Origin of the sequence: Paenibacillus hubeiensis (genome assembly GCF_032334105.1) — a bacterium.
GTDB lineage: Bacteria > Bacillota > Bacilli > Paenibacillales > Paenibacillaceae > Paenibacillus > Paenibacillus hubeiensis.
Window position 1 is genome coordinate 115,343 of the sequence record NZ_JAVYAE020000001.1, and the last position, 461,373, is coordinate 576,715.

The 461,373-nt window shown below is 51.2% G+C and carries 428 protein-coding genes and 4 pseudogenes (2 of these 432 only partly in view); 51 read left to right on the top strand and 381 right to left on the bottom strand.

Going from position 1 to position 461,373, the window contains the following annotated elements; genetic code table 11:
- From RSX24_RS00460 to RSX24_RS00480, 5 genes are all read left to right on the top strand, one after another.
- On the top strand, positions 1 to 922 hold the 3' portion of the coding sequence (locus RSX24_RS00460) for a Na+/H+ antiporter subunit D (RefSeq protein WP_343259379.1). Its footprint begins 560 nt before the window's first position; 922 of the gene's 1,482 nt are visible here — the last part of the coding sequence; the start codon falls outside the window, past its left edge; it ends in the stop codon at positions 920 to 922.
- 6 nt (positions 923 to 928) lie between these two features.
- Entirely contained in the window at positions 929 to 1,405 is a 477-nt protein-coding gene (locus tag RSX24_RS00465; RefSeq protein WP_343259380.1) for a Na+/H+ antiporter subunit E, read from the top strand.
- Positions 1,405 to 1,689, top strand: a complete 285-nt coding sequence (locus RSX24_RS00470; protein ID WP_236419448.1) for a Na(+)/H(+) antiporter subunit F1 — start codon at positions 1,405 to 1,407, stop codon at positions 1,687 to 1,689. The genes RSX24_RS00465 and RSX24_RS00470 overlap by 1 nt, the downstream gene beginning before the upstream one ends.
- Complete coding sequence (gene mnhG / locus RSX24_RS00475; protein WP_343259381.1) at positions 1,673 to 2,065, top strand: monovalent cation/H(+) antiporter subunit G; 393 nt, start codon at positions 1,673 to 1,675, stop codon at positions 2,063 to 2,065. Before RSX24_RS00470 ends, mnhG begins: the two co-directional genes overlap by 17 nt.
- Before the next feature lie 113 nt (positions 2,066 to 2,178).
- Positions 2,179 to 2,850: a metal-dependent hydrolase gene (locus RSX24_RS00480; protein WP_343259382.1), complete on the top strand. Its 672-nt coding sequence runs from the start codon at positions 2,179 to 2,181 to the stop codon at positions 2,848 to 2,850.
- A gap of 151 nt (positions 2,851 to 3,001) precedes the next feature.
- Here RSX24_RS00480 and RSX24_RS00485 read toward each other — a convergent pair whose 3' ends face one another.
- The 11 genes from RSX24_RS00485 to RSX24_RS00535 all read right to left on the bottom strand — a co-directional run bounded on the left by RSX24_RS00485 (position 3,002) and on the right by RSX24_RS00535 (position 15,512).
- On the bottom strand, positions 3,002 to 4,174 hold the full coding sequence (locus tag RSX24_RS00485; RefSeq protein ID WP_438286747.1) for a rhamnogalacturonan acetylesterase: 1,173 nt from the start codon (positions 4,172 to 4,174) through the stop codon (positions 3,002 to 3,004).
- 63 nt (positions 4,175 to 4,237) lie between these two features.
- Positions 4,238 to 5,257: a dienelactone hydrolase family protein gene (locus tag RSX24_RS00490; RefSeq protein WP_343259383.1), complete on the bottom strand. Its 1,020-nt coding sequence runs from the start codon at positions 5,255 to 5,257 to the stop codon at positions 4,238 to 4,240.
- Between the two features lie 7 nt (positions 5,258 to 5,264).
- Positions 5,265 to 5,573 (bottom strand): hypothetical protein, encoded by a 309-nt coding sequence (locus RSX24_RS00495; protein ID WP_343259384.1) that lies wholly within the window; start codon positions 5,571 to 5,573, stop codon positions 5,265 to 5,267.
- Between the two features lie 12 nt (positions 5,574 to 5,585).
- Entirely contained in the window at positions 5,586 to 7,799 is a 2,214-nt protein-coding gene (locus RSX24_RS00500) for an MMPL family transporter (RefSeq protein ID WP_343259385.1), read from the bottom strand.
- Positions 7,800 to 7,823: 24 nt separating this feature from the next.
- Positions 7,824 to 9,035 (bottom strand): NAD(P)/FAD-dependent oxidoreductase, encoded by a 1,212-nt coding sequence (locus RSX24_RS00505; RefSeq protein WP_343259386.1) that lies wholly within the window; start codon positions 9,033 to 9,035, stop codon positions 7,824 to 7,826.
- A gap of 22 nt (positions 9,036 to 9,057) precedes the next feature.
- Positions 9,058 to 9,813 carry a methyltransferase domain-containing protein gene (locus RSX24_RS00510; protein ID WP_343259387.1) on the bottom strand — a complete coding sequence of 252 codons (756 nt, stop codon included), beginning with the start codon at positions 9,811 to 9,813 and terminating at the stop codon, positions 9,058 to 9,060.
- Entirely contained in the window at positions 9,800 to 10,954 is a 1,155-nt protein-coding gene (locus RSX24_RS00515) for a type III polyketide synthase (protein ID WP_236419433.1), read from the bottom strand. The genes RSX24_RS00510 and RSX24_RS00515 overlap by 14 nt, the downstream gene beginning before the upstream one ends.
- A 430-nt stretch (positions 10,955 to 11,384) precedes the next feature.
- Positions 11,385 to 12,008, bottom strand: a complete 624-nt coding sequence (locus RSX24_RS00520; RefSeq protein ID WP_236419431.1) for a flavin reductase family protein — start codon at positions 12,006 to 12,008, stop codon at positions 11,385 to 11,387.
- 144 nt (positions 12,009 to 12,152) lie between these two features.
- Positions 12,153 to 13,148, bottom strand: coding sequence for an iron-hydroxamate ABC transporter substrate-binding protein (locus RSX24_RS00525; RefSeq protein WP_438286763.1), 996 nt, complete (start codon positions 13,146 to 13,148; stop codon positions 12,153 to 12,155).
- Positions 13,149 to 13,497: 349 nt separating this feature from the next.
- Complete coding sequence (locus tag RSX24_RS00530; protein WP_343259388.1) at positions 13,498 to 14,724, bottom strand: multidrug effflux MFS transporter; 1,227 nt, start codon at positions 14,722 to 14,724, stop codon at positions 13,498 to 13,500.
- Positions 14,725 to 14,768: 44 nt separating this feature from the next.
- A complete protein-coding gene (locus RSX24_RS00535) occupies positions 14,769 to 15,512 on the bottom strand; it encodes a GTP pyrophosphokinase (RefSeq protein WP_236419636.1) in 744 nt (247 codons plus the stop codon).
- 254 nt (positions 15,513 to 15,766) lie between these two features.
- On the opposite strand from RSX24_RS00535, the gene RSX24_RS00540 reads away from it, so the two are divergent.
- Positions 15,767 to 16,489, top strand: coding sequence for a YoaK family protein (locus RSX24_RS00540; protein ID WP_343259389.1), 723 nt, complete (start codon positions 15,767 to 15,769; stop codon positions 16,487 to 16,489).
- Between the two features lie 81 nt (positions 16,490 to 16,570).
- On the opposite strand, the gene RSX24_RS00545 is transcribed toward RSX24_RS00540, so the two are convergent.
- Entirely contained in the window at positions 16,571 to 17,476 is a 906-nt protein-coding gene (locus RSX24_RS00545; RefSeq protein ID WP_343259390.1) for a LysR family transcriptional regulator, read from the bottom strand.
- A 146-nt stretch (positions 17,477 to 17,622) separates the two neighbouring features.
- Here RSX24_RS00545 and RSX24_RS00550 point away from each other — a divergent pair, with 146 nt between their 5' ends.
- Together RSX24_RS00550 and RSX24_RS00555 are read left to right on the top strand one after the other, a co-directional pair.
- Positions 17,623 to 18,309 carry an O-methyltransferase gene (locus RSX24_RS00550; protein ID WP_343259391.1) on the top strand — a complete coding sequence of 229 codons (687 nt, stop codon included), beginning with the start codon at positions 17,623 to 17,625 and terminating at the stop codon, positions 18,307 to 18,309.
- Positions 18,310 to 18,395: 86 nt separating this feature from the next.
- Positions 18,396 to 19,736: an MFS transporter gene (locus tag RSX24_RS00555; RefSeq protein WP_438286748.1), complete on the top strand. Its 1,341-nt coding sequence runs from the start codon at positions 18,396 to 18,398 to the stop codon at positions 19,734 to 19,736.
- A gap of 174 nt (positions 19,737 to 19,910) precedes the next feature.
- Here the strand turns inward: RSX24_RS00555 and RSX24_RS00560 are convergent, their stop codons facing one another.
- From RSX24_RS00560 to RSX24_RS00580, 5 genes are all read right to left on the bottom strand, one after another.
- The gene (locus RSX24_RS00560) at positions 19,911 to 20,174 is read right to left on the bottom strand and encodes a YkgJ family cysteine cluster protein (protein WP_236419388.1); all 264 of its coding nucleotides are present in this window, start codon (positions 20,172 to 20,174) and stop codon (positions 19,911 to 19,913) included.
- 80 nt (positions 20,175 to 20,254) lie between these two features.
- Complete coding sequence (locus RSX24_RS00565; RefSeq protein ID WP_343259393.1) at positions 20,255 to 21,103, bottom strand: chemotaxis protein; 849 nt, start codon at positions 21,101 to 21,103, stop codon at positions 20,255 to 20,257.
- A 251-nt stretch (positions 21,104 to 21,354) separates the two neighbouring features.
- Positions 21,355 to 23,370 carry a PTS system trehalose-specific EIIBC component gene (gene treP, locus RSX24_RS00570; protein ID WP_343259394.1) on the bottom strand — a complete coding sequence of 672 codons (2,016 nt, stop codon included), beginning with the start codon at positions 23,368 to 23,370 and terminating at the stop codon, positions 21,355 to 21,357.
- Positions 23,370 to 25,127, bottom strand: a complete 1,758-nt coding sequence (gene treC, locus RSX24_RS00575; RefSeq protein ID WP_343259395.1) for an alpha,alpha-phosphotrehalase — start codon at positions 25,125 to 25,127, stop codon at positions 23,370 to 23,372. Before treC ends, treP begins: the two co-directional genes overlap by 1 nt.
- A 164-nt stretch (positions 25,128 to 25,291) precedes the next feature.
- Positions 25,292 to 26,590: an MFS transporter gene (locus tag RSX24_RS00580; protein ID WP_343259396.1), complete on the bottom strand. Its 1,299-nt coding sequence runs from the start codon at positions 26,588 to 26,590 to the stop codon at positions 25,292 to 25,294.
- A 143-nt stretch (positions 26,591 to 26,733) separates the two neighbouring features.
- Between RSX24_RS00580 and RSX24_RS00585 the strand changes: the two genes are divergently transcribed.
- Positions 26,734 to 28,563, top strand: a complete 1,830-nt coding sequence (locus RSX24_RS00585) for an ABC transporter substrate-binding protein (protein ID WP_343259397.1) — start codon at positions 26,734 to 26,736, stop codon at positions 28,561 to 28,563.
- Positions 28,564 to 28,784: 221 nt separating this feature from the next.
- Here the strand turns inward: RSX24_RS00585 and RSX24_RS00590 are convergent, their stop codons facing one another.
- The 4 genes from RSX24_RS00590 to RSX24_RS00605 form a co-directional block, all read right to left on the bottom strand.
- Entirely contained in the window at positions 28,785 to 29,477 is a 693-nt protein-coding gene (locus tag RSX24_RS00590; RefSeq protein WP_236419341.1) for a metal-dependent hydrolase, read from the bottom strand.
- 137 nt (positions 29,478 to 29,614) lie between these two features.
- Positions 29,615 to 31,309, bottom strand: a complete 1,695-nt coding sequence (locus tag RSX24_RS00595; RefSeq protein ID WP_236419323.1) for a glycoside hydrolase family 13 protein — start codon at positions 31,307 to 31,309, stop codon at positions 29,615 to 29,617.
- A 159-nt stretch (positions 31,310 to 31,468) separates the two neighbouring features.
- On the bottom strand, positions 31,469 to 31,924 hold the full coding sequence (locus tag RSX24_RS00600) for a VanZ family protein (RefSeq protein WP_339277763.1): 456 nt from the start codon (positions 31,922 to 31,924) through the stop codon (positions 31,469 to 31,471).
- Between the two features lie 43 nt (positions 31,925 to 31,967).
- A complete protein-coding gene (locus RSX24_RS00605; RefSeq protein ID WP_339277761.1) occupies positions 31,968 to 32,837 on the bottom strand; it encodes an effector binding domain-containing protein in 870 nt (289 codons plus the stop codon).
- A gap of 188 nt (positions 32,838 to 33,025) precedes the next feature.
- Here RSX24_RS00605 and RSX24_RS00610 point away from each other — a divergent pair, with 188 nt between their 5' ends.
- The gene (locus RSX24_RS00610; protein ID WP_343259398.1) at positions 33,026 to 33,727 is read left to right on the top strand and encodes a pentapeptide repeat-containing protein; all 702 of its coding nucleotides are present in this window, start codon (positions 33,026 to 33,028) and stop codon (positions 33,725 to 33,727) included.
- Positions 33,728 to 34,009: 282 nt separating this feature from the next.
- Here RSX24_RS00610 and RSX24_RS00615 read toward each other — a convergent pair whose 3' ends face one another.
- The 6 genes from RSX24_RS00615 to RSX24_RS00640 form a co-directional block, all read right to left on the bottom strand.
- On the bottom strand, positions 34,010 to 36,442 hold the full coding sequence (locus RSX24_RS00615; protein WP_343259399.1) for a glycogen/starch/alpha-glucan phosphorylase: 2,433 nt from the start codon (positions 36,440 to 36,442) through the stop codon (positions 34,010 to 34,012).
- Positions 36,443 to 36,585: 143 nt separating this feature from the next.
- Positions 36,586 to 37,689: a glucose-1-phosphate adenylyltransferase subunit GlgD gene (glgD, locus tag RSX24_RS00620; protein WP_236419313.1), complete on the bottom strand. Its 1,104-nt coding sequence runs from the start codon at positions 37,687 to 37,689 to the stop codon at positions 36,586 to 36,588.
- A gap of 26 nt (positions 37,690 to 37,715) precedes the next feature.
- Positions 37,716 to 38,879, bottom strand: coding sequence for a glucose-1-phosphate adenylyltransferase (locus tag RSX24_RS00625; RefSeq protein ID WP_236419283.1), 1,164 nt, complete (start codon positions 38,877 to 38,879; stop codon positions 37,716 to 37,718).
- 507 nt (positions 38,880 to 39,386) lie between these two features.
- Positions 39,387 to 40,538, bottom strand: coding sequence for an iron-containing alcohol dehydrogenase (locus RSX24_RS00630; protein ID WP_236419280.1), 1,152 nt, complete (start codon positions 40,536 to 40,538; stop codon positions 39,387 to 39,389).
- A 343-nt stretch (positions 40,539 to 40,881) separates the two neighbouring features.
- Positions 40,882 to 41,742 carry a GNAT family N-acetyltransferase gene (locus RSX24_RS00635; RefSeq protein ID WP_343259400.1) on the bottom strand — a complete coding sequence of 287 codons (861 nt, stop codon included), beginning with the start codon at positions 41,740 to 41,742 and terminating at the stop codon, positions 40,882 to 40,884.
- Positions 41,743 to 41,902: 160 nt separating this feature from the next.
- Positions 41,903 to 43,597 (bottom strand): M3 family oligoendopeptidase, encoded by a 1,695-nt coding sequence (locus tag RSX24_RS00640; RefSeq protein WP_236419247.1) that lies wholly within the window; start codon positions 43,595 to 43,597, stop codon positions 41,903 to 41,905.
- A gap of 692 nt (positions 43,598 to 44,289) precedes the next feature.
- On the opposite strand from RSX24_RS00640, the gene RSX24_RS00645 reads away from it, so the two are divergent.
- Both RSX24_RS00645 and RSX24_RS00650 read left to right on the top strand, forming a co-directional pair.
- Complete coding sequence (locus RSX24_RS00645; protein WP_343259401.1) at positions 44,290 to 45,024, top strand: LPXTG cell wall anchor domain-containing protein; 735 nt, start codon at positions 44,290 to 44,292, stop codon at positions 45,022 to 45,024.
- Between the two features lie 136 nt (positions 45,025 to 45,160).
- Entirely contained in the window at positions 45,161 to 45,373 is a 213-nt protein-coding gene (locus tag RSX24_RS00650) for a cation:proton antiporter regulatory subunit (RefSeq protein WP_236419223.1), read from the top strand.
- A 210-nt stretch (positions 45,374 to 45,583) separates the two neighbouring features.
- Here RSX24_RS00650 and RSX24_RS00655 read toward each other — a convergent pair whose 3' ends face one another.
- A complete protein-coding gene (locus RSX24_RS00655) occupies positions 45,584 to 48,091 on the bottom strand; it encodes a PAS domain-containing protein (protein WP_343259402.1) in 2,508 nt (835 codons plus the stop codon).
- A gap of 164 nt (positions 48,092 to 48,255) precedes the next feature.
- On the opposite strand from RSX24_RS00655, the gene tgl reads away from it, so the two are divergent.
- Positions 48,256 to 49,083 (top strand): spore coat transglutaminase TGL, encoded by an 828-nt coding sequence (gene tgl / locus RSX24_RS00660; RefSeq protein WP_236418702.1) that lies wholly within the window; start codon positions 48,256 to 48,258, stop codon positions 49,081 to 49,083.
- Positions 49,084 to 49,182: 99 nt separating this feature from the next.
- Here tgl and infC read toward each other — a convergent pair whose 3' ends face one another.
- From infC to RSX24_RS00745, 17 genes are all read right to left on the bottom strand, one after another.
- Entirely contained in the window at positions 49,183 to 49,674 is a 492-nt protein-coding gene (gene infC / locus RSX24_RS00665) for a translation initiation factor IF-3 (RefSeq protein ID WP_343259403.1), read from the bottom strand.
- Between the two features lie 111 nt (positions 49,675 to 49,785).
- The gene (locus RSX24_RS00670; RefSeq protein WP_236418689.1) at positions 49,786 to 50,718 is read right to left on the bottom strand and encodes a manganese-dependent inorganic pyrophosphatase; all 933 of its coding nucleotides are present in this window, start codon (positions 50,716 to 50,718) and stop codon (positions 49,786 to 49,788) included.
- A gap of 172 nt (positions 50,719 to 50,890) precedes the next feature.
- On the bottom strand, positions 50,891 to 51,214 hold the full coding sequence (locus RSX24_RS00675; protein ID WP_236419627.1) for a (2Fe-2S) ferredoxin domain-containing protein: 324 nt from the start codon (positions 51,212 to 51,214) through the stop codon (positions 50,891 to 50,893).
- A gap of 329 nt (positions 51,215 to 51,543) precedes the next feature.
- Positions 51,544 to 52,551, bottom strand: coding sequence for an LLM class flavin-dependent oxidoreductase (locus RSX24_RS00680; RefSeq protein ID WP_339277743.1), 1,008 nt, complete (start codon positions 52,549 to 52,551; stop codon positions 51,544 to 51,546).
- Positions 52,552 to 52,716: 165 nt separating this feature from the next.
- Positions 52,717 to 54,654 (bottom strand): LTA synthase family protein, encoded by a 1,938-nt coding sequence (locus RSX24_RS00685; protein WP_343259404.1) that lies wholly within the window; start codon positions 54,652 to 54,654, stop codon positions 52,717 to 52,719.
- Positions 54,655 to 54,784: 130 nt separating this feature from the next.
- Entirely contained in the window at positions 54,785 to 56,743 is a 1,959-nt protein-coding gene (locus RSX24_RS00690) for a hypothetical protein (RefSeq protein ID WP_343259405.1), read from the bottom strand.
- A gap of 252 nt (positions 56,744 to 56,995) precedes the next feature.
- On the bottom strand, positions 56,996 to 58,630 hold the full coding sequence (locus RSX24_RS00695; protein WP_339277739.1) for a helix-turn-helix domain-containing protein: 1,635 nt from the start codon (positions 58,628 to 58,630) through the stop codon (positions 56,996 to 56,998).
- Positions 58,631 to 58,735: 105 nt separating this feature from the next.
- Positions 58,736 to 59,749 carry an ABC transporter substrate-binding protein gene (locus RSX24_RS00700; RefSeq protein ID WP_339277738.1) on the bottom strand — a complete coding sequence of 338 codons (1,014 nt, stop codon included), beginning with the start codon at positions 59,747 to 59,749 and terminating at the stop codon, positions 58,736 to 58,738.
- A gap of 187 nt (positions 59,750 to 59,936) precedes the next feature.
- A complete protein-coding gene (locus tag RSX24_RS00705; RefSeq protein WP_339277737.1) occupies positions 59,937 to 60,311 on the bottom strand; it encodes an immunity protein PIM1 family protein in 375 nt (124 codons plus the stop codon).
- Complete coding sequence (locus RSX24_RS00710; protein ID WP_343259406.1) at positions 60,304 to 60,993, bottom strand: 3'-5' exonuclease; 690 nt, start codon at positions 60,991 to 60,993, stop codon at positions 60,304 to 60,306. Before RSX24_RS00710 ends, RSX24_RS00705 begins: the two co-directional genes overlap by 8 nt.
- Positions 60,990 to 61,583: a histidine phosphatase family protein gene (locus tag RSX24_RS00715; protein ID WP_339277733.1), complete on the bottom strand. Its 594-nt coding sequence runs from the start codon at positions 61,581 to 61,583 to the stop codon at positions 60,990 to 60,992. The genes RSX24_RS00710 and RSX24_RS00715 overlap by 4 nt, the downstream gene beginning before the upstream one ends.
- A complete protein-coding gene (locus RSX24_RS00720) occupies positions 61,580 to 63,820 on the bottom strand; it encodes a class I SAM-dependent methyltransferase (protein ID WP_343259407.1) in 2,241 nt (746 codons plus the stop codon). Before RSX24_RS00720 ends, RSX24_RS00715 begins: the two co-directional genes overlap by 4 nt.
- Before the next feature lie 48 nt (positions 63,821 to 63,868).
- The gene (locus tag RSX24_RS00725; protein WP_343259408.1) at positions 63,869 to 64,129 is read right to left on the bottom strand and encodes a hypothetical protein; all 261 of its coding nucleotides are present in this window, start codon (positions 64,127 to 64,129) and stop codon (positions 63,869 to 63,871) included.
- Complete coding sequence (locus RSX24_RS00730) at positions 64,105 to 64,677, bottom strand: phosphotransferase family protein (RefSeq protein ID WP_343259409.1); 573 nt, start codon at positions 64,675 to 64,677, stop codon at positions 64,105 to 64,107. Before RSX24_RS00730 ends, RSX24_RS00725 begins: the two co-directional genes overlap by 25 nt.
- Positions 64,678 to 64,705: 28 nt before the next feature.
- On the bottom strand, positions 64,706 to 65,299 hold the full coding sequence (locus RSX24_RS00735; RefSeq protein ID WP_236418608.1) for a GNAT family N-acetyltransferase: 594 nt from the start codon (positions 65,297 to 65,299) through the stop codon (positions 64,706 to 64,708).
- A 7-nt stretch (positions 65,300 to 65,306) separates the two neighbouring features.
- On the bottom strand, positions 65,307 to 65,753 hold the full coding sequence (locus RSX24_RS00740; RefSeq protein WP_236418598.1) for a RidA family protein: 447 nt from the start codon (positions 65,751 to 65,753) through the stop codon (positions 65,307 to 65,309).
- 130 nt (positions 65,754 to 65,883) lie between these two features.
- Positions 65,884 to 66,330 carry a GNAT family N-acetyltransferase gene (locus tag RSX24_RS00745; RefSeq protein WP_339277725.1) on the bottom strand — a complete coding sequence of 149 codons (447 nt, stop codon included), beginning with the start codon at positions 66,328 to 66,330 and terminating at the stop codon, positions 65,884 to 65,886.
- Positions 66,331 to 66,547: 217 nt separating this feature from the next.
- On the opposite strand from RSX24_RS00745, the gene RSX24_RS00750 reads away from it, so the two are divergent.
- A complete protein-coding gene (locus RSX24_RS00750) occupies positions 66,548 to 67,492 on the top strand; it encodes a glycoside hydrolase family protein (RefSeq protein WP_343259410.1) in 945 nt (314 codons plus the stop codon).
- A gap of 88 nt (positions 67,493 to 67,580) precedes the next feature.
- On the opposite strand, the gene RSX24_RS00755 is transcribed toward RSX24_RS00750, so the two are convergent.
- On the bottom strand, positions 67,581 to 68,459 hold the full coding sequence (locus RSX24_RS00755) for an AraC family transcriptional regulator (RefSeq protein WP_343259411.1): 879 nt from the start codon (positions 68,457 to 68,459) through the stop codon (positions 67,581 to 67,583).
- A gap of 138 nt (positions 68,460 to 68,597) precedes the next feature.
- Here RSX24_RS00755 and RSX24_RS00760 point away from each other — a divergent pair, with 138 nt between their 5' ends.
- Together RSX24_RS00760 and RSX24_RS00765 are read left to right on the top strand one after the other, a co-directional pair.
- Positions 68,598 to 69,887, top strand: coding sequence for a Gfo/Idh/MocA family protein (locus RSX24_RS00760; RefSeq protein WP_339277720.1), 1,290 nt, complete (start codon positions 68,598 to 68,600; stop codon positions 69,885 to 69,887).
- 211 nt (positions 69,888 to 70,098) lie between these two features.
- Positions 70,099 to 70,491, top strand: a complete 393-nt coding sequence (locus tag RSX24_RS00765; protein ID WP_236418544.1) for a hypothetical protein — start codon at positions 70,099 to 70,101, stop codon at positions 70,489 to 70,491.
- A 163-nt stretch (positions 70,492 to 70,654) separates the two neighbouring features.
- On the opposite strand, the gene RSX24_RS00770 is transcribed toward RSX24_RS00765, so the two are convergent.
- From RSX24_RS00770 to RSX24_RS00845, 16 genes are all read right to left on the bottom strand, one after another.
- On the bottom strand, positions 70,655 to 73,837 hold the full coding sequence (locus RSX24_RS00770) for a bifunctional cytochrome P450/NADPH--P450 reductase (RefSeq protein ID WP_343259412.1): 3,183 nt from the start codon (positions 73,835 to 73,837) through the stop codon (positions 70,655 to 70,657).
- Positions 73,838 to 74,137: 300 nt separating this feature from the next.
- Complete coding sequence (locus RSX24_RS00775) at positions 74,138 to 74,698, bottom strand: glutathione peroxidase (RefSeq protein WP_343259413.1); 561 nt, start codon at positions 74,696 to 74,698, stop codon at positions 74,138 to 74,140.
- Positions 74,699 to 74,898: 200 nt separating this feature from the next.
- Positions 74,899 to 75,627 carry a LutC/YkgG family protein gene (locus RSX24_RS00780; protein WP_339277715.1) on the bottom strand — a complete coding sequence of 243 codons (729 nt, stop codon included), beginning with the start codon at positions 75,625 to 75,627 and terminating at the stop codon, positions 74,899 to 74,901.
- Positions 75,617 to 77,134 (bottom strand): LutB/LldF family L-lactate oxidation iron-sulfur protein, encoded by a 1,518-nt coding sequence (locus tag RSX24_RS00785; RefSeq protein WP_343259414.1) that lies wholly within the window; start codon positions 77,132 to 77,134, stop codon positions 75,617 to 75,619. The genes RSX24_RS00780 and RSX24_RS00785 overlap by 11 nt, the downstream gene beginning before the upstream one ends.
- Complete coding sequence (locus RSX24_RS00790) at positions 77,131 to 77,859, bottom strand: (Fe-S)-binding protein (protein WP_236417410.1); 729 nt, start codon at positions 77,857 to 77,859, stop codon at positions 77,131 to 77,133. Before RSX24_RS00790 ends, RSX24_RS00785 begins: the two co-directional genes overlap by 4 nt.
- Before the next feature lie 44 nt (positions 77,860 to 77,903).
- Positions 77,904 to 78,665 carry a DeoR/GlpR family DNA-binding transcription regulator gene (locus RSX24_RS00795; RefSeq protein WP_339277711.1) on the bottom strand — a complete coding sequence of 254 codons (762 nt, stop codon included), beginning with the start codon at positions 78,663 to 78,665 and terminating at the stop codon, positions 77,904 to 77,906.
- Between the two features lie 2 nt (positions 78,666 to 78,667).
- Complete coding sequence (locus tag RSX24_RS00800) at positions 78,668 to 80,161, bottom strand: rhamnulokinase (protein WP_343259415.1); 1,494 nt, start codon at positions 80,159 to 80,161, stop codon at positions 78,668 to 78,670.
- 225 nt (positions 80,162 to 80,386) lie between these two features.
- A complete protein-coding gene (locus tag RSX24_RS00805) occupies positions 80,387 to 80,857 on the bottom strand; it encodes a DUF2500 domain-containing protein (protein ID WP_236417407.1) in 471 nt (156 codons plus the stop codon).
- A gap of 45 nt (positions 80,858 to 80,902) precedes the next feature.
- Positions 80,903 to 82,708: an oligoendopeptidase F gene (pepF, locus tag RSX24_RS00810; RefSeq protein ID WP_343259416.1), complete on the bottom strand. Its 1,806-nt coding sequence runs from the start codon at positions 82,706 to 82,708 to the stop codon at positions 80,903 to 80,905.
- A gap of 221 nt (positions 82,709 to 82,929) precedes the next feature.
- Positions 82,930 to 83,286 carry a winged helix-turn-helix transcriptional regulator gene (locus RSX24_RS00815; protein ID WP_236417404.1) on the bottom strand — a complete coding sequence of 119 codons (357 nt, stop codon included), beginning with the start codon at positions 83,284 to 83,286 and terminating at the stop codon, positions 82,930 to 82,932.
- 170 nt (positions 83,287 to 83,456) lie between these two features.
- Positions 83,457 to 84,020, bottom strand: coding sequence for a 6-phospho-3-hexuloisomerase (hxlB, locus tag RSX24_RS00820; RefSeq protein WP_343259417.1), 564 nt, complete (start codon positions 84,018 to 84,020; stop codon positions 83,457 to 83,459).
- 5 nt (positions 84,021 to 84,025) lie between these two features.
- On the bottom strand, positions 84,026 to 84,658 hold the full coding sequence (gene hxlA, locus RSX24_RS00825; RefSeq protein WP_236417399.1) for a 3-hexulose-6-phosphate synthase: 633 nt from the start codon (positions 84,656 to 84,658) through the stop codon (positions 84,026 to 84,028).
- 237 nt (positions 84,659 to 84,895) lie between these two features.
- Complete coding sequence (locus tag RSX24_RS00830) at positions 84,896 to 85,264, bottom strand: hypothetical protein (RefSeq protein WP_343259418.1); 369 nt, start codon at positions 85,262 to 85,264, stop codon at positions 84,896 to 84,898.
- A gap of 99 nt (positions 85,265 to 85,363) precedes the next feature.
- Positions 85,364 to 85,849: an NTF2 fold immunity protein gene (locus tag RSX24_RS00835; RefSeq protein WP_343259419.1), complete on the bottom strand. Its 486-nt coding sequence runs from the start codon at positions 85,847 to 85,849 to the stop codon at positions 85,364 to 85,366.
- A 21-nt stretch (positions 85,850 to 85,870) separates the two neighbouring features.
- Positions 85,871 to 86,401 carry a pyruvate kinase gene (locus RSX24_RS00840; protein ID WP_343259420.1) on the bottom strand — a complete coding sequence of 177 codons (531 nt, stop codon included), beginning with the start codon at positions 86,399 to 86,401 and terminating at the stop codon, positions 85,871 to 85,873.
- Between the two features lie 250 nt (positions 86,402 to 86,651).
- Positions 86,652 to 87,734: a lactonase family protein gene (locus tag RSX24_RS00845; protein ID WP_236417390.1), complete on the bottom strand. Its 1,083-nt coding sequence runs from the start codon at positions 87,732 to 87,734 to the stop codon at positions 86,652 to 86,654.
- Between the two features lie 176 nt (positions 87,735 to 87,910).
- Between RSX24_RS00845 and RSX24_RS00850 the strand changes: the two genes are divergently transcribed.
- Positions 87,911 to 88,840 carry an AEC family transporter gene (locus tag RSX24_RS00850; protein WP_343259421.1) on the top strand — a complete coding sequence of 310 codons (930 nt, stop codon included), beginning with the start codon at positions 87,911 to 87,913 and terminating at the stop codon, positions 88,838 to 88,840.
- Here the strand turns inward: RSX24_RS00850 and RSX24_RS00855 are convergent.
- The 19 genes from RSX24_RS00855 to RSX24_RS00945 all read right to left on the bottom strand — a co-directional run bounded on the left by RSX24_RS00855 (position 88,818) and on the right by RSX24_RS00945 (position 111,546).
- Complete coding sequence (locus RSX24_RS00855) at positions 88,818 to 89,408, bottom strand: DUF2062 domain-containing protein (protein WP_339277698.1); 591 nt, start codon at positions 89,406 to 89,408, stop codon at positions 88,818 to 88,820. The two genes, RSX24_RS00850 and RSX24_RS00855, sit on opposite strands and share 23 nt — an antisense overlap.
- A gap of 60 nt (positions 89,409 to 89,468) precedes the next feature.
- Positions 89,469 to 89,927 (bottom strand): OsmC family protein, encoded by a 459-nt coding sequence (locus RSX24_RS00860; protein WP_236417384.1) that lies wholly within the window; start codon positions 89,925 to 89,927, stop codon positions 89,469 to 89,471.
- Between the two features lie 45 nt (positions 89,928 to 89,972).
- Positions 89,973 to 90,740: a DeoR/GlpR family DNA-binding transcription regulator gene (locus RSX24_RS00865; RefSeq protein WP_236417383.1), complete on the bottom strand. Its 768-nt coding sequence runs from the start codon at positions 90,738 to 90,740 to the stop codon at positions 89,973 to 89,975.
- Positions 90,741 to 90,897: 157 nt separating this feature from the next.
- Positions 90,898 to 92,022 carry an NADH-dependent flavin oxidoreductase gene (locus RSX24_RS00870; protein ID WP_343259422.1) on the bottom strand — a complete coding sequence of 375 codons (1,125 nt, stop codon included), beginning with the start codon at positions 92,020 to 92,022 and terminating at the stop codon, positions 90,898 to 90,900.
- A 472-nt stretch (positions 92,023 to 92,494) separates the two neighbouring features.
- Positions 92,495 to 93,169 (bottom strand): SOS response-associated peptidase, encoded by a 675-nt coding sequence (locus RSX24_RS00875; RefSeq protein WP_236417381.1) that lies wholly within the window; start codon positions 93,167 to 93,169, stop codon positions 92,495 to 92,497.
- A gap of 91 nt (positions 93,170 to 93,260) precedes the next feature.
- Complete coding sequence (locus RSX24_RS00880; protein WP_343259423.1) at positions 93,261 to 94,736, bottom strand: 6-phospho-beta-glucosidase; 1,476 nt, start codon at positions 94,734 to 94,736, stop codon at positions 93,261 to 93,263.
- A gap of 120 nt (positions 94,737 to 94,856) precedes the next feature.
- Positions 94,857 to 96,149 carry a PTS sugar transporter subunit IIC gene (locus RSX24_RS00885; RefSeq protein ID WP_343259424.1) on the bottom strand — a complete coding sequence of 431 codons (1,293 nt, stop codon included), beginning with the start codon at positions 96,147 to 96,149 and terminating at the stop codon, positions 94,857 to 94,859.
- Between the two features lie 4 nt (positions 96,150 to 96,153).
- Positions 96,154 to 96,459 carry a PTS sugar transporter subunit IIB gene (locus RSX24_RS00890; RefSeq protein ID WP_236417378.1) on the bottom strand — a complete coding sequence of 102 codons (306 nt, stop codon included), beginning with the start codon at positions 96,457 to 96,459 and terminating at the stop codon, positions 96,154 to 96,156.
- A gap of 1 nt (position 96,460) precedes the next feature.
- Positions 96,461 to 96,799 carry a PTS lactose/cellobiose transporter subunit IIA gene (locus RSX24_RS00895; RefSeq protein ID WP_236417377.1) on the bottom strand — a complete coding sequence of 113 codons (339 nt, stop codon included), beginning with the start codon at positions 96,797 to 96,799 and terminating at the stop codon, positions 96,461 to 96,463.
- Between the two features lie 15 nt (positions 96,800 to 96,814).
- Entirely contained in the window at positions 96,815 to 98,743 is a 1,929-nt protein-coding gene (locus tag RSX24_RS00900) for a BglG family transcription antiterminator (protein ID WP_343259425.1), read from the bottom strand.
- 459 nt (positions 98,744 to 99,202) lie between these two features.
- The gene (locus RSX24_RS00905; RefSeq protein ID WP_343259426.1) at positions 99,203 to 99,511 is read right to left on the bottom strand and encodes a hypothetical protein; all 309 of its coding nucleotides are present in this window, start codon (positions 99,509 to 99,511) and stop codon (positions 99,203 to 99,205) included.
- 115 nt (positions 99,512 to 99,626) lie between these two features.
- Complete coding sequence (locus tag RSX24_RS00910; RefSeq protein ID WP_343259427.1) at positions 99,627 to 102,329, bottom strand: putative Ig domain-containing protein; 2,703 nt, start codon at positions 102,327 to 102,329, stop codon at positions 99,627 to 99,629.
- Positions 102,330 to 102,449: 120 nt separating this feature from the next.
- Positions 102,450 to 104,111: an RICIN domain-containing protein gene (locus tag RSX24_RS00915; protein ID WP_343259428.1), complete on the bottom strand. Its 1,662-nt coding sequence runs from the start codon at positions 104,109 to 104,111 to the stop codon at positions 102,450 to 102,452.
- Between the two features lie 49 nt (positions 104,112 to 104,160).
- A complete protein-coding gene (locus tag RSX24_RS00920; RefSeq protein WP_343259429.1) occupies positions 104,161 to 105,594 on the bottom strand; it encodes a glycosyl hydrolase family 28 protein in 1,434 nt (477 codons plus the stop codon).
- A gap of 114 nt (positions 105,595 to 105,708) precedes the next feature.
- Entirely contained in the window at positions 105,709 to 107,256 is a 1,548-nt protein-coding gene (locus RSX24_RS00925) for an extracellular solute-binding protein (RefSeq protein ID WP_343259430.1), read from the bottom strand.
- Between the two features lie 73 nt (positions 107,257 to 107,329).
- Complete coding sequence (locus RSX24_RS00930; protein ID WP_339277685.1) at positions 107,330 to 108,199, bottom strand: carbohydrate ABC transporter permease; 870 nt, start codon at positions 108,197 to 108,199, stop codon at positions 107,330 to 107,332.
- Positions 108,200 to 108,225: 26 nt separating this feature from the next.
- Positions 108,226 to 109,206 (bottom strand): ABC transporter permease, encoded by a 981-nt coding sequence (locus RSX24_RS00935; protein WP_343259431.1) that lies wholly within the window; start codon positions 109,204 to 109,206, stop codon positions 108,226 to 108,228.
- A 174-nt stretch (positions 109,207 to 109,380) separates the two neighbouring features.
- Positions 109,381 to 110,313 carry a helix-turn-helix domain-containing protein gene (locus RSX24_RS00940; protein WP_236417365.1) on the bottom strand — a complete coding sequence of 311 codons (933 nt, stop codon included), beginning with the start codon at positions 110,311 to 110,313 and terminating at the stop codon, positions 109,381 to 109,383.
- Between the two features lie 81 nt (positions 110,314 to 110,394).
- Positions 110,395 to 111,546 (bottom strand): glycoside hydrolase family 88 protein, encoded by a 1,152-nt coding sequence (locus tag RSX24_RS00945; protein WP_343259432.1) that lies wholly within the window; start codon positions 111,544 to 111,546, stop codon positions 110,395 to 110,397.
- A gap of 594 nt (positions 111,547 to 112,140) precedes the next feature.
- Here RSX24_RS00945 and RSX24_RS00950 point away from each other — a divergent pair.
- A complete protein-coding gene (locus RSX24_RS00950) occupies positions 112,141 to 114,138 on the top strand; it encodes a beta-galactosidase (RefSeq protein WP_343259433.1) in 1,998 nt (665 codons plus the stop codon).
- 86 nt (positions 114,139 to 114,224) lie between these two features.
- Here RSX24_RS00950 and RSX24_RS00955 read toward each other — a convergent pair whose 3' ends face one another.
- The 3 genes from RSX24_RS00955 to RSX24_RS00965 form a co-directional block, all read right to left on the bottom strand.
- Positions 114,225 to 116,783, bottom strand: coding sequence for a beta-mannosidase (locus RSX24_RS00955; RefSeq protein ID WP_343259434.1), 2,559 nt, complete (start codon positions 116,781 to 116,783; stop codon positions 114,225 to 114,227).
- Between the two features lie 120 nt (positions 116,784 to 116,903).
- On the bottom strand, positions 116,904 to 117,962 hold the full coding sequence (locus RSX24_RS00960) for a substrate-binding domain-containing protein (RefSeq protein ID WP_343259435.1): 1,059 nt from the start codon (positions 117,960 to 117,962) through the stop codon (positions 116,904 to 116,906).
- A 179-nt stretch (positions 117,963 to 118,141) separates the two neighbouring features.
- Entirely contained in the window at positions 118,142 to 119,074 is a 933-nt protein-coding gene (locus RSX24_RS00965) for a DMT family transporter (protein WP_343259436.1), read from the bottom strand.
- A 131-nt stretch (positions 119,075 to 119,205) separates the two neighbouring features.
- Between RSX24_RS00965 and RSX24_RS00970 the strand changes: the two genes are divergently transcribed.
- The gene (locus tag RSX24_RS00970; protein ID WP_343259437.1) at positions 119,206 to 120,114 is read left to right on the top strand and encodes a LysR family transcriptional regulator; all 909 of its coding nucleotides are present in this window, start codon (positions 119,206 to 119,208) and stop codon (positions 120,112 to 120,114) included.
- Here the strand turns inward: RSX24_RS00970 and RSX24_RS00975 are convergent.
- The 8 genes from RSX24_RS00975 to RSX24_RS01010 all read right to left on the bottom strand — a co-directional run bounded on the left by RSX24_RS00975 (position 120,111) and on the right by RSX24_RS01010 (position 126,173).
- On the bottom strand, positions 120,111 to 120,854 hold the full coding sequence (locus tag RSX24_RS00975; protein ID WP_343259438.1) for an AAA family ATPase: 744 nt from the start codon (positions 120,852 to 120,854) through the stop codon (positions 120,111 to 120,113). The two genes, RSX24_RS00970 and RSX24_RS00975, sit on opposite strands and share 4 nt — an antisense overlap.
- A gap of 15 nt (positions 120,855 to 120,869) precedes the next feature.
- Complete coding sequence (locus RSX24_RS00980; protein ID WP_236417354.1) at positions 120,870 to 121,070, bottom strand: hypothetical protein; 201 nt, start codon at positions 121,068 to 121,070, stop codon at positions 120,870 to 120,872.
- A gap of 30 nt (positions 121,071 to 121,100) precedes the next feature.
- Positions 121,101 to 121,583, bottom strand: coding sequence for a tetratricopeptide repeat protein (locus RSX24_RS00985; protein WP_343259439.1), 483 nt, complete (start codon positions 121,581 to 121,583; stop codon positions 121,101 to 121,103).
- A gap of 327 nt (positions 121,584 to 121,910) precedes the next feature.
- Positions 121,911 to 122,768 carry a heme o synthase gene (cyoE, locus tag RSX24_RS00990; protein ID WP_236417351.1) on the bottom strand — a complete coding sequence of 286 codons (858 nt, stop codon included), beginning with the start codon at positions 122,766 to 122,768 and terminating at the stop codon, positions 121,911 to 121,913.
- Between the two features lie 178 nt (positions 122,769 to 122,946).
- Entirely contained in the window at positions 122,947 to 123,513 is a 567-nt protein-coding gene (locus tag RSX24_RS00995) for a hypothetical protein (RefSeq protein WP_343259440.1), read from the bottom strand.
- Between the two features lie 176 nt (positions 123,514 to 123,689).
- Positions 123,690 to 124,034, bottom strand: a complete 345-nt coding sequence (locus RSX24_RS01000) for a DUF3243 domain-containing protein (RefSeq protein ID WP_236417433.1) — start codon at positions 124,032 to 124,034, stop codon at positions 123,690 to 123,692.
- Positions 124,035 to 124,158: 124 nt separating this feature from the next.
- Positions 124,159 to 124,701 (bottom strand): MFS transporter, encoded by a 543-nt coding sequence (locus RSX24_RS01005; protein ID WP_343259441.1) that lies wholly within the window; start codon positions 124,699 to 124,701, stop codon positions 124,159 to 124,161.
- Positions 124,698 to 126,173 carry an FAD-binding oxidoreductase gene (locus RSX24_RS01010; protein WP_343259442.1) on the bottom strand — a complete coding sequence of 492 codons (1,476 nt, stop codon included), beginning with the start codon at positions 126,171 to 126,173 and terminating at the stop codon, positions 124,698 to 124,700. The genes RSX24_RS01005 and RSX24_RS01010 overlap by 4 nt, the downstream gene beginning before the upstream one ends.
- Positions 126,174 to 126,268: 95 nt before the next feature.
- On the opposite strand from RSX24_RS01010, the gene RSX24_RS01015 reads away from it, so the two are divergent.
- Together RSX24_RS01015 and RSX24_RS01020 are read left to right on the top strand one after the other, a co-directional pair.
- Positions 126,269 to 126,451, top strand: a complete 183-nt coding sequence (locus RSX24_RS01015; protein WP_343259443.1) for a hypothetical protein — start codon at positions 126,269 to 126,271, stop codon at positions 126,449 to 126,451.
- A gap of 180 nt (positions 126,452 to 126,631) precedes the next feature.
- Entirely contained in the window at positions 126,632 to 127,189 is a 558-nt protein-coding gene (locus RSX24_RS01020) for a hypothetical protein (protein WP_343259444.1), read from the top strand.
- 116 nt (positions 127,190 to 127,305) lie between these two features.
- On the opposite strand, the gene RSX24_RS01025 is transcribed toward RSX24_RS01020, so the two are convergent.
- From RSX24_RS01025 to RSX24_RS01150, 26 genes are all read right to left on the bottom strand, one after another.
- Positions 127,306 to 128,274, bottom strand: coding sequence for an NAD(P)/FAD-dependent oxidoreductase (locus RSX24_RS01025; protein ID WP_343259445.1), 969 nt, complete (start codon positions 128,272 to 128,274; stop codon positions 127,306 to 127,308).
- A 123-nt stretch (positions 128,275 to 128,397) separates the two neighbouring features.
- Entirely contained in the window at positions 128,398 to 130,038 is a 1,641-nt protein-coding gene (locus RSX24_RS01030) for an S-layer homology domain-containing protein (protein WP_339277662.1), read from the bottom strand.
- Between the two features lie 129 nt (positions 130,039 to 130,167).
- On the bottom strand, positions 130,168 to 130,794 hold the full coding sequence (locus RSX24_RS01035) for a nitroreductase family protein (RefSeq protein ID WP_343259446.1): 627 nt from the start codon (positions 130,792 to 130,794) through the stop codon (positions 130,168 to 130,170).
- Between the two features lie 126 nt (positions 130,795 to 130,920).
- Entirely contained in the window at positions 130,921 to 131,160 is a 240-nt protein-coding gene (locus RSX24_RS01040) for a YczO family protein (RefSeq protein ID WP_236417341.1), read from the bottom strand.
- Between the two features lie 111 nt (positions 131,161 to 131,271).
- The gene (locus RSX24_RS01045; RefSeq protein ID WP_343259447.1) at positions 131,272 to 132,030 is read right to left on the bottom strand and encodes an acyl-[acyl-carrier-protein] thioesterase; all 759 of its coding nucleotides are present in this window, start codon (positions 132,028 to 132,030) and stop codon (positions 131,272 to 131,274) included.
- 65 nt (positions 132,031 to 132,095) lie between these two features.
- On the bottom strand, positions 132,096 to 132,959 hold the full coding sequence (locus RSX24_RS01050; protein ID WP_236417337.1) for an AraC family transcriptional regulator: 864 nt from the start codon (positions 132,957 to 132,959) through the stop codon (positions 132,096 to 132,098).
- Positions 132,960 to 133,115: 156 nt separating this feature from the next.
- Positions 133,116 to 133,667 carry a glutathione peroxidase gene (locus RSX24_RS01055; protein ID WP_236417335.1) on the bottom strand — a complete coding sequence of 184 codons (552 nt, stop codon included), beginning with the start codon at positions 133,665 to 133,667 and terminating at the stop codon, positions 133,116 to 133,118.
- Positions 133,668 to 134,405: 738 nt separating this feature from the next.
- Entirely contained in the window at positions 134,406 to 134,816 is a 411-nt protein-coding gene (locus RSX24_RS01060; RefSeq protein WP_343259448.1) for a DUF6157 family protein, read from the bottom strand.
- A gap of 35 nt (positions 134,817 to 134,851) precedes the next feature.
- Positions 134,852 to 135,391, bottom strand: a complete 540-nt coding sequence (locus RSX24_RS01065; RefSeq protein WP_236417329.1) for a GNAT family N-acetyltransferase — start codon at positions 135,389 to 135,391, stop codon at positions 134,852 to 134,854.
- Positions 135,392 to 135,406: 15 nt separating this feature from the next.
- Positions 135,407 to 135,877 (bottom strand): hypothetical protein, encoded by a 471-nt coding sequence (locus RSX24_RS01070; RefSeq protein WP_343259449.1) that lies wholly within the window; start codon positions 135,875 to 135,877, stop codon positions 135,407 to 135,409.
- A 78-nt stretch (positions 135,878 to 135,955) separates the two neighbouring features.
- Positions 135,956 to 136,498, bottom strand: a complete 543-nt coding sequence (locus tag RSX24_RS01075; RefSeq protein WP_343259450.1) for a GrpB family protein — start codon at positions 136,496 to 136,498, stop codon at positions 135,956 to 135,958.
- Between the two features lie 197 nt (positions 136,499 to 136,695).
- Complete coding sequence (locus RSX24_RS01080; protein ID WP_343259451.1) at positions 136,696 to 137,277, bottom strand: P-loop NTPase family protein; 582 nt, start codon at positions 137,275 to 137,277, stop codon at positions 136,696 to 136,698.
- Between the two features lie 763 nt (positions 137,278 to 138,040).
- Positions 138,041 to 138,475, bottom strand: coding sequence for an HTH domain-containing protein (locus tag RSX24_RS01085; RefSeq protein ID WP_343259452.1), 435 nt, complete (start codon positions 138,473 to 138,475; stop codon positions 138,041 to 138,043).
- A 285-nt stretch (positions 138,476 to 138,760) separates the two neighbouring features.
- Positions 138,761 to 139,642 carry a class I SAM-dependent methyltransferase gene (locus RSX24_RS01090; RefSeq protein ID WP_343259453.1) on the bottom strand — a complete coding sequence of 294 codons (882 nt, stop codon included), beginning with the start codon at positions 139,640 to 139,642 and terminating at the stop codon, positions 138,761 to 138,763.
- Positions 139,643 to 139,847: 205 nt separating this feature from the next.
- A complete protein-coding gene (locus tag RSX24_RS01095) occupies positions 139,848 to 140,402 on the bottom strand; it encodes a DNA topology modulation protein (protein ID WP_343259454.1) in 555 nt (184 codons plus the stop codon).
- A 152-nt stretch (positions 140,403 to 140,554) separates the two neighbouring features.
- A complete protein-coding gene (locus RSX24_RS01100; RefSeq protein ID WP_343259455.1) occupies positions 140,555 to 141,049 on the bottom strand; it encodes a hypothetical protein in 495 nt (164 codons plus the stop codon).
- A gap of 84 nt (positions 141,050 to 141,133) precedes the next feature.
- Positions 141,134 to 141,553: a GNAT family N-acetyltransferase gene (locus RSX24_RS01105; protein WP_343259456.1), complete on the bottom strand. Its 420-nt coding sequence runs from the start codon at positions 141,551 to 141,553 to the stop codon at positions 141,134 to 141,136.
- Between the two features lie 19 nt (positions 141,554 to 141,572).
- Complete coding sequence (locus RSX24_RS01110; protein WP_343259457.1) at positions 141,573 to 142,112, bottom strand: AAA family ATPase; 540 nt, start codon at positions 142,110 to 142,112, stop codon at positions 141,573 to 141,575.
- A gap of 166 nt (positions 142,113 to 142,278) precedes the next feature.
- The gene (locus tag RSX24_RS01115; protein WP_343259458.1) at positions 142,279 to 142,803 is read right to left on the bottom strand and encodes a GNAT family N-acetyltransferase; all 525 of its coding nucleotides are present in this window, start codon (positions 142,801 to 142,803) and stop codon (positions 142,279 to 142,281) included.
- Positions 142,804 to 142,933: 130 nt separating this feature from the next.
- Entirely contained in the window at positions 142,934 to 143,488 is a 555-nt protein-coding gene (locus RSX24_RS01120; RefSeq protein ID WP_343259459.1) for an HAD-IIIA family hydrolase, read from the bottom strand.
- 28 nt (positions 143,489 to 143,516) lie between these two features.
- A complete protein-coding gene (locus RSX24_RS01125; protein ID WP_343259460.1) occupies positions 143,517 to 143,798 on the bottom strand; it encodes a hypothetical protein in 282 nt (93 codons plus the stop codon).
- A 220-nt stretch (positions 143,799 to 144,018) separates the two neighbouring features.
- Positions 144,019 to 144,795, bottom strand: coding sequence for a Cof-type HAD-IIB family hydrolase (locus RSX24_RS01130; protein ID WP_343259461.1), 777 nt, complete (start codon positions 144,793 to 144,795; stop codon positions 144,019 to 144,021).
- Between the two features lie 182 nt (positions 144,796 to 144,977).
- On the bottom strand, positions 144,978 to 145,205 hold the full coding sequence (locus RSX24_RS01135; protein WP_236417430.1) for a DUF3977 family protein: 228 nt from the start codon (positions 145,203 to 145,205) through the stop codon (positions 144,978 to 144,980).
- Positions 145,206 to 145,277: 72 nt separating this feature from the next.
- Positions 145,278 to 145,847, bottom strand: coding sequence for a DinB family protein (locus RSX24_RS01140; RefSeq protein ID WP_236417309.1), 570 nt, complete (start codon positions 145,845 to 145,847; stop codon positions 145,278 to 145,280).
- A 38-nt stretch (positions 145,848 to 145,885) separates the two neighbouring features.
- Complete coding sequence (locus tag RSX24_RS01145) at positions 145,886 to 146,233, bottom strand: VOC family protein (RefSeq protein ID WP_343259462.1); 348 nt, start codon at positions 146,231 to 146,233, stop codon at positions 145,886 to 145,888.
- Positions 146,234 to 146,475: 242 nt separating this feature from the next.
- Positions 146,476 to 146,964 carry a hypothetical protein gene (locus tag RSX24_RS01150; RefSeq protein ID WP_343259463.1) on the bottom strand — a complete coding sequence of 163 codons (489 nt, stop codon included), beginning with the start codon at positions 146,962 to 146,964 and terminating at the stop codon, positions 146,476 to 146,478.
- A 231-nt stretch (positions 146,965 to 147,195) separates the two neighbouring features.
- Here RSX24_RS01150 and RSX24_RS01155 point away from each other — a divergent pair, with 231 nt between their 5' ends.
- Positions 147,196 to 148,125, top strand: coding sequence for a carbohydrate deacetylase (locus tag RSX24_RS01155; protein ID WP_343259464.1), 930 nt, complete (start codon positions 147,196 to 147,198; stop codon positions 148,123 to 148,125).
- Positions 148,126 to 148,222: 97 nt separating this feature from the next.
- On the opposite strand, the gene RSX24_RS01160 is transcribed toward RSX24_RS01155, so the two are convergent.
- The 8 genes from RSX24_RS01160 to RSX24_RS01195 all read right to left on the bottom strand — a co-directional run bounded on the left by RSX24_RS01160 (position 148,223) and on the right by RSX24_RS01195 (position 154,052).
- Positions 148,223 to 149,044: a hypothetical protein gene (locus RSX24_RS01160; RefSeq protein ID WP_343259465.1), complete on the bottom strand. Its 822-nt coding sequence runs from the start codon at positions 149,042 to 149,044 to the stop codon at positions 148,223 to 148,225.
- Between the two features lie 49 nt (positions 149,045 to 149,093).
- A complete protein-coding gene (locus RSX24_RS01165) occupies positions 149,094 to 149,342 on the bottom strand; it encodes a DUF6886 family protein (RefSeq protein ID WP_343259466.1) in 249 nt (82 codons plus the stop codon).
- 61 nt (positions 149,343 to 149,403) lie between these two features.
- Positions 149,404 to 149,940: a histidine phosphatase family protein gene (locus RSX24_RS01170; protein WP_343259467.1), complete on the bottom strand. Its 537-nt coding sequence runs from the start codon at positions 149,938 to 149,940 to the stop codon at positions 149,404 to 149,406.
- Between the two features lie 288 nt (positions 149,941 to 150,228).
- Positions 150,229 to 150,756 carry a GrpB family protein gene (locus RSX24_RS01175; protein WP_343259468.1) on the bottom strand — a complete coding sequence of 176 codons (528 nt, stop codon included), beginning with the start codon at positions 150,754 to 150,756 and terminating at the stop codon, positions 150,229 to 150,231.
- Between the two features lie 179 nt (positions 150,757 to 150,935).
- Positions 150,936 to 152,153 carry a glycoside hydrolase family 5 protein gene (locus tag RSX24_RS01180; protein WP_343259469.1) on the bottom strand — a complete coding sequence of 406 codons (1,218 nt, stop codon included), beginning with the start codon at positions 152,151 to 152,153 and terminating at the stop codon, positions 150,936 to 150,938.
- Between the two features lie 305 nt (positions 152,154 to 152,458).
- Positions 152,459 to 152,788, bottom strand: a complete 330-nt coding sequence (locus tag RSX24_RS01185) for a hypothetical protein (RefSeq protein ID WP_343259470.1) — start codon at positions 152,786 to 152,788, stop codon at positions 152,459 to 152,461.
- Positions 152,789 to 152,826: 38 nt separating this feature from the next.
- Positions 152,827 to 153,459, bottom strand: coding sequence for a bis(5'-nucleosyl)-tetraphosphatase (symmetrical) YqeK (gene yqeK / locus RSX24_RS01190; protein ID WP_343259471.1), 633 nt, complete (start codon positions 153,457 to 153,459; stop codon positions 152,827 to 152,829).
- Positions 153,460 to 153,506: 47 nt separating this feature from the next.
- Positions 153,507 to 154,052: a hypothetical protein gene (locus RSX24_RS01195; RefSeq protein ID WP_343259472.1), complete on the bottom strand. Its 546-nt coding sequence runs from the start codon at positions 154,050 to 154,052 to the stop codon at positions 153,507 to 153,509.
- Between the two features lie 96 nt (positions 154,053 to 154,148).
- Between RSX24_RS01195 and RSX24_RS01200 the strand changes: the two genes are divergently transcribed.
- On the top strand, positions 154,149 to 154,682 hold the full coding sequence (locus tag RSX24_RS01200) for an HXXEE domain-containing protein (RefSeq protein ID WP_236417295.1): 534 nt from the start codon (positions 154,149 to 154,151) through the stop codon (positions 154,680 to 154,682).
- 58 nt (positions 154,683 to 154,740) lie between these two features.
- Here RSX24_RS01200 and RSX24_RS01205 read toward each other — a convergent pair.
- From RSX24_RS01205 to RSX24_RS01295, 19 genes and pseudogenes are all read right to left on the bottom strand, one after another.
- Positions 154,741 to 154,956: pseudogene (locus RSX24_RS01205) on the bottom strand (GNAT family N-acetyltransferase); the annotation flags it as partial.
- Positions 154,957 to 154,999: 43 nt separating this feature from the next.
- Complete coding sequence (locus RSX24_RS01210) at positions 155,000 to 155,395, bottom strand: VOC family protein (protein WP_343259473.1); 396 nt, start codon at positions 155,393 to 155,395, stop codon at positions 155,000 to 155,002.
- 250 nt (positions 155,396 to 155,645) lie between these two features.
- Positions 155,646 to 156,221 (bottom strand): DinB family protein, encoded by a 576-nt coding sequence (locus RSX24_RS01215; protein WP_343259474.1) that lies wholly within the window; start codon positions 156,219 to 156,221, stop codon positions 155,646 to 155,648.
- A 109-nt stretch (positions 156,222 to 156,330) separates the two neighbouring features.
- Entirely contained in the window at positions 156,331 to 157,152 is an 822-nt protein-coding gene (locus RSX24_RS01220) for an alpha/beta fold hydrolase (protein WP_343259475.1), read from the bottom strand.
- A gap of 355 nt (positions 157,153 to 157,507) precedes the next feature.
- The gene (locus tag RSX24_RS01225; RefSeq protein ID WP_343259476.1) at positions 157,508 to 157,993 is read right to left on the bottom strand and encodes an NUDIX hydrolase; all 486 of its coding nucleotides are present in this window, start codon (positions 157,991 to 157,993) and stop codon (positions 157,508 to 157,510) included.
- Between the two features lie 109 nt (positions 157,994 to 158,102).
- Positions 158,103 to 158,291: pseudogene (locus tag RSX24_RS01230) on the bottom strand (amidase); the annotation flags it as partial.
- Between the two features lie 46 nt (positions 158,292 to 158,337).
- Positions 158,338 to 158,868, bottom strand: a complete 531-nt coding sequence (locus tag RSX24_RS01235) for a GNAT family N-acetyltransferase (RefSeq protein WP_343259477.1) — start codon at positions 158,866 to 158,868, stop codon at positions 158,338 to 158,340.
- A 64-nt stretch (positions 158,869 to 158,932) separates the two neighbouring features.
- Positions 158,933 to 159,430, bottom strand: coding sequence for a GNAT family N-acetyltransferase (locus RSX24_RS01240; protein WP_343259478.1), 498 nt, complete (start codon positions 159,428 to 159,430; stop codon positions 158,933 to 158,935).
- A gap of 33 nt (positions 159,431 to 159,463) precedes the next feature.
- Positions 159,464 to 160,198 carry a class I SAM-dependent methyltransferase gene (locus RSX24_RS01245; RefSeq protein WP_343259479.1) on the bottom strand — a complete coding sequence of 245 codons (735 nt, stop codon included), beginning with the start codon at positions 160,196 to 160,198 and terminating at the stop codon, positions 159,464 to 159,466.
- A gap of 21 nt (positions 160,199 to 160,219) precedes the next feature.
- Entirely contained in the window at positions 160,220 to 160,915 is a 696-nt protein-coding gene (uppS, locus tag RSX24_RS01250) for a polyprenyl diphosphate synthase (RefSeq protein ID WP_343259480.1), read from the bottom strand.
- 25 nt (positions 160,916 to 160,940) lie between these two features.
- Positions 160,941 to 161,423, bottom strand: a complete 483-nt coding sequence (locus RSX24_RS01255; RefSeq protein WP_343259481.1) for an NUDIX hydrolase — start codon at positions 161,421 to 161,423, stop codon at positions 160,941 to 160,943.
- Between the two features lie 200 nt (positions 161,424 to 161,623).
- Positions 161,624 to 162,097: a hypothetical protein gene (locus tag RSX24_RS01260; protein WP_343259482.1), complete on the bottom strand. Its 474-nt coding sequence runs from the start codon at positions 162,095 to 162,097 to the stop codon at positions 161,624 to 161,626.
- A 443-nt stretch (positions 162,098 to 162,540) separates the two neighbouring features.
- Positions 162,541 to 163,266, bottom strand: coding sequence for an alpha/beta hydrolase (locus tag RSX24_RS01265; protein ID WP_343259483.1), 726 nt, complete (start codon positions 163,264 to 163,266; stop codon positions 162,541 to 162,543).
- A 155-nt stretch (positions 163,267 to 163,421) separates the two neighbouring features.
- Positions 163,422 to 163,865: a GNAT family N-acetyltransferase gene (locus RSX24_RS01270; protein ID WP_343259484.1), complete on the bottom strand. Its 444-nt coding sequence runs from the start codon at positions 163,863 to 163,865 to the stop codon at positions 163,422 to 163,424.
- A 426-nt stretch (positions 163,866 to 164,291) separates the two neighbouring features.
- A complete protein-coding gene (locus tag RSX24_RS01275) occupies positions 164,292 to 165,035 on the bottom strand; it encodes a metallophosphoesterase family protein (protein WP_343259485.1) in 744 nt (247 codons plus the stop codon).
- Positions 165,036 to 165,091: 56 nt separating this feature from the next.
- Positions 165,092 to 165,838 (bottom strand): class I SAM-dependent methyltransferase, encoded by a 747-nt coding sequence (locus RSX24_RS01280; protein WP_236417275.1) that lies wholly within the window; start codon positions 165,836 to 165,838, stop codon positions 165,092 to 165,094.
- A 103-nt stretch (positions 165,839 to 165,941) separates the two neighbouring features.
- A complete protein-coding gene (locus RSX24_RS01285; RefSeq protein WP_236417274.1) occupies positions 165,942 to 166,937 on the bottom strand; it encodes a serine hydrolase domain-containing protein in 996 nt (331 codons plus the stop codon).
- Positions 166,938 to 166,979: 42 nt separating this feature from the next.
- Entirely contained in the window at positions 166,980 to 167,759 is a 780-nt protein-coding gene (locus RSX24_RS01290; RefSeq protein WP_343259486.1) for a phosphotransferase family protein, read from the bottom strand.
- Positions 167,760 to 167,790: 31 nt separating this feature from the next.
- Complete coding sequence (locus RSX24_RS01295) at positions 167,791 to 168,225, bottom strand: ParB N-terminal domain-containing protein (protein ID WP_343259487.1); 435 nt, start codon at positions 168,223 to 168,225, stop codon at positions 167,791 to 167,793.
- Positions 168,226 to 168,962: 737 nt separating this feature from the next.
- Here RSX24_RS01295 and RSX24_RS01300 point away from each other — a divergent pair.
- The 4 genes and pseudogenes from RSX24_RS01300 to RSX24_RS01315 all read left to right on the top strand — a co-directional run.
- Positions 168,963 to 169,277, top strand: a complete 315-nt coding sequence (locus tag RSX24_RS01300) for a hypothetical protein (RefSeq protein WP_343259488.1) — start codon at positions 168,963 to 168,965, stop codon at positions 169,275 to 169,277.
- A 64-nt stretch (positions 169,278 to 169,341) separates the two neighbouring features.
- Positions 169,342 to 170,130: a MerR family transcriptional regulator gene (locus tag RSX24_RS01305; protein WP_343259489.1), complete on the top strand. Its 789-nt coding sequence runs from the start codon at positions 169,342 to 169,344 to the stop codon at positions 170,128 to 170,130.
- Positions 170,131 to 170,281: 151 nt separating this feature from the next.
- Positions 170,282 to 171,673 carry a serine hydrolase domain-containing protein gene (locus RSX24_RS01310; protein ID WP_343259490.1) on the top strand — a complete coding sequence of 464 codons (1,392 nt, stop codon included), beginning with the start codon at positions 170,282 to 170,284 and terminating at the stop codon, positions 171,671 to 171,673.
- 19 nt (positions 171,674 to 171,692) lie between these two features.
- Positions 171,693 to 171,848: pseudogene (locus tag RSX24_RS01315) on the top strand (IS30 family transposase); the annotation flags it as partial.
- Positions 171,849 to 172,225: 377 nt separating this feature from the next.
- Here RSX24_RS01315 and RSX24_RS01320 read toward each other — a convergent pair.
- The 11 genes from RSX24_RS01320 to RSX24_RS01370 all read right to left on the bottom strand — a co-directional run bounded on the left by RSX24_RS01320 (position 172,226) and on the right by RSX24_RS01370 (position 179,942).
- Positions 172,226 to 172,555 (bottom strand): 3'-5' exonuclease, encoded by a 330-nt coding sequence (locus RSX24_RS01320; RefSeq protein WP_343259491.1) that lies wholly within the window; start codon positions 172,553 to 172,555, stop codon positions 172,226 to 172,228.
- 351 nt (positions 172,556 to 172,906) lie between these two features.
- On the bottom strand, positions 172,907 to 173,131 hold the full coding sequence (locus tag RSX24_RS01325; protein ID WP_343259492.1) for a hypothetical protein: 225 nt from the start codon (positions 173,129 to 173,131) through the stop codon (positions 172,907 to 172,909).
- A 62-nt stretch (positions 173,132 to 173,193) separates the two neighbouring features.
- Positions 173,194 to 174,015 (bottom strand): HAD family hydrolase, encoded by an 822-nt coding sequence (locus RSX24_RS01330; protein WP_236417261.1) that lies wholly within the window; start codon positions 174,013 to 174,015, stop codon positions 173,194 to 173,196.
- Positions 174,002 to 174,373: a VOC family protein gene (locus RSX24_RS01335; RefSeq protein ID WP_339277564.1), complete on the bottom strand. Its 372-nt coding sequence runs from the start codon at positions 174,371 to 174,373 to the stop codon at positions 174,002 to 174,004. The genes RSX24_RS01330 and RSX24_RS01335 overlap by 14 nt, the downstream gene beginning before the upstream one ends.
- A gap of 84 nt (positions 174,374 to 174,457) precedes the next feature.
- Positions 174,458 to 174,811 carry a VOC family protein gene (locus RSX24_RS01340; RefSeq protein WP_236417256.1) on the bottom strand — a complete coding sequence of 118 codons (354 nt, stop codon included), beginning with the start codon at positions 174,809 to 174,811 and terminating at the stop codon, positions 174,458 to 174,460.
- A 283-nt stretch (positions 174,812 to 175,094) separates the two neighbouring features.
- The gene (locus RSX24_RS01345) at positions 175,095 to 176,192 is read right to left on the bottom strand and encodes a Gfo/Idh/MocA family protein (RefSeq protein ID WP_236417255.1); all 1,098 of its coding nucleotides are present in this window, start codon (positions 176,190 to 176,192) and stop codon (positions 175,095 to 175,097) included.
- Between the two features lie 49 nt (positions 176,193 to 176,241).
- The gene (locus tag RSX24_RS01350) at positions 176,242 to 177,414 is read right to left on the bottom strand and encodes a Gfo/Idh/MocA family protein (protein WP_236417253.1); all 1,173 of its coding nucleotides are present in this window, start codon (positions 177,412 to 177,414) and stop codon (positions 176,242 to 176,244) included.
- Complete coding sequence (locus tag RSX24_RS01355) at positions 177,411 to 178,334, bottom strand: sugar phosphate isomerase/epimerase family protein (RefSeq protein ID WP_236417251.1); 924 nt, start codon at positions 178,332 to 178,334, stop codon at positions 177,411 to 177,413. The genes RSX24_RS01350 and RSX24_RS01355 overlap by 4 nt, the downstream gene beginning before the upstream one ends.
- A gap of 229 nt (positions 178,335 to 178,563) precedes the next feature.
- Complete coding sequence (locus tag RSX24_RS01360; RefSeq protein WP_236417249.1) at positions 178,564 to 179,058, bottom strand: metallophosphoesterase family protein; 495 nt, start codon at positions 179,056 to 179,058, stop codon at positions 178,564 to 178,566.
- Between the two features lie 39 nt (positions 179,059 to 179,097).
- On the bottom strand, positions 179,098 to 179,523 hold the full coding sequence (locus RSX24_RS01365) for an Rrf2 family transcriptional regulator (protein ID WP_236417247.1): 426 nt from the start codon (positions 179,521 to 179,523) through the stop codon (positions 179,098 to 179,100).
- A gap of 41 nt (positions 179,524 to 179,564) precedes the next feature.
- Positions 179,565 to 179,942: a DivIVA domain-containing protein gene (locus tag RSX24_RS01370; protein ID WP_236417245.1), complete on the bottom strand. Its 378-nt coding sequence runs from the start codon at positions 179,940 to 179,942 to the stop codon at positions 179,565 to 179,567.
- 233 nt (positions 179,943 to 180,175) lie between these two features.
- Between RSX24_RS01370 and RSX24_RS01375 the strand changes: the two genes are divergently transcribed.
- Entirely contained in the window at positions 180,176 to 180,742 is a 567-nt protein-coding gene (locus RSX24_RS01375) for a TraR/DksA C4-type zinc finger protein (RefSeq protein ID WP_236417243.1), read from the top strand.
- A 224-nt stretch (positions 180,743 to 180,966) separates the two neighbouring features.
- Here RSX24_RS01375 and RSX24_RS01380 read toward each other — a convergent pair whose 3' ends face one another.
- From RSX24_RS01380 to RSX24_RS01465, 18 genes are all read right to left on the bottom strand, one after another.
- A complete protein-coding gene (locus RSX24_RS01380; RefSeq protein ID WP_236417241.1) occupies positions 180,967 to 181,647 on the bottom strand; it encodes a winged helix-turn-helix domain-containing protein in 681 nt (226 codons plus the stop codon).
- A gap of 119 nt (positions 181,648 to 181,766) precedes the next feature.
- Complete coding sequence (locus tag RSX24_RS01385; RefSeq protein ID WP_343259493.1) at positions 181,767 to 183,053, bottom strand: MFS transporter; 1,287 nt, start codon at positions 183,051 to 183,053, stop codon at positions 181,767 to 181,769.
- Positions 183,054 to 183,296: 243 nt separating this feature from the next.
- On the bottom strand, positions 183,297 to 183,572 hold the full coding sequence (locus tag RSX24_RS01390; RefSeq protein WP_236417237.1) for a barstar family protein: 276 nt from the start codon (positions 183,570 to 183,572) through the stop codon (positions 183,297 to 183,299).
- 15 nt (positions 183,573 to 183,587) lie between these two features.
- Positions 183,588 to 184,028, bottom strand: a complete 441-nt coding sequence (locus tag RSX24_RS01395) for a ribonuclease (RefSeq protein WP_236417234.1) — start codon at positions 184,026 to 184,028, stop codon at positions 183,588 to 183,590.
- Between the two features lie 257 nt (positions 184,029 to 184,285).
- The gene (locus RSX24_RS01400; protein WP_236417232.1) at positions 184,286 to 185,305 is read right to left on the bottom strand and encodes a Gfo/Idh/MocA family protein; all 1,020 of its coding nucleotides are present in this window, start codon (positions 185,303 to 185,305) and stop codon (positions 184,286 to 184,288) included.
- Positions 185,306 to 185,307: 2 nt separating this feature from the next.
- Positions 185,308 to 185,682 (bottom strand): replication termination protein, encoded by a 375-nt coding sequence (locus tag RSX24_RS01405; protein WP_236417231.1) that lies wholly within the window; start codon positions 185,680 to 185,682, stop codon positions 185,308 to 185,310.
- A 404-nt stretch (positions 185,683 to 186,086) separates the two neighbouring features.
- Positions 186,087 to 187,235, bottom strand: coding sequence for an acyltransferase (locus RSX24_RS01410; protein ID WP_343260053.1), 1,149 nt, complete (start codon positions 187,233 to 187,235; stop codon positions 186,087 to 186,089).
- Positions 187,236 to 187,605: 370 nt separating this feature from the next.
- Entirely contained in the window at positions 187,606 to 188,214 is a 609-nt protein-coding gene (locus RSX24_RS01415) for a general stress protein (RefSeq protein ID WP_236417227.1), read from the bottom strand.
- A gap of 136 nt (positions 188,215 to 188,350) precedes the next feature.
- Positions 188,351 to 190,858: an ATP-dependent helicase HrpB gene (hrpB, locus tag RSX24_RS01420; RefSeq protein WP_343260054.1), complete on the bottom strand. Its 2,508-nt coding sequence runs from the start codon at positions 190,856 to 190,858 to the stop codon at positions 188,351 to 188,353.
- 361 nt (positions 190,859 to 191,219) lie between these two features.
- Positions 191,220 to 192,026: an SDR family oxidoreductase gene (locus RSX24_RS01425; RefSeq protein ID WP_236417225.1), complete on the bottom strand. Its 807-nt coding sequence runs from the start codon at positions 192,024 to 192,026 to the stop codon at positions 191,220 to 191,222.
- Between the two features lie 364 nt (positions 192,027 to 192,390).
- Positions 192,391 to 193,221, bottom strand: a complete 831-nt coding sequence (locus RSX24_RS01430; protein WP_236417426.1) for a hypothetical protein — start codon at positions 193,219 to 193,221, stop codon at positions 192,391 to 192,393.
- 20 nt (positions 193,222 to 193,241) lie between these two features.
- The gene (locus RSX24_RS01435; RefSeq protein ID WP_343259494.1) at positions 193,242 to 193,994 is read right to left on the bottom strand and encodes a vWA domain-containing protein; all 753 of its coding nucleotides are present in this window, start codon (positions 193,992 to 193,994) and stop codon (positions 193,242 to 193,244) included.
- A gap of 32 nt (positions 193,995 to 194,026) precedes the next feature.
- The gene (locus tag RSX24_RS01440) at positions 194,027 to 196,123 is read right to left on the bottom strand and encodes a serine/threonine-protein kinase (protein WP_343259495.1); all 2,097 of its coding nucleotides are present in this window, start codon (positions 196,121 to 196,123) and stop codon (positions 194,027 to 194,029) included.
- Between the two features lie 125 nt (positions 196,124 to 196,248).
- A complete protein-coding gene (locus RSX24_RS01445; protein ID WP_343259496.1) occupies positions 196,249 to 196,524 on the bottom strand; it encodes a WXG100 family type VII secretion target in 276 nt (91 codons plus the stop codon).
- A 196-nt stretch (positions 196,525 to 196,720) separates the two neighbouring features.
- On the bottom strand, positions 196,721 to 197,269 hold the full coding sequence (locus tag RSX24_RS01450) for a WXG100 family type VII secretion target (RefSeq protein WP_236417215.1): 549 nt from the start codon (positions 197,267 to 197,269) through the stop codon (positions 196,721 to 196,723).
- 7 nt (positions 197,270 to 197,276) lie between these two features.
- Positions 197,277 to 198,107 carry a hypothetical protein gene (locus tag RSX24_RS01455; protein ID WP_343259497.1) on the bottom strand — a complete coding sequence of 277 codons (831 nt, stop codon included), beginning with the start codon at positions 198,105 to 198,107 and terminating at the stop codon, positions 197,277 to 197,279.
- Positions 198,108 to 198,123: 16 nt separating this feature from the next.
- Entirely contained in the window at positions 198,124 to 202,122 is a 3,999-nt protein-coding gene (gene essC / locus RSX24_RS01460) for a type VII secretion protein EssC (RefSeq protein WP_343259498.1), read from the bottom strand.
- A 55-nt stretch (positions 202,123 to 202,177) separates the two neighbouring features.
- Complete coding sequence (locus RSX24_RS01465; protein WP_236417209.1) at positions 202,178 to 202,498, bottom strand: hypothetical protein; 321 nt, start codon at positions 202,496 to 202,498, stop codon at positions 202,178 to 202,180.
- 422 nt (positions 202,499 to 202,920) lie between these two features.
- Between RSX24_RS01465 and RSX24_RS01470 the strand changes: the two genes are divergently transcribed.
- On the top strand, positions 202,921 to 203,160 hold the full coding sequence (locus RSX24_RS01470; protein ID WP_236417207.1) for a hypothetical protein: 240 nt from the start codon (positions 202,921 to 202,923) through the stop codon (positions 203,158 to 203,160).
- A gap of 162 nt (positions 203,161 to 203,322) precedes the next feature.
- Here RSX24_RS01470 and RSX24_RS01475 read toward each other — a convergent pair whose 3' ends face one another.
- The 5 genes from RSX24_RS01475 to RSX24_RS01495 all read right to left on the bottom strand — a co-directional run bounded on the left by RSX24_RS01475 (position 203,323) and on the right by RSX24_RS01495 (position 206,822).
- Complete coding sequence (locus tag RSX24_RS01475) at positions 203,323 to 203,475, bottom strand: hypothetical protein (RefSeq protein ID WP_236417205.1); 153 nt, start codon at positions 203,473 to 203,475, stop codon at positions 203,323 to 203,325.
- Positions 203,476 to 203,605: 130 nt separating this feature from the next.
- Positions 203,606 to 204,166 (bottom strand): GNAT family N-acetyltransferase, encoded by a 561-nt coding sequence (locus tag RSX24_RS01480; RefSeq protein WP_343259499.1) that lies wholly within the window; start codon positions 204,164 to 204,166, stop codon positions 203,606 to 203,608.
- Positions 204,167 to 204,253: 87 nt separating this feature from the next.
- On the bottom strand, positions 204,254 to 204,592 hold the full coding sequence (locus tag RSX24_RS01485; RefSeq protein ID WP_236417203.1) for a L,D-transpeptidase: 339 nt from the start codon (positions 204,590 to 204,592) through the stop codon (positions 204,254 to 204,256).
- Positions 204,593 to 204,666: 74 nt separating this feature from the next.
- Complete coding sequence (gene rsgA / locus RSX24_RS01490; RefSeq protein ID WP_343259500.1) at positions 204,667 to 205,749, bottom strand: ribosome small subunit-dependent GTPase A; 1,083 nt, start codon at positions 205,747 to 205,749, stop codon at positions 204,667 to 204,669.
- Between the two features lie 479 nt (positions 205,750 to 206,228).
- Positions 206,229 to 206,822, bottom strand: coding sequence for a DUF2087 domain-containing protein (locus RSX24_RS01495; RefSeq protein ID WP_236417201.1), 594 nt, complete (start codon positions 206,820 to 206,822; stop codon positions 206,229 to 206,231).
- A gap of 194 nt (positions 206,823 to 207,016) precedes the next feature.
- Here RSX24_RS01495 and RSX24_RS01500 point away from each other — a divergent pair, with 194 nt between their 5' ends.
- The 3 genes from RSX24_RS01500 (at position 207,017) to RSX24_RS01510 (ending at position 209,139) form a co-directional block, all read left to right on the top strand.
- The gene (locus RSX24_RS01500; protein ID WP_343259501.1) at positions 207,017 to 208,015 is read left to right on the top strand and encodes a YpdA family putative bacillithiol disulfide reductase; all 999 of its coding nucleotides are present in this window, start codon (positions 207,017 to 207,019) and stop codon (positions 208,013 to 208,015) included.
- Positions 208,016 to 208,020: 5 nt separating this feature from the next.
- Positions 208,021 to 208,464, top strand: a complete 444-nt coding sequence (locus RSX24_RS01505; protein WP_236417199.1) for a DUF441 domain-containing protein — start codon at positions 208,021 to 208,023, stop codon at positions 208,462 to 208,464.
- Between the two features lie 162 nt (positions 208,465 to 208,626).
- Entirely contained in the window at positions 208,627 to 209,139 is a 513-nt protein-coding gene (locus tag RSX24_RS01510; RefSeq protein WP_236417198.1) for an ADP-heptose synthase, read from the top strand.
- Positions 209,140 to 209,301: 162 nt separating this feature from the next.
- Here RSX24_RS01510 and RSX24_RS01515 read toward each other — a convergent pair whose 3' ends face one another.
- Positions 209,302 to 209,748: an NUDIX domain-containing protein gene (locus tag RSX24_RS01515; protein WP_236417197.1), complete on the bottom strand. Its 447-nt coding sequence runs from the start codon at positions 209,746 to 209,748 to the stop codon at positions 209,302 to 209,304.
- A 49-nt stretch (positions 209,749 to 209,797) separates the two neighbouring features.
- Positions 209,798 to 210,094, bottom strand: coding sequence for a HesB/YadR/YfhF family protein (locus RSX24_RS01520; protein WP_236417196.1), 297 nt, complete (start codon positions 210,092 to 210,094; stop codon positions 209,798 to 209,800).
- A gap of 487 nt (positions 210,095 to 210,581) precedes the next feature.
- On the opposite strand from RSX24_RS01520, the gene RSX24_RS01525 reads away from it, so the two are divergent.
- Both RSX24_RS01525 and RSX24_RS01530 read left to right on the top strand, forming a co-directional pair.
- A complete protein-coding gene (locus RSX24_RS01525) occupies positions 210,582 to 212,327 on the top strand; it encodes an ABC transporter ATP-binding protein (protein ID WP_339277537.1) in 1,746 nt (581 codons plus the stop codon).
- 11 nt (positions 212,328 to 212,338) lie between these two features.
- Positions 212,339 to 214,438 (top strand): ABC transporter ATP-binding protein, encoded by a 2,100-nt coding sequence (locus tag RSX24_RS01530; RefSeq protein ID WP_343259502.1) that lies wholly within the window; start codon positions 212,339 to 212,341, stop codon positions 214,436 to 214,438.
- Positions 214,439 to 214,536: 98 nt separating this feature from the next.
- On the opposite strand, the gene RSX24_RS01535 is transcribed toward RSX24_RS01530, so the two are convergent.
- The 6 genes from RSX24_RS01535 to RSX24_RS01560 form a co-directional block, all read right to left on the bottom strand.
- On the bottom strand, positions 214,537 to 215,181 hold the full coding sequence (locus RSX24_RS01535) for a YdcF family protein (protein ID WP_343259503.1): 645 nt from the start codon (positions 215,179 to 215,181) through the stop codon (positions 214,537 to 214,539).
- 3 nt (positions 215,182 to 215,184) lie between these two features.
- Positions 215,185 to 215,739: a hypothetical protein gene (locus RSX24_RS01540; RefSeq protein WP_339277531.1), complete on the bottom strand. Its 555-nt coding sequence runs from the start codon at positions 215,737 to 215,739 to the stop codon at positions 215,185 to 215,187.
- 101 nt (positions 215,740 to 215,840) lie between these two features.
- Positions 215,841 to 216,551 carry a hypothetical protein gene (locus RSX24_RS01545; RefSeq protein WP_236417191.1) on the bottom strand — a complete coding sequence of 237 codons (711 nt, stop codon included), beginning with the start codon at positions 216,549 to 216,551 and terminating at the stop codon, positions 215,841 to 215,843.
- Entirely contained in the window at positions 216,548 to 217,576 is a 1,029-nt protein-coding gene (locus RSX24_RS01550; RefSeq protein WP_343260055.1) for an ATP-binding cassette domain-containing protein, read from the bottom strand. Before RSX24_RS01550 ends, RSX24_RS01545 begins: the two co-directional genes overlap by 4 nt.
- 12 nt (positions 217,577 to 217,588) lie before the next feature.
- Positions 217,589 to 219,310, bottom strand: a complete 1,722-nt coding sequence (argS, locus tag RSX24_RS01555) for an arginine--tRNA ligase (RefSeq protein ID WP_343259504.1) — start codon at positions 219,308 to 219,310, stop codon at positions 217,589 to 217,591.
- 498 nt (positions 219,311 to 219,808) lie between these two features.
- Complete coding sequence (locus RSX24_RS01560; protein WP_236417188.1) at positions 219,809 to 220,894, bottom strand: CobW family GTP-binding protein; 1,086 nt, start codon at positions 220,892 to 220,894, stop codon at positions 219,809 to 219,811.
- A 407-nt stretch (positions 220,895 to 221,301) separates the two neighbouring features.
- On the opposite strand from RSX24_RS01560, the gene RSX24_RS01565 reads away from it, so the two are divergent.
- Entirely contained in the window at positions 221,302 to 221,820 is a 519-nt protein-coding gene (locus RSX24_RS01565) for a MogA/MoaB family molybdenum cofactor biosynthesis protein (protein WP_236417186.1), read from the top strand.
- 44 nt (positions 221,821 to 221,864) lie between these two features.
- On the opposite strand, the gene RSX24_RS01570 is transcribed toward RSX24_RS01565, so the two are convergent.
- The 104 genes from RSX24_RS01570 to RSX24_RS02080 form a co-directional block, all read right to left on the bottom strand.
- Positions 221,865 to 222,425 (bottom strand): hypothetical protein, encoded by a 561-nt coding sequence (locus RSX24_RS01570; RefSeq protein WP_343259505.1) that lies wholly within the window; start codon positions 222,423 to 222,425, stop codon positions 221,865 to 221,867.
- Positions 222,426 to 222,497: 72 nt separating this feature from the next.
- Positions 222,498 to 223,517 carry an acrylyl-CoA reductase family protein gene (locus RSX24_RS01575; RefSeq protein ID WP_343259506.1) on the bottom strand — a complete coding sequence of 340 codons (1,020 nt, stop codon included), beginning with the start codon at positions 223,515 to 223,517 and terminating at the stop codon, positions 222,498 to 222,500.
- Positions 223,518 to 223,756: 239 nt separating this feature from the next.
- Positions 223,757 to 225,211 carry a nicotinate phosphoribosyltransferase gene (locus tag RSX24_RS01580; RefSeq protein WP_236417181.1) on the bottom strand — a complete coding sequence of 485 codons (1,455 nt, stop codon included), beginning with the start codon at positions 225,209 to 225,211 and terminating at the stop codon, positions 223,757 to 223,759.
- Positions 225,212 to 225,396: 185 nt separating this feature from the next.
- The gene (locus RSX24_RS01585) at positions 225,397 to 225,963 is read right to left on the bottom strand and encodes a cysteine hydrolase family protein (protein ID WP_343259507.1); all 567 of its coding nucleotides are present in this window, start codon (positions 225,961 to 225,963) and stop codon (positions 225,397 to 225,399) included.
- A 64-nt stretch (positions 225,964 to 226,027) separates the two neighbouring features.
- Positions 226,028 to 226,831: an NUDIX hydrolase gene (locus RSX24_RS01590; RefSeq protein ID WP_236417178.1), complete on the bottom strand. Its 804-nt coding sequence runs from the start codon at positions 226,829 to 226,831 to the stop codon at positions 226,028 to 226,030.
- Between the two features lie 58 nt (positions 226,832 to 226,889).
- Positions 226,890 to 227,315, bottom strand: a complete 426-nt coding sequence (locus RSX24_RS01595) for a PaaI family thioesterase (RefSeq protein ID WP_236417175.1) — start codon at positions 227,313 to 227,315, stop codon at positions 226,890 to 226,892.
- A gap of 103 nt (positions 227,316 to 227,418) precedes the next feature.
- Complete coding sequence (locus RSX24_RS01600) at positions 227,419 to 227,832, bottom strand: YlbF/YmcA family competence regulator (protein WP_438286764.1); 414 nt, start codon at positions 227,830 to 227,832, stop codon at positions 227,419 to 227,421.
- A gap of 271 nt (positions 227,833 to 228,103) precedes the next feature.
- Positions 228,104 to 229,660 carry a tRNA (N6-isopentenyl adenosine(37)-C2)-methylthiotransferase MiaB gene (gene miaB / locus RSX24_RS01605; protein WP_236417173.1) on the bottom strand — a complete coding sequence of 519 codons (1,557 nt, stop codon included), beginning with the start codon at positions 229,658 to 229,660 and terminating at the stop codon, positions 228,104 to 228,106.
- A gap of 437 nt (positions 229,661 to 230,097) precedes the next feature.
- Positions 230,098 to 230,670, bottom strand: a complete 573-nt coding sequence (gene pduL, locus RSX24_RS01610) for a phosphate propanoyltransferase (protein WP_236417171.1) — start codon at positions 230,668 to 230,670, stop codon at positions 230,098 to 230,100.
- A 118-nt stretch (positions 230,671 to 230,788) separates the two neighbouring features.
- Entirely contained in the window at positions 230,789 to 231,766 is a 978-nt protein-coding gene (locus tag RSX24_RS01615) for a dipeptidase (protein WP_343259508.1), read from the bottom strand.
- Between the two features lie 89 nt (positions 231,767 to 231,855).
- On the bottom strand, positions 231,856 to 232,116 hold the full coding sequence (locus RSX24_RS01620; RefSeq protein ID WP_019005392.1) for a stage V sporulation protein S: 261 nt from the start codon (positions 232,114 to 232,116) through the stop codon (positions 231,856 to 231,858).
- A 116-nt stretch (positions 232,117 to 232,232) separates the two neighbouring features.
- Positions 232,233 to 233,027, bottom strand: coding sequence for a TIGR00282 family metallophosphoesterase (locus RSX24_RS01625; protein ID WP_236417168.1), 795 nt, complete (start codon positions 233,025 to 233,027; stop codon positions 232,233 to 232,235).
- 123 nt (positions 233,028 to 233,150) lie between these two features.
- The gene (gene rny, locus RSX24_RS01630; RefSeq protein WP_236417166.1) at positions 233,151 to 234,686 is read right to left on the bottom strand and encodes a ribonuclease Y; all 1,536 of its coding nucleotides are present in this window, start codon (positions 234,684 to 234,686) and stop codon (positions 233,151 to 233,153) included.
- 308 nt (positions 234,687 to 234,994) lie between these two features.
- Positions 234,995 to 235,735, bottom strand: a complete 741-nt coding sequence (locus RSX24_RS01635) for a regulatory protein RecX (RefSeq protein ID WP_236417164.1) — start codon at positions 235,733 to 235,735, stop codon at positions 234,995 to 234,997.
- Between the two features lie 248 nt (positions 235,736 to 235,983).
- A complete protein-coding gene (gene recA / locus RSX24_RS01640; RefSeq protein ID WP_290371461.1) occupies positions 235,984 to 237,048 on the bottom strand; it encodes a recombinase RecA in 1,065 nt (354 codons plus the stop codon).
- 241 nt (positions 237,049 to 237,289) lie between these two features.
- Positions 237,290 to 238,546 carry a competence/damage-inducible protein A gene (locus tag RSX24_RS01645; protein ID WP_343259509.1) on the bottom strand — a complete coding sequence of 419 codons (1,257 nt, stop codon included), beginning with the start codon at positions 238,544 to 238,546 and terminating at the stop codon, positions 237,290 to 237,292.
- A 109-nt stretch (positions 238,547 to 238,655) separates the two neighbouring features.
- Positions 238,656 to 239,243 (bottom strand): CDP-diacylglycerol--glycerol-3-phosphate 3-phosphatidyltransferase, encoded by a 588-nt coding sequence (gene pgsA, locus RSX24_RS01650; protein ID WP_236417160.1) that lies wholly within the window; start codon positions 239,241 to 239,243, stop codon positions 238,656 to 238,658.
- A gap of 298 nt (positions 239,244 to 239,541) precedes the next feature.
- Positions 239,542 to 240,033, bottom strand: coding sequence for a YajQ family cyclic di-GMP-binding protein (locus RSX24_RS01655; protein WP_339277513.1), 492 nt, complete (start codon positions 240,031 to 240,033; stop codon positions 239,542 to 239,544).
- Positions 240,034 to 240,195: 162 nt separating this feature from the next.
- Entirely contained in the window at positions 240,196 to 240,360 is a 165-nt protein-coding gene (locus tag RSX24_RS01660; RefSeq protein ID WP_167666083.1) for a hypothetical protein, read from the bottom strand.
- Positions 240,361 to 240,432: 72 nt separating this feature from the next.
- On the bottom strand, positions 240,433 to 241,524 hold the full coding sequence (locus tag RSX24_RS01665) for a RodZ domain-containing protein (protein ID WP_343259510.1): 1,092 nt from the start codon (positions 241,522 to 241,524) through the stop codon (positions 240,433 to 240,435).
- A 63-nt stretch (positions 241,525 to 241,587) separates the two neighbouring features.
- Positions 241,588 to 242,355 (bottom strand): DUF3388 domain-containing protein, encoded by a 768-nt coding sequence (locus RSX24_RS01670; RefSeq protein ID WP_236417154.1) that lies wholly within the window; start codon positions 242,353 to 242,355, stop codon positions 241,588 to 241,590.
- A gap of 186 nt (positions 242,356 to 242,541) precedes the next feature.
- Positions 242,542 to 242,805: a DUF3243 domain-containing protein gene (locus RSX24_RS01675; protein WP_236417421.1), complete on the bottom strand. Its 264-nt coding sequence runs from the start codon at positions 242,803 to 242,805 to the stop codon at positions 242,542 to 242,544.
- A gap of 120 nt (positions 242,806 to 242,925) precedes the next feature.
- On the bottom strand, positions 242,926 to 243,657 hold the full coding sequence (gene ymfI / locus RSX24_RS01680) for an elongation factor P 5-aminopentanone reductase (protein ID WP_236417419.1): 732 nt from the start codon (positions 243,655 to 243,657) through the stop codon (positions 242,926 to 242,928).
- 39 nt (positions 243,658 to 243,696) lie between these two features.
- The gene (gene yfmH / locus RSX24_RS01685; protein WP_343259511.1) at positions 243,697 to 244,977 is read right to left on the bottom strand and encodes an EF-P 5-aminopentanol modification-associated protein YfmH; all 1,281 of its coding nucleotides are present in this window, start codon (positions 244,975 to 244,977) and stop codon (positions 243,697 to 243,699) included.
- Positions 244,978 to 244,979: 2 nt separating this feature from the next.
- Positions 244,980 to 246,260: an EF-P 5-aminopentanol modification-associated protein YfmF gene (gene yfmF, locus RSX24_RS01690; RefSeq protein WP_236417150.1), complete on the bottom strand. Its 1,281-nt coding sequence runs from the start codon at positions 246,258 to 246,260 to the stop codon at positions 244,980 to 244,982.
- Between the two features lie 130 nt (positions 246,261 to 246,390).
- Positions 246,391 to 247,224 carry a spore cortex-lytic enzyme gene (gene sleB / locus RSX24_RS01695; RefSeq protein WP_236417149.1) on the bottom strand — a complete coding sequence of 278 codons (834 nt, stop codon included), beginning with the start codon at positions 247,222 to 247,224 and terminating at the stop codon, positions 246,391 to 246,393.
- A 185-nt stretch (positions 247,225 to 247,409) separates the two neighbouring features.
- Positions 247,410 to 250,139 carry an FtsK/SpoIIIE family DNA translocase gene (locus RSX24_RS01700; protein ID WP_343259512.1) on the bottom strand — a complete coding sequence of 910 codons (2,730 nt, stop codon included), beginning with the start codon at positions 250,137 to 250,139 and terminating at the stop codon, positions 247,410 to 247,412.
- 89 nt (positions 250,140 to 250,228) lie between these two features.
- Positions 250,229 to 250,459: a YlzJ-like family protein gene (locus RSX24_RS01705; RefSeq protein ID WP_236417147.1), complete on the bottom strand. Its 231-nt coding sequence runs from the start codon at positions 250,457 to 250,459 to the stop codon at positions 250,229 to 250,231.
- Positions 250,456 to 251,193, bottom strand: coding sequence for a ClpP family protease (locus tag RSX24_RS01710; RefSeq protein WP_290371462.1), 738 nt, complete (start codon positions 251,191 to 251,193; stop codon positions 250,456 to 250,458). Before RSX24_RS01710 ends, RSX24_RS01705 begins: the two co-directional genes overlap by 4 nt.
- Positions 251,194 to 251,431: 238 nt before the next feature.
- Entirely contained in the window at positions 251,432 to 253,111 is a 1,680-nt protein-coding gene (locus tag RSX24_RS01715; RefSeq protein WP_236417146.1) for a ribonuclease J, read from the bottom strand.
- 478 nt (positions 253,112 to 253,589) lie between these two features.
- The gene (gene dapA / locus RSX24_RS01720) at positions 253,590 to 254,465 is read right to left on the bottom strand and encodes a 4-hydroxy-tetrahydrodipicolinate synthase (RefSeq protein WP_343259513.1); all 876 of its coding nucleotides are present in this window, start codon (positions 254,463 to 254,465) and stop codon (positions 253,590 to 253,592) included.
- Between the two features lie 49 nt (positions 254,466 to 254,514).
- Positions 254,515 to 255,732 (bottom strand): aspartate kinase, encoded by a 1,218-nt coding sequence (gene dapG / locus RSX24_RS01725; protein WP_236417144.1) that lies wholly within the window; start codon positions 255,730 to 255,732, stop codon positions 254,515 to 254,517.
- A gap of 434 nt (positions 255,733 to 256,166) precedes the next feature.
- The gene (locus RSX24_RS01730) at positions 256,167 to 256,763 is read right to left on the bottom strand and encodes a dipicolinate synthase subunit B (protein WP_236417143.1); all 597 of its coding nucleotides are present in this window, start codon (positions 256,761 to 256,763) and stop codon (positions 256,167 to 256,169) included.
- Positions 256,760 to 257,659 (bottom strand): dipicolinate synthase subunit DpsA, encoded by a 900-nt coding sequence (gene dpsA, locus RSX24_RS01735; RefSeq protein WP_236417142.1) that lies wholly within the window; start codon positions 257,657 to 257,659, stop codon positions 256,760 to 256,762. Before dpsA ends, RSX24_RS01730 begins: the two co-directional genes overlap by 4 nt.
- Before the next feature lie 197 nt (positions 257,660 to 257,856).
- Complete coding sequence (dut, locus tag RSX24_RS01740; RefSeq protein ID WP_438286750.1) at positions 257,857 to 258,300, bottom strand: dUTP diphosphatase; 444 nt, start codon at positions 258,298 to 258,300, stop codon at positions 257,857 to 257,859.
- Complete coding sequence (locus RSX24_RS01745; RefSeq protein ID WP_236417140.1) at positions 258,263 to 259,546, bottom strand: M16 family metallopeptidase; 1,284 nt, start codon at positions 259,544 to 259,546, stop codon at positions 258,263 to 258,265. Before RSX24_RS01745 ends, dut begins: the two co-directional genes overlap by 38 nt.
- A 103-nt stretch (positions 259,547 to 259,649) precedes the next feature.
- Entirely contained in the window at positions 259,650 to 260,645 is a 996-nt protein-coding gene (locus RSX24_RS01750; protein WP_339277496.1) for a polysaccharide deacetylase family protein, read from the bottom strand.
- Between the two features lie 202 nt (positions 260,646 to 260,847).
- Positions 260,848 to 262,950 carry a polyribonucleotide nucleotidyltransferase gene (pnp, locus tag RSX24_RS01755; RefSeq protein WP_236417138.1) on the bottom strand — a complete coding sequence of 701 codons (2,103 nt, stop codon included), beginning with the start codon at positions 262,948 to 262,950 and terminating at the stop codon, positions 260,848 to 260,850.
- A 234-nt stretch (positions 262,951 to 263,184) separates the two neighbouring features.
- Entirely contained in the window at positions 263,185 to 263,454 is a 270-nt protein-coding gene (gene rpsO / locus RSX24_RS01760; RefSeq protein ID WP_056700672.1) for a 30S ribosomal protein S15, read from the bottom strand.
- A 160-nt stretch (positions 263,455 to 263,614) separates the two neighbouring features.
- Positions 263,615 to 264,553 carry a bifunctional riboflavin kinase/FAD synthetase gene (locus RSX24_RS01765; RefSeq protein ID WP_339277495.1) on the bottom strand — a complete coding sequence of 313 codons (939 nt, stop codon included), beginning with the start codon at positions 264,551 to 264,553 and terminating at the stop codon, positions 263,615 to 263,617.
- A 68-nt stretch (positions 264,554 to 264,621) separates the two neighbouring features.
- A complete protein-coding gene (truB, locus tag RSX24_RS01770) occupies positions 264,622 to 265,545 on the bottom strand; it encodes a tRNA pseudouridine(55) synthase TruB (RefSeq protein WP_343260056.1) in 924 nt (307 codons plus the stop codon).
- Complete coding sequence (locus RSX24_RS01775; protein WP_236417136.1) at positions 265,545 to 266,516, bottom strand: DHH family phosphoesterase; 972 nt, start codon at positions 266,514 to 266,516, stop codon at positions 265,545 to 265,547. The genes truB and RSX24_RS01775 overlap by 1 nt, the downstream gene beginning before the upstream one ends.
- 19 nt (positions 266,517 to 266,535) lie before the next feature.
- Positions 266,536 to 266,895: a 30S ribosome-binding factor RbfA gene (rbfA, locus tag RSX24_RS01780; protein WP_236417134.1), complete on the bottom strand. Its 360-nt coding sequence runs from the start codon at positions 266,893 to 266,895 to the stop codon at positions 266,536 to 266,538.
- Between the two features lie 25 nt (positions 266,896 to 266,920).
- Complete coding sequence (infB, locus tag RSX24_RS01785) at positions 266,921 to 269,560, bottom strand: translation initiation factor IF-2 (RefSeq protein ID WP_343259514.1); 2,640 nt, start codon at positions 269,558 to 269,560, stop codon at positions 266,921 to 266,923.
- Positions 269,553 to 269,882: a L7Ae/L30e/S12e/Gadd45 family ribosomal protein gene (locus RSX24_RS01790; RefSeq protein ID WP_236417131.1), complete on the bottom strand. Its 330-nt coding sequence runs from the start codon at positions 269,880 to 269,882 to the stop codon at positions 269,553 to 269,555. Before RSX24_RS01790 ends, infB begins: the two co-directional genes overlap by 8 nt.
- Positions 269,875 to 270,183 carry an RNase P modulator RnpM gene (gene rnpM / locus RSX24_RS01795; protein ID WP_236417130.1) on the bottom strand — a complete coding sequence of 103 codons (309 nt, stop codon included), beginning with the start codon at positions 270,181 to 270,183 and terminating at the stop codon, positions 269,875 to 269,877. Before rnpM ends, RSX24_RS01790 begins: the two co-directional genes overlap by 8 nt.
- 26 nt (positions 270,184 to 270,209) lie before the next feature.
- The gene (gene nusA / locus RSX24_RS01800) at positions 270,210 to 271,307 is read right to left on the bottom strand and encodes a transcription termination factor NusA (RefSeq protein ID WP_236417129.1); all 1,098 of its coding nucleotides are present in this window, start codon (positions 271,305 to 271,307) and stop codon (positions 270,210 to 270,212) included.
- A 124-nt stretch (positions 271,308 to 271,431) separates the two neighbouring features.
- On the bottom strand, positions 271,432 to 271,893 hold the full coding sequence (rimP, locus tag RSX24_RS01805; protein ID WP_236417128.1) for a ribosome maturation factor RimP: 462 nt from the start codon (positions 271,891 to 271,893) through the stop codon (positions 271,432 to 271,434).
- 189 nt (positions 271,894 to 272,082) lie between these two features.
- Positions 272,083 to 276,405, bottom strand: a complete 4,323-nt coding sequence (locus RSX24_RS01810) for a PolC-type DNA polymerase III (RefSeq protein WP_343259515.1) — start codon at positions 276,403 to 276,405, stop codon at positions 272,083 to 272,085.
- A gap of 146 nt (positions 276,406 to 276,551) precedes the next feature.
- Positions 276,552 to 278,006, bottom strand: coding sequence for a proline--tRNA ligase (gene proS, locus RSX24_RS01815; RefSeq protein WP_343259516.1), 1,455 nt, complete (start codon positions 278,004 to 278,006; stop codon positions 276,552 to 276,554).
- A 62-nt stretch (positions 278,007 to 278,068) separates the two neighbouring features.
- Positions 278,069 to 279,340, bottom strand: coding sequence for an RIP metalloprotease RseP (gene rseP, locus RSX24_RS01820; protein ID WP_236417125.1), 1,272 nt, complete (start codon positions 279,338 to 279,340; stop codon positions 278,069 to 278,071).
- A 147-nt stretch (positions 279,341 to 279,487) separates the two neighbouring features.
- Positions 279,488 to 279,652, bottom strand: coding sequence for a DUF4135 domain-containing protein (locus RSX24_RS32265; protein WP_438286751.1), 165 nt, complete (start codon positions 279,650 to 279,652; stop codon positions 279,488 to 279,490).
- Positions 279,653 to 280,139: 487 nt separating this feature from the next.
- A complete protein-coding gene (locus tag RSX24_RS01825; RefSeq protein ID WP_343259517.1) occupies positions 280,140 to 281,294 on the bottom strand; it encodes a 1-deoxy-D-xylulose-5-phosphate reductoisomerase in 1,155 nt (384 codons plus the stop codon).
- A 68-nt stretch (positions 281,295 to 281,362) separates the two neighbouring features.
- On the bottom strand, positions 281,363 to 282,157 hold the full coding sequence (locus RSX24_RS01830; protein ID WP_236417122.1) for a phosphatidate cytidylyltransferase: 795 nt from the start codon (positions 282,155 to 282,157) through the stop codon (positions 281,363 to 281,365).
- A gap of 16 nt (positions 282,158 to 282,173) precedes the next feature.
- Positions 282,174 to 282,941, bottom strand: coding sequence for an undecaprenyl pyrophosphate synthase (uppS, locus tag RSX24_RS01835; RefSeq protein WP_236417121.1), 768 nt, complete (start codon positions 282,939 to 282,941; stop codon positions 282,174 to 282,176).
- Positions 282,942 to 283,030: 89 nt separating this feature from the next.
- On the bottom strand, positions 283,031 to 283,585 hold the full coding sequence (gene frr / locus RSX24_RS01840) for a ribosome recycling factor (RefSeq protein ID WP_236417120.1): 555 nt from the start codon (positions 283,583 to 283,585) through the stop codon (positions 283,031 to 283,033).
- Positions 283,585 to 284,313 carry a UMP kinase gene (gene pyrH, locus RSX24_RS01845; RefSeq protein ID WP_236417119.1) on the bottom strand — a complete coding sequence of 243 codons (729 nt, stop codon included), beginning with the start codon at positions 284,311 to 284,313 and terminating at the stop codon, positions 283,585 to 283,587. Before pyrH ends, frr begins: the two co-directional genes overlap by 1 nt.
- 237 nt (positions 284,314 to 284,550) lie before the next feature.
- Positions 284,551 to 285,201, bottom strand: a complete 651-nt coding sequence (gene tsf, locus RSX24_RS01850) for a translation elongation factor Ts (RefSeq protein WP_236417118.1) — start codon at positions 285,199 to 285,201, stop codon at positions 284,551 to 284,553.
- Positions 285,202 to 285,317: 116 nt separating this feature from the next.
- Positions 285,318 to 286,016, bottom strand: coding sequence for a 30S ribosomal protein S2 (gene rpsB, locus RSX24_RS01855; protein ID WP_236417117.1), 699 nt, complete (start codon positions 286,014 to 286,016; stop codon positions 285,318 to 285,320).
- 227 nt (positions 286,017 to 286,243) lie between these two features.
- The gene (locus tag RSX24_RS01860) at positions 286,244 to 286,867 is read right to left on the bottom strand and encodes a peptidase (RefSeq protein WP_343259518.1); all 624 of its coding nucleotides are present in this window, start codon (positions 286,865 to 286,867) and stop codon (positions 286,244 to 286,246) included.
- A gap of 3 nt (positions 286,868 to 286,870) precedes the next feature.
- Positions 286,871 to 287,425, bottom strand: coding sequence for a hypothetical protein (locus RSX24_RS01865; RefSeq protein ID WP_343259519.1), 555 nt, complete (start codon positions 287,423 to 287,425; stop codon positions 286,871 to 286,873).
- A gap of 51 nt (positions 287,426 to 287,476) precedes the next feature.
- The gene (locus tag RSX24_RS01870) at positions 287,477 to 287,794 is read right to left on the bottom strand and encodes a hypothetical protein (protein ID WP_343259520.1); all 318 of its coding nucleotides are present in this window, start codon (positions 287,792 to 287,794) and stop codon (positions 287,477 to 287,479) included.
- A 51-nt stretch (positions 287,795 to 287,845) separates the two neighbouring features.
- Positions 287,846 to 289,255: a flagellar assembly protein A gene (locus tag RSX24_RS01875; RefSeq protein ID WP_343259521.1), complete on the bottom strand. Its 1,410-nt coding sequence runs from the start codon at positions 289,253 to 289,255 to the stop codon at positions 287,846 to 287,848.
- A gap of 57 nt (positions 289,256 to 289,312) precedes the next feature.
- Complete coding sequence (locus RSX24_RS01880) at positions 289,313 to 290,101, bottom strand: FliA/WhiG family RNA polymerase sigma factor (RefSeq protein WP_236417110.1); 789 nt, start codon at positions 290,099 to 290,101, stop codon at positions 289,313 to 289,315.
- Positions 290,102 to 290,116: 15 nt separating this feature from the next.
- Positions 290,117 to 290,557 (bottom strand): hypothetical protein, encoded by a 441-nt coding sequence (locus tag RSX24_RS01885; RefSeq protein ID WP_343259522.1) that lies wholly within the window; start codon positions 290,555 to 290,557, stop codon positions 290,117 to 290,119.
- A 4-nt stretch (positions 290,558 to 290,561) separates the two neighbouring features.
- The gene (locus tag RSX24_RS01890; RefSeq protein ID WP_236417108.1) at positions 290,562 to 291,059 is read right to left on the bottom strand and encodes a chemotaxis protein CheD; all 498 of its coding nucleotides are present in this window, start codon (positions 291,057 to 291,059) and stop codon (positions 290,562 to 290,564) included.
- A complete protein-coding gene (locus tag RSX24_RS01895) occupies positions 291,052 to 291,678 on the bottom strand; it encodes a chemotaxis protein CheC (RefSeq protein WP_343259523.1) in 627 nt (208 codons plus the stop codon). Before RSX24_RS01895 ends, RSX24_RS01890 begins: the two co-directional genes overlap by 8 nt.
- A gap of 3 nt (positions 291,679 to 291,681) precedes the next feature.
- Entirely contained in the window at positions 291,682 to 292,143 is a 462-nt protein-coding gene (locus tag RSX24_RS01900; RefSeq protein WP_236417106.1) for a chemotaxis protein CheW, read from the bottom strand.
- Positions 292,144 to 292,183: 40 nt separating this feature from the next.
- Positions 292,184 to 294,277, bottom strand: coding sequence for a chemotaxis protein CheW (locus RSX24_RS01905; protein ID WP_343259524.1), 2,094 nt, complete (start codon positions 294,275 to 294,277; stop codon positions 292,184 to 292,186).
- A gap of 33 nt (positions 294,278 to 294,310) precedes the next feature.
- Positions 294,311 to 295,774, bottom strand: a complete 1,464-nt coding sequence (locus tag RSX24_RS01910; protein WP_343259525.1) for a chemotaxis protein CheB — start codon at positions 295,772 to 295,774, stop codon at positions 294,311 to 294,313.
- Positions 295,775 to 295,807: 33 nt separating this feature from the next.
- On the bottom strand, positions 295,808 to 296,695 hold the full coding sequence (locus RSX24_RS01915) for a MinD/ParA family protein (RefSeq protein ID WP_236417103.1): 888 nt from the start codon (positions 296,693 to 296,695) through the stop codon (positions 295,808 to 295,810).
- On the bottom strand, positions 296,692 to 298,053 hold the full coding sequence (gene flhF / locus RSX24_RS01920) for a flagellar biosynthesis GTPase FlhF (protein ID WP_343259526.1): 1,362 nt from the start codon (positions 298,051 to 298,053) through the stop codon (positions 296,692 to 296,694). The genes RSX24_RS01915 and flhF overlap by 4 nt, the downstream gene beginning before the upstream one ends.
- Entirely contained in the window at positions 298,050 to 300,083 is a 2,034-nt protein-coding gene (flhA, locus tag RSX24_RS01925) for a flagellar biosynthesis protein FlhA (protein WP_343259527.1), read from the bottom strand. The genes flhF and flhA overlap by 4 nt, the downstream gene beginning before the upstream one ends.
- A 24-nt stretch (positions 300,084 to 300,107) precedes the next feature.
- Positions 300,108 to 301,190: a flagellar biosynthesis protein FlhB gene (gene flhB / locus RSX24_RS01930; RefSeq protein WP_236417097.1), complete on the bottom strand. Its 1,083-nt coding sequence runs from the start codon at positions 301,188 to 301,190 to the stop codon at positions 300,108 to 300,110.
- Between the two features lie 23 nt (positions 301,191 to 301,213).
- The gene (fliR, locus tag RSX24_RS01935; protein ID WP_339277468.1) at positions 301,214 to 302,002 is read right to left on the bottom strand and encodes a flagellar biosynthetic protein FliR; all 789 of its coding nucleotides are present in this window, start codon (positions 302,000 to 302,002) and stop codon (positions 301,214 to 301,216) included.
- 10 nt (positions 302,003 to 302,012) lie between these two features.
- Positions 302,013 to 302,282 carry a flagellar biosynthesis protein FliQ gene (gene fliQ / locus RSX24_RS01940; RefSeq protein WP_236417095.1) on the bottom strand — a complete coding sequence of 90 codons (270 nt, stop codon included), beginning with the start codon at positions 302,280 to 302,282 and terminating at the stop codon, positions 302,013 to 302,015.
- A gap of 25 nt (positions 302,283 to 302,307) precedes the next feature.
- A complete protein-coding gene (gene fliP / locus RSX24_RS01945) occupies positions 302,308 to 303,063 on the bottom strand; it encodes a flagellar type III secretion system pore protein FliP (protein ID WP_236417094.1) in 756 nt (251 codons plus the stop codon).
- On the bottom strand, positions 303,060 to 303,596 hold the full coding sequence (locus RSX24_RS01950; RefSeq protein WP_236417413.1) for a flagellar biosynthetic protein FliO: 537 nt from the start codon (positions 303,594 to 303,596) through the stop codon (positions 303,060 to 303,062). The genes fliP and RSX24_RS01950 overlap by 4 nt, the downstream gene beginning before the upstream one ends.
- A gap of 8 nt (positions 303,597 to 303,604) precedes the next feature.
- Positions 303,605 to 303,967 (bottom strand): response regulator, encoded by a 363-nt coding sequence (locus RSX24_RS01955; protein ID WP_236417093.1) that lies wholly within the window; start codon positions 303,965 to 303,967, stop codon positions 303,605 to 303,607.
- 28 nt (positions 303,968 to 303,995) lie between these two features.
- A complete protein-coding gene (gene fliY / locus RSX24_RS01960; RefSeq protein WP_236417092.1) occupies positions 303,996 to 305,252 on the bottom strand; it encodes a flagellar motor switch phosphatase FliY in 1,257 nt (418 codons plus the stop codon).
- Entirely contained in the window at positions 305,242 to 306,240 is a 999-nt protein-coding gene (fliM, locus tag RSX24_RS01965; protein WP_236417091.1) for a flagellar motor switch protein FliM, read from the bottom strand. Before fliM ends, fliY begins: the two co-directional genes overlap by 11 nt.
- Before the next feature lie 45 nt (positions 306,241 to 306,285).
- Positions 306,286 to 306,738 (bottom strand): flagellar basal body-associated FliL family protein, encoded by a 453-nt coding sequence (locus tag RSX24_RS01970; RefSeq protein ID WP_343259528.1) that lies wholly within the window; start codon positions 306,736 to 306,738, stop codon positions 306,286 to 306,288.
- On the bottom strand, positions 306,738 to 306,959 hold the full coding sequence (locus RSX24_RS01975) for a flagellar FlbD family protein (RefSeq protein ID WP_236417088.1): 222 nt from the start codon (positions 306,957 to 306,959) through the stop codon (positions 306,738 to 306,740). The genes RSX24_RS01970 and RSX24_RS01975 overlap by 1 nt, the downstream gene beginning before the upstream one ends.
- 68 nt (positions 306,960 to 307,027) lie before the next feature.
- Complete coding sequence (gene flgG, locus RSX24_RS01980) at positions 307,028 to 307,843, bottom strand: flagellar basal body rod protein FlgG (protein WP_339277462.1); 816 nt, start codon at positions 307,841 to 307,843, stop codon at positions 307,028 to 307,030.
- An 81-nt stretch (positions 307,844 to 307,924) separates the two neighbouring features.
- Positions 307,925 to 308,308 carry a TIGR02530 family flagellar biosynthesis protein gene (locus RSX24_RS01985; protein WP_339277460.1) on the bottom strand — a complete coding sequence of 128 codons (384 nt, stop codon included), beginning with the start codon at positions 308,306 to 308,308 and terminating at the stop codon, positions 307,925 to 307,927.
- On the bottom strand, positions 308,305 to 308,868 hold the full coding sequence (locus RSX24_RS01990; RefSeq protein ID WP_343259529.1) for a flagellar hook capping FlgD N-terminal domain-containing protein: 564 nt from the start codon (positions 308,866 to 308,868) through the stop codon (positions 308,305 to 308,307). Before RSX24_RS01990 ends, RSX24_RS01985 begins: the two co-directional genes overlap by 4 nt.
- A gap of 19 nt (positions 308,869 to 308,887) precedes the next feature.
- Entirely contained in the window at positions 308,888 to 310,270 is a 1,383-nt protein-coding gene (locus tag RSX24_RS01995; protein ID WP_343259530.1) for a flagellar hook-length control protein FliK, read from the bottom strand.
- A 39-nt stretch (positions 310,271 to 310,309) separates the two neighbouring features.
- The gene (locus RSX24_RS02000; protein ID WP_236417082.1) at positions 310,310 to 311,248 is read right to left on the bottom strand and encodes a MotE family protein; all 939 of its coding nucleotides are present in this window, start codon (positions 311,246 to 311,248) and stop codon (positions 310,310 to 310,312) included.
- Between the two features lie 47 nt (positions 311,249 to 311,295).
- Complete coding sequence (gene fliJ / locus RSX24_RS02005) at positions 311,296 to 311,748, bottom strand: flagellar export protein FliJ (RefSeq protein WP_236417081.1); 453 nt, start codon at positions 311,746 to 311,748, stop codon at positions 311,296 to 311,298.
- Between the two features lie 11 nt (positions 311,749 to 311,759).
- Positions 311,760 to 313,079, bottom strand: a complete 1,320-nt coding sequence (fliI, locus tag RSX24_RS02010; protein WP_236417080.1) for a flagellar protein export ATPase FliI — start codon at positions 313,077 to 313,079, stop codon at positions 311,760 to 311,762.
- Complete coding sequence (locus tag RSX24_RS02015; RefSeq protein WP_236417079.1) at positions 313,080 to 313,916, bottom strand: FliH/SctL family protein; 837 nt, start codon at positions 313,914 to 313,916, stop codon at positions 313,080 to 313,082.
- The gene (gene fliG / locus RSX24_RS02020; RefSeq protein WP_236417078.1) at positions 313,909 to 314,925 is read right to left on the bottom strand and encodes a flagellar motor switch protein FliG; all 1,017 of its coding nucleotides are present in this window, start codon (positions 314,923 to 314,925) and stop codon (positions 313,909 to 313,911) included. Before fliG ends, RSX24_RS02015 begins: the two co-directional genes overlap by 8 nt.
- Positions 314,926 to 314,936: 11 nt before the next feature.
- Positions 314,937 to 316,523, bottom strand: coding sequence for a flagellar basal-body MS-ring/collar protein FliF (gene fliF, locus RSX24_RS02025; protein ID WP_236417076.1), 1,587 nt, complete (start codon positions 316,521 to 316,523; stop codon positions 314,937 to 314,939).
- Between the two features lie 145 nt (positions 316,524 to 316,668).
- A complete protein-coding gene (gene fliE, locus RSX24_RS02030) occupies positions 316,669 to 316,980 on the bottom strand; it encodes a flagellar hook-basal body complex protein FliE (RefSeq protein WP_236417075.1) in 312 nt (103 codons plus the stop codon).
- Positions 316,981 to 317,041: 61 nt separating this feature from the next.
- Positions 317,042 to 317,494, bottom strand: a complete 453-nt coding sequence (gene flgC / locus RSX24_RS02035) for a flagellar basal body rod protein FlgC (protein ID WP_343259531.1) — start codon at positions 317,492 to 317,494, stop codon at positions 317,042 to 317,044.
- A gap of 5 nt (positions 317,495 to 317,499) precedes the next feature.
- Positions 317,500 to 317,910, bottom strand: a complete 411-nt coding sequence (gene flgB / locus RSX24_RS02040; RefSeq protein WP_339277453.1) for a flagellar basal body rod protein FlgB — start codon at positions 317,908 to 317,910, stop codon at positions 317,500 to 317,502.
- Positions 317,911 to 318,823: 913 nt separating this feature from the next.
- Entirely contained in the window at positions 318,824 to 320,224 is a 1,401-nt protein-coding gene (gene hslU / locus RSX24_RS02045; RefSeq protein WP_236417072.1) for an ATP-dependent protease ATPase subunit HslU, read from the bottom strand.
- 125 nt (positions 320,225 to 320,349) lie between these two features.
- Positions 320,350 to 320,892 (bottom strand): ATP-dependent protease subunit HslV, encoded by a 543-nt coding sequence (hslV, locus tag RSX24_RS02050; RefSeq protein ID WP_236417071.1) that lies wholly within the window; start codon positions 320,890 to 320,892, stop codon positions 320,350 to 320,352.
- Positions 320,893 to 320,915: 23 nt separating this feature from the next.
- Positions 320,916 to 322,253 (bottom strand): FADH(2)-oxidizing methylenetetrahydrofolate--tRNA-(uracil(54)-C(5))-methyltransferase TrmFO, encoded by a 1,338-nt coding sequence (gene trmFO / locus RSX24_RS02055; RefSeq protein WP_236417070.1) that lies wholly within the window; start codon positions 322,251 to 322,253, stop codon positions 320,916 to 320,918.
- 21 nt (positions 322,254 to 322,274) lie between these two features.
- On the bottom strand, positions 322,275 to 324,374 hold the full coding sequence (topA, locus tag RSX24_RS02060; RefSeq protein ID WP_236417069.1) for a type I DNA topoisomerase: 2,100 nt from the start codon (positions 324,372 to 324,374) through the stop codon (positions 322,275 to 322,277).
- 107 nt (positions 324,375 to 324,481) lie between these two features.
- The gene (gene dprA, locus RSX24_RS02065; RefSeq protein ID WP_343259532.1) at positions 324,482 to 325,612 is read right to left on the bottom strand and encodes a DNA-processing protein DprA; all 1,131 of its coding nucleotides are present in this window, start codon (positions 325,610 to 325,612) and stop codon (positions 324,482 to 324,484) included.
- Between the two features lie 247 nt (positions 325,613 to 325,859).
- Positions 325,860 to 326,789 carry a succinate--CoA ligase subunit alpha gene (gene sucD, locus RSX24_RS02070; protein WP_339277448.1) on the bottom strand — a complete coding sequence of 310 codons (930 nt, stop codon included), beginning with the start codon at positions 326,787 to 326,789 and terminating at the stop codon, positions 325,860 to 325,862.
- Positions 326,790 to 326,856: 67 nt separating this feature from the next.
- Positions 326,857 to 328,017, bottom strand: a complete 1,161-nt coding sequence (gene sucC, locus RSX24_RS02075; protein WP_236417064.1) for an ADP-forming succinate--CoA ligase subunit beta — start codon at positions 328,015 to 328,017, stop codon at positions 326,857 to 326,859.
- Positions 328,018 to 328,262: 245 nt separating this feature from the next.
- A complete protein-coding gene (locus RSX24_RS02080; RefSeq protein ID WP_236417061.1) occupies positions 328,263 to 328,718 on the bottom strand; it encodes a MarR family winged helix-turn-helix transcriptional regulator in 456 nt (151 codons plus the stop codon).
- Positions 328,719 to 328,910: 192 nt separating this feature from the next.
- Here RSX24_RS02080 and RSX24_RS02085 point away from each other — a divergent pair, with 192 nt between their 5' ends.
- Together RSX24_RS02085 and RSX24_RS02090 are read left to right on the top strand one after the other, a co-directional pair.
- Positions 328,911 to 329,339, top strand: a complete 429-nt coding sequence (locus RSX24_RS02085; protein ID WP_236417060.1) for an organic hydroperoxide resistance protein — start codon at positions 328,911 to 328,913, stop codon at positions 329,337 to 329,339.
- 243 nt (positions 329,340 to 329,582) lie between these two features.
- The gene (locus RSX24_RS02090) at positions 329,583 to 331,184 is read left to right on the top strand and encodes a YifB family Mg chelatase-like AAA ATPase (protein WP_236417058.1); all 1,602 of its coding nucleotides are present in this window, start codon (positions 329,583 to 329,585) and stop codon (positions 331,182 to 331,184) included.
- Between the two features lie 175 nt (positions 331,185 to 331,359).
- On the opposite strand, the gene RSX24_RS02095 is transcribed toward RSX24_RS02090, so the two are convergent.
- The 8 genes from RSX24_RS02095 to rplS all read right to left on the bottom strand — a co-directional run bounded on the left by RSX24_RS02095 (position 331,360) and on the right by rplS (position 338,323).
- Positions 331,360 to 331,911 (bottom strand): nitroreductase family protein, encoded by a 552-nt coding sequence (locus tag RSX24_RS02095; RefSeq protein ID WP_339277443.1) that lies wholly within the window; start codon positions 331,909 to 331,911, stop codon positions 331,360 to 331,362.
- Between the two features lie 250 nt (positions 331,912 to 332,161).
- Positions 332,162 to 332,563, bottom strand: a complete 402-nt coding sequence (locus RSX24_RS02100) for a YraN family protein (protein ID WP_343259533.1) — start codon at positions 332,561 to 332,563, stop codon at positions 332,162 to 332,164.
- Positions 332,557 to 332,865: an EscU/YscU/HrcU family type III secretion system export apparatus switch protein gene (locus tag RSX24_RS02105; RefSeq protein ID WP_236417052.1), complete on the bottom strand. Its 309-nt coding sequence runs from the start codon at positions 332,863 to 332,865 to the stop codon at positions 332,557 to 332,559. The genes RSX24_RS02100 and RSX24_RS02105 overlap by 7 nt, the downstream gene beginning before the upstream one ends.
- Complete coding sequence (locus tag RSX24_RS02110) at positions 332,862 to 334,907, bottom strand: TP0910 N-terminal domain-containing protein (protein ID WP_343259534.1); 2,046 nt, start codon at positions 334,905 to 334,907, stop codon at positions 332,862 to 332,864. Before RSX24_RS02110 ends, RSX24_RS02105 begins: the two co-directional genes overlap by 4 nt.
- Before the next feature lie 27 nt (positions 334,908 to 334,934).
- The gene (rnhB, locus tag RSX24_RS02115) at positions 334,935 to 335,636 is read right to left on the bottom strand and encodes a ribonuclease HII (protein WP_236417800.1); all 702 of its coding nucleotides are present in this window, start codon (positions 335,634 to 335,636) and stop codon (positions 334,935 to 334,937) included.
- A gap of 506 nt (positions 335,637 to 336,142) precedes the next feature.
- On the bottom strand, positions 336,143 to 337,006 hold the full coding sequence (gene ylqF / locus RSX24_RS02120; RefSeq protein WP_236417801.1) for a ribosome biogenesis GTPase YlqF: 864 nt from the start codon (positions 337,004 to 337,006) through the stop codon (positions 336,143 to 336,145).
- 41 nt (positions 337,007 to 337,047) lie between these two features.
- A complete protein-coding gene (lepB, locus tag RSX24_RS02125) occupies positions 337,048 to 337,665 on the bottom strand; it encodes a signal peptidase I (protein WP_236417802.1) in 618 nt (205 codons plus the stop codon).
- A 316-nt stretch (positions 337,666 to 337,981) separates the two neighbouring features.
- Positions 337,982 to 338,323 carry a 50S ribosomal protein L19 gene (gene rplS / locus RSX24_RS02130; protein ID WP_236417803.1) on the bottom strand — a complete coding sequence of 114 codons (342 nt, stop codon included), beginning with the start codon at positions 338,321 to 338,323 and terminating at the stop codon, positions 337,982 to 337,984.
- A gap of 360 nt (positions 338,324 to 338,683) precedes the next feature.
- On the opposite strand from rplS, the gene RSX24_RS02135 reads away from it, so the two are divergent.
- Complete coding sequence (locus RSX24_RS02135) at positions 338,684 to 339,619, top strand: polysaccharide deacetylase family protein (protein ID WP_236417804.1); 936 nt, start codon at positions 338,684 to 338,686, stop codon at positions 339,617 to 339,619.
- A gap of 81 nt (positions 339,620 to 339,700) precedes the next feature.
- Here the strand turns inward: RSX24_RS02135 and RSX24_RS02140 are convergent, their stop codons facing one another.
- The 20 genes from RSX24_RS02140 to RSX24_RS02235 all read right to left on the bottom strand — a co-directional run bounded on the left by RSX24_RS02140 (position 339,701) and on the right by RSX24_RS02235 (position 358,665).
- Entirely contained in the window at positions 339,701 to 340,942 is a 1,242-nt protein-coding gene (locus RSX24_RS02140) for a hypothetical protein (protein WP_343259535.1), read from the bottom strand.
- Between the two features lie 180 nt (positions 340,943 to 341,122).
- Positions 341,123 to 341,890, bottom strand: a complete 768-nt coding sequence (gene trmD, locus RSX24_RS02145; RefSeq protein WP_236417808.1) for a tRNA (guanosine(37)-N1)-methyltransferase TrmD — start codon at positions 341,888 to 341,890, stop codon at positions 341,123 to 341,125.
- A gap of 1 nt (position 341,891) precedes the next feature.
- The gene (rimM, locus tag RSX24_RS02150) at positions 341,892 to 342,404 is read right to left on the bottom strand and encodes a ribosome maturation factor RimM (RefSeq protein ID WP_236417817.1); all 513 of its coding nucleotides are present in this window, start codon (positions 342,402 to 342,404) and stop codon (positions 341,892 to 341,894) included.
- Positions 342,405 to 342,505: 101 nt separating this feature from the next.
- Positions 342,506 to 342,736 (bottom strand): KH domain-containing protein, encoded by a 231-nt coding sequence (locus RSX24_RS02155; protein ID WP_236417819.1) that lies wholly within the window; start codon positions 342,734 to 342,736, stop codon positions 342,506 to 342,508.
- A gap of 23 nt (positions 342,737 to 342,759) precedes the next feature.
- Positions 342,760 to 343,032: a 30S ribosomal protein S16 gene (gene rpsP, locus RSX24_RS02160; RefSeq protein WP_236417820.1), complete on the bottom strand. Its 273-nt coding sequence runs from the start codon at positions 343,030 to 343,032 to the stop codon at positions 342,760 to 342,762.
- Between the two features lie 58 nt (positions 343,033 to 343,090).
- Positions 343,091 to 344,467, bottom strand: a complete 1,377-nt coding sequence (ffh, locus tag RSX24_RS02165) for a signal recognition particle protein (protein WP_236417822.1) — start codon at positions 344,465 to 344,467, stop codon at positions 343,091 to 343,093.
- 62 nt (positions 344,468 to 344,529) lie between these two features.
- Positions 344,530 to 344,880, bottom strand: coding sequence for a putative DNA-binding protein (locus RSX24_RS02170; RefSeq protein ID WP_236417823.1), 351 nt, complete (start codon positions 344,878 to 344,880; stop codon positions 344,530 to 344,532).
- A gap of 172 nt (positions 344,881 to 345,052) precedes the next feature.
- Positions 345,053 to 345,700, bottom strand: coding sequence for a PAQR family membrane homeostasis protein TrhA (gene trhA, locus RSX24_RS02175; protein ID WP_339277427.1), 648 nt, complete (start codon positions 345,698 to 345,700; stop codon positions 345,053 to 345,055).
- A gap of 152 nt (positions 345,701 to 345,852) precedes the next feature.
- Positions 345,853 to 346,869 (bottom strand): signal recognition particle-docking protein FtsY, encoded by a 1,017-nt coding sequence (ftsY, locus tag RSX24_RS02180; RefSeq protein WP_343259536.1) that lies wholly within the window; start codon positions 346,867 to 346,869, stop codon positions 345,853 to 345,855.
- Between the two features lie 102 nt (positions 346,870 to 346,971).
- Positions 346,972 to 350,541: a chromosome segregation protein SMC gene (smc, locus tag RSX24_RS02185; protein WP_339277424.1), complete on the bottom strand. Its 3,570-nt coding sequence runs from the start codon at positions 350,539 to 350,541 to the stop codon at positions 346,972 to 346,974.
- Positions 350,542 to 350,727: 186 nt separating this feature from the next.
- Positions 350,728 to 351,426, bottom strand: a complete 699-nt coding sequence (gene rnc / locus RSX24_RS02190) for a ribonuclease III (protein WP_236417833.1) — start codon at positions 351,424 to 351,426, stop codon at positions 350,728 to 350,730.
- A 13-nt stretch (positions 351,427 to 351,439) separates the two neighbouring features.
- Positions 351,440 to 352,678, bottom strand: coding sequence for a beta-ketoacyl-ACP synthase II (gene fabF, locus RSX24_RS02195; protein ID WP_339277422.1), 1,239 nt, complete (start codon positions 352,676 to 352,678; stop codon positions 351,440 to 351,442).
- Between the two features lie 169 nt (positions 352,679 to 352,847).
- Positions 352,848 to 353,081, bottom strand: a complete 234-nt coding sequence (gene acpP, locus RSX24_RS02200; RefSeq protein WP_024630176.1) for an acyl carrier protein — start codon at positions 353,079 to 353,081, stop codon at positions 352,848 to 352,850.
- A gap of 153 nt (positions 353,082 to 353,234) precedes the next feature.
- Positions 353,235 to 353,984 (bottom strand): 3-oxoacyl-[acyl-carrier-protein] reductase, encoded by a 750-nt coding sequence (gene fabG, locus RSX24_RS02205; RefSeq protein WP_343259537.1) that lies wholly within the window; start codon positions 353,982 to 353,984, stop codon positions 353,235 to 353,237.
- A 34-nt stretch (positions 353,985 to 354,018) separates the two neighbouring features.
- Positions 354,019 to 354,954, bottom strand: a complete 936-nt coding sequence (fabD, locus tag RSX24_RS02210) for an ACP S-malonyltransferase (protein ID WP_343259538.1) — start codon at positions 354,952 to 354,954, stop codon at positions 354,019 to 354,021.
- Between the two features lie 27 nt (positions 354,955 to 354,981).
- Positions 354,982 to 355,971 (bottom strand): beta-ketoacyl-ACP synthase III, encoded by a 990-nt coding sequence (locus tag RSX24_RS02215; RefSeq protein ID WP_343259539.1) that lies wholly within the window; start codon positions 355,969 to 355,971, stop codon positions 354,982 to 354,984.
- An 8-nt stretch (positions 355,972 to 355,979) separates the two neighbouring features.
- Entirely contained in the window at positions 355,980 to 356,975 is a 996-nt protein-coding gene (gene plsX / locus RSX24_RS02220) for a phosphate acyltransferase PlsX (RefSeq protein WP_343259540.1), read from the bottom strand.
- Positions 356,972 to 357,517, bottom strand: coding sequence for a transcription factor FapR (gene fapR / locus RSX24_RS02225; protein WP_236418461.1), 546 nt, complete (start codon positions 357,515 to 357,517; stop codon positions 356,972 to 356,974). Before fapR ends, plsX begins: the two co-directional genes overlap by 4 nt.
- 401 nt (positions 357,518 to 357,918) lie before the next feature.
- Positions 357,919 to 358,092 carry a 50S ribosomal protein L32 gene (gene rpmF / locus RSX24_RS02230; protein WP_090923906.1) on the bottom strand — a complete coding sequence of 58 codons (174 nt, stop codon included), beginning with the start codon at positions 358,090 to 358,092 and terminating at the stop codon, positions 357,919 to 357,921.
- 66 nt (positions 358,093 to 358,158) lie between these two features.
- Positions 358,159 to 358,665 carry a YceD family protein gene (locus RSX24_RS02235; RefSeq protein ID WP_236417844.1) on the bottom strand — a complete coding sequence of 169 codons (507 nt, stop codon included), beginning with the start codon at positions 358,663 to 358,665 and terminating at the stop codon, positions 358,159 to 358,161.
- Between the two features lie 540 nt (positions 358,666 to 359,205).
- Between RSX24_RS02235 and hmpA the strand changes: the two genes are divergently transcribed.
- Both hmpA and RSX24_RS02245 read left to right on the top strand, forming a co-directional pair.
- Positions 359,206 to 360,444, top strand: a complete 1,239-nt coding sequence (gene hmpA / locus RSX24_RS02240; RefSeq protein WP_343259541.1) for an NO-inducible flavohemoprotein — start codon at positions 359,206 to 359,208, stop codon at positions 360,442 to 360,444.
- Positions 360,445 to 360,611: 167 nt separating this feature from the next.
- Positions 360,612 to 361,844, top strand: coding sequence for a nucleotidyltransferase (locus RSX24_RS02245; protein WP_343259542.1), 1,233 nt, complete (start codon positions 360,612 to 360,614; stop codon positions 361,842 to 361,844).
- Between the two features lie 1,104 nt (positions 361,845 to 362,948).
- On the opposite strand, the gene RSX24_RS02250 is transcribed toward RSX24_RS02245, so the two are convergent.
- Positions 362,949 to 363,989, bottom strand: a complete 1,041-nt coding sequence (locus RSX24_RS02250) for a SepM family pheromone-processing serine protease (protein ID WP_236417852.1) — start codon at positions 363,987 to 363,989, stop codon at positions 362,949 to 362,951.
- 208 nt (positions 363,990 to 364,197) lie between these two features.
- Between RSX24_RS02250 and RSX24_RS02255 the strand changes: the two genes are divergently transcribed.
- A complete protein-coding gene (locus RSX24_RS02255; protein WP_343259543.1) occupies positions 364,198 to 365,520 on the top strand; it encodes a nucleoside recognition domain-containing protein in 1,323 nt (440 codons plus the stop codon).
- Here RSX24_RS02255 and coaD read toward each other — a convergent pair.
- The 21 genes and pseudogenes from coaD to RSX24_RS02360 form a co-directional block, all read right to left on the bottom strand.
- Positions 365,498 to 366,013, bottom strand: a complete 516-nt coding sequence (coaD, locus tag RSX24_RS02260; protein ID WP_236417856.1) for a pantetheine-phosphate adenylyltransferase — start codon at positions 366,011 to 366,013, stop codon at positions 365,498 to 365,500. The two genes, RSX24_RS02255 and coaD, sit on opposite strands and share 23 nt — an antisense overlap.
- Complete coding sequence (gene rsmD / locus RSX24_RS02265; protein ID WP_236417862.1) at positions 366,006 to 366,611, bottom strand: 16S rRNA (guanine(966)-N(2))-methyltransferase RsmD; 606 nt, start codon at positions 366,609 to 366,611, stop codon at positions 366,006 to 366,008. Before rsmD ends, coaD begins: the two co-directional genes overlap by 8 nt.
- A 409-nt stretch (positions 366,612 to 367,020) precedes the next feature.
- On the bottom strand, positions 367,021 to 369,309 hold the full coding sequence (locus RSX24_RS02270) for a preprotein translocase subunit SecA (protein ID WP_343259544.1): 2,289 nt from the start codon (positions 369,307 to 369,309) through the stop codon (positions 367,021 to 367,023).
- A gap of 41 nt (positions 369,310 to 369,350) precedes the next feature.
- Positions 369,351 to 370,076 carry an ABC transporter permease gene (locus RSX24_RS02275; protein WP_343259545.1) on the bottom strand — a complete coding sequence of 242 codons (726 nt, stop codon included), beginning with the start codon at positions 370,074 to 370,076 and terminating at the stop codon, positions 369,351 to 369,353.
- Entirely contained in the window at positions 370,073 to 370,918 is an 846-nt protein-coding gene (locus RSX24_RS02280; protein ID WP_343259546.1) for an ABC transporter ATP-binding protein, read from the bottom strand. The genes RSX24_RS02275 and RSX24_RS02280 overlap by 4 nt, the downstream gene beginning before the upstream one ends.
- A 179-nt stretch (positions 370,919 to 371,097) precedes the next feature.
- Positions 371,098 to 372,033 (bottom strand): LytTR family transcriptional regulator DNA-binding domain-containing protein, encoded by a 936-nt coding sequence (locus tag RSX24_RS02285; protein WP_343259547.1) that lies wholly within the window; start codon positions 372,031 to 372,033, stop codon positions 371,098 to 371,100.
- A gap of 255 nt (positions 372,034 to 372,288) precedes the next feature.
- Complete coding sequence (locus tag RSX24_RS02290) at positions 372,289 to 373,164, bottom strand: methionyl aminopeptidase (RefSeq protein WP_343259548.1); 876 nt, start codon at positions 373,162 to 373,164, stop codon at positions 372,289 to 372,291.
- A 46-nt stretch (positions 373,165 to 373,210) separates the two neighbouring features.
- Positions 373,211 to 373,546, bottom strand: coding sequence for a helix-turn-helix domain-containing protein (locus RSX24_RS02295; protein WP_339277401.1), 336 nt, complete (start codon positions 373,544 to 373,546; stop codon positions 373,211 to 373,213).
- Positions 373,547 to 373,645: 99 nt separating this feature from the next.
- Complete coding sequence (locus RSX24_RS02300) at positions 373,646 to 373,939, bottom strand: hypothetical protein (RefSeq protein WP_343259549.1); 294 nt, start codon at positions 373,937 to 373,939, stop codon at positions 373,646 to 373,648.
- A gap of 219 nt (positions 373,940 to 374,158) precedes the next feature.
- Positions 374,159 to 375,274 (bottom strand): annotated as a pseudogene (locus RSX24_RS02305) (RNA-guided endonuclease InsQ/TnpB family protein).
- A 275-nt stretch (positions 375,275 to 375,549) separates the two neighbouring features.
- The gene (gene lacZ / locus RSX24_RS02310) at positions 375,550 to 378,600 is read right to left on the bottom strand and encodes a beta-galactosidase, LacZ type (protein ID WP_343259550.1); all 3,051 of its coding nucleotides are present in this window, start codon (positions 378,598 to 378,600) and stop codon (positions 375,550 to 375,552) included.
- A 143-nt stretch (positions 378,601 to 378,743) separates the two neighbouring features.
- Positions 378,744 to 379,574: a carbohydrate ABC transporter permease gene (locus tag RSX24_RS02315; RefSeq protein WP_236417878.1), complete on the bottom strand. Its 831-nt coding sequence runs from the start codon at positions 379,572 to 379,574 to the stop codon at positions 378,744 to 378,746.
- The gene (locus RSX24_RS02320) at positions 379,567 to 380,454 is read right to left on the bottom strand and encodes a carbohydrate ABC transporter permease (RefSeq protein ID WP_236418479.1); all 888 of its coding nucleotides are present in this window, start codon (positions 380,452 to 380,454) and stop codon (positions 379,567 to 379,569) included. Before RSX24_RS02320 ends, RSX24_RS02315 begins: the two co-directional genes overlap by 8 nt.
- A 145-nt stretch (positions 380,455 to 380,599) precedes the next feature.
- The gene (locus RSX24_RS02325; protein WP_438286752.1) at positions 380,600 to 381,898 is read right to left on the bottom strand and encodes an extracellular solute-binding protein; all 1,299 of its coding nucleotides are present in this window, start codon (positions 381,896 to 381,898) and stop codon (positions 380,600 to 380,602) included.
- 377 nt (positions 381,899 to 382,275) lie between these two features.
- The gene (locus tag RSX24_RS02330) at positions 382,276 to 384,048 is read right to left on the bottom strand and encodes a sensor histidine kinase (RefSeq protein ID WP_343259551.1); all 1,773 of its coding nucleotides are present in this window, start codon (positions 384,046 to 384,048) and stop codon (positions 382,276 to 382,278) included.
- 18 nt (positions 384,049 to 384,066) lie between these two features.
- Complete coding sequence (locus RSX24_RS02335) at positions 384,067 to 385,620, bottom strand: response regulator transcription factor (protein WP_236417883.1); 1,554 nt, start codon at positions 385,618 to 385,620, stop codon at positions 384,067 to 384,069.
- Between the two features lie 405 nt (positions 385,621 to 386,025).
- Positions 386,026 to 389,109, bottom strand: coding sequence for a cellulose binding domain-containing protein (locus RSX24_RS02340; RefSeq protein WP_343259552.1), 3,084 nt, complete (start codon positions 389,107 to 389,109; stop codon positions 386,026 to 386,028).
- 548 nt (positions 389,110 to 389,657) lie between these two features.
- Positions 389,658 to 390,545: an SMP-30/gluconolactonase/LRE family protein gene (locus RSX24_RS02345; protein WP_343259553.1), complete on the bottom strand. Its 888-nt coding sequence runs from the start codon at positions 390,543 to 390,545 to the stop codon at positions 389,658 to 389,660.
- Between the two features lie 132 nt (positions 390,546 to 390,677).
- Positions 390,678 to 391,340, bottom strand: coding sequence for an SGNH/GDSL hydrolase family protein (locus tag RSX24_RS02350; protein ID WP_236417888.1), 663 nt, complete (start codon positions 391,338 to 391,340; stop codon positions 390,678 to 390,680).
- A gap of 58 nt (positions 391,341 to 391,398) precedes the next feature.
- Positions 391,399 to 392,187 carry an alpha/beta hydrolase gene (locus tag RSX24_RS02355; RefSeq protein WP_343259554.1) on the bottom strand — a complete coding sequence of 263 codons (789 nt, stop codon included), beginning with the start codon at positions 392,185 to 392,187 and terminating at the stop codon, positions 391,399 to 391,401.
- A 201-nt stretch (positions 392,188 to 392,388) separates the two neighbouring features.
- Positions 392,389 to 393,222 carry an AraC family transcriptional regulator gene (locus tag RSX24_RS02360; RefSeq protein WP_236417891.1) on the bottom strand — a complete coding sequence of 278 codons (834 nt, stop codon included), beginning with the start codon at positions 393,220 to 393,222 and terminating at the stop codon, positions 392,389 to 392,391.
- A 131-nt stretch (positions 393,223 to 393,353) separates the two neighbouring features.
- On the opposite strand from RSX24_RS02360, the gene RSX24_RS02365 reads away from it, so the two are divergent.
- From RSX24_RS02365 to RSX24_RS02375, 3 genes are all read left to right on the top strand, one after another.
- Positions 393,354 to 395,381, top strand: a complete 2,028-nt coding sequence (locus RSX24_RS02365) for a beta-galactosidase (RefSeq protein ID WP_343259555.1) — start codon at positions 393,354 to 393,356, stop codon at positions 395,379 to 395,381.
- Positions 395,382 to 395,785: 404 nt separating this feature from the next.
- Positions 395,786 to 396,757: a helix-turn-helix transcriptional regulator gene (locus RSX24_RS02370; protein WP_343259556.1), complete on the top strand. Its 972-nt coding sequence runs from the start codon at positions 395,786 to 395,788 to the stop codon at positions 396,755 to 396,757.
- Between the two features lie 19 nt (positions 396,758 to 396,776).
- Positions 396,777 to 397,460 (top strand): AlkZ-related protein, encoded by a 684-nt coding sequence (locus RSX24_RS02375; RefSeq protein ID WP_343259557.1) that lies wholly within the window; start codon positions 396,777 to 396,779, stop codon positions 397,458 to 397,460.
- 51 nt (positions 397,461 to 397,511) lie between these two features.
- Here RSX24_RS02375 and RSX24_RS02380 read toward each other — a convergent pair whose 3' ends face one another.
- Both RSX24_RS02380 and RSX24_RS02385 read right to left on the bottom strand, forming a co-directional pair.
- Positions 397,512 to 399,026 carry a UxaA family hydrolase gene (locus RSX24_RS02380; protein ID WP_236417896.1) on the bottom strand — a complete coding sequence of 505 codons (1,515 nt, stop codon included), beginning with the start codon at positions 399,024 to 399,026 and terminating at the stop codon, positions 397,512 to 397,514.
- Positions 399,023 to 400,543 (bottom strand): tagaturonate reductase, encoded by a 1,521-nt coding sequence (locus tag RSX24_RS02385; RefSeq protein WP_343259558.1) that lies wholly within the window; start codon positions 400,541 to 400,543, stop codon positions 399,023 to 399,025. Before RSX24_RS02385 ends, RSX24_RS02380 begins: the two co-directional genes overlap by 4 nt.
- 179 nt (positions 400,544 to 400,722) lie before the next feature.
- Between RSX24_RS02385 and RSX24_RS02390 the strand changes: the two genes are divergently transcribed.
- Positions 400,723 to 401,607: an AraC family transcriptional regulator gene (locus RSX24_RS02390; RefSeq protein ID WP_343259559.1), complete on the top strand. Its 885-nt coding sequence runs from the start codon at positions 400,723 to 400,725 to the stop codon at positions 401,605 to 401,607.
- 79 nt (positions 401,608 to 401,686) lie between these two features.
- Positions 401,687 to 402,364, top strand: a complete 678-nt coding sequence (locus RSX24_RS02395; RefSeq protein WP_343259560.1) for a tetratricopeptide repeat protein — start codon at positions 401,687 to 401,689, stop codon at positions 402,362 to 402,364.
- A gap of 89 nt (positions 402,365 to 402,453) precedes the next feature.
- On the opposite strand, the gene RSX24_RS02400 is transcribed toward RSX24_RS02395, so the two are convergent.
- From RSX24_RS02400 to rpiA, 10 genes are all read right to left on the bottom strand, one after another.
- Entirely contained in the window at positions 402,454 to 403,506 is a 1,053-nt protein-coding gene (locus tag RSX24_RS02400; RefSeq protein WP_343259561.1) for a phosphotransferase, read from the bottom strand.
- 167 nt (positions 403,507 to 403,673) lie between these two features.
- Positions 403,674 to 404,300 carry an SGNH/GDSL hydrolase family protein gene (locus RSX24_RS02405; RefSeq protein WP_236417904.1) on the bottom strand — a complete coding sequence of 209 codons (627 nt, stop codon included), beginning with the start codon at positions 404,298 to 404,300 and terminating at the stop codon, positions 403,674 to 403,676.
- Between the two features lie 240 nt (positions 404,301 to 404,540).
- Complete coding sequence (locus RSX24_RS02410) at positions 404,541 to 407,708, bottom strand: MMPL family transporter (RefSeq protein WP_343259562.1); 3,168 nt, start codon at positions 407,706 to 407,708, stop codon at positions 404,541 to 404,543.
- Positions 407,705 to 408,163, bottom strand: a complete 459-nt coding sequence (locus RSX24_RS02415; RefSeq protein ID WP_339277368.1) for a MarR family winged helix-turn-helix transcriptional regulator — start codon at positions 408,161 to 408,163, stop codon at positions 407,705 to 407,707. The genes RSX24_RS02410 and RSX24_RS02415 overlap by 4 nt, the downstream gene beginning before the upstream one ends.
- Positions 408,164 to 408,371: 208 nt before the next feature.
- Positions 408,372 to 408,806 carry a GNAT family N-acetyltransferase gene (locus tag RSX24_RS02420; protein WP_339277367.1) on the bottom strand — a complete coding sequence of 145 codons (435 nt, stop codon included), beginning with the start codon at positions 408,804 to 408,806 and terminating at the stop codon, positions 408,372 to 408,374.
- Positions 408,807 to 408,885: 79 nt separating this feature from the next.
- On the bottom strand, positions 408,886 to 409,872 hold the full coding sequence (locus tag RSX24_RS02425; protein WP_343259563.1) for an N-acetylglucosamine kinase: 987 nt from the start codon (positions 409,870 to 409,872) through the stop codon (positions 408,886 to 408,888).
- A 161-nt stretch (positions 409,873 to 410,033) separates the two neighbouring features.
- Positions 410,034 to 410,747, bottom strand: a complete 714-nt coding sequence (locus RSX24_RS02430) for a class I SAM-dependent methyltransferase (RefSeq protein ID WP_343259564.1) — start codon at positions 410,745 to 410,747, stop codon at positions 410,034 to 410,036.
- A gap of 14 nt (positions 410,748 to 410,761) precedes the next feature.
- Positions 410,762 to 411,109 carry a hypothetical protein gene (locus tag RSX24_RS02435; protein WP_236417912.1) on the bottom strand — a complete coding sequence of 116 codons (348 nt, stop codon included), beginning with the start codon at positions 411,107 to 411,109 and terminating at the stop codon, positions 410,762 to 410,764.
- Between the two features lie 232 nt (positions 411,110 to 411,341).
- Positions 411,342 to 411,803 (bottom strand): MarR family winged helix-turn-helix transcriptional regulator, encoded by a 462-nt coding sequence (locus RSX24_RS02440; RefSeq protein WP_236417913.1) that lies wholly within the window; start codon positions 411,801 to 411,803, stop codon positions 411,342 to 411,344.
- 130 nt (positions 411,804 to 411,933) lie between these two features.
- Positions 411,934 to 412,605 (bottom strand): ribose-5-phosphate isomerase RpiA, encoded by a 672-nt coding sequence (gene rpiA, locus RSX24_RS02445; protein ID WP_343259565.1) that lies wholly within the window; start codon positions 412,603 to 412,605, stop codon positions 411,934 to 411,936.
- A 530-nt stretch (positions 412,606 to 413,135) separates the two neighbouring features.
- Between rpiA and RSX24_RS02450 the strand changes: the two genes are divergently transcribed.
- Both RSX24_RS02450 and RSX24_RS02455 read left to right on the top strand, forming a co-directional pair.
- Complete coding sequence (locus RSX24_RS02450; protein ID WP_339278362.1) at positions 413,136 to 414,875, top strand: methyl-accepting chemotaxis protein; 1,740 nt, start codon at positions 413,136 to 413,138, stop codon at positions 414,873 to 414,875.
- Between the two features lie 47 nt (positions 414,876 to 414,922).
- Positions 414,923 to 418,630, top strand: coding sequence for a non-ribosomal peptide synthetase family protein (locus tag RSX24_RS02455; protein ID WP_343259566.1), 3,708 nt, complete (start codon positions 414,923 to 414,925; stop codon positions 418,628 to 418,630).
- A gap of 68 nt (positions 418,631 to 418,698) precedes the next feature.
- On the opposite strand, the gene RSX24_RS02460 is transcribed toward RSX24_RS02455, so the two are convergent.
- The 3 genes from RSX24_RS02460 to RSX24_RS02470 all read right to left on the bottom strand — a co-directional run bounded on the left by RSX24_RS02460 (position 418,699) and on the right by RSX24_RS02470 (position 420,441).
- The gene (locus tag RSX24_RS02460) at positions 418,699 to 419,319 is read right to left on the bottom strand and encodes a TraX family protein (protein ID WP_343259567.1); all 621 of its coding nucleotides are present in this window, start codon (positions 419,317 to 419,319) and stop codon (positions 418,699 to 418,701) included.
- Between the two features lie 59 nt (positions 419,320 to 419,378).
- Entirely contained in the window at positions 419,379 to 419,849 is a 471-nt protein-coding gene (locus tag RSX24_RS02465) for a GNAT family N-acetyltransferase (RefSeq protein ID WP_236417919.1), read from the bottom strand.
- Positions 419,850 to 419,988: 139 nt separating this feature from the next.
- Positions 419,989 to 420,441 (bottom strand): RbsD/FucU family protein, encoded by a 453-nt coding sequence (locus tag RSX24_RS02470; protein WP_343259568.1) that lies wholly within the window; start codon positions 420,439 to 420,441, stop codon positions 419,989 to 419,991.
- A 246-nt stretch (positions 420,442 to 420,687) separates the two neighbouring features.
- Here RSX24_RS02470 and RSX24_RS02475 point away from each other — a divergent pair, with 246 nt between their 5' ends.
- Positions 420,688 to 421,134 (top strand): MarR family winged helix-turn-helix transcriptional regulator, encoded by a 447-nt coding sequence (locus RSX24_RS02475; protein ID WP_236417922.1) that lies wholly within the window; start codon positions 420,688 to 420,690, stop codon positions 421,132 to 421,134.
- Positions 421,135 to 421,140: 6 nt separating this feature from the next.
- The gene (locus RSX24_RS02480; RefSeq protein ID WP_343259569.1) at positions 421,141 to 422,424 is read left to right on the top strand and encodes an MFS transporter; all 1,284 of its coding nucleotides are present in this window, start codon (positions 421,141 to 421,143) and stop codon (positions 422,422 to 422,424) included.
- A gap of 89 nt (positions 422,425 to 422,513) precedes the next feature.
- Here RSX24_RS02480 and bcbE read toward each other — a convergent pair whose 3' ends face one another.
- The 4 genes from bcbE to yicI form a co-directional block, all read right to left on the bottom strand.
- Positions 422,514 to 423,824: a bacillibactin exporter BcbE gene (bcbE, locus tag RSX24_RS02485; RefSeq protein WP_339277350.1), complete on the bottom strand. Its 1,311-nt coding sequence runs from the start codon at positions 423,822 to 423,824 to the stop codon at positions 422,514 to 422,516.
- Positions 423,825 to 424,117: 293 nt separating this feature from the next.
- The gene (locus RSX24_RS02490; protein ID WP_343259570.1) at positions 424,118 to 427,006 is read right to left on the bottom strand and encodes a glycoside hydrolase family 3 C-terminal domain-containing protein; all 2,889 of its coding nucleotides are present in this window, start codon (positions 427,004 to 427,006) and stop codon (positions 424,118 to 424,120) included.
- 21 nt (positions 427,007 to 427,027) lie between these two features.
- The gene (locus RSX24_RS02495) at positions 427,028 to 428,044 is read right to left on the bottom strand and encodes a phosphotransferase family protein (RefSeq protein WP_343259571.1); all 1,017 of its coding nucleotides are present in this window, start codon (positions 428,042 to 428,044) and stop codon (positions 427,028 to 427,030) included.
- Between the two features lie 76 nt (positions 428,045 to 428,120).
- Complete coding sequence (gene yicI / locus RSX24_RS02500) at positions 428,121 to 430,439, bottom strand: alpha-xylosidase (protein ID WP_343259572.1); 2,319 nt, start codon at positions 430,437 to 430,439, stop codon at positions 428,121 to 428,123.
- Positions 430,440 to 430,610: 171 nt separating this feature from the next.
- On the opposite strand from yicI, the gene RSX24_RS02505 reads away from it, so the two are divergent.
- Positions 430,611 to 431,525, top strand: a complete 915-nt coding sequence (locus RSX24_RS02505) for a helix-turn-helix domain-containing protein (RefSeq protein WP_236417935.1) — start codon at positions 430,611 to 430,613, stop codon at positions 431,523 to 431,525.
- Positions 431,526 to 431,621: 96 nt separating this feature from the next.
- Here the strand turns inward: RSX24_RS02505 and RSX24_RS02510 are convergent, their stop codons facing one another.
- The 21 genes from RSX24_RS02510 to RSX24_RS02610 form a co-directional block, all read right to left on the bottom strand.
- Positions 431,622 to 432,551 (bottom strand): hypothetical protein, encoded by a 930-nt coding sequence (locus tag RSX24_RS02510; RefSeq protein ID WP_236417936.1) that lies wholly within the window; start codon positions 432,549 to 432,551, stop codon positions 431,622 to 431,624.
- Positions 432,552 to 432,988: 437 nt separating this feature from the next.
- Entirely contained in the window at positions 432,989 to 434,830 is a 1,842-nt protein-coding gene (locus tag RSX24_RS02515; RefSeq protein ID WP_343259573.1) for an adenine deaminase, read from the bottom strand.
- 165 nt (positions 434,831 to 434,995) lie between these two features.
- Positions 434,996 to 435,355 (bottom strand): hypothetical protein, encoded by a 360-nt coding sequence (locus RSX24_RS02520; protein WP_343259574.1) that lies wholly within the window; start codon positions 435,353 to 435,355, stop codon positions 434,996 to 434,998.
- Positions 435,356 to 435,530: 175 nt separating this feature from the next.
- The gene (gene helD, locus RSX24_RS02525) at positions 435,531 to 437,906 is read right to left on the bottom strand and encodes an RNA polymerase recycling motor HelD (protein ID WP_343259575.1); all 2,376 of its coding nucleotides are present in this window, start codon (positions 437,904 to 437,906) and stop codon (positions 435,531 to 435,533) included.
- Positions 437,907 to 438,198: 292 nt separating this feature from the next.
- Positions 438,199 to 438,654, bottom strand: a complete 456-nt coding sequence (locus tag RSX24_RS02530; RefSeq protein ID WP_343259576.1) for a pyridoxamine 5'-phosphate oxidase family protein — start codon at positions 438,652 to 438,654, stop codon at positions 438,199 to 438,201.
- 87 nt (positions 438,655 to 438,741) lie between these two features.
- A complete protein-coding gene (locus RSX24_RS02535) occupies positions 438,742 to 439,809 on the bottom strand; it encodes an FUSC family protein (protein WP_236417947.1) in 1,068 nt (355 codons plus the stop codon).
- 231 nt (positions 439,810 to 440,040) lie between these two features.
- Entirely contained in the window at positions 440,041 to 440,763 is a 723-nt protein-coding gene (locus RSX24_RS02540) for an HD domain-containing protein (RefSeq protein WP_343259577.1), read from the bottom strand.
- On the bottom strand, positions 440,763 to 442,205 hold the full coding sequence (locus RSX24_RS02545) for an NAD-dependent malic enzyme (RefSeq protein WP_343259578.1): 1,443 nt from the start codon (positions 442,203 to 442,205) through the stop codon (positions 440,763 to 440,765). The genes RSX24_RS02540 and RSX24_RS02545 overlap by 1 nt, the downstream gene beginning before the upstream one ends.
- 172 nt (positions 442,206 to 442,377) lie before the next feature.
- Complete coding sequence (locus RSX24_RS02550; RefSeq protein ID WP_290371469.1) at positions 442,378 to 444,450, bottom strand: beta-galactosidase; 2,073 nt, start codon at positions 444,448 to 444,450, stop codon at positions 442,378 to 442,380.
- A gap of 42 nt (positions 444,451 to 444,492) precedes the next feature.
- Entirely contained in the window at positions 444,493 to 445,569 is a 1,077-nt protein-coding gene (locus RSX24_RS02555; RefSeq protein WP_339277333.1) for a glycoside hydrolase family 53 protein, read from the bottom strand.
- A gap of 37 nt (positions 445,570 to 445,606) precedes the next feature.
- Positions 445,607 to 446,485 (bottom strand): carbohydrate ABC transporter permease, encoded by an 879-nt coding sequence (locus tag RSX24_RS02560; protein WP_236417954.1) that lies wholly within the window; start codon positions 446,483 to 446,485, stop codon positions 445,607 to 445,609.
- Between the two features lie 30 nt (positions 446,486 to 446,515).
- Entirely contained in the window at positions 446,516 to 447,406 is an 891-nt protein-coding gene (locus RSX24_RS02565; protein ID WP_236417956.1) for an ABC transporter permease, read from the bottom strand.
- Positions 447,407 to 447,652: 246 nt separating this feature from the next.
- Positions 447,653 to 449,338: an extracellular solute-binding protein gene (locus RSX24_RS02570; protein WP_236417958.1), complete on the bottom strand. Its 1,686-nt coding sequence runs from the start codon at positions 449,336 to 449,338 to the stop codon at positions 447,653 to 447,655.
- A gap of 125 nt (positions 449,339 to 449,463) precedes the next feature.
- On the bottom strand, positions 449,464 to 451,083 hold the full coding sequence (locus RSX24_RS02575) for a response regulator (protein ID WP_236417961.1): 1,620 nt from the start codon (positions 451,081 to 451,083) through the stop codon (positions 449,464 to 449,466).
- Between the two features lie 42 nt (positions 451,084 to 451,125).
- Positions 451,126 to 452,910, bottom strand: a complete 1,785-nt coding sequence (locus RSX24_RS02580) for a sensor histidine kinase (RefSeq protein ID WP_236417963.1) — start codon at positions 452,908 to 452,910, stop codon at positions 451,126 to 451,128.
- A 337-nt stretch (positions 452,911 to 453,247) separates the two neighbouring features.
- Positions 453,248 to 453,940, bottom strand: coding sequence for a hypothetical protein (locus RSX24_RS02585; RefSeq protein ID WP_236417965.1), 693 nt, complete (start codon positions 453,938 to 453,940; stop codon positions 453,248 to 453,250).
- Positions 453,941 to 454,163: 223 nt separating this feature from the next.
- A complete protein-coding gene (locus RSX24_RS02590) occupies positions 454,164 to 455,693 on the bottom strand; it encodes an ABC transporter substrate-binding protein (protein WP_236417968.1) in 1,530 nt (509 codons plus the stop codon).
- A 191-nt stretch (positions 455,694 to 455,884) separates the two neighbouring features.
- On the bottom strand, positions 455,885 to 456,793 hold the full coding sequence (locus RSX24_RS02595) for a carbohydrate ABC transporter permease (RefSeq protein WP_236417970.1): 909 nt from the start codon (positions 456,791 to 456,793) through the stop codon (positions 455,885 to 455,887).
- A gap of 18 nt (positions 456,794 to 456,811) precedes the next feature.
- Positions 456,812 to 457,798 carry an ABC transporter permease gene (locus RSX24_RS02600; protein ID WP_236417972.1) on the bottom strand — a complete coding sequence of 329 codons (987 nt, stop codon included), beginning with the start codon at positions 457,796 to 457,798 and terminating at the stop codon, positions 456,812 to 456,814.
- Positions 457,799 to 457,972: 174 nt separating this feature from the next.
- Positions 457,973 to 459,586, bottom strand: a complete 1,614-nt coding sequence (locus RSX24_RS02605) for a response regulator transcription factor (RefSeq protein ID WP_343259579.1) — start codon at positions 459,584 to 459,586, stop codon at positions 457,973 to 457,975.
- Positions 459,561 to 461,373 carry the 3' portion of a sensor histidine kinase gene (locus RSX24_RS02610; protein ID WP_343259580.1) on the bottom strand. 11 nt of this gene lie beyond the right edge of the window, so 1,813 of the gene's 1,824 nt are visible here — the last part of the coding sequence; its start codon lies off the right edge, out of view; the stop codon is at positions 459,561 to 459,563. Before RSX24_RS02610 ends, RSX24_RS02605 begins: the two co-directional genes overlap by 26 nt.

Sequence of the window (461,373 nt, forward strand, 5' to 3'; positions counted from 1 at the left end):
CAACATGGCCGACCTGTCCAATCGCATCGTGGAAATCGGCCAGAGCGGCATCATTACGGTCATCGGCGTACTCTTTCTGATCGTGTTCAGCATCAAGGCCGGATTGTTCCTGTTTTTTTGGCTGTCGGGTTCGTATGCTGCGCCGCCGGCTGTCGTCACGGCGTTATTCGCCGGATTGCTCACCAAAGTCGGGCTTTACGCCATCGTGCGTACGTTTACGCTCATTTTTTACCATGACCCGGATTTTTTCAATGCCCTCATCGGATGGATGGCAGGAGCAACGATGCTGCTAGGCGTCATCGGTGCCATCTCTTACCGGGACGTCAACAAAATCCTGATCTACAACGTCGTCGCCGGCGTCGGTTTCGTCGCCTTCGGCATGGCGTCGGCAAGCCGCTCGGCGCTGGAAGGACTGCTGTTCTACATGCTGCATGACATGCTGATCAAAACGCTGCTCTTCCTGCTCGGCGGCGCGTTGATTGCGGTGGCGGGCACATCCAGGCTTGACCGCATGGGCGGACTGATCCGTCGTTATCCGCTGCTGGGCTGGATGTTTTTTGTCAGCGCGCTGGCACTTGCGGGCATTCCGCCCTTTAGCGGGTTTCCCGGCAAACTGCTGCTGTTCGAAGGAGGGCTGGAAGCCGGATTGTACGGCTTGACCGGAATTGCGGTGCTCTCCAGCCTGCTGATGCTGTACTCCGTCTTGCGCATTTTCATTCAGGCCTTCTGGGGGGAGCCGCCCAAAGGATCCATCAGGCGCCCTTACGCCGTGAACGGACTGCTGATTCCTGCAGGGGTGCTGTTCGTGTTTATTCTGTCCATGGGCATTGGTGCCGAAGGCATGTTTCGATTGACGGCACGCGCAGGCGACATTCTGCTTCATCCGAATATTTACATCGATGCCGTACTGGCAAAGGAGTAGATGCCATTGGCCTTCCAAATCGTACTAAACCTGATCATTGCCTTTGTATGGATGTTTCTCAACAATTCCTGGAGCGGGGTTGGCTTTCTCGCTGGTTACCTGCTCGGTCTACTGCTCATCGGCAGCATGCGCCGTTTCTTTCCCCAACGCTTCTACATCGTGCGGGTATGGGCCATCGTCAAATTGTTGTTCCTGCTGCTCAGGGAGCTGATCCGGGCCAGCTATAGGGTGATCCGGGAAATCGTTAAACCGAAGTTAAGCATCCAACCCGGGATTTTCACGTACCAGACACAGCTGACTTCCGATTGGGAAATTACACTGCTTTGTTTACTGATTTCGCTGACTCCCGGTTCCCTTCCGCTCGAAATTTCGGGCAACCAGCGCACCCTGTTCATCCACGCCCTGGATATTCAGGACGAACAGCAGCTGAGAGAAAACATTCGGGACACGTTCGAAAAAGCCATCATGGAGGTGACGCGCTAATGTTATCGATGGTATTATTCATATCGCTGCTTATCCTGTCGCTCGCGATTTTGGGATGCTTGTACCGTGTCCTGCGCGGTCCTTCCATGGCAGACCGGATAACCGCCCTGGATACGATCGGCATCAACGTCATCGCCATGGTTGCCGTCCTGTCCATGATGCAGCACACGCAGGCATATCTGGACATTATTTTGCTGATCGGCATTCTGGCTTTTCTCGGCACGGTAGCTTTCGCGCGTTACATTGAACGAGGGGCGGTGTTCAAACATGAACGGGATCGTTAACGGAATAGCCGGATTCGTCATCGGGTTTCTCGTTTTGCTTGGCGCAGTTCTCAGTGCACTCAGCGCTTTTGGCCTCATTCGTCTGCCTGATGTCTATCTCAGGGCACATGCGGCGACCAAAAGCACCACGCTCGGCGTGCTGTGCGTGCTTGGCGGCACGTTCCTGTTCTTCTGGTTTTACGATGGATACATCAGTGCACGTGTAGTGCTCGGCATCGTGTTCGTTTTCATTACAGCCCCTGTTGCCGGGCATCTGAATGGACGTGCAGCATACCGCTCCGATGTGCCGTTATGGGAACAAAGCGTACAGGATGAACTGGAGCCTTTGCTCAAAGGCAAAAAGATGAATCATGAAGCGAAAGACAGGATAGAGTGAGATATGGATTCAATAGGATAAATCCCAAATCATCTATCTTTTGGAATAATTGTATAGTACGATAGAGGCATACGATTGTTCGATATCGTTAATATTCGGAGGCATGTAATACGATGAGCATCATTCTTCACATGGGAGTACATTTGATTACGGGTGCTGCAATCCTTCTTCTCACGCTTAATAAATGGTTGTCCTCACTCAAAACGTACATCAATGCAGGTATGCTTGGCGCGCTTATTTCCATTACTCCCGATATCACAAAGTTCTTCGGAGACGTTTACCTCCATTCGCTGATCACCGTGCCTTTCGTCGGTGCAGCCTTTGCATGGGTTATCCGAAAAACATTGCACGTCCGCTGGATGGCGGCTTGGGTCAGCGCCATGGCTGCCTTGTTCATCGGCCATCTGTTGATCGACTTTCTCGGTAATGGAGTCAATTTGTTGTATCCGTTCGTTCACGAAGAACAGAACTTTAGCATTTTGAATGAAATGAACGAACTTATCATCTCCATATTGTTTGGTATTGCGGTCATTAGCATGGTGATATGGAAAAAAAGACCTCCTGCCGCCACGATCGCTGTCATGCTTGTCATTCTGTTTGTGACCGCATTAAGCATCTCCAACGGAACGATTAACGCTATTTTGCATAAACGTTACGCTGCCGAACATCCTGAATACATTACCGTTTATCCCGCAAACGTACCCTTTCACTGGAATTACTACGTCCGGATTGACCATCTTACCATCATCCCCGGCCAAGGCCAGTATCTCCATATTTCGCAGTGAACGGAATACTGCAATTGCAGTAAAGTCTCCGTCATACAGATAGCCCCAGCAAGATGCCGACGCGAACCGTCGGTACTTGGCTGGAGCTTTTTTTGTTAAGGATAGGTGATGACCGGTGCTCCAAATTTCAAGGGTACGATGTTGATAAACATTAAAATCCGTTTAGCCCCTGCCTAGCCAGCTCCTCCGAAACGATCCGTGCCAACTGGGCGGCGCCTGCGCGATTCGGATGCAGCGTATCTCCGGCCATGTACAAAGCCAGCGTGGCATCCGGCCCGATGGCCGTGAAATATGCCGAGCTAAGCCTGTTCAGGTCCACCAGCATCACGCCTTCCTCTTGCGCCAACGCACGGGTGGCATTGCTGTACCAGCGGCCCTCCGCTCGGTGCACGCCGCTCGCGTCGAAGTCAGTCGCACGTCCCTGAGGCGTCGAAAGGACCACGGTTGCGCTCTTTCCCTTCGCTTGCTGCACCATGTCGCGCATGATCTCCTTAAACTCGGCTTCGGTCGTATTGTTTTTGGCGTTGGTGTCATTGATGCCCAGCTGCAAAATAAAAACATCGCCCGGCTTCAAATATTGCAGAATCGCCTCCATCTGTCCATCATCCCGGAAACCTCTCGCAATCTGTCCCCCTGAGGCCAAGTTGCGCACCTGGAAAACATTTTCGTCCACATACGCCGGAAATAACTGTCCCCACCCGCCCTGCACGCTGGTGTCCAACGGATAATAATTGGCAACGGTCGAATCCCCGCCGATATAAATGGTCCGGTTGGTTACGGCCTGGTCGGACAGTTTCCGGATTTCCAATGCGCTCAGCGTAAACGCCGTTCCTGCCTTCCCCTCCGTCACGAGCAGATTAAGCTGACCATCCGTCACCGGGATCTGAAATGAATCGACAGCACCGTTGCCCGTCATGTTGATCAATTGAAACACGCCTTCGGCGGCCACACTTGCTCTGGCCGTGTTGCCCAATACGACGTTTACTTCATATAATCCATTCGGCAAATCCACGTTAAACGTATTCGTGCTCTTTGTACCATACGTCAGGAACTGTACGGCATCGCTCGCAACGCCTGTTCCGGATGCGGACACATTGCGCATATTCCCGGGCGTATTGAATCCGTAACCTTTAGCGGCGGTATAAGCTTCTGTCGCCGACACGCCAATGTAACCGTTCTCAACGCTTCCTGCGCCGAAATCGAACTTGTACTCGCCCGCTGCCGCGTGCATAATGCCTGATCCGCCTGCACCAAATGGACTGCTTAACATGACAGCCGCCATGGCCACGCCAAGCAAACATGTTTTCCAACGGAACCGTTTCATCCAAACATCTCCCCTCGTTTTTTCGTTATAACGCGACTGCTCCACTTCCATTTCACGTCAGCATCATAAAACGCGATCAAGCCAGTCGTATGCCCTTGTCCCGCCAATTTCATGCCCACCCGCAAAAAAATCCGCATCCAGCACGGTTTCGGCACCCGCCTGACCATAGATTTCCTTCAATCTTGCATATGAATCCCTTGCGGCCGTTTGCGGGAATACCCGATCTTCGTCGCCCGATTCAATGAAGAGCGGCCTTGGCGCAATCAGGCCGATCAAGTCCGGCAAATCCGCATCCTGCAAAATGCCCGGAATATAGTTGTCCAGACAATGGTTTCTGTCCAGGATGCTGCCATGGAACGTGCTGGCATACCCGCTCACAACGGCCGCGCGGCATCGTTCATCCACCGCCGCCGTAAAAGCCGTGACCAATCCACCGCCCGATATGCCCATACTGCCGATTCTCCGGTCATCCACCTCGGAACGGGTAGACAAGTAATCGAACACCCGGCTCGTTTCATACACCCGATGGCCTGCAAGCGTGTGCCCGGCCATGAGCAGATGAAGGGCAATCCGCGTGCAGGAACTCGTTCCCGGCGGCGCGTCCCGATCCTCCTTCAGTCTGCGATCGCCGAAACCAAGCAGCTCCGGTGCAGCCACGACATGCCCTCTACGCACCAACGCAACCGCAAAATCTTTGTGCAGCCCGGGGTCCCCCGCCCGATCGGACCCATCCGGTTCCAGTCCCGATATTTCACGGCTCCCGTATCCATGCCCGTGGCACGCCACGATCGCCGAACGCGGGGTACCGGAAGCGACGGCTTCGTCGGGAATCAACAGATACAGCGGCATGCGCAGGCCTTGAAACGTCGTGATTTCGATGCGTTCCCGCGTATACCCGTCACACTTCGTGCGTTCCAGCAGGGCAGGGTCCAGCTCGGCGTGAACCGCAGGGAATCCGCCAAGCCTCGCTACCAGGCTTTCGCGCAGCAGGCTGCTCCAACGTTGAACAGACTGTTCGGGTTGATAAGATAATCGTCCGCTTGAACGAGTGTGTCTTTGCAAGTAAGCTTCAATATCCGACATCGTTTTTTCATTCCCTCCTCAGGTCGGCCGGAAGCCCTCTTTGAACATCAAGACATGGGCCTACCCTCTTTTTCCAATCATTATAGAACAGATTCCGGCGGCGGAAGTTGAACATCGTTGCCCTCTTGTCCGGTAAATTCAAGTTAGCTGATGGCATCGGAACGCACTTTGCTCCATCACCGTCTTTTCTCCCGAAATCCCGCGCAAAAAGGAGCTTGATGTCCTTGCCTGGACACAGCTCCTTTTCCCCCAACATAACTCCATGCCTTTTCTCGTAAATCATCCTTGTTCCTGTTCCAAGCTCCCCTTGCAGCATGAAAAATTCAGCTTAACGTCCCGGGATACGACCAGGCAGCCACCAGTTCCATCTGCCCATCAGTTTCATCAACGCCGGAACAAGGATCAGCCGGACGACGGTAACGTCGATGATTACCGCGGCCGTAATGCCGATGCCCAATTGCTTCACGCCGGACACGTCCCCGAAGGCAAACGGAATCGTCACCGCCAGCAAAATGGTCGCGGCCGACGTAATCAGCCGTCCCGAAGAAGCCAGTCCGCGCTGTACCGCCAGGTCGCTGTTCCCCGTTAGCCGATAGGCTTCTTGGATTCGCGAGAGCATGAACACGCCGTAGTCCATGGAAATGCCGAACACGAGGCCGGCGATGAATGCCGGAATCATGATGGCAATCGGCGTAGCCTCTATACCAAAGTGCCCCTGATTAAATACGACGGCAAGAATCCCGAAGGATGCGGCCAGGCTAAGCAAATTCATCAGGATCGCTTTGATCGGAATCAACAATGAACGAAATGCCGCGAGCAGCACGATGTAATTGGAAACGACGACAAACACGAGCACCTTGGGCAAACCGGCCTTCACCTGCTGCATGATCTCCGCCTGGTACACGGCTTCTCCCCCGTAAAGAACGTTAACGTTTGCGGGGATCGCCTGCGCATCCGTCGTTTTCATCCGCTCGATCCAATCCGTGGCTTCCGTGGAACCGGGCGCTCCTCGAATCACGGCGGACATACGGATGGCATGGGTCGAGGCATGGCTGCGCAGCCAAGTTTTCCGCTGCTCCGCAGACGTTTCCCCCGAACTTGTAAACCATGGCTTCCCGGTCATGTCTTCAGGAAAATCGACGGCCGATTTCCCCCACGGGCTCCCGACTTCAACCACGCCGTGATCCCGGGAGAGCCGCTGCACCAGCTCCGCAGCTGCCCTCCAGTCCGCCGCGGTCAATCTCTCTTCCGCTGCTCCGATCAGAATATCAATTACCGAGACATCCGGATCCGAAAATGACTGCTGCAAACGTTCTGCCGCGATGCGGGATTCCGCTGATGCGGGCAACGAGGCGGCATCGGGTACCGAAAGCTCCATGTGCCGAACCGGCAGCACGCACAGCAGCAGCGCGCCCGAGCCAAGCAGCGCCATGCGAACAGGATGTTTCATGACATAACCGGACCAGCGCTGCCATGCGGATTTGGAAGCCGTTTTATCAAGAACGATTACGCCGCGTTTACTGCCAAACATATGCCGCGCATACAAACATGCGATCGCCGGCAGCAAGGTAAAATTCAACAGCACCGATACAATCAACGCGGCGATGGCTCCAAGGGCAACACTTGCGAACATCGGCAGCCGGATCCATAACAAACCGATCAGGCCGAGCAGTACGCATACTGCGGAAAACAGGACGGCCCTTCCCGCGGTCCGAAGCGTCTGCTGCATCATTCGCTCCATGCCTGACTGCCCCAGGCCTTCCTCCCCGCGCCACTCTTCCCGACACCGTCCCAGCAGAATTAACGCAAAATCCAAACTCAGCGCCATGCCGACCATAGGAATGACGTTAATGACAAAATTCGATAATTCCATGCAATAACCCAGCAAAGCCAAAGCTCCCATGGCAACAACGACGGCGGAGATCCCCATGGATACGGCCAAGCAAGCTGCACGCAGTCCACGGAATGCATAACACAGAACAAGCAAGGCAAGCGGCAGCCCAAACCATTCGGCATGCTCCAGATCACGAAAGCTCAGGGCGTTTACGTCCTGCTGCACCACCTTTTTGCCGGTGAGGCTAATCGTTCCATGCGCATCCTGTTTCATGACCGAGCGAAGTTCGGCAAGCGGTGCCCTCATTTGCCGGGCAGGTAGATCGCCATAGTCGAGAAAGACCACTGCCATGTGCTCCTGAAACATCCGGTTCCCGCCAAGCTCGAAAGGCGAAATGACCGATTTTACGTCCGGCAGAGCGCGCATTCGCTCGATATGCTGGCTGATCCATTCCACGAACTCGGCATGAGGCGTGTGGGCATTTTTATCAAACACAACGATGACGGGCTCCATCGGCATGCCGAACTCCTGCTTCAAAGCACGCTGCACACGTTCCCCCTCACCATTAACCACCTTCAACCCGTGATCCTGCACAACGTCCGGCAGCCGCAGCGCCCAGACCGCTGACATCGCGATAATGAATGCCCAACAGACCATGATGAACCATGGATATCGGCATATCAAGAAAGCAAAGCGGCGATAAACCATATCCATGCTCCTTCATGATCAGATTCATCGTTCCGTTTCTTTCAGACGCGTTGCCCTCACCATCCAGCCGCGCAGAGGCGGGAACAGCCGAAGGGCTCCGGGAGCCATCTTTGTTAGAATTGGCACCCGGCTAGCTGCTTGCAGCAGTCCGCCAACCTTTAACACCCTTCCAAACTCGCGCTGCAATCGGCTGATATGCTTTCGTTTCCAACCGTCATGCGAAATGCTTCCGTTTAAATACAGCTCGGCGATGCTGCTTGCCTGAAGCGCCGAGCGGAGCGCAATCGACATCCCGTCCCCGCACAGCGGCGGGATGATCATGGCGGCATCACCGATATGCGGCACGGTTCCCCATGGCTCCGGGCGGGAGGTGATCCGGACAGGAGCCTGGGCCGTGGACGTGTCCGCAATCGGAATGCCTCCTTCGAGCCTGTCGGCGAGGGCCTTATTCGTGGATGCTGCCGCATCGATGATTTCGGCCACGCTTTTCCCCCATTTTTGAACGGTCCGCAGATCCAGCAGGGCGGCGACGTTAAGCCGCTGTTTTTCGATCGGAGCAATTCCGACGTAACCGCCCTCGCAGAAATACAATTCGACGGCCTCGCCGCCCGTGATCCCTTCATAATGGAGTTTTACCCCAACCTGGTCGGGATGTTGGCCCATTGTCGTTCTGCGGGCCGTTTTTCCCTTTACGGCGTTCTTATCGTTGGCCGGAAGCAGACGGCTCGGTCTGCGGGAGCCCCACGCACCGAATGCAACCCGCGCTTCGATGATGCACGATTGTCCATGATGGTCAACGTTCAACCGGTACGCCGTATTCTCCAAAGGATACCTGCTCCGTTCGCTCCGGATTTCGGCAATGTCCTCAACCTTGCATCCTTCCCATATCTCCGCACCCGCCTCCAAAGCAGCCTCATGCAGCTTCAAGTCAAGGGCGTAGCGGCTTATGCCCCATGCATTCCCGGGAAGCGGCATGCTGACGCGGGCTCCATGTTCGAATATCAAGGCAGCCTCCCGAATGATGGCCGGCTGCAGTTCTCGCGACAGATCGGCCAGCCCCAGCATCGCCAGCATCTGCCCGGTTTCCGGGCTCATGAACTCCCCGCACGATTTGTGTCTGGGGAACACCTTCTGGTCCAGCACTAAAGTGCTCCAGCCTTTGCGAGCCAAATCGATGGCCAGACTGCTGCCGGCAATGCCGCCGCCGATGATGGCCGCGTCCACCTGTTTTGTCATCCAGGTTCCCTTCTTTCGCCCTTCACTGTTGAATCCCGACTCCCTTCTCCCGTGCTGTGCTCATCTTTGGCAGGATGACCGCATATCTGAACAACGGCTGCCAAGTGTATTGCAGAGCTTGACCGTCAGGCATGGCGGCACGCAATCGTTCCCAGTCGCTTCCGCGAAACCCTTTGGCCACCGATAGCGGACCGTCGTGACGAATATAGCGGTTTCGCGAAATCAGCCTGGTTGTCATCCACACGGCGGCCCACGCCAACCAGTGGCGATGAATGTCGTTGATGGCCAGTCCGATCCGGGATATGTCCAGCATACGAGTGACTACGCGCGAAACGTCTTCCTCATGAAAATGATGCAGAAATTGCGCACAGGTCACAATATCGGCACTGCCTTTGTCCAGCTCGAAAACGTCATGCTGCCTGACCCTGATCCGCGGTTCATCGGCGAATAAAACCTTCGCCTCTTCACAGGCCTCCATGGTCAAATCGATCAGCTCGATGGTCATGTCAATGCGGTTGCCGTCTGCCCAGCGCAAGATGCGGCGGTTGATGTCTCCGGCACCTGCGCCGATATCTGCGATGGACAACGTCTCCGGTTTACCAGCATGCACCCAAAGGCGTTGTATGCCGTACAAGGTGGGGCGCGAAGCGGCAAAAATGTGATTCAGCCACCGCAGATGGCGGTGAGCCTGCCTGAGTTCCGTTCCTGCATCCATGGCCGGTTCATCCATGAGTTCCGGTCGGGTCGCTCTTTCTGCCAACCAGTTAAAGCCGGCCATGATGGACAGGCTCCGGTTCGGGCACTCGGGATGGAACGTAGGTAAAAGGCAACATTTCGGCCGTAATTCCCGGCCCGAACGCAAGCGCAATGCCGCGGGAAGTTTGGAGGGTATTTCTGTAGCCCTCTCTGATCGCATGAAGTACAAACATAATCGTGACCGACGACAGGTTGCCGTAATCCCGCAATATGCTCCGGCTGTACGAAACCTGCTCGTCCGACAAGCCGTACAGCTTCTGCACGGCATCCACGATGCCCCGGCCTCCCGGATGGATCGCCCAAATGTCCGGTCGTTCACCCCTCGCCAGCACACGTTCCGCAGCCTTCGCGAGATGATGTTCCAACAGCCTTGGAATTTGCGGAGACAGATACAGATCAAAGCCGGTATTGCCGACTTCCCATATCATTTCTTCGGAGCAGGCCGGAAGAAGCACGGAGTCTCCCTCGCCCAATTCGAACAGGTCGCCGTTTCCGAAGTCCGCTGATCCCACGATACACGCCGATGCGCCGTCGCCGAAAAACGATGCCGCATACAGGTCGTCCCGCTTGGCCGATGGCTGAAAATGCAAGGTGCAGAGCTCCACGCACACGATCAACGCCTTGGCGTTCGGGTCTGATCTTACGATGGCATTGGCCATTTGAATGGCCTTTAGTCCGGCAGCGCAGCCTTGAAACACAAGCGGAATGCGCTGTACGCCGGGATGCAGCTCCAGCTGTTGAACGATCCGTACGTCCAGGCCGGGCAGAAACTGCCCTGTGCAGCTCACCGTGATCAGGTGGCTAATCTCGGCAGGAGCCACCGCGGCGTCCTCCAGCGCGCGGGTGGCAGCCTCCATCCCAAGCGGAATGGCCGCCGCCTTGTATTTGTCCATGCGTTCCCGGGTCAGCGGAACGTTCTCTGATGAGGTTGAATACAAATACCGGCACCCCTCCACCGGTTCAAGCAAATTCGGCTCGCACGTATACCTCGTTTCAACGCCGCACTGATTGAAAATCCGTTTCGCCCACCTTCTGGAATCAGGCTCGTCCGCCAATGCCACGGCTAACCTTGACGCAACGTCCTTCTGTTCGATGCGATGCTCCGGCAGCGCCGTCCCAATGCCCAGAATTCCGGCGCTCGCCGTCCCTGCATGCTGGTTCATGTCGCTTGTCCCCCTTCATTCCGCCTTATTCTGACACATAAGTTCAACCAATGATTTTTACACGGAGCTACTACGTGGTCAGAACCATCTTCCGATCGGCCTTATCCCCAGATTTTTTTAATCCCTTTTCAAGGGTAAAATCCGGTGATAAGCCTATGCTTCCGAAGCAGCTTTCTTTCAGAAAGCTTTTAGAACGCTTCGCTTCTCCAGATTCTTTCTGTCCTCTCCGTTATCGTGTAAATGCTAGTTCAACCTATATAGATCACTCGTGCGTAAGATATGGTACAAGTCTATTCGCGTTTGAGCCGTATTATGTTTCCAGCGCAAAAAGGGGGGAAGCACATGCCTTGCGGCATGTGCTTCCCCCCTTCAATAACTAATATGCGGATAGTCTGTTTCTCGTTTCGAATGCATGATCCGAACGCTGAAACTATACCGGTCTTACCACCGTAAACCGCTCGCCAAGCTTGGCATAATCGTTTCCGGCTAGCCGGCTCACGGGCTTCAAGTGGTCCATCAAAATGTACCCGGTCGACGGATCGTATACCTTCTCGTCAAAATGATATTGAACGATCCGCACAAGCAGCAGGTCAGTGACCACTGTGCCTTCATCATTCAAAATCGGAATGTGCTGATGCAGGCGGCACTCCATGCGGATCAATGCCTCGGCGATGCCGGGCACATCTACGGCCTTGCTCGGCACGGTCGTCAGGCTGGTCCGCTCAAGCTCACTCTCATGCGGCTCGAGCAGCGCTGCCGTTTCGTTCATGTCCGGGACGATCGATTCGTCACAAATGTGCACAACGAGTTCCTTGCCGGCCAGCACGTTCCTTGCCGTATCCTTCATGCCCCCTGCCTTGCGCTGAATCGATATGGACAGAATCGGCGGATCGGAGCTCACCACATTAAAAAAGCTGAACGGCGCGGCATTGATCGTCTGCCCGTCCTCTGTCCTCGTCGTGACAAAGGCAATGGGACGAGGCACGACCGATCCGCTCATCAGTTTGTAATTTTCCTTCTGCGTCAATTGCTGTGGATCTAAAGTATGTGTCATGTGATCTTCCTTTCTTGGCCTGTAGTGATGGTCTCACCATTATACATGCAGCTGCCCGGATTCGGCCATTACGCGCAAAAAACTCCCTGGCGTCATGCGCCAAGGAGTTCGCTTTGTTTGTTCCGTTCATGCAGGAAACACATCTTATTTTACGATGCTGCTTTGAATATCTTCCATGATTTGCGTGTTGGCTTGCAAACCGCTGTACAGCCAGCTGCTGGAACGCGTAAATTCGAAGAGATTGCCGTTTTTCACCGCCGGGATGCTCTGCCACACTGGATCTTTCAGCGCTTCTGCCCCCGCATCCTTGTCGCTGTTCACAAAGAACAGGTAGTCCACGTTCATCTCTGCCAGCTTCTCCAACGAAATCGAGGACCAGTTGCCTGTAGCCGTAGCCGAAATTTCTTTCACCACGTCAGGCTCGGACAGGCCAAGCTCGTTGTACATCACTTCACCGCTGGATACATTGTCGCTGACGATGAAGAACTTGCCGCCCACCAGCCAAACTGCTGCAGCAGATTTCGTACCCCCGGTTACCGCATTGATTTTTTCTTTGTATTCTTTGGCTTTCACATCATAGTCATCAAGCGCTTTTTGAGCTTCAGCGCTCTTGTTCAAAATTTCGCCGATTTTCAGCAGCGCTTTGCGCCAATCACTGTTGATTTCGTCGCCAAGCACATACGTCGGAGCGATTTTGCTGTATTGTTCATATTTGCCGCCTTCAACCTGGCTCTCCGAACCGATAATGATCAGATCCGGGCTGTAACCCGCTACTTCCTCAAAAGGAAGATCGAAGGAAATCGTCGGAATGCCGTCCAGATCCTTGGCCAAGTAATCCTGGGTGCCATTGGTCACGGACCATTGAGCAACAGGTTTCACGCCAAGCGTTACCAAATGGTCTTCCAGATAAGAGGCGATAATGCGCTCCGGATGGGCCGGAATGACGACTTCGTGACCCATGGCGTCCGTCATCGTTTTTTCTGCAGGAGCTTCAGTCTTCGTTTCTCCTTCGGAAGCGGTATTGTTCTCTGTGGCTGTCGACGAATTTTCACCGGTTGCCGCGCCGTTCTCTGCCGGCTTCGACCCGCATGCTGCCAGCCAGATGGACATGACCATGACCGTAATCAGCAGCATGATCATCTTTTGTTTTTTTCCGAACAAGGTAGTGACCCCCTTCTATATGACCCCGAAAATTGGAATGTGATTATGCGAAATTGGGACAGGATTGTTCTAATCACATATATTCCTATATGTACATCATTCTTGTCCAAACCCATTGACAATGATAATTGTTATCAACTAAATTGTCAATCCCGCTCCATTGGCGTCCGGGGAGAAGGCCGTTGATCCATCGATTCGACTTTGTTCTCGGTTTCCGTCTTTTCCCGACAACGGGTATGCTGCCCAACACGCAGGTTTTGTTTGCGCTTTGCCGAGAAAAAAAGCGTTCCGACAGGCAGACCAGGCTGCCAGTTGGAACGCTTTTCGTTTAGCGGATGGACGCTACCTTGCTGCGAGCACCGACCATCCATGCATAGATCAGCAATGCGCCCAGATCCGCACAGGCAATGACGATCGCCATCGGCACCGCCGTTCCTTCCCCGCCCAAACCGACGAGTGGGGCCACAAGCCCGCCGAACAAAAACGTCATGACGCCGATCAGCGCTGAAGCGCTGCCTGCGGATTTCCCCTGATTGGCCATGGCTAACGCAAAGGAAGCGGTGTTGACAAGCCCGACGCTGGATACGACCAAAAACAGCGGGATCAGCACGCTGAACAGCGGTCCACCCAGCAATATCGCCACAAGCAGGGAAATCCCTCCGACCACGGCCATGACCAATCCGGCGACGAGCAAACGCGTTTCGCTCACCTTTCCAGCCAAACGGCCGGCCACCTGGCTGGCGATGATGATGCCAAGCCCATTAATGGCGAAGCAAAGGCTGAACATCTGCGGAGAAATGTCGTACACCTTTTGCAAGACAAACGGCGAACCCGATATGTACGCAAACATGCCTGCACCCACGAAACCTTGCGTCAAGGCATAACCCATAAACAGGCGGTCACGCGTAATATTGCCAAAGGTCGACAGCGTTTGTTTCAGACCGCCGCTCGACCTGCGTTCGGCCGGCAGCGTTTCGCCCAAACCGAAAATGACGGCAAGCAGCGTAAGGACTCCGATCAGCGACAGCAATATGAATACGCCTCTCCATGACGTAAATGCGAGCAATTGCCCGCCGATAACAGGCGCCGCGATTGGAGCCACCCCGTTAACCAGCATCAGCAGCGAGAAAAACCGGGTCAGTTCCGGTCCCTCGTAAGCATCCCTGGCCACCGCGCGGGAGATGACGATGCCGGCAGCCCCGGCAGCTCCCTGGATGAACCGCAGTACGATGAACGAACCCATCGTTGGGCTAACCAGACACAGCACGGAGGCGAGCGTATATAGAATCAGTCCGAAAATAAGAGGCGTGCGTCGTCCGCGAACGTCGCTCATCGGTCCGGCCAGCAGCTGCCCTGCGGCCAAACCTACCATGCAGGCCGTCAGGCTAAGCTGGGCATAGGACGGCGAAGATTGGAAATCCTCGGCCAGCACGGGCAGCGCAGGCAAATACATATCGAGGGACAACGGTCCAAAGGCGGACAAGGTTCCCAAAATCAGTGCCATGCGTACCCGCGACGCAGGCTGGGGAGTTAATGAAACCAACGTATTTTTCATCAATTGTTACAAATTCCTTTCCGCGGTCACCATTCCTGCTTGTGCTATTCCCCGTCTCCGAGCAATCTCAGCAAATTGGAAGGCAGCGTAAACTGCTGATTGTTGATGATGATGCGCCGCATCTGTTCTTCGTCGCGTTCGCTCTCGGCATCCTTGATCTCCTGGATTTCGTTATGCAGCCGTTCCATCTGTTGATCCAGGGCATTCGCCGAATCGGCCGCGCTTTTCAGTTCCTTGAGCAGACGCTCGGGCACTTCTTTGTTGTATTTATAAAAAATTTTGTGCTCCAGGCTGGCCCAGAAATCCATGGCGATGGTACGAATCTGGATTTCCACGCAGGCGCGCTCTTCCCCGTTGGACATATAGACCGGAATTTCCACCAGCAGGTGCAAGCTTTGGTAGCCGTTCGGTTTCGGGTTTTTGATGTAATCCTTTACTTCCAGCACGCGCAGATCGCTTTGGTTGCATAACATATCTTTGATCCGGTAAATGTCGGAAATGAACGAGCAGGTAATGCGCACCCCCGCAATATCCTTGATGTTCTTTTTGATGCTCTCGAACGTCAGCTCATGATTTTTGCGGAACATTTTGTTCATGATGCTTTCTGGCGATTTCAGTCTGGACTTGGTGTGCTCAATCGGGCTGTAGTCATGCAGCGACTGGAATTCTTCCTTCAGCACCTCGATTTTCGTTTCCATCTGATCCAGGGCGAATTTATAGATCATCATAAATCTCGTAATTTCGTATTTAAACTTCTTGAACTGGTCAATCGGATTTGGAGCGTTCATCATGATAGCTCTTCCTTTCTCTAAGCACGCAAAATGGTTTGGAGACAAGCCAGCACGCTTCTCTCCCGCTCTATTATAAAACATCTTGAGCCAATAAACGAATTTACAGCGTCATCCAGCTCCCCGCCAAGGCCAATGATGCGCCCTCCCTGTCCTGCTTTAGAGAGATCACCGACAGTTTGCACCAGCCTTTATTTTGGGCCTCATTGCGGTATACTTGAATGGTTACCGCTTCTCAGGAAAGGAAGATTGGCATGTCCCGAACGGCTCAGCAAAAATTCGCTCTATTATCCCTATGTATGGCAGCCGGGATGGCCGACGTTATCGGTTATCTTGGACTTGGACACGTGCTCACGGCAAACATGACAGGCAACATCGTGCTGCTCGGCATCGCGATTGCCCATGCCCAGGAAATCGTCGTGATCCGCTCCCTGCTCGCTTTGGCAGGTTTTATCGCAGGCAACGCATTTGCGGCAAAATTGATCGGTCCGGGCCAAAGCGGCTGGTCCAAACGCGTTACGCGTGTATTGATCGCGGAAAGCCTGCTGCTGCTTTTCTTTGCGATCGTTATGACGACTCATTTCAGCATACACTGGCCGGGCCTGGTCATTGTTGTGCTCGGCGCAGCCATGGGCATGCAGACGACGGCAGCCCGCAAAATCGGCATGGCCGGCATTTCGACGACGGTGCTGACCAACAATTTGGCTGCGGTCGTCGAAGACGCGGCCAACATGTTCCGGCGTTTCGGCAAGGTGGACAGACAGGCTGCGCGAAACCGTCTGTCAGGAGACGACAGCCTGCGCGTTATGGCCGTAGCCATTTATTTGACAGGCGTCATCATCGCAGCATTTTTGTTCCACCATGTTCCGAAAGCGGCAGTCTGGCTGCCCGTTCTGCTCGTCGGCGGCGTGGCGATCCGGGCCCGAACGGGCTTTGGCTCGGATCGACGGCAACCATCCGGAGCTTCGGGCAACTAAGGGACTACGCATGAAGCAGCTGGCATCTACAGTCCAAGCACGAGGTTGGATTCCACCGGCATAAGCATGTGCCGGGGTTCATCACTCTTTCCGATGCAGCTTGGCTGCCTCCTGCCGGATCAGTTCCACGAGATGTTGGGCGGCGGGAGACAGCTTCTCCCCGGCCCGGGTACAGACGGCCAGTTTGTTTTTCAAATGTACGCCCTTTACCCGCACGCGGGCCAGCCTCCCGTGCCTCACATCCTCCTTCACCACCAGTGAAGATATGAAATTGGCTCCGTACCCCGCTTTGACAGCACTGATGGTTTCGTTGAGTCCGTTGAACTGCAGCGCGATGCGGGGCGCCGCCACATTAAACGTACTGCAAAGGGAAAATAAACGCTCCCTCGTCGCACTGCCTTCCTCGCGCATGATGAACGGCTCTGCCACCATATCGCCAAGTTCCACCTCCTGCCCGGCATACCGGTGATCCGGATGGACCACGAACCACATGTCGTCTTCAAACAACTCGTCCCAATGTACGCCTGGTTGCGAAATTCCGCTTCCGCCATACAGCGCTACTTCGGCTTCATAACTGAGAAGCTCGTCGAACGCTTTTCGGGTGTTGGTCGTGCTGATCACCAATTCCACGTCTTCGTACAATTGCTTGAAACGGGCAATCCAGGCCGGCAGCAAAAAATTGGAAGGCAGGTACGTTGCCGTAATCCGGACGAGTCCCTTTTTGCCTGAGCGAATACCTGCTATATAGCCGTCCACTTCCTGCTCCAGCTTGAACAGCCGTTCCGCATACTCCATCAGTTGTTTTCCCGCGTCGCTGGCCTCCCTCTTTCTGCCTACCGCTACAAAAAGCGTAACTCCGAGTTCCTGCTCAAACTTGCGAAGCTGGGAAGAAACGGCCGGTTGGCTAATGCTGAGTTCCTCCGCTGCCCTCGTAATGCCGCCGTGCTTGACGACAGCATGAAACAATCGCAACCCGTGCAGATTCATCCTTTGGGCCTCCTTACATCCTTTTAACCATAACTTTAATATATGTTTACATATATAATATATATTTTATTTATATTCAATCAAGCGATATAGTGGTATCAGGAAAACAAAAACAGCTTCTTTGCTCGCAGAAAGGAAGATGAGCCATGAACCATCCGCATGAATCTGTCTCACAGCAAACCTGGACGCAAGTTGACGAATATCTCAATCATATCCTGATCCCGTCTGATCCTTTGTTGGAAAAAACACTGCTTGCCAATGCCCAGGCCGACTTGCCGACCATTGACGTAACCCCGAATCAGGGACGATTGCTGCAGCTGCTGCTGAGCATTCAGCATGCCGAACGCGTGCTGGAAATCGGCACGTTGGGCGGATACAGCACGATCTGGATGGCTCGGGCACTGCCGGAGCATGGGCGGATCGTCACATTGGAATCGGAACCCCATCACGCCGAGGTCGCTCGCACCAATCTTGAGCGTGCAGGACTCGCAGGCAAAGTTGACATGCGCGTCGGACCTGCGCTAACGACCTTACCGGACGTGTGCGAAGACTACCGCGAACCCTTTGACTTCGTTTTTATCGACGCGGACAAACCGAGTAACCCGGACTATCTCCGGTGGGCACTGCGCATGACCCGTCCGGGCAGCCTGATCGTTGGAGACAACGTCGTCCGAAACGGCGAAGTTGCCGATAAACACAGTACCGATCCGCGCGTGCAAGGCGTGCGTACCTTCCTGGACATGATCGGAAATCACCCCCGTCTGGAAGCAACGGCATTGCAAACCGTGGGCAGCAAAGGATATGACGGCTTTGTCATAGCACGCGTAATCTGATGCCGTGACCCACCCCGAAAAATAAACACCGGTCAATTGTTCCGAAATCCCCCTAATCCTGTTACACTTGAATGATCGCATGGGAGATGACTGGGGGAGAAGGCTTGAGAATTCCACGACAAATTACATCTGAAATTCGGGGTTGGCCCCGCAACATCCAGCTTTTTTTTCTGGCAAGCCTGCTGTACCAGATCGGAAACGGCATGTTTTCCGTCCTGTATAACTTATATATTCAGGGGCTTGGCTACAACGATACGATGAACGGCCAAATCATTAGCGTGCAATCGCTCGCAACGGCGATCATGTTCGTGCCGATCGGGCTGTGCGGCGACCGCTTCAGCCGCAAGCTGCTGCTGATTGCCGGCGCGCTGTTCAGCGGCATTTTTTTGGTCGGGCGCTCGTTCGACTACTCGGATAGCGGCCTGATGTGGTTCGCGGTATGCTCCGGCCTGTTCGCAGCCGTGTTTCAGGTGCTGGCCATTCCTTTTCTGGCCGAAAACGTGAAAAAGAGCGAACGGCTCAAAATGTTCAGTTATTATTCATCCTTGGTTCTGGCTTCACAGGTGCTCGGCAGCTTGGGCGGCGGAGTGCTCGCCGATCTGTTTCATTCCATGGGCATGGCCAAGGTCGCCGGTCTGCAGACCGTGCTGATCGCTGGCGGCATCGCCACCTTTGCTGCGTTCATCCCGCTGTTATTTGTCACGGAAAACAAGGAGCTGCCTTCGGCTTCCGAGCCTGAGCCGCTTTCTTCTGCAGCTGGACCGGACACGTCCGGATACAAGGATCGTCATCCAGCATCGATCAACCCTGAGAAGGCAATACTCAAGAAGGATTCTCGACTGATCGGTCAGTTTGTTGTTACGCAGCTGTTGATCGGCTTTGGCTCCGGACTTGTCGTGCCTTACCTGAACCTGTATTTCACCAACCGTTTCTCGGTATCCGTGAGCGGCATGAGTCTGCTTATTTCGCTTGGGCAGATCATGACGATTGTGTCGATGCTCATCGGACCAACGCTGGCAGCCAAAGTTGGCAGCGTGCGTGCCGTCGTGCTCTTTCAGGTCATGTCGCTGCCGTTTCTGCTGCTGACCGGTTTCACCAACCTGCTGTTCGTTGCTTCGGTGAGCTTCTTGTTCCGGCAAGCGCTCATGAATGCGGCCAACCCGATCCACTCGGCGATCCTTGTGGACAAAGTATCCGACGAGCGGCGCGGCATTGCCAATTCCCTGATGCAAACCGCCTTTATGATCGGCTGGGCCACGATGGGCCCTGTGCAATCTTATCTGGTCACCACGTACGGAACATACTGGGGGTATGCCGTCACGTTCAGCATTACGGGCGGGTTATACGTGCTCTCGTCCTTGCTATACTTCATGATGTTCAGAGAGCCCAAACCTTCAGCCAAGAGCCTGTACAAATTCAACACATAAACAATGCATTGGCCATTTTCCAACTAACCATGGGAGTCACGCCAAATGAAGAGATCCACAGACCCACACCCAGCGTGACGATCCGTTTTATTGTTCAGGCATAACCAAAGAGCATCCCCGGAACGTGCCGAAGGATGCTCTTTGGTCATGATCATTATAGGAGTGTTTTCAGTCCTATTGTCCGATGGGGGACGTCTCCCGTTCCAGCCAGGTCAAAATGTCGAATGCCTCCTGGTCCGTACTGCCGCACATCTCCATCGAAGCTTGCAGCTCGCCGCATACGGCAGGCCGTTCCTCGCGCCCAAACAGACGGCATCGGTTGTCATCCGTCAGCTGCACGCAGCGTACCCCCGCAGGTTTGCCGCCTTCCATACCTGGAATCGGTGAACTGATGGAAATAGCGATGCAGCATGCGGCACAACCTGTCCTGCATTCCATATCATCTCGCCTCCTTCAAATGTTTGCTGTACCTGCTTTCTCCTCATATGTCGATCAACCGTCAACCGTCCCGTCAGGGGCTACGATCGATTCACCCATGTCCAGATCCGTGCCAATCCTTGCGCAATCCTGCGATTCATCGTACTGCTGTCAAAATAACCGCTGTGGCTAAGCGGACTCCATTGGACAAGCCATCCTCCCGCATGGATCTCGATGTCCTCCTTGACTGCCGCTTCATAGGCAGGATCGATCGGTTTGAGCGGATAACCCAAAATATCGTTCCGATCATAAAAGTTCACCCATTCCCCTGATATGCCTGGAAGATAGGTATCCGCCAGAGGAGACGGCACTGCAATGGGCCGATTGAATTCGTGATATCGCAGGCTCCAGAGCGGCAGCGTTGTTCCAAAGGAATAAAAGGCGGTTAACGTATCTCCGCGTTCCAGCGCAGAATTGGGATCAATGATGCTGGGCACCCGGTCGGAAGGAAATTGCAGATCATAGAAAAAATTGCTGGCGATCACCGCCCCCAAGCTGTGTGCGATGACGCAAAGCGGCGTTTCCGGGCCATTGCGGCCGGATAAGGCGTGCATGGCTTTGGATAACGTGGCATGTACGGCATCGTAATGATGCCCATGGTTTTCTACAGGCTGATAAGCCACGGCGTCCGCCAGATAGTGAATGATGAAGCGGCGCAAAAGCTGATAATTCAACCCTTGGTCCTTGACAAGCTTTTGGTAAAGCTCCTCCTCTTTTTCGGCAAACACATCCGCCCAAAACACCGGCTCGATATCGAGGCAGGCGGCAGCCGCCCCAGGCAATACCATGACCTGATCGAATTCTTTGTTCAGCCGGGAGATCAAGGTATCGGCATAATCCTCCTTTTGCATGCCCAGTCCGTGAATGACCATTACCGCCACGCGTGTCATGGCACTCCTCCTCCGCTATTCCATCGATTCATGTGTCCTGATCGGCGTTTGTTGAACCTTATGAGCGAAACGGGACAAACATGCACATTCCGCCCCGAATGACATTCCGGTCCTTGCTGAGAAGCTGGACGAACCTTCGTGATTCTTCATCCTTGTTCCTAAGTGTACCATGCCGGCAACGCAAAACGAACCGGCTTGGGAATCATATGCTCCCATCCGGTTCGCCTGCGTACGACTGCGGTTAAACTCTTTTATTTTTTCAGATGAATATGGAGTACGTCTTCACGATTGTGAACGACACTGCCCGTAAACGACTCTACCCGCTCCACCATATCCTGTCCATCCGGCACGATGATCGGGGTAATGAGCGGATAGCCGGCAGCCTCTATCACATCGCGATCGAATTCCAGCAGCGTTTGTCCTGCCTTGACGCGGTCTCCTGCCTGGACATGCACTCGGAAGCCTTCGCCCTTGAGCGAAACGGTATTGATGCCGATATGGACCAACATCTGCACCCCGCTCGCATGCTCCAAAATGACGGCATGCTTGCTCTTGATGACGTGGGCGACCTGCGCATCGAACGGAGCTGCCACGCTGCTGCCGGAAGGTTCGATCGCGACCCCGTCTCCCATCTGCTTCTCCGCAAATGCCGCATCAGGCACCTGTTCCAGCGGCACGGCCGTACCGCTTAGCGGTGCACGTACTTCAAGCACGTTAATCGATTCGTCGTTTGCGTTTTTTTCGCGTTCACCGCCGTTTGCCGCGGCCTGCGATACCTCGGCCCGCCCGGTTTCGGTTGTCGGCGCGGTTGCCGTTTCTGCCTGCGCTTCCGAAGCTGCCGAAGCGTTCGCGACACGCCCTTCCCTTCGGACCTTCATCCTGCCAAAGACCACCGTGAGCGCAAACGGCACGATCAGCACGATCGCCATGCCAATGAAGAACACACCCCATTTATTCGGAAAAATGGATAGAAATCCGGGCACGCCGCCCACGCCGATCGACGTGGCCTGAACATCGTTCATCGTCAGCAGCACGCCGCCGATGGCCGAACCGACCATCCCGAAAATAAACGGATATCTGTAACGGATGTTCACGCCGAAGATTGCCGGCTCGGTGACCCCTAGGAAAGCAGAGATCGAAGACGTGGCGGCAAGGCCGCGCATTTTACGTTCGCGCAGCACCAGCATCATCGCCAATGCCGCTGAACCTTGAGCGATGTTGGATAAAGCCAGCATCGGCCATAGAAAGGTACCGCCTTGGCTGCCGATCAGCTGCACGTCCACGGCCAGAAACGTATGATGCATGCCGGTAATGACCAGCAGCGCATACAATCCGCCATAGATCAATCCGCCAAGGGCCGCATACGAATTGTAGATATACATGAGTCCGTCCGTAATCGCGTTTGCGATCGCAAACGTGACCGGACCGATGATCGTAAACGCAAGAAATCCGGTGATCAGCAGCGTAACAGGCGCAACGACGAGCAGTTTCACCGAATCGTGAACCCTTTTGTTCAGGAACGTCTCCAGCTTGGCCAGCAAATACGCCGATACCAGCACAGGCAGCACCTGACCTTGATATCCGATCTTCTCGATTTCCCAGCCGAACAGGTTCCAGATCGGCACGGTGCCTTCGTTGACCGCATCGGCATACCCGTAAGCGCTGAGCAGGTCGGGATGCACCAGAATCAAACCCAGCACGATCCCGAGCAACGGGCTTCCGCCGAATCTCGTCACGGCCGACCATCCGATCAACGCAGGCAGAAACGTAAACGCCGTGCTTGCGATGGTGTTGATGATCGATGCAAGATCCTTCCAGGCCGGATAAACGTCAACGAGTGAACGCTCATCGAAAAAGATGCCGGGGCCGGTCAAAATGTTGTTGATCCCGAGCAGCAAACCTGCCGTAATAATGGCCGGCAGAATCGGGATAAAGATGTCCGACAGCGTTTTGATGGCGCGCTGGATCGGATGCTGTTTTTTGCCCGCGGCGGCTTTTACGTCGTCCTTGGAAGCACGGTCGCCGCCCGTAATCCCGATCATCTCATCGTATACCTTGTCTACGAGACCGGGCCCGATGACCACCTGGAATTGGCCTTGCGAGGAAAATTGCCCTTTGACCAGGTCGTTCCGGTCAAGCGCCTCGCTGTCGACCTTGCTTTCGTCGATGAGGGCAAACCTTAATCGCGTCACGCAGTGCGTGGCCGCTTCGATGTTTTCTTTGCCCCCGACCGCTTTCACGATATCTTCGACTTGTTTGCGATCCATCAGCTTCGCTCCTTTCCTGTGCCGTGATTCGTGGGCGGTTCCTCTTGGGAAATCAGCCACATGTAAGATGCAAAAGGCTCAAGGCAAAGCGTTGGTTCCAGTTCGGGAATCGTTTTCGTATTGCCGATCAGCAGTTCATGCCGCTTGTCTGCCACATGCGCCTGCCAGACCTCCTCCGGAAACCGGAAGCGGGATTGCTGTTTGCTGAAGCTGGAAACGACCAGCAGCGTTTCCTTCCCGTTCGAGCGGGCATAGGCAAACACCTCCGAATGCCCTTCATCCAGCCGTTCGTACAATCCATCCGTCAGCACTTGCACTTGCTTGCGCAAGGCAATTAATTTTTGGTAGTGGTAATACACGGATTCCGGATCGGCCAATTGTCTTTTCACATTCAACTCGGGGTATCGTTCATCGATTTTGATCCAAGGCGTGCCTGTCGTGAATCCCGCATTCTCGGTGTCGTCCCATGGCATCGGTATGCGCGAGTTGTCCCTTGAACGCGTTTTTACGATCTCGAACGCCTCGGCAGCCGACTTGCCGCCCTCTTGCTGCAGCAGCTTAAACATATTCGTGGACTCGATGTCCCGGAACTCGCTCGCATCCTGCCATACCGGATTCGGCAGGCCGATCTCTTCCCCTTGATAAACGTATGGAGTTCCTTGCAGTCCGTGAAGGGTCGTCGCCAGCATCTTCGCGCTTTCCGTCCGATATTCGCCATCGTCGGCAAAGCGCGACAACGCCCTGGGCTGATCGTGATTGTTCAGGAACAATGCATTCCAGCCTCCCCCCGCCTGCATGCCTGTCTGCCAATCGCTGAGCAGTCGCTTCAGCGCCTCGAAATCGTAAGGCATCAGCTCCCACTTCTGCCCGTTTGGATAGTCCACCTTTAAATGATGAAAGCTGAACGTCATCGAAAATTCGCGCGACTCCGGCCTGGAATACCGGATGCAATGCTCCAGCGTCGTGGATGACATCTCCCCTACCGTAACCAGCTGGTAAGGTCCGAACACCTCCTCGTACATTTCGCGAATGTACTCGTGCACCTTTGGGCCGTCCGTGTAAAAACGGCGTCCGTCCCCGGGCGGCACGCTGCCGTCATCGTCGGGAAAGCGCTGATCCTTCGAGATCAGGTTGATCACGTCCATGCGGAAACCGGCCACACCCTTATCCGCCCAGAACTTGAGCATTTTCCGCACTTCCGAACGCACCTGCTCATTTTCCCAATTCAGATCCGCCTGCGTTTTGTCGAACAAGGTGAGAAAATACTGCCCTGTTTGTTCGTCATACTGCCAGGCCGGGCCCCCGAACTTGGACTGCCAGTTGTTCGGCACGCCGCCGTCCGGCGCAGGGTCACGCCAAATGTAGTAGTCCCGATACGGGTTGTCCCGGGACGAGCGGGCCTGTTTGAACCATTCATGTTCTGTGGACGTATGGTTCACCACGATGTCGATCATCAGTTTCATGCCCCGTGCGTCAAGCCCTTCCAGCAGCGCATCCATATCTTCCATGCTGCCATATTCGGGATTGATTCGGTAATAATCGGCTACATCATAGCCGTTATCCCGCTGCGGGGATATGTATACGGGCTGCAGCCAGACGATATCGATCCCCAAATCGTGCAAATAGTCCAATTTTTCGATCAGGCCGGGGATGTCTCCCGTGCCAGAGCCTGTGGTGTCTTTAAAGCTTTTGGGATATACCTGGTACACCGTGGACGTTCTCCACCACGATGAGAGTGCTGTGTTTTCCGAACTCATGCTGCCGCCTCCATTTCCGTGTGGGGGTGTTATATTTTCCGCCTCTGGTATCCCTTACCCCAAAAACCGGGCAACCGTAACACCAACCTCTTCGTATGGAAGGCATCGCAGCCCGCAGTCATCGGAATTTACGCCGGTCCCCTTTGATTAATGCAGCGAGTCTTTTAAGTTCCATATTTCCGCATCGTCTTCTCCGGTTGGGAAAACTCCCTCAGCGGCTTGGCAACAACTTGCCTAATCAACAACGTACCCGTCATACCGATGGCAAATATGAGCCCAGCCATGCCGGCGGACGGCAGAAAAGCGCCGACGGTAATGCCCATTGCGGCAATCATGCGCGCACCCTGCATCATCATGCCGTTCACGGCCATATAGGAGCTGCGTGCTTCCACGCTGACCATTTCAGCCAGCTCCCGCTGGCGCAAGGGCGTGTGAATCAGCTCTCCGACGGTGGCAACCAGCATGAACAACGCGAGCAGCAACGGCTCGTTTGTATAGGCGATGACCGCAAAACCCGCAACGTACGCCACCGAACCCAGCGTCAGCCATTTCACCCGCTGCCATGGCCGGTCATAACGTTTGAGCAATGCATTGATGCCCAGCGCCATCACCACGATCAGAATCGTATTCTCCATTTGGATCAGCCCAAACATATGGATGCCATGGAGTTCCATCGCAGGCAGGAAAGGAAGATCTACCGTAAGGGGAACAAACTCTCGTTCCAATCGGACGCCGATATATTGGGTGAGATGAAACTCGGTCGATAACAACAGCAGCATGCCAAGGCTGTATGCCATAAAACGTTTGTCCTTGTAAACGGACTGGTACGTTTGGAGCATCATTGCCGCCCCCCTAAAGCGCATTCCCCGCTTCCCCTGCATCGGTCGAGGTTGATATGTCTCCTTCACCCGAAACGCGGTCAACAGAAGGATGCACAGACTCACCAAAGCCATGGCCATAAACAGCTCAAACCGGTAATCCTTAAACATCCACCCGCCGATGGCCGTGCCGAGCGTGATCGACAGGTTGATGGCCCAATAATTGATGCTGTACATCAGCGTTCTCGTTTCCGGCGTGCTGACGTCGATCAGCATGGCATCCGCCGCAGGAGCTCCAATGCCGTTCGCCGCCCCATGCAGCATGACCATGGCAAAGGTCAGCCAGACCGAATCGATCCCCGGCGCATTGGCTGCCGCCATCAGCACAGCGGCCGCAAACAGCACGCCTTCGGCATAGATCAGTACTTTTTTCCGTCCATATCGATCTGCCAGGTACCCACCCCAGAAGCTTGCGGCTATACGCAAAACGATGAGCAAGACCATCAGCAGGCCAGCCGTTTTCTCTCCCAGCTTTTCCGAAAAATAAATGGCCATGAACGGAAAAATCATCGCTTCGATCGTTCGTGTCATGAATACCGTCAAAATCCGAATACGTATCGTGGGGTGCAATTGCTTCAAGCTCATGTTCATTCTCCTTTGCCAAGTACATACAAGGTCGAGCGCATCGTGGCGCTCTCATGTATAATTGTATCTGGCAAAAGGAGAATAAAAAGTGTACCTTATTGCAACGTAATTTCACCTTTTATCCCATAACAGGAGATCTATCCATGCAAATTCATGAATATTACATGCAGCTTCATCAGCTTCGGGAGCATAGCGATACTGCTCCGGACGGCTCGTATGCCGTCACGATCGAACAGCTTGCCAAGCTGTTTCACTGCACGCCGCGAAACGTCAAGCTTGTGCTGCGCAAGCTTGAGCAGCAGCAATATATCCGTTGGCAGCCCGGCCGTGGGAGGGGAAACCCGTCGAGGCTTGCCCTGATTGGCGAACCCGCAGACGTGGTCCTTCCCGTACTGCATTCCCTGCTGCTGGAATCGCGTTTCAAAGACGCCTTCGCGCTTGCATCCGATGCGTCGCTCCCTCTCTCCGTAAAGCAAATGGCGCAATCCACAATTGCCCGCCAGCTGGGATTGCGGGTAGAAACCGCGTCCGGAGCACCGCTCGATGTGCTGCGGGTCATGCAGAACCGAGAACTGAAATCGCTGAACCCTCATGCGGTGTTTACCGTATTCGAAGCCTACCTGATCGATAATATATGCAGCACGCTTGTGGAATACGAACCCGACGTACAGCGCTTCGTTCCACGTCTTGCCCATGCCTGGGAACATAACGGGGATTACACCTCATGGACGTTCTACTTGCGCAAAAAGGTGTCCTTCCACCACGGCCATGAATTGACTTCGAAAGATGTACGTTCCACCTGGGAACGGCTGCGCGATGCATTGCCTGGGCCGTATACGGAGAGCCAGTACGTGAAAAACGTTCAGCTGCATGGGGATTATGCCGTTGAATTCCGCTTCCACAGAAGCAATCGCTTCTGGCTTCATTTCGCAGGCTCCATACAGATGTCCATCCTGCCTTCCGATTGGATGCCCGGGGAAAGCCGGTTGATCGGAACAGGGCCATACCGCATCGCGGAGCAGGACAAGCAAATGCTGCGCCTGGACGCCTTTGACGGCTATTACGGCCTTCGCCCGCTGCTCGACCGGGTGGAACTCTGGTTCCTGCCGGATGTGTACACGAACGAACGACACTACATGCTGCCCGATCCCCGGACTCCGGGCCCCGGCACGAGCCTGGAAACTTCGGGCAAACAAGCTGAGCGCGTTCATTGGCCGCAAACGACGGAATGGCAGCGCACCATGCTCCCCATAGCCCACGGTGCCCGCTATCTGCTGTTTAATTTCAACAGGCCGGGCATCCAGCATAACCGCGCATTCAGGCAGGTGATACGCATGCTGTACGATCAGAAAGCGTTGGTTAGCCAGTTAAGAAAAAATACGATGCGCCCTGCCGACAGCTTCCTGCCGGAAGTTAGCGAAACGGCGCCATTTCCAACCTTTTCATCCGACGAGGCACGCAAATTACTTCAACAAAGCGGGTATAACGGGCAGGAAATCCGTCTCTTTTTTCTGGCTAAAGAGGAGGAAACTTCCGAGGCAGAGTGGCTTAGGCAGCGCTGCGCCGACATGGGCATCCACCTGTCGCTCCATCCCATGCAGCAAGTGGATTCATCATGGATTCAGCAGGAGGCGGACATCATGCAGGCGGACGAACTGTTGGAAAAAGATCTGCAGTGGGGAATGTTCAGCTTCTTCATGAACCGCTCCAACTACATCCATCATTTATTGGAGGTGGAGCAACTGCGGCAGCTGGGAACGCTCCTCGAAGGATTCGTGCAGCAAGGCGAGCAGGAACGCTGGAACATCCTGCTGCGCGCAGAGCAGCTATTAAAGGAAAACCTCTGGCTGCTGCACGGAAGCCATACCCACAAAAAAAACCATCTGCATCCTGCGCTGCAAGGATTGCAAATGGACTCTTTCGGCCTGATCGACCTGTCTCAAGTATGGATCAAGCACGGAGATGCACTTTAGGAACGGACCGATCCCGGAGATGGCCACCCTTTCGCATGATCATAGAAGCGTGAGAAAAGGCAACCGTTGAACAGCCCGCTCGATGTTGCTGTTGCCGTTCCTTCATGCTCATTTTGGCACCTCAATCCGAAAAAAAGGCGAACATCCGCCAAAATTGCTGACGTGATATTCGCCTTTTAAACGCATTCTGGGGATGTTCACCCGAATCCATTCTACAGCCCTTACAAGGTGATGGAGTCCCCCGGTGCCATGACGCGTCCTTCCCGTCCTTTGGCAGCCAATTGCTGCACGAAGCGTTCGGCATCCTGGCGAATGACCGGGAACGTATCGTAATGCACCGGAATGGTCAGCTTGGCATTAAACCACTCCGCAGCCTGCAAGGCATCTTCCGGCCCCATCGTGTAGTGGCCGCCGATCGGTATAAACGCCACGTCGATCGAGTGGCGCTCGCCGATCATTTTCATGTCGCCAAACAGGCATGTATCGCCGGCATGCAGGACCGTTTTGCCCCCGATGTTGATGATGTAACCCGCGGGAACGCCCGCATACATGATCCGCTGCTCCTCTTCGAGCACAATGCCCGACGTATGGAAAGCTTGGATCATTTTCGCCTGCGCAAAGCCGAGATCCACCGTTCCGCCCATGTTCATGCCGATCGTGTCCAGCCCTTTCCATGACATGTATGTAGCCAGCTCCACGATCGCCACCACTTTGGCCTGATTGGCCTTGGCAATCGGTTCTGCATCCAGGATGTGATCCGTATGTGCATGAGTCAGCAGAACGACATCGGTTTTGACGTCCTCCGGCTTCGTAACGGCCAGTTCATTGCCGCGCAGGAACGGATCGATGAGCAAAGACTTCCCTTCCGTGCCCAGTTGAACGCTGGAGTGTCCATGATAAGTAATGTTTAACATTGCTGAAGCCTCCCGACCTGAGTGAATTTGAGAGTTGCGGGCCAGTACCCAACGTTGTCGCCACATTTGCGGCAAACTCACTACTTATTATAGTGCAAAACGCCTTTTAAGCGCAAAAGCGACAACGCCGGCACCTTTCATGCCTTGTTCATCCGATATACCCTGGCCTCGTAAGGCTGCAGCAGGATGGCACCTTCCTCTGTGGAATAGCGTTTGCCGACATTGCTGATCAGCAGCTTGGCTTCTCCTTCGCTCCATCCTTCCGGCCATTGCATGACCGGCTCCTCGGAACTGAAGTTGAGGATGATCAGCATCTGCTCGTTCTCCAACGAGCGGGTATACGCGTAAATGTGCTCATGATCAGGCAGCAGGAGTTCGTATTCTCCATAAATCAGCACGCGGTGCTTTTTTCGAAGCGCAATCATTTTGCGGTAAAAATGCAGAACAGATTGCGGATCAAGCTCCGCCTCTGCCACATTGATCTCCTTGTAATTGTCATTGACCTGAATCCATGGCTCCGCTTCCGAAAACCCGGCATATTCCGTATCGTCCCACTGCATGGGTGTGCGGGCATTATCCCGGCTTTTGCGCCAGATCGCCTCCATGACCTCATGCTTCGGCCTGCCCTGACCGATTTGCTGCCGATAATAATTCAGTGTTTCAATGTCGCGATACTGGTCGATCTCGGAAAACCGAATATTGGTCATGCCGATCTCTTCGCCCTGAAAGATGTACGGCGTGCCTTCCAGCGTGAGCATCCAGACAGCCAGCATTTGGGCTGATCGAACCCGGTACTTGCCGTCATCGCCAAAACGCGAAACCGGCCGCGGCTGGTCGTGATTGCCCATATAATTGGCGTTCCATCCCCGGCCGTGCAGCACCGTCTGCCACTGGCTCATGATTTCTTTAAGCTCGGGCAGCTTCCAGCTGCGGTACTCCCACTTTCCCGTCCCGGAGGATTGGGCGTCCACGAACATGTGCTCGAACTGGAACACCATGTTCAATTCGTCCCGGTCTGTGCCCACATACGCCAAAGCCTGCTCAGGTCCCAGCCCCGACGTTTCGCCAACAGTCATCGGGCCGTAAGGTTTGAGGACGTTGTCGTTCAACTGTTTCAGGATGGAATGCACCTGCTCCAGGTTGGAAAACAGTTGATATGCCGGGACGACCGGCAGATTACCGGGATTGTGCGCGCTGGGCAATCCTTCGGCCTTCGCGATATGGGCAACCGCGTCGAAGCGGAAGCCGTCGACCCCTTTTTCCAGCCACCAATGCACCATTTCGTACATCTCTTGTGCCATCTGGGGATTGTTCCAGTTCAGGTCGGGCTGATGCTCGGAATAAAGATGCAGGTAATACTCGTTCGTTTCCGGATCATGCTTCCACACCGAACCGCTGAAATACGATTCCCAGTTGTTCGGTACCTGCCCGTTTTTGCCCGAACGCCAAATGTAATAGTCGCGCCTTGCATTTTCCTTGGAGGAACGCGATTCCACGAACCAGGGATGCTCGTCCGACGTGTGGTTGAGCACCAGGTCCATCATGATCTTGAGCCCGCGGCGATGGGCCTCCTCCAGCAGACGATCGAAATCGTCCATCGTTCCGAACTTGCGCATGATCGAATAATAATCGCTGATATCATAGCCATTGTCGTGGCCCGGCGACTCATAGATCGGACAGATCCAGATGACGTCGATGCCGAGCGAAACCAAATAGTCCATTTTTTCAATGATGCCTTGCAAATCACCTTGCCCATCTCCGTTGGAATCCTTGAAGCTGATGGGATAGATTTGATATACGACGCTTTCCTTCCACCAAACGATAACCGCCACCTCATTTCAACGATTGCAAATCAACATAGGAGCGTGAACTCCGCGAGCTGATCGGATGCCCTTGATTATGTTTTAGCCGAAATGCCTGGTGTATAAACACCCCCTTATGAATGCATGAAAAAAAGACCTCCCGGGCAGAGGCCTAATTTCGGTATTTCATCACCGCGAGCCGAACCTTAATCTGACCCACCCTCTGCACATCGCATAGCCCAGCCAAGCACCCAGCGTATTCAGCATGAGATCATCCACGTCAAATGTCCCGACGCGGGTGAGCAGCTGGGTAAATTCTACCGCAAGCAGCAGCACGATCACCGCTGCCGTGAACCGGAAAAACGTCCGGAAGCTGCGAAACAGAACGGGAATCCATAAGCCGAGGGGGACAAATAATACGATGTTGCCGAACAGGTTTTTCACCCAAGCTTCGGTCGTAAATTTATGCTTTTCCAGCAGCAGCGGTTTGACCGTCTCAAACGGAATGAGATTGTATCGATAGCTTTCTCCCGGCACCCTTCCGTTCGCGAACAGCAGATTGCCCATGAACAGCAGGTAGGCAGCGGCAAACAGCGCAACGCAAAGCGTCCATCTCCGTGAGCCTGTCCATGTTTTCTTTGGCATGGGCGAAGTCCTTTCTGCCTGAATTTTCAACAAACCGGTGACTTCATTTTAGCGGAATATAGATTTTCATGTCCAACTGCTGCGGCGTGGATTTCCATACATCCGTCACTTCGAAGTCCGGTCCCTCCCTGCGTTCATAACCGGATTGGGGCAGCCAGCTGCCATAGATCATTTTGCGGATATCCTGTCCCGACCCTTCGACCGTGAATTCGGCATATAGGCCCCCGGGAAGTTCTATCCAGGTGAAACCCGGTTTCAGGTTCTGCCCATCGGCTGCCCCGCTCTCCTCGCCGACGATGAACGAGAACCCGCCATCGTCGGCGAAGCGGCACGCAACGCCATACGCCAGATCGGGACGCGACCGTTCGGGGATGTCCATAAATTTCTGCGATGCGCCGAACTCCTGATAGAACCCGGGGATTTCCGAATAATGCTGGTCATTGTTCAGGTTGGTCATGTACTCGTAGCCGATAATCCGGATCGGATTCAGCGTTAATAAACGGGGTGCTCTCATATACATATCTCCTCCAAGCCGTGAGCGATAATCGTTAAAATCAATGACCGACTGGCTCTTCAAGGAACAAGGCTCCTCCTGCATTTTTCGAAACCGCGCAGGTGTCATCCCCCAATGTCCTGCAAATGCACGCGTGAATGCTTCCTGGGATTGATACCCCCATGCAAGCGCAATATCCAGAATCCCGTGCTCCGATTCGCGCAAATGGCGTGCCGCTTCGGACAGTCGCCTCCTGCGAACGTATTCCAGCACAGTGAATCCCGTAATGGCTTGAAACAGCCGCTGGAAATGGAAGGCCGAGAACCCGGCAACCGCAGCCGTGGCCCGTATGTCGAATTCCTCCTGCAAGTGCTGCTCCAAGTAGTGAATGGCGAGCTGAATTCTGGTGTAATGGTCCATACCAAATTGGTTCCTTTCTGTATCGGACGAATGGGTTTAACGATCTCTACATCATTATGGCCGATGGTTTAACGCGTTTTTTGATATTGCGTGCGAACCTGTATTGGCAAACATCCGTTCTGCTGTTATGGTAATAACAGGATATGTATCGCGCGTCCGAATTCTATTTCAATGCAAAGGAGTCCGACATGAGCCGAAAATCCCGTCCACCATCGACTTCGCTCGCCTCGCCGGCAGCGGCAGCAGCCGAAATGAAAATCCAGCGCCCCAAACTGCCGCGCCAGCTTGAGCCGCGCTCCTTAGACTCACTTATTCTTCATGACGAAGGCACCATCCTGCCTGGCTTGTATGAAAACGGAACGATATCCGGGGGCGAAGCGGGTAAAGTGATGCTGGAGCAAACGCATTTCAAACATATCGTTTTCGACGACGTTTCCCTGCCCGGAGCGGAGATCACCGACGTCATCTTTGAGCAATGCGACCTGTCCAACGTGAACCTGACCGATGCGATCATGCATCGCACCCATTTCATCCATTGCAAAATGGTCGGGCTCGACCTGTTGGGTTCAACGCTCCGCAACATCCGGTTCACGCATTGCCTGGCCGATTATTCGACCTTCCGTTTTGCCAATCTGAAACAGGTCGCCATGGAAAACAGTTCGTTTACCCAAGCGGATTTCTACAGTGCCACGCTGAGCAAGGTCAGGCTGCACGAGATCAATATCGACAAAGCCCAGTTTTCCAGCACCCCGCTGCGGGACATCGACATCAGCACCTGCGAATTCCACAATCTCGGCATTACGCTGGAAGATCTGCAAGGCTGCATCATCTCGCCCCCGCAGGCCATCCTTTTTACCAAAATCTTTGGCCTTGTGGTGAAAGATGAATGACTGAGTCATTCCACCCTATCGGAAACGAAAATGCACTCGTGCTTAGAGAGCATTTTTTGCGTTGATGCAAAAGGGACACGCTTTCCAATTGAACGAGCTCATCAACCTGCCAATACCTTCAAATGATTCCGGCGACCCGAATCCCGATCCTCCCCGTGTTAACCGGCAAAAAGATCCCCATATTCCTGTACACGATAACAACGCGTGCTGGAATATGGGGATATGAACATGCACCACATTTAGACATACGCTCCATCATTCAACAATGTGGACCGCTTAGCATCAGCCTCTCCAAAATCCGGACACGGGTTCAATGCCCCAAATATCGGTGGCATACTCGCTGATCGTGCGGTCGCTCGAAAAGATGCCGGATTTCGCCGTATTCAACACCGCTTTGCGGGTCCATGCAGGAACATCCCGGTATGCCGCATCAATGGCTGCGTGCGCGTCTGCGTACGAGGCGAAATCCCGAAGCACGAAGTATTCGTCGCCATGGGCAAGCAGCGAGTCGTAGATATCCCAAAATTCGCCGTCCCGGCAGCAGAACGCACCGGGATGCACAAGCTGCTCCACCACTTGGCCGAGACGTTCGTCCTGTTGTGCCACCTCGCGCGGCCGATATTGCCCGGAACGATAATATTCGGACACTTCTTCTGCACGCAAACCAAAGATGAACATGTTCTCTTCCCCGACTTGCTCCGCCATCTCCACGTTGGCGCCATCCATCGTACCGATCGTGAGCGCGCCGTTCATCATGAATTTCATGTTTCCCGTACCCGAGGCCTCCTTGCCTGCGGTCGAAATCTGTTCGCTGACATCGGCAGCCGGTATGATCTTTTCGGCCAACGAGACGGAATAATTTTCAAGAAACAGCACTTTCAAATGGTCCTGAACCGAACGATCCTGATTAATCGTATCGGCCACCGTATTGATCAGCTTGATGATTTTTTTGGCAAAATAATAGCTCGGCGCTGCCTTCGCTCCAAAGATGAACGTGCGCGGTACGAGATCATACGAAGCATCGTGCTTCAAACGATTGTATAAGTGCATGACATGCAAAATGTTCAGCAGCTGACGTTTGTATCCGTGAAGCCGTTTGACCTGCACATCGAAAATCGAATCCGGATTCACGGTAACTCCCGCATGATCCAGAATGTATGCTGCCAGCCGCTCCTTGTTGGCCCGCTTGATCGCATGGAATTGCTGCTGAAAAGCCGCATCCCCGGCATAAGGCACCAGTTCATTCAGCAAGCCCGGCTGCGTGATCCAGTCCGTTCCGATCGTATCCGTAATGAGGGCGGACAGTTTCGGGTTCGCATGCATAAGCCAGCGGCGATGGGTAATGCCATTGGTCTTGTTGTTGAACCGCTCGGGATAGAGCGCATAGAACGGGGCCATCTCGCGCTCTTTCAAAATTTCCGTATGCAAGGCGGCCACCCCGTTCACGCTGTGACTGCCGACGATGGCCAGGTTGGCCATGCGTACCTGATCGTTCGCGATGATCGCCATCTGCTCGATGCGGTTCTGATCTCCCGGATAACGCTCGATCAGCATGGCGCAAAACCGTTTGTTGATTTCCTCAATGATCATGTAAATGCGTGGCAGCAGCTTGCTGACCATGGACACCGGCCATTTTTCCAGCGCCTCGCTCAGGGTCGTATGATTTGTATATGAAACGGTCCTTACTGTAATATCCCATGCCTCATCCCAGCCGTAACCCTGAATATCGATCAGGATGCGCATCAACTCCGGGATGACCAGAGTGGGATGGGTATCGTTAATATGGAAGGCGACTTTGTCCGGCAAGCGGTCATACGGCAGATCTAGTTTGTTAAACGTGCGCAAAATGCTCTGCACTCCGGCAGAACACATGAAGTATTGCTGCTTGAGCCGCAGCAATTTGCCTTCGTACTGCGAATCGTCCGGATACAGAAACTCCGAAATCGATTCGACGGACCGGCTGTAATCCAGATAGCCGTAGTAGTTCGACGGCGTATCCAAAGAAGTTTCGCGCTTCGGTTCGGCGCTCCAGAGCCGCAGCGTATTCACATGGGGCTGGCCGTAACCGATGACAGGGGTATCGTAAGGCACGGCTACGACCGATTCCGCGTCTCTGGTGGCAAACTGCATGCGGCCATCCTGTTCGTACGCCTCCACCCGACCCCAGAACTGAACCTCCACTTTTTTGTCCGGACGGCGCACTTCCCATTCATTGCCTTTGTCCAGCCAATTGTCCGGCAGTTCGACCTGATTGCCATTGATGATCTTTTGCTCGAACAGACCGTATTTATATCGGATGCCGCATCCATGGCCCGCATAACCGAGCGAAGCCAGCGAATCCAGGAAACAGGCCGCGAGCCTTCCCAAACCGCCATTGCCCAGCCCTGCATCGGACTCCTGTTCCTCCACCTGTTCGAGCGAAATTCCCAGCTCGGCCAAGCTGCTGCGCACCAGCTCCAATTCATTCACGTTGAGCAAATTGTTGCCGAGCAGACGTCCAATCAGGAATTCCAGCGAGAAGTAGTACACCTGTTTATCCTGACGCTGCTTGAATCCCTGATTCGACGCCGCCCAATCATGGCCTGCGTATTCACGGATCATGCTCCCGAGCACGTGGTATACGTCATCCAACGTTGCCTCTTCCGGCAGTTTGCCCAATTTGCTGATCAGATTCCGTTGAAAAATGCTTTTGAATGCTTCCTTATTGTCAAACAAAAGTAGGTTCCTCCCGGTGAAACCCTGTATATGCGGAGGGGGTTCGCCTCGCTGTGCGCCGGATGAACTCCGCCCTCCATTCGTCTTTCCCAAGCATATGCAGGATTTTATTTTGTAAAGGTTCAGCAAGTTCGGCCTGAATTTTAAAGGCTGGTGCTTTTCGCCAAAACGTAAGGACTATTCTCGTTGCCGATCAACGTCTGCCCTCCGCTGAGCCTGACGTCTTTATCCAGAATGACGTTCTCGAGCACGGTTCCTTCACCAATATAACATTTCTGCATGATGATGGAACCCTTGATTTTTGCCCCCTTGGCCACATGTACGCCACGGAACAGTATGCTATCCTCCACTTCGCCGCCGACGATGCAGCCGTTCGCAAGCAGCGAATGCTTCACCTCTGCGGTATCCAAATATTTTGCAGGCGCTTCGTATTTGATTTTGGTATGCACCGATTGTTCCTTGAACAATTGCTCATACAGCCCGTTATTCAGCAATTCCATGCTGTTCCGGTAGTAACTGTCCACGGAGTTGATTACGGCATGATAGCCTTCATAGGCGTACGCTGCAATGCTCAAGCCATCCGGATTCCTCTGGATCGCGTCCCGGAAGAAATGGCTCTCGCCATGCTCGATGCATCGCTGCACCTGGCGCAGGAACAACTCCTTTTCCATGACGAAAATTTCTGTATATATATTCGGGTGGCCAGCTTCTTGGTGAATGTCCAGCACATTGCCGTCCCCGTCATCTTCCACCTTGATGCAAGCTTCGTGTTCAGGCAGCAGCCGGTCTACTTTTTTACAAACCAGTGTAACGTCTGCGCCTTTGCGTATATGAAATTGATAAACATCCTGCAAATCCGCCTTGGTGACATGCCGGCTGCCGGCATGAACGACATATTGGCCCGCTCCCCGACGGAAGAAGTCCAGGTTGTTGTGAAAATGCTGCAAATCGCCCAGCGAGCTGTCCGTTGGATCGTTCCAATCCGGCGGCAGGATGAACATGCCTCCGTGCTTGCGGTCCAGATCCCACGGTTTGCCATCTCCCAAATGATCCATGAGTGACCGGTATTTGCGGCGCACGAATACGCCGATGCTTTCAATGCCTGCATTCATCATGTTGGACAACACAAAATCGATCAGACGGTAACGCCCGGCATAAGGCACCGCGGCACCGCAGCGAAAGTACGTCAATTCCTTCAGCTCTTCCAGTTCGTGGTCCAGATTGATAACGCCGATCAATGGTTTCATCGCTTGCACCGTCCCCTGTCATCAAATTAGGCTTTGCCTGCCATGCTTATCCGCAAACGTCGTTCCAGCTCTTCCTGGTCGACGAGCAGCACGTCGCTCTCATCCTCCGGAGACAGCCGCGCGCCGTCAGGAATGACCAATCCTTCGGCAACAATGGTTCTGTGAAGGCGTACATTGCGTCCGATCCGAACTCCAGGCATCACTACGGAATCAACGATCAAACTGCCTTCTCCCACCTCTGTCCCGTAGAACAACACGGAATGGTTGATCTCTCCATGCACAACGCTGCCCTCGCTAACGATGCAGCTGCGCAATTTCGCCGATGGAGAAATGTATTGGGCCGGCTGATTGGGATTACGCGTATAAATCCGCCAATCGGGATCATTCAGATTCAGCGGCGCTTCTTCATGCAACAAATCCATGTTGGACTCCCACAGGCTGTAAATGGTACCGACGTCCTTCCAATAGCCTTTAAAAGGGTAGGCGTATAACGATTTATCATGGGCAAGCAGCAATGGAATGATGTCTTTGCCAAAGTCATAGGAAGTAGATGGCTGCTGTTCATCGTGAATCAAAAACCGTTTCAGCACGTCCCACTTGAACAGGTAGATTCCCATGGAAGCCAGGGTACTTTTCGGCACGGGCGGTTTTTCCTCGAATTCATGGATGCGATACGTCTCGTCCGTATTGAGCAGGCCGAAGCGGCTCGCTTCCGCAAGAGGCACTTCGATCACCGAGATGGTGCAGTCGGCATTCTTTTCTTTGTGATACTGGAGCATGCGCTCGTAATCCATTTTATAGATATGGTCGCCTGACAGGATCAGCACGTGCTCTGGATCGAACTGTTCGATGAAATTCAGGTTGCGGTAAATGGCATCGGCGGTGCCGCGGTACCAGTTGCTGCCGTTCTCACGCTCATGGGGAGGCAGAACGTAGACGCCGCCGTTTTTTCGGTCCAGGTCCCAATCGCTGCCGATTCCTATATATGAATGAAGCACCATGGGCTCATATTGGGTCAACACCCCGACGGTATCAATGCCCGAGTTGGAACAATTGCTCAGGGGAAAATCAATGATCCGGTACGTTCCGCCAAAAAACACGGCCGGTTTGGCCAAAGATTTCGTCAAGCCTTTCAAACGCTTGCCCTGCCCTCCGGCGAGCAGCATGGCTACAACTTCTTTTTTTGCCATCGTTCAGCCTCCTCCACGTTCATTTTTACGCATCTTTCAAGCCTTGCTACGTTTTTCCGATGTGTGGACGCTGATGTGATGAGCTGAATTTTCCGCACGAGCCGTGCAGTCTATAATCCATGCGAAGAGTTCAAAGAAAAGCGGGACCATTTTGCGTTTGTGACTGTAGTGGATCGGGATGAATAAAATCGGGTAAGCAAACCTGGAACAGAAACTCGCTTAAAATAGAAAAGGGGAGCAAAGCACAAGGTGTAGTTGCATTGTGGGAAATCGCGATGTTTGCTTTCTCAACATTAAACCGGACTTGCAGAGGATAAACATGCAGATGGATGATCAGGCAATCGTTTGGGTCAGTCAGGATCACTCCCTTCTTCTTGCCATGGTGATTAATGTAAGTATTCGGTAAGGAATTTCAAAATCCTTTTGGTTCATCCCGAAACCGAACTGGAAAAATAAGTAATCCACAAAAATAAGCCGGGATTTCTCCCGGCAGCTTTCTTGCGTCACTTATACAATTTTGCGGAACAACTCCATCACTTCTTCTTTGCTCGGCTGGTACGGATTGCCCGGTGCGCAAGCGTCCTTCATGGCATTATCGGCCAACAGTTCGATATCAGGGTCCTTCACTCCGAGTTCTGAGAGCTTTTCCGGAATGCCAACCTCCCTGGACAACTGCCTTATGGCCTCGATCACGTATTCGGAGCATTCCTCGTCCGATTTGTTTCTCACATCCATGCCGATCGCTTTGGCGATATGGCGAAATTTATCCGGCACATGCTTGGCATTCAGTTCCTCCACGTAAGGCAGCAGCATGGCGTTGCATACGCCGTGAGGCAAATCATATACGCCTCCAAGCTGGTGAGCCATGGCATGAACGTAACCCAAACCCGCATTGTTGAAGGCCATGCCTCCCAAGAAACACGCATAGGTCATATGCTCGCGCGCCTCCAGATCGTTACCGTCCCTCACTGCACGGGGAAGATATTCAAAGATCAGTTCCACTGCCGCAGCAGCGGTTGCATTCGTGACCGTAAATGCCCCCGGCGTGACCATCGCCTCGACGGCATGGGTTAATGCATCCATTCCTGTGGCGGCCGTCAGGCTGGACGGTTTGCTGAGCATCAGTTCCGGATCGTTCACCGACAGGGAGGCAAGACAGTTCGGGTCCACCATCACCATTTTAACCTTGCGTTCTTCATCTGTAATCACGTAGTTAATCGTCACCTCGCTTGACGTGCCGGCCGTTGTGTTGATCGCCACGATCGGCACGGATTTGTGCTTCGATTGGTGCATACCTTCATAATTCCGAATATGCCCGCCGTTGGTTGCCACGATGCCGATCGCCTTGGCTGCGTCCTGCGGGGAGCCGCCGCCGATCGAAATGATGGCATCGCACCCATGCTTCTGGTACACTTTCAGCCCCTCATGCACATTGTGACATGTCGGGTTGGGCTGAACTGCATCATATACGATGTAGTTTAGCCCGGCTTTTCTTAATATAGACAGCACCTGATCAGCTACGCCGGAAGACATCAGCCCGCGATCGCTTACGACAAGCGCATTCCGAATTCCCATTTCCTGAATCATGTTGCCTGCATCCTGCAAGCAGCCTCTGCCCATCAAGTTCACGGGCGGAACATAATATGCATGGGTTGCCATCTGAACCAGCCTCCTGTATCCCCTGATTTACTGTTTTCATTGTACCTGAATCCGTTTTCAACTATAGTGAAATAAATCACAACCATTGCTGCAAATGTTACACTTTCGGGAATTATGGGTACTATATAAACCGCAATCATAAATTACACTAGGCCACTGGCGAGTGCAGTACCCTCTTCCGATGCAGCTTTCTTTCAGAAAGCTTTTAGGCGAACGCTTCGCTTCCCCAGATTGGTTCTGCCTCTCCGTTAACGTGTTTATGTTTTTGTGGTTTTTATAGACGCGAAAAAAGCGGCACCGAAGACTATGCTTCCATGCCGCTAAACCATCATGAATACTGTTCTTATTTTGCCAACAACTCTCGGATCGGCGCATAGTGCACAGGATATGACGCTCCTTGCTCAAATCCCAATTTGCGTGCTATCGCGGCAGAGTCGTGACGAAAATGTTCTGTCGTCCAATGCGGCGTACACCCATGTTTCAGGCAAGTCCGCACATACTCGTGAGCCATCGCCGTAGCAAGCCCCTGCCCCCGATGTTCCGTACCGTACACCACAATGCCGACCTCATGATTGCTTTCGTGAACAAATACCGAAATGCAGGTGCCCACCACCTGATCACGATATAACACACAAGTGCCGAATCCATAGCGATAGAAATCGTCCAAGGAGTGCCAAAATTTCAGGATCTCCGTCACGATCACACCACCAGCATCCTGACGAACGCTCTCTGGATCAACCATGCGAAGCTGGTATTTTGGGGATGATTCGATAGGACTGTGTTCATAATCATGGCTAAATTTCTCGAACATCTCCTCACGGAAACAAAACGGGATCCTCCATCCTTGCCGCAGTGCTCCCCCGAACATTCTGCCGACCACAGCGTCCCATTCCTGTCCGGGCAGCGGATATGTTTCCAGATTCAAGGTATCTTCACCGGCATGCAGAGCTTCCGGCAAAAGCCTGGATACGATCGTTTGTTCTGCAAGCCGATTAAAGCGTTCGTGACCAGATCGGCCCACCAGGTAAAACATTTCATTTCTCGCCCACACCAAGGCGCTTTGGGGGGCTCTGGCATCGTCCACATAGACCCGGCCGGCCTGTAACCCGGACGCCACACCGCCCATGACCACTTGACCATTAGTGTTCGATATGAGCGGCAGTACCCGTGTCCGGTCGGCAGGAGTCATCAATTCAACTAACATTCGAATAACCTCGCATTCTTTGCATGAGCTGCTTCAGGGATAAAAAAGGCTGATCAGCCGTCTATGCCTCAGAATGCTTTCGTGTTATCTTTCGTATCCGTTCACCCCTTTATACGGGATAATCGTCCATTCAACTTGCCGCATTCGGCATTCCATTACCTTACAACGCTTTGTCGTCGACTCCATCGAGCCAAGCTTCGATATCGCCAATGACGGAGGAAACGCATCCGTCCTGGAACGGGGAAATCAATCCGGCCAACTCGACCAGACCTGTAAAGGAACGGCTGCCGCCAGCTCGGCACAAGGTCAGGTAATCCGCCCATGCAGAAGCCATATCCTCGTTGCTGCGCTTCCAGAATTGGAACGCGCAAATTTGCGCAAGCGTGTAATCGATGTAATAGAACGGCGAGGCGAAAATATGGCCCTGCTTATGCCAGAATCCGCCGCGCTCCAAGTATTCGTTATCCTTGTAATTGATATGCGGAAGGTACGTTTTCTCGATATTGCGCCACGCCTGTTTGCGCTCGGCAGGCGTAGCGTCCGGGTTCGCATACACGAAATGCTGGAACTCATCCACAGCTACGCCATACGGAATGAACAGCAGCGCGGAGGACAAGTGGTCGAACTTGTATTTGTCCGTATCTTCCTTGAAAAACGATTCCATCCACGGATAGGTGAAAAACTCCATGCTCATGGAATGGATTTCTGCGGATTCATAGGTTGGCCAGTTGTATTCCGGCACTTCGAAGTTGCGGCTCTCATATACCTGGAAGGCATGGCCCGCTTCATGGGTCAACACGTCGATATCGCCCGATGTACCATTAAAGTTGGAGAAAATGAACGGCACTTTGTAGTCATTCAGGAACGTGCAGTAGCCGCCGCCTTGTTTGCCTTTTTTGCTGACCAGGTCCATCAGTTCGTTCTCGGTCATCATTTCGAAAAATGCACCCGTTTCCGGCGACAGCTCGTTGTACATTTTTTTGCCGTTTTCGATAATCCAGTCCGGGTCGCCTTTCGGCGTCGGATTGCCTGTAGGGAAGCTGAATCCCTGATCGTAGAAATACAACGTATCCACGCCGATCCGGCTGCGCTGGCGCTCTCTCAGCTTGGAAGCCACCGGCACGATGTAATCGCGGACCTGGGCTCTGAAATTCGCGACCATGTCGGCATTGTAATCCGTACGGTTCATGCGGTCATATCCCATCTCGACGTACGAAGGATATCCGAGCTTTTTGGCGATCTGCGTCCGCACCTTGACCAACTCGTCATAGATGCGGTCGAATTCGGATTCATGCTCGGCCATGAAAGCATAGCGGGCTGCCGAAGCGCGTTCGCGCATGGAGCGGTCCGTCGACAATTCGAACGGAAGCAGCTGCGGAAGCGTGCGCTCTTCGCCTTCGAACGGAATTTTCGCCGACGCGATCAATTGGTTGTATTCGGTCGAAAGCTTGTTTTCCTTCTGCAGGTCTTCAATGACTTCCGGGCTGAACGTTTTGAGCGAAAGCTCGGCCAAGCGGAACAATTGCGTGCCCCACTTCTCTTCCAGCTTGCTGCGGAACTTGGAATTCACCAATGCGCGGTAAAAATCGGTTACATACTCCTGAATGATCGGTGCGCTATCATCCAGAAAATCCTGCTCGGCTTTGTAGAACTCATCATTGGTGTCAATGGAGTGACGGATGTAAACAAGCTGTGCCTGCGTCTCGAAATCGCTGCGCAATGCATTGATTCGATCCATGTAGCCGCTCTGTTCTTCGAAAGATTCCGATTGTTCAAACCCTTTCAACAGTTCCCGAAAGGACTCTTTGATCTGCTCGAGATCGGGACGTGTATACGTATATTCACTGAATTTCATTATGTACACCCTTTCCAAATGGGAATATTTCGGGCAAACCCCGAGTGACTCCCCCTATTATACAAAAGAGAAACCTAAAAATCCCATCTTTACGAAAAATATTTATCCAAAGGTCAAATCTTCGGACATGCAGGGTGATTTCTTTTACGCTTTCATGTCAGATTCATCGATAGACCCGCACTTTTCGCATAGCAAACAAGCCACCCTCGCATGAATCGCGAAGCCGGCTTTATAAGCTTGTCCCTGTTTCAACTTTTCAAACAGATAACACTAGTGTTTCTCCTTGTCGACCATCTGGAAGAACCAGCCCATACCAGCCATGCCCACGACCATAATGGCAACCAAAAAAATGATGTAACCCATGAATGACCCTCCTTGCATCCGTTTATTCAACATACATAATATCAGTTTACACGGGGAAACGACATCTGGCTTAACCGAACATTGACAAAAATGCGACATCTGCAATTTTATTAAAAATCAGACGGAAAATCCGCTGCAAAAATGCGGTAGACCGTGATGTATCTTTCCCTTTTCGCAGGAATTCTACCCTGTTTTCAAGCAAATCGGCATCATGCGCGAATTTCCATACGGTCCGTGAACGGTGTATACTGGATGTCTGGATCGGGGAAATGGCCATTTCCTCATCCCCGAACTTATATACGAATGATTTTATCAGAAAGGTGAATGCAATGTCGATTCGCTTATCACTGCGCCAATGTTGTTTTGCAATGCTGCTTTCCATGACGGTGATCCTTTTGTCGGCCTGCGCCGACGGCGAGGCTCATTTGAACGTCAATCTGGACGGTTCCTCCGACCTGACCCTGAAGCTTGGGGTAACCGACTCCGCGCTTGGAAAGATCGGACAGGACAATTTGCTGCCCCTGCTCGGAGATGCACTGAAACGGAACGGTTTCACCACCGAAGTCACTACCGAGAAGGAACGCAGCCAGTTAACGGCCAAGGCCCACTACGAGAGCAAAGGCTCGACCGACTTTGACCTGTCGAACCTGCCTGCCGGAATTCAGATTGACTATTCCGTAACGCCCGGCTTCTTCTTTAACAGCTATCATATCTCCGCGGTTGCTGACCCCATGGAATCCATGCCAGACGGAGAAATCAAGGATCAGATCAGCAAAGTGCCCGAATTTCTGAGAAAGCTATTGCTGAAAGACGTCAACTTCGATTTCAAGTTAACCCTGCCGATCAAAGCCAAGGATTCCAATGCCGATGAAGTCGAAGATCGGGGCAAGACACTGGTCTGGCACGTCGATCCCCTTGGAACGAATACACTGGACATGACCGTGCAGGTCCCGAACATCCGCAATATCATCATCATCACCGCCATCGGCTTGGCTCTGATCGCAGGACTGCTCACGTGGTGGCTGGTTCGACGCAAACGAAACAAGGGCCGGCATCAAAGCTAGGTTAACCGAAAAATGCAAGAGAATGACAGCATTCGATTTGCGACTTGCCAAACGTTGTAAGGAATAGTAGAATACACCCGTACTGTGTGAACGGTCAATCGATGAAGGAATCGTTAAAAAGAGGTGAACCTTTTTCATGAACATCCGGGAATGCCCATTGCCTGGCATTGGAGTAAAGTATCAATTCTCCACCAAAAGCGGCAACCAGCTGGTCATCATCAAACATGAAGACGGACGACGCGAATTGTTTGCAGTCGATCCGGACGACCAGGACGAGCTTACTCTCATCGCGGAATTGGAGGACGACGAATGCGTAACGCTCTCCGGGCTTATCGGAGGCTGGTCCTAAATCCACGATGATCGCATCCTGAGAGATGCTGCCGGACAATGTCCCTTTATCCAAACGATATGCAAGATCCGTTGGGCAATGCAGCCCGTATGCGGCGCTAATCCTGACTTCCAAACCGTCATTCTGCATGCCGGACTGACCACGCAAAAACCAAGCCGATCTCCTCAGCGATCGGCTTGGTTTTTGATTGCGCAGATATGCATATGTGCCTTAAAGCTGTTCTGCATCTATGTCATACATCCCGCCGGGTTTGGGAAGCATTTCTTCCTCAGACGGACGTTTCAAGGACTGGTCTTCCGCAACAAGGATATGGAGTTCGGGTGCATGCGACTCCAATTTTTGCTTTTGCTCAGGCAAAGCAGCTTGCCGTCGATCTGCTTCAGATTCCTTCGCGCCTATTGAAACGGATTCCGTTTCGCAGTGGTCGTCGGACCTTCGCTCCAATTCCAGCGTGAATTGAAATTCGGCTCCTTTGTTGGTTTCGCTCTGCACGCCGATGGCGCCGCCCATCAATTCCACCAGCTTTTTGCTGATCGCAAGCCCGAGTCCGGTTCCTCCGTATTTCCGGTTAATGGCCGGATCCAGCTGCGAAAAGGATTGGAACAACTGGTGCTGTTTGTCCAGCGGAATGCCGATGCCCGTGTCCTTGACCTTAAAGACAAGCCGTGCCTTGCTTCCATCCGAGCCATTACCATGCAGATCTACGCTCACTTGAATGTTACCTCGATCCGTAAATTTGACGGCATTGCCGAGCAGGTTGATCAGCACTTGTTTAATGCGCGTCTCGTCACCGAACATGGCATCCGGAACGTCCTCCCCGATCTCATAACCGATGGCGACTTTCTTTTCGGCCGCCTTGGGAGTGAACAGATTCACGACGCCCCGAAGCATCGCTCGAATGTCGACAACGTCGTGGATCAGCTCCATCCGACCTGCCTCGATTTTGCTGAAATCAAGAATTTCGTTAAGAATGTGCAGCAAAGATTCCCCGCTCTGGATCATAATATCCACATAGCCTTGCTGCTCCTCATTCATTTCCGTGTCTTTCAATAGATGGGCCATGCCCATAATTCCGTTAAGCGGTGTTCGAAGCTCATGGCTCATCACGGCCAGGAACTCCGATTTAGCCCGGTCTGCATGCTCGGCCGCTTCCTTGGCGCGAATAATCTCGTTCACCGACGTCATGTCGCGAAAAACGAGCACGCCTCCGCGAACTTTTCCTTGGTCCATAATCGGCTTCAACTGGAATTCGGCCAGGAAACTGGACCCGTCCTGCCTCCAAAATATCGCCTCCGACCGAGGCAGGCTCCGGCCGTTCTTCACGGCCTGCAAGATCGGGTTGGAGCGTGACGAATACGGAATGCCCGCGCTTTGCATCTGCAGCATAATTTCCTCAAGCGGTCTGCCGTTCAGCGTTGAGGGGCAAAATTCCATCATTTGAACCGCGGCCGGATTCGCAAAAATCAAATGCCCATCCTGATCCAGGCCGATGACCCCTTCAGACATCGCATTCAGGATCAACGCCCGTTCATAGCTCAAATTTTCGATTTCTTCCACATACCGCTTGGATTCGGTAATGTCACTGGTAATGCCGTATACGCCGACCACCCTGTTTTCCATCACAATCGGCAAGTTGATCACGCTCGCTTCAATCCGGTGGCCATCCTTGTGAATCAAGCCGATTTCATAGCGCTGGGCCTTTCCCTTTACGGTCTCTTCAAAATGGTATTTCGTCTTGTCCAGGTCAGCGGGATCGATCAGTTGTTCGAAAGAGCTCATCAATAATTCCTCGCGGGTATGGCCTGTCAACTGTTCCTGCCCCATATTGGCTTTGAGCAGTTTGCCATCCAAGTCCAATGAGGCGACGCCAAGCGGATTGCAGTCGAACAAGGACCGATATTCTTCCAGACTGAGCTGTTGTTGTTTGCTCGCCGTAATATCCCGAGTCATCGCTATAATTTCCTTCAGCTCCCCGTTTGAACCGTAGACGTAATGGGTGATGGTCTCCGCCCAAATACAGCTTCCGCTTTTTCGGACAAGGCGATACGTGATCCGTTCGGGAACCAGGCCTTGAATTTGCGCATTAAGATACGTTTGCACAAGCGATATATCCTCCGGATGAATGCAGAACATGCCAGGCATGCCCACCATCTCTTCAGGTTCATATCCGAGCATATGGCGACAGGCTGGCGATACATATTTGAAGGTCCGTTGTGCATCGGCTTGATGAATGGCAATGAGGTCTGGCGAAACCTCCGTGAGCATACGGGAGATTCGGCCGCTCTCTTCCAGCTGCCCACGTTGTTCGCACATTCGCTTCTCCGCCTCCTTCTGCTTGGTGATATCTACAGCCTGCACAAGCAAATAGAGCGGTTTGCCGGATGTTTCATCTTTGACGATGCAGGCACGAACCGTCGCCCATACCAAGCTTCCGTTTTTTCGGATCAATCGCAGTTCCGTTTCAAACATTTGCGTGAGTCCGTTCGCCATGTCCCAGCATTCGCAGCGAAAGCGCTCCATGTCGACATCTTCAGGAAACAACAGATCAGTAACCGGAGTATCCGTCAACTCCGCTTCCTCATATCCAAGCATTTGACAGAATGCGGGATTCAATTGAAGCCACAGTCCATTCACATGTGATGCCACAGCAATGCCGATGGGTGCATGCGTATATAACTGCTCAAAGAGCGAACGGTTTTCGCTAATCGAATTCGACATTGCTCATCCCCCTTCTTTCCGAATCGGTTTTTCCGTAATCAACTGTCAGGATCAAACATAACATCATCTATAGAGTAGTACCCCATCCCTGGCTGTCCTTAAACGAGCAGAAGGCATTTTTTTTGCATGAATCGACATTACGGGATTGAAGGAGGTTAAAGCGCATGATTCTCGTAGCCAATCGGCCCATCCATCTGGATCGGCAGGAATGGACGGATTTCCAATGGCACTGGCTTCAGAAGCTCCAAGACAGCCCCCACGTCTATGCTTATCAGTCCATGGAGCATCTTCACTTTGAATGGGACCTCAGATCCTCCCTTGTAGAAGCCGCAGAAGGCTTGAATGCCAGCGGCGCCAGCTTCTCCACGTTCGAAAATTCGCGATGTAATCCGATGTTTTGGAATCGTACCCGGCAAGGTGGTTTTGAGCTGAAACCAAACGTGACCCCTGCCGCCGGTATTCGGGATATTTGGCAGAATGGCCACTTGTACGGATTTGAATGCGCGACCGCTGCCGTCATCGTCCTTTATGGCGGGGTACTGGGCAGCATACGGGAGGACGCTTTCAATTCGCTATTTCACGATCTGCTCCTGTTCGACTGGCATTATGACAGCGACCTGCGGTTGACCGAAAAAAACGGCAAGCAGTTTGCTCTCCCCGGCGACGTATTATACTTCAAAAATCCCGATGTTTCTCCGGAAACGCCAGAGTGGCAAGGCGAAAATACCATCATGCTTCGAGAGGACTGGTATTATGGACATGGCATCGGCATCGCGTCGGGCCAAGACATCATTCACATTTTGAACCAGAACCGTGTTCCCGGCAGCAGAACCTCCGCCTATTTGATGGATATGATTATTTATCCGGATTTCCTGTACCTTTCGCGCTTTGCCAAAAGCAATCCGTCGAACAACGCCCAGGAGGCAACCACCCCGGTCTTGCCTGGGCAGCTGTACGTACGCGTGGGTAGAAGCCGTTATTTGAGAGTGTAGCATACGTGATGCAAGTTCATATTGAAAAAGACCCCCGGAAAGCAAAACGACTGCTTCCTCCGGGGGTTGATCCGTTATGCCTTGCACAATGCGCTCCCATTACGTTCGGGGGTCGATCTGGACGGCAACCTGCTTGCCGCTGACTTGAATGCCGGTTGCCGGGCTGCCAAACTCTGCCAATGACTTGCACAACTGCTCTGCCCATTCCTTGCCGGCGGTACCTTCCTTTCCGCCTTTCACTTGAATGACCAGTTTGACCGAATCGCCATTTTTAAGAATCCGCTCCGCCTGCGTCTGTTTTACGTCCCGGTCATGGTCCTCCATCTGCAGATTGAGCCGGATCTCTTTTACTTTGCGTTTATCCGGTGATTTCCCGGCCTTTTTCTTCTCTTGCTCAGCTTCCTGCCTGGCCGCGCCTGCTCCAATCAGCCGGCAAGGCGGGGGGCTTGTCATCAGCGACATGCAGACAAGGTCCACTTTATGCTGTTTAGCCAGTGCGAGGGCTTCCCGGGTGGATACGATGCCAAGGTCTTCTCCGTTCAGCCCGGTCAACGCCACTTCGGTTGCTTTGATTTTTTCGTTTTTGATCATGCCTGTCCAGCCTCCTTATCATTCATGAAATGAAAACAAAAGCCTGACCTGACCCTTTGAGGATCAGAGCAGGCTTACATACGCGACAGATCGCGCTTGTACCGAATCCGATTACAGGTTGTTGAATGCTTCGGTCAGCACCGGTACGATTTGCGATTTGCGGGATACAACGCCTTTCAGCAGCGCTTTACTGTCGTTCAGCGTGACATTGTATGCTTTCTCGACAGCATGGGCGGAAGCACCGTATGCCAGGGCAACAGAATCGTTGTTCAAAATATCCGTTACGACAAATACGAACAGGTCCAGCCCTTTGCTGGAAATGATCGCCTCGATCGCAGCTTGAAGCTCAGGCTGCTTCACGAGCACGTCGTTCACGTCAACCGCATTGACTTGAGCGATTTCGACTTTGGCTTGTCCCATCGAAAATTCTTTGGCATCTAGGGAGATCAGCTCGGCAATCGTTTTTTGGCTCAGGTCTGCGCCGGCTTTCAACATATCCAGGCCGTAGCTGTCCGCATCCACGCCAGCGATGGCTGCCAGTTCGCGAGCTGCTGCAACGTCCTGCTCGGTGCAAGTCGGCGATTTGAAGAGCAGGGAGTCGGAAATGATCGCGGACAACATCAGGCCGGCGATCGGCGCGCTGATTTCCACGCCGTTTTCCTTGTAAAGCTTGTTCAGGATGGTTGCGGTGCAACCGACAGGCTCTGCACGGAAGTAAAGCGGCTGGCTTGTCTCGAAATTCGCGATGCGGTGATGGTCGATGACCTCAACCACGGTAACGTCCGCAATGTCGCTAACGCTTTGCTGGCGCTCGTTGTGGTCGACGAGGATTACGTTGTTCACTTCGTTGGCAGCCGTGCTAATCAAACGCGGAGCATCCACTTTGAAGAAATCAAGCGCGTATTGCGTTTCGCCATTTACTTCTCCCAGGCGCACCGCTTCGACGTTTTGTCCCAATTTTGTTTTCAGGTCGGCATAAGCGATCGCAGAACAGATCGTATCCGTATCCGGATTTTTATGTCCGAAGATTAACGCTTTTTCCATGTTCATAGCCCTCCGTCAATGATGGTTTGTCGTTATAACCATATTCTATAAGGTATCATACCTTTACTGATTATAGCGTCAATATGAGTTCATTCCAATCCCTTTACAACGAATTCAATGCAATTCATTCTCAAATGCTCATTTTCCAAAAAAAAATGTTGGAGTAACCGTGCTAATTCACTGCTGTTTTTGTGACGTTGGCGATCCGATGGCGGTCCAATTGTTCGCCGCTGCACAGCGCACGTACAAGCTCTCTGCCGGATTCGGGCGTCATGTTCCCGTACCAATCTCCCTGCGGGTACACAATGGTCACGCAAGCATCATCGCACCGTCCGTTGCAGCGCGTTCGCGTGGTGTGGATGAATTCGCCGGCCTGCTGCTTAGCAATCTCGTCGCGCACGGCCTGGGTAACCTCTTCTCCGCCTTTACGCATGCAAGAACCGCCGTTGCACAGCAATATATGATGCTGCAGATGATCCAAATTATAAATAGCCAGTCCGTCCATCCCCTTATCCTTAAAAATCGTATGTATAAGCACGCCAGAACCGCTTCTCCGAGCGTTTCCTGCAATACTGCTGAAAAATATAACTTAGCACACCGTCACGGGTTGCGCAATTCAAATCGTGTCATCTTCAACATGGTCCACGGGTTGCCTCGGTCCTGGATCTCGGGATTTATGCCTGCATGCACAAACACGTATCCCGCTGCTTCATGCATCAATGGCAGTTCGTTCCGAAAACGAAGACATGTTTCCAAATTAAAACCGGAGTCCCGTCTGGCAAGACTCCGGCCTGGTTCATCGTATTTATTCCCGCTTCGTCGGCATTATTCCTTCTTGAGGCCAAAAGCTTCGGCAATCAAGGCAAATGAGCGCAAGCGCGCTTCGAACGAATGAATGGCCGAGGCGATGATGACTTCGTCGGCTTCATGCCGTTCCGCCAGCGCTTCAATTTTCTCCTTGACTTGTTCCGGCGTGCCTATGATCGAAAAGGAGCGGCGCTGGCGAATCTGCTCCATCTCCATGGCCGTATACGGATAGCTGCGCACCGTTTCAAGCGACGGAAAGGAACGCTGCTCCAGCCCTCGTCCAAGCCGCAGGAAAAACAGTTCGTTGCTGCGCGCCAATTCGGCGGCCTCTTCTTCCGTATCCGCACAGAATGCCGCCACGGCGATCATCGAGTGGGGCTGATCTCCATGAATGGACGGTTTAAAGTGCCTCCGATAGTATTTCATGGCTTCTTCTCCGCCAGGCGTGCCGAAAAATTGGGCAAATGCATAGGACGTTCCCTGGGCAGCCGCAATTCTGGCTCCCTCGGAGCTGGAACCGAGCAGCCATACCTCAGGTACGGTTGGGACGGAGGGACCTGCCACGAGCGAAGCAAAACGGTGGTCCTCCGGCAATTGCTCATGGAAGTATCCGCCCAGATCCGCGATCTGCTGCGGGAAAAATTGTACGTTCGATGCCTTGCCTTCATTCAAAGCCCGGCTCGCAAGCGGCATGCCTCCCGGCGCGCGCCCGATGCCGAGGTCGATTCTGCCGGGGTGCAGCGCCTCCAGCAATCTGAAGTTCTCGGCCACTTTATAGGCGCTGTAATGGGGCAGCATTACCCCGCCCGATCCGACCCGGATGCGCTCCGTATGCGCGGCAACGTGCGCAATCATCACTTCCGGGCTGGAAAACGAGAGCGCTCCCCCGCCGTGATGCTCTGACATCCAGAAACGGGAATATCCGAGCTCCTCCGCATGCTTTGCAAGGGTCACCGTCTCCTGCAGCGTATCCTGTACGCTTCTTCCTTCATTAATGTGGCCGTGTTCCAATACGCTAAGCTTCATGTCGTCGATCCATCCTCTCTGTCTTTGCTCTTCCCTCCATTGTAACATTATTGATTACAGTTTCAAAATTTAAAAAAATAACGCCATCCTGCATGCATCATTTCGCAGGGTGGCGTTATTTTTCAACCGCGCTCCTTCCGAAAGCCTGTATGGAAGGAGCTATATTTACGGTGCCCGTTTCGGCAGCAGTTTTACGTACTCGTCGGACAATTTCATCAATTGAAGCACATGCTCGTAATCTGCACGATAAGGCTCCAGATCGGTTACGGGCTCATAGGTTTTGAGCGAATACGCCGTACCGTCCTCGAAGCCGGCACCCGGGATGAACAAAATCTCGTTATTGACGAACGAGCCGGTAGGCAGGTAATACCGAATCCCGAAAGCGTTGTGGTCCATATTCAGCAGATCGTGCCCAAATGCCGTGAATTTTTCTTCCGATAGCGAGACGCCCATCAGATTCATGACGGTCGGCAAAATATCAAGCTGGCCTCCCGGTTGCTCGATCACCTGGCCTTTGGCCTGTTTCGGCGTATGGATCAGGAGCGGGATGTTGAATCGGCTCACGTTGCCGTCATAAGGCACGTTCAAGTTATCCCTGATCTGCTGCGTGATCTCTTCCTCGGCAGGCAGACCGAAGTGATCGCCGTAAATCACCAATGTTGTATTGTCCCACAGACCGTTCGCCTTCAACTGCTCGATCAGTTGGCCGACGGCATAGTCGGTGTAATTGATCGCCTGCAAATAATCATGCAGCAGCGTATTGGTGATCGCAGCCGGAATCGTGATCCGGGCGCGATCTTCCGGAATTTTGAACGGCGAGTGGCTTGAAGCTGTAATAAACTGCGCATAGAACGGCTGATTAGCCGTCTGATGGGCAACCATTTTTTCGACGCCAACCCGGTACAGTTCCTCGTCGGATGCGCCAAAATCGTTAAACCGGTCATTCTCGAAGCTGGCTCTGTCGAAATAACGGTCAAAACCCAGTGCGGGGTACATCTTGTTCCGGTTCCAGAACGATACGTCATTGACGTGGAACGTTTCGGACTGATAGCCTTCGCTGCTCAACAATTTCGGCAAAGACGGCAGATCGCGGTCGCTGTATCCCGCGGACATCGGAACAACCCCTGTCGGATAGATCGACGTATTGGACATGAACTCTGCGTCCGACGTGTTGCCCTGACCGATTTGCTGGAAGAAATGATTGAAATAATAGCTCTCTTTGGCCAAATCGTTCAGGACCGGCGTGAGTTCCTGGCCATCCAGAGAAGCATTGATCGGAAAGTTCTGAAACGATTCCAGCTGCAGCACGATCAGGTTACTGCCTTTGGCCTGGCCGAAATAACGCGGTTGGATCGCCTGCCCTTGTTTCGTTGGATTCTGATATCCATACCGGCTCACCAATTCGTTGACGCGAGCAATCGTATCCTGGATATTGCCATTCGCGATGGCTTCGTTTTCCTTGCTGGTCAGAATGGCCGACGAGACTTGATAATTCAAAAATCCAAGGTTCTCCGCACGCACCAGTTCATTGTCGATCGATTCGCCCTTGACGATAAACGTACCGGACAACACCATGCAGAACGCGGCGGTAACGACCACGCCCAACTTGCCCCAATATTTTTTTCGATTGCTGCCAAACGTGAGTCCGTCGGTATTGCGGATGCCATAGCCCATGGCCGAACGGCGGCGGCGCGTCAGCAGCCAGACCGGCAGCACGAGCACGATATCCGCGAAGAACAGGAAGTGTGCAGGCCGCACCAGCGGTCCAATGCTGCCGCGCACCTGTGCCACCTGTCCCAATTCGCTCAGCGCCGTATACGTCGGCACGGAACTGAAATGCACGTTATATAACGTGGCTGCGAATAATAAAAAAGAGAACAACAAGTTAAAACCGCCGTATACGACCCATTTCCACCTTTTCGGCACAATGAGATCAAGGACGCATACCAAGGCCAGCGCAGCCAGGGCGTCCGTCACCAAACCTACTCCGGACAAACCCTGGAAAAAGAAATACCGCAGAAGCGTCAGCTTCAGCAGCATCAGAACAAATAATACGGCAAATAAAAGCCGTGAAGAGTTCCGTTCGCTCTTGAATGTAAACATGGTCGCTTTCAACCCTTATCTGAAATTTTACGTTCATTTTACATAACGCATATTCCAGTATAACAGTTTCGCGACCTCTATTCCATGAAGTCGTGCTGAGACTTCCATCCAGCAAATCGATCTGCGTTTGCTACGCCGTTGTCGTTATATTACCGTTTGAATACAATCGTTTCGCGGCCTCTTCTGCCAAGGTGATTTGGGCAGCCGCGATCCGGGTAAAGGGCAGCTGCTCCACCGGACTATTTACAACATTCGTTTCGTTCCGCCGGTCGTAATCCAGGCCCAATCCATAATACAGGTTTGATCGTTTTTCCGAGCCGGCGGTTTGGGATGCATGCTCCGGGCCATGACCAAGCCGGTATCGGCAGTGGCGCTTCTCCATACCCAGAATCTGTTCGGCGACATCATCAGCCAGTTCCGCCATAGCCTGGATTTCTTCATGATGATTCGCGAACATGAGCAAGATTTCCGGCCTGGCCCGCCAATTCTCGCGTATGATCTTTAATGCGGCGCGGAAAACCGCTTCCAGCTGCATATCCGTCCATTCGCGGAACCATTCCTCGTCCACGGCCGGCACATTCGAAGTCCGCCCCTGTTCATCACGCTCGCTGACGCTCTCCAGGTTGAATATTTGTTGCTCGATCCACCTTCTATCCAGCAATTGAATCGCGACAGGGCAACCGTTCATCGGTTCCAATACCTGTTCCAGATCGGCCTGCAGCATCGGCAGCAACCGCCACATGCCCTGTCTGCGATCCGGTATGCCGTTCGCTTGTATCCATTTCTGCGCATATGGCCATCTCATCGGTGATCGGAGACAATCTTCGATCCGGCAAAAGGCCCCGTCGGCGCCATACTCTCTGGCCAGCCTGGCTTCGCCCGGGTGCCGGATATGCGCAAACACCGCTTGTTCCCTTATTTCATCAGCCCAACCCAGCATGATCCGCCAATTCGGATTCAGGAAAAGTGAAATATTCCCGATGGTATCGTTGCGATTACGCATTTCCGCCGTTTGAACAGAATTGACGCACCGAAGGGCTGCGTCCTTTGTCATGCTTCCCTGTTTAACCATTTCAACCAGCATTTTCACCAAAGCGTCATTGGCGTCGTCAACTCGGCTCTTTTGCAGCACATGAAGCTGACCTGATTCTACGACGAACTCGACCGCTTGCCCGGACTCGCCTCCCTGCTCCAGCTCGCTGCGCATCTCCAGCAGCATCCGGTATACGTCCGGTTTTGTCCCGCACAACTCCTCCAATGCCGTACTTGCCGATCGATCGGCGTCCGACGCCAGATAGAATCCCTGCATTTCTTTCCGTCCTGGATCCGGTTGGTTTATAAACAGCATGCCTCTGCCGCTCTGTACGTCCAGTCCGTCATAAACCATGGCTTGAATCAGAGCAGGATTTTTCTTGTTGAAAGGATCAGGAAAAGCCTGGTCCCCACCATTTGCCAAACGATCTGCTGATTCCTGCACGAATTTTTGCATCGCATGCAGCGCTTCCTCCAGCTGCACCTCCGGACTTTGGGGAAAAGGCGTTCCTCCCAGCGTTTCAATCCACGTTTTGCATCGTGCAATGCTCCGTTCCAGCTCAGCCTCATCCTGCATGACATCGCTGCCTGCTTCTTCTTCAAACCTTTTGTCCATGATGCCTCGCACCGTTCTTCCGTACTGCAGCAGCGCATTCCGGTAACATTGAAGCGCATACATTCGATGGTTTGCCGCTTTGGCCAGCCCTTCAACCGTCGAGTCGTTCAGCCCGATATGCAGCAGCGGGGCAGGCGTCGTTTGGCCGTTTAGCGTCCCCCCTGACCTTACGGCGAGCAGAAGTGGATTGGCAGCATGACCAAACCTTTTACCGGAGCGCTGCTCCAGGTAACGTATGGCGTCAGCAAGTTCATCGTCCTTGTCGCAGGACGGTTGCCCCGAGTGAGCGCACGCCTGCCCGAAACCAGACGCCGCCACTACGAAGCCTGCGGGAACGGGCCAACCTGCCTGTACCATGTCTGCGAGTCCCGCCGCCTTCGGGCCCATTAGCTCTTTTAACGCTGCCGTACCTTCTTCCAGCAGAATGATCCGTTTCGTCATTGCCGCTCTCCCATCTGCCATTGACATCATGGCTGTACTTTAGACAAGGTGCTTGGTAGATGATCACACCTTCTCTTATCGTATGTCGCACTCTCCGGCTCAAGGACTGTTCTTTGGCAATATTCGGTCTTTCCCTGCGCCGGCTCAAAATATGAAAAAACCTTCTGATTGGTCCCGAATGAGCTTGCTGGGATCAGAAGGATTTGCTGATATCGTTCATCGGTATTATGGGAGATCCGCCCTGCGCAGCACTCATCCCAAATATCGCAGTATATCGTCAATTTTTTTGCCATGCGAAAGGATTCCGTAATTCATCCATGTCAAGAAATCGACCTCGTATATGCAGCCGTTTCTAACGGCTTTAAGCTGGCTCCACTCCCTGCTGTCCATGATTCCCCGCTCTTCGCCAGGGAACGTCGATTTTTCCCCGTCAAACGTCACGAAAAGATGATCAGCATTCAAACCGGGTAGTTGTTCCAGCTCAATGTTAATTCGGCGCTGCTGTCCGGCCCATTGGCTAACGCATGAATCCGGTTTAAGACCAAGATCTTGAAACATAATCGGCCCCACATACCCGTTGTTTGCACCATAAAGGGCAATGGTCGTTGCCGAAATACGCAGGAAGGCCACGGTTTGACTTTTTATTTTCCGTTGCAGTCTTGTTTTCGCTTCATATGCCTTCTCTTCGTATGTACCAATGACTTCCTGAATACGATTGCCCTTACCCAGAACATCGGCTGTTGATTTCAGGATACCGCGCCAGTCCTCTCCCTGATGTTTCAAGTAATATGTCGGTGCGAGCCGCTCCAAACGTTCCAGGTTCCAACGAACATGACCATCGTCCAACATAATGAAATCCGGTAGTTCATGTTCATCCAGCTTGGCATCCTGGCTGGTTACGTCAAATTCGGGCACATGATGCAGTTCCAGATAACCTTGTTTGCCCCATATTTGATGCGAATACTGCATCACGGGAGTGATCCCGAGCGCCAGCACGAAGTCCTCCAGAAATGGCGCAAACACGCGAACGTCCTGGCGCTGATGTCGCCTGTACACGCCCGGAGAAACCCCCGTATATTGTTTGAAGCGGCGACTAAAGTAGTATTCATTGCTGAAACCGACGTTCTGCGCGATGTCATGCAGACGGTCATCCGTCATCTGCAGCAGCTGTTTGGACCGCTCCAGCCGAATTTCGTTCACATAGTCCAGCGGCAGTTGACCCGTCGCTTCCTTGAATTGCCGAGTATAGCTGGCGCGGTTAAGCTGAATGCTGCCGGCAAGTTCATCCACCGTCATAGGTTGGTCAAAGTGCTCGTGGATATAACGTACGGATGTCTGGATTCGCCTGCGGCTGTCCGGTTGTTCGTGGGATGATTCGTTATATTTGATCAGCATGCTGAACCAATTCTGGAACGCAAGCTGTTGTTCCCAACGTGCCATCCACGAGTCAGACGTTTGTTGCCTGCCAAGCATTTGTTCCAAAGCACGGATGCAAGAACTCCACGGACTATAATACAATTCTGTCACGGCATCGACTCCTGAACGGGAGCCCGGCGAAGGAACGAATGCCTCCGACTTTCTCGCTTGACCGGATCGTGCCAGATCCAGCTTGAAATATTGAAGCTTCTGCCTCGGTTTTCGCGACGATTCCATCATAATCGTTATTCCTTCCGGAACCAGCAGGATTACGCCTTTTTTTAGCTTCCAAGATCGATCGGGGCAGACGGCCTCTCCCTCGCCTGCAGTAATCACAAATAACTGATGTGCATTCAGTACATCGTATTTCATGCAGAAGCCTAGTTCGTCTTGCCCGTGGTCCACTTCCTGCAAATGCTCCAGTAAGCAGAGCCAAGGCTCGGGCAATCGTTGTTCCATGGTAAAACTCATATTTCATCGCCCTCAATTGAGAATTGTTATCATTTAAATGAGTGTAAACGAAAAAAGAAAGCTCTTCAACCCTCGTTGAAGAACTTTCTTTTTGATGATCCGTAATTACGGCATCATTTTTTGCAGCAAATCGTCCATTTTCATCGAGTTGGCCGTCACGGCCCCGGATTGCCAGTGTGATCTCTCCATCATGTACACATGGTTATTTTTGACAGACGGCAGGTTTTTCCACAACTTATTGTCCAGCATCTTGAGCGCTTCCTGGTTTTCCGGCGAGTTCCAGTGCCCGTTGGAAGGGAAAATAATAATGTGGTCGGCATCCAGATCTGGAATTGCTTCTTCGGAAATCACCTGTTGATATTCTTCCATATTCGCTGCCAGCGGATGCGGCTTCAATCCAAGATCGGAATAGATAAACCCGGTGTACCGGTTCTTCACGCCAAAGAGTGCCAGCCCTTTATCTTGTACATCCAGGCGTACAACCGCAACCGTCTCGTCCCCGATCGTTTCTTTCAACTTCGTTTTGGCATCTTCGATTTTATTCTCGAACTGCGCCAGCACCTCGGCTCCCTTCTCGGGCTGTCCAACAACGTCCGCAATCGTCGTCAAAATCTGTTTGGAATCCTGCAGCACACGTTCCGGCAAACGGTAGGTAGGCGCCACTTTAGAGTACATCTCATATTGCTCGGCATTTACCCCTCCATCTACGATGATCAGGTCCGGGTCATACTCCAGCAGCACTTCCATGTTACCCGTGATGTCAAACTGGGGAACGTCCAGATTGAGGTATTCCTGGATTCCCCAATTCGGATGGTACCACTGGATCACTGGCGTAATTCCCAATGCCTTCAAGTAATCTTCCACGTAAATGCCTGCAATTCGCTGTGGCTTCGTCGGGATGGTGACCTCTCCGAACTCATCTTTTACTACCCGAGTCTCTGGCTCATTCACTGCTGCCGCTTGTGGTTCTGAAGCCGTATTTTCCGTCGTCGTGTTCTGTTCTGCCGTTGTATTCTGCTGCGCGGTTGGTTCGGCCTTTGCTCCACAACCTGCAATAACGGTCGTCAGCAGCAGCGCCAAAATCAACCACCCTTTTAATCCTTTGCCTGGTCTTGCCATGATCCCCTTCACCCCTATGTAATCTTTGTAGTATGTGACCTGAGAATGTCTCTATCATAATGATTATCATTCTCATTTGTCGCTAAGGTGAATTTTACGGCATCTCAGGCATGGTCTCAATGCACAGATGCAGCCATTTTTTTATACAAACGAGCATCCGACATGTACAGAAAGACAAGCCCCCCCTTTACCTCAAAGGCAATCTGCCACTCAAATAGCTTTCCTGCAACGTGTGCACAAAGCCGTCATGCACCTCGTCCCCCGCAAGCGCCGTACAGATCAAACCGATGTCATCGCTCACGTAACCCGCCAAATCAGGATCACCTGTCAGCGAAAATACCTGTTTAAACGCCATCTCCCGACCGGAACGAATATCCTCAGCTTCTGCCTCGGTGCCGCTCCCCTGCACACGCTCGAACGCCTGCATCCACTGTCCGGAGAACTCATCGTCCTCCCTCTCTGCCAAATAATCGTCCACATCCAGTTCTGCAAAGGTCTGTTCCGTAATCACTGTACCTTCTTTCAGCTTGGACAAAAAACGTTCAGCTTCTGCCTTACTCAAGGTCAACCCCTTCTTTCCCCTCTGCTTGATACATAGCCGGTATAACAAATCTCCTCATGGAAACATTCGGATCGGCGATAAAATGCATTTTCCCCATTTGCTCGTATTCCGTCATCACCTGTTCGAAAATGCGGGCGATCAAGCGGCAATCCGCTAATGCCTCATGCCGCTGCAAACCCGCCGTGTCGATGCCGTAGTAACTCACCAGAAAATCAGTGGAAACAACAGCATCGATCTCCGGATGAATGTAGGTAAACAATGCTTTGGTATCCAGCACCTTGTTCGTCATCATCGGCAAGCCATTCATTGCGCAATGGCGTCTTAGCATCGGCACATCATACTCATATCCTGCCTGAGTAACCAGCACTCGATCACCAACAAAATGCAAAAAGGACGGAAAAACGTCCTTATACCCGGGAGCGCCGCACATGTCCTCATTAGAAATGCCGGTCAATCGGGCGACAGCATCCGGAATGGGCTTCGTTGCCCGAACAAGGGAGGTAAACTCCGCTTGCTCCGTCGACCCCAACTCCAGATGAAGCGCTCCAAACTGAGTAATGCTTTCCGTTTCCGGGCGTATGCCCGTGCCTTCCAAATCAAAAATGCAATACTTCTGCCGCTGCAGATCCAACACCTGAAGCCCTTCAATGAAATACCGATCCTGCATAAACGTAATGTTCATGAGCTCACCCACAACCGTTCGATGCCAACCAACCGACGTTCCGCATCCATTTCCAGCTTATATATGTCCGGCATGGAGGTGCTTTCCCAAAACTCATAGCCGTAGGCGGGATCGTAATGGTTAAGCATCAGGGTCATGATATCCCCGTGCGTGCCGATGGCCACCTTTTCTCCCGCATGCTGTTGCAAGATCCGTTCCAGCACGGCCACGGCACGCTTGCCTGCTTCCACGCTCGATTCGCCGCCCGGGAAAGCAAATTCGGGATCAAGAAACACCCTCTGCTTGGCTTCCCGAAAGTTTTCTTTCCCCAAATCCTTTCCCGACAGCTTTCGCTCCCGCAAATCTTCTTCCATCGTGATTTCGCATCCGCAATGGCCGGCCAGTACCCGCAAGGTATCCACCGCACGCCGATAAGGACTGGAATAAAACCAGCGGATTCGCTCCTGGACCAACACATCGGCAATCTTCGCCGCATCCAGCATGCCACGTTCCGTGAGCCCGCGTTCCCGCTCTTGCCCTTCCACATAGACCGACTCCGCGTGCCGGACAAAATATAACGTTGTGTTGAATGCTTCCTTATTTGGGTTCACGACTCTGCACGCTCCTTCTTCTCGATCACGATCAAGCAGGTACTGTCCGGCAGCGAAGCAGGCATACCGTCCTCGTCCATGAAAACAATGCGATCGCTCAGCGCTTCCGTATACCCTTTCTGCAAAAAGTGTTTCAACAGGATAATGTCTGCCTGGTCGCCAAGCGTTTCTTTGATGCAGCGTTCGTAGGCGGACGGAGTAAATATGCCGAATTGCTCCTGGATTTCATGGACGTAAGCATCCGGCCCCCAGGTGTACGTATACAGAAATTCCATCGCATCATTCACGTTGAGCACCGCTTCGTTATCGGATATCCGGTCGAATGCAATGGACCTTCCCTGAAAATCGGCAGCATACCGCTCCAGCCACTGCATCCCGTCCGGCTCCATGAAACGGATGCGCCGTTTCTGCGTTTCAGGTTCCGTCATGATGCCGTCGCGAATCAGAATCCGGCCCCCCGGAGTCAGCACGTCAAAGGCGCTCCGGAGCGCTGCCGCCACCGTATTCGGGTTGAATCGTCTGCCCTCGTGTTCAATATAGGAGTAGAGCTCATGCAATATGGATGAAAAAATGACCGTATCCACCGTGCCAGGCTGCACGTATTGATCCAGCTGCAGAGCATCTCCCTTCATCACTTGCCAGCGGCGGCCTTCGCGCTGTTTCTTGCGTTCAAGCGCTTCGATTACATTGGCTGAAATATCGATGCCGATCGGCTCTACATCCGGCTTCTCCTGCTCGATCAAATCCAACAGCACGCCTCCGCCGGGCCCGATGTCCAGCACCCGCCGGCCCGCGATATAGTCCAGCAGCACTTTTTTGTAATCCCCCGAGCCGTTCATGTCGGCCAGATATGCTTCTTCGTTATGGAAACGGTCGTAAGCATCGCGCCTTAAGCCGAACAAATCAAACAGCATCAGCACGGCCCGTTCGTACAGCGGCGATTTCTCGGCTTCGATGCAGAAAGCGATCAGCTTCTCCGCAGCCGGCGAAAATTCGAACGTCACGAACGCCGTATCCGGCACGTCCTCGTATCGCTGCACGCGATGGGTCAAATGCGGATAATCTATGGCCTCCCCTGATGCCATCTGCTCCCAGGACCACTGCTCCAAATACTTTTCAATCATGCGCTTTTTGTACACATTCAGCTTTTTGGCACCTTTGTGGTCATAATACATCGTGTTCATCAGGGGTTCGAAGCTGATATGACGCACGCGTCCAGCCGTCCTGCCGCCGTCAGGCTCGTGCATTTCCAGGTCCTTCAGGGCGAGCCGGAAAATCTGCACCATTTCATTGAAGGAAAAGTGCTGCAAAGCTGCCTCCACGTACCATAACGTGCGATCCGCGAGCGGCGCCAGTTCCATCTCGACGTCCAGCGACTTTTCCAATCGTGCATAAGCCTCGTCCAGCGGTTCGCCCTGTTTGACGGAGGCGCTTCTGAGCCGGGACAGCCGTTCCTTCAAGGTCCATTCATGGCGTTCAGGCTCTTCGATGATCCAGCCGACAATACGTCGCACCTCGGATTGCACGTCCTGCCAAAGCTGTGGATCGACACCCGCAATCACGCATTCATTCAGCGCCAGCAGCAGTGTCCTGAGTTCGTCTTTGTCCACCCATCCTGCCGCAAACAGTCGACGTACCGGAAGGTTCTCGGCAAACGGAATTTCCCCGCGGATGTACTGCCCGATCAAACCATGCGTCGCGATCAGCGTGCGAACCATTTCCTGCCTTGGCGACAATGCCGGGACATCGTCTCCTTGTTCATGCTGGGCTGAAGAACCCGAAGTTCCCCGGATCGATGAATCGCCCGGAACTCCGGCGTATGTGCCCCCATCCTCATTTTCGCGCAGAACCGCAGAACCGGAGTTTGACGCTGCGGCATACCGAACGTACAGTTGGGCGGAACCGATGTTGTGCACAAACAAATTGATGCCTTCGGACAGCCACATCCTGCGCTGCTGCAATGTTCCTGCCTTCGCCGTTTCGGACCAGGCCAGCACTTCCTCCACGATCTCGCGTACCCAAAAGGAAACGTGCAAACCGTCCAGTACCTGAAGCGTTCGCTCCACATAGTCGAGCACCGGATTATTCGTTTCGAGCTCGGCGATGGCACGGACACGCTCCAGATTGATGTTCGGCCTTTCGGCGGCCAACAATAATTGCAGCCACGACGGAGACTGTCCCGCTACAGACAGGTCCCCCGATTTCCAAGTTTGAATCGCCTTCAACGCTTTTAACACGGCATCCACCTCATTCACCTATTCCAATTCTTACATGACCATCCAGGTTCAATGGGACGCCAGACGCTCCCTCACGAAACGCAGCACATGCCTTGCTTCCCCTTCCGGCAAATTTTCGTCCAGCCGCGCGGCGGCAACAGGTAAAATCCAAGCTTCCAGCTGCTCCCATGTCATGCCGGACAAACGTAAGTAATGCTCAATATAGCCGTCCAGCAGCAGGCTGCGCGCCGTCTCGAACGCCTGATGCAGCTCTGCAGCCGCCTGTTCCGGCAGGCTGGCGCTCTTCAATATGACCCATGTCCGCGCCACATCCCCTGCCGGTCCCCGGACATGCCTGTCATCCAGTCGATGACCCGGCAGCGCCCGCCGACCCGTTCCAACATGACGTTGTCCGGATGAAAATCGCCGTGGCAGATTTGGCTGTGCTCCGGCAGCGCCCGAAGATCGGCCAGCACCTTTTGTTTTTCCGATTCCCCAAGCATGGGCACACGCATCATCGCCTGTTCTAAAATATGTTTTTGCCCAGGCAGGGCCCGTTCTTCATCCTTCTGCATATGCAGCCCGTAATGGCATTCCGCCATCATTCTGGCCGTCTCCTCCGCAGATAGGATCTGTCCGAGCAGCATAGCAAGCAGCGTTTGCCCTTCGATCCGTTCAAAAACGATGCCAAGACGGTTTCCTTCTTTATGTAATAAGCGAGCCTCGGGGATGTGCAAACCTTTGCTGCCGACCATCTCCGTGATCCGAAACTCGTGCCGCACGACAGCCTCCGGGAAATCCGCATGGTGCAGCTTCATGATCTCCCCTGGCGAATATTCAAATATATCCGCGGTTCTTCCCTGCCCGATCAGCCTCAAAACGTTTCCTCCCCCATTGGATTGGGAATCAGTTGAATTCGACACCTCTTACTTTGGCAAAAACCATCGTGTCCACCAGCACGCCGTCCGGATCGCGTCCGGTTCTCCGCAAAATGCCCTCCAGCGTGTATCCGGCCCGTTCGGCGACTTTGGCGCTCTTTCGATTGCGGGCATCGCAGCGGATTTCAAGGCGATTGGCGTCCAGGTGCCGAATGGCAAACTGCTCGATGCCTCTAACGGCTTCGCCCATTAATCCTTGTCCGGAACGCGACGTTCTGATCCAGTAACCGATTTCGAAGGAACGGGCTTCCCAGTTCATGCGATGCAAACCGCTGCTGCCCACGAATTCGCCGGTCTCCTTGTCCAGCAAATAAAGGACCATATCGGTGCGTTCCATAAAGTTCAACCTGTTTTTGCGAGCGCGGATCTCGGATTGTTCGAGCGTGGGGAGCGTTCTGGCAAAAGGCAGCCATGGCGCCAACTGGTCGGCGCTTTCGTGGACGGCTTCGTTCACCATCCGGCCGTCTCCCCATTGCGAAGCACGAATGATCAGCCGCTCCGTTTCGAAACGTTCGGGAAATTCAAGCATAATCGGGTCGATTGAATGATCGGGTTGCGTCATTTGTCCTCTACTCCTTTACTTGGAAAATGGAATCGATGATGAGCGGCAGGTCATCCCTGACCGATGCCGCGCCAAACACCGATCGGGCGTGTACTCCGCGTTCGCCGAACACGTCGAGCATCAGGTCGGAGCAGCCGTTCAGCACCTTGTGATGCTCGTCATAGGATGCGGTAGCGTTAACAAACCCTTGGATTTTGACCACACGTTCCACCCTGTCCAGTGAACCGAGCACCTCCTGCACAACGGCCAGCACTTCAATGCCTGCATTCCGGGCAAATGCATATCCTTGATCCGTCGTGAACTTGTCTCCCAGCTTCCCGCGCTCGGCCGTATTCGGCCCTTTGCCCGATACGTACATCATGCCGTTCACAATAACCGCATTCGCATATTTGGCCGCCGGCGCGCTGGCCCGCGGCAATACGATTCCAAGCTGTTCCAGTCGCTGTTCAATCATCGAGATCCTCCCCTTTGCTTTGAAGCGAACGCTCCGCTTCTCCGTTTTGTTTCTGCCCTCTCCGTGAACGTGTGTATCTTTTGCGGTATATATAGTCAACCTATATATTTGCTCGCTGCCGCCATTTCCCCTACGCCCCGGCTTCCGAAAAGGTTTGCGTATTGGCCGAATAAAGCAATATGTTGTCCCTATAGTGCCATCCATGCTCCGACCAATACCGCTTGCCGGTCTCGTTGTTGTCCAGCACCATCAGATGGCACTTGAATATGCCTGCCTTCTTCAGCTGCTCCAGACAATGCCTGACCAAGGTCGTCGCCACCTGATTCCCCCGGTGGGCCGTATCTACAACTACGTGATACATGTATCCGCGTCTGCCGTCATGTCCGCACAGCGCAGTACCGACCAACTGATCTTCATCGTCCACGCAAACGTGGCTGATTCCCGGATTACGTTTCAAATATGCCGCGATTCCCTCTTCCGAATCCACCTCCATGCTGATGCCGAGCCCCGGTGTCCGGGCCCATAACAGCAAAGCCTGGTCATAGTGTTCAATCGACATCGGCTTGTATGTATACATTCTGCTCTCCTGCCTTCTTTGGGTATGTCTGGTTTCAGTTCCCTAATCTTAATTTCGATGGTTGGCATGCGTCAACTGCTGGGCGTATTATAACATCTTCGGATTAATATATGCATGAATTCAAATCATAAGAAAACATAATATTGTAATTTCAGTCAAACTCTTTTACGATAGTAGAACACGCTTCCATTTTGACAAAAACAAGGGAGGAAGTTTCATGGGCGCACCTTTATTTCGAGATCCCATCTTTGATGGTGCAGCAGATCCGGTATTGATATGGAACCGCGCCGAACAGGCTTGGTGGATGGTATATACCAACCGCCGCGCAACAGCGGGCGGACCGAAGTTCGCCTGGGTGCACGGCACCGATCTTGGCGTTGCTTCTTCCACTGACGGCGGCAGCACCTGGACGTACCGCGGCACATTGACGGGATTGGAGCACGAATGGGGTCATAACACGTTTTGGGCACCGGAAATTTTCTGGCATGAGGGCACGTACCACATGTACGTGAGCTACATCCAAGGCGTCCCGCACGACTGGCCTGGACATAAGCGGAATATCCTGCATTATACGAGCCCCGACTTGTTGTCATGGACGTTTCACGGTACGCTGGAGCTCAGCTCGGACTACGTGATCGATGCCTGCGTCTACCCGCTGCCGGATGGCCGTTTCCGCATGTGGTACAAGGACGAAGCGCGCGGTTCCCATACCTATGCCGCGGATAGCGCGGACCTTTATCATTGGGAAGTGATCGGTCCCGTCATAACAGGTCGGCCTCATGAGGGCCCGAACGTATTTCGTTTTAAGGGCAGCTATTGGATGATCGTGGACGAATGGAGAGGACAGGCCGTTTACCGTTCCGACGATTTGGAACACTGGGCGTGGAACAGCCTCATTTTGGATCAGCCGGGCACCCGGGAGGATGACGGCGTCATCGGATTGCATGCCGACGTCGTCGTACAGGACGATCAGGCCTATATTTTTTATTTCACGCATCCGGATCGCCGGGAAGGCGTGGATCATGCCAGCGAACCTGCACGCCGCAGCTCCATTCAGGCAGCACGGCTCGACGTCGTGGACGGGATCATGATCTGCCCGCGGAACGAAGACCTTCGGATGAAGTTGCGGCCGGAGAACGAATCGCCGATGCGCAGCTCGTAAAACAGGTTTACATTCTCGAAGAAAGCAATGAGCCTCGGAAATGCATGACGGGCAGCCATCGCTGCGTCGTTTCCGGGGCTTTTCACGCTTATGACTGCCTTCGATCCTGCTTTGTATGCTGCTGGCGGTACTGCCTTGGCGATGCATTCACCATCCGTTTGAACATTTTGCCGAAATGGGAAAAGTTCCCGAACCCGGATCGCAAAGCGATGTCCGTAATGGGATCGTCCGTTTCCCGCAGCAAACGCTGCGCTTCCTTGATTCTCAGCAAGTTCAGATAATCGCTGAACGAAAATCCGGTTGTATGCCGAAATAATCGGCTCAAATAGTGCGGGCTTATACGGAACATGTCCGCCACTTCCGTCAGGGACTGCGATTCGCGAAAGTTTTCGTTCAAATAATGCACGACGGCCTGCGTTTTGGGATGAAGGACCGGCTCTGCATCTTCGGCATCCGCTACGGCCAGGTGCCGGTTGCGCCAGGCACAGAGCAGCAATTCCACCGCCCTGTGGCGGAGCAGCAGCTCGCTGCCCGGCTGCGGGTCCACCATCTCGTCCACGATCTCCACAGCCAATCGTTCCACCTGAGCATGGACGCGTGAAGGAAACCGCAGCACGGGCGGACTGCCGCGAAACAGCTGCATCAAACCAGCGGCCAAATCTGCGGGCACGCCCATGCCTGCGAACAGCTCCGGCTTCAGGTACAGGACCACCCGATCATGATCCGGCCTGCCGCTATCCAGCGTTTTGTGGACCACGTTGCGGTCTACCAGAACCAGGTCCCCTGCCATAACCCGGTAGGATCGATCTTTGATAAAGTAAATGCGCTCGCCCGACAACAGGTAATACAGCTCATAATGATCGTGCAGATGGTCCGCATGCATCGAAAAATAACCGATGCGCCGATCATATTCGATTGCGAGCAGCCCGGTCGGATCATGAAAGTCCGCGCGATATGGCCTGTTCACGGGCATCCCTTCCTTTTTTAAAAGGCTTCCCTTGGATTATAGCAAAATCGGCGGCATTTGAAAGCGATTTCGCAATAAAGGCGGCGAAAAACGTGCTTCCTTGTTATAGGCTAGAAGCATATTCAAGGAGGCGATGACATGAGTGACAAAAAACGCTATGCATTGGTCGGTACCGGAGGTCGTGCCGAATTCTTCTACGGATCGCTGGCCCGCGATTTCCGTGAAACATCGGAGCTGGTCGCATTTTGCGATATCAACCAAACCCGGATGAACTATGCCAATCAAATGCTGCGCGACAAATACAAATATAACGAAGTGCCTACATACCGTGCCGATCAATTCGATGAAATGATCGCCAGCGAGAAACCCGACTTCGTGATCGTGACAAGCATTGACCGCACGCACCACAAATACATCATTCGCGCCATGGAACTTGGATGCGACGTCATCACCGAAAAACCGATGACCATCGATGAGCAAAAATGTCAGGACATTCTCGACGCTACCAAACGGACCGGGCGGAACGTGCGCGTGACCTTTAACTACCGTTATGCTCCCCATCACACCAAAGTAAGGGAGCTTGTCATGAACGATGCCATCGGACGCGTCACGTCCGTGCATTTCGAATGGCTGCTGAACACTCGCCATGGCGCGGACTATTTCCGCCGCTGGCACCGCAATAAACGGAATAGCGGCGGTCTGCTCGTGCACAAATCGACGCACCATTTTGACCTTGTTAACTTCTGGATCGGTTCCCAGCCTCAAACGGTATTTGCATTCGGGGATTTGATGTTCTATGGCCGCGAAAATGCCGAGGAGCGCGGGGTAACCCAATTTTATACGCGTGCAACGGGCAGTCCGCTTGCCGAAGGCGATCCGTTCGCCCTGCATCTGGATTCGGATGCCCATCTGAAAGCGATGTATCTGGACGCCGAAGCAGAGGACGGCTATCAACGCGACCAGAGCGTATTCGGCGACGGCATCAACATCGAGGACACCATGGGCGTCCTGGTTCAATACCAGAACAAGGCTATCTTGACTTATTCCCTTGTCGCTTACCAACCTTGGGAGGGATACCGCATCGCCATCAACGGCACGAAAGGACGCATCGAAATGTCGATCGTCGAACAATCGTACGTCAATTCGCTCGGCGACAAAAACCTGGAAGGAGCGCTGATCGGCAAAACGCTGCGCGTACTGCCCATGTTCGGCGCACCTTACGAAGTGGAGGTCGAAGAACGCGAAGGCGGCCACGGCGGGGGCGATCCGGTCCTGCTGAACGACCTGTTCGGCCATCCGGAAGAAGATCCGTTCAACCGCGCGGCGAACCATATCGATGGCGCACAATCCATCTTGACCGGGATTGCAGCCAATCGGGCCATCGCCACGGGCCAGCCCGTACAGATCGGCAGCCTCGTTCGTTTCTGACAAACGCATACTGCCGTATTCAACGGCGGTCGCATATAAAGATCGGATTAGCTGCTGCCTTTACGATATCGACTCAAAAAACGCTCCTTCTGAGGAAGGAGCGTTTTTGAGGTGCACCGCACCATATAAATGTCAAATCGATGCATCCTCGGACTCACCTTGGCGTACTCCGCTCATATACTGGGTATAAACGGAAAACGGAGGAGTTCGCATGAACGTGCACCAGCTTCAAACCGGCAAAACGCTTCAGCAGCGCCTGGCCGAATTGCAGGGCCATCTCGCCGAATTGAACGCCCCCCTGTCCGGCCTTGAGCCAGGACGGATCGACCGGGTGTACCCGCGCAATTTCATCAAAGTAAACGGTCAACTTTTCGTGCCGCTAAGCCTGAATTCCATCCGGGTGTTCGGCATCCCTCGCACGCGGCGCGGCATATTCGTAGGCGTCCGTACCGCGTTCCCTACCCGAAATGCATTTCGCAATCTCCGCCTTGTCGCGGTGGGATTGAACTATATTGAATTGCAGGCCAGGGGGAAGTTCCCTTCCCGCATCCTGTTTCCGCTGAAGCAAGTCGAATCCATCTATCGGCCTGTAAGGGGAAAATGAACACAGGCTTGAATCCTTTATATCCGCAACCATGCAGGTTGGCCCTTCCAAAGCCTGAAATTAAGAAATTACAACAATGCTCGAGGCTGCCCCATCCATTTCAGACATTTGCGGCAGCCTGATGAGCATCCACTTCTTCAATTGCTTTATTCACAGTATCTTTTTAAATCCCCGTCCATACATCCTTCGCGTATCGCCCTTGCTGCTGCAGTTGTTCCAGCCATGCTTCCGCCTGCTGAGCCGTGCTGCCGGTTACGGTGGCGTAGGCTTCCTTCAATGTCGCTTCGACGTCCGGAGCCATTCGGCTGCCGTCGCCGCAAATGTACAAGTGTCCGCCTTGCTCCAGCAGCGAAACCAATCGTGATGCATCCTGCTTCATCCGATGCTGGACATAACATTTCTCCTCTCCCTGAATCCGGGAAAAAGCGGTGTGCAGCGTCACAAGCCCTTCTCGCTCAGCCTGCTCCAGCTCCTGTTTGTACAAATAATCATGCTCGGGATTGCGGCAGCCAAAGTACAGGTGTGCTTCGCCAAGCTCGGCTCCCTGTTCCTTCAAAACGCGACGAGCCTGCAAAAATCCGCGGAACGGCGCCACTCCGGTGCCCGGGCCGACCATGATGATCGGCACGCCTGCCTGCTCCGGCAGTTCAAAGCCCGACTCGGGCGTGCGCACGAACATCACGATCTCTTCGCCCGGCTGCAGCCTGGCCAAATAGTTGGAGGCAATGCCTTTGTATTCGCCCTCTCCGCTCCAGGCTGGTCCACGCACTACACTTACCGTAATGCTCGCCTGACCCGGCTGAACGCGGGGTGAACTGGAGATGGAGTAGTACCTGGCCTTCAGCGGAGGGAGCAGCTCCAGAAAACGCTCGAACGGCAGCTCGCATGCCTCGTACCGGATCAGAAAATCCAGCATGGAAACGCGTTTGCCGCGCACTTTCTCCAAATAAGCCGCTTCGTCCAGCAGTGCTTCAAGCTCTTTCTTGTGAGGCGGACAAACCGTATATGCGGCCAATTCGCGCAATTGCGCACGCGTCGCAGCCTCCTGCAATTCCACGCTGTGGGTCAGCAGGTCAAACAAATTGACCGGCTGGTTCAACGGCAGGTGAGCCGCGCTGCGCCCGGAAGCGTCCAGTACCAAATGCTCCGTGCCGTTGAAACCGTATCGGCGGAGCACACGCTCCACCAATTCGGGCGGATTATGCGGCAGTACGCCCAGATGGTCGCCTTCCTTGTAGACCGCGCCTTCCGGTAAACGAATCTCCAGATGGCGCGTGCTGCGGTCGCTCCCCGCATCGTGCAGTTCACGATTCTCCACGACCGTTGCGATATGTGCATCATAGGTTTCTGCCAGCGGGGTGACAGCCAAACCGTTGACAAATTGCACGGACAAGGAACTGCGTTCGCTCTCGGAGTTGACGTTCAGCTCCAGACCCAGCTTTTCTGCCAGTTCGGGCCATAAACGTTCATTCCAGCGATCGACCTGTTGTTCAAAATCACCGCTGGCATCGCTCTCGCCAAGCGGGGCAAGGCGCTCGGCCCCTTTTGCGGACAATAGCTCATCGATAAGGTGCGGAACGCGTTGATATGTGCTGGCCCAATTGTGGTCCCCGCATCCCATGACCGCGTAACGCACGCCGTTGAACTCTCCCGAATCCGCATGCTCCAGCCATTCGACAAACGCTTTTGCATTGCTTGGAGGCTGGCCGTTGTAGGAAGCGCTGACGATGATGACCACGCCTTCTTTCGGCAGCTTGCCGACGCGTTGATCCAGTGCGGCCACTTCACTGTGAAAGCCTTGATACCTGGCGGTATCGGCAATCTCCCGGGCAATGCCTTCCGCGGTACCCAGATTCGATCCGTACAGGACAAGCATGGGCGTGCGATGCGCATTCATCAGGTTCGGCTCTTTGTTTGCAGGCGCCATCGTCGCTGAGACCGGTTCCTGGACGGCGATGCCAGGAGCGGCCATGACCGGCTGGCTTTCGCGCACGCGCACACGAATGGTGAAATTGTCTGGCTTGAGCGTCAACGTTTCTTTCACTTTCAACTGGTAATCGGCATGATCGATGAGTTCAAAATGTTTCAGCACCATCCCCAGTACGAGCGTGGCCTCCTGCAAAGCAAATTGCTGCCCGATGCAGGCGCGCTGGCCGTTTCCGAACGGTTTGTACGCATCATGCGGCACCTTGCTCGGGTCTTCGAACCGTTCCGGGCGGAATGCCTCCACATCTTCGCCCCACGCCTCGCGATCCCGATGCAGCTTGGGAATCAGGACGCTGACGCTGTCCCCCTTTTGCAGCGGATATTTGCCTGCGAGCACCGTATCCTGCTTCGCGTATAACGAAAATGCGGGAGCCGTCGGCCATAACCGCAGCGCTTCGTTCAGGACCATGCGCACATATTTGAGTTCCCGGACCTGGTTATAACTCGGGAGCGGATCTTTCAGAATGCGGTCTGCCTCGGCCTGCGCTTTGGCAAGCTTGTCCGGGTTTTTCAGCAAATAATAAATGGCAAACGACAACAACCCGCTCGTCGTCTCATGTCCGGCAATCAGAAACGTGATGATCTGATAACGGATATTCTCGTCATCCAACGTTTCTCCGGTTTCGGGATCCTTGCCGCTAAGCATATGTGACAGCAGGTCATCTGCCCCCTCGACCGGCTTTGCCTTTCGCTCAGCGATGATGTGATCCACAAGCGAAAACATGGTGCGAATGTCCTGTTCGAATTGTTTCTTTTTCGCAAACATCAGTTTGTCCTGCAGCCGCAGCCGCTGAAGCGAGCTCATGGCTTCATCGAGCGAACGCACCATGCTGGTAATAAACGGATGCGGGTCCTCGCGATAAAAACTGTTGAACCGATAGTTGAACCCGCACAGGCCGATCGTATCCAGCGTCAACCGGGTCATGTCTTCCGGCACATTGACCGTTTCGTCAGGATTGAGGCGCGACCATTTTTGCACGAGCTGCACGGCCAAATCCAGCATTTTCTGATGATACCCCTGCATGGCGCGCTGACTAAAGCTCGGCAAAAGCACGTTATGAGCTTTCTTCCAGTTCGGCTCTTCCGTCCAACTGGTAAATAATCCGTCGCCGGCAAAAGCCCTTACCTTCTCCAAGGGTGCCCATACCCGCTTGTCAAATCTCGATTCGTCGCATACTTCGGCAACCAACTCGTGACCCGAAATGTACAGCTCGCTTCGTCCCGGCAGCTCCATGCGGAAAATGGGGCCGTATTCACCCGCCAGCTGCACAAGAGATTGAACCGGCTCTTCAAAATTCAACTGCGGCAAATTGCCCAGAGGTCCAAAGGTTTTCGGTTGAGGCACTGAATGTTGCACCATTTCTGTTCACTCCTCTTTCAAGGTAATGTTCTTCCAATACGGTACATCGATTCTGCAGACGTTTGGTTCTGACTCTCCTTATAGTTATACCCTATTTTTTCGCAATCCGACTAATCTTATCCATTCGATGAAAGATCATGATGGCGAAAGGCTGAGCCTACGATAGAACCAACTGACCATTTCGGTAAAACGGTCATTTCATCCTAAAAAAAGGAAGAGACGACCCCGCCTCTTTCTTTACCCTACCATTCCCATCATCAATCTTCAACAGGCCCATGGTCTTAGGACGATTGGAGCTAATCATTTTCCGGTTTCGTTCAGTAACCTCTCGATCATGCTTTCCATCGCTGCCGGTTCGATCGGAGTTTCATAACGGGCAGCGACCCTCCCATCCCGGCCGATCAGAAACTTGGTGAAATTCCACTTGACTCCATCCCCTGCATAAATGTCAGGGTGCTTCTCCTTGAGAAATTCGTCCATCCATCGGCCCTTTTCCGTAGATAGGTCAAATCCTGCAAAAGGGGCTTGTTCAATCCATTTTTCATACAAAGGATGCATCTTTGGTCCCCTGACGTCGATTTTTCCGAGCATGGGGAACGTCACCCGGAATTCGTTCCGGCAATACTCGGCAATCTCCGCATTGCTGCCTGGTTCTTTGCCATTGAACTGATTGCACGGGAATGCCAAAATTTCCAGCCCCTGCTCCCGGTATTTGTCATAGAGCTGCTGCAAAGCAGCAAATTGGCTGGAATAACTGCATCTGCTGGCCGTGTTGACGATGAGCAGCACCTTGTGGCGAAACGAGGACAGCGTCGTCGTGCTACCGTCCATGCAAGCCACCTCGCTGGAATATAAGTCCATGAAATCAAACCTCCTCCAATGATCATGGGCTCATTGTAGTCCTTTTCTAATGATAGGTAAAATATATATAATATATAATTATAATAGACAAAACCTATAAATCGATTAACAAAACAGCCTACCGAGCATGACTTTCGCTGCTTCATAGGCTGCTTCGTTTTTCATTTGTTTTTTCAAAAACGTCAGTAATCTGCTTAGTCCTATCCTACGATGAGTCCGTATACGATGCCCGGTCCATGCACGCCGATCGTCAGGTCATTTTCGATATCCGATGAACGGCTTGGCCCCGAAATGAAATGAATGCCTGCCGGGAGATTTTCCCTTCCGACTTCGTCAAATCGACTCAGCGTCTCGCCCAGCCTTGTATATAGACGATCCACAGGAATGATCAGGATGAGAACCGTGGGTAACAGGCTGACCGAGCGCCCTTTGTCCTTGGAGGACAACACCGTTACCGAGCCGGTATACGCCGTGGCATAATCCGCCATGACCACGCCGATGTCCGCTTCGGCGGCGCGGGCTCTCCAGTTTTCTTCAGGCAGCGAATTCCATACGGATACGCTAACGCCCTGCTCGAGGCTCGATTCAAGCGCCAAATCTTCAAGCTCTTTTTCGTTTTGCCGAATGATGTATTTTGCGCCAAGCTCCCGCGCCTTGCCAACGATGAAACCTGCCGCTTCCTCCATGCTCGGCACTCTCGCAATATGGGCCCCGACGCTGACAAAATTGTCCGTGAACGCCTGAATGCGTTTCTCCGTGTCCCACTCCAGCTTGTTCCAGAATGCCGGAGCACCGCGGAAAGGCTGGACAGGCGCTTGCATCTGCCTCGGTCTGCCCAGCCTGGATGCGATGCCGTTCATGAATTTCTCCTGTTTCTCGCGCGACTTTCGCTCCAAAGCGGCAAGCCAATCCTGATGCTCAGTGTGCATGCCCCCCGCCTCCTTTTTCGCGTTCCTGCAAAATCCGTTCCATGCGCTGCTTGACAGAGGCATCCATTTCTTTGGGCTGCCGGTTCAGTTCCTCATCCAACCTGTTCCATTCCTGGCGGAAGGATCGTTTGGCCAGGCTTGGCGCAACGCGATACGTATTCCAGCCCTTGAGCGGACCCAATTTGAGCGAAATGCCGTTATTGCGCACAACGGCTTTCTGGCCGATCTGGCCCATGCGGACTGCGGCAGCGAACCGTTTGGAGTTGGAGGCAACCGCGGCAAAGCCCTTCATGCCAAGGCCCTCCCACCGGTTGCCATTCCCGCTCTCCACCTTGCGCCTGCGCAGGTATACGAGCATGTCGTGCAGCGGTATTTTGACCGGACAGGCCTCATAACAAGCCCCGCACAGACTGGATGCGCTTGCGATATCGTTCCATTCGTCAATGTTGCCATTTAGGGCAGGCGTCAGCACCGCGCCGATCGGTCCGCTGTATGTGCCGCCGTAGGCATGACCGCCAATGTGCCGATATACCGGGCACGCGTTAAGGCAAGCGCCGCAGCGTATGCAGTTCAGCAGCTCTTGAAACTCCGGATTGCCCAGCTGCAGCGAGCGGCCATTGTCGACGATGATGATATGCATCTCATCCGGACCGTCGCCGTCCTCAGAGCGGCGCGGGCCCGTAATGCCGGACATGTACATCGTCAGCTTCTGGCCCGTCGCCGAACGCGGAAGCAGGGTTGCCATGACCTCCAGATCAGTCCAGGAAGGAATGATCCGCTCCATGCCCATCAGCGTAATTTGCGTTTTCGGCACGGTCGATACCATGCGGGCATTGCCCTCGTTTTCGAACAGCACCATGGAACCCGTCTCCGCAATCGCAAAATTGCAACCCGTCATGCCGATATCCGCTTCCAAAAACTTCTCGCGCAGTTTCTTTCGCACAAATCCTGCAAGCACGGTCGTATCCGGCTCCAGCGTCTCGCCAGCCTCCTTCGAGAGCAGCTCGGCAATCTGGTATCGGTTTTTGTGAATGGCCGGAATGACGATATGCGAGGGCGCTTCCCCTGCCAGTTGAATGATATATTCGCCAAGGTCGGTCTCGATCGCTTCGATGCCGGCCGATTCCAGCGCATGGTTCAAATGCACTTCTTCGGAAACCATGGACTTCGACTTGACGACCGAAGACGCCTGTTTGTGGGCGGCGATGTTCAGGGCAATCGCGGCAGCCTCCGCGGACGTGTCCGCAAAGTGAATATGGACGCCGTTGGCCCGGGCATTATCCACGAATTGGTTCAGATAGTAGTCCAAATGGGCAATCGTGTGCAGACGGATTTGCCGTCCGCGCTCACGCCATTCGTCCCAATTGCCGTGCTCCTCCGACGCGGATTTCTTGCCATTGCGCAATCGCTCGGTCGTGAACTTGACCGCTTTTCGCAAAAAGTCGTCGTTCAGCGCAAGCTCCGCCCGCTCCTTGACCGTCACTTCCATAGGTCCTGCCTGGCTCATCCTGTCTTCACCCCCTCATACAGCAATTCGGCCAGATGCATGACACGCACCGGCTCATTCCGGTACCGCAAATTGCCCGCAATGTTCATCAAACAGGCCATGTCCAATCCGACAAGCACCTCGGCCTCGGTTTCTTTCACATGGTCGACCTTTTCCGTGACCATCGCGCCGGAAATGTCCGGCATTTTCACGGCAAACGTGCCCCCGAAGCCGCAGCAATCCTCCGCAAACGGAAGCGGGACGAATTCAAGACCCTTGACCGCCTTCAACAGCGCCAACGGCTCATTCTTCACCCCGAGCAGCCTGCTGCCATGGCAGGACGGATGATACGTGACTTTGTGGGGAAAATGGGCCCCCAGATCGGTGATGCCGAGCACGTTCACCAGAAATTGCGTGAACTCGTAAGCCTTTGCTTCCAAACCTTTGGCCTTCTCCAGCCATACCGGATCGTCTGCGAACAGTTCCGGATAATGATGGATCATATACGTACACGACCCGGAAGGACATACGACGAAATCGCTGTCGTCAAACGCCTCCAGAATCGTTTTGGCCGCTGCCCGCGTCTCATCCCAATACCCGCTGTTGTAGGAAGGCTGGCCGCAGCACGTCTGTATCGGCGGGAACTCCAGCCGTATGCCGTGAGCGGCGAGCAATCTGACCATGGCTTCCCCCACACGGGGATAGATGGCATCGCTGAGGCAGGTAATGAACAAGGAGACCTTCATGATTACACGCTCCCATTATGGATTGATAATTTCCTGCACCGCATCTATACGGTGGTGATCGTAATGTTGTAAACCTTTAGCCGTTCGAGCATTTCAGGATCGGGCACCTGGTCCGTAATAATGTTATGCACGGCCTGCAGCCCGGTCACTCTGGCAAAAGCCCGAACGCCGAACTTGCTGGCGTCGGCCAGCAGAATGACTTGATCGGATATGCCAACCATTTTCTGTTTCAGCCTGGCCTGAAGTTCGTTCGACTCGCTGATGCTGCCGCTTTCCGGATGAACGCCCTTGCAGGACAAAAACAATTTGTCGACATGGTACGTCTCCAGCGAACGTTCCGCAAGCGGCCCGACAAAGGACAGCGACCGCTGCGCCAGCTGTCCGCCGGTGGAAATGACCTCGATCTTGTCCTTGCTGCTTAGCTCCGTCGCCACCTGAATCGAGTTGGTAAGCACCGTCAGCGGGATGTCCGGCATGCTGGCGGCCATGTACCCGGCGGTGGTGCTGGCATCCAGCAAAATACGGTCCCCCGGTTCAATCATGGAGACCGCCGCATGGGCAATCCGCTTTTTCTCCTCGGCCTGCGTTGTCTCCCTCACCCGGTAAGGAATTTCAGGCTGGTCTTCTTTGACGCTGACGGCGCCGCCGTGCGACCGGCGCAGCCGTCCGGCCTGTTCCAGCCGGTCCAGATCGCGCCGGATCGTTTCCTCCGTGACGCGGCAGCGCTCGCTCAGTTCGGATACGCGCATGCTGCCGTTCAGGTTCACCAGCTCGACGATCCGGTCGTATCGCTCTGCCGCCAGCATGGCTACACCTCGCTCCCGGTACGCGATTGGGCCAGGCCGGTCACCTGCAGGAATCGGCCGTATGCATGGTCCCAGACGGAGCGCTGCTCCGGCTCGTACTCCTTCACCGGGAACGAATCCCGAATGACTCGGCGCGCCTCCCAAATATCCTTAAACGCTCCGCTGGCGATCCATTGCACTGCCATGTTGCCGATCGCGCTGCCTTCGGCCGGCCCTGCCCATACCGGCTTGCCGATCGAATTGGCCGTCCACTGGCATAACAACCGGTTCTGGATGCCGCCGCCAACCATATGCAATCCGCCAAAGGATTGTTTGGACAAACGCTCCGTCCATTCCAGCACGATGCGGTACTTCAGGGCCAGGCTCTCCAGGATCGAACGCGCAACCGCGCCTTGATCTTGCGGTTCAACCTGGCCTGTGCGGCGGCAGTATTCACGGATGCGGCTGGTCATATCGCCAGCAGGCAGGAACAGATCATCGTCGGGATCGAACAAGCTCGCGAACGGAGCTGCATTCTCCGCCTGCTGCAACAATTCGGCATAACCGATCGCCTGCCCCTCGCGCTCCCATTCCCGCATGCTTTCCTGCAAAATCCACAGACCCATAATGTTTTTGAGCAGCCGGAATGTGCCCCCGGCACCGCCTTCATTCGTAAAGTTAAGCGCCAAGCTCTCTTTGCTAATGGCCGGCCGATCGAGCTCCGTCCCCATCAGGGACCATGTTCCGCAGCTCAGATACGCAAACGAACGCTCCGTAGCGGGGACTGCAACGACGGCAGAGCCCGTATCATGCTCCGCTACGGCGACGACAGGAATGCGTGCAATGCCCAGATCACCGCTGATGCTGCCGCGCAGCTGTCCAACTCCGGTACCCGGCATGACCGCTTTTCCGAACAAATGCTCTGCCACACCGATGTGCGCCAGCAAGTCGCGATCCCAATCTCCCAAGACGGGATTGTACATCTGGGTCGTCGTGGCGTTGGTGAACTCGTTCACTGCATCTCCGGTCAGGAAATAACGCAGCAGGTCAGGGATCATCAGGAATCGCTGCGCGCCATCCAGCAGCGGCGAACCGCCGCGGCGCAGCGCAGCCAGTTGATAGAGCGTATTGAAGCTCAGGAACTGAATGCCCGTTTTTTCGAAAATCGCCTTCCGACCAAGCTCCTTGCACACTTGTTCCATCATGCCGCCAAATTGCGTATCCCGGTAATGATACGGATTGCCCAGCAGTTCGCCGTGGCTCCCGATCAGCCCGAAATCGACGGCCCATGAATCGATTCCCAAGCTCTCCGGCTGTTCCCCGCGCTGCTTGACCAGCGTAAGCCCGGTCAGCAGTTCATGATGCAAACGCAAAATATCCCAATACATCCGGTCCCCGACCTTTACGGGCTCGTTCTTGAAACGATGGACTTCCACCGTTTCCATTCCCCGGTCATTCAGATGACCCAGCAGCGCTCTCCCGCTGCCGGCGCCCAAATCGTATGCCAGCACACTCACTGCTCTCCACGCCCTTTCTCATTCTTTGATTTCAGAAAAATCAGTCTTCATTCTGTTACGTTTTCTGTGATTTATTGTTTGTTTGTTTTTGTTTAATACTGTTTAACTTTATTTTATGAGTATAACATCATTGTAAGCGTTTGAATACCCTGCGATTTGTTTTCTTTTGGGCATCACAAAAACGGCCCTTTCCAAAGAAGAGCCGTTCTTGTCCCAACCATTGGCTTAAAATTGTCCATGTCCGACATCGGATTGCGTCTGTTCCTCGCGTTCAAAATGTTTGAAGCGGGTCCCCTGAAACGTCAGCATCCCTTGGTCTTGCTCAACGATCCGGCCGTAATCGCTGCCGCTGACGCGAAATTCTATTCTCTCGCCGTTATCCAGCTCAAAGGTCAGGAAGTACGAGGTCGATGTCCCTGTGTCCCCGGCCCCCCCGCTGACATTTGTACGCTTCGCCACGACGGTGGAATGCAAGGTCAGAAGAGGTGACGCATTGTTGGAAGACCAGCTGCGCAATCCGGAGATAATGGCATAACCGATCGTGACTGCGATGATCACGAACACAGCGCCGATAAAGATCGTGCCGAACGTCTGCATGGTGTTAAACTCGTTGACTTGGGAAAAAAAGCCGCCATTTCCTTCAAAACCGGGAACATCATTCATATCGTCGAAAACGCCGAAACCGTCCATGATCATCGTCCCTTCCCTGCTGATCTTGTCCGTATAACTATATGAGCCTAATCAGGAATACAGACGTTCAAGTTCGTCCACCAGGCTGCCTACGTAAGCTACCGCGGTACGGATTGGATCGGGACTGGTCATGTCGACGCCCGCTAACTTCATCAGTTCCTGCGGAGAAAGGCTGCCTCCTGCCTTGAGTGCTTCGAGCCAGCGGTCCACCGCAGGCTGTCCCTGCTCCCGGATCTGCTGTGCTGCAGCCGTCGATGCCGTCAGCCCTGCCGCATAGGTGTACGGGTATAATCCCATGTAGTAGTGAGGCTGCCGCATCCAGGTCAACCTGGCGGCCTCATCCACGATGAGATCCGGCCCCCAGAATTCGGACAAAACATCCCCTTTGAGCTGGCTCAGCAGCTTGGCCGTTACTGGCTCATCCTTCATCGCGCGTGCATACACCCGGCGCTGCAGCTCTCCCTCAAGCAGATGGGTCACGTAATTATGGTAGTACGTGTTCAACAATTGCGAAATGACCCAGCGCTTCATTCTCGGATTGTCGGAACGCTTCAGCAAATGGTCTGCCAGCAGCATTTCGTTCATCGTGGATGGAGCTTCAATGAAATAGAGCGACGGACGGGTATTCGTGATTCGCTGGTAACGACCGGCCAGCATGAAATGGCCGGCATGGCCCACTTCGTGCGCCAGCGTGAATGCTCCGCGCATGTTGTTCGCCCAGGAGACCAGAATGTAGGAATGTGCGCCGTAAATGGAAGAGCAGAACGCCCCCGTCGATTTGCCCACATTGTCCGCATAATCCACCCAACGCTCGCTGAATGCCCGCGATACGATCTCGCTGTATTCGGGACCAAGCACAGCCAGCGCTTCTTGAATCAATTCGCAAGCTTCCTCATAACTAATGGCAGGGCTGAATTCCGGATCAAGCGGTGCCTTCAGGTCGCAGAACATCAGTTTGTCCAAGCCGAGCTCCCTCTTTTTGAGCGCGGCTAGCCTGCGCATATGCGGTGCCAGCTCTGCCTGGATGATGTCCAGCACGTTATTGTACATCTCTCTGCTTACCTGCTGCGGATGAAGAAGCATCTCCGTGACGTCTTCATATCCGCGCAACCGGGACAAAACGACCTGTTTCTTCACTTCGGCACCATATGCCTCGGCAAACGTGTTTTTGTACTCGTTCAGCTTCGCCCCAAAGGTTGTATATGCCGAACGTCTGAGCTCAGTGTCCGCGGACATCTCGTAATTATTTTCATAGAATGACCAGGAAAGCGGCCGCTCGTTGTCTTCCCCGTCCGTCACGGGGTCAAATGTCATGTCGGCAAGTTTGCCTCGCAAATAAATGCGATAAGGCGAATCCATGAATTCTCCGAGCGAAGCAAGCACCTTCTCCGTCTCTGCCGACAGGCGATGCTTCTTTTCCTTCAGCAGCAATTCCAAACTGCGGGCATACGGCTCAAGCGCCGGCAATTCACGGATATACCTCTCAATCGTTCCATCGGGAAGATCGCTGATTTCGGAAGAAATGAACGACAACGCGGACGACAGGCCCGATACGATATCGCCCGCTATAGCAGCGTTTTCGAGATTCACCGGGTTGGTGCTGTCCTCCGACTGTTTAAGACGGGCATAGGCCGCAGCCTTGCCAATCCGTTCCTGCAGCGCTTCGCGGGCGTCCAGGCAGCCAAGCAGCTGTTCAGGGCCTTCGCCGAGGCGTCCCTGGAACGCTTCGATGATCGTGGTCGCCGCTTCCGGAAGCGAACGGATTTCTTTCTCCCATGCTTCGTCGGTGGCAAACAAATCCTGCAAATTCCATGTCGATTCCAGGCTTACTTCAGCTCGTGTACGTATCTTGTCCATTGTATATCTGATCCTCCTTTTATTTCCAATACTCTCATCCTATCATATTCGGATCGTTAATACCTGACATTACTACATTGAACCCTCTGAAATTCGGCACGGCTGCTGCAGCTCATTGGTCACGTTAATGAAAAAAACCGCAGGATCACGGGAATGAATCCCCTCCTGCGGCTTTGCTTATCGCGCTTCGTTGCTCTATAAATCCGACTTATGATGACGGCTCACGATTTCCAAATGACGTTTTCCCCGTAATTTTTGCCCCAATCGTACATGGCGTGCAGCACGGGCATCAGGCTCTGTCCATGATCAGTCAATGAATATTCCACCCGTGGAGGAACTTCCGCATAAACCTTGCGCTCGATCAATTGGTCTTCCTCCAGCTCGCGCAGCTGGTTCGTCAGCATTTTTTGCGTAATGTGGGGGATCAGACGCTTCAGCTCACTGAAACGCTTGGTGCCTTCCAAGCCGAGATGCCACAATATTATCAGCTTCCATTTGCCGCCGATCACGGCAAGGGTCAGCTCTTTTTCGCAGTTGATTTCCTTCAAGTTGATTCTTTCCTTGACTTCGGCTGCCATTCTCCGAGCCTCCCATCCTCTTTCGTTATGCGAATAAAAACAGTATCTTCATTCTACTATAGCAAGCAGCGGATGCAAAGCGCCGTCGTCGTTCATGCCCCTTGCTATTTGGGGACGCAAAAAAAGATCGGAGTCCCGACTTTTTTTCGGGATTCCGATCCGCCTTTATGCTATTCCAGGTTCGCGTGCCTGCCGAACATGTCCGCTCCGGTCATGCCCTTCATGTCCATCAGTGTCAGCACCAACGCGTCCATGCCTAACAACAGTCCCTGCTCAAACAGGGAACCCATCGGCTGGCTCGTGATAGCCGATCCGGACGAGGCCGTCTCTTCCTTGGCCGAGGCCGGGATTCGAACGGTCGTGTCAGCCCATTGGCCGATCGTGGATTCGGGCTTGATCGTGATCAGCCCCACTCTCGCTCCGGCGGCCGCAGCCTTTTTTGCCATCAGCGTCAGACTGCCTGTCTCACCCGATCCGGAGCAGAGCAGCAGCAGATCATTCGGTCCAATTCCTGGCGTCACGGTTTCGCCGGCCACATAGGCTTGCATCCCCATCTGCATAAGCCGCATAGCAAACGCTTTGCCCATGAGTCCTGAGCGGCCTGCGCCGGCTACGAACACCTGCCCCGCCTGAAGGATGTGCTCGGCCATGGCCTGCATTTCGGCATCGTCGATCTGGCTGAGCGTGCGCTCCAGCTCTTTCAGAATGTCAGCCGCATGTTGTCTGCTGCTCATTCCGCTTAACCTTGTTTGACCAAACGTTGGATTTCGGACGCAACCGCTGCTTTGTCAGCCGCGCCTGTAATGCCGCCGCCCACGATTACAAGATCCGGTCCGGCCTTGATGACTTCTGGCAGTGTTTCCAGTTTGATGCCGCCTGCAACAGCCGTTTTCGCGTTGGTTACCGCGCGTTTGATCGTTTGCAGATCCTCGAACGGGCTTTGGCCGGCAGCCTGCTGGTCATATCCAGTGTGCACACAGATGTAGTCTACGCCAAGAGCGTCAACTTCACGCGCGCGTTTCTCGAGATCCGCCACGTTGATCATGTCCACCAGAATTTGTTTGTTTTGTTTTTTCGCTTCTTCTACGGCACCTTTGATCGTCAAATCATTCGTTGCGCCCAGAACCGTTACGATATCGGCACCTGCTTCAGCTGCTTTCATGATTTCGTAACCGCCCGCATCCATGATTTTCAGGTCAGCCAGCACTTCCAGGTTCGGGAATGCTTCTTTCATAGCTTTTACGGCATGCAAACCTTCGTTGATGACGATCGGCGTACCGATTTCGACGATGTCCACGTATTGTTCTACTTCTTTCACAAGCGCGATTCCGTCAGGGATGTTTACGAGGTCCAGTGCCAATTGCAATTTCATAGTATGGTCTCCTTTTGTCGTTCGATTATAATGGGTAATGGGTTAGCTTGCACGTTGAACGTTCACCCGATGCATGCAATGTTCATTTGGTTCACTTCATCATTGTAGGACCGAACTTTCCGTTCTGGAAGTACGCACTTTGAAGTGATGTAGTTACCTGCACGAAACTATTAACCATATTGCGTTGTTATACGAAACGATTAAGCGCACAAGTTCACTTCGAACTCATGCCTTCCATTATTGCTTCTGGACCTGGATTCGCTCCGTTCGTCCATTCCAATCGATCTCCAGAACAAATTCGGGTTCATCCAACAACGCTGTGATTTGATCACCTCGCCGTTCGATCACGGGGTCAAAAGGCAAATCCTCTCGCACGCTGATGTTTCTGCTGATGAATTTGTATTTGATCCGTTCGATCGTGCCAGCGTCTTCCCCGATATATTGAATCGTATAGCGATAGCTCAGGATATCGTCGTTTCCTTGTATTGTGCTGTTGGCACGCCAGTTCTCGCTTTCACCTGCGTACGTGTACAAATGGGAGCTGGAACAGCCTGCTCCGAACATCATCAACATAACCATGAAGCAAGCAGCGCAAATGTTTTTCATCCCTTTTCCTCTCCTTCGTATCGATTGTTTCGGAACGCGGAGTGGGGTCCGATAATGGATTACGGCAGTCTTCTATTCATGTAAAGCGTTCTCTCGTCTTTATTTGGTACCAAACATCATAAGCAATGTCCCGTCCTCTTTGGCCAGAGCAAAGTAAATGACGCCTCCCATCGTTCCTGGAGGGAGTGTTCCTTCAATTATCCATGCTTCCGCAACCGGATTATAGCTAATCGCGAACGGTGTCTCCCCCAGAAAGCGAGGAAAGTGCTCCGCCAAATATGGAAAGATAGCAGATGCAGCAGCGTGTTCATTACCCAGCTCGCCAAACGCAGTTTTCACCTTCATCCGGTCCTGCTGGGCAAGAGTTTCCCGATCAGCAAAATAAAGCTGGTGTCTGCCAAGCAAATTTTCATCGTGTAAATCCCGTTCCACCAAACCGTATTCGATGACCGAATTTTTCTTGCGGACGTGATGTTTGCTTTTTTTCTTATCGTCGACTTGTACCGTAATTTGATGGACTCGAAGACGATCGCGCTCCAACTCTTGCTCTTGGATCATTCGCTCCCAATGTTCCATGAAATCCATCTTGAATCACCCTCTAGAGCTTTATTTGTACAAATATCTCTCGAAACCATCTTGCATCCCGAAGTGCCTGAGATAATATCCTTCTCTGCATCGGGCCATCAAATCATTCAAAAGTGGATCATTGTCGAACTGAATGTACTCCGTCAAATAAAGGACGATCAAATATTCCTCAAAACGCAAGTTGCCGAGTACCATTTCCTCTTCTTCCATACCGTAAAATACATCGATTTCAAAAACCAACACATTCGATATTCCACATAATGTTGACCCCATTATCCAGGCAAATTCCATCGTTTCATAATCAATGTCATCATCCTTGTTCAACTGGATTAATGCTTGGATGGCCTGTTTGTCCTCAAACACATAGGCCCCTACGGCCTGATCAAATCCGGCATAAGGATCATTGCGTAAGTACGAGAACCGCTCCAAATCGACCTTTTCGGCACGATACTTCTTGGTTAACCGATCATGGATCTGATCCAAGTTGAACGGGTTTGGAATATCCAACGTCAGGTATTTCTGATAGAGCTTCTCGATATCGATTTGCATCATGCCATTCCTCTTTTCGAGTTACATATTATATGTATAATCATTATTAGAAGACTACCAACATTTTCTATATTAACAATCTATTATGCCATACACAATGTAATTGACCTGATATTTACATTTTGGATACATCTCAAATGAATCCACACAAAAGGCCGCTCCCTTCACGATGGAAGAGAGCGGCCTCTTGAATAATTCACCCCTTGCCTATTAGGCAGGGTACCTCATCTAAGCGTTATATGCTCAAACTTGCTTACAGGTATACCGGTTTAACACATACAGGCTTGGATACCCCTGTGCTGTGGCCTGTATATTTCAGGCGGCCCGATTCTTGGTCCACCGTAAAGGTAACGATGTTGTTGGTGTCGCGGTTAGCCGCGATCAGCAGCTTGCCGCTTGGGGTCAAAGCAAAGTGACGCGGATGCTGCCCTTCAACGGATACTGTCTCCACATGCGTCAGATGGCCCGTCTCTGCGTTCACCGCGAATACGACCAGGCTGTCGTGACCACGGTTGGAACCGTACACGAAACGTCCGTCGTTGGAAACGACGATTTCAGCCGTCGTATTTTCAGCGCCGTCATAACCATCCGGCAGTGTCGACACGCTGGCGATCTCGGTCAAAGTGCCTGCTTCCGCATCATAGCGATACGAAGAAATCGAGGAATCCACTTCGTTGATCACAAACGCGAACTGGCCGTTCGGATGGAATGCCAGGTGGCGCGGGCCAGCGCCCGGATGCGTTTTGGTTTCGCTATGCAGCACGAGTTCGTTTTTGTCCGCATCGATCGTGTAGATGGCAATTTTGTCGGCACCCAGATCTTGTACCATCAGGTATTTACCGTCCGGCGAGAAAAATGCGGAGTGCACATGCGGTTTTTCCTGACGTGCAGGGTTTGCGCCATGGCCTTCATGTTTTTTCTCATCCAGAAGAACGCCGACTTCGCCGTTGTCCGTCACCGATTGCAGCCCAACAAGCCCACCATGGTAGCTGGACAGAATCAGATAACGACCGGAAGGATCGCGCTGGATATGGCAAGGCGGAGCGGTCAAGGAGTTATTGCGGTTAACGAGAGCCAGTTTGCCCGTGGACGGGTCAATGCTGAGCGCTACCGCTTCGGACATTTTATTTCCTTCGGCAGAAACGGCTTCACCGATGGCATATACTTTGTTGTTTGCTGCATCCACGTTGACGAACGTTGGATTTTTTACGCCGGAGATCCCGTCCAGCTTCGACAAGCTGCCTGTATCCTCATTCAATTCGTATGCATAAATGCCCTCATTTTCAGTTTCGGCATAAGAGCCGGCGATCACGAGCAAGCGTTTGTTTTCACTCATTACGGTATCCTCCTAGTATGTGTATGTAATCTCGTTGTACCTCTTCTATAATAAATCTGCCATATCAAAATAGCAATCCAACTCCCGGTGAACACCCTGATCGGCCGTGTGAAAAAAGCCCGTTTTCTGCTATGATGGGATAGGCTTTTCCAACTAGAGAAGGGATTGAAACGGATTTGTTGCACTCATTTTTATTGACACTGTACCACGTATTTTTGCCCATTTCGCTTCCGGTCATCGGAGGCATGCTGCTGAAAAAATTCAAAAATTGGGATACGCGTCCCCTGTCCGCTTTTTCCCTGTATATTTTGAGCCCGGCGCTCATCTTTGATACACTGCTACATGCCGAAATTACGTGGACCGACGTGTGGGGAACCCTCTGGTTCTCGATTCTCAACCTGCTTGCCCTCTGGCTGCTCGCCGCCCTGTTGAGCCGCATGTTCCGGCTGGAAGCCAGCGAAAAAGCAGGACTCACGCTCGTATCCACGTTTACCAACTGCGTAAACTACGGGCTGCCTTTGGTGCTGCTTGCTTTCGGACAACTGGGGCTGGACAAAGCCTCCGTATACGTCATCGGACAGATCATCATCGTGAATACGCTGGGCATCTTTTTTGCCGCAAGATCGGAATTTTCGGTCAAACAAGCCGCATTGTCCGTCTTTCGCATGCCATCCATCTATGCGGCGGTCATCGCCATCATCCTGAGGACGTTTGATCTGCATCTGCCCGAAGCCGTCGACGGCGGCGTTAGCATGATCGCTACCGGTTATGCACCCGTCGTACTAGCCATTCTGGGTGCCCAAATGCTGCGCCCGCGCGGTACGTCAGAACCTTGGCCCGCCAACGTGCGCCGTGCCTTCTGGACGGGTATTGCCATGCGCCTGGCTGCGGCGCCGCTGTTGTCCTACGCGATCTTGAAAGCACTCCAAGTGGAAGGGACGCTGTTCAGCGTGCTGCTCATCCTGTCCTCCATGCCGACGGCAGTCAATGCCGTCATTTTGGCTGAGCAATTCAATGCGTCCCCGCAGTTCGTTTCCCGCTGCATTTTGTGGACAACCATTGCTTCGATGGCCATCCTGCCCTTTATGATTGTGGCTGTTTCCTGATCAGCAATGATGCGGGCGAGTGGGAAGCCGCCGCCTGGCGCCGCTTCTCCAGCCTGCGTTCATGGCGCCGTCTGAGCGCCCGTACATACAATATCTTCACCACGAAGTAAGAAACAAATCCCAATAACACCCCGAAGACGGACATGCCTGCCAAAATGTCCAACCCCCCAAGCAACAGTTCCTTCAATGCAAACCAATTGCCGCGGAACAGCTCCATAAAAGCATTTTCATGCAAAGCTCCCTGCCCCATGCCATGGGCAGGCAAAATCCATGACCCAATCTGTTTCGCCAAAGGCATAAGCAAAATGGGCAAAAACGTAAGTTTGCCGATCACGTTGCCAACGATAGCTGCCGGCAACGAACCGCCGGACAACCGTACGATCGGATAAAATGCAAGGTAGATCAGGGATGCCGTCGATATGACAATCAGCTCCAGGCCAAAACCAAGAGCAAATCCGATGGACACCTTATGGGCGCCTCCCGGTGCACGCAAAAGCTTCACGAAATTGAGCTTGAGCGCACGCCCGAGGCGGGCCAACCGGGTAGATTTCCGTTTTTGTGTGTTCATGCCGTGCTTCCCCTTAGTTCGACAAATAACGACAAATCCCGTCGTCTTCTTCTCAGTATATCACACCGCTCCCGCTTCTGCCGTAGTGATGACAGGCTGCGTCTCGATCGTTACATTGCCTGCGACCGCTCTGGAAATCATGCAGGATGCCTCGGCCTTGTGCGCGAGCCGTTCTGCCTTCTCAAGCTGCTCCTGTGCTGTATCGGCCTGCAGTACGACATGAGGTTTGTGAACGATCCGCTCATACGTGAAAATGTTGTTGGTCACGTCCACCGTCGCTTCCGATTCCAGCGTCAGCTCTGCAGGTGTAATGCCTGCTCGCTCCAGCATGGCAGCCAGCGTAATCAAATAACAAGTGGATGCGGCGCCAAGCAGCATTTCGTCCGGGTTGGTGCCCGTACCCGGACCGCCCATTTCCTGCGGAATCGAAATAACACTTTTCAGCCCGCCCGCGTCGATGTGCCCCTCGCTGTTGCGGCCTCCGTTCCATACCGCTTTCAAGTGAAAAGGATGTTTCATTATATTCATTCCTTCCTGTGTTTGCTGCATCGGAGTGTTACCCGACTATACGCGTATGCATTCGATGGATTGTTCGGCCAGGCTCTCGACGATCTGGCTGTCAATGCCTTGATCCGTCACGATGGTGGCCACGCTGCTGAGCTTTGTCACTCGCGTAAATGCCTGGATATTGAATTTGCTGGAATCCGCAAGCAAAATCACTTCGTCCGCAATGCTGATCATCTTCTGTTTGACGAGCGCCTGCAGCTCGTTCGATTCGCTGATCCCTTTGGTTAAGTGCACGCCTTTGCAAGAAAGGAACAGCTTGTCCACATGGTAGGCATCCAAAGAGCGTTCGGCCAGAGGCCCGACGAAAGACAGCGATTTGGAGGCCAACTGCCCACCGGTCGAAATGACTCGGATCTGTTCCTTGCTGCTTAGCTCGGCAGCGACCTTGATCGAGTTGGTCAGCACCGTAAGCTGAATGTTGGGCAGTCCCGCAGCCATATACCATGCCGTTGTGCTGGCATCCAGTGCAATGCGGTCCCCTGGTTGTACCATTTTCACGGCTTCGTTCGCGATTCTCCGCTTCTCGTCCGCGTGTGTAACCGCCCGCTCCGGGTACGGAATTTCCTGCTGTGAATCTTCCTTGTATTTGATGCTGACCGCACCGCCGTGGGATCGCCGCAACCGACCGGCCTGCTCCAGTTTGTCCAGATCGCGGCGGATCGTTTCTTCCGTTACGCCGCAGCGCTCGCTTAGCTCGGTTACGCGCATGCTGCCTTGCGCATCCACCCATTCCACAATTTTTTCATAACGTTCTGCAACGAGCATGTTCTTCACTCCACATCGATAATTTCCATGGCCAAGCCTGTTCACCCTATCATACCACAGCACTTGCCTACGGAAAATTTCAGGAAGTACAAAAAAAGGGGGACATTGCCCCCTTCAGTTACAATAATTCCCTCCATATACCTCTCGAAGGGAGCGCTTATTCAGCTACCGGGAACCATCCTGGTGTATTGATGATCGCCTGCCACAAGCCGTCTGGGATGACAAGCCGCTCCTGGTCCGATTTGGTCAGCACCGTCTCGATATCCTCTTCGCGACCGCTTTCGATTTTTTCTACCCAGTCCGGCTCAATGATCAGTTCGCGGCCGAGAGCAAGCAGCGGCAAGCCGGTTTGCAGCGCTTCTGCCGCCTCGTCCGCCGTATGAATGGAACCTACCCCGATGACCGGCAATTTGCCGCCCACGCGATCCAGGATGAATTCGATGCGGGAACGAGTATCAGCTTCGCCGCGTCTTGGTTTGGACCAGAATTCGTTCAGTGAAACGTGAAGGTAATCCAGGTTTTTCTCCTTGAGTGCATCTACCAGAGCATAGGTTTCCGTCATGGTCAGCCCTGGCGTTTCAGGTTCTTCCGGCGAGAATCGATAGCCAACGATGAATGGCGATTTGGCATGATCGGCCACAGCCTTCTGTACTTCGTCGATCACGGCCAGAGGGAAGGTCAGACGTTTCTCGATGCTTCCGCCCCACCGGTCTTCGCGGCGATTGGAATGCGGGGAAACAAATTGCTGGATAAGATATCCGTTCGCGCCATGAATTTCAACGCCGTCAAAACCGGCTGCGATGGCACGGCGAGTCGCTTCACCGAAGTCCTTGATGATGCCGTTAATCTCTTCATCGCTCAATTCTCTTGGCAGCGGAGATCCCGGGCGTTCGCTTGCTACCGCGCTCGGTGCCACGACCTGACCCGCGGGAACGGCCTGCTCGGGCGTCAAGCGGCCGGCATGGAAAATTTGCAGCACTGCTTTGGAACCTTGCTGTTTGATCGTCTCGGCAAGGCGGGTGAGGCTTGGAATGAAACGATCGTCATACGCGGCAAACTGTGCCGGAAAACCAATGCCGTTCGGCGTAACGTATGTAACCGCCGTAACGGACATGCCTGCGCCTCCTGTGCGGCGTGCGTAGTATTCCAGTTCCGCATCCGATACGGTGCCGTCCGGATTGGAGGACATATGCGTCATCGGAGCTAACACGATGCGGTTTTTCAGCGTAATGCCGTTCGGCAGCGCCACAGATTCGAATAAGGGAGCGTATTTGGGATTCATGAATGGTTTCCTCCTCTTATATAAACCGCACTAATCAATCACACAAAGCCACTGCGAGTGCAGTACCATCTTTCGATCGCCGTTATCCCCATGATTTTTTGATTCCCCTTCTTTAAGGAGAAAATCCGGTGATAAGCCTATGCTTCCGATGCAGCTTTCTTTCAGAAAGCTTTTAGGCGAACGCTTCGCTTCTCCAGATTGGTTCTGCCTCTAAGTTTACGTGTGTATGTTTTTTGCGGTTTATATATATCTTTTTTTATAGATATACGAATATACATTTCAAATACTGTAATTATTATAGTTACTATTCAAACACAATTCAAGTTTTCGTTTGAAATCATGCCAAAAGGACGGAGGCACCAGGCACTCCGCCATATAAGTGATGTTATAGTGATGTAACTGGCCATCGCTGACCGACAGCGAGACCGAAGGTGCGGCATACGCGCGCTATGTGCTCTTTAACTCGCACCCGTCAGTGGCGTACATAAGCCAGCTTCAGTTCCATCTCCTCCACGCACTCGTAGCTGTCATGATCATCATTGGCTACCATCGGCGTCACCGGATACATCTTCATCTCTGTGCGATTGTAGGATTTGAGCAGCGGCAGCAGCTGCGTTACGCGTGTATTGGCCGGATCCAGCCAAGCGTCGATTTCCTCATCGGACAGGATGGCCGGCATTTTATTGCCGAATTCGCGCGTAATCAGGTTGGCGCCCGTCATGATCATGGTGCACGTGCGAAGCGGCTGTTTACGGGTATCTTTCCACACTTCGTACAGACCTGCGATGCCGAACAGTCCACGATCGGGCATGACGACACGGACGGCATAGCTCTTTCGGCCTTCCTTTCGCCAGTAATACAGACCGTTGCACGGTATGACGCAGCGTTTGGTTTCGACCATTTTCTCGTAGGAAGGGTTCTCGTGCACCGTCATCAGATTGGCGTTTACGGCATCGCGTCCCCAGAACGGAATGAAACCCCACCGGAATTCATCCAGTACGCGTTCACCATCCTGATGCAAAATAATCGGCGTATGTTGAGTCGGGCTGATGTTGTACCGGTTTTTGTAATAATACATTACCCGCTCGATTTTGAAGTGATCCCTGACCTCATCCAGATCGGCGGCTAACGAAAAGCGGTTGCACATGAAAATCGCATCCTTTCCCTGCTTGGTGTTTCATGTATTGTTTGTAATTTAAGGGAAATTATGCATGAAATGCTGCAAATCCGTTCTTAAGTCAACCTTCCGTGATGGAACCGGGATCAAGCTGCCCGCCATTGGACGCAATGACGTCCCTATACCAGTAAAAGCTCTTTTTCCGCGTACGCTTGAGCGTGCCGTTCCCCTCGTTGTCCTGATCGACGTGAATGAACCCGTAACGTTTGCTCATTTCGGAGGTCGATGCCGACACCAGATCGATGCAGCCCCAGCTTGTATAACCCATCAGTTCCACGCCGTCGCGAATGGCCTCCCCCATTTGCCGGATATGTTCTGCAAGATAATGGATACGGTAATCGTCGTTGATGCTGCCGTCCGCTTCCACATGGTCGAGCGCACCGAGTCCGTTTTCCACCACGAACAGCGGCACCTGGTACCGGTCGTACATCTCCCTCAGCACCACGCGCAGCCCGATCGGATCGATTTGCCATCCCCAATCGGATGCCGGCAAGTACGGATTTTTCAATCCTGAGGAGAGATTGCCTTGCGCCGTTCCCGTCACCGCCGGATCTGCGCTGGTTGTCATCGACATATAGTAGCTGAACGAAAGGAAATCAACGGTATGATTGCGAAGCACGTCCTCGTCGCCCGGCTCCATCCGCACCTGAATGCGTTCCTCATCCCAGACGCGGCGAATAAAAGAAGGATATGAACCGCGTACCTGCACGTCCGTGCAAAACTGCGCCATTTGATTCTCGGTTTGCGCCTTCAACACGTCTTCCGGGTGACAGGTATACGGGTACAGCAGTTTTCTCGCCAGCATGCAGCCGATCTGGGCTTGCGGCTGGATCTCCTTGCCGCGCTTCACCGCAAGCGCACTCGCCACGAACTGATGGTGCAGCCCCTGAAAAGCGATCTGCCGCGGATGCTCCCGCCCTTCCGTAATGATGCCCGCTCCGAGGAACGGCGCTTTCAGCGTACAGTTGATCTCGTTAAAGGTAAGCCAGTACCGCACTTTGTTTTTGTAACGTTCGAACAGCGTTTCGGCATAACGGACGAAAAATTCGATCAGTTCGCGCGACTCCCAGCCGTTATACTTCTGCACCAGATGCACGGGCATTTCATAATGCGAAATGGTAACCAGCGGTTCGATGCCATGCTTCAAGAGCTCGTCGAACACGTCGTCATAGAAACGCAAGCCTGCCTCGTTCGGCTCAAGCTCGTCGCCCTGCGGAAAAATGCGCGGCCAGGAAATGGACAACCGGAACACCTTGAAGCCCATCTCGGCGAACAGGGCGATATCCTCCTTGTAACGATGGTAAAAATCGATCCCCCGGCGCTTCGGATAATTGCCCTGCTCATCCTGGATCGCCGCCTCCAATTGTCCGCGGGTCATGGATAACAGCTCGTCCAGCGTGCCCCGCTCTTCGGGCGGGCAGTATTTCACGACATCTGCCGTCGACAACCCCTTGCCTCCTTCACGATAGGCTCCTTCCACCTGGTTGGCCGCAGCGGCCCCTCCCCACAAAAAATGCTTTGGAAAAACGGTTTTCATCTGATGTTCCCCTCTCTGCTAAAGAAGCCGAAACCCATGAGCCCCCAGGGCTCCGGCATTCCGGCTCCTTTCGTTTCGTATTCGTAAAAGCCTTGAGGCATGTGCCAACCGTTCCGTCGATTAGGCTTTGGATGCTTCCGCTGCCTCGGCTGCGGCTTGCTCTTGCTGCAATGCCTCGGCATCGGCCTTTTTGAAGAACGGGTAGTACATCGCAAAGCTGATTGCGATCAGCACCACTTGGAACGCGCTGACCCGCCAGCCGCCCGTCATCCAGCCATTGAACAGGATCGGTATGCCCAGCGGCACCTGCACCCCGTTCAGTACCGGCAGCACACCGATGGCCGTCAGTAGAATGGCCAATCCGCTCGTGATCAGCGGGGTCAGGATGAACGGAATCATCAGCCGCACGTTCAGGACCAGCGGCAAGCCGAAGATCACCGGCTCGTTGACACCGATAAAACTCGGTACGATCGCCAAACGCCCGAGCGTTTTATAACGTGCCGACTTGGCAAACAGCATCGCGATGATCAAACCGAGCGTCGCTCCGGCCCCGCCCACGAGAACGTAAACCGGGAAGAATGGCGAACCTACGATGTTGACCCCGTCCAAGCCGTTTTGGTATGCTTCCAGGTTTTCCAAACCGAGGGCCACCCAGATCGGTCCCACAACCGAATAGACGACGAGTGTGCCGTGAACGCCGAAGAACCATAACAGGTGAATGACAAACACGCAGACCAGCATCGCCCACCAGGAACCGCCGAGATTCGTGAGTGGAACCTGAATGATCGAAAAGACGAATTCATGCATGTTGCCGTATTTCGTGGCCGCAAAGATCGCTGTCAAAACAAGCATCAAAATGGCAATCAGGAAACCGGGCGTCAGCGCGGCGAACGACTTCTCAACCGTTGGCGGAACGCCCTTCGGCATCTTGATGTAAAGCTTTTTCTCCAATACAAAGGTATAAATTTTACCCACGATCAACGCAATGATGATGGCTACAAACAAACCTTTGGCACCCAACCACGAGTATCCGAACGCTTTGGTTACCCCATCTTCCAGCAGGCCTTTCGGCGTGACGAGCAGAAAGCTCATCAGGGCCAAAATCCCCGCGGAAAACCCTTGCTGTTTATGCTGTGTCGCAAAGTTGTACGCAATGGAAAACACCGCATACAGCGCAATCAGGTCGGTCGTGACCGAAGCCGGAACCGAAGTGTAATCCTTCAGTCCTGTTTCGACGAGAAAGTTCTGGTAAGGCTCGATGCGAAGCGCATTGATCAGGGAGAAGATCGCTCCCAGAATGAGAATCGGCATCAAGGCCATCAGGCCATTGGAAATGGCGCTAATATAGGTATTCTTTTGAATCTTGGTGCTCACTTTCTGTATTCGCGTTCTCCATTCTGCACCGCCAGCCATGCATTTAAGCCTCCTTGTTCATCATGTCGATGGCCGTATCCAGCACTTTGTCGCCGTTCATCATGCCGTAATCCATCATGTCGATCGTCGTTACGGGAATACCCGGATATGCTGCCGCCAACTCATCTTCGGCGTGTCCCATCTGTGGTCCGAGCATAATGATGTCAAACGGCGTTTGGCTGGCGATATCGCTCTCCGCCACCGCATCGATGACCACTTCGATTCCGCGTCCGCGCGCGGATTCCTTCATACGTTCCACCAGCATACTTGTCGAGAATCCTCCGGCACATGCAAGCAAAATCTTTTTCATTTTATTTCACCAATCCTTTCACCAATTGTTCGAGCTCCTTGCGGGCTTTGATCTCTTCGATTAATTCGGCGGCCACTTCGCGGACCGTCAGCGCATTCATTAAATGGTCCTGGGCGTGAATCATCAGCAGCGTAATTTCGGTGCGTTCCCCGCGTCCTTCGGCTTGAATCAAGCCTGTCTGCACTTTGTGGGCTTTGGTCAGGCTGCCTTTCGCCTCTTTAATGAGCGCCTCGGCTTCTTCCAGCTTGCCTTCTCTCGCAACGCGAATCGCTTTCAGGCTGTAGCTTCTTGCCTCGCCGCTATTGGCGATGATTTGCATGACGGTTTGTTCGTAATCCATGGGTTCTCTCCACTCCTATATAAGACTCTCTATTTCTTTGATAAATTGTTCGTACGTGCCCGCCTGCAAAATGCGGCTGCGGCTTTCTTCTTTTTCCATGAAGATTAGTAACAGCTTGCTGATTTCCTTGTGCAAAAAGAGCTGCCCTGGCCGCAAGTTGATCAGGAAAATGAGCTGAACCGGCTTGCCCTCATGCAGGATCGGCCGTTTGAGCACGGTGACGTTGATGCAATCCTTGATCGCACCCATACGCATCGGATGGGGACCGGCGACGCCGTTTTTGTAAATGGTCGTAAATTTGCTCTCCCGCGTCAGCACTTGTTCGGGGAAATCGTCCGCTGCATATCCTTTGGATACGATCTCCTCGCAGCGGTTTTGCAGCAATTGCATATAATCGCCGCCTTCCGTTACATGGAACAGCTCCTTGCGGAACAGCTCCTTGAAATCCAGCAGCTTATACGAGGTCTGCACCGTGGCCATCTGCAGGGAAACCGTTTCGCGAATGCGCTGAATTTCTTGATCGTCCAGCCAATTTTTAATGTGGATGACCGGTTTGTCCGCCATATCCCGAAGTTCCTGTTCAAGCGGGACCGTCGTTAAAATCAGATCCACCGGCTGCTTCATGATATCCGCAATTTCGTTGACGGAGGCCGTGACCACCGACGCTTTTGGAAACAGTGCCTCCAGCCTGAGCCGGATCAAATGCGCGCTGCCCGCGCCGGACGAGCATATGACGACGATTCGTTTCAGCTGCTCCAAACGCGACTGCTTCATCCGTTCCAAATGCGTAGCGAAGTGAAGGGCGACATAACCGGCTTCGTCACGCGACATTTTAAAGCCGTACCTGGCCTCGATGAACTCGGCAAATCGGAACGAAATGAGAAATACGTTGGCATACTGGCTGTACACGTCCTCGACCAGCGGATTGCTGAGCTGCAGATTGTAATAGAGACGGTTCAACAATGGGAACATGTGCAGCAGCAGCGCATTTTGCAGATCGTCATCCCGGCTGAAACCAGTGAGAAACTCCTGATCCAACTGCGATAATATTTCGAGGATACCTCTGCGCAGCTGCAGCTTCGACTGTTCGGACACATGCTCCACGATCGTTTTGCCCGAAATATGCAGCGCCAAATAGTTGATTTCGTCCTCGGGCAGCTTCATGTTCAAATGCTCGTCGATCCACGCCGCAAGCTCCTCCGCAATGTCACGGTACAGAGCCTCCGGCTGTGGAAGCGACGTCTGTCCCGGCACGATGTGATTATGCTTGGATATGCGATATAACAGAATCAGCAGATGTGTCACCAGATTGTTCAGAAACACATCGGATATTTTCAGTGCTTTCGTTTTCAGCACGTGCAGCAAATGGTTTTTCAGTCGCTCCTTGTCCAGCTTGCGGCTAAAGTCGTAAAACTCCCTGCTCTGTTCGACAGGCTGTTCGGATTGCAGCACGTAATGAGAAAACGCTTTGCGGAAATTCTCTTCGTTTCCCTCCACCCGAATGCCGTAGTGTGCCCGACGTGTCAGGTTTAATCGAAAGACGGCCAAGCGTTCCTCCACTTCCTTCAAATCCGCGAGCAGCGTCGATCGACTGATGCCCATTTCGTCGGCAAGCCGATCCATCGGGACGTAATCCTGGCTTTGCAGCAGACAGAATAACACTTGCTGCTGTCTCGCCGACCTGTCGTTCAGATCGATGCGGTGTTCCTCTGTCGTTTCGTTTGCCATGTATGATCGGAATCGTTCAGGGGCGGTCACTTCGAGCGCGTAACCCTGATTGCGAATCATGCGAATGCAGTAGCCGTGCCGCTCTCCTGCCTGGCCAAGCTGGCGAATCGACTCGCGAACGGTCCGTTCGGACACGCCCAGCGCCGCGATCAATTCGTTCATGTGCACCGGCGTCTTGCTGTCATGGAGCAGCATCATCAGTTTGTGTTGCCTCATTAGAAATCCCTCATTTTGATACTAGTATCGGTAAAGCCACCCAGCTGGTTCTAACCTTATGATAGGTGAAAGCGCTCCCCGTAGAAAAGTGTGTAATTTGCCATGTGAAACGGCAAAAAGTACAGCATACCCCCTTTTCCGCAGCGAGAACAATCCCTCCCCCTTCCTGGATGTAATGTGAAAAAAAGAACAAGAAAGGACGCGCAAGGAATGAGGTAGTGCAGAACCACTTCACAAATGGCAGATTTGCCCCCTTCTCAAGATCAGTCACCCTCAGTCGAAAGATTGGAATGACGGGGAAATGTTTTGGTCAGTAAATCCTGGACTAAGTCTCCAGTAATAACAGGATGGTGTGTTGATACTAACGGAACAATATCATGGGTAATGCCCGACTGTGGCATCCTTCACTGTATTTTAACTACCAAAAGGCATTCTGCGATCGCAGAATGCCTGTTTCATTTACCTATTTTCAATGACATTTACCAGTTCATAAAATTTTTTCAATCCACTATTGGGCCAGCTTAAGCCTATGCCTGTACGTTCTAAATGCTCTGAATTCGCTGGATCAAAACACTCAAATGTTTGAATGTCATTACATTCGTATGTTTTGCCATTTATTATAAACTCTTCAAAACTGGTAAAAGGACAAGGCAGCAACCTGAAAGAACTAATATACCCTTTTTTATGAACTGTGGGTTCAAAAAATACATGCAAGTATTCTTGGTCTATTCGATATTGAAAACCATTGAACTCCCTGATCTTGCCCATCTCTCACAGCTCCTTTTGATCCATTTGTAAAATACAGGATACTGGCCCCATGCCCTTGGATGAACTCCTCTCACCCGTCCATTCTCACTATCGGCAGAACGAAAGGAGACAAAAATCAGTTGTTATTCGTCTCTTTCCGCTCTCCGAACAGCCTGAGCTCGGCCATTTCAAACATCGTGCTTGACGGATCGATCATGTGTAATTTCAAGAAGCGGAACGATGCGTTTTTATGCTCTTCGCCGACTTCCAGTTCTTGCATATCCTCTGTGACTACGGTAAGTTCCGGCGTTAACCGGGTCCACGTCGTCATATCATTAGAGCCGAACACGGCCACACCGCCGATTCTTTCGGGAAAACTCGCTCTGACTTGCATAGCTATTTTATCCAGCGATATGTTGAACTCACTTCCGAAATCCATCGTGTAACTCAGGTGATCCGCCAAATAATATCCCGCAAAGCTGTCGGAGGCACCATCCACCAGATTGATGATTTGGTTTCCGAAGGTAGAGGCAACAACCATATCGACGTAATTGATGCTGCCATCCTGCATGAGAGGGGTTAGTTCTTCCAGACTTTCAACAGCCGCGTTCAGCTCCACTAGTTTTTGATAGAATTGTTCATCCGAAGCAGTATTTAAGGCATTCATTACATCTTCATACACTGTCCTATACGCTCTCAAAGACGATGAAATGTAGGACTTTTCCTGATCATATGGCGCAATGACGGCTTCTATCGCAGATCGACGGTCGTAAGTTACTGTAACGATTACAGATTTAGCGGTTACCGTAGTTCCGTCCGTCGCGCTCACAACAAAGGAATAGGTTCCTGCCTGATCAGGCTGCCAGCTAAAAGCCCCGGTACTCTCATCAAATACCGCGCCTTCCGGCTTGTGATCAAGCTGATAAGACAACACTTCACCCGGTCCTGAATCAGTGGCCGAAAAGTCATAGTGCAATGAAGCTTCGGATCCGGTATACGCATATAGATTCAATGCAGGGTTCCCTGTATCGAAAACGGGCGGTGTTAGTCGTTCCGCTGCTTTCAAATGAACATGGTCAATATCTACTTGGGTTCCGGAACCCGTAACTTTGATATAGATCAGATCACCCAGACCCTGAAATGCATCCATCGTAAACGTCACGTATTTCCACTGGCCTTTTGTATCAGGCAGCACCACTGCATTTTCCGTCCATCCATTGATCTCCAATTTCGCTGTACCGTCGGTCCGCACTTTGATCCCGACAGTTTTTTCACCTGTACCGGAAGCAACGACCGCAGCTCTGCTGCCATGTTCTGTTGCGGTGATCCTTAGATAGGAAGTGTCGCCTTCTTGACCAAGCTCTGAATAATGATCCAGCGAAGTCGTTCGCAGCTCGATTTCATTCAAGCTCGGATCAGGAGATACCTTCGGAAGAGTCGCGGTTCCTTCGCCTTCGGCCTCTTTAGGAATAAACATCCAATAATCGGCTCCTCCATCCGGCGACTCCCACCAGAACGGATGGCGTTTGTTAAACATGTCGGTATAGTAGGGCGCAGCCTGCTCCATGTCCAATCCCAGCTGATACTTATAATAGTAATACTGACCATAAACGTTGCCGCCAATGCGGCCTCGGTATGCCCCCGATATATTTTTATAAATAATCGTCGGATTCCCTTCGATATCCGTATGGGCTGCGACCGGTGTCCAAGGCGGATCATAGCCTATCATGAATTGCGCGAAATAATCGGCCGCTTTCAATATACGATGGTCCAAAAACTCGTAAACACTGACTGCGTCTTGCGCCGTCGACAGCGTCCCTTCAACGGGATCAACTTTTGTTCGCTGAGCCTCCAACAATCGTCCCAGAATCTCCACGTTGGTAAGATCGCCGGCGCCATGCGCCTGATCCCGTCCCATTTCCACGTGTTGGACTCTTGGAGGGGTTACCGCTTCCCCTGTCGTAATATCCTCAGTCACCCATCGGAACAGCTGCTTGATTGAACCGTTTTGTCCCTGGTCTATTGCGGTTCTGTTCACGGTAAACCATTCCACGCCCTCCTCATATCTGTCGAAGTTATCCGTGAATATATAACCGGACATGGCACCTAATAATGGGTAAAGATGCTGATTCATGAACTTGTCATTAAAGTGCAAAAAGGTTTCCGTCATTGGAATAATCAGATTCGTAGTGAACCGGGCCGTATCCTCTTCCGTCCACGCCCATTTCGGGTCTTCATTCTCTGCACCCGAGCAGCGCAAAAGCTCTGCTGCAGCAGCCATCCGGTGGAGAGGTATGCCCATATGAATATGGGAATCCGTAAAATAGGTATATTGATCGGGATCCATCTGCTCCCATAAACGTATGATTCGCATCGCATTGGCCCGATAGGCTTCGTCCCCGGTAATATAATACATAATGGCTTGGGTGTACGCTCTCAAACCGTCTGCGACGAATGCTCCTTTACTGTTCACAGCACGTGTTTTAGGGCGATCCGTGCCATCCGGATTGGAACCTGCGTAAATATTGGATGCAAATGCCTTGGAAGCATATCCGGATTGGGACATCCAAACGTAGTAGGTATACCACGGATCCTTTTTGGCAACGACCTGCTCACGCATATTTTCCAGTATTCCCTTCGTTAATCCTATGCCGGGATGCGTAAATCCCTCATCGGAAACGACCTCTGTAATGATTACCTTCTCTGTCCCGGCCGGTATTTCATTCGCAAAAGCGGTGTCACCCCCCATGGGCAGATAGGATGCAATCATAATCAAAAGCAGAAACATGCCAATGGCCGTCGTCGGCGCTCTCCATATTCGATTTCTTTGCTTTTTCATCCCCAACCTCCTCATAGTAACGTCCAAAATATGCCTGAAACTATAAAGTCATTGCTGTGATTGCTAAACGAAAAAGGAGATCTCTACTTGCAGAAATCCCCTTGCTATATATCGAATGAATCAATGTACAGATTCAAGCTTCCATTGCTGATGCTTTCCAAGCAAGTATCGCCACTGGATGAGTGGTACTGATTCTTCAGAGGATGCGTTCAGAACGTCGACCGATAGGTTCGTGTGTATAGGCGTAATCCGGTAATAACCGTCACCGACGGGGATGAACGCGAATTTCTGACTATTTCCTCCCGTACTCGCGGATAACGCAAATTGGGCGCCACGAGCAAGGGAGTCATTTGCTACCCCTAAATAAAGACCGCTCTCACCATTTTTGATGCTGTACTGGCCTCCGCCGATGTGAGTTACGGCCCATTGCTGATGCGTCCCCCCCGTATATGTCGACTTCTGCACAAGATTGCCACTCGCTTCCATCGATTTGCCATCAAGTCGTACTGTGAATCGGTAAGTGCCATCGGCAATATTTTCTGAGGGGAGCGCTGCCGATCCTCCGCTGCCTGCCGGACGCGTGTATAGCAATGTTCCGAATCCAAGGTGATCGAATGTCGAAGGATACTGCGGGTTTGGGCCACCTTCCGTTCTCATCAAAGCAGCGCGGGCAGCAATGTTTGGAACGTTCATGCCTTTTCGATTCGCATAATGATTGTAGATCATTTCCCAGATCGGGCGAAATTCATTGCGTCCGGCACCGGATATGACCGTGTGGGTTTGAACGGCACCATTGGTTCCGGAACCCCATTCATAGGATGCAAAGGGAACATCATCATCTCCATTATTGTACTTTGCCACATATTCGGCAGCTTTCATAAAGCGGTTATCCGCCCAGCCATATAAGTCATCGCCCTGATTCCATGCCATTTCATTGATCGTGGCCATTAAGCCGATGCCGAGCTGGGTATGTGCCTGATCACGTCCGGACTCCTGCCATTGGGCGAGCCCATCCGGATGCAGAAACGGGATCGCATTGTAAATCGAGCCATTTCCAGCTCCATGCTTGAAATATTCTATCCCGATCTCATAGATATCTTGGCGATCACAGAACACTCCGATGGCAATGGTTGCTGCCATATTGCTCAAATCCCAGTTTGCCCAGTAGTTTTGAATGTAGGCGTCGTTGTGGTCCCGGCCAAATTCATTACCGATCAGGAAACGCTCGTTAAGAGGTTTATAGAACACGTTAAGCAGCATAGCCTGCATTCCTTGTACATCAAATCCAGGGTAATCTCTCATAAGCTCAGCCGCATTAGCCAGTTGATATCCTTGTAAACCCGCAGCTAAATAGCGATCGGCATTGCCCGTAACCGTTGTAAGCGTGGATGACCATGCATTCAAAATGTCCCGTGCCGTATCTCCGTGTGCCGTGTCTCCGGTGATTTTCCAGCGCAGTGCATTCTGGTAAGCACGGGCTGCATCATTGTAGAGCAAACTCACATTATCGCCCGTGCCGCCTCGAATGATCGTGGCCGTGGCCCGGGGAGTCCAACCTGCCGCAGAAAGCGGGCTGTTCACTAACTGGTTCCATCCGTCCAAGTAGGGTTGTTCCCCGGCCGCCACCATTTGCTTGATACGAACCAAATCTTCCTCAGTATGCAAAAGTCCGGGATGCACAAAATCCGGTTCGGCAGCAGCGATGTTATCTTTCATTCCGAAACAAAACATGCTTCCTATAAAGCTGAAAATCAAGACCATGAACCAAAATTTTCTCATCATGCATCATCTCCTTAGATTAATGACAATCCCTCAATCCTCTCTCCCAAAATTAATGGTTGATTAGCTTCACGCCATGCACATGATTTCCGAGCACGACATAGTCATGATTCAATGCAAATTTTTCGCCATTTACCGTCACGTTTTCGAACGTAATATGGCTTACCGTTCTGCTCTCATCGTAGCCTTCGATATGCGAGGGATTGTTGCAGGTCCCGCTGTAATGAATATTTTTAAAGTGAATGTTCTCAATTCGTTTGCCCGGAGCCGGATTATATTTTTCGTTTTTCAACACGCGAAGATTAAACAATTCGCCCAGTTCAAAATCCTCAATCCGGATATCTTCATAGGTTACGTTCCGAACCGTGTTGTTGTCGCCTGCATTGATGGCCAGGCATCCCCAATAGTCCGGCTGCGGCTCATGATGCTCCAAAATATCGATATCCGCAAAATGAAGGTTCTCTATATGATCGCCTTCACTGTCATAATTGCCGTGTGTGCCGATATTGATCGGATGAGCAACGTCAGCCCATAAGGTTGAACCCTTCACGGTGACATCCTGGGTATTTCCCTGAAATTCTCCCCGGGAGGCATATACCGCAATGCAATCATCCGATGTACGTAAAAACCCGCCTTCGATGAGGACATTTTGGCATGCCATCATATCTATACCGTCACACCAGCCGCGCGTACTGAAGGTCTTCAGGTTTCGGATTCGGATGTTGTCCGACTGACCAAGGAGAACCGTATAGTGAGGCGGATCAATCACCGTAATTCCTTCAATATGGATGCGGCTTGAGTATTTAACTTCGACGCCTCTGTAATAAGTCGTTTTTTCAAAGTCGGACATATATAATATCCCTCGGCCTTTAATGGTTACATCCTGTACATGATTGCAGATCAATCCGCCGTAAATGACTGCCCCGCCTGCAACGCAAACCGTCGTATGCGAAGGGATTTCCAGACGGGATTCGTCCAGACGATGTATTCCGGGGCCAAATATAATGCGGGGGCTGGACATATTTTTCAAGGCTTTGTTAAGCTCTCTAACCTGATGCATCCCGGGCTTTAACACCATAGTCTCTTCGCCTTCCGATTCTACAGGGACCGGGTCATCGCTTAACGGATTTGCAAATATATGGAGATTATTAAATTTCCCCCCGTTCACTTCTAAAGACAACAACCTTGGCTGATCGATTTTAAATGTAACCACTTGCTCTTTGATATCGCACTTTATGCCGTAGGAGAACGGACGAACAACGGCATTCCGGACCCGTCCAACATGGTAATGCACCTCCATTTCAACTTCGCCCGAACAATCGAACATAACCATGGATGCATTACGAACATCATGCATATCCACCTTAACGTTATAGCTGAATAAGGACTGCCATTCGCCATCTGCCGTCCGCAGCCTTACGGAATAATCCGAATTGCCCACTGCACCCTCGGGTGCAGGGTATGTTTTTACGGTATGTGCCGACAATCGAACCTCTCCTCCCATAGAATCGAATACACCGAAAGACAGGGTTCCACCAGATTTGAACTGCCTTCAGAAAAGGTAAATGCGGTTCCCTGACTACGGTGTATTATTCGTCGTTTATTTGTGTTGTTGACGGGCTTCATACACTTTCATCGCTTCATCTAATACTTGTTGGCCACCGCTCTTGAGCCACTGATCTTTGAAGTTCTGGAATGCGGCATCGAGATCATTATTTTCGATAATGGCCTTTGTATAGAACTCATCCTGTAAAGTGATCAGCGTCGCCCAATACACGCCCTTACTCTCCAGGGAGGTTGGTCCGAGAACATCCGAGATTGTCTTCATTCCCTCGTTAACCTTTTCCCTGAACTCCATTTTTTCTTTCGAGAAGTGATACTTCCACATACTTACATCGCGTTCCACCAATGGATTGTAATAACCGCCGTACCCCATCAGACGCGCGTCATCGGCAGAACTTGCATACGGTTCTTTCATAACAACGGCACCATCGACCAAGTCATAAGATACCCCTTCTTCACCAAAGACGGTACGTAGATACACTTCATCGACCGAGGTCAATTCTTCAAGCATTTGAAGGATTCGAATACGCTTTTCGTCGTCCTCCTCGACTTGTTTGCCGAAAATTAACGGGACCTGCAAAGCACCATTGGACATCACGAGTGATTCGCCGGCCGGACCGATGAGACCTTTGCCATAGACCGGAAAAGTTCCATTCGTTTTATCGCTTTCTTGGGCGCCAAAGAGATGATGGTACATCATGTTGTCCATGTATCCGATTTTATGACTGCCCCACTTTTGACCGATCAGCTCCCCGTTATCCGTCATAAACTCCGGATCGATGAGCCCTGCTGCATACCATTTTCTCAGCAGTTTTGTAGCTTCCTTGGCCTCATCCGTAATGCCGCCCCAAGTCACTTTCCCCTCATCCGTCAACACAAACTGGTACGGGTTTACACCATATGCCGCGTATATGGAGTTGAACATTTGTGCCCTTACGTCCTTTCCGCGTCCGCTCATACCGTAAGTATCCATTTTGCCGTTGCCATCCGGGTCGTTATTGCGAAATTTGGTAAATACATCTTCCAATTCTTCCAATGTTTTTGGCGGTTCATTATAACCGATCGCTTTCAACCACTTGCCGTTATAGGTAGGGATAAAGCCGTATGATCCGTTTAGCCAGATGCGCGGAACGCCGTAGTTTTTTCCATCGATCATTCCAACATCCCAGGCATTCGGGTCAATTTCTTCCACTTCCTTGACATAGGTAGGCATATATTGTTTGATTTCATCCACAGAAATGCTTGCAATGACACCTTGTCTGGCCCAATTCGTCATATCCGCTTCACTGATGTTATGCGGGAATATATCCGGGATTTCGCCCGATGCGACCTTGATTTTGAAGTTCTCATCATTGCCTCTCATATTGACGAATTTGACGTTAAACCGCTCCTCCAGATACTTTTGCGTTGGGTTCCCATCTTCCGTAGGTATATCCCAAGTCGAAGCATTGGTCATGATGACAATGGGGTCATCTTTCCCCTGATTTTCTGCATCCTTGCTTTCGTCGCCGCTTGAGCTGCAGCCTGCCCCTGCCAAGGAAACGGACAATACTGCCGCCATGCCGAATCTCATCCATACTTTCATATTCAGACCCTCCTCTATATCATCCACTTGCTGTACAAACAAGAGCGGCGGACACCTGCCCGGGTCATCACCGTCATCCTTTTAATGAACCAATCATCGTTCCCTTCACAAAATACTTTTGCAGAAACGGATAAACGATCAAAATCGGAAGAGCAGCAAACATGATGGTAGCCGCTTTGATAGAGGACGTATATTGGAAGTTCCCCACCGCCGACCGTCCGAAAGTTTCAGCGTCCGTATTGGTTATAACAATCTCTCTTAAAAAGAATTGCAAAACTTGTTTCTCCGGATCCGATACGTAGAGCACGGCATCGAACCAGGCATTCCAGTGCCCTACAGCGGACCAGAGCGCCAAAGTAGCGAGCACCGGCTTCGATAAAGGAAGGATTATTCGGTACAAAATACTGATATCATGGGCACCGTCAATTTTCGCCGATTCTTCCAATTCCGTTGGGATGGACATAAAGAAATTACGAAGTACAAGCATGGAGAAGACAGGGATAAGTCCAGGCAGAATGTAGATCCACCGGCTGTCAAGCAAATGCAGCCACTTCATCAATAAGTAGGTAGGAATGATCCCCCCTCCGAAGAACATCGTAAACAGAATAAACATGGTATAGAAACTGCGGTGGGGCAAATATTTGCGTGATAAAGGATACGCGCACATGGACATGGCAATCAGCGACAACGTCGTTCCCACGACTGTCCTAAACACCGAGTTGCCGAATCCGGTCCAAATTTTGCTTTGGCTTAACACTTGGCTCCACGCGAAGAAATCAATCTCCCGAGGGTAAAAATGAAAACCGAACCGGCTCGCTTCGCTTGGACTGCTAAGGGATAAGGAAGCAATATGCAAAAAAGGATAAATCGTGATCAGGCACAACAGCGATATGATCGTGATCAGGATGCATTGAAAAATACGTTCTCCCATCGTAAGTCTCATATTCGAAAAACCTCCTTTCTCCCTTGTTAGAGGACGCCTTCCTGCCCCATTTTCTTCATCGCATAGTTTGTGCCGAGCACCAGTGCAATGCCTATGACGTTTTTGAATAATCCGACCGCCGTCGTCAATCCAAACTGTCCTTGTACGATACCGGCACGGTAGACATACGTATCAATGACGTCGGCAACCTCATAAACAGCCGGACTGTATAAATTGAAAATTTGGTCAAACCCCGCATTAAGGATCCCGCCGAGCGATAAGATAAACATGATGGAAACAACGGGCAGAATCGACGGAAGCGTAATGTGAAAAATTCTTTTCCACCTCCCTGCGCCATCAATGACGGCTGCTTCGTATAAAGTAGGGTCGACTCCTGAGAGCGCTGCCAAATAAATAATCGTGCCCCAGCCGATCTCTTTCCATATCCCCGTTGCAACCAGAGCCGGCCGGAAATAATTGGGGTCTGCCAAGAAGTAGATCGGTTCCATGCCAAACATCTGCAATATAAAATTCACAGGTCCCTCGGACGGCGATAACATGACGATAATGATTCCCGAGAGAATGACCCAAGAGAAAAAATGCGGAATATAGGAAATAGACTGCGCGAACCGCTTGAACAGGTTGGAACGCAACTCATTTAACAGGAGTGCCAAAATGATTGGAGCCGGAAAACCGAAAATAAGGTTGTAAAGACTGATCAACAACGTATTTGTAAAAATCCTCGCAAAGTCTGGCGACTGAAAAAACAAAAACCGGAAATGGTCCAATCCCACCCATTCACTTCCCCAGATTCCTTTTACGGGACTGAAATCTTTAAAAGCCAGTTGAATCCCGTACAGAGGGCCATAGTGGAAAATCGCAAACCAGACCAATGCGGGAAACAGCATAATAAACAAGTGTTTGCTTTTTTTATATTCTTTTAAAGTCTCCCTCCATTTGTTCGGCCTTTTCAGCACAACGTTGGTACCGTTTTCATTTCCTCGGATCATGTTCGGATTATTCAACATGCTGCACTTCCTTCCAGCGATTCTAGGAGACGAATCCCCGATCGGTATGGTCTTCCCCTTGATTAGTGCGGTATCTTCACCCTCATCTAACGATGTATATTTTCATTTTATCTGTTATCCGTTTTCAATAATGGTGAAAGAATGCAACAAAATGTTTATTTATTGTGGTGCTTCTCACTTTTCGTTGTATGAAAAACCCGCTCCCGCCGGTTTGCCATCTTCTTGTACGTCATCGAACTGCAAGAACCTTGTTCGGTATTTAAGCGGGGTTGTACCCACTTCTTGCTTGAACACTTGGACAAAGTATGACGGGTTTGCGAAACCTACCTCTGATCCGATCCATTCGACCGACTTTGCCGAAGTCTCCAGCAATCGGCATGCATGCCTCATCCGTTTGGCCGTAACATATTCCTTAAGGGTGCTGCCTGTTTGTTCATGAAAAAGTTTGGACAAATAAAATTTGGATAAATGCATGACTTCGGAAAGGTCATCCAAACGAAAGGATTCCTGATAGTGTTCATCGATCCAACTCATTACCTTTTGCGCGTAGCCGTTTGATTTGCGATCCTCCGCCGGGATCGGTCCGCTCATCCCCGAATGATGATCACGAATGAGAATGTCCAGAAGCCGCAGAATCATCATAGCGATCTCTTCCGTATCTTCCCCCCTGCCTTCCTGCCTTGAATGATCATAGTCTTCCAAATTACGTTCGACAACGGACTCGAAAGATAACAGGTCAAACGCTTGAACGATGGAGTTGCCGTTGCATAAAGAGGTAAACAGCGCTTTGCGTTTAGGCAAGGACTGCAGCATATCGTTAACCAGCTGCATGTCAAAGTGAAAAATGGTTCGGACGTAGGGGTTATCCGAATTCACGCTGGCATATACATGGTGCAGCTGATACGGCCGGAAAAAGAACAGCATCCCGCGGCGGATCGGGTATGTTTTACCGTTGACCACGACGTGCCCCGTTCCATCATGAACGTATAATACTTCGCAGCACTGGTGCCAATGATAGTAGCCTTTGTAATGAGTCGTATTCGTAAGCCGGTAGTCCCAAAACAGCTTGGAACCTCCGAAAATGACAGCCTCAAACATGCGTTTCATATCACTGCCCCCTATCCGAGTTCATTCGAGCCTGGCATCATTCCAATGTTCAAGTTGACCTTACCTGCTGCGTTGCGTCATTTACCAAAGATAAAGATCTTTTCCTTTGAGCTTGAGCGCAGCCTCCAAAAAAAAGAAATCCCCGTAAATCATGGGTTGATGGTGAACATTCGCATGATATGCTGCTGAACCGTTTTGAATGATGGCATCCGATTGGTTCGTCCAATTGCTTCGTGACTCCAATGCCTTTAACAGCTTTAATGCTGCTCTGAGATAAATGTTCTTGTCGTGCATTTCAACCGTCTTGGCCATTTCAATCAGACCGCAAGCCGCAATGGCCGCAGCTGTATCGTCCTCCAGCCGTGGTTCTGACGGCTGCCTGAAATCCACAGATATCACCCCGTTCTCAGGAATGTTGGATATAAAGTAATGTGCGATCCGCTTGGCCGCATTCAGGTATTCGATGTTCCCCGTATGATGATAACTCATCATGAATCCATATAGCGCCCACGACTGGCCTCTTGTCCACGAAGAGCCTGCTTGATAACCTTGACCGCCATGCGTTCTGATGATCCCGCCTTTGAAGGGATCGAATTCTACAATGTGGTTCACAGACCCGTCTGATCGAACGAACGCCGTTATGGCTGTATCCGCATGCATATTCGCAATGTGTCTGAATCTAGGATCTCCCGTTTCTTCTGCCGCCCAATACAGCAGCGGGATGTTGAGCATACAGTCAATGATTGCCCATCCCCTTGTATCCTCCCCTTCGATATCGTTCCAGGCTCGGAGGAAACCTCCGACGGGATTGAATCTCCCTGCCAAGAGGGTTGCTGCATGCAGGGCCCTTTTGCGGGAGTCCGAGTTATTCGTAAGTTTATAGTTGGCTACGCTCGTGAGCTGCCACATAAAACCAACGTCATGGTGCAGTCCATAAAAATCATCAAAGCATTTGTCCAGTTTTTCCTCTGACACCGAAGCAATATCTTTATATTTTTCCTGTCCCGTAGCATGGTACATCAGCCACATTATGCCGCCCCAAAAACCGTTGGTCCACCAATTGATTCCATCGGTGACTGTCCCTGAGGGGTTATGTACAGAACGATCGTCATGTGTCCCGCCAATGGTCGTATAAGGGATTTTATCCCTTGATTTTTCGCTTACCCAAGCCAATTTATGATCAAACTTGGCGATTAATCGCTCCAGCCATGACTGGTCTTCAACATTCAACATTTGCATTCCTTCTTTCTGTATACGATAACTTTTACTAAATAGGTTGAACCAATGATTTTTACACAGAGACACTACGCGGTCAGAACCATCTTTCGATCGCTGTTATCCCCGGATTTCTTTGATCCCCTTTTTCAAAGGGAAAATCCGGTGATCAGCCTATGCTTCCGAAGCAGCTTTCTTTCAGAAAGCTTTTAAGCGACCGCTTCGCTTCTCCAGATTCTTTCTGCCCTCTTCGTTATCGTGTAAATTTTCGGTTCAATCTATATAGTTATTGTAGTTCGTTCAGTAAGAAATAATTTTGAAAACAAGTAATGAAATGTTGATTTCTTGCAGTATTGCGGCACGGGGTTTACGCTTCATCCAAAAGCAGGGATGCCGGGTCACAAAGACCTGTTTCCCCGCTCGGGAAATGAACTTGATCATTTGGCGACTTTCTTCGTAGAACAACATCATGCTAACTTATCGCAACATATTGTTATATCTCCCTGGTCTCAAGCAATATACAATGAGGAAGATGCGCGATTCCGCTCCTATAGCGGTGAGGCGCAAGAACGATATCCCTACATTTTTGCCTGCAAAGGAGAGCTGACCGACATGACATTGAACCGTCCCGTACAGATGGGCGTTGATTATTATCCCGAGCATTGGCCGCCTGCCATGTGGGAACAGGATGCGAGGCTGATGGCCGAAAGCGGAGTTCGCATCGTGCGCGTCGGTGAATTCGCCTGGAGCCGGATGGAACCTTCGGACGGAAAGTTCGATTGGACTTGGTTAGACGAAGCATTAAATACACTTCACCGCCACGGGCTGCAGGTCGTTATTGGCACGCCAACGATGACCCCGCCTCGCTGGCTTACCGAAAAGTGCCCGGATATTCTGCCTGTGCTTCCAAACGGACAGATCAATCACGAAGGCGTCAGGGGCCACCGCTGTTATAACAGCCCCAGCATGAGAACTTACAGCGCCCGGATCGTGCAAAAGCTGACCGAGCGCTACGGCCAACACCCCGCGGTCATCGGCTGGCAGACCGACAACGAATTCAGCTTCACCGATTGCCAGTGCGACGCCTGCGCCGACGCGTTCCGGGAATGGGTCCGCTCCCGTTACGATACATTGGAGCAGCTCAATGAGGCTTGGGGAACGGTCGTATGGAGCGGAGAGTACAACGATTGGGAGCAAGTTACGCCGCCGTACGGGGGCTCCCCGTTCCAGAATCCTTCGCTGCTGCTCGATTACACCCGCTTCCAGTCGGATTCGATCGCTGCCTTCCAGCAGATCCAAATCGCGCTGATCCGTCGGAACTGCCCAGGTCATGCGGTTACGCACAATTTTCATACGTATCCGCAAAAAGCGGACCAATACAGCATCGGTCGGGAGCTGGATTTCGCGTCTTTCGATTATTATCCGAACCCTTCGCCGGGCAAAACGGAGACATCTCCTTACAGCGGCGCGCTGTCCCTGGATCTCACCAGAGGCATTAAACGCCGCAATTTCTGGATCATGGAACAGCTCAGCGGACCGCCGGGATGCTGGTTCCCGATGTGGCGAGCGCCCCAGCCGGGCTTCCTGCGCGCCCATTCCTGGCAGGCCATTGCTCGCGGAGCCGATGCGGTCGTGCATTTTCGCTGGCGCAGCGCCGTCGCGGGCGCAGAACAGTTTTGGCATGGGCTGATCGACCACAGCAACGTTCCCGGCCGCAGATTCCGGGAGTTTCAGCAGCTCTGCGCTGAAGTGAACCGGCTTGGCGAGCGTTTGCAAGGATCAACCCTGCAGCATCAAGTAGCGATACTGCACTCGCACGACCAACTGAACGCGCTTCATATCCAGAAGCAGGCGGAGGGTCTGGACTACTACGAGAACATCAAAGTCTGGCATCGCACATTAACTCAACTCGGCATCGGAGCCGATGTCATTCACGAAGCCGAATCGCTGGACGGGTACAGCGTCGTCATCGCCCCGCACCTGTATTTGCTGGACCAAGACAGCGCTGAACGGCTGCAAAGCTTTGCCGCTGCGGGCGGCACGCTTGTGCTTACCCATCGTTCGGGCGTCAAAAATAACAGCAACATCTGCACCATGTCTCCTCTTCCCGGCTTGCTGTCGACCTGTGCGGGGGTCCGGGTCATCGAATACGATCCACTCGGCAGCGACTCTGCTACAATATTGGGAGACCAAGGAGAACGATACTCTGCCTCGCAATGGGCCGACGTTTTGGAGCTGGATACGGCAGAAGCCATCGCCGTGTACGCCGACCAGTTTTATGCGAAAACCGCTGCCGTAACCCGGAACCGCTGGGGACAAGGGAACGTCTATTACATGGCCACGCAACCGGAGCAGGCCTACCTTAGCCAACTCCTTCGATCAATTGCTGAAGAACACGGATTATCAGAAGTACAGTCCCTGCCTCAAGGCGTACAAATGACGACCCGCACCGGGCCGGGCGGAACGTTCCGTTTCATCCTCAATCTCAGCCCCGAATCGGCCGTCGTCGACTTGGGTGCAGAAGCTCTTTCTGCATTGGATGCATCCCGCCTTGGGCCGAAGCTGGAGCTTCCTCCCTACGGTGTGGAGATTATTGAGGTCCGACCATAAGCGGATCCATGGAGATGCAAATAAAGCGAGGGTGCACACATGATGTGTGTACCCTCGCTTTTTGGGATGAACGAATGAACGTTGAATTAGACCGGCTGGGACGTCAGTTTGATGAAATCGGCCATCGAACGGATCTGAACGGCGCCTGGCCCCGTATTCCCGCCTGCGCCCTGCAATTCGGCTCTGGACACAAATTTCACCTTCACCGGAATGCCTGGGATGACGTCAAAGAAGTTGTCCGTGAAGACGCCTTCGTTTTCGGAAGAGATCCACACCTGTTTGGCCAGCACGTCGCTATCCAACACCAAATAGTGGCCATCGGCTTCTTGCACTTCGGTCACACGAAGGTTCGCCGGTTGCAGCGCAATATCCTTCGAGGCGGCAAAATAATGCTCTTGCACGATATCCTCCTGTCCATCCTGCGTCAGATCAAGACGCAGCAGCGTTGCAGACGCATCGCGTCCCTGCAGCCATTCGGCCTGATTCAACGTCAGCACGTTTTGCCCGGCATTGGCAGCCACGGACACTTCATGCGTTTCCTCGCGATAGACGGTGCCGTCAAAACCGATGAGGCGAAGGCGCAGCCTGCCTTGTACCGGCTTAAGCAAATCCGTGATCAAATGGATATCGATGACGTTATCCTTCGTACCGTCCACGGAGAGCAATACGTCGCTAAAGCTGCGTTTGGCATAATACTGCAGCGCCTTCCAGCGTCCGTAGTAATCCATGCCCGCCCAGGAAGCGACCGGCCAGCAATCGTTCATTTGCCAATATAATGTCCCCATGCAATACGGCTTGCGGCGACGATGAGCTTCGATCGCCATCTTCATCGCTTCAGCCTGAAGCACTTGGCTCATGTACAGGAATGACGGGAAATCCTTCGGCTCATGCAAGTACATGTCCATGTATTGCTTGATCAAACGGTTGCCTGCTCCGTTTTTCTGGTGAGCCAGCATTACCTCGGATTCCAGCGCCAGATCCGCTTCCTCCGCATAGGTGCGGACGGATTTGTATTCCGGGAACGACTGGAAGCCGTACTCGCTCATGAAACGTCCCACGTATTTGTTATAGTTCTCAAATGGCTCGACACTGTGCCACACGCCCCAGTAATGGATGTCCCCTTCCGACGTGGACGGATTGGCATGCTGGCTGGCGTCTCCGGTCAGGGAGACGAGCGGCGAGGAAGGCCAGTAATCGACGCCCGGCGCGTACGCTTCCACCACTTCCGGCAGCAGATCATGGAAGATGGCTTCATAATCGGCCCAAATTTTCTCCCGCTGTTCTGGCGTAAAGTCTTTTTTCCAACCCCATCCGCCTTCTTCAATATAGTGGGCCCAAGCCGAGTCGATCTCGTTGTTGCCGCACCACAGCGCGATGCTTGGATGGTTGCGCAGACGTTTCACGTTATCGATGGCTTCATGTCTCACGCTGTTCAGGAATGCTTCATCCCCCGGATACATGCTGCAGGCAAACATGAAGTCCTGCCATACGAGCAGGCCGTATTCATCGCACAATTCGTAGAAGACGTCTTCTTCATAAATGCCGCCGCCCCATACGCGAAGCATGTTCATGTTGGACTCAGCCGCCGAAACGATCTCGTGCAGGTAGCGTTCCCGCGTGATTTCGGTGGTGAAGCTGTCGTTCGGAATATGGTTTGCCCCTTTGGCAAACACGGCAACGCCGTTCAATTCAAAGTAGAAAGAGGCTCCTGCTTCGTCTTTATCGCGAACGAGCCGGATGGAACGCAATCCTGTTTTCACTTCGGCATTCGCCAGAATCCGCTCGCCCTCAACCACTTCGGCTGCAAAGCTGTACATGTGCGCTTCGCCCAAACCGCGGCTCCACCACAGCTTCGGTTCGCTGATCTCCACCGGAATCTCGACGGTTTGCAAACCTGCCTGAAGCGAAAATGATTTCTCCCAGCTCAGTCCATCCGTCTGAATGCGAATGACCGCTTCGGATGCTGCCGGCATTTCTACTTCCACAACGGCAGTCAGCGAAGCGAGGGAAGCGCTTACCTGATCTTGACGGATAAACACGTCGTGAATGTTGGCTTCCGTCCAGCCCTCCAGCCGTGCTTCGCGCCAGATGCCGCTCGTTACGAACCGTGGACCCCAATCCCAACCGTAATGGTATGGTGCCTTACGGGCGAAGATGCTCACTCGTTTGTCACCCAGTCCGCCTACGTCGGATTGGTCATTGGATGCAGGCAATGCATAACCCAGCTTCTCCAGTTTCGGCAGATCCTCCTGGATCGGAGACCTGAACCGGATATGAAGCACGTTGCCGGTCGCTTTGACGTAAGGTTTTACATCGACGTTCCATACGCGGAACATGTTGTCGGCGGACAGCACATGTTGGCCGTTCAAATATACGTCTGCGTAAGTGTCCAGCCCGTCAAACACCAGTTCCAGATGCTCCTGGGACAGCAACGCATCCTCGACGCCGAATTCCGTCCGGTACTCCCAATCTTTCTTGTCGATCCACTGAACCTCTTTCTCGTTCGTTCCGTAGAAAGGGTTCGGGATTTTTTCCAGTCTCAGCAAATCCGTATGCACGCAGCCCGGCACCTTAGCGGGCAGCCACTCTTGATCGTCGCAAGCCTTGAAGGTCCAATTTTCAAAAATCAGCGATTGTTTGCTCATAACAGCCTCCGTTAACGTGTGTTTGTTTTTTGGCGGTTTATATCGGTTATCTTGTTATGTTCTGTTATTATAAAACGAAATAACTTACAAAACAAAATTAACATGTTTTTATCTATTCAGTCAATCTGTTTTGTTGGCGTTTTGCAATTGTTCTGAATGAAGTATCGCATGGTATTCTTTCCTTACCACAAGTTCGGAATATATAAGCTTACGTTCTGCCGGCACGTCAGGGTTTTCCATGCGCCATAACAACTGGTCCACGGACCGCTTTCCCAGGTTCTCCTTGTCGACGCGAACGGTAGCCACAATCGGCTCGTCGGTTCGGGTGTCATCGAACCCGGTTACCGCGCAGCGTTCCGGGACCGGCACCCCTTTCTTTCTTAGTGCACCCAGCACGATGGAAGCCGTCAGATCGTTGTCGCAAACGAAGACTTCCGGAAGTTCCTCGAGCGGCATTTCGCCAATGGCTGCCTCAATATGTCCATGATCCGGTCCGAGCAATTCCGTCCGCTGCTGCCCCTCGATCTGCATTTCTTCCAGCATGGAACGATAGCCGAGCCAACGTTCCCTGAAGCTGGCGGCATCCGGCAGTTTCCCGGCAAACTGGAAGCGCTTGTACCCTGTGCCGATCAGCATCAGGACCAACTCCCTCATGCATTTCATGTTGTCCGTGAATATCGAATCGGCATGGATCGCCGGCTCCTCGTGGTCAACCATAACCAGCGGGATGTGCAGCCTGTATACCTCCAGCAGCATGGAGGTCGAAATCGAACCGACCGTAATGACGCCGCTGATCGCTTCGGGATTCAGCACCGAGAACATGCGCTCCGAGGACGGTTCGGTCAGCGTCAGGATGTCCATGCCCAGCTCGTTCAGGCGAGCCGAGATGCCATCGAAGACCGGTCCCCAATATAGGGATGAACGGTTCTGGGAGCGGATGTTGGGAAACAAGATGAGAACCGTTCCGCTTTGCTCCCCTTTGGCGTCCCGCTCAGGCTCTCCCCCCAATGAAGAACGCTTCGGCTCGGCCTTGAAATAGCCCAATTGCGCAGCGGTCCGCATAATCATCTCCCGGGTTTGCTCGCTTACGCCCGGTTTGCCGGTCAACGCGCGGGACACTGCAAATTTGGATACCCCTGCCGCATCGGCAATCTGCTGCATCGTTACTTTTTTGCCCATCCCATTCACCCTGTTTTCCTTTTTTTTGTTTCCAGTGTAGCACAAAACATTATACATAACAAAACAAGTTATCATTTTGTTTGTTTTGTTATGTTCTTTCCCGCTAACAGCAATCATTAAACAAAAAAAAGCCGGGGGCGGCCTTTGGCAGGGCGACTCCCGGACTTCATCCGTTTCCATCATATATGCATTTCGTTCGCAGACGTGCTCCTTTTCCGCCGTCGGTACATCGCATCCAATCCTTTAAGCTCCGCAACCAGCACGGCAAGCAGCATTAAAGCTGCTCCGGTATATCCTTGCAACGTTAATTGTTCTCCTTGAAAAATAAACGCAAAAGCTGCGGCAAACAGCGGTTCCAGCGAAAAGATGAGGCTTGTTCTCGCCGGAGAAGCATGGCGCTGGGCCAACGTCTGCAGAATATACCCGATCCCGCTGCACAAAATGCCAAGCCCCAAAATCGCTGCCCACGCTTCCGCGCTGTCAGGAAGGTGCGGCGTTTCGAACAGAAATGCTGCAGCGATGCCCAATCCGGCGGCCATGCCAAGCTGAATCGTTCCCAGGGTAAGCGGATCATGTTTCGGCGTGTATTTACCGGCAATGATGATATAAATGGCATAAACCAATGCGGCCAAAATGCACAGCACGTCTCCGATGTGCAAACGAAGCTCATGCTGCAGCGTAAGCAGCCCCAGCCCGCTCACGGCCAAAACAATGCTTGCAGCGAGCCGTACATCCGGCATTTTTTTATGGATGATCGTCATCAGAATCGGCACAAAAATGACCGCGAGACTAATCAAAAAACCTGCCTGCGACGCACTGGTCCGCTGCACCCCGTACGTAATCAGCACAAATGCCGCAAACAATACCGTACCCATCACGGCTCCCGCGATCCACGTTTTCCGATCCGCCCGCAGCAGCCTCCGGTGAAAGATGACGGCTGCAACGATAAACGCGATGGCGAAACGCAAAGCAATCAGATTCAGTTCCTGAATCGATGCGAGCCCTGATTTCATAAACAAATACGATGATCCCCAAATGATCGTGGCGAGCAGCATTTGCAGATCGGCCCTTCTTGCTGCCTGCCCCCGTGTTCTCCCTGATGATGATTCCATTCTGTCTCTACCTTGGTCCCATATATTTTGTGATGCGGAATATGTATTTGGCATTCTCGCCTTGGCAAGTATATCCGATCTTTTTGCATTATGAAAACGAATGTTTATAATGGATAACATGAAATCATTTCATGTATTATTCAGGAAAGGTTCGGGTCTCCATCATGTCGCTGGTTAAATATGAAATTCTGAATGCCGTCATTGAATATGGAAGTCTGACAAGGGCTGCAGAGGCGCTAAATATTACGCAATCCGCGGTGAGTCACGCCATTTCCAGCCTCGAATCGGAGTGTGGATTCTCCCTGCTCCATCGCGGGCGCTCCGGGGTACGCCTGACGGCCGACGGAGAACGGATGATCGTGTACATCCGGGAGATTTTGCGCTGGGCCGAGCTGTTGAATCAGGAAATGTCGCTCATCCGCGGGGCAGAAACGGGGACGGTACGCATCGGAACGTTTGCAAGTGTGTCGACGCAGTGGCTGCCCGGCATTTTGAAACAATTCCGCGTGCAGCATCCGGGGATCGGAATCAAATTATGGGAGGGAGATTATGCGGAGATATCCGCTTGGCTGGCCAGTGGAGCCATCGATCTCGGTTTTCTTTCTTTGGGAGACTCCCTCCCTTACGACTCCATTGAGCTGCGCAAAGATCGGATGATGTGCATTCTGCCCCTGGATCACCCACTCTCGACCGCCGAAACGCTCCCCTTCGAGCTGCTGCTCTCGGAGCCGTTCATCATGCCGAAATGGGGCGGGGATAACGAAATCGAACGGCTGATCAGACAATATGCTGCCAAACCGGACATCATATATGAGGTAGCCGAAGATCAAGCCATCATGGCGATGGTGCAGAACGGCCTTGGCATCAGTTTGCTGCCGGAAATGGTCCTGCGAGGCCACGAGCATGAGCTCGCGCTGATTCCTCTGGAAGGGGATCCGTTCCGCACGATTGGCCTGACTTGCCCGTCGCTCGACAATCTTTCTCCAGCAGCTCACCGCTTTATTGCAGCAGTTCAGGATTGGCTTGCCTTAGAACATTAACTTTCAAAGAGACGATTCAGGTATACCTCCCGATTGTTCAGAAAATCGCGGGTCAGGCGAAAATGCTCCGTCTCTTCATAGTCCACGGACTCCACACCATTTTCGTTGAAGTGATAGATGGTCGCTCCGGGATAAGACATCAGGATTGGAGAGTGCGTGGCAATGACGAACTGGGCTTTGCCGCTCCGTTCCAGATCATGCATCATGCGTAATAGAACAAGCTGATTTTGCGGCGACAGGGCCGATTCCGGCTCGTCCAGCAAATACAATCCCTTCTCGCTGAATCGTCCTGCAAAAAACTCCAGAAAACCCTGACCGTGAGAGCGTTCATTCAAGGAAACACCACCGTACGGGGCATACGCCGCACGCCCCACAAATGGCTCTTCAGCCAGTTCATCGATATATTTGGCAAAGGTGTCGAACGTCTCTGCCCGAAAATAAAATCCCTGATTCACCTTGGGCAGCCATTGCAGCGTCATGATCTCGGACAACGATGCATCATCCTTGTCACGACGAATGACGAGATCCCTGCCGCCGACAATGCTGAAGCCGCAGGATACACCCATCGCTTCCAACAGCGTCGATTTGCCTGATCCGTTCTCACCTACAAGAAACGTGACATTGTGCGAGAATTCCAATTGTTCGATCTGACGCAAAGCCGCGATGTTATAAGGGAAATTATCGCGGTTCATGGGTGGGCGTGCCGACCAGTCCAGCAGCACTCTTTTCAAAAAAGGCATGCCGTCCCCCCTCTCTCATCCATTGCTTACGAATTGCAGAACTCCGATCAATGTCATTAAAACGAACAGCACCGCAACGACAACGCCAAATCCGATCAAAAACCTGGCAGCCCCGGAACGCTGCGGTCCAAAGTCCTGCCTGTTTCGAGCCAGTTCATCCAGTTTTCGTTCCATCCGATCCAGTCTTTCGTGGATTTGTTGCGTTTCCTTGTCCATTCCTTCGTCTCCCCTCCGCTAATGGACTTGCTATTCCCACACCCGATCCAGTTGCTCCGAGTAAAAGCGAATGGCTCTGTTATACGCTTGAATGCCTGCGTTGCTTGAAGTGTCGGCCAGCATGAGCAGCAGCCGCTTCATCGCTTCGGCATGCTCGCCAAGATTATGCAGCACCATCGCGTAAAATACCTCGAACTCGCCACGTTCCGGGAATTCATCGATCCCCCGCCCCAGCCACGCTTTTGCTTCCTCATACTGACCCAGCGTGCGATAGGTGCTGCCAAGGCCAAGCATGGCTCCGGCACGGTCTTCTCCGACAAGGCCAAGATTCAACGCTTTCTCATAATAAGGAACGGCTTCCCGCTCCAAACCAAGTGAATCATACGCCCAAGCCAATTGATACCATACCTGCGCATTATCGGGTTCGCGCAGCGCAATCTGCTGCATGGATTTAATGGCGTCTTCCGCCTTCCCCTGCTCTCTTAACAAAATAGCCTGCTCTAATGCCGCCATTCTGACACAACCCTTTCCATGTCGATCTCTTTAATTATACAAAAAATTCCTTATCAGGTCATTACCATGAAAAAAATCTGGTGCATTTTATATTAATCCGGTGACCCGCCTATGCTTCCGCTTCAGGTTTCTTTCCGAAAGCTTTTAAGCGACCGCTTTGCTTCTTCAGATTGGTTCTGCTTCTTGAACAAACCAAAAACACCCCGCCGTGAGCAAGGACACGGGCTGAAATCCACCCTCTTCCTTGTTGCGGGATGTTCGATCATTCTGTGGTCTCGCAGGACGAAGGCAGCGTCGCAGTCGTAACTGCCATCGTTCCCCCGCATGTTAAGCCCAAGTTGTATTCGCTACCATAACGATAAATACCAGCATCAGGTAATTAACGGAAATGAGGAAATTCGTTTTCGCCCATTTCTCATCATCCTGGGAGCGTAACCCGGAGAGCGTATGTACCAACCAAATCAATCCCCCCACCGTCGACACGATGAGAAAAACGATTCCAACGTAATCGTAATGATAAAGCAGAATAACTGCAGGCAGCAAAAGCAGCACGTAAGGAATCATCTGAATTTTGGTCCGTTTGATGCCTTTCACTACAGGCAAAAGCGGGAATCCGGCTGCGCGATACTCCTCAACTCTGCGGATGCCAAGCGACCAGAAATGTGGCGGCTGCCACAGGAACAGAAGCGCAAACAGCAGCCAGGCGCCGGCATCCACCTGTTCGGTCACTGTGCAATAACCGATGACAGGCGGCATCGCGCCCGCGATTCCGCCGAGCGAGGTGCTCCATGTGGAGCTGCGTTTAAGCCAGATCGTGTACACGACAATATACGCAAACCATCCCCCGAGAGCAAGCCAAGCCGACAACGGATGCACGAGCACATACAATACGGCAAAGCCGGCCAGCCCCAGCACGAGGCCGTAACCCAACACAAATCCGGGGTTCAGATGATTGATGTACTCGATCCGCTTTTTCGTCCGTTCCATTTTCTGATCCAATTCACGGTCCCAATAGTTGTTGATGACGCATGCTGAGGCAATGACCAGGGTAGAGCCAATAATCACCATCAGCAGGGATAACCAGTCGATATCCCACTTTGAAGCAACCCAATAACCGACCACCACAGCAAACACATTCAGCCGCAGCAATCGGGGCTTCGTTAGTGCAATCATGTCTTTAAGCATGAATAAGCAGCCTCCTGAACGGAATACAAACACCATTCCAATAATGATACATGCTGTTCCTGACAATTACAATGTTTCTATGATTTTTCTCATACCGTCTTCCGTGAAAAATGGACAAAAAAAACTCCGTTCAGAAAACGGAGGTCTTTTCTTTGAAAAGCTTTAGGCTTCATGTATATTATGGAATATATTGCTGTACGATTTTGACCACTTGTCCATCCTTCACCGTCAGATGATACGGAAACACGGACAGATCCACGATGGTTTTGTTGTCATACAACGATTCGAATTTATTCAATGTCACAGGTTCGTTCCACTGAATGTCCGCTCCGGCATATGTACCGTCCCGGTCATACAGCTGCATCAGCACTTCGGCATCTGCTTGAACTTCAACCTTTTCCTGTTCTTTGCTGTCATTCACAATATAATAACCATCCGGGGCTCCATCCAATCCCGAATCGGGGTTGCGCTGCTCGAATATGGTGTCAGCCTCTTCGCCTTGGTACCAGCCGATTTTGTCTACGATCAGGAACAGCTTGCCGTTCTCCTGTTGTATGCCATCGACGTAAGCGGTGTACGTCTCCGAATTGGTTGCCAACGTTTCCTTTGCGGTGGAAAGCGATGTTGCCGTGATTCCCTCCGCTTTGGCCGGAGTCCATAAATATGCAGCAATCACCATGATGCCCAGCAAAGCAACGCCTGCGCCAATCCACCGAAATTTCCATTGTTTTGCCGCGTTCTTCATAGCAGCATCTCCCCTTAATCACTTTACTTCCTACATCATACTTCAGTTATAAAGATCAAAAGTATCATATAAGTTGAAAAATGGTTACAATCCGGCTTCCATGAACAAGGAACCCCGGGCGTGCTTGATTCAATCCCAGGGTTCCTTGAGAAATCTCCCGATTAATGATTAATGTGTCAATGTGCCCGTTGGGCCAGACGAACCAGCATGTGTGCAAGCATATGCTGTTCCTCTTCGCGGCCTACGCTCCAAAGCTCCTGAAGGAGCTTCTCTTCGCTATTGCGCGGTTCCTCGTTGGCCGCAAGATAATCGGCAACCTTCTCCGCGATGCGAGCCATCTGTTCTTCCCCGAGGCCAATCGCTTCGCCTACGGCAATGCGTTTAGCAAGATACTCCTTGAAAGTTTCGAAATTGTGCAGAATCTGCTCGCGTTGTTCCGGAGCAATCCGGTTTACGGCATCCTCTACTTGTCCCAGTTCCACCTGGCCGTCTTTGCGAATAACATGATTGTCTTCATTCATCATGGTTGATTCCTCCTAAGCTTGTCGGATTTGGTCTTGCCCATACCGTTAATATAAACGTCTTGGCGAAGATTAATCAGAAAGCTTTGGTTCGATCAGGCGATTTCGAATTTTGCCCATTTATTTACACGGATGGTTGGCTTGCGCGCCATACCGCTATGCCGGACATCACATACAAAAGAGCGCTCAGATAAAACAAAACATCAATCGTCAGCCAATCAATGAGCATACCTCCCATAATAACGGCAAATCCCGAAGCGGCCGCGGTCCAAAAGTGATAATGTCCTACAGCGTGCCCCCGCCGACCCGGTTCCGTGTAGTCCGCGAGCAGTACCCGCTCGCTCATGCGCTGCATGGCATTGCACAGCCCCATCAACATCTGAAGCAACAATACCCAAATATACGAGCCTACCCAAGGAAATGCAAGCATCGCTGCGGCCATGCCGAAGGCACTGACCGCCAGCATCTGCCTGGCCTGTCGATCCATTCGCGGAGCGAGCCACTGCGAAACGGCAGCCGAACTGATCGTAAACACGGCAAAAGCCAATCCGTACTTGGAGTAGCTGTTGCCGAGATTTTTGAGAAAGAGGAGATAATAGGGATAGATCATGCCGGACGCCAGCGTGACGATGCTCTGCGAACGGACCAGCCATCTGATATTGTTCATTGGTGATCTCCTCCGTACTGTTCCATAAAATAATTCATAAATACGTGCTGCGGATCATATCGGTCCTTGGCCGCAAAAAATTCGCCGCTCCGCGTATAGGCTCGCCTAAATTGGGACAATGACGGGTAAGCATAATAAGGCAAATAATATGTGCCATCATGCCGGATTGCCGCATCAATGATCTTCCGAAGCCCTGATTGAAAGCGGTCCTGCTCCTCCTTCGAAAGCGAGGCATGGAAAAGGCATACGAGTCCGAACATGTCTTCGGTCGCGTAGGACAGCACAGCTTCGTCATCTTTTCCAACGTAACGTACCGTGACGTTCAGCAAATCCAGGTTTTCTCCTGCAACGATCTCCCCCATCTCCCGCACAAATGCCGGAAAAGCATCTACAGGGATGAAATATTCCTGCAGCAGATCATTCTCCCCTGGCTGATGATATTCCATAAACGCCGATTCGGAAGCCATCGCATTGTTTCGGCTTAACCGCTTGCCTTCCTGCGCTTCGAAATACCGCTGCTGCAGCGGCCAGAACCAGGCCCGTCCCCATGCAAATTCGCGATTTAGGTTAAACAGAATTTTGGCAGGAAGCACCCCTTGCTCGCGGCCTTCAAGGCGACGATAATCGTTCAAGTCCGCTTCAGGATCGGTAACGTAATTGAGAGCATACATCTCCCTGAAATATCCTTCACCTGGCTGCACCGATAATCTGGCCAAATGCAAACGTACACGCTCGTCCCCCAGCACTTGGCGACGGAAATAATCGGGGTATTCTTCGGCCTGCAAACGGTCCGTCGTCAATTGTAGAACCTCATCATCAGTCAGGCTTAAGGTCACATCGAGGATCAGGCCAAACAAACCGTACCCTCCCAGCGCCAGCGGAAACAACTCGGCGTTATTGGCTCGGCTGACATCCCTGACCCGGCCATCCGCCGTAAGCAGCCGAAAAGATTGCACGCTCTGAATTAACGACCCGTTACGGAGATCGCGCCCATGCGCATTCACGCTGATTGAGCCACCGACGGTGAAAATGTTTTGCGACTGCATGTTCTTGACCGAAAGGCCATATGGATGAATGGCATGCTGAACGTCCGCCCAGGATGCTCCGGCTTGAACGCGAATGGTGCGGGCCTCGGGATCAACCTCCAACACTTTATTGTATGCGGACATGTCAATGACGATGCCGTCCTCGTAATAGGTGTGCCCTCCTTGGCTATGACGCTGCCCTGCAATGGATATCGTCAAATTCCGTTCCTTCGCTTCGCGGACGAGTTGGATCAACTGCTGCTCCTCCCGTCCTGACACAACGCGTTCCACTTTGACAGGATGCAGGCGGCTATAGTCCGTAATGAGAAACGGATTTTGATCATCGCCATCTGTCCGCCAATAGGTCCAAACGCACAGGAATATGAGCAGCAAAAGGGCGATCGTTTTCTTCAGGCCGTCCCCTCCTCCCTTTTCCCAACGTTTCAAAGCAACAACCATGGTTAATGTTTATACATATAGATTACAACGGCTGGAGATGTTAAGGAATACCCAGATTAACCAAAATGAGGAGGGAATGCATAGTGAGCAACCATGAAAAAGAACATAACAAGCACGAATGGGAGCTGAAGCCTAATGTCAACGAGATGTCCGACCCTGACGACTACAATCCGGGACCTACGGATATGATCGAGAATGCGGTTGGAGAGATTATGGACAACATCTCGGGAGCAAACCGTAAAAAAGGCCATTCCAAAGAAAAATAATAAGTATATTTAAGATGAAACGTATAAATTCCACAATATCGCCTTTCCCCCGCATGGGGGAGGGCTTTTTGGCTTTTGAATTTTTTCATGACGATCGGTTGGACATTTACAATGGAAATGGATAAAACGCCATCGTTCTGATAGAATGTTCGAAGATGATAAACAGGAAGGAAGAGTATCTTGAGAAAAATGATCGTTCTATGTTGTACCATCCTCGTTGCATGGCTGACACTCGCACCATTGAGTGCAGAAGCGGCCACGGATCCAAAAGCGTTACTGAAAAAGAAATATCCTAGTGAAACAGTGACCCTGTTAAAATCCGCAGATTTGAACGGGGACAATAAAAAAGAGCATTTTATGCTGACGGCATCCGGCAACTTTTATCTCGTTAACGCCAAGGGAACGGTCGTGCTAATCGATACCGATATTGTTGGTGACGAAGAATTTGAATCCCCGAGTATACATATCTATCAAGCTTCTAAAAAAGAAAAACATGTAGCCGTTACATTTGGTTACTTTCCGTCTAACACGCAACTGTACGCCTATAAATATAAAAATGGCACCTTGCAGAAAAAGCTCTCTGTGATGGGAGATCAAGGGGTTGATATCCAAAAAGACGGGAAGATCAAGCAATCCTGGAAAAAGTACCTGCCCGAGGGCGGATGGAATTTGGCGGCAGCCACATACACATGGAATGCTACAAAAGATAAATATATCGCAGCCGGACAAATACCGTAATTTCATTCTTTGTAACTGCTGCGTGTCTAACAAATCGTAAAAAAGGATGGGTTTCGCACCCATCCTTTTTAATGTTCAATGTCACGAACGCTGTACCCGGAAACCCTCGCCGCTTGTCAATCGAATTTTGCGCGTGCCGGGACATCCGCCATTTTCGACTGGAGCTCCTGCTGCTCCTGCTGCCGCAGCTGCTTCAACGCTTTGTGAATCCAGATGGCTGCAATGGCGCCTTCGCCCATCGCAACGGTAGCCTGTTCCGCATGGATGCCGAGGTCCCCTGCAATCCACACCTGCGGCGCAGCTTGCATGCTCCTCGGGTCAGCATGGACATGATCGTTGTCCGCGATTTTCGCACCCAATTGGCGGGCCAGACCGGAGTGAACCTGATTGCCGCCGAAGGCGACAAAACCGCGCTCTGCGTCAAAATGCTGCCCGTCCTCCGTCACCACGCCTTGAATCCATCCATCTCCCGCATGCCGAACCTCCTTTACCGCAGCCTCCAGGTATCGAACGCCAGCCTGCTTCATGCTCCGATGCAATTCAGCGGAGATCGGCATCTGTTCATGGTTAATATACATCAGCTCACGCGTACGCTCAATGAGCGTCAACGCCATGCTCGCCCCGGGCTCCCCGGATCCCATCAGAATCGTTCGGCGGTTCTGTATTTCGTATCCGTCGCAGTCCGGGCAGACATACACCGACTTGCCCAGCGTGGCCGTGATTCCGGAAATGTCGGGTATTCGATCCGAAAGGCCTGTGGCAAGCAGCACGGCAGAGGCCGTGTATTGGCGTCCCGCAGAACCTGCAAGCCATATCCGTTCCCCTCGCCGTTCGGCGCGGACAATGCGGTCCTGTTCGAAAAGAACGCCTGTCCGTTCCGCCTGCATTCTGCCTTTGGCTCTTAATTCGGCGCCCGAGACACCTTCGGGAAAACCAATGATGTTATGATAAGAACGGCAGCGCGATGAACGCCCTTGGCCGTCATCCACGACCAACACTTTATGGACGCTGTACCGTCCCAATTGTATGGCTGCCTGCAATCCTGCAATGCCGCCACCCACGATGATGCAATCTGCATCCCGCATGATTCTCTCCTCCAATCACTCTGCACGCTGTTATATATTTTACACCAAACGAAAACAACCCAAACGCCCCGATGATTCAAGGTTCGTTCAGGTTGCTTCATCGCTTTTATAAATGAATATGGATTAGAACCGATAGGATTCGAAGCGAATTGCATTGGAGATGGCCTTCCATACATCCTCGGTTTCCCCACCCATGTACCAATACGCCAAACCCGCAATGCCGCGCTCGCTGATCATGCCGGTTTTGACCGAAAGGGAACGCGCCTCTTCCGCCCAGATCGCCCTGGACGTGCCGTTTGCGACATATTTGAGCACATATTGCCAAACGTCGTCATCCCAATGTTTCGTCGTGCCTGCGGTACGCGACCTGCTCCCTTGTTCGCCAAGCGTGATGTCCCATGAACCCGTGGCAGGCGTAAGCAGTGACCAATCTCGCGTATAAAGCGGCAATGCCACAATGATTTTGGCGCTGTCCATCTGCGAAAGCATCGTGTCCAATGCCTGTTCGAGCCAGGACAGCGAGGCCACGGAGCCAGCGTTGGGAGAACCGTTCCAATGCTCTTCATAACCCATCAGGATCATGTAATCGGCGACTTCGCCCAAAGCGGCATAATCGAAAGCTTCTGTCCAATCCGTGCCCAGGTCAGGGGAAACGTCAACAGAAACGACAGCTCCTGCCGCGTGCAGCGAAGCGGTTAACGCAGTAATAAATACGGTCATGTTGGCACGGTCTTCGGGCAGCACATTTTCAAAATCAACGTTGATGCCTTCCAAACCGTATTGTTTCACGTACGCCGTAATTTGGGAAATCACGAAATTCCGGTTGGTCGCGCTGGACAGCATCTGATGGGTTAACGCTGCATTCGAACGGTTGCCGAGCAGCGGCCATACCTGGCGTCCCGTTGCCTCTGCCCAATTCAAAAGCGAGGAATCCGTCTGATTGGTCAGCTGCATGCTGCCATTCAGGAAAAACCATCGCGGAACCAGCGTGTTGACGGGAGATCGGGCGACTTGCTGCTTGAATTCGGACGTTGTGGAATCATATTGCCACCCCAATTGAATGCCCTCCGAGACGGTACCCTTCAATTGGCTGTACCACACCGGCTTCTGCAATACGGCGGACAGCATCATCGCCGCCTCTTCCCTGGTAACCTTGTCCTTCGGACGGAACAAGCCGTCGCTGCCTTGCATCAATCCCAGCACATAAACATTTTGCACATAGGGCCGCGCCCAATCGGAAATGCTCGCAGCATCCTTGTATAGCGCATTCAGCGAAGCGCTGGACGTGGACTGCCGTTTAAGCATTCTGGACAGCAATGCCGCCGCTTCTTCGCGGGTAATGGAAGCACCGGGCTGAAAAGTCCCTTGTCCTTTTCCTTCCAATATGGACAAATTCGTCATGGCGGCCACGCTGCCGTAGTACCATGCGCTTTTGCTGATATCGCTGTAAGGGTTAATGTCGTTGCTCACGGGCTCCAACCCGAGCAAGCGAACTGCAAATGCGGCAAACTCCGCGCGGCTGACCGCTTTTTTCGGTTCAAAACGCGTGCTGGATGTGCCTGTCGCAATGCCTTCGCTTACGAGCAAATCGATCGCTTCCTTCGCATAGCTGTTGGCGGTATCCGTAAAAAAGGTCTTGGCAGCCGCAGCTTGCACGCTCGGTGCCCAACCCGTAAAAGTGGATATGGACATGGAAAATACGCCCAGCAGGGCTATCGCCGTCCGGGTCCATCGCCGGACTTGCTTTATCGGTTGTTCGTTCACATGCAAAAGCCTCGCTTCAATGGTTTACGATCTTGTATCATCGTATCAGATTGAAGCGAGGCCGTATGTGTGTAAATGTTGGTAATGATTCAAATCCGCGCCAAAGCCGTTAGCGGCTTCATCCGTGGCTTAGTTGTATACTTTTACGCGCTCTTCGATCGGTTGGAACTCTTTATCGCCAGGGGTAGCTGTCGGTTTGCCAAACGGCATTTGCGCGATCAGTCTCCAATGCTCCGGAATGTTCCATTCTTGTTTAACCTTTTCGTCGATCAGCGGGTTGTAGTGCTGCAAGCTGGCGCCGAGTCCTTCTTCTTCCAACGCCGTCCAGATCACCAGTTGAAGCATGCCGTTGGATTGGTTCGCCCAAATCGGAAAATTGTCCGCATAAGAGGCGAAGTTTTGTTGAAGCTGAGCGATGACATTGTTGTCCTCGAAGTACAGTACGGTACCGTATCCTGCGCGGAACGAGGCCATTTTCTCCGCAGTCGATTGGAATGCTTCTTCGTTGCCGACTACTTCGCGCAAAATTTCTTCCGTATGGTTCCACAATTTATCATGCTGCTCACCGAGCAGCACAACTGCGCGGGACGTCTGAGAGTTGAACGAAGTTGGCGTGTATTTCACGGCTTCTTCAACGATTTCCTGAATTCGTGCATCCGAAATGGTGGATTCTTTGCTAATGCCATAAAACGATCTTCTTTTTTTCAAAGCGTCAATAAACGTGGTCACTATCCATTCGCCTCCCAAAATTTTCATTATGCTCTCTTGGTAACTATAATATAGTAACGAACGTTAGTCAATAAGCTATATTATTTTACCTTGGATTTAAATCCAATGTTACATCGAGTTGCATTCAATGGATTACCTTCTGGATTATAACCATTATCGCTTGCGATAATCCGCGCGGTATTTCTCCTCGGTAGACGAATTGGCCTTGGTCGCGTCCTTGTCCTGTTCCTCCTGCTGCTCCATGTTCAGATCCTCAAGGGGGATTGGGTCTACCGTCTGCTCCTCCTCGAACCGGTCCAGCATATGTCGTTCCTCCGTTGGGAACTGCTCCGGATTATCATGGTTAGCCTGCTGCGGGGATTCCTGCCGTAATTTCGATGGTTCATGCTTCATGCGAAACGCCTCCTCTAAAGTGTTACCCATTCTTTACCTTTTCTTTCCGCGATCTAAACACGGCAAATAAGCCATCCGCATATGCGAATGGCTCGGTTACGGCAAATGGTATTAACGACTCGTGTCTGCTTCGTTTAAGGTCAGTCGGGCTTCGAAAATCGTACCGCGATCTTCCGGAGCCATTCCTCGAACCCAAATGCCGTTATCCACAACGGCGCTTCTTTCCACGACGACTTGTTCATGCATGCGCACCTCGCGATGGTACGATATTTGCAAACGCCGGATTCCGGTTTCCAGCTCTTCCGTCGTGAGCGTATCGCAACAAAGATCAGCATAACGGGCATTGTTCATATGACCGTTGCTGTCCGTGCTGCTATATCGAACTTCAAATCGATCGGCTTCCCATGTTTGCAGCGAATCCGGCAATGATACCTTCGCAGGAATGTCGCCAAGCGATCGGGCGGGATGCGATCGAACTTCGAAGGGCAGCGCCGTTGGACGCAGCAGCTTTCGTTTCTGCATATCGACCAGTGCCCAAGTGGTGCGTGCTTCCGCAATGACGTTTTCCTGGTTGTCGGACAACACAAAATCCCGCAGCCACATCACCCCTTTATTGCCTTTATGCCAAGTCTGAAGCGAAACCTCTTCCTCCAGCCGCGCCGGACGAAGTATCGTCAGATCCGTGGTCAGCAGCATCCAGCCCAGACCCTGCGCCAGCATTTCGGACACGGTGATGCCCATGGAAGAGAGATCCCCGTCTGCGGCCAACTGCATATGTTCGAGCAGCGCCGATGGACGATAGAGCGACATGTAATCCGAATCGGCTGAGCCGATCCGATATGCGCGGGTGTACAATGATTCCGTTGGCACGGAGCTCCCTCCTTTTACGATTTAATGTTGCGTGTTCGGATGTCCGCCTTGTCCCGATCAGCAAATCACGCCATATCTTGACCGCCTTGGATGCGAGTGCGGTACAGATCGGGCGTGCAGCCCACCGATTGTTTGAACATCCGGCTGAAATGGGACAACCGTTTGAAGCCGGATAAACGACTTACCTCCGTAACGCTAATTTCGGGGTCAAGCTGAAAAAGCAGCTTTGCCTGATTGATGCGGCGATCGAACACGTATTTGAAGACGGTGCTGCCCGTCATCTCTTTGAACAGTCCTGCCAGATAAGGCTTGGACAGATGCAATTCGCCCGCCAGATCATCCAGGCCGATATCGTCCATGTAATGGATGTCAATGTAACGCAGGATGTGCTGGACGTGCTTTTCCTTTTCCGAGGAAGGACGGTGCTCCTTCAGACTGCTCCGGCAAAGGTCGGCCACAAAATATAACAGATCGCAGAGCCGAATGTTCAATCGTTCCTGTCGGAAGCTGCCCTTACCTGACAACATTCGATGAAATTCAAACAACAGCCCTTCAAATTCCGTGCGTTCTTCGCCTTGCAGGTTCAGGCGGCAATTGCCGAGTTCCTCAAAAGGTTGAAGCACCTCAAAGGCCCGATCGGGATGCAAGCTGCCGCGAATGACGGATGGGTCGAAATGCAGCGTCGTCCGTTCATAGGTCGTATCCGGCATTGGATGCGGACGATGCAGCGTCATGCCGTGCATGAGCACCAGATCGCCCGGCGCCAAAACATACACGCGGTCTCCGATAATGTATGTGCACTCCCCTGCGTGGAAGTAGTATACCTCGTATTGGGGATGGGAGTGAAATCCGTCTTCGACCGGCAAATATGCCGTGGTGGAACGGTAATTGTATTGCAGCGAAGCTCCGATTTTCAGTATGCGCGGCATGCAGAACACCTCCTGTTGGAAGGATGGGACCGTTGCCAGAAATAAAGACCATGAGACGTCATCCGCATAACGGTGCATATCATGGCCCTATTTTTGGAGACTGCGACGAAATAAAGTACAGCTAATTTCCCGCAGCTCCTTCGTGGCGGTATCCGGTTACGGCAAAACCCGTTCAATGCTGGATTCGATCTCTTCCATCGTGGCTATAGGCTCGAATCGTTGAATGACGCGTCCTTCGGCATCGATCAGGAATTTGGTGAAATTCCATTTGATGGCGTCGCCAAGCAGCCATTCCGGCGCCTTGTCGGCAACCATCAGCTTCAGCAGCTTCGCCTGGATGTCCGATTCGTCGAATCCGGCAAAGGGACCTGCCTTTTTGAGAAAATCGTACAACGGGTGTGCCGTCTCCCCATTCACGTCGATCTTCGCGAACATCGGGAATTTGACGCCATAATTGATCTGGCAGAAGGATGCCGCCTCCTCGCTTGTTCCCGGCTCCTGCTCCGCAAATTGGTTGCATGGAAAACCGATGATCTGCAGCCCTTGGTCCTTGTACTTGTCGTACAGCTTTTGCATATCGTCGAACTGATGCGTATATTTGCATTTGCTTGCCGTGTTGACGATCAGGACGGGCTTGCCCTCGTATTGATAGAGCGGGAACCGTTCTCCGCTCGTTTTGGTAACGCTGAAGTCATAAATGGTTGCCATAGGTGCACCTCGCGATTTTATGTAAGTTGATTTGTTTCAACATCTAGTGTGCATCCATTATATACGAAATCTATCCTCTTGTATTGGTTAAGATAAAACGAGGTACTTATCATTCTGTCAGAATGTCACTCTACTACTTTAATGTTAATAACAAACTTCTGTGTGGCAAATATGTGATCTCTAAGACCTTCGTCCGGTCATGCAAGGAACTATCGCTCTTTGTGTTGATCAATTCAATATTATTTAATTCAATGGTCTGTTGCCTCATCTTTTTGCCCATAGAACCAATGTAATCCGGAACACCCTGTGGTTGTTTTGTAGTCCTTCAAATAATATGCCTTCAAGTCCAGTACACCTGCAGACGCCTCCGGATACATTAGTATAATTACCACGACTCCTACAACAACGAACAGAACTCTACAGCAGACTCTTTTAAATTTATTACCTATTTGTCTCAGTGAGAGAAATAAGCCCGAAACCGTGAACACTATTCCAAATGCAATTCCAAATAGACGTGTGTAAAACCATGCAGGGAAAAATCCAAAAAACATGTTGGCTAAAAAAAATGGCAAAGCAATTGAAAATACAATAATAGTGCTGAGTATTCGCTCCCGGTTATGCTTGTACCTCTTCATGTGTATAAAAATCTGCCCCCTACCCTCCAAAATCCAATAAAAGTTATTATGAATTCGCCTCCCAGACGGAATGATGGGATGAGTTTCATTGCACGGTCGTGAACTACCCCCGACGGGAACGCATAGCCTTGACCTGCTTAAGGGATGGATCGTTAATCAGGCTTTGGTACTCGTCTGATTCGATGGCGTATAGAGCGACCTTTCCTTGTTCGTTATGATGTATGCCCCATCCGTATCGTTTGCCCAATGAAGAGGTCCGCAGACAGGGCTGGCCTTTAGAAAAGAACCTTTCGCGTTCCTCCTGCCGGTCTGCTTCAGGGATCCCGTTACGCCTCGCATGGACTTCGAACAAAACGTCCATCTGCGTATACTCGTACGGATGATTGGCCATGATTTCGTAGTGGAGCACCGGAACGGTTTTGCTGCCTTTTTTGGCCTGCGGAATTTCTGCTGCGGCAACGGGACAGTCTTCGGCTACGCCGATAAACGTATTGTATTCGTTCATATCTTTCATCCTTAAAATCCCCTCCCTTATGGACCTTATGGACCTTATGGACGTTTTCGCTCTCTCCACTCCTGCTCAAGGATACCCATTTCCCATAGACTCCAGTATTCGTTATGATGCCTTCTTGCATCGCGAATCAGCCCTTCTTTCGTGAAGCCTGCCCGCTCATAACACTTGATGGCGCTATGATTAAAATCGAATACGCCAAGGCTGATGCGATGCAGTCCCAGCTCGTCGAACCCGATGCGTAATGCTTCCGTGATCATCTGCACTCCGAATCCTTTGCCTCTGGCGGAAGATCCGCCGATCAGCACTTTGCCGATTCGAGCCGAACGGTTATAGCGATCGATGGCCCCGAGCGAAATATGCCCAATGGTATCTCCTGTTTCGGAGTCCACTACTTTATAAATCAGCTTGTCGGACTCTTGAAAGTCATTGGCGCCCTGCATGTAAGTCAGCAGCTGCTCTTCCGTTAGCGGATATTGAAACTGCGGTCCGGCCCATTGCAGCAAAAAGGCTTCGTCTCCGCTCCATTCGATCAATTGGGTTATATCGTTCGTCGTAAAATATTCGAGTCTGATCATTGCATCTCTTCCTTTTCAACTATTTTTCGTCAATCGGCTGATGTTCGCTTGCACCGCCTCCACGCGAATATCATTCATGGCCTCAAGCTCCGTGGCCGGGCAAGCAACAACAATGATTTCGAGGCCGAAACGGTCCAACGTCAAATAATAAAAGGCCATTTGAAGGCCCCGAATAACATTGTCGTCCCGATCTTCACGCACAATCATTTCGTAAACGTACGCTTCTCTGCTGTCTTTTCCATAACGCAAAGCGATATGATAATCAAAAAACTTCTCGGTACTCTTGCTGCCAGCATGACAAATGATTGGAAAATCACATTTCGCGAAACGTTCAACCAGTTGATCGGCTTCCGGAATAGCAAACCTTTGGCTCTCACAATCCGGATAAAACATTCCCTCCCGAACGACGTGATGGTAAGCATAACGAGCCACATTGTCCCGAAATCCCGCTAACATGTCTTCCCGCAGCAATACAGGATGAATCAAACTTTGCACCTCCAATCCCGTTTTCGCTTAATTCCAACAGGCCCCAGTTTAGACAGTATACGAAGAGAGGGCGTCATGCTAGATATCCGTTGTTCCAGGCTCCCAGCCTGCCTGCTGACTCCATAAGCTTGCTTTGCGCATAATTTCCCAGATGATCGGCTCCTTCGCCGTGACGTATCGCTCCCGTTCATGACGGTATAATTCGCTTAACCTGTATTTTTCCCGAGCATAGCACTGACTGTCTTGCGGATGTACCCGCAAATAATCCCGGAACAGCAGTGCACACTGCTCTGACCAGCTGCCTGCTTTTCGAACATGGATATGCGTTCTTCTCATGCTGCCGCTTTCCCGAAAATAACGCTTCGTTTGATCCGGATTATTCTCCCGATGCATGTACCCAAGCTGCTCTAAAAAAGGTTTCCAATCCAGCTTATCCAACGAACGCACCGAAATCTGAATATCAATGATCGGCTTGGCATCCAGGCCAGGTATTGAAGTAGAACCGATATGATCGATCCGGATGGCACTTTCCCCCATGCTTGCGCGGATCCGCCTGCCTATTTCCATACACTCGTTTGCCCAGCAAGGATCATGGGGCACCACTATAATGGCCTCCTGCACATCCTGACCTCCCGTCTCCCGATCTTGCCCAAGCTTACGCGAAAGCGCACTCATGGTACAAGAAATCATATATTTACACCATTATACACGGGAAAATGAATGCTGAAGCGAAAGATTTGTATAACACTCCAATTCGCTCGCAAAATCCAAATCTTTTTCGGTCATTTGGCAGAGAGTCACACGGTCCCCTTCAATCTTTATTTCGTCCTCCCCTTTCCTTCATTTCCTGCCGCAGTCTCCTGCCGCTCTGCCCCAACCGCCCCTGTGCATTGTCGCCGCTGAGCAACCCAAGCCAAGTCCGTATTATCACGCAATCTCACCAGCTTGTTCTCGTATCGTTTCAGTTTGGTTTCGAAGCTGTCGCGGTTTTGCTCGAATTCTCTTGTCCATCTGTACATCATTCGCAGCATCGTCAGATCGGGGGTGTAGTTTGCTTTCTCGATCCCGAACCTTTGCTTCGCAAAGCGGAGGAAAATCCTGATTTTCCGTTTCCATAACGGGGGGTCCAAAAAAATAATCGTGTCCGCCATATCATACAGTGGCTGATAGGAGGCACGATCCGTTCCTTCCAAAATCCATGTTCCCTGTTTGTTAATATCATGAATGACGTTCATCTGTTCTTCCGGCGTTCTCTTGATCCTTCCACTTTCCGTCTGGTGGTGGACGATGGCATCCAATTCATGCCAAGGGATGTTTATGTGCTGCGACAATGTTCTGGCTAATGTTGTTTTTCCACTGGCAACGATGCCGATGATTAGAATTTTTTTCATATTTTCCATTGCATTAGTCCCTTCGTTGTCTACATCAGTGTTTGCCCAACCTGAAACTGATAAATTTAACTACTCCCAAAAATCTATATAAAACGCACTAATCAATCACACAGGCCACTGCGAGTGCAGTACCATCTTCCGATCGCCAGTTATTCCCAGATTTTTTTTGATTCCCCCTTTTTAAGGAGAAAATCCGGTGATAAACGCGAACGCTTCGCTTCTCCAGATTGGTTCTGCCTCTCTGTTAACATGTGTATGTTTTTTGCGGTTTATATAATTCTTCAACCCAGTGATGACCTCTCTTCATTTAAACTGGAATTAGGATAAAAAGTCACTATTCCTTTACAATTAGTAGAACCATCATCTGATCTTATAAATCCAAATCAAGTTTATGTGGTTGACGCAGGAACACTGACCTTAAAGCCTCCTGCAACTAACGTTCAATATTCAATTTCACTTAATGTACCTGCTACTTCTTTTTTGGGAGATATGAGAATAACAGACATTACCTCGGGACTCAGCTTAGGGATAACACCTGTCTTCGGATTAAGCGGGTCCGTCCCTTATAGCCCAATGAAGGGATACATTTATTTTATTCTACTTATTTAGACGGAGTAGCTTATTTTCTAACCGTACCAGTTGCTAAAACAGTATTCAACTATATGACATGGTAGGTTAATCCAAGATCTAATTGAACTAATAGGCTAACTTAACCTTGGATGAACTAAAATAAGCGATAGTAGAATAAGATCCCACTATCGCTTATTTGTATTCAGGGTTTACATACATAATGAAGAAATAATGTGGTGGTCGCTAAATTATAACGTTTCTCAAATGATAGAGTTTCCGGATTTTCGAGGAAATGGTGAACATCTTGTTTTTCTAATTTTGAAAAAAGAGCTAGTGAATCCACAGAAAAATTCAAATGATGAATTAAATGGTCTATTACTCCCCTGACTCTTTCGTTAGACTCTATTCTTTCAAAACCCACGGATAGCAAAACTATAAATTGCTGAAATTCTGAAATCATAACTTGGGAATAATTCGTTTTATCTAAAGAGTCATTTAATAAATCCAAAATCATATCCTCGCTACAATTAGACATCTTACTTAAAGTTTGCGTTGAGAGTTTGTAAGTAGTCATTACCTTTTCTAAGAGCTCATTAAAAGGTTCGCCATTTGAATTACTTGAATTTATTATAAGCAACGCTATTCCCTCCTAAATCTTATCAGTAGTTCCGGGCGGCAAGAGCTTAAAATATATACTTTAAAGCCTCTAACAAATAGCTCTGGAATGAATCCCCATTGATACATATTTCATCTTCCGATCACATTCCAAATTTCGTGATACGACCTTTTAACCAAATACCAGTTACATAGCCCAATGCTTTAATTCTGGATTAAGTTCTCTATGTCGAAAGAAAAGATACCCTTTTTTAAAATTCGAATTATTCTGTTTCAGATAGTGGAGGCCGTCATACAAATCTTCTCGTCAGTCACGCTCCACCGTACCAAAGGAGATTTTGAAATTAGGTGCATATGTCAGCCACGAATCCGCATTGAATGTCCTCCCAAAGTTAGCTTCCGACTCGTATTCGTCTCTGGCCTCATGTTCATTTAATCCCCTGGCAAGCAGATTGTTCACGACCTGTTCCAGTTCCCCGGGATGTTGTCCCAATCCCTCTTCCCGCAGCGCTTGATACAGAAGTTCTTTACGGTCCGCATCCATGTTTTGATCCAAAAAGTTTACTTTGTCGCTGACTCGGCACTCCACCTTCTTTAACCCAAGCTGACTTAACATCACTGGCAGAGCCATGCCGATATTTCCACCCTTGAGCGTGCGCCGTTCGTCTTCTTCATACAACTTTTGCAGAACGCCCAAACGAACGATGCTGCTCTGATCTACGCCATCCATATAACAATTGGCCATACTGCCGATCCAGTGTGGTTCGAAGCAAATCAATTTTCCGTTATTCCGTACGCTGTCCATCATTTTGCGAACAATCCTGGCAGGTTCGGTCATATGTAACAAAAACGCATGGCTTACGGCAATATCGTACTTTGGCTCCAGCTGCACTTCATCGATATCACACGTTATAAACGTTGCATCATAGTCTAAATGCGAGTAAATTTCCTCAGCCTCGCGAATCAGTTCTGTTCCTTTGTCCATGCCGGTATACGTGCTTCCTTGCGGCATAAGCGGAAGAAGCTTCAAACCGAGATAACCGTAACCGCATCCAAAATCTACGATGTTAACCGGTTTATCGATTTTCCATACGCTTTTCACCAAAAATTCCAGATAATCGTCATTGTAGTACAGCCAGCGCGTGTTCCTCAAATATTCGATCTTGGTATCCCAGTAATACTCGGTCATGGTTCTTTTCCTCCTTTTGCTTGCAACATGCCTTATTTTTGTTCTTTTTAGGCGAACGCTCCGCTTCTCCAGATTCTTTCTGCCCTCTCCGTTATCGTGTAAATGTCTGGTTCAACCTATATAGCCGAAATATTTCCTGAGAAATAAACCGCTAAGCTCTATAGACCCAAATCAAAAATCCCTTGCGACGAACTGCGATTTCCAATTATCCTTTCACTGCATCATTCCTATACTGCTCGAAATAGTGGTGTCCCTTCCTATGGATCTCGCGCAATACCGTTTTGGCTTGATTCATGCTGCCAATGATCATCACACATTTGTTTGAAGGTTGTTGTTTTAATTTTTCGATAATGGCAGGGCGTTTGTCTCTGCGAAAATTCCACCCGTTCTTGATAAAAGGCCAATCAATGGATTCGGGGCAACCCTCATTCAAGTCGGGTCTCGTTTTGCCATGATATTGAATTCTGCGTTTAATGACGCGATAGGTTGTGATGATCGGCGATAAGTCAAAGAAAATGATGACATCTGCCGCTTTCATTCGGATATCCATCGTTCTTCCAAAATGTCCGTCGATAATCCAGTTTTCTTTGGCAACCAATTGTTTGTTGAACTCTTCCCATTCTTCTCGGGGCGTTTCAACCCAGCCAGGCTTCCAGTAATACAGGTCCAAGTGATGTACGGGCAAACCCAATCCTTTCCCCAGTTCCCGAGAAAACGTCGACTTCCCCGATCCGCTGGAACCAATGACCATGATTTTCATTTCGCTCACCTCGGTGACAACGTGAATTTTTGTACCTCATGGGCTGTATGTAAAAAGTGTACGATTTCGTTCTCTGCATCCAGCGACATCTGAACTCATCCAGCCAAAAACCAGCTCTGGCAAACCAATCGGTTTATCCATTAAACACATCTTCACAAATCCGGTTCCAAAAATTCCGCCCGATGATCCAATATGTACTCATTCATTTGTTGTATGGCGAGTGCTGAACATCGACTATACTTCTCGTGTAATTCGTTCACTTCATTCAAGAGAAAAGAGTCCCTCTCTAGATCCATTGGGCTGATCGTCTTGTTCAGCATGCTCCGTTCCTGTATGAAACGTTGGATCTCGTCCAACACTTCAATCAAGGCATCTGCTTTAAAAAATAGCATGGCTTGCCTGATCCGTTCCCAGGATTTCAGTTCATTGATATGGTGGGCAGAGAACCAATAAAACTCCATGCTCGTATCCGTGTGGTTATGGTAGGAATAAAATAAGTACAAGCCTTTCTGGGCTTCATTTAATTGATGATACATCTCCAGCTTGGTTTGCATATCTTTCCCGCGTACCGCGTGCAGCATCGGTTTAATACATAACCAGCTAAGCTCTACGCTTTCCAGTTCATTGGCATTCAGTGCAACTTTCATTGGATTCCCCCTTTAAAATAAGAACATATTGAAGAAGATAACGTTTAATAATCAACTTGCTTCAAATACGTAACCGCTTACTTCTTATCTCAAATATTTAATGAAATAATAGTGTTTGTGGTCTCGCGGTGCATTTTCGATTACGGCGATTGCTACAAATCCATTTTTCTCATAAAACTCCGGTGCTTGAAAACTAAACGTATTCAGTTGAATGAAAGTGCACTGTTCGGCTGCAGCCTGCCGTTCGGCTTCCTCCAGCAATTTTTGGCCAAGTCCCTGTCCCCGAAAACTCTCATCCACCCATAAGAAGTCAATCTCCATCCAGTTCCAGCAAATCGAACCGTTAAGTCCGGCTATGACTTCGCCTTTGTTATCCTTCACGCATAAGCAAACGTCCTCATATCTCCCGTCAGGAATATGCTTTGAATTAAATTCGATCAGCTTGTTTCTCACGAAACGGGCTTCCTCGCTTGTTCCTTTTACAATATGGGTAGCTTTGGACAACCTGGCCCACCTCCTTCGTTTACCGTTCTGCTTTGTCTCCCACGCGCTCCAAAATGATATTTACGATCTCCCCTGTGTCCAACGAATCCGTAATGATATGCTCCGCAAATTGTGGTTCACCAAGCGCCTTCAAACATTTCGGTGCCTGTTGATACGTCCAACCTCCAAGTGCATCTCCCCGTTTCGCCAAACGTTGGTGAATCGTTTCTTCCGAAGCAATCAAGGAGAAATGATATACATCCGCATCGAATTCTTTGAACCCATTGGAAATGTAATGAAAGTTAGCTTCTTTATAGATCGTCATTGGCACAATCAGGTGTTTGCCGTATTTACGCCGGATTTCCCTTGCCGTCTGTACCGTCATTACTCTCCAAAGCTCGATATCCTGAAAATCATCCGTACGTTCTTCCATAAGCCGCTGCTCTTCCGGTATAAGCTTTCTGAGCATATAACCGACTTCCTCCGGGTCAAAAATCATGCTGTTCGCGATTCTAGGCTGCAGCTGCGCTGCCGCCGAAGTTTTGCCGGAACCGAAAGCCCCATTAATCATGATAATCATGCCAACACTCCCGTACCGTCGATTTAGCGAAAACATCTATATTTTACCTTTATGCTCAATAACATACAAGGATTTTAATCCTATTGCCGCAACAATGACGACAACAAAAAAAGACTCTCTTTGAAAATATACAAGTAGAGAGTCTACGGTATTGAGCTGGACAAGGTTATACTTCGTACTGTTCTCGCCTTAACGTAAAATAGAGTAAGTTGTCTTTGAGAAAAGGCTCCTTCTTAAATCCCAACCTGGTTAGCAACTTCTGCGATTGGTCATTTTTTTGTTCCGTTGTTGCCTCGATATATTGCAGCTGCATGAGATCAACCCCCATCGGAATCAGTTCACGCAAAGCCTCTTGCATGATGCCTTTCCCCCAATAACGAGGCGCCAGATCGAACCCGATCTCGGCCCTTGTCCCATCCTGGTCCGTCATCCAGCAATGATAACCGCACGTACCAAGCAGCTCATCCTTTTCTTTGCTGAACAGACCGTACCGGCAACCCGAATCGTTGATGTGAAAAGCAATAATCTCCTCGGCTTCCGCGATGTCCTTACATGCTTCGATATCCATAAACTTCGTGACTAACGGATCAGAGAAATGGTTCAATATGGACGCTGCATCTTGAAGCGTCAGTTCCCGCAAGATCAATCTTTCCGTTTCCAGACGCGGGAATTCGATGACTCCGTTGTTCATGTTCTTCTTCCCCTCACGCCTGTTGTGCCTCTGCTTCTCAAGCGAATCTCATCATCTTGCCAAAAATAATTCGAGAAATCGATGTCCTTCATCCCTTGATTCCCCCATATTGTTAAAATCTCCAGACCAATTATCCGCCGTGGAAATCTCTCCTTGGATGGCTGCGGAGAATCCATGCTGCCGCGTCATGAATGTTTTCGGCAATATAATCCGGCTCAACCTCGTTCCATCGGTGCCTGTATTCCAACAGCGACGATTCGCCCCACCCCGTTTTGACCAGCACCTTGATTGCGCCAACCGCATGGGCTGCCAGCATATCCGTATCGCCGACATCTCCGATCACCACGCACTTTGACAGATCAAGGCCAAATTTAACCGCCGCTTCCTTGAGCATGCCTGGTTTCGGCTTCTTACAATCGCACTGATCCTGAGCACCGTGAGGACAGATGAAGGCATCGTCGAAGCCATACTGCTCGAATTGCGTTCTAAACTCCTCGAGCTTGGCTTGACCGCGCGAAATCCGATGCTGATTCGTAAACGCAAATACTTTGATTCCAGCTTGTTTCAGCATGTTAATGGCACCCTGGGCACCATCAAACAGGCTGAATTCCGTGGGATGAACAAAATGACCTGTCCCGCCGATCGTGCCGTCTCGGTCGATAAAAGCAGCTTGGATCCCCTGCATCATACTCCTCCTGCATCATTTTATTGAATTAAAAAACGGCTACAATCAAGCTTGTGACAAGCAGCAGCATCGCTACGGGTGCCCATATCCTTCGTTCCCATACGCTGGTTGTGATGATGTTCAGAAACGTTGACAAGGTGCAAAACGCGATAACAAACCACACAGCCGTTTCCGAGAAATCAGACCATTCCGGCAACCATAATCCCGCCTTGCTAAGTACGATGGAGCCAATGAAGCCGAGGACAAACATTTGTATGACTGCTGCGAAGCGCATCTGTGGCGGCAGTTTTCCGGGAAACTTGCCTCCCATGGCGCACTCTCCCCAAGGCATACCGAGAGCCAATGCCAATTGAAACAAAATCACGATCCCAATAAGGATCGAAAAGATGAATGAGGCGACTTGCACAACCATAATGAATGATCCCTCGCTTCCCACGGTCAAAGTATAAGGAGGACGTTTAAGCCAACCCACGATCATCTTTATTCTCTGTTCGCGTATTTGAGACACTCATGGTTCAGCGCGACATGGTTTATATGACGCCGAATTTGCGTAACGCGTAGTCAATCCCGCCTTCACTTGACTTTAAAGTGATAAAGTCCGCCTGCTGTTTCAAAGCATCATGCGCGTTGCCCATTGCAATCCCCAATCCTGCAGCTGCCAGCATATCCATGTCGTTGCCACCGTCCCCAAAAGCAATGGACTCTGAGGCATCAATTTGATAATGCTCCAGTACTTTTCGCATTGCCGTTGATTTGCAAACCTTCGTTTCTTCCAAAACGTTCAGCACGTAGCCGTGAAAACGTTCGAACCTTAATGTCGGAAAATGCTCGACGTACTTCCCCGTTTCATCCTCATCCGCATATAAACACATACAGCATACTTCGTCTACGAGAGAACCCATAGCATCGGGATACTGAGTGAGCCCTAACGTTTCAAATAAAGCTTCCTGCACCCGTTCATTTTGACGGCCCATGCCGTTCATGGCCAAACGATCCGTAAAATAGGAAAGGCCGCTGCCATTTAATTGGGCAAACTCCGATAGTTCACGAACCGTTTCCGGTGCAAGCAGTGATTGATGTATCGTTTCATGTTTACATTTGATCAGGGCCCCGTTCGCAGAAATGATGTTATCTATGCCCAACTCCAAAAATGGTTGGCACATATTATGGGGTCTGCCTGTAGCGATGACAACTTTAATGCCTTTGTCGATTAATGTTGTGACCGCTTCTTTCGTTGACGCTGCCAGACTTCGATCCACTTCGCTTAGCAGCGTTCCATCTACATCGAAAAAAACAATTTTATACATAAAAATGCAGTAAGCTCCTTTAGTTCAAATAAATAATATGTTCCACGTTGGTGTCCTCAGCTTCACAGCGTTTTTTGCAGCACCTGCTCTTCTTCGGGTATATACTTCAAGCTTTCATAGACGTGGATTGCGGCAGCATTCTCTTTGCCTGTCAACCTCGCCCTCCTTCCGGAGATTCAGCTTTATATTCCGTAAAACCCCAAGATCAGCTTGAACGCTTTCCGGTTTTTGCGAGCACGCTTAATGCCTTCTCTGGAATCTATGATCAACACGCTCGTACCGATCCATATCCTTAAATATACGGACTTTAAGCGAAAAGGAGCGGTAAATCCTTTTTGTTCGCTCTCCGTTCCATCCTCGTGTTCGAATTCCGTTCGAATGAACCAGCGATTTCCAAACCCGATCTCCATGTATTTCTTCAAAAGGTACTCTCCTTCAATGACAATTGGTAAATGATTTCGATGTTCATGGCTTCTTCCCAATTATCTTTGGTGACTGGAACGATGTGAATCAAACTCATTGTAGACTCCTTCTTTGCATTGTTTATACCATTTCCGAAGTTGGTTGATGTGCGCCTGATGATACCGGTTATGATCTGCCATATGCCACAGGCCCCAGCGGATCGTCGCCTGTTTTTCGTTCTCATGCCCAAATGTGACAACCCTGTCTAAATCGGCATCCACCAGCTTCTCACATGTTTCTTTTAACCAAAGCATGACTTCGGCATATTGTGCCAAGAGGACCTCCAAAGCTACTCCCGTAACCATCGGAAGCCTGTTATTTTCGTCGATCATAGGACCATGTTGCTCTTGAAGGGAGGACGGCAGGGGTTCTCCTTTTACCCGGTAAACCCAGTTCAAATCTACAACCATAATGTGTTTGATTAACTGAGCTGCACTATTATAATAACCATCGAGTCCTCTATAATCGATTTCTTCCTGGGACATGCCTTCCGTGATGGATCGCAACCGGTCGCTATTTTCCTTGACAGCGGAATACAACATGCCCACTACCGGCGTCATCCCGGCTTCACCTTGCAGATCGTGCAACATCCTGAAATCCCCCTAACTCCGATTTAAGTCCTCTCTCATTAACATTCACACACCATTAAGAGATTCCCGTCCGGATCTTCAAAGTTCAACCAATTGCGTTCAATCTGCGGCATAATGTTAACCTTCTTGGCAACGAGATAATCATATGCCGCTTGAATGTCTTTGGTATTAAAATGAAATGCGGGCGTCTTGAACACACGATCCTCTGCATAAATTTTGCTGTCCAAAATAAGGACAGGCCCTTTCATCGGCAGCATGTACAAATGTCCGTGCAGTATTTCCCCGTCTGCCTGCAATCCCAAAATATCGCAATACCAGTCACGCGAATGCTGCAAATCCTTCACCGGAATAAACACTGCACCGATCTCATTATGAATGGGAGACATAGGAATTCCTCCTTAATGGCCCGTTATAGGGCTGGATTGTCAAAGCCGTCTTCCATGATTATACATCCCTGTTTTCGGCGGCGTAAGCCCTCTTACTCAAGCTTCGTACGCCGTAAAATCGCATCTCCAATCGGTAACATATGCGGGAACATAACCTGCCCGGACACCCACTCGCTGTGAAGCGATATTGCTCGCAATGACATCGTAGGTCGGGACGCATCCCCGTTCTAACACCTCAAACGTCAATCGGTTGACCAGGTAGGCAGCAAGCCCATTGCGCGGTACCCCGGAAGCACATCGATGCCGAGCTGCCACAGCTTTTCCCCTGAATTGCTTGCTCCCGCTATACCAACAATGGAGCCGTTTTGCTTGGCTAACACAGCCAATACCGTTTGATAAGGGCAAGTCGGGTCATGAATCACGGCGTTATCGAATGCTGTCATCCCAGCCAAATCGCAAACTTCATCCATTTCAAGCACTTCGTATGTAAATGAATCCGGGGGTGACAAACGCTGCAGCGAATTCAGATCGGGAAGAAAATGCAAATACAACCCTCTGATAAAAGGCGATGAAAAAATATGATCCCGCGTTTTACCTTCCATATATGCTTTCGCTATGTTCAAGCGCTCCGGCGTTGCCGAGACAACAATCGTTTGCCCCATCGACAGTATTTCAAAATAGCGTGCATTTCGCCGAAACGGCCTGCGTCCCGGGTTTTCCTGGGCGTCCACATAAATAATGTGGTCCTTTCCTTGTCCCCATTCAAATCGTCAATGCTGCAATGAAGATCGGCAGCAAGCTGTGATTGCACGATGTGCAACATTTCTTGAGGCGTCATTAATGTTACTGCACCTCCTGCATGGGATTGGTTATTCCATAATCGGCATCTGTCCATTTCCAATGGACGCTTCTTCAAATATCTATATAGGAGGAAAACGAACCCCTTGGGAGGTTGGCCGCCAATGAGATGGCTTATTATTAATGCAGACGATTTCGGCCTGTCGGAAGGCACGAACCGGGGGATCGAAGAAGCATACCGGGCAGGATCGCTTTCCAGCGCAACCCTGATGGTCAACATGCCTGGCTTCCCGGATGCAGTGAACAGGGCTAATACGTTACCGGAGCTTGGGGTCGGCCTGCATTTTAATCTGACGTATGGAAAACCGATTTCCGATCCACAGCATGTGCCTTCGCTTGTAAAGCCAGATGGGACATTCAACGGTATACACACGATGTCATCGTGGAACGAATGCGAGATCGAATTGGAGCTTGCCGCCCAATGGGAACGGTTCGTTACCGCCGGTTTGAAACCGACCCACCTCGATTCCCACCATCATCTGCATTTGCATGATCATGCCGTGCATCGAGCGATGTCAACGTTTGCCCTACGCCATCAAGTGCCGATGCGCAAATCCCGGCTCTCTGCCGTTTCTGCCACTCCTGTGCCTTTGACAACAGATTATATTTTACTTGACACCTACGACAAACAAGATAGCTTGAAACGCTTAATCCGAGCCATTGCCCATCTGCCCAAAGGTTCAACCGAAATCATGTGCCATCCCGGTTATGTCGATGATACCACACGAAAGATATCCAATTACACCCAAGGGCGGGAACTTGAATTAAACGTCTTCCGCAGTCGGAGCATTCATCAAGCGCTCGCAAAACACGGCGTTCGTTTGATCCATTTCGGTCAGCTTGCCGCAGCGAAAACAGCAACAATGCCGCTTATCCACAAACCGCTCCGAGCACCCGGTGAACATGTAAAGCCACGTCATCCAAAGCGATCCACGAAACGAAAATCGATCCTTGTTAAGAACAGGCGCAAAAAAAATGGCTCCTCCAGTTTTGACAAAATTCATTCTTCTCGCCTAACGAAAAGCAAAAAATAACCCCCGCATGAACAAACGGCCCCTAACTTTATGGTCAGAGGCTGTTTGTCATGTCGCACAATCAGGAAGAGCTCTTGATCTTTTATTCTTAATTCTCTTACATGATTCGAACAGCCTCATCGTCAAGACTCATCAAATGCAATGCCGGGATAATGATGGCTCGGAGATCTTGTTGGTCACGGATATCGTGACTCATTTGAATATCTCTAATCAATGCAAGTCGTGACGTTACGGGGGCTGAATTTAAATAATTCTTCAGCCAACCCATATCAAGATCCGTATCATCGTGGATTCGATATGGTAGATGTTCTTCTCCTTCAGCAAAAGGAAATTTCACGCCTAATCCGTCCTGTGTCTGAAGAGTAATCTCATTCTGACGAACCAGACTTACATTCTGAACATATGTATAAGGGTTATCAATGGCAGGGGTTGGTACATTGTTTACTGTCCATATTGTAATTCTTTCCCGAGTAATCCTTTCAATATCTGTAGGCTGATATGGAGAGTTCAACGCTTGTTCGGCCCACTGCCGCTTCTGAAGCAAATAACTTTCTTCGCTCTCAAAATCATTGTAAAACAATGCTCCGTCATTCAGATTAACGTTCAGAAACTCCGATAAATTGTTGGCTACAACGCGGGACGGACGATCAAAATTCATCGGACTGACACAAACGATCGGGGCTGCTTCAAGGTCCGTTACTGTCCCGTAATCCGTAAGAAAACCGTAATGTATGCCATCGGCGCCGATATTTCCAAACTCAATAACATCGCAAGGCGTGTTGAAATACCTGAACCCGTTTAAACTTAGATAAAAATGAAATCCCGTAAAAAATTGTTCAGCGTCTTGGAGACTTTCCTGTAATTGAATCAGCTTCTGAAGCGTTGGCGGTATATCGTATTTGCCAAAGTGTGTCCGCATTTGAATTCCTCCTGACTAAAAATACCCCAGTTCTAGAAGTGATTTTCCATCATAAGCTGGAGCTCTCTATAGCAATGATCTTGTTCGCCTGCGACATTCCGAAAAACATTTTCCGATGTTCTTCTGAGATTTCGGGAGTTCCTTTAAGTACAATTCTTGGACAATTTCGTGGGAAGAAATAGGAATGCTCATTCATTTGATCAATTGTCCATACGACGGCCGGAAAATCCTTACGGTTTAGTTTCTCTCGTGGGACAAATTGTTCAATATCTGGCTCCTCGCTGAAATGATATAACATTCTTCACCTCACAGGATCTAGTTCTTTTGGGACATCTACCATTTCAGAACATCTATCGGGCTTACACTCCCGATTTAAATGTATACGTCTTGTAATCCCCATTGCCAGATGAATATTGAAGCAAGTTGCCGTCTTCCGGTATGCCCATGAAATAAGCCCCCAGGCAGCCTGTTGTGCAGCGATGACCGGATATCAAAATATTGGCTTCCTTGGTATCACGCTGAAGTTCAAGTTCTTTCATAAATCCAAATACTCTGTTCACAAAGTGATTCAGTTCTTCCACCCCCTGATAAAAACGGGGATCTGGCAGTACACCCGCCAACTTGACTTCTTTCTTTAACAATAGATCCGCCTCACCCAAATCGAACACGTCCAGCCTGGAATCCGTGACTGCCTTCTGGTCTGTAATGATCTCTGCAGTCTGAATCGCCCGATTCTGTGGAGAAGAAAATACATAGTCAAAAGTAACGCGGCTTAAATGCTCCCGCAGCCATTCCGCCTGCTTCATTCCTGCATCATTTAGAGGCAACCCCTGGCGTCCTTGAAGTCTGCCTTGTTTGTTCAGGTCCGTTTGGCCATGCCGCACTACATAGATCATGATTTAACCCCCACTCTTTTTGCATTGATTCCAAAATGATATAAAAGCTATGATTTATAGTGGTGCCCGTTTACGTTTGAGAACCAGTTTCAATCTTTCGTTGATACTCGCATTCCAATACCTCTAGCAGCCCTTCCGCCTTCTTCTGTATAAATGTAGTCCAGAATAGTTCTCCCTTGCGCGCTTATCCGGGCATAGCCACACGCTTTCCGTTAACTCTTTCGTTGTATTCGTATAGTTCAACATGCGCTCACATCCTTGTTCTAATCGAGTGAGTTTAGTGTAGGGTTACTGAGTGCCGTATTTCGTTTTCTCGCTGTGCCATTGCAAAGCTCTCTGTTCCATCTCCTGAACAAACGGCTTCTTTCCCTTGCTGTAGTCGCTCGTATCCTCGTAACGTTGGGCAAGCTCTTCTTTCATCGCTGAATAACGTTCAACTTCTTCCGGATGCGCTTGCAAATAATCGCGAAACACCAAATGACGTAATATTTGCGGATGTTCGTATGGATAAAAATGAATATGATGCGTCCGCTGTTCCCCGCCTTTTCGAAATAACCTTCTTCCCGCAATGCCCCATTCTCCGGCAACATCATACCCAAGAGCATGCATACGGTCATTGTATCCATCAATAACTTGAATATCTTTCACCAAACACATCATATCCACGACCGGTTTGGCTTTCATTCCCGGAACGGCCGTACTGCCAAAATGTTCGAGTGTCCGTATTTCGTCGCCAAAAATGTCCCTTAACACTTGAGCTTCTTCTTCATACATCCTGGCCCAGTTCTCATCATACGGTGTAAGACGAATTTTCATGGAAATCTCCTCTTTCTGAAGGCATTAACCTGCTTCCACAACATCCATCTTATCCCAAACATTCCATCATGTGAAGTTATATTCTTTTAATGCTTACTTCCATCAGGTCAATATTAATATGAACGGCGCGAAATCCCGTTTGCGGGTTCGCGCCGTTCACAAACACACGTATGAATGGCTTATTGCATTCCTTGCATGATTGCATTAATGATGCCTTGTTGGGTTACGGTATTGTTGGATCGGTTAAACAAGGCAAATCCATGTTGGCCGTTGTGGCCATTATCCCAATAAACCGGCACCGCCCCGTATTTTTTGGCCGTTGCGGTGACCGCTTTGGCAAACGCTGCGCGGTATACGTTATTGGTCGAATCGTACGACGTTTTATCAATGGAACCAAATTCACCGAGTACCACAGGATATCCTTGGGTGACAAATTTATTGTACATCGATTGCAACTGTGAATTCAGGTAATCTTCTTGTCCCCACGTCGATTTCTTGGAAGGATTCGTTGCCGTGGCTCCCCATTGTGTAATCGTTCCATTTTCCTCGCCTGCAAAGTCCCACGGAGAATAGTAGTGCGCCGATATCATGATTCTTTTCTCCGAGCTTGGGATCGTTGAAGATCGGTTTGTATCCGTTGGCAGAACAAAACCATAGTTGCCAACGGTATAGTCGATATTCGTATTCCAACCCGGAATGAGCAACCATCTGGCGCTATTGTTGCCTCCGGTTTTCCTTACCGTATCCACGAAGATTTGGTTGTACGCATTCAGGTTGGCATAGTATGCGGAATTGGGATTTCCATAATTGCCGTCAAACACTTCGTTCATCGATTCCAGAATAAGCCGTTCATCATAGTTGATAAACTTGTTGGCAATTTGTTGCCACACTTTCTCATACTTTTGTTTGATGGCCGTTTGATTGCTTCCATTGACCAACAGCCATCCACCTTGCACGGTATTGTAGCCATCTCCATGAATGTTGATGATGACGTACAAACCTTCATTGTAGGCGTAGTCAACGACCGTTTTCACTCGATCCAGCCACGCTGAATTAATCGTATAGTTGGGAGCGCTTCCAATATGATTCAAATAAGAAACGGGAATCCGAATCGTTTTGAAACCCGCTGCTTTTACTTTTTTGATCAATTCCGGAGTAACCATAGGATTGCCCCATGCCGTCTCGCTTGGCGTGCCGTTCAATGATGCTTCAAGCTGATTTCCCAGATTCCATCCCGCACCCATTTCGCTAATGATCTGCGAAGCCTGCAAAGACCTGAAATCCGATGTAATCGGGGTTGCCGCCGATACTTTGGCATTCCAACCGTTTAAGAACATGGTAGACAACAATACAAGAGCCAGACTGTACATTCCGCACTTTTTCATTTTGGCCAGCATGTCAAAACCTCCGCTTATTTAATGATGATTCTTCCACACGCAGAACGATTACCTTGAACACACTTCGTTGACCATACTGCAATCAAAGTCCGGATGCCCTCCTTTCTGCATCGTATACGTTGCTGCCATTCCCAAGCTGCCGGTGCTAGAAAAAGCGATAGAGAAACCTACTAGCAAGTCTACGCTTGAATGAAAGCGCATCCTTTTCTCAGAATAACATATAATTGGAAATTAAGGTACTATATTTCTTTTTATCCGTGCATATTTAGTGAGAAAACGCCTTTATATTACACGAGTCTTCATCGTTAAATCGCGAAAAATGGAAAAGCGATGATTCCCTCATGAAACGTCTTTTCCCACTCGTACCAATCTGCGGAATTCAATCGTCCGACAACCTGCAGACCTGAAGGCTCCACAGACGCCCACAAGTATTCGTGATGTTTGTCTTCTTCTCCAAACCAGGCAGGTTGCGCAACGCCGTCCACCTTGATTTGTGCAGGCAGCATGGAATAGATTTCGGACAGCCCGCCCCACTTCTCATCGTCAAATTGCCCAAAATCCAGACCATACACCCGATCAATGCTGACGATCGACTCATCGGTGATTTCTACGTTATCGTAAAAACAAAGAGACATTTCACTCACTCCCAAAAAAAAAACCATGAACAAAATTATTAGATACAAAGCCCCTTTTGCAATAATTCTTCTCTCGCCTGGATTAGCCAAGGATGTACCAATTTAAGTTTGGAACGCTGCTTCCAAATGTAATTAAGATAGATCAGTATCCCTTCATCCAATCGCTGCTCGTCTACAACCTTTTTTCGGATTTCATGCAAATACGCATGATTTCCTGGCAGCTCCCAAGAGATTTTGTCTGAAACAAAAAGAACTTTATCCATAAGACTTGCTTCAGGCCTGAATGTGGTATGACATTCTATGGCGTCCAAGATCTCACTGTCGTTGATATGAAAAATTTCTTTGGCCATAGCTTTGGACAATTTTTGATGTACAATTCGATCATAGGTATACTCTTCGTCCATGATATCGATCGATAGTACCTTGGCTACATTTAACATCTCGCTTACAGGGACCACGTTACTGATGTCATGCAGCAGACCTGCTTGTTCTGCCTTCCACGGATCTGCACCATAAAGTTCTGCGATGTGCCTTGCCTGGGTTGCCACTATTAACGTATGATTTAAAGTTTCAAGATCATGATGAGCTGAAAAAAAGGCTTGAATGTCGTTTCGTACATTTCCCGACAGTAGCACATTCGATGAGTATGTTTCGAGGACCTGATGCATCATTCATCACCTTTCCGAGTTGAATTCCAACACCATTCACTTCACTTGATTTATGGATCTACATTTACCTCCAGTGGTTCAGATTTAATTTGAAATCGATGCGATTTATTGTCATAAGTAATGTAGAATTCTGCCTGACCGACGATCTTATATTTTCCGGGCTGGTCTACCGACAATTGATATAACTTGGAACTAACATGCTGTTCACCGTCGTAATTATATTTGCTATCGGGCTGGAGCGTTGTCCCCAAACCTATATCATTTACTGCAATCATCCCCTCATGGTTTGGCAGGGGTTTACCTGCATCATCGTAAATGGTATAAGTAAACATATCCGCACCATGGAAAATATCCCAAGCAGTCTCGCTTTGATTGACCAAATATCCCTTTACCTCAAAGGTTTCCCCGGCTGTAATCGTTGGAGGGGATTGCATTTCGATCCTAAACATGGATTCGGATGGTTCGTTGGCATGCTCCATATCGACTGTTTTTGTATGTTCACCCTGCGTAGCAATCGTATGGTTAGCATCATTGCAACTTGTAAGTAATACCGAACCCGCAACAATCAGCATGAATAAGAAATTTCGTTTTTTCATCCTTCTCTCCCCATTTTTTTATTCGACCCACACCTGTCAATAAGGAAATGGGAAGCTCACTTAAAACAACATAATCAAAATTCACAGGAGGAAGCTATGGACTGGTTCAATGAACAGATCAGCCTGAATTCGCTGATTTGGCTGTTTTTCGCTGCATTTATGATTCATGATTTCGAAGAAATTATTGTTGTAGAGAAATGGATGAAACGAAACCATGGGTTGGTTCGTTCAGCGCTGCCCAAGCCGCTTAGACGGCGTTTCGATTCCTTTCAGCATATCACCTCTGCTCAATTTGCCGTGGCGGTTGCTTTGGAATTCATTATGTTCATTCCGGTAACGTGGATAGCTGCGGAGCATCATTCTTTGTTGTTATTCATCGGTTTTAATGCTGTTCTCTTCATCCATGTGTTCACTCATCTATTTCAAAGCATCTACTTGCGAATGTACACCCCTGGAGTAGTGACAGCCGTTTTCGTAACTCTTCCCTATTCCGTTTATTTATTCTACCGTTTAGCAGAATTGAACATGCTCACCTGGTGGTCATTTATACAGAGTCTGGCTGTTGGCCTGATCCTGATCCCCATAGTCATGTTGGGACATATAATTGGCAAAAAAGTTATTCCTGATTGATTACGTATACATACATTTTTCAAAAACTCTGCTTTTATCTCTCAAACTGATGATTTGATCACAATTCAACCACCATCGTGATGGATGTACCCACCTTCCCCACTTCTTTGAATCCGAACCGCTCGTATAGTTTCACGGCTGGTATATTCCCTGGGTCCACACTCAGGGATAAGCGTCGGATTCCTCTTTGCTTAGCTTCTTTAAATAGTTCATTCATTAAGGAGGTACCTATTCCGTTGCCGCGATATTCTTTTAGCAAGGCCATGCCAATTTCAGGAACATGTTCGTGAACAAAACCAAATCCTTTATTTTTCTCGTTAAAAAATCAGTTCACAATCATAATGCTCCCAGACATCGAACAAATTGCCGTCCAAATCCTCCATCACAAAAAACTTCCCATACTTTCCTTCATCACTAATGTTCCCGACTTTAACATCTTCTGATTTTAAATAGCTATGTAACGATGCAATATCGTCCGTGAAAAAGGTAATCACCCATCTTCTTTGATTTCGCACTTCGAATACGGCTCTTGACTTATGTTCGCTTTGGATCAGATCCAAAATAGGTCGGTTATCCCTGAAAAGGCTTAAATATCCTTCCCTTCGATTTCTGATGTTGAATCCGAAATGCTTAACAAACCAAGCTGCGGATGCTTCCAGGTCTTCAACAGGGATCACATTATAAGCAATACCCAAGATTTTTCCGTTTTCCATGAGAACACCTCCGATTTGCGTTTTATTGAAAAATACGAGCCTCGATCACAGCATATCTTTATTTGTTCAAAAGAGTTCCTCGCGAAATGTCCGGTTGATTAGATAATCCAATCGTTTAATCCCTATTTTCCTAACGCTTAAATACTACGTTTAGTTGCAGGAAACGCAGCTTTCGATTTTATCTCTTTTTACTGCTCTTTCAAGTTCCACGATGTTGATGCGAATAACCACGTTCTCTATTTATACGTATTCATAGTCCTAATGGATTAATTTCATTATACTCATTCAGAACTTTCTGCATTTGGGTGATATGTCTTTTGGCATGTTGGCACAGAAAATAAATATATTGATACACATCAATCTTCCCTAAGTTATTTACCGTCATCGTCGTCTTGTAAAGTATTCCTTCGCCCTTGTTCATTTCGAACAGTATGTCTCTACATTCTTTTAATTGTTCCTCAAGCAGTAATCTTACTTCTTCGAGATCTTTATCTCCTGTCGGCTCCATATGCTCGGGTCTAATCCAATCAAATGAGTTATGTCTAGCAATTGCATCTAGCTCATGCAAATTAAATGAATATGTTTCTAACCGTGTTTGTAAATCTTTCTTTCCGGCCAAATCAATCGCCTTTCTCTTCCCTTTCCTGATTAATATCAACAAATAGTGATTGGTTAATGTAACATGCTCCAAAATCTGTCCGATGCTCCACCCCTCTTTAGGTTTAAAACAAAGCACTTCGGTGTTCAGCCCAAACCAAGGCTGGTATTCACTTAATGTGTTGGACAGTTCAAAATCGATGTATGTAATCGTTTTACTTATACTCATTTTTTTCACCTGCTTTTTAATTTTGGGTTTTGAAGGAACGGCACCAAGGGAAATAAATAAAAAAGCTCATGATTGCACCATGAGCTACAAACAGCTAGATGAAGCCCCATCAATTTAGAAAGTCAATAATCTCCTTATTGATCAGATCGGCTTGCTCATGATTTATTGCATGTCCTGCATCAGGAATGATTTTGTAATTCATTTTATTGTTCTCGAGTTTCTTTATAGCTTTCGGATAATTGGATAATCGATCGTATTCACCAATGAGGAACAATACCTTGTTCCTTAATTCGGATACCTCCTGATCCGTATGTATTTCTATTTTGTGCTGCATCATCGATTTATTGTTAAAATACTTTAACAAGTAGTACCAGTGCTTCATCAGAAGTTCATTGTCTTGAAATGGCGAACGATGAGGCCCGCTCAATTTATTCAGCAGCTTTTCACAGTTTTTTTCCGACGGAAATAATGCCTCTGGCAAAAAAGCAGCCATCATTTTATAAATCACTTCAAATGAATTGCTTGGAATTCTACCTGCAAGACAGACTGCCTTATTTACCTTATCAGGTCTCTTCAATGTGTAGTTATAAGATAAATAGGCACCATATGAAACTCCGCAAATATTTATGGTATGGATGTTCAAAGCTGTCACAATGTCGTCCATCCAAGTGATTTGATTGAATGCTCTGAAATATTCATCATTAGGTTCGCTTTTGCCAGATCCCCCTATAGCATCTACCGCAATCACATAAAACGCCTTAGCTAAATCCTTAATATTGTATATCCACATCATGGCCGAATTATCTGCTGTCCCATGAAATAGCATCAACGGTGGATTCGAACGGTCACCGGCAATGATCACGTGCGTCGAACCATAGGTCGTCTCGATCACCTTTTCTACGAAATCCGTTTCCCATGAATGCAGCAGCATGTTATAGGAATCCATAATTAATTTTCTTCCGGACGAGCTCTTATATCTCTCCATCGTTATGATCCTTTCATGAACATTTTTAAGTAACGCAGATGCCATGTTCTTTTGGAAGGTTATGCTTAAGAAGATGTATATTCACTTTTTAATAGACTCATGCAAATGCTATCCCAGTACTTCCCGTGTTTATAAATCTTTTCTCTGAATCTGCCTTCTTCGTGTTGGTTATTTCCGGATCATTAACCCATTGCCGAATAGGTTCAAAATCTTGGTCCAGGTACTCTCTATGTACAATTCTGTTTCCAGGGATATGAGCCACCTGTATTCATCCTTTCTATGGAAGTTTAGCTTTACAAAATCAAAACCCGTGGTCCTTCAAATAATACTTCACTCCAGCACGATCAACATCCGAAAAATCCAATGGATTCCGGGTAAATAAATCATTAAGTTCCTTGATAGCCATCCACTGAATATCTGCGGTTTCGTCACCAGCTTCCAGCAAATCTCCGGTGGCCTTGCATCTAAAATAATAACCGACGGAATCAATCGGTCCCTTAATGGTTTGATATGCTGCATAAGGTTGAAGACACTCCACCTCAAATGCAGGATTTATGCCGATCGTATCAATCCGAGTGTCAGCTCCTTCTATTTCATATACATCCAATCCTGTTTCTTCCTTAACTTCTCTGATCAATGCTTGGAGCAGCGATTCAAAAGGTTCCACCCTCCCCCCGGGAAGTTCGAACTTATACGCTGCATCTGCCTTAGTCCTTCTTTGTATAACGATCTCGATTCCTTCATTATTCTTTCGCTCTACAAAAGCTCTTGCATTTACATAGAACATCAGAGATCAACCCTTTATTGATTTTATAGTTTTCTACAACAATCTCGATGGAATCTGCCATCCCGCAAGCACCAACGAAGCCACCGTATACTCCCTTCAGGTACACCGATCAGTCTGTAAAATTTAGTTTGTTATAACAATTTGGTTTTTTACGATGCTTGGTTCGTTGTTCGAAAGCATAACCGATGCAAATTAACGTGGACTCGCTGAATGCTTTTCCCGCAAAAGTTATACCAAATGGTCGACCGTTATCTATATCCCCCGCCGGAATAGCTATGGATGGATATCCTGCATTTGCTGCTTTGGGCCTATATCTTGACACTTTCATCACTTTACAAAAAGGATCAATTAGAGTTCAGTATTGAGTACACATTCGTATCATAGAAGCGTCCATTTTGATACATATAGTTTCTGAGAATTCCTTCGTGTTCAAATCCCATATTCAATAGCAAATTGTTGGATGCCTCGTTCTCAAGAAAAACTATTGCACCAATACGGGCCAATTTTAACTCTTCAAAACCATATTTAAGTACCTCGGGAATTACTTCTGACGCATAGCCTTTTCTCCAGTAGCCTGGATTAATCTCAAACCCTAATTCTGCTCGTTTGTATTTTTGAGACCATAGATTAAAACCAATTGTTCCGATCACATGCTCTTGACCCTTAAGCTGTATTCCCCAACGCATTCCTTTTTTCTCTTGATACATAGTATGAAAGTGATTAATAAGGTTTGCAGCTTGTTCTTTTTCAGTAAAGGGATCTTGACCATAATATTTCATGGTTTCTTTATTAGAAAAGGAATCATATATTTGTTCAACGTCTTCAAATTGTACTTCTCTCAAAATTGTTCTTTCCGTTGTTAGGATTGGAAACATTTCTTATTCTCCTTTAGATGTCTATTTTAATAAATCCCCACTGCATCCAAGACGTTCTCCCCCTCTACAGTTTCAGTTCATATTTAATTTGTGTTTTTTCCTGCCCTCCAGTGGTCTCTACCATTTCTTCCGTTTGGACAAACCCGCGTTTCTCATAAAATGCCCTGCCTATAGAATTGTCTTTTCCTACCCACGCAAACAATTTCTTCATTGGCTTTAAAACGTGAATATATTCTTGGATGAAAGCTTTACCTACCCCCATTTTATGAAACTCAGGCCGTACGTAAATTCGTAGTAATTCAACCTCTTCCTCGTTTACTTGACGGGTGTGAGCATATCCGACGACTGCGTCATTCCATTCTGCGATCAAAAAATCCCGTTTCTCACTTTGAAGTGTTCTCTCTACAGATCGACTTAAATTCTCGGTAGAATAAGCTCTACTTAGGAACGTATCAATGTACTCTTTGGTATAAATACTTCCATATGTGTACATCCATGTTTCATGAGCAATGGACTGTATATGCGGAATATCCTCCATTGAAACCAAGCGAATGGCAATCATATGGCATCCTTCTTTCGTGATTTCGTATTTTGGTTAACTGCACTCAAAAACATGAAAACAAGTCCCTCGCCCATACCCATCCTTCACTTCATGTAACCGAATATGTTCAAAATCATTGTCCTGGAGTATACCTTCAAATTCTGTGATCGAATAAAGCTTAAGCGGAAATTCCATCATCTCCGTCTTTATGATTTGATCATCATTTTGCAGTTGATACTTTAGTTCGGTAAATAATATGGATCGATCTCTGAGATATTGCGTTTTCTTGTACAACACAATCGATTCATGCTCGAAATGTACCTTTCCTGATTCCGTCCATTCGGGGAGTTCATGTACCTCTTTATCCTTCAACATAATCGTAACAAGGAGTTTCCCTTGATCGGTTAGAGCTTTTTTCAAATTGTGTAGACTCATATTCACCAGTTCGTCTGGTAGTAAGGAGAATGATCCAAACGGAATGACGATCAAATCAAATGTGTTAGGGCTTATAAAATCTTCAATTCCGCGGTTATATACACGAGGTTTAAGATTCAACTGCTTGCCCTTCTCTCTGCACACCTTCAACATATCATCAGAAATATCGAATCCTTCGATATCAATCCCCTGCTGCATAAAAGGAATTAACAAACGGCCATTTCCACACATGGGCTCTAGTACGCGCATATCTTTTCGATGGACAAAAGAAAGATAAAACTCCAGTTCTTTCCCTTCGGCTAATGATTTGTCACTTTCATACATTCTGGTGCACAATTCTCCATAATAACTCATCTATTGATAATCCCCCATGGTTTAGCTGACATGTGATTTCCGCTTGTGATATTCATTGATCGCATCGAATAAATGTTCCTTTGTAAAATCAGGCCATAATGTCTTGGTAAACCAAAGCTCTGCAACGGATGATTGCCATAACAGGAAATTGCTTAGCCTTTGTTCTCCACTCGTTCTTATAATCAGTTCCGGAGCAGGCATCCCTTGAGTGTATAAATAATTTTCGATAACCTCTGCCGTTATTAATTCAGGATCGATCCCATCCGAAATGAGTCGTTTCATTGCATGTAATATTTCATTTCTCCCACCATAATTTATGGCAAAGCTTACGGTCATGCCCGTATTATTTTTTGTTCGTTCTTCAATACTGGCAAATGAATGGACCAGATCCTTTGAGAATCCTGACAGATCTCCGATGAACCTGACCCTGATATGGTTCCGATCAAATTCCATTAATGTGGCTTCATTCAAAAATTTCATCGGCAAATTCAGAAGATACTCAACTTCATCTTTGGGCCGTTTCCAGTTCTCGGATGAGAACGCATACAACGTGACATATTCTAATCCTATCGCATGACAATCACGGATTATTTTCCTCATCGTTTCCATACCGGCATAGTGACCAGCTGTTCGGGGTAATCCTCGTTTCGTCGCCCAACGTCCATTGCCATCCATCATGATTGCGATATGCTCAAGTCCCTTACCCTCTATGTTCATGGGTAACCCTCCAACTCTCATCTTGCTATATTTTGCGATTCATCTTTAATTCAAATTCAGGTTTGGTGATATACTCCGCATAATGGATGCTGCCTTCAAAATCAAGATACGCTTGATACCGCGTACGAATCGCCGGAGCCGATATCATCTCAAGCGCTTCTTCCTTTCTAACCCAACGACATTCAGATGTTTCTTCGGATGTGGTTAGTTCACCGCCCACAGGTTCACATATAAAATCGAACAATACTTTGGTAGGCACCATTCCCACTCCGCTATGCCCTTCATACGTCGCCGTGTTGGAATATACACCAATCAAGTATGATACAGCAACATCTATTCCACTTTCCTCTTTTACTTCTCTGATTAACCCATCGATGAGGTTTTCGCCGACCTCCACCTGTCCACCAGGAAAGACCCACCCACTCCGCAGATCTTTCACTAGCAGAACTTCACCGTGCTTATTTTCAACAAAACCTGCTGCTGCCACGATATGTACTGGAAATGGCATCGTTATCCCCCATTCATTCGGATCATCAAAATGACTCAACATTCTTCGACCATTTGCCGAGAGTTAGAGCGTGCAGCTTCAACCGAAGGCGATCAGGCAGAAGAAGCCCAACTCGCTTGCCGGGTATACTATATATGCTGGTGCCGCCGCTCGGAATAAGAAAGACGGACCATAAGAAGTACCGCATGGGTTCGTGTTTATTATTCTATTTCTACTTGCTTAGAATCCGTTTCAATTTTAAAATACTGACTTTTTTCGTCTTTAATAACTGTAAATTCTGCTATTGCCGAGATTTCGTATATACCAGGCTGCTTAATCTTATACTTGTAGTTTTCCGAAATAACAACCTTACCAGAAACTTCTCGATTCTTTCCTTTGTCCGTAATCGCATAGGAATTAATCTGATTCCCATTACGATCTTTAATCACGTAGACGAACATTTGCTGCTTACTCGAAATCGTCACTTTTTGCTCTAATTCTGTTTTAAGTTCAGCCTTGATCGTGAATTCCTCGTTGACCTTAACTTTTTGTGGGATCGAAAGCGTTGCGGAATAATCATCCAGAGTCGTACTAGACAAAGCACCTACTGTACTCGATGCTGTAGTTTGAACCGGCTTTATTGACTGACATCCGAGAAAAATTAAAAAGACAATGATAACAATACACGGCTTCAAACCAACCCCCTCCTCTTACATCTAACGTTGGAGCTTGACAATCTGTCTTAATGAAAAACCAAGTGCGTTAACACTTGGTTAGTACAATGATATAAACCGCAGTAATAAATTCACTAGGTACTACGAGCGCTGTACCAACTTCCGATCGGTGTCAGTTCGCTACCTTTGGATAGGATATCTATATTTTACCTTCGTTTACAATACCGTACAAGCACTCTATCTTCTTGCCTCGATCACTTTGTTTATCCATTTATACAGCAGCCACGTTTTGATGATCAGCTCATTCGCTTTATGAATCGTGACCTGGTTCTTACAATATAAATCGGTCAAATCCACTTTAATTCTTGCGATGGGTTTCACTGCCTCTTCACTGACCCATTCATTCTTTGTTTAGATACATACTTCGTGAATATAATAATTCATGTAGGTAATGCCTTTATAACTCACTCAATATCACTTTGCTCCAATAACCAGCGCTTCATGTCTTCTAACATACGAAGTGTAATATGATGATTGACCTTAGCGTATTCAACCCATTTGACTGAATTCAACATATTCTGTTCCCTAATAATTTGCATGAAGTGCCTTTGGCTATTGATTGGTATTGTGGTATCTTCCGTTCCATGTAATAGGAGCATTGATCTATCACGCATGCATTCAAGTGAGGTAATCGGGTCGAACTTCCGAATAAAGTCACGATCAATTGAAATCCAAGGCTCTCTTCGTTCTTGTTCACATATATGTTCTTCAAACTTCACCCAAGCACAAGAACCGTTAATTACAATTGCTGATTGAATATCTACGTTATTTGCAAAGACACCTCCAGCGATAAACCCACCTGCTGAATTTCCAATGACAGCAACAATATTATCATTCAATTCAGAAATGATTTGCTTTGCTTCGTCAACAGCCTGGACAACGACTTTCCAAAAACTTTTCTGCAGCTCTAATTTGTCGAAATCATTTAGTTTGCCTCTGGTACCGTGGTATGGAAGCTCAGGAATGATTACCGTGTAACCCCAACTGGAAAGCAAAGATCCAAAGAACTCGTAATCATCAATGCTTGAAATCCAGCCATGGTATAGCAGGACAATGCCATTAGATTCAATGCCGGAATTTATCTGTATACAAGGGATACCTGCAATGTTGCTTTTAAAATAATGCTCCATGTGCTCTCCATTCGAATTTTTCATGTAATGAATTTACAGTAATTTGATATCTTTTGAAATTTCAGTTGACGATCACCAGGTCGATCTCCCTTGGACAACGCTAATTCCTAGAGAGATCGATCCGGTTGCGATGTTCTGTTATCCAATCAACACGTTCAGATCAAAAGACGGACCACTTCACCATCGATCAGTTCTCGACTTATTCGTTTGAATCCTAATGATTCATATAAAGCGCCTGCAACTGTGTTTTCCGGTCTGTGCCCGATCATGATTCTTTGGCAGTCCAGTGTTTCTTTCATGAGTGTTAGCAGTTGCTTCATCGCTTCTCTTCCGTACCCTTTCCCCTGATGCTTCTGGTCAATCATTAGCGCCGGAATCCAATAGTTTCCATCCTCATCCGGAATCGTACAATAAACGATAAAACCGATAATATTCTCATTACAATAGATCGCCATTGGTTGAAATTCAGTGACATACTTCGATTCAGCAATCCAATATACGATCGGGGCCGGGAATACTTCCTTTTGATCTTCTCTTACTTCTAATTGGGTGCAGCTATACCAGTTATCGACCGACACGGGTTTCAAACTTATTGTCATGTTCAATTCCTCCTCAACGTGTTCACAGAGGAACCACTTGAACATTCCTCTGTGTTAGATCAAAACACCTCTTAAACCACTATGGGCATTACTCGAATGTGTATTGTTCATACCACATCACTCCTTTCAAGTTATGGATCATTAAATTGTTCTTGACATGTTGTGTTCTCCTTGAAAATACGATGAGTTCAACGCTTATGTGTTTTCCTGCCATCAATGAAATTTCTCACTAGATAAACCACACTAATCAATCACACAAGGCCTGCGAGTGCAGTACCATCTTCCGATCGCCAGTTATCCCCAGATTTTTTGATCTCCCCTTTTTAAGAGGAAAATCCGGTGATAAGCCTATGCTTCCGAAGCAGCTTTCTTTCAGAAAGCTTTTAAGCGAACGCTTTGCTGCTCCAGATTGGTTCTGCCTCTCCGTTAAAGTGCGGATGTTTTTTGCGGTTTATATAGTTGGTTTCCGTGAAAAGCCTTTATTATAAAATCTCGGTCTGGCACTCCCAACTCCTCAAAAGATTCCAAAAAAGCTCTATTCTCATATGCAATTCCCGCAAAGTGAATATTTATTATTCTTTCATGCAGTTCCACGATCGCATACCTTGCTATCGCATGATCATTACAGCCTAATGCTCCTGGGTTCAAATAAATCCTTTGCTCCGTCTTGAAGTAATGGATCGGATGGTGATGGCCAAAACAAACAAGACTATATGTCGAACCTTCGTATTTTGCATCTAACTTTAATCCTGAAGGGATTTCATCAATTTCTTCTCTTTGGCCTTGCTTCATATGATAATGTGTTAATAGTATTTTTTGTCCCTCTACTTCAATCTCTAGTGTTTGCGGGAGGTTTTCTATAAACTTGATATTTTCTTTCTTTATACGTTTGCCTATCCACTTATGATGTTCAGCGATCATTTCATGCCCTGGCAAGGTTTCCTTTCCTTGCAGTAGTTTTAAAACCGCTTCTTCATGATTGCCGGAAACCGCCGTTACATTACTCCGATTCATTATCTCTTCAAGCACTTCGTTGGAGTCAGGGCCAATGCCAATCATATCCCCCAGACAATATGTATGTTCTATATCCCCGCGGGAATCAATATCAGAGAATACAGCACGCAATGCCGGATCATTACCATGAATATCAGTTAGAATTGCAATCTTCATCCAGCCTGACATCTCCCTTACTTGATATCTAACTCACTTATTTTAGGCTTTTTCAGTTAAAGTTTTCTTGCTTTGACCACAAAGGTTACAGGGAACATCTTCGCTCTTTTTACCAAATCATTATTTTCATCGCGCAGCTCTGCTATTTCATTGTCGGTTTCTTCAATCATCTGTTCAATAACAAACCCTGCTTTAGCCAACGCATTGATATAGGTAGATAGTTTGCGGTCGGATAAGGTAAGGTCGCCTTGACAAAAATCAGGAGATACCGAATACCAAGATTCATCGAAATAACACTTGTTAAACGTAAACCGTTCATTTTCTTCAACAATACATTTGTGTATAGGATGGGACCAACTGAAAATAAATACGCCGTCTTTTTTTAAATATGAAGCGATCCGCCGAAAAGTGCCTTCAAGGTCGGTTGTCCAGCCTATGGCATAAATCGAATAAACAACATCAAAATAGGCTAACGGAATGCCGCATTCTTCTTCCATGGGAGAACAGATCAATGTTGCTGAAAGACCGCTCTCCGTCATACGCTGTTTTGCCTTTTCGATCTGCTTGTCCGACATGTCCAAACCCCAAAGTTCTTTTGCTTGGCGTTCCCCATGATATTGCAAGGATTGACCGTTCCCACAGCCGATCTCTAACAGCTTTTTTCCTGAAACATCGCCAAAAAGCTGGTGTTTTTCTTCCGACACAAATGCTCTATATAAAGGAAGCACGATGGCTTCCAAAAAGTCATTTCCTTTTGTGTTCCAATACGATCTGTTGGTTTCATGCACACGATATTTGTTCAATAGATCATCTCCTCTAAAATAAATGTTGATCGCTGCTCACTGGTCTGTCATTAGTGACGGTTGGAACCTCAATGCTTCCCGTCTTTTGGCCCCTTTTAACGATTCATAGTTTCTCTACACACTCATAAACCAAGTTCCCAAATGTTTTTATATCCTCCAGATAATCATATCCTGACGGATTTGGCCCGTTCTGATTATACATTCTGACCGCCACGGTTCTATACTGGGGAATGACAAGGCATGCACATCCGGTAGCACCCAAAGATTGAAAAGAACCATATGGAAGTTTATCACCTAATTCCGTTAAAGAACGCGGCTCATCTTGCACAAACCAGAAAAATCCATTTCTCGGTAATTTTCGCTCTAAACCGGGAGGAGTAATGATCGTCGTAACTTGCTCAAATATTTCTTTAGGAAATAGCTGCTTCCCCTCTATGGCTCCCTTATTTAAATGCAAATAACCCCAAAAGGCCAATTCTCTCGCACTCATAAACAAGTTAGCTTCATTCCCCAGATCGTCTGTGTAGGACTCGTTAAGCCATACTAATTTGTCATTCTGTTTCTTGCTCCATCCGGTTTGGTTAAATCCCAAAGGCGAAAATACGCGGTCCTCAAGCAATCGTGCCAAAGGCATCTTATATAATTTCCGGATAAGCTCAATAAGCAAATTCACACCGACATTATTGTATTTCCAATCTGCTCCTTGGAGAAACCGCCTATGATGCAGGCTATCCAGTCCATGGGTATGGGTTAACAAATGCCTTATGGTTGTATCGTTTAATACTCCTCTGTCGAAGTCATTTAAATAATCAACAACAAGGTCATCTATGCTTTTGATCTTACCTTCAACGAGTGCAAGACTAACAGCAAACCCTAAAAAAGTCTTCCGGACGGAAGCGACATTGAAGCGTGATTTGGTATCAACGAATCGGCTATCTGTAGCCTTGTCATGTGTTCCTGCATACCATTCATTCACGATCCGATCATTATGAATAATATACGTTGCAGCAGCGGTAGCGGATATGAACTGCTTTACGTCCGAAACATACTTATTTAGTTCTTTGAACGAGTCGCTTTGGGAGGTTTTAAGGTTAAACAATTCAATCTTCACCTTCTTCGTATTTTCGGTTTTGAAGCGGCACTAAAAGAAGTTATATATTCCGTTCTCGAAGTAATCATATTCTTCATCCGTTATTCTCAACGTTCCATATGCGTCAAAAAATATTTCTTGATCTCGTTCATTCTCAAAAGCATTATGTTTCGGTCTTATTGCTAAAGCGACATCATATCTTGGATCTCCGAACGCAGCTCCTGACCAGTCAATAACTCCAACGATATTGCATTCATTCACTAATACATTATCTATTGTAAAATCGCCATGAATCAACGTGTTCTCGATCGGTTTTGGTTTATCTTCTTTCAACCGTTTAAGCAGTTCTTCTGATCCATCTACAGCAAAGTGGGTTAGGTTATATTCTGCTTGGAGTAGCATTGAATCTAACCAAGAACGATCCTTCTTCAACAATTCAATAGGGCAAGCACTTTCATGTATTTTCTTTAAACAACGTCCAAAATTGAAGATGGCTTTTTCCTTTTCTTTGAGATCAGGCTCTCGAGCTAGAAATTCTCTCAAACTTATTCCATCCATATAATCCATCAGAAGCCATCTTGATTGGTTCTTGGCACAGAATGAATACGCTTTCGGAACGGGCAGCCCTGTATCGCAAAGATATTGAAGTATCTTATATTCTTTGGATAACCATTCATTGTATAGGTCGTTTTCTGTCTTCTTGATGATGTACTTTTGATCGGGTGTATCTAAAATAGCAACGATAGAGGTATGACCTTGCCTGGGAAAAGTAATTCTTCGTACTTCTCCGATTTGGTCTATGATCTCAATGGGGATGTCCTGAATTTTCATCGTTTCCTCCTTTCTTGTACTTCGCATCCTTTCAACGAGGCATAGCCTTTAATATGTGATCTACGCTATGATCGTCCCATATAATTACATGACACTTTTCTTTATTTAACTTTTGCAGTGCGCCAAGTCGGTGATTACCGTCTCGTACACTAAAAGATCCATTTCGATTTTCAGCAATTAACGGAGGCATATCCCATCCATCCTCTAATCGCTCGCAAATTTGATTTATGGTATGATTCCACCAATTCTCATCCTCTACATACTCCATATGTGATTCTGGCCCAACAACTCTGCTAAGATAACTTGTCTCGATTTCAACTGGTCCGAGCCAATACCTTGTTTTTAACTTAAGTCCATTCGATAATCCAACGTTCTCTCCTTCACCATTCAGAAAGTGATGTATCCATGTTTCAATATCATCGTTTGCAGCGTACTTCATTGCAGCCGTTAAAGTAAATATAGACATAATCAGCACCTCATATCTCATTATAGAAGTTGAACCAGTGATTTTTATCGTGTAAATGTCCAGTTCAACATTTTCGGATAACGTTATTCACGAACCGAGAAGCTTTTCAAATTCAAAAAAAAGCGAACTCTCCGCTTACACCTAAATGCGAAGCAAGGACAGAATCCGCGGCCTAGATATCGTGTTACAGGATGTCAGTGTCTTCCCCGAATGATCTACCATTATCCATTTTGCAATTAGTCATTTCTTTAAGATTCATATTTGCAAGTTCAAGTGCAATCGCTAATGTAATCTGAGGATTTTTTCTGAGCCCTTTTAGATAGGTATTATCTAGCGGTTTTCATTTGCGGAAAAAACCTCTTTATCACAGAAAGTAAGCCTGATCTTATTTCGTTATTGAATAGCGATTCATGCGATCCAATTAATTGTATTCTGATATCTTCCTCAGTTTTACTGCCCTTCAGTTTTATTAATTTCATGGTACCTCTCAAATTGTTTTTTCATTCAAGCAAGTTTGTTTTTTCAGACATTACGCTGATCTTTTAATAACGTTTCTGCATTCACGAGTCTCGATACGTTAAGTGCGATACCAGTTAGCCGTTCTTATTGTTTCCGTTGAATTCGATGTTAGAAGATGCCACCCACTTTTTCGTGTTGCTTTCAAAGTAATTTTTATTCTTGTCTCCATGTATGTATTTCGAGTAGTTTTCCAGTAAGTCCAATGGTTCGCCTGGGATTTGCAAGCTCAGTATGAGAAATTCAGCCCCATCGAACATCTGGCTGAAGCTTTGAACATTCCTCGTCGACAAAACAAGCTGGAAAACGCAGAGAAGCCGAGTCAAGCCAAACATCAACTCAATTTTGAAGGATCTGCTTCTTTTATTCTCGTTTGCAAGGCCAAAAACCTTTCACCGCTAACACTTTGTTTCTATCAGGGCAGCGCCAAGCAGATGAATTTCGCCTTTCTGGCACAGCAAGTGCCTGTTGATATCTATACGGTATTGATTCGCGAAATCAAAATTTTTATTGTTTCTGTAATCATTTTTATGTGATTTGTTCTGCTTGCACCTACAGTTACTGGAGGTTATATAATGGAGGCGTGAGGAGGAGATGACGATGGGCAGTACACATTATTCCATCGGAAAATTTGCCGAATTGAGCGGCATTCCGATACGGACGCTTCATTATTATGAAGAGGTGGGGCTGCTATGCCCACGTCGTCAGGAAAACGGGCATCGAATCTATGGTACTGGTGATTTGATCACCTTGCAGAAAATCATTGGATTGAAAACGCTCGGTTTTTCTTTGGAACGTATTCGCAAATTTAATCATCGCGAATCGGAGATGAGTTTGGTCGAAACACTGAATATGCAGCAGCAAGCCCTGCAAGCCGCCCGCGCTGAACTTGACAAGTCGCTGGAGATCCTCGAACGGCTGCTAACCATCCTGCAGCGTGAAGGTGAACTGGAGCATAACATGATGTTTCTGCTGATACGTAACATGCTAAGGGAGGACAAACAGCGCAGTTGGGTGGCTGAGCATCTGTCAGAGCAAACGGCGACTGCCTTGTTCGATATCTCCCAAGATGCCGCAGCTGAATTGGATCGGGAAATGCTTGCTTTTGCCGAAGCCGTTAAGCGTTTAGCGGCAGGAGAGCCGGATGCTTTGGAAGCCGAGGAAATGCTAGGTTTCTATGTGCAGCGGATACTCGGTTTTCTTGATGACAAGGCGATTGCAAACTTTGCCCATATTCCAGAGGAGGAGCATGAATGTTTGAACCAGTTGGTGGATATGCCATTTAACGAACGGGAGAGCGCTTGGCTGGATGAGGCGTTGGCACACTATGCGAGCAAATTCGGCCTTCATGGAATCGATGGGCAGAAGGAAGCGCAGAAAGAGGAGTAATGGAAAAAGAGAAACAGACTTTTTTTCAAGCTGACCGGGCTATAGCTATTGTAATCGTAAGCAATCGGAGCAGGAGTGTGAGCAGCATCGCTTAATCAATAAGAGCCCCTGCGTTTGCAGGAGTATTTGTAGAACCAAAGGAGGAGCATAAATGACAGGAGAATTGAAAGAACGGGCAGCACAATTGTCTGCACTCATGGAGCATATTAGAGAACAAGAACATTTTAATGGAGTAATCCTGATTGCCAAACAGGGTATACCTCTCCTTTGTGATGCGATGGGCATCGCAGAATTTAGCAAAGATCGCGTGCGTACGCTTACCACAGATTCGATGTTCGAGTTAGCTTCGGTCTCCAAACCGATTACTGCATTGGGCATCATACGCTTGCATCAGTTGGGAAAATTGGAGTGGGACGATCCTGTGTCCAGATGGCTGCCTGATTTGCCCTATCCGGGTATCACCATCCGTCATTTACTGACCCATACATCAGGGCTGCCGGACTATATGGAGTTATTCGCCAAGAAGTGGAATCCTGCACAGAAGGCTGTCAACAATGATGTAATGGACATGCTGGCCGCTCACCGGCCCGCCTCACTGTTTGCACCTAATGACAGTTGGATGTACAGCAATACGGGTTACATTATGCTGGCTATTCTAATCGAACGGATAAGCGGTCAGCCCTATGCAGACTTTTTGTCCGAGCAGATTTTTCAGCCGCTCAGTATGACGCGGACACGCGTATACAACCGACGTTTTGATCCAGGCCCGGTTCCGAAAGACTACGCCTGGGGCTATGTCTATCGGCTGGAACACGGTGGATATGTGTTGCCGGATATGGTGCCGGAACTGAATTATGTCGACTATTTGGACGGTTTGCAGGGAGATGGCATGGTGAACAGTACGGTCATGGATCTGCTTCGTTTGGATCGTGCGCTTTATGATGACAAGTTTATACATCCGCAGTTGCGCGAAGCCATGTTCGCACCAGTAGTGCTGAATAACGGAGAATCCTTTGACTACGGATTTGGATGGCTGATCGAGCATCATGATCAGCTAGGCAAAATGGTGTGGCACAGCGGTGGTTGGCCTGGATATGCCACTCTCTTCAAACGCTATATCGAGCAGGATACCACACTGATCCTCCTGCAAAATGGGGAACGGGAATTTGCCTATACACAGCAGTTGATCCAGAGTATTGAACAGATTCTTGCCGGCGAACAGATTGAAATGCCGCGGCCAGCGGCCCACCGCACCATTATCCCGCGTACATCGGAAGACTATGAACCGTTTCTGGGTGAATACTGTTTCTCAGATGAACAGGAACAATCGATACCTGTGAAGGTTTATGTTAAGCACAGTCAACTTTATATGCGGCTAGGCAACGGAATGGAGTTTTTATTGCTGCCCATCAGTAACTCACGTTTCTACGAGCAACAAACCGCGACCGAACTGGAATTCATCGGCACTGAGGCAGGAAAGAGTCTCCAATTTATCTGGTATGATCATGAGGGTCAGTCCGTGGCGGATCGCATCGAGAAATGATTTATGGAGAGTAAGAGAGGCGAACGGGCTGCTTCGAGAGTTTTTTCCAAAAGGTACGGATCTTGCTGAGGTGAAGGATGAAGAGCTTGCCCGTTCCCTTGATTTAATCAATAACAGACCCCGTAAGTTTTTGTTTTTTTATCCTCCATGGACCGAGGTCGAATGCCCATTATAAGAATATGTTGTTAGGTTAGATTGTTGCTTTATCCCGTTATACTTACAAGAGTTTCTGCAGTTGTACTCTCTTTATTGTTAGAGGATTCTGAATATTGATGTCAACGATTTCTCTATTATTTAGTTCTATCATCAGCTCATTGAATATTCTTGCAATCAAGAAACTATCTCCTAGTGCATTATGCCGCCTTATATCTGAGTCATCGATGTTAAAATACTTAATCAAAAAGTTTGTAGAAATGATTTCAACAACCTCGGGAAAAAGAAATGTGAATAATGCTTTAGTATCAATGATCTTATTAGGAATCATCCGTAAATTGTTTCTTTTACATTCATTCATCAGCAACGGCCAATCATACTCATAACCAGCTTGAGTTACTAATACTGCCCCTTTGCAAAAAAGTCTATGAATTCAGAGAAAACTTCTGTTAATTGTGATGCTTCAATAACATCTTCATTAGTAATTCCAGTTAATCGCTCAATCACTTCAGGTATCGGTTTAGATGGTTTAATCAATGTTTCATATGTCTTTTCGATTTCGCCTGAACGGCTATTCATGATCAGCGCACCAATTTGAATAATTTGGTCCTCTTCTTCATTTGGCCCTGTGGCCTCTAAATCAAAGATACAGAACCTTTGGGTTGGAATACTCTCAATAATCAACTCAGACACGATATACTCCGTTTCAGAAACCATATCTATCTTCAACGAAACACCTTCCTTCAACATTGCAGTAATGTTTCAGCTAACGTTCCCCATGCTCACTGTCCTAACCAAGGTGCTAGGTGTCTGGCTACTTCTGCTTCCCCGGAATCCCTCAGTACTTAACCGCATTAATCAATCACACAAGGCCACTGCGAGTGCAGTACCATCTTCCGATCGCTGTTATCCCCAGATTTTTTTGAATCCCCTCTTCTTAGGGGAAAATCCGGTGATAAGCCTATGCTTCCGATGCAGCTTTCTTTCAGAAAGCTTTTAGGCGAACGCTTCGCTTCTCCAGATTGGTTCTGCCTCTCCGTTTACGTATGTATGTTTTTTGCGGTTTATATAGGGTTTACTCTATTTCTTATTCGATTGTTTTGATCTACCCTCATTTCTTTTTGTAATCAACACTGTTAGGTTTCCACCTGTAATTAAGATGGAGAATAAACAGACCGTCATTAACCAACTGATATTCATGCTCTCTTTATCTTGCTTTAATAAATATAGAACTGCTCCAGCAGTAACAGTAAATATCACACCAAAGAGTAGTGTCGTTAATATTCTTACTCTATTGTTTTTCATCGCCCTAGACTCCATTCTTTAATGTCAGCACCAAACATTCTTTTCCTTACACAGGTTTCGATCTAACGTTCTCGTATTCCCGAAATAAAGTCTTCTAAGATCATTGCCACTCCATCGTTATCATTAGTTTCAGTAATCTCTTTCGATATCAGTTTCAATTCTTCAATGGCATTCCCCATTGCCACCGGCCATCCACAAGAATTAAATAATCCTATGTCATTAAAATCATCACCAAAAACCATGACGTTTTCGAGTGAAATGTTCATCGCCTTGCATAAAACCGCTACTGCATTTTCCTTAGAAGCCCTAATGGATGAAAGCTGAGTTAGCTTTCCATTGTCTGTAGTTAGAATATTTAATTTCGTATTAAATTTCTCCATGAATGAAACCATATCAATGTTTCCAGAAAAAAGGATCTTTGATGCCTCAAGTCGTTTGAGATCTTCAAGTGGCTTTACAATAGGGTTATCTTTGACCTTAATGAGTGTTGTGTAGTCATATTCCCTTAAACTCATCCATTCATCTTTCACTTCTAAACTCAAGTCAAGATCAGGGTTACAATTGAGACAATAATCCAGGATTTCAGCTGTAGTTTCAGATTCAATCGGTACATGATCGTTAATTCCTGTATGCTCACATTCTATATAAGCCCCATTGTAATAAATAAAAGAACTTAATCTGAGTAATTCTTCTTTCATAAATGACCTGACTGCTCTTGGAGGACGTGCTGTCGCAAAGATGAATTTCATTCCTAGACTTATGCATTCCGTAATGGCATTATAGCTACGTTGAGATATTTCTTTATTTGAGTTGAGGAGTGTACCATCTAAATCTAAAACTACTAATGGAAACTTCATTGAAATCCCCTCTCTAATTTTGAGCATTCGGCTGATATGCACCTAACTCGTTTCCAAATGGATCAACGAATTTAATAACCCATCCAAATCCTTCATCTTGATACATTCTTATGATGGTTTTGTTTTCCTTTAATGTTTCAAATAGTTTCTTTATATCCTTTGTCAAAAACATAAATGCCGGCATCGGAAAATCCTCTTCTGAGAGCCATGAAACGTTTGTATCTTTGCTGCTTTGATGAAGCATTAACAACGGTCCTTCGCCAAATTTCAGCCACCCTAAAGACATAATCTCTAATCCAAGGACATTGGAATACCATTCCGTTGCTTTTTCAAGATTACTTACCGGTAATTGAACATGATCTACACACTGAATTAGCCTGCTCACAATACATTCCTCCCAAATGAATAGCATTTTCTTTACTAGCACTATAAAAAAAGATCTGCTTTGCAGACCCAAAATTCAAAACTATTATGACTTATTCTGAATTAATCCAATTCCATTACCTACAGGATCAACTAAATAGGCTAAATAAAAATTATCGAATTCCATCTTATCTCTTACAATCTGAGCTCCTAATTCAACTGACTTCCTAATGGATTCTTCAATATCGTCTACTTCAATTTGAATCCTTGTTCCATGCGGAAAATCTTGAGGTCCTTTGGAAATACCTCCATGTATTCCTGGTTTATGATCATCGCCTGTTGTCACTGGGTAGTAACCCCAATTAGGCTCAGCAATCTTCCATCCGAAAACCGAAGAATAAAAAGCTGCTGCACGTTCCGGGTCTTGACTACTTAACTCAAATAATACTACTCTCCCCATAAATAATGCCTCCACATATGGAATGAATATCCAGAAAAATACTAGCCTCACTCATCCTTAGAATCGTATTATTGATTTGCTAAAATTGGTTAGGTTTTACATAACGTTGTGTATTCATGAAATCCATGTACTTCGTAAATTCCTGCCCTTCGTATATCATAACCCATATTGTGGTATTTGCGAACAGGAATTTCCTGATCCCCCATACCAAAAAGGCAACCGCATCAGCAAGCTGCCTTTCTCGTACAACATTTATTCTCCTGGCATCAATCTCTTACCCTACTCACTTCGAACCATGACTTTCCACCGCTCGGTCTACCATCGCCTTCTGCTGCGCGATCAGGCAAATCTCTGCCGCCTTGAAGGCATGCTCCTGGGTCATTGCCGTTTCCGTACGTTCCATGCAGTCACGGATGAGCGCGCCGAAGAACGGGTAACCCACTTTGCCTTTGACGCCGAATCGGTATTCGCCTTCGTGGTTCACCAGATATACCTGATCCCCTTGCGCCTCTCTGGCAATGTCGGTATATTTGCGCAGCTCGATGTAACCGTCGGTGCCCAGAATAACGGTCCGGCCGTCGCCCCAAGTGCCGAGTCCATCCGGCGTAAACCAGTCCACCCGGAAATAACCGGAGGCTCCGTTATTGCCAGTCAGCGACGCTTCGCCGAAATCCTCCAGTTCGGGGAACTGCGGATGGTGGAAATTATGCACCCGGCTGTAATTGACTTCAGCATCCGTACAGGACGCAAACGTCAGAAACTGCTCGAACTGATGGCTCCCGATATCGCAAAGGATGCCCCCATACTGCGCATGCCGGAAAAACCAATCCGGTCTCGAAGCCGCATTTAATCGGTGCGGTCCGGTACCCATGACTTGCACGACCCGGCCGATCGCGCCGTCGTCGATCAGTTGGCCGGCATAAATCGCACTTTCCACATGCAGGCGTTCGCTGTAATACACCATGTATTTTTTTCCGGTGCGCTTCACTTCCTCACGGGCGAGGGATAACTGTTCCAGCGTCGTAAACGGCGCTTTATCCGTAAAGTAATCCTTGCCTGCCGCCAGCACTCTCATGCCCAGCGGGGCCCGTTCGGAGGTAATCGCTGCCCCGGCTACCAGCTTCACGTCATCATCCGTCAGTACCTGCGCTTCGGACGATGCGGCTTGAGCTTGGGGAAATTTCTGGCGGAACGCTTCCACTTTGGCCGGGTCTGGATCGTAGACCCATTTCAGCGTGGCACCGGCCTCGACCAATCCCTGGACCATGCCGTAGATATGTCCGTGGTCCAACGCCACCGCACCGATCGTAAATTCCCCCGGACCGCAAACAGCCTCTCTTTTGATACTTTTGGGAGCATAGAACATTCCGTCTTTCGGCATACCGTTTCCATCCTTTCGCATGTAAAATTTAGAGTGGCCACAGCTTCAATTATTTGAACGTCTGTGAAAGGTCGGCAGGCTGAGCGCTGCGGCTCACTTGTTCTTTCTTGAACGTCGAATTCGCGATTCGCGCCTGCAAATGCTCATGGAACAGGTCCTCATCGATCGGCAGATCGACCCAGTTATCGGTCCAGGTAGACAGCAGCATCGCATTGGACAACGTTAAACCATGAATCCCCTCCACGCCCGGAGCAATCAGCTTCTCACCGCTTCGAATCGCATTGATCCAGTTGCGAATGAGGCCAGGGTGACCGGACTCCGTTCCATGAATGGGAACTTCGCATTTCCAGCATTCCGGTTGACCGAATCCCCCCGTGTAACGACGGTTGAACTCCGGCTCCGGTTCACGCAGCCGCCAGAACGTCAGCTTCCCCTCTTCGATGACGATTTTGCCGCGATCGCCGCTCACTTCGAACCGGTTCGTGCCCGGCGCTTCGCCTGTCGTCGTCACGAAAACGCCGGTTGCTCCATTTTCATACTCGACATATGCGGTCACGTCGTCCTCGACTTCGATGTTTCGATACTTGCCGAAAGCACAGAAGGCCCGCATGCGGACAGGCATCATGCCGATCGTCCACTGCCACAGGTCCAACTGATGCGGATCCTGATTGATCAGAACCCCGCCGCCTTCGCCGGCCCATGTCGCACGCCAGCCGCCGGAGTCGTAATAGCTTTGCGAGCGGTACCAGTTCGTAATGATCCAGTTCGTTCGTCTGACCTCGCCAAGCTCTCCGGATGAGATCAGGTCCTTCAGCTTTACGTAGAGCGGATTGGTCCTCTGGTTGTACATAATGGAAAACACCTTGCCGCTGGCTGCGGCAGCTTCATTCATGAGACGGACTTGTTTCGTATATACTCCCGCCGGTTTCTCGATCATGACATGCAGCCCATGGCGGAACGCCTGAATGGCCTGCTCGGGGTGATCGTAATGCGGCGTAGCAATGATAACCGCATCGATCGTGCCCGAAGACATCATTTGCTTCGGGTCTTGCCAAAATGCTACCGATGAAGGAAGATTCGCGGTCACCCATTCCGCCATTTCGCTCCTGACATCGCATACCGCAGCCAGTTCGGCCCCAGGCACATCTCCTGCAGCAAGCGTTCTGGCATGCGCTGCTCCCATATTTCCGATTCCGATCACCGCTACTCTCACTAAGCTCATACTCGCACTTCCTCCTCCAGTTGACGTTCAATGCCTGCCATCACGTCGGCAAAATGCTGAAGCATCTCCGCCGAAGCATACGTTCCGCTAAAGTCTTCAATACCGTAATATCCATCGTATCCGACCGCTTTAAGATCCCGGACAACCTGCACCCAATCCACGATCCCACCTGTGAGCGGAGCCCACCGGGATGTCCATCCGGCCCGAAGCGATAACGAGGCCGCCGACGTGGTCCCTCCCTCGTTCGATTCAGCATCGGCCTGTTCCTTTGCGTCCGGATACCATCCTGCATTTTTCACATGCACATGTGCCAGATAAGGTCCCAACAATTCCAGTCCCATCCGGTAATTTTCATACCCTTCATGTACCATGTTGCCTGGATCGTACAGTACGCCCACATGGTCGGGATCCAGCGATTCCACCAGCCGATAGGCGAGCGAAGCCGTCGGTGCAATCGTGAAATGATGCGTTTCCACCAGTGCCTTGACCTTGTATTGTTTGGCAAGATCCTGGACCTCTGTCAAATAACGCACAGCCTGGTCGTACAACGCTGGATACGCCGTTTGGCGGTTGTACCCCGGGACGCCCACGCGCATCATGGAAGCTCCCAGCGCAGAAGCTGCCTCAAAGGCCTGCACGGTCGCAGGCAGATCGCCACAGTTCAGGTAGGGTACAAGCGCAATGGAACGCCGGCCATGTTGAATGGCTGCTTCACGGAATGCAGGTACGTCTTCTTCCCAACGGGCAGGATCGATGGAACAACGGTTATTTCCCCAAAAAGAAGGCGTCTCGGACCGTGCGGCCTCCGGGATGCCGCGAAATCTCCACTCCACCCCTTCGATTCCGGCCGAGGCTGCAGCCGCAGCCAATTGTTCTGCCGTCATGTCCGGGGTTGCCACGGTAAATACGGACAGCTTCATTGTGCTCATCTCCCTTATGTAATCGTATTCAAATCAAGGTTTACCCGCATTGTAGCATTCCTTGAAGCGCCTCCATACCCACTTGGCGAAACAGATGAACGAGAGATAAACGCAGCGCCAGATTGCGCATTCAGAGATAAACCCATACAGCAAAAAAAAGCACCCCATTTCAGAAATCATTTCTGAAAAAGGAATGCTTCACGGTTCATCGCATGGTTATGGACAAACATCACCGATCATAATAGACGTGCTCGGCCCGCAATGATCCCCCATCCGTATGGATGATGCCAAAGGAACACTGCGGCTGGCGCCGGCGATCCGTCGCTGAACCGGGATTGAAAACAAGCAGGCCATTCACCGTCCGCAGCAGCGGAATATGCGAATGCCCGAAAATAACCGCATCCACATGCTGCCCGGCAAACGTGGCAATGGCATTCTCCTCCGTGGATTTTGAGCCGATGTGGCCGTGTACCAGTCCAAAACGGAAGCCGTCCGCTTCCACAATCCGGGAATATCCCAACTTTCTCCCGATGCTGCCCGGATCGGTGTTGCCCGCAACTCCCTCCACGGGAGCATATCCGCTCAACAGTTCATATACGCTCCAATCCGACCAATCGCCGGCATGCAGGATAAGATCGGCTTCGGGCAATGCTGCCAGCAGCGGCTGCGGCAATTCCTTTGCCCTTCCGGGCATGTGAGTGTCGGAAATAACGACGATTTTCATGCGTTCTCCTCCTTTCGATGCGGTTCCGGGCCAAAGCGGTTACCGGACCGCGACTTCGCTGTCCGCACAGGCACGTTCCATGTCCTCCAGCGTAATCGTGGCAAAAAACTGCTGTACCTTTTCCTCGGCCACCCGGTACAGGTTCGTCAGCAAACCATCGATCCGCATGCCTACGTCGCAGTTTGGATTGCAATTGCCGTGGATCGGGAATAGCGGCCCCTCGTCCTTGGCAGCTTCATAGATCATCGCCAGCGTGATTTCGCTGGACGGCTTAGCCAGATAAAACCCCCGGGTTCCCGGGGACGAATCGACGAGGCCCGCCTTTTTCAGGCTGCCCATAATGCGTCTGACCACAACCGGATTGGTGTTGACGCTCCCCGCAATCAATGCGGAAGTCATTCGCTCAGGAGCGCTGCACGACAACAGCAGCAGACAGTGCACACTGACCGAAAAATGAGTACTCATGATTAACCACCTTTTATGTTTGATAAACCCGTTGCGCTTGCTTATTCCGGAAACAAATTTTGTTCAGGGCGCGCTCTAAGCTTCAATTGGCGCACGCTGTATTCCAGCTGCTTTACGATGTCTTCAAGCTGTTTGCGGTCGATTTTGTTCGGATCCTCCACCGGTTTGGCCGTTGCCTTGAGCTCGCGGATCGTAAGCTGCTGGTCCTGCCATTTGTCCATCAGATCGGCAATATTGGCATAGAAGCGTTCGTAATCCTTGATCACGATGTCCAGATACGCATCCACTTCTTCCGGATCGTAGCCGCGCAATTTATAGTTGAATTGCTTTTCATGTATGGACAATGCGTCCAACTGTACGCCCAGCTGTTTGAACAGCTGTTTTTGTTTGTCCAATCTTCGTTTCATATGTTCATCCATCTCGACGCCCTCCATTAGAACGCGCTGTGGTCCCATGCGGCTGTGCTAGGAACCAGCGGCATTATCTCTATATATTTTTTATAACACATTATTCGAAAGATATAAAATCATCTCCATCATTATGCCCAGGATATGCCGCTATTCACGGACAACCTCATTCAGGCAGCATGATTGCACCGCATGAAATTCGGGTAAAAACGAACTACACCACGCATTTGAAAGGAGCATTCATAATGAGTACATTGACGAAAACCGAGCTGTCCAACCTCAAAAACGCGCTCCTGGAACAACGTGAGAACCTGCAGCGCCATTTCGCCTCAAGCATGGAGGATGGGGCTCCCGCAGAGTCGCTGAAGGATTCCACAGGAGAACTGTCATCCTATGACAACCACCCTGGAGACGCGGGTACCGAAACCTTCGAGCGCAGTCGCGACCTGGCCGTGGACGAGACGCTTGCGGACGAATTCGACCAGATCAACGCAGCGCTGGAACGAATGCACGACGGAACGTACGGCACCTGCATCATCTGCGGAAAAGATATTCCCTACGAACGGCTGGAGGCCATCCCATATACCGCTTATTGCATCGATGACACCCCCAACAGGGAGCTCAGCAGCGACCGACCTGTCGAAGAAGATGTCATGACCTTGCCTCCAAGGGGCGCCGGACAAGCACGCCAGCGCCATGCAGGCAAGTTTGATCATGCAGACGCTTGGGAAGCCGTCAGCGAATACGGAACGTCCGATTCGGAGACAACCGTGCCGGGACGCGGCAGTGCAAACCGCAAGGAGAACCTGTAACATTAGTCCGTTCATTCCCTCACTATTTATTGCAGCTAGGTCATTTCGCATCTGCAGCCCAACACCCTGCCGATGAACCGCGATGACCCGCACCCGGAAGCACCCAAAAGCTAAACCGTCAAAAGCCGCCCGCAGGCGGCTTTTGGTCATGCCATTCGATCTGGTTTTGCTTTCATTTTCGGGCGGTGACTGGCAGACCGAATGAGCTTGAATACATTGATGCCTTACCTTTTCCTTTTCGCGGACGCTGATGACCGAGTCCCGGCATGGCCTGAATCTTGAGAACCGGAGCGGGATTTACGCTCGCCCTTCCCTTGAGGTTCGACATCGTCGCTACCCGCCGATGGAGCATCTTCCATCTGTTCGGACACGGTTACGAACAATTGGAATGCTTGCTGTTCTCCCCGCTTTCCTTTTTCAGCATACGGTTCGCACAGTTTCGTGATTGCCTTAAAAAGCTGTTCCATCTCTTCCCGGGTTCCGTACAGCGCCATGTCCGAAATTTGCCCAAACATGTCTTCGCCATGCTCCGCCTGTTTCATAAACCGTCGGCGGCTCTGTTCGTACATTTCATTGAGCAGTTTCATCGCTTCGGAACGAAACACCTGTTTCAGGGGTGAATTCTCCTCGTCCTCATGCCGCAGATGGATTTCCCCTTTGAACGGTTCATAATATTTGGCGATGATACCGTTGATTTCGCGCGTCGAAACCATGCTGAGCAGGCCGATGGATTCGAGTTTTTTCACATGGTAATGCACCTTGGCGGGTACCTCGCCCATGAGATCCGCGATTTCCTTGACGGTGGACGGACGGCCTTGTTTGTTATACATATTCAAGATCTGCATCCGGTAAGGATCAGAGTATATTTTGACTTCCTCTATGGTTGATAACACTTTCCGCTGCATACCTGTAACCTCTTTTCCGGGTACCTGGTGTCTTCCAATCTCCTACCATTATAGCGTTTGAAAGCGCAGGCGGTCAAAAGGCTTGCTGCAGATACTCATGGTTGTTTCACGGTTCTCCCCTACTTCAAAACACGGCGGAACGTAGGGCTCATGATGAGCCCTGCCGCAGACAATGCCATCGCTACGCCAAAGCCGATAAACAGGATGGGCATAGGCACCCACTCGGCGATGGCTCCGGAGAGCAAGCTTCCAAGGGGAACGGCGCTGAGGCACAGCATGCTTTGAAACGCCGATACACGGCCAAGCATGCCGGAAGGCGTCACCTCCATCATGTAAGAAGCCAGCGGCGTGGTGGCCAGCGGAATGCCGAAGCCCATCAGCAAAGCGAAAACGGCCGCCACAGCCAACGGATACTGCCCGATATAGGCAGGCAGCGCGGTCATTGCATAACTGAGCCCAAGCATCACAATGCCGAGGATGACCAGCAGGCTTTTGCGGTAATTGGAACCCCAGTTCGTCAGCCACAACCCGCCCAGTACCATGCCTGCAACCATCATTCCGCTCAGCAGGCTTAATCCGCCGGCCCCGGCATTCAATATTTCAGTCACATAAGGCGTGCGCAGCACATTAAAGGGCATTAAGCAAAAATTGACGAAAGCAAACAGGAAGGAGGTCATTAAAAGGACGGGAATCGTGCGCAAAAAGCGAAATGCTTCAATAATTTCGGAGAAAAGACTGCCGTGGGGAGCGGCGGCTTCGCCTGGTTCACTCGTGTCTTCAAGAACCACATCGGGCCGAATACCCGGAAATACCACCTTGGCCATGAAGAAAGCGCTGGCCCCGAACAAGGCCGCATCGATCCATAGGGTCCACGCGATGCCGGCTCCGGCGATCAGAGCACCGGCCGCGGCGATGCCGGCAAGCTCTGACATGCGCGCGATGGATGAGGACAATGCGTTTCCGGACAACAGCAGACCGGGAGGCAGCAATCGGGGAACGCTGGACGTCTCGGCAGGAGTGGCAAAACATTCAAGCAGCGAAACGAGCACGGTCATGACAAACAGATGCCATACTTGCAGTTCACCGAGACTAAACAACAGTGCCGTCAAACCTACCAGCGTTCCCCTGCCGGCGTACGCCAGCACGATGACTTTTTGGGGAGACATCCGATCTACCATCGCCCCGGCAAACAGACCAAACAGAATGTTGGGCAAAAAGTTCACGGCCATCAGCGTGCCCATCAACAGTTTGGAGCCTGTGAGCAGATATACCATCCAGCCGTATGCGATGGAATCTACCGAATCGCCAAACCTGGAAATGGTCCTTGCCAGCATGAATTGCGCATATGAGCGATTTCGCAGCAACTCGAAAATACCTTGTTTTTGCACCACCGTGCTCTCACTCATCATACATCCACCCTTCAACGTGAAAATAATTTTAATGTTAATTTTATTTTAATGGTAATTCATGAAAGTTCAACCCCTTCGTGAAAAAAAATTTAACGATCCCTGCCGCAACCAATACGAACTTAGGCAAACAAAAAAACAGACCCTTGTCCTCCAAAGGTCTGTCCATTCGCTTATGCTCCATCGAGCCATATTGGTTTGGAACCGAAAATATTGCGTTGCCCTGCTTTGCTTTTCAAACGATTAGTCTTCAACCAGAAATCTAAAATCGGGCAACTCTTGTTCGGCCTCCTCCATCAGGCTGCGAAACCGCTCGGCATCGGCACCAAGACGCTGCTCGCTGATGCCGTAATTTACCCATTTGAGTTCGAGCGGCATTTCTGCCATGGCGGTCAATCCATCCCACAGCGCATCCAGATTCGCACCGTAGAAATCCGGCAGCTTCAATTTCGTCTTCAATTGTTCATGCAGCTCCGAGCTCGTGGAAAATTGGGTTCCATCCAAAATAACGCTACCCATTGTCTCTTCCTTTCTTTACTTCATTCGCGTAAACGTCACGTAATGATCCGTCGTTTTGTAGATCAAGCCATCATTAGAATACACGATTCTGTCTGCATTGCGAAAGCCCGAGGTGTAATTGATATCCGCTTCGCGCCAAACTCTTCCGCTGGCTGAAGGCAATTTGCCTTCCCGGTTGCTGAACACGTCGCCGCCAATGCTTTTTCCCGGCGCCACCACGGCCAAATTGCCCTTGGATGCTACCCAGCCGAGTGCTGTCGCCTGCGATTTGGTAATAAAGTTGCACGGTAACGTGCCGTTGGCGCTTAAATAGTTTGCTACGCCGTTAAACGTGTTGATGATCGTGCATGTGGCTGCCGATGCTTTCTGCTGCGCAGCCGGGGCGAACTGTGCTCCCGTCAGAAACACAAATGTAAACATGATGGCAAGCAAAACGGTGGACCAAAACTTTTTCATTGTGACCAGCCTCCCTCGGTTTGATTGAAATGAAAGAACTGCTTTAGCCGTTTTGCCTTTGACAAGATGACTATAGACAAGTTCTTCCAAAATCATTTATATCACGCCATTTGGGGAGAAAGGTCAACAAAAATAGATTTATTTGTAAATTTTTAAATATTTTGATAACCAACAGAAAAAGACTCGCATCGCAAGGAATGGAGTCTACCTTTCTGACATTCAGGGATGGGCATCCGCCTGCTGGCGCAGAATGCCGCTTACCTTGCATTCGGGCTGTCCAGAACGATTCGCTGCCGGGTACGGGCCGATTGCAAGCACGCTTCGATCACACGCATATTGTTGATGGTGTTTTCCGGCGTAAACGGCAACGGTTTACCGTCAAGGACCGCGTCGGCAAAAGCTTCTGCCTGCAATACGTAAGAGTTGGACACGGACACCCGCTCCTCGCGGCTGACGGAGTCCAAATGTATAATAATTTGCGGCGGAATGTCGCTGTTTTCCCAACCGAACACTTTGGGCAGTTCAATCCGCCCTTCCGTACCGAGGATTTCCATTTCGGCTCTTCCTGATGCCCATAGGCCGCAGTCGAACGTCAGCGAAACGGAACCCGGAAACTCGACAAGCCCGGAGGCCATCATGTCCACACCGCCATGTTCCTCCGAAAAAAACGCATTTACGGTAACAGCTTCGGGCTCCTGCCCAAGATACATCCGCGCTGCGGATATGGGGTATACCCCCAGGTCGAACAGCGAGCCTCCGCCCATCTCCGCTTTGAACCTGACGTTGTCTTTATCATCTGCCGAATTGCAGGTAAAATTGCCATGGATCGCGCGCACGCGCCCGATTTCTCCGCTGGCAATAATCTCTTCCACCCTCCTGTGCTTGGGGTGATATCGGTACATGATCGCTTCGGCAAATAACACCCCATGCTTCCGGCAGGCCTCGATCATTTCCATGGATTCCTCCGCAGTGAGAGCGGCCGGCTTCTCGCATAATACATGTTTTCCGGCCTCCGCCGCCTTGATCGTCCATTCCTTGTGCAGATGGTTTGGCAGCGGGACATACACGGCTTCAATATCCGGATCCGCAATAAGGTCGTCATAGCTGCCGTACACCCTCGCAATGTTCAACTCTTCCGCAACGGCCTTGGCCTTTTCCAAGCTGCGGCTGGCCAATGCCAGCACTTTGCCGCGTTCGGACTGCTGGATCGCAGGCATCACCGCGTTTTTTGCAATCGTGGATGCGCCCAGCACACCCCACTGTAACCGCCTCTGCATACTCATCTTCCTTTCGTGCCGTAGTTGTCCTGCTCTGCCTTGTGCAGCATGCCGAGACAGCGGTCCAAGTCGGCTTTGACCTGCTTTTTGTACAGCTCCGCTTTCTCCGCGCCGTCTGGCGTAAAATGGTACAATACGATTTCCTGGAAATCCACCTTGGGATCGTTGCCTTTCAGTTTTTTCGTTCGATAAAAAATGCCCTGCTGCACCAGTTCGTGCAGTGCCCGGTAGATCTCGCTCTGAGGCGGCACATACCCGTAAGCTTTGAATTCCTGCTTCATGGCCTCCAGCATCTCATAGCCATATCCTCTATGCTGTTCGACCATTGTGATGAGATAGAGCTTGATAAATGCCCGCTGAGCAATCATAAAAGCCATGCCCGTTCCCCCCTCTTGTCCAAAACTTGCTAATTCCATTATAAAACTTATGTTCGCATTCTGCCATCTTCCTCCGTTTTTCGGATTGCGGCAAACGTCCGGAAGAACGGCGACAGGAGGCAGGTCATATCGGGGGGTGAGAACGGCGGCACTCTGTGTTGTTATTATGAATTTTTCACATGTTTAAATTTTGACACTTAGAAAATACGTTGTTCTCTTTATGTTTTTAAGCGATGACTGTCATTTAACAAATTCGATCGGAACGGCCAGTTCGCGTGCCTGCATATCGTATGCTGTACTGCCAACATCTTCTCGCGCAGCATTGGTCAAGACCTGTGTCGGGCGGCAGGCGGTGTGTTTGTTGTGAATTTTTCATATGTTGATTGATTCATCATTCTAAGAAATTATCTTTTTTTCTTATGATCCGGAACCGTGCCAACGATCCATCTGCCCCAAGCAAACCTGGAAACGATCCAAGTGAGTATGCATGACAGCGTAAGCGCGAGCAGCCAGGTCAGGATCATGCGGATCACCGGGTTCAAACCCAGCGCCACATAAATTCGTTCATCCGGGATATAGCTGTAGCGGAGCATTAACATGTGCATTAAATAACCGCCATAGGAAACCCCGCCAATCCATGAGAGCCATTTCAACGTCCGGGGGTGCCGCAATTTGTTTGCCAGATCATACATGACCATGATGGAAGCAACGAGAAACAATGCCATGTCCGGCCGGATCAGACTTACCGTATAAAACGTGATCTGGATCCCTTCGGGCTTCTGAAATTCCTGCAGTAACAAATATATAAACCGCAAACCCGTTATTATAAACACCGCCCAGTATACCCCACGGTACCGTTCGACCCATTCGTTCCAGCGCTGAACGGCCATTCCGGCAGCCGCGCCCAGCACAAAATAAAAGAAAAAGTACAGGAAATTGCGGTCCGCATATGTCGTGAACATGTCCGTCAGCACCGGAATGTTCAACTTCTCCATGCCGCGCGCAATATTGCCGAGTTGTCCCGCAAGCACCAGGTATGCTGCACCGGAGACCAGCAGGGCGATCATCCGCCCCTTCGAGTCAAATCGACGGTACACGTATCGTACGGCTGTCAAAAACAGCGGAAATACGAGATAGAACTGAATCAACATGATGATATACCAGAAATGCGAGCTTGTTTTGCCTGTGATCAGCTTGAGTGCCAGCCCGGGAATCTCCTGCCAACCAAAACCGGCCCAGATCCCCGGCGTAAGAGCAAACGTAATCAAGGCCCAGATCACATATGGAATAATGACGTCCTTCCATCGCTTGAACATGAATTGTCCGTAATGAAGCTTTTCCCCGGTGTTGTAAAACAGCACCATACCTGTGATAAAAATAAATAACGGCACGGCAAACTTGGTTGCCATGAGCAAAATCGCCAGCAACACGCCGTCTTCCAGCCGCGTTTCCGGCACAAGCGAAAAATGGGCGATGGCATGCTGCAGCACAACGGCGGCAAAAGCCATGCCTCTTAGACTTTCAATAGCTGCGATTCGTTCCTTCCTCGGAATCTCTGCCGCCTCCTTCCACGATCATATTGGATATGATCAAATCATGTATTCACCGATGGGAATGTTCCCTTGAACGGCCAGATCTCAAAAACAAATCCGTTGTCCCTATGTATTCATGCTTCCCTCTAACGCCCCCGCGCATAACCGGGTTGCCTGGCACCGGACGCCATACAGAAGCCGGCTTCCCCACAGGAAAACCGGCTTTTGTAGACTGCCAGACAGGAGGGCCGGGCTGATCCGAGCCTCTCTTTCATGTTGTCCGCATAACATTCGAATCATGGGCTCGCGAGCACGCAAGACGTGAATCTGCCAGATGCCCATTTAGAGAATCACAAGCGGCAACCGATCAACTTCGAAGTTTCCGTGATCGTCACAGGAACGTATTGTTTCCGTACTTCGCGGCTTTGGTCTGCGCTTCCAGCCTCTGTTCCTCCATGTCCAGGTCCGTGCGTTCTACGGGCCTGGCTTGATCCGCCTCGTAATGGTTATATCTGTCCCGGTTCAGCTCGCTGCTGTTCCGAAACACATCATACACGACCGAATCGCGATCGGATGCATCAACCAGCAGCAAAATTTTGCCGCCCCGAACGTATTCTTCGTATTGCCGGGCATCCTCCTCCGGTATTCCCATGCCGACCAATCCGCCGACGAGTCCGCCAGCGCCTGCACCAATCGCTGCCCCGGTGAACGTAGCGGCGATCGGTCCGGCGGCCAGAATCGGGCCGATGCCCGGAATGGCGAGCGCCCCGATGCCTGCCAGCAGCCCGACCACGCCGCCCATTACGCCGCCAGTCGCCGCACCAGCAGCCACGCCTTCCGGCGCTTTTGAGCCGGTTTCCTCGCGAATCGCTCTCAGCTCATCCCGGTCTTGCGTTACCACCGAAATTTCTTCCGGCTGAAATCCGTGCTGCTTCAACGCTTCTACCGCTTGGGAAGCCTCACGTTCCGTATTGAAAACACCAACGATTTTATTTTGCATAACCAATCCCTCCTCAGTTTGTAGCCGGCAGCACCCTGCCCTGTACCTTCACCGTACAGCGGGGCTCCGTCCGTCTGTTATGAGTGGTTCGTTATGTATTTACCCACCCTCGCGGCATTCAAACGGGGTTGTGCTGTCATGTACGCGGTTTGGCTCGGTTCGTGGCCACGGCCTCCAGCGGATTGTCGGGCCAGTAGTGCTTTGGATAACGGCCTTTCAGGTCCTTTTTAACGTCAAAATACGTTTCCCGCCAAAAATTGGCCAGATCCCGGGTGACCTGTACCGGTCGCTGCGCGGGGGAAAGCAGATGCAGCGTCAGCGGCACGCGGCCGCCGGCGATTCGCGGCGTCTCCTGCTGGCCGAACATTTCCTGCAGCCTGACCGACAAGGTCGGAGCTTCAGGATCGCTGTAATCGACCGGAATGCGCGAACCGCTCGGCACCTGAACATGGGTCGGTGCCTCCTCATCCAATTGCTGACGTTTCCCCCAATCCAAACCGCTGAGCAGGATGTCATGCATGGACAAGCTTTTCAGGTCCTGGACCGAGCGCATGCCCTCGACAAACGGCCGAAGCTGCTCCTGCAGCTCGGCGGACAGTCCGTCCGCGGCCGGTGCCAGATCAGGCCAGTCCGGCAAATGATGGTGCAGGAACCGCAGCCGGTCCGCAAGCTGTCTGGACGATTTCGTCCAAGGCAGGCAGCCCGGCCCTTCCAGGCGAATGCCGTCCAGCATGGCCTCCAGCACATCCTCCTCCGGCGGCTGCGCGATGGAGCCTTCCTTGACCACGATCGCCCCGATGCGCCATTTGCGCTTTGCGCGCACGCTGCGGGTACTGCGATCCCAGGCGACGAGTGTTTCTTCCTGCAGCAGATGCGGGCTTGCATCCAGCAATCGCTGTTCGCTGACGGGGGCCGCGAGCAGAATGCGCGCGTCCGCGCCCTGGTCGTCTGCATCGGCAGCGACCAGATAGGCTGACCGGCTCAGCGCCTCCGTGGCGGGGAGCCGCACCCCGCGGCCGCTGCTCAGCAGATAGCGGCCGTCTTCCCGGCGCTGCGCGATCCGGTCCGGGTACGCGAAGGACAGCAGCAATCCGCAGCTGTCCTCGTCCGGCCGGGCCGGGTCTGGCGCCGCCGGGCCGAGCTCCGCGCGCAGCTGGCGGCTCTCCTGCAGCAGGCGCCGCACGGCGGCCGCATCGGCCGCCGCCGTCTGCGCCGCTGCGCTGCTGCCGGCCGACAGCAGCGCCTCCACGCGCGGGCGCAAGTCCGTGCCCGCGCTTCCGCTGCCCCGCAGGCCCGCCGGGTCCTGCAGCAGCGCCGCCAGCACGCTGGCGTAGCCGGCCAGCCCGAGCTCCGCCGCGCGGAGCAGCATGCCGGCCAAGCGCGGATGCACGCCAAGCGCGTTCATCCGCCGCCCGAAGGGCGTGATGCGGCCTGCGTCATCCAGGCCGCCCAGCTGGCGCAGCAGCGCCTGTGCCTGGCCGTAGGCTGCGGCAGGCGGGGGGTCCAGCCACTGCAGCTCCTCCGGCTGCCCGACGCCCCAAGCCGCAAGCTCCAGCGCCAGCGGGGCCAGATCCGCGGACGCGATCTCCGGACGCGCCGCCTCCGGCAGCGCGCCGTGAGCCTCTTCGCTCCACAGCCGGTAACACACCCCGGGCGCGATGCGCCCCGCACGCCCGCGCCGCTGGTCCGCGGATGCCTTGGACACCGGCAGCGTAACGAGCCGGCTCATGCCGGTGCGGGGCGAAAACGCGGACGCCCGGCTGAATCCGGCATCCACCACAACCTTCACGCCGGTCAGCGTTAAACTCGATTCAGCGATCGAGGTGGACAACACGACCTTGCGCCAGCCGGCCGCCGCCGGACGAACGGCTTCATCCTGACGTTCCACAGGCATGCTGCCGTATAGCGCGTGCACCTGAACATGCGGCGGAAGCCCGAGGATGCCCAGTTCGCGTTCCGTACGGTGAATTTCCCTCGCACCCGGCAGAAAAACCAGCACGTCCCCTTCCTGCTCTCTCAGCGCCCTGACTACGGCTTGTGCCGTGAACGATTCCACGGAAGCCGCCGCCGGTTTGGGCAAATACTTCGTTTCCACCGGGAACGTTCTTCCGGGACACGCCAACCATCTGGTGCCCTCACCCATCAATCCGCAGACCGGTACCGGATCCAGCGTCGCCGACATGACGAGCAGCTTCAGATCCGGACGCAGCAATGCCCTGGATTCAAGCGCAAGCGCCAGCCCGAGATCCCCATGCAAATGACGCTCATGGAACTCGTCGAAGATGACCATCGCCGTATCTTCAAGCCCTTGATCCTGCTGGAGCATGCGTGTCAGCACACCTTCGGTCACCACCTCAATGCGTGTTTCCGCGCTCACCCGGGTATCCATGCGAACGCGGTATCCGACCGTTTGTCCCACCTTTTCACCAAGCGAAGCCGCCATGCGGGCCGCAGCGGAGCGCGCTGCAAGCCGCCTTGGCTCCAGCATGATCAGCTTGCGTCCCTCGACCCAAGGTTCGTCCAATAACGCAAGCGGCACCACCGTCGTTTTTCCGGCGCCCGGTTCGGCGGTCAGTACCCCTGTATCTCCATCCCGAAACAGCTGTCTCAGCTCGGGAATGATCTGTTGTATCGGCAACTCCATTTCCACGAATAACCTCTCCCTTATCCTAAAACAAACGATCACTTGCCCGGTTTTATCACGCGTGGACCGCACTCTTTCCCCGATCCGTGGACAAACCTTCGCTTGCGATATAATACTACAAATCAGCTTGAAACGGTATCCTCCCTCGTTCGTACGTCAAACAAGGGCGTACGTCGATGTCATCTCGGCCATTCCCTATCGAACTGCGAGTACTGACTGTCGGACCCCTGTGAATATTCACATATGCCAACCTGTGACATCCTTTAACCCTTGCCGCTGCATGACAAAAAGCCGTTCCAGGGGAACGACCGTTATGTGCTTGCATATGATTTCTTCTCTGCTTACAGAGTCCGAAGTACGATTAACTAAGCAGCGATTCCGCCCCATCAATGACAATTTCGGCCCCCGTGATGTGCTCGGATTCGGAAGAGGCCAGAAACGCAACCAGGTCGGCAACCTGTTCGGGCTTGCCGGGGCCGCCCTGCAGCGGCTGCTGCCCCTCCGGAAATTCAATCGGAATGACGATCTCCTGCAAATCATCCGTTTTGATCGTACTTTGATCAATATTGGTCGCAATGGCTCCGGGACAAATGACGTTAACGCGAATTTTGAATTTCGCGAGTTCCAATGCGGCCATTTTGGCGAAGGCCACCTGCCCTGCCTTGGATGTGCTGTATCCGGACATGCCGAAGCTGGAGAAGCGCTGATTGCCGTTGATCGAACTTGTGATGATAATGCTGCCGCCCCTGCGTTTCTTCAGATGCGGCAAAGCGTATTTGACGGTAAAGAACGTGCCGTCCAAATTGGTGGTGATGATCTTTTTCCAATCTTCCACCTGAATGTCCTCAATGGGAGCGGATACGCCATTGATGCCCGCGTTGGCAAACACGACATCGATGCCGCCGAACAGTTCCACAGTTTCCAGCACCGCTCTTTCCACGCGTTCCGGGTCGGAAATGTCCACATCGAACGCTCGGGCGGACCCTTCATGCAGCGCGTTGATTTCCGCCGCAGTCTCCGAAATCCGGTCATTCACCAGATCGAACAACGCGACCTGTGCCCCTTCATTCGCCAGCTTCAGCGCCGCTGCCTTGCCGATGCCTGAACCTGCTCCCGTAATGATCGCCACCTTGCCTGCAAACCTGGAACGGTCATGATGATGCGTCATGATTCCTCTCTCCTTTTTCTTGTGTCTTAGAGGCTACGAGGAAACGATATAAGTTGAACCAATGATCTTTACACGGAGCCACTACGTGGTCAGAACCATCTTTCGATCGCTGTGATCCCCAAATTTTTTTGATCCACTTATTTAAGGGGAAATCCGGCGATAAGCCTATGCTTCCGATGCAGCGTTCTTGTTAAGCGAGCGCTTCGCATCTCCAGCTTCTTTCTGTCCTCTCTGTTATCGTGTAAATGTCTGGTTCAACCTATATAGTGGGATTTATTTCGCCGCAGTCTCTTATGTAAAGCAATTCTTCACAAGATTACCCAAAAAGAGCTCTTTTTAAATCATGCACATCGCAATTTTCCGTTTACCACTCCAATTCGATCAATGCCGCATCGTCTTCCAGCCCTCCCGTGTGGGCCGCATCAAGAAGCACCTGAATGTGCTCGTCCGGGATATAGGTGTGAATGGCGTCCAGGTCGTTCAATCCATCCGTATACATTTGCAGCCGGAAAGACTCCTTGCCGGACAACTTGGCATCATATACATGGGGTTTGCCGCCAACCGGTCCTTCCAATGTGGACCAACGCTCGCTGGAGCGACGCATCTGCTGGAAAGGAGCCGAGTGTTCCTTCCCGTTGCGCCACATCCGGATTCTCAAGTCCCCCTGCCAGGCGAGCCACATGCGGCTGTTTCCGTTTCCTTTCGCCAGCTCGACCCTGCCGCATACATACATCGCCTGACTGCCTCTGCGAAGCTTCTCCATCAGCACTTCGCGCAGAAGCAGCGGCGAGTTGTCCAAAGGCTTCAATTTGGAGAGCTGATCGGATGCGGGAACCGTCAGTTCGCGAAGCAAACGTTCCACGCCTTCGGCACTGGGCACCGGCGTGCTGACAAGCCATTCGAGCAGGGCATTGCCCAGAAATCGAGCGGCAAAATCACCAAGATAGCTCATGCCGACCCCATCGCACAATACAAAATGAACGACATCCCCATCCATGTTGACCGCTGCAAAGTCCTGCCCGGAATCTCCCTGATTCACGGTTTCGGCGGCTCGCCCGTACCCATAGCGACATTTGAAGGCGCCCTCGTAACGGGTAAGAGGCTGTTCTCCCGTCTGCAGACTGACGTAGCGAAATCCGCGATATGACCTGGCACGGGGCAATTTATCCCCGGTAGACAGCGAAACCAAACGCATTGTTTTCAATCGGTTTCCCCCTATCGTACAGGTGTGGCAGCAGACATCTGGAACCCGATGGATACCAGCTCGGCACAGGTCCCGGGAAGCATCATCAAAGCGCCTGGAGCAAGCAAATAATCGGCTTCGACCAACATCTCCCGGTAGCTCTCCGGAAGGACGGAAGACATGTTGCGCAGCTTCTCGCCGTGCTCGTCCTTCAGAGACGTCTCCGCATGGATGCCTTTCCACCTTCTCGGCTCGGCAATCGGCGATTCCAGCAGATGGTCGGAAATGAAAATATTCTCAACCAGCACGTTTCCGTCAGGCACGCTCATGCCCATAATGCGTTTCGCAATCGGTTCGGGATCGTCCCCCGTCGCCACGCCATCCGTCATGTGGCACACCAGCGGGGCGGGACAATCCTGCATGTACGGAATTTCCGCTTGCAGTATTTTCTCGGCCTGCAAAAACGCTTTGGCCGAATCCGAGAAGCGCTTTGGCGTAAGGTCAGGCAAAGAACCGATGGCGGCGATTTCGTCGATGCCCTTGATCCCGTTCAACAAGTCATACACATCATCGCTGTAGGCCAGGATGGCGATCCGGTAGCGGGGTGTCAGACGGTTGCCTTTGGTCGAACGAAATACCATCTGGCGAATGGCCAGGGACAGCGCATCGTAGACGACGTCAATGCGTCTGCGATTGTCCAGAACCATATTCATGGAGGCGCTGATATCAATCAAATAAATGATAAGTGCGGGTGTTCGCTGGGATGCTTGAATCGTATAGTTCATCTGGGATGTGTCACCTCCGTCATTTGTTTGATTTACAGGTCTGGCAGAACGTAGTCCGTATTGCCCAGGAATTTGTTGATGGCAGTCATGCGCGCAGCCACCTTGCCCACACCCTTAAAGTATGCAGCGTCGGTATTGTACAAGTTTTTGAAATCGCGTGCATAAGCTTCGGCATTTTCGATGTTACGGCCTTTTTGGGCATTGTACGCTTTGTTATAATGGGCAATCAGGGTTACTACGTTTTGGGCGCGTTTTTTCTTGAGCGCCGCCTTTTGGGCCGCTTCCTCTTTGCGTCTGGCTTCTTCGGCCGCCTTGCGCGCGGCTTCCTGCTTGCGCGCAGCCTCTTCAGCTGCCTTGCGTTCGGCTTCTTCCTTGGCTAGCCTGATGTCGCGCTCTTTCTTCCAGACCAGGTATGCTTCGTATTTGGCTTGTTTGTCGTACTTGGCCTGAGCTGCCTGTTTGGCCGCCTCCTGCTTCTTTCGTTCCTGTTCTGCCAAATAGGCCTCATATTTGGCCTGTTTATCGTATTTTTCCTGCAATGCTTTCCGCTCTTCTTCTTTCTTTTTGGCATCGGCCTGCTGCCGTTCTTTTTCGGCAGCCAGCCTGAGCTCCTCCTCGACTTTCTTTTTCTGTTCTTCCTCCTGCTGCTTTAGCAAAGCCGCCTTTGCCGCTTCGGCTTCCTCGGCAGCCTGGATCTCCGCTAATCTGGCGGCTTCCTGCTGTTCCTTCTGTTTAACCTCGGCTTGGTCGGCCAAGATGTTGACCGTCGGAACCGTTCCGGCCAGCAGAACGACGAGCGCAGCGGCAGAGATCATGAACTTTTTGGTCCGATACAACGGAATTTTGCCCTGTTCCGCAGCTTCCTCCTTCGGATTCAGTTGGGCATCGAGCTGCTGGATGGCTGCTTCCACTTCAATCTGTAACGGACTTTTGTCGGGAATAAAATGATACAATGACCGGTACACTTCAAGAGCAGCGCCCGGTTTACCCTCTTCCTCCAACAATCGCGCCTGCGCGAACAAACGGTTGATGACGGCTTCCTGCTCGGGCAGCGACTTGGAAGCCAAGCCACCCTCCCTTGGGGCGTCTGCATTTCCGGTTATCTCTTCCGTTACCGGGGCACTCCCCGCCTTTTCGGGAGCCGGAGCCGCTTCTTCCTCCGCCATCAAAGGAGCAACCGCAGCCTCCGCTTGCTCTATGGATGCCGAAGCGAGCACGACCAGCCACTCTCCAAACGTTGGACAGCTGCTCAAATCATGGCTTTCCCAGGCTCTGGTGAACAATTCGGCGACTTTCTGGCCCCAACGCCTCTGGAGTGAGCCTTGCATCGCGACATAACGTTCGCTCACCGCCTGCATTTCGTTCTGGTCGAAATAGCTTTCTCCCCAAGCCTTGTCTACGATCGCCGGATCGGACCAGCTCAGCATTTCGGCAATGATCACCGCTCCCGCAAACCTGTCCGCATAAGCGCTCCACAAACCGCTGTGCACTGTCCGATGGGCCGCATACCCCGGGGAACCGGCAAGCAGAGCATCCGGACGATCCATTTTGGAACCGTACATCTGCTCCACATCAACCAGTTCTACCGCCGATGCCGTATTCGGGTCCTGCACTTCGGAAAAAAACGGAATCATCACATTGGGCGCGGACAGATCGCAATGCGCAAGTCCGCGCTGCTCCATGGCAGAGCCCGTGCCGGCAAGCGCCTTGGCCAGCCTCAGGCTATCCTCTGTTGTCAGCGTTCTTTGGTCGCTGATGACATCAAACCAAGTCATGCCCTGGATCCAGGGCATGATCACCGCGTACAACAGATCCGGATACTCTCCAATGAGCGCTCCGTTTCTTTCCGGAGTGAGCACATCGCGTTTGCATACGCGCATACCCGGCAGCGCGCTGTAAGGCTCCATATGTTCCGATTGATACACCATGGCAGGAATCCTGAATTTTGGAAAAAACACTTTTAGTGCCTTAGCACCATCTATGGAACCATTTTTGGGAATCAGCTGATAAACAATCCCCTGCCTCCCCGCCTGGGCGTATGCCAGCCCGGGAGCGGCGGGATGCTGCCCAATCGTGTAGGCAATGTCATTGATCACCAATTCATCCCCTGGATTCGGTTGAAAAGACATGCTCATCCCTCTCTCTGATCATTTCTGTGATGGTGCAGCAAAAACCGGGTGTCGTTAAACGCCCGGTTTCTGCCGCAATAGTTTCTCTTCTGGCTTGCTCTCTGCCTACACGTATGTATGACAGATTAACGAGTTTGGTCAGCCGTGCGGAATTTGTTGGCGATTGCCATAAGTTCCGCGCTAATGCTGTTCAGCGTTTGAACAAAAGACTGCATTTGCTTGCTCGCTTCCTGGAACTCCTGGAAGAAACGCTGCTTGGTCATCCCTTCCCATTGTCCCTCCATGCTTGTGATGGATTGAGTCAGGGAAGTAACGATTTGCTGGCTTTGCTCACCGCTTTGTTTGAATTGGTTGGAAACCTGATCAAGCTGCTCGGGGGTTACTAAAATACGTCCTGCCATGTGTAAATTCCTCCTTGATTAGAGCTAGTAAATATTGCTTGTTCAAATTGTACTATATTGGAATCCTTTGAACAAAAGCCGAAGGACCTAATCCTATTTACCCCATTTTCAGGACCTGAATCTTCCCCTAACAGCCTATTTTCGCCGAAAATTCATTTTATTCCATCAGGCGGATCACATCTGTATATTCAAGTCATCACGATACGACAGGTTCGCTTCCTCTGGTCCCCCGATAGGACGGATCCGTAAACTTCCATGCCACCGGTTCGGGCTGCATGGCCTGAACCAGAGTGGCCGGGGAACCGTCAGGCGGAACGGTGTCCTGTACTTGGTATACTGCCCTTACTGCAGAAAAAGGATCGGATACGACGGCAGAAGTCGTTGAGTGCACAGGCAGGATCTGTCCTGCCTCATTGTCTTCCATGACTTGAAGCAGATTGACAGCGTTGACGTAGGCCTTGTTTACATGTCCCAGAATCGTGCGATACTCCATGTCCACTTGCTGAAACACGACCGCCTTTCGATCAAGCTGCGTCCCGAGCTCCACGAACCGCCGCACCGCCGTCTCGCCAAGGCGCTTGCAATAATCCCATTCGGCCATCACCGCAGGACGGGATTGCGCTTCCCACTCCAGCGAATGAATGGCTTGATCCAACACTGTCATCTTTTGCTGTATTTGCTCCGCCGCATACTGAATCTGCCTGCTCAGTGCCCGAAGCACATCCGGTTCCACACGAATGCGCATTTACCCATCACCTTTCCTCTTCCTCTGCAGGCTGTTTAAGCCAGTCCAGCAGCATTTCGTGAAACTGTTCTCTCGTCGTTAAGGCTGCAACCAACCAATCATCCGAAGCGGCTGTACTCATGCGGAACAACCAATTGGAAACCGCGCTCGAAGTGAACGCCGCCGACTGTGACGTCCAGCCGTCATCGCCCCATACGAGCAGCCGCAGCTCCCCATCCGACTCCTTGTTGACAAGGCACCGTGCAAGCGCAAGCGATCCTTCGGGGTCATTGGTCTCCAGTGCGAGCTCGTCCGCCACCGTCTGCTCCTGTTTGTCATGCAGCCCATTCAAAACATCGTAAAACTTTTTTTTGGAACACATCAGCGCAGGTTTCTCCGCCGGAGAACGCCCGCTCCACTTCATTTTTTCGATCAGGCAATCCACCGCTTGGTGGACGTTCCCCAAATCACTGAGCCTGAACGAATCCGTTTCTCCTTCGATCCGGGATACTTCAACAACGCGTTCATCCGTGCAATGAATGTAGCTTTCATGTGACTTGCCGTTGATTGAGTAACGTATCCAGCATGCCCTGTCGGAAAGACCAGCAATGGCTACCCGGGAAAAAACGGTCGGTGTCATGGTCAGCTCGTTGCTATCCTGATCTTGAATCAAATACCCTTTGTCCAGCAGGGAAGTTTTGACGTGTTCCCATTCCATCGCGATATCTTCGGCCATATAACCGCGGAATGGATCCTCCACGCCAAGCAGTCGGTCTGAACCGAGTATACCGGCCAGGAAAAAAAGCTCTTTCAATTGCAAAGTGACTACCTTTTGCTTGGAATCATGAACCGTCAACATTATGAGCCACCTCCCCTCAAACTACAACATGCCATCGGTCACGAATTTCAGAAATCCAATCGGTCATTTTCCAGCCCGAATGGCATGGGACTGCACCTTTGACCCTGGAATATTTACGTTTAATATAATAACCTTGACCCGGAGGTAGTACCTTCAGACCAGACGTGCTTCCTCCAGATTCGGAATACGGTATACGGAAGAACGAGAGATCGTTAGGGTCCAAGGTCCCGAACAGCAATCCGCTCTGGGAAGCTTTCACGTCGCTTACCCAGTCAGATCCGAACGTTGGGAAATCTGCCGGCACGCCGGATAAAATGACATGTATGCCCCGATCCCTTCCTTGGCGAACGATCGCTCCCAGTTGATCCTTCACGTTGAAATCGGTCAGCTGTTTGGACAATGTGTCCGCATCGTCGATGACCAGCACGATTTCCGGACCGCCGGAGCTTTCTCCCCTCTTCAGCACTTCATCATATAGCTGCTGGATGACAGGAGCCAATTGCTCTTCTCGCGACACATGGCCACGAACATGGGGCAAAGCTCCGATTTCCGCCAATCCGCCTGAACCATAGCGCATATCGACCGTGTACATTTGCACATGCTCCGGTGAAGCATGATACGCCAGGGACAGCATCCAGGTCAACAAAAATGTCGTTTTGCCCCCTTCCATCGGGCTGGTCACCATGAAATGCGGGCCTTCCCTCAGATTAAGCGAGAACGGCTCCAGATCATCGGTATACAGCCCGACCGGCACGTTCACCGACGAAAGGCTTCTGCTTCCGTATGTTCCGGCACGCATAATCACATCCTTGAGATGCACTTCTTCCGGAAGAGGCGCGATCTGGGGCGCCTGTTCCCCGGACCAGCTGTCACGAATGTCAACGATCGCCCGGCGCAAGGACGCCGAACGCTTGCCCTCATCCTCGCCTGCAGACGGCAAGGCCGTCTGGAACGCGAGCGGCGGAACCTGCCCCTTCACAAGACCGCGTCCCGGCGGAAGCTGGCTCGGCGCTTTTGTCGGCCGTCCCACCGCATAATAATAATCGCTCGGATCGGATAATTCAAAAGTTACGGCATTGGGTATGTTGCTCCTGAATTTTTCGAAGATGTCCGTTACGCGGTTGGCTGTCAACACAAAGGTCATGCCCAAGCTGCCGCCTTCGCGGAGAATCGTTTCCAACAACTCGTTCTCTTCGGGATACGCATTCCGGAAAGAAAGATATCCGTCGATCACGACCACAATTTGCGGGACCGCTTCGCGGGCGACGCGGCGATAAGCCGAAATCGTTTTTACCCCGACCTCCGACATCATATCCTTACGCTGTGCAGACAGTTTCAGCACATAACGGAACAACCGTTTGATCCGGTCCTCCTCTTCGGCCATCATGACGGCGCCGATTTGGGGCAGCATCGCAAAATCCTTCATCATCCTGCCCATATCAATGATATAGCCATGCCAAGATGCCTCGTTCAATCTGCCCATGGCCATGAGCAGGGTTTGTACAAACGTCGTTTTTCCCAAACCCGGCATGCCGTACACGACAAGATGGCCTTGATCCATTGGAAGTTCAAGCGGCATCTGCCGCTGGTTGGGAAGATCGTCAAGCAAACCGACGACGGGCCTTAACAAACCGCTTTCCGATTCGTACGCGCGATCCTCGCTTTCCCCGGGTTGCTTGATGGCGAGACTCTCCCAGTCAAGCACCTCCGGCAGAGGAGGCAGCCACGGGCCCTGCAATCGCGCAATTCCGGCATCCGCAGCTGAACGTGCAACATAATCGATAAAGGCCTGCAGCTGTTTGGGGACATCCTCGCCCTTCAATACAGCTCTGCGTTCACCGGTAAGCAAAGGTTCCCGCTTCCCGTTCAACCGCACTTCCATGACAGGCAGCACGCTAGTTGAGTCTTCCTCGCGATGATATGGGGCGCCGCTCCAGGCAAATTGCATTTCTTCAAACACTTCGTCGCTGCCCACCTGGAAATAGCCGCGTCCCGGCTTCGTAATCCATGCCGCATTCGGGATCTTGATCATGTCCCGGCTGTCTCCCTCGCTCTGCACGCGCAAACAGATCCGGAACCTGGAATTGCTCCATATTTTGTCATCGACCACGCCGGCAGGCTTCTGCGTAGCCAGAATGAGATGTACTCCCAACGTTCGGCCAATGGCCGCGATACTGATCAATTCGTCCATGAATTCGGGCTGATCCCGCTTCAATTGCGCAAATTCGTCAATAATGATGACCAGATGCGGCAAAGGCTGCTGTCGCCGCGATCTCGCTATTTTGTAATACTCGTCAATATGCTGCAGATTGCCGGCATCATTCAATATTTTCTGCCGCCTTACAAGCTCGGCCCGAAGCGAAACGTTCGCCCGCTCAATCAGGTTGCCGTCAAGGTTGGTGATCGTTCCGACCACATGCGGCAATCCCACGAACGTATTCGACATACCGCCGCCTTTGTAATCGATCAGCATGAAAGCCAGGTCATGCGGGTGAAATTCAGCCGCAAGGGAAGCCACGATGGATTGAATGACCTCGCTCTTTCCGGAACCGGTCGTGCCGGCGATCAGCCCATGGGGACCATGGCCTTGCCGTTCTATTTTGTCATGCAGGTTAAGCGCGATTTTTTTCCCGCCTGCGCGAACCCCCATCGGTACAGGCAAACTGTCCGGATATCTCATCTGATTCCAGCGGGACACCACATCCAGCTCTTCCACGCGGGAAATACCCATCATGTCAAAGAGCGGAAGAATTTGCGGGATATCCGAGGCGGAAGAACGTTTGAGCCGGATCGGGGACATGTACCGGGCCAAGGCCTCCGCAGCTTCCCGGGAAATGAAATCAGGCTTGTACTCCTGTTTGATGACGTCCGCGTCTTCCGTTTTTTTGATGTACAGTCCTTTGTCCCTGGCAGCTTCCATGATCAGCTGGCAGTGCATCGGAAGCGATTCCTTGCGGCTCGCCAAAATGATCGTGCACACATCGATCTCGTGAGCGGACTCCAGCAAAAGCGGCAGCAGCGGCTCCTCTTCAATCAACTGCGTATCGGACAGGATCACGACGTAGCAGGGCGTTTGCACGCTTTTTTTGTACTTGTCCTGCTTGTTGTTCTTGCGCCGGTTCAATACGGAAAACAAGCTGTCCGCCAATTGATGCGCACCGCTGTGCCTGTCGGCCATATACCTTTGCTCCTGATCCTCGTCCCAAATGTGCGGCAACCAGCGAAGCCATTCCCATTCCCGGGATTCCTTCTCTTCATAAAACGCAGCCATTTTCAGCTCGTCGGGCGAATGCCGAACGGCAAGCTGGGCAACGATGACGCGCAGCGAGGAAAGCACTTCTTCACGGCTCCCCACCAGTCCCATCACCTTGGATTGGAACAGGGGCAAGGTGATGGAAGCATCCGCTACGGTCTGAAATTCGGCAGCCAGCTGATGGGCCGCTTCAATGAGCTCGTCTTTATCATATCCGTCCACGCGCGGTACCTGGAGCTTGATCCGGAAAGGCACTTCTCCGGAACCGATGCGCACCTGCATGAAATCTTCGTCTTCCGGCGACCGCTCCCATAGAGAGCTGTTGCGGTTTTTGACGATTTGCATGCAGACGTTCGGATCCCCATGCACCTCGTATAAGCTTCGGGCCTGTTCGGCTTGGGCCGCCTTCAGCTCTTCGCGATGTTTGTCCAGCTGCGACAGGTACATCGCTTTACGCTCCTGAATCTTTTTGGCGTAGGTCTTTTTGTTGCTCAAATACACGAAAAAAGGAATGGTATATGATGTCAGCATCATCATGACCGTCATCATCTGGAACATCATGTAGCTGCTGTTGCTCATTTTGCCTGTCATATTGATGTATACATAAAAACCGATGCTGACCGTCGTCATCATGATGGGTATTATAATGGAAATCAACGAAAACGTCGGTTTGCTCGGCTCCGCCGGGGGCCTGAGAATTTCAAGCTGTTCTTCCTTAAGAACCGGCGTCATCCTTGGGGAACGCTGATATAACACATTCACGAAGAATGGACCTCCTTTCGTTCGCGCATTCCTGAAATGTATACGTTCCGGGCTTTCATTTGTTGCTTTCCTGTTGGAACAATGGACGCCTTCCATACACAGGCGCCTCTTCGGTCGTTGTCGAGAAAGCCCGTTGGACGCGCACGCAGCTCCCTTGACGCAGGCCTGTCTCGATCAACTGCTGCGCATTGTGCGGCGTGAACCATAACCCTTCGGGAAATTTGGCTTCGAGGATGTACTGTACGCCATCTCCGGGGGCCTGTCCATATATGCGGACACCAAGCAGCGTTTTTAGATGTTCGATCGTACATTCATCCGGCACGTCGACATCAAACCATTCGCTTTCCGCACGTCCGGAATATACGGTTAGAATCATCGTAATCCCTCCGATGGTCTCATATGTAAAATGTCCTAATGTCAAAATAGATCAAAAAAAAGCGGCAAATCAGCATTGCAATCCTATTTTCTTACATAAAATCCGTATTGGCAATGTACACCCTATGTTTTTGTTACGTATGACCCATCCCAGCATTAAAATATCGTCCATTGGTCTCAGAACTATTGTGGCAGGCCACGCGTTTAGGTTTGCAGGGATGCGAAAAATTGAAAACCACTGCGATGGAATAGGGATGAATTTCCCGGTTTCGGGTCGGCCGGGATTGCTTTGCCCACAATCGAATTGTGAACACTTTTCAAACATTAAGCGCCTTTATGTTTTCATAAGCTGATTTTAAGGTAATTTTAAGCATTGGAATTTACTATTACCAATATGAAATAACTCTTGTGAGGTGATTTCTAGTGAGAACACTAATTACATTTCAAAACAAATCCATCCCTGTATACTTTAATCAAGAAAACAAACAACCTGTGCAGAAAACATTAAGACTGCTTAGCAATGCCCTTGAGCATAAAATCAGCAACGGTAAACGAGCTTTGCAAAAATGCCTGCAATCCTTGATCAGCATCGAAATCGTCGGTTGCGAAGCCATTCTGCACAGCCGCAGCGAAAATGATTCACTGGCCCTGTCCTTGTACTAACAGACTCAAAAGCCCCTAAACTTGATGATACGCCGCGGTTCGGACGACCGTCCTCAACCGCAGCCCAAAAAAGGAAGGCATCCTTAAAGGACGCGCTTCCTTTTTTGTTCATATCGATCCCTGACGCCCCAAACCCCTTGCCATAGTCTGCCTTCATGCTTCTTAACGCCGTCTCCCGATTTCGTATACGTTCTCTTGCCCCTCCGCTGCTTCGGCCCTGTGGATGCGAATGAGAAACAGGCGGACCAGATTGTCGCGCGTGTTTGCTTCCCGACAGTTGCTCAGCTTTCTCAGAATAAAGCGGTCGATGGACATCGATTCAAGCCCCTTTACCATGGATTAACGGATGAATGGCCGTGTAAGATAAATAACCGGATTGATTTCGAACCAAACCGGTTCGAATTCCTTTTTTTTTCCTGAATCTATCATCCAACGCCATTCGACTTTAATCGATTCGAGGCTCGCCATCATCAGCCATTTTCATGCCCTTCCCAAACGGTTCCAAACGGTTCCATCCAAACGCCACTTCCACCAGTTCTCGTCCGGCAATGGTGATCGGCTGCTTGCGTACAGGCCTCCCGCCCATCTTTTCATAGAAACGGCAAGCCGGATTTTGCTCCAACGCCCAGATGACCATGCTCCCCATGCCGAGCTGCTGCAATTCCCGAACCATCGACGTCGCAAGCTGCCGTCCGATTCCTACTTGCTGCATGGCCTTTAATATGTAGAGCGCATAGAGCTCTCCTTCGTAAGGCAGGCTTCCTTCGCGCTCCTTTCCTCCTGAAGCAAAGCCGACAATCGTCCCGTCTTCCTGTTCCGCAACAAGCACAATCCGTTCCTCGCCTTGCTCGCAGAGCGCCTGCTCCCATTGAGGCAATCTCGATTCGATCGTCAGACGGTCCAGAAATGCATCAGGCACGATCCCCCGATACGTCGTCTTCCAGCTCTCGGTATGTACATGGGCGATCTGGCGTTCGTCACCTGCACAAGCTCGTCGAATAAGCATGGTTCCACTCCTCCTTTTCCGTTATTACTGCTATAGTCGGTTCGTGGATGATCCTATGAGTGCGCATGCTTTGCTGCATATCCGGCCCTAAGGCCGGATCGTTACCGTTGTGCCTACGCCAACTTTGGAAGAAAGATCCAGCACATCGCTATTATACATGCGAATGCAGCCATGCGACACCGATTTGCCAATGGACGAAGGATCGTTTGTGCCATGAATGCCATAATGCGGAGCCGACAGGCCCATCCAAAGAACGCCGAAAGGACCTCCGGGATTTTCCTGTTTGTTGATGATCGTGAATTCTCCCGTTGGCGTTTCCGTCAACATTTTGCCTATAGCTACCGGGTACCCCTTCACGACTTGATCCCCGTCCAGCAGATATAACATATGATCCGAAAGGTCCACGATAATACGATAATCAGGCATGCTGAAACACCTCCCGGCTCTATCTTATGCCGGTGCACCGGTACTGGCGCCAATTTGACCCCAATCCTCCCGGATCAATCCCAGTCATTCGCACGCAGGGCATGCTTGGGTTTGCGAGAAGAGGACGATTTGCCGGAGGCTCTTCGTTTGGCTGCCGTTTCCTCTTTGCGCTGCTGGTACATTAACTCTCTCTGCATTTTCAGATAATTATCCAGTCTTTTGCTATCCAGGGCTCCTGACTGAACAGCCTCCTTCACGGCGCACCCCGTCTCGCGGGTATGGCTGCAGTCCTGGAACCGGCAGCCGGCAGCCAACTGCTCGATCTCGCTGAAAGCCTGCGACAACCCGCTCTCTCCTTCATCCCATAAATGGAGCTCACGCATTCCGGGCGTATCGATCAATACGGCCCCCTGCTGAAGCACAAACATCTCGCGATGGGTCGTCGTGTGCCGCCCGCGGCTATCCGCTTCCCGCACTTGTTGGGTGAGCTGCACTTCCTTGCCCATGATCCAGTTCACCATGGTCGATTTTCCACTTCCCGAAGATCCCGTCAGAGCGACCGTTTTCCCAGGCTGAAGCAGCCGATCCAGCTGCTCCTTGCCCTGGTCCGTCACTGCCGACAATGCAATGACTTCAATGCCGGGCGCAATGCTCTCCACTTTCGCAACCTGTTCATGCACGTTGTCGCACAGATCGCTTTTGCTTAGAATGATGACCGGGTTTACCCCGCCATTCCAAGCCATGATCAGGTAACGCTCAAGCCTCCGCAGATTGAAATCATGGTTCAAGGCAGCCACGATGAGCAGATGATCGACGTTCGCCGCGATCAATTGCTCCTTGGTCACCGGACCGGCAGCCTGCCGGGATACCCGGCTCCGACGCGGAAGGATGCCATGAATGACCGCTTCCTCGCCAGGCTCGCCCGTAATCGCAACCCAATCTCCCACTGCCGGCAATTCGCCGCTCTCCGCGCTTTCATGACGCATTCGCCCCGATACTTTGCCCCAGCATTCCCCCGATTCTGTCAGCAGTCGCTGCAGCTGTCCATGGTCTGCGATCACTCTTGCGGGCACTCTTGGCGGTACTCCGATGCCGGAACTCTTCCATGCTTCCTCCCATGACGTTGACCATCCATACTTATCCAATACTTTATTCAAAATCAAATTCCTCCCAAATGTTCATGCGATGATTTTCATTTCAATGTTCATGCGATGATTTTCATTTCAATGAAACAGCCGACCGGACACGTCTCCGGCACGAAAACAAGAAAAAGCCACGGGCACAATGAACCCGTGGCTGTAAAACTTGCCGACAGAAGATGCACTTGAAGAGAGCAGAAACTTCACCATTCATACCATGGAAAAGAGAACTTGCCGCTTCCGTGCAAACTCCGATGACGACAAAAAAAGCCACAGGCCGTCTCCCGTAGCTTCTCGCTGCATATGGTTCGCCTAAGCAAACAACGACTGGGACTTACTTAGCCCATACGTATAAACGATATGCCTTGATCCGTTCCGGAGACGATATTCATGTTCCCATATGCGTATACTGCAATTAGAGCTGTCATATAACATCGCCTCCCTTGTAGATTTATCCAACATGTTACACATCCATCCCCGTCATTGTCAAGCGATTTTTAGCGCACCTCGTCCCAACGTGTCCACATTTCTTTCGGATTCAGCTCGTATACGCCGTCCTCCCGGTACATGAACTGATGCATGATGAACTCCCGACGGATGGTCGCGAAATCATCGTGATATTGTTTGATGAACTCATTGATCTCCTTCTCCGAATACTTTCGCCCGAATTCAAGCTGCTCCGCCATATGTTCGAGCACGATCAGCTTTTTTTTGTATTGCGCCGGAATTTGCCGCAGCCGCCCGTCCTTGGCATAAAAATTCCGCATGACCGAAGCTTTCAGCGTTTCATTTACGTCACTCATATCCCCTGCAGCCTCCTTTTTGAAAATAAAATCAACCGATGCTTGCGCATGTTCCTTGATAAAATAAGGATTCAACGTAAAATACACCGTATTTTTTTCCCTGCGCTCCTTAATTAGTGCCGCTTCCCTCAATTTCGAGGCATGGTGCGTCACCGTGGGCTGGGACAGGTTTAGCCTTTCGGCAAGCGCCTGCCCATTCATTTCTCCTTGGGACAAAAGCAGCAACATGCGGAGCCGGGTTGGATCGGCCAATGCCTTGTGGTAAGCTACGATCTTCTCAAGCTGCATCCAATCTCCCCCTTTTGCATTTTCTTCAAATTAGATAAACATCTAATTTTATGTTAGTCTTTATTTTAAGCCATGTCAATCGATAAACGCATGCCGCCGAGCCCTTTTTTCTGCGTAAAAACCTTGCGCAAACTGGCATTGTTCCTACTTTTGCGGTAGGATAATAGTGCTTGACATGAAGGAGGATATAGAATATGGAAGACGTCATCATTATCGGCGGAGGCCCCTGTGGCCTGTCTGCCGCCATTGAATGCGAGCGGCTCGGATTGTCGACCGTCATTGTAGAGAAGCACAATATCGTACATTCCATCTATTTGTACCCGACGCACATGCAGTTTTTCAGTACGGCGGAACTGCTGGAAATCGGAAACGTTCCGTTCAGCTCGCCCAACGACAAACCGTTCCGCTACGAAGCGCTCGCTTACTATCGCAAGGTTGCCGCACATTATGGGCTGCGGGTCCACAACTATGAAGAGGCCCGGGAAATCAAACGCAAGGAAGACGGAACCTTTGAGGTACATACGGTGAACCGACGGGGTCAAGTGACCATCCATGAAGGACGCAACGTCGTCGTGGCTACCGGTTATTTCGACCATCCCAATTATCTGGGCATTCCCGGAGAGGACAAAGAAAAAGTCACTCATTATTTCCGCGAAGCGCATCCGTACACGCGTACACGCGTCGCCATTATCGGTGGCAGCAACTCGGCCGTCGATGCGGCGATGGAGCTGATTCGTGTAGGGGCGCAAATCGATATGGTCTATCGCGGAACCGGCTTGTCCGAGCATATCAAACCATGGGTGCGCCCGCTGTTTGAAAGCATGGTGAACAAAGGCCTCATCACGCTGCATCTTGAGTCCCGCGTCTCCGAAATTTTGGACGACGCCGTGACGCTGCTTCATGCCGACGGCTCCACCAGCCGACTCGACAACGACTTCGTGCTGGCCATGACCGGCTTCCGCCCGGACCGCCAGCTGCTGACCTCGATTGGCGTGCAAATGTCGGAGGACATGGATAAACCGGTCTATGATCCGCAAACGATGGAGAGCAGCGTGCCTGGCATCTATGTCGGAGGCGTTATCGCATCCGGACGCAATGCCAATGAAGTCTTCATCGAATCGGGACGTTGGCATGGCAAGTATATTGCCGAACATATCATTCGTCAAAACCAAAGGCAGCCCGAAGGGAAATGAAAGCCATGGACATGACTTCCCTCCTGCTGCTCGCCTTCGCCGCGCTTGGGATTATTAGCAGCAACGCTCCTGTCACGGTGGCGATGGTGTTTCTGCTGCTTCTGCGCGTGCTTAACGTGCATCAGGCTTTTCCCTGGCTTGAAAAGTACGGACTGACCGTGGGCATCATTGTATTGACCATCGGAGTCATGGCACCGCTCGCCAGCGGCAAGATCAGCATGCAGACCATCGGCGCTTCCTTCCTGCACTGGAAGTCTTTGCTGGCCATCGGCGTAGGGATCCTTGTGGCCTATCTGGGCGGGCGCGGAGCCACGCTGATGGGGGCCCAACCAACGGTCGTTGCGGGATTGCTGATCGGTACCGTTTTGGGTGTAGCCTTTTTCAAGGGCGTGCCGGTAGGACCGCTCATCGCCGCAGGGCTTCTTTCGCTCCTTCTCGGCAAATCATAAGCGAAAATAGGCGCTTGCCCCCTGTAGTCTGGCTGTAATTTCCATCGTTGTATGATATACTTCTATTCATGCATCGCATGGTCGACTGCTTGGAGCATATTCCTTGTTCGACATCGCTGTCATTGCAACTACTAACCCGGCCGCAGGAGGATTCAAGAACCCATGTCACGTCAGTTTGTTACGGAAGCCGTGATGGTGGCGATTTACGGTCAATTGCTCGCGCCACCCGCGCCTGTTGAATATATCGTTCCATATACCGCCGTCCTGGAATTGTATGAGTTTCAAACCAGCTCCGATCCGCTCATGGACAATACGGCAGACGATCTGCACGTCAAAGCCAAGGTCAATGAGTTGATCAGTTACTTCGAAGAACCGCTCAACAAGAAAAAAATAGAGCGTGCCCTGCTTGTCCCTTGGGGAAAAAGCCCTTCGATCCTGTTCGGGGATCAAGTATCGATCTCCATCGTCAATGCGGTGGACACCGCCCAGTATGGCGAATACTTCGATCCGATCGAAACGGAGCTGCTGCTCACCTCCCAGCGTCTGAACACCCCGATTCTCACGGATCAGGTTGATTTCATCGCCCGGATCATCGAGTCTTCCGCTCCGGTGCAAGTGTTTGATATCGACGATTTTGATTTTGCCATGGACGATGAACCTCTGGATCTGGTGTAGAACACCAATTCGAGGACACACCTTCCGAAAATAACGCAGGAGGAACAGGCATTGAAATGTCTTCCTTTCTCCGTATCGGTGTGCTGCGTCATTAAGCACCAAAAAAAGTCCTTCCGGCCTGGAAGGACTTTTTTTGGTGCAGCGAGCTGCCGTTCCTGTATCTTAGTCGTCTGATAGCTCAAGCAGCCGTCTGCTGATTTCATTCAGAGGCGGCAATGCATTCGAAGCAAAAAAATTCATGCCCACTGCACTATCCAGCCTCGAACGTACATGTTCATCCTGAACGATGAATGCCCTGAACACGGCAATGACGAAATAATCTTCGTCTCCGCTCGAATGCAGCTGCCGAAATTCCGGACCCGAGTATAATCCTTGAAGGCTCATGCCGTTGGCCGTCCATCCTGTCTCCTCCCACAGTTCGCGGGAAGCTGCATCCTCGACGGTTTCCCCTGGACGCATTTTTCCGACCGGAATCCCCCAGGGTCCTTGCTCGGCATGCTGGATCAATAACAGTTCTCCCTGTTCGTTCTCTGCCCGAATCGCTGCTTTTACAACGATGCGGGAACGATTTGCAATGTACTGGGCCAAGTCACGGACTGGCGGATTCACCTTTTATCCCCTCCTGTTCAAGACAGTCATGAGAAGAACATCAAACGTCTCAAACTTCGGAGTAACGGTATGCGATATCCTGACCTTCTTCGACCACATCGACATGAAGCTCATGCCCCTTCAGATACCAGTAGTCATGTTCCTCCATGTAAAACCGGATTCCCGAAACTTCGGTCTGTTCGGCCGGGTGTTTCGGTTCCTCGACGGCGATGCCCAAAGAAAATCCCGGGTGCAAACCGCCCCCCGAACTGTAACGCGCAAAAAAACGAATGCTGTCCCCTTCATTCAAACTCAGTTCTTCCTTGTACCATTTTGCGGCACGATCAGATACATGTATGGCACTCATTCGGTGTCAGCTCCTTATCTCTATATATATTCCATCATATCGCTAGAATGTGTTCAACACAAACCCGATGCACGCCGAATAGGCAAATAAAGTTGTGAAAATCATTTGACAGATGGCAAAAGGCGATGGTAAGATGCAAACATACGAGTTCAACATTGAATTTATTTCCAAATGAAAGGGTGATCACGGTGTTTATACTGCATACATTGGATGGACTGCACACACAATTGAATACCGGAGCATCCCCGAAATTGTTGTTATTTCGTACCTATGATTGCGTGACAGAAGTTCATTAATTTCTGACTGCTGTTCTGTCTTTTCATATTGTAATCGGTGTACGGCGGTGGCTCTGCTCTCGGAGTCATGCTGCCGTATGGAAGATATCCCAAACATACCGCCTGCGTGCGGTGTGTTTTTTTTTGGATATGTTTCGGTCAACATGAACAGAAAAACGCATGTACACACCATGAAAGGAAGGGATTATACTTTGTTTTCTGTACTGAAAAACCTGGGCTGGTTCTTCCGGCTCGAGCGCAAACGCTACCTGATCGGCGTGATCCTGCTCATCCTGGTCGGCGTCATCGAGCTGCTGCCCCCTCGTCTACTTGGCAATGCCATTGATGAGATTGTACGCGGTTCAATCACCAGCGCGTCGCTGGCCCGTTACATTTTGCTCATTATCGGTACGATCGTTTTGATTTATCTGGTTACGTACATATGGATGCATAAGCTGTTTGGCGGCGCCAACCTGGTTGAGCGCTTGCTGCGTTCGCGATTTATGGACCATTTGCTGCGGATGACACCGCCCTTTTTCGAGAAAAACCGAACCGGCGATCTGATGGCCCGGGCCACCAACGATTTACGATCCATCGCCACGACGGCCGGCTTTGGCATGCTGACCTTGACGGATTCCACGTTTTTTCTGGCAACCGTGCTCTTTGCAATGGGGTTTCTCGTCAGCTGGAAGCTGACGCTGGCGGCCATCCTGCCGCTGCCGTTCATCGCGCTGGCCATGATGATTTACGGCAAAGCCGTTCATCAACGCTACACGCTTGCGCAGGACGCCTTCGGGGACATGAACGATCAAGTGCTTGAATCGATTGCGGGCATCCGCGTTGTCCGGGCCTACGTTCAGGAACGGCTGGACCAAAAGCGGTTTGCCGACGTCACCGAAGACGTGTATCAGAAAAACCTGTCCGTCGCACGGATGGATGCCTTGTTCGAACCAACAATCCGATTGTTCGTCGGACTCAGCTACGTCATTGCGCTGGCATACGGCATCTATCTTGTGTTCCACAATGAAATTACGCTTGGCGATCTCGTATCGTTCAATATGTACCTCGGGATGATGATCTGGCCGATGTTTGCCATCGGCGAACTGATCAACCTGATGCAGCGGGGCAGCGCTTCTCTCGACCGGGTCAACGAAACGCTGCATGTCGAACCTGACGTGCAGGACATTGAGCGTCCTGTTCACATTGAGGTTCCGGATGAGATCGTCATGAACGATGTGACGTTCCGTTATCCTACTTCGACGGTAGACAATCTGAGCCACATTCATTTCACGTTGAAGCGCGGCCAGACGCTTGGCGTTGTCGGGCGCACGGGCAGCGGCAAATCCACACTGCTCAAACAGCTGCTCCACGAATATCCTGCCGGCGACGGACAATTGACCATTTCCGGCCAACCGATCCAGCATATCGCCAAGGATCAGCTGCACAGCTGGATCGGCTACGTTCCGCAGGAACAAATCCTGTTCTCCAAATCGGTGCGGCAAAACATCCAGTTCGGCAAGCCTGGAGCAAATGACGAGGAGATCATGGAGGCCATTCGCACGGCTGCCTTCGACGGCGATCTCGGAACGCTGTCCGACGGTCTGGACACCCTTGTGGGCGAAAAAGGCATTGCTTTGTCCGGCGGACAGAAGCAGCGGGTATCGCTGGCCCGTGCTTTTATCGCCGATCCGGACATCCTGATTCTGGACGACGCTTTGTCTGCGGTTGACGCCCGCACGGAAGCTAAAATTATCGAGAACATTCGCAGCAAACGTTCGGGCAAAACGACGCTGATTTCAACCCATCGCCTGTCGGCCATCGAACATGCCGACCGGATCATCGTGCTCGAACACGGGAAAATTACGGAAGAAGGTACCCATCAAGAGTTGTTGGCCATGAACGGCTGGTATCGCGAACAATATGAACGGCAACAGGTGGAATCCAATCTGTCCACGTAGGAGGTAACAACTTGAAATCCAATACAGGCAAAAGGCTGTTCCAATATGCCCTAAAGGCCAAAGGCACGTTTATTGCCGCTCTGATTATGCTTACCATTGGCGTAGCGGCCGAGCTGGCAGGTCCCTTTATCGCCAAATCGATGATCGACAATCATTTGCTCGCGGTCGAGCAGCCATTCTATGAAACGACTGCCTCCTCGGAGGCAGCGGCCTACAACGGCAAATATTATAAACGAGAAGGCAAGTTTGAACCGGGCGAAGCCAAAGGTGCGGAAGTTCGCGTGCTTCAAGCTGGAACGAGCTTTTACTTTGTCAACGAAGCCGTAAGCACGCCCGATGGCGATCGCACCTACGCGGACGGCGTGCTGACGATTGCACGGGGAGGCGAGGTGGTCGGGCAATACGCGGCAGCGCCGTTATCTGCGGGTGAACTGTATGCCTTTTATAAACCGGAAATGCCCGGCATCTATGAACTGATCGTGTATTATCTGATTTTCCTCGTCATCTCCATTATTATGGAATTCGGCAAAACCTATTGGTTGCAATCTTCGGCCAACAAAGTCATTCAACGCCTGCGAAACGACGTATATGCGCATATTCAGCGCCTGCCGGTTCATTTCTTCGATAACCTGCCGGCAGGCAAGGTCGTCTCCAGAGTCACCAATGATACCGAAGCCGTGAAAGACTTGTTCGTGGCGGTATTGTCCAACTTCTTCTCGGGCATCATCACGATTGCAGGGGTGTATGTCGCCCTGTTCCTGCTTGACTTCCGTCTAGGTTTGATCTCGCTGTTCGTGGTGCCGATGCTGATTGCCTGGATTGTCCTTTACCGGAAGTTCGCCACCCGTTACAATACGATCATTCGTTCCAGGCTGAGCGAGATTAATGCCATCATCAACGAATCGATCCAAGGCATGTCCATCATTCGCGTATTCCGTCATCAAAAGCAAACCCGGCAAGAATTCGAAGATTTGAACGATGACTATATGAAACACCAGAACAAAATGCTGAACTTGAATGCCTTCACCTCGCACAATCTGGTCAACGTGATCCGGAACCTCGCTTTTGCGGTAGTGCTCTGGTACTTCGGCTCGAGCGTAGTGGGAGGCGGAACGAGCATCGTATCGCTCGGCGTGCTGTATGCGTTCGTTGACGTGCTCGGCCGCCTGTTCCAACCGATTATCGGCATGGTCAACCAATTGGCCAACCTGGATTCGTCCCTCGTGTCCGCAGGCCGTGTGTTCGAGCTGATGGATGAACAGGGGGAAGAGGTCACCGATGGCTCCATGCCAAGGTACAAAGGCAATGTCGTCTTTGACGACGTATCGTTTGCCTACAAAAAAGATTATGTGCTGAACAACATCTCGTTTGAGGCTTCGCAAGGTCAGACGGTAGCGCTTGTCGGCCATACCGGTTCGGGCAAAAGCTCGATCATCAACCTGCTGTTCCGTTTCTATGACCCGCAAAAAGGCAGGATCACGATTGATGGGCAAAACGTGAAAGACCTGCCCAAACAGTGGATCCGCCAACATATGGGCATCGTGCTGCAGGACCCTTATCTGTTCACGGGAACGATCGCTTCCAACGTCAGTCTCGGCGATGAGCGCATCAGCCGCAAGAAAATCGAGCAGGCGCTGCGCGACGTCGGAGCGGAACGTATTCTGGCACATCTGCCGCAAGGATTCGACGAACCCGTCATCGAAAAAGGAAGCACCCTATCCGCTGGACAGCGCCAGCTCATCTCTTTTGCCCGGGCGCTTGCCTTCGATCCAGCCATTCTTATTCTGGATGAGGCGACCGCCAACATCGACACCGAGACGGAGGCGCTGATCCAGAGCGCGCTGGAGGTGCTTAAAAAAGGACGGACGACGTTCATTATCGCCCACCGTCTCTCCACGATTCGTTCAGCGGACCAGATCCTCGTCCTGCATCGCGGCCGAATTGTTGAGCAAGGCGCGCATGATGAGTTGATGGAACTGAAAGGACGTTATTACCAGATGTATCAGCTGCAGCAAGGGGCGTCAGCCGCTCCTTCCGGGGACACCGAGCATCTCGGAAATCTGGCACAAGCCGTACCGGCTTCTGCTTCGTTCGCGGGTGGCAAGGCTTAATCTGCTTGAAATCCAACGAATGACCCGAAACAAAAAGACAAACCGCGTGATCCCTAACGAGGACCCAGGTTTGTCTTTTTGTGTTGAATTCAACGTATCTAACGGGAGGGGGACATCCATCCTTTCACCGTGTACCCCATGGTTAACACCGTTTCCCTTGCCAGAAAAGGCAGTTTGGTTCTCCACGTCTCATAAGCCGACGTACGCGTTGGCGAAGTAGCAGCATCCATGCCAAGCTGATGGGCCAACTTCATGGACCTCCTCATATGCAAGGGATCGCTAACGATGGTATACGTTTGAAATCCCGCTGCTTCTCCGACAGCAAGCGCGTAGATCAAATTTTCTTCCGTGACGGCGGACTCGGTTTCGATTTGAATTCGTGCAGGGTCTACCCCTTGCGCCAAAGCATAATCACGCCCCACCTCGGCTTCGGTGGGCAACCCTGGACCGGCGGAGCCGCCCGTAAAAATAAGATTACCGACCGTACCCTGCTTGTAGAGCATGATCGCATGGTCGATCCGGGCGCGAAATACGAGCGAAGGCTGATCGCCTGCAACGGCAGCGCCGAGGATGATGGCTGCATCGCTATGTCTTGCAGACTCCTCATCGGCGTAATCGACGATGCCCGCTGCCGTCACTGCCGTCCACAGGAATCCGGCCATGATTACGATGGCAAGGATGAGCGCAAATCGGCGGCGTTTGTGGTTTTTCTTATGGCTAAACCTGAGTTCATCGGTAGTCATGCTTCACTGCTCTTCCTTTTCTTGCGAATAATCACAATCACTGCAGCTTTCGGCATGCATGCGCTCAAGCCGCTGCAGTGCCGCCGCAGTCTCGGCGTTCAATCCCAGTTGGGCCAGCCAGGCTCCCGTATATTGCTGAAGGGTATGCTCGAGCTCCTGGGCGCGGTCCTTGAACTCTTCCAACTCTTTGATCATGCGTCCCCGGCCCTCCGGGCTGAACGTCTCGTGAATGCGTTCTTTGAAATAATGATGGACGATGCTGTTGCGTTGTTTCCATATGGCGTTAAGCTGCCGGGCCTCATCCTCCGAAAAATGAAAATGATGGCGTACTTCATGGATCAGTTGTCCCAGCGAGCTGCTCATTTTCCGTTCATACAGGTCTTCCAGTTCTTCGTCGGACATCCCCTTGCCCTGAGACATCTTGGTCAGCAAGATCAGATTGACCAACTGTTGTTCCAACGCCTGCCCGTAGTATACGGCCAGTCCATAATAAGCGAACAACTCTCTGGAATGTTCCCCGTCCAGCATGGTGCCTTGCGGAATGTCCGTGTGCGGCATGAATGGCCCCTTTCCTATCCCTGGATACGGTCTGCAGGAATCGATGATTCCTATATCGTAACCAAACCGGAAGCAACATTCAAGCTTTGAAGTATGCCAACTTATTGCTGCATATCCCTTCGTCCCGACATCCATAGATGAATGGCCAGCAGCAGCGCAGCATAACTTGTCGCCCACAGCGTCAGCAGCACCATCGTCCCGATCCCCGCATTCTCAAACAACATCATCTCCCGGATCAAGTAAAAAGCCGGTGGCAAAACAACGCTGATCCACTGCAGCGATTGCGGCAAATGATCGCTTAACGAGCCCTGCACATTCGATAGCAGCAGAACGGCAATCAACGCAGGCAGGCTTCGGCTGAGCAGCGGCACATATGACCTTTGAAAGAAAACGCTGATTCCAAGACCCAACATGCAGAGCGAAAGATGTCCCAGCCAAGCCATCGCCCACTCCCCGCCGGTTGGGGGACGTTCAAACATACCGGTCACAACCGGATAGAACACCGTGAGGGCTGCCAGCCCGCACTGCATTATCCCGGCGCAAAACAACTGCCCCCACGCCACCTTGCGTTTGCTTCCGGCGTGTATCGTCAACAGTTGCTTCTGACCCGCGGGTTCCGTGTTCATGACGGTCACGGCGAGCCAGGCTGCGCCGAAAAATAGCAGCATGGCCGTAACGCTATAGCTGTCGGCAACCGGGTTGGGTTTGTACGAGTAGATGAGCAGCATGCCAAACAAGTAAAATACAACCGGCGCAAAATACCGCTGTGAACGGATGTAGTGCTTCAACATGTAAACGGTCAACGCAGTCATCGGCAACCTCCGTCCATCGGGCTTGCCGCATGCACGCCGGAGGCATTGCACGATTCGTTGTCGTCATCCATGGCTGCCGGATGCTCGCCCTTGATCAATCGCTCCATATTCAATTGCTGACGTTCTTGCTGTACGCTCTCGATGGAACCGCCCGCATCGATCAGCATAGCGATGATCCGGTCCGAAGCATGGCGGGTTACCTTCCACACCCAGCGTCCGTCCGATGCCCCGCCGCCCGTTTCAGGCCGAACGTGCAGCACGCCTTCTTGCCCGGCCAACCGGATCGGTCCTTCGAATAGCTGGGACTGTACCGGATGCGGGAGCAGGCTATGAATATAAACGAGCGGAGCCTCTGGCAATATGAAGTCGGCACGCTCCCATCGGCGGATGATGTCCCCTGCTTGCAAGACGTCCACTTGATCGGCCAAGCGTTCGATAAACAATGGCTCATGACAGGCGGTAATGATGGAAGCCCCCGCATCCTTCCATTGCCTTGCGATGGAAATGACGGCTTCCTGAGCCGCTGCGTCAAGTCCCGACAGCGGTACGTCCAGCAGCAATAGCCCCCTTGGCCCGGCGAGCAGTGCCTGCAGCAAGTTGACCTTCTGAAGCGTGCCCTTGGATAACGAGGACATCTTCTGATCCAGTGCTCCTTCAAGGCCAAGCCTGTCACTCTGCTCATGAATGATTTTGCGCAATGCCCCGGGACGGATCCCTTGAATGCGCCCCATTTGCCACAGATATTCCCATGAAGTAAACGGCAACCGCACGAGCCGATCAGGCGCATACCTGACCGGGACTTCCCGTTTGCAATGCATCGTGCCCTGGTCGGGATTCAGCAATCCTGCGATGACACGCAGCAGCGTGCTTTTGCCGGAGCCGTTTCTCCCGACCAGCACGATGCATTGTCCTTCATGCACTTCCAAATCAATATCTTTCAATACTTGGGAACCATCGAGTCGTTTGCCCACCTGCCGAAGCGAAATCAACCTTTTTGCGTCATTATACGCTGCTGTTCGGTTCATGGCCAATCCGGGTCACATCCGTTCGGGAGCCTGAACGCCAAGCAGATACAGGCTCCGGGCCAATCGCTCGGCCGTGCATTCGGCCAAAGCGATGCGGAATCGACGCACTTCCGGCGCAGCATCGGCAATTCGTTCCGCATGATAGAAGCGGTTGAAGGCTTGTGCTGCATCGATGGCGTATTTGGCAATCACGGACGGCTCGTTGCGTTGAACGGCTTTTTCCAGATGCTGCGGATATTCGGACAACAATTTGAGCAGCGTCCATGCGGCATCGCCGATCTCTTCCGCTCCCGGTTGCTCCTGTCCTGCTTCCGGCGTTGCGGCGGAATCGTCGTCCCGCTCCAGGCCAGCAACCACTTTCGCTTTGGCAAGCACGCTATGGATCCGCGCATGGGTGTACTGCACGTAAGGCCCGGTCTCACCTTCAAAACTTACGGCATCCTCCAACGAAAAGTCCACGTCGTTCAAGCGATTGTTGCGCAGGTCCCCGAACACGATGGCTCCGACGCCGACGGCTTCCGCCACGGCTTGCGCATTGGCCAATCCCGGGTTTTTCTCCTGAATGATGCGGGAGGCGCGGGCAACGGCCTCGTCCAGCACCTCCTGCAAGAAAACGACCTTTCCGCGGCGAGTGGACATTTTGCGTCCCTCAAACCGCATCAATCCAAACGGAATGTGCTCACAGTGAGCGGACCATTTATGCCCCATTCGCGAAAGCACCGCAAACACCTGCCGAAAATGCAGCTTCTGTTCCCCGCCGACCACGTACAGCATTTTGTCAGCCTTCATCACATCATGGCGATAAACGGCCGTAGCCAGATCCCGGGTAGGATAAATGGTGGTGCCGTCCTGCTTGATGATCAGGCATGGCGGCATGTTCTCTTCATCCAATCGCACGACGAGCGCGCCGTCGCTCTCTTCCAACAAACCTTTGTCCCGCAGTTCCTCGACGACGGCACCCATCTTGTCATTGTAAAAGCTTTCGCCGAGCGTATAATCAAATGCCACATGCAAGCGTTCGTACATGCGGTCGAATTCCTTCATGCTGACTTCCACGAAAAAGGACCACAATTTACGGGCTTCTTCATCCCCCTGTTCCAACTTGCGGAACCACTCGCGTGCCTCGGTCTCCAGGGACGGATCCTGTTCCGCCTCCTCATGGAACCTGACATAGAGCTCCAGCGACGTCCGAATTGGCTCTGCCAGCAAAGCCTCGTCATCTCCCCAACGCTTATATGCGGCAATCTGTTTGCCGAACTGGGTTCCCCAGTCTCCTAAATGATTCACGCTGACAGGGGCATAACCTGCCTCTTGGTACATCCGATACAGCGCAGCCCCAATCACCGTGGAGCGCAAATGCCCGATGCCGAACGGCTTCGCGATATTGGGAGAAGACATGTCAATGACCACTCGCTCGCCTTGACCCAGATCCAGCTTGCCAAATCCGGGCTTCATTAATTCGTTCAACATGGACGCAGCCGCTTCGACTCTGTTAAAACGAATGTTGACATATGGACCTGCACTGACGGCTTCGATCCCGCTGCCTTGTAACGACTCCGCGATCGAAGCTGCGATGGCTGCCGGAGCTTTTCGAAGCGATTTGGCCAATGCAAAGCAAGGAAAGGCCAGATCACCCATCTCCGGTTGCGGCGGCACCTCCAGCATATTCTGTACTTCCATTTCGTCCAATCCCGTCAAGGGAGACAACAACAGCGCTGCCTGTTTCTTTAACATGTTAACCACTCCTTAATCGTCATCACTTCCCCGGAAAACAGAAAAGCCCTCGTCTCCATATCAGAGACGAGAGCTGTAATCACAGTTCCCGCGGTACCACTCTAAGTAAACAACACGCCTGAACCTCGTTCAGGAGTTCGCTGTTCCGCTCGATGCGAGTAACGGTCGCCAACCGGATCGCCCTCTTCCGCTGCCGCCCCATTTTACGCAAAACAGCACTGTTCGGACGACCATCTCACGGGTGCGGTTCGCACAGGTCACGGCATACCGGCTTCCACCCGCTCCGGCTCGCTGTCATGCATGATTCTGGTTACTCTCCCGATCATCGATCATCATCAATATGCAATTCATTTCCATCATTATACAGACCATGTGCCGGTTTGGCAACCGTCCTCCGCGTTCTATCTCGCGAAAGCCATAAGGAAACAGCCTGGGTGCATTCAATCCGTCTCCGCGCTGGCTCCGTGTATCGCCATCCGAAAAAAACGCATCGTCATGTTACTCTGCTGTGCCTTCCAATGCGAGCAGCTGCTCGCGAATGGCCCCCTGCTCAAAATGCTCCCCGATGAATACGGCAACGTTGGGTACCTGTCCCTGCGGATTAATTTTCATGTAATCCGATTCCTGATAGGCATACTGGAACCAGAACCGGCTCGCCGTATCGCTGAACGTTAAAATCCCTTTTGCACGATATACGTCCCGTGGCAGATTCGCAACAAAGCGTTCGAACGCTTCGCTGTTGACGGGTTTGGTAAAGTAATGCGTATATACCATCACATGTTCGTGCGAAGCATGCGCTTCATGCCGATGACCGGCATGATCGTGTTTGTCATGACCATGACTGCAGCCGTGCAGCGCACATTCGGCGGTATGCACATGCGAATCCGCCGATCCATGATCGGAATCGGGTTCGTTCCCCGTCAGAGATCGGGATGGGCTCTGCACGCCTGTTCCCGCACGCAGCAGCAAGTCCATGTCCACTTGGCATTTCACCGTGCCGATGACGGGAGCATACGCATTCCATTTCGCCAGCAATTGCTGCAGCTCTTCAAGCTCGCGGTCGTTGACCCGGTCCGTTTTGTTCAGGAGCAGCACGGATGCACAGCGAATCTGGTCCTGCATCAGGCGGAACGTCTTCCCCTTCTGCTCCGTATGAAGGCCCCATAGGTGCGCGGCATCCACTACGGTGATCAGGCTTTTAAGCTCAAGGCGCATGTACAGCGACGTTTCCGTCACACCGTCCAAAATTTCCATCGGATTGGCAGCACCCGTCGCTTCGATAATGATGACATCCGGCGACTCGGTCTGAATCAATTCCGATAGCTGAAGTCCAAGGTCCCCGCGCACGGTACAGCAGATGCAGCCCCCAAGCATTTCGGCCATGGGCACGGATTCGTCGACGACCTGGCCATCCAGATTCACTTCGCCCAATTCGTTCATGATGACCGCCGGCCGCAATCCTTGCTTTTTCCAATGCTCCAGCAATTGAACGAGCAGCGTCGTTTTGCCGCTTCCGAGAAATCCCGACAATATGTATACAGGAACGGATCGATCCTGACTTTGATTCGATGGTTGATTGTTCATTGTTTGCACCTCTCTCACGAACTATATAGGTTGAACCAATGATTTTTACACAGAGACACTACGCGGTCAGAACCATCTTCCGATCGCTGTTATCCCCAGATTTCTTTGATCCCCTTTTTCAAGGGGAAAATCCGGTGATCAGCCTATGCTTCCGATGCAGCTTTCTTACAGAAAGCTTTTAAGCGACCGCTTCGCTTCTCCAGATTCTTTCTGCCCTCTTCGTTATCGTGTAAATTTCCGGTTCAATCTATATAGCACAGTTTCATCGCATGATTTTGCCATCCTAGCGAGTGTACACCAACCCCGGCAGCCTGCGCAACATGCAAACGGAAGCGAGCTTCATTGCCTGATGTCCAATAATCGTCTATGCTATGGGGATACAGCCTATTAAGGAGAGGATAACAAGGATGAGCACTTCCGTGGAACAACATCGCCAAGAAGCTCCGGATTCAGTCTCGTGTATGATCGTAACCGTATCGGATACGCGAACCAAAGAAACCGACGCGAGCGGTCAGCTGATGCATCAGCTTTTGACCGAAGCAGGCTATCAGGTCGTCGAATATTTGATTACGCCGGATGAGACAGAGCGCATTCAGGCCATCCTGCAGGATGCGTCTGTGCGGGATGATATCGAAGCGGTTCTGATGAGCGGCGGAACAGGTATTGCGCCGAGAGATACGACGTATGAAGCCGTATCTTCGCTGCTGGATAAGGAACTGCCCGGATTCGGGGAAATCTTCCGCTTCCTCAGCTATACAGAGGACATTGGTTCTGCCGCCATTCTTAGCCGGGCCGTCGCCGGAACGATCGGCCGCACAGCCGTTTTTTCCATGCCTGGCTCGAGAGGGGCCGTCAAGCTGGCCATGGAAAAAATTATTTTGCCCGAGCTGCGGCATGTCATGCGCGAAATATATAAACCCGTCTGACAAATCAGACGGGTTTTCGTAATTCGCACAGGGGATCCCTCTGTTTAATGGATCTGATCCAGCACATGATGGAACACGTCGAGAACCTCTTTTTCGTACCGGTCCCTCTCGCCCCCGCCAGCTGTATAAACCATGGCAACATGCCCTTTGCTCAGCATGGTCGTATGTCCCAACACATTGTCCACGTTTGCCTGGTCACCGGCATGACCTACCATTTCATACATTTCCGCAGATCTCATGCCAGCATCGCGAAATATATGCACCTTGACCACATGCCGACCATCCCCATCAAGCAAAGCCATATAGGCAACACCGCCTTGACCGTCATCTGCTGTCATCGTGTTCATAAGCTTGATGCCTTTGGCCGAGAATTCCTTCTCAAGCTCCTCCAAAAGAGGCCCGTTTAATCCTTGGCCTTGATTTTGCGCCCGTATATTGCCTTCCTCTGCCGACTGTCCGGAATATATTTTGCGCTCCTGCTTCAGCGAAGAAGACGAACACGCTCCCAACATGACCAACATGCATATTCCCACTAGAATAATGGCTGATCGCAGCCGTCTTCCCTTTCTTGCTTTTGCTCGTTTGCTGCATTGCTTGAAATCCATGCCTCTCTTCCTTTCCAGCGACCTGAATCGGTACACTTCGGGTAGAGTTAGCATGCCTGCTGTCCCATCGTTTTATTCCATCGGCGGCTCCGTCATCGTGTTCAGCACGGATCGGCCCACTGCCCCGCCTTTCAGAATCGTTTCGAGCGTCTGGGGCAGTTGTGCCCAGGAAATCTCTTGAATGCCGAGCTCAAGCGCCCGTTCAGGCTTCCATTGCCCGCCGAGCAGCTTCCAGATCCGTTCCCGGCGCTCCATCGGACAATACACGGAATCGATCCCGATCAACTGCACGCCGCGCAGAATAAAAGGAAACACGCTCGATTCGAACGACGGCCCGCCCGTCAATCCCGATACGGCAGCAGCTCCGCCATAACGGACGTGCTTCAACCGTTCAGCCAGCCCCGCTCCTGCGGTCGGATCTACGATCCCGGCCCATAACTGTTTCCCAAGCGCTCCCTTGGCCGGTGCGTCTGCTTCTTCCCTTGAGATGACATGCGCTGCCCCGAGCCGTTTCAGCAGCGGTTCCTGCTCTGCCTTTTTCCCCGTGCTCGCCGTCACCTCAAAGCCTAACCGTGAGAGAATCGCAACGGCCATGCTGCCGACGCCGCCCGTGGCGCCCGTAACCAACACCGGCCCCATAGCCGGTTTCACGCCAGCATGCAGCAATGCGTCCACAGAGAGGGCCGCTGTAAAACCCGCCGTGCCGATCGCCATCGCTTCCTTCTCGCTTAATCCCGGAGGCAGCGGCACAAGCCACTCACTGCTCAGACGCGCATATCTGCTGAATCCCCCGAAATGGGAAACCCCTGGTTCATACCCCGTACTAATGACCCGGTCTCCGGGAGCAAAGCTGCCGCTGACTGATTCTTCGACGACCCCCGCGATATCGATGCCCGGAACCATCGGATAATGGCGTACCACTCCACCTTTCTCAGCGGCAGCAAGGCCGTCTTTGTAATTGACGCTCGAATACTGGACGTGTACGCTGACGTCGCCGTTCGGCAAATCTTCTTTCCGGAGCTGCTCGATCGCTGCGTGAACGCGGCCCTGCTCATCCTGACGTACGACATAAGCTGGAAACGATGTATTCATAGAGATCTTCTCCTTATATTTTAAATGATGGACTCATGGACTGCTTCTGTTACTTTCATCCCCTGGCAGCACCGGATTGAAACATTTCAGGCATTGCCGGGTTTTCCCGGGAAATGTTTCGCAGGGTGGAATCAAGGGATAGTATACCGTACTTTGCGGAGTCCCCGTCCATGATTTTTGACACATATCAAAAAGGCATGACCCCTAACAAGCTTTCAGGTCATGCCCAGCCTTGATTATTAAAACTCTTCCTGCGAATGCACATGCTCCGCAATCAGCTTCTGCTTCATGTTCCACGCCGCAGGGCTGATGTTCACGCGATAAATCTCCGGATTGAGTTTGCGCAAATATTCCGGCCAGAACAGGTCAAGCTGTTCTTCATGATATCTGCGAATGTCATCCAGCGTAGGCAGTTCATAAACCTGCTGTCCATCCACGAAGATGGGCTCCAGCATGTTGACCGCTTCATAGCGGGTTACCGTCTTTTTCAGATAAGGGTGAAGTGGATTGAACAGTTTGAGCGGACCGCCCTGAACCGGCTGTTCTTCTCCGGGATAACAAATGTAGTCGGCAATGGCTTTGCCATGCTTCGGGTCGACGATTCGAAAAACTTCCTTTTTCCCCGGCGTCGATACTTTTTCCGGATTTGCGGATATTTTGATCGTCGGCAGCATGCCGCCTTCCACTTCACGCTCCACCAACTTGTATACACCGCCGAGCGAAGGCTGATCCGAAGCCGTGATCAACTGCGTACCCACACCCCATGTGTCGATACGCGCGCCCTGAGCCTTCAGGTTAAAGATCGTGTTCTCATCCAGATCGTTGGAAGCCACGATTTTTACGTAGTCCAATCCAGCCTCATCCAGCATCTGTCTGGCTTGAATCGACAAATAAGCAAGGTCTCCGCTATCAAGACGAATAGCGTTCATGCGTTTGCCTTGGCTTTCAAGCATTTTGGCCGTCTTGATCGCATGAGGCACACCGCTGTTCAATGTATCGAATGTATCTACCAGCAGCGTGACTTGATCGGGCATGACTTTGGCATACACATCAAAAGCTTCCTGCTCGCTCATGAACGTTTGCACCCAGGAATGGGCATGCGTTCCCGCCGTCGGGATGCCGAAGCGCTCTCCCGCCAACATGTTGGACGTGGCATGAAAGCCGGCAATATATGAAGCGCGCGCTCCCCAAATGGCCGCATCCGCCTCCTGTGCCCTGCGCGTGCCGAACTCCAGGAGAGTGTCCTGATTCGCCACCCGTTTGATCCGGGATGCCTTGGTCGCAATCAATGTCTGATAATTCATGAAATTAAGGATGGCCGTCTCCACCAACTGTGCCTCCATAATGGAGCCCTCGACCCGAATCAACGGTTCGTCGGGGAAAACCAATGCTCCTTCTTTCATGGAATGAATGGTTCCCTTGAATGAAAACTGAAGCAGTTCCTCAAGAAAGCCCGGATCGTAGTTTTCCTGTTGTTTGGATAAATATTCGATGTCCTCCATCGTAAAGCGAAGCTGGCTGATATAATTCACAATGCGTTCCAATCCGGCAAATACGGCATAACCGTTTCCGAAAGGAAGCTTGCGGAAGTATGCTTCGAACACCGCCTTCCGTTTGTGAGTTCCATTGACCCAGTGCGCATACATCATGTTGATTTGATACTTATCCGTGTGTAACGCCAGGCTAGTCTGCATTTGTCTCATCCTTTCCGACTTCCGCTCATGTCCATGGATCCTGTCCACAAACACGGGTCATCATGGTGGAGACTCTATCCTGTTGCTGTATGTCCAAACAACAATCGAGTCTCCGCTAACATGGTTTGTTTTAAATCAAATCATTGGCCCTGTCATCGTTTCTGACATGCATGCCGGCTCATGCTTCATTCATTGGCTGCCAATACCGTCTCTCGCGCTTGAATGACCTGAGCCCCAAGGCTGGAACGGAAATGTCCGAGCGCCCACTCATGTCCCCCAGGGTTGAAGCTGGCCACGGCGTCCTCAAATACCGTAATGTGAAATCCTTTGTTATAGGCGTCCACGGCCGTATGAAGCACGCATATGTCCGTACACACCCCGATCAGAGCAATGTCCGTAATTCCTCGTTCCCTCAGCTTTAACTCAAGATCGGTCCCGCAAAAAGCGCTATATCTCGTTTTGTCCATCCATCGAATTTTCGACTTGTACTGTTCCATGACCTCTGCAAGGTGTCCATACAACTCCCGTCCTTTCGAACCGCGGATATTGTGCGGCGGAAACAACGCCGTCTCCGGATGATATGGATCATTCTGTTCATGCAAGTCAACGGCCATCACCACTTCATGACCATTCCGGCAATACGTCTCGGTCACTGCAGCGACAGTCTCAGCGATGTCCACGGCCGGCTGGCCTACGGGCAATGCTCCCGTCACAAAATCATGCGTGAAATCAATCACGATCAATGCTTTCATTCGTCCACACTCCCTTGGTTTGAGGTAGGTACATGAACTTCGTCATTGTGACCGTTCTTGCCAATTATGTGTAAATGGATAAACGCGGCACAAGCTCGGTGAACCGATACAGCTGCGCCGGACGCTGCGAATACTGATTGGAGCTTAGCAAATTGCCTTCCTCATCCCTGACCTCTTCGACGATGCCTTTGCGACTGCGCGTCGATGTGATTTTGCGAATGAAGTTGGGCTCTTCGAAATCCGGTACGACGCTCTGGATCACCTGATACAGTTCGCTAAGCGTAAATTCGCGGGGCAGGAATTGCCTTGCAATGGTCGTTTCCAGCATCTGCTGCTGAATCCGGTGATACGCATCCTCAATAATGGTCCGGTGATCGAAACCAAGCTCCAGCTCATGCAATGCCTCCTGAATCGTAAACAGGCCTACCTCCTCGGCATCATCGGCCGCCTGGCGGTGTTCCAGCATCCATTCTTCGACCAATGCGAAAAATGCATGGGAGATAATCCATCCCCTTGGATCCCGACCCGGCTGGCTGTACACATTCAAGTATTCCAGGTGACCGCCGTCGACGCCGGTCTCTTCCATCAATTCCCGCTTGGCGGCGTCATAGATGGATTCATTCTCCTGGCAAAAACCTCCTGGAAGTGCCCATCTGCCGGCAAAAGGCCAACCTTTGCGTTTGATGAGCATCACTTTCAATTCCCGAATCGGCAACGTTTTGGTTACCGTTCTGCGTTCCCGCTTGGTCAAGGTAAACATGACGATATCTGCGGGCACGCCGTCCGGGGTACGATATTTTTTGGAACTATAGGCACGCGCCATTTCTTCATCGTTCTCAGCATTGAAGTGTTCGTTGTTTTCGCTCATGGGCACCACCGACTATTTTCATTTTGATAATTTCATTATGACATAGTAATACCGTTTGTCAACCATTTGATTGCTGATCGGGCTTTTTTGTACGCGCGACGCGAAACGTTGCGGTAGCCATGCACCCGAGCGTACCGGCTTGGTCATGGATTTCCGCCTGGGTTGTAATGCTTCGCCCTGCTTGATGCAATACGGTTGCCGTAACCGTCAGCTCCCCCTGATGCATGGGTGCCAGAAAGTGCACGTTCAGGTTGGTTGTGACGCAGCTGTCCACGTCCATCGCCGCAGTAGCTACCATCCCCATCGCCTGATCCATCAAAGAGGTCAGCACGCCTCCATGGATGATGCCCATGGAATTGGTATGCTGCTCGCCGGCCGTCAGCGCGATCTGTACTTCGCTTTGACTCCCTTTTATATAACGGCAGCCCAGGAATCCCCAGAACCGGCCGCTGCCTTCCTCCACCATTTTATCCAAAATGCTCATATTTGATTTCTCCTTCATAGCACCTTCGTCTGTTCATTCTTGATGCATTCGTTTTCCGATATGAACAAAAAGGCACGGACCGCGTCCGCACCCTTTCCATTTTTTAACCGCAGCTGCTCGGCGGCGAGTCCGTGCCTGCCTCCACATTGACTTTCTCGGAAACGGTATCCCGGATCACGGAAACGACCAGCTGCAGCAAATAGTTGATGTCGCTTTGGCTTTGCTGGAATTCGTTGACCAACGGAATACTATCCAGCTCATCCTGAAGCTCTTCGATCTCCTGCTCGATTTTGCTCACCATGGCCGCATTTTTGAAACTTTCGAAGGCTACGATTTCCTTCTGTTTTTTCTTGATGTTGGCGATCAGTTGCTGAATGCGTTCATGGTTTTGGATTTTGGCTTCAGCCTGCTGGAATTGCTTCACTTCCTCGCTGGTTCCGATCATACTGGCCAACTCTTTGGCTTTTCTCATAATGTCGTCGCGTATGACCAGATCGCGCGTATCGTACGTCGGCATACCATAACGGTTATATTGCACTTGTTCTTGCGCCACTGTAATCGCTCCAATTCGTATGAGATGAGGCAAAATGAACGGTTCTTTCTCCCACCAGTCCGCTACGGTTACGGATCGTTCTTCCGATCGCTGTTGTCCCCGAATTTCTGAATCTATGTTGCTCAAGGTTGAAATTCGGTGACAAAGGCGAGCGCTCTCGCTTCCTCCGTCTCCTCCGCTGCGTGCGCTGGATTCCAACTTCAAACACGTTATTTTGCAGGGTGGTAATGTATATTTACTGATTCGCTGCAACCGGATCGGTGAGCAGGTTACCCCGGATATAGAACGTCATCGGGTCGGTGATTTCGACCTGCACAAACGTCCCGATCAGATCTTTTGAACCTTCGAAATGCACTAATTTGTTGCTGCGTGTGCGTCCAGCCAGTACGTTGGAGTTCCGTTTGCTCTCGCCTTCGACCAATACCTCAACCACTTTGCCGCGCTGCTTCTCGTTGCTGCGGTGGCTGTATTCGTTGATCGTTTCGTTCAAGCGTTTCAGGCGCTCCTTCTTGACTTCCATCGGCACATTGTCCTCCATTACCGCAGCCGGTGTTCCTTCGCGCGGAGAATAGATGAACGTATAAGCAAAATCATAACCTACTTCGCGCACGAGGGAAAGCGTGTCCTCGAACTGTTCGTCCGTTTCTCCAGGGAAACCGACGATAATGTCGGTGGTCAGCACCACATTCGGGATCGCTTTCTTGATTTTGTGAGCCAGGTTCAGATAGTGTTCCCGCGAATACTTGCGACTCATGCGTTTAAGCACTTCTGTGCTGCCGGATTGCACCGGAAGATGAATATGCTCGACCAGATTGCCCCCCTTGGCGAGAACTTCGATCAGATCGTCGTCAAAATCGCGCGGATGGCTTGTCGTAAAGCGAACGCGGGGAACGTCGATTTTGCGGATGTCGTCCATCAGGTTCGCGAAGCTGTAGTTTATATCGGTAAAGTCTTTGCCGTAAGCATTGACGTTCTGCCCCAACAACGTAATTTCCTTGAAGCCCTGCCTTGCCAGGTCACGCACCTCGGCAATGACGTCTTCCGGTCTGCGACTTCTTTCCTTGCCGCGCGTATACGGAACGATGCAATACGTACAGAACTTGTCGCAACCATACATGATGTTGACCCATGCACGCATGCCTTCCCGTTTTTTCGGCAGGTTTTCGATGATATCGCCCTCTTTGGACCACACCTCAACGACCATTTCCTTGCTGAACAGCGCTTCCTGAATCAGATGAGGCAAACGGTGCACGTTATGCGTACCAAAGATCATGTCCACAAAACCATGCTTTTGCATGATGCGGTTAACGACGCCTTCCTCCTGGGACATGCAGCCGCACACCCCAAGCAGCAAGCCTGGACGTTCGGTTTTCAACGTTTTGAGATGACCGAGCTCGCCAAACACCTTGTCCTCTGCATTTTCGCGAATCGCACATGTGTTCAGCAGGATGATGTCGGCTTCCTTGCGATCTTCCGTTGCCTGGTAACCCATGGATTCGAGCAGACCTTTAATCGTCTCCGAATCATGCTCGTTCATCTGGCATCCATAGGTGTAAACGATATAATGTTTGCCTTCGCCGATATGCTTCAATTCATCCGGGACGGCATTGTCGTAAAGTACCTGGATGTCTTCCTTTCCCCGCTGTTTCTCCTGACGATGATTCGGTTCGGACTTGATCGTAATGTCCCGGCCGCGAATCCGAATTTTTTTGCTGAATTCATCTTGTGAAATTACTTTGGCATCGGAGAAATCAAAATATCGGGAGTAATCCTTTTTCGAATCTTTAGCCATGCCTGCGGTCACTCCTTACAGCCTCTATTCATATTCATTAAAATCCGTTATACCATATGGATCGGTGTTCTTTGCACCCGTTATACAACAAAAGAGCATTACGTCAAATTATAACATGGTTTGGACCGCAGTTCCATACGCAAAGCCTGCCGCCTCTTGTATGGCTGGGACGTAACGCCTCATCTGTACAACGCCGAAGGAAGGAGTGCTTGAACCTCGTTTGGTTGCGGCATCGGTCTTCCTATAAGCAAAAACCCGAGCTTTCCATAACATCGGTCTTCGACCGTACCATGGATGTGCTCAGGTTTTTGGACTTGGTATTACATTTTCCAAAAAGAGTGGATTGCCTTAAAGGAAACCAGCTCCCATTTGTATTTCGGCAGAGACTTCGACGAAATTTCGTCGAAATAAACCACCGCTAATGTCCTCGAAATTCCTTAGTCGATGATTTCAGCAGTGTCGCCATTACGCGCGCCAGCCGCGTTTGCTTCATCGGTATCGATGTGCATGTCCAATGCAAAGGAGTCGGATACGCGTGCCACTACATTTTCCAAAACGAGGCCGCGTTCGCCGCTCAAGCGCACTTTCAGCATTTGTTTGTCTTGAATGCCCCATTTTTCCGCATCGGAAGTGTGGAAGTGGATATGGCGGGCAGCAACGATGACGCCTTTGTCGATGGTTACTTCGCCGGCAGGGCCTTTGATGGTTATTCCCGGAGTTCCTTCAATGTTTCCGGACTCGCGTACAGGGGCTTTAACGCCGATCGCAAAGGAATCCGTCATGGAGATTTCCAATTGGGTTTCCGGGCGAACAGGCCCGAGGATGCGGACTTTATCGAACTGTCCTTTCGAACCGATTACCGCTACTGTTTCGTTTGCGGCGTATTGGCCTGGTTGGGACAGAGGTTTGAACTCAGTCAGTTGATAACCTTTGCCGAACAAAATGTCGACATGCTCTTGGGAAACGTGAATGTGGCGGGCAGATACGCCCACAGGTACTGTTTTACTCATTTGAAATTTCACTCCTTGTTTATCTCTGGCCTGAGGTCAGGCTCATAACAATCCTTTGGTATTATACCCCTTTTTGGCGTGAAATGAAAACGAACTGTTGAAAATTCATGAAATCCCCTTATTTTACCTGATTGGCAGCAGCTGAAGGCAGCTGTTCATGCAAATAATTTATCGCATTATCCCACATCCAGCCTCGCACCACATGCTCGTCATAATGTTTCAGCAGCACTTCGATCCACTGCGGATATTTCCCCGAATGTTCCAAACCTTGAATGTATGTCGGTATTCCGTCAAAGTCGGACCCCATCATCAAATGCCGCGCTCCGCCCAAGGTGCATATCCGTTCGATATGCGGCAGCAGATCTTCCATGTGTACCTCATCCGCCTGTTTCACGAACCATGGCACAAATGTCAATCCCACCCGCCCATTCCGGGCCACAATGGCCCGAATTTGATCATCCTTCAAATTGCGGACATGGGGACACACCTCGTAGCTGTTCGAATGGGAAGCAATAAACGGACGTTCGCTCAGCTCGGTCAGTTCCCAGAACCCTTTTTCCGTCAAATGCGAAACATCCAGCAGCATGCCGATTTCATTGCATCGCCCTACCAATGCCTTGCCTTTCTCGGTCAAACCCGCTCCTCGCTGCTCCATCACCCCGTCTGCCGCCCAATTGGCATAGTTCCAGGTCAGCCCTACGATTCGTATGCCCATCTCGTAACATAGCTGCAAGTAGAACAGGCTGCCTTCCAGGCCGTCCACACCCTCCAGCGTCAAAAGTCCCCATGGGTTCTCAAGCTTCCTGACGTCAGCCACCTGTTCCCGCCATAACAGCGTTTGGATCCCCCGGCCTTGCCCATCGTTCCCATGAACCCGGTTTCTGTATAATTCGAGCTGACCCATGACGTGCTCAAACTTGCCCCGGCCCAATACTTCCGGCAAATAGATCGCAAACGCCTGCAAGCCGACGCCGCCTTCCTCCATACGCTGCACATTGACATCCAGCTCCGATGCATTTCGGAACGAAAGCTCGGGTTTCAACAACATTTTGCTCAAGGCATCACAATGAAAATCGGCGACACGCCATTCACGCATGAACGCTCCTCCTTTGGCCTGGAAATAAAAAAATGGCATGCAAAAAAACCTGTCTACGACGTAAACAGGCTCCTTGCAGGAATCATGTATTATCTGGGCTCCACTATCAGCTTAATGGCCGTTCGGTCCTCACCGTCAATTACGATATCAGTAAAAGCTGGAATACAAATCAAGTCAACTCCACTTGGTGCTACGAATCCCCGGGCTATCGCTACCGCTTTAATGGCTTGATTCAATGCACCCGCCCCGATGGCCTGCAGTTCAGCATTTCCACGTTCACGAAGAACACCTGCAAGCGCACCGGCAACGGAATTGGGATTGGACTTTGCTGAAACTTTTAATACTTCCATGGTAAGTACCTCCCTGGGATTGTTGAATGTTTGTTTCCACTTACTAGATTTTATTCGCGGGAGGCAAAAAAATTCCTTCTTTTTAGACGAGGCTCGGAGAAAACGGGAACACCCCGCTACTCCATGCGCCACTCATCCTCGTTTAAACGAATTTTCTCGATTCGGGTTGCTTTGCCCGTGCTTTCGTCGATTTCCACAAACACGCCATGGAAGTGCCATTTGCCGTCATCCACCACAAAGCGTACCGGCAATTGGGTATAAAACTTGCGCAATACTGCCTGACGTTCCATGCCCAAGATGCCGTCACGCGGTCCAACCATGCCGGCATCCGTCAAATAAGCCGTTCCTCCCGGCAAAATGCGATCATCATTGCTTTGCACATGGGTGTGCGTTCCCACGACAAGCGAGACACGACCGTCCAAATGCCAGCCCATCGCAATTTTCTCCGAGGTCGCTTCTGCATGCATATCGACCAGAATACACTTGTGCTTCTGGCGAAGCTCGTCGACGATCTCGTCGGCGGTGCGGAACGGGCAATCCAGTGCGGGCAGAAACGTGCGCCCTTGCAGATTCACGATGGCCAATTCTTTGCCCTCGCCTTTGACCACGGTGTACCCTCTGCCTGGAGTGCCTGGAGGAAAGTTGGCAGGACGAATCATACGCGGCTCATCGTCGATGAACTCAAAAATGTCCTTGTTATCCCATGTGTGATTGCCCAGCGTTATGCCATGCACGCCCCAGTTAAAAAATTCGTTCGCAATCGCTCCGGTAATCCCGCGGCCTGCCGCCGCGTTCTCGCCATTGACGATGACGACATGCGGCTTGTACTTGTTTTTAAGGTAAGGCAGATTTTCTTTCAACGCTTTGCGCCCGACGTTTCCTACGATGTCACCGATAAAAAGAACTTTCAATGTATTGCCTCCTTCATTACTTACCATATCTGAATCCGGATTAAACATGTTATGCGCCAAAAGCAACGGTAACGTGCATAAATAAGAAAAGCGGCCACAATCGCGGCCACTTTTCGAAATGATCTATTTTGCGTATTCAACCGCCCGGGTTTCCCGGATCACGGTGACTTTGATGTGTCCCGGATAATCGAGCTCGTTCTCGATCATCTTGGTGATGTCACGTGCGAGGCGGAAAGCTTCCGCATCGTCGATTTTATCAGGCTGCACCATGACGCGAACTTCGCGGCCGGCCTGAATGGCATACGATTTCTCGACGCCTTCGAACGATTCCGAAATTTCTTCCAGCTTCTCCAGTCGTTTGATATACGTTTCCAGTGTTTCGCGGCGTGCGCCTGGTCTTGCTGCGGATAAGGCATCTGCTGCTCCAACCAGCATGGCAATAACCGAAGTTGCCTCGCAATCCCCATGATGGGAAGCGATGCTGTTGATGACAACAGGGTGCTCCTTGTATTTCTTCGCCAGTTCCACGCCGATTTCGACGTGTGATCCTTCCACTTCGTGATCCAGCGCTTTACCGATATCATGCAATAATCCGGCACGTCTTGCCAGCGTAACATCTTCTCCAAGCTCGCCAGCCATCAATCCAGCCAAGTAGGCGACTTCCATTGAATGTTTCAAGACGTTCTGACCATAGCTTGTACGGAATTTCAATCTGCCCAAAATTTTGATCAAATCCGGATGCAGACCGTGTACGCCCACCTCGAACGTAGCTTGCTCACCGTATTCACGGATACGCTCATCCACTTCTTTGCGGGATTTCTCCACCATCTCTTCAATGCGTGCCGGATGAATACGTCCGTCTGCCACCAGTTTCTCCAGGGCTGTACGGGCAATTTCACGGCGAATCGGGTCAAAGCCCGACAGAATGACTGCTTCTGGCGTATCATCGATAATGAGGTCAATCCCGGTAAGGGTTTCTAGTGCACGGATGTTTCGTCCTTCACGTCCGATAATCCGGCCTTTCATCTCTTCATTCGGAAGCGTTACAACAGATACCGTCGTTTCGGCCACGTGATCTGCCGCGCAACGCTGGATGGCCAGGGTAATAATTTCGCGGGATTTTTTGTCCGCCTCTTCCTTCGCCTGCTGTTCAATGTCCTTGATCATCTGAGCCGTCTCATGACGGACTTCCTGCTCTACGTTGGACAGTATGATACTGCGTGCGTCTTCCATGGTGAGGTTGGAGATACGCTCCAGCTCCGTAACCTGGCTTTTGTAAATCATTTCAATTTGCTGCTGTGTCTCATCAATGCGTTTCTCTTTGTTAGCCACTTGCTCTTCTTTACGTTCGAGTGATTCCATCTTTTTATCCAGCGACTCTTCTTTTTGCAACAATCGTCTTTCTTGTCGTTGAATTTCATTTCGACGTTCACGAGTGTCTTTTTCAGCTTCGGCGCGAATGCGATGGATTTCGTCTTTTGCTTCCAGCACCGTCTCTTTTTTCAGCGCCTCTGCCTCTTTTTTCGCATTTTCAACGATTTGTACGGCAGCTTGTTCCGCACTGGAAATTTTGGCCTCTGCAAGAGATTTGCGAATAAAATATCCGACTCCGAACCCAATGAATAGCGCGGCTACAACGAGAACGATCGTGATTATCATACTGTTCACCTCCTCGTTGGTTCCTCCAAGGCATTCCTTGGGTCTTTTTTCTGTTTTCAAACCTCGCATATTTTGGGAATACGAATACTCACGGCGATCCCCCGCCGATTTTCATTTCAAGTGTACATGTTTCCACGTACTATCCGCCTTCTCAAGCGAACCATAGTCAATGAATGGTTGAAAGTCCTGGAAATCGGAAACCGCTTTTTTGGAAGGAAAAAGGGTTACCCAATTCTTACAGACTCATGTCCATTTTAGTATTTGACGAAATAAATTGTCAAGAGAATGCAACTTGGCACATCGTCCTGTTAATCCCATAACCAACTTTCATGCTCTTCGTTGTCCGTCTCGCCATCTTCCTCGATCAGAACATTCACCGCACGACGAACCATATCCATGGGAAATCCGCGGCGAACCAGAAAGGGAAATGTTTTACGTTTTTTTTCGGAAATGTCACCTTTAACCTGCTTCCACTTTTTTCGACCTGCTAGCAGGGCAGTTTCAAACTCATCGTGCGCGCTAACTTCTTGCAAAGCCTCGGCAATGAGATCATTGGATACGCCTTTTTGGCGCAGTTCCTGCCTTATCCACAGTTTTCCCTTCCGCTGGCCTGTCATACGCTGTCTCGTCCATTCCTTTGCAAACCACTGATCATCAACGAGTTTCTCCCGCTCCAGCTGATCCAGCACATCTTCGATCAATGTTACCTCAAACTGTTTTTGTTGAAGCTTCTGGGCCAATTCTCGCCGGGTCCGCTGCTTATGTTCAAGATATCGCAATGACTGCACATAGATGCGCTGGCGCTCGTCCGCCACAACGATTTTTTCCAAATCCCGCTTCACAAACGTATTCCCTTTGGTCATGCGATACTTGATCATAACGTCTTCCAGTACGGTTAACGAGTACGTCCCAAAAGTGATGCGATACCGTGCTTCCCGGCTCTTCAGCCTGTCCACGCGTGTAATTACGAGTTCCTCGTTATCCGGAAAATCGGCGATCCCCTCTGGTTCATGTTCCGCTTCCCACTGTTCTTTCTCTGTGTTGTCCATGCGCTCTCCCTTCTACCTTCCTTCAAAATGCCCTTCCCAGACTCCTTAAAAAGTGCAATTTCAATGCCACTATAATATCAGGCAAAAAACTAACTCCACATGTGAACTTTATGGATATCAATAACATACCATGAACTGCGGTATGCATGCTAACAGCCCCTGTCCAATGATTGGACAGGGGCTGTTAAAACAGTACGATGAATTCAAACGCCTATTTTCACTTCGGTCATCCGCGAGAAAGGAAAAGACTACTCGTTCAGTTCAAACAATTCCTGTTCTTCTTCCTCTTCCTCTTTCAATTGTTCATTGGTCGGAGCCGGAACTACCGTTGTCAAATTGCTTGCTTCACGGATTTTTTGCTCAATAACGTTAGAAATTTCGGTGTGCTCTTTAATGAACTGCTTGGCATTCTCGCGCCCTTGTCCAAGGCGTTCACCTTCGTAAGAATACCATGCACCACTCTTATTCACGATATCAAGCTCTGTAGCGATATCAATGAGACTTCCCTCTCTGGAAATACCTTCGCCGTACATGATATCCACTTCAGCCTGTTTGAATGGAGGGGCCACCTTATTTTTAACAACCTTGATACGCGTACGGTTACCGATGATATCGTTACCTGACTTGATGCTTTCTACGCGACGTACGTCCAGACGTACTGTAGAATAGAATTTCAAGGCCCGTCCGCCTGGGGTCGTTTCAGGGTTGCCGAACATGACGCCTACTTTTTCACGAAGCTGGTTGATAAAGATCGCGATCGTTTTCGATTTGCTGATGGCACCCGAAAGCTTACGAAGCGCCTGGGACATCAAACGGGCTTGCAAACCAACGTGGGAGTCACCCATCTCACCTTCGATTTCAGCTTTTGGTACCAAGGCGGCAACCGAGTCTACAACGATGATGTCAACAGCACCGCTGCGAACCAATGCTTCTGCAATCTCCAACGCCTGTTCACCCGTGTCCGGCTGGGAAAGAAGCAGTTCATCAATGTTTACGCCCAATTTGCTGGCATACAGCGGATCAAGCGCATGCTCTGCGTCGATAAATGCAGCTTGTCCACCCACTTTTTGCACCTCTGCAATGGCATGCAGGGCAACGGTTGTTTTACCGGAAGATTCCGGTCCATATATTTCAACAATACGGCCTTTCGGAAGGCCACCTGTTCCTAATGCAATATCAAGAGCCAAGGATCCGCTGGGGATAATTTCCACTTGCATGTGAGTGGATTCTCCCAATTTCATGATGGAACCTTTACCAAATTGCTTCTCTATTTGACGGAGCGCCATATCAAGCGCGGCACGACGGTCTGACAATATGTTCACACCCTTTACTGTTTATACTATAATGATACCTTGTTTTAACACGTTTGCCAAGCATTTTTTCGAACATACATTCGTTTTTTTTACGATGGACGAGGCGCCTCTCCTCCATGAAGCCTATCAGCAAAACAGAAAAAAGAACCGCAAACGAGGCTGTAAAGCCTGATTGTGCGGTTCTTCCGTCTTTCTCCATTATACCGGTCCACGCTCACAAAGGCAATCACGAACGCCAAAATTAGTCCATATCGACCAATTTGCGCCACAGACGATACAATATCGCTTTGGCGGAACGAATCCGCACCGTCTCACGATTGCCGTTGATCCGCAGTTCATGGATTTCCGTTTCTTTGTCCCGCTGGGCCAGCCCGATGAACACGAGTCCCGGCGGTTTGCGCTCCGAATATCCAGGCCCGGCAACACCGGTCACCGACAGGCCAAAATCGGCGTCCCCGATCATCCGGACCTGCTCTGCCAAAACCTTGGCCACCTCGGGACTCACGGCTCCAGGGGCGTCTTCACCTTCCAAATAATTGTGCGGCACGTTCAAAAGCTTCTCTTTTAACTCATTGGAATAACACACGATGCCACCCTTCAAAATGGACGCGCTCCCCGGAATCGATGTCAGGCTCTGCATGACAAGGCCTCCCGTGCAGCTCTCCGCAGCACTAAGCGTCAGCCCCATGTCCGTCATCATTGTGACAATCGCATGTTCGATAGGCACATCCTCATTAGCGTAGAGATGCTCAGGCAGCCTTTCCCGGATTTGGACCTCCATCGCCTCCAGCTTCACCTTTGCTTCGCCCTCGCTCGGCGCTTTCGTGGATACGCGGACTGTGACTTCGCCCTCGCTTGCGTAAGGGGCAATCGTCGGATCCGTTTGTCCATCAATCAGGTCCAGCAGCCGATCCTCCAGTGCGGACTCGCCAATTCCCGCAAATTTCAGCATGCGGGAATAAATCGGCATTTCGGTCGTCAGAACATGCTGGAACAGCCATGGCTTCACTTGTTGTTCAAACATCGGAATGAGCTCCTTCGGCGGCCCAGGCATGACGATATAATGTTTGCCCTGATCCGAAATGGCGTTTCCGGCAGCAAGGCCCGTCTCATTGGCCAGCGGCGTTCCACCTTCGATGACGATCGCTTGACGGCGGTTATTTTCGGTCATGTCCACATTGCGGTCCAGGAAAAACTTCTCGATTTTGTCCATGGACAAGCGGTCAATATGAAGCTGCCGTCCGAGTACGGCTGCCAGGGCATCCTTGGTCAAGTCATCCTGCGTAGGGCCGATACCTCCCGAGAACAGGATAACGTCGGCACGCCCTTGTGCAATCCGAATGGCCTCGCTGAGCCGGCCCAGATTATCCCCAACGACAGTTTGAAAATAGACATCGATCCCGATCGCAGCAAGCTCGCGGGAAAGGTATCTAGCATTCGTATTTACGATTTGCCCAAGCAAAAGCTCGGTTCCTACTGCTATGATTTCAGCCTTCATTGAACATCCTCCTGTACGTATCGCGAGTGATCAAAGGGCAATAGGATTTGTCCCTATTGCCCTTTGCGATGCATTCTGCCATTCATTACCCTTTTTCACCTGTAAAACGTTATACTTCAGACAACTTCAGCAAATTTTTATTTTTGATGAAATAGTCGATTCCGGACCAGATCGTAATCAATGCCGCTGCCCAGACTGCGATAACGTCCACATGAATTCCCAGGAAGAAGAATGGGAAGTTATTCAGCAGCAGCAGCACGATTGCCGCAATCTGCACGACGGTTTTCAATTTGCCCCACGCGCTGGCCGCTACGACCGAACCGTCCAGCAAAGCGATTTGGCGCAAACCGGTAACCGCAAATTCCCGGCTGATGATCACGACCGCAATCCAGGAATCCAGCTTGCCCATTTCGACCAGAGAAATCAGCACCGCGGTTACCAACAGCTTGTCCGCAAGCGGATCGAGCAATTTGCCAAGATTGGTAACCATATTGTTTTTCCGCGCCAGATATCCGTCAATGCCATCCGTGCTTGCCGCAATGATGAAGATGACCGCAGCAATCAATTGATTATAAGGAAGCGAGAAACTTCCGAGCTGCAACGGCTCCGGATAAAACGGAAAATCCACCAGCAGAAACACCATTAAAAAAGGGATTAAGCAAATACGTGCAAGCGTAATCCGGTTGGGTAAATTCACAAGACGCCCTCCCTCTCATCCTCCAAAACTCCAAACATGAACGCTAATCCCATCCATCATTTTGACTGTGCCGGCAATAAGGTGTATGTAAAAACGCAAAATAAAGCCAACCGTTCAAACGCAGGCACCGTTTTAAACGTATCGGCGACATCCGTAATGTACTGCTTTTCACAAAGTCAGCAAACGATGGTGACTGGGCTTATATGCTTGGTTGCCAGCAATGCACATTTAGTATAATATACGCCCATTGCAGTGTCAAAAAGAAGCCTTGGATCGCTCACGTTGCAACAGCTGTTGCTTATTTGAGGTTGGTATACTGCAAATCCAACGGCAAGCTGGCTCCATTCAACAATTGAATGACAGCCTGCAAATCATTTTTGCTTTTTCCGGTTACCCGCAATTGGTCTCCCTGAATCTGGCTTTTCACTTTCAGTTTGGAATCGCGGATCAGCACATTGATTTTTTTGGCTGCTTCCTGATCGATTCCCTGCTTGAAGCTAAGACGTTGGCGGACCGTACCGGAGGAAGCAGGCTCCACTTTGCCGTAGTCGATGTTCTTGAGCGGAAGGCCTCGCTTCACCATTTTAGATTGAAGCACATCAATGACGGCCTTGAGCTTGACCTCATCGTCGGAAATGATCGTCAACGCGTCCTTGTCCAGCTTGAGGCTGCTTTTGCTGCCTTTGAAGTCATATCGTGTACTGATTTCCTTTTCGGCCTGTGTCACGGCATTGCTCAATTCCTGCAAGTCCATTTTGGACACGATATCAAAAGAATGTTCTGAACTCAAAACCGGTCACCTCTCAAATTAATCTATGTTCTGTGTAACATTATAGTGGATACCGCAAGCAAAAGTCTAATTTTTGAACATTCGATTTTAAAAAGAAAAAGGCATTTTCGGCACCCTCAGCGGAAGGATACTGCCAAAAATGCCTTGATCCTGAATCAACGATTAGTAACGGCTTCGGTTAGGTTGTCTAAACATGTCCAATACGCCTAGAAGGATATGGGCAAGCCCAAAACCCAATATACCATAACCCCATGCGCTGGGCGTCAAGTAATAGCCCAGCAGGCTGACGATGATTCCGAGCCCCGTAACGATCCAGCTGACCGTCATCGCTTTCCACCTGCCTTCACCAAAAGTTAATTGCAAAAGGAGACACCTTAGTGTCTCCTGCAGTCTTTTTGGCTATTCGTTGGCCGCATTGCCGCCGCTATTCGTTTCGGTTGTCGATCCCCCATCCGTCCCCGTGGACGTGGTGGAAGCATTGCCGCTACTCTGACCCAGTTTGAGGCGAATGCGGTTCGTCGCTTTTCCATCCGTTACGACTTGTCCGCCAACTTCGATGGTCGTTGCTGCGGCATAACCGGATTTGATGTACAAACCGGTGTCGTCCAAATTAAACGTAAACGTATCGCCGCTTGCGGTCATCCCGAATTGCAGCTTTTCTCCACTGGAGTTTTGACCCTTGTATACTTCAAGCCAGCTTTCACCCGTAGCCGTAATGCTCACCGTAACCGATTTGCCGGCACTGTCCGCCACCTCGAAATTGGTGATATTCCCCGACTTGCCACTCTGAGTGACAGTTACGCCGGACGTTTCGCCAGCAGGCTCCTCATTCTGATTTTCATTCGTCGTTTGTTCTGGCGTTTGTTCTGGCGTATCCTCGGTGGATTGGCCGGTTCCTTCATCTGTATTCGGCTCAGACGTGGCATTGTCCACTTGTTCCGAACCTCCGCCATTGCCGCCTGCAGCCGCGTCGCCATCATTGCTGCCAGGCTGCTCTGTCGAGGCCTGACCGTTATCGCTAGGCGTGGCATCAGGCTTATCATTCGGCGTATTCTGGCTATCGGTGATCTTGGTTGGATCCACTCCAGGATTCGTGCTGCCATCATCCTTATTCATGACGACGTAAACGTATAGAAGCACGATGATCAAAATCGGAAACGTCCACATCAAAGCAACGGACATCCATCGGTTGCTGCGCTCCGCCGGACGGCTTGAACGCTTCTGGATGACCGGTTCCATCGTGGCTTCCGGTTGTTCCGCAGGCACATCCTTTTTGTGCCCCTCCAGCAGCTCATCAGGATTCAGTCCCACCGTCTCCGCATATGTTTTGATGAAAGCACGAACATAAAAACTGCCGGGAAGAACCTTATAGTCCCCCGCTTCGATTGCCTCCAAATACCTTTTGCGAATTTTCGTCATTTCCTGTACGTCGTCGAGACTCATCCCTTTTTGCAGCCGGGCCTCTCTTAACTGCTGACCCAGTTCAGACATGCCATCTCCTCCTTATGTTTCTCTTGTATGGTTTCCATCTATTCAAATCATTCCGAACAGGCATTACAGCTCGTCGGTATAGCTGGCCGTGAACGTATCATATACGATTTCTTCGCCCGGATTGTTGCGCAGTTCAATGATAATGTCAAAATCATTATAGTCATATTCGGACTCCTGGACAAATATATCCGGATGTTCGATCACCTTGGTGCTAGGCATAGCCATGATTTCCTGCAGCAGGTTGTAGTGCCGCTCGCTGGAACGGATGGTGCTGACAATCCCGTCAATAATGAAAACGTTGTTCGGGTTCATTTCGTCCTCGGAAAGCTGGCTTCGGATCGTTTGGCGCAGCAATGTCGACGATACAAACGTCCACCGTTTCATGGCGCATACACTGCCTGCGATAATGGATTCCGTCTTCCCGACACGCGGCATGCCGCGCAATCCGATAATTTGACTGCCTTCCCTTTTAAATACTTCACCCAAAAAGTCGACGAGCAACCCAAGCTCATCCCTCGTGAAGCGGAACGTTTTGCGATCATCCGAATCGCGGTCGATATAGCGTCCATGGCGGACAGCCAAAATATCCACGAGCTTGGGTGCACGCAGAGCAGATACCGTGATACTGTTGACTTTGGCAAGCATTTCTCCCAGCAGACGGATTTTCTCATCGTCATCGGACTCAAGGAGCATGCCCCTCGTTTTGCCTTCCACGCCGTTGATCGTCAATATATTCACTTCAAGCATCCCCAACATGGAGGCGATATCCCCCAAAAGGCCGGGTCTGTTTTTATGTATTTTATATTCCATGTACCATTGTTTGGATTCCATTTGAACACCCCGTAAAGCAAAATTCCACATTATTCGACACTCCCGAAACGTGCCCATCGCACAACCAACCGGGACATCTTCTAAAAATGGGTCACGTTAATGATATATAAAATGAAAATGAATTACAAGAACAGGTCTGTAATCATTAGAGAAAAGCCCCCTTGCGGGAGCTTTCCGTCCTTAATCCTATGCGTTTTGCTTGGCCAGCTTGACCATCAGGCCCGCAATCGTACGACGTTCGTTCTCGTCGCCGACTTGCCATAACTCCTTCAATGCACGGTTGGAAGCGTTGGCCGGATCTACCTTGTCATCGAGAAAGTCGCCAATCTCGAAAGCAAGCTTGTTGATGGTTTCTTCAGTCATTCCCATCTTTTCTGCCTGCTTGACGCGGTCACCCAAAAACTTCTTCCATGTGTCGAAGTTGCTAACTACCGTTTTGTCTGTTGACATCATAAATCCTCCTTAGCGAAACGCATGAGATTTAAAATCAACAGTTGTAATATGTGATTTGGGAGCCGATTGTATACTGGTGAAATTACCCAGACGCATGTAAATACGCTAATCAAAACGTTATGTCAGCCAGCCTCCATTGGGACTGATGATTTGACCATTGATATAACCCGACTCGGGAAGCGCGAGAAAGTATACCAACGAGGAAATTTCGTCAGGCTGGGCAAGCCTTCCGGCCGGAATTTCCTCCTCCAGCATTTTCAGCTCGTCCTGGTCAAGATGGTTCAGCATAGAAGTCTGCACGGCTCCCGGAGCGACGGCATTCACCGTCACTCCGGACGGAGCCAGCTCTTTGGCCAACGCTTTCGTAAATGCGTTTACACCGCCTTTGGTCGTGGAGTACAGCACCTCACAGGAAGCACCCGACAATCCCCATATGGAAGACACATTGATGATGCGTCCATATTTTTGTGCAATCATGTAAGGCATCAAGGCCTGGGTACACAAGAACGTTCCCTTCAGGTTGATGGCCATCACTTCATCCCATATTTCTTCCGTGACGTCCGACAACAACCCGTAATGCGAAATGCCGGCATTGTTAACGAGAATGTCGGGCATCATGCCGTGGGATTCCAGCTTCTCCTTCATACGCTCGATTTGTTCCCGGCTGCGCAGGTCAGCCGAAACCGTCATGACTTTGCCGCTCCCCTTCTCCATGCATCTTCTCGCGGCTTCATTAGCCGCCTCATGGGATTTCATGTAATGAATGGCCACATTCATTCCCACAGCTGCAAACCGCTCTGCAATGGCGGCACCAATTCCACCGCTTGCTCCCGTGACCAGCACGGTCATTTCTCCGATCGCTTTCAATCGTCCGTTCCCCTCTCCGTATCAAGGACTTGCCACTATCGATACTGCAAGCTGCTCCCATCTAATATGTTCCCTCAACCTGCGATTCACATCTTCCAAGGTGATGGATTCATAAGCCGAGAGCATATTGAAAAAATCGCCGCCCCTGAACTTTAGACGCGTAAATTCATGGGCAATGTTTTCCGGCGAGTTGAGCATGCGCAAGTATCCGCCCATCTTTTTTTTGCGGGCGCGCTCAAAGTTCGTCTGATCAAACCCCGTTTGCAAAAGCGCATCAACTTCCTCGCGTACACGGCTAAGCAGCCGCTCCGGATCCTTCGTATCTCCGCCTGCCGCAGAAAAAGCATACTGAGATGAACTGTTATATTCGTATCCGAAACTGTCCGAGATCAAATCCTCGTCATACAGCTTCTGGTACAAGGAAGTGCTTGCGCCAAACAGCAGGTCCAGCATCAATTTCGTCGTAAGATCGCGTTTGTGGAGCTCTTCTCCCGTCAACCCAACATCCGTTTCCTTGAACCCGAACAAACATTTGGGCAGGGAAACCGCCAACTTCTCTACTCTTTTCTTCTCCCCTACCTCTTCAGGCTCCTGCTCGAAAAAACGATTGATCCGGCCCTGGAACTTGAAATTTTTGCCGGCCTGGTTCGAACGCACCCGTTCCATCACTTCCTCCGGATCCACGCCGCCAACCACAAAAAGCAGCATATTGCTGGGATGGTAAAACGCATTATAACACGTGTACAGCGTTTCTTTCGTGATCGTGCTGATCGATTCCACCGTTCCCGCAATGTCGATGCGAATCGGATGTTTTTGATACATCGCTTCAATCAGTCCATAATAAGCCCGCCAGTCCGGATTATCGGCATACATGTCGATTTCCTGTCCGATAATGCCTTTTTCCTTCTCCACGTTTTGATCCGTGAAATACGGATTTTGCACAAAATCGACTAATGTTTGTATATTTTCACTTACGTGCTCTGTCGCCGAAAACAGGTATACCGTCTGATCAAAACTTGTAAATGCATTGGCGGATGCTCCGTTGGACGCAAATGTTGCAAAAATGTCGCCCGTAGGCTCTTCGAACATTTTGTGTTCCAGAAAATGGGCGATGCCATCGGGAACCTTTACCTCGTCCTGGCCTTCCACCTGAAAATGATTGTCGACCGATCCGTACTTGGTCGCGAAGGTTGCAAAGGTTTTCTGGAATCCCGGCTTTGGCAGAACATAAACCTGCAGCCCGTTATCCATCACTTCATGGTACAGTGTTTCCTGCAAATCATCGTATTGAATGCGTTCCACCGTTATTCCCCCTTCTGATCGCGCAAAAAATAGATCGTATCCAACCGGAACTGACTCGCCGCCTCTTGAACCTGATCTTTGCCGACCTGTTCGACCTGTTCCAGCAGCTCTTCGGCGGTCCGGTCCGTTCCCGACAACTGACCATTGAAATCATAAGCAATCAGCTCAAACGCAGAATCCTGCATCTCTTTGACCAGATTGCGGATCATCGCTTTGGTCTGGGACATTTCCAGATCGCTGAGCGTTCCGTTTTTCATCTCTTCAAGCTGTTGTTTGATAATCGCAACGGCCTTTTCGTAGTTTGGAATTTCGATCCCGGATTGGATCGTTGCGATGCCTTTATGCCCGTCGTAACGCGATGAGGCGTAATATGCAAGGCTTTCCTTTTCCCTTACGTTGACAAACAGCTTGGAATGAGGGTACCCTCCCAAGATTCCGTTATACATTAGCGCTGCAGCATACCGTGAATCTCCATAGGTAATGGATGTGCGAAGACCCATATTCAGCTTCCCCTGGCCCACGTCCATCCGCTCCACGACCGTGTTCACTGCCCTATCCCCCAAAACGGCCGGTTTAGGATGATACCCTTCGGTGCCGATACGATCGACATCAAAGTAGCGCTGAACCAGGTTCTCCACTTCCTCCAGCGTGGTATCTCCGACCACGTACAGATCGATGACGGACCGATTCAGCCAATCCCGGTATGCCGAGGTCAATGAAGGAGCATCAATGCCTGCAAGCTCCTTGCGTTGGCCCAGCGCATGCAGTCGATACGGCTCATCCTTGCACATTTCTTCGATGCAGCGTTCGGCCGCATACCGCATCTTGTCGTTCACCACGGATTCCAGCTGCTTAAGCACGGTTTCACGCTCTGCTTCGACGTAGGCCGTGCGGAAGTGTCCATTTTCCTGAGCAGGACGGGTCAGCACTTCGCCTAAAAAGGCAAAGGACCGTTCCAACAATTTCTCGTCCCCGCCGACAAAAGCATCGTTGATGGTGTCCATTCGAAATTGCACGATCTGGTAATCTCCGCGTTTATAGATGTCAAAACCAAACCCGGCACCATACAGATGCTCCAACTGCTCGCGGAATTGCGTTGTTTCCGGATATGATTCGGTGCCGCGGCGCAATACAAACGGCGTTACCGCCACAGAGGTCACCGTGCTTTCTTGTAAAGGCACCCCTGCGTACAACGAAATGGCATATGTTTTAAATCGTTTGGTCGGAAGAACATGAATGCGAAACTGCTTCCGGTTTCCTCGTTCAAAGGCGGATGTATTCAACGTTCATAACCCCTTTACGGCATCATTTGTAAGGCAAAACAATGTTCCAGACAAGGCGTAACCACCATTTTAACCCATGCAAAAGACAAGAAGCAACCGAAGTCACGCCTTCTGGTTGCTTCTCCCGGCATCACATGCAAAAGATGTGTTGGCCGATGGTTTTGACCTGAGGACGGCTCCATATCCACTTGGACGTTGCCGTCTTTGGATTAAAGTAATACAGGCATCCGCCGGATGGATCCCAACCGTTTATCGCCTGCTCAACCGCTTTGCGGGCCTGGGCGTTCGGTTCGAGATAGATCTGGCCATCCGCCACTGCCGTGAATGCGCCAGGCTGGAAGATCACGCCGGAAGGCGTATTCGGGAAGCTTGGGGATTTGACCCGATTCAAAATGACCGCCGCCACCGCCACCTGTCCTTCGAAAGGTTCGCCTCGCGCCTCGCCGTACACGGCGTTCGCCATGATTTTGATTTCATTCTCCGACAAACCCATGGAATTGGCAGACCCCATGTTGTCCTGATCATTGTCATTCGCGGCACCGTTGTTGCCCCCGGCTTCGCTTCCTGCCCCACCCTTATGCAAAGGCGGTTCGGTTGGAGCCCAGTTTTTGGTGGCATTGTACAACTTCAGCTTGGTTTTGGCCCCGACGACGCCATCGGCCTTCATGCCGAACTCGGACTGGAACCATTTGACCGAATTCAGCGTTTTGCTGCCGAAATTGCTGTCAATTTTACCATTGTAGAAACCCAGGTACTTCAGTCTGCCCTGAAGTTCGTATACATCCTGCCCGTAGCTTCCATACTTCACCGTATTGCTGCTGAAGGTAGGCATTGCCTGTTCTTCCACTTGAGGCGTACTTTGATTCGAGGCCTGAGGCTTGGGATCGTGTGGAACCAAAAATCGGATTCCCAATGCGGACAACAGCAAAATAGCAGTGAAAAGCCATATGTTCATTTTTCGCATCAACTGTGCTCTACCTTTCTCTTGTGGGATTAACAGAATCGCTAACGTTATTATGACAAAGCCGCCTGTTTCCTATGCACCAAATCATCCGATCCTTGGACAGGATGGCAATGCGGGAAAACCAAAAAAGCCGCCAACCCTTAGGTTAACGGCTTCTTGTTTCCCGCGGCATCGCGGTCGATCCATCAAGAACTCATTTTATTCTGCTGATATTGTTCCAGCGAAATCAATACTTCGCGAGGTTTGCTTCCTTCGTACGGCCCGATGACGCCGCGAGCCTCCATTGAATCGATCAATCTCGCGGCACGGGTGTAACCGATACGCATCCGGCGCTGCAGCAACGATACCGATGCCTGCTTCGCCTCCAGAATGATCTGTACGGCTTGTTCGTACAGCTCGTCGAGCACCTCTTCATCCGCCTGGCCGGATTCTTCGACCTCAGGCACAAGGGATTCATCATACTGGGCTTCGCCCTGGCCGCGCACATAATTCACGATGTTTTCGACTTCCTCATCGCTCATGAACGCGCCCTGAACCCGGACCGGTTTCGAAGCGCCCATCGGCATGAACAGCATGTCCCCCCGACCCAGCAATTTCTCGGCCCCGCCCATATCGAGAATGGTGCGGGAATCCACCTGAGAAGATACGCCGAAGGCGATACGGGACGGAATGTTCGCTTTGATCACGCCGGTGATGACGTCTACCGAAGGCCGCTGCGTTGCAATAATTAAATGTATGCCCGCCGCCCGCGCCATCTGCGCCAGCCTTGCGATCGCATCCTCGACGTCGCCGGCAGCGACCATCATGAGGTCTGCCAACTCGTCGACGATTACGACGATATACGGCAAGATGGCCGCAGGGTTGTCTTTCATCAGGTTATTATACCCTTCTACGTTGCGCGTGCCCGATTTGGAGAACAGTTCGTACCTTTTCTCCATTTCCACCACGATTTTTTTGAGGGCGAGCGAAGCGCGTTTGGGATCGGTAACGACGGGTGCCATCAAATGCGGAATCCCATTGTATACATTTAGCTCGACCATTTTGGGGTCAACCATCAGAAACTTCACTTCATCAGGTTTCGCTTTGTACAAAATACTCGTGATGATACCGTTAATACATACAGATTTACCTGAGCCTGTTGCACCGGCTACCAGCAAATGGGGCATTCGGGCCAAGTTGCCGATGATCGTTTGCCCCGAAATATCCCGCCCAAAAGCGATCGTAACCTTGGATTCGGCTTCCTGGAAAACGGACGTCTCCATCACTTCTCGCATCGTTACGAGCGATACCTCTCCATTCGGCACCTCAATACCGATGGCTGATTTGCCGGGGATCGGCGCCTCCATACGGATGTCCTTTGCGGCAAGGGCAAGTGCGATATCATCCGTCAGACTGACGATTCTGCTGACTTTGACACCGATGTCAGGCTGAATCTCATACCTTGTTACTGCCGGCCCTCTGACCACTTCAAGCACCTTCGCGCGAACGCCAAAGCTTTCCAACGTCGCTTCCAGCTTGCGGGCTGTCTGCATGTAATCCTTCTGATCCTTGCCTTTTCCGCCGTTATTCGGCTTGGCGAGCAAACGGAACGGAGGCAGCTTGTACGGCTTCGGCGGAGGCGGAGGTGGCTGGACAGGCTGTGCTTCCTGAACGCCTTCTACCGCGCTCCCAGGAGGTGCAGGAGCACCATCAGCAGAAACACCGTTGTCATCCTGCAATGGAATCGATTCATTCCCTACATTTTCGGGACCAGACCACTCCAGAGACTCCTCAAGCTCGTCCCTGATGGTTAGCGGAGGTTCATGCTCTTCCATTTCGGGCTCCTTCAAGTCCTGAGGGAACGGATAGACCTCATCAAGATCATCCGACTTGTTATGTTCAGATCGAACGTGTTCGAAGAAGTCTCGAATAATGGGTGCGGAATTGGCTTTGGACGGAATTGCGGCCGCACCGTCCAGCGATCGTCGCTCGCTGGACGTCGGCATCTTCTGGCTGTTCCATGTTTCGTCCAGATCATCATCGTTCGCACGGTACAAGACCTGCTCCATCGCGCTTTCCTCGTGTTCCTCTTCACGATCCTGCTTGGCAGTTTCGCGTTCCGCTCCCCATTTCCCAAACAATTGGAAGAAAACGGGTGCCTTCCGTTTGGGGAGCGTCTCTTCTTCCTCGAAGTCGTCATCCTCGTCATCATACGGATCGGCAGGAACCGGGACTGCCTTTCGGGCAACGCTTTTCTTTTTGACCGAGGACGCTGAGGACGCCCGCTCCGACATTCGGGCCTGGACCCTTTTGTACATGGCAGAACCGGCGTCCCACACCTTGGTCCTGAAGATCCGAACCAAGTCCACGTAAGATAGGCTCGTAATGAGCATAAAACTGATCACAAACATCACGATCATGATCAACCGTGCTCCAAGACTGCCGAACAACCATAAAAATACGGCAAACTGTGCAGCCCCGACATAACCGCCGCTGATATCCTTGTTAAGCATGGAGTCTTTGCCCTCCGGGGCGGGTTGCAGCAGTTCGGTTTGCATATCGTTATGTACCTGCGTCAACACCGCACCGGGTTCAAGCGCACCGATGGGAATTAACTTCTGATGCATGGCGGAAACGGTGCTCATCAGTGTAAGCGCAAAAACAAGCAGGACAAGTCCTGTCTTGCGTGTAGTCCACCCGTTAGGCCATTTCCGGTGAATCATCACCATAAGGCCGTAGTAAATACCGATCAGCGGGATAACAAAATAAAATTTTCCAAGCATCAGCCCAAACATTTTGGATAACGAACGCCCCACCGTTGCTTCACCGGATAACGCGATAACGGATAACGTAATCAGCACGATGCCATAAATTTCATATTTGAGAACGCCGCTAAACGCAGCAGCCTTTTTTTTCTTCTTTTTTCTTCTGGCCAAATTCAGGTCACCCCCAGAAGAATATTATACCATAAAAATGTCCCCGTACATATGTTCTTTCTTTGCTCAATTTGTAAAAATCCCGTCGTTTATGCCGTTCCTCCAACATGCGGAATGCGAATAACCGATCCTGGCAAATGGCAAGGCTCCAGATACGCTTCCAAAGGGCAATCAAGCAGCCTGACGATGACTGCCTCGTTTCCGGAAGTGGGCCTGACTTGCATCAGTATCCCGTTAATTCTGACATCCTGCGTCCCTTCGTCTTCTTTCCACATCCCTGACCAAATTTGCTCGGGAGGCATAACCGTATACAACGTCATTGAGTGTACCCTCCTGCCTGAATTTCCTGTTTTCGCTCTCCCATCAACTGATTCAGTTTGGCGATGGCTTGACCGATGCCGCCCACTGCGTCCATCAGCCCGTATTTGACGGCATCCGAACTGCCGACTGCCGTACCGATATCCCGGTTCAACTCTCCGGTCTTGAACATAAGCTCCTTGAACACTTTCTCGGAGATGTTGGAATGAGTGGTCACGAAGCGCACGACGCGTTCCTGCATTTTTTCCATGTACTCAAAGGTTTGCGGAACTCCAATCACCAGGCCGTTCATGCGAATCGGATGAATGGTCATCGTTGCGCTGCCGGCAATGAGCGAATACGAAGAAGCTACGGCAATCGGTACCCCGATGCTGTGCCCGCCCCCGATGACCACGGTAACGGTTGGTTTGCTCAAGGAAGCGATCATTTCGGCAATGGCCAGTCCAGCCTCGACATCGCCACCCACGGTGTTCAAAATGATAAGAATTCCCTCGATTTTGGCGTTCTGCTCGGCCGCGACCAACTGCGGAATGATATGCTCGTACTTTGTCGTTTTATTTTGGGGCGGCAAAATCAAGTGCCCCTCTACCTGACCGATGATCGTCATGCAATAAATGTTGGATTCGCCCGCAGGAGATTGGGTTTGTCCGAATTGCTGAATATTTTCCGTAACCGGAGCCATTCCCTTTTCTTCCTGCCCGGGATGTTCTCCCGGTTGTTCGGATTTCGATAACATTCTGTCTTGTTCAATATGATCCACTTCAAGCATGCTCCCTTCCCCGCAAACAATTTTTTTACCTTAGTATGGGGATTTTTCCAAGAGACTTATACTCGAAAGCTTCAGCATTTTGCGACCAGAGCGAATTATTATCCCGAAAATGCAGAAAAAGCCCCTTTTTTACGAGGAACCGTCCAATATTACTCGTAAAAAAGAGGCGACTGTGTGCCTGAATCTATGTGATTAACTGTTTTGGTTATACTTCCATGATGATCGGCAGGATCATCGGTCTGCGACGGGTTTGCTCGTAGAGGAAACGTCCCAGCGCATCTTTTACGTTCGTTTTGAGCGAAGCCCACTCGTTTACATTTTCGCTCATCAGCTTCTGCAGCGTGCTGCTTACGATGCGGTTGGCCTCATCGAGCAATCCTTCGGATTCGCGCACGTACACGAAACCACGCGAGATAATGTCCGGGCCGGACACGATTTTGCCATCCTGTTTGCTGAGCGTAACCACGACGACCAGAATGCCGTCTTGGGACAACAATTTGCGATCACGCAGTACGATATTGCCGACATCGCCAACACCCAGGCCGTCGATCAACACGTTGCCTGAAGTGACTTTGCCCGCTTTGCGCGCTGCGCCGCCCTGAATTTCCACGACTTCACCGATATCCGTAATAAAGATGTTGTCCGGATCGATCCCGACCGATTCGGCCAGAACCGCGTGGCGACGCTGCATGCGGAATTCGCCGTGAATCGGGATGAAAAATTTCGGCTTCATCAGATTCAGCATCAGTTTCAGTTCTTCCTGGCTGCCGTGGCCGGACACGTGTACGCCGCTGTTTGCACCGCTGTAGAACACGTGCGCGCCGAGACGGAACAGCTCGTCAATCGTGCGGCCAACATACTTTTCATTGCCCGGTACCGGAGTCGCCGCAATGATTACGGTATCTCCAGGCAGAATATCCACTTTGCGGTGGGTTGAGCGAGCCATGCGAGTTAAAGCGGACATCGGTTCGCCCTGACTTCCCGTGCACAGGATAACGACGCGATCCGCTGCCATCTTACCTACTTCTTCCGGCTCGATGATCATGCCATCCGGAATTTCGAGATATCCCAATTCGGAAGCGATGCCCACCACGTTGACCATGCTGCGTCCAATGACAGCCACTTTGCGCCCAGTTACCACGGCAGCGTTAATCACTTGCTGAATCCGATGCACGTTCGATGCAAAGGTTGCTACAACGACACGCTGTGTCGCTTTGCGGAAAATGTCCTCCAAAACGATGCCCACGTTTTTCTCCGAAGGCGTAAATCCTGGCTTCTCTGCATTGGTGCTGTCGGACAAAAGAGCGAGTACACCATTGGCACCGATTTGAGCCATACGCTGGAGATCTGCATATTGACCATTGACTGGTGTATGGTCAAACTTGAAGTCACCCGTATGGACCACTGCACCTTCCGGTGTATCGATACATACCCCGACCGAGTCCGGAATACTATGGTTAGTAGCAAAAAACGTAGCTCTCAGCGTATTGCCCAGTTGAAGTTCGGAATCCACGTTGATCAGAATTCGCTTCGTTTCGCCGAGCAGATTCGCTTCTTTCAACTTGTTCTCGACAAGTCCAAGCGTCAATTTTGTTCCGTATACCGGAACGTTGAGATGTTTCAGAACGTATGGCAGACCGCCGATGTGGTCTTCGTGTCCGTGGGTCAAAATGATGCCTCTTACTTTATCGCGATTTTCAGTCAAGTAAGAAATGTCAGGAATGACAATGTCGATGCCCAACATGTCTTCTTCCGGAAACTTGAGTCCGGCGTCTACGACGACAATATCGTTCGCGTATTGGACAACATACATGTTCTTACCAATCTCACCTACGCCGCCCAGTGCAAAAATCATCAGTTTATCGTTATTATTTTTTTTAGACAAATGAATCTGAACCTCCTATGGTAGTTGGACGTCGTACCTTATTATTTTTGTATTTTAAGTTAAAAAAGCAGTCCATACACCACGTACCTATGATTAGATACGAATGTGAAAGAATACCTTTATTCACGATATTTGGAAGAAGTTCTTCGAAGTTACTCCCCTTCACCAACGAGTTGGATTTGAAATGATTCCTTCTTAGCCGACCCTTCCCTTTTCACAGCAAGCCACATCATTAAACGATGTCGCTTTCAATTTCAAAAAAATACCGCACCCAGTCACTTGACATCATTATACATGATCAAAAACTAAAAAAACAAGTCACTCTGTGAGCAACCTGTTCTTTTGCTGACCGGCAAGCCACTCTTGCTGTGCCTTGTCCCATAAAAAAAACCGTGCTTCCCGAAGAAAGACGGTTCCTTCTTTATCCACTTATAATGAATGATGCCTGCACTTGTCTTGGACTAGCTCAAACCACGTTTCACCCGAATAGGCCGCGAATAAATTGCTCCTCCTGCTCCGTTGGAGGCACTAGCGGCAACCGTACCGACCCTACGTTCAACCCTTGCAGAGTCAGCGCATATTTGACGGCCACCGGATTCGGCAGCGGCTGAGGACACTCGAACAGCCCCTTGAAAATGGGGAACATTTCCTGATGCAGCTGCGCCGCTTCTTGCGGCAATCCTTGGACAAACGCTTCGATCATACGTTTCATTTTGAAACCGACCACGTGGCTTGCTACGCTGACGATCCCGTGTGCGCCAACGGACATGGCCGGCAGCCCGGACGCGTCGTCTCCGGTGTACACCCTGAAATGTTCAGGCGCGCCGGCAGCAATCAACGTGACATGTTCCAGTGAAGCACATTCCTTGGTTGCCACGATGTTGGAAATTCGGGCAAGACGCAGTGTCGTTGCCGCCGACAACCCCGCCACCGTACGACTAGGCACGTTGTACAACATAACGGGCAAAGCGGTCGATTTGGCAATGGCTTCGAAGTGTCTGTACATGCCTTCCTGACTCGGTTTGTTGTAATACGGAACCACGAGAAGCACACCGTCAACCCCGACACGTTCCGCTTCCTTGGTCAGATGGATGGAGTGCGAAGTATTGTTGCTGCCCGTACCTGCGATGATTTTGCATCGTCCTGCCGCATGCTTCACCGCAAATTCGAACAATTGTACCTTCTCTTCATCACTTAGTGTGGGAGATTCTCCCGTCGTCCCGGATATGACCAGCGCATCGGACTTTTGCTCCTTGATCAGATAGTCGATCAGCCGCGCCGTTTCCTCCCAATGAATTTCTCCTTGCTCGTTGAACGGAGTTACCATTGCTGTAATCAATCTTCCAAAGTCCAATTCGATTCCTCCTCAGAACAATCTGGCTCCGCCTGCTTCAAGTCTGATATTACAAATGGAGCTCGAACGAAGCATGCAGCGCCCGCAGAGCCTGGACCATGTCTTCTTTTTTGACAAGCACCCAAATGGTGGTGTTCGAATCCGCCGATTGCAGAATTTGAATATCCGCCAGCGTCAGGGATTCCACGATTCTTGCCATAATGCCAGGCACGCCGTTAATGCCCCCGCCGATGACGGACACTTTGGCACACCCTGACAAGCTTTGGGGTTTCAGTCCGATCTCTTGGAGCACGCGAATCGCTTTCTCGGAGTCGCTGTCAAATACCGTATAGACCACGCCTGTTGGGGTAACATTGATGAAATCAACGCTGATGGCGTTGTCTGCCATCGTTTTGAACACTTTCAGCTGAAGGCGATTGGCGTCGCTAGGCACGTCCACGGTAATTTGCGTTACGTTGCTTACGTAGGCAATCCCGGTAACGTACCGGTCCACTACGCCTGTTTGCACGTCCTGAAACCCTTCCGGGTGCGTCACAAGCGTGCCTTCAGTATCCGCAAAGGTAGAACGGACCCTTACGGGGATTTGGGCTTGCATTGCAATTTCGACCGCACGCGGATGGATGACTTTGGCTCCGTGATGCGCCATGTTGCAAATTTCGGCATAACTTACGACCGTAAGCGGGCGTGCATCTTCCACGATGCGGGGGTCCGCGGTCAAAATGCCATTAACATCGGTGTAAATATCCACGATCTCGGCATGAAGAGCTGCCCCCAATGCCGTTGCAGAGGTATCGCTTCCTCCGCGTCCAAGCGTGGTAAAGTCCCCTTGCTCGGTCTGGCCCTGAAATCCGGTAACGATGACGACCTGCCCTTTTTCGAGCAGTTCCAGTACACGAACAGGACGGACATCCAAAATCCGGGCATTCCCGAAATTGTCGTCCGTCACGAAACCAGCCTGCGCACCCGTCAGCACCGTATTTGCAATTCCTTCATTCTCGAGCAAGCTGCTCAGCGTGGTTGCCGATATAATTTCACCGCAGCACAGCAGTAAATCCTTCTCGCGCGGGGATAGTCCGTTTCCATTCTGGGCTGCCCAGTCCAGCAATGTGTCCGTCGCATAGGGCTCCCCACGGCGCCCCATCGCAGAGACGACCACAACAAGGCCGTAACCTGCCTCAAGCTCACGTTTAACATGACGGAGCACGTGCTCTCTTGCCTGAACGGTCGAAAGCGACGTGCCGCCGAATTTTTGTACCATGATGCGCATCTTTATTCCTCCATTTGTGTACGCAAGAAGACTGACACGTGCCGGATGAACAAATGGATCTATAAGGGGCGCTCCGATGTGAAAATCTAGTCTTTGTACGACATTACCTACGGCTGCCCGACTTCGGACCATCGAAGATCATCCAAATGAAGCAGCAGTTTGTTGCCCGGATTGCAACGTACACGCTGCGTGAACGCATGATCGTTGACTCATCCGGCTTTCGCTTCAGGCATCCTATGCCCGCATGTCATCCTCAAACATCAAGCAGATGCCAACATCGGGAGGAACGTCCCCCATGATTCTATTGTTTCTCAGACCATTTATCGTTGCTTCAAGCGTATGACCATTAATCCTTTAGCCGTTCCCATATCGCGAAGACATTCCTTCAAATGCGTTCATGCATCAATTTGCGTCCTTTAAGCACGCTTTTCACCCTACGCCTTTGCGGAGCGTTCCACGATCATAGGCTGCAGCTGCCTGCCCTCAAGTGCACTCCAGCAGGCTTCCGGTATCAATTCCATTTTGGCCACGAGCGAATTCGGTTTTCTCACCGGATCATCCTGCCCGAACGGCACGAAGTACATATGTTTGGCCACGAGCAGTTTGGCAATGTTCGCGGCGTTCAGTCCAAGACCATCGTTCGTCGAAATCGCCAGCACGACCGGACGCTGATTACGCATCTGCGCCTTGGCTGCCATCAGTACGGGACTGTCGGTCATCGCATTGGCCAGCTTGCTGGTTGTGTTGCCCGTACATGGGGCGATGACAAGTACATCAAGCAGTTTGGACGGTCCTAATGGCTCCGCCTCGACAATCGAGGAAATGATATCATTTCCGGTAATGTCCTTCAACTGTTTGTGCCAATTTTGAGCCGTGCCAAAGCGCGTGTCCGTCGTCAATACCGAATTCGATATGATCGGGACCACATTCGCCCCTTCCGCTACAAACCGGCTGATCACCGGCATGACCTCTTCAAATGTACAATGAGAACCCGTAATTGCATAACCCACCGTTTTTCCCTGCCAGTTCATCGTTCAACCTCCCGTGCGTTTTGTTCTTCCAAAAGCAAACGGATCAACGCGTCGGCAATAATGCCGCCAGCCGTTTTGGGAGCAACAATGCCGGGGAGACCTGGCGCCAGCAGCGCCTTGATGCCGCGTTTTTCAGCAAATCGGAAATCACAGCCGCCAGGGGCGGATGCAAGATCGATAATCACTGCTTTTTGCGGCATTCTAGACAGGATTTGTGCTGTGATAATCATAGTCGGTATCGTATTAAAAAGCAAGTCGACTTCCCCCGTTTGAGCGGCCAAATCCGTTGTCAAAAAAGGCTTCCAGCCCATGACGGCTGCACGCGCCACATCCTCCTCACGCCTCACGCCAACCCGGATATCAGCTCCGAGGCCCTGCAGCGTTTTCGCCATTGTGAATCCCGTTCGACCAAGGCCCAGCACGATGCTCTTCGAGCCGTGAATCGTAAAGTCTGTCTCCCGGATTGCCATCGCAACTGCGCCTTCAGCCGTGGGAATGGAGTTATATAGGGCAATCTCGTCACGGTCCAGCACTTCCATCAGTCTTAACCCGTTCTCCCGGCACAGCTCGCGCAAATACGGCTTAGCCATGCCTGTAAACACAATGCAATGCTCGGGCAATGCAGACACATGCTCCCTTTTCAAAACAAGCGGCAGATCGCTGAACGTTGCACTTACCTTCCCTTGATCATCACAACCCACGACAGGCAAAACCAACACATCGGCCGAAGCGAATACGCTGTCCTCCAATGGCTGATGCTCAATCCCTTCGATCGGGCGCTCCAGCTTGTCGAAGCCGACCACACTGATCGTGGCATCCAGCTCCGCACATTTATGAATGACTTCAAGCTGCCGCGCATCTCCGCCCAGAACGACAATCCGGACTCCGGTCAGCATCGGAACGTCACTCCTTTCACCACGCTATATGCCATATCGTATGCAATCGCCCACAACGTGGTGAAAGCAATGCATAAAAAGGCTTTGCACTTCCCAGAGCCACCTGAAATGGAAAGTGCACGCCCGTGATGCGTGCGCTGCGTCCGAAAGAACAAAAAAAGCCGTCCCCGGAGAAGGACGGCATGTCTAATTTAGGTTTATTTTCCGGTATGTCCAAACCCGCCAGCACCCCGAACGGTTTCAGACAATTCGCTAACCTCGGTCAACTGTACGTCAGGCACGGTCTGGAATACGATCTGAGCGATGCGCTCCCCGCGTACGATCGTGAAAGGCTCCTGTCCAAGATTGATCAACAGCACTTTGACTTCCCCGCGATAGTCCGCATCGATGGTACCCGGCGTATTCAGGCATGTGATGCCATGTTTGAAAGCAAGGCCGCTGCGCGGACGCACCTGGGCTTCAAGCCCGGCCGGCATGGCCATGGCAAGTCCTGTCGGGATCAGTGCGCGTTCGCCTGGCTGCAGGACGAGCTCCTCCTGCAAAGCAGCGACAACGTCAAAGCCGGAGGCCAGCTCCGACATTTTTTGCGGCAGCTTGATATCCTCATTGCCCGGAAGTTTTTGAATTTGAACGTAGTGCAACGAAATCATCCCTTCTTAATCCAGCGATGGAGCGATCGGAGGCACCGACCATGGCGAGCGCGAAAGGCTCGGCGAACATCAGGTCCAGCACGGCATCGATATCGTCCATCGTTACTTGTTCTATTTTGGCGATCATTTCATCCAACGTATGGTGACGCCCAAGCATCAGCTCGTTTTTGCCAAGCCGATTCATGCGGCTGCCCGTGCTCTCCAAACTTAGGATCAGGCTGCCTTTCAGCTGCTCCTTGCCTTTGCGAAGTTCATCGTCGGACAGTCCGTTGACGGCAAGATCACGCAGCACTTCTTTGGTAAGATCAAGCACTTCCTTCGTCTGTTTTGGCGCGGTTCCTGCATATATGGTAAACAGACCGCTGTCTGCATGGGAGCTGTGGTAGGAATATACGGAATACGCAAGCCCGCGCTTTTCCCGGATTTCCTGAAACAGTCTCGAGCTCATGCCGCCGCCGATGGCATTGTTCAACACAACCATGGCAAATTGCAGCGGATCTCCGATTTTGCAACCCGGGAACGAAATGCAGATATGGTTCTGCTCGGTTTTCTTCTTATGGAAGAGTTGACCGCTCTGGAATTTGGGCAGTTCGACTTCATCCGTTTTTCCATGAAGGTCAAACGCCCCAAAGTGTTTTTCCATCAAATCGATGACGCTGTCGTCAATGTTGCCCGCAATGCTGATCACCGTATTTTCAATGGTATAATGTTCGTTCATGTACGCCCGCAGATGGCTCGAATCCATCGCTTTAAGCCGCTCTTCCGTTCCCAGGATCGGATAAGCCAGCGGGTGTTCTCCATATGCAGCTTGGGCCATAAGGTCATGGACCATGTCATCCGGCGTATCTTCGTACATCGAGATTTCTTCCAGAATGACGTTTTTTTCCTTCAACAACTCTTCATCGTCGAATTTGGACCGAAAGAACATATCGGACAGCACATCTACGGCGATCGGCAAATGCTCATCCAATACTTTTGCGTAGTAACAAGTGTATTCTTTGGAAGTAAAAGCATTCACGTTGCCGCCAATGGCGTCGAATTGCTCCGCGATCGCTTTGGCATCAAAACGATCGGTGCCTTTAAACAGCATATGCTCGATAAAGTGGGACACCCCGTTGCTTTCAGACCGCTCGTTGCGCGAGCCGGTTTTGACCCATATTCCGAATGACACGGAACGACAGGTCGGAATTTGTTCCAGCACTACTCTGAGGCCATTGCCCAGCTGAATTTTTTTCACGGTTGGCCCTCCTACATCTCTATAATTGCCATGATCCCGAAAAACGCATCTATCGAAATCGACATTTGGTTCCAACTGTTTGATATTAACAAAAAATCATCGTTCACTCAACCGACGCCTTCGCCACCCGGTTTGAGGACAACGTCTCACTGACCGTTCCAAGCGTAAGCCCCTTGGCGCGGATGGAGTCAATCATGCCCTTCAGTGCTCCGGAAGCAGAGGCTGTCGGGTGCATCAAAATCAATGTTCCTGCCTCCACCTTTTGCGAAATTTTATGGACAACGGCATCCGGACTTGGTTTGCGCCAGTCCACCGTATCCAGCGTCCACAACACGGTTTTAAGCCCCATGCTGGAAGCGATCTCGACTGTCTTTTGGTTGAAATCCCCGGACGGTGGAGCAAACCATTGGTTGTCCACACCCAGCGTTTGCTTCAGGAGTTCTTCCGTTTTCGCGATTTCCTGTCTCGCCCGCTCCGCGCTCAATCGGCTCATGTCTGGATGCGAATACGCATGGTTGGACATTTCATGTCCCCGTTTCTGAATTTCCTTGGCCAGCTCCGCGTTTTTGCTTAGCCAACTGCCGTCCAGAAAAAAGGTCGCCTTCACCTTTTCGGCATCCAGCGTGTCCAGCATCGGTTTGATGTATTCGTTTCCCCAGGCTACGTTGATCATAAATGAAACCATTGGCTTCTCGGGGTTCCCACGATAAATCGGGTGTGCTCCCAAGTCTTCAAGCCCGATTTCGGGTTTGGTCTCACGGTACACATACGAAAGCTTCGTATTCAGTGAGCCTCCAAGGGCTTTGCGGTAAGTGGCCTCCACATCGATTTCCAAACCATTATAACCCGGAATGGCCTTCCAGACCCGATCAACCCTGGCATTGATGGGGGCAACCTTTGTCTCTTCCGCCTTTTTCCGAATGGCTTCCAGCAGCGCGTCCTCTCCAGTAGCTTCTTTAAACATGTCGAACGCATTTTGGGTGCCTGGGCCCTCCCGTATCTCCGAAATGTATGTACGAACACCATCCGCTTGTCCGGCCAGCACGACCACTGCCAAACCTGCCAGGACAGCAGCCAGTTTTTTCGTTTGTTTTTTCACAGCTCATCCTCCCGCCGTCTTTGTCCACATCATATGAGGACAAGGGACGGAATATGAATGATCCCGAGAGTAAAATCGGATGAAAAATACGTCTCCTTATGAGCGAACATGGAAGAACGAATGCTTTGGACATATAAAAAAAGAGCCAGAAATACAGCTTCTGCCTCTTCAACTTCTTTACATGTATTCGATTGGCTGACGTTTAGGATTGAGCAGGAGCTTCCGCAGTCAGCACGGCTTTGCGAGACAAGTTGATCCGGCCTTGTTGATCGATTTCCGTGACTTTGACGGTAATGGAATCGCCAACGGCAACGACATCCTCCACTTTGCCAACGCGCTCGGTCGACAATTGCGAGATATGTACGAGACCCTCCTTGTTCGGAAGCACTTCGACGAATGCGCCAAACTTCTCAACGCGCTTCACTTTGCCGACATAAATCTCTCCGACAACAACCTCGCGTACGATCCCTTCGATAATGGATCTGGCTTTTTCGTTCATCTCCTGGTTGGAAGATGCGATAAAGACGCGTCCATCTTGCTCGATATCAATTTTCACGCCGGTCTCTTCGATGATTTTATTGATGATTTTACCGCCAGCACCAATAACGTCACGAATTTTGTCAGGATTGATATGCATCGTCAAAATTTTCGGAGCATACTGCGACAGATTCTCGCGCGGAGCCTGAATGACTTCATTCATTTTGCCGAGGATGTGCATGCGGCCTTCTTTAGCCTGTGCAAGCGCCTCGGACAAAATTTTACGGTCGATTCCGTCGATTTTGATATCCATCTGAATTGCGGTTACGCCTTCTGCCGTTCCCGCCACTTTGAAGTCCATGTCTCCCAGGTGATCCTCCATGCCTTGAATGTCACTAAGGATGGATACATGTTCTCCATCTTTGATCAATCCCATCGCAATTCCGGCTACCGGGGCTTTAATCGGCACGCCTGCATCCATCATCGCGAGTGTACTTGCACAAATACTTGCTTGTGATGTGGAGCCATTGGATTCCAGCACCTCGGATACGAGACGGATCGTATACGGGAATTCGGTTTCCGAAGGAATGACTTTGGCCAACGCACGTTCACCGAGCGCACCATGTCCGATTTCGCGACGGCCTGGAGCACGCAGCGGACGAGCTTCACCGACGCTGAACGGAGGGAAATTGTAATGATGCATGAATCGTTTGGATTCTTCCAGACTGATGCCGTCCAGAATCTGAACATCCCCCAATGCGCCAAGCGTACATACGCTGAGAGCTTGTGTTTGTCCACGCGTAAACAGACCGGAGCCGTGCGTGCGTGGCAGCAGCGAGGTGTCGCATTCGATCGGGCGAATTTCAGCCAATCCTCGGCCGTCCGGACGGACTTTGTCATGCGTAATCAGACGACGCACTTCCTCCTTGACGATGTCATGCAGGACCTCTTTCACATCTTTGAGCAATTCCGGAGTTTCCAGATATTTTTCCTCGAAATGAGCGACGGTCTCATCGTTGATGGCATCAATCGCATCCTGACGAGCGTGCTTCTCGGCAATTTTGACGGCTTCCACCAAGCGGCCTGCCGCAAATTCACGCACTTCTTGGTTTACGTTTTCGTTAACCGCGTGCAGTTTTACGGCCATCTTCTCTTTGCCGGCAATCTCTACCAGCTCTTCGATGACAGTCACGATCTTTCTGATCTCTTCATGACCGAACATGATCGCTTCAAGCATAATGTCTTCCGGAACCTCATTGGCTTCGGCTTCAACCATCATAATTGCATCGCGGGTACCTGCAACAACCAACTCGATGTCGCTGACTTCAAGTTGTGCAATCGTCGGGTTAACCACAAACTCCCCGTTGATGCGTCCCACTTTTACGCCGCCGATCGGACCGCTGAACGGAACATCCGAAATGCTCAGAGCTGCGGAAGTACCGATCATGGCAGCGATCTGAGGTTCGCAATCCTGATCCACGCTCATCACCAGATTCAAGACTTGTACATCATTGCGGAAACCTTCCGGGAACAATGGGCGAATCGGACGGTCTGTCAGACGGCTGGCCAAAATCGCCTTTTCGCTCGGTCTTCCTTCCCGTTTGATGAATCCACCCGGAATTTTACCTACGGCATACAATCTTTCTTCATAGTTAACTGTCAGCGGGAAGAAGTCCAGATCTTTAGGCTCGCTGGAAGCCGTTACGGTACACAGTACAACGGTATCGCCGTAAGTCACTTTAACAGCGGCATTGGCCTGTTTCGCCAAACGGCCTGTTTCAAGCACAAGCTTTCTGCCGCCAAGCTGCATTTCAACATGTTTTTCCATGAAATCCCTCCTTGTTTAAATCAATCTTACATCAATGGATTCTGCATTCTCACAGTATTTCCTGCATGCTCTAATATACTCTCATGCAAAACAAAAGCTCCTTGCGGAGCGTTCATTTACAAATATATGGCACCGCGTTCATCTACAAAACAACCCGGCTGTGGGCCCGCTTGTCCTTTCAGACAAAAGAACGGCGGATAACAGCCAGGTTGGTTTTGAAGACATGTACGATAATTAACGACGCAATCCGAGTTTTTCGATCAGTGCGCTGTAACGTTTAACATCTTTGTTTTTCACGTAAGCCAAAAGCTTACGACGTTGACCTACCATTTTCAAAAGGCCACGACGGGAGTGGTGGTCTTTCTTGTGCGTACGCAAGTGGTCTGTCAAACTTCTGATGTTTTCCGTAAGGATAGCAACTTGCACTTCAGGAGATCCTGTATCGGACTCATGAGTTTTGTGCTCGTCGATCAGTTGTTGTTTGCGTTCTTGAGTCAATGCCATCCTATTCACCTCCTTCATAATAATCGCCATTAGCCTCGTTACCGCCGGTGAGAGCAAGCAACCAAGCCAAGGTTAATGTCGCCCCGAAGGACAACGTAGTACATTATATCATAGTTGCCCAATAAAAGTAAATGTAAACATCCATTTTATTATGCAATGGTTAACCGAGCAGCCTTGCGGCAGTCAATGCATCCTCGCGAATCTGGGCGATGAGTGCATCAATGGATGCAAACTTGCGTTCCGGACGGATGTAATGAACCAGCTCTACCTTCAATTCCTCATCATACAGCTGCCCCTCGAAATCGAGCAGATGCACTTCAAAGGTCGGTTTCATGCCCTGCTCATGAAACGTCGGTTTCACACCAAGGTTCATGACCCCGCGCAGCTCCTGTCCCCGATACTCCACTCGCACGGCATAAACGCCGGTAGCCGGTGCAACGTAACGGTCCGTAAGCTCAAGATTGGCGGTAGGGAAGCCGATGGTTCGCCCTCTTTTCTCCCCATGCACCACGGTGCCGCGTATGCTGTACGGCCTTCCAAGCCAGCGACTCGCCTCATCCATTTCGCCCCGCTGGAGCAGCCCCCGGATGAGCGAGCTGCTGACCTTCTTGCCGCCTAACAGAAACGGCGGCACCGTCTCCACGCTCATTTGCTCGCCCCCCAGTTCTCGAAGCAGCGCTTCGTCCCCTGCTCCCTTGTGGCCGAAACGGAAATCGAATCCGACGACCGCAGTTCGCGTTTGTAATGGAAGCAGCAGATCCTGCACAAACTGGTCTGGCGACAAGTGGGAGAATTGTTCGTTGAACTCAACAACATAGAGCACATCCACTCCCATCGCTGAAAGGATGTCTTCTTTATCTTTCAGAGGAGTCAAATATCCCTCATAGTCCCCTTTGCGCATGACTTCTTTCGGGTGTGGGTGAAAAGTCATGACGGCCGCTTGCGTGCCGGTTTCACGCGCAATGCGCACAGCCGATAAAATGACGCTGGCATGCCCGAGATGCAGTCCGTCAAATTGGCCGATGGCCAGCACCTGCGGCTGGGGATGCAATTCTTCGGACGATAACGTCCGCGGATACGATAGCATTACCGTTTTCACAATCATTCACCTGCAATTCGCTTGATAGACAGAGCTTAGCATCACCGCGGCCTAAACTCAAGTTTTCCTTATTCCGGCAAAAAAACTTTAACCGCCTTCACCGTCGGTTTGGCTTCATCCCGTTCGAAAATACCATAAAATGTGCCGTCCTGCGCATACAAACGCAGAAGACCGGGTTTCTCCGCGGGAGGATCGAGCAGCTTTGCCGATAGCTTTTGCCCCTGAAGGGCTCCTTTGGCCTGCGCATCGCCAACCGTATGGGCAGGCAAGTAGGCAATAGCTTCATCCACTGGAATCAGCGCATCGGCCAACGTTCCGTCCGCCATACGCCGCTCCACGTCTTCGATATGCAAGCAACGGTCTGCCGGAATGCCTGCAGATATCGTACGTTCCAGCTTCACCATCGTGGAAGGATATCCTAGCGCCTTGCCAATGTCGACGCACAACGTCCGTATGTAGGTGCCCTTGGAACATAGCGCGCGGAAGGATATGTCCGTCACATCTTCTCTGACGTCCATGCCCGTCAGCTCCAATTCATGAATAGTCACTTCGCGGCTTTTGCGTTCCACGGTTTTTCCTTCACGGGCAAGCTCGTACAACCGTTTGCCATCGACCTTGACCGCGGAAAACATGGGTGGAACCTGGGAGATCGTACCCAGAAACTGCTGCAATACCTGCAAAACTTGCGCCTCTGCCACACGAACCGGTTCATCCGCCCGCTGGGTAACTTCACCTGTCATATCTTCTGTATCGGTGGACAATCCAAGTCTCAACGTTGCCAGATACTCCTTCGGAAGTTCCTGCATGTACTCCACAACTCTTGTTGCTCGTCCAAGACACAAAGGGAGTACCCCCGTGACTTGAGGGTCCAACGTTCCTGTATGTCCGATCCGTTTCATCTTCAAGATTCGCCGCATTTTGGCAACGACATCATGGGACGTGAATCCTGCCGGCTTATACACCGGCAAAATCCCTTCAAACGGTTTTACCATCATACATTCACCTGCTTCAATACACGGTCTACGATATCATCCAAGCTTCCTTCCAGCCGGCAACCGGCAGCGAGCACATGCCCGCCTCCGCCGAAGGTTTGCGCGAGTGCAGCGACGTTGACCTTGCCTGCAGAACGAAGAGAGACTTTGACGGCCTGGTCATGAATGACTTTGAAAAAAATACCGACTTCAACCCCTTCAATATTGCGGGGATAGTTGACGATCCCTTCCAAATCTTCATTCGCCGCGCCGCAAGCCACCATGTCCTCGGGAGTGATCACTACCCAGGCAATTTTGCCATCGTCGGTCATCTTCAGACTGGAAAGCGCTTTGTTCAGGATACGCACCTGCGGGAGAGTAACCTGCTCCAACAGGATTTGGGCCAGCATCGGCCCATCCACGCCATACTCCAGCAATTTGGAGGCGGTTGTCATCACATTAGGACTTGTGTTGGCATACCGAAATCCACCCGTATCCGTTAACAGTCCTGTATAAATAGCCGTAGCCGCAGCCTTGTCCATCTGGATCGGAAACTGTCCGACAAAATCGAATAAAATTTCAGCCGTTGCTGCTGCATCCGGTTTAATGATGTTCACCGTGCCGTAACCGTCATTGGTCGGATGATGGTCGATATTCAAAATGAGGGCATCTTCTTCAAAATATTGCTTCGTTAAGCCCACTCTTGCAAAATCTGCACAATCCACGCAAATGACTGCTTTGTACTTCCGCTGCGGCGGCTGTTCGGTCATGTTCACGATGCGGTCCGCATTCCACAAAAAGCGCATGCGCTGCGGAATTTCGCCTTCGTTCATCATCGTGAAAGTTTTCCCCAGACATGACAGCAGCCAGCCCACCGTTACCGTAGAGCTGACTGCGTCACCGTCCGGCTGTACATGCGACACGACCAGGTAATCGTCATGCTCCAGCAGAAATTGCTTTCCGTCCTGAAGCGCCTGTTCATAAGTGTGCATAGCCGTCTCCTTTATGCAATTACTGGGATTCGTTGTTATCGCTGCCGATATCCCCGAGCAGCTTTTCAATGCGGCTGCCATAGGCAATCGACTCATCAATCTTGAAGATCAATTCGGGAACATGGCGAAGTCTGATGCGCTTGCCAAGCTCGGAACGCAAAAACCCATTTGCTTTTCCGAGCGCTTTAAGCGAATTATCCTTCTGTTCTTCATCCCCGAAAACACTCAGATATACTTTGGCTTGGGACAGGTCGTTAGTTACTTCAACGCCTGTCACCGTGACAAAGCCGATGCGCGGATCTTTCAGTTCCGATTGAATCAGCAAGCTAAGCTCTTTTTTGATCTGTTCGCCTACTCTGCCAGTACGAATCTTGGCCATCGTTGTTCACCTCATGCTTCCTTGCTTATCGTTCTACGGTCTCCATCACGAAGGCTTCGATCACGTCGCCTTCTTTGAGATCGTTGTAATTATCCAGCGTAATACCGCACTCGTAGCCTTGTGCTACTTCTTTAGCATCATCTTTGTAACGTTTCAAGGAATCCAGCTTGCCTTCGTACAGCACGATGCCGTCACGAATCAGGCGAGCTTCCGCCGAACGTGTGATTTTGCCGGAAGTAACCATACAACCTGCAATGGTACCCACTTTGCTGATTTTGAACGTGTTGCGAACTTCTGCATGCCCAATGACATTCTCTTTGTAGACCGGATCAAGCATACCCTTCATCGCCTGTTCGATTTCCTCGATCACGCTGTAGATGACGCGATGCAGACGAATGTCTACTTGCTCCTGCTCAGCCGTGATTTTCGCCTGATTGTCAGGACGCACATTGAAACCGATCACGATGGCGTTCGATGCCGTCGCGAGAATGATGTCAGACTCGGTAATTGCACCTGCACCACTGTGAATGATTTTTACGCGCACACCTTCGACTTCGATTTTGGCAAGGGAGCTTTTCAGCGCCTCAACCGAACCTTGCACGTCACCTTTGATGATCACGTTCAGATCCTTGATTTCGCCGTCTTTGATGTGTTTGAACAAGTCATCCAGCGTTACGCGTGTGTTGGTGCCCAGATCGGACTCACGCTGCGTAATCGCGCGTTTGTCGGCAATCGAACGTGCCTTGCGCTCGTCTTCGAATACCATGAACGGATCGCCTGCGCCTGGAACTTCGGTCAAACCGGTAATCTCTACAGGTGTCGAAGGTCCGGCTTCTTTCAGACGGCGTCCTTTGTCATTGACCATTGCGCGCACACGTCCGAAACAGTTACCTGCAACAAACGCATCCCCGACTTTCAATGTTCCGTGCTGTACGAGAACGCGAGCTACCGGGCCACGGCCTTTGTCGAGCTCGGCTTCAATCACCGTACCGCGGGCACGTTTGTCCGGGTTGGCTTTGTACTCGTTTACTTCTGCAACGAGCAGAATCATTTCAAGCAGACCTTCCAGTCCGATGCGTTGTTTCGCCGAAACGTTAACAAAGATCGTGTCGCCGCCCCACTCTTCCGGAACGAGCTCATAGTTGGTCAATTCTTGTTTAACGCGATCTGGGTCCGCACCCGGTTTATCGATTTTGTTCACGGCAACGATAATCGGAAGTCCGGCCGCTTTGGCATGGTTGATCGCTTCAACCGTTTGTGGCATGACGCCGTCATCGGCAGCTACCACAATGATGGTAATATCCGTAACCTGAGCTCCACGCGCACGCATAGCGGTAAACGCTTCGTGACCTGGCGTGTCCAGGAACGTGATTTTCTTGTTGTTGATCTCGACTTGATAAGCACCGATATGCTGCGTGATTCCGCCTGCTTCGCCGCCTGTAACGTTTGTTCTACGAATGGCATCAAGCAGCGTTGTTTTACCATGGTCAACGTGACCCATGATGGTAACGACCGGTGGACGGGACTGCAAATCTGCCGGATCGTCGTTCTCTTCAACCGTTTCGAAACGATCGTCCTCAACCGGGATTTTCACTTCGACTTCAACACCGAATTCACCCGCGAGAAGAAGAATCGTATCAATATCGAGCTCTTGGTTGATGGTCGCCATAACGCCCATGCCAATCAGCTTTTTGATCACCTCGGAAGCGTCTTTGTGCAGCAGCTTCGCTGTTTCGCCTACCGTCATGTCACCACGAACGATGATTTTCTTCGGCGTATTGTCGATTTTTTCGCGCGGCGGGGACTGGTGTTGATTTCTGCCACGGTTATTTTTGCCGCCACGATTGTTGCGGAAGTTGTTGCCGCGTCCGTCATCGAAACGACGTCCGCCACCATTGTTGGAACGGTTACCGTTGTTGTTTCCGCCCGAACCGCCTTGGCCGCCTCGGCGTTGTCCTTGTCCTTGACCTTGGCTCTGGCCTTGGCCGCCGCTGCGATTGCCGCCATTGCTTGAATTTGCGTTTCTTACTTGACCGCCACCGCTGTTGTTGCTGCGCTGTCCTCCGCCTTGCGGACGGGATCCGGTGCTGCCACCAGTTCCGCCTTGCGGACGGGATGCAGTGCTGCCGCCAGTTCCGCCTTGCGGACGGGAGCCTGCACTGCCGTTAGTTCCGTTTTGCGCCGGTCTGGAGCGGTTGCCGGATTGTCCCCCTTGGTTTGAACCTTGGGAGTTATTGGATCTGTTGCGGCTGTCTTGGCCGCTGTGTCTTTGGGAGCCGTTGTTATTGTTGGAATTTGGTCTATTGTTCATACCTACCTGCTTTTCCTGTTGTATTTTTGTTTGTACGGGACTGCCGGAAGAACTTGAATTGCCCGGCGTGTTCACTCCGCCGGTCGGCTTGCTGTTGTCCACTGTTTTGTCGCTGCGCACCGAAGATGTGGCAACGGACTTTGGTTCGGAGCCTTGCTTCGTAGCTGCAGATGATTTTATGTTTTTAAAAAATTGTTCCACTTTATCCACCGAACCATTCTCCATGACGCTCATATGATTGTTCACCGGAATATCCAGTTTTTTAAGAATGGTTATGATTTCTTTGCTGCTCATGTTAAGGGACTTCGCATATTCATAAACCCGCAATTTATCCTTGTTGTCCTGTTTACTCAATATACTCCACCTCCGACATTATACCGACTTGCTTGGAGATCATTTTTGCAAACCCAACGTCCGTTACTGCAAGAACAACCCGCGTGTCTTTACCGATACTTGAACCCAGGCGATCCCGGTCAAAACCGATGACGAGCGGCACCTGGTAGGAACCGCATTTGTCGCGAAATTTCTTTTGTGTATTGGCCGAGGCGTCACCCGCAACAATAACCATTTTAGCTTCGGAAGAGCGGATTGCTTTGAGCACAATTTCTTCACCGGTAGCCAGCTTGCCTGCGCGCATCGCGAGTCCGAGGTAAGATAACACTTTTTGGTCACTCATCCTGATCACGCTCCTGCGCAGCCTTGAATTCATCCTCCACGCGAATGAAGTCTGCAGCCAGCTGCTCGTAAATTTCCGGTGAAACCTTGCCTTTCAACGCCCGATCCAGGGACCGGTTTTTGAATGCAAGCTTGAAACAAGATTCTTTGCCGCATAAATACGCGCCACGTCCGGATTTTTTGCCAGTCAGATCGATCAGCACCTCATCCTCGGGCGTTTTGACCACGCGAATCAGCTGCTTTTTGGGCATCATTTCCTGGCACGCCACACATTTGCGCAGCGGTACTTTTTTTGGTTTCATACATTAACGCCCCCCCGTGCTTAGCTCTAGTCGACGGAGACGGAATCCTGATGCATTTCCGCGGAAGAATCCTTTTCTCTGCCAAACTCCTGTTCTGCCTGGGTCTCGCTCTTGATATCGATCTTCCAACCGGTCAGTTTGGCCGCAAGACGGGCATTCTGTCCCTTGATCCCGATTGCCAGCGAGAGCTGATAGTCAGGAACGATGACCCGCGCCATCTTCTCTTCCTCGAATACCTGAACCTCCAAAACTTTGGAAGGGCTGAGGGCGTTGGCCACATACTCATCCACTTGTTCAGAGTATCGAACGATATCGATTTTCTCGCCGCGCAGCTCATTCACGATGGTCTGCACGCGCGTGCCTTTCGGCCCTACGCAGGAACCGACCGGATCGACTTCCTCATTGCGGGAATGCACCGCGATTTTGGAACGGAAGCCAGCTTCGCGAGCGACGGAACGAATTTCTACCACGCCGTCGAAAATCTCGGGAACTTCCAGCTCGAAGAGACGTTTCAACAAACCTGGATGCGTACGGGACAAAATGATTTGCGGGCCTTTGGTCGTATTTTCCACTTTCGTGATGTACGCCTTGATCCGGTCGCCGTGAGCAAACTTCTCGTTCGGCATCAATTCCGTCAAAGGCAATGCCGCTTCGATCTTGCCCAGGTCGATGTAAATATTGCGCAAATCCTGACGCTGCACAACGCCTGTGACGATATCTTCCTCTTTATCCACGAAAGCGTTGTAAATCAACCCGCGTTCTGCTTCGCGAATGCGCTGCGTCACGACCTGTTTCGCCGTTTGGGCGGCAATGCGGCCGAAATCGCGCGGCGTAACTTCAATCTCCGCGATATCTTCCAATTGGAAGTGAGGATTGATTTCGCGGGCTGCCGGCAAGGAAATTTCCGTCCGGGAATCCAATACTTCCTCGACGATCAATTTGCGGGCATATACCCGGATGACGCCCGTGTTGCGGTTCATGTCGACGCGCACGTTCTGAGCTGTGTTAAAGTTCCGTTTGTAGCTGGAAATCAGAGCTGCTTCGATGGCTTCAAACAGCACATCCTTGCTAATCCCTTTTTCCCGCTCCAATTCATTCATTGCTTCAATAAAGTCCATACTCATGAATAATTGATCCCCCTTTCAAACATGGCACCCCATACGTAAAACGGCGAAGGCCCAAAACTGCCGGGCACCTTGCCGTTATCGCGAGGGATGTGTCTTTTCATTAGGTAAGTGAACAAGGTACCTAAAACAGAATGGCCAAGCGCGCGCTTGCAATCTTGTCATAAGGAACGGCATGTTGTTTCTTGCCGGCCTCAATGACAAGCTCACTGCCATCAAAAGAAAGCAGTTTGCCTTCAAACTCTTTCATTCCGTTCACCGGTCCGTAGGTCGTCACATATACGTTTTTGCCTACGGCTTTGGCAACGTCCTCCGGCTTTTTCAGTGGACGTTCCGCACCCGGAGAGGACACTTCAAGGAAGTAGACGGTCGGAATCGGATCGGTCTCGTCGAGCTTGGCGCTAAGCTGCTCGCTGATCATGACGCAATCGTCAATGTCGATACCGCCTTCTTTGTCGACATATACCCGCAGAAACCAACTGCTGCCTTCTTTGACATATTCGATGTCAACCAGCTCGAAGCCTTGTTCATTCAAATAGGGTTGGATCATTTCTTCCACAGTAGATTTAATCTTCGATGTGCTCAAAACCGATAACCTCCAACTTAGGTTACACCGGCCAATAGTTGCCGGCAGTTGTTAAATACCCAAGATTCTTTCATACCAAAGACTAAAGAGTGGGTTTCCCCACTCTTCAGAAATTCGTACTATCTCGTTCACTCCAGAAATTATAACATAGTCTGGTAATAGTGACAAGTAAGCTCTAACCTTCGCCCTTTAGAACAAGGACAACTGGTTGCTTTCAGGCAAACCTCGGAAGCATCCCATGCTCGTAAGAAGCTCGACGATCGTTTTGCTGGCCTTCGACTTCTGCTGGAAATCTTCAATGGAGAGGAACTCCCCATGCTCTCTCGCCGCCGCGATATTGCGCGCAGCATTGTCACCGATCCCGGCCAGCGCCGAGAACGGCGGAATCAGCGAATTGCCGTCCACGATAAATTTCGTCGCTTCGGAACGATACAGATCAATCGGCTTGAGCGAGAAACCTCGCGCTGTCATTTCAAGCGCCATCTCCAAAATCGGCAGCATGTTTTTTTCTTTTGGCGGAGCCTGGAAGCCCAATTGCTCGATCTCGACGATTTTGCGATAGATGGCATCGTAGCCCTGGCACACGAGCTCGATGTCGAAGTCCTCGGCACGAACCGTGAAATACGTTGCATAATATTGAATCGGATAATACAACTTAAAGAAAGCGGTACGCACAGCCGAGATCACGTAAGCAGCGGCATGCGCCTTCGGGAACATGTACTGGATTTTGAGGCAGGAATCGATGTACCATTGCGGCACTTTGCATTTTTTCATTTCATCGATCCATTCCTGCGGCAAACCACGTCCCTTACGCACGCTTTCCGTAATCTTAAAAGCAAGGCTGGCGTCCATGCCTGCTTTGTAAATCAGGAACAGCATGATGTCGTCACGGCAGCCGATGACCGTTTTGATCGTGCACGTTCCGTTTTTGATCAATTCCTGCGCATTGCCGAGCCATACTCCGGTTCCATGCGACAGCCCGGAAATCTGCAGCAAGTCCGCAAAAGAGGACGGTTGGGATTCCACAAGCATCTGGCGCACAAACTTCGTTCCCATCTCCGGCACCCCGAAAGTAGCAACAGGTGAGCGAATCTGCTCAGGCGTTACGCCGAGCGCCTCCGTCGAGTTGAACATGCTCATCACCTTCGGATCGTTCATCGGAATGGTCGTCGGATCCACGCCCGTCAAATCCTGCAGCATACGCATCATGGTCGGATCATCGTGTCCCAGAATATCGAGTTTGAGCAAGTTTTCCTCAAAGGCATGGTAGTCAAAATGCGTCGTTTTCCACTCGGCATTGACGTCGTCCGCCGGATACTGCACAGGGGTAACGTCTTCGACTTCAATGTAATCAGGCACAACGACGATCCCGCCGGGATGCTGTCCCGTGCTCCGTTTAACGCCAGTACAGCCGGCAGCAAGCCGGTTCAATTCGGCCCCGCGCCATTTCTTGTGGTGGCTTTCCTCGTATTTTTTCGCAAAACCGAACGCGGTTTTTTCCGCCACCGTGCCGATGGTGCCAGCCCGGAAAACAGCCTTGTCGCCAAACAATACCTTCGTATAATTGTGCGCATGCGGCTGGTAATCGCCGGAGAAATTCAAGTCAATATCGGGAACCTTGTCCCCTTTGAATCCGAGGAACGTTTCGAACGGAATGTCCTGTCCTTCGCCTTTCAGCCTATTGCCGCATTTCGGGCAATCCTTCTCGGGCAGATCGAATCCGCTAGGCACGCTGCCATCGAGGAACCATTCGCTGTATTTGCAATCCGAATTGGTGCAAATGTAATGGGCAGGCAGCGGATTAACCTCGGAAATGCCCAGGAACGTCGCCACGACCGAGGAACCGACCGATCCCCTCGATCCGACGAGGTAACCGTCTTGATTGGATTTTTTAACGAGCCGCTCCGAAATGAGATAGTTCGCGGAAAATCCATATTTGATGATCGGACCCAGTTCTTTTTCCAGCCGGGCTACGATGACTTCAGGCAACTCTTCGCCATAGATCGATTTCGCCGTATTGTAACACGTATTGCGAATTTCCTCGTCGGCCCCCTCCAGGTTCGGCGTAAAGAGCTTGTCCGGGAACAACTTGATCTCTTCAAAACGGTCCGCCAATTCGGACGTATTGGTCACAACGACTTCATACGCCTTGTCCGTGCCAAGGAACTCGAACTCCTGCAGCATCTCATCCGTGGTGCGGAAATGGGCGTCCGGTTTGCGAATATCCTTCAGCGGGCTGAAGCCGGTAATGCCGTGAATCGTAATGTCGCGGAACAGCTTGTCCCGTTCCTCCAAATAATGCACGTTCCCCGTCGCAACGACCGGTTTGCCCAACTTGTCGCCGATGTCCACCACTTTGCGAATGGCCGTTTTCAGCTCATCCGGCGTAGCGACCAAAGCCTTCTCGACCAAGTGCATATACATCGTCAAGGGCTGAATTTCGAGCACATCGTAAAACTGGGCAATCTCCTCGGCTTCCTCCAACGATTTGTTAAGCACCGCTTCGAAAAATTCACCCTTTTCGCAGCCTGACAAAATGAGCAGCCCTTCGCGCAGTTCAACCAGCTTCGATTTCGGGATACATGGCACGCGTTTGAAATACTCCGTATGGGATAACGATACCAGCTTGTACAGATTCTTTTTCCCGACTCCGTTCAGCGCGTAAATACAGCAATGAAACGGACGCGTGTTGGACAGGTCTTTGCCGACATAGTCATTCAGACGGTCAAGCATGGTCAACCCTTTCATTTGAGCCGCATCGTTCAGCAAACCGTTCAGGATGCCAGCGAGTGCCACCGTATCGTCAATGGCCCGGTGATGGCTTTCAAGCGCCACTTTATATTTGTCGGCAAGCGTGTTAAGCCGGTGGTTTTTCATCGTAGGATAGAGCAGCCTCGCCAGCTCCAACGTATCCAGGACAGGGTTAGGCAGCTCCGGCATGCCCAGGCTTTTCAGGGAAGCCTGGATAAAGCCCATATCAAATCGAGCATTGTGCGCAACCAACACCCCGTCACCCACGAACGCAGCAAAATCGCGAATGACCGGTTCAAGCTCTGGCGCATCTTTCACCATTTCATCCGTAATGTTGGTGAGCTGTTGAATGTTGTAAGGAATTCGCTCATGCGGGTTGACGAAGGAGGCGTACCGATCGATTTCTTTGCCGTCCTGCATCTTCACCGCGGCGATCTCGATAATTTTGTTTTGGGTGACCGACAGACCCGTTGTCTCGATATCGAATACCACATACGTGGCCGTTTTTAATTCCAGCGGCTGGGGTGCCAGCACAACGGCAACGGAATCGTTAACCACGTTGGCTTCCAGCCCGTAGATCATTTTGATGCCGTTTTTCTTCGCCGCCTTGGCCGCCTCCGGATATACTTGCACGCCGCCATGATCCGTGACAGCGATCGCTTTATGCCCCCAGGCAGCAGCCGTTTTCACGTATTTGTCAATGGAGGTTACGGCATCCATCGTGCTCATCGTTGTATGAAGATGGAATTCGACGCGCTTCTCCTCCGCATTGTCCTTGCGGGACGGTGGGGCCTTGACTTCCATCAGATCGGAAGGAATCATGGCCAACTCCGGAACCTGCATAAACCGATCGTATTCGACACGCCCACGGACTTTGACCCATTTACCATTGGCCAGCAGGCTGAGGATCTTGACATCTTCCTTCGTCTTCGCAAACATCTTCATCTGCATCGAGTCGGTAAAGTCGGTCAGGAAAAACGTGAACAACGTATTGCCGTTACGCAGCTCTTTGCTTTCCAAGCCAAAAATGGTCCCTTGCAGCGTAACCTTTTTCTCTTCGTCCTGAATGTCCTGCATAGGCACTGGCGGTTCTTTGATTTCATAGCCCATTTGCAGGCGAAGCTCGCCCTGATCTTCTTCCTCCGGCATCTCGGATTCGACGGCTGCAGCCCTCATCTGTTCGATGACCTGCCGCTCTTCTTCCCGCTTCTTAAGTTGGAACTGCTCCATGGCCTCCTGATTGTTCCCACGTTCTCCGACAGCCATTTTTACGCGCAACGATGTATTAAAGTATTTATCATAAAAGGTCATAATGGCCTGATCGATCTGTTTTTTGCGCGCAAGCTCCAGCGACATGGCGTCGCTCATCGTCAGCTGCAGCAAATCCTCCTGGCATTCGAACTGGGCCCGGCTCATCCATCCATTGACGGACGGAATTTCCCGATGCGCCCATTCCAGAAACAAATTCCAATACTCGCTCACGATGTCGCCGAGCTGTACTTGTTCATTGTATTTGAAGCCAAACGTAATTTTGGCGATATGATTCAGCTTTTCTTGAATATGCAGGCAAAATGTCCGGTAGATCGGCGCAGGTACCAAAGTATCCTTTACGATAAGAATGCTCCAGTCGCGATTGCTGCGGCTCGTTTCCACCCTTTCGATCCATCCGTCCAGAAAATAAGGCTCTACCAAACCGGACGGAAGCTCGGCCTGCTTCATCAACAATTCAAACCGTTTTCTCTTTTCCTCGATTCCACTCATCATGTTCCTCCTCGTGCCTTCAAAACAGGAAAAGCTCCTGTGTCCAAAATGTCTTCGATCCGATCCGGCACCGACTCATTTTTTCTGACAGAAGCTCTCCATTCTACATCGCGGGATGAATCGTTGGATTCACCCTTTCTTCCTGATTAGTAGGCTCTTGCAAACACAACGGTATGTTTCGCTTTTTCACCGCAAGCCAAGCAGGTATGCTTTTGTTCCTTTGGCTCGAACGGAATGTTGCGGCTTGTTGCCCCCGTCACTTCGCGAACCTTATCTTCGCAATCTTCCGAGCCGCACCAGCCAGCCAGCGTAAAGCCGCGTTTGTTTTCCATGAGCTGTTTCATTTCGTCCAGCGTATCCACGGAGTAGAAGTTTTCCGACATAAAGCTGCGGGCACGCTCCAGCATTTCGCCTTGTACCTGTGCCAGCATGTTCTGCACTTCTTCCACCAGGTTAGCCTGTTCAATCACTTTTTTCTCGCCCGTGATGCGGGATACGAGGACACAAACGCCATTCTCCATGTCGCGAGGTCCGATTTCCAGACGGACAGGGACTCCGCGCATTTCATACTCGTTGAACTTCCAACCAGGACGTACGTCGCTGCGGTCATCCATTTTTACGCGAATGCCCGCTTTTTTCAATTCGGAGAACAACTCGTCGGCGCGGCCAACGACGGCATCACGCGTTTTTGGCGGTCCGATCGGGATCATCACGACTTGCGTCGGTGCCACTTTTGGAGGAAGTGCCAATCCACGATCGTCGCCATGAACCATGATCAGTGCTCCGATCAAACGCGTGCTTACACCCCAGGATGTCGTATAGGCATGCTCAAGCACGTTTTCGCGGCTGAGGTACTGGATTTCAAAGGCTTTGGCAAAGTTCGTGCCCATGTAGTGGGAAGTTCCGGCCTGTACGGCACGTCCATCCTTCATCATCGCTTCGATCGAGTACGTGTCCACCGCTCCCGCGAATTTCTCGGAAGGCGTCTTCTGACCGCTGATCACCGGAATGGCCAAATACTCTTCGACCACTTCGCGGTAAATTTCCAGCATGCGCATCGTTTCTTCACGTGCTTCTTCTTCGGTCTCATGCGCCGTATGGCCTTCCTGCCAAAGGAATTCGCTTGTACGCAGGAACGGCAGCGTTCTTTTCTCCCAACGAACGACGTTCGCCCATTGGTTGATCAGCACTGGCAGGTCACGATAGGACTGGATCCATTTCGAATACATGTGACCGATGATCGTTTCCGACGTCGGGCGGATCGCAAGCCGCTCTTCCAGCTTTTCTCCGCCAGCCTCGGTGACCCAGGGCAGCTCGGGATTGAAGCCTTCCACATGCTCTTTTTCCTTCTGGAAAAAGCTCTCCGGAATGAACATCGGGAAGTAGGCATTGCGATGGCCCGTTTCGCGGAAACGGCGATCCAGCTCATCCTTGATATGCTCCCAGATTTCAAATCCGTCCGGCTTGAACACGATGCAGCCGCGCACCGGGGAATAATCCATCAAATCGGCTTTTTTAATCACATCAATATACCAGCGGGAAAAGTCCTCTCCCTGTGGCGTAATTTCAGTCACGAACTGTTTATCATTTTCCTTCGACATAAGAATCCAGTGTCCTCCCATTACGACCATCTTCACTGGCTGCAAAGACAGTCCAACCATAATTATCTGTTAATTAATCGTAGAATATCATTATAAGTTACTGCAAGCATTAGCACAAACAACATCGCAAAACCGATAAAATGTACCATGCCTTCCCGATTCGGGTTCAGAGGCCGGCCGCGCACCGCTTCGATCCCGAGAAAGATGAGACGGCTTCCGTCCAGCGCCGGGATCGGCAGCAGGTTGAAAATACCCAGGTTAATGCTAATCATGGCGCTCCAATATATTAATCGATCCAAGCCAGATTTAGCAATCTCTCCGGTAACCTCAATCGTTCTTACAGGCCCCCCGATATCGTCCAAGGCAAAATTTTGCACGAGCTGCTGAAGACCTTTAAAGATCAGTTTGGATGTTTCGATGGTATATTTGCCCGAAAGCGACAGCGTTTCGATGAAACCGGCTTGTCTGGTCGGATATCCAAGAGAGATCCCTACCTTGCCGTTTCCTGATCCATCAACGTCCGCAGGAGTTACAGAGACGGAGGCCTCCTGACCTCCCCGTTCTATCATCCAATCCATAGATTTGCCTTTGGATTCGGAGATGAGACTGATCAGTTTCTGTTGATCCGCCCCAACAGCCGTACCGTTAATGGACTTGATGATGTCCCCTTCCTTCAAACCTGCCTGCTGCGCAGGCCCATTAGCCGAAACCTCGGCTATTTTTATGTAAGAAGGATTTTCAACGGGAACGCCGCTCACCTGGATATAGATAATAAACAATGCAAACGCAAGCACGAAATTCATCAGCGGCCCTGCAAAAATAGCCATAGCACGCTGCCCGACCGTTTTGCTGCTGAACCAACGATCTTTAGGCGCAATCTGCATGGTGTTGTCTTTTCCCACGATAAGGGCTTGAGGATGAACAGAAAATGCCATACGTTCCCCATCCACATCCAATTCCAACTGCAGATTTGTCTCCAAATCCACATGCAGGACCTCACCCTTAATGACATTCTTATACTTTTCGAGGTTGGCGGTGAATATCTTTTCGATGCTGCCGTCTTTGATGCGAACGCATATGGTTTGCCCTACGTCTATAAGAGAAATATCAGGATCTTCGCCTGCCATTCTGGCATAACCGCCAAATGGAAGCAACCGGAACGTAAACTGAGTTTCGCCTCTTTTATATGAAAACATTTTAGGACCAAAACCGATAGCAAACTCACGAACCAAAATGCCTGCACGCTTCGCAAAATAATAATGGCCCCATTCATGAATGGCAACAATCACAAAAAACATCATGAACACATAGAACGCGATTTTTAGAGTTTCCAACTACATTTGCACCTCCTTCAACTTAGTATGCAAGCTTTAGAATAACATTATTCTCAAAAAAATACCAAGAAGTATTTTGGATCTCGGATCGCTGCCAAGTGCGATATCTTCCAAACGACGGTTCATGAACGGGTAGCGGCCAAGCCTTCACTGCTCGACTTCATTTGAAAACAGGGTTTCCATTTCTATGAATAGAGGATATTCTCCATAATCGATAATATTCTCAAAATGAATATCAATTGAACCCGGAACATGCAGCAGCGGAACGTACCCGCCATAACGATAATCATAGCACGAAATCTCTTGAGGCATAGCACACGCTTTAAACTAGCGAAAGACTGCGAGCTGTTGGTCCCCTGGATTTGGCCCAGAACCGGATCCATGATCGGTATCGATTCAACCTATACAACGTCTCTTAGTAACATTGTAGCATTCATATTGATCATGAGGTGTAACGCCCTTCAACAATCCTCACATCTAGCGCTGCAGCTTTTATATTAACGTCCGTATACTCCCTTCCGCAAGCTTAGTGTATTGCTCTTCTCAAGGGATGTATAACCATTCATTGGCTGGCTATGTCCGATTCCTCCTTCAAATATGTAGAAAGGCCACCTTTTCGATCAGAACAGATCTTGAAGGGGACCTTAGAAATACGATGGTTCACAGTATATGATATGACCCGTGCTTCGTAAAACACGAAAGCCCAGCGGTCCGCTTGGCGTGTCTGGTGGATGCTCAACAATGTAAAAAATCAACTATATTATACCATATAGTTGATTCCATAAATACCCTATTCCGTTTATGAATTCAATTCAATCAAAGACTCGGCAAACCTGCGCGACTGTTGATCTGCCAAATGAATCTCCTCAAGCACCGGATTCTGAATAAGAACGTGCTGATCAAGCACTTTCTCGATGATATATTCTATTTGCAAAAATGGAATCAGCCCTTTCAAAAACGCCGCTACCGCTACCTCGTTAGCCGCATTGAAAGCCGTGGCCGCAGTTCCTCCCATTCTTCCACATTCATAAGCCATTCTTAAACATGGAAACCGTTCCATGTCCATCTCGCGAAAATTCAATCGCCCCGCTTGTGCCAGCGAAAGTCTCTTGGAAGGTGACGGCAATCGATCGGGATAAGTCAGGGCATATTGGATCGGTACGCGCATGTCGGGATTTCCCAACTGGGCAATGATGCTCGTGTCTTCAAACTCCACAAAAGAATGGACAATGCTCTCCGGGTGAAGCAGCACATCGATCTGATCATAATCAAGGCCGAATAGCCAGTGAGCCTCAATCACTTCAAGTCCTTTGTTGACCATTGTGGCGGAATCGATCGTGATTTTGGATCCCATAGACCAGTTCGGATGTTTCAATGCGTCTTCAACGGTCACGTGCTCCAGCTGTTCGCGGGACAAGTCCCTGAAGGAGCCCCCCGATGCCGTGAGCGTAATGCCTTTTATGCGATCCCGATTCTCCCCGTTCAAGCATTGAAAAATGGCAGAGTGTTCGCTGTCCACGGGAAGCAACGCTACGCCTTTGGCCGCAGCCCGGGAAGTAACGATATGGCCGGCGGTAATCAGCGTTTCTTTATTGGCTAGGCCGATTTGTTTGCCTGCTTCGATCGCTGCCAGCGTGGACTCCAATCCGACGCTGCCCACTACCGCAGTGACTACCGTATCTGCATCGGTTCCGGCTGCAACTTCAATCAGACCTTCTTCGCCGTAACACAGCTGTGTTCCCGCAGGTAGATATGGAGCGATCCTGTCTGCAAGCTCCTTGGAACCGACGGATACTTTTTTCGGCCTGTAACGTTTGGCTTGATCTATCAGAAGTTCGATGTTTCCCCCGGCAGCCAGACCCTCGACCTGAAAAAGGTCTGGATGCATGTCTACGACATCCAGTGTCTGAGTTCCAATGGAACCGGTAGAACCGAGAATCGCAATTTTTTTCATGCTGCACCTCATTTTCATTTATCCCATTACATGTACGACCATTCGCCATACACGATCTGCATTCGTAATTAATAGGGCAATAACATCAGTATATGTACAAACGGGAATACCACGATCCAACTATCACATCGATCCAAGATGCCTCCATGTCCCGGAAGCAGATTGCCGGAATCCTTGATGTTATATATACGTTTGTATGCGGATTGGATCAAATCCCCCATCTGCCCTACCACCGCAGCGGCAAGCCCGATGAATATCGCCCTTTCCCAAGTGAGCAGTCCGTCCGAAGCCCATGCAAAAACAAGCGAGGTCACAATTGCAATCGCAATGCCACCCAACGCTCCTTCAACCGTTTTGTTGGGGCTAATCGATGGCCACAGCTTGTTTTTGCCGATAAGCTTTCCTACAAAGTAGGCCCCTGCATCACTGGACCAAATGGAACCGAGCAGCAAAAACGTCCAAAAAAGACCGTTTGGCAAATGCCTCGATTCCGCAATGTAATAAAAGCCAACCCCTACGTAAACCACGCCCAGAAACAGCATGGCTACCGTGTTCACCGATATTCTGTTTTTCGTTACAACCGAGGTTGCCATCAACACAAGCATAACAAGCCAGCCCACCTGAAATAACGTTAGCGGGCGATGGTCCCACAGCATTTCCCATGGAAACACCAATGCAAAAACACCTGCATACCCGATTAGGGCTGCGCCCGAAAAGGGCGGCAGCCCTGTCATTTTCACAAACTCATAATAACCGATGAGAGCCATTACCAGTACCAATCCATGGTACCAGGGTCCACCCAGCAGGCAAAAACCCAAAAACAACGCGCCTGCTATTATTCCTGTCGTTATTCGCTGTTTCAACGGCTTCATCCTCCATCTATTTCAAACCGCCGTAACGCCGTGACCTGCGCTGATATTCGGCCACGGCTTCAAGCAAATGCTGTTTGCCGAATTCAGGCCAATATATATCCGTAAACCATAATTCACTATATGCCAATTGCCACAACATAAAATTGCTGAGTCTAAGTTCGCCGCTTGTGCGGATTAACAAATCAGGATCAGGCATGCCTGCAGTAAACATATGTTTGTCGATCACTTCAGGCGTGATTTCCTCGATCGACAATTCCCCCGACTGCACTTTCAATGCAATCTGCTTGGTACAGTCCGTCATTTCCTTGCGACTTCCGTAATTCATTGCAAAATTCAATACCAACCCGGTATTATGCTGCGTACGCTGAATTGCCTCACGTAAAGCATCCACGGTGTGGGAAGGCAAATATTCCTCTTGACCCATCATGGAAATACGAACATTTTTTTCGATCAGTTCATCCAGCTCTATCGCCAGGAATTCTTGCGGAAGCCGCATCAGAAAGTCCACTTCTTCTTTTGGACGCGCCCAATTTTCTGTCGAAAAAGCGTACATCGTCAGATATTTAATCCCCAGTTCATCCGCTGCTATGGCCGCACGCTTGACGGCTTTCATGCCGCTTTGGTGCCCGGCGATCCTCGGAAGTCCAAGCCGTTTGGCCCAGCGTCCGTTTCCGTCCATGATGATGGCAACATGCTCCGGGATATTGTCCCCGGAAATCGTCAGCGTTTCCTGCTTTTCAGCCCCATTCCACCACGACCGAACCCGTTTGATCATTCCTGTTCCTCCAAAATCCTTGAAGTTTCTTCACCTGAAGCTTGGAAAAAGAGACAAAACCCCACCGTATCGGAGGGGCTGCGCTTGTCTTACACTTCCATAATTTCTTTTTCTTTGGCAGCGAGTACCTTATCGACTTCAGCGATAAACTTGTCCGTCGATTTCTGGATATCGTCTTGATGTCTCCGGGATTCGTCCTCGGAAATGTCCGACTTTTCCATTTTTTTGATGTCATCATTTGCATCGCGCCGAATGTTTCGAATGGCCACTTTGCTTTCTTCACCGAACTTTTTGGTAAGTTTGACAAGTTCGGCTCTGCGCTCTTCAGTCAACGGAGGAATGGACAGGCGAATCATGCTTCCGTCATTTGCAGGCGTAAGCCCGAGATCGGATTTCATGATCGCGCGCTCAATGTCGCTCATCGAAGATTTATCCCAAGGCTGAATCATCAGCGTACGGGAATCCGGCGTACTGATGTTGGCCAACTGGTTGAGAGGCGTCATCGCGCCGTAATATTCAACTTGAATTCGGTCCAACAGAGCTGAGCTGGCACGTCCGGCACGCAGAGTCGCAAGATCGCGACGCAATGCCTGAATGGCCTTTTCCATACGTTCTTCAGCACTTTTTTTAACTGCTTGTGGCATTAATCTACACTCCCTTTAACGATTGTTCCAATCCGTTCGCCAAGAACAACGCGTTTGATGTTGCCTTGCTCTGTAATGGCAAATACAATCAACGGAATGTTATTGTCCATGCAGAGCGAAGACGCTGTCGAGTCCATCACGCCTAGATTTTTATTAAGTACATCAAGGTACGTCAGCTGCTCGTATTTCTCAGCCTTGCTATCCTTGAATGGATCTGCCGAGTAGACGCCATCCACTTTGTTTTTAGCCATCAGGATGACTTCAGCTTCAATCTCCGCTGCGCGCAGCGCCGCTGTTGTATCCGTGGAAAAGAACGGGTTACCTGTACCTGCTGCAAAAATAACGACCCGGCCTTTCTCCAGATGACGAATGGCTCTACGACGAATGTACGGTTCTGCAATTTGCTGCATCGCAATGGATGTTTGCACGCGCGTAGGCACATCGATTTGTTCGAGTGCATCCTGCAGGGCGAGCGAGTTCATGACTGTTGCCAGCATACCCATATAATCGGCCGTTGCCCGGTCAATGCCGTTTTCGCTTCCGGCGATACCGCGCCAGATGTTGCCGCCGCCACATACGATAGCGACTTCGACGCCCAATTCAACAACTTCCTTTACCTGCTGGGCAATCGAAGAGATCGTCTCTGCATCAATACCGTAGCCGTTTTGGCCAGAAAGGGATTCCCCACTAACCTTTAATACAACGCGTTTAAATACTGGCTGTTCCAATTGTTCACCCTCCACTTTGAATTGAGCGCCTCCGGCGTTCAATCAACAAAACTTCTCGCGCGTAGCCTCCTGCTTAAAAAGAAAGGAACACAGCTTGTGTTCCACTCTTTTTAGGAAAAACGATGATCCGGAAAGGCATTGTTTTCCTTAGATATAAGGGAGTTGCGAGCTTCGAAGTTTGTTCATTCTTATATCTTCGAAAAGCATTTTGACTAACCGGCAATCATTCGTTATTGCTTACTTGTTTACTTGGGACATAACTTCTTCTACGAAGTTGTCGACTTTTTTCTCCAGGCCTTCACCCAGTTCGTAACGAACGAAACGACGGATGGAGATATTTTCACCGATTTGGCTGATTTTTTCATTCAGCAATTGAGAAATCGTTTTGTCAGGGTCTTTAACAAAAGGTTGCTCCAGCAAACAGAACTCTTCGTAGTATTTGCCGATGCGGCCTTCAACCATTTTCTCAACGATTTTTTCAGGCTTGCCTTCGTTCAGTGCTTGTGCTCTCAGGATTTCTTTTTCTTTTTCCAACTCTTCCGTGGAAACTTCTTCGCGACTTACGAATTTAGGGCTTGCTGCTGCAATTTGCATTGCGATATCTTTAACAAACTCTTTAAATTGGTCTGTTTTACCTACGAAGTCCGTTTCGCAGTTAACTTCAACCAGAACGCCGATCCGTCCGCCAGCATGAATATAGGATTCCACTGTACCTTCAGTTGCTGCACGGCCAGCTTTGTTTGCCGCAGCTGCCAGACCTTTTTCACGCAACAGTTCAGCCGCTTTTGTCAGGTCACCGTTTGCTTCTTCCAGCGCTTTTTTGCAATCCAGCATACCTGCGCCTGTTTTTTCACGAAGTTCTTTTACTGCACTCGCATTTACTGCCATTGTTAATTCCCTCCAAAATGAGTTTTGTAAGTACACTCTAAAAAAAGGGCAGTGAGAGGTTATCCACCTACCAACCACCCTTTTCATTTAATTCTTAAGGTATAATGCGAGCTCGATTAAGCGGATGTTTCTTCGCCTTGGTGAGCTTCGATTACGGCATCAGCCATTTTACCTGTCAGCAACTTAACGGCACGGATCGCGTCGTCGTTACCTGGAATAACATAATCGATCTCGTCTGGATCGCAGTTTGTATCAACGATACCAACGATTGGGATACCCAATTTGCGAGCTTCGGCAACAGCGATACGCTCTTTGCGAGGATCGATGATGAACAGGGCGCTTGGCAGGCCTTTCATATTTTTAATACCGCCGAGGAATTTCTCCAGACGATCTTTTTCTTTGCGAAGCAAGATAACTTCTTTTTTAGGCAATACGCCGAAAGTGCCGTCCTCTTCCCAAGCTTCCAATTGTTTCAAACGATCGATACGTTTTTGAATCGTTTGGAAGTTTGTCAGAGTACCACCCAACCAACGTTGGTTGATGTAGAATTGACCAGCGCGCTCAGCTTCTTCTTTAACGGAATCTTGAGCTTGTTTTTTGGTTCCTACGAACAGGATTGTACCATTTTCAGCTGCGATTCCTTTAACGAAGTTGTAAGCTTCCTCGACTTTTTTAACTGTTTTTTGCAAGTCGATAATGTAGATTCCGTTTCTTTCGGTGAAGATATAACGATCCATTTTTGGGTTCCAACGACGAGTTTGGTGACCGAAGTGTACCCCAGCTTCAAGAAGCTGCTTCATGGAGATTACTGCCATCTTCACACACCTCCTAATATGGTTTTTATTGTGTCCCTCCGCAGGCATCATTTTTTGCCAAGACTCTCCATCAGGAAAGCACCCTCAACAAAATTAGCCATGCGTGTGTTTTAACACCGTTATCTAATATAACACAAGAAATTGTTGGTTGCAACATTTACGTCGAATGTTTCTATCCGCTCCTGCATCTGCCGCTGCAAGCAAAGAACCGTCCTGTCTGAGCAAGCTCAGCTTGACGGTTCTTTGATGATTTTGTCGATGATGGACTGGTAGCTTTCACCTTTTTCAAGAGAGTAGGTGCCTACTTGTATTTTGGTGTTAATCTTTGCTTCCCGGCCTGCTTTGATGAAGCTTTCGGCATCATCCACAATGCCTGCTTTTTCGAGATTTTCCGCTACCATCACAAGTGTGCTTCCCGAACGGATCCGAAAAGAGACCTGTTTCTTCGGTTCCGCAGGGGCGGTAGGCTTTGAGGTTTCGGGTTTGCTCGTTTGTGTTGGCGAATCCGCAGCATCTGCAGAAGGCTGCTGCGGATCAATAGGGGTTTCGGGTTTTTCGGCCGGCTCCGTCTCTTTCGGCGCCGTTGCCGTCTCTCCCTGCAGCGTGCTGCTCTCTTGTTTCTTTTTTTCCACCCATTCGGTCTCGGTATAGAGCTCTGCATCATTGTCAACCAGCTTGAGATCCATGCTCTTCGCAGCATTCTCCAGCTGTTCCCTCGATAACGACGAAACCTGCTCAGGCTCCAAACCGTTATCGGCTAAAGCATTTTGTCCCACGTTGGCAAGCTGAAGCAATACCGCTCCGACAATCATGCCGCTGCCAATTCCGATCCATAGGGAGCGCTTGTCCATGCGTCAGCTCTCCTCCCGTTCTGCAAGCTGTAAAATCAGCTGCACTTCTCCGCGTTGAATCCCCGTGTGTTTTGCGATGGCATCCATGGATTTCCCTTCTCCATGCAGCCGGAACAACTCCGCATACCGCGCTTTGATGGTTTCGCGTTGGGGATCGGCCAATTCATCCATCTTTGGCTGCTCGGCAGCCGCCAAAGAAGGTTGAAACGCGGTCTCCTTGGTTTCTCCTGCCGGCGCTTCGGAGATCGAATTCCGGACATAAACTTCGTTCACTGCTTCAACCCGGGCCTCTTCAAGTCCCTTCAACCGTTTTTCCAGTTCATCAAGCTGGGCCTGCATGCGCTGATCCGCAGCCGCGGCTTCTCCCTTCATTTCGGCAACGCGCTGAATCAGAGTATCGTTATCCCTCTCGATTTCGGCCATATAATGCTCAAGCGTTGCCTCCATTTCTTGAACAAGCTTCTGTTCCGGTACTTCATTCTTGTTTTTCTTCGGCTGAATCAGAGCGTAAACGATGGCACAGCCTCCCAGTATGACAATAATAATCCACGGTGACATCGAATCTCTCCTTATGCTCATCCTGTTTCAAAAAAAGTCCATGCCATCATCTCAGAAGGACAGATCGATATGTTTCCCTTTAAACGGATGCTCGGCAAGCTTGGGCTGTTGCTCCCCGGTTTCTTCCACATCGCTCGTCAATGTGCCACCATGGCGTTCTCCTTGGTGGGACTGGCCATCCCTCACCGCAGCATCCGCCGCTTCGTCCACCGCAGTGCTGCGCTGACTCGATGCCTGAGCTTCCTTGGCTGTTTGCTCCGCAATCATTTGCTGATCCAGCATCGGCCTCTGTTGGTACTCATTTTGGTAACGCCCAGCTTCACTCGTTCTAGGCACCGCGATCTGCAGTTCTACCGCCTTGAAACTCATGCGCTCACCTCTTGGGTTTCGAATGGAACTTCCTGAACTCGAATCGTGAGATCAAACGTATGGAACCGTCACAATGTCTCCATCACTGTAATAAAATGAAATTCGATGGACGGGATCTTTAACAAATTTGGTGTATCTGCCGATAACTATCTTAGAGCCACCATAGATGGTCTTGAAAATATCGACGCGCGCCATGCTCGTATTTTCTAGAATCTTCTCGATTTCCAGGATGCGGTGTTTCGTTTCCTCGTTTTGACGCATCGAAGATTTCTGAGTGGCAGTAAGCTTGATCCGCATGGCCATTTTGTCAGGGCTCAGCTGGCCCGATGCGGCCAGTTGGTCCAAAAGGGCCAGTGCTTTCCTCGTTTTGTCCAACGAATCCATATGGGTTCGCAAATTCGAGCGCAAATCGTTCAGCTCATTGCGAAGTTTGGGTAGAACACCGACCTCAATGGAGGTCACCGTGGACATGCTGTTTCCGACAATGCGCGCGGAAACATTCTCGCCGGCCTGGATCGTCCCGCCGACGATCAGCCCTTTCGTTCCGGCACAGATCACGTTACGGCCTGCACGTATGCTGGAATGCATGATGCTTTGGGATACGAGAACATCTTCGCCGGCATCGACATGCCCTTCCTGAACAAACGTGCATTTCACGTTATGTCCGGCATGCACATGCCCTTTGTTATATCCAATGATCCCGCCCGTAATTTCTACGGAACCTCCGGCTTCCAATTCTGCTCCTTCGACTCCACCTACAACGCGTATGTCGCCGGCTGCTTTAACTTTGAAACCCGTCAGCACGTTGCCACGGATGACCACGGTCCCTACGAAATCAACATTGCCGGTGCTATAATCAACGTCGCCGTTAATTTCGTATACAGGGAACACATTTAACTTGTGATCTTCCGTTTTGGTCACAAGCCCGTCAATCGCGGCATACATTGCGGAGCCATCCGGATTAACAACGACGTTTTTTCCCACTTTAAACCGGGCTTCTTTTCCTGGACGAAAAGGAATGGTTTCACCCGTTACCGCGGTACCAGGGGTGCCTTCTTCCGGGGGAACCCGTTCGGCGATAATCTGTCCGGAACGAACGTTGTCAAGGCGAGTGACTTCCTTATAGTCCACCTTGCCATCCTCGGCTTCCAGCGGACGGTGTTCGCTGTGCTCCTCCAACCCCGCATGCAGTTTGATAAAACCGTCCTTGCCTGCAACCGGAGCGATTCCTTCGGCAAATAAATAACGTACATGGATATGCTTTTCGGGCTGTGCAACAAAAGCGAGCAGGGCTTCCTTCATGATGCCATACTTGATCCCCTGACTTGCGATATACATTTCCAGTTCTTCCAGAGCGATTTCCTGACCCTCTTCATGTTTCGATAATTCCAAGTAAGCTTTGCTTTTGTCTTCAGAGAATACAACGCTCAGACATTGTTCCAACGCATTCGGCTGTGTCAATGCAGCTCTTCCCCCTTATTAGACCTTCCACTCCCTAAATTCGTATCATTTTCTATTTTAGTCCCTGCTCAGCAGCAATTCCTTCTGTTTGTCCAACGTTCCGCGCAGTCTTAATATCGCCTTGGAATGCAGCTGCGAAATCCGCGATGGGGAAAGGGACATGACCTCGGCGATCTCGCTGAGCGAAAGGTCCTCATAATACAAGAGGGATACCACCGTCCGTTCCTTTACGGTCAGCTTCTCCAATCCCTGCACCAGTGCTTCCTTCAAATAAAACTCGTTCACTTTGTAGTCCGGGTTTTTGGCCTTTTCATCCACCATTAAAGAAAGCCGCGTTTCCGATTCTTCCTCCCGGATCGGGTCTTCCAGGGAACACAATGACATCACGGCCACCTCCTGAAGCATATGCTGAAAGTCCTTTGTGGACACATCCAGGTACTGGCTCATTTCTTCATCGGTCACAGAGCGCAGATACGTCTGTTCCAGTTGTTGATACGCGTCTTCGATCCGTTTGGCCTTCTCCCTAACGGAACGTGGGACCCAGTCGCCTTGGCGCAGCCCGTCAAGAATGGCCCCTCGCACCCGCCAGGAAGCATACGTTTCGAATTGAAGGCCTCTTTCATAATCAAACTTCTCGAGCGCATCGATCAGCCCCATGACGCCGTTGCTCTCGAGATCATCTTTAGGTACGTTTTTAGGCAAACCAACGGCTAATCTGCCAGAAACGTAATTAACAATGTGCAAATATTTTTCAATCAAACTTTTCTTCGCATCAAGATCTCCATGTTCCTTCCACTTTTCCCATAGATCAGCATGGTTCAAATGTGCAGCTTTACGCTCGTTCAATTGCCTTCACCCTCCTTATTTGTCTGTCAGGTGACGAACAGCTTGCGCCAACTCTTCCGGCTCTTTCGTCCGCACAAGTTTCGGCGGGTTTAATGGCGTGAAATCCGTCTTCGTGTTTTCGGATGTCGGAAGATCTGCCTCGGCGGAAGCGTTCTGTCCATTCTTGAGCAAGTCGTTCAGCTCTTCTCCATCGCCTTCAAGTGTGATGTCCATCTGCGAACCTTTGACAGCCTGATTATTCAGGGAATCAACATCGAACCCATTATGTTCCGGGGAAGGAGCCAGCAGCACGCCCAACACCCAGCGTAGACCATATGCAAGAACAAACCAGACTACGAATCCGATGAACCCGCGAATTAAACTGGTCACGAACACATTGCTGCTATATGCTACAAAAAAAGTCAGAATAAATCCGACTATGCCTGCTCCAAGATTAATGCGGTAGTTTCCAATCATATGTTTATAGTTCCTTTACACCCATTTGTACGCTTCGAATAGTCAAAAGCCCGGTTTCGCAATCCATTTCAATGGTACGGCCATAATTACCACCGGTATCTTCGGCAACAAGCGGTATTTTAAGCTTCTCCAGCCATTCCCGGCAAGACTCGGCATTTCTCGGTCCGATGCGCATCGTCTCTCCTGCTCCCGAGAAAGAAAACATTTGAGAGCCGCCAGCCATTTTGGATACGATCCGTGACTGGGAAGCCCCTAACTGCAGCATTTTCTCCAAGAGCTCGGGCAATGCGGTATCTGCATATTTCGCCTTGTTTACGTTTCCCTCTCTTGCGATTTCCGACGTTGGGAGCATAACGTGTGCCATCCCGGCAAGCTTCAGCTGCGGATCGTACATCGTTAAACCCACGCAAGATCCCAGGCCTGTCGTTCGAATAATGCCGGGAAGTTTGGCTATGTTCAAATCCGCCATTCCGACCTTGACGATGTTTTTGTCTTCAATCATAATCCAGCGGCACCCCTAAAGACTCAAAAATCTTGGCGAATGACGCAGGATCGGGAATCAGGAAAAATTGGCCCTCTACTTGATCCTGTCCTTCAAGAAAGGAGGTGTCAATGAGCAATGCGTCGTCCCCCATTTCCCCGAACTGCAACAGCCCGTAGCTAAGAATGGCCCCGGCCATATCGACAGCCAATCCGGGAACGGTAGGATACATGGACAATCCGGTAAAGTCAGCTAAGGATGACAGATAGGAGCCAGCCAACATGTTTCCTATTTCGGATAAAGCCGACTGCTCCATTTCTGTAAACTCGAGACCTTCCTTCAATTCAAAACCGGCAAGCCGGTTCAACAGCATTTTGGCGGCTTCCGGAGCCATCATGAAAAACAGGTTGCCAGGCGCCTCACCTTCCACCCGGAGGAACACCGTGACCACGATGCGCTCATCGCCGCCGACCTTTTCCGCGACTTTTTCAAAAGGAAGCATTTCCACAGTCGGTACGCCCATATCGATCGGTTTGTTCAAAAGCTGGGACAACGCCGTAGCGGCGTTGCCAGCTCCAATGTTACCGACCTCTTTGAGCACATCCAACTGGATACCCTCAAATCGGTTGAATATTTCCACGGTTTAGCCCTCGACGCTTTCCAGCTGAACGATTTCGCTTCTGCTTAATACTTCATTCAGGTTAAGCATGATGAGCAACCGTTCATTCTCCAATTTGGCCACGCCGCGCAAGTATCTCGCTTTTACGCCGCCAACCACTTCCGGGGGATTGTCGATGGAACTGCTCTTGATGTCAATGACGTCGTTGGCCGCGTCTACGATGAAGCCGACCTGCATATCGCCTACTGCCACGATGACGATTCTCGTTTGATCGGTATATTCCGTTTCAGGCAAGGAAAACCGACCGCGGAGGTCAATGACGGGAATGACCACGCCGCGCAGGTTGATGACGCCTTTTACGAAAGAGTACGTATTGGGTACCCGGGTAATCGGCATCATGCGCTCAATCGTCTGAACCTTTTCCACCTCTACGCCGTACTCTTCGGAACCGAGTTTGAAGACGATGACTTTCAATTCTTGATCCATGGATAAAACCTCCTTATTAATGTAAGGCTAGGAATGATGTTTATTTGATAAATGCATTAGGGTCTACGATGAGCGCAACTTGTCCATCACCCAGGATCGTAGCTCCAGAGATTCCTTCAATCGCAGGCAGATAATTCCCCATCGATTTCAGCACGATTTCGCTCTGACCGATAAATTCTTCAACGGACACCGCTGCCAGGCGATCGCCTTTGCGAATAACCACGATTTCGGTTTCTTTCTCATCGGCATCATTGAAATCGGGTACACCAAATACCTCGCTTAACGAAAGGTAAGGAATAAGGGATTCCCGGAACGTAATCATCTTGTTGCCGTGAATGTTGCGTACCTGCTCACGCTGCACGATGGCGGTCTCTACGATGGAAGAAAGAGGAATGGCATATTTCTCTGAACCGAGGCGCACAAGCATCGCCGCAATGATGGACAACGTCAGTGGCAGTTGGACCGAGAAATTCGTGCCTTTGCCCGGCGTCGAGTGAATCGTTACATTGCCGCCAAGCGAGGTGATTTTGGATTTAACGACATCCAGTCCCACGCCCCGTCCGGAGATGTCCGAAATTTTATCCGCTGTGCTGAAGCCCGGAGCAAACAAAAGCTGGTTGACTTCATCGTCGCTCATTTTGGCTCCCTGCTCTTCGGTAATGACTCCTCGGGAAATCGCCGTTTTCAACAATTTTTCGCGATAGATTCCTTTGCCATCATCCTCGATCTCAATAAAGACATGGTTCCCGCTATGGAATGCACGCAGATTCACGGTGCCCATTTCCGGCTTCCCGGCTGCGATGCGTTCTGCAACATTCTCTACGCCATGATCGACCGCATTTCGAAGCAAATGCACGAGCGGATCTCCGATTTCGTCAATGACGGTGCGGTCCAGTTCGGTTTCCGCGCCGGTGATGACAAGATCGATTTTTTTATCCAGCGTTTTGGCCAAATCGCGGATCATCCGCGGGAAGCGGTTAAATACGGTATCTACCGGCACCATCCGCAATTTCAAAACGATATTTTGCAAATCCGTGCTGACCCTGCTCAAGTGGGCTACCGTATCGGACAAATCGTTATTTCCCGTTTCACTTGCCAACTGCTCCAGGCGGGAACGATCGATCAGCAATTCACTGAAAAGATTCATTAATACGTCAAGTCTTTCAATGTCGACGCGAATGGTTCGTGAAGGCGCTGCAGTCGGCTTGGGAGCAGCCGGCTTGGCTGCTTCTTTTTGGACTGCTTCTTTCGCGGCCCCCTCTGATTGGGGCGATGCCTCCGCAGTTGCAGCAACCGGGGCCGTTGCCGCCTCGACTGCTGCCGTCAACTCTGCGGCTGCGGCAATAGCCTGACTGGTCATATGTTGAAGCGATTCTTGATCCAGCGGAACCACTTTGGCACTATCTATCTCTGAAATGCCCAAGATCGCTTTTTCAAGTTCCGGCGCTTCTTTGGTTGTTATGTAATACAACGAAAAACTGCGCTCAAACTTATCCTGCTCTATATCCTCGACCGACGGGAAGGCCTTGACCACTTCGCCGGAGCGCTCCAGCAAATCAAAGACCATATACGCCCGTACAGCCTTAAGCTGGCTTTGTTCACTGACATGTACTTCAATAAAATGTACCTGATGTCCCTCCGAGATGGACTGTTCGAGCACGGAATACTGGAACTCGTCCAGCTCAACCGCCGCCAATTCTGTCGAATCGCTCGATTGGCTTGCATCGGCAGAAGGGGTGTCCCCACCTTTCCACTCACCGCTTTCGATTGTCTGAAGAGCGGCTACGATGGAGGAAACGTCCGCTTTTCCTTCTCCACCGCCGGTAATGTCCTGTACCATCGTTTCCAGTGCATCCAACCCTTTGAACAGGGTGTCAAAAATGAAATCCTGCATTTTCAATTTTTCGTTACGCACCAAATCCAATACGTTTTCCATTTTATGCGTCAGGGATGCCAGATCTTCGAAGCCCATCGTTGCGGCCATGCCTTTCAAGGTATGTGCAGAGCGAAAAATGACCTGTACGATACCGAGATCCTCCGGGTTGCTTTCGAGTTGAAGCATATTTTCGTTAAGGGACTGCAGATGATCATTCGACTCATCAATAAACATGGATAAGTATTGGTTCATGTCCATTGTGAGGCACCTCCTCCATGAGTTACACTCCGTTTATTTCACAGCTTGAACAAGTTTCGGTGCGATCCCCTGCAGTGGCAGAAGATGTCGCACACATTGCAGCTCGACTGCCGAACGCGGCATACCGTACACAACACATGTTTCTTCGTTCTCTGCAAAGGTAGACGTCACCCCGGCATCGTACATCTTTTTCATCATCCGGGCTCCGTCGCTCCCCATGCCGGTCAAGAGAACCAGATGCCTTTGGAGCGAAGCAAAGTCCATCAATGACTCGAACATCGTATCCACCGACGGTCTATGCCCGTTAACAGGCTGCTCTTCGGTCAACTTTACGACATACTTTCCGTCTACGCTCTTGTTGACCTTCAGATGGTATCCGCCTGGTGCAATATAAGCCGTTCCTTTTTGTAAAACCATGCCTTCTTCGGCCTCGACCACCTGCAGCGGGCTGAATGTATTCAGGCGCTGAGCCAGAGAACGTGTAAAGTTGGGCGGCATGTGCTGCACAATGACAACAGGTGCGGGCAAATCGGCCGGCAGTTGCTCGAGCAATGTTTTAAGGGCGCGCGGCCCTCCTGTCGAGCAACCGATTGCGATAATCTTATTAAAGGACCCCTCTAAGCCGGAAAGCTGTTTCCTAGCCGGCACGGCTTGCGCGGCCCCTTTGGCATTGTCGCTTGCCGAAGCAGCTGCAACCTGATCGGACACAATGCGCGTTGATACATTAGGACGAATCTCTTGAGGCATCCGAGTCGGCTGTGACCGTTTGGTTGAGTGCGTTTCGCCTGGTTCACGGGTAACATCCGTTTGAAGCGCCGGTTTGCTTTTAGGGGCTGCAGGTTGCTTACTCGCCTTCGAATCCTTAGCCGATGATTGGATCGGCTTTGGAGGAATCCGTAACTTTTCATTGTTCTCGCTCGGCGCACGTTTGACCAGTTCAGCCTGCATGGCTGGCTTTTTGGTCGCATCGCCTGCTTTCTCATTGGCTTTTTTGGTTTCTGACTGTGGAGCCTGCACAGTTGGAGGATCCAAACGGATCATCTGGGCCTCTTCCCTTTTTTGAATAGCGGCCGCCCTGCGTTTCTCCCTTTGTTTGATCTCATCCATGGCCGCACGCATCCGTTCGATCAGCGCTTTCCCCACATCCTGAATGTCATGATCCTGGGAGACGGACGGTTTGCGGATAAAATCAAACGCTCCGGCTTCAAGAGCCATAATGGTCTCTTTCATGCCTTGTTCATTAATACCCGACAACATAATGACCGGAACATAAAAATGCTTCATGATGGACTTGAGCGCATCAAGCCCGTTCATTTCCGGCATTTCAACGTCCATAGTGATGATATCGGGTTTTAAATCCAACGATTTTTGTATCGCCTCTCTACCGTTTGAAGCGGTTGCCGCAACCTTGAATTCCGGATCCGCTTCAATCAAATCGGAAACAATTTTGCGCATAAAAGCGGAATCATCGACAACCAATACTTGATACACCGCCATCTTGTTTCACACCCCTGTTTCCTTATTCAGAAATCATGTTGTTTTCCTGAGCCACTTTTGCATAAATCCCCTGATTCCTGTCAAGGTTTCGGATTCGGCTGCCGAAGGAACGGCTAAATAACGAAGTGCGAGGCGCTGTATATCCCTTGAAGCTCTGGCATTCGGATAGGCCAAGGAGTACGGCACCTGCCTCTTCACCGCTTTGCTCACTTGGGGATCCTCCGAGATAGATCCTAGCAGCGGAATATCCGCATGCAGAAACCTTTTGGCTACACCTGCCAGCTTTTCTGCCACCCGTCCAGCTTCCTGCTCGTCATCCACCCGGTTAACGACCAGTCGAAAGGGAGTCACCTTTTCCTGACCATGAATGATTTTCATTAAAGCATAAGCGTCGGTAATGGAAGTTGGTTCAGGAGTGGTGACAATCAAGCACTCATCGGCAGCTTCGATAAATTTCATATTTTCCTTGGAAAGTCCGGCTCCGGTGTCAAAAATAATATAATCCACGTGCTGGGCAATCTCATCCACTTGGGCAGCAAAGTATTCCAAATCCCGATCTGACAACGAAAACAATTCTTGCATGCCCGATCCACCAGCGATATATGGCAAACCATTTGCTCCCAGCTGCACGATTTCATGGATGGTCTTTTTTCGGTATAACAAATGATACAAATTATAGGTAGACGACGCACCCATCAAAACATCGATGTTGGCCATCCCTATATCTGCATCAAACACAAGGACTTTTCGGCCAAGCGTTTGCAGAGACAGCGCAAAATTCAGCGTGAAGTTGGATTTTCCCACCCCGCCCTTGCCGCTGGCCACCGTGATCAGCCTGGCTGCACGACTGCCGCGCACGGGCTCCTTGTGGTCCTGCGGAGCAGAAGCCATTTTTCGAAGTGAAGATGCCTGATCTTTCATTGCTTCGTTTCTCCCAATAACATGTCAGCCAATTGATCCGCATCGGGCTTCAACAGATGATCCGGGACATTCTGACCATTGGTCAGGTATGCCAGCTTGATCGGAAATTGATGCAGCAGATTGAACATCGGTCCATAACTTCCGGTTTCATCCATTTTCGTGAAAATCACTTTGTCCAGCCCATATTTGCTGAAATGATTCGCAATTTCAATCATGTCCCTGCTTTTCGACGTCAAGCTGATGACCAGGTAGGTCTCGCTATGCTCCACGGGCGCAAGCAGACTCTGGAGCTCGGAAACCAGCAATTCATTCCGATAGTTTCTACCTGCCGTATCCATAAAGATCAGATCGCATTCCTGAAGCCTTGAGATAGCACGTTGCGTATCTCCCGGTGACTGCACGACCTCCAGCGGAACATTGAGAATGGATGCATAGGTTCTGAGCTGTTCTACTGCCGAAATCCGATAGGTATCGGACGTGATGAAACCTACTTTCCTCTGCTTGTTGAACATCTGCTCCGCCGCCAGCTTGGCAATCGTCGTTGTTTTTCCTACTCCGGTAGGGCCGGCAACATAGACAATGCGGGTATCGGGTCGGATTCCTTCATCGATGCGCTCAATCAGAAAGCGTACAATTTCCTGCTGAACCGCTCTCCTTGCGCCTTCTGGATCCAACTCGTTTTCCTCCATGTTATTTAGCACCTCTTCGAACCATTTGTCCGAAAGTTCGGACCACAGTTCCTGATCCTGCAAACGATCCTTTAATGAAGCCAGGTCTTCCGGAAATGAATCAGCTGCTGTTCCCTGCTGTGCAAGCCTATTCATCATCCGTTTGATATCCCGGAGCTCTGCCATCAGTTCATGCGTTTCGCCCGATTGCTGATTCGTTTCAGACGTTGAAACCGAAAAATCCGCCCCTTCCGGTCGCGGTTTATCTTCGGCGTCTGAACCCGGAGCAGCACCTGCAGCTCCCCTGCCCAAATCGTTTTGTTCAGGCGCAGAACGCATTTCTTCTACTTGATCACTTTTTATTTCCGGATTTTCTTCCTGTGGCGAAACTTTTTTCTCGAAATCCTGGGCAAAAGAACTCGCTGTTTGACGATAAGCCTCAGGGACTCGCGTCCGAGGTACCAAGGGGACCGAAGACGCGGACGGTACGGTGACCTGCCGACCCGCATCCCCCTTCTCTTCCTTTTCTATTGCGGCGACAACCTCAATTCTTTTTTTGCGAAACATTCCGAGAACGCCGCCAACCTTGACTTCTTTGGTAGACAGAATGACGGCGTCGCTTCCCAAGTCTTTCCGAATCTGAAGCATCGCTTCGGGCATGGTCTCAACGACATATTGTTTTACTCTCATAGGTTCACCACCCCGACACTTTGAATTTCAACATTCGGTTCCAACTCGCTATAGGAAAGCACAGGAATATCCTGCATCGTGCGTTCAATAACCTGCCGCAAATACATACGAATCGTCGGCGATGTCAACACGACAGGCTGTTGTCCGGATTGAATGACCCGGTTGACCTGTTCGGTCAGTTTTTGATACACATTTTGAGTCGAGGCCGGATCCAATGCAAGATAGCTTCCTTGATCGGATTGCTGCACGCTTTCGGCAATCTTCTTTTCCAGGCCCGGACCCACTGTAATGACACGCAGCGTTTCGCCCTTTTGCGAAAATTGCTGGGTAATTTGACGCGAGAGCGATTGGCGTACATATTCCGTAAGCACATCAGGATCTTTCGTGTATGTGCCGTAATCAGCCAGCGTTTCGAAAATCGTAACCATATCCCGAATGGATATCTTTTCGCGCAGCAGTTTGGCTAACACTTTCTGTACATCGCCGATGCCAAGAATGGAAGGAATAAGCTCGTCCACAAGCGCGGCATAATTTTCCCTGAGATTGTCCACAAGCGCTTTCGTTTCTTGTCTTCCAAGCAATTCGTGGGCATGTTTTTTAATCAACTCGGTCAAATGGGTGGCCACGACAGACGGTGGATCGACAACCGTATATCCAGCCAATTCAGCCCGGTCTTTCGCGACTTCATCAATCCATAGCGCAGGAAGGCCGAAGGCAGGCTCCATCGTTTCGATTCCTGTGATGGATTCATCCTCATATCCCGGACTCATCGCCAGGTAATGATTCAGAAGCAGTTCTCCGCCGCCAACAACATTGCCTTTGATTTTAATCACGTATTCGTTAGGCCTGAGCTGGATATTATCGCGAATGCGGATGACCGGCACGACAAGCCCTAATTCAAGCGCGCACTGTCTCCGGATCATGATAATCCGATCCAATAAATCCCCACCCTGCTGGTTGTCAGCAAGCGGAATCAAACCATAGCCGAATTCGAATTCAATCGGATCCACCTGAAGCAGGTTGATGACACTTTCCGGACTTCGGACTTCCTCAATCTGTTGTTCCTCTTCCATCTGTACCTCGGCTTCTTGCTTCAGGTTAAGGTTGTTCTGCATTCTCCATGCAGCGAAAGCAAGCAACCCGGCAAGAGGCAATGTCGTAACGGTATGAATTGGCGTAAAGAACCCCAGCATGGCAACGACGAACGCTACAATGTAAATGAGAATCGGGTATGAGAACAATTGTCCGGTAATATCATCGGCAAGGTTGCCCTCCGAAGATGCCCGCGTGACAATCAGACCCGCTGCCGTCGAAATCAGTAGTGCAGGAATCTGGCTGACCAATCCATCACCGATCGTCAGAACGGAATACGTGGACAAGGCCTCGGCAAAAGAAAGCCCATGGACCGTCATACCGATAATGAATCCGCCGACGAGGTTGATGATCAGGATGATGATGCTCGCAATGGCATCACCTTTGACAAATTTACTTGCACCATCCATCGCTCCATAGAAATCCGCTTCGCGTTCAATCTTGGAGCGGCGTTCGCGCGCCTGCTGTTCATTGATCAAACCGGCATTTAAATCCGCATCGATACTCATCTGTTTACCTGGCATCGCATCGAGCGTAAAGCGGGCAGCTACTTCGGCTACGCGCTCTGAACCTTTGGTAATGACGATAAACTGAACAACGACGAGAATAAGGAATACGATGAAACCAATCGCAATCTGTCCACCGGCAATCCAGCTACCGAAGGTAGCTACAACGGACCCTGCCTCGCCCTCTCCCAAAATCAGCTTGGTTGTCGAAATATTCAGCGCAAGCCGAAACAGTGTTGTAATGAGCAACAAAGCCGGGAAGATCGAAAACTGCAGCGCCTCTTTGCTGTTCATTGCAACAAGCAAGATCATCAGGGCGATGGAGATGTTGACCACGAGCAGCAAGTCCAGCAGCCAGAGTGGGATCGGGAGAATCATCATCAACACGATGCCAATGATCCCCGCTAGGACGGCAATATCTTTAGTTTTCAATGAATGTACGGCCTCCGATCCCTTTTATTTCGTTCTGCCCTTTAATTTATATACATACGCCAGCACTTCGGCTACCGCTTGAAACAAGTCGGCCGGTATCGCGTCGCCAATCTCGGCTCTTTGGAACAATGCCCGTGCCAGCGGTTTGTTTTCCATGGTAATGACACCGTTCTCCTTGGCGATTTCCTTAATCCGTAAAGCGACGTAGTCCTGACCTTTGGCGATCACTTGGGGTGCCTCCATCTCGGAACCTTCGTATTTCAGTGCCACCGCGAAATGCGTAGGGTTCGTAATAATTACATCCGCATTGGGTACTTCCTGCATCATTCGCTGCATGGCCATTCTGCGCTGGCGTTCCCGAATCTTGCCTTTAATCAACGGGTCGCCTTCCATTTTTTTATACTCATCTTTGATATCTTGTTTGGACATGCGAATGTTTTTCTCATATTCGTATTTCTGATAGATATAATCAAAGATAGCCAGCACCATCAGGGCAACCGCGGTTTTGATTCCCAAATCCATGACCAGCTTTGCGGCAAAGTGCAAAATGGCGTCCAATGAAACATGGGCAAGCGAGGCTATTTCCGATTGATACCCTATGATCGTGCTATATACGAGATAACCGATGATAAGCATTTTTAGAATGGATTTGGCGAATTCAACCAAAGAACGCAAGGAAAAAATGTTTTTGAACCCTTTGATCGGATCAAGTTTCTCCAGTTTGGGTTTAAGCCCTTCTCCGATCATCAGGAAACCAACCTGTATGTAATTGACGATCAGTGCCACAAGCACGACGACCAGAAAAACCGGCGCGAGCAGCAGCAAGACCTCAATCCCGTATCGCATCATCATGGCGACCACATTTTCGGAAGTGATATCCATGCTCAGGCGATTGATAAAAATGTCGGTAAACAAACGTACGATCCGCTCTTTATAAAAATCGCTAAACACCAGCATGACCAAAAATGCGCATAACAATATAGCCGCTCCCGAAACTTCCATGCTCTTGGCCACTTGGCCCTTTTTTCGGGTATCCTGTCTCTTTTTGGGGGTTGCCTTTTCCGTCTTTTCCCCTGAAAACAACTGGAGATCAAGTTGGTATTTCATTCGGATTGAGCCCTCCATTTCACTCAGACCGGCCTTTGTCCGATGGTCCCAAGCAATTGCTCCATGGATCTGAACATGACTTCGAACAGTTGACCGAACACGTAGGAAAAGCTCGGAACGACCAGCAACAATATAGCAATTCCCACCAGTATTTTGAGAGGCATGCCCACGGCAAAGACATTGAACTGCGGCGCGGTTTTCGCCAGAAAACCCAACCCGACATCCGTCAGGAACAAGGAAACGACAATCGGCGCAGACATCTGAAAGGCAAGCATGAACGCCTCACCCAATGCCCGGATCAAAAACTCTGCAATGCTTCCATTGGCAACCGTAAGGAAAAACGCATTGGATAACGGAATCCATCGATAACTGTATACAATGGCGTCCAGCAAATAATGGTGCCCGTTCATCGTCAAGAACAACAACACAGCGAAAGCATACTTGAAGTTACCGGTAAGGGGCGCAGATGCTCCTGTCATCGGATCGTAAACATTCGCCATACCAAAGCCGATTTGGATATCGATAAACGCTCCTGCCGTCTGCACGGCCGTGATGAACAAATATCCCACAAACCCCAGCAGCAGTCCGATCAATATCTCTCTAAATACAAGCAAGATGTAACTCAGATCAGCAGGTACGGTTTGATTCACGCCATATGCCAGATATACGGTCAACGTAACGAACGCCGAAAGTCCTATTTTTAAAGTGTTAGGCACATTTCGGGACGAAAAGACAGGTGCTGTTACAAAAAATGATGCAATTCGACAAAACATAAGCAGAGCAACAGGAAAACTTTGCAGCAACGTCTCCATTGTTCAAAGCCTACCCGATATATCTGTAAAGATTTTCAAGAATGTTGGACGTAAAATCGACCAAAATATTCAAAATCCAGGGTCCAAACAAGAGGACTGCGAGCAATACGGCAATAATTTTGGGCACAAAGGCCAAGGTTTGCTCCTGAATTTGGGTTGTTGCTTGGAACACACTAATAATAAGACCTACAACCAGGGCAAGTATAAGCATGGGCGCGCTGGCCAGCAGTGAAGTATAAACCGCTCTCCCGGCCAGACCGATAATAAACTCCGAAGTCATGACCGTCCTCCTTTAACGTTCCGGCTCAAGTGTTGAAGCTCAGCAATAGTGATTTCACAACCAGATACCATCCGTCCACGAGAACGAATAACAGTATTTTAAACGGTAGCGAAATCATAACCGGCGGAAGCATCATCATCCCCATTGCCATAAGCGTACTTGAAATGACGATGTCTATGACCAAAAATGGAATGAATATCATGAACCCCATCTGGAATGCTGTTTTCAGCTCACTGATTGCATATGCCGGTACCATTACGGTAATCGGAATATCCTGATAGGTCTCAGGTTTCTCGGCTTGATTGTATTTCATGAAAAGCAATAGGTCTTTTTCCCTAGTGTGGGTAAACATAAACTTTTTGATGGGGTCTGCAGCTTTCTCAAGCGCTTCGGTCTGTGTAAGATCTCCCTTCAGGTATGGTTGGAGCGCAACCTGATTAATGGAGGACAGCGTCGGCGACATGATGAATAACGTCATGAAAAGCGCAAGACCCACAAGCACCTGGTTCGGCGGCATCTGCTGCGTCCCGAGGGACGTCCGCACAAAACCGAGAACGATCACAATCCGCGTGAAGCTGGTCATCAATACCAATATGGCAGGTGCAATACTCAATACCGTAATCAGCAGGATCAGGGAAAGCGAGCTCGTTCCTGGCGCAGAACCATCTCCTCCGCCGATTTGAATATCGATATTCGGAATCGGCTCCGCAAAAGCGATCGTCACGGATGCAAGGCTGATCAGAGCCATCAGGCTGCATGCTATCCAAATCTTCTTCTTCATGAATCCCTCGACCGATCTGTAGTAATGTCTTTTTCCAGAAGCTTCTCCATCTTGTCTTTGCGATTGGGCATCTGCCGAAGCTTGGATTCAAACAGTTCATGGAATGACGCCGTATCCTCAAGCTCTATCTCTCGCGGAGGTTCTTCCTTGCGCAAGCGGGATGCCAGCTTGGTGATGAGAGGCGACAGGTTGCCGCGCTGTGCCACGGCTTCCCGCTCAAAAGCGTCGATGATTTCTTGCGCTTCTTCGGCATCCGAGATTTTGTCCAGCAGCTGTATGTCATTTCCCACACCAAGCAAATAAACACGACCGCCAATTTCTACAATCTGCAGCGATTTCTGAGATCCCAGACCGATTCCACCCAAAATGCGAACCGTGCCTTTTCGAAACCACTGCTGATTCCGCTTGTTCAAAAAGCGGAGCAAATAAACGATTAGGACCAGGATGACGGCTAGGACCACAATTACCCATACAAGCTGCATATAATAATTGAGACCAGCGCCAGCTCCCATACTCCCGTCCTGTGAATTCATCATGTATCCTAACCCAGCGTCTTGCTGATCGCTTCGATAACCCGGTCAGACTGGAACGGCTTGACGATGAAATCTTTAGCTCCCGCTTGAATGGCATCGATAACCATGGCCTGTTGTCCCATCGCGGAGCACATAATGACTTTAGCGTTGGCATCGATTTTTTTGATTTCCTTCAAAGCCGCGATTCCATCCATCTCAGGCATAGTGATATCCATCGTGATCAGATCCGGACGAAGCTCCTTGAACTTCTCGATTGCCTGTGCTCCATCCTGAGCCTCGCCAACGACCTCGTATCCGTTTTTGGACAAAATGTCCCGGATCATCATTCTCATAAATGCAGCGTCGTCCACGACTAAAATTCGGTTTGCCATCTTGATTCAAGTCCTCCCTAAATTGTGCTTATTGTAATTTCTGAATCCGGTCCCATTGGCTTACGATATCCGTAACCCGAACGCCAAAGTTCTCATCAATGACGACAACTTCCCCCTTGGCGATCAGCTTGTTATTCACCAAAATATCGACAGGTTCGCCGGCAAGCTTGTCCAGCTCGATAATCGAACCTTGCGACAGTTCCAATATATCCTTAATTTGCTTCTGGGTCCTTCCTAATTCTACGGTGACTTTAAGGGGAATGTCCATCAATAAATTCAAATTATTTTCGTCAACCTGTCCGTATGCGCCATTCTGCAAATTGGCGAATTGCACGGGCTGCACGTTCACATTCCGGTTCGGCATGCCGCCATAGTGCTGCGGCGTTCCGTAAGGTTGCTGCGGCTGCATTGGATATGGTTGTTGCGGCGGCATCCCCATGGGAGCTTGTCCGTAACCATAGTCCGGCATTGGCTGCTGTGGCGGCATCTGCGGCGGTGTCGCAGGCTGCGGTGCCGGGGCGGCTGGTTCCTGGGCAGCCGGTGCTGGGGCGGATGCCGGCAGCGGGTCCGATTGCACAGGTGCTCCTGCGGTGGACTCCTGTGCGCCACCGATCAGCATTTCGACCATGCTCTTTGCAAAATGCACAGGCAGCAGCTGCATCAACGTCGAATCGATCAGATCCCCGATCATCAATCTGAAGGACACTTGGATCAGCGTCTCATCATCAGGCAAGCTGTTTACACCTTCGCCGCTTTCCATGTTGAGGATATCAATGCCTGGCGGCGAAATGTTAACGAACCGATTAAAGATCGTTGACATGGAAGTCGCCGATGAGCCCATCATCTGGTTCATCGCTTCCTGTACGGCGCTGATATGAATCTCGTTCAATTCTTCATCCGCCGGATTTCCTTCGCCACCAAGCATCAGGTCTGCAATCACCTGGGCGTCCCGCTTTTTGATGACCAGCGAATTAATTCCTTCAAATCCATCCACATAGTTGACGTGTACTGCCACATGCGGTTTGGGAAACGCCGTTTCGAACTGGGAACGGCTGATGATCGACACCTTTGGTGTCGTGATATCTACTTTAAGTCCAAGCAATGTGGATAACGCGGTTGCCGCGCTGCCGAATGTAATGTTTCCGATCTCGCCCAGAGCATCCTGCTCCAGGTCAGTCAAAAAGTCATCCACGGTCTTTGGCAGCGGCTCCGAGCTGTTCATGGATTCGGACTGCCGGAGCAATGCATCAATCTCTTCCTGCGACAAATAATCCTTACTCGTCAAACTCTTCAACTCCTTCGGTGACAATTTCGTCGATCTGTACAGCCACGCGGTCTTTTATCGTTCCAGGACTGCCGTAATATTTCAAGCGATCCCCCACTTTAATGGATAAACCCTGATCAACCGGCTTGTTTAACGTAATTACGTCGCCAACGGACAAACCCAGAAACTCGGAGACTGAAATCCGCGATTCTCCCAGTTCAGCGACCAACGGCAGTTTCGCCTTGTTTACGCGTTCCTTGAGCGCCTCGTACTCTTCAGGAGCTCTCGTTTTCCTCTCGGAAACAAACCATTGATGAGTCGAAAGACGTGACATAATGGGCTCCAGAACGACATGCGGAATACACAAATTGATCATACCCGTGGTGTCACCGATTTTGGTGCTAAGCGAAATCAGCGCGATGGTTTCATTCGGCGACACAATCTGCATGAATTGCGGATTGGTTTCCATGGCTTCCAACCGCGGTGTAATATCGAGCACCGTTTTCCATGCTTCCTGCAAACTTTCAAACGCACGGCTGAAAATCCGTTCCAATATGGTCGTTTCGATTTCAGTCATGGAAGATATTTTGACCGGCGCAGTTCCCGGACCACCCAACAACCGATCCAGCATGGCATAGCCTACGTTAGGATGAACCTCGAGCACCATGCGTCCCTGCAAAGGCTCTGCTTCAAAAATGTTCAAAATCGTCATCTTGGGTATGGAGCGAATAAACTCATCATAAGGCAGCTGCTCAACCTGAACGACATTAATCTGAACGAACGTCCGCAATTGGGCTGAAAAATAAGTGGTGAGAAAGCGTGCAAAATTTTCATGAATACGAGTCAGGCTTCGAATATGGTCTTTGGAAAAACGCACCGCCCGTTTGAAGTCATAAGATCTAACTTTCTTCTGAGTTTCTTCCTTTTTTAGTTCCTCTGCGTCCATCTCTCCAGAAGATAGGGCAGCTAATAGGGCGTCAATCTCATTCTGTGATAATACATCCACCATGTTCTCACCCCCTTACAGGCTTACAGCAAGTTCTGATCATATTCATTACAGTGATGCCACTGTAAAATCATTGAAAGTTGCTTTGGTCAAATTCGGTTCAGGCAAAGCTTCGTTGATGAGTTTGGTCAGCTTTTTGTTGAATTCGGAACGGCGCTCTGCTCCATCAAGCTCTTCCGGCTGCGTATCTGCAAAAGCCTGAATGATGATCGGTTTGACGACAAGGTCTTTGATTTTCTCGAAATCTTCTTTTGCTTTGGCATCTTTCAATTCGAAGACAACGTTCACCGAAACGATGGTGTTGTTGCCCGCCAAATTGGTTTTGATTCCGGTAATCTCTGAAGACACTTCCACAATCTCGTCGGCAGTCAACTTTTTCTCAACCGCCGCGCTTGTTTCTTTCTTCGGATCGTTTTGTCCTTGCAAAAATACGAAGGCCACAACGACAATCAATGTGATCGCAAGCAGTGCGACAGCGATCCAAGGCAATACTTTTTTCATCAGGACTCCTCCGTTTGCTGCACTTTGATGGTGGCTGCCTGGACTCCGATTTCACGGTTATATTCCTTAATTTTGGAAACGACCTCTTCCGCCTTCTCGAGCACGATCAGCCTTTTTCCAGTAACCAACGTAATATACGTATCCGGCGTCTCTTCCACAATCTCAACCATCAGTGCATTCAGCCACATGGGAGAACCGTTTAACCGCGTAACCGAAATCATGCCAAGCCCCCTTGATCAGAGGTGGAGGAGGCAACTCCCCCACACCCTACAAATTAGCCATCCCGTAATTATCGTTTCAAGTTAACAACTTCCTGAAGGATTTCGTCAGAAGTCGTAATGATCCGCGAATTCGCCTGGAAACCACGTTGGGCAACGATCATTTCCGTGAATTCGCTCGTCAATTCAACGTTGGACATCTCAAGCTGGCCGGCAATAATGGCTCCCGTACCGTTCTCCGGATCGTTTGCTGTCAGATTTTCGATGGCCCCTTCCGGATTGGCATTTGCCGTTATCCGATACAGGTTCCCACCGATTTTCTCTAACCCCTCAGGGTTAATCACCTTGCCTATGCCGATTTGAATTTCGCCTTCAACCGTGCCGTCAGCCATCGTTGTGTTAATCGTGCCGTTTTGGGCAATGGTAAAAGACACCACGTCATCCCCGATCGTAATGGGCTGACCTCCACTGTCCAACACATACAACCCATCCGAAGTAACCAGATTCCGGGCTGCGTCAACATGAAAATCGCCCGCACGAGTTAAAAAGGGCACCTCTTGGTCTCCGCCCATGGATACCAAAAAGAATCCATCCCCGTTAATTCGCAAATCCGTAGGATTGTTCGTCGTTTGCGGACTTCCTGCCAGGTGAAGCGTGTCAATCGAGCCGATCGAAACGCCCAGACCGATTTGTTTCGCGTTAACCCCGGCGTTGTCGTCGGTTGGCGCGGTTACCCCGGCAGTCGTTTGACTCATGATGTCTTTGAACATGACACGGCTTCCTTTAAAACCTACCGTGTTCACGTTTGCGATATTGTTACCAATGACGTCAAGTTTGGTTTGAAAGCCCCGCATCCCGGAAACGCCCGAGTACATCGATTTCAACATGTTAATAAAACCTCCCAGCCTCTATTTGGTGCCGCATCAGTCGGTCAGCGGCATTTCGGCTCCCGAGAATGGGCCAGCCGGTTAAGAAATAATTACAGCACTGTCGATCTGGGTGAACACATTGTCTTTCATGCTTTTGCTATCCAAGGCTGTAACAACAGTGCGATTTTGAACATTAACGATAAACGCCATATCCTGCATTAATATAAGAGACTCTTTAGCACCTTTGGCAGCAGCCTTATCCAGCGCAGAACCAATCTGCTCCATCTGCTCGCTTCCAAGCTCAATGCCTCGCTGTTCAAGCCTTTTCGCAGCGTGGTTGCTTAATTTGAGCAGATGTTCATCAAGCAGCTCCGCAAAAGGCCGTTCGGATGGACCTGCATGCTCCCCCTGCTTCGTTCGGTGCAGCAAGTTTGGTGTCAAGGCTCCTGCATAGAGTTGACCAACCGTCATCCGATCCGTCATGACGCATTCCCACCGGATGCAGGTTCTTCGGACGAAGCATCTTGCTTATTATCCGGATCCGTTTTATCTGGTTCTGCCTCTTCTTCTTTCGGGTTTGACACCTGGATGATTTCATCCAATTTAATCTCGTCGTTGCCTACTTTAGCATATTGAACCCCATCTCTGACGATGATGGAATCCACAATGCCCTGGCGCAACGTTCCGTTGTCATCCTTGTCCTTATCGGCTTTCCAGCTCAGATCGTCATTTTTGGTATTCCCGGAAGAAATCCAACTGATTTCCTTGCCGATCATGCTGGACACAGTGCCCAGGGATTTGCCCAACGCCTCCAATTTGGAGGAGATATTGACCAGCTGCTCCACAGAACTAAACTGCGCCATTTGGGCAATGAACTCCTTATCCTCCATGGGCTGCATCGGATCCTGGTTTTGAAGCTGGGTAATCAAGATTTTTAGAAATTGATCCTTACCCAACTCTTTGGTTGCTGCACTAGTAGTCGCTTTATTGGCAGCCGAATAGTTGGGCCAGGTGGCATTGGTTGAAAAAATTTCGTTAGCCATTCTTTCACCTCATTCCTGATTAAGCCTTGGCTGTAAACGAATCGCGTGGAAGATCGCTCTCTTCTGCATGCTCGCTGCGCCAGTTACGCAGCTCTTCCTGCAAATTCGCAACGGTTATCGAATCGTCGGTCTGTTCCTCACGTTCACGCGAGCGCCGTTGTTCGCGGGAGTTGCCCCCAGGCTGACGTCCGCCATCCTGATACATTTGCGACCCCACCGAACTGTTTTGAGTTACCTCTATCCGTTCTACCTGTATGCCTTGTGCAACCAGCGAAGTCCGAAGCTGCGACATCTGCTGCTCGATCATGTCTTTGGCCATGGCGTGTTCTGTCATGAAGCGGGCGACGAGTTGGCCATTTTGAATCGAAATCTGCACATCCAGCTTGCCCAAATGCTCTGGTCTAAGAGAGATCGTCGCTTCCGAGAATCCCTTTTGATGTACGATATCCAGTTTGTTAATGACAAATTGCGTCATTTCCTTGCTGAATTGTGAAGCCTGCATTACCGGCTCTGCCGGCTTTGCTGCCAGCGTTCCGGACGATCTAAGGGACAGTTCTCCTGCCGTAATGATGCGATTCTGATCGGCCCCATCCAGCTGGCTTTCACCCGATTCGATTGAACCACCCGCCTCACTGGCATTATCCGCCATGGCAGACTGCAAAGTCAGCGTATTGCTTTGCGGTCCCGAAACGTTGGATTTGAGCTGCCCGGCATTGGATTGAGCTCCCTCTGTCTGGTCATTAACTACTGCAAAAGCATCCACCATGGATTTCAGCTCGGTCCAACCTTTGTTGCTGTTCAAAGGAACTCCTGCTTGATCCAGCCGATCCTGCAAGGTTTGGAGCAAATGTTTAAGTTCGGTCGTGTTTTTGACAACAGCGCCATCCGGCTCCGTAAACTTGGCCGCCATTTGCGTAAGCACATCCTGCAGCACAAACCGCGCCGCCGCCGGATGTTCTTCCAGATGGATCGCAAGCGGGCTGCTCGCAGCCGCTTCCGTCGGAACCGTTTCGTTTTCATCCGCCGTTTCCCCGGTCTCAGCACCATTCAAAAGAACGTACAGCTGCTGGATGATGGATTGCAATTCCGCGGCGAGCGTCGGATCGTTCTCGAGAGTTTCGTCAAGCGAATCCAAATCGTCAAACAACGAGCTTAGCAGTTCCATCAATGATGTTTGTTCTCCTTCTTCCAATGAAGCAAAGGAAAATACAAGCGGATTGGAAGACAACGATTCCGGTGATTCGGATGTGCTGGCGTTTGCTACGCCTCCGTTCATGGACTGTGTCAGCGTTTGGTCAAACGTTCCAGTCACACCATCAGGTGCAGATGTTCCGGATGATTTAGAAGCTCCTGCTGTTTTGCCCGATGGAGCCGTGGAGGTCATCTGATATACCATCGACATTTCTTTTTCACCCCCCTTCTCCGTGAGAGATGGTCCTTTCTATTTGTTGCCCATCAAACGATTCAGAATTTTGGCTGTTTCTGCCGAATCTGCGCTGGACATGCTCTCCAGCAGTCGGGAACGGGTGGCATCATCCACCGAGTTCAGAATCGTCAACGTTTTGTCAGGGCTCAGTTTATACGTCTCCAAGAGAAGCGTTGCTGCGTTTGAAGCAGACATGGTGGAGAAGGTTTGGCTCAACTGGCTTTTGTCCAGGTTTTTGGATGTCGTTGCCGTCGTCGTCTGGGATGCCGATTGCTCTTTTTTGAGCCTCGATTGCAATGCGTCAAGGGCCAGATCACCCGAAGGTTTGGCGTCTTTCATCATCATGGTGACATCGGCAGCCGTTTTCGGATCCATTTTCTCCAAAATTTTCGTTTGGGCGCTGGACTGCATGGAACTTAACATAAGCACCATTTCTTCGTTCGTCATGTTTTGCAAAATCGGAGCAGCTTTGCTCGGACTCATGGCCGCATACATTTTCGCCAAACTTTTGATTTGCTTCTGATAGTCGGACTCCTCTTCCGGTGCAGACTTGGCAGCTTCTTCGGCAGCCTTGCTCGCCTCATCGAGTTTCTTTTGCAGCTCACTGGCTTTTTGCGTTTCGGTTGCCGTCGCTTCCTTGGCTGCTTGAAGCTCTGTCTCTTTCTGGGCTACCTCGGACTTCAATTTCTCAATGGTTGCTTCTGCGCTCTCCACTTGCTTCTCGCTATTTTCAAGCTTTTCTTTTTCAGGATCCAGCTTGGGATCGGGAACCCAATCTTTTACGACAGGAACCTTGTTGGCCAGCTCAAGCAGATTATTTCGAACATCTACATTGAACAGGGTCAAGAGCACCCCGAGCAGCACCACCGTGAACACAATCGGGATGGAAATCATGAGAAACTTTTCCCAACCGCTGCCGGACTCCTTTTCCAACTCTTCGTCTTTAACAGCCATTTTCTATTTCCTCCTTCACGAGACAACTCCGCTTTTGCGAACCGGTATCAAATCGCACGTCCGGCTTTCGCAGCGAACCGCACAGTAGCCATCTCGTCCAGATCGTTCTGTTCCCGGAGGAGCATCTCCTGCTGAAACTTGAGTTTGGCTTTCCCTCTCGCTTCGAGCCATACTTTTTCGTCCACCATTTTACCGTTCAAAAACGTTTGATTCCGCTGTACATGAACCTGAGCATGCTTCACGTCATCGCTTTTCCTGGAAATGCATTCATCGAGATGATGGATGTAGCGCTGCATTTCCTGCAGACTGGACACGGAAGCTTTAGCAGCCGTTGCGGATTGAATCCCTTCAATGGCTTCCTGTTTGTCGTTCAACAGCTGCAACAGATGCTCTTCCTCGGTCTGAAGTTTGCCGATGGCTGTGGATAACATCCACTCCGCTTGTGTCTTTTCATTGCTTTTCAGGTCGACAACCTTTTGGAAATGATATCGAAATTTCATCGTTTACCTTTTCATCTCCTTGCAAATTCAGAAATCAAACGTTCCTGCACTTCACTTAGCGTCACTTTTTCGTCCACTTTTTGCTTCGTAAAATTCCATATGTTCTCGATCTGTTCGATCGACTCGTCGATAGCTGCATTGGAACCTTTCTGATAGGCACCGATATTGATCAAGTCTTCGGATTCTTTGTACACGGCCATCAACCGTTTCATGTTGTTTACGGCGTCCAGTTGTTCCTCTGGTGCGATATCCTTCATGACACGACTGATGCTGGCCAAAACGTCGATCGCCGGAAAGTGGCCTTTGTTGGCGATGGCACGGTTCAGCACGATGTGCCCGTCAAGAATCCCCCTGACGGCGTCGGCTATAGGTTCATTCATGTCATCCCCATCGACAAGCACCGTATAAAATGCCGTGATGGAACCGGTCGGCCCTGTCCCTGCGCGCTCCAAAAGCTTGGGAAGGCTGGCAAACACCGAAGGAGTGTATCCCCTCATGGCCGGCGGTTCGCCGACAGCAAGTCCCACTTCCCGTTGCGCCATCGCATATCGCGTTACAGAATCCATCATTAACATGACATTCATGCCTCTGTCCCTGAAATATTCTGCAATGGTCGTAGCGATCACCGCTCCCTTGATTCGAATCAAGGCCGGCTGATCCGAGGTCGCGACGATGACGACCGAACGCTCCAGTCCTTCCGGCCCCAGATCGCGTTCGATAAAGTCACGAACTTCGCGTCCCCGCTCCCCGACAAGCGCGATGACGTTGACATCCGCCGCCGTATTGCGGGCAATCATGCCCATCAGCGTACTTTTCCCGACACCGGAACCTGCGAAAATGCCAACCCGTTGGCCTTTGCCTACCGTAAGAAGTCCATCGATGGCTCTCACGCCGACACTCATCGTCTCAAGTACCCTTGGGCGATCCATTGGATTAACCGGTGCATTGGAGGTCGAGTAGGTTGGCATTCTTGACGGCAAAAGCGAACCATCGAGCGGCTTGCCCAGGCCGTCAAGCACTTTTCCGAGCAGTTCGGAACCGACCTGTACGCCAAGCGGCTTGCCTGTCCCGACCACATCGCAGCCAGGACCTATGGATTGAAGTTCCCCAAGCGGCATTAACAGCACCTTATTGTCACGAAAACCTACAACCTCCGCTTGAAGCGGTTTGGCCGATTTGCCAGGGTAGATGTAGCATACATCGCCGATGCTTGCATCCGGCCCCTCCGATTCCACCATGAGACCAATGACCTGAGTCACTTTGCCATTCACTCGAACGGGATCGAATTGTCGCAAATGTTCCATATATCGCTGCGAGCTTAAAATCTTCATTTAACTTTTCGACTCCTCATCCTCAAGTGCGATGCGGACCAATTCTTTTTTGATTTCGGAAAGCTGTGTGTCGATTCGGGCATCCACACTCCCGAAGGACGACCGGATGACACAACCTTTGTCCTTCACGGTCGCATCGGGCAGGATTTGCAATTCCGCCTGCGAATCAATCGACAGCGCGAGTTCTTCCCGCGCAGCCTGGACAAATGCAAATTGTTCAGGGGCTACACACAACGTAATGATGCCCTGCTCCCGTTTTCGCGACAAATTCTGTCGAATGAGCTCGAGCATATGCTCCGGATCAAGCGTCAGCTGTTTGTCGATCACTTTTTCCGCTATTCCGCAAGCAAGTTCAACGAGGAAAGGCTCTGCTTCCTGAATGATTTGCTCTTTTGCTACATATGCCTCTCGGAGAACTTGCTGGGCTTCCTTCATCATCTCTTCGATTTTCACCTGGAGCTCATGCTCAGCCTGTACCCTGCCCTCTTCATAGCCTTGCTGAAAGCCTTGTGAACGCATGGCTTCAATTAAATGCTCATCCTGCTGACGTTGCTCCTGCCACCAGGCCTCGATCTGTTCCTTCGCCTCCTGAAGCATTTGCTCCGTCTGCTCTGAAGCTTCACGCACCTGCTTTTCCGCAAACTCCTTGGCATCCTTCAGCATCTCTTCCGTCAGGCGTTTGGATTCCTCATCAACACGTGCTTGCAACGATGCGGCATGTGTCGAATCATCATCACCATCCGAAGCTGTTTCCGCTTCTCCGTAATAATGGTGGTTTTCCAGACGCTTGTGATCCTGAGCAGGCACATACTGAAAAGATTTAATCAAATTAGACAATGATGTCATCTCCTCCGCCACGGGCGATAATGATCTCACCTGCATCCTCCAGTTTGCGGATAGTTCCTACGATGCGCGTTTGGGCTTCTTCAACGTCACGCAGACGCACAGGACCCATAAATTCCATTTCTTCTTTGAACGTTTCGGCCATACGCTTCGACATATTTCGGAAAATAACATCGCGAACTTCTTCGCTGGCCACTTTCAATGCCAACTGCAAGTCGGCGTTGTCGATATCGCGGATAATGCGCTGAATCGAACGATCGTCCACATTGACGATATCCTCGAACACGAACATCCGTTTTTTGATTTCTTCGGCAAGCTCCGGATCCTGAATTTCCAAGGAATCCAGAATGGTGCGTTCCGTCCCCCGGTCGACCCCGTTGAGGATTTGCACGATGGATTCGATACCACCTGCGTTCGTATAATCTTGTGTTACTGTTGATGAAAGCTTCTGCTCCAAGACTCTCTCCACCTGCGCAATGACTTCCGGAGACGTGCTGTCCATGACCGCGATTCTTCGGGCTACATCCGCCTGCTTCTCTTGCGGCAAAGATGAAAGGATGGCAGCCGCTTGTTCAAATTGAAGATAAGAAAGAACGAGAGCGATGGTCTGTGCATTTTCGTTCTGGATAAAGTTCAAAATCTGGTTCGGATCTGCCTTGCGCGCAAAGTCAAATGGTCTGACCTGCAGCGTGGCCGTCAGGCGATTAATAACTTCAAGCGCTTTTTGAGAGCCGAGCGCTTTCTCCAAAATCTCTCTGGCATAGGTAATACCGCCTTGAGAGATGTATTCCTGGGCCAAACAAATTTGGTGGAATTCCGCCAAGATCATTTCTTTTTCCGCAGAATCCACTTTGCGAACATTGGCAATCTCCAATGTCAGCTGTTCGATCTCTTCATCTCTGAGATGTTTGAAGATTTGGGCCGAAACTTCCGGTCCCAGCGTAATCAATAAAATTGCTGCTTTCTGTCTTCCGGTCAATCCTTGACCGCTCGCTTTTGCCAATGCATTCACCTCTATTCGTCAGCCAGCCACGTACGCAGCAGATTGACGAATTCGTCTGGCTTTTTCTTTGCCAAACTCTCCAATTGTTTGCGCACTTGACTTTCGTTCGTCACACTGTCCAGCGTAATGGACGGAAACTCTGTTGCTACAGGGAGAGGAAGCTCCTCTTCTTCGTCTTCTTCTTGTCTGCGACGGCGACGCACAAGCAGGATCACCACTGCAGCGATCAGCGCTGCCACTAACCCGCCTGCTGCCCATAACATCCATGAAGAAAGTTGGAAACCGGTGCTTTCCGCAGTTGTCGTTTGGAATCCTTGGGAAATCACTGAAACTTTTTTAGTCAAATCCGCGTCTGTTAATTGAACATCGGAATCAGCCAAGGAAGCACGGACGATATTTACCAGAATGTTCTCGATCGCATCCTGGACAGGTTGCTGCAATTCTGTTTGGCCTGCCGGTGGTTCAACCGCGACGTTAATGGTTAAATCTTTTACAGTATAAGGACTTGAAACGATATCTTTCACAATCCGGTTCACATCGTAATTTCTGGTGCTTGAGGACTCTTCGGAAGTCGAGTTCCCCGAGCCGCCGTCGGCAGACGGGTATCCGGGAATTTCCTCTTGACCGGTACCTGCTACACCGCCGGTTGGATTGCTTGCACCTGAATAACTCTTCTGGATCTCCTGTACGCTGATGGCGATCCCTTGCATATTTTCGGTATCTACCGGTGTTACCAGGTTTTCCTTGCGTGTTTCTTTATCAAAGTTAAGTTTGGACGCCACCAATACGTTAACCTTGTCTTCGCCCACGATTTGGGACAGGAATTGTTTCACATTGTTGCGCACATCGTTTTCGAACTTTTTCTGCAACGCCATATTTTCCTGAACTTCGGAGGATAATCCGCCGCTGCCTCCTCGTGCAGTCGGAATCAGTTCAGCTTCGTCGGCATTCGTAATGGTAATGTTCTCAATCGGCAGATTGGGAACCGCTGTTTTCACGAGATTGAAATACCCGTCTACAGCCGCCTGGTTAGGATGATATCCAGGCTGGAACGTCAATGCAATGGAAGCAGATGCTTTATCCTGCTCTTCAAGGCCTGCAAAAATATTATCTTTCGGCATATTAATCAGAGCCTTCGCCTCTTGAATGCCTTGCATCCGTTGAAGAAGCTGTTCTACTTCCCCGTTAATCGCGTTGTTGTATTTGACATCGAACTCTTTGTCGGTCATTCCGATCGGCGACGAGGATTCCTCGAATGCCTTATATCCCAAAGAACCGTTTTGAATGATGCCTTGCGAACCCACATTGACTTTTGTCAAGGCCACGTCGGTGCTTGGAACCGAAATCGATTTGCCATCCGCACTTAATTTGTAAGGAATGTTCGCCGAATTCAGATAATTGATGACTCCTGCGGAATCGCTTGCGTTCAGATCCTTGAAGGCCACCTCATATTCCGTCTTGGACAATTGCATCGTCACGACAACCGCAGCCAAGATCAAAAATGCAAAAGTGGATACTAGCAATATCTTTTGTTTTTTACTGAAACTATTCCAATACTGGACCGTTTTGTCCTTGTACCGGGCCATTCTCTCGTTCACTCTGTCACCCCATCCGAAACTTTGCTAATCTGTCCCGAAGCCATCTCCGTCGCTCGCTCGTTTGAAAGCAGGAAGAATGTTGGCAGGATCAGTACCGCGTCTGCTAGTTGTTAGGTCCAGCGCCGACATCATTGCAGGCGTGCTATTACAGTTGAGTACGCATAATTTCCTGATATGCTTCGATCACTTTGTTTCGAATCTGGGTCGTCAACTGCAAGCTAAGCAGCGCCTGTTCAGACGTGATCATGACCTGATCGATATTTGCTTTGCCAACCAAAAACTGGTTGGTCATTTCGTGTGACTCGGTCTCTTGGGCCGCTACGGAGCCAAGAGCCTCTTGTAGATATGTACCGAAGTTTTGAATCGTTTCGGCTGGTGTGGATGGCCGTTCCACTGTCGTGCTCTGCAACTGCAAAGGTTGAGCCCCTTGTATACTGAACATGTTATTTTGAATCATTAAGTGTCCCTCCCGTCAGCTCTTTCGTTTGTCTCACTTGGTGCTACCGATTCACATTCAATCAGGCTCTTCCGATTTCCAGAGCTTTCGTGAACATCGCTTTGTTGGAATTCAGTGCTGTAACATTTGCCTCATATGAGCGTGAGGCCGAGATCATATCCACCATTTCTTTGGCGATGTCGACATTTGGCATCATGACATAACCTTCGGCGTTAGCATCCGGATGTGTCGGATCGTACACCGGTTTAAGCGGTGACTGATCTTCGCGAATTTCCGAAACCCTGACTCCTTTCCCGGTAGCCCCTCCTTGCATCTGACTTTGAAGAAGGCTGCTGAAAGAAGATTTGTTCGGTTCCAGGACAACCATTTTCCTTTTGTATGGGACCGCTTCTCCGTTGGACACGCTGGCACGGGTCGTTTCGGCATTCGCAATGTTGGACGAGATCACATCCATCCGCAAACGCTGCGCGGTTAGAGCAGACGAACTAATACTAAAGCTGTTGCTAACGTTCACTAGAATTATCTCCCTTCAATTCCGACTCGCATCATCTTGATCTGTTCATTTACCTGCTGAATGTAGGCGTTATATCTCAGTTGGTTCTCCGCCAGAAGACTCATCTCACGATCAATATCGACATTGTTCTGGTTATTGTTCATGGAGGTACTCTGGTCCATTTCGACTACTGGCGCGGGAACGGAAGAGGAAGGACCTATGACAAAATGCCTTGGATCTGTCACTTTCCCTTTCAAAACCTTGATATCCCCATCGTTCATTTGCTGTTGCAGCATTTCTTCAAAAGAAACGTCAGAACGCTTGAAATACGGGGTGTCAGCATTCGCGATGTTGTTGGCAATGGCATTTTGCCGCATATTCGACGCATCAAGTGCACCTTGCAACCTTTTAAAACTAATATCATTCAAAAGATTCATAATATCCCTCCTCTCTTTTAAAATTATGGAAAAAGTTACAACCCTTTTTCTTCAAGTTATCCTTGTTTTCGACAAAAACAGGTTCGTTTTTATCCGTCGATCTAGGACTTAAGTAGAATTAACTCTGATGTTGTCGTATAACATAAGTTTCTTAGAGATTGGCATTTATTACAATAAGAAAAAAGCCCTATCTTTTCTTAAAGACAGAGCTTTTTGAGTATTTTCAGCAAATTATGATTTTTTTCGTAAACGATGGGACCCAAAAGAAAACATTGTTTAAATCTACTTAACATCTAGTCTCTTACAATTCAAAGTTCGCTTCACGATTTCATCTATATTTTTAAGCGATCCGAATTGAGCAAAGAGTTATCCGGCGAATTTTCCCATGGTTAAACATGAAAAATTTGGCGTAACAATAGGCTTTCCAAACCAGGATGCAATAAAACCGATGTATCGTTGTAATTCATAATTGACACCCCCTCCAGAAGACAACCCTTCATTTCTGAACTTGGGAGACTAACAATTTCTTAACATTTAGAGTTAACAAAACCGTGCACCGTCCTCGGTTTTCAGTTTCATCCAAAATGTCCCATTACTCAGGCTTTTTTCGCATTTGCGCAATAAAACCGACCCATTGCCATTAAACCGATCACTAGACTAGGACAATAAATAAACCTATATTTGGAATTCAAACCAATTGAATTTTAAACATATGCGGATGCTTATCTAAGACAATCTCCTTGATCTGCTTCACAAGTCCTATATTTCGGCATGTCCCATCGTGCTTTTACTCTATTATCGGTTAAAACGTTGTTAAACATTAGCTGCTATGTAACAAAAATGTCGAAATTATATGCGAAGCTTCAAAAAAAAGACACGCATTGGGACATTCGCCCGGTGCGTGTCTTTTCCCTTATAGAATGTACTGACTTAAATCGCGATCCTGTGCAATATCGCCGAGTTTTTCCCGAACATACTCCGGTGTAATGAGCATGCGCTCCAGCGTCAGCTCAGGGGCCTCAAAGGATAAATCCTCCAGCAGCTTCTCCAGAATGGTGTGCAGACGGCGGGCACCGATATTCTCGGTGTTCTGGTTTACGGACACGGCAAGCTTTGCGATCTCCCGAATGGCTTCGGCTGAAAACTCGATCTCAATATCTTCCGTTCGCAACAAATCGACATATTGCTTCGTTAACGCATTTTTAGGTTCTGTCAGAATGGATACGAATTCTTCAAGCGTCAAGCTATCCAACTCCACGCGAATCGGAAAACGTCCCTGCAGCTCCGGAATGAGATCCGACGGCTTCGCGACATGAAATGCGCCAGCTGCGATAAAGAGGATATAATCCGTTTTGACGGGCCCATATTTGGTCATCACCGTCGAACCCTCGACAATCGGCAGAATGTCGCGCTGTACACCCTCCCTGGAGACGTCCGGGCCGCTCCCGCGCCCTTGGCTGGCTACTTTGTCAATTTCGTCGATAAAAATGATCCCCGTTTGTTCTGCCCGACGGACCGATTCTTGGGTGACATCATCCATATCGATCAGTTTGCCCGCTTCTTCCTGGGTCAGCACCTTGCGCGCTTCCTTGATGGCCAGCTTGCGTTTTTTGGTGCGGCGCGGCAGCAGGCTGCCAAACATCTCTTGCATGTTCATGCCCATCTGATCATTCCCCTGCCCGGCAAACATATCCATCATGGAAGGCGTCGTATCCTCGACATCGATTTCGATAATTTCGTTTTCCAATTTGCCTGACAACAGGTCGAATTTGATTTTCCGCCGTCTTTCCGCAAGCCCGGAATCGGTTTGGCGATCTTCCTGTTCGTCTTCCTGGCTCGAATTGTTGCCAAAGATCATTTCGAACGGATTACGCTGGTTTTTAGAACGGGACGTCGAAGGCGCCAAAATATGTACGATTCGCTCATTGGCGGCTTCCTCAGCCTTATCCTTCACTTTTTCCGTACGCTCCTGTTTCACCATGCGCAGGGACGTTTCGATCAGATCACGGACCATGGATTCGACATCGCGGCCGACATAACCTACTTCCGTAAATTTCGTAGCTTCCACTTTCACGAAAGGAGCGCCTACCAGTTTGGCCAAGCGGCGCGCGATTTCCGTTTTCCCGACCCCGGTCGGGCCGATCATCAAAATGTTTTTCGGTACGATGTCGTCCTGGGTGTGTTCAGGCAGCAGGCTCCGTCGATAACGGTTGCGAAGCGCAACCGCCACCGATTTCTTCGCCTGCTTCTGTCCTACAATGTACTTATCCAGCTCTGCTACGATTTGTCTTGGGGTTAACGATTGAGTTTGCATTCCGGTTCCCTCCTGCCATTATGCCGGATTTTCTCCGGCATCTTAACTTTTATCCAAAACTAGGGGTAACCCCGCATAGCGCTTGAAACAAACCTTCGACCCAGGTTCTCGCTTGCGGGGTTACATTACAGCTCTTCGACAATAATGTTGTTATTGGTATACACGCATAGCTCTGAGGCAATTTGGAGCGCCTCCCTGGCGATATCCTTTGCTTCCAGATCCGTGGCATGACGTTTCAATGCTCTTGCTGCTGACAAAGCAAAGTTCCCCCCCGATCCGATTGCAATGACGTCGTCATCCGGTTCGATAATTTCGCCACCGCCGGAAATAAGGAGCATGCCGCTATGATCCATCACGATCAGCAATGCTTCCAGCTTGCGCAAAATCCGATCCTGACGCCAATCCTTGGCGAGCTCAACGGCAGCCCGCTGCAGATTGCCGTGATGCTCCTCCAGCTTGCCTTCGAATTTTTCAAACAAGGTAATAGCGTCAGCTACAGATCCCGCAAAACCGGCAACGACCTGCCCCCGGTACAAACGTCGCACCTTTTTGGCCGTTTGTTTCATGACCACGCTCTGTCCCATGGTCACCTGCCCATCCCCGGCAATCGCGGCTTTGCCATTGTGGCGCACAGCACAGATCGTCGTCGCGTGAAATGACATGTCCATGATATAAGCCTCCTACGTATGATTTAAACGCGTCCAGGAACCGTCAGGCCCTCCTCAGCCGCAAAACGGGCAATGCCGTCCAGTGCACGCTGAGCAAGAGCTTCATTTTTTTCTTTTTTGTTGCGAATTTTCTGAGCCAATTTCGGCAGCAAACCAAAATTCGCGTTCATCGGCTGAAAATGCTTGAAATCGGCAGTGGTAATGTATTGAGCCATGCTTCCCAGCGTCGTTTCCGCAGGCAGCACAGCCATATCCTGCCCCAGCGCAAGCTTGGCTGCATTCATACCGGCAATCAGTCCGGATGCCGCGGATTCCACATACCCTTCAACCCCGGTCATTTGGCCGGCGAAGAACAGGTTGGAACGCCCTTTGAATTGATAGGTCGGGTGAAGCAGCTTCGGCGAGTTGATGAACGTGTTTCGGTGCATGACTCCATAACGCACGAATTCCGCATTTTCCAAACCAGGAATCAGCGAGAATACCCGCTTTTGTTCTCCCCATTTCAGATGGGTCTGGAAGCCTACGAGATTGTACAGCGTGCCTGCAGCATTGTCCTGTCTCAGCTGAACGACTGCGTGCGGCAGCGTCCCTGTATGCGGGTTGACGAGGCCAACCGGTTTCATCGGTCCGAACAGCGCGGTTTGTTTTCCCCGTTTCATCATGACTTCAATCGGCATGCAGCCTTCGAAATAAATTTCCTTCTCGAATTCTTTCAATTGAGCGACTTCAGCCGTAATCAGCGCCTCGTAGAACGTGTCGAATTCCTCTTCGGTCATCGGGCAGTTCAGATATGCCGCCTCGCCTTTGTCATAGCGGGATGCAAGATATACTTTGTTCATGTCGATGGAATCTTTTTCGATAATCGGCGCAGCCGCGTCGTAAAAGTAAAAATATTCCTCGCCCATAAGCGCTTTGATCTGCTCGGACAATGCAGGCGAAGTCAGCGGGCCGGTAGCCACAACCACAATGCCATCCTCCGGAATCGCGGTTAACTCTTCGTTCACCACTTCGATCAGCGGATGATTGTGCAGCGTAGATGTAATTTCACCCGAAAACCCGTCCCGGTCAACGGCAAGCGCACCGCCCGCAGGTACTGCATGGCGGTCTGCAGCTGCAAGCACCAGCGAGTTCAGCATGCGCATTTCTTCCTTCAGGACGCCGACCGCATTGGTCAACCCATTGGCACGAAGCGAATTGCTGCATACCAGTTCGGCGAATTTATCCGTGTGATGTGCAGGCGTTTTCACTACGGGTCTCATTTCATACAGCTTCACGCGCACCCCGCGGCTTGCGATTTGCCAGGCCGCTTCCGTACCGGCCAATCCGGCACCAATCACAGTCACTTGTTGTTCATTACTCAAAATCATTTACCCCCATCTATGCTATTGCGCTGATTCTTCTTCCGGCTCCTCCACGGGCTCCTGATGATCGCATGAAGTACACTGCAGGCGAGTTCCCTGCTTGTTGCGCTTCTCAACCATCATGGAACCGCAGCTAGGGCACGGCTTGGCAGACGGTTTATCCCAGGATACGAAGTCGCACTCCGGATATCTGTCGCAGCCGTAAAACACCCGTCCTTTTTTACTGCGCCGTTCCACGACATGACCTTCCTTGCATTTTGGACAAGTTACGCCGATATCCTTGACGATCGGTTTCGTGTTTCGGCAATCCGGAAAGCCGGAGCATGCCAAAAATTTCCCGAAACGACCCAGCTTGTAAACCATCGGTTTGCCGCATTTTTCGCATGTTTCATCCGAGACTTCATCTTCGATCTCGATTTCCTTCATTTCTTCTTCGGCAAATTCAAGGCGCTTCTCGAACGATTCATAGAATTCGGCGAGGACCTTCACCCAATCTTCCGTGCCTTCCTCCACATGGTCGAGATCCCCCTCCATGTTGGCCGTAAACTCGACATCCAGAATTTCCGGGAAAAACTCCTCCATTTGCTCAATAACCAGCTCACCAAGCTCGGTCGGCATGAATTTCTTTTCTTCGATCGCGACATATCCGCGTTTCTGGATCGTTTCCAGCGTTGGCGCATACGTACTTGGACGCCCTATACCCAGCTCTTCCAACGTGCGAACGAGCCTTGCTTCCGTATACCGCGGCGGCGGCTGCGTAAAATGCTGTTTCGGTTCGATCTCCTGCTTTTCGAGCACATCACCGCTTTTCAGCGGCGGAAGCAAACGATCCTCTTCGGTTGTACCGTCGTCATTGCCTTCCACGTACACCTTCATGAATCCCTGGAAGCGGACTTTCGAACCAGCCGCCCGAAACGTGGCGTCTCCCACAGCGATATCTACCGACAGGGTATCCAGAATGGCAGAAGCCATCTGACTCGCCACGAAGCGTTCCCAAACCAGCTTATACAGCCTGAACTGGTCACGGCTCATAAACGACTTGATGGAATCCGGATCGCGCAAAATGGAGGTAGGCCGAATCGCTTCGTGCGCATCCTGCGCATTCGCAGCCTTTTTCGCATAGTTGCGGGGAGTTTCCGGCACAAAGGCATCGCCATACTTGCTGATGATGTAATCTTTGGCTTCTTCCTGCGCGGATGCAGCAATTCGAGTGGAGTCGGTACGCATATACGTGATAAGACCCACGGTGCCCTCTTTGCCAAGGTCAACTCCCTCATAGAGCTGTTGGGCAACGGACATCGTTTTGGATGCCCTGAAATTGAGCTTCCGGGCCGCTTCCTGCTGCAGGGAACTCGTCGTAAACGGGGCAGATGGGTTGCGGCTGCGTTCCTTCTCTTTTACTTCCTTGACTGTAAAAGGAGCGCCTTCGATCTGTTTAAGCACAGCCTGAACCTCTGCCTCGCTGCCAAGCTCGGTTTTTACGCCATTCAACTGATGAAACTTGGCTTCGAAAGGGCTGCCGTCTGCCGTCAGCTTGGCAGTAATGCTCCAGTACTCTTCGGGAATGAAATCATTGATTTCATTTTCCCGATCCAAGATGATTTTGACGGCTACCGACTGAACTCGTCCTGCCGATAGTCCCTTTTTGACTTTCTTCCATAATAGCGGGCTGATCTTGTACCCGACAAGACGATCAAGAATCCTTCTCGCTTGCTGGGCATTCACCAAGTCCATGTTGATTTTGCGCGGGGTTTTGAAAGCATCCTTCACGGCCTGCTTCGTAATCTCGTTGAAAACAACCCTGCAATCCTCGGTGTCATCCAGTTCAAGCGCATGGGCCAAATGCCAGGCTATCGCTTCACCTTCGCGATCCGGGTCAGCTGCAAGATACACTTTTTTCACCTTTTTGCGTGCATCCTTGAGTTCTTTCAGAACAGAACCTTTGCCGCGGATCGTAATATATTTCGGATTAAAATCATTTTCAACCTCAACGCCGATCTGACTCTTCGGCAAATCGCGCACATGTCCCATCGAAGCCTTTACGATGAACTTGCTGCCCAAATATTTGCCAATCGTCTTCGCCTTTGAGGGCGACTCCACGATAACGAGTGAATCCGCCATAGGTTCATCCTCCTCTCAGTGACGAGCTGCTAAAACAAGCGAACTCATCCAATCTAACTAACTTCTCATAACGTTTATGTTCACACACTGCAGCAGCTGCAGCGTCGTCATACCCTCACATACCTTGACCCAGGTAATTGGTTAATCTGCTTTTTTATGATTAAAGATAACAGAACTGAATGCAAATGTCCAAAATCCCAACCCAGCCGTTCCACAAGCTGGTCCAGAGACTGCTCCTCATGCTCCAGCAGAGTGATGACGCGTTGCTCGTCGGAAGAAAGACTTGTTTCGGGAAATATCGCTTGTGCAATCCCTTCGCCTTTCTTCGTTGAACGACCTCTATTGTAAGGAAGTTGTTCGGGATTTGGCAAGCCCATTTGATATTCTTCCAACAGATCGTTAACGGATGTGACCAATTTGGCGCCCTGACGAATCAAATTATGGGCTCCTCTGCTCTTCGGGGAAGTGATCGGTCCCGGAACAGCAAATACATCCCGACCGGCTTCCAGGGCTGCGTCTGCGGTAATGAGCGAGCCGCTGCGAAGGTCGGCCTCGACAACAAGCGTCCCCAGGCTTAGTCCGGCAATAATTCGGTTGCGTTCGGGAAACAGTCCTTGCCGCGCTTTGGTGCCTGGCGGGTATTCCGACAGCAGCAGTCCTTTTTCAGCAATTTTTACGGCTAATCCACGATTTTCAGCCGGATAGATCTGATCGATGCCTGTTCCGAAAACGGCGATGGTTTTGCCATCTGCACGCAAGGCCGCTTCATGACATACGCTATCAATGCCTCTGGCCAACCCGCTTATCACCGTCAAGCCTGCATGGCATAAATCACCAGCCAGCTTCTCGCCGATTTTGCGGCCATATACGGTCGGCATTCGCGTGCCCACCATGGCAATGGAATCCGAACATAGCAAACCCATATCTCCAATGCCATATAATACCCAAGGCGGCGATCCCGTTTCCTTCAATAATATGGGATACTCACCATCCAGATACGTAATCACCCGAATTCCCAGTTTATAAACCTGCTCTCGTCTCTCCTCGATCCAGCTTCGATTTAATCGTTCGACCAAACGGAGTGCCTGATCCGTTCTCAGCCCGGCCTTTAACCAATCCTCTTTACGAAAATCGAGCATGTCTGCCAGTTTGTGCTCACCGGACATCAGCTTGGAGATCGTTTTCCGTCCAATGCCCTCCATTTCATGCAATCCGAATAAAATCCATTTATCTTTCATATGTATACTTCCTCCCGCTGGAGGGAAAAAAGCTTCCCTCATATTGTGTGGCAAGTGACCCCGGATTGCAAGCGTTTACTTTGTCGTGAAATGTAATCCTTCCTGTTTGCGACAAAAAAACGCAAAAAAGCAACCCTTCGTCCGGATGAGGGACAAAAGGTTGCTTACCTTCCGTGTCACAATATCGTCGATAACCCAAATAAACTCATTTTTTGAGCATCGTTTCTTCTATTATAACGGGAAATTTTTAATGTGTCGTGCACAAATTCAAAATGCCTTTTTCTTCGAGCACGCTTACGAGCGTCGAACCCATCTCGGATGGCGTCGGCGCAACTTTGATGCCGCAAGATTCGAGTTTTGCGATTTTTTCCTTCGCCGTGCCTTTACCGCCGGAAATGATTGCTCCGGCATGGCCCATGCGTTTGCCCGGAGGCGCAGTTACGCCGCCAATGAAACCTACCACCGGCTTGGTCATATTGTCGCGAACCCACTCGGCTGCTTCTTCTTCCGCAGTCCCTCCGATTTCACCGATCATGATCACGGCATGAGTCTGAGGATCTTCGTTAAAGCGTTTCAGAATATCGATGAACTCGGAACCTTTGACAGGGTCCCCACCAATCCCGACGGCGGAGGATTGACCGATGCCACGAGTTGTCAGCTGGTGTACGGCCTCATACGTCAACGTTCCGCTGCGGGATACTACGCCCACATGTCCTGGTTTATGGATGTACCCCGGCATGATTCCGATTTTGCATTCTCCCGGCGTAATCACGCCCGGACAGTTAGGGCCGATCAGGACCGTCTTTTTGCCTTCCATGAATCGGGAAACCTTCACCATGTCAAGGACCGGAATGCCCTCGGTGATGCAGATCACCAGATCCAGCTCGGCATCCACGGCTTCCATGATGGAATCCGCAGCAAACGCCGGCGGCACATAGATTACGCTTGCCGTCGCTCCTGTCGCTTCTTTAGCTTCAAGAACCGTATTGTAAACCGGAAGGCTTACGACCTCGCCGTTCTCCAGCGTGATGTCCACATTCGTTCCGCCTTTGCCCGGCGTGACGCCGCCGACCATTTGGGTTCCGTAATCCAAAGCGCCCTTCGTATGGAACATTCCTGTTGAACCCGTAATGCCTTGTGTAATGACTTTTGTATTTTTATCGACCAAAATACTCACGTTGCTTCACATCCCCTTACGGTTATTTTTCATGTCCCGGACATGGCTCCGGTACCAAGGAATGAACTTATTTGACGAGGGCAACAATTTTTTGTGCGCCGTCGGCCATGGAATCGGCTGGAACGATGTTCAATCCGGATTCGCCCAGAATACGTTTGCCCAATTCCACGTTGGTTCCTTCAAGGCGAACGACAAGCGGTTTCGTCAGGCCGAGCTGCTTCGCGGCTTCAACCACGCCATTGGCAATGACGTCACAGCGCATGATCCCGCCGAAAATGTTAACGAAAATACCTTCGACCTTGGCATCGGATAGAATGATCTTAAACGCTTCGGTGACTTTCTCCGTCGTTGCGCCGCCACCAACGTCCAGGAAGTTGGCTGGGTCTCCGCCGTAATATTTGATAATGTCCATCGTCGCCATCGCCAGTCCCGCGCCATTTACCATACAGCCGATGTTGCCATCCAGCGCTATGTAGCTGAGATCATATTTGGAAGCCTCGATTTCCTTCTCGTCTTCTTCGTCCAAGTCGCGCAGTTCCTGAATATCCTTGTGGCGGAACAATGCGTTGGAATCGAAATTCAACTTCGCGTCCAATGCGATAACGTTTCCATCTCCCGTAACAACGAGCGGATTGATCTCTGCAATGGAACAATCTTTTTCGACAAATGCTGTGTACAACGCAACCATGAACTTCACGGCTTTATTAACCAGCTCATTCGGGATGCCGATGCTGTATGCCAGCTTGCGTGCCTGGAAGACCTGCAATCCGATGGCAGGATCGATCACTTCTTTGAAGATTTTCTCCGGCGTTGCCGCCGCCACTTCTTCAATCTCGGTACCGCCTTCTTCGGATGCCATCATAACGACGCGTCCTGTGGCCCGGTCTACAACTACCCCGACGTAATACTCTTTGCGGATATCGCAGCCCTCTTCGATCAAAAGGCGTTTGACTTCCTTGCCTTCCGGTCCAGTCTGGTGAGTAACCAGCACTTTCCCCAAAATCTCGGATGCATAGGCACGAACTTCATCCGTGCTTTTCGCTACCTTTACGCCGCCTGCTTTTCCGCGGCCTCCGGCGTGAATTTGCGCTTTGACTACAGTCACCGGACTGCCCAGTGCCTCTGCGGCTTCAACCGCTTCATCGACTGTATAAGCAACCTTCCCGTTTGGTACGGCAACTCCATACTGTTTCAGTACTTCTTTTCCTTGATATTCATGGATATTCATTCTCGAATCCTCCTATCAACATGACTGCAACAAGGCGGGTTATGATGACGAACAAAAGACAATTGTTGACTTTTTTTACTTAAACCCAGTCCATTGTAACATGTTTTTAAAACGCTTTCCTTAAAAATGTGGCTGTGAATAGACAGCATTTTGATATGGATTTGATTCCGCAATGTGAATACTTGGATAAAACTGGAAAACCTCCGGTTTTTTACCGAAGGCTCTTCTTGGTCATGGATGATGCTTTATTTTTTTGCTTCTTTCATGTTCGTCTCGTGCACCCTTTGAAGCAGCCCCTTGAATTGGTCAAGCAACGTCTGAAATTCGGCGTTGTTCAAGCAAGCATCACCCTGGATGGAAGCAGGGATCATCAAAGCTTTTTGACGAAGCTCCCGGCCCGGGTCTGTCAGCGTAATCAGCACCTTGCGTTCATCCTGTGCGGAACGTTCTCGATGGATGAGGCCGGCCGATTGCAATCGTTTCAGCAAAGGGGTCAACGTCCCCGAATCCAGATACAGCGCCTCGCCGATCTCTTTCACCGTACATTCTCCGCGCTCCCACAACACGAGCATGACAAGATATTGCGAATAGGTTACGCCAAGCTCTTCGAGATAAGGCTGATACATCTTTGTAATTTCGCGTGAACAAGCATATATCGCAAAACATAATTGGTTATCCAGCTTCAAAACGTCTTCCTGCATCCGTTGCTCTCACCTGCCTATATAAACATTCATTCCTAACAATCGTGTTACATGATTCAGGAATCTAACCTCTATATTATCACAAATTAAAAATAAAACAGAATAATTGAACACAAATTATTTTACTTTTCCATTTAATTGTGATAAATTTGATTGTGTAAAATATAATTATAAAACAGGGAGCGATATATCATGATGACGATCCAACAAAAAATGTATGAAACCACAGTGAAAGCAGTAGGCGGCCGCAATGGCTACGTCGAGTCCTCCGTTCCTGAGCTGCGCTTGGATGTCCGTACACCGAAAGAAATGGGCGGTGCCGGCGGAGAAGGCACTAACCCGGAGCAGCTGTTTGCAGCAGGTTACGCGGCTTGTTTCGATAGTGCGCTCAACATGGTTGCACGCATGCAAAAAATCAAGCTGGAAGGCTCCGAGGTAACGGCTACCGTTCATTTCGGCAAAGTCGAGGACGGCGGTTTTGGCATCGCGGTTACGCTGGACGTACTGGCAAAAGGCGTAGACAAAGCCACTGCGGAGAAGCTGGTCGAGGCGGCACATCAAGCTTGTCCTTATTCCCGGGCTACACGGGGCAACATCGACGTTGAGTTGAACGTACTGTAATAACCATTTCAAAGGATATGCCCGGAATCTTGCTCGCCGGCCTACTCTTTTTGCGAATACGGAAACACGAAATGTACGGCTGTTCAGGAAACCGGCCGGATCGATCCGCAGTATGGTTCCGAATCGGAGTTGACGCCCGGTTTCCTTTTATATACAATGCTTAATAGATGATTAGGAAGCACCTTCATTCGCGAATCGGCCGCTTTATGCGCAGCCAACACACGAAATGGGGTGTTTCTTTTTATGTACGGAAAATTGCACAGCGCCTGTCTGTACGGCATCGACGGGATGCTCATCGAAGTGGAGACAGACTTGTCCAACGGCCTGCCGCTTACCGCGATTATAGGTTTGCCGGACTCGGCGATCCGCGAGGCTGTCGAACGGGTTCGTGCCGCCATCAAAAACTGCGGGTACCAGTATCCGTTGCAGCGCATCACCATCAATCTGGCGCCGGCGGACCTTCGCAAGGAAGGCTCCTCGTTCGACCTTGCGATTGCCATCGCCCTTCTCGTAACCAGCGGACAATTGGTGCTTCCAGCAGAAGAACGAACATTAATTGTGGGCGAGCTGGCTCTGGACGGATCGGTCAGGCCCGTTCCCGGCGTGCTCGCCATGGTTGATCTGGCCAAACGGCAAGGCTTTACCTCCGTGATCCTGCCTGCCGATAATCTTGCGGAAGGCTCGCTGATCAGCGGAATACAGGTGCATGGTATTCGGCATCTTCAGCATATCGCTCCGAATGCACATGAGCCCGGTTCCGAAGACAGAGGAACCACGCCGGACGCAGGTCCGGTGGAGCTGCATAACTATGCGCATCTCGAATCTCCTGCCAATGGCACGGGGCCAATGGATTTCGGACAACATGCCGCATCCGCAGCATTACGCGATGACTACGCCGACGTTCTTGGGCAGCATCATGCCAAACGGGCGCTCATGATCGCTGCTGCCGGGATGCATAATATTTTGCTCGTTGGACCTCCCGGGACGGGCAAAACGATGCTGATCAAGCGGCTTCCAACCATCCTCCCGCCATTATCTGACGAAGAAGCGCTGGAAGTGACCAAAATTTTGAGCGCTGCGGGCAAACTGAAAGAAGCCGCATCGGGACTTGTGACAGAACGGCCCTACCGTTCGCCCCATCATACGATATCGACGTCGGGTTTGATCGGAGGAAGCGGCATACCCAAGCCCGGAGAAGTCAGTTTGGCCCACAGGGGCATTCTGTTTCTTGACGAGCTACCGGAATTTCACCGCCAGGTGCTTGAAGTGTTGCGGCAGCCGCTCGAGGATCATAAGGTGACCATAAGCCGGGCGAGGGCTGCCTTCACCTTCCCTGCCCAGTTCATGCTCGCTTGTTCCATGAACCCATGTCCGTGCGGGTATTTAACCGCCAGAGGCGAGGAACAACGCTGCATCTGCCCTCCGTCTCGCGTCGCGGCTTACCGTGCCAAAATTTCCGGACCGCTGCTGGATCGAATCGACCTTCAGATTGAAGTGCCGCCACCCGGCGAATGGAAACATTCTGCGCCTTCTCCCACATCCGCCGAAATGCAGGCCAATGTCGTGCGTGCCCATCAAATCCAGGCAAAACGCTATGCCGGAAGCGGCATTCGCTGGAACAGCCAGCTTTCCGGCAGGCTGCTTCGGCGTTCTGTACGGCTGCCTGAAGAAGCAGAGCAGTTGTTGCAGCATACGTTGCAAGCATTGCATTTAAGCATGCGCGCCCATGACCGGATCATCAAAATGGCGCAAACGATCGCCGATCTCGATCACGAAGGCGTCATCTTGACGGCACATGTCGCTGAAGCCATTCAATATCGGCAGTTGGATATGAACCTGTTTTGATTTGAAGGGATACAAGGCTTAACCCAGGAAAATTCAACGCAAAAAAGCCCCTTGCTTTATGAAACCTTCATGACCGAAGGCTGCTAGAAAGCTGGGGCTAATTATGATTTGCGCGTTTAACCAATGAGACTCAGCAGTAGAAGCTGTTACACTATTCTCATCGCCTTCGCGAAGATTATTCGAACAGCGTTAATTTTTCTTTGGCCGGCGTCCGCTCCCGGGCAGGCGGAATCACTTCGGGATACCCGAGATAAACCATACCGATAATTTTTTCCCCCGGCTCAATATCCAATAATTCGCGGAATTTAGGAGCGTAAAGGAACGGCTTCGTTACCCAGAACGTTCCGATTTCCTCACTCCAGGCGGCCAGCATAAAGTTTTGCACCAGTGCACTCACGGCTGCGAAATCCTCGTCCCATACGTTTTGCCTTGGGTCCTCTTTCAATACTACCAGAAGCACGGCAGGCACTTGTTTGATATTGGCCGAAAACTTGTTGTCTTCGCCCATCTCTGCATCGATGGCATCGGCAAGCTTCTGTTTGCCCTCGCCGTTGAAAAGCACAAATCTCCATGGCTCCCGCAATTTGTGGTTCGGTGCCCACACGGCCGTGTCCAGCAGCTCAACGATCGTGGAAGTCGGAACCGCTTCTTGTTTGAATTTTTTGACGGTACGGCGGTTTTGAATGGTCTCTCTTACAACGTTATGGGTTTGAATGGAATGGTTCATAAAAATAGGATACCTCCTGCCAATGATATGGTAATGGGTTTGAGATCGAAGTCCGGTAATCAAATATGCGAGATCATTTCCTGTTTTTTAAATCGTACGCCATGCTGCTCCATTATACACCCAGCCAGCGAGCATATTCAAAATACCTTCAACAAAAAGAGGCTTGGTCCGAGCGACAAGGATTCTGCCTCGGACATGCCTCTATCAAATTCTCTTATGCGTATGTGCCGCTTGGTCACACCATGGCCTCTCAGAACGCATTGACGATATGATTCACCGAAACGGTCGTTCCGCGATGATCCAGCATCACAGCGACCACGTCAAAACGAACTTGCGGCTGAGATGCCGTCTCCCGGCTTTGCAGATAAACCGCAGCCGTTGAACGAACCTGATGTATTTTCCGGGCATCTACCGATTCTTGGGGCGTTCCGAATTTGGAGACATGGCTTCGACTCCGTACTTCCACAAAAATGACCAGCCCATCCAGCTGCGCAATGATATCAATCTCGCCGCTTCGACAACGCCAATTGCGTTCCAGAATCAGGTATCCTTGCTCCTTGAGCCAAGCTAAAGCCGCCTCTTCTCCAATTCTGCCTTTTTGTTGGCGCGTGAGCCTGATTGGCTTGGATGGATTCGACTTGTCGTTTACCATGCGTCTCCATCCTCTTGCGCAGAAGCCATCCGATCGGCACGGTAAATATAAGTCAATATTTCCGCCACCAGTTGATACAGCTCGGCAGGAATCTGCTCGTCCAAATCGAGTTTGGACAACACTTCCACCAGGGCAGCGTCCTCCTGAACGGGAACCCCGTTTTCTTTTGCCTTTTCCAGAATGGCTTCCGCAACTTTGCCTCGTCCTTTGGCTACAACAACGGGAGCATCCGTCTCTCCCGGAATGTATTTCAGCGCAACGGCTCTTTTGGACAACCCATTGGGCTGAACCTCATCCTTCATATTTTCACGTCCACCCCTTTGTATCGGTCAGGACTATAATCCGAAGCGCTAACTTTCCGTTCGCCTCCAGGCTCTTTATCTGCAGGCCAAGGCTCCGTCCGGAAGCTTAGCAGCTGATACCCCAGCTGATCAAGCGCCTGATGGATGAGTTGCCGTCCACCTTCCAGCAGCGGTCCCATCCCTTCCCGATCGTTAAGTACCCGCAAACTGACGATATGGTTAACGACCTGTACGTCCACGAGCGTAGGACCAAGGTTTTTCATGTTGAGGTCAAACCACAGCCGGCAATTTGCTGCATCCAGCTCGCCGCGTTGTCCCCGACGGGACTGGATTTGTACCGAAGCCGTCTCTTCACCATCCGGCCCAATTATCGGGATAAACCAGTGCATCTGCGCAAACGTAGAATTCCGGTCCGTCGTCAGCAGCAGCTGCTGACCGGTAAGATATTGAACGGCTTGGACGGCGGCATCCTTCAGGGCCGCCGGAGCTCCATCGCTGCTTGCAAGCTGCAGCAGCAGGCCCTTCAGCGAGTCCGCGCCAGCCGGACTCGCCGCCTCTCCGGCGCGCGCTTGCGCAGTCGCGCCGTGCACGGCCTGCTGCTCGTGCTCCGCACCGAGCAGCTTCAGCACGCGCCCCACCCACGGGTCCCCCTCGTGGGTGACAGGCGCGTGCCCTGCCGCAGCGCCCGCAGGGGCTGCGGCGGGGCCAGCCGGCGGCGCATCCGCGCCGGCTGGCACGGGCTGCGGCGAGCCTCCGGCAGCCGCAGCCGCTTGGCCGCCCTGCTGCGCGGCAGGGGCGGCCTGGGACGCCGCACCTGGCTGTGCCGGTGCGGCCGTGGATGCGCCGCGCAGCGCATCCAGCAGCGCCAGCAGCCGGGGCGCCAGCTCCGCTGCCGTAGGCGCTGCTGGCGCTGCCTGCGCCGCAGCAGGCGATACCGGGCCTGCCCCGGCTGCGGCAGGCCCTTCCCCGCGGCCGGCTGCACGCCCGGCCGCCCCGGCCTGGCCGTCGATCACGCGGCCAGCTGCTTCACCTGCCGTCCCGGTTCCCGCCGGACGGCCCAACCCCGGCGAGTCCGCATCCATATCTTGCGGACTCGATCCCGGTATTCCGGTGCCTGCCGGAATACCGCCTTTGCCGGCGTTCTCAGTGCCGCCGGCCACCGTCCCTGCCTTCGCGCCTCCGGCTTCGGTCCCGGACACGCCCGGCTGCGTCCCCGGCTTCGCCGCAGCTGCCGGAGCCTCTCCGGCTCCATTTACCGTTGTCGCCGCGCCCACCGGAGCCGCCCCCGCCTGTTGCGCTGCCGCAGCCGGTCCTCCAGCAGCGCGACTTCCGCCTGCTGCGGTCCCGTTATCCGCAGCTTCCGCACTGCCCGTCATCGGCGCAGCCGTCGTCGGAGCCACAACCTTGCCGTTCGCCTCTCCATTCTTCCCCGGCGTTTTGCCAGACATCTGCGACAACAATGATTCGAGCTGCTCCGTCAAACCGCTTAACAGTTGATGCAGCGGCGGCCCAAACACGGCCTGATGCAATCCTTTGACCGTTTCCGCCGTCACCGGCAATCCTCTCTGAAATGCAATTCCCGTCGCCTGAACCCATTCCTCTGCCGGAACTTGGGCGGGTTTGGCCGCAAGCATGTTTTGAACCAGGGTCACATTATCCTTGGTCAAGGGCAATCCGCTGCGCTGCATCGCGATCAGCAGCTCCCGATTGCCTTTTGTGTCCGGCAGGCCTACGTCCTGCAGCAATTGATTCATGGAAGCCTGCGGCAGTTCAGACAACGAACCGGCCAGCGGCTTCATCACCGTCATGCCGTTTTCACCGGGCGGCTGCACTTGCAGCAGCGTCGTTTCACCCGCACGAAGCGGTGTTTCCAGCTTTGCCCGCACCTGAACTCCCTGAATTTGCAGGACGGCATCTCCGCCGTCCTCCGAGACGCTGACGACCGACCCCCGTACCACTTGGCCTTCCTTGAGTTCAAGCGGCTTGGCATTTCCAGGCTTGCTATCCCCTAAAATTCCGCGAATCATCGAGCTGATATTCATAATTCCCCCTCCTTTCGTGCTTCTAGATTAAAACAATGTAGGCTGCTCCCCGATCAAATTGCCCAAGAAGCTTCTGCGATGCATTGGCGTAGCGCCAAGGAGCATGATTTGCTCCCGATGAAATTTCGTGGCGTAGCCCTTATGTACAGCCAAACCATAGTCCGGATATAACCTGTTCCATTCCCCTTGGCACAGCCGATCGCGGGTCACCTTGGCTATAATGGACGCTGCCGCGATGGATTGGCTGTTCGCGTCCCCTTTAACGATCGACAACTGCGGGATCTGGACATCCACTTTTTCGGCGTCCACCAGCAAATAGTCCGGCGTCTGGTCAAGCGCATCAACAGCCCGCTTCATGGCCAGCCTGGTCGCCTGCTTGATATTGATGCGATCAATCGTTTCCGCGTCCACGAATCCTACCCCGACGGACACGGCGTTTTCCATGATGATTTCATACAAGGCATCGCGTTTTTTCTCGGACAGCTTTTTCGAATCGTTCACGCCCTCCAGAATCAGTCCTGGCGGCAAAATCACCGCCGCAGTGACCACGTCCCCGAACAGACAGCCGCGTCCCACCTCATCGATGCCGGCAATGTGTTCAAAACCGCTTGCCCAATATTCCCGTTCATAGAACAGCAAGTCCGTCGAATCGCTGTCTGCATCGTTATGTGCGGGTTCAGTTCGGGCATGCTGATGAATCAGCTCGTCAAACTCCATATTTTCAGTCACTTCATATCCTCTCCTCTGCCCATGCTTGTTCCTGGCAAATCATATATGCGGTTACGGCACCCTATTTTCTTTAGACGCCATATCCTTTCAATTGTTTTCACAAAATATGGTTTAAAGGGGAGTCCGGGGATCGGCAGCCGCTTTCGATGCAGATTTCCTTCAGAACGTTTTAGGCAATGCCTCGCTTCTCCAGACTCGTTCTGCCCGTTCATCCCGTCACGATCAATTTCTTATTTTATCGGTCACTTATGCTTAAAATTGAATATATCCTGTCCCTCGTTCCCACGAACAGCCCTGCTCTTCATCATACCATGCATGGAAATACGCTGAATATATGTAAGACCCATTTCCATCTTTTGCAAGCCTGCCGAACAAAATCTGCCCCTATTTGAATTTATGCTCGATCTGTCAGACCGGATCGAGAGCCCCGGGGAATATAAAACGCAAAAATCGGCCGTTCCCGACAATCCGGTAACGGCCGATTCTTTCGGCATCTTGCATATGGTTTAGTATGGTGCTTCCATCGAGTACCGCCCCATTTTGCCTGCACGCAACTCCCGCAGGAACGTTCGGGACGCCTTTTCCAGATCCACGCGCCCGCCGCTGACGATGCAGCCGCGTTTGCGTCCGACCTGTTCCATGATGGCAATGACGTCATCCGACTCGTCCGCATTCCGCGAGAACTCCTGCAGATCAAAACGCTCTTCAAGTGCCTCCCAGTAATAACGCATGAGATAGCCGATGGCAAAAAAGGCGATATCTTCGGCATTCAAAATTTCTTCTTTGATGGCCCCCGTTACCGCCAAGCGATAACCGACGTTCTGATCCTCAAATTTGGGCCACAAAATGCCCGGTGTATCCAGCAATTCCATTTCCTTGCCAACCTTGATCCATTGCTGCCCTTTGGTTACGCCCGGACGATCCCCCGTTGCCGCAATGTTGCGTCCGGCAAGCCGGTTGATCAGCGTCGATTTGCCGACGTTCGGAATGCCCACGATCAAGGCGCGGATAGCTCTGGGGTTCATACCTTTGGCCAACTGGCGTTCGATCTTTTCTTTCAGCAGCAATCGGGCCTGTGCCGGAATATCCTTCACATTGGTGCCTGTCGAGGCATCTACGGGAAATGCAGTAATGCCTTCCTCTTTGAAATAGGCAATCCATTCTTGCGTCACTTTCGGATCGGCCAGATCGGCTTTGTTCAGCAAAATCATTCTTGGCTTGCCCTGCAAAATTTCGTCAATCATCGGATTGCGGCTGGAGACAGGCAGACGGGCATCCAGCAGTTCGATGACCACGTCAATCAGCTTTAACTTATCCTGAATCTGGCGTCTGGCTCGGGTCATATGACCTGGAAACCATTGTATCGTCACCTTGTCTTCACCTCGTTGTTTACTTAAAAATCATCCCTGGATCAGTTAATCCACTTCACGTCGCTGATCGGCCAGAAAATCACGTCTGCGCGACCTACGATATCGCCAAGCGGCACATAACCGATCATTCGGCTGTCCGTACTGTTCGGACGGTTATCCCCCATCACGAAAACGTGACCTTCAGGCACCTTTCCGTCAGGGAACTGCTCATTCGGGAAGTCCTTCACGTTGTAGGTTCCCCCATTTGCTTCCGCAGCATCAATCGCGCCCTGAATGTAGGTTTCATTCACTTTTTCTCCATTCACCAATACGGTATCTCCCTTGACTTCAACCGTATCGCCGGCAACGGCAATGACGCGCTTAATGAAATCGCGGCCTTCCGAAGGCACGTGGAAGACGATAACCTCACCGCGTTTCGGTTCGCGGATGTCGTACAAAATTTCATTGACGATCACCCGTTCGCCGGTATGAAAATTCGGCTGCATCGAAGGCCCGTCCACCACAAATGGCTTAAACAGCAGCCAACGAATCAAAACGACCAAAACCAATGCAATCGCAATCGCTTTGATCCATTCCACGATTTCATTTTTGGCTTTCTTGGATCGACTGCCATTCTCTTCGGCAGGTTTGCCGTGGTCCTGTTGAACTTCTTGTTCCATCACTGATCTTCCTCTCTTCACGGTACATGTTTACAGCCAATAACACATTCAGCATACTGCCGCTCACGATCGTTGTCCTTCCATGCAAGCAGTGATGCCGACCATCAGTTATGTAAATCGAAACGTAAGCATCTATGTGCATTTGTATGGCGATGCTATCCCCATGTCTTACGAAAATAACTGATTTTACAAAGCCTCCCGGACTTTTGCGCATGTGTCGCTATACCATTTTACTCGGAAGTGTACCTCCGGTTCAACTTTTCCCAGACAAAAACGAAAAGGGCTTGTTTCCAAGCCCTCTCCGTTATCCGTTATATTAACGAATTTCTTTAATTCTCGCTGCTTTACCGCGCAGTTCACGAAGATAATAAAGCTTCGCACGACGCACTTTACCACGGCGAGCCACTTCGATTCTATCGATTTTTGGGGAATGAAGCGGGAATGTTCTTTCCACACCTACACCGTAAGAAATTTTACGAACCGTAAAAGTCTCACTGATTCCGCCACCACGGCGCTTGATCACAACACCTTCAAACAACTGGATACGCTCACGAGTTCCCTCGATAACCTTAACGTGCACTTTCAAAGTGTCACCAGGGCGGAAACTTGGCACATCCTTGCGAAGTTGTTCTTGAGTAATCGCTTGGACGATATTCATCTATGACTCCCTCCTTCCGTACAGGCGTTCATACTTCTTCCGGAGACTACGATGTCTCCATCATTATCCATAGAGGACCGCCGTATTCCACACAACAGAAATATTGTACCATGCACAAATTCAAAACACAAGGATATCTCCAAAAAATTATGCATATTAAACCAAAAATGCCGATAACAATGATTTTACACAACTTAAAAACCTGTATAAACACCCGAATCCATCTTATATCCGCTCCCCATGAAGTGGAGCAATCACAATAATGTAACTTTCTCTTCGATTCATTCGTCTATGATAGAGCTTGTCGGCAACAAGCACTTTGTCGATGCGCGGATTTTCAATAGAAGGAGCTTTGTCATTATGAAACCAATCAAAAAAATCATGCTCGCCCTGCTCGCTGCACTTACATGTTTTGTGACATTGTACGTATATGCAGTCAATCATCCCACCAATGCTTTATCGCATAAGGCATGTACCTCGTGGGACATGGTGAAGCGGAAAGCATTTCTCATCTCCCATCCGGATTACTCCAATGTTCCGAAACTCGATCCATCATTTAAGGTTCAGCCCGGGACGGCAACCGAGGTTCCGGTACTGATGTACCATTACATAGAACCTAAAGCGGATAATCGCGAACCAGGCAACAAATCGATCATCACTCTCGAGGCTTTTGAGCAAAACATGAAATTTTTGCACGATGAAGGATACCAGACCGTGACGCTGGAACAGTTGGAACAATACGTGAAGGGCCAGATTTCCTTGCCTCAAAAATCCATTGTTATCACTTTTGACGACGGTTATCAGAACAACTATACCCTTGGGTATCCCATACTCAAAAAGTACAATTTTCATGCTTCCCAGTTCGTGATCGGCAGCAAAATCGAGGAGCGTCCCGTCCATTTTGATCCGGCCAAGAAATCATTCATATCCAAACAGGAAATGCAAGCGGCTTCGGACGTATTTGAATTCAACAGCCATACTTACAACCTTCATCACAAAGGCTTCATGCGCTGCGGCGAAAGCGTACCGGTCGGACTGGATACCACCCTCCTGAACGGCGACATCGAGCAGATGAAAGAGATTGCCGGGATTGATACGCCATATCTGGCTTATCCTTTTGGTTACACCAGCACGCAAATGATCTATAAGCTTCAACAAAACGGTTACCGTATGGCGTTCTCGGTGCGTCCCGGGTTTGTGCGGCCGGGAGACAACCCCATGAAGCTTCCAAGGTTAACTGTAACAACAGACACGGATCTATCCACATTGCTTCAACCCGAACAAAAGAGGGACTAATTCTTCCTTTTCCAACCACTCGGAAATGCTGTACATTTGGATATACTTCTCCTACGAAGAGCATGTCCCGCATCGTGATCATTATACTTCCCCACCCGGATAAAGAGTCGAGCTATACAGTCGTTTGGACTGTGGCTGGGCTCTTTCGGTCTGGGCCTGTTCTAGGCTTAACGGGGAGCTCGAATAGATGACAGCTTCCAGCGCATCGTAAATAATGACCTGTTCGCGTCCGCTTTGGCAGAGATCCGCATGAACCGCATACCCTTCTTTGCCAAAGGATGCAACCGTTTCCATATTTCCGTTGATCAATGACGGGAGCACGCCCCCTCCCCTGCGATAAGCTAAAATATAATCAAGCCCGCTGTCGTCCCACTTACGTACAGGCTCGATGATCGTAAGCCAGCCGCGGGTCGTCCGGTTCTCCTTCCATATTTCTTGACCCGCAGCATCCAGCAAAAACATGCCGTCAAGACCCTGTTCGTCCCCGCGAACAATACGGTCCAATCCCGCCACCTGCAAGCCTTTCAGGCCATCGCAAAACGTTCCGAGCGCAACGTGCTGCGATTCGATTGAACCGGTATAACGCCATTTCTCGTTACCCTGGAGATCCATCATTACCGTCACGCTTCCCCCGATGACAATCTCGGTCTTTCCATCGCCATCCACGTCGCCAAACCAGATGCAGTCCGCGTGATCCTCCAGGTCCCTGCAGGACCACAGTAACGTGCCATCATGATCGAGCATGTCATACCCGGCCATCACTTCGTCCCGCCCGTCACCGTCGATGTCATACACCCACGGGAAATGCCCGGTGTTGCCCTCATGCTTCCACAACAGTTCAAACTCATGGTTCAATGCCCACATCGTTTTATAACGATCTTTTAAAATAACGTCCATTTTTTGTGGTTCACCCGTAAGGTTCGCCAAAATAATGCAATCATGCGCCTGCTCGCCGGGTAAGGCATGGCTTTCTTTGATTTCCCCCGTAGTCCCGTCCAACACCAGAAATTGCTTCTCCATGACACAAACCACTTCATTGCTGCCGTCTCCATCCCAGTCCGCAATTTGGGCCGGATAATCCGATCCCGGTCCGCCTGCATCCGGATCAGGAGACCCTACTTGCCATAAAAGCTCTCCGGTCAGGTCATACGCCGTCAAACAACGTACCTGATGTGGAACATAACGATCATCGATCCCGCCATCGGCTTGTACCAACAGCATCTCCAACCTGCCATCGCCGTTCAGGTCACCAAGCAGCATTTTGCAGCGCAGGCCTGCTTGGCTGATATCGACTCTGCCCACCTCATGCGTTTGGTCGTTCATGTCATTTCCGCCTCCCCATTTGTTCGGTCCATCAACTTCACATTCAACGATAAGCATTTTTACCATTATTTACAACCTCTTTTTGAGAAAAGGGAGAACAACCTATCCAAAAAAAAGAGCAACCTTGCCCAATGCAAGATGTGCTCTTTTGATCAACGCTATGGAGAATCTCCGGACCGATCATCGGTCCCCTGATCCGGTTTCCTGTTTCTTCGAACGAAGCTTGTCCAGCCACTCGCGTTCTTTCTTGGACAGCTCCGCCGTTTCGAGCAGGTCCGGCCTGCGCTCCAGCGTGCGGAGCAGCGACTGCTCCCTGCGCCAGGCTTCGATATTCGAATGATGTCCTGACAGCAGCACATCCGGAACCTTCATGCCTCTGAATTCCGGCGGTCGGGTGTAATGCGGGTACTCCAACAGCCCCGTGCTGAACGAATCGGTCACCGCACTCGTTTCATTGCCCAGCACGCCCGGAATAAGTCGTGCAATGCTGTCAATGGCCACCATGGCCGGCAATTCGCCTCCAGTCAGCACGTAGTCCCCAATGGACAGCTCGTCCGTGACGAGGAATTCGCGAATTCGTTCATCGTAACCCTCATAATGGCCGCATATAAAAATCAGGTGATCCTCCTGCACGAGTTCTTCCGCCTTTTTCTGCGTGAAGGTCTCTCCTTGCGGGCACATCAGTATGATGCGCGGCCGTTTCCCTTCAGGTCCCCGCTGCTGCACGACATCCTCCACGGCTGCGAAGATCGGATCAGGCTTAAGCACCATTCCGCCTCCGCCGCCATAAGGGGTATCATCCACCGTATGATGTTTGTTGTTGGCATAGTCCCGAAAATTGACGGCATTCAGGGAAACCAGCCCTTTTGCCTGGGCTTTGCCCAAAATGCTTGAACCAAACACACCTTCGAACATTTCCGGGAATAACGTCAGTACATCGACCTTCATCCTATAGTAACCCTTCCATCAGATGAATTTTGACCTGCTGCTGCTCGATGTCCACATCCAGGACAACGTCGTCAATCACCGGAATCAGCACTTCTTTGCCGGCAGATGTCTTAACGACCCATACATCATTGGCGCCGGGTGTCAAAATGTCTGTAATCTTGCCCAGTGTATCGCCTTCTTCAGTGACGACGGAGCAGCCGATAATTTGATGGAAATAATATTCGTTTTCCTCCAGCTCGGCAAGGTCTTCCTTCGAAACCTTGGCCATACCGCCTTTGAATTTCTCCACCTCGTTAATGTTGCCAAATTCCTTAAAACGAACGATATACATGTTTTTGTGCGGACGAGCCGCTTCAACCTTTGCCAATACGGATTGCCCGTCAGGCATGAACAAATAAAGCTCTGCATTTTTGGCAAAGCGAACTTCAGGAAAGTCCGTGGTGGGCATGATTTTCAGTTCACCGCGGATGCCGTGAGTGTTAACGATTTTACCTACATTCATGAATTGTGACATACATTCCTCCTGCATTTCATTCAACCCATCGCTATGATTGTAAGTTTCAGCATGTACGAAAAGGGGCTAGGACATGCATCCTAACCCCCTTTCGTATATCTTTAAGATATGATATCAACGGTAACCCGTTTATCCATCTTAACTGCTGCTGACGTGACGACCGTACGCAGAGATTTCGCGATTCGCCCTTGCTTGCCGATCACCTTTCCGACATCGTCGGGATGAACGGTCAGCTCGTAAACGACGAGCCGATCCTTCTCCACCGTTCGAACTGCCACATCTTCCGGATGATCGACCAAAGCCTTAGCAATTGTACTTACTAATTCTTCCATAGATGACCCTCCGAATCAGCAACTTATTTCGATTGTTTGGACTCGTGGAACTTTTTCATCACGCCCGCTTTGCTCAGCAAGTTGCGAACAGTGTCGGATGCTTGCGCACCGTTTTGGAGCCATTGCAATGCTTTATCTTCATCGATTTTGACAACTGCCGGTTGTTCAACCGGGTTGTAGTAACCGATCTCCTCGATAAAACGACCATCACGCGGGGAACGGGAATCCGATACCACGACGCGGTAGAAAGGAGCTTTGTGAGCACCCATACGTTTCAGACGAATACGAACTGCCATTTTGAACATTCACCTCCTTCAACGAAATCTGTTGCCTATCATTCAGCTGCCCATGCCATCAACGGAAAGGAAATTTCATTCCCTTGCCCAAGCCTTTGAGCTGCTTCATCGCTTTGTTTTTACCGCCTTTAGGGCCCATCATGTCGGACAATTGCTTCATCATGCGCCGCATTTCATCGAATTGCTTAATCAGGCGGTTGACTTCCGCAAGCGAAGTTCCGCTGCCTGTTGCAATCCGTTTCCGGCGGCTGTGGTTGATGAGGTCCGGATTTCGTTTCTCTTCCGTTGTCATCGAGAACACGATCGCTTCGATGCGTCCCATTTGTTTGTCATCGACTTTAAGGTCCTTGGCTTGTTTCATCTTGCCCATGCCGGGTATCATGTCCATGATCTGGTCGATCGGTCCCAGCTTTTTCACCTGATCCATTTGCTCCAGGAAATCCTCGAACGTAAATTCGGCATTACGCATTTTACGTTCCATTTCCTTCGCTTTTTCGGTATCGATGTTGGACTGGGCTTTCTCGATCAATGAGAGCATGTCGCCCATCCCCAGAATACGGGATGCCATTCGTTCCGGATGGAAAGGCTCCAGTGCATCAAGCTTTTCGCCGAGCGAAGCAAACTTGATCGGGCAACCGGTAACGGCTTTTACCGACAAAGCGGCACCGCCGCGCGTATCGCCATCCAGCTTGGTCAGAACAACGCCGGTCAACTCAAGCTGGTTGTTGAAATGCTCAGCCACGTTAACGGCATCCTGACCCGTCATGCTGTCCACGACAAGCAGTACTTCGTCCGGATTTACCGTGCTATGGATCTGGCGCAATTCCTCCATCAACTGTTCATCGACGTGCAGGCGGCCTGCCGTATCGATAATGACGTAATCATTGCCGTTCTCCTTGGCGTGCTGCAAACCTTGGCGAGCAATCTCGACCGGGCTTGTCTGGTCTCCCAGGCTAAAGACCGGAGCCTTCAGCTGCTCACCGAGCACCTGCAGCTGCTTGATGGCTGCCGGACGATAAATGTCGCCCGCCACCAACAATGGACGGCTGTTTTGCTTCTGCAGCATTTTGGCAAGTTTGCCGGATGTGGTCGTTTTCCCCGCACCCTGCAAACCGACCATCATGATCACCGTCGGCGGTTTGTTGGCCTTGGCCAGCTTGGACTGGCTTCCGCCCATCAGCTCCGTCAACTCTTTGTTAACGATGTCGATGATGACCATGCCTGGCGTAAAGCTGTCCATCACTTCTTTGCCGACAGCCTTTTCTTTCACCTTGGCGATGAATTCCTTGACCACTTTGAAGTTTACGTCCGCTTCGAGCAATGCCAGACGAACCTCGCGCATCGCTTCGGCAACATCTTCTTCGGACACTTTGCCTTTGCCGCGCAGCTTGCTGAACACATTTTGCAGTCGGGTCGTCAATCCTTCAAATGCCATGATCCCACCTCCTTAGCCTTTATACTGTTTCATACCGATTTGGTTTCATCCAGGATTGCCGATCAATCCGCTAACTGACGAACCAGATCGTTTATTTGTTTGTCGTTATCCACGGAAACGCCTGCGCGTTCCAATGCCATTCGCAATTGTTCCAAAGTACGGCCGCGCCGTTCATGCTTCTCCAGCAAGCCCAGCTTGCTTTCGTAGTTTTCCAGCACCTGCTCCGCACGCTTGATATGCTCATATACCGCCTGGCGGCTGATCTCGAACTCGGCAGCAATCTCACCGAGCGAGAAGTCATCATGAAAGTAATACTTCAAAAATGTTTGCTGCTTCTCCGTAAGCAATGGCTCATAGAAAGCAAATAGCAAGTTTATCCGGTTTGTCTTGTCCAGCCGGTTCTCTTGACTCACATCGGGGCACTCCCTTCGTCAAGGAAAAACACTTTACACTCTTGCAACGTTCCTTATCATACCCAAAACAAAACCGGATGTCAAGCAAAAATACTTGTCACAATCTTTTTTCCTTCACGAAGCAAAAAACGAACCGTTTCCGGCACGGAAAACGATTCGTTTTTCTCCGATTTTAACGCAGTGGCGTGAGGTATAACAGCACCGCGAAGAAATGAAGAATGCTGCCTGCAAGCACGAACAAATGCCAAATCGCATGGTGGTAAGGGAAACCGCGCCACACATAAAACAGCGTTCCGAGCGTGTACATGATTCCCCCGGCCACCAGAAGCGTAATGCCGCCGGTAGGTACAGCTGCCACCAGCGGCTGCCAGGCAATAACGATCAACCAGCCCATTGCGAGGTAAAACAACGTGGACATGAACAAAAACCGTTTCGTGAAAAACGCCTTGAAAATGACGCCCGCCAAGGCGATGCCCCAAATAACGCCGAACAAGGTCCATCCAAGCGTTCCGCGCACTGCCACGAACAAAAACGGCGTATAGGTACCTGCAATGAAAAGGTAGATGGATGAATGGTCAAAAAACTCGAACAAATCTTTGGCCTTGCCCTCCTTCAGGGCATGGACCATGGTTGAGTTGGTGTACAGCAGCAGCATCGTAATACCGTAAATCGTGAAGCTGACGACATGCCATACAGTGCCTTTCATGCTTGAAAATACGATGAGCAGCACCAATGCAGCCACGCTAAGGGCGGCGCCGATGCCATGGGTCACGGCATTGGCGACTTCCTCGCGGCGGGAATAGGTATAGGTGTTGGCCATATCAACCGTCCTTTCTAATCCTGGCTTTCATTTCCTGTTTAGTCCATTATACACCGATTGCCGCTGTCCATGGCACGCGAGGTTTCCATTCATCAACGGCAATCAGGGTAATCTATATAAGTTGAACATCAACCAATATAGGTATCATTGTACTACGATTCGTTTGTATCTTCCTTCTTCTCGTCGTCGGCAGACTGCTCCTGGATTAATCCGGCAAAGAGCGCATGAACGAACTGCTCCGAATCGAACGGCTGAAGATCATCGATTTTTTCGCCCAAACCGACCAGTTTGACCGGAAGGTCAAGCTCCTGGCGGATCGCTACCACGATTCCACCTTTGGCTGTGCCGTCCAGTTTGGTCAACACCAGACCCGTAACTCCGCTTTTCTCGCCGAACAGCTTGGCTTGGCTAAGTGCATTCTGGCCTGTGGTCGCGTCAAGCACCATCAGCACTTCGTGCGGAGCGTCGGGAATTTCGCGCTGGATGACACGATAGATTTTGTTCAGCTCTTCCATCAGGTTCGATTTGTTTTGCAGACGGCCTGCCGTATCGCACAGCAGCACGTCCACTCCCCGCTGTTTCGCCGCTTGAACGGCATCATACATGACCGCAGCCGGATCGGAACCTGCCTGCTGTTTGATGACTTCAACGCCGGCGCGTTGTCCCCATACCTCCAGCTGTTCAATCGCCCCGGCACGGAATGTATCTCCAGCAGCCATCATGACCTTTTTGCCCTGTTGTTTGAAACGATGGGCCAGTTTGCCGATGGTCGTCGTTTTGCCCACGCCGTTGACCCCGACAAACAAAATAACCGTGATCCCATCCGGATTCATTCTCAATTCGCTGTTTTGCTCCCCGCGGAGCAGGTCTTTCAGCTTCTCCGACAGCACCGGCTGCAGCTCTGCCGCATCCTCGATTCTGCGCTTCTTCACTTCGTCGCGCAGGTCGTCGATCAGCGTCAAAACTGTGTTCACCCCTACGTCGGCACCGATCAGGATCTCTTCGAGTTCCTCATAGAACTCCTCGTCGATTTTTTTGCGGCGGATGACCAGGTCGGTTACCTTTTCCACAAGCCCTTTGCGCGTTTTTTCCAAACCGTCCTTGAACTGCTTCGTCACCGACTCCGCTTTGTTTGCAATGCTATCCTTCAGCCTTTTAAAGAAACTCATAAAGCCCCTCCATCGTGTTAGAGACTGCGACGAAATACCTTACGAATGTCATCGCAGCTCCTTAGTTGATTCGTTTTAAATACAGCTTGCCTTTTCCGGCATTTATGCGATTACGGCCTCTTCATCCTCCAGTTTGACCGAAACCAGCTTGGAAACGCCGCCTTCCTCCATCGTGACTCCGTACAGCACGTCGGCCTCTTCCATCGTGCCTTTGCGATGGGTAACCACGATAAACTGCGTCTGCTCCGAGAACTCGCGCAAATATTGGGCAAAACGCACCACGTTTGCTTCGTCCAGCGCAGCCTCGACCTCGTCGAGCACGCAGAACGGAACCGGCTTGACGTGCAGGATGGCAAACAGAAGCGCCATTGCGGTCAATGCCCGTTCACCGCCGGACAAGAGCTGCAGGTTTTGCAATTTTTTGCCCGGAGGCTGGGCGACGATATCGATGCCCGTTTCCAACAGACGTTCAGGGTCCATCAATACGAGATCGGCGCGTCCTCCGCCAAACAATTTGCTGAACACCGTGCCGAATTCGCGGCGAATGGCATCAAACGTTGATTTGAACCGTTTGGCCATCTCGTCCTCCATCTCGCGGATCACCTGATACAGCGTCGTTTTGGCTTCCACCAGGTCATTCTTCTGATCGTTCAGGAATTCATAACGCTCGTTGACCCGCTGGAATTCTTCAATGGCACCCAGGTTGACATCGCCCAGGTCGGCAATGCTCCGTTTAAGCTTCTGAACTTCCTGCCTCGTGCCTTCCACGTCTTCAGGTACAGGATATCGCTCTTTGGCCAGCTCGTAGCCAAGCTCGTATTCATCGGTCAGCTTGCGCAAAATGCTCTCCAGCTCGACATCCAGACGATTGACGGATATTTCCGTCTGGCGCATCTGCTCTTCCACCGCTTTGAGCTGAACCCGCTGCTCCTTCGTCTCGCTTTCGGCGAGCTCAAGCTTTTTCGACAATTCGCTCCGGGCGGCGCGCTTAAAGTCCAATTCGCGGGAAGACTCCGCTTTTTTCAGCTTGAACCGGTTCAGGTCTTCGATCTGCTTCACGCTGTCCTGTTCCGTCTTCTTCAGGTCCGCTTCCATTGATGCAAGCAAGGTGCTATTTTGTTTCAATTCCTTCTCCAGGGAGGAAACTTCCCGTTCGAGGCGCCGCAGCTGTTCCTCATTCGAGAAACGCTCCTGATCCAGTTTCCCTTCCCGAACTTTCAGCTCGGTCAGCTGGGTCTGCAGTTCTTCCTTGGCCGATTCGTTCGCTTTGCGGGCAAATTCGGCAGCATGGATCGCCCGATGCGTCGCTTTCTCTTCTTCTTCGAGCTCTTCAAGCTTTTTGACTGCATCCGCCCGGGCCGCGTCCAGGTCTTTGAGCTCCTCGGTAAACCCGCTCTTCTCCTGTCCGGCGACAGCGACTTGCTCCAGCACGTGGCGAAGCTCATGCTCCACTTGTTTCATCTCCATGGACGCCTGCTGCTCTTCGTTTCTCGTCACGTCCCCGGATTGACGCAGCTCATCCAGCTTGTCCTGGCATTGCTCCAATTGGGACTTTATGTCCTCCACGCCTTGGTGCAGCTTCCTGATCTGCTGTTCGGTATCCAAAATATCCTGATCCAGCTGATCCAGCTGGCGTTTTCGGCTGAGCAGACTGGAATTTTTTTTATGCTGGCTTCCCCCGGTCATGGAACCGCCCGCATTCACCACGTCGCCTTCGAGCGTAACTACCCGGAAACGATACTGGCAGCGTGCGGCAATTTTGTTGGCATGCTCCAGCGTCTCCGCAATGATGACATTGCCAAGCAGACTGCCTATAATGGCCGCATAACGTGAGTCGTAATGGACCAGATCAGCTCCGATTCCGACATAACCGTCCATGCCTTCGATCATGGAACGCTCTCCGGCACCGATTGCGCGCGGCCGGATGACGTCCAGCGGGAGAAAGGTGGCCCGTCCAAGCTGGCGCTGCTTCAAGAAAGCGATAGCCTGCCTGGAGACCGATTCGTTCTCCATGACGATATGCTGCAGCGATGCCCCCATGGCCGTCTCGACGGCAAGTTCGATCCGCTCAGGCACCTGAACCAATTCGGCCACGGCGCCGTGGACGCCGTTCAGCACGCCTTTGCGCGATGCCTTCAGCACTTCCTTGACACCCAGCATGAATCCGTCGAAGTCATCCTGCATTTCTTTCATCGTATCCCGGCGTGAAATCTGCGCCTCGCGTTTTTGCTCCCATTTCCGGACCGTGCCCCGGCTCTCTTCGAGCAGCTTCTGCAAAGAATTCAGCCGTTCGCTTTCCGAAATATATCCGCTGCGTAGATCACCGATTTGTTTGCCTAGCTGCGCAACCTTTTTCTGGATTTCGGCCTTGCGGCGTTCCAGAACTTCCTTTTGGCCCTCCCATTTGCCGGACTCCTCGGAAGCGCGGTTCATTCGGCGCTCCAGATTTTCCTTCTGCTGGTCCACGTAACGAATTTCGTTGCGCGCCTGGGCCATCTGGTTCATCAGCTCCAGCAAATTGCCCTTCAGGCTTTCTTCCTGCTGCTGGCTGATGCCGCCGGTAACGCCGACCAGCTTCGCCTCCTCTTCGGAAAGCCGATTCCGCACGTCGGCGAGCTCGCGTTCCAGCGCAGCGTACTTCTCGCGCAAGGCAATGAGTTCTGCCTTGCGTTCCCGGTGTCTTTCCTCGCTCGATTCCAGGCTCGTCCGCAGTTGTTCGCGATTCGTCTGCAGATGGCGAAAACGTTCTTTCAACAGCTCGCCATGCCCTTCGCTTTTCTCCGTCGCTTCGCTGTATTGCAACAATTCTGCCTGAAGCTGCTCCACTTCTGACTCCAGCAGGCGCAAGGCGTTCCGGTCGCTCTCCAGCTTGGCATCATGCGTGGAAACGATCGCAGCCAACCCGACTTCTTCTTCCTTCAATGCTTCCAGACGCGCATTGGCCTTGCTCCAGGAGGCATGGATCTGTTCGATTTGGTACACGTACATGGAAATTTCCTTGGATTTCAACTGCCCACGCAACTCTTTATAGTGGATCGCCTTTTCGGATTGCTCCTTCAGCGGGCCAATCTGATCCTCCAGCTCGGTGACCAGGTCATGGATGCGCAGCAAATTCTGTTCTGTTTCATCGAGCTTGCGCGTGGCGTCCCGTTTGCGCGTTTTGTATTTGACGATTCCCGAAGCCTCTTCGAAGATGCCTCTCCGGTCCTCGGAACGGGTGCTCAATATTTCCTCGATTCTTCCCTGTCCGATGATGGAATAGGCCTCTTTTCCGATGCCGGTATCCATAAACAGTTCGGTAATATCCTTCAGCCTGCAGGCTTGTTTGTTAATAAAATACTCGCTGTCTCCGCTGCGATGCACGCGGCGGGTTACCGTCACTTCACCAAAATCCAGGGACAGCGCATGATCCTCATTGTCCAGCGTCAAGGAAACCTCGCCGTAATTGACGGCTTTCCTGGCATCACTGCCGGCAAAAATGATATCTTCCATTTTGCCGCCGCGCAGCGATTTGGCGCTTTGCTCTCCAAGCACCCAGCGGATCCCGTCGGAAATGTTGCTTTTCCCGCTCCCGTTGGGACCTACCACCGCGGTAATGCCGCGGACAAATTCCATTTCCGTTTTGTCGGCGAATGACTTGAATCCACCCAATTCAATACGTTTCAGAAACATCGGGCTTCCCGTCACCTCCTCCGTTTTCGTGTAAAAAGTTAAATTCGCGCCGGCAAGTACTCACCGGCTTTCACGTGTCCGTCTTACAAAAAAAAGAGCAAAAAGCAGTCCGGCCGGTCATTTCCGCCGGGGCGGACCCACGGGCTGCTCTTTGCTCTTCGTTTGTCTGTACGCACACGGTCAAGCTCAGGCCTCCGGCAGCTTCAAGCGCTCCAGAGCCGCAGATGCAGCCTGCTGCTCGGCTTCCTTTTTGGATCGTCCTGTGCCTCTGCCAAGCCGTTCTTGACCCATTAGGACCTCGGAGACAAACTCCCGTTCATGGGCAGGTCCCCGTTCCTCCACAATGCGGTATTCAAGGACACCCATATTATGATGCTGAGTAAGTTCCTGCAGTTCCGTCTTAAAGTCGCTGACCTGCAGCTTGCCGCCCGGGACAATCAACGGAAACACATGTTTTTCCAAAAACGTTCTTACGGGTTCCAGTCCTTGGTCGAGATACAACGCGCCAATGAAAGACTCGAACACGTCAGCGAGCAATGCCGGCCGCGTTCTACCACCCGTCAGTTCTTCTCCCTTGCCGAGAAGAACGTACTGTCCAAAACCGAGAACTTCAGCAAATTTGACCAGGGAAGGTTCGCATACGATAGATGCCCGAAGTTTGGTCAGTTCACCTTCCGGCCGATCAGGATACAGTTGATACAAGTATTCCGATACGGTCAGCTCAAGCACCGCATCGCCCAGAAATTCCAGGCGTTCGTTGTCCTGATGCTGACTGAACCGGTGTTCGTTTACATAAGAAGCATGGGTAAACGCTTGTTTTAAGAGCTGCCTGTTGTCAAATTTGATTTGAAGTTTTTGCTGTAACTGCTTCAGATCTTCACTCAAACGAACTAGCCCCTTATGCTTCGAATTTTTTGAGAATGATGGTTGCGTTGTGACCGCCAAATCCAAATGAGTTGGACATAACAACATTGATATCCGCTTGGCGAGGAACGTTAGGCACGTAGTCCAGGTCACATTCAGGATCTTGGTTGTCCAGATTGATGGTCGGCGCAATCGTCTGGTGCGCCAGCGTCAAACCGCAAATGACGGCTTCCACGCCTCCTGCCGCGCCCAGCATATGGCCCGTCATCGACTTGGTGGAGCTCACCGCCAGCTTGTACGCATGGTCTCCAAATGCCTTTTTGATGCCCGTCGTTTCGGAAAGGTCACCCGCAGGCGTCGATGTGCCATGTGCGTTGATGTAATCCACGGCTTCCGGCTCGATGCCTGCACTGCGAAGAGCCATCTTCATGCAGCGTGCCGCGCCGTCAGGATCAGGATCGGTCATATGATGAGCATCACCTGTAAGGCCATACCCGATGACTTCGCCATAGATGCGCGCTCCGCGCTTCTGGGCATGCTCCAGCGATTCCAGGATCAGAATGCCCGCACCCTCGCCCATCACGAAACCGTCGCGACCGGTATCGAAAGGACGGCTTGCTTTTTCCGGCTCATCATTGCGCGTGGACATGGCGCGCATGGCGCAAAATCCCGCAAGGCCCGTCGGACGGATCGTCGCTTCGGCACCGCCGCAGATCATCGCGTCGGCGTCGCCGTTCGCAATCAGCTTGAAGGAATCACCAATGGAATGAGTTCCTGTTGCGCAAGCCGTGACCACGTTGATGTTCGGTCCTTTGGCGCCCAGGGAGATGGACATCTGGCCTGATGCCATATTGGAGATCATCATCGGAATGAAGAACGGACTTACCCGTTTAGGGCCTTTTTGCAGGAGCGCATTATGCTGGTCCTCCCATGTGCCCAATCCGCCGATGCCCGAACCGATGGACACGCCGAAACGTTCTGCATCAATATTTTCGTTGATTTTCAAACCACTGTCTTCAACGGCTTTGAAACCCGCAGCAACGGCAAACTGAACAAAACGGTCCATTTTGCGCGCATCTTTGCGATCCATGTAATCTTCCGGATTAAAATCCTTGATCTCTGCCGCGATCTGTGTGGTGTATTCACTCACATCAAAAGCCTCGATCTTGGAGACGCCGGACTTTCCTGCCATCAGGTTGCCCCAGAACGTTTCCAAATCCTTTCCGAGCGATGTCATGACGCCCATACCGGTAATTACGACTCTTTGTTTCAAACCGACTCACCTCTATATCGACTGCGTATACGCACGTATTTTGTGGGAATATCCGCAGGCAATCCGGTCCTCTGTCCGAAGACGCCGCGTAATCACCTGCGGAATGAGAAAAACCGATGAATGATGAGAAGTCCCGCCGTTCGAAAACAGGTGCGGGACTAAATTGACTTTAGGTATGAGATTGTATGTAGTTTACAACTTCACCTACGGTCGTAATTTTTTCTGCATCTTCATCAGAGATTTCCAAATCGAATTCATCTTCCAATTCCATAACCAATTCTACTACGTCGAGAGAATCAGCTCCCAAGTCTTCCTTGAAAGATGCTTCAAGTGTAACTTCAGCCTCGTCTGCGCCCAAGCGGTCGACGACGATGCGTTTTACACGCTCCAATACATCGGACATCCGGTTCACCTCCTCCTTGGTATTATACGAGAATCGCAAGCAAAATGCCATAGAAGACATATGCGGTCCCCGGCCGGGGAACCCAACCTTTTTCCGGCATTTGCGGATCGTCCAGCGTCTGTTCCCCGGGCATGCGTTCAAGTCCGGGAAGAACTACATGTACATGCCGCCATCGACATGCAGCGTCTGCCCTGTCATATAAGAAGAAGCATCCGAAGCGAGGAATGTCACCACGCCGGCAATTTCATCCGGCTGGCCAAGACGGGCAAGCGGAATGCCGCTTAACATGCCATCGACCAGCTCTTGTGACAGTTCCTTGGTCATATCGGTTTCAATGAAGCCCGGTGCCACGCAATTGACCGCAATACCGCGGGATGCCAATTCGCGGGCAGACGCCTTCGTCAAACCGATGACCCCTGCTTTCGCAGCGACATAGTTAGCTTGCCCTGCATTTCCAAGCACGCCGACAACGGAGGAAATGTTGATGATTTTGCCTGAACGCTGTTTCATCATTGGACGTGTCACTGCTTTCAAGCAATTGAACACCCCTTTGAGATTCGTCTCGATCACCTGATCGAACTCTTCCTCTTTCATGCGCATGATCAGGTTGTCGCGAGTAATTCCGGCGTTATTCACCAGAATGTCCACATTGCCCCATGCTTCAATCGTAGCTTTCACCATTTGTTCGGCTTCATCCATCACGCCCACATTCGCTTGAACCGTTATGCTCTTCACGCCTTTGGCACGAATCGCTTCAGCCACCTCTTCCGCAGCAGCCTGGCTTCCTGCATAGTTCACGGCCACGTTAGCCCCGGCCTCCGCCAGCGCAAGCGCAATGCTGCGTCCGATGCCTCGGGAGGCACCCGTAACAAGCGCGTTTTTTCCTTCCAATGGTTTGGACATAGTCAGTCCTCCTTTCCCAGAGTATCCGATCGGCTCAGGATTGCAGCGCAGCCGCGGTTGCTTCCAGCGTTTCAAGGCTGTTCACGTTGTAGAGGCTGACGGTTTTATCTGTCTTTTTAATCAAACCTGTCAGCACGCTGCCTGAACCGATTTCCACAAAAGTATCGACGCCTTGTTCGATCAGCCATGTCACACTGTCTTCCCATAATACGGGAGAATAGACCTGTTCCGTCAACAATTGCGGGATTTTACCGTCTTCGGCAGGTCTTGCCGTTACATTGGCCACGACAGGCACACGCGCCGGAGAAAATGTAACGCCACTCAGTTTATCTGCCAGTTTATTAGCAGCTTCCTTCATCAACGAGGAATGGAACGGACCGCTAACCTCCAACGTAATGGCGCGTTTGCCGCCAGCTTCTTTCACCCGTTCAGCGACGGCAGCAACGCCTTCCTTCACGCCCGAGATGACAATCTGGCCCGGACAGTTCATATTTGCGAGTTCCACGGCATGACCACCAACCGATACGTCCCGGCAAAGCACCCCCAGCGCTTCCCGATCCGCACCCAGCACGGCTGCCATCGCTCCTTGACCTCCAGGTACAGCTTGTTCCATATACTGGCCGCGCGCACGCACAATGCTCACGGCATCCGCGAAAGTCAGTACATCGGCTGCAACCAATGCGCTGTATTCGCCAAGACTGTGTCCAGCCACGTAGTCAGGCTCGATCCCTTTTTCTTTGAAAGCCTCAAGCAAGGCAATGCTTGCCGTCAACAGAGCCGGCTGTGTATTCGATGTCTGTTTCAGCTCGGTATCCGGACCTTCAAAAATCAATGAACTCAGCGAAAAGCCAAGCGTCTCGTCCGCTGTACGGAAAATGTTCGCGGATGCAGGCACGTGATCATGAGCGTCCTTTGCCATCCCGACTGCCTGTGATCCCTGTCCGGGAAATACAAATGCTATTTTACCCATCTGATTCTTCTCTCCCAGCTTGTAATTTTACCAAACGAGTACGGACGCACCCCAAGTCAAACCGCCGCCGAAGCCGACCATCAGCACCGTGTCGCCTTCCTTCATGCGGCCTTCTTCCGCTGCTTCCACGAGGGCAAGCGGGATCGACGCAGCCGAAGTGTTGGCATATTTGTCCACGTTGACGACAACCTTCTCTTCCGGCAGCTCGAGCCGCTGCATCGCGGATTGAATAATGCGGATGTTGGCCTGATGCGGAACGAACAGATCGACATCTGTGCGATCCAGGCCCGCTTTCTCAAGCACGTCAACGGTTGCCGTCCCCATGACGCGCACCGCAAATTTGAACACCTCGCGCCCGTTCATGTAAATGTAATGCTGTTTGTTTTCGATCGTCTCGGCAGATGCAGGCAAACGCGAGCCGCCGCCTTCTAATTTCAACAAACCGCCTCCGGCACCTTCGGCTCCGAGATCGAACGATTTGAAGCCGCGGCCTTCCGGAACCTCACCCAGAATAACGGCTCCAGCTCCGTCTCCAAAGAGCACGCAGGTGTTGCGGTCCGTATAATCCGTGATGCGGGAAAGCGTATCGGCACCGATCACAAGGGCATTGTTGTACATGCCGCTTTGAATGAAACTCGTCGCTGTTGCCAGCCCGTACACAAAGCCGGAGCAAGCCGCAGACAGATCGAACGCTGCCGCGCCTTTGGCACCGAGCTTATCCTGCAGGATGCAAGCCGTCGACGGGAATGCGGAATCCGGCGTGATGGTGGCCACGATGATCAGGTCCAAATCGCCGCCTGTCATGCCGGCTGTTTCAAGCGCTTTGACGGCGGCTTCATAGGCCAGATCCGAAGTCGCCTGGTCCGGCGCCGCAATATGGCGCTCACGGATGCCCGTGCGGCTGACGATCCACTCGTCGTTGGTATCCACCATTTTTTCCAAATCGCTATTCGTCAAAATTTTCTCAGGGACATATTTACCAGTTCCAACAACCCCTACCGGGCGCAAATTATTCATGTCTTCACTCACTTCCCGCTAATTTCCTTGGATATGCTCTCCACCAGTTGATTCTGAATGGCGATTCTCGCCTGACGCACCGCGTTTTTGATCGCATTGCCATCCGCCGACCCATGGCTCTTCACAACGAGTTTGCTCAGGCCAAGCAGCGGCGCGCCCCCGTGCTCCGTGTAATCCAGTTTGCGTTTCAGCCCGCGCAGTTCAGGCATTAACACGGCAGCGGCGAGCTTGCTTTTTAAAGAAGATGAAAACTGCTCTTTGAGCAGTGAAAAGATCGCTCCAGCCGTACCTTCCATCGATTTCAGCAAAATGTTGCCGGCGAAACCGTCGCACACAAGCACGTCGCACTCAGCCGTCAGCACATCGCGCGCTTCCACGTTGCCTACGAAACGAATCGGCAGTTGCTCCAGCAAAGGATACGCGTTTTTGGTCAACTCGTTACCTTTCCCTTCTTCCGTGCCGACATTAAGCAGGCCCACTCGCGGCGAGTCGATGCCCTGAACTTTCTGGCGGTACAAGCTCCCCATGAGCGCATACTGGGCAAGATGCTCCGGTTTGGCATCCATATTGGCTCCCAAATCCAGCGCAAGCACGCCGACATCGTCGATCGTCGGAATCATCGGCGCAAGCGCGGGACGTTCAATGCCCTCCATGCGGCCTACAACCAACAACCCCGTCGTCATGAGCGCGCCGGTATTGCCGGCCGAAATCATGGCGTCTGCTTCGCCTTCCTTCAGCATGCGGCCGGCAACGACCATGGAAGCGTCTTTTTTGCGACGGACCGCCTTGACCGGTTCGTCGTCCGAACCGATCACTTCGGATGCGTGCCGCACAGACAAATTCGCAGGTTTCGTCGCTGCCTTGCTCAGGATCGGCTCCAGCCTGCCTTCGTCGCCGACCAATACGATCTGTGCGTCAGGCCATTCCGCGGCAGCGGACAACGCGCCTTCCACGGTTGCCGCAGGGGCGTTGTCGCCCCCCATGGCATCAATCACGATTCTCATTTCGAAGCCTCTCCTTCCGTATCTTCTCCACCCGAACGGTAGATCACAAAATTGCCCTGGAACACCATCTCTTCGCCAACATACGTGAACACTTCGACCTTAGCTTTCCCTTTCTGCCCAGGGATCGATCTTACGTAAGCCTTGGCAATGCACTTTTCGCCCAAATGAACGGAGCGCACAAAGCGTATGTCCGCCGAAGCCGTCAAAGCAATCTCGTCATTGATGACCGCGACCGCAAGGGAATTGGCCTGCGCGAACACATAGTGCCCGCGCGCAATGCCTGTCCGCGAAAATACGTGTTCTTCCCGGATCTCAAACAGGGAAATGCCGCTTTTATCCAATTGCAGGTCCACGATGTCACCAATGATCTCGTGCAGCGGAAGGGAACGCACCTGGTCATAGGAAAGCTCGGCCATCAGCTTCATCCGTTCGCGCAGCTCGGGTATTCCGAGCTCAAGCCTGTCGAGACGAATCGTCTGGATGCTCACCTTTAATTGGCGCGTTAGCTCTTGATCCGTTACAAACGGGTTGTCTTCGATCATTTTGGTTAACTGCTGCTGCCTCTGCTTTTTGGGTAAACGTTCGATGTCTGACACCCCCTGCTGAAATCTGTACCTGAAACCGGCCGTACCGAAGCAGGCCATTCAGGTGTATCCTGCCACTCCAATGTTCGTTGTTCGTTGCTATATTTGAATTCATCGCCGCCTACGCTAAAGGCAGCTTTGTCGCTTTCGTATCTATGTAACGTCAAATCTTAGAACCTGGTACTAAACTATAGTATATATCATACGCCGCCAAAAAGAAAGATGCACATCTTAAATCCGCTTGCCAATGGGACTTCCGGCCCGATTCACCGTCCACTGTATCCATTCTATCACTTTCGCTACGACGAAAACAAAAAAGTAGTACCTCACCGAAATGAGATACTACCCGGTTGTTGCTATTATTGAGAGATGATCTCTCTTGCTTTGTACGTTCCGCACACTTTGCACACGTGGTGAGCAAGCTTCAATTCGCCGCATTGTTCACATTTCACCATGCCCGGCACAGCCAATTTAAAGTGAGTACGACGTTTGTCGCGACGTGTCTTGGACGTTCTCCGTTGAGGTACTGCCATTATTCCCACCTCCTTATCAAAATCAACCTTTACAGGCAGTTCAAACTTTTCGATTTTCATTGATGCTCATTTGAAAAAATCTTTGAGCCCTGCAAGTCGCGGGTCGATAACTTCGTTATCGCAGCCGCAATCCCCTTCGTTCAGCTCATGGCCACACGTTGGGCAGAGCCCTTTGCATGTATCGCTGCATAGCGGTATAAACGGCAGGTTCAGCAGAAAAGCCTCTTCGGCGTACAGTTTCAGGTCGAATTGATCCTCATCCACATAGATGATATCATCGTCTTCCTCCATGTCCTCCGGCTGGTCTCCCTGCTTGAATTGCTCATGAAAATCAATATGAAGATGTTCGTTAACCGGCTTGAGACAACGGGAGCACAACATGTCCACTCCTGCCGTCAACGTGCCTTGAACATCCACCACGCCCCCCGATTCTGGCTGAACGGACAAATCCGCAGTCAGCGGGGTAACGGCTGTGATATCTTTTCGGTCAGAAACCAGTTGTGTGACATCCCACTGCTCATTAAAGCTTAAAGGTCTGCCGCTGGTTGCCGCTTTGCGAAACGACACTAACATTACCATCACTCCAGACGACCAATTTCATTATGAACCTAAGTCACTAGCTGCCAAATTTACAGAATGGACCCGCGCACCATGCGCTCCCGGTCCCTACTGTATGTATTCTGACCATGTGTCCGGAAAACCATAATGAAATGGACTTAACAAACAAAAATCATTATACCGATTTCCCGAGACGTTTGTCAACACTTTTAACTTTACACCCTTCTTGAAAACAGGCTTTCCCCGACGATGTCCTCCAATGCCGCCCAAAGACATCCTTGCAGACAAACGTCACGAAACATTTTCGCGATGATGTCCGTCACGCCTGATCTATTATATCGTTTTGGGCTTAGGTTGCAAACGGTATCGAATATGCCGAACACATCTGTTTCTTCTATAGGAATATCCATTTGGTCACAGATCGTTAATGATAAGTGTGATTTAGATCACACAGACGCCTTTATTTGAAAACTATACTTGCGTTACACCAGCGGCACTGATGCGTACCGCCAAGAGATGTAGTGATATTCAACCCTTTGCCAGGAGGTATTGCCCATGTTAAGCAATCATACGATCAACGTCATCAAATCCACGGTTCCCGTGCTCGAAGTCCACGGCGAAGCCATTACGCGCCATTTCTATCAAACGATGTTCGCCGCCCATCCCGAGCTGCTGAACGTATTCAACCATGCCAACCAGAAGCAGGGGCGTCAGCAAGCCGCGCTTGCCAACATGGTCTACGCCGCCGCCAAACATATCGATAACCTGCCCTCGATCCTGCCGGCCGTTCGCCAAGTCGCGCACAAACACCGCAGTCTGGGCATCACTCCGGAACAATACGCCATTGTGGGCAAATTCCTGCTGCAGGCGATTAAAGACGTGCTCGGCGATGCCGCGACGGATGAAATTCTCTCCGCTTGGGCGGATGCCTACGGCGTCATTGCCGATGCATTCATCGGCATTGAACGGGAGATGTATGCCGAAGCTGCAAGCCAGCCTGGCGGATGGCAAGGATTCCGCTCGTTCCGCGTCGCGAAAAAGGTGCCGGAGAGCGACCTGATCACTTCATTTTATCTCGTTCCGGAGGATGGATCTGCCATCGCTGCATTTGTTCCCGGACAGTACATCAGCGTAAAACTGACCCCGCCGGGGCAATCCAATACGCATATTCGCCAATACAGCCTTTCGGATGCACCCGGCAAACCGTATTACCGCATTTCCGTCAAACGGGAGCAGGGCACTTCGGAACGGCCTGACGGCGTCATCTCGAACCATCTGCACGATGACCTTGACGAGGGCAGTCTCGTCGAAGTTTCTGCGCCAGCCGGGGACTTCACGCTCGACCTGGCAGACCCGCGGCCTGTCGTGCTGCTCAGCGCCGGTGTCGGACTTACGCCGATGGTCAGCATGTTGAATGCACTGGTGCAAGCGGACGGCAATGCATCCGTTACTTTTGTACACGCGGCCCGCCATGGCCAGCTGCACGCTTTTCGGGAACATGTGGACACCTTAGCCGATACCCACGCCAACGTTCAAGCACACTACTGTTATACACAGCCATCGTCCACGGACAAGGAACAGCTTCGTTTCCAAAAGGAAGGTCATCTGGACGCTGCTTGGCTGAAATCGATCCTTCCTGAATCGGATGCTTCGGTTTACATGTGCGGACCTGTCTCGTTCATGCGCGATACGTATCAGGCACTACGCGAATTGGGAGTTGCGGAAGACCGCATTCATTACGAATTCTTTGGACCAAAGGCAAGTCTGGTCTCAGCTGCAGCAGAGAGCAGATAACCCTCAGCCACGTCTGACAAGACACGCCCTGCATCGAAAACGATGTCGGGAGCGTGTCTTTTTTGCCATTTGCGCATCTTCCGATTTGAACATGCATGGGCATTGCCCTATTATTGAACAAGATATGTGTTCAGCCAACCGAAACAGAGAAAGGAGCACGGGAACCTATGAAGGTTGTTGGCGTCATTGTGGAATACAACCCGCTGCATAACGGGCATGTTTATCATCTTGAAGAGGCCCGGCGGCTGAGCGGAGCGGACGCCGTGGTGGCCGTCATGAGCGGCCCTTTCCTTCAACGCGGGGAACCCGCGATCGTGGGCAAAAGGGCGCGCACCGAGATGGCGCTGCACGCAGGCGCCGATCTTGTGTTTGAATTGCCGGTGGCGTATGCGGTGCAGCCGGCGGAATGGTTTGCCTTCGGTGCGGTGTCCTTGCTGGACCGCACCGGGGTGGTGGACTCGCTCTGCTTTGGCAGCGAGTCCGGCGACCTGGACAGCCTGCAGCGCATCGCGCGCGTGCTGGCTGTGGAGCCCGCAGGGCTGCGCGAGGACATCGCGCGCCGCCTGCGGGAAGGCGCCAGCTACCCCGCCGCGTACGCAGGCGCGGCGGCAGCGCTGGCGCCCAGGGGCGTCGAGGCGGATGCCGCCGCCGCACTGCTCGGGCAGCCCAACAATTCGCTTGGGCTGCACTACCTGATCGCGCTGCAGCGGCTGGGCAGCGCGATCACGCCTTTGACGGCGGCGCGTACCGGTGCCGCCTACCACGAGGCGACGCCCGGACCGGGGGCGATCGCCAGTGCCACGGCCGTCCGCCGCCTGCTGCTGGCGGACGGGCCCGAAGCCGCCGCGCCGTACGTGCCGGCGGCTTCGCTTGCCATTCTGCGGCGCGAATGGCAGGAAGGGCGCGCTCCCGTGCATTGGGAGCGCCTGGCGCGGCCGCTGCTGCACATCGCGGCCACGCGCCGTGCCTCCGAGCTGGCGCGCATCGCCGAGGTCACGGAAGGCCTCGAACACCGGTTGGGCCGTGCCCTGGCCCAACTGCCGGATCCCAGCGTCGAAGCGCTGCTGGCCGCCCTCAAAACCAAACGTTATACGCGCACCAAGCTGCAGCGCATGCTTACCCATGTGCTGCTCAATCACGGCAAGGAAGAGCTGTCGCCCATGTCGTTATCCGAAGGTCCGGGTTATCTGCGCGTGCTCGGTTTCAATGCCACTGGCCAAACGTTATTAAAACAAATGAAAAAAACGGCCTCCTTGCCTGTGGTCATGAAACCTTCCGGCTTCACGCACCCTCACCTGGAAATGGATATCCAAGCACAGGCAGCATATGCCCTTGCATATGAACAGACAAGCTCCCGCATGATGTTCAGCGATTTTTTCGAGCCTCCGGTAAGGCTGTAATCCATCATGAAATCCCAAACATAATTGCTTCTATTTGAGCTGCAATGACAAAAAGGCTCGCGGTCATTCGTATGATTGCGGGCCTTCATTGGGTCTTTGATACCATTGCCGCTTGGTCATGGTCCACTTACTTACTTCGTGGTCCATTAGCCATTTGATCACTTGCTTACTGCCCCATCAGCCATTTGATCATTTTCAGTTTTGGACACTAGTCATTGGTTATTATATAGGTTGAACCAATGATTTTTACACAGAGACACTACGCGGTCAGAACCATCTTCCGATCGCTGTTATCCCCAGATTTCTTTGATCCCCTTGTTCAAGGGGAAAATCCGGTGATAAGCCTATGCTTCCGAAGCAGCTTTCTTTCAGAAAGCTTTTAGACCGCTTCGCTTCTCCAGATTCTTTCTGCCCTCTTCGTTATCGTGTAAATTTCCGGTTCAATCTATATAGTCATTCGTCATTCGTTATTCGTTATCAGTCATCCCGAGCTCTTACGAACCAAACACACCTTATTTCGCCATATTTCGCGTAATTCTGTGGCTTACGAACCTGACGCACCTTATTTCCGCATTTTAGCTGCATTCCAGCTCATTTCGTCACGTTTAGCGTGCCTGAAGTTCGTTACAGATTGCAACCCACGATCAGCTCCCGATAACGTGCCTAGGGTTCGTTAGAAATGAATAACGCCATCGACCTCCAGCGCATCATACTAAATTCCAGGGCAGAAATCGGCGCACAATATGCCAAACGAGGCAGATAAGGTCTCTGAGGAGGGGATATTTCGTCCTACCTGCGCACAGTAAAGGCTGCCTGCCGTAATGCATGAACCATTCCGCTGCGTTCAGACGCTTGTCTAACTTGCTCTGTGCCGTAAATCGTCCCAGGCCATCCTCGATCTCAGCCCGGCATGTCCCCTCTTTTAACGCAGTTTCGCGTCCCTTGGCACCTTGGAAAACCAAAAAGAGCGACCAGGTCAGGCAGCAGCCTGCTCCTTGATCGCTCTTTTTGCTGAAACGGGAATACACCCAAATGATCTATCGAAGTGAAATTAGCCTAATCAGGTTATTTTCCCGAAAAACTGTCCATCTGCCGAACATGATTTTACGATTTCACGGTCAATGTCTTCAAATAAGCCAATGCATCGTCTACCGTGCTCACGGGAACGATTTTCATTTTGCTGCCAATCTGCTCGGCTTTGGCCGCAGCATCCTTATAATTGTCCTGCGGGACAAAGAAAACCTCCGCATTTTTCCGGTCGGCGGCCACGATTTTGTGCACGACCCCGCCGATCGGGCCGACAACGCCGTCCTTCGTGATCGTACCCGTCCCGGCAATCCGGTGTCCATGGGTGAGGTCCCCTTGCGTCAACTGGTTATAAATTTCCAGCGTAAACATCAAACCAGCGGATGGACCGCCCACCCGGGTATCCGTAAACGTGATTTGTTTGCTGGAATCTTCCGGTTTGACCTTTTGCACGGTGCCGATCATCACGCCGAGCCCTGGCCGGGTTTCCCCGGTTTTGCTGTCCTTTACTTCCACCAGCTTCACGTCCCGGCTAATCGTCTCGCCGCCCCGTTCCAACTGCATTTCAACCGTGTCACCGACCTTCAGGTTTTTGAGTTGAGCCGAGAGCACCGTGTTGTCCGGGGTCGCCGTTCCGTTTACACCCAAGATGATGTCTCCCGGCGCGATGTCCCCCTGCGGTTTTGGATCTTCCGATAAACCGAACACAAATATATGCTCCGGTACGATGGCATATTTGATTCCTGCCTTCTCGTACGCGGCTTCCATGGCAGAAGACTGCGAATCGCTCATGAACCATACTTGCTCCGCCGAATATTCGGCCTCCGTTTTGCCCCGCAACCGATCCTCTTTCTTATCGATCTCGGCATTTTTGTTAAACAACGAGGCGCCGAGTAAAAACACGTTGGCATACGTGGCCGATACCGTCGTCATCATAAATGTCCCGCGTTCTTCGCTGTCCCCATCCTTCACGGTGACCATAGGTTTGACCTCATCCGCGCTGCCGGGCATGTAAATGATGTACGGCGTCGGCATGTACACCGTTACGTAAACGATCAGAGCGACCACGATCACGAAGATCGAAACTCTGAACCCGCCCGATTTCCGAATCCGATTCATTGCACCCCCCCGTTCTTAACGTTTCCTACGATATTTATTAGTCTAACACCCTCATGCTCGGGCATACAATGGTACAGGCCGGGTAGGCCGCCCTTTCTTTGCCGCCTGTCCGGTCAAGGCCGAATCGTCTGCGGACGCCATTCGGCCGTCCACCCCGGAAGCAAACGCGTTTGAAAGCAAACGCCTATTATCATATTGAGGTGAACCGATGATAATGCAGACCCAGGCCGCCCGATCCGGCCCATTACGTACCATACTTATGAGCACAGGTGCTTTATTGCTGGTTGTCGCCGTTGTCCTCTCGCCCAAACAAGCCTTCGACGCTTCCATTCAGGGACTGGACATTTGGTGGAAACTGATTTTCCCCTCCATGCTGCCGTTCCTGATGTTATCTCAAATGCTGCATGCCTTCGGTTTTACCGCTGCCCTTGGCGTACTGTTCGAGCCGTTGATGAAAACATGCTTTCGTCTCCCCGGTCAGGCCGGTCTTGTTTTTGCCTTTGGCATGATCGGCGGATTCCCGGCAGGCGCAGATATGACGGCAAGGCTTGCGGAAGAGGGAAAATTAACCGACAGGCAGGCCGCAGCGCTTGCGTCATTCGCCCATTTCGCCAATCCGATGGTCATTGTATTGGTGATCGGAGCCGTATTTCTTCAGCAGCCGGCTGCCGGATATTTTCTGCTGCTCGTCCACTGGTTTAGCGCCTGGATCACGGCCATCCTCTTAAGCCGATTAACTCCGATGGCGACCAGTCAGGAAGCATCGTCTCCACAGACAACGCCGCCGCAGCACAGCCATAAAGGACCGATCGGGTCCAAAAACAGGACAGCCTCTCAGACTGCCCCAAGCTCCCTCCATCCACCAAGAAACCTCCTTCGCCGAATGCTGAATGCAGCCCGGGAGGCGCACCTTCTCGACGGCCGTTCATTCGGCAAACTGCTTGGCGATACCGTATCTCAGGCAGTGCAAACCTTGATGATGACGGGAGGTTACATCATTGTTTTTGCTGTTCTGATCCGCCTGCTCGGCTTGTTCCTGACGCCCGGCTCCCCGGTCGCGATGTGGCCCGCTTTTCTTGAGATGCACCTGGGCGCATACCATTTAAGCAAATCCCATCTGGATCAAGTCGTGCTCATTGCCTTGACCGCTGCCGTTCTCGGCTGGGGAGGGCTTTGTTCTCACCTGCAGGTATTCGCAGCATTGAAATCCATTTCCATGACGAAAGGCCACCTGTTCCGTTTTGCGGCAGCCCGCGTCCTTCATGGGCTCATTGCTTTTGGAGCTGCAGTGCTGCTATGGACGCCGTTTGCCCGATACTTCCCGGGAGCGCAAGCAACCTTCCACCCTTATGCAAATGCCGATGGCATGGACTGGTCCCAAGGATATTCCCTGTTCCGGCATTACGCCGACGGAACTTACACCTTGTGGCATGCTGTTCCGGCGGCACTTGTCATTTGGTCTGCTTTACTGCTCGCTATGGCCGTCCTGTCAGGACTGCTCCTGTGGATCAATCGCCGCGTTTCTCCCTGATTTTGCGTCGCAGCGCGATCTCCACTTCCGGCGATACAAGGTCAGTCACATCCCCTTCGTAATGGGCGATTTCCTTGACGATGCTGGAGCTTAAGTACGAATATTTGGGATTCGTCATCATAAAAATCGTTTCCGCGTCCGGGTTCAATTTGCGGTTCGTGGAAGCGATCTGCAGTTCGTATTCGAAATCGGTCACCGAGCGCACGCCGCGAACGATGGCCTGGGCATTCTTTTCCCGCACATAATTTGCCGTCAGGTCACGGAACGTATCCACCTCCACATTGGGTAAATGAGCCGTAACTTCCGCGATCAGATCCGTGCGCTCTTCAACGGTGAAAAGCGGATTTTTGCTCATATTGTTCAGAACGGCCACAATGACGCGATCAAACTGCTTGGAAGCCCGCTCGATAATATCGAGATGTCCCATCGTCACGGGATCGAAGCTCCCGGGATATACCGCAATCCGTTCGCCATTTGTTTTCGCGTTAGTCATGAGGTTGTGCCTCCTCTGTGATGTCCTCTTTCGTTTCCGCCTCGTTCGGCTCATAACGGTAGATGGAAACCGCCGTTTCGCCGTAAACCGATTTGCGCGTCTGTTCAAACGGGCCGAACTGCTCCGGATATTCATACTTGGATTCGTATTCGAGCACAATCGTCGCTTCCGGCTCCAGCAGCTCCAGATCATGCATCGTTTGCATCAGCTCGTCCCCGTTTTTCATGCGGTAAGGCGGATCCAGGAATACGAGATCAAACCGCGTGCCGCGCTTTGCCAGCGCTTTGAGTGCACGCCCCGCATCATTACGGTATACGGCGGCTTGATCCTCCAGTTTGGTTGCCTTTAGATTGGCGCGAATCGTTTCAATGCTCTTCGGTTCCAAATCAACAAAAACAGCCTTGTCCACGCCGCGGCTCAGCGCCTCGATGCCGAGACCCCCACTGCCCGCAAACAGATCCAACGCTGTACCTCCATCAAAATAAGGTCCAATCATGCTAAACAACGCTTCCTTCACCTTGTCGGTCGTCGGTCGCGTTCCCGTGCCGGGAACAGCCTTCAACGGCCTTCCTTTGGCACTTCCCGATACCACTCTCACTGACGAGTCACCTTTTCTCTATGTAAGTTTAATGATAAAGCTATCGTACCACACTCGGGAACGGTTTGAAAAATAAAAGGCCTGTCTTCCTGACAGGCAAAAAAGTGAAACTCTTTTTGGCAATGCATGTATAAAGTGTCCCTGTTCCGGCCATTCTATAATTATCGACATCAAAAGTGTCGTAGACAACCGCGGAGAAGACTTACGTTTCCCCATAAGCTCTTCGTCCGGTTTCTCCTCTCCCATGAAAGGGCGTCCCGAAAGGGGCGCCCGAATTTGTTTATGTAAACTCTTTATATGACAAGGGTTTTCCCGTTTTTCTTTATTGCTGAATTCCTGTACAATGCCGAGTTGCTGACGAATTGTTGACGATAACGTAAAATCGGCTTTTTTCGATTTTTACCGTCCATCAATATTTCGACAGCCTGTATACCGGCCATAGTACAAGCCTCAAAATCTTGCGGCCCAAATACGCGAATACAGTCGTTCCGGTCCATGAGCTGCGCTTATTCTGGATGTATTGATCGTTGATCATATAGGTTCGGGTAGAGGCAGGGCTTTTTAGCCCGAGCTTTTCCCATTCCGCCGGATCATTTGAACCTGCGAGCCTGCGAAGCATATTCGCAGACTCCTGATTGATTTTAGCCGGAATTTGCTCGTAAGCCTGAGTGATTTGTGCATGAAATTCGTCGATTGGATTGCGGCTGGCAAGGCTCTCCAAGTGGATGCTTTCGCGAAGGTAAGAAACGAATGCCAGATGCTCGGCCCAGAACTCGTCGATATAAAAAAGCCGTACCCGCTGCTCCGAAGGGCTCATCGGCAGCTCGCCTTTCAAAATGCGGAGCCGCTCCGCGTATAACATTCGCCTCTGATCCTCCACCATATCCGAATAAGCGTTCAGTTCCTGCTGGATATCGAAGTTCTGGCCCATAATCACGCGCTGAATATGGGTAATTTGGCTGCGGAGCGCCGGATCTTCAAGGGCCTCATCCTGCCTGGGAACGCGAACTGCTTTATGGGTGCCGAAGCGAAGCAATAACTCGTCTTCCAGGCTTATATAAAATACGGAAGCTCCCGGGTCGCCCTGGCGGCCGGAACGTCCGCGCAGCTGGTCGTCAATTCGCACGCTTTCGTTCACATGCGTACCCATCACGTACAACCCGCCCAGCTTGGCGACCACTTCGGCCTGTGCAGGATCGCCGCCGCCGAGCCGAATGTCGACGCCGCGTCCCGCCATATTCGTAGACACCGTTACGGCGCCGATTTCTCCCGCTTTGGCGATGATTTCGGCTTCTTTCGCATCGTTTTTCGCATTCAGAACATGGCATGGCACGCCGGCAACCGCCAGCGCCTCGGCCAGCATGTCAGACTCCTCGACGCTTGATGTACCCACAAGAATAGGGCGTCCCACCCTATGGACAGACGTGATTTCTTGTACAAGCGCCTTATATTTGGCTTCTTTATGGGTATAAATCCGGTGCGGGTGGTCAATCCGGATGTTTGGTCGATGCGGCGGAATTTGCACGACCCGCAGCGCATAAATATCTTTGAACTCCATTGCGGAAGCGTACGCTGTAGCCGTCATGCCGCAAATGCCCGGATACAGGCTAATGAAGTGTTGAATGGTAATCGTCCCGAGAACTTTCCCGCCAGCTTTCCACTCCAGCCCTTCTTTGGCGGCAAGCGCGGCGTGCAGCCCGTCCGGCAAATACCTGTTCTCGGCCACACGGCCGGTATATTCTTCGATGAGCTCGATTTCACCGTCCCGAACGATGTAATCGACGTCTTTTTTTAGTAACGACTCCACATGCAGCGCGCAATTCAATGACGTTAACAAATGGCTGTTACGGCTATCATACAAATTACCGCATCCCAGCAGCAGTTCCGCTTTCGCAACACCCGCATCATTCAAGTACACGTTCCGCCGGAACTCGTCGAAGTCGTAATGCTCTGCAGGCTGCAGCTGCCGGGCCACTTCTGCGAAAAGAATGCCCTCACTTTCGGAACCCCCCAAATCGCCGCTAATGACTAGCGGCACCCGCGCTTCATCAAGAAGCAGGGAGTCCGCCTCATCGACGATGACGTAGTGGAAAGGACGATGTACGGTATCGGCTTCGCTCAGCGCGATCGTGTCCCGCAAATAATCGAATCCCGACTCTTTAGCCGTAACATAGGTGATATCCTTGGCGTAGGCTTCCCGTTTCTCGAACAGGCTCATGCCTGCTTGGACCGAATTGACCGTTAACCCGAGGAAACGATAGATCGGGCCCATCCACACCGCATCCCGTTTTGCCAAGTAATCGTTAAACGTCAGCACATGAACGCCTTTGCCGGTCAACGCATTTAGATAAGCAGGCATAACCGCAGACAGCGTTTTTCCTTCGCCGGTATGCTGCTCGATCAAAAATCTCTCGTGCAGAGCGATGGCAGCCATGATCTGCTCATCGTAAGGCTGTAATCCGAGCTTTCTCTGCGCCGCCTCGCACACTAACGCATAAGCAGCGACAAGCAGCTCATCTAAAGGCGTGCCCGATTGTGCTTCTTTCCGCAGCCGGAGGGACTCCGCTTGAAGCTGCCCATCGTCCCATGCATGTAAATTCCGGTTCCTGATAAGCTCCACTTGATCCCGGTAGAACTTCAGCTTGTTCCGGGTAACGCGGTCTTTGAGCTTTTGCATCAACTTGACGGCTGCATTCATCGGAAATGGATCCCTCCTTCGTAGAAATACGCGAATTTACTCTACTCATCCTTTAATCTTCGTTGATACAAAACGACAGACACAATCGTTAATGCAACTGTCCATATCAAAATAATAAGGAGGGGTTTTAATACATCTCCCGTCGCAAAGCCTGTATCGCTTATACCCAGCAAATGCACCAGCTGACTGCTTGGAACATATTCCAGTACGTTGAAGATCGGATAATCATCCGCCAAAAATACACCCCATGGTGCCCCGGTGAATATGAACGCCACAGGAAGGATGGATAACGATGCATCCAGCAGTGTCTTGGAAAATAAGCCGCAGATCGTTCCGGCCGCGATGTATAGAATCATCGAAAGAATAACGGCCACTGCAAAAGCCCATATACTAGCTGGCACAAAGCCGAATATATACGTAGAAACAGCCAGAACGACAGCAGACATGATAAAGACCAGACTGCTTTTACCGATTAAAACGTCCAGGGCCGTGGCTGGAGTCATCATTAATGATCGTAAAGTGTTACGCTCCTTTTCTTCCGCAATCAAGCATGCTTGCGCGAAACAGGTCAGCAACACAAACGAAAGATTAAGAACGGTAGCGAAAGTTCCAGCCACGGAAGCTAAAGGCAAAGACGAGTCTACACCACGGATAAGAAGCGCGAGAATAATAGGGAAAATCAACATAATGGAGAGCGCATAATTGCGTGAAAACTCTTTGTAATCCTTCACAAATATCGCTCGCGCACGTTTTAATGAGATACTCACAGCAGCTCACTTCCTGTCATTTTAATAAAGATCTCACCCAGATTTGGCTCTTTCGTTTCCAAACGATCTATGAACCCTTGTTTCATCCAGTCTGCGATTAGATCAGCCGTTCCCTCATCGATCGGCAGCTCGTAGGCTTCTCCATTGATTAAGTCCACACAAAGTACGTTTTCCCGATGCTGTTTTTTAAGCTCTTTAGGCGAGCCGATGGTTTGGATTCGTCCTTGATGCAAAATCGCTACACGGTTGCATAGCCATTCTGCCTCAGCCATATCATGCGTGGTTAAAAAAATCGTTGTGCCTTTCTCATTTAAGCTGCGTAAGCCTTTATAAATATGTGCCGAGTTTACCGGATCCAAAGCGGAGGTAGGCTCATCCAAAAATAACAATTCCGGCTCATGGATCACCGCGCATGCCAACATGACACGTTGGCGCATCCCTTTCGATAAGCGATTGACTTTCTTCTTGCGCTCTCCGCTTAAGTTTACAAACTGCAGAACCTTATCGACCGAGGATTGAGGAAGATCGTATAACTTACGATACAGCTCCAGATTTTCCTCAATCGTTAATCTCTCATACAGTCCGCTGTTATCCGTTAATATGCCAAAGCGCATCTTCTGTGCAGACTGCTGCATCATCTCCGCTGGCTCGTTAAACACACTTGCCCGTCCGCTTGTCGGATGTAATTGCGCCGTCAAAATCTTGATTAATGTCGTTTTTCCTGAACCGCTCGGACCGAGGAAACCGAAAATTTCTCCTTTCGGAATGGAAAAGGACACGTCTGATAACGCATCCTTATTTCCAAATCTCTTTCGAATATGTTCCACTTGAATCACGTCCATGAACACCACTTCCTTAGCGTTGATGCCTTAAGCATATAAAGATGGCATGCCTTCAGCCATCAAAACCCGCCGAAATGTAGCTTTTATCGCCTGAATGGTACCCCGGAATGCTTGATCGGTTCGATTATTGCCCCGGAAATGATATAGGCATACGAAGTGATGTTTGCTTCGCAAACATTTCAAATGTTAAGCAGCGCTTTTAATTCCTGCAATTTGGAACGGGATAACGGAACCACCGCATCTTTACCTGTGTTTAAGCGCAAGCTGTAGCTATTTTTCGTCCATGTAATAATCTCTCTCACTTTTTGCAAGTTAACGATGTAGGATCGATGACACCTAAAAAATCCGAAATGGTTCAATCTCTGCTCAAGCTCGGTTAGCGTCAAAGCACAGATATAACTCTCTCCATCTACATGTACAACAATCGAACCATCCATACTTTCGATGTAATCGACTTCAGGCGGATCAAATAAAATCACTTTGTCATTTCTTTTCGTATAAATCTTTTGCAAAGTGATATTGGCTCGATCTTGTTCCTGTGCTTCCTGCTTATCCTCTTCCGAGTCCCGTATATCCAATGGATGAAAACCGAGCTCGTTCCATCGATAAATGGCGTCACAGGAAATCATGGCATCCTCTAAGTTCGAAGTTAACATTAAAATCTGCTTTTGTTTCGAAAGGTCATCCAAAATCCGTTTAAAATGCCGACGGTCTTCTTCCTCCAAGTAAAAATAAGGCTCCTCCAGGACAAGTGTAGGCTGATGCGCAAAAAAGACGCGCAGCAAGGTCACATACATCCTTTTCGATGAGCTTAAATCTTTGATTTTTACTTTTCGTTCTTCTTTTAAATTAAAATAATCCAGTAACGAAGCAACACGCTCGCTGCTCTCCGATACTTGGATTAAAAAATGGATCAGTTCTTCCACCGTTAAACGTATATACTCATTTTGCCCGGCTCGAAATATGTAATATTGGGAATGGTCTACGAATTGATTTATGAAAAGCTGCTTTCGCTTCAAGTCCGTTATGATGCCAATCGCTTGGTCCGAAGCCATATTTATTTCGATCTTGGATAGAAGTACTTTCCCATCATCATAGATTGGTTGAAATTGCATGCCGTCCTCCAGGTCAGTGCCGTATAGGATATTCAAAACAATTATACTGTCGAAATCCTTTTTTGTCAGTTTCTATTAGAGAATCCAACAGCAAACATGTCATGACAAAAGACGAATGGCTTCCCTTTTCAATGCGATGGAATACATCTATACTTCTGCCCAAAAATACCCCCTGAAATTTCATCGGTTAACCCAGAGGGTCCAATGTCTATTCTAAGGGGGATTCTCAAGTTTCGACGTGCTTCTATTTGTGGATTACCAAGCCAACACTTCACAGCCATCAGGAGTAACCAAGACCATGCTTTCACACTGTGCGGAGGGTTTTTGGTCTGCCGTATACATCGTCCATCCGTCCTGCTCGCTCGTATATACTTTGGCGCTTCCTACATTCAGGGCCGGTTCTATCGTAAAAATAAGACCTGGTACTAATAACATGCCTGTATTAGCTCTGCCAACATGTCCCACCCATGGCTCCTCATGCAGCTGCAAGCCGATGCCATGCCCTCCGAGTTCCCTCACCACGGAATAGCCTTGATGTTTTGCATGTTCGTTGATGACATGCCCGATATCACCAAGAAATCCCCATGGCTTCACGGCCTGTATTCCCAATTCCATACACTCTTTCGTGGTTTGCACAAGCCTCTGTTTCTCGGGGGATACGGCACCGACACAAAACATGCGAGAGGAATCGGAATAAAAGCCATGATATAAGGTGGATACATCAATATTTACGATATCCCCATCCTTTAATACCACTTTATCTGAAGGAATGCCATGACATACAACGTCATTGACCGATACGCAAACGCTCTTGGGATATCCATTGAAATTTAATTGTGCCGGCGTGCCGCCCAGTTCGATCGTTTTTTCGTGAATCAGTCGATTGATTTCTTCGGTATGGATGCCGCTCTTCACAAAATCGCCGATATAATCCAGAATAGCCGTATTGATCTTGCCGCTTTCCCGAATGCCATGGATTTGGGATACGGATTTCAGTAAATGGCGAGCGGGAACTTTGTATCCTTTTAGAGCATAACTAGTCATCCGATCTTCAATCTGGGCATGGCATTTCTTGTATTTCAGTCCACTTCCGCACCAGCACGGATTATTTCTGCCGATTTCATCCATCATTCTTAAACTCCCTGATCTGTAATTTAGGAGTGAGTGAATTACTGGTTTAACATTTATTCTGTTTATAGCGTTCCCGGTATTGCGTCGGCGTGCACTTGTATACTTTAATGAAGGCTCTTGCCAGAGCTTCTGGTGATGAGTAATTGCACCTTAGTGCCACATCCAATATTTTATCCTCGGTCGAAATAAGCAGTTGTTCCGCGCAAAGCAGCTTTCGTTTAGCTAAGTACTGTTTATACGTGATTCCAGTAAATTCGCGAAATTTGGAGGAACAGTAGTACGGAGAATAGCCTACATATGAGGACATGTTCTCCAATGACGGGTTCTGCATGACGTTATCGTCGACCCATTTAACCATCGATTCCATCGTTTGAATTGACATTTCCCTCACTCCCCAACTCATTATATCAACGGGTTTAGCCAGTTTCCTGATCTAAGTTGCAATAATGATATCGCGGGCAGTTTTTGGCATGCCAGCACCTCAGCCCTTTGGCACTCCGTTTCGCTTCCTCATGCGAAGGGCCAGGATCAGGCTCATTAACGGAAATAATACTCCTGTTGAGGTGACCAAATTTCTCCACTCCCCATACATGAGCACTTGCACAACCTGAACAATGATCACTCCAAACAAAATGATTAGCAAAATTTGATACGCATCCAACGGACGTTTGAACGCTTTTTTTGAAATGAATGGAATTAGATAATAACCAGCGAGAGCATAGAACCCAAACATCACGAAAATGCCAGCAAACGCCAAAATCGTCATCATGTCCATCTTCCATCCTCCTCCCAGTATATTTCCACCTCTTGATAATAACATGGCAACAACTCATGACTAAAGTCACGAGCTTGTCTCTGCCTACTTCGTAGACAGTGCTTGCGTTTTGCACAAGCCTTTTAGACTTATTCCTAACCGGTAGTGCAAACGCACACAGTGCTCCTACCTTAGTGTGTTGGAACATCAGGACGGTTGACCTCGCCCCTACAACAAGAGTTATACTCCTGCTGTAACTGTACCGATGTACTCGATTCCTTTGCGGTACAGATTCATGGCACCGATTCGGTCATCGTTCGAACGATAGTGGCAGGTTCGGCATTCAAAGGTATGTGTCTTTTTGTTTCGATTGGCTCGTTCAATATGTCCACATTTTGGGCAGGCTTGAGAAGTATATTTAGGGTTTACTGCGATGACGCGCTGCCCGTTCAGTTGAGCTTTATACTCCAACATTTCACGGAATTGGTGAAATGCCCAGGATACCGACACTTACCGATGGCGAACACATACTTTTTCAGTAGCGGAACGAACATGCTTTAAATTTTCGATCACAAAAAGGGTCCCCTTCGGATACGTTTCAACGAGTGCCTTGGTTACTTGATGGTTGACATCCGTAACATAACGGTTTTCTCTTGAACCGATTTGTTTGAGTCGGTTTCGATCCGATGGGGTTTGCCTCATCTGGAGTTGTTTGCGTAAGGCCTTATACTGGCCACGTTTGTGTTTCACCGTTCGTCCAGGATAAAACGTGGTCCGGCTTTGACTGTCGTAGGTTGTGGCCAGAAAATTGATTCCGAGGTCAATGCCTACAATGTGGTTGACATTCGTAAAACCTAATTCAGGGAACTCTTTGGTCATGGGAATATGTAGGAACCATTTCCTGTGTTTATACACGAATTTGGCCGTACCCCACTTCCACGTGCCGTCAAAGAAGTGCTGCATTCCTTGTTTTTTGTAGCGGAGCTTCACTCGTCCGTTTAGTGTGTTTACGCTAAACCGATCATGGTTCAAAGAATAATCTCGATTCCATACCAGATCATATTCAGGTCGTTTGAATTTGACCAAGTTCCAATCGTGCCCGTTGGATCGAGTAGATGTATATCGGGCGATGACGGTTTTGATCACCGATTGCGCCATCTGACTTTTTAAACGAAAACGACTTCGCAGCTCTCGATAATACAAGTCATTGAGTGTGCGCTGACTTAATTCTTTGGTTTGAAATACAATTGCAGAAAGATAATTACATGCTTCACAGTAGGTATGGATGGTCTTGCTGAGTATGTCTGTATGTTCAGATGGGACATAGATTTGGATTTTTGCTGTAAGGGTCGGTATCGGATTCACCTCTCTTTTATTGGAATAAGTATAACATGGTATCCAGTGAACAACGGTTAATTTTCCATGACAAATGAAGAAAGCATGGACATTCGGTTTTCGAGCTTCCGATGGTAGCCCTTATGCCGAGCGCAGTTCCTCACACGACTAAAGTCGCTTGTGCCCATGCGAAGTTATGAATAATGGAGCTTCATGGTTTAGAACAAAAACAGAGGCCTCCGTAACGGAGACCTCTCAGTCAAAACTCTATTCATTGCCGACTTCCCAAAACCGAATTACAATGCCCGAATGACAAACTCGAATTGAAGCTCGCCGTCCGACGGGATGCGGTATTCCGGATGCACCGGAGCGCCCCAGCTGTCATCGCCGCCGACGCCCATTTGTTTGCCCGCCACCGTTACAACCGTGTAGTGGACTGGCGGCAGTTCATAGGCATGCTGCGCGTTCTCCAGCTCAAAAGCCGTATACGGCGACACGTTCAGCTCGATTGGAGCTGAAGCCGCCTCGATGCGGAAACCGCGTCCGGCCGCATCCGTCAGCTTCGCCCAACGTACGCCGGTACGGTTGCCGGACTCTTGAGGCACAAGGTAAGGCGCTACCGTGTCGGCGACAGAGCTTTCGTGGATGCCTAGGCGGGCACCGAAAGCACGGTCCGCATAGTTTTCCTCAGGCCCCAATGCCAGCCACTGTACACGGTCGAACTCAGGCGATGTTTTGAATGACAGAGCGTGGATCGGAAGATCCGGCAATCCCGCTGTTCCTTGATAGGTGTTCTGTACAAGAACGCTGCCATCCGCGCGAACCGTATAAGCAACCTTTGCTTTAACTTCAGTGGAAATATTCAGCTTATACGTAAATTCGATCCGGTACTCACCCTGCTGTTGCTCGGCTTTCCATTCGATGCATTTCGGCAGCAGGCTTGCCGCATACCATGCCCCAAGCTCAAAGCCCATGGACGTTCCTTTATCGTTATCCGTCGTTGCACGCCAGAAGAGCGGTGCAGGCATCTGGGCAATCGTCTCCTGACCGGAGAACTTCAGCGATACCAGCGTTCCGAACGCTTTGGAGAACAACACCTGGGTGCTTCCCGCACGAACCCCGATGTTGACGTCGCCTTCAACCACTTGAATAGCGTTCACTTGATTCAGATCAGTGGTTACCGACGCCCCTTCAGCGGCTTCCTGCGTAAACACGAATTGACCAAATGCCACTTCGTCCCCTTTTTCCGCCCACAGCGTGGATTCACGAAGCACGAACGCCGCATTGACGGCATATTCGCCCGGTGCAAGCTGCTCGGTACCGAGCGGAAGCTCCACGAACGCTTCCTCTCCCGGAGCAACGGCTGCTTCCAATGTTCCGCTTAATACGGTGACGCCTTCGCGCTCCAGGCTGTACGTTAGCGCATATTGCGATGTATTCGCGAACAGATTGCCATTGACGATGCGCACGCCGCCGCGGTCCGGGAACAATTTGATGTTCTGGTACAGGAACTTGACTTCTTGCATTTTTGCGGTGACTTGACGGTTCGCATACACGATGCCGTCCCCGCAGAACGAATAGTCCGACGGGCGGTCGCCGAAATCGCCGCCATAGGCCAGAAACGGCTTGCCGTAACGATCCTTTTTGTAAATGGCCTGATCGATGTAATCCCAGATGAATCCGCCTTGATACATCGGGTACTTGTCTTCCAGTTCCGTGTATTTGTGCATGCCGCCGATCGAGTTGCCCATTGCATGCATGTATTCGCAGCTGATATAAGGCTTCTCCGGATTGTCGTTCAAATAGGCTTCGATATCCGCAGGTTTGGCATACATGCGCGACTCCATGTCGCTCGTGTCATTGAAGCGGCGGTCATGGAAAACGCCTTCGTAATGGACCAGCCGGGTCGGATCATACGTTCTGAAGTACTCCGAAACCTTGAAGATCACTTCGCCGCCATGGGATTCGTTGCCGCAAGACCAGATCAGGATGGATGGATGGTTTTTGTCCCGCTCTACCATGGATACGGCACGATCCATGACGATATCCAACCATTCCGGCCGGTCGCCGGGAATCACCCATGATGGCTCGACGGCACCGAGCTTTTGCCAGGATCCATGCGTTTCAAGATTCATTTCGTCGATCACGTACACGCCGTATTCATCACACAGCTCGTACCACAAACTTTGGTTCGGGTAGTGGGAGGTACGCACCGCATTCATGTTGTTTTGCTTGATGGTCCGAATGTCCCACAGCATGTCTTCCTTGGTGATGGCCCGGCCGCGATGCGGGTTGAACTCATGACGGTTCACGCCTTTGAAGACGATTCGTTTGCCGTTGATGTGCATCACCTTGTCGATCATTTCGAATACGCGGAAGCCGACGGCTTGAGGCACCACTTCAACGAGTTCCCCGGCCGAGTCGTATACACGCAGGTATAAACGATACAAGTAAGGAATTTCCGCACTCCACAGGTTTACCTCACCGACTTCTTTGCGTACGGAAGCCTGGCCATCTTGTACATTCACGCCAAACGTTTGAACCACATTTCCCTGTGCGTCGCGCAATTCAGCCTCCACGCGAGCGCCTGCAGCCGCTGCTCCCTCAAGCTTCAGGTCCAGCTGCAACGTACCTTGGGTGTAGGATGCATCGAGGTCTGTGCGCACGCGAACATCCCGGATATGCGCAGCTGGAACCGTGTACAGGTACACTTCGCGGAAAATGCCAGAGAAACGCCAGAAATCCTGATCTTCCAGCCAGCTTCCCGTACTCCGCTGGTACACTTCGACGGCCAGTTTGTTCTCGCCCTCTTGGAGGAATGGCGTCAGGTCAAAATCGGATGGCGTAAAACTATCTTCGCCGTAACCGACGAAGTGGCCATTTAACCAAACGTAAAAGGCCGACTCCACGCCTTGGAACGAAATATATACAGGGCTGTTTCCCCAACCTGCCGGCAGGTGGAACGTCCGGATGTAGCTGCCCACCGCATTGTTGTCTTCCGGTAGAGCCGGTGGACGCAATTCATTCAAGCCGTCCCATGGGTATTGGGTGTTCACGTATTGAATTTGGCCGTAGCCTTGCAGCTGGATATGTCCGGGTACTTCAATGTCATCCCATCCATCGCTGGAGAAATCGGCTGCATAGAAATGCTCCGGACGGCAATCCGGACGAACCGCGTAGTTGAACTTCCACATGCCGTTCAGGCTGTAGCGCATGTCCATTTCATCCGACTTCAATGCCTCTTCCATTGTTCGATAATATCGATGGTCCGAATAAGCCTTCAAACGGTTTACCTCGAATACGCTTACATCGCCGAGCCATTTCAAATCTGCCTTTGCTGCTTTCATCGACTCTCTCCCTCTCCATCTTTTGAACTTATTAAATGTTTGGAACGATAATCCTTACATGCAAACAGAAAGGCAGAGAAACGCCATAGGTGGCGTTCTCCCCTCTCTCTGCAATCTTGGAAGCGGTTGCTGCCACGATACCATTATTTCACAGACCCGACCATGCCCGCCACAAAATGTTTTTGCATCAGGAAGAATACGATGGCCGTCGGCAATGTCGCAATAACGATCGCTGTCATGATGACCCCGTAATCCGGCGCGTAGCTTGAACCCAGATTGGAGATCAGGAGCGGGATCGTTTGCTGATCCGGCGTTTGCAGCACGATGAGCGGCCATAAATAGTTGTTCCAGCTGCTCATGAACGTGATGATTGCCGCAGCGGCATAACTTGTTTTCATCGTTGGCAAATAAATTTTCAGGAAAATGCCGAGTTCGGTCAAACCGTCGATGCGTCCGGCTTCCAGCATTTCTTTCGGAAACATCTTGGTGTTTTGACGGAAGAAAAAGATCAGGAATGCCGTTGTGATGGTCGGCAAAATGACGGCCGCCATCGTGTTGATGCCGATACCCGGCGCAATGCCGGAAATGCTGGCAAACATGCGGTACAGCGGTACCATGATCGCAGCGAACGGAAGCATCATGGACAACAGCAAGATGTTGAATACGATATCCCGCGACTTGGAACGGAAGATTTCAAATCCGTATCCGGCCATGGAACCGATCAGCAGAGCCAGCACCGTCGTAACAATGGCGATAATGGCCGAGTTGCCGAGCGCCTGCAGCAGATTAGTTTCATCCATAAGTTTGTTCAAGTTCTCGATAAAGAAGGAACCCGGTAGCAATTTGCCCTTCGTAACGTCAACCGAAGCATTGGTGGAGCTGACAACCATCCAGAAAAACGGGAAGATCGACACAAATGCCGCAATCGTCAGGAACAGATAGATAAAGAAGCGTTTCACTTTCAATTTAGCCATTTCGGTCACCTGCCACTTTGAACTGGATAAAGGACAACACAATGATGATCAGAACGATGGAATACGATACGGTTGCCGCATATCCGAAGTCCGGCGAATATTTGAACGAAAGGTTGTAGATGTACTGGGAGATCGACATGGTCGCGTTACCCGGACCACCTTTCGTAATATTCATGATTTCGTCGAAGAGCTGCAGCGTACCGATTGTCGACGTAATCGAAGTGAACAGAATGATCGGTTTCAGCAGTGGAACGGTAATTTTGAAAAATTGCGTGAAGGCATTCGCGCCGTCGATCCGGGCAGCCTCATAAATGGATTGGTCGATGTTTTGCAGCGACGACAGATAGAAAATCATGTTATATCCGGTCCAACGCCATGTGATGGCGATAATGATCGTAATTTTGGCCCAGAACGGGTCGGTAATCCATTGAATCGGTTCGCCGATGATGTGCAATCCCATCAGGAACTGGTTCACCATGCCGTCCGGTGCGAACAAATATTTGAATACCACAGAGTAAGCTACCAGCGAGGTAACGCAAGGCAAGAAGATGGCCACGCGGAAAAAGCTGCGAAATTTGAGCGTGCTGTCATTCAACAGAACGGAAATGAACAAACCGAGAATGATCATGATCGGTACTTGAATAATCAGGTAAATAAACGTGTTGGATAGCGCTGTCCGGAACGTGGTGTCGATGAACAACCGTTTGTAGTTGCTCAGGCCCGAATATTCGAGGTTGGCACCCGCACCCGACTTAAAAGATAAGAGCAGTGCCTGAATCATCGGATAGAAATAAAACACGAGGATCCCGATGGCAGCAAGCGCGATAAAAGCCCATCCAGTCAAATTGCTTTTTTTATGGAGACTGTCTCCCGTATTCATGGCTTTCACAGTATGGCTCCTCTCTCTCCATGCAGCATGCATAAAACCCATGGAGCCTCCACCGAGGTCCGGTCGGCGGTTGGCTTGCCAGACGGTGGAACGGCTCCGATGCTTCCTTGGGTTTTATGAGTTACCGTGGATCATCTTAATTGAATTGTGCTTCTGCTTGTTTCTGCGCGTCTGCCAGAACGTCATCGATGCTTTTGCCGTTCAGGTAGTTTTGCATTTCGACAACCAGAATGTCCTCGATGCCGTAAGTGTTAATGCCGTAGTTTACGTTAGGAATTTCTGTCGTCCATTTTGCGAAGTCCGCAAAGATTTTTTGACCGCCGAAGTATTCGTCGGCTTTGTTGAACGCTTCGCCTTCGGCAGCCGGTTTGTACGTGCCGATAGCACCGATGTTGTTAAGCAGCGTTTGATACAGGTCTTTGTCGGAACCGAAGGTTTTGCTCAGGAAATCAACGGCTTGATCTGCGCCAGGCACGTTGTTCATCACATACCAGGAACTGCCGCCCAAGTTGGAGGCATGAACCGAATTGGCTTGGCCAGCCATTTTCGGCATCGGAGCAACAGCCCATTTGCCGGATTGGGAAGCCTCTTGTTTGATGGAAGGTGTAATCCAGTTGCCTGTCGGTACGGTAGCCACGTCGCCGCTGTTAAAGCCAGCTACGAATTGGCTCCAGTCGGAGTGCAGGCGCACGATGTTGGCATCCATCATTTTTTTGTACGTTTCGAATGCTTCTTTCAGCGCGGCGTTGCCAGCCAGATCCGGCGTTTTGCCATCTGCTTTGGAGTACCAGGAACCGGCGGACTGGATCATCATGCGAAGGATGCCCAGATCGTTCGGGTCCAGGGACAGCATTTGTTTGCCTGTTTTGGCTTTGACGTCTTCACCGATTTTGATGTAGTCGTCCCAAGTGATGTTTTGCAAATCTTCGGCTTTGTAGCCCGCTTGCTCCAGCAAATCGGTTCTGTAGAACAGACCCGCTACGCCGGAATCGAACGGTACGCCGTATTGTTTGCCGTCCGCCGAAGTTGGCCCGAGCTTATAGTCTGCAAAATCGGATACGTTGATTGCCGAGCCGATTTCCTTGAAGGCATCCGGATAAGCGTTCAGGAAGCTGTGAGCGCGGTAGTCCTCGATCAGCACGATGTTCGGAAGTCCGTTGCTCGTTCCGGAGTTCAAGCCAGTGTTCAGCTTTTGGATAATATCCGCTTGCGCATATTCGATAATGTTGATTTTCAGATCAGGATTCTGTTTCTCGTAAGCTGTTTTGGCTTCATTCAACGCTGCAACGTTAAAGGCTTTATCCCAAGCCCAGATCGTGATTTCGTTAGCGCTCTTTCCGCCTTCGCCGCCTGATGCGTTGCCCCCTCCACCGCCAGACGAACATGCGGACAGCAGCAGCACAGTAACCAGCATCAATACCCACATTTTTTTCAAACCGTTCAACTCCCCTTTAACCTCATTATGTGTAGTGATTTTTGTGTTATTTGAAAGCGTTTGCTTTCTATGCATTTATCTTATCATCCCCTTTTCGCGATTCGTTAGTAATAATTTTGTGCGGATTTGTCATCCTATCGCCTCAATGAAAGCACTTCCAGAAAACGCTTGCATTAAATTTGTTTTTTTGTAATTTCTTTTGATCTTGGAATTTGTACATCTGAAAATAGTACAAAAAAGGGTGCCCAATCCGCTGCTCGCCACTGACCTGCAAACTTCTAAAGACCAGACGCTGTTCTAAAAGCCATAAAAAAAGCCCATCTGCATGTTCTGCAAATGGGCTCCCGGCTTCCTTCTAGGCAATTAATACGTTTGGTTCAGCCGCCAATGAGCGGAAGTGTCACGGTCACTCTTGTTCCTTCTCCCGGTTTGCTCATGATGGTCACGCCGTATGGCGGTCCATACATCAGCTCGATGCGGTCATGCACGTTGCGTATGCCGATTCCGCTGAACAGCTGCCGGTTGTTTTTGGGATTGGGCAATGCTTCGCCCATCGTCAATCCTTCAATGCCGTCCCCGTTGTCCATAATCTCGCAGATCAGCGATTCCCCGTCCTTCGATACCATCACGTGAATGGTTCCGGTTTCTTTGCGGATGAAGGCATGGAAAAAGGCATTTTCGATAAAGGGCTGGATAACCAGCTTCGGCACATGGTATTGCGTGCAATCCGGAGCGATGTAGAAGGCTGCCTTGATCCGTCCGCCGTATCGCACATGATTGATGAAGACGTAGTTTTTCAACGTTTCGACTTCTTGTTCCACCGTCACGGTCTCGCTCGCATCGCTGATCGTGTTCTGCAGCAGGGAAATGAGCGCATGGATCGTCTCTGCCGCCCGGTCCTTGTTCCCTTGCTGGACCAGCACCTTCACCGAGGCCAACGTATTGTATAGAAAATGCGGATTGATTTGGCTCTGCAATGCGGCCAGCTCGGCGTTGCGCTGTTCGCGCTGGGTCTGGACCAGCTGGTCCACATAATCATGCAGCTCGTCAAGCATGTAATTGTAAGCATGGCTAAGCTGCCGGCTCTCATAACTGCCGCTTACGGGAATATAGTTATCCAGATCGCTTTTCGTGATGTTTGACATCTGTTTGACTAACCTGCGGAGCGACTTGGTCATCTGATTGGTAATCAGAAATACAAGGATAAGGGCAACCGCAACGATGGCGGCGCAAATCAGGGCAATCGCCTTCATGTTCAACAGCTGACCCATCGACTCTTCCTTATCCACCACGTTGACGATATAGAATCGGTAAAAAGGCAGGTACTCGGACAACACGATGCTGTCCTGATCCATCACCCGCGCGTTGATGCCGCTGCTCAAGCCTTCATTGTATATTTTCCGGGCATGGCTCAGCAAGTCCAGCTCCCTCGTGCCAATCCATTCTTCACGATTGGATGAAACGATCTCGCCCTTTTCGTTCAGGATGACGACGTCATTGCCCCTGCTCGTAAAACTGCCGTAAAACTGGCGAAACACACTCTCGCGCATCGTGACGTAGAGCGTACCGTAAATGCGGCCCTGAGAACGGTCCGCAAGCGCTTTGGTCGCTGAAATCATCTGCTCTGTCCCGGAATTGCTCTCTCTCGTAAAATCGTCAAAAATGATGCGGTTCGGTGTGTTTGCCGCCTCACGCGTAATCGGGTGGTCCTTCAATACGTCCTTGAACATCGTATATTGCAATTGGTCCGTCGAATATGTCCGCCCATTGATACCGCCAATGGTAATGCCCACCTCGTAACTCCCGGTGATGGACTGCACCCGATCCATCGTCTCCCTCATGTTGTAGTAGGATTTGGCCATGGACAGCGAATCCCCGTCCCCTTCGGTCAAATAAGCGCGGATCGCCCCGCTTTGGCTGACGTTGTTGGACACCGCCGCGATCGCATCATTGAATGATTCGAAATTGGCCTTGATTTGGCTGAGCACCTTCGAATTCGTAATGCTGAACGTTTCGGTAAACAGTTTGGTAGACATGTGAATGGTCGTATACAGAATCAGGACGGATACGAGGACGATGCTGACGACCATGACCAGGATCAGCTTCGGAAACAGGCCAAGGCGGGAAAAACCGTTCATCCATTTCTTCATAGTCCATTCCTTCTGACGTTATGCCCAAAATTTGCGACGGTATCGGCTTGGCGATTGTCCTGTGAATTTCTTGAATACTTTGCAAAAATAACTATGGTCCGAATATCCCACCATGCTGCTGATTTCGGAAATAGTGACATCCCCGTTGCGAAGAAGCTCTTCCGCCTTTTCGATCCGGATTTTGTTCAAATATTCGTTGAAACCCTCTTTTTGGTGGGAAGAAAAATAACTCGACAAATAGGATGGATTAAAGTGGAAATGCTTGGCGACGTCGGCAAGGCCGAGCGGCTGGTCATAATGCTGATGCATATACTCCAGCAGCATGCTCATATTGGGATCGCTGCGTTTTCTCCCGCCGCCTTGCAGGCATTCTTCCACTTCCAGCATGAACTTTTCGAGCACGTCCAACGCCTCGTTCAAACTGGATGCTCCGTCCACATTTTTGAAGTAGGCATACTTGCTCTCGTCAAGCGAACCGGACTGTACGTCCAGATCCGCCAGTGCGATGGTTACGTTAAAGATCAGGTTGCCCAAAAAGGACTTGATCTCGAATACGTCCGCGATGTAATCGCGTCCGAGCGACTGCGCATATTGCTTTAAATACTCCCGGGCCGCTTCCGTGCGGTTCCGTCTGACGTGCTGGACAAACATGTTTACGTTAAACTGGTAACCGGCAGGATGCAGCGCTGGCAGATCGGTTTCTACCAATATGGCCTGATGCTCATAATAAAAGCGGTATTCCAGCAGCTTCAGCAGACGATCCCGGTAAACGGCTCCCATATGCTGAATGGACGGAAAACGGTCGGTCAGCACCCAAGCAGGAGCGTTCACACCAGCCCCCGAACCCAATGCCAATTGCCTGATCTGTTTCACCAGGCTTTCGTCGAGGGACGCTTCCGTATTCAAAATGAAGACAGGCATTTCCCCTTCTGCGGGGAGGAGGGAAATCACCGCATCCGGCAAAGATTTCCGCAGTCCGGATTCTGCATATTCCCGGCCCGTCAAGGCACCGGCCTGCCGAAGCGATTCTTCGGGCCACGGACACGCAAGCAAGCGAAAAGACCCATGCGGAAACGCTTCGTTGACCACATCCAGTTCCGCATCTTCCTCCAGCGTGAATCCGGACAGCATTTTCTCCATCAAATGGCCGATTCTCCACCCTTCCTCGGCGGGCTCGAATTGCAATTCCGGAATTTTGCCCGCAGTCCGCTGCAGCACCTCCAACAATTCATTGGTGTCCAGCTTTGGTTTCAAAATATAATCTGCGGCCCCGTGCTGAAGCGTTGAACGAACATATTCGAATTCGCTGAAGCTGCTGAGTACGATCACTTCGATCTGCGGATGATTGGCTTTCAGCGTACGCACGAATGCCTCGCCGTCCATAACCGGCATGACAATATCCGTAATAACGATGTCCGGCATCAACCTGCGGACCTGTTCAAGCGCCTCTTCGCCGTTGGAGGCCTCGCCCACGATCTGAAACCCTTCGGCCTCCCAATTCATGTGATGCTTGATGCCCTGCCTTACGAGAAATTCATCGTCCACAATCAGTACCTTGCACAAACGGTTCATGATCGCGACCCCCTTATTCTAGTGTTTCCTCTATGTCTCTGCGGATACTCGTTTCTACGCTATAGAAACCACAGATAAACCCCACCGGGCCACAGCGAGAGCAGTACCATCTTCCCTCAAGCGAACGCTTCACTTCTCCAGATTGGTGCTGCCTCCGTTTCTGTTAGCGGTTACAATATGTTCAAAATCCGATACCAAGTCGGTATATCTTGTTATATCCCAAAATATTCGTTTAAGCAATGGGATTAAGATTGGATCGAGCCGTCCGGAAGACTCTGGAACACGGCAATCTGCATGCTCCCCTTTGCTTATTTTACAACAAGTTGTCCCAAAAAAAGAAGCCATGTTCCGCCCGGAACATCAGGCGTTTCATGACTTCTTCCAACCTTCTCCTACGGATGACGGTTAGGGCTCAATCCCCCACTGCAGCGTGCCGGACACATATCCCGTTACTTTGGACCAGTTTTCATAGGCGGTCCTCCCTGCGGCAAACGAATAATCGTCCGTCTGCGTAAAGTTCGTCCAATCGGTTTTGGAGAACCGGACCTGAATTTCGGTGCTTTGCCCTGCGGCCAATGTGCCTGCCGAAGGGGCGAAGCCGATTTCCAGGACATGATCCGCACCGTTCACAGCCGCAGGCAGTGCACTGAACGTGCCCGTCACATTTGCGCTTCCCGCCGTGGCCCAATCACAGAAGAAATTCAGCGGCTTTTCGCCATCGATGGTGTAATAATAACGGATGTTTACGTCCGCCAGCTGGAGCGGGCCCGTTCCGGTGTTGGTCAGTTTAAACTTCGGGTTGACCGAATTGGCGGTGGCGGCCGTTGTTCCATTGTACATTTCGATTCGAATGCTTCCTTCAGGCAGAGGAACCTGGGTAGTATCCTTGACGGTTACACTCAGCGTGGCGTCGTTGCCTGCGCTAAACTGGAAAACGAGCGATTGCACGCCTTTAGGCAGCGTCGCAAGATACGTTTTGCTCAACACCACCTGGTTTCCGGACAACGTATAATCCGATCCTTGCACTAACACATGATTGCCGTTTCGGATCGAAGCCAGCGTATTCCCGTTCAAGGTAAGCGCTACGGGAATGTCGGCCTGCTTGTCTGCGTTAAGGTCAAATTCGGCGGTTTGGGGCGATATGCCGGAATGGGACACCGGCGGCGTTCCTCCGCCGTTGTTTCCGCCTACAGGATCGGCATACAAAATGCCCCGGCCGTTGGTGCCCAGATACACTCTGCCATAAATGCGCGGATCACCCGTAATCGTGGTTACCCGGGCGTACTGATGCGCGTCGTCATTGATGCGCACCCAGCTTGCTCCGCCGTCGTCCGACCTGAAAAACCCGCGCGTTCCGTCAATCTGGGCAACGGCATACAGCGCAACGGAATTCCGGCCAGGCGCGGCTTTGCCGAACCCGATGCTGTCGGCTTCCTCAACGTTGGATAGCTTCACGAAGCTCGCTCCCGAGTCGGTCGAATGCCATAGCCCATACGGACCACCGTCTTCGTTACCTCCGGCAAACCAGAGCTCGCCTTCCACCCCGGGAACGGCATCCAGATCGGCATTGCCATCCACCGGCAAGCCCGCTGCCGCCGTTTGGCTGAACGCGGCTCCACCGTTTACGCTGACATAGATTTTTCCGGCAGCGAAGCCGTAAAACTTGTTGGGGTTCACCCGATCGGAAATCACTTTGGCCTGTGCGGGAATACCTGTGCTCGCCGTCCATGAATTCCCGCCCGTTGACGAATAATGGACTCCCTTGTCGGACGTGCTCCATACCAGCTTGCTGCCGTCGGCCGAAATGGCCACGGTGCCGCCGCCTGCCGTGCCGGCCGGTTCGGCGTTCGCTTTGTACCAATTCGTTCCTCCGTCGGAGGACAAGCCGATGGATTTGGCATTCGGGTCTGCCGCATAATCCGCTTTCCCTACCCGAACCATGGTGCTTGGATTCAGCTCGGCAAAATCCAGGCTTTCGGTCGAAGCATAGTTGGGGCTGGAGAACATCTTCGCCGGCGGCTGGTCCAGATCATCGTGACGGAAGCCGTTAACGTCGCCTAAGCCGCTCACGAGATGGGCTCCGCTCGGCGGGCTGACCAGGTCAAGGACGGCCATTTCTTCTACTCCCTTGGCCATGACCGAAATGTCGATCTTTTCATTATTGTCCCAGTTCGTCAAATTGTTCGTACCGTAGATCGTGGCTCCCGTGCCGTACATCATGCGGTCAGAATCAAAGGGGTCAATCTCCAGATCGCCGATCATCCATCCCAGCTTCGGCGATACTTCCGGCGGTGCCGGAGTCGTGCCGAACGTCAGCCAAGGTGCTGCAGATATATTCTGGGCATAACGGAACTTGCGGTTCGGATAACCGTCGAATTCCCAGATGCGGGTCCATGTCGTTCCGCCGTCCGTGCTGCGGAACAAAATGGCGTCCGGCCACCATGAATTCAGCGTCGCAACCATCAGCGTGCCCGGCTCTTGGGCATCCACGGCCAGCCCGCCGTATCCGAAATAATTGTCCGCGCTGCTGCTTGGTATGGGACTGATGTTGGTCCAGGCTCCCGTGGATGTGTTCAGTTTCCATACATCTCCCTTGGTTCCGTCATACGGGCCAACGCCGTTGCTGTAGGTGATATACAGGCTTCCATCCGCATCAAGCACGCCATGATGCGGCAAGTACCCCGTCGGCTGTCCTGGCACCGCCGTCCAAGTCGCCCCGCCGTCCGTGCTGCGATAGATGCTCTGTGCCGTATCTGCAACACCGACATAGATCGTTTGGGTTGCTTGACCGGCATGGCCGGATGACTTGTCGAACGTAATCCACGCGAGGCCGACGATGTCGCTTTGATATTCGTTCGCAGGATCCTGAACATAAGTACCCGGATTGGGAAAGCTCGTTACTTTGCTCCAGGTTGCCCCATAATCCGAGCTTTTCCATAACCCGTTGCCGCTGCGAGCGCCGAAATAAAGGATGCGATTGTCGTTCGGATCAACGACCAAACGTTCTCCCATGGATCGGCCCGGCATGTTGCCGCCCACCTTAAACGGCAAGGTTGTCGTCTGCCACGTATTGCCCCGATCCGTCGAGCGTAAAATCGACCCGTTGTTTTTGTCCCAGGAGTTCGTGTACGTACCCACTGCCAAATACACGCGATCCGGATCGACGGGATCGGTAGCCAGCGCATCCACACCGTTTTTGTTCCAGTCGTCCCAACCAACGAAATCGGTTAGGGGAATCCAGCTCTCATTTTCGGGATTCCAACGGTAAGCGCCCCCGATATCCGTCCGTGCATAGATGAGGTCCTTCTTGGATTCATTGAAAATGATGCCAGGCACAAATCCGCCGCCCGCACCGGTCACTACGCTTTTCCACGTATACGGTTCACTCGGGGCAGCAGATGTCATTTCAGGCAATGCAGCAAAGGAGCCGGCAGCCAAGGCTACCGCCAAACCTGCCATCCGCAGTTTTTTTCCTAAAAACGTTTTCATTACATTCAGCCTCCTCTACGTTATATTCCAAGCCGATCGTTCATTGGCAATCCAATCTCTCCCAACCTACCGAACCAGGAAGATTCATGCACGTTCTGAAACGGATATGGCAATGTTCCGTAACTGTCAGTCCTCACCTCCATTCCAATGGATTCTCGATCATTAAGCGCTTTCATAACCTTGTGTTCGATGACTGAATATGGATATTTTTCTCAATAAATAACATTCGATGGAAATCTCCTTTTACCTTCTGCCTCATTGCCGTAATTCAACATTTTTTTGGCCACCCGCCATTGACTGATGGTCCGCGCAGCTTTTTCCGTCGATTGGCAATCGCACAACTCATACGCATGGAACTAAAGGCGATGCTCTTCTCAGGCCAAACCAAAAAAATAGACTGAACAGCAAATGCTGGTCAGCCTATTCAGATCCAGGACATCATGGTTGTCGCCATGCTAAATCCGGTCTGCTTCCATCCCGCGTTACGCGGTGATCATTCTGTGTTCCGCGGTATCGGTACAAGCCATTCCATCAGGGGCAACTCCATCTTACGCTCCATTCCGTTTACCGTATGCATGTGTTTCCTGCCCCTTAACGCCTGGCCGAACAACAAAGACGGAGCCTGCATCCGGCGTTTCTTGCAGCCGTTCCTCACGAATTCCGGTTCGGGCAGTCGTTATGTACAGGTCTTCGAGGTTTTCTCCGCCGAAACAGCAGGAGGTCACTTGGTCCGCTGGCACATCGATTCGCTGCAAAAGTTCTCCCGTGTCCGGATTCCAGCGGGTCACGCAGCCTCCGCCCCAATGGGCTACCCATAACATGCCTTCGGCGTCCACGGTCATGCCATCCGGGAACCCCAACGCTTCCGGCACCTCGATGAGGGTTGTCCGGTTGCTTAACGTCCCGCTCGTCAGGTCGAAATCAAAACGATCGATGCAACGCGTCGGCGTATCGATATAATACATCGCCGTCCGATCCGGGCTCCAACCGAGCCCATTGGAAGTCGAGACTCCCTTCACCCATGTGCGTACAGGCTGGCCTTCTTCCAGACAATACAATGCACCTGTTCCGCTTTCGTTTCGCATGCTCATCGTACCTGCCCAGAAGCGGCCGTGAGCATCGCATTTGCCATCATTGAAGCGGTTTCCATCCAATCCCTGCTCGGGATCTTCAATGAGCTGCAATCGGCCTGTGCGCAAATGAAACGCATGGAACCCGCTGCGCAGCGCCACCATAACCTCGTCGCCTTGATAAGGAACCACCGCGCCAACATGCTGTCCTACGTCGAATGCCTCGTCCAGTCCTGTAGCCGGGTCATACGCATGCACCTTGAAGCCTTCGATATCCACCCATAACAAACGGCCGTTCTCCGCGTCCCAGCTCGGACCTTCGCCCAACAAGGCCGGTACTCGTATTGCAACGTTCACGTTACTCATGCAATCACGTCCTTTTGGATATTGTTGAATTTGCCAGATATGCTTGGGGATGAAACCAGCGCAGCATGGCGAGCAAACATTGCCGCGGCAAATCGCCGGCTGCCCGACAACGCCTCGCTTCGTTCATTGTTGTTACGCTTTCGGCGCGCCCGACCATTCGAAACCGATCCCATCCAAAAATGCCTTGGACAAAATCATGTGTCCCGTCGCATCCGGATGAACCCGGTCATGCGTGAGCACCGACGTGTAGAAATGGTCCCAGAACGGCGCAAACGCAGCCTGCGTGTCCACGAATACGGCGTCGTATTCGCTCGCGATCCGGCGAACGGCCTCTCCGTAAAGATCCATCGTTGCCCGCATCGGATCTTCCGGATTGGCTTCCAGGTAATACGGTGTCATGAGTACAAGCCCTTTCAAAGACGGACGTACGGATGCAACAAGCTCGCGCAGCGTGTTTTCGTACTCCTCCAGGAAGACATGTGGTTCATCGGATATCGGATGGTCGAACTGGCGCCAAACGTCGTTGATGCCGATCATGATGGACAACCAATCCGGCTTCAGGTCCAGGACGTCGCGATCCCAACGGTGCTTCAAGTCGCGAACCGTATTTCCGCTCGTTCCCACGTTCCGAACACGCAGCATCAGTTCCGGATAGATGGAGCGCAGCAGTGCGTAAACCTGGGCCACATAACCGTGACCAAGTCCATGGCTGCCCTCTCCTACCGGATGCTGGCGGCCGCAATCCGTGATGGAATCGCCGATAAAAAGCAATGTATCGTTTTTTTGCAGTTTCATTTTCGATATCTCCTTCGCGCCCATTGGCATTATAAAGGTGCAAGCCTGTCCGGCAGCATTACCAGCCTTGGTTTTTAAGCCAAGTCAGGCACAGGTCTGACCATACGCGGACAGCAGGCATGTCATCGGCAAGCCCCAGGCCGTGAGAGCCTTTTTCAAAGACATGCAGTTCATACGGAATCCCGTGCTCCGCAAGAGCCAGTGCGAAACGCAAACTGTTCTCTGCCGGAACAAGCCCATCTTCGCTGGTATGCCACAGGAAAGCTGGCGGAGCATCGGCCTTAACCTGTTTTTCCGCGCTGTACGCCGTAATCAATGCTTCGGATGCATCCGCTCCAAGAAGGTTTTCCCGCGATCCGGCGTGGCCGTAATGGCCCATGGTGATGACCGGATAGCAAAGAATGATGCGGTCCGGACGGGAGCTCACACGCTCCACCGGATCTTCATGGTCCGGTTGCCCCGGATCGTAAGCCGTTCCAAGCATGGCCGTCAAATGTCCTCCGGCCGAGAAGCCGAGTACGGCAATTTTGGAAGGATCGATGCCGTACTGATCCGCATGTGCGCGGACGTGGCGAATCGCGCGTTGTCCATCGCTCAGCGGTGCCGGCTGCTGATGCGGAGCAACGCGGTATTTCAGTACAAATGCGCTGATTCCTGCACGATTCAGAAGTTCGGCGATCGGTGCGCCTTCATGGTCGGCCAGAAAGCCGTAACCTCCTCCGGGGCACACGATGACAGCGCTATCGGACCCAGGCTGGATAAACGGAATCAGATGCGGCATTTCCTCTTCGCGACCCTGGGCCGCATGCGGCGCAGCGCCATCCCACAATGGTATCGTTTGTGTCAAATCAATCATCCTCTCTTCTGCTAACGGACGCTAAGCGTCCGCCTGCGCTTCTCCCATTTCCAAAGAATCGATATCATCATAACGGCAATGACAGCCGTGTAGCAATATCAGACTGGCATGAGTGTTGTTCACTTTGTAACAGCTTACAGGAAAATCGGCCCTCTCGACAATCCCCCTTCTCACACCCATACCCGTAGCATATTAGTACAACGTTCGAAACTGCTCCGGGGTTACTCCTTCGATGCGCCGGAACGTTGCCACGAAATGGCTGACATCCCGAAACCCCACTTTCGCCGCCGTTTCCTTGATGGTCAGCTTGGTATCACCCGTCAACCATTCTTTCGATTTGCGGATGCGGAGCAGGATGAAATAGCTGTACGCGGTCATGCCGAAGGATTGTTTGAACAGCGTATTCAGATGCCTTGGCGAAATGCCCGGAATCGCCGCCATCTGTTCCAGCCCGATGTCGGGATCGGCATAGTGCTGCTCCATGAATGCGATCAGCGGGGCCAGCCGTTCCACCGCATGCGAGATCGATGAGCGGCTGCCGGTCATGCCGTGTTTTTTGAGCAAAATCAAAAATCGGTACATGTCCGCCGACGCCTCCAGCCCGGACAAATCCTGGTCGCTGCCGATGGACGCCAGCACCTCCCGTCCGTAGTGCTCCAGCGGGCTGTTCAGCTCCCACTGATGCAGCGCCGGTTCGCCCAGGCCCAGCGCCTCCGTGATCGCTGGGCACTGGGAGCCGCTGAACGTGATGTACAGCGTCTCCCATCGTCCCTGAGACCGCACGTATTCATGAGGAACGTTGGGCGGGAGAAGAATGCCCGAACCTTCCGCCAGAACGACCGTAGAACCCGCAAACTTGAATTTGCCTGCCCCTTTCACCGTCTGAAGCCAATGGTAGCAAGGATATCCGGCAGGCCTTGTCACATTTTCCTGGTTGCCATTGTAACCGATGCTCTCAATGTATAAGGGCAAGGGCTGGTCCCTTGACGTCATGAAATACCGCTGATGCTGCGGTGAAATCAACATATGGTGCCTCCTCTCGGTTCGCCCTCGGAATTGTATTTCCATATTCTTATATCCTTCAATACTTTTCTTATATTTTAATAGTTTTAGGATTCAAATAATATAGAATTATTCTTATACAAGAGGTGGGCATCATGATCAGCGGCAAACTGCCTAAAATTTTCTATGGCGGTGACTACAATCCCGAACAGTGGGACCACGAGACACATTTGGAAGACCTGCGCATGTTCAATCTGGCCGGCATCGACATCGCCACGGTCAACGTATTTTCCTGGGCATTGATTCAGCCTGACGAGGTGACCTACGATTTCGAGGGCCTTGACCGGATCATTAACAGCCTGTATGAAAAAGGCATATATACTTGCCTGGCTACAAGCACTGCGGCACACCCAGCATGGATGGCCAAACGTTACCCCGACGTGCTGCGCGTGGATGCGGATGGACGCAAGCGCAAATTCGGCGGACGACACAACTCCTGCCCGAACAGCCCCACGTACCGCAAATATTCCGAGAAAATCGCGGACAAACTGGCCGAGCGTTACAAGGATCATCCCGCCGTGCTCGTATGGCATGTCTCCAACGAATACGGCGGCGACTGCTACTGCGACAACTGCGAGAAGGCGTTCCGCGTATGGCTGAAGCAGCGTTATTCCACCCTGGATCATTTGAACAAAGCCTGGAACACCAACTTCTGGGGCCATACGTTCTATGATTGGGACGAAATCGTGCTGCCAAGCAATCTGAGCGAGCATTGGGGCGAGAATAACTCCACGTTCCAGGGCATCTCGCTGGATTATTCGCGTTTTAACTCCGACAGCATGCTTGACTGTTATCGCCTGGAATACGACGCCATCAAGAAACATGTACCGGATTCCGTCGTTACGACCAATCTGATGGGCTTTTTCAAACAGCTCGATTATTTCAAGTGGGCAAAATACATGGATATCGTATCCTGGGACAGCTATCCCGGCCTGGCCACGCCGGTCAGCTTCACGGCCATGGCCCATGACCTGATGCGCGGCCTGAAGGACGGCCAGCCGTTCATGCTGATGGAGCAGACGCCAAGCCAGCAGAACTGGCAGCCGTACAACTCCCTGAAACGCCCCGGCGTCATGCGCCTGTGGAGTTATCAGACGGTAGCCCACGGCGCGGATACGATCATGTTCTTCCAGCTTCGCCGTTCGATTGGAGCCTGCGAGAAATATCACGGCGCAGTCATTGAACACGTCGGTCACGAGAACACGCGCGTATTCCGCGAGGTTTCACAGCTGGGGCAGGAACTGCAGATGCTGGGCGACACCACTTTGGATGCCACCGTCGAGTCCAAAGTGGCCATCGTATTCGACTGGGACAACTGGTGGGCTATCGAAAAATCAAGCGGACCTACCGTTGCGCTAAAATACGTCGACCAGATCCACAAATACTATGCGGCCTTCTTCCGCCGCAACATCCAGGTGGACATCGTCAGCGTCGACGCTGACCTCGGCAAATACAACATCGTGCTTGCCCCGGTGCTCTATATGGTCAAGCCAGGTTTTGCCGAAAAGCTGGAACGGTTCGTGGCTGCCGGTGGCACATTCCTGACCACGTTCTTCAGCGGCATCGTGAACGAGCACGATCTCGTAACCACCGGAGGTTACCCGGGCGAGCTGCGCAAGCTGCTTGGCATCTGGGTCGAAGAAATCGACGCACTGCTGCCTGAGCAGAAAAACCGCATTGTCGTCGAGGCCGCTTCCGGCCTGCTGCAAGAGGAATATGAATGCGGCATGCTGTGCGATTTGCTGCACAGCGAAGGTGCCGACATCATCGCCAGGTACGGCGACGATTTCTATGCAGGCATGCCTGCCGTTACCCGCAACACCTTTGGCAAAGGAGAGGCATGGTACGTAGCTACGGATCCGGAGGAACGTTTCCTGGATGCATTGCTGGGCAAAATAGCCGCGGACAACAACGTCGAATCCTTGTTGGAGACACCGGACGGCGTTGAGGTTAGTGCCCGTACTAAAGACGGCAAATCGTTCTTGTTTGTCATGAATCATAATGCTTCCCTGCAGACATACGATCTCGGCGAAGAAACGGCTTATGAGCTGCTGACGAAACGCAAGCTTTCCGGCAAGGTCGAAATTGCCGGTCGTGACGTACATTTGCTGCAAAGGGGATAGACCCGGTGGATAAGATACAAACTGTTACAATCCGGCCCTTTGGATCCGAGTAATCCTGCCAACTAATCTGGTTTTCGCTCCTCCTGTTTCATAAGAAAGGGGATTTATATCTGCAATCCGCTACTTTCCGTATCCGTTTAGACGGATACGGTTTTTTTTACCAGCAAAGCCGACCGGCAAGTCAGAAGGAAAAAAGTTCTCCCGAAGCGAATTGGACGAGACAACACTTATCGCCACCTGCCGGAAAGCGTTTAAATACCTGACGATTCCAAGAATCATTGCATTTTTAAACAAAAGCCTTGTCCCATTAGTGACATGCAAGCTGTCACTGATCTGCTGTTACAATGGCTTTGCACCATCATCCTTTCCGGCGGCGGCGCAACCCTCGAAACGGAGTGGCTGACATGAACAAGATAAACCGGCTGGCTGCCATTGTGATGGCATTGCAGCAAGGTCATGAAACGGCGCATTCATTGGCAGAAAAATTTGAAGTGTCCCGCCGTACCATTTTGCGTGATATTCAGTCCCTGTCAGAAATGAATGTGCCCATTATCGCCATTTCCGGCCCGGGGGGCGGCTTCAGGCTCATGGACGGTTATGTGCTTCCCCCATTGCAATTGGACCCGGACGAAGCCGCTACGCTCCTATTTGCGCTTGAAGGACTAAGTCATTATGCGGACACTCCTTTTCAGGAGAAACGCTGGACGCTGATTGATAAAATCAAGAGCATTATCCCGGACGAGGTCATGAATCGGATCCATCCGATGCTCAAACAACTGCAGCATCATGTACCGCAACGCCAGTACAGCCTTCAGCATCTGGAGCCCCTTCTTGCCTGCATCCCCGAGCAAGGCTGGCTATCCATTCTTTATCGCTCTGCCTCACGCCAGCGCTGGCTGCAGATCCATCCGAAACGTTTATATGCTTCTGCCGGCTTTTGGTACTGCGATGCCTATTCCGAGGAACATGGAGAAGTGCGTCTGTTCCGGGTCGACCGCATCATGGAAGCCCGCAGCATCGAAAAGAGCAAATGGCCGCAATTGAACGAATCGGTTCGCGAACACCTGGCCCTGGCGCGTCCGCCAGAAGGACTGGACATTCCCATTCGGGCCCACTTGAGCTATAGAGCCATGATTGAAGCCGAGCAGGACGAACATATCGGCGAACGCATGACGGAAATCGCTCCGGATCTATGGGAACTTGCGTTTCACTGCCCTCCCTCGGAATGGGACTGGGCCGTTCGTTTCTTTTACCGCCTGGGCAGGGAAGCCGAAGTGCTGGAGCCGGAAAAACTTCGGGAGGAGATCAAGCGTCAGGCCGAGGAGGTTTGCTGCATGTACCAATCTTCCAGCCGGAGTGGATGTACATCCCCTTAATGAGGAGAATGACGAAATCATGATCAATGAACCATTGGTAACGTTTGAGGAAGCTGTTTTACGAATCGCACAGGCCGGCATATTGCCGCTGGCTCCGCTTTTTCCCGATTACCCGTCCCTATCCTCGTTGACGCCCAAGGAACACTGGCACCGGGACACAGAGCTCGACCCCTGGTTATGGCGCTCCAGACTGGCGGAGGAAGGCATTGCGGCTTACGGAAAATTCGTGAAAAAGAAAGCCGTACTGGTCTCCCGTGAATGTTTTCCCTGGTTTCATCGCATACTGGCCGGCACCGATTCCGTCACAGAGCAGTATGATGCCGGTAAGTTATCCCGCGAAGCGCTGAGGCTCTACGAATTGATCGAAAACAAAGAGGGGATCGATGGCAGGACATTGAGGTCGCAAGCAAACTTGCGGGCCAAAGAAGACAAAAAAGCGTTCGATCAAGGGCTGCTTGACCTTCAAAGCAAAACAGCCATCGTCATCAGCGGCACCAAGGAAAAGGAAGGGCTTGCCGAAGGCAAAGCTGCCTGGAACAGCTCGGCTTACGAAACAACCCGGCACTGGATGGAGCGTCAGGGGATCAAGCCTTTCGAAGGCAGTATAGATGAAGCACGTTCCCTGCTGCTCTGCAAGCTTGAAGCCCATACTTCACCGGCGGCCCTCTCGAAAATGAAAAAAGCCTTGATCGACGTCGTTTAATGCAGACGAAATCCCGGGAGCAGCCTCAGCCTGCCCCGGGATTTTTTTGATTTAGAGTATGACGCCGTCCTTAAAGATGGCAATTTCGCGAAATCCATGCTGCTCGCTCAGCGTTTGCCTTCTGCCTGAGGCGATGTCGATCAGTTGGCTGAACAGCTGCACTTTTACGTCCTCCATCGTTCCTCCTTCCAGCAGTTGGCCTGCATTGAAGTCGATCCAATGCTTTTTGCGGTTCGCCAGGTCGGACTGGGTCGCGATTTTGACGGTCGGCACCGGTCCTCCGAACGGCGTTCCGCGTCCTGTCGTAAACAGCACGATATGGGCGCCGGCAGCGGATAATGCGGTAACCGACACCAGATCGTTTCCTGGAGCCTCCACGATGTTGAGGCCGGGGCGGGTCACACGTTTGCCGTATCGCAGCACATCCACGACGGAGGAAAGTCCTCCCTTTTGGGTACAGCCGAGCGATTTCTCTTCAAGGGTCGTAATGCCTCCGGCTTTGTTTCCCGGTGAAGGATTTTCGTAAATGTTCTGGCCGTGATTGACGAAATACTGCTTGAAGCCGTTGACCAGGTCCACCAGATCATGAAAGACCCCTTCATTCGAAGCCCGGTTCATGAGGATCGTCTCGGCCCCGAACATTTCCGGCACCTCTGTCAAAATCGCGGTTCCGCCGGCAGCGACGAGCAGATCGGACACCGCCCCGACGAGCGGATTCGCCGTAATGCCCGACAAGCCATCAGACCCGCCGCATTTGAGCCCGATCTTGAGCTTGCTCAGCGGCAAGGGCTGACGCTTGGCCTGCTCGGCCATTTCAACCAGTTCCTCCATTAAACGCAAACCTTCATCCAGTTCGTCATCGGCTTCCTGCGCCTTCAGGAAACGAACCTTTTCCCGATATTCGGGGGCGATGCATTCGCGAAATTCATCAACCTGGTTGTTCTCGCAGCCCAGCCCGATCACGAGCACGCCTCCTGCATTGGGATGCTCCACCAGGGAGGCGAGCAACTGCTGCGTGTATTTCAGGTCATCGCCCAGCTGCGAGCAGCCGAAAGGATGCGGAAAATGATAGACTCCGTCCACGCGGCTCCCGAACTGCGCCTGGCCCATGCGAGATAATGCTTCGCACACTTTGTTGATGCAGCCCACCGTATTGATGATCCAAATTTCGTTCCGTATGCCCGCTTCCCCGTTGGGGCGCAAATATCCGTCAAAGGTAAGCAAGCGTTCGGGAGGCATTTCCAGTTGGGCAGCCTGTCCGGGCCGGTATTCGTATTCCAGCAAACCGTGCAGCCCTGTCTTCAGATTATGGGTATGAATCCAGCTTCCCGGCTCGATGCGCTCTTTGGCTACCCCGATGGAAAAACCGTACTTGAATACGTCCTCCCCCGGAGAAATTTCGCGAACGGCAATTTTATGCCCCTTGGGCACCTCGTCAAGCAGTTCCAGCGAAACGCCTTCAGCGAGTTCAACCTTTTCTCCTTTGGCAAAATCGCGCAGCGCGATAATGACGTCATCCTGCGGCTGAATGGCAATCCATTCCTTGGTCGTGCTCGTCGTATTCATGCCTTAACCCCTTCCAACAGTAACATTTCTTCAACGATCGCCTCGCGCAAGCCATCGCGTTCATCCAAATTCTCGCCCCATAGTTCCGGGTCGGACAGGAGGGCTCCTACCCGCAAGTTCAACTGCTGCTTTCGATCACTCCCCAAAGCATCGTACCCTTCCCAATGTGACGCGAACGAGGCCAATGCACCTGGATCATCCCTCAATGCGACAGGTTCGCCGTTCAGACGCTGTCCTTGATATCCATCCGGTGTAGGCACCGCCCGATATAAAAGCAGCATCGCCGCAAACCCGCGGATCAACCGGGTGGGCCAGACTCCCTGATTCTTTTCGTAAGACAACAAGGTAGGCAAAACGCGCACCTTGAACTTGCCCACCATATTTAACGCAATATCCTGCAGTTTATGATGGATATATGGATTGAGAAACCGTTCGAACACCTCTTCGGCATATTCGTCCAGATTCTGCTCCGGCATGTTCAATGCCGGCACGATGTCCTGATGCACCGTTTCCTTGATCCACGGTCCGATCCGCGGGTCCTCCATCGCTTCCCTGACGTGCTCTACGCCATGCAGGATGCCAAGGGACGACATCAACGTGTGCGCACCGTTCAGAATGCGAACTTTGCGCAGCTGGAACGGTTTCAGGTCCTTGACCCAATGAACGTTCAGCCCCGCCTGTTTTAATGGAAGCCGTTTGTCCAAGGCTTCTTCCCCTTGAATGGCCCATAAATGATACGGTTCGGCCGTGTTGATCAACTGATCCTCGTAACCCCAGCGATCCGTTAACAAGTCCGCCTCTTCCCTGGAGGGAGCCCCGGTCACGATCCGGTCCACAAGATTGTTCAAAAACCGGTTGCACTCCTTGACCCATGTACGGAAATCCTCGGAAAATCCGAAATCCTCGCTGTGCCGGAGCACGCAATCCCGCAGCACGTCCCCGTTGCCTTCGAGCAGTTCGCACGGCAGATGAAGCAGCCCCCGGGAAGCGTCGCCCGCGAATCGTTCATAGCGGCGATGGAGAAAGACCGTCAGTTTGCCCGGATAAGAAAGCACGGGTTCCCCGGGCGTGTACTCGGATGGCACGTATTTCAATCCCGATTCGGTTGTGTTCGAAATGACGAACTCCAGAGACGGCAGTTCCGCAAGCTCCAGAAACTCCTGCCATTCTTCATAAGGGTTCAGGCAGCGGGCAAAGATTGAAATCATCTCCGCGCGCTCCACGGGTTCGCCCTGGGATAACCCCCGTGTGATCATCGTGTACAACCCATCCTGTTCACGGATTTGCTCCAGCTTGGCTTTGCCGCCCGGACGCGGCTGGGTAACGACCACGCTTCCGTGGAATTTCCCCTGCCTTGCGCTCTCGTGCAGCATCCAATCCGCGAATCCGCGCAAAAAATTGCCCTCCCCGATTTGCAATACCTTAACGGGACGCTCCATCATTTCCTTACACTTGCGTTGTCCATCATTGCCCAACAGATTCAGCTTCAGCTTGGGTCGTTTGGTGCTCGCCGACATGAACACTCACCTCATTGATTAATGGTCTTACAACAACGCGTTGTAAACGCTTTAAATTCATTGTATCATCATTAAAAGGAATTTAAATTGCTTATATTGCGATAAATATACTCTTTCATGATCTATTGTGCGTTTTCGAATCCATTCATTTGCAACCAAGCAAGCAGAAAGGAGCTTTCATGGAACGTTCGCCCGTTCGCACAACCATTCTCGCCGATTCAGGCATCCCTTTCCGTCTGGTCTATGCCGATACCAAGGCCCCTCAGAATGAATTGCCTGATCATTTGCATGATTGGCACGAGATGATCTACGTGTATAGAGGACAGGGGAGCATTTTCATCGATACCGGACTGGAGGACATGGAAGAGGGGGATCTGTTTATTATCCCGGGCAGCACCGTGCACCGGGCGCTGCCGGATGAACGCAACCCGGTTACGTCATCCGCGCTCTTCTTCAGTCCGGGATTGTTGGCGTCGGCAGCGGGAGGCAGCGCGACTGCCTTGTTATCCGTGTTCGAGCATTGCCGGAGAACCAGAACCTACAAGCGCCATCTGGCCCTGCACGAACGAACCAAAGTAATCGCACTCATCGACGCCATCCGGGACGAATTCAGGTTGAACCATTCCCTGAGTGCGCATGCCGCCCTGCTCCAGCTTCAGCTGCTGCTGATCCATTTGGAACGCCTGCAGCCGTCGGACGCTTCGCCTCCCGTCCGGTCCATTTCAGGACCGGGATGGCTGTCCGGCATTCTGGAAAATATCGACGACAAGCTGCGAAAAGGGATGTCCCTGCATGAACTGGCTAAGCGAGCTGCCGTTTCCCCCGCCCACTTCAGCCGTGCCTTCAAGAAACATACGGGCATGACGCTGACGGATTATGCGCTGGCCCGGAAGGTCATCATGGCCAAAGAATGCCTGCTGCAAACGGACGACACGATGGCGGCCATTGCCGAAGCCTGCGGCTTCGAGAGCTTGCCCCATTTTTATCGCCAATTCAAAAAAATGACTGGCTCCACGCCTGCGGCTTATCGCAAAATGGCGAGAGCGCGACCAACTCTTCCATAATCCTCCTGATATGTGATAAAATATAGGTCTGCATTGCCCGTGGCAATACTTATTTCATCATAATGGAGTTGACCCGAACGTGTTGACCAAGTTTCTCATCTTTGGCTTGCTGTGGCAGATTGTTGGCAATCCGCTCGTAGCCGTCCTTATTTTGCTGGTCATCCTGTATGTGGCTGATCGACGTTACGTCGGGTTGTTTCCCAGCTTCCTGAAGCCGCTTGGGCGCATGCGCAGCATCTCCAGGCTCAGGCAGCAAATCGCCCTGAATCCCAACGAGGTATCCGCCAAACTTGACCTGGCGCGTTTGCTGAACGAGCGAAAAAAATACAGTGAGGCCTACGCGTTGCTGTTGGAGCTTGAGCGGCCCTATGAGCTATCCGCCGAGTATTGGGAAGAGCTTGGCACATCCGAGCTGCATCTTGGCAAAGTGCAGCAGGGAGAGCGCCATATCCTGCATGCGCTGGAGCTTAATCCGCGAGTGAAATACGGCCGACCTTTGCTTAAGCTTGCCAATGTTTTCAAGGACATCGACCAAGACAAAGCGCTGAACTATGTAAACCGTTTCCAGAATGTGCATTCATCCTCAAGCGAAGCATATTACCTGCTCGGTTCGGTTTATCGCTCGCTCGGCCGCACGGCTGAAGCCAAACAGGCTTACGAGCAGTCGCTGAACGTGTATCGTTCCCTGCCCAAATACAAGAAACGCCAGGAACGCGGCTGGGCGGTTCGCAGTTGGTTCCGCAAAAACGGATCGTAATGTTAGCCTGCGTTGGCCTGGCATCATTCCGAAATAATCAAAGGAGTGCCGAGCTCGCCATCTGGCTGAATTCGGCACTCCTTTTCATTTCAGGACAGCAACGTCCGCAGCCGCGCTTCATTGTTCTTCATCCAGTCCATGCGTTCCCTCAGCTTTCGAATCTGATCGGCCGCTACCTCTGGCGGATCCGTCTCCTCGAACATCCGGCTGATAAAATGCATGACCACGTCCAGGCTTCGCAGCAGCACAAGCTGAGGAAGAGCCGCCAGTTCCGCGGGCTCCAGGACGGCATGTGCACGAAATCCACGGATCAGGCTCTCCAGTGCTCCCCATAACCAAACCTCGCCGCGATCTATGGTAAGCAAATCCGACAGCGGAACGGCCAGCTCCATGACGCGCAAGTCCCACGTTGCGAATTCAAAATCCAACACGGCGCACACGCGCCCCTCTTCATCTGCGAGCACATTGGACGCATTCACATCCCCATGCACCAGTTGATGCGGTAAATGCTCCATGCCTGCCAACGCGTCAAAAAGCGCAGGCAGCGTATGCGCCAGCTCGTTCATATCGTTCCGTACGGCGTGCAGCTGGACCGGCGGGGAAATGCACATCCGCAGCAGCTTGTCTGGCGTACAGAGCGGATAAGCGTCTTGAATTTGATAATACGGCGGATAAACCGGATCAAGCGACACCTTCAAGCCCGCTAATGCCTGCGACAGCTTTCCTGCAGCCATCCCCAATTCGCGGAGCTGCTCCGGGTCGCTCCAGACCGGGTTGCGGCCTTCAAGATAACGAAACAAGGCGACGACTTTCTTCTGCCCGGTGGCTTCGTTAACGAGGGTATAAAAGGTTTGCCCGTTCCCCGGCGCCTTCACAGGCGAAGGCAGGCGAAGCGAAAAACCGGAACGGGCCAACGCATCAAGGATTTCATGCTCAAAAGCAATTTTGGCGACGTCGTTATGGGTTTCGTACTGCCGCAACACAAAGCGTTTACCGTCAATCCGCAGCAAATACGTCGAGTTGTTCATGCCTCCGCTTCCCCGAATCGCCTCCCACTCGGAGCCGGGAGCGTATACCGACAGCACTTGCCGTACGCGTTGGTATTCCAAATCCTTCTCGGATCGCAAATGAATGTGCTGCATTAAATCGATCTCCTTTATTGATGTATCTTCTGCTGCATTATCCTGGATGTCTTTACGAATGATTCATAGATTCGAAACGCGTTCGCTATTCGTTTATCTTAACGGAAGCGTATCCAGTGGTCCAGTCCGCTCCTCCTATTCAGCATTTCGCGCTCCGTTCATCGCTTTCAGGCAAAAGGTCTGTATCCCATTCGGCCCAGTTGGTCGGCGATCACACGGTACCCTCTCGAATTGGGATGCATCCTGTCCCAAAATAGCAGGTCGCGCTCACGCCCTTCGAATTGGTCATACACCTGCGCACAGCCGTAATACCCCGAGCCGGCGCCATTCAGGAAAGAATTGTACTGCTTGACCCAATAAGCAGCCTCCGCCGAACGGGGATACGGATTATACAATCCGACCGTTCGTATCATATATCTATGGCCTCGTTTCAGTTGGCGAATATGCTTCATGATCTGGGTGACATTGTTTCGCGTTTCCCCAAGCACTTGCGTCATACGCTCGGCTCCGGGCATTCCTCCGCTCGCTTTGAACGTGCGAATCAAGTCGTTCCCCCCGATGGTCATGGTGATGACGTCCGCCTCTCGCACGGCTTGCCTTACCCTTGCATAGTTGGATACCATATGCAGCAATTCTTCGGAAGTCAAGCCGTTTACCCCCATATTGTCAACCGAAACAAAGGTGCGCACGTTCATTTCGATCATTCGCCGATACAGTAGAACAAAGCCGGTACCCAGCAGCGCTCCCGTTCCTACCGTAAGCGAGTCCCCAATAGCTGCATATCGATAAACCATCGCTGTAGCCCCCTTCCGCCCATCTCTGACTGATTATGTTCCATGATATGTACAATGGGAAATCAAAGCGCGGGACGTTGTCCCTAGGCAGCCACCTTAATTTTGCAGGTGATGTCACATGCCCTGCAACGGGCACCATAGTCCGGGAACTCACGAAAAACGAGACAAAACCCTGTCGGCAAGCCGACAGGGCCTCATAAAAGCGATTGGATGGTTACAAGTCCTTATTGGTGCAGCATGCTACATGCCAATCGATCGATCGGAAGAAGCAGCGTCCTGCTGTTCTTTGCTCGGGAATGGCCACCAGTTGGCGCGCCCGAACATCTTCACCATCACAGGCACGAACAATGGCAGGAACAACAAGGAATACAGAATCAATCCGCTGAGCACGACCGTGGCAATCTGCATCATGGACAGAACGCCAGACGGGTACATTGCAGCAAACGTCCCGCTCAAGATCACGGCAGCGGACAGAATGACCGTGCCCATGTTTTTCATTGCGTAAAGCATCGCTTCTTGTACTCGCATACCTTTGTTTTCATTGAAACGGTCCATCAGGAAGATGCTGTAATCGACGCCCAAAGCGATCAGCATGACGAATCCAAAGAACGGCGTTACCCAGCTGATTCCCGAAAACCCGAGCATGTTGACGAAAATGACTTCCGTGATAGCCATGGAAGAGAAATAGGCCAGCAGCAAAGAGAGAATCAGGTAGATCGGCATGATGACCGAGCGTAACAGAATGATCAAAATGATCAGCGTGCCTGCCAGCATCAACATGACGGTACGCGTGTAGTCATTGTTGGAAATCTCCTGCAAATCCGCGAATGTGCTGGTTACTCCGCCAATGGCTATATCGGCTTTTTCGAGCGCGCTTCCCTGAACGGCGCGCTGCACGGCAGCCTCGATATCGGGTACGCGATCAATAGCCTCGGTCCCATACGGATTTTCGGCAAAAATGACATCAATGGTCATCGTTTTGCGATCTTTGGACAGATACGTATCGAATACCTGTTCAAAATCTTTGCTGTTCAGAGCTTCCTCAGGCACATGCCATCCGGCCAAATCGGAATCCGGAGACTGCTGAAGCTGGGTCAGATAGTCTTGGGCGGATTCAAGTCCGCCGGACACTTGGCTGATCCCGTCCACGCTCTGGTTCAAACCGTCGGTCAATTGAGTCAATTGCCCACTCAGATCGGTGAAGCCTTGTTTTATTTTTTCCTGGCCTCCCTGAAGCTGGCCAAGTCCGTCCTGAATGGAAGGAATTTCGCGAATCACTTGCCCTTGGCCATCAGCCGCCTGCTTCAAGCCTGTTTCAAGCTGGTCGATGCCTGCGACGATTTGGTCCAAACCGTCCGCGAGAGCTTTCTGGCCTGCAGTCGCGGAAGCGAAACCTTCGTTGGCCTGGCTGATTCCTGCAGCCGCTTCGCCCAAGCTGGATTGGATTTGTCCCAGTCCTTGCGACAGCTGCGCTGTTCCCGTGCCGGTTTCCCCGATCGTTCCCTTGATGCGCTGATAATCCGCATCCTGCGCCAATTCCGGATAACGCGCCTCAAGCGCCGTAAAGGATTCGCTCAAGCTTGTAAGGGCCGCAGACACTCCGGCGAGCTGCTTTTGCAAGCTGCCAACCCCGTCTCCGATTGCCGCAACACCTTTGCCTGCCTGGCGATAGGCCTGAAGAAGCTGATTGCTGGCTTTCGCTAGTTGGTCGGCGCTCGTTTTGGCCTGTTGAAGCCCGGCCTTCAGCTCGCCTGCGCCGGAAGAGCCATCACGGATGCCTTTTTCGATTCGTGCAAGCCCATCGGACAGCTGAGTGATCCCGGATTGCAGCTGTGCCGTTCCTTTGGTCAGCTCCCCTGCTCCATCCGCAGCTTCTTTGAGCTGTGGTTGGTTTTTGCTCAACTGGGTGCTGGCCTCGCTCAGACCGTCGCGAATTTTATCCAGACCCGTTTTACCTTCGCCCAAACCATCAGACAGCGTTCCGACTTGCTGGGTCACTTCAAAATCCTTAATCTCGTCGCCGGTGGGCCGGGTCATGCTCCGAACACCGGATACGCCAGCCACCTTTTCCACTTCGCGGCTGATTTTTTCGGCGATCGCCATCGTTTTTGCGTTATCCATCGGTTCGTCATTTTGAATGACGATTTGCCCCGGCAATGATTCACCTGGACCGAAACTGTCCGAAATGATGTTAAACGCTTTGACGGAGTCGTATTTGTCGCCGATCTCATCCAGACTGTTAAACGACAGCTTGCCGTCATACGTGGAAAGAAGCGGCACACAAATCGCAGCGATAATCAGCAGCGCCGCCCATGGGCGTTTGAGAGAGAAGCGGCCGGCAGCACCGTAAATGCGGCTCTCTGCATGCTCCAGCGAACCCTTCGAAGGCCAAAACAGTTTTTTGCCCAATACCGCCATAAAGAAAGGCACGATCGTGACGAGCGCAACCATCATAACGGCAATGCCGACGGCAACCGCAACGGCGGACCGGTACAACATAAACTGCGCAAAACCGATCGCTATGAAACCGACGAGTACCGCGAGTGCGGAGAAAAACACCGTTTTTCCGGCGGTGCGGTAGGTCGCAATGATCGCTTCCCACGTGTTTTCATGATGGGCCAGTTCTTCTTTAAAACGGCTGATCAGCAGGATGCAATAATCCGTTCCGATCCCGAACATGACCGCAACCATGAAAATTTGCGTAAACGTCGATATCGGGAAATCGACCCCATCGACCAGAAAGGCTACGATCTGCTGTGCCACCAGGTAACTGATGCCCACCGTAAGCAATGGAACGAATGGGGCTACGAACGAACGGAAGACAAGGAACAAAATGATCAAAATAAAGGCGACCGTGATGTATTCCGACTTTTTGAGCCCCTCCTGGGAGCTCTCGATCGTATCTTCATCGATCAGTCCTTTGCCTGTAATGTAATGCTCGACGGAAACGGATTGGAGCGCCCCGTTCAGGTCGGATCTCATCTCTTTGACGGTACGTTTGCCCTGATCCACGGAAAGGGACGTCAGGATCGTCTTCCCGTCGGCCGAAATCATTTTCTCGGCGAGCTCGGGCTGGGAAAACGGATCGAGTATGGACAAGATGCCCAGCTTATCCTTGTTGGATTCCAACTGTTTGATCGCATTTTCTGCTTCTTGCTTTCCTGCGGTGCCCAGTCCGTCAGGGTTATGGAATACAAGCGCCAGCTGTGTCCCCGGCTGTTCCCCCTTCTGTGCGGCGGCTTCGTCCAGAATAGCCGCAGCCTGGGTCGAAGAATACCCGTCAGGCACGGAAAATTGGCCTTTTTCCCGGATCAGGTCGCTCATGCCTGGAGCCGTGAACATCAGTACGGCAGCTACGGCAATCCATAGCCCCATCAGCCACCATCTTGCTTTCAAAATCGTTCTCATGCTTCGTCCTGTCCTCCTTCATCGGATAGCAGCAGCGCCAATTTTTCGAAAGATTCAATGAAATTTCGTATCTCTTCCGGCTTGAAATGCACCAGGTAAGGCTCAAGCAGCTTGTGAATCTCCTGCTCCGTTTCCTGATAAATTTTGCGCCCCGTGTCTGTCAAAGACAAATACACCACTCTGCGGTCACGTTCATCCCCCGAGCGATGAACCAGATTTCGGCTCACCAGCTTGTTGACCAATGCCGTAATGCTGCTCTTGCCGACGCAGAGAAGATCCGCCAAATCCGAGGGCGTGCAATCCGGTTTTTCATCAATCAGGCGCAGGGCGCAAAATTGATCTGTCGACATCGTCTGCCCGACCTGTTCCCGAATACGAATTTCAAACTGCTTGGTGACTAAAAACGAGGCATCCAAATATCGATTGACCAAGTGCTTGGCATCCGGTTTCTGCATGGTTCAATTCTCCTTTCTCATAAAGTTCACTAAACGAACTATTTCATAACGAAACTATTCTATAATGAAACTTTATTCCAAAGCAATACTTTTTTCCTGCATCTTCCGTCCCTAAAAAGCAAAAAAACAGGACGCCTTACTCGGGTCATTCACCCGATCCCACGTCCTGCCCTAGTCCATCTTCATTTCATTGCAACCGATATCGCAATTACGCCTCTTCTTCCTCATCCTTTTCCAGCACACAGCGGAATCGTTCCACGCCAGGATAAGGCTCCCCTAAACTATAAACGACGAATCCGGAATTCCGGTAAAAGTCGACCGCTTCCTGATCCGTTTCCGCAACCAGCAAGTCCGGATTGTGCTTCTCAAGCACCTGGGCAATCATGCCCCGGCCATAATTTTTGAACCGATTTTCCGGCAGCACCGCGATATGCCGAATAGTGATCTCGCTGTCTCCCGTTTTTTCATAACCGATCAGACCTACCAATTGCTGCTCGTCTTCATACCCTTCCAGATGCAAATCATCACTCAGAATATATTGTTGCAGCGCGTGGTCCAACCGGTCCGGATCCGGAAATACCGAATAGGATAACAGTTCCTGCACAACCGGCTCCTGTATGCGCGTTTTCAAATCAATCAACATTTTGTCATTCCTCCTACTGCTTGCTATCTTCCGCCATCGTATTGTAGTCGTTCGTACGCCAAAGTTCAAGCTGCATTCCTTATGGTCGGATTGTGGCAAGTTCTGATCGAAGCGTGGCGAGCATGTTTTCACTCACCGGAATGCCTGCCGTATCCCATGCCTCGAGCAAAGCGCCGCCGACTGCAGTCAGATCGCCAGCTGCAAGCCGGAAGCTCCTGCCTCCTGCCTCGCCTGCGGAAGCAAGCCCATTGCGGATCGCTTCGCGCATATACGGCGTTTCCAGGCAGCTGCCCGTCAGACTGACGGCAACCGAATCGGATTGAAAGCAGGCTGCAAGCATCGCGATCCCTACCACTGCCGTATCGGCCGCTCGATCACATATATCTACAGCAAGCGGTACTCCTTTGCCTGCAGCTTCGGTAACCAATGGAGCCATCTGCCCAAACCGCCGATTGGTTTCCTGCTTGTTTCCTCCGAATCCCGTTGAGCCGAGTCGTGCCAGTTCCTGTATCGTGTTTACGTTCCAATAATTCAAAACGAGTTCAATCCATGCCATGTCCGCCTGACCATAACGACCTGCCAAAATGGAGTGCACGGTGTCGTAAGACAGGAAACGCGCCGCCACCGGAGCATAATGTCCGAACTGGTCATTGCGAATCCACTGCCCTTTCTCGGTCTTGGCAAGGATTAAGGAACCCGTACCTCCGATGGCAACAATTCCAGGATCGCCATGGAAAGCCGCCGTGTGGGCGATGCGCGTATCGTTTACAGCATGGATGCTGCCTTGGATCCCCGTTCTGCGCAATAATTGTTCTGCCCATGCATAGTGTTCGTCCTGATCCAGTCCGGCCATCCCCGCCGTCAAGGAGGCAATCTGCTGTACCTGCAACCCTGCCTTCTGAATGGCTTCGGCGATCCCTTCGAGCACATTCTGTTCGGCACGGTCATCGTGATAACGATTGCAGCCTCCTTTTTGCACGTAAGAGTGGACATGCCCTTGATGATCTGCGATCGCTACCCGTGTATGACTTCCTCCACCATCGATCCCGATGACATATGTATCCATTGCTCATTTCCTCCTCCAACATTGTCTATATGAACCGCACTAATCAATCACACTAGGTCACTGCGAGTGCAGTACCATCTTCCCATCGCCTGTTATCTAGCTCTCCCTCTTTCCGTCGGGTCATTCCCCGGGAAAATGGGTCGGTCTGCTTAGGCATTCGTTTATTTCTTCTGCACCGCAAAACGGAGAAAAACAGAACTAAACTGCGATTCTTCATCATACTTCATCTCTGTTATTTTGTGTTCGGTCGTCTTCTGGTGGAGAATCTCCCATCCGGCATAGCTCTTCCATAACAGATCCATGGCTTCCTCGGTGGACAGGTTCAATTCAATCAGAGGCAAAAGCGGCCGTCCGGTGCGTATCTCTTGTTCCTTCACGTTTGTGCTCATGGCAATGCAATGAATTCCGCCTGTCCGCGTGCCCTGCTGCATCCGTTCAATGGTTCCAAGGAACGCTTCCTTACTTGACATGTGCTCCAGGCAAGAACAGGCAACGATATAATCAAAATGCGCTTTTGGTATCGGATAATGCTCTGCGTCTGCCTTTTCGACCTTAATCAAGTGATCAACCCCGTATTGCTGCGCATAGGTGCACAGACCATCTACGGCCGCATCAATCAGGTCAACACCGATGATCCTGCTTTCCGTCTGTTTCAGACGCTGCGCAATCGCAATGGCATGACGTCCGACGCCGCATCCGAGATCAAGCACATTCAACCTGGAATGACGGGTCAATAGTCGTTCCAGCATTTCCATCACGACGGGCATCGGTTTCGCCATCCAGGTACCTTCCGCGAACAGTTCATGATTACGATAGAACCTGTCATGATAATCGGCCTCCGCCCTGCGTGCAGCATTAAAGCGCTCCCGATTCATTAGACACTCCCCTTTCAGAAGCGGACCGTTAGCGTTCCTGATCCGGCAACAAAAACCAAACATAGGATCGCCATGACCACCATCGAACCGGTCACGATCAATTTGCCCGTATCCCTCCGATAGGGATCATCGTGAAACAGCAGCACTCCCCCGATCGTCATCGCGATTGGCGCGAATAACAGCGTCATGATGACCAGCAGCACAATGGAATAGCGATCCAGTGGCTTTCCCTCTTCCTGCATGTACACACGTTCAGGCGGCGCCGTCTTTGTTTCTACGAGATTGCCGCATGCTTTGCATTTGAATTCGTCCTCTGCCATTTCTTGCTGACAATACGAACACACCCTTGCTGGTCGAGGCATAAAATCCCTCCTTTTCATAAGCCTTACTCATGTATTGCACTCTGCAGCCAGCCTGCTTCCGATCCCAATGAATCCCTAATGGGCAGAATGGTTCGTTCAGGCATTTCATTTCAATGAACCCATATATACCCATTCTCTGATTTCAGGGATTGGATGTCAATCTGCTTTGACCGAGCTTAGCCGGCTCGAAAGCCGTCCTCCCAATCCGAGCAAAAACAAAAAAACCGACGCGTTACGAACGCACGTCGGTTTTTCCTGCAGCAGCCAGGCCAAGTTTTTTCAACAACCGGATCGCCTCTGTCTTCTCGGACGGCGAAAGCCCCTCCAGGGCATCGATGATGACTTGATGATGCTGCGGGAAAACCTCTTCAAAGAAGGCCTTCCCCGTCTCAGTCAATTCGGCAAAAATAACGCGCCGATCCTCCTTGGAGGCACGTCTTGTAATCAGCTTTTTATTTTGCAGCTTGTCCACGACATACGTAATGTTGCCGCTCGACATCAACACCTTTTCGCCGATTTTCTGGAGGGCCTGCGGCCCCCTGTGATACAACAAGTCAAGCACCCCGAATTCCGTTGAATTCAGTCCATGGCTTTGAATGTCCCGGTTGGACCTTGAAGTCACTGAATTATATGCTCGGACAAGAACCACAAATAATTGCAAAGACAGTTCCCGATTGTCCTCCGTATTCGGCATTTCCCTAATCCTCCATCACTGATTTACATTGTAATGCTATCTTTTGCGGTCTGCCACTCTGCCCGCAGCATGCCTCATGATTCACAAGAGGGATGTCAGTCATATCTCGAATCACGCCTCGCTTTTCAGGCTAGGGACGGTGCAGTTCATCGATGCTTCCGTCTTCCTTTGCCAAAATGACGGTATCTGCCATATCCACGAACAATCCATTATCCACGACGCCAGGCAGCATGTTCAAGCGAACGTTCAGTTCAGCCGCATGTTCAATGGCCTCCATATGGCAGTCAGCGATCAAGTTTCCGTTATCCGTCAGATAACGTTCCTCTCCATTCATTCTCCAGGCCGGACGGCAACCCAGCTTCTCCAGCGCGCTGAACGTCCACTCGGAGGCAAAAGGCACCACTTCCACCGGAAGCGGGAACCGGCCGAGCCGTTTAACCGCCTTGCTTCCATCTGCTACAATGATGAGTTTGTCGCTGTTGGCAGCTACGATCTTTTCACGCAATAATGCGCCGCCGCCGCCTTTGATCAGATTAAAATCCGGGTCCACTTCATCCGCGCCATCAATCGTAATATCAAGCCGGCCGATCTGGTCAAACGGGACGATGGGGATTCCCCACTCCCGTGCCAGCTTGTCCGAGGCTTCCGATGTGGCAACAGCCTGAATACGCAAACCGTCGCGCGCGCGCTCTCCAAGCCTGCAAATAGCGTAGTATGCCGTCGATCCGGTTCCAAGTCCCACCTTCATGCCATCCTGAATGTATTCAGCCGCCCGTTCTGCTGCAATCTGTTTCAGATTCATCTCCATAGACCCCCGCTGCTTATGAATTTAAAATACATACTGTATTTATTATAGATAAAACCGCTTCCGATGTATATCATGACAGCTCAATCTGTCTGCCCGCCGCCGTCATGCAGAACGGAATGCAGCTCGGAAACAACGATGCATGATCGGATCCTATGCGATAAAATACAAATGAAACGCCAAAAAATGGTAACCCTCCAAATCCATAGTGCTATATACCTATTGGTGGTGGTCATCTATCCGCATTTATGCAGAATATTAAAAAAGTTTTAATCAAACTATTCAGTTTGGGGACATTTTATACGACATATTAAAAGTGGATGTGTTTTAATTATTAGACACCCATGGTTAATAAGTGGGATAAATCTTCATATTTACGACCACGAACCAAGACCATGGTCGCAGACCTAATCTATGAAGGAGGATATATACATGACCTGATTAGCTGCATTCATGCAAGCCATTCAAAGCGTCAATACCAAGAGAATCAGGAGTGGAATTTAGTGAAATCATTCAGCTGGAAAAACATGTCTTTCTTTTCGAAAAACCTTTTGCTTTCATTCACCAACATTGTCATCATTGGCGTGGCACTGATCGCAAGCAGTTATTATTTCCAAAGAGTCGTGCTGATTGAGCAGTTGCATGATCAGGTCGAGCTCATCACGAAAAAATGGTCGGAAGAAATCCAACCGTCCGAAGTGCAGGCAGCCATCACGGAAGGCAGTTACGACGGGCCTGTACAGACCAAGCTTCGGGCTTTCCTGGACGAGATGCATGAGTATTATCCTAACGTGGCGCAGGCTTACATATTTGGAACAGAACTCGGCGGGAACACCCAACGGGAAACTTCATTGATTGCCATGCCGACCAATTTGCGCGAAGCTTTCCAAAGCGATGGCGTCAATATCGGCGACATGTACGAGCAGCCGGTGACCGTGGCCAATGCCTTGAAAGAAATGTTGAGTACCGACCGTCCAACGTTCACCACGTTTTATGACGACGATTTCGGAACCTGGACCACCATCGCTTATCCGATCAAGGACAGCAACGGGAAAATCTTCTCGTATTTTGCCGTGGATGCGGATGCTTCGGCCGTGCCGGAAGGACTGGCATCCATGCTTAGAAACAGCATCATCATTCTGGTTGCCTTCCTGTTGTTGTTCTTGATCATCCAATATCTTGTCGTGAAAAATACGCTCTCCCCGATCCGTCACCTGATTAAAGGTATCGATGATGTGAGCCGGGGCAATTTGGATGTCCAGCTTCCAACTGGAAAAGACGATTTGGGCATTGTCAACGAAAAATTCAATGTCATGGTCGGCAAAATCAACGATACGATCGTCAAAGTGCAATCCACTTCCCATGAAGTCAATGCTTCTGCAAGAGAATTGTACGATGTATCGGAAAGAAATAGCGATAACGCAGAAATCATCAACACCAGCGTCAATCATATTACATCCAACATTCGCGCCCAAGAGCAGGCCAGCATCGACAGCGCCCGCGCCATGAACGAAATGGCTACCGTCATTCAGACCATTGCCAGCAGTTCGTCCAATGTCGCCGACGAAGCCTATGAGATGGAACGCCGCTCCGAGCAAGGGAATGCCGTCGTTAATCAGGTTTCCGAGCAAATGACGCTGATTACCGAGTCGGTTAAAAACACGGCATCTGCCATCCAAGTGCTGGAGAGCCGCTCGCAAGAGATTGGCGATATTCTTAATATCATTTCGGGGATATCAAGCCAAACCAACCTGCTTGCCCTGAATGCTTCCATCGAAGCTGCCCGCGTTGGTGAAGAAGGGCGAGGTTTTGCCGTCGTGGCAGGCGAGGTTCGCAAGCTGGCCGAACAGTCCGAACAAGCAACGAGTCAAATTGCCGTGCTCATCGAAGAAATCCAAAGAGAGATCAAACAGGCTGTACGCGCCATGGAGCAAGGTACTTCCGAAGTGGATACGGGACTGGCCGTGGCCGCCGAGACCGGACAGCTGTTCCACGATATTTTGGCTGCAGCGAGAAAAGTGTCTTCGCAAATCCAGGAAGTTTCCAGCGCAACCCAGGAAATCTCCGCCGGGACCGAAGAGATGACGGCAACCGCCGACGACTTGTCCGCCAGCGTAAGCAAAACAGCCGAGAGCAGCGTGCGAATTTCGGAATCCGTGAATGAGCAGAAGTCTTCCCTTAGCACGCTCGTCGATTCGTCGAACCGCCTGACCAGCATGTCCGAAGAGCTGCAGGAGCTCGTTTCACAATTCAACGTCAAAAAATAAACCTGAAATCCAACATGCATACAATGGAAACAAGGAGGATCCCATAAGTGATTGATAACCAAACGACGACAAACCATGCCGCAGAATCTCATCTTCCGGTTCTCCAGATTCCACTGGATTTTGGACGCCGGCATCAAACCTTTTCCTATGAATCGGCTCATGTTCAGATCGATCCTTCCCTGATCCCAGAGCTGAGCCAAAAGCTTGGAGCAGATTCCTTATATCCTGTCTTGCTCACCGCTTATGCGGCATTGCTGTATCGATTGTCCGGAGAACGCGAAATTGCGGTGGGGGCGGTATGCCCGGAGCGGACAGCCACGCTTAGATTGGAACTTCATGGTAAAATGGCGTTCCGGGAATTAAACGATCAGGTTTCTGCGCAACTGCAGCACGAACAAGATCCTTCTGCTGCGGAATATCCTGAAACATTATTTATGTTAAATAGCGTCCAGCTCCCTCAAAGGCCGCAAGTCCTAAGCTGGAACATGCGCGAAATTCAGGGCCAATTTGCCCTGGATATATTCTATGACCGCTCCCTTCTCCGGGAGGACACCGTGCTCCGCTATGCGGAATACTACCAAACCCTGCTGCGGTCCGCCCTGCGCACTGCAGACAGGGCACTGGGCTCGGTGGACATTCTGTCTGCTTCCGATCGGCTCGTGTACCGCGAAATGAACGACACCGCCGTGCTCGAGCCGGAACACCAAACGATCCATGGCTGGTTTGAAGCCACTGCCGCCGAATTCCCGGATTCGCCTGCGATCACGTCCAGATCCGGCCGGTATACGTATCGCGAGCTTAACGAACGGGCTAACCAAGTGGCACGCGTCCTGCTGTCCAACGGACTGAAAAAAGGCGAGTTCGTCAGCATTTTTATGGAGCGAAGCCTGGAAACGATCATTTCCCTGCTTGGCATTCTCAAAGCGGGAGGTGCCTACGTTCCGATCGATCCCGAGCATCCCGAGGAGCGTAACAGCTACATCGTCGAAGATACTTCGTCTTCATTCGTTCTGACCACGGAATCATCGTTCGCTGAAGCAACCCGATTATTCTCCGGCATCTCGACCGTGCGGCAAATTGTTGCCGTTGACGGGCGTCTCGCCCGATTTGCAGCCAGCAACCCGAACGTCGACGTCCATCCCGACGACCTCGCTTATATCATCTATACTTCCGGTTCCACGGGCAAACCGAAGGGCGCGCTTATCGCTCATCGGGGCGTGACGAACTTGGGCAGTGTCGTGCAGCGGGATTGTGACATTAAACCAGGCGACGTATTAACCCAATTTGCTACATACAGCTTTGACGCATCCGTGTGGGATACGATCGGGGCCCTCTTCTACGGGGCAGAGCTTTATCTTCTGTCCGCGGAAGAGCGCGTGTCCGTTGAGGACTTTGCAATCGCCATTGAGCGGACAGGCACCACGATCATTACGATTTTGCCGACCATCTTTTTCAATCAGCTGGCTTCGTACTTGTCGGAAGAAGGGTTCCACCGATTGTCGAAGGTCAAAATCATTACCGTTGCGGGCGAAGCTCTCTATGGCGAACAGGTTCGTGCATTCCAACGCAAGTTTGGCGATCAAATCGACATCGTGAATGTTTACGGGCCTACGGAGTGCACCGTTGCTACAACGACGCATCGCATTAGCGAACGCGTTCCGGATCATGTGGTCCACATTCCGATTGGCAAACCGATCCACAACTACAAAGTGTACATCGTCAACGAAGAGCAACAGCTTTGTCCGGTAGGCGTGCCGGGAGAAGTATATATCGCCACGCCTGCTCTTGCCAAAGGATACTTGAACCTGCCGGAGCGTACAGCCCAGTCTTTCATTGACAGCCCGTTTGCCATAAACGAGAAAATCTACAAATCCGGCGATATTGCCAAAGTGTTGGACAACGGCTTGCTCGAATATGTCGGCCGCAGCGATTCCCAGTTGAAAATCCGGGGCCATCGGATTGAAATCGGGGAGATCGAGGATCATTTTGCCCGTCTGGACCAAGTGCAGAATGTCGTTGTCATTCCCAAAAAGGAAAGCGATGGCCAAAACATGCTGGTCGCCTACTTTACGTCCAAAGACGGGTCCACCCTTTCCGTCGCTGACATCAAAGCACAGCTGGCAGCCAAACTGCCTTCCTATTTTGTGCCGAAGTGGGTGTGCCAGCTTGATGAGATGCCGATTGCTCCTACCGGTAAAATCCATCGCAAAGCAATGGTGGATTTCCCTAACGAAGAGCGGCACGAGAACCAGCCTGACCGCGTCATGCCTGCAACCGGGACAGAGTCCATTCTATATGATGCCTGGAAGCAAATTCTGGGGCACGACGATTTTGGCGTGGAGGACAGCTTTTTTGCCGTAGGCGGGGATTCCCTTCGCGTTATCCACGTCCTGGTCATCCTGAAGCGGCATTATCCACAATTGAAAATCGCTGACTTCTTTGCAGAAAAAACAATCCGCGCCCTGGCGAAGCGCGCGGAAGCCATGGCGCTTTCTGCCAACGATGATTCGGCTTCGATCGCAAAGAACGCAGGTACGATCACCCGTTTGGCGGAACATCCGGTGGAGCTGGAGACCCGACTGGGTTATCCCGAGATATTGAAACCGGAGCATGTCCTGCTGACCGGTGCCACCGGTTATCTCGGATCCCACGTGCTGGAGCAGCTGCTCATGCGCTCCGATGCAACCATTTACGCCTTGGTGCGTCGTCCATCCGATGGCAGTACGGCCAGGGAACGCTTGAACGGCGTGATGAAAGGTTATTTCGGAAACGACATCGAATCGATGCTTGCCGCGAGAGTGGAGATCATAGAAGGTGATCTTGAACGTCCAGGACTGGGGCTGTCCGACGCGCAGGCCGCTTATGTGCAGGCCCGCATCGACCGTATCATCCATTGTGCGGCAGACGTTCGGCATTTCGGGGAGGCGGAGCAATTTGCCAAGACCAATGTCGAAGGCACCGTTTCCTTGCTCAGCCTGATCCGACACAAACCGGGTGCGTCCTTCCACCATGTCTCCACCATGGGCATACCTGAAGATCTCGCGCTGAGCGGGCAATGGGAATCTTCATTGCAATACGACAGCTTCCCGGAAGATCTGCATGTAGACAACCTGTACTCCGACAGTAAGCTTGAGGCGGAAAAGGTTCTGATGCAGGCGGCCCGGGAAGGCGTGCCTGTAAGCATTTATCGGGCGGGCAATCTCACTTGCCATTCGGAAACCGGCCGTTTCCAGACCAATATTGACAGCAACGCCTTCTACCGCATGATCAAAGCTATGCTGCTGCTCGGCAAAGCGCCGGCGGCGGAATGGATGGTCGACTTCACGCCGATTGATTACGCCAGCCAGTCCATTGCCCACCTGGCCATGCGCGAAGATACGGCAGGACGGGTATTCCACATCTGCAACCCGGAACCGATCCGCTACGATGACTTGATTGCCTCCATCCGGCGTGCCGGATATCAGGTGGAGACGATGCCGTTTGCGGAATATACCCAGTGGCTGTTCGACGCCAGCGTCGAGAAAGATGCAGAGGCGCTGCAGCTCGCGATTGCCCAGCTCGAAGGAGACGGCGCGAAGGATTCGGCATATATGTATGCCTGCCCTGTAACGACAGCCTACGTAGAGCCGGCCGGCATTATATGCGCCAAAGCGGATGACCGTTTTGTAACGACCATGTTGAAGCACGCGGTGGATATCGGATATTTCCCTTCATCCATCCTGCCGTCTTCGGACGCCACCTCGGCTCTGGATTAACGACCTCATTCTTCCTATCCTTACGCCTGAAAAGGCCATTCTCCCATGTTTGCGGAGAATGGCCTTTTTTACATCCACCTGATCAGGGCAATTACAGCCAGGTGTACCGGATAGAAATAACGCCAGACCCAACGCGGGCCTCGCATCCGGAAATGGGCTCCGTAATGCATCGCAACGGCGATACCGATCGTGGCCGCCACGCTATACATCTGGATGGGGCTGCTATATCCCATAATATAGACTGCCGTAATCAGAACATGTCCCAGGACCAGCACCGGGCCCGTAAAATAACGGAACAACAACACCAGCAGCAAACCATACATGCCATAATCCATCGTCGAAAGCTCCATGATGATCCCCGCCCCGATGACGAGAGGAATGCCAAGCCACCGGTTTGGAAGCCGATCCAGCACGAATAATACCAGCAGAGAAGACCATAACGTCCACACCACGTTTAACGAGACATGATTAAAGGCAGCCATAAACGGAACCTGTGAAATGACCGCGATCCAGAACAATCTCCATATGTATTTTTGTACATTCCGAGTATGCTTGTAACCGATGTAGACGGCAAAAGCATAAATGGGAAAGGCAATACGGCCGATGATGCGCAGCTCATGCACCTGGGGATAAAAGATAGCGCCCATATGATCGATCAGCATCGTGATCATCGCGATCCATTGCATCATTTTGGCTGTAATCCTCCTCTTTGTTATGTTCCGTTGTTCCGGCTGTGCCAGCGTTCATCCTATGGCAGCAGATCAAGTTCATAATACAGGAAAAGGGCGTCCTGAACATACCCTTTGGCTTCGTAGATCCGCTGAGCCTGCCCGTTATCCTTCGCCGTGGATAACACGATCCGGATTGCTTTATCCTGATACGCCATTTCCCGTGCTGCGTCGAGCAGCATGCCTGCAATGCCTTGCCCGCGATGATCCGGGTGTACGTACAGGTCATTAAGAATCCATATTTTCCCCATGGATACCGAGCTGAAGCTCGGATAAAGTTGTGCAAAACCCGCTATTTGTTCAACGCCGTTAATGCCACTTGGGCACATGGCTGCCAAAATGACAGATTCCTCGCGTTCCATGCGTTCTGAGATAAAACGAACGGCACCCTCTTCATCCGATTCCTGCCCATAGAACATTCGATATTGGTTGAACAGCTCTCCAAGCCGGACGACGTCATCCGGGCCAGCCAATTTCAGGTTATATTGCATCGCGTGCAACCTCCCTTTTCCGATGATTCCTGCCTTTGTATTGTTTCCAATTGTAGCAAGGCATCGACCCTGGTCCCATACATCATCCGTCTCAAAGTTTGTAATATCTATCGTCATTCGACAGGTTTAGTCATGCCTCTTAGGGGAAAAGGTTATTTACCCTCGAACGAATGACCCCTTTTCTCAAAATCAGGTTGGCATATTGCGCACCTTCCCCGGTAGCGATGATCGCAAACGACCTGGAAGCCCTTTCATAAAATGCAAAACGCTCCACTTCCTCAAGCGGATTCACGACACCTTCATGGCGCTGAATGCTCTTTCGGAATTCCTCCCAAATGACAGGTACGACGGGATCTCCCTGAACGACTTGCATGACTGCTGCGGGATGTTCGACGTAAGTGTCAAGCGGAAACAAGGTTAACATCGCATCCAGCAATTGGACCGCTCCCACGGCGTCACAGCGGATCAGCCGCTTGGCATGGCTCGCCGCCGGAAAATTGGCATCCGCCAAAACAAGCTCGTCCCCATGCCCCATCTCGGACATGATTTTAAGCAGTTCGGGTGGCAGGATGGCCGGAATGTTTTTCAGCATAACGTATCTCCTTTTACTCCCCGGTTCAAAGACCGGTGCGGATCGAATTTGTCCATCTGCATGTCTGGGTAGGTTCGGAGGCTTATCAGCGCACGGATGCACATTTACATTGTAACAGGCTTTGCTTGCCATCGCATGGTGCACTTTGCATAAATTTGCTTTGACAAAACTACTTAGTCAACATATAATTGTTGCAACAACTATTTCTGCGAACAACTTTTTTGAAGGAAGCGAGGCCTCGCACACATGGAATATTCACTGGACCAATCTGTCGGTTTTCTCATGGGATTAACCCATCGAAAGGCTGCTGTCGTTCTTGCCAATCGATTCAAGCCGTACGACATCACGACAGAGCAATTCTCTGTGCTGTTTAACATTGGCCGGGGGGAAGGGGTCAACCAGAAGGAGCTTGCTGCCCGTGTGTGCAAAGACCAGCCCACGACTGCCCGCATCATCGATCTTTTAGAAAAAAAAGGGATGGTCGAACGCCGCACCAGCAAGCAGGATCGCAGGGCATACCTTCTTTATCTTACCGAAGACGGCAGGGCATTGCTCGACCAATTGATTCCGATTGAAAAAGGAATGAATGATATCCTCGCCGCCGACATTCCGGAAGAGCAAATGGAAACATTCAAAACTGTTCTCTCCCTCATCAACCGCAACCTTCAACGAATAGACACTCAGGGGGAATAACAACCAATGAACGAATCGCCACAAGCTTCACGCGTCAAACTATGGACCATCGATTTTATTTTGCTTATGCTCTGTAATTTTCTGCTTTTCTTGCAGCTGCATATGATCGTCTCTCCGCTCCCGTCCTATGTACAGGAGCGTTTTCATGCGAACGCCTTTGAAGTAAGCCTATTTACGTGCCTGTTCGCCCTATGCGCCATCGCTGCTCGCCTATATTCGGCCAAAGCTTTGGAAAGAGGGCTTCGCAACACCATGATCTACCTTGGGTTGACCGTCGCCCTGCTTGCCACGCTGGGCTATTATTTTGCCGGCGGAATCGCCCTGCTGCTGCTCCTGCGCATGATCTTCGGCACAGGCTTTGGCATGACCAGTACGGCTTTCCCCACGATGGCCTCGGATATTATTCCCGTTAAGCGAATGGGCGAGGGAATGGGATATTTCGGCTTGTCAACAAGCCTGGCCATGTCCATTGGCCCGATGATCGGGGTCACCCTCCTGCAAGGCGCAGGCTTCACAACGCTTATGTTGTGCACGGCTGGCGTTATTGCAGTCATCTATCCGCTAAGTTTATCGTTAACGCGTAAAAAAGCGAACAAAGTCGCCGATTCTGCAGGCTCAGTGCCACAGGCTCAGCCCAAGGCCGCATCGGTGTCAGGCACCGGAGAGAAGCTGCCGTTCAACCGGAAACTGTTTCTGCCCAGCATATTGAACGCCCTCTTGGCCGTTACGTATGGAGGTCTCGTCGGTTTTATCGTCCTTTACGGAAAAGAAGCCAACTTGTCCAATCCGGCATTCTTTTTCCTGTTCAATGCCATCGCCATTCTTATTGTCCGTCCCTTTGCAGGCCGGTTATATGATCGCAAAGGACCGAAGGCGCTGTTGATTCCGGGGACCTTCTTCATGGCCGGCGGTTTGATTCTTCTTTCGTTCGCGACCTCCATGCCACTCATGCTGTTGTCTGCTTTCATCTACGGCATCGGATATGGGTCCATGCAGTCTTCGCTGCAAACGTGGATGATTCAGATCGTTGCTCCGTCGCAGCGCGGGATGGCTAACGGCATGTTCCTGAACTCGCTCGACTTCGGTATTGCCATGGGTGCCCTCCTGCTGGGCGGCATTGCTTCATTGACAAGTTATACCGAAATGTATCGTTACTCGGCCGTTGCCGTGGTGCTCTTCCTGATCATTTATCTCATTCAAGGCAAACGCAGCGGCAGCTTCGACGTGCAGGTTCATCCACTGCTGGCGCATACTCACATCGAAGGTAAAGACAAGGAAACAAACGATTGAGGCGAAGCCTCGAAACAACGTTGCAGCCTTACATGCAATGAGCATGCGCCTCTGGCGGCAACCATTGGAAAAAGCCCGTTTCTGACAATTCAGAACGGGCTTTTGTTTCGTTTGGACCGGATTCCCTTTTGTTCAAACCCTTTTTTCGGTTCTTCGTAAACGCTTCGCTGCTGCTGATCTTGACTTTTCCCGCCTTTTTCCTGTTCTTCTTTCTCCGGTTTGACCGCAAAGAAGCTCAGGAGAGCGCCCACCGCGCTTATGGCTGCCAACAAGCCAAAGAGGAGCATGTGAGCGCTGCCCAGCAACAATGAAATGACGGGTGGGCCGAGGGATACGCCGATAAAACGCATGCTGCTGAACAGCGCGGTAATGGTCCCCCGCATTTCTTTGTCGATCCCCTCCGTAATCAGGGCATCCAAACAAGGCAAAGTGGCCCCGATCCCGACGCTTCCTGCGGAAAACAAACCGACCACTAGATAGATGTTGTTCCAGAATCCCATCAGTACAAGGGACGCCGTCACAATGGCGAGACCGGCAAATCCGATCCATTTCATGCGTACTTTGCTTTTGCCGATCCACTTTCCGGCCAGAAAGGACGCCAAACAAAGCGCGGCCAAGGGGATCGCCAATACAAGGCCTTTCACCACCCCGGCGAGCTTGTATTTGGATTCCAGCATTTCGGACAAATAAAACAGCACGCCAAAAAGGATAAACATGCATATGCCGCCGATGGCAAACAAAGCATATAACCAGCGGCCATTCTCTTTCATTACCTTTTTGACCGAAGCCACGAATTCGGAAAAGGATGGCGGACGTTCTTTTTTCTTCGGAGCTTTGACAAACATGATGACCAGCACAAGGGAAAACACGCACAGCACCGGTATGGCGATAAATGGCAAATACCAGAGCCAGGCAGCCAGCGCCGCACCAAGGATCGGACTAACGACCTTGCCGAACGTGTTTGAGGTCTCAATAATGCCAAGGCTTTTGCTCACTTGTTTCTCGTCATCGAACATGTCTCCGACCAGTGGAATCACGATGGGAAACGCGCCTGCCGCACCGATCCCCTGCAGCAAGCGGCCCGCAAGGATCGTCCAATATGCGGCAGAGCCGGCAAGCATCATGGCTGCTACGCTGGCTACAGCCCCTCCTGCAGCCGCGATGATTAAGCTGGGGATAATGACAACCTTGCGCCCGAATCGGTCCGAGAGGTAACCTGCAAGCGGGATAAGTAAGATGGCAACGACCGCATATACCGTGATCAGCATGCTCACTTTAAAGGAGGATACATGCAATTGACGTTCAATTTGCGGAAGGATGGGAATCAACATTGAATTTCCCAAGGTCATAATAACCGGTATAGATGCCAATGCAGCAAGGTCCCGCTTTTTTTCGTTCATGCCACAACCACCTTTACGAGATAGGAAACCCCGGTCAATGCGACTCCATCTTCCGAACTATTCCGGATGGAGCTACTGCCTGGTCCACTGACGGATCTCCTCCAATAACAACGGTTTTATTGTGGATGATTGCTCACTTTAATATACGGCGGGTTTGATTTCTCTAACATTTCGTAGCCGAAGAACGTTGCTCGCAAGAAAAAAACCGCTTTGCATAACTTTCAGCATGCAAAGCGGTTCAGCCCAACGTAAACATGGTCATTCAGTGCATCACTAAACGTGCCGAGGCTGGTTTATGGAATCAGGCAGAATTGCTGCAGTGCAGCCCCGCCTCTAAACACAATGTACAGTTGTTCCACGGAATCACTTGCCTTGAGTTCACATCGTACCGTTGTCCAGACACGCTCTTTCATGTACCGAATCGGACCGGTTGCTGTGCTCGGAACGTCGCATTCGCCAATCAGTTCGCCGTCCGGCGCACCTGAACGGATCTCAAGACGGGCGTCGCCAGCGTTTGCAAAATCCGATACACGTGCTTCAAACTGCCGTGCGTCTTCTGTGCCATTATCCTTGAACACGATCCATGCGATCTGATCCTCACGGTACAGCGGTTCTCCCGGAGCGATGGCTCGGACGGCCGTTCTTCCTTCCAAACATTCATCCAGCAAAACGGCATGGCAATCGTCGTAATTCTCCGCAGGTGTAGGCAGATGAAGCTTCCGTGCGGGAATCGTCTCTCCTTCAATGGTTAACGCCAGCGTTTGCCGGGCGTCTGCGGAGGAACGGCCGGCCATGATGGACCAGACGGCGGATTCCACGCAGTAACGGTCACGGGTCACGTCCCACATGGCCAAACGCTGTACGGGAACCGTCAGGCGCACGATCGCTTGTTCTCCGGCCGCAACATGGACCCGGCGGAAGGCCAGCAATTGCTTGCGGGCGCGTCTGACCCTGGAGGTTTGCGCGGAACCGTAGACCTGTACCACCTCATCGCTTGCAACAGCGCCAGCATTCCGAATGCTTACTTCAACGCTCAGCACGTCTTTGCCTTCCGCGTCTACCGTTCGTTCCACTTGCAGCGATTCGTATTCGAATTCGGAATAGGTCAATCCATGCCCGAACGGGTAGAGCACCGATCCTTCATGGTATTGATAAGTCAATCCGTTACGGATAATATCGTATTCCAGCAGATCCGGAAGCTGGGATTCATCTTCGTACCATGTCATGTTGAGCCGCCCTGCCGGAGCATAAGCACCTGTAAGCACATCGGCGAGGGCACTGCCTAATTCCTGTCCCGCATGAGTCAGGTACACGATGGCCGGGGCCACATCCTTGAGATCGTGAAGGGCAAACGGATAACTGCCTATGATGACGACCACGGTGTTCGGATTGGCCGCGCATACTTCTTTCACAAGCCGAATCTGCTCGGTCGGAAGTGTGAGGCCCGGTCTGTCGATTTCTTCCTTGCCGTTGATGTAGGGGTTGTTACCCACCACGACGATGGACACGTCGCTGTCCTGTGCGATACGCGCCGCCCGCTCTACCCCGTCGAGCCGCAGCTCGCGCACAAACGGGGCTGCAGCGCCTTGTTCCGCTTCCCCCGCCAAAGGTGCGAGAACCAACTGTCCCTTGTGCTCGCGCAGGCCCAGAGGCAATCCGTTCCATGAACGCAGCGTATGTTGGCCGTCGGAAGCGTCTTCCTCGAATCGTACAATTTCTTTGACGAACCATCCGCCGATCTGTTCCGCACAAGCCTGATAGATGCCTTCCTCGGTCAATGTGACGTAACGGTCGTTACTTCTGCTGCGAAGCGTATGGCTTCCCCAGCCCCAATCCTGATGTACGAACTCCGCCGGCTGAGCTCCTTCTTCCTCAACAGCAGCTAAAGTTCCTTGAGTTCCATGCACAATCACTTTTCCGTCTGCAGTTTTCAGGGAAATCCGATCATTGCCGTCTTCATAGGCAATTTCCACATTCTTCAATCGGCTTCGCAATCCGTCCAATGCGGAAACTTTGTACGGAAGCGTGCCGCTGTACCAGTCGGTATAAACCGCGTCCGCAAGCGGCCCAATGACGCTGACTTTATGCAGCTTTTCCGGTTTCAGCGGGAGCAGTCCATCATTTTTGAGCAATACGACGGATTCGGCAGCCGCGCGATAACTCAACCGGGCATGCTCCGGCGCACACAACACATCCTCCGAAATCGATGCATACGGATTCGCTCCCGTCCGATCCAGCTGCCCCAATCTCATGCGTACGCCGAAAATGTTGCGAATGGCCCGATCCAGGTCTTTCTCCTGCAGCAGACCGCGTTGGAGCGCCTCTTCCAGGGCAGGCACGACCATGTCCACTTCATCCGTAAGACAGTCCACGCCCGCCTTGATCGCTCCTGCCGCCGACTCTGCATGGGATGCGTGGTACTTGTGGTAATCGACCGTCTGGGACAAGTCTCCTCCGTCGCACACGATGAAGCCGGGCATCGCCCATTCTCCTTTAACGACATCGTTGATATATGGACTCTCGATGGCCGGGGTGCCGTTGATGGAGTTGTACGCCGTCATCATCGACAAGGCACCGCCTTCCACGAACGGAGCTTCGAAGGCTTTCAAATAATATTCGCGCAAATTGCGCGGATCGATGCTGGATGAGCAGTTCAAGCGGTCTTTTTCATTGTTGTTGGCAAAAAAGTGCTTCAGCGTCGCGACCATTTTCAGATAAAACGGATGCTCGCCCTGCATGCCTTGCACCAGTGCCTTCGACATTTCTCCCGTCAGCACAGGGTCCTCCCCGTAACCCTCCTCGGTTCTTCCCCAACGCGGGTCCCGTTCCAGGTCAACCGTGGGTGCCCAAAGGGTCAAACCGTGAACCTCGGGCTCCCTGTGATGATATGCCCGCGCTTCATCGCCAATGACGGAACCGATCCGGCGCAGAAGTTCCGGGTTCCATGTGCTCGACAGTCCGAGCGGCTGCGGAAATACGGTGGCGACGCCCTTCCAGGCTACCCCGTGCGCAGCCTCGCCGCCCACGTTGTATTTGGGAATGCCCAATCTCGGTACGGCCGCTTCGCGCGTCGGAATCAAACTTATTTTTTCCGCCAGCGTGAGCCTTGAGATCAGATCGTCCAGTCGTTCCTCCAGCGAAAGCGAAGCGTTCCACATGGGGTAATCGTAATATTCGTGCACGGAAATTCCTCCCTCAATTGTTTAGTTGACAAGAAGCTGCTTCCACTCCTTCAGCAAACTCAGCGTCCGCTGGCGGTATACTTCCCCATCCTCGGGTTGGTTTACCTGATGCTCATGCACATATGCGTTAAAGAAAGACGACAGGATCCGATAAGCGAGCCGCCTCGTTTGTCCTTCCGGGGACATGTCCAGCTCCATTCCGTATCCTGCATGGAACGAAGCGGATTTGCCGGAAAGGATGGCTTCATATTCCCTGTCCGCAAACATGGAGCGGTCCCCGTCGATCACGGCCGCGATAACGGGCTGATCATGCACAGGCGTTTGGATCAGCACATTGGCCTCCCACAAGTCGTTATGGACCAACACGGGTTGGGTGACTTGATCGAACAAATCGCGATGCGCCTCAAACAGCGTTACGATCTCTTCCCCGGCCTCAGGCATGTAATTCGCCGCCGCTGCTTTATCGGCAGTTTCCCGGGCATACGCAAGCAGCACGTCCGACCATCGCTCCGAACCCCGGATGGTTCCGTCTTTTTGCGGCCAGCCAAAAGAGTGGCCCTTAATTTGGTGCATCGCCGCAGTATAAGCACCAAGCTGGCGGTACAAACGATCCTTTTGCTCTGCACAAATCGACGGGTGGTCCAGCTGCATGCTCGGGATGAATGCCATGAACATGTAGGTTCGTGGTACAAGCTTTCCGCTGTCATCACAAACAATGACATCAGGGGCAGGTATACCTACGTTTCGATAATGCTCGTAAATCACGGGTTCAGCGGACATCATCGTCCGTTCAAACGAAAAGAGCGGATCCGCTGCCGGATCGGCAGAAGAACAGATCCGTTCGGGAGCCAGTCGCAGGATGACATGCGGGTGTACCTCATGCTCCAGCTCAAGCTTGTAGGTCGTATTAAAAAGTCCGCCCTGCATGATGTGTTGGCTGATTATATTGGTAGCGGTTCCAAAATGATGTTTTACCAAAATTTGAATCGTTTCCGGTGTAACGGGTTGATGCAACCCTGTGCTTCTTGTTGCGTTCATGATCATCAAACTCCTATGCCCCAAAGAATTTAAAAACGGACGGCACCTTGCGAGGTACCGTCCTTACAATAACAGATTACAACTGGATCGTCAGCTTGCTCGCGCCCGCTGCAGGCGTTACAACCACGCCATGCTCGCCGGCAGCGTAAGAACCGCCTTCTACGCCGGATACGCTCTCGATGCCGCGCAGAACGATGCTCCATGGTTTGCCCGCGCCTTCGGCACGTACTTCAAGCACTTCGCCTTGACGGGAAACCTGTACTTTCAGTTCCTGTTCTGCGGCTTGGTTCACGACGGCAGCTTCTGCAGCCTGGCCGTCTGCCAATTCGAACAAATGCAAGGATACATCCTGCGCAAAGTCGTAATCCGGTTTGCTGTCAACCGCACCGACCGCAAGCAGCGTGTTCGGTTTGATCATCATTGGCAGCGTTTTGAAATCGTGGTTTTCGCTGATCCAGCGTCCACCTTCGATTTTTGCGCCAGTCAGGTAGTTCGTCCATGTACCTTCAGGCAGATAGTAACGAACGTCGCCCTCTTTGTTGAAGATCGGTGCCACAAGGATCGAGTCTCCGAACATGTATTGCAGGTCCAGCGTGGCGCATGTCGGATCTTCCGGATACTCCAGCACCATCGCACGCATCATCGGCAGACCTTGCACGCTCGATTCCACCGCGGAATTGAACAGGTAAGGCATCAGGCTCAGCTTGAGCTTCGTAAAGTCGCGGACCACGTCCACCGCTTCTTCGTCGAACAACCAAGGTACGCGGTACGACTCGTTACCGTGCAGACGGCTGTGGGAAGAAAGAAGTCCGAATTGTACCCAGCGTTTGTACACGTCAGGCTCTGCCGTGCTTTCGAAACCGCTGATGTCATGGCTCCAGAACCCGAAACCGGAAAGACCGAGGGACAGGCCTCCGCGCAGCGATTCCGCCATGGAAGAATAGTTGGACGAGCAGTCTCCGCCCCAGTGCACAGGGAACTGTTGTCCGCCTACGGTTGCGGAACGCGCAAACAACGCCGCTTCGTTTTTGCCCAGGTTTTCTTCCAATACGTCAAATACGGCTTTGTTGTACAGGAATGTATAGTAGTTGTGCATTTTCACAGGGTCGGAGCCGTCATAATAAACGACGTCCGTCGGAATTCTTTCGCCGAAGTCCGTTTTGAAGCAATCCACGCCTTGGTCGATCAGCGTTTTCAGCTTGCCTTTGTACCAGTCCACAGCCGCAGGATTCGTGAAGTCCACGAGACCCATGCCGGCTTGCCACATATCCCACTGCCATACGCTGCCGTCGGCGCGTTTAACAAGATATCCGTTTTCCATACCCTCGTCGAACAGATAGGATTTCTCGGCGATGTACGGGTTGATCCATGCACAGATTTTAAGACCTTTTTCTTTCAATCGTTTCAGCATGCCTTCCGGATCAGGGAACATGTCTTTGTCCCATTCGAAATCACACCATTGGTACTCCTTCATCCAGAAGCAGTCGAAGTGGAATACGGAAAGCGGCAGATCGCGCTCGGCCATGCCGTCCACGAAATGGTTTACCGTTGCTTCGTCGTAATCCGTCGTAAACGAAGTCGTCAGCCACAGGCCAAACGTCCATGCCGGCGGCAGTGCAGGTTTGCCTGTCAATTTGGTGTAATTGTCAAGCACTTCTTTCGGGTTCGCTCCACCGATGATGAAGTATTCCAGGGACTCTCCAGCTACGCTGAATTGCACTTTCGATACGTTCTCGGAAGCGATCTCGTACGATACTTTTTCCGGATGGTTGACGAAAACGCCATATCCTTTGTTGGACAAGTAGAACGGAATGTTTTTGTAGGCTTGCTCACTGCTTGTGCCGCCGTCTTCGTTCCAAATATCCACGACTTGTCCGTTTTTCACGAACGGAGTAAAGCGCTCGCCCAAGCCGTAGACATACTCGCCTACGCCCAGCTCCAGCTGTTCGCGGAAGAATGCGCCTTCTCCTTTGGATTGAATGTATCCCGCGCCTCTCCAGCCGCTGCCAGTGAGACGTTTCTCATTATAATAGAAGCCGATGTCCCAGCCTTTGGTTTTGTCCACAGTCACGCTCAGATCGCCGCTCTTCAGCACGGCACCCTGCTCATCGCGTGTAATTTGCACATCGGTATTGAACGTGTTCAGCGCGAATTCCGGCCCTTGGTTCACTTGACCTTTGTGATGGTTCAACTGCACGCGAATGACGTTAGGCATCGGAGAGCTGTAAGTCGCCTTGAGCAGCGTTCCGTTCAGGGTATCTCCTTTGCGTTCAATGCGTTTGGTTGCCGCGTATACCGTCATGGTATCGCCTTTTTGTACTATATCTCGAACATCTGCAGGATTTTGCACATGGTATCCTTCACGGATTTGCCAATAACCGTCCGTAAATTTCATTGATCATTACCCCCTTTGGTTATACTATAATAATATTGATATTAAAGCGTGTTTTCTTATCATATTTTGACCAAATATATCACGATTTTGATATTTGATGATCATTTCCGCCACATGATGCCCAAACAATGGAAACGATTACATTAATACTGAAATGAGGGGGCCTTCTCTATGGAAAGAGAACGATTGCGGGAGGACCGCATTCACGGCAATGCCATGTATCCTGTCAGCGTCTATCCGGATATTCAGCAGTTGAACGGGGACAGCATTCTTGACTGCCACTGGCATGACGAAATGGAATTTACGATGATGATTCAGGGAAGCGCCGTCTTTCAGATCGATATGAATACGGTTGAAGTTCAAGCCGGGGAAGCCATCTTTGTCAATCGCGGCGAAATTCATGCAGGCTACCTCAAGGGCGAGGATCCATGCGTGTTTTCTTCCATCGTCTTTAACCCGGAGCTGCTCGGCAGCCGCACGTTCGATGCCGTTCAGGAGAAGTTCATTGGCCCGCTGATGCACAAAACGCTCGTCCCTCCCTGTCATATCAAGTCCGATGAGGCGTGGGGCCAGGAGATTCTCCTTTACTTGCAGCGGATTTTTGCCGAGCATGAGCAAGGATCCGACACTTGCGAAATGACGACCAAAGCATTGCTGTATCTGATTTTCGCCCGCATGTTCGAGCATATGAAGCCTGCTCCGCTCAAAAGCGCAGTCCCGACCGGCAGCCATGACAAAATCGAGCGGTTGAAATCCGTGCTCGGATACATCCACCGCCGTTATCCGGAACCGCTCAAGCTGAAAGAGCTGGCTGACGAAGCCAACATGAGCGAAGGGCATTTCTGCCGCTTTTTCAAACAGATGGTACAGAAGAGCCCTGTCGATTACATCAATTATTACCGTGTGCAGCAGGCCTGTTACCAATTGGAGAACACCGACCACAAAATCGTCGATATCGCCATGGACGTCGGGTTCGAGCACCTGAGTTATTTCATCACGACCTTCAAAAAACACAAAAACATTACGCCGTCCCAATATCGCAAGCTCTTCTATGAAAAACTGGCCATGGAGCCCCTTCCGATTTGAAACGCCGAGATGGCAACAGAACAAACGAAAAAGGAAGCATTCCGGACTTGCCGGGATCCTTCCTCATTTTTGCGCCTAAACAGCTTTAAGCACGCATTAAGGGATCAACGATTTCCATGCGCTATACTCATGCACCGATATGCCCGAGTAGGAATCGTAGCCTTTTGCCATGCTTTCTACCAGCTTCAGCTGGCTCTCCATGTATGCTTTGCCTTCCTCGTAAAACGTTATGAACTGGCCTTCTTTGCTCTGTTTCGTCTCGACGGCGATCGAAAGCTTTTTGCCCAGCGCGGCCGATTCGGCGAGCTCGGTCTTGGCCACATCGAAGATGGCCTTCGCCGTATCCCGATATGCCATGATGGTCACGGCATCGTATTGGCGGATCATCCAGCTGCTGACGGCCATGTCCGATCCCGGAATCTTGTAGTTATCCAGCCAGAAAGGTAAATCGGCCGCCACAGGCATGTTCATTTTCGCCGCCCGGTTCATGATATAACGCACATTGCCCTGCCATTCCGAAATGACCCGTTCCTGGTCGGTCTTCCATTCGGGAAGCACATGCGGCTCGATATCCAGGTGGATTCCGGCAAACCGTTCATCGGCTTCCGCTTGGGACTGGTACGCCTCTATCCAATCCAAAAAAGCTGCAATCTGATTCACGTTTTCGCTCAGCCCCCATGCAGGACGTCCATCCATAATATCTACGACAACGCCCTGTTCACCTGCTTTGCGGATGAATTCCTTATAATAAGGCAATTTCACGTCCCTGTTGATTTGCAAATAAATGGCGCTGATTTGATGGGCTGCCGCAAATTGCAAGATGCTTTCGGTGTGATCGACGATCTGCATCGTATCCCATAACCAGGTTGCCCTTATGGGTCCCTCCTTCTGAACTGTTCCCTGCACCGTGGGAATTTCCCCCGGAGAGCTCTCCGCGATGACGCTTGGCGTCGAACACGACGCGCCAATGAGAAGAAAGAGACTGCTGAACAACAACATAAAACGACGACCCCGGTTTTTTTTCATGTTTGAACACTCCCTTGCTTGTTAACTCCTCTGCCGATCAGGGAGATCATGTGCTGCTCCCGGCTCATGGAACCTCTGCGAATATAGGACTTTATTGCATTTCTTATATATGCAATACCACCTTATAGACGCACGACAAAAGAATCACTTAAACATATTTCGGGCGTTCACACTTCTGTATTAATAGTTCTTTAGACCCTATTTTTGGGACTGGAATTTTAGCCATATGATGAGAGACGAGCGGATTCCATGCTGGATTTCTTCTAATAAGGAGTTACAAAACTTGTAAACGTTCGCCTCATGGACATGGAAATTGACATGCAAAAAAACCTTGCGCAATGCAGCGCAAGGTTTTTTTGTGGCAACATATCTCCAGTTCAATGGTTACGTCCTGTTCGCGTTGGACGCGATCACACCTCAGGGTCATACAAACCGCTTCATTGAGCCTTTACCTCGTTGACCTCCTCAAACAGGGATACCTGTTCAATGCCTTCCGACGAGATCCGAACAAGTCCTTTGTCGGACAAACGCAGCTCGGGAATGACGACTAGTGCCAGCAGGGACAGCGTCATAAAGGCATTGTTCAGCGTGCAGCCTGCCGATTGCAGCGCCTCGCTGACGGCTTCGGACTGTGCAGCCACTTGCTCGAAAGGCTCGGTCGACATCAGGCCGGCTATCCGCAGCGGAAACTCCGTGCTGCCCGATGCCGACACCACGGCGACGCCGCCCTGCATGCCGATCACCCTGTTTCCTGCCTCTGCCATCAGTGCATCGTCATTGCCGATGATGAGCAGATTGTGGCTATCATGCGCAACGGTCATGGCAATGGCAGCCGGTTTCTTAAAACCAATGCCTCCTACAAGCGCAACCGCGCGGTTGCCTGATTGCTTATGCCGTTCGAGCACGGCAATCTTGCATACGTCACCATCGGTCGGGACCTGCACAAGCCCCTGCTTTACTTCAACGTGGGCAAGCTTCTCTTTCGTATCCACATGATTTTCGGTCACTTGAATGACTTTGGCAGCAATGGTGCCTTCGGCAATCGGTGCGGCCAAAGCCATGTCACCCGGCTGAAGATCCGGATTCAGCTTTACCGTGTTCAGTGCTTCGTCCGGATAGATGAATGGCTCCCATGCTGCCGTCATTTTTCCATGCTCGGCAACGATCTGGCCCGCTGCAATGGTCATGCCGACCCGAACGTCGGCCAGCCTTCCGTCCAGCAAAATGATGTCCGCCATATTTCCGGGAATGACGGCGCCGATATCGCGGGCCACCCCAAACCTCTCGGCTGTGTTGATCGTCGCCATCTGGAACGCGGTCACCGGCTTCACCCCTTGGGAGATGGCCAGACGCACAACGAAATCCATATGGCCCTCCTTGAGCAAGGACTCCGAACTCCGGTCATCAGTGACAAGCAGCATGCGGCGTGTATCAAGCCCCAGCTCGGTACAGGCTTTGATCGTTTCGGCAACGTCATGCCAGGCCGATCCTTGGCGCATTTTTGCATACATGCCCAGACGCAGCCGTTCAACCACGTCTTCCTTCGTCACGCACTCGTGATCCCCCGAAACCCCGCTTGCCGCATAAGCAGGAAGACGCCAGTCATCCGCTGCCCACGTAAAATGGCCATCGGCCACTTTGCCTGCGCGCAGCGTGGCCTGAATTTCGCCAAGCATCGTGTCGTCGCCGTAGACGACCCCCGGAAAGTTCATGACTTCCCCCAGGCCAATCATGTCAGGCCCCCATGAGAGGGCCTCGGCAACCTCCTCCGGCCCGATGTACGCCCCTGTCGTTTCCAGACCCGGATGGGTGGAAGGCACGCAGGAAGCCACTTGCAAATAGGCAGCCAGCGGCGTTGTCCGTGCCTCGTCCAGCATCATGCGCAGCCCTTTCAAGCCAAGTACGTTGGAAATTTCGTGCGGATCGAAGAATCCGCCCGTCGTCCCGGATGGCAGCACCGCTCTTGCAAATTCGGATACCTTCATTTGCGTGCTTTCAATATGGCAATGCCCATCCAACAATCCAGGCGCAATATATCGTCCCTCTGCTTCAATAATTCGGGTATGCTCGCCGATTGCATGGCTGACATCTTTGCCCACATAGGCAATACGTGCGCCTTGAATCGCAACGGACATGCCCGGTAAAATTTCGCCCGAAATGACGTTTACCAGCGTGCCCCCGCGAATGACCAGCGTCGCTGGCAAATCTCCCCGCGCCGTCGCAACCAGGTCGGGTACGCAATCTGCCAATGGCCCCCGCTCAAAACGTGTTTTTTTCAATTTCCATCCTCCTCTGTTCCAGTACGCCCTGCAAAAAAGTATATTGTTACGATTATAAGAGTCCGCATCCTGGGTGTAAAGAACCCTCACTTGATTTGTTTTTGATGATAAAATGCACGGCAAATATGATGAACCAAAACAATGATTGGTATTTCTCCGACATGCCTATGTTAGAAAGTGTTCCGTAATATCCTGCCAATCGCCCAGATTCGGCAGCTTTTGCAGTCCCCAATAGTCCAGGAAAATCGCTATAACTTTACGAGGATCCTCAGATATGTAACTGTAATGTTCGAATCTTTCGTCATCGAATACGAATCGCACTTCTACGACGAATTCCTCCGGATTATCCGTGGTCGCAGCCTGTAAATAGATGCTCTTATCTATAGGTTGTGACGGCACAAGCACCAGATAGTCCATCAAGTCTAAGTTCGTGATGAGTTCGTCGAACAATGAAGCATTCATGTCCTCATTTTGATATTTGATCCCATTGCTTTCCAATGTGTAAGTGACGTTTGCGTAATCCACGTTCATCCTCCTCTTTCGTTCGTTTCTGTTTCCATCCGAGCATATATGCAGCAATGAAACCGTGCAAGGGCTGTACGATGCACATAAGCAAAAGCTCCCGTACCCAGAGTACGGAAGCCGGTAATCATTAATACCAGTCGAAGGATTCATTCGTCTGCCGGGTCATATCAACGTTTTACTCCGTTTGGGCCATGGGGACATCTGCCATCGCATACAGCTCTGCCGGCTGGGAAGTAATGAACGGGCTGGGCTCGCCTTTGCAGTACACATGCAGCAAATGCATCGCCCGCGTGCATGCCGTATAGAACAGCTTGCGCTCATGCTCCTGGCCGTATCTGCGGGCAGAGGCGTCGTGAATAAGCACGGCGTCGAACTCGACGCCTTTGGCGAGATACGCTGGAATAACGTGTACGCCCTGCTCAAAGGAAAGCGTCGTTTTTTTGATGAGCTTGGGTGCCTGCTCCAGCCTTTTGCTTAAAGCCTCGTGCACTTTTTTGCTCTCCTCAGCAGTTTTGCATATAACGGCAACGGTCTCGAAGCCTTCCTTCACCAGGCCCTCGATATCCTTTGTCATGGCGTCGATATGTTCTTGTGCCGAAGAAGTTACAACCACTTTCGGTTTGTCTCCGGCACGGTTAAACGGCACGATCTCTTCCCCGCCGGGAATCATTCCTTTCGTGAACTCCACGATCTCGCGCGTTGACCGGTAACTCCGCGTCAGCTCAATGAGTTCAGTCTCTTCAGGTCCGTATAGCTTTGTCAGCGGCCCCGTCCCCTTAAGCACGGAAGAGTGCGCATAGATGGCCTGGTTGAAGTCGCCGAGTGCCGTAAATTTCGAACGCGGAAACAAACGTTTCATGAATGCAAGCTGGAAGGCCGAGTAATCCTGCGCTTCGTCGATGATGACGTGACGGATGGCGGAATTAATGTGAAATCCAAGCAGCAATTCCCGCAGATACAGGTACGGCGTAATGTCCTCATAGGCCAGCTCCTGAACCTTCAGCCTGCCCAGCGTCACATCGCAAATGTCCTGCCAGTGAGACGGCAGCGCTTCTCCTTCCAACAAACGCGTCATCAGCGCCTGGTCCTGGAACAGGTGTGCATACATTTGGCGGACGTCAACGAAACGAAGCGCTTTGATCCATTTGCGCAGCGGTTTCAGCCGGTCGCTTACGACCATGCGTGCCAAAATGCCGCGTTCCTGTTCGAAATCGTCGAAACTGTCCACCTTGCCTTTTTGTTTACGTTTCAGGCGTTGATAGGCTTTCTGCAAATCCTCTGCATCCATCACATCGAGCTGCTGATCGACCCAATCCGCTTCCAACTGCCGTTTGCCGAACGTCGATAACTCCTTGAGCATCCAATCGCGCAGCAGCTCCAGTCTGCTGACCAGTTTGACGGACGGCTCGAAACTGTAAAATTTCTCAAGCATCGCCTCTGCGGGAACGACGACCTGTCCCTGAAAACGCACAGGTTTGAACTTCATGCCGCCATTCATCAAACCGTCCTTGTATTTTGTAATAACGTTCAGGAACGACTCCGACGATTTAAAACGGATCCCTGACATGCGCGCCGCATATCCCGGGTCGGCCGTCGCCGTCAGTACGTATTCCAGCTGGATGAACGGATCCTCCAATTGATATTCTTTGCCGAGCCTCCGCTCCAGGTACTCCTGGAAGGTGGTCTGCAGCATGTTTTCTTCTCCAAGCTCGGGCAGTACCGTCGACACATAGCTGTTGAACATCGGATTCGGCGAAAAAAGAACCATCTGGTCTGCCCGCAAATGCTCCCGGTATTTGTACAGCAAATAGGCTACCCGCTGCAGGGCGGCCGACGTTTTGCCGCTGCCTGCCGCTCCCTGCACGATTAACATGCGAGCCCGGTCATTGCGGATGATCCGGTTCTGCTCCCGTTGAATCGTGGCCACGATGCTTTTCATCTGCGCATCGGACGTTCGACTCAGCACGGCCTGCAGCAGTTCATCACCGATCGTGACTCCCGTGTCAAACATAAAACGAATGCGCCCGTCCCGAATGACGAACTGCCGCTTCATTTCAATAGTGCCGCGAATCTCTCCGCCCGGCGTGTGGTATGCGGCCGGTCCTGGAGCGCCATCGTAATACAGATTGGAAATCGGCGCGCGCCAGTCGTAGATGATGAAGTTCTCCTCTTTCTCATCCAACATGGAGGCGATCCCGAGGTAAACCTTTTCTGTATCCGAATAACCGGTCTCCGTAAAATCGATGCGGCCGAAATACGGGGAGTAATGCAGCCGTTTCATTTTGCTGAGGGAAGCTGCCGTGTTCAGGTGGCTCCGCTCCCGGTCGGAGAGGACCTGCGATTGCTGCCGCATGCTCGTCGACGTTTCCCCGACATCGTCCGCCTCGCTGAAGTTCATCGTAACCTCGTCCCAGAAATCCTTTCTCATCTCAACGACTTCTTCCCGGAAGGTGCTTACCTCCTGTTCAAGCGCCGCAATTTTCCGTTCGATCTGCTTCGTCACGCTGTCTACGCGCTGCTGCTCCTCAAGCCACTGCCGATCTGCACTCATTTGTCCATACGCCCCTTTATCCCCCAATATGGCAATTTGACAATCTGAAAATGCCATGTTATAGTCAAATTAATAAAGTAATTATTTTGGTATTTTGTGAATTAATTCTAATTCATGCGTCGTTTTTTTATTGTACCAGCCACAACGTCCCGTTGCAAGCGGAGACGTTATTTTTGCTTTCGTTCTCGTTGATGATCGCCACAAAGCCTCAACCTCCCGTTTCTGCTCCGACCACGCCTTCCTATTATAATCCGCATCGAATTGAAATATAGCCTGCTGCGTTTCCTGCATTCTACTGCCGAAGCTCTTCAACGGTTTCTTTCCAGCGCGAAACTCCTTCGTCCACGTTCTTTAATTCAAACGTGATACCGGACGTAATCTCCGCATAGGGAGCCTTATCCACTTTGACTTGCGTTATCTTTGCTTCGAATCGGTCTCGCGGATGGCGGGCATTCTTCAGCCGGGGAAGCGGCTCAACCTCAAGCTTTATATGTATCAATTCTCCGTTCAATACCAACACCAGGCCCGCCTTTCCCGTATGATGCATGTTTTGGCTGGTCTGCGTGCCTGGCCATAAGGCCAATCTGATCCGGTCCGGGCCCAATGCCACGACTTCGCCGACGCTGACCATCGCCTGGTGTGCCCAGCCTTCCGGGGATACGGTCAGCAATTGCATTGCTTCGTGCTGTTTGCCTTCCAAATTCCGCCCGTTCAGCCACTCCGCCAATTCGCTGTTAAGTTCATGCATAATCATACTTCCCTCTCTTCGGTTGATTTGCAAAAACAACCTGGGCACCGCTGCTGGGCCAGGTTGTTTGTTCCTTGGTGCAATCCACTACGGCCATCTCAGCCAATTCAGCAAATGGTCATGAGACTCCTTGTCGTCGGCTGCACTGTGTACATGCTCCGCAAGCCGGTTGAGCCGTTCAAGCTGGTAGCCGTAATCGTAGATTGCAGCCGCAGCGATGGACAGTCTCAGCATGCCTTCCTGTTTCACGTCGAAACGGGAAATCGCCTGCTCCATGAAACGGTCGTTGTCCTCATTGAATTGGGCTGCTTCTTCGTCGTTGGGCTTCAGCTTGTCCTCAAACTTAAGCAGCGCATGCTCGTGAAACTTGATAACGCGTTCCAAATGGTTATCGAAGAACTGGTCCATTTCCGGCGTGCGCTGTGCTTGAAAGTAATGGCGCTCGACCGAATCCAGGACGTCGTATCCCTTTTGCAGACTAAGCAGCATCTGTTTATAAACGACCATTTGGCGGGTTTCGCTGAATTTCGGTCGTTTCATCTTCTTCTGCTCTTCCTCGAACAGATTGTATTTGTCGGATAGCGACTTGATGGCTGCCCCTAATTCGTTCTTCTGATCGCGAAAAACCGCTTCCTTGATCTCATCGGAAATGGATGTCCGCAGGAGAAGAGACATGTTGTTGAATACGCTTTGGATCTGTTTCACAAACTGCACCTTGGGCTTGGGCGGAAAAACCATAATGTTAATCAAAAAAGCCGAAATGATGCCCACCAGTGTCAACAGGAACCGATTAAGCGCAAAGTGCCAGTCTCCCGAAGCCTCCATAATGGAAACGACGGTGACCAGCGTGAGCCCCACCGTTTCTCCCATGTTCAATTTCAAACAGATCATGATGACCAGCACGATGATCAGACCGACCGCGATCGGTTCATTGGATAACACCATGCCGCCAATCAGAGCAACGATGGCTCCGAGCGTCGTCGTTTGCAGCTGGTCCAGGAAGTATTTCCACGATCTGTAGATGGACGGCTGCATGGCAAAGATGGCCGCGATCGCGGCGGGAACCGGGGATTGCGGGTTCAGGAATAAGCTGCTCAGGTACAAGGCCAGCGTCACCGCGATACCCGTTTTGAGCACGCGCGCACCAAAAGACATCTAAGCCCCTCCTTTTCCAGGTTCCGGTTGTGTTCGTTGGATGATCATTATCATTATTACCCCATATTTCTTTTTTTGCCTGACAAGTTCAAGAGAAAGATTTATTTTATCATGGAAGGCACAGAGATGCCATTCCTGATCTTGCAACGCAAACAATCCCCGCCGCCTGCTCGTCGCAAGCACCGAGGATTGTCTCATGTCAGGCCATCTCCCCCCGTTTTCCGGTGAGGACTAGGGAACGATGCCCTCCCATTCCTGCTTGAACCGTTCCACGAACTGAACCATGAAGTCATGGCGCTGCTGTGCCAGTTCTTTGCCGACCGCCGTATTCATTCGATCCTTCAGCTTGAACAGTTTTTCGTAAAAATGATTGATCGTGGTGCTGCGCCCGTTCCGATATTCCTCCCGCGTCATGCTCTCCCGCGGCGGCAGGGAAGGATCATACATTTCGCGGCCGCGGGCACCCGCAAATGCAAACGTGCGGGCAATGCCGATCGCGCCGAGAGCATCAAGCCGATCGGCGTCCTGGACGACCTGTGCTTCCAGCGAGCTGACCGGAACACGATCGCCCCCAGCGAAGGAAATCGTGCGGATGATGCTCAGCACCGCTTCCTTTACGCCCGGTTCGAGCGGCTGCAGGTCCAGCCAGGCATTCAGTTTCGCCATGCCTGCCTCCAGGCTCTCGTTCAACTTTTCGTCAGGCACGTCATGGAGCAGGGCGGCCAGCTCGCAAATGTACGGATCCGCTCCTTCGCGGTGCGCAAGTTCGACCGCAAGCGCCGTTACCCGCTCTACATGCGGCCAATCATGGCCGTCGGCATTGCCTGCTGTATCGCCTTGGACGAAGGTTCGAGCGGCTTGAAGCACGGCTTCCCTTGCCGATGTTTCGTCCTTCTCTCCATTCGCAGAGGACTCCAAGCCCGGGACCGGAAGGTTCCTCGATGCCTCGTCCATCATTCCCGCTCCTTGTCTTCGCGGGCCTGTTCACGCGGTACGCGCCGGGCCACGCCCGTATTTACGGCCGCTTCCACGACCCGGCGGCGGATGGATTTCACCACTTTGTCGTTGAATACGCTTGGAATGATGTAGTAACGGTTCCGCTCTTCATCCGAAATGGATGAGGCGATCGCCTGGGCCGCGGCGAGCTTCATCTCTTCGTTGATTTCCGACGCACGGCAATCCAACACCGCCCGGAACATGCCCGGGAAGCAAAGCACGTTGTTGATCTGGTTCGGATAATCGGAGCGCCCCGTCGCCATAACCGCCACAATATCCTCGACCAGCGCAGGCATGACTTCCGGCACGGGATTGGCCATGGCAAACACGATCGGGTCTGTGGCCATCGTCTGCACGTCCTCCCGCGTCAGCAGGTTGCCTCGGGACAAACCGATAAACACGTCGGCTCCGCGAATCGCCTCTTGCAGAGACCCTGTCACCAGTTCGGGATTCGTCCTGGCGGCATAATCGTTCCAAACATCGCTTTCGTAAGTTTGCGTGCGCACCAGGGCTCCTTCGCGGTCCACGCCGATCAGCCTGGTCGCTCCCGCCGAGAGCAGGATATTGCTGCATGCCACGCCGGCCGCACCGATGCCGCATACGACGATTTTCACGTCCTCGATCGATTTGCCGACCAGCTTCAAGGCATTGATCAAACCTGCGTATAACACCACTGCCGTGCCATGCTGGTCATCGTGGAATACCGGAATGTCCAGCTCCTCGTTCAAACGGCGCTCGATTTCAAAACAGCGCGGCGAGGAGATATCCTCGAGATTAATGCCGCCGAACGCGGGTGATATCGCTTTCACAGTACGAATGATCTCTTCGGTATCCTGGGTATCCAGACAGATCGGGAACGCGTCCACTCCAGCAAACTGTTTGAACAGCATCGCTTTGCCTTCCATGACCGGCATGGCGGCCTTTGGCCCGATATTGCCCAGTCCCAGTACGGCGCTGCCGTCGGAAACTACGGCAACCGTATTTCTTTTGATGGTTAGCGAAAAAGCCTTGCCGGGCTCTTCGGAAATCGCGGTACATACACGCGCCACGTCAGGCGTATACACCCTCGACAGATCCTCCCGGTTATGAATCGGCGTTTTTGGCGTGACTTCAATCTTGCCGCCCAGATGCAGCAGGAACGTGCGATCCGATACGTTAATGATGGAGACGCCCTTGAGCTGGCGTACCCCTTCAATGATTTTTTGGTTATCCTGAGCGTCCGTCACCGCAACCGTAAGATCGCGTACGGTGACATCCTGATTGGTCGAAATGACGTCAATGGCAATGATGTCGCCCCCAGATTCCGAGATGGCCGAAGCCACTTCGCCAAACTTGATGTCCTTTGTTGTCATTTCCAGCCGAATAATCATGCTGTTGCCGTCCAGATTTCTCTGATTCATGTCTATTCCTCCCAGACCGAATGTCTTGAGTTATATTGCTACCCGTTTTCATTTCGATGCATAGCCGCCCTTTTCCTTTATCCTTCCCGAAAAAGTGGTCCATGTAACAGAGAACATGCAAAAACCCTGCACATCCGGTGAAGGACATGCAGGGCTGCCGGGAGAAGCGTGCTTAGACACGCTCCGCGGCTCTGCGCAAAACGCAAATGTCGTATGGTTTCAATTCCAGATTGGATTCCACCGGTTCATCGGTCAACAAGTCGGTATAAGACAGGCTGCCCAACCCGACCTGTTTGCTGTCAGGCGTGTAATTCTGTACAAAGACGTAGTCTGCCGTGCCGTCGGTTCTCACATGGGCCGTTACTCCGGCCGGAAGCTCGGTATCCAATGCCTTCTCGATGTTCAGGTCACGGATGAGCCTGCCGTAGAAATCGTCATGGAACGGTTCCGTGAAACGGGCCGCGATGTAATACGCCTTGCCGGAGCCCAGACGGTTGACCGTCAATGCCGGTCTGCCCGCGTAGAAATCCGAGCGATATGTTCCGAGCGCCTCCGCACCTTCGAGGTGAATAAGGTCGCACAATTCCACCGCATCGTACGATGCGTCCAGCCCCAGTTCGTTTCCTTCCAGCGGGGTCATCCCGTTCCGGTCGCGATCGTGCAAGCCGTCGATTTCCTCCGACCAGATGCCGAGCGTTTTGCGAAGCGGGCCCGGGAATCCACCCAGGAAGCAAAGATCGTTCTCGTTGACGATGCCGGACCAATACGTGGCCACGAACGTGCCTCCGTTCTCCACGAACCGTTCGATTCGCTCTCCTACGCCTTCCCGCATCAGGTACAGCATTGGCGCGATCAACAGCTTGTACTTGGACAGGTCGGCATTCATGTCGATCACGTCGACCGCCACGCCTTTTTTCCAAAACGCTTCATAGTGGCTCTGCACCGTTTCCTCGTACTTCACGCCAATGTTGCGCGGACCTTGGGAATCTTTGACGGCCCAACGATTCTCCCAATCGAAAATGATGGCAACTTCTGCCGGCACGGACGTTCCGACGATGGCATCCATGCCTTCCAGCACGGTGCCCACATCCGAGACATCCTTGAACACGCGGGTATGCTCATGCCCGGCATGATCCACGACCGCGCCATGCAGCTTCTCGCTGGAGCCGCGGCTTTTTCTCCACTGGAAGTACTGCACGCTGTCCGAACCGTGCGCTACCGCCTGCAAGGAGGATAGAAGATGCATGCCGGGGCGTTTCAGTTTGCTGACATCCTGCCAGTTGGTGGAACTCGGGGTGCTCTCCATGAGCAGGAATGGCTGCCCTCCCTTGATGGAACGCACGATATCATGCATCATGCCGATGCGCGCGGCCTGCTTGGCATCATCGTCGGCATCATGCCACGTCGGGTAGCTGTCCCAGGACAGGACATCAAGAATGTCGGCAAACTTCCAATAGTTAAGCCCTTCATAGAACTCCATCAGGTTGGTCGTTACCGGCAGGTTCGGATTTTTCGCTTTGAGCGGCTTGGTCTCATGCACGATGAAATCGGCGGTTTGATCCGTCACGAAGCGGCGCCAATCCAGATTCATCGCATGCACTTGGGTTTCCCCGTGCGGCGCAGGGGATTCAACCTGGCTCCAATCCGTGATCGTGTGGCTCCAAAATGTCGTCCACCAGGCGTGATTCAATTCGTCCAGCGTGCCGTATTTCTTTTGCACCCAGCCGCGGAATGCTTCCTGACAATGATCGCAGTGGCAGTCCCCGCCGTACTCGTTGGAAATATGCCATCCAATGACAGCCGGATGATCGGCATACCGCTCAGCCAGCCTGGTATTCATTTGGTTCACTTTTTCCCGGTATACCGGGGAAGTATAACAGTGGTTATGCCGGAAACCGTGCAAATTGCGCACGCGGTTAGCCCCTACCCGCAGCACTTCAGGATATTTCGCCGACATCCAGGCCGGTCTCGCTCCGCTCGGCGTAGCCAAAAAGGCATAAATGCCTTCCGCTGCAAACGCATCCAAAATACGGTCCAGCCATTCAAACGTATAAACCCCTTCCTCCGGCTCAAGGGAAACCCATGAGAAGATACCGATGGACATGACGTTGCATTTGGCCAGCTTCATCAGACGGATGTCTTCTTCAAGCACCTCGGGATAACGAAGCCACTGCTCTGGATTATAATCGGCACCATGCAGCATATGCGGCACTTTGGAACTTGCGGGTGAATATTTATATGTCATGAGTACAACTCTCCTTTTCGCGTTTCTTGATGTTGCCCACGATTACGTCGCTGGCTGTTCGCGTACGGTCGATAACGCCGAGAACGATTCCAGCTTGCGTCCTTTGAAATCAAACATCGTCAGGTTGCCCCAATTGTTCGGATGTCCCACGGACCAATCCGGTTTGCTCGGAATCCAGGCTGGCTCCCAATAATAGAATCCGGCTCCCAGCCCGCCCGGCACGTCGCGGATGATTTGCAGGAAGTCCTGCAAGTATTTGCGCTGTCCTTCCACCGTTGCGGGATATCCTGGCAGCAGCATCTCTTCCTGATTGAAGATCCATTCGTGCCCTTCCGGCTGCTCCAGCGTCCAAGGATAAGCGGTTTCAACCACGTTAATCGGTTTGCCGTAACGCGCGGCCAGGTCGTGCAGGTTATCGCGCAATGCCTCCAGCGTGCCGTGCCACCATGGATAGAACGAGAGGCCGATGACGTCGAATTCCACGCCAAGCTGCTCGAAACGGTCATAAAACTTCACGCTCTCGGCATTGTCTCCCCCGCGGTCGATATGAATCATGACCTGAATGTTCGCGTCCACCGACTTCACTGCCGCGATGCCGTACTTCACAAGACCGGCAAACCGCTCCCATTGCTCATCGGTATCGTTCTCTTCTCCGCCAACACGGCCTTCGTTCCAGAGCATGCCGGGCGTGATCTCGTTGCCGACCTGCACCATGTCCGGCAGGGCGCCATTATCCTTCAGCGTGTTCAGCACATCGGCCGTGTACGTGCATACTGCCCGCTGCAGCTCCTCATAGGACAAGCTTTCCCATGCCTTCGGCTTCCATTGGTTGGCCGGGTCCGCCCAGCGATCCGAATAGTGGAAATCCAGCAGGAAATGCAGGCCGTGCGCCTTGATGCGCTTTGCGATCTCCACCGTGCGTTCCAGGTTGCAATAACCGCCGACAGGATCATTCCAGATCCGCAAACGGATTGCATTGGCGTCATTCAATTTCAGGATGGACAGCAGATCCTGTTCTTTGCCGTCCACGTCGCTGTAACTGCCGCCGTGCTGTTCGATTTCGTCCATGAAAGACACGTCCATGCCAAGAATGAACGGCTGTTCCTTGTGGTTACTCACTTCATCAACCTCCATCGCATTTTCGGAAATACCGGGCTCAGCCTTTCACTGAGCCCAGGGTCATGCCTTTAACAAAGAAACGCTGCAGGAACGGATACACGATCAGGATCGGCGCGCTTCCGATGAAAATTTGCGCTGCGCGCACGGTCGTTTGCGAGATCGCATCCATCTCCTTCGGATCCATGCTCATCGTGCTCATGTCCCGTCCGATGATCACCGTCTGCAGGAAGGTCGCGAGCGGATAATCTTTGGCGTTGTTCAGGTAGAGCAATCCGTCGAACCAGGAATTCCAGTGGAATACCATGCTGAACAGCGCAATCGTCGCAATGGACGGCATGGAGATTGGCAGGAAGATGCTGAACAGCGTCCGGAAATGATTCGCGCCATCGATCAGTGCCGCTTCTTCCAGCTCTTTCGGGATGCCCCGGAAAAAGTTCAGCATCAGGATGACGAGGAACGTGTTAACGGCGCCGGGAAGTACCAGAACCCAGAAGGAGTTCATCAGGCCGATCTTCTGGATGACCATGTAGAACGGTACCAGTCCTCCATTGAAAATCATACTGAAAACAAACAGCCATGAATAGATCGTTCTTCCTTTAAATTCACTATTTTCCTTCGACAGGGGATAAGCTGCCAAAAAGGTAATGAGGAGCGTGATCCCCGTGCCTACCACCGTGCGGAGCAGCGAAATCCAGAGCGAGTTGAGGAAAATCGGATTGTTCATCGTTTTTTTGTACGCTTCCAGCGAGAATCCGACCGGCCAGAGGCTTACCAGGTTCGCATCCGCTGCCGCCTTCGTGCTGAACGATACGGCCAGCACGTGGATGAGCGGAATGATGCACATGATGGCGAGCAGGATCAGGAAGCAAGTATTGACTATGCTGAACACGCGGTACGGCGTTGATTTATGATACATCGTAGTCCCTTCTTTCTCTGTTCGATTCGATTAGAATATGCGGTATCCGGCGTATTTTTTGGCCAAGCCGTAGGATACGAGGATCAGGATCATGCTGATGACCGATTTGAACAATCCGATCGCGGTCGCAAAGCCCATCTCGCCGTTCACCATCGCGGAGCGGTACACGAACGTATCGATGATGTCGCCTGTTTGGTAGACCAGCGGGTTGTACAGGTTGAAGATTTGGTCGAAGCCTGCGTTAAGCACGTTTCCGAGCGCCAGCGTTCCCACGACCATCAGCATCGGCACGAGCGAAGGAACCGTAATATGGAGCGTTTGTTTCCAGCGTCCCGCCCCGTCGATTTCAGCCGCTTCGTACAAGGCCGGATTGATGCCTGCGAGTGCTGCCAGAAACACGATCGTGTTGTACCCGAATTCTTTCCATACGTCGGTCAGGATGACCGTAAACCGGAACCAATTATTATCGCCGAGGAAAAAGTAAGGACCCAATCCAAATGTGCCGAGCACCCGATTCACTAAGCCCTCGTTGGACAGGAGGTCGATCAGGATGCCGCCCAGGATGACCCATGACAGAAAATGGGGCAAATACACCAACGTCTGGATGGACCGCTGTATGGCGATCTTGCGCACCTCGTTCAGCAGAATGGCGAACACAAACGGCACCGCCAGGTTAAAGATCAGTTTCAGCACCGCGATAATCAGCGTATTCCAGATGACCTGAAGGCTATCCTCGCGTTCGAATAAAAAGCGGAAATTGTCGAGTCCTACCCACTCTGACCCGCCGATGCCCAACCAAGGTTTGTAATTTTGGAAAGCCATCACGATGCCGCCCATCGGCACATAACTGAAAATGATCAGAAAGATGACGGCCGGCAGCAGCATTACGTGAAATGGCCAAGTTCGTTTCAATGTTCTCATGAGTGCTCCCCCTGTAGTTCTTCCTACCCAAGCTGTTTCCGGGTGGCTTATAGTGCGATTATATCAACCTGTCCGGACGCTCAAACAGCACATAAAAGCAATATAAATGGCACAAAAGCAACCACTTTCGGGCATCGGCACAAAAAGGGGAAAAACCCGCCTTTATCCGCGTTCCAAGTCGTTTCCGCCCTCGGAAGCATGCGCAAAAAAAAGCGCGCGGAAGCCGAGTTCCGCGCGCTGCAAAGCTTATTTTTTCACGCTAGCATACCAATCGTTGACCTCTTGGGTGATCTGGTCGCCGCCGCCCGATTTCCACGTTTGCACGAACGTGTCGAAGGCATCGGCCGGACTTTTTCCATAGATGATTTCGTTGAATGCCTGATTCTCGATTTTGTTCAGGTAATCCAGTTTCGACTTCATCGTTTGGGTCGTAGGACCGGTAAACATGTTTTTGTACGAAATGTCTTCTTGGGAAAGCAGCACTTTGGCTGCCGCAGGCGTTTCGCTGCCGTAGTTGACGGCAACGTCCTTCTCCAGCTTCGTTTCCGGCTCTTTGCCGTCCGCAAGGTTAAGCAGTGCTTTCATCTGTGCATCGGGAATGCGTGCGCCGTCGCGAACGAGCAGATAGCGAACGACATTGACATAACCGCCGTCGATTTCTTCGATCGGCAATTGTTTGCCGTTGGCGTCCAGCTGATAATCATACCCTTCGAACAAGCCGTTATCGTAAGGGCTGCCCGGTTCAGGGTTGGCGTAGTTGTCGAACAGGTAATTCTCATAGGTAAAGAACGCTTCCGGATGCTCCATGTCTTTTTTGATCAGGATGACGCCATTGACGAACGGCGTGCCATGACGCATCGCTTTGCCATCCGGGCCTGTCGGAATCTGAATCGGTTTCCATACCGCGCCCGGAGCGTTTTTAACTGTGTCTTTCAATGGCCATCCGCTCATCCAGTACGGACCTGGAATAATCCCCGCCGTGCCGGCAACCGCAGGCTCTGCGGTTTTATTTTCGTCCCACAGCGCCGCTTCCTGAGGAATGTAGCCTTTTTTCAGCCATTCGCTCAGTTTGACCAAACCTTCTTTCATGCCCGGGTGGATGGACCCGTATTCGAGCTTGCCGTCTGCGCTTTCATTCCACTGGAACGGCAGCGTGCCGTATGCACCGAAGATCCAGGAAGGATCCCCCATCCAGGTGTTCATGGATGTTTTGAATCCGATGCTGAGCGGCGTCACTTTATCCGGTGCAAGGCCGTCCGGATTTTTGTTTTTAAACGCTTCCATAACAGTCTCTAATTCGTCAATCGTTTTTGGAGCTTCCATGTTCAACTTGTCGAGCCAGTCCTGGCGAATCCAGAGCAGGTAGTCGTTGTTGTACGCATAATCGAGGACCGGGATCCCCATGCGTTTGCCGTCGCGCATGTATTGGTTCCATACGTTGGGATCCTGTTCCATCGCTTTTTTCCATGTATCGGATGCGTATTTGTCGAACAACGGACCCACTTCTTGATACATGCCGGAATCGATCAAATCCTGGGCAAGCAGGTTATCCCCGACGGTAACGACATCCGGCATCTCTTGGCCGGAGGACATCGCGAGCCGCAGCTTGGTTGCAAACGCACCGTTGGTGTCGGTCACGGACCACAGCGAATTGATGTTGATCCCGAATTTTTCCTTGGCCCATTTGGTAGCTACGCTATTTTCAATGGATTCCCCGTTTTTGAATTTCAGCTCCGGATCGATCCCCCATACCGTGGAAATGGTCACTTCCGGATCATATTTTTCTTTGTATTCATTTTGGGTGGCAGACGAGCTTGAGCTTGCGCTATCACTGCTGCCATTGCCCCCTCCGCATCCGGCCAGAACGACGGCCAGACAGGTTGTTGTGGCGAGAAGCGACAGCCATCTCTTTTTCGTAGAATTCGCTCTCATTGTTGTTCCCCCTTCGATCATTTTGGTTACCCTTTCATTATAGGTGTGCCAAGGCTTTCAGCCTATGTCACGAAAACAAGATTTCTGCACCTTATGCAACCTATATGACGAATGAAAGATGACATTTATGCCTGGTCCCTGAATTCGTTGGGGGTCATACCGTAATGTTTTTTGAACATTTTGCTGAAATATTGGGGATTTTGATACCCCAGCTCGCTGGTGATCTCGTATATTTTTTTGTTTGTGTGTTTGAGCAAATACAGCGCGCGCTCCATTCGCATCCGGATCATGTAGTCGCCCAAGCCTTCACCGGTCTCCGCCTTGTAGATTTTGGACAGATAGACGGGATGCAAGTAGACCTTGTCGGCGATCATCTTGACGGACAGCTCTTGTCCCGCATCCCTTGCCACCAATTCCTGCACTTGTTTGATCACATGCCTGCGGCTCTGCGTGCCATCCTGGTCGGACAGTTCCTCCTGCAGCTTGGCCAGCATTTCCATCGCCCAGCGGCGCAATCGCTCCGGCGATTGGATCAGTTGATGCGCAAGCAGAAGATCAAAGCCCGCATGATCGATTTCATGCACCAAATGGCCTTGTTTATGCGCAATGTACATAAAAGCGTTCGTGACCGACAAATACATCTCGTAAACGTGCTCCCTTGCGAGCCGAACCCGTTCAGCGGCATCAAAAACCGCGTTCAGTTTGCGGGCGGCCTCATCCCATTGCTTCGTTTCCAACAATTGGGGCAGCATCGGCGGTTTGTACAATTCCTCCAACACTTGCGCCGCATCGTTCTCCGGCCGCTTGTCCATGTCTTTTTCCAGCAAAACGATGGTATCCTGATCCGGGCCGGACAGTACCAATGAACCTAGGCTTTTGCGGTAAACGACCGGCAATTCGCCGAATGGAAAAGGCGAGGTGGCGACAAGGAACAGATCTCCCTGCAAATAACGGATGACATGTTCGCGGAACTTTGCGGCCCATGTCTTTAATTCGGACGCTTCCAACGGTCCTTCCGTTCCTTCCGGGTCCTGTATCAGCATGACGAGGCAGTCGTGCGGTCCCCGTGCGAACCATACGTTGAATTGCTGCCCGAACACTTCCTCGGCGATATTGCCGACGGCAAAATCCATCAGGTCGAGCGATTGCTGATCCATGGCCGCGAACCGTCCCGTCAGACGGATCAGCATCATGACCGACGGCTTGTCCGGCTGAAGCGGAATTTCGTATTCGGACAACTGTTCGCCAAGCGCCTTGGTTGTCATTTCGCGCCCCAACAGCAGATCGTGCATCAAATTTTCCCGCAAAATTTTGTAGTCCGACTTCCGGCTGTAGAGCAGTCTGTGGTATTTGTCGAATTCATCCCATTCCCCGCGCAGCGCCGTAATGGCAGCCGTAACGGAAGACATGAACTCGTCGTCGTTCACCGGCTTGAGGATGTAGTCTGCAGCCTGCAGCTGAATGGCCCTCTTTGCATATTCGAAATCACTATGTCCTGTAAGCAAAATGCAGCGAATGTGCGGCCAGCGGCTGCCGATCTCGGCGATCAGTTCCAGCCCCGTCATGCCAGGCATGCGGATGTCGGTGACCACGACGTCCACTGCGTTTTCTTCCAGAATCCGCAGCGCTTCGTTTCCCGAAGCCGCGCGCAGCACGGTCGTTACGCCAAGCTCTCCCCACGGAATGGTCATTTCCAGACTTTCCGTCACATACGTTTCATCATCCACCAGCAAAATGTCGATCACCTTCGTCACTCCCTGTCTGTATCGTCATGTTTGATTTCATCGTTACTCGTCTAACTCCGCTTGTCCATGCTGCCTCTCCATTTCGTCGAATAACTCGCCATCGGAAGCAGGCCAGAATAAGGTCACTTTCAGTCCGCCAAGCGGCGATTCCGCAATGCTCATGCCAGCCCGGTCGCCGTACTTGAGCTGCAGGCGCTGGTTCACGTTCCAAAGACCGCAGCCCATCTCCTGATCCATTGCGCCCGTCAGTTTATGCTGCAGCTCTGCGCGAGCAAGCTCATCCATGCCCTGCCCGTCATCCTCCACAGCCAACACCATCAGTCCGTTCCGGATCTCGCCGGAAACCCGGATTTGGCCGGCTTCAGCGTCTGTTTCGATGCCGTGAATCACCGCGTTCTCGACGAGCGGCTGCACGATCAGCGGGGGCACGTCCTGCCCGAGCAAACGATCCGGCAATTCTACCGTATAGCGGATTCGCTCCATGCGCATTTGTTGAATTTCCAGATAACACGTCACAAATTCGATCTCTTCCCTGAGAGGGACCAGATCGCGTTCCTGCCGGGTCGTATACCGATAATATCTCGACAGGTTGTGGGACATAGCCACGACGGCATCCACGCGCTTCAGCTTCGCCATGCTAGTGATGAACGAGAAGCAATTATAAAAAAAGTGCGGATTGATCTGCGATTGCAGCTGTTTCAAGCGCGCTTCCCGCACATGGATCTGCTCGAGATAGACATGCTCGAACAGCTGCTGTATTTTTTCCACCATGGAATTGAACCGTTCGGACAGAAAGCTGAACTCGTTTTTGCCCTTGGGTTTGATCCGTACGGAATAATCCTCCTGCTTCAGTCGCTGGAAACCGCGGATCAGCTGTTTGACCGGCATCTGTACCTGTACGTACAGCAAATAGGCGACGAGGGCGCCGGTGATCAACAAAAAGATCATCGAGCCATAGAACAGCGTGTTCGATTGATGGATCGGTTTTAAAATATCCGACAGCGGCATGTAATCCACCAGATAAAATCCGGTCGTTCGGGATTTCACCGTATTTACCATATAGGGCTCGCCATCGATGACGACGGTCCGGCTGTCCACGTTTTTGAGCTTGTCGAAAGATAGCTCCCGGATCAGTTCACCCGTCAACTCGCGATCCGACGTCCGGTTATATACGACGCCCATGTCTTCGCGATAATAAAAGGGATCGTGGCGTCCATCTCCTTTGAACTTGTCCAGCATATCCCGGATATTGTCGCTGTTGAACTCAAGCTTGATCAGCGTTTCGGCATTTTGAGCCGGGTCGTTGATCCAATACGGCGAAGACGTAATCCAACTGAACACAAATTTGGTGTCTTCGCCCTCCTCGACTTTTCGCACGTTCCAACCTGTCGCAATGTTGCCCTGAAGCGATTTCGGATCATAGGAACGGGCATCCCGTTCCGACACCACCCTGCCCAGTGAAGGGGAGTATAGATACAGTTTGGTCGTCCAGTTGGACGAGCTCTCTTGGATGCTGAGCTTTTTTTGAATGCGTTTGACCAAATTGATCATGTCCAGGTCAAAGTATTCACTGTCGACGTAAATCCGGCGAAAGCTCGAGATATCCGGATCGTGAATCAGCAGGTTGGGCCACGAGGACAGCAGCTCGAAATGCGTATTGACCTGATTTTGAAAAAATTCGAGCTGGGTGCTGTTGGAACGGTTCAATTCGGCGCGAAGCACGGCAGTCGTTTTATGGTTGGAATACCCATATAGCAGCACGACCGGAATCAGCATGATCAAGATCAGTATCATCATTTTGGAAAACAAGTTCGTCCGGTACGACATTTTCTCATCTCACCTTAGCTTAATTTGTCAGTGTATTCTATTTTAGCGATGCCAAAGCCAATTACAATTCCTTTTTTCGGCCTACTTGAAGGACCCATGCCCCTTTATTCCTTTCCATGGCAGCGGTCTCTATATAGGGTAAGCGTTGTCAATAAGCGGTTAAAGGCGACAAAACCAATATTTCTGCACTTAATACAACTTCCGGTCGTACGATAAAAAGAGCCGGCCGCAGCCAGCTCTTCTCAAGATAACCAGAGTAATAAACATCATTTCTAGGTTTGTTTCTTCTATGTATAGAACCAATAAATCCATTGCTGTTTTTAGAAATACACTTTAATCAAGGTTCTTCCAATACAATATCTTTTCCGTCGGCCGTGACGTCGAACACGATATCCGTCAGCCGCCCACCCACTTGAAAAGGCGCCTTGGCTTGCCCCTTGAACACTAATCTGCCGCTAAATGCGGCATGTGCCTTTAGATCCAGATGCACCGGGCTAAGCTCCACCGAGTTTAACGTATTAAACAACGGGTCATCCTGATTTCCATACGTACGAGCCAGATCCGGCTTGAGCGCCACGCTTACATCATGTCTGCCATAGTTTTTAAGCGTAATCGTGCACGCCGCTCCGGTCACGCCGCTCTCTTGAACGTTGTAGATGCAGGAACTCTCGTCCCGAACGAAATACACACCATCCATGCCGGTTGCGCCCCATTTGGTCAAATACATCATTTTGTCGCTGACGTAGGGGTAGCTAACAATAACAAGAAGGACGACCAGCCATAGTTTCTTTGCCAAACGAGGGTAGGCCTGCATCAACTCTCTGCGCACAACATAATATCCGCACCATATCAGCCCTATGCCGACAAAAAACGTAACGTGCACGCCGCTGATATAGGACTTGGTATACGGGGACACCCCTAAATGCGACAATATCGTATCCCCCACGGAATAACCCAGATGATGCTTGAACGTAAACATAATCGCAAACATCAACAATATTGCGGAACAGACCAGCCTTGCCCTCGACACCGGAACACCCCCTAATGATCCGCCCTATTATATCATATTTTTCCTGTAAATGATTTATAATCCAACTGAATTCAGCAAAAAAAGAGAAAAGCCTTGCACAAGAAACAAGCCACGCATGCAGGGAAGCCGGTCCTGCACACAAAGACGCCCCGACAACATGTCGGGACGCCTTGGCTGGCCGAATTTATGGCTAACGTTGAAATTGCTGCCTGTAATTCACGGTCTATTTTTTGGAAAGGAATGCATCCAGCTGTTCCTGTTTGGCAGCAATGATTTTGTCGATGCCTGCCGCTTTCAGCTTTTCCAAATATTTCGGGATCATCTCGTCCGGATCGACTGCGCCGGATGTCATGCCCGGTTTGAACTGTTTGTTCACGTTGTTGACCGCCGCGATTTCGTTTTTGACCGATTGGCTGTTAAACGTGAATCCAAGCGCAGGCGATTTGACGCCTTTGGCATTGAATTCCTTGAATTTCTCCCATTTCTGCGGGTCTTCGTTATCCCACAGGTAGTTCAGGAATTGATTCCCGAGCTGCCATTGGGCACCTGGATTATAGGTACGGCTGTTGGCATCCACGCCTGGAGGCAGGGTGATGATGTTGTCTTCACCTTCTTTTTTCACGTAATGTTTGCCTTCGATGCCGAAGTTCAGCAAGTTGTTGATTTCTTTGTCGGAGTGCAGCAGGTTGATGACCTGCATCGCTTTTTCAGGCTGTTCGGACGATCGGGAAATCGCCAGCATCGCGCCGGATGCATCGCCTGTCGTAATGGTCGGCTGCGTCATTTCGATCTGAGTCAGGGGATATCCGACGTATCCTTCCTCTTCCTTGTCCTTGCCGGGCTTCATGCCGTCCGTCCACATGAATGCTTTGCCAGCTTTGGCCTGGTCTTTCGGGAATACGTTGGACGTCGCCGCATCGCTGTTGATGTACCCTGCCTGATACCATTTGCGGGCGAGCGCCGCGGCTTCCTTGAATTCAGGCGTTTCCACTTCGTTCAGCACGGTCGTCGTTCCGGCCGTTTTGGAGATGACTCCAGGCACGGAAGCATCGCCGAGATAATCCCAGTCCAGATTCTCCAGCAACCCGTTGCCGTTGGTGTTGGACATGTAGAACGGCGTGACGCCAGGTTCATTGTCCTTGATCGTTTTGAGCAGCGGTTCCAGGTCTGCCCACGTTTTCACCGCCGAAAGGTCCATGTTGTACTTGTCGGCGAGATCTTTGCGCACAAGCACTCCGCGGGTCGCCGCCAGCTCCTTGTTGGTCGGAACGCCGTAATTCACGCCATCCACCTGGGAACCTTCCAGGAAGGCCGGGTCCAGGTTTTTCTTGATGTCCTGGCCGTATTGATCGAGCAGATCATTCAAAGGCAGGAATGCTCCCTTGGCCACGTTTACGGTGTAGTTCTGCCACGCCGCGGTGAAGATGATGTCCGACTTTTCTCCGGAAGAAATCATCAGATTAAGCTTGTTGTCCCATTGTCCCCAATCGATCGCATTGATTTTGAGCGTCGCGCCGATTTTGGGCTCCATTTTTTTGTTGATTTCCGCTTCCACCAACGCCACGTCCTTCTGCGGCGTTCCCGGGTAATAAAGCGTTACCTCATACGAAGGCGTGCTTGCGCTTTCGCCCCCTCCGCCGCCTTCCGCTGCCGGAGTCGTTCCTCCCTTGTCGGACGAGCAGCCCGCCAGCACCAGGCTGAGCGCCATGATTGCCGCCGCAATTCGCGGCCATACCTTGATCGATTTCAACACATGAACCCCTCCCATGAATTTGTGAAGAACCCTGCCCGCAGCATTTCCCCAATTCCGCTTGATGCGCACAGGGTTCATTCGCCAAGCATAGCCGTTAAGTCGGCAGGACTGTATGCACAGTCGGTTTGTATATGCCCTTTCATTGTCCATCCAGGCCTGAGTCCATTTTCCCCTCCGTTAACCGGGCGGAGTTAGCCTTTCACAGCTCCTACGGTAAGTCCTTTGATGAAATAGCGCTGAAAGAACGGATACGCGAGCACGATCGGGCCGATCCCGACGACCGCCATCGCCATCTGCAGCGTTTTGTTCGGCAGATTCAGCAATCCGCCTTGCGAAGAGATCTGTGAAGACACGTTGGAATTGGACGTCAAATATTGAATATCGAGCAGCGTCCGGTACATGAGGTACTGAAGGCTGATCGTCCGGTTATCGGAAATGAAAATCATGCTGAGGTACCAGTCGTTCCAGTAGTTCAATGTGCTGAACAGGGCGACCGTTGCCAGAACGGGCAGCGAGAGCGGAAGCACGATTTTCGCGAACGTCCGGATCTCTCCAGCGCCATCGATCCGTGCCGATTCCAGGATGGACGTCGGAATGGAATTCGCGAAAAAAGTGCGCATGACAAGCACGAAGAACGGTGACATCAGCAGCGGCAAAATGAGTGCGAGAATCGAATTTTTCAGGTCCAGCACGTTCACATAGACGAGATACCAGGGAACGAGACCGCCGTTGAACAGCATGGTGAAGAAAATGAAGAACGCGAACCAGCCGCGGTACGGCAAATCCCTCCGGGATAGCGGATAGGCATACAGTGCTGTCAATGCCACGCTGGTGACGGTGCCTATGACCGTAACGATAATGGAAATTCCATAAGAGTGGATAATCTGATCCATATCCTTGAACAAGTATTCATAAGCCTGCAGGCTGAACTTCTCGGGAATGAGCTTGTAGCCGTTCGCCACAATCGTCGTTTCGTCCGAAAAGGAGATCGCAAAGACAAGCAGGATCGGCACGATGCAGGCGATGGCGTAAAAAAGGAACATGGCGTGAATGACCGCGGCCGAACGCCGCGATATGGCTAGCGGATCACGTGTTTTCACAGGCTGATGTGCCTCCTCTCAAAATAGTGCGTTATCTTTATCGATTTTTCGGACGATGGAATTCGATATAAGCACCAGCACGAAACCGACGATCGCCTGATACAATCCGGCTGCGGAGGACATTCCGATGTCCCCTCCGATCAGGAATGTGCGGTACACATAGGTATCCAATACGTTGGTGACCGGGAACAATGCGCCCGACTCGAGCGGAACCTGATAGAACAGACTGAAATCCGCGTAGAAAATGCGGCCGATCTGCAGCAGGGTCATAATGATGATGAGCGGCACGAGAAACGGAATCGTAATCGAACGGATTTGCTGCCATTTGTTCGCACCGTCCAGCACGGCCGCTTCGTAATACTCTTCATCGATGCCGACGACCGCTGCCAGGTAAATCACCGCGTAGTACCCGATGTTTTTCCACGTGTTCACCAGCGGCAAAATGTAGGGCCAATACTTCGTCTCCGAATACCAATCTACAGGCTCCCCGCCGAACAGGGGCAGAATGGTCGAGTTCATAAACCCGGAATCCTTTCCGAGAAAGGCTAGCACCAGGTAACTGACCACGATCATCGATAAAAAGTAGGGCAGCAGCATCAGCGATTGATACAGTTTCGACATGCCCTTGTTCTTTACTTCGTTCAGCAGTATGGCCAAGCCTACGCCGACAACCAGATTAAGCAATATAAAAACCGTGTTATAAGCAAGCGTATTGCGGGTAATTTCCCAAGCATCGCTGGTGGAGAACAAATATTTGAAATTGTCCCAGCCGCTCCACGGGCTGCCCCATATGCCGTCGGCATAATTTACGTTTTTGAAGGCGATCAGCACGCCGAACATCGGCATATAGTTGTTGACCAGCAGAAACAGGACACCTGGCAAAAACATCAGGTACAGCACTTTGTATTTTCCGAGGTTGTACCAAACAGACTTTCGTTTCCGAGTGGTCCTCTCGGGGACTTCCGAAATTCCGGCTCGTTTGCCCGCCCGGGGTTGTGTCATCATGGCTTCGTCTCCCTCACTCCTCTTGAATTCCTCAGGATCGAACATCGGATGGTTCTCCTGTGGTTCAAGTATACGGCGGGCAAGCGTCGCTGCTATATCTGCTGTGGTTACCAATTCATGGTCAAATTATGACTTTGCCGCAAAAACAAAAGACGCAGCATGCTGCGTCAGTGTTTATACGGTGCGGGACTGTTTCCGGAACTCCTGCGGGGTGATGCCTGTGCACTTCTTGAACATTTTTGTGAAATGCGAGTAGTTGTAATACCCCACCTTGCCCGCGATATCCGTTACTTTGACCGTGGATTGGGAAAGCAGCGTTTTGGCCATATCCACCCTGCGCTGCAGGATGAATTCGGAGAGCGACATTCCCTTTTCCTTGCGGAAAAGGCGGGAGAGATATGCCGGATTGAATCCGGCGAAGGCAGCCAGTTCCTCTCTCATGAGTTCCTCGCCGATATGATTCTCAATATATACGCACAATTGGTCCACCACCGTCATCGGGTTCTGGTCATCCGGATATAACACGGGAATGACGCGATCGATCAAATCAGACGTCCACTGCTTCAATTGGGGCAACGAACGCGTCACGACGCCTTCTTCCGGTTCCCGCTCATCCCCGTACAAGCTGCGCACGGACACGTTTTTCTGGTGCAGCAGCGGATAAACCATATGCAGCATCGCATGGTAGTAGAGCCTCAGCATTTCCGGCGACAGATGCTCCTCGGTTTCCAGCAGCTCAAAGATTTCATCCACGCGCGTGCGCAAATCCGCGACTTTGCCCGTTTCGAACAGGATCGACAGTTCCGGGAGCCAAGGGATCGGCAAAAAACGATCCTCCGTTTGGCGGGCTTTCCTGTCATACGTAAAAACCCCTTCGAGCTCCCGGATATTGCGCCGCTCCATGTCCATCAATTCGTTTAACATGCCCTGCAGCTCCGTCACGGCCACAGGGGCGCCAACATAACAAGAAAGCCTGCAATAGAAGTAGCTGCCGCATTCCTGAATATACAGCTGGCAGTCTTTCTCAATGTCTTCCGCCAGGGGAACGATGCCGTCCTGCTCGTAGGCGAGAACGACGTTTAATCCGCCGTGATCCTGAAATACCTCTCCCGGACGTACTCCGAGCATCATCTCCCGGGCCGCATTGCGCAAAGCGTATTCCAGCACTTCTTCATCGCGCAGATTGAACTCGCGCACCCACTCCTCTACCGAAATCACAATAGGCAGCACGCGGGCATGGGGATCGATCTCCGCTCCGTAAACCTCAGCCAATTCTTCCAGTCGCTTTGTCGTCAACGCGACGCGCTGCGAAACGGCATCCTTCCAGAATCGTTCGGTCAATAGCGGTTTATGAGCCTGCCAGCGTTTATACGCCGTTTCATAGATTTCATTGGTATGTTTGCTCTGCTCGCCTGCCCGGATTTTTTCCACCGCCCGGGAAACGGTCTTCAGCAGCTGATCGGCCGGTGCAGGCTTCAGCACATAATCGAAACTGTTCAACTTGATGGCCGTCTGGGCGTAGTCGAACAGCGCATGCCCTGTGAGAAAAATCGTCAGCATGCCCGGATCATGTTTCAATACCCAGCTTTGCAGGTCAAGTCCCGTTTCGCCAGGCATTTCAATATCGCAGACCATGATATCGATGGCATGGCTTTTCAGAATCATTCTGGCTTCCTCGGCATCACCTGCGCCGAACACCCGGTCTATTCCGGCTCTGCTCCAGTCGATGCCTTCCATCATGGCCTGCAGCGCGTACACTTCATCATCCACGATCAACAGGTTGCGCATAGTTTCCTCCTTCTTCCTCTTCGGTCTGGGCGGGCAATCGAATGACGACAGCCGCCCCTCCTGCGGGCTGATTGCTAAATGAAATGCCGGCCTGATCGCCGTGCTTTACAAGCAAACGGTGGGCAACGTTCCAGATGCCAATGTGCTGTCCATCCGGATTTTCTGCATATTGTCCTTGCTGCAACCGGTCCAACAGCTCCGGGTCAAAGCCGACGCCGTTGTCCCTGACACACAGCTCAAGCATGCCGCGGGCGGGAGGCGTTCCGGCTGCAACGGAAGCCCCGCCGTCCTCTTGAGGCGCCCATTTGGCTTCGATTTCAATGACAAATGGCTCTGATCGCCGCTGAAAGCCATGGATAATGGCATTTTCGACAAAAGGCTGCAGCGTCAAAGGAGGGAGAACGTACTGCGAGATGGCCGGGTCAATGTCGAGCACGTAGTTCAAGCGATTCGGAAAGCGCAGCTTCTGGATTTCCAGGTAGTGCCGGATATGCTCCATCTCTTCGCCAAGCCGGATTTCGCGTTTGCCCGCACGCAGGCTGAAGCGGAAATAATCCGCAAGATGGCCGGCCATCTGCTGCACCAGTTCATGCTTCTGCAGCGAGGCCAGACTGTGAATGATATTAAGCGAGTTTAGATAAAAATGAGGATTGATCTGCATCTGCAGCTGTTTGAACTCCGCCTCCCTCGTTCGCAGCTGCTCCTCATATACATCGATCTTCAAATGCTGGATCTGGCTCGTCATTTGATTGAAGCTGCTCGTCACGAAGGCTAATTCGGACGAGGAGGGAGTCGGAAGCCGGACTTCAAGCTCCCCCTGGCTCACCCGCCGCATGGCGCGAATCAGCATGTGGATCGGCCGGAACAGGAGCTGGCGCATAAACACGAGCGCAGTGACCAGAATGATTGCCGCCCCCAGGGGCAGCAGGCGAATGATCCGTTGAAAAAACGGAAGGTTGCGCATCATGTCCTCTTCGGGCAGAAGCACAATGTAGTTCATGTCCGACATCGCCGAAGGGATGCCCAGCATAAGATATTGCTTGGTCTCTCCCGCGGACGTATCCTCCGAGATAACCTGATACGGACTCTGCAGGCCGGACAGGTGCGCGGCCGCGAGACGAATCTGACCCTCTTTCAGGGCGGAATCCGAGAGGGCCTTCCCGTCCTCGCCCACGATGACGGCGCCGCCCCGCCCTCCCGCTTCCGTGAACTGTTCGGGATGATTCAGCGCGTTCATATCCACAAGCGCTCCGGCGTAAAACTGCTGATTGATCCGGACCGTCTTCGCGAGCGCATTCCATGTCGGTCCTTGCACGATATCCCACTCCGGCTGCTGAATTTCACCTTCGAACTGCTGCATTTGCGCAGGCATGTTTTCGCGGACCAGCGACATTTTGACATCATAACTGCCCGATGTGGCGAGCAGCAGGTCGTCGTTCACGGCGTCATACAGAAAAAAAGAATCGATCAAGCTGTAGAATCCGAGATCGGTCATAAATTTGTTCATGATCCGCTGCTTCGCGATAATGTAATCGCCGCTGCCGTATTTCAGGAAGAACAATGAAATGATGTCGGGATCGCGTTCACCCAGACTGTATAAATAACGGTTGGTTTCCTGCAGCACGCGTTCATTCTGCTCCACGCTCTTTGCCAGATGGTTCATGTTGGTAAGAGACACTTGATCCCTGACCACATTCATGGCATACACGTTGTTGTAATACATCAGCAAAAATAGCGGAAGCATGATCAGCGTCAATCCAACTATGAATTTAAAGCGTAATGAACGG

Bases quoted from the DNA above. Each gene is read 5' to 3' on its own strand.
- RSX24_RS01885 (WP_343259522.1), bottom strand. From the start codon at position 290,557: ATGATTGGAAACTACCGCATTAATCTTGGAGCAGGCATAGTCGGATTT.
- RSX24_RS00510 (WP_343259387.1), bottom strand. From the start codon at position 9,813: ATGGCCGGCTTTAACTGGTTGGCAGAAAGAGCGACCCGACCGGAACTC.
- glgD (WP_236419313.1), bottom strand. From the start codon at position 37,689: ATGAAACCATTGATCGGCGTTATCAATCTGGACCACGAACTGGAAGAG.
- RSX24_RS01825 (WP_343259517.1), bottom strand. From the start codon at position 281,294: ATGAAAAAAATTGCGATTCTCGGTTCTACCGGTTCCATTGGAACTCAG.
- RSX24_RS01255 (WP_343259481.1), bottom strand. From the start codon at position 161,423: ATGCCATTTCCAGTACATATCGTGGCAGCAGCAGGTTTTGTTGAAAAT.
- RSX24_RS01665 (WP_343259510.1), bottom strand. From the start codon at position 241,524: ATGTCTGAACTGGGTCAGCAGTTAAGAGAGGCCCGGCTGCAAAAAGGG.
- RSX24_RS00560 (WP_236419388.1), bottom strand. From the start codon at position 20,174: ATGGAATGCAGGACAGGTTGTGCCGCATGCTGCATCGCTATTTCCATC.
- RSX24_RS02425 (WP_343259563.1), bottom strand. From the start codon at position 409,872: ATGGATACATATGTCATCGGGATCGATGGTGGAGGAAGTCATACACGG.
- RSX24_RS00600 (WP_339277763.1), bottom strand. From the start codon at position 31,924: ATGCCAAAGAAAACATGGACAGGCTCACGGAGATGGACGCTTTGCGTT.
- dprA (WP_343259532.1), bottom strand. From the start codon at position 325,612: ATGAAAGATAAATGGATTTTATTCGGATTGCATGAAATGGAGGGCATT.
- RSX24_RS02505 (WP_236417935.1), top strand. From the start codon at position 430,611: ATGGAAAGAGAACGATTGCGGGAGGACCGCATTCACGGCAATGCCATG.
- RSX24_RS00855 (WP_339277698.1), bottom strand. From the start codon at position 89,408: ATGAACACACAAAAACGGAAATCTACCCGGTTGGCCCGCCTCGGGCGT.
- RSX24_RS00815 (WP_236417404.1), bottom strand. From the start codon at position 83,286: ATGGCAGCCGAAGTCAAGGAAAGAATCAACTTGAAGGAAATCAACTGC.
- RSX24_RS02345 (WP_343259553.1), bottom strand. From the start codon at position 390,545: ATGAGTAACGTGAACGTTGCAATACGAGTACCGGCCTTGTTGGGCGAA.
- RSX24_RS00500 (WP_343259385.1), bottom strand. From the start codon at position 7,799: ATGGTTTATCGCCGCTTTGCTTTCTTGATATGCCGATATCCATGGTTC.
- RSX24_RS01355 (WP_236417251.1), bottom strand. From the start codon at position 178,334: ATGAAGCTGTCCGTATTTACCGTGGCAACCCCGGACATGACGGCAGAA.
- fliI (WP_236417080.1), bottom strand. From the start codon at position 313,079: ATGAAGATTTTAAGCTCGCAGCGATATATGGAACATTTGCGACAATTC.
- sleB (WP_236417149.1), bottom strand. From the start codon at position 247,224: ATGCGAAAAATGAACATATGGCTTTTCACTGCTATTTTGCTGTTGTCC.
- RSX24_RS00905 (WP_343259426.1), bottom strand. From the start codon at position 99,511: ATGGGCAAGATCAGGGAGTTCAATGGTTTTCAATATCGAATAGACCAA.
- RSX24_RS02370 (WP_343259556.1), top strand. From the start codon at position 395,786: ATGAACAAGATAAACCGGCTGGCTGCCATTGTGATGGCATTGCAGCAA.
- RSX24_RS00865 (WP_236417383.1), bottom strand. From the start codon at position 90,740: ATGCTCGTTGCAGAACGTTATGAAAAAATTGTGGAATGGGTGGATGCG.
- fliE (WP_236417075.1), bottom strand. From the start codon at position 316,980: ATGATTCAAAATAACATGTTCAGTATACAAGGGGCTCAACCTTTGCAG.
- RSX24_RS02335 (WP_236417883.1), bottom strand. From the start codon at position 385,620: ATGAACCGTTTGTGCAAGGTACTGATTGTGGACGATGAATTTCTCGTA.
- RSX24_RS02350 (WP_236417888.1), bottom strand. From the start codon at position 391,340: ATGAAACTGCAAAAAAACGATACATTGCTTTTTATCGGCGATTCCATC.
- RSX24_RS00970 (WP_343259437.1), top strand. From the start codon at position 119,206: ATGTATTATTCAGGAAAGGTTCGGGTCTCCATCATGTCGCTGGTTAAA.
- RSX24_RS01505 (WP_236417199.1), top strand. From the start codon at position 208,021: ATGGACATGACTTCCCTCCTGCTGCTCGCCTTCGCCGCGCTTGGGATT.
- RSX24_RS01200 (WP_236417295.1), top strand. From the start codon at position 154,149: ATGGACTGGTTCAATGAACAGATCAGCCTGAATTCGCTGATTTGGCTG.
- RSX24_RS02285 (WP_343259547.1), bottom strand. From the start codon at position 372,033: ATGCAATTTCAACCAATCTATGATGATGGGAAAGTACTTCTATCCAAG.
- RSX24_RS00505 (WP_343259386.1), bottom strand. From the start codon at position 9,035: ATGACAAAACAGGTGGACGCGGCCATCATCGGCGGCGGCATTGCCGGC.
- RSX24_RS00765 (WP_236418544.1), top strand. From the start codon at position 70,099: ATGAACGTGCACCAGCTTCAAACCGGCAAAACGCTTCAGCAGCGCCTG.
- RSX24_RS00965 (WP_343259436.1), bottom strand. From the start codon at position 119,074: ATGGAATCATCATCAGGGAGAACACGGGGGCAGGCAGCAAGAAGGGCC.
- RSX24_RS01710 (WP_290371462.1), bottom strand. From the start codon at position 251,193: ATGTTATCGAAATCCGAACAACCGGGAGAACATCCCGGGCAGGAAGAA.
- rpiA (WP_343259565.1), bottom strand. From the start codon at position 412,605: ATGAATCTGAAACAGATTGCAGCAGAACGGGCGGCTGAATACATTCAG.
- RSX24_RS01430 (WP_236417426.1), bottom strand. From the start codon at position 193,221: ATGCGTTTGGTTTCGCTGTCTACCGGGGATAAATTGCCCCGTGCCAGG.
- RSX24_RS01995 (WP_343259530.1), bottom strand. From the start codon at position 310,270: ATGTCGATGGTATATCAGATGACCTCCACGGCTCCATCGGGCAAAACA.
- RSX24_RS00530 (WP_343259388.1), bottom strand. From the start codon at position 14,724: ATGAAAAATACGTTGGTTTCATTAACTCCCCAGCCTGCGTCGCGGGTA.
- trmD (WP_236417808.1), bottom strand. From the start codon at position 341,890: ATGAAGGTCGATGTACTGACGTTATTCCCGGAAATGTTCGAAGGTGTG.
- RSX24_RS01400 (WP_236417232.1), bottom strand. From the start codon at position 185,305: ATGCAGAGGCGGTTACAGTGGGGTGTGCTGGGCGCATCCACGATTGCA.
- RSX24_RS01370 (WP_236417245.1), bottom strand. From the start codon at position 179,942: ATGGATGAACATATGAAACGAAGATTGGACAAACAAAAACAGCTGTTC.
- RSX24_RS00975 (WP_343259438.1), bottom strand. From the start codon at position 120,854: ATGCCTTTTTTGAAAAGAGTGCTGCTGGACTGGTCGGCACGCCCACCC.
- RSX24_RS01275 (WP_343259485.1), bottom strand. From the start codon at position 165,035: ATGAAGATTGCAATTCTAACTGATATTCATGGTAATGATCCGGCATTG.
- fapR (WP_236418461.1), bottom strand. From the start codon at position 357,517: ATGATCGAAGACAACCCGTTTGTAACGGATCAAGAGCTAACGCGCCAA.
- RSX24_RS01225 (WP_343259476.1), bottom strand. From the start codon at position 157,993: ATGTTCTATGTAAATGCAAGAGCTTTTGTAGAGCGAAAGAATAATGAA.
- RSX24_RS00935 (WP_343259431.1), bottom strand. From the start codon at position 109,206: ATGTTGAATAATCCGAACATGATCCGAGGAAATGAAAACGGTACCAAC.
- RSX24_RS01860 (WP_343259518.1), bottom strand. From the start codon at position 286,867: ATGGACAAGCGCTCCCTATGGATCGGAATTGGCAGCGGCATGATTGTC.
- RSX24_RS01065 (WP_236417329.1), bottom strand. From the start codon at position 135,391: ATGATCAGACTCGAATATTTTACGACGAACGATATAACCCAATTGATC.
- RSX24_RS02245 (WP_343259542.1), top strand. From the start codon at position 360,612: ATGAAGGTTGTTGGCGTCATTGTGGAATACAACCCGCTGCATAACGGG.
- RSX24_RS00640 (WP_236419247.1), bottom strand. From the start codon at position 43,597: ATGAAATTCAGTGAATATACGTATACACGTCCCGATCTCGAGCAGATC.
- hxlB (WP_343259417.1), bottom strand. From the start codon at position 84,020: ATGAGCAGCAGACAACATGCGGCTGACATTCTGAAAGAGCTGGAGCGC.
- RSX24_RS02215 (WP_343259539.1), bottom strand. From the start codon at position 355,971: ATGAATAATTTGCGCCCGGTAGGGGTTGTTGGAACTGGTAAATATGTC.
- fliP (WP_236417094.1), bottom strand. From the start codon at position 303,063: ATGAAGAAGAAGATTTGGATAGCATGCAGCCTGATGGCTCTGATCAGC.
- flhF (WP_343259526.1), bottom strand. From the start codon at position 298,053: ATGAGAGTAAAACAATATGTCGTTGAGACCATGCCCGAAGCGATGCTT.
- RSX24_RS01545 (WP_236417191.1), bottom strand. From the start codon at position 216,551: ATGACTGCGTTGACCGTTTACATGTTGAAGCACTACATCCGTTCACAG.
- RSX24_RS02420 (WP_339277367.1), bottom strand. From the start codon at position 408,806: ATGTTGATTGATTTGAAAACGCGCATACAGGAGCCGGTTGTGCAGGAA.
- RSX24_RS01100 (WP_343259455.1), bottom strand. From the start codon at position 141,049: ATGAAAGTTGCACTGAATGCCAATGAACTGGAAAGCGTAGAGCTTAGC.
- miaB (WP_236417173.1), bottom strand. From the start codon at position 229,660: ATGGCTAAAGATTCGAAAAAGGATTACTCCCGATATTTTGATTTCTCC.
- RSX24_RS01615 (WP_343259508.1), bottom strand. From the start codon at position 231,766: ATGCGTGAATGGCGTGTCGCCGATTTTCATTGTGATGCCTTGAGCAAA.
- RSX24_RS01385 (WP_343259493.1), bottom strand. From the start codon at position 183,053: ATGAGTGAGAGCACGGTGGTGCAAAAACAAGGTATTTTCGAGTTGCTG.
- RSX24_RS01270 (WP_343259484.1), bottom strand. From the start codon at position 163,865: ATGACAATAAGTTTGAAACCCGTGTCGGTCGATAACTGGTATAGCTGC.
- RSX24_RS01345 (WP_236417255.1), bottom strand. From the start codon at position 176,192: ATGCCGAAAGACGGAATGTTCTATGCTCCCAAAAGTATCAAAAGAGAG.
- RSX24_RS00655 (WP_343259402.1), bottom strand. From the start codon at position 48,091: ATGTCGAATTCGATTAGCGAAAACCGTTCGCTCTTTGAGCAGTTATAT.
- RSX24_RS01295 (WP_343259487.1), bottom strand. From the start codon at position 168,225: ATGTCTATATTTACTTTAACGGCTGCAATGAAGTACGCTGCAAACGAT.
- pnp (WP_236417138.1), bottom strand. From the start codon at position 262,950: ATGGAAAAACATGTTGAAATGCAGCTTGGCGGCAGAAAGCTTGTGCTT.
- RSX24_RS00515 (WP_236419433.1), bottom strand. From the start codon at position 10,954: ATGAACCAGCATGCAGGGACGGCGAGCGCCGGAATTCTGGGCATTGGG.
- RSX24_RS00960 (WP_343259435.1), bottom strand. From the start codon at position 117,962: ATGGGCAAAAAAGTAACGATGCAGCAGATTGCCGATGCGGCAGGGGTA.
- hmpA (WP_343259541.1), top strand. From the start codon at position 359,206: ATGTTAAGCAATCATACGATCAACGTCATCAAATCCACGGTTCCCGTG.
- RSX24_RS02100 (WP_343259533.1), bottom strand. From the start codon at position 332,563: ATGGTAAACGACAAGTCGAATCCATCCAAGCCAATCAGGCTCACGCGC.
- RSX24_RS00485 (WP_438286747.1), bottom strand. From the start codon at position 4,174: ATGAAACGGTTCCGTTGGAAAACATGTTTGCTTGGCGTGGCCATGGCG.
- RSX24_RS02565 (WP_236417956.1), bottom strand. From the start codon at position 447,406: ATGAGAACATTGAAACGAACTTGGCCATTTCACGTAATGCTGCTGCCG.
- rplS (WP_236417803.1), bottom strand. From the start codon at position 338,323: ATGAATATCGTCCAAGCGATTACTCAAGAACAACTTCGCAAGGATGTG.
- RSX24_RS00795 (WP_339277711.1), bottom strand. From the start codon at position 78,665: ATGCTGGCGGCAGAGCGATACGACCGGATCGTCGAGCTGGTGAACCTG.
- RSX24_RS01435 (WP_343259494.1), bottom strand. From the start codon at position 193,994: ATGAACTATACGATTCAAGCATCCCAGCGAACACCCGCACTTATCATT.
- RSX24_RS01465 (WP_236417209.1), bottom strand. From the start codon at position 202,498: ATGATTCTAACCGTATATTCCGGACGTGCGGAAAGCGAATGGTTTGAT.
- flgG (WP_339277462.1), bottom strand. From the start codon at position 307,843: ATGTTGAAATCGATGTACTCGGGCGTTTCCGGGATGCGGGGCTTTCAA.
- RSX24_RS01450 (WP_236417215.1), bottom strand. From the start codon at position 197,269: ATGCGCATTCGTGTGGAACCGGATGTGCTTCGGGCACTGAGCAGGCAG.
- RSX24_RS01040 (WP_236417341.1), bottom strand. From the start codon at position 131,160: ATGAAGCATGAACCATCGAAATTACGGCAGGAATCCCCGCAGCAGGCT.
- RSX24_RS01480 (WP_343259499.1), bottom strand. From the start codon at position 204,166: ATGCTTATTCGACGAGCTTGTGCAGGTGACGAACGCCAGATCGCCCAT.
- RSX24_RS00945 (WP_343259432.1), bottom strand. From the start codon at position 111,546: ATGTTGAATGTTGAAGACCAGTCATGGCTGGAGCGATTAATCGCCAAG.
- RSX24_RS01620 (WP_019005392.1), bottom strand. From the start codon at position 232,116: ATGGAAGTATTAAAAGTTTCAGCAAAGTCCAATCCCAATTCCGTTGCC.
- trhA (WP_339277427.1), bottom strand. From the start codon at position 345,700: ATGGCCAACACCTATACCTATTCCCGCCGCGAGGAAGTCGCCAATGCC.
- RSX24_RS01905 (WP_343259524.1), bottom strand. From the start codon at position 294,277: ATGGACATGAACCAATACTTATCCATGTTTATTGATGAGTCGAATGAT.
- RSX24_RS00520 (WP_236419431.1), bottom strand. From the start codon at position 12,008: ATGACACATACTTTAGATCCACAGCAATTGACGCAGAAGGAAAATTAC.
- RSX24_RS00685 (WP_343259404.1), bottom strand. From the start codon at position 54,654: ATGTTTACATTCAAGAGCGAACGGAACTCTTCACGGCTTTTATTTGCC.
- rpmF (WP_090923906.1), bottom strand. From the start codon at position 358,092: ATGGCAGTACCTCAACGGAGAACGTCCAAGACACGTCGCGACAAACGT.
- RSX24_RS01445 (WP_343259496.1), bottom strand. From the start codon at position 196,524: ATGGCAGGACGTATTTTAGTAACCCCCGAGCAGCTTGATCAGGTTTCC.
- RSX24_RS01140 (WP_236417309.1), bottom strand. From the start codon at position 145,847: ATGTTGCACGATCTGCAAGGTGAAGCCGGGATGACGCCGGTAGTGGGC.
- pduL (WP_236417171.1), bottom strand. From the start codon at position 230,670: ATGAGTAAAACAGTACCTGTGGGCGTATCTGCCCGCCACATTCACGTT.
- RSX24_RS00870 (WP_343259422.1), bottom strand. From the start codon at position 92,022: ATGAATCCCAAATACGCTCCCTTATTCGAATCTGTGGCGCTGCCGAAC.
- RSX24_RS00605 (WP_339277761.1), bottom strand. From the start codon at position 32,837: ATGGACCATTACACCAGAATTCAGCTCGCCATTCACTACTTGGAGCAG.
- RSX24_RS01955 (WP_236417093.1), bottom strand. From the start codon at position 303,967: ATGGCAAACCGAATTTTAGTCGTGGACGACGCTGCATTTATGAGAATG.
- RSX24_RS02410 (WP_343259562.1), bottom strand. From the start codon at position 407,708: ATGAGAACGATTTTGAAAGCAAGATGGTGGCTGATGGGGCTATGGATT.
- topA (WP_236417069.1), bottom strand. From the start codon at position 324,374: ATGGCGGATTCACTCGTTATCGTGGAGTCGCCCTCAAAGGCGAAGACG.
- RSX24_RS01635 (WP_236417164.1), bottom strand. From the start codon at position 235,735: ATGGACAACACAGAGAAAGAACAGTGGGAAGCGGAACATGAACCAGAG.
- RSX24_RS01395 (WP_236417234.1), bottom strand. From the start codon at position 184,028: ATGAAAAAGTTTTGGTCCACCGTTTTGCTTGCCATCATGTTTACATTT.
- RSX24_RS02385 (WP_343259558.1), bottom strand. From the start codon at position 400,543: ATGTCGGCGAGCACCAAACGACCCAAGCTGAAGCTGAATCTGTTGGGC.
- RSX24_RS01170 (WP_343259467.1), bottom strand. From the start codon at position 149,940: ATGATCTATGTAGTGCGGCATGGCCAAACGGACCTGAACAAACAAGGC.
- RSX24_RS02340 (WP_343259552.1), bottom strand. From the start codon at position 389,109: ATGAAAACGTTTTTAGGAAAAAAACTGCGGATGGCAGGTTTGGCGGTA.
- RSX24_RS00885 (WP_343259424.1), bottom strand. From the start codon at position 96,149: ATGGCTGGCGGTGCAGAATGGAGAACGCGAATACAGAAAGTGAGCACC.
- RSX24_RS01130 (WP_343259461.1), bottom strand. From the start codon at position 144,795: ATGTATAAAATTGTTTTTTTCGATGTAGATGGAACGCTGCTAAGCGAA.
- RSX24_RS02090 (WP_236417058.1), top strand. From the start codon at position 329,583: ATGTACGGAAAATTGCACAGCGCCTGTCTGTACGGCATCGACGGGATG.
- RSX24_RS00650 (WP_236419223.1), top strand. From the start codon at position 45,161: ATGAACATCCGGGAATGCCCATTGCCTGGCATTGGAGTAAAGTATCAA.
- RSX24_RS02450 (WP_339278362.1), top strand. From the start codon at position 413,136: ATGTCTTTCTTTTCGAAAAACCTTTTGCTTTCATTCACCAACATTGTC.
- RSX24_RS02300 (WP_343259549.1), bottom strand. From the start codon at position 373,939: ATGGACATGATGACGATTTTGGCGTTTGCTGGCATTTTCGTGATGTTT.
- RSX24_RS01890 (WP_236417108.1), bottom strand. From the start codon at position 291,059: ATGATTGAAGACAAAAACATCGTCAAGGTCGGAATGGCGGATTTGAAC.
- yicI (WP_343259572.1), bottom strand. From the start codon at position 430,439: ATGAAATTTACGGACGGTTATTGGCAAATCCGTGAAGGATACCATGTG.
- smc (WP_339277424.1), bottom strand. From the start codon at position 350,541: ATGTTTCTGAAACGTATTGAATTGGGTGGATTCAAGTCATTCGCCGAC.
- RSX24_RS02440 (WP_236417913.1), bottom strand. From the start codon at position 411,803: ATGCCGAATACGGAGGACAATCGGGAACTGTCTTTGCAATTATTTGTG.
- RSX24_RS00880 (WP_343259423.1), bottom strand. From the start codon at position 94,736: ATGAAAACCGTTTTTCCAAAGCATTTTTTGTGGGGAGGGGCCGCTGCG.
- RSX24_RS02155 (WP_236417819.1), bottom strand. From the start codon at position 342,736: ATGGAAGAATTAGTAAGTACAATTGCTAAGGCTTTGGTCGATCATCCG.
- RSX24_RS00980 (WP_236417354.1), bottom strand. From the start codon at position 121,070: ATGGACAAGGAAACGCAACAAATCCACGAAAGACTGGATCGGATGGAA.
- RSX24_RS01210 (WP_343259473.1), bottom strand. From the start codon at position 155,395: ATGGAAAACGGAAAAATCTTGGGTATTGCTTATAATGTGATCCCTGTT.
- RSX24_RS00495 (WP_343259384.1), bottom strand. From the start codon at position 5,573: ATGCTGCAAGGGGAGCTTGGAACAGGAACAAGGATGATTTACGAGAAA.
- RSX24_RS02415 (WP_339277368.1), bottom strand. From the start codon at position 408,163: ATGCAGAAACCGGATGCCAAGCACTTGGTCAATCGATATTTGGATGCC.
- truB (WP_343260056.1), bottom strand. From the start codon at position 265,545: ATGGTAAAACCGTTTGAAGGGATTTTGCCGGTGTATAAGCCGGCAGGA.
- RSX24_RS00840 (WP_343259420.1), bottom strand. From the start codon at position 86,401: ATGATGCAAATCGATATCGAGAAGCTCTATCAGAAATACCTGACGTTG.
- lepB (WP_236417802.1), bottom strand. From the start codon at position 337,665: ATGGAACAAGAAGTTCAACAGGACCACGGCAAACCTGCCGAAGAGAAT.
- pepF (WP_343259416.1), bottom strand. From the start codon at position 82,708: ATGGACAAGATACGTACACGAGCTGAAGTAAGCCTGGAATCGACATGG.
- RSX24_RS01495 (WP_236417201.1), bottom strand. From the start codon at position 206,822: ATGCAGCTTGAGAAGATCGTAGCTTACCACAAGGCATTGGCCGATCCA.
- RSX24_RS01520 (WP_236417196.1), bottom strand. From the start codon at position 210,094: ATGAGTGCCATACATGTATCTGATCGTGCCGCAAAATGGTACAAGGAA.
- RSX24_RS01160 (WP_343259465.1), bottom strand. From the start codon at position 149,044: ATGCGGACACACTTTGGCAAATACGATATACCGCCAACGCTTCAGAAG.
- RSX24_RS02250 (WP_236417852.1), bottom strand. From the start codon at position 363,989: ATGAATCGGATTCGGAAATCGGGCGGGTTCAGAGTTTCGATCTTCGTG.
- RSX24_RS02465 (WP_236417919.1), bottom strand. From the start codon at position 419,849: ATGCAATATAACCTGAAATTGGCTGGCCCGGATGACGTCGTCCGGCTT.
- RSX24_RS01110 (WP_343259457.1), bottom strand. From the start codon at position 142,112: ATGATTATCATGATTAATGGGGCTTTCGGTTCCGGCAAAACTTCGGCG.
- RSX24_RS01365 (WP_236417247.1), bottom strand. From the start codon at position 179,523: ATGAGTACTCATTTTTCGGTCAGTGTGCACTGTCTGCTGCTGTTGTCG.
- RSX24_RS00895 (WP_236417377.1), bottom strand. From the start codon at position 96,799: ATGGATTACGAACAAACCGTCATGCAAATCATCGCCAATAGCGGCGAG.
- rny (WP_236417166.1), bottom strand. From the start codon at position 234,686: ATGATAATCACGATCGTTCTCGTTGTAGCCGCGCTATTCATTGGGTTC.
- sucC (WP_236417064.1), bottom strand. From the start codon at position 328,017: ATGAATATCCATGAATATCAAGGAAAAGAAGTACTGAAACAGTATGGA.
- RSX24_RS01575 (WP_343259506.1), bottom strand. From the start codon at position 223,517: ATGAATACATCGTTTCCAGCTTATGTCGTACGTCAGGATGAGCAGGGC.
- RSX24_RS00535 (WP_236419636.1), bottom strand. From the start codon at position 15,512: ATGAACGCTCCAAATCCGATTGACCAGTTCAAGAAGTTTAAATACGAA.
- RSX24_RS01005 (WP_343259441.1), bottom strand. From the start codon at position 124,701: ATGAACAATATCAGATGGCTGGTCCGTTCGCAGAGCATCGTCACGCTG.
- RSX24_RS02135 (WP_236417804.1), top strand. From the start codon at position 338,684: ATGAAACCAATCAAAAAAATCATGCTCGCCCTGCTCGCTGCACTTACA.
- RSX24_RS01310 (WP_343259490.1), top strand. From the start codon at position 170,282: ATGACAGGAGAATTGAAAGAACGGGCAGCACAATTGTCTGCACTCATG.
- RSX24_RS01975 (WP_236417088.1), bottom strand. From the start codon at position 306,959: ATGATTTCGGTTACGCGGTTAAACGGTTCTCCCATGTGGCTGAATGCA.
- RSX24_RS02435 (WP_236417912.1), bottom strand. From the start codon at position 411,109: ATGCCTCGACCAGCAAGGGTGTGTTCGTATTGTCAGCAAGAAATGGCA.
- RSX24_RS00470 (WP_236419448.1), top strand. From the start codon at position 1,405: ATGTTATCGATGGTATTATTCATATCGCTGCTTATCCTGTCGCTCGCG.
- RSX24_RS02235 (WP_236417844.1), bottom strand. From the start codon at position 358,665: ATGTTAGTGTCGTTTCGCAAAGCGGCAACCAGCGGCAGACCTTTAAGC.
- RSX24_RS00745 (WP_339277725.1), bottom strand. From the start codon at position 66,330: ATGTATACATACAAGCCGATGTCGATTGAACACTATGACCAGGCTTTG.
- RSX24_RS01580 (WP_236417181.1), bottom strand. From the start codon at position 225,211: ATGCAGACTAGCCTGGCGTTACACACGGATAAGTATCAAATCAACATG.
- RSX24_RS01055 (WP_236417335.1), bottom strand. From the start codon at position 133,667: ATGGCAACCATTTATGACTTCAGCGTTACCAAAACGAGCGGAGAACGG.
- RSX24_RS00550 (WP_343259391.1), top strand. From the start codon at position 17,623: ATGAACCATCCGCATGAATCTGTCTCACAGCAAACCTGGACGCAAGTT.
- RSX24_RS00775 (WP_343259413.1), bottom strand. From the start codon at position 74,698: ATGGACTTATATTCCAGCGAGGTGGCTTGCATGGACGGTAGCACGACG.
- fliJ (WP_236417081.1), bottom strand. From the start codon at position 311,748: ATGAAATTTCGATATCATTTCCAAAAGGTTGTCGACCTGAAAAGCAAT.
- RSX24_RS02085 (WP_236417060.1), top strand. From the start codon at position 328,911: ATGATGACGATCCAACAAAAAATGTATGAAACCACAGTGAAAGCAGTA.
- RSX24_RS01590 (WP_236417178.1), bottom strand. From the start codon at position 226,831: ATGAGCGAAAACAACGAACACTTCAATGCTGAGAACGATGAAGAAATG.
- RSX24_RS02000 (WP_236417082.1), bottom strand. From the start codon at position 311,248: ATGGCTGTTAAAGACGAAGAGTTGGAAAAGGAGTCCGGCAGCGGTTGG.
- rnpM (WP_236417130.1), bottom strand. From the start codon at position 270,183: ATGAAACCAAAAAAAGTACCGCTGCGCAAATGTGTGGCGTGCCAGGAA.
- RSX24_RS01235 (WP_343259477.1), bottom strand. From the start codon at position 158,868: ATGTTTCCAATCCTAACAACGGAAAGAACAATTTTGAGAGAAGTACAA.
- RSX24_RS00890 (WP_236417378.1), bottom strand. From the start codon at position 96,459: ATGAAAAAGATTTTGCTTGCATGTGCCGGAGGATTCTCGACAAGTATG.
- infC (WP_343259403.1), bottom strand. From the start codon at position 49,674: ATGATCAAAAACGAAAAAATCAAAGCAACCGAAGTGGCGTTGACCGGG.
- hslV (WP_236417071.1), bottom strand. From the start codon at position 320,892: ATGGACATGTCATTTCACGCGACGACGATCTGTGCTGTGCGCCACAAT.
- RSX24_RS02375 (WP_343259557.1), top strand. From the start codon at position 396,777: ATGATCAATGAACCATTGGTAACGTTTGAGGAAGCTGTTTTACGAATC.
- RSX24_RS02380 (WP_236417896.1), bottom strand. From the start codon at position 399,026: ATGAATACGACGAGCACGACCAAGGAATGGATTGCCATTCAGCCGCAG.
- RSX24_RS00830 (WP_343259418.1), bottom strand. From the start codon at position 85,264: ATGAAAAACATTTGCGCTGCTTGCTTCATGGTTATGTTGATGATGTTC.
- RSX24_RS00845 (WP_236417390.1), bottom strand. From the start codon at position 87,734: ATGAGTGAAAACAAACGCTTGCTCGTGATCGCCGGCTCTTATGCCGAA.
- RSX24_RS02405 (WP_236417904.1), bottom strand. From the start codon at position 404,300: ATGGTTTATCGATATGCAGCTATTGGGGACTCGCTTACGGTAGGAACG.
- RSX24_RS01405 (WP_236417231.1), bottom strand. From the start codon at position 185,682: ATGGCTTTTATGATTGCTCAGCGGGCATTTATCAAGCTCTATCTCATC.
- RSX24_RS00580 (WP_343259396.1), bottom strand. From the start codon at position 26,590: ATGAGCTTGAAGCAATTGCACCCCACGATACGTATTCGGATTTTGACG.
- RSX24_RS01595 (WP_236417175.1), bottom strand. From the start codon at position 227,315: ATGAGCATTTTGGATAAAATGGTGGAGGAAGGCAGCGGCCGGTTCTGG.
- RSX24_RS01265 (WP_343259483.1), bottom strand. From the start codon at position 163,266: ATGGAGCATTATTTTAAAAGCAACATTGCAGGTATCCCTTGTATACAG.
- RSX24_RS00670 (WP_236418689.1), bottom strand. From the start codon at position 50,718: ATGGAAAAAGCGTTAATCTTCGGACATAAAAATCCGGATACGGATACG.
- RSX24_RS01220 (WP_343259475.1), bottom strand. From the start codon at position 157,152: ATGCTGCTGCATTCATGGGAAACGGATTTCGTAGAAAAGGTGATCGAG.
- RSX24_RS02540 (WP_343259577.1), bottom strand. From the start codon at position 440,763: ATGGACGAGGCATCGAGGAACCTTCCGGTCCCGGGCTTGGAGTCCTCT.
- uppS (WP_343259480.1), bottom strand. From the start codon at position 160,915: ATGAACATAGAGGGTAAGGGACTTGAGCATATCGCAATCATGATGGAT.
- RSX24_RS00740 (WP_236418598.1), bottom strand. From the start codon at position 65,753: ATGATTGAACAGCGACTGGAACAGCTTGGAATCGTATTGCCGCGGGCC.
- nusA (WP_236417129.1), bottom strand. From the start codon at position 271,307: ATGAGTATGGACTTTATTGAAGCAATGAATGAATTGGAGCGGGAAAAA.
- flgB (WP_339277453.1), bottom strand. From the start codon at position 317,910: ATGAATCTTTTGAATGATATTAGTTTTAAAAGGTTGCAAGGTGCACTT.
- dpsA (WP_236417142.1), bottom strand. From the start codon at position 257,659: ATGCTGACCGGAGTCCGGATTGTCGTTCTGGGCGGAGATGCGCGGCAG.
- RSX24_RS01560 (WP_236417188.1), bottom strand. From the start codon at position 220,894: ATGAACAATCAACCATCGAATCAAAGTCAGGATCGATCCGTTCCTGTA.
- RSX24_RS00900 (WP_343259425.1), bottom strand. From the start codon at position 98,743: ATGAGGCAACACAAACTGATGATGCTGCTCCATGACAGCAAGACGCCG.
- RSX24_RS01950 (WP_236417413.1), bottom strand. From the start codon at position 303,596: ATGAATTCACAGGACGGGAGTATGGGAGCTGGCGCTGGTCTCAATTAT.
- coaD (WP_236417856.1), bottom strand. From the start codon at position 366,013: ATGACTAACGCGAAAACAAATGGCGAACGGATTGCGGTATATCCCGGG.
- ymfI (WP_236417419.1), bottom strand. From the start codon at position 243,657: ATGACCGTGCTGGTCACGGGAGCAAGCGGTGGAATTGGTGCCGCCATT.
- uppS (WP_236417121.1), bottom strand. From the start codon at position 282,941: ATGATCAAACGGGTTCGGTCGTGGTGGAATGGGGCTGAAAAGCAGGAA.
- RSX24_RS00860 (WP_236417384.1), bottom strand. From the start codon at position 89,927: ATGAAACATCCTTTTCACTTGAAAGCGGTATGGAACGGAGGCCGCAAC.
- RSX24_RS02400 (WP_343259561.1), bottom strand. From the start codon at position 403,506: ATGCAGCACATTCATTTGCGATCCGAGAAGGATTTGGAATACCAACGC.
- RSX24_RS00910 (WP_343259427.1), bottom strand. From the start codon at position 102,329: ATGAAAAAGCAAAGAAATCGAATATGGAGAGCGCCGACGACGGCCATT.
- fabD (WP_343259538.1), bottom strand. From the start codon at position 354,954: ATGGGTAAAATAGCATTTGTATTTCCCGGACAGGGATCACAGGCAGTC.
- RSX24_RS01910 (WP_343259525.1), bottom strand. From the start codon at position 295,774: ATGGCGGTGTATCAAGTATTGGTTGTCGATGATTCCGCTTTTATGCGC.
- RSX24_RS01330 (WP_236417261.1), bottom strand. From the start codon at position 174,015: ATGCTCAAAATTAGAGAGGGGATTTCAATGAAGTTTCCATTAGTAGTT.
- RSX24_RS01245 (WP_343259479.1), bottom strand. From the start codon at position 160,198: ATGAGTTATTATGGAGAATTGTGCACCAGAATGTATGAAAGTGACAAA.
- RSX24_RS01540 (WP_339277531.1), bottom strand. From the start codon at position 215,739: ATGCCGCACACGGACATTCCGCAAGGCACCATGCTGGACGGGGAACAT.
- RSX24_RS02570 (WP_236417958.1), bottom strand. From the start codon at position 449,338: ATGAGAGCGAATTCTACGAAAAAGAGATGGCTGTCGCTTCTCGCCACA.
- RSX24_RS01380 (WP_236417241.1), bottom strand. From the start codon at position 181,647: ATGCAGCGGAAAGTGTTATCAACCATAGAGGAAGTCAAAATATACTCT.
- fliQ (WP_236417095.1), bottom strand. From the start codon at position 302,282: ATGACTTCGGAGTTTATTATCGGTCTGGCCGGGAGAGCGGTTTATACT.
- RSX24_RS00525 (WP_438286763.1), bottom strand. From the start codon at position 13,148: ATGATCATGCTGCTGATTACGGTCATGGTCATGTCCATCTGGCTGGCA.
- RSX24_RS01120 (WP_343259459.1), bottom strand. From the start codon at position 143,488: ATGCAGGGGATCCAAGCTGCTTTTATCGACCGAGACGGCACGATCGGC.
- RSX24_RS01645 (WP_343259509.1), bottom strand. From the start codon at position 238,546: ATGAAGGCTGAAATCATAGCAGTAGGAACCGAGCTTTTGCTTGGGCAA.
- RSX24_RS01035 (WP_343259446.1), bottom strand. From the start codon at position 130,794: ATGAAAATTTTGGGAGGCGAATGGATAGTGACCACGTTTATTGACGCT.
- RSX24_RS01060 (WP_343259448.1), bottom strand. From the start codon at position 134,816: ATGAAAGATATGAACGAATACAATACGTTTATCGGCGTAGCCGAAGAC.
- RSX24_RS01570 (WP_343259505.1), bottom strand. From the start codon at position 222,425: ATGGATTTCAAGCAATGCAGCAAACGAGCAAAAGCAAGAAAGGGAAGA.
- RSX24_RS00585 (WP_343259397.1), top strand. From the start codon at position 26,734: ATGCAAATTCATGAATATTACATGCAGCTTCATCAGCTTCGGGAGCAT.
- RSX24_RS00555 (WP_438286748.1), top strand. From the start codon at position 18,396: ATGACTGGGGGAGAAGGCTTGAGAATTCCACGACAAATTACATCTGAA.
- RSX24_RS01600 (WP_438286764.1), bottom strand. From the start codon at position 227,832: ATGCCGACGTACGATACGCGCGATCTGGTCATACGCGACGACATTATG.
- RSX24_RS01915 (WP_236417103.1), bottom strand. From the start codon at position 296,695: ATGAAAGATCAGGCATCTTCACTTCGAAAAATGGCTTCTGCTCCGCAG.
- RSX24_RS01865 (WP_343259519.1), bottom strand. From the start codon at position 287,425: ATGTCACCGTGGATTATTATTGTCATACTGGGAGGCTGTGCCATCGTT.
- RSX24_RS01000 (WP_236417433.1), bottom strand. From the start codon at position 124,034: ATGAATGAAGACAATCATGTTATTCGCAAAGACGGCCAGGTGGAACTG.
- RSX24_RS00780 (WP_339277715.1), bottom strand. From the start codon at position 75,627: ATGCACACTGAGCATCAGGATTGGCTTGCCGCTTTGGAGCGAAAGTCG.
- rpsP (WP_236417820.1), bottom strand. From the start codon at position 343,032: ATGGCAGTTCGTATTCGTCTGAAACGTATGGGTGCTCACAAAGCTCCT.
- RSX24_RS00760 (WP_339277720.1), top strand. From the start codon at position 68,598: ATGAGTGACAAAAAACGCTATGCATTGGTCGGTACCGGAGGTCGTGCC.
- RSX24_RS01135 (WP_236417430.1), bottom strand. From the start codon at position 145,205: ATGGAGATCGGGTTTGGAAATCGCTGGTTCATTCGAACGGAATTCGAA.
- RSX24_RS02315 (WP_236417878.1), bottom strand. From the start codon at position 379,574: ATGGCTAAATTGAAAGTGAAACGCTTCTTTATCTATCTGTTCCTGACG.
- RSX24_RS01025 (WP_343259445.1), bottom strand. From the start codon at position 128,274: ATGCGGGATGCAGATTGCATCATCGTGGGTGGCGGCATTGCAGGATTG.
- RSX24_RS00710 (WP_343259406.1), bottom strand. From the start codon at position 60,993: ATGAACATTACGTTTATGCAGGATCGGTATTTCATTGAAGGGCTTCAG.
- tsf (WP_236417118.1), bottom strand. From the start codon at position 285,201: ATGGCAGTAAATGCGAGTGCAGTAAAAGAACTTCGTGAAAAAACAGGC.
- frr (WP_236417120.1), bottom strand. From the start codon at position 283,585: ATGCCACAAGCAGTTAAAAAAAGTGCTGAAGAACGTATGGAAAAGGCC.
- RSX24_RS00940 (WP_236417365.1), bottom strand. From the start codon at position 110,313: ATGAAACGCATGTTTGAGGCTGTCATTTTCGGAGGTTCCAAGCTGTTT.
- RSX24_RS01195 (WP_343259472.1), bottom strand. From the start codon at position 154,052: ATGAAAAAACGAAATTTCTTATTCATGCTGATTGTTGCGGGTTCGGTA.
- RSX24_RS01500 (WP_343259501.1), top strand. From the start codon at position 207,017: ATGGAAGACGTCATCATTATCGGCGGAGGCCCCTGTGGCCTGTCTGCC.
- RSX24_RS00635 (WP_343259400.1), bottom strand. From the start codon at position 41,742: ATGTTAGTTGAATTGATGACTCCTGCCGACCGGACACGGGTACTGCCG.
- argS (WP_343259504.1), bottom strand. From the start codon at position 219,310: ATGTTAAAGAAACAGGCAGCGCTGTTGTTGTCTCCCTTGACGGGATTG.
- RSX24_RS02110 (WP_343259534.1), bottom strand. From the start codon at position 334,907: ATGAATATCAGCTCGATGATTCGCGGAATTTTAGGGGATAGCAAGCCT.
- ffh (WP_236417822.1), bottom strand. From the start codon at position 344,467: ATGGCATTTGAAGGATTGACGACCCGACTGCAAAATGTGTTCAGCAAG.
- RSX24_RS02470 (WP_343259568.1), bottom strand. From the start codon at position 420,441: ATGCTGAAAAACATTCCGGCCATCCTGCCACCCGAACTGCTTAAAATC.
- RSX24_RS02550 (WP_290371469.1), bottom strand. From the start codon at position 444,450: ATGACATATAAATATTCACCCGCAAGTTCCAAAGTGCCGCATATGCTG.
- RSX24_RS01455 (WP_343259497.1), bottom strand. From the start codon at position 198,107: ATGTTGACGGTTCATGATTCCAAGCAAAAGGTAGTCACTTTGCAATTG.
- RSX24_RS01990 (WP_343259529.1), bottom strand. From the start codon at position 308,868: ATGGCTAACGAAATTTTTTCAACCAATGCCACCTGGCCCAACTATTCG.
- RSX24_RS00925 (WP_343259430.1), bottom strand. From the start codon at position 107,256: ATGAAAGTATGGATGAGATTCGGCATGGCGGCAGTATTGTCCGTTTCC.
- RSX24_RS02095 (WP_339277443.1), bottom strand. From the start codon at position 331,911: ATGAACCATTCCATTCAAACCCATAACGTTGTAAGAGAGACCATTCAA.
- RSX24_RS00805 (WP_236417407.1), bottom strand. From the start codon at position 80,857: ATGATCATGGACGGTTTCGGCGTTTTCGACGATATGAATGATGTTCCC.
- RSX24_RS01550 (WP_343260055.1), bottom strand. From the start codon at position 217,576: ATGAACCGAACAGCAGCGTATAATGACGCAAAAAGGTTGATTTCGCTT.
- RSX24_RS02495 (WP_343259571.1), bottom strand. From the start codon at position 428,044: ATGAACGCAACAAGAAGCACAGGGTTGCATCAACCCGTTACACCGGAA.
- RSX24_RS01790 (WP_236417131.1), bottom strand. From the start codon at position 269,882: ATGAGTGACCAAAAAGTGTTATCTTACCTCGGACTCGCGATGCGCGCA.
- RSX24_RS01475 (WP_236417205.1), bottom strand. From the start codon at position 203,475: ATGTCCATCGACCGCTTTATTCTGAGAAAGCTGAGCAACTGTCGGGAA.
- fliM (WP_236417091.1), bottom strand. From the start codon at position 306,240: ATGGTGGATGTATTATCACAGAATGAGATTGACGCCCTATTAGCTGCC.
- RSX24_RS00590 (WP_236419341.1), bottom strand. From the start codon at position 29,477: ATGTTAAACATTACTTATCATGGACACTCCAGCGTTCAACTGGGCACG.
- RSX24_RS00480 (WP_343259382.1), top strand. From the start codon at position 2,179: ATGAGCATCATTCTTCACATGGGAGTACATTTGATTACGGGTGCTGCA.
- RSX24_RS01145 (WP_343259462.1), bottom strand. From the start codon at position 146,233: ATGTCTCCCATTCATAATGAGATCGGTGCAGTGTTTATTCCGGTGAAG.
- RSX24_RS00680 (WP_339277743.1), bottom strand. From the start codon at position 52,551: ATGAAGCTTAGCGTATTGGAACACGGCCACATTAATGAAGGAAGAAGC.
- RSX24_RS02360 (WP_236417891.1), bottom strand. From the start codon at position 393,222: ATGTTGATTTCACCGCAGCATCAGCGGTATTTCATGACGTCAAGGGAC.
- RSX24_RS00985 (WP_343259439.1), bottom strand. From the start codon at position 121,583: ATGGCGGCATTAGAGCAGGCTATTTTGTTAAGAGAGCAGGGGAAGGCG.
- RSX24_RS00750 (WP_343259410.1), top strand. From the start codon at position 66,548: ATGGGCGCACCTTTATTTCGAGATCCCATCTTTGATGGTGCAGCAGAT.
- RSX24_RS00630 (WP_236419280.1), bottom strand. From the start codon at position 40,538: ATGGCAACCCATGCATATTATGTTCCGCCCGTGAACTTGATGGGCAGA.
- RSX24_RS00540 (WP_343259389.1), top strand. From the start codon at position 15,767: ATGTCCCGAACGGCTCAGCAAAAATTCGCTCTATTATCCCTATGTATG.
- RSX24_RS00995 (WP_343259440.1), bottom strand. From the start codon at position 123,513: ATGAAGAACGCGGCAAAACAATGGAAATTTCGGTGGATTGGCGCAGGC.
- RSX24_RS01870 (WP_343259520.1), bottom strand. From the start codon at position 287,794: ATGAGTTTCAAGGCGGTAGAACTGCAGATCGCGGTGCCTAGAACGAGT.
- RSX24_RS01535 (WP_343259503.1), bottom strand. From the start codon at position 215,181: ATGACTACCGATGAACTCAGGTTTAGCCATAAGAAAAACCACAAACGC.
- RSX24_RS00645 (WP_343259401.1), top strand. From the start codon at position 44,290: ATGTCGATTCGCTTATCACTGCGCCAATGTTGTTTTGCAATGCTGCTT.
- hxlA (WP_236417399.1), bottom strand. From the start codon at position 84,658: ATGAAATTGCAATTGGCACTGGACCTCGTAAACATCCCTGACGGAATC.
- RSX24_RS01050 (WP_236417337.1), bottom strand. From the start codon at position 132,959: ATGCCGCGCATACTGAAAATCGGAGCTTCGCTGCAATACAATTACCGT.
- bcbE (WP_339277350.1), bottom strand. From the start codon at position 423,824: ATGAACGAAAAAAAGCGGGACCTTGCTGCATTGGCATCTATACCGGTT.
- RSX24_RS01360 (WP_236417249.1), bottom strand. From the start codon at position 179,058: ATGAAAATCGTCGTTATTTCCGACACTCACATGCCCGGAAGGGCAAAG.
- lacZ (WP_343259550.1), bottom strand. From the start codon at position 378,600: ATGAAAGCAGCAAAGGCAGATTTGAAATGGCTCGGCGATGTAAGCGTA.
- RSX24_RS02605 (WP_343259579.1), bottom strand. From the start codon at position 459,586: ATGCGCAACCTGTTGATCGTGGATGATGAAGTGTACGCGCTGCAGGCC.
- hrpB (WP_343260054.1), bottom strand. From the start codon at position 190,858: ATGGAGTTGCCGATACAACAGATCATTCCCGAGCTGAGACAGCTGTTT.
- dapG (WP_236417144.1), bottom strand. From the start codon at position 255,732: ATGCGCATCATGGTACAAAAATTCGGCGGCACGTCGCTTTCGACCGTT.
- RSX24_RS01670 (WP_236417154.1), bottom strand. From the start codon at position 242,355: ATGGAATCCAAACAATGGTACATGGAATATAAAATACATAAAAACAGA.
- ftsY (WP_343259536.1), bottom strand. From the start codon at position 346,869: ATGAGTTTCTTTAAAAGGCTGAAGGATAGCATTGCAAACAAAGCGGAG.
- RSX24_RS02510 (WP_236417936.1), bottom strand. From the start codon at position 432,551: ATGAAAAAAAACCGGGGTCGTCGTTTTATGTTGTTGTTCAGCAGTCTC.
- RSX24_RS02475 (WP_236417922.1), top strand. From the start codon at position 420,688: ATGGAATATTCACTGGACCAATCTGTCGGTTTTCTCATGGGATTAACC.
- RSX24_RS02480 (WP_343259569.1), top strand. From the start codon at position 421,141: ATGAACGAATCGCCACAAGCTTCACGCGTCAAACTATGGACCATCGAT.
- RSX24_RS01185 (WP_343259470.1), bottom strand. From the start codon at position 152,788: ATGTCTCTTTGTTTTTACGATAACGTAGAAATCACCGATGAGTCGATC.
- cyoE (WP_236417351.1), bottom strand. From the start codon at position 122,768: ATGCTTAAAGACATGATTGCACTAACGAAGCCCCGATTGCTGCGGCTG.
- RSX24_RS00950 (WP_343259433.1), top strand. From the start codon at position 112,141: ATGACATTGAACCGTCCCGTACAGATGGGCGTTGATTATTATCCCGAG.
- RSX24_RS01425 (WP_236417225.1), bottom strand. From the start codon at position 192,026: ATGACGCATCATCATGACCGTTCCAGGTTTGCAGGCAAGGTGGCGATC.
- RSX24_RS01290 (WP_343259486.1), bottom strand. From the start codon at position 167,759: ATGAAAATTCAGGACATCCCCATTGAGATCATAGACCAAATCGGAGAA.
- RSX24_RS01440 (WP_343259495.1), bottom strand. From the start codon at position 196,123: ATGTCTTTTCAACCGAATCCAGGGGATGAATTGGTGATCAATGACATT.
- helD (WP_343259575.1), bottom strand. From the start codon at position 437,906: ATGAGTGCAGATCGGCAGTGGCTTGAGGAGCAGCAGCGCGTAGACAGC.
- RSX24_RS02545 (WP_343259578.1), bottom strand. From the start codon at position 442,205: ATGAATCAGAGAAATCTGGACGGCAACAGCATGATTATTCGGCTGGAA.
- RSX24_RS00835 (WP_343259419.1), bottom strand. From the start codon at position 85,849: ATGGATTTCATGGAACATTGGGAGCGAATGATCCAAGAGCAAGAGTTG.
- RSX24_RS02105 (WP_236417052.1), bottom strand. From the start codon at position 332,865: ATGAAGGATGAGGTTCAGCCCAATGGGTTGTCCAAAAGAGCCGTTGCG.
- RSX24_RS01485 (WP_236417203.1), bottom strand. From the start codon at position 204,592: ATGCCTGATTATCGTATTATCGTGGACCTTTCGGATCATATGTTATAT.
- yqeK (WP_343259471.1), bottom strand. From the start codon at position 153,459: ATGATGCATCAGGTCCTCGAAACATACTCATCGAATGTGCTACTGTCG.
- RSX24_RS01305 (WP_343259489.1), top strand. From the start codon at position 169,342: ATGGGCAGTACACATTATTCCATCGGAAAATTTGCCGAATTGAGCGGC.
- fabG (WP_343259537.1), bottom strand. From the start codon at position 353,984: ATGTCCAAACCATTGGAAGGAAAAAACGCGCTTGTTACGGGTGCCTCC.
- RSX24_RS01900 (WP_236417106.1), bottom strand. From the start codon at position 292,143: ATGGATCAAGAATTGAAAGTCATCGTCTTCAAACTCGGTTCCGAAGAG.
- RSX24_RS00625 (WP_236419283.1), bottom strand. From the start codon at position 38,879: ATGGCAAAAAAAGAAGTTGTAGCCATGCTGCTCGCCGGAGGGCAGGGC.
- RSX24_RS00490 (WP_343259383.1), bottom strand. From the start codon at position 5,257: ATGTCGGATATTGAAGCTTACTTGCAAAGACACACTCGTTCAAGCGGA.
- RSX24_RS01095 (WP_343259454.1), bottom strand. From the start codon at position 140,402: ATGAAAATCATGGTCATTGGTTCCAGCGGATCGGGGAAGTCGACGTTT.
- acpP (WP_024630176.1), bottom strand. From the start codon at position 353,081: ATGTCCGATGTATTGGAGCGTGTAAAACGCATCGTCGTCGACCGCTTG.
- rimM (WP_236417817.1), bottom strand. From the start codon at position 342,404: ATGTCACAATTCATGAATGTAGGTAAAATCGTTAACACTCACGGCATC.
- RSX24_RS00875 (WP_236417381.1), bottom strand. From the start codon at position 93,169: ATGTGCAACCGCTTTTCGTTAGCCGCCGATCTGGATGAGGTCAGGGAT.
- RSX24_RS01970 (WP_343259528.1), bottom strand. From the start codon at position 306,738: ATGAAAAAAGTATTGCCTTGGATCGCTGTCGCACTGCTTGCGATCACA.
- RSX24_RS00695 (WP_339277739.1), bottom strand. From the start codon at position 58,630: ATGAGTTTTACCATGGAACAACGATTGCCCGAGCCTTGGCTCTGCTTA.
- RSX24_RS00790 (WP_236417410.1), bottom strand. From the start codon at position 77,859: ATGAAGGTCTCCTTGTTCATTACCTGCCTCAGCGATGCCATCTATCCC.
- RSX24_RS01175 (WP_343259468.1), bottom strand. From the start codon at position 150,756: ATGAAAATTCGTCTTACACCGTATGATGAGAACTGGGCCAGGATGTAT.
- RSX24_RS00690 (WP_343259405.1), bottom strand. From the start codon at position 56,743: ATGACGAAACGGATCATTCTGCTGGAAGAAGGTACGGCAGCGTTAAAA.
- treP (WP_343259394.1), bottom strand. From the start codon at position 23,370: ATGGATCGCAAACAAGTCGAAGATATCGTGAAAGCGGTCGGGGGCAAA.
- RSX24_RS02330 (WP_343259551.1), bottom strand. From the start codon at position 384,048: ATGAAGAAATGGATGAACGGTTTTTCCCGCCTTGGCCTGTTTCCGAAG.
- RSX24_RS01180 (WP_343259469.1), bottom strand. From the start codon at position 152,153: ATGCTGGCCAAAATGAAAAAGTGCGGAATGTACAGTCTGGCTCTTGTA.
- RSX24_RS01810 (WP_343259515.1), bottom strand. From the start codon at position 276,405: ATGAGTGGAATCGAGGAAAAGAGAAAACGGTTTGAATTGTTGATGAAG.
- RSX24_RS01325 (WP_343259492.1), bottom strand. From the start codon at position 173,131: ATGAAAAACAATAGAGTAAGAATATTAACGACACTACTCTTTGGTGTG.
- RSX24_RS01775 (WP_236417136.1), bottom strand. From the start codon at position 266,516: ATGCACACTTATGAACAGGCGCTTCAGGACGGAAAGCAATTTCTGCTG.
- RSX24_RS01215 (WP_343259474.1), bottom strand. From the start codon at position 156,221: ATGAGTATAAGTAAAACGATTACATACATCGATTTTGAACTGTCCAAC.
- RSX24_RS00915 (WP_343259428.1), bottom strand. From the start codon at position 104,111: ATGATGAGAAAATTTTGGTTCATGGTCTTGATTTTCAGCTTTATAGGA.
- rbfA (WP_236417134.1), bottom strand. From the start codon at position 266,895: ATGGCCAAGATTCGTACTGGCAGAGTAGGCGAACAGATCAAAAAAGAG.
- RSX24_RS02580 (WP_236417963.1), bottom strand. From the start codon at position 452,910: ATGTCGTACCGGACGAACTTGTTTTCCAAAATGATGATACTGATCTTG.
- RSX24_RS01985 (WP_339277460.1), bottom strand. From the start codon at position 308,308: ATGACGGATCGGATGACGGTTGGTCAACTCTATGCAGGAGCCTTGACA.
- RSX24_RS02530 (WP_343259576.1), bottom strand. From the start codon at position 438,654: ATGCATGAACTTAACAGCGAATTGGCGGAGTGGCTGAACGGGCGGAAT.
- RSX24_RS00700 (WP_339277738.1), bottom strand. From the start codon at position 59,749: ATGGCAAGACCAGGCAAAGGATTAAAAGGGTGGTTGATTTTGGCGCTG.
- RSX24_RS01390 (WP_236417237.1), bottom strand. From the start codon at position 183,572: ATGGGTAGCGTTATTTTGGATGGAACCCAATTTTCCACGAGCTCGGAG.
- RSX24_RS02290 (WP_343259548.1), bottom strand. From the start codon at position 373,164: ATGATGGATGAAATCGGCAGAAATAATCCGTGCTGGTGCGGAAGTGGA.
- treC (WP_343259395.1), bottom strand. From the start codon at position 25,127: ATGAGTTCGGAAAACACAGCACTCTCATCGTGGTGGAGAACGTCCACG.
- proS (WP_343259516.1), bottom strand. From the start codon at position 278,006: ATGTCGAAGGAAAATGATAAACAGTTCGTGACTGAAATTACGCCACAG.
- RSX24_RS00735 (WP_236418608.1), bottom strand. From the start codon at position 65,299: ATGACGCAACCCGATCATTCAATCGACCCGATTATGCTTGAATTTCCC.
- RSX24_RS00770 (WP_343259412.1), bottom strand. From the start codon at position 73,837: ATGGTGCAACATTCAGTGCCTCAACCGAAAACCTTTGGACCTCTGGGC.
- RSX24_RS02140 (WP_343259535.1), bottom strand. From the start codon at position 340,942: ATGAACGACCAAACGCATGAGGTGGGCAGAGTCGATATCAGCCAAGCA.
- RSX24_RS01510 (WP_236417198.1), top strand. From the start codon at position 208,627: ATGTCACGTCAGTTTGTTACGGAAGCCGTGATGGTGGCGATTTACGGT.
- rpsB (WP_236417117.1), bottom strand. From the start codon at position 286,016: ATGGCAGTAATCTCCATGAAGCAGCTTCTTGAAGCTGGGGTACACTTC.
- flhB (WP_236417097.1), bottom strand. From the start codon at position 301,190: ATGAAATACCAACTTGATCTCCAGTTGTTTTCAGGGGAAAAGACGGAA.
- hslU (WP_236417072.1), bottom strand. From the start codon at position 320,224: ATGCAAACTCAATCGTTAACCCCAAGACAAATCGTAGCAGAGCTGGAT.
- RSX24_RS02320 (WP_236418479.1), bottom strand. From the start codon at position 380,454: ATGAATACGGGAGACAGTCTCCATAAAAAAAGCAATTTGACTGGATGG.
- RSX24_RS01240 (WP_343259478.1), bottom strand. From the start codon at position 159,430: ATGATTGCCATTCGCTTGGTTTCAATGGAGGATATTCCGCATATACAG.
- RSX24_RS00545 (WP_343259390.1), bottom strand. From the start codon at position 17,476: ATGAATCTGCACGGGTTGCGATTGTTTCATGCTGTCGTCAAGCACGGC.
- RSX24_RS01090 (WP_343259453.1), bottom strand. From the start codon at position 139,642: ATGACCGAGTATTACTGGGATACCAAGATCGAATATTTGAGGAACACG.
- RSX24_RS02255 (WP_343259543.1), top strand. From the start codon at position 364,198: ATGATAATGCAGACCCAGGCCGCCCGATCCGGCCCATTACGTACCATA.
- RSX24_RS02365 (WP_343259555.1), top strand. From the start codon at position 393,354: ATGATCAGCGGCAAACTGCCTAAAATTTTCTATGGCGGTGACTACAAT.
- rpsO (WP_056700672.1), bottom strand. From the start codon at position 263,454: ATGGCATTGACTCAAGAACGCAAACAACAACTGATCGACGAGCACAAA.
- mnhG (WP_343259381.1), top strand. From the start codon at position 1,673: ATGAACGGGATCGTTAACGGAATAGCCGGATTCGTCATCGGGTTTCTC.
- RSX24_RS01125 (WP_343259460.1), bottom strand. From the start codon at position 143,798: ATGGGAGGCAAGTTTCCCGGAAAACTGCCGCCACAGATGCGCTTCGCA.
- RSX24_RS01080 (WP_343259451.1), bottom strand. From the start codon at position 137,277: ATGGAAAATATGAAAAAAATTCTAATCATCGGCATCGTTGCCAGTGGA.
- RSX24_RS02390 (WP_343259559.1), top strand. From the start codon at position 400,723: ATGGAACGTTCGCCCGTTCGCACAACCATTCTCGCCGATTCAGGCATC.
- RSX24_RS01585 (WP_343259507.1), bottom strand. From the start codon at position 225,963: ATGAAAGCATTGATCGTGATTGATTTCACGCATGATTTTGTGACGGGA.
- RSX24_RS01730 (WP_236417143.1), bottom strand. From the start codon at position 256,763: ATGAACTGGCAGGGAAAAACGGTGGGTTATGCAATTACGGGTTCTCAT.
- RSX24_RS00955 (WP_343259434.1), bottom strand. From the start codon at position 116,783: ATGAGCAAACAATCGCTGATTTTTGAAAATTGGACCTTCAAGGCTTGC.
- RSX24_RS01660 (WP_167666083.1), bottom strand. From the start codon at position 240,360: ATGACGGTCAGCTGGATCGTTACGGGGCTCGGAATCATCGTCAGCCTG.
- RSX24_RS01375 (WP_236417243.1), top strand. From the start codon at position 180,176: ATGAGTACATTGACGAAAACCGAGCTGTCCAACCTCAAAAACGCGCTC.
- RSX24_RS01350 (WP_236417253.1), bottom strand. From the start codon at position 177,414: ATGAGCTTAGTGAGAGTAGCGGTGATCGGAATCGGAAATATGGGAGCA.
- RSX24_RS01165 (WP_343259466.1), bottom strand. From the start codon at position 149,342: ATGTTATATCATTTCAGCGAGGAGCCAGATATTGAACAATTTGTCCCA.
- RSX24_RS00565 (WP_343259393.1), bottom strand. From the start codon at position 21,103: ATGACACGCGTGGCGGTAATGGTCATTCACGGACTGGGCATGCAAAAG.
- RSX24_RS02280 (WP_343259546.1), bottom strand. From the start codon at position 370,918: ATGGACGTGATTCAAGTGGAACATATTCGAAAGAGATTTGGAAATAAG.
- RSX24_RS02535 (WP_236417947.1), bottom strand. From the start codon at position 439,809: ATGTCTTTTGGTGCGCGCGTGCTCAAAACGGGTATCGCGGTGACGCTG.
- RSX24_RS02430 (WP_343259564.1), bottom strand. From the start codon at position 410,747: ATGAATCGGGAGCGCTTTAATGCTGCACGCAGGGCGGAGGCCGATTAT.
- plsX (WP_343259540.1), bottom strand. From the start codon at position 356,975: ATGAGAATCGTGATTGATGCCATGGGGGGCGACAACGCCCCTGCGGCA.
- RSX24_RS02295 (WP_339277401.1), bottom strand. From the start codon at position 373,546: ATGTCAATTCAAACGATGGAATCGATGGTTAAATGGGTCGACGATAAC.
- RSX24_RS01340 (WP_236417256.1), bottom strand. From the start codon at position 174,811: ATGGGGAGAGTAGTATTATTTGAGTTAAGTAGTCAAGACCCGGAACGT.
- RSX24_RS01675 (WP_236417421.1), bottom strand. From the start codon at position 242,805: ATGTCAACAGACAAAACGGTAGTTAGCAACTTCGACACATGGAAGAAG.
- RSX24_RS02080 (WP_236417061.1), bottom strand. From the start codon at position 328,718: ATGCAGGAAGACGTTTTGAAGCTGGATAACCAATTATGTTTTGCGATA.
- RSX24_RS32265 (WP_438286751.1), bottom strand. From the start codon at position 279,652: ATGCCTCAAGAGATTTCGTGCTATGATTATCGTTATGGCGGGTACGTT.
- RSX24_RS00610 (WP_343259398.1), top strand. From the start codon at position 33,026: ATGAGCCGAAAATCCCGTCCACCATCGACTTCGCTCGCCTCGCCGGCA.
- RSX24_RS02460 (WP_343259567.1), bottom strand. From the start codon at position 419,319: ATGATGCAATGGATCGCGATGATCACGATGCTGATCGATCATATGGGC.
- RSX24_RS00785 (WP_343259414.1), bottom strand. From the start codon at position 77,134: ATGAGCCAGGCAGGACCTATGGAAGTGACGGTCAAGGAGCGGGCGGAG.
- tgl (WP_236418702.1), top strand. From the start codon at position 48,256: ATGATTCTCGTAGCCAATCGGCCCATCCATCTGGATCGGCAGGAATGG.
- RSX24_RS01565 (WP_236417186.1), top strand. From the start codon at position 221,302: ATGAGCACTTCCGTGGAACAACATCGCCAAGAAGCTCCGGATTCAGTC.
- RSX24_RS00930 (WP_339277685.1), bottom strand. From the start codon at position 108,199: ATGAGACTTACGATGGGAGAACGTATTTTTCAATGCATCCTGATCACG.
- RSX24_RS01415 (WP_236417227.1), bottom strand. From the start codon at position 188,214: ATGCAAAATAAAATCGTTGGTGTTTTCAATACGGAACGTGAGGCTTCC.
- RSX24_RS02560 (WP_236417954.1), bottom strand. From the start codon at position 446,485: ATGTATCATAAATCAACGCCGTACCGCGTGTTCAGCATAGTCAATACT.
- RSX24_RS02270 (WP_343259544.1), bottom strand. From the start codon at position 369,309: ATGAATGCAGCCGTCAAGTTGATGCAAAAGCTCAAAGACCGCGTTACC.
- fliR (WP_339277468.1), bottom strand. From the start codon at position 302,002: ATGGAGACGTTGCTGCAAAGTTTTCCTGTTGCTCTGCTTATGTTTTGT.
- RSX24_RS01705 (WP_236417147.1), bottom strand. From the start codon at position 250,459: ATGACGTTGTATACGGTTATGCCTCCCGAGCAAATTTGGTCAGGGATG.
- RSX24_RS01155 (WP_343259464.1), top strand. From the start codon at position 147,196: ATGAGATGGCTTATTATTAATGCAGACGATTTCGGCCTGTCGGAAGGC.
- RSX24_RS01115 (WP_343259458.1), bottom strand. From the start codon at position 142,803: ATGAACAACGGAGTCATCGAATTCCCGCGTCTGGAAACGGAAAGATTG.
- RSX24_RS02600 (WP_236417972.1), bottom strand. From the start codon at position 457,798: ATGATGACACAACCCCGGGCGGGCAAACGAGCCGGAATTTCGGAAGTC.